At 68.2% G+C, this 460,298-nt stretch carries 390 protein-coding genes, 2 tRNA genes and 3 pseudogenes (2 of these 395 running past the window's edge); 225 read left to right on the top strand and 170 right to left on the bottom strand.

What is annotated here, in order from left to right:
- The 4 genes from cpaB to BVIR_RS16955 all read right to left on the bottom strand — a co-directional run.
- A protein-coding gene (gene cpaB, locus BVIR_RS13430; protein ID WP_055038117.1) for a Flp pilus assembly protein CpaB crosses the window boundary here: on the bottom strand, positions 1-745 show its 5' portion. Its footprint begins 14 nt before the window's first position; the window shows 745 of its 759 coding nt (coding positions 1-745); the start codon lies at positions 743-745; the stop codon falls past the left edge of the window.
- A gap of 105 nt (positions 746-850) precedes the next feature.
- Complete coding sequence (locus BVIR_RS13425) at positions 851-1,360, bottom strand: A24 family peptidase (RefSeq protein WP_055038897.1); 510 nt, start codon at positions 1,358-1,360, stop codon at positions 851-853.
- Between the two features lie 248 nt (positions 1,361-1,608).
- Complete coding sequence (locus tag BVIR_RS16515) at positions 1,609-1,782, bottom strand: Flp family type IVb pilin (protein WP_082417144.1); 174 nt, start codon at positions 1,780-1,782, stop codon at positions 1,609-1,611.
- 245 nt (positions 1,783-2,027) lie between these two features.
- A complete protein-coding gene (locus tag BVIR_RS16955) occupies positions 2,028-2,174 on the bottom strand; it encodes a Flp family type IVb pilin (RefSeq protein WP_145911957.1) in 147 nt (48 codons plus the stop codon).
- Between the two features lie 287 nt (positions 2,175-2,461).
- Between BVIR_RS16955 and BVIR_RS13420 the strand changes: the two genes are divergently transcribed.
- Together BVIR_RS13420 and BVIR_RS13415 are read left to right on the top strand one after the other, a co-directional pair.
- Positions 2,462-3,046 carry a TadE/TadG family type IV pilus assembly protein gene (locus BVIR_RS13420; protein ID WP_055038116.1) on the top strand — a complete coding sequence of 195 codons (585 nt, stop codon included), beginning with the start codon at positions 2,462-2,464 and terminating at the stop codon, positions 3,044-3,046.
- The gene (locus tag BVIR_RS13415; RefSeq protein WP_055038115.1) at positions 3,043-3,585 is read left to right on the top strand and encodes a TadE/TadG family type IV pilus assembly protein; all 543 of its coding nucleotides are present in this window, start codon (positions 3,043-3,045) and stop codon (positions 3,583-3,585) included. The genes BVIR_RS13420 and BVIR_RS13415 overlap by 4 nt, the downstream gene beginning before the upstream one ends.
- Before the next feature lie 52 nt (positions 3,586-3,637).
- Here BVIR_RS13415 and BVIR_RS13410 read toward each other — a convergent pair whose 3' ends face one another.
- From BVIR_RS13410 to BVIR_RS13380, 7 genes are all read right to left on the bottom strand, one after another.
- Positions 3,638-5,134, bottom strand: a complete 1,497-nt coding sequence (locus BVIR_RS13410; RefSeq protein ID WP_055038114.1) for a phosphomannomutase/phosphoglucomutase — start codon at positions 5,132-5,134, stop codon at positions 3,638-3,640.
- A gap of 252 nt (positions 5,135-5,386) precedes the next feature.
- The gene (gene pgm, locus BVIR_RS13405; protein WP_055038113.1) at positions 5,387-7,033 is read right to left on the bottom strand and encodes a phosphoglucomutase (alpha-D-glucose-1,6-bisphosphate-dependent); all 1,647 of its coding nucleotides are present in this window, start codon (positions 7,031-7,033) and stop codon (positions 5,387-5,389) included.
- A 106-nt stretch (positions 7,034-7,139) separates the two neighbouring features.
- Entirely contained in the window at positions 7,140-7,649 is a 510-nt protein-coding gene (locus BVIR_RS13400; RefSeq protein ID WP_055038112.1) for a retropepsin-like aspartic protease family protein, read from the bottom strand.
- 107 nt (positions 7,650-7,756) lie between these two features.
- Complete coding sequence (locus tag BVIR_RS13395) at positions 7,757-9,433, bottom strand: methyl-accepting chemotaxis protein (protein WP_082417142.1); 1,677 nt, start codon at positions 9,431-9,433, stop codon at positions 7,757-7,759.
- A 477-nt stretch (positions 9,434-9,910) separates the two neighbouring features.
- A complete protein-coding gene (locus BVIR_RS13390; protein ID WP_055038110.1) occupies positions 9,911-11,557 on the bottom strand; it encodes a methyl-accepting chemotaxis protein in 1,647 nt (548 codons plus the stop codon).
- A 239-nt stretch (positions 11,558-11,796) separates the two neighbouring features.
- Positions 11,797-14,262, bottom strand: coding sequence for an ATP-dependent helicase HrpB (gene hrpB / locus BVIR_RS13385; protein ID WP_055038109.1), 2,466 nt, complete (start codon positions 14,260-14,262; stop codon positions 11,797-11,799).
- A gap of 6 nt (positions 14,263-14,268) precedes the next feature.
- Entirely contained in the window at positions 14,269-15,573 is a 1,305-nt protein-coding gene (locus BVIR_RS13380; protein ID WP_055038108.1) for a UDP-glucose dehydrogenase family protein, read from the bottom strand.
- Positions 15,574-15,848: 275 nt separating this feature from the next.
- Here BVIR_RS13380 and BVIR_RS13375 point away from each other — a divergent pair, with 275 nt between their 5' ends.
- The 5 genes from BVIR_RS13375 to BVIR_RS13355 all read left to right on the top strand — a co-directional run bounded on the left by BVIR_RS13375 (position 15,849) and on the right by BVIR_RS13355 (position 24,349).
- Positions 15,849-16,919, top strand: a complete 1,071-nt coding sequence (locus BVIR_RS13375; protein WP_082417406.1) for an acyltransferase family protein — start codon at positions 15,849-15,851, stop codon at positions 16,917-16,919.
- 87 nt (positions 16,920-17,006) lie between these two features.
- A complete protein-coding gene (gene polA / locus BVIR_RS13370) occupies positions 17,007-20,036 on the top strand; it encodes a DNA polymerase I (RefSeq protein WP_055038106.1) in 3,030 nt (1,009 codons plus the stop codon).
- Between the two features lie 413 nt (positions 20,037-20,449).
- Positions 20,450-21,865: a sodium:proton antiporter gene (locus BVIR_RS13365; protein WP_055038105.1), complete on the top strand. Its 1,416-nt coding sequence runs from the start codon at positions 20,450-20,452 to the stop codon at positions 21,863-21,865.
- A 77-nt stretch (positions 21,866-21,942) separates the two neighbouring features.
- Positions 21,943-23,289 (top strand): ArsB/NhaD family transporter, encoded by a 1,347-nt coding sequence (locus BVIR_RS13360; protein WP_055038104.1) that lies wholly within the window; start codon positions 21,943-21,945, stop codon positions 23,287-23,289.
- 142 nt (positions 23,290-23,431) lie between these two features.
- Positions 23,432-24,349, top strand: a complete 918-nt coding sequence (locus BVIR_RS13355; RefSeq protein WP_055038103.1) for a sugar kinase — start codon at positions 23,432-23,434, stop codon at positions 24,347-24,349.
- 244 nt (positions 24,350-24,593) lie between these two features.
- On the opposite strand, the gene BVIR_RS13350 is transcribed toward BVIR_RS13355, so the two are convergent.
- Entirely contained in the window at positions 24,594-25,172 is a 579-nt protein-coding gene (locus BVIR_RS13350) for a TetR/AcrR family transcriptional regulator (RefSeq protein WP_055038102.1), read from the bottom strand.
- Between the two features lie 277 nt (positions 25,173-25,449).
- Between BVIR_RS13350 and BVIR_RS13345 the strand changes: the two genes are divergently transcribed.
- From BVIR_RS13345 to rnhA, 9 genes are all read left to right on the top strand, one after another.
- Positions 25,450-26,577 carry an efflux RND transporter periplasmic adaptor subunit gene (locus BVIR_RS13345; protein WP_055038101.1) on the top strand — a complete coding sequence of 376 codons (1,128 nt, stop codon included), beginning with the start codon at positions 25,450-25,452 and terminating at the stop codon, positions 26,575-26,577.
- Complete coding sequence (locus tag BVIR_RS13340; protein ID WP_055038100.1) at positions 26,574-29,645, top strand: efflux RND transporter permease subunit; 3,072 nt, start codon at positions 26,574-26,576, stop codon at positions 29,643-29,645. Before BVIR_RS13345 ends, BVIR_RS13340 begins: the two co-directional genes overlap by 4 nt.
- Before the next feature lie 280 nt (positions 29,646-29,925).
- A complete protein-coding gene (pal, locus tag BVIR_RS13335) occupies positions 29,926-30,441 on the top strand; it encodes a peptidoglycan-associated lipoprotein Pal (RefSeq protein WP_055038099.1) in 516 nt (171 codons plus the stop codon).
- A 394-nt stretch (positions 30,442-30,835) separates the two neighbouring features.
- Positions 30,836-31,927, top strand: a complete 1,092-nt coding sequence (gene ybgF, locus BVIR_RS13330) for a tol-pal system protein YbgF (RefSeq protein ID WP_060832964.1) — start codon at positions 30,836-30,838, stop codon at positions 31,925-31,927.
- Positions 31,914-32,921 carry a tRNA lysidine(34) synthetase TilS gene (gene tilS / locus BVIR_RS13325; protein ID WP_055038098.1) on the top strand — a complete coding sequence of 336 codons (1,008 nt, stop codon included), beginning with the start codon at positions 31,914-31,916 and terminating at the stop codon, positions 32,919-32,921. The genes ybgF and tilS overlap by 14 nt, the downstream gene beginning before the upstream one ends.
- 222 nt (positions 32,922-33,143) lie before the next feature.
- Complete coding sequence (gene ftsH / locus BVIR_RS13320; protein WP_055038097.1) at positions 33,144-35,051, top strand: ATP-dependent zinc metalloprotease FtsH; 1,908 nt, start codon at positions 33,144-33,146, stop codon at positions 35,049-35,051.
- A gap of 253 nt (positions 35,052-35,304) precedes the next feature.
- Positions 35,305-36,312 (top strand): 4-hydroxy-3-methylbut-2-enyl diphosphate reductase, encoded by a 1,008-nt coding sequence (ispH, locus tag BVIR_RS13315; protein ID WP_055038096.1) that lies wholly within the window; start codon positions 35,305-35,307, stop codon positions 36,310-36,312.
- A gap of 358 nt (positions 36,313-36,670) precedes the next feature.
- Positions 36,671-37,636, top strand: a complete 966-nt coding sequence (thrB, locus tag BVIR_RS13310; protein ID WP_055038095.1) for a homoserine kinase — start codon at positions 36,671-36,673, stop codon at positions 37,634-37,636.
- Positions 37,633-38,115 carry a ribonuclease HI gene (gene rnhA, locus BVIR_RS13305; protein ID WP_055038094.1) on the top strand — a complete coding sequence of 161 codons (483 nt, stop codon included), beginning with the start codon at positions 37,633-37,635 and terminating at the stop codon, positions 38,113-38,115. Before thrB ends, rnhA begins: the two co-directional genes overlap by 4 nt.
- 96 nt (positions 38,116-38,211) lie before the next feature.
- Here rnhA and BVIR_RS13300 read toward each other — a convergent pair whose 3' ends face one another.
- Positions 38,212-38,922: a GGDEF domain-containing protein gene (locus BVIR_RS13300; protein WP_055038093.1), complete on the bottom strand. Its 711-nt coding sequence runs from the start codon at positions 38,920-38,922 to the stop codon at positions 38,212-38,214.
- A gap of 135 nt (positions 38,923-39,057) precedes the next feature.
- Here BVIR_RS13300 and purE point away from each other — a divergent pair, with 135 nt between their 5' ends.
- From purE to BVIR_RS13285, 3 genes are all read left to right on the top strand, one after another.
- The gene (gene purE, locus BVIR_RS13295) at positions 39,058-39,549 is read left to right on the top strand and encodes a 5-(carboxyamino)imidazole ribonucleotide mutase (RefSeq protein ID WP_055038092.1); all 492 of its coding nucleotides are present in this window, start codon (positions 39,058-39,060) and stop codon (positions 39,547-39,549) included.
- The gene (locus BVIR_RS13290) at positions 39,546-40,661 is read left to right on the top strand and encodes a 5-(carboxyamino)imidazole ribonucleotide synthase (RefSeq protein WP_055038091.1); all 1,116 of its coding nucleotides are present in this window, start codon (positions 39,546-39,548) and stop codon (positions 40,659-40,661) included. Before purE ends, BVIR_RS13290 begins: the two co-directional genes overlap by 4 nt.
- A gap of 126 nt (positions 40,662-40,787) precedes the next feature.
- Entirely contained in the window at positions 40,788-41,408 is a 621-nt protein-coding gene (locus BVIR_RS13285; protein WP_145911959.1) for an EF-hand domain-containing protein, read from the top strand.
- A 66-nt stretch (positions 41,409-41,474) separates the two neighbouring features.
- On the opposite strand, the gene BVIR_RS13280 is transcribed toward BVIR_RS13285, so the two are convergent.
- The 3 genes from BVIR_RS13280 to BVIR_RS13270 form a co-directional block, all read right to left on the bottom strand.
- Positions 41,475-42,884 (bottom strand): mannose-1-phosphate guanylyltransferase/mannose-6-phosphate isomerase, encoded by a 1,410-nt coding sequence (locus BVIR_RS13280; RefSeq protein WP_055038089.1) that lies wholly within the window; start codon positions 42,882-42,884, stop codon positions 41,475-41,477.
- A 98-nt stretch (positions 42,885-42,982) separates the two neighbouring features.
- Positions 42,983-46,633, bottom strand: a complete 3,651-nt coding sequence (locus BVIR_RS13275) for a hypothetical protein (protein ID WP_055038088.1) — start codon at positions 46,631-46,633, stop codon at positions 42,983-42,985.
- A gap of 260 nt (positions 46,634-46,893) precedes the next feature.
- Positions 46,894-48,297 carry an FAD-binding oxidoreductase gene (locus BVIR_RS13270; protein ID WP_055038087.1) on the bottom strand — a complete coding sequence of 468 codons (1,404 nt, stop codon included), beginning with the start codon at positions 48,295-48,297 and terminating at the stop codon, positions 46,894-46,896.
- 390 nt (positions 48,298-48,687) lie between these two features.
- Here BVIR_RS13270 and BVIR_RS13265 point away from each other — a divergent pair, with 390 nt between their 5' ends.
- Complete coding sequence (locus BVIR_RS13265) at positions 48,688-49,197, top strand: thioesterase family protein (RefSeq protein ID WP_055038086.1); 510 nt, start codon at positions 48,688-48,690, stop codon at positions 49,195-49,197.
- Positions 49,198-49,203: 6 nt separating this feature from the next.
- Here the strand turns inward: BVIR_RS13265 and BVIR_RS13260 are convergent, their stop codons facing one another.
- Positions 49,204-50,142, bottom strand: coding sequence for a 50S ribosomal protein L11 methyltransferase (locus BVIR_RS13260; protein ID WP_055038085.1), 939 nt, complete (start codon positions 50,140-50,142; stop codon positions 49,204-49,206).
- A 229-nt stretch (positions 50,143-50,371) separates the two neighbouring features.
- Here BVIR_RS13260 and BVIR_RS13255 point away from each other — a divergent pair, with 229 nt between their 5' ends.
- From BVIR_RS13255 to BVIR_RS13220, 8 genes are all read left to right on the top strand, one after another.
- Positions 50,372-51,514 carry an ISAs1 family transposase gene (locus tag BVIR_RS13255; protein ID WP_082416579.1) on the top strand — a complete coding sequence of 381 codons (1,143 nt, stop codon included), beginning with the start codon at positions 50,372-50,374 and terminating at the stop codon, positions 51,512-51,514.
- Between the two features lie 178 nt (positions 51,515-51,692).
- Positions 51,693-51,833 carry a hypothetical protein gene (locus BVIR_RS16950; protein WP_197604370.1) on the top strand — a complete coding sequence of 47 codons (141 nt, stop codon included), beginning with the start codon at positions 51,693-51,695 and terminating at the stop codon, positions 51,831-51,833.
- Positions 51,834-52,024: 191 nt separating this feature from the next.
- Positions 52,025-54,430 (top strand): ATP-dependent helicase, encoded by a 2,406-nt coding sequence (locus tag BVIR_RS13245; protein WP_055038083.1) that lies wholly within the window; start codon positions 52,025-52,027, stop codon positions 54,428-54,430.
- Between the two features lie 70 nt (positions 54,431-54,500).
- Entirely contained in the window at positions 54,501-54,791 is a 291-nt protein-coding gene (locus BVIR_RS13240) for a type II toxin-antitoxin system HicB family antitoxin (protein ID WP_055038895.1), read from the top strand.
- A gap of 62 nt (positions 54,792-54,853) precedes the next feature.
- Positions 54,854-55,375 (top strand): lysozyme inhibitor LprI family protein, encoded by a 522-nt coding sequence (locus tag BVIR_RS13235; RefSeq protein ID WP_169788612.1) that lies wholly within the window; start codon positions 54,854-54,856, stop codon positions 55,373-55,375.
- 230 nt (positions 55,376-55,605) lie between these two features.
- Positions 55,606-55,899, top strand: coding sequence for a co-chaperone GroES (gene groES, locus BVIR_RS13230; protein ID WP_055038081.1), 294 nt, complete (start codon positions 55,606-55,608; stop codon positions 55,897-55,899).
- A 101-nt stretch (positions 55,900-56,000) separates the two neighbouring features.
- On the top strand, positions 56,001-57,635 hold the full coding sequence (groL, locus tag BVIR_RS13225; protein WP_055038080.1) for a chaperonin GroEL: 1,635 nt from the start codon (positions 56,001-56,003) through the stop codon (positions 57,633-57,635).
- Positions 57,636-58,181: 546 nt separating this feature from the next.
- Entirely contained in the window at positions 58,182-59,966 is a 1,785-nt protein-coding gene (locus BVIR_RS13220) for an ABC transporter ATP-binding protein/permease (protein ID WP_055038079.1), read from the top strand.
- A 235-nt stretch (positions 59,967-60,201) separates the two neighbouring features.
- Here BVIR_RS13220 and BVIR_RS13215 read toward each other — a convergent pair whose 3' ends face one another.
- Entirely contained in the window at positions 60,202-61,926 is a 1,725-nt protein-coding gene (locus BVIR_RS13215; RefSeq protein WP_055038078.1) for a histidine--tRNA ligase, read from the bottom strand.
- 131 nt (positions 61,927-62,057) lie between these two features.
- Between BVIR_RS13215 and BVIR_RS13210 the strand changes: the two genes are divergently transcribed.
- Positions 62,058-62,459, top strand: coding sequence for a hypothetical protein (locus BVIR_RS13210; protein ID WP_055038077.1), 402 nt, complete (start codon positions 62,058-62,060; stop codon positions 62,457-62,459).
- Between the two features lie 131 nt (positions 62,460-62,590).
- On the opposite strand, the gene BVIR_RS13205 is transcribed toward BVIR_RS13210, so the two are convergent.
- Positions 62,591-63,958, bottom strand: a complete 1,368-nt coding sequence (locus BVIR_RS13205) for a sigma-54-dependent transcriptional regulator (protein WP_055038894.1) — start codon at positions 63,956-63,958, stop codon at positions 62,591-62,593.
- A 240-nt stretch (positions 63,959-64,198) separates the two neighbouring features.
- Here BVIR_RS13205 and aptA point away from each other — a divergent pair, with 240 nt between their 5' ends.
- Entirely contained in the window at positions 64,199-65,533 is a 1,335-nt protein-coding gene (gene aptA, locus BVIR_RS13200; RefSeq protein WP_145911961.1) for an omega-aminotransferase AptA, read from the top strand.
- Positions 65,534-65,744: 211 nt separating this feature from the next.
- Here aptA and BVIR_RS13195 read toward each other — a convergent pair whose 3' ends face one another.
- Together BVIR_RS13195 and BVIR_RS13190 are read right to left on the bottom strand one after the other, a co-directional pair.
- On the bottom strand, positions 65,745-68,465 hold the full coding sequence (locus BVIR_RS13195) for a bifunctional acetate--CoA ligase family protein/GNAT family N-acetyltransferase (RefSeq protein WP_055038893.1): 2,721 nt from the start codon (positions 68,463-68,465) through the stop codon (positions 65,745-65,747).
- Positions 68,466-68,778: 313 nt separating this feature from the next.
- Complete coding sequence (locus tag BVIR_RS13190; RefSeq protein ID WP_055038075.1) at positions 68,779-69,606, bottom strand: universal stress protein; 828 nt, start codon at positions 69,604-69,606, stop codon at positions 68,779-68,781.
- Positions 69,607-70,017: 411 nt separating this feature from the next.
- Between BVIR_RS13190 and BVIR_RS13185 the strand changes: the two genes are divergently transcribed.
- From BVIR_RS13185 to BVIR_RS13175, 3 genes are all read left to right on the top strand, one after another.
- The gene (locus BVIR_RS13185; protein WP_055038074.1) at positions 70,018-71,031 is read left to right on the top strand and encodes a glycosyltransferase family 2 protein; all 1,014 of its coding nucleotides are present in this window, start codon (positions 70,018-70,020) and stop codon (positions 71,029-71,031) included.
- Positions 71,028-71,852 (top strand): ChbG/HpnK family deacetylase, encoded by an 825-nt coding sequence (locus BVIR_RS13180; protein WP_055038073.1) that lies wholly within the window; start codon positions 71,028-71,030, stop codon positions 71,850-71,852. The genes BVIR_RS13185 and BVIR_RS13180 overlap by 4 nt, the downstream gene beginning before the upstream one ends.
- A gap of 121 nt (positions 71,853-71,973) precedes the next feature.
- A complete protein-coding gene (locus BVIR_RS13175) occupies positions 71,974-72,876 on the top strand; it encodes a TIGR01459 family HAD-type hydrolase (RefSeq protein ID WP_055038072.1) in 903 nt (300 codons plus the stop codon).
- Between the two features lie 123 nt (positions 72,877-72,999).
- Here BVIR_RS13175 and BVIR_RS17130 read toward each other — a convergent pair whose 3' ends face one another.
- Together BVIR_RS17130 and BVIR_RS13165 are read right to left on the bottom strand one after the other, a co-directional pair.
- Positions 73,000-73,896, bottom strand: coding sequence for a protein phosphatase CheZ (locus tag BVIR_RS17130; RefSeq protein ID WP_197604368.1), 897 nt, complete (start codon positions 73,894-73,896; stop codon positions 73,000-73,002).
- A 128-nt stretch (positions 73,897-74,024) separates the two neighbouring features.
- Positions 74,025-74,408, bottom strand: coding sequence for a response regulator (locus BVIR_RS13165; protein WP_055038071.1), 384 nt, complete (start codon positions 74,406-74,408; stop codon positions 74,025-74,027).
- 273 nt (positions 74,409-74,681) lie between these two features.
- On the opposite strand from BVIR_RS13165, the gene BVIR_RS13160 reads away from it, so the two are divergent.
- The 12 genes from BVIR_RS13160 (at position 74,682) to BVIR_RS13105 (ending at position 96,234) form a co-directional block, all read left to right on the top strand.
- Positions 74,682-75,077, top strand: coding sequence for a MaoC family dehydratase (locus tag BVIR_RS13160; protein ID WP_055038892.1), 396 nt, complete (start codon positions 74,682-74,684; stop codon positions 75,075-75,077).
- Between the two features lie 347 nt (positions 75,078-75,424).
- A complete protein-coding gene (locus tag BVIR_RS13155; protein WP_055038070.1) occupies positions 75,425-76,420 on the top strand; it encodes a bifunctional riboflavin kinase/FAD synthetase in 996 nt (331 codons plus the stop codon).
- A 181-nt stretch (positions 76,421-76,601) separates the two neighbouring features.
- Entirely contained in the window at positions 76,602-78,569 is a 1,968-nt protein-coding gene (locus tag BVIR_RS13150) for a methyl-accepting chemotaxis protein (RefSeq protein WP_082417132.1), read from the top strand.
- A 432-nt stretch (positions 78,570-79,001) separates the two neighbouring features.
- Complete coding sequence (gene ileS / locus BVIR_RS13145) at positions 79,002-82,061, top strand: isoleucine--tRNA ligase (RefSeq protein ID WP_055038068.1); 3,060 nt, start codon at positions 79,002-79,004, stop codon at positions 82,059-82,061.
- 23 nt (positions 82,062-82,084) lie between these two features.
- Entirely contained in the window at positions 82,085-82,390 is a 306-nt protein-coding gene (locus BVIR_RS13140; RefSeq protein WP_145911962.1) for a hypothetical protein, read from the top strand.
- A gap of 92 nt (positions 82,391-82,482) precedes the next feature.
- Positions 82,483-82,908 (top strand): hypothetical protein, encoded by a 426-nt coding sequence (locus BVIR_RS13135; protein ID WP_055038066.1) that lies wholly within the window; start codon positions 82,483-82,485, stop codon positions 82,906-82,908.
- Positions 82,905-83,396, top strand: coding sequence for a signal peptidase II (lspA, locus tag BVIR_RS13130; RefSeq protein ID WP_055038065.1), 492 nt, complete (start codon positions 82,905-82,907; stop codon positions 83,394-83,396). Before BVIR_RS13135 ends, lspA begins: the two co-directional genes overlap by 4 nt.
- Positions 83,397-83,495: 99 nt before the next feature.
- Positions 83,496-84,194, top strand: coding sequence for a hypothetical protein (locus BVIR_RS13125; RefSeq protein WP_055038064.1), 699 nt, complete (start codon positions 83,496-83,498; stop codon positions 84,192-84,194).
- A 1,017-nt stretch (positions 84,195-85,211) separates the two neighbouring features.
- Positions 85,212-90,068 (top strand): cadherin-like domain-containing protein, encoded by a 4,857-nt coding sequence (locus BVIR_RS13120; protein ID WP_082417130.1) that lies wholly within the window; start codon positions 85,212-85,214, stop codon positions 90,066-90,068.
- A gap of 34 nt (positions 90,069-90,102) precedes the next feature.
- Positions 90,103-92,994: a VCBS domain-containing protein gene (locus BVIR_RS13115; RefSeq protein ID WP_055038062.1), complete on the top strand. Its 2,892-nt coding sequence runs from the start codon at positions 90,103-90,105 to the stop codon at positions 92,992-92,994.
- 145 nt (positions 92,995-93,139) lie between these two features.
- The gene (locus BVIR_RS13110; RefSeq protein WP_055038061.1) at positions 93,140-94,885 is read left to right on the top strand and encodes a type I secretion system permease/ATPase; all 1,746 of its coding nucleotides are present in this window, start codon (positions 93,140-93,142) and stop codon (positions 94,883-94,885) included.
- Positions 94,882-96,234, top strand: a complete 1,353-nt coding sequence (locus tag BVIR_RS13105) for an HlyD family type I secretion periplasmic adaptor subunit (protein ID WP_082417126.1) — start codon at positions 94,882-94,884, stop codon at positions 96,232-96,234. The genes BVIR_RS13110 and BVIR_RS13105 overlap by 4 nt, the downstream gene beginning before the upstream one ends.
- 265 nt (positions 96,235-96,499) lie before the next feature.
- Here the strand turns inward: BVIR_RS13105 and BVIR_RS13100 are convergent, their stop codons facing one another.
- The 3 genes from BVIR_RS13100 to BVIR_RS13090 all read right to left on the bottom strand — a co-directional run bounded on the left by BVIR_RS13100 (position 96,500) and on the right by BVIR_RS13090 (position 102,108).
- A complete protein-coding gene (locus tag BVIR_RS13100) occupies positions 96,500-97,801 on the bottom strand; it encodes an HlyD family type I secretion periplasmic adaptor subunit (protein ID WP_055038059.1) in 1,302 nt (433 codons plus the stop codon).
- Positions 97,791-100,232: a type I secretion system permease/ATPase gene (locus BVIR_RS13095; protein WP_236823608.1), complete on the bottom strand. Its 2,442-nt coding sequence runs from the start codon at positions 100,230-100,232 to the stop codon at positions 97,791-97,793. The genes BVIR_RS13100 and BVIR_RS13095 overlap by 11 nt, the downstream gene beginning before the upstream one ends.
- A gap of 166 nt (positions 100,233-100,398) precedes the next feature.
- The gene (locus BVIR_RS13090; protein ID WP_082417124.1) at positions 100,399-102,108 is read right to left on the bottom strand and encodes a TolC family protein; all 1,710 of its coding nucleotides are present in this window, start codon (positions 102,106-102,108) and stop codon (positions 100,399-100,401) included.
- A gap of 686 nt (positions 102,109-102,794) precedes the next feature.
- Between BVIR_RS13090 and BVIR_RS13085 the strand changes: the two genes are divergently transcribed.
- From BVIR_RS13085 to gcvPB, 7 genes are all read left to right on the top strand, one after another.
- Positions 102,795-104,141 carry a M16 family metallopeptidase gene (locus tag BVIR_RS13085; protein WP_060832969.1) on the top strand — a complete coding sequence of 449 codons (1,347 nt, stop codon included), beginning with the start codon at positions 102,795-102,797 and terminating at the stop codon, positions 104,139-104,141.
- On the top strand, positions 104,138-105,493 hold the full coding sequence (locus BVIR_RS13080; RefSeq protein ID WP_061349897.1) for a M16 family metallopeptidase: 1,356 nt from the start codon (positions 104,138-104,140) through the stop codon (positions 105,491-105,493). Before BVIR_RS13085 ends, BVIR_RS13080 begins: the two co-directional genes overlap by 4 nt.
- Before the next feature lie 202 nt (positions 105,494-105,695).
- Complete coding sequence (locus BVIR_RS13075; RefSeq protein WP_055038057.1) at positions 105,696-106,370, top strand: hypothetical protein; 675 nt, start codon at positions 105,696-105,698, stop codon at positions 106,368-106,370.
- Between the two features lie 118 nt (positions 106,371-106,488).
- Positions 106,489-107,646, top strand: a complete 1,158-nt coding sequence (gene gcvT / locus BVIR_RS13070; RefSeq protein ID WP_055038056.1) for a glycine cleavage system aminomethyltransferase GcvT — start codon at positions 106,489-106,491, stop codon at positions 107,644-107,646.
- A gap of 399 nt (positions 107,647-108,045) precedes the next feature.
- Positions 108,046-108,423, top strand: coding sequence for a glycine cleavage system protein GcvH (gene gcvH / locus BVIR_RS13065; protein WP_055038055.1), 378 nt, complete (start codon positions 108,046-108,048; stop codon positions 108,421-108,423).
- A gap of 73 nt (positions 108,424-108,496) precedes the next feature.
- Complete coding sequence (gcvPA, locus tag BVIR_RS13060; protein WP_055038054.1) at positions 108,497-109,864, top strand: aminomethyl-transferring glycine dehydrogenase subunit GcvPA; 1,368 nt, start codon at positions 108,497-108,499, stop codon at positions 109,862-109,864.
- Positions 109,858-111,411 (top strand): aminomethyl-transferring glycine dehydrogenase subunit GcvPB, encoded by a 1,554-nt coding sequence (gene gcvPB / locus BVIR_RS13055; protein ID WP_055038053.1) that lies wholly within the window; start codon positions 109,858-109,860, stop codon positions 111,409-111,411. Before gcvPA ends, gcvPB begins: the two co-directional genes overlap by 7 nt.
- Positions 111,412-111,809: 398 nt before the next feature.
- Here gcvPB and BVIR_RS13050 read toward each other — a convergent pair whose 3' ends face one another.
- From BVIR_RS13050 to BVIR_RS13015, 8 genes are all read right to left on the bottom strand, one after another.
- Positions 111,810-112,295: a F0F1 ATP synthase subunit B family protein gene (locus BVIR_RS13050; protein ID WP_055038052.1), complete on the bottom strand. Its 486-nt coding sequence runs from the start codon at positions 112,293-112,295 to the stop codon at positions 111,810-111,812.
- A complete protein-coding gene (locus BVIR_RS13045; RefSeq protein ID WP_055038051.1) occupies positions 112,292-112,837 on the bottom strand; it encodes a F0F1 ATP synthase subunit B in 546 nt (181 codons plus the stop codon). The genes BVIR_RS13050 and BVIR_RS13045 overlap by 4 nt, the downstream gene beginning before the upstream one ends.
- 43 nt (positions 112,838-112,880) lie before the next feature.
- Positions 112,881-113,108, bottom strand: a complete 228-nt coding sequence (locus BVIR_RS13040) for a F0F1 ATP synthase subunit C (RefSeq protein WP_055038050.1) — start codon at positions 113,106-113,108, stop codon at positions 112,881-112,883.
- A gap of 33 nt (positions 113,109-113,141) precedes the next feature.
- The gene (locus BVIR_RS13035; RefSeq protein ID WP_055038049.1) at positions 113,142-113,891 is read right to left on the bottom strand and encodes a F0F1 ATP synthase subunit A; all 750 of its coding nucleotides are present in this window, start codon (positions 113,889-113,891) and stop codon (positions 113,142-113,144) included.
- A 45-nt stretch (positions 113,892-113,936) separates the two neighbouring features.
- The gene (locus BVIR_RS13030) at positions 113,937-114,305 is read right to left on the bottom strand and encodes an AtpZ/AtpI family protein (protein WP_055038048.1); all 369 of its coding nucleotides are present in this window, start codon (positions 114,303-114,305) and stop codon (positions 113,937-113,939) included.
- Positions 114,306-114,766: 461 nt separating this feature from the next.
- The gene (locus BVIR_RS13025) at positions 114,767-118,219 is read right to left on the bottom strand and encodes a chromosome segregation SMC family protein (protein WP_055038047.1); all 3,453 of its coding nucleotides are present in this window, start codon (positions 118,217-118,219) and stop codon (positions 114,767-114,769) included.
- Positions 118,220-118,364: 145 nt separating this feature from the next.
- Complete coding sequence (locus tag BVIR_RS13020; protein WP_055038888.1) at positions 118,365-119,018, bottom strand: DsbA family protein; 654 nt, start codon at positions 119,016-119,018, stop codon at positions 118,365-118,367.
- A gap of 172 nt (positions 119,019-119,190) precedes the next feature.
- Positions 119,191-119,667, bottom strand: coding sequence for a DUF721 domain-containing protein (locus BVIR_RS13015; RefSeq protein WP_055038046.1), 477 nt, complete (start codon positions 119,665-119,667; stop codon positions 119,191-119,193).
- On the opposite strand from BVIR_RS13015, the gene mutY reads away from it, so the two are divergent.
- Positions 119,660-120,799: an A/G-specific adenine glycosylase gene (gene mutY, locus BVIR_RS13010; protein WP_417852032.1), complete on the top strand. Its 1,140-nt coding sequence runs from the start codon at positions 119,660-119,662 to the stop codon at positions 120,797-120,799. The genes BVIR_RS13015 and mutY overlap by 8 nt on opposite strands.
- 419 nt (positions 120,800-121,218) lie before the next feature.
- Positions 121,219-122,700 carry a methyl-accepting chemotaxis protein gene (locus BVIR_RS13005; protein ID WP_055038045.1) on the top strand — a complete coding sequence of 494 codons (1,482 nt, stop codon included), beginning with the start codon at positions 121,219-121,221 and terminating at the stop codon, positions 122,698-122,700.
- Positions 122,701-122,779: 79 nt separating this feature from the next.
- Here BVIR_RS13005 and BVIR_RS13000 read toward each other — a convergent pair whose 3' ends face one another.
- Both BVIR_RS13000 and BVIR_RS12995 read right to left on the bottom strand, forming a co-directional pair.
- On the bottom strand, positions 122,780-123,925 hold the full coding sequence (locus BVIR_RS13000) for a site-specific DNA-methyltransferase (RefSeq protein WP_055038044.1): 1,146 nt from the start codon (positions 123,923-123,925) through the stop codon (positions 122,780-122,782).
- A gap of 350 nt (positions 123,926-124,275) precedes the next feature.
- Positions 124,276-125,475, bottom strand: coding sequence for a PA0069 family radical SAM protein (locus BVIR_RS12995; RefSeq protein WP_082417402.1), 1,200 nt, complete (start codon positions 125,473-125,475; stop codon positions 124,276-124,278).
- Between the two features lie 231 nt (positions 125,476-125,706).
- On the opposite strand from BVIR_RS12995, the gene BVIR_RS12990 reads away from it, so the two are divergent.
- The 4 genes from BVIR_RS12990 to BVIR_RS12975 all read left to right on the top strand — a co-directional run bounded on the left by BVIR_RS12990 (position 125,707) and on the right by BVIR_RS12975 (position 128,849).
- Positions 125,707-126,297 (top strand): glycosyltransferase, encoded by a 591-nt coding sequence (locus BVIR_RS12990; RefSeq protein ID WP_169788611.1) that lies wholly within the window; start codon positions 125,707-125,709, stop codon positions 126,295-126,297.
- Between the two features lie 328 nt (positions 126,298-126,625).
- On the top strand, positions 126,626-126,778 hold the full coding sequence (locus BVIR_RS12985; protein WP_156331044.1) for a hypothetical protein: 153 nt from the start codon (positions 126,626-126,628) through the stop codon (positions 126,776-126,778).
- A 264-nt stretch (positions 126,779-127,042) separates the two neighbouring features.
- Complete coding sequence (locus BVIR_RS12980; protein ID WP_335338127.1) at positions 127,043-127,870, top strand: tRNA1(Val) (adenine(37)-N6)-methyltransferase; 828 nt, start codon at positions 127,043-127,045, stop codon at positions 127,868-127,870.
- Positions 127,871-127,967: 97 nt separating this feature from the next.
- Positions 127,968-128,849, top strand: a complete 882-nt coding sequence (locus tag BVIR_RS12975) for a S49 family peptidase (protein ID WP_055038042.1) — start codon at positions 127,968-127,970, stop codon at positions 128,847-128,849.
- A 22-nt stretch (positions 128,850-128,871) separates the two neighbouring features.
- On the opposite strand, the gene BVIR_RS12970 is transcribed toward BVIR_RS12975, so the two are convergent.
- The gene (locus BVIR_RS12970; protein WP_335338126.1) at positions 128,872-129,087 is read right to left on the bottom strand and encodes a putative signal transducing protein; all 216 of its coding nucleotides are present in this window, start codon (positions 129,085-129,087) and stop codon (positions 128,872-128,874) included.
- 90 nt (positions 129,088-129,177) lie between these two features.
- On the opposite strand from BVIR_RS12970, the gene BVIR_RS12965 reads away from it, so the two are divergent.
- The 3 genes from BVIR_RS12965 (at position 129,178) to uvrB (ending at position 134,005) form a co-directional block, all read left to right on the top strand.
- Positions 129,178-130,170 (top strand): alpha/beta fold hydrolase, encoded by a 993-nt coding sequence (locus BVIR_RS12965; protein ID WP_055038040.1) that lies wholly within the window; start codon positions 129,178-129,180, stop codon positions 130,168-130,170.
- Positions 130,171-130,268: 98 nt separating this feature from the next.
- Positions 130,269-131,279 (top strand): polyprenyl synthetase family protein, encoded by a 1,011-nt coding sequence (locus tag BVIR_RS12960; protein WP_055038039.1) that lies wholly within the window; start codon positions 130,269-130,271, stop codon positions 131,277-131,279.
- Between the two features lie 158 nt (positions 131,280-131,437).
- Positions 131,438-134,005, top strand: a complete 2,568-nt coding sequence (uvrB, locus tag BVIR_RS12955) for an excinuclease ABC subunit UvrB (protein ID WP_055038038.1) — start codon at positions 131,438-131,440, stop codon at positions 134,003-134,005.
- A 57-nt stretch (positions 134,006-134,062) separates the two neighbouring features.
- On the opposite strand, the gene BVIR_RS12950 is transcribed toward uvrB, so the two are convergent.
- The 4 genes from BVIR_RS12950 to BVIR_RS12935 all read right to left on the bottom strand — a co-directional run bounded on the left by BVIR_RS12950 (position 134,063) and on the right by BVIR_RS12935 (position 139,156).
- The gene (locus tag BVIR_RS12950; protein WP_055038037.1) at positions 134,063-135,115 is read right to left on the bottom strand and encodes a MaoC family dehydratase; all 1,053 of its coding nucleotides are present in this window, start codon (positions 135,113-135,115) and stop codon (positions 134,063-134,065) included.
- Between the two features lie 82 nt (positions 135,116-135,197).
- The gene (locus BVIR_RS12945; protein WP_055038036.1) at positions 135,198-136,088 is read right to left on the bottom strand and encodes an HpcH/HpaI aldolase/citrate lyase family protein; all 891 of its coding nucleotides are present in this window, start codon (positions 136,086-136,088) and stop codon (positions 135,198-135,200) included.
- An 89-nt stretch (positions 136,089-136,177) separates the two neighbouring features.
- Positions 136,178-137,734, bottom strand: coding sequence for a hypothetical protein (locus BVIR_RS12940; RefSeq protein WP_145911963.1), 1,557 nt, complete (start codon positions 137,732-137,734; stop codon positions 136,178-136,180).
- A 237-nt stretch (positions 137,735-137,971) separates the two neighbouring features.
- Positions 137,972-139,156: an ISAs1 family transposase gene (locus tag BVIR_RS12935; protein WP_082417120.1), complete on the bottom strand. Its 1,185-nt coding sequence runs from the start codon at positions 139,154-139,156 to the stop codon at positions 137,972-137,974.
- A 184-nt stretch (positions 139,157-139,340) separates the two neighbouring features.
- On the opposite strand from BVIR_RS12935, the gene BVIR_RS12930 reads away from it, so the two are divergent.
- On the top strand, positions 139,341-140,018 hold the full coding sequence (locus tag BVIR_RS12930) for a phosphatase domain-containing protein (RefSeq protein WP_082417118.1): 678 nt from the start codon (positions 139,341-139,343) through the stop codon (positions 140,016-140,018).
- A gap of 732 nt (positions 140,019-140,750) precedes the next feature.
- The gene (locus BVIR_RS12925) at positions 140,751-142,631 is read left to right on the top strand and encodes an HWE histidine kinase domain-containing protein (protein WP_055038033.1); all 1,881 of its coding nucleotides are present in this window, start codon (positions 140,751-140,753) and stop codon (positions 142,629-142,631) included.
- A 44-nt stretch (positions 142,632-142,675) separates the two neighbouring features.
- On the opposite strand, the gene BVIR_RS12920 is transcribed toward BVIR_RS12925, so the two are convergent.
- A complete protein-coding gene (locus BVIR_RS12920; protein WP_055038032.1) occupies positions 142,676-143,575 on the bottom strand; it encodes a LysR family transcriptional regulator in 900 nt (299 codons plus the stop codon).
- 315 nt (positions 143,576-143,890) lie between these two features.
- Between BVIR_RS12920 and sdhC the strand changes: the two genes are divergently transcribed.
- The 6 genes from sdhC (at position 143,891) to BVIR_RS12895 (ending at position 148,113) form a co-directional block, all read left to right on the top strand.
- Complete coding sequence (gene sdhC / locus BVIR_RS12915; protein WP_055038883.1) at positions 143,891-144,289, top strand: succinate dehydrogenase, cytochrome b556 subunit; 399 nt, start codon at positions 143,891-143,893, stop codon at positions 144,287-144,289.
- Positions 144,290-144,297: 8 nt separating this feature from the next.
- On the top strand, positions 144,298-144,693 hold the full coding sequence (gene sdhD, locus BVIR_RS12910; protein ID WP_055038031.1) for a succinate dehydrogenase, hydrophobic membrane anchor protein: 396 nt from the start codon (positions 144,298-144,300) through the stop codon (positions 144,691-144,693).
- 5 nt (positions 144,694-144,698) lie between these two features.
- Positions 144,699-146,528, top strand: a complete 1,830-nt coding sequence (sdhA, locus tag BVIR_RS12905) for a succinate dehydrogenase flavoprotein subunit (RefSeq protein WP_055038030.1) — start codon at positions 144,699-144,701, stop codon at positions 146,526-146,528.
- A gap of 58 nt (positions 146,529-146,586) precedes the next feature.
- A complete protein-coding gene (locus BVIR_RS16510) occupies positions 146,587-146,880 on the top strand; it encodes a virulence factor (protein WP_060832970.1) in 294 nt (97 codons plus the stop codon).
- 24 nt (positions 146,881-146,904) lie between these two features.
- Entirely contained in the window at positions 146,905-147,684 is a 780-nt protein-coding gene (locus BVIR_RS12900) for a succinate dehydrogenase iron-sulfur subunit (RefSeq protein WP_055038882.1), read from the top strand.
- Between the two features lie 249 nt (positions 147,685-147,933).
- Positions 147,934-148,113 (top strand): hypothetical protein, encoded by a 180-nt coding sequence (locus BVIR_RS12895; RefSeq protein ID WP_055038029.1) that lies wholly within the window; start codon positions 147,934-147,936, stop codon positions 148,111-148,113.
- Positions 148,114-148,578: 465 nt separating this feature from the next.
- Here the strand turns inward: BVIR_RS12895 and BVIR_RS12890 are convergent, their stop codons facing one another.
- Positions 148,579-149,157, bottom strand: coding sequence for a GNAT family N-acetyltransferase (locus BVIR_RS12890; protein WP_055038028.1), 579 nt, complete (start codon positions 149,155-149,157; stop codon positions 148,579-148,581).
- A 717-nt stretch (positions 149,158-149,874) separates the two neighbouring features.
- Here BVIR_RS12890 and zapE point away from each other — a divergent pair.
- From zapE to BVIR_RS12830, 12 genes are all read left to right on the top strand, one after another.
- On the top strand, positions 149,875-151,047 hold the full coding sequence (zapE, locus tag BVIR_RS12885) for a cell division protein ZapE (RefSeq protein WP_055038027.1): 1,173 nt from the start codon (positions 149,875-149,877) through the stop codon (positions 151,045-151,047).
- Between the two features lie 208 nt (positions 151,048-151,255).
- Complete coding sequence (locus BVIR_RS12880; protein ID WP_236823607.1) at positions 151,256-151,876, top strand: TetR/AcrR family transcriptional regulator; 621 nt, start codon at positions 151,256-151,258, stop codon at positions 151,874-151,876.
- A gap of 328 nt (positions 151,877-152,204) precedes the next feature.
- On the top strand, positions 152,205-153,170 hold the full coding sequence (gene mdh, locus BVIR_RS12875) for a malate dehydrogenase (protein ID WP_055038026.1): 966 nt from the start codon (positions 152,205-152,207) through the stop codon (positions 153,168-153,170).
- Between the two features lie 239 nt (positions 153,171-153,409).
- A complete protein-coding gene (gene sucC / locus BVIR_RS12870; protein ID WP_055038025.1) occupies positions 153,410-154,609 on the top strand; it encodes an ADP-forming succinate--CoA ligase subunit beta in 1,200 nt (399 codons plus the stop codon).
- The gene (gene sucD / locus BVIR_RS12865) at positions 154,609-155,493 is read left to right on the top strand and encodes a succinate--CoA ligase subunit alpha (RefSeq protein WP_055038024.1); all 885 of its coding nucleotides are present in this window, start codon (positions 154,609-154,611) and stop codon (positions 155,491-155,493) included. The genes sucC and sucD overlap by 1 nt, the downstream gene beginning before the upstream one ends.
- 277 nt (positions 155,494-155,770) lie before the next feature.
- Positions 155,771-158,737 (top strand): 2-oxoglutarate dehydrogenase E1 component, encoded by a 2,967-nt coding sequence (locus BVIR_RS12860; RefSeq protein ID WP_055038023.1) that lies wholly within the window; start codon positions 155,771-155,773, stop codon positions 158,735-158,737.
- 46 nt (positions 158,738-158,783) lie between these two features.
- Positions 158,784-160,016, top strand: a complete 1,233-nt coding sequence (gene odhB / locus BVIR_RS12855) for a 2-oxoglutarate dehydrogenase complex dihydrolipoyllysine-residue succinyltransferase (RefSeq protein WP_055038022.1) — start codon at positions 158,784-158,786, stop codon at positions 160,014-160,016.
- An 8-nt stretch (positions 160,017-160,024) separates the two neighbouring features.
- Entirely contained in the window at positions 160,025-160,279 is a 255-nt protein-coding gene (locus BVIR_RS12850; RefSeq protein WP_055038021.1) for a DUF4160 domain-containing protein, read from the top strand.
- Positions 160,276-160,587 (top strand): DUF2442 domain-containing protein, encoded by a 312-nt coding sequence (locus BVIR_RS12845; protein WP_055038020.1) that lies wholly within the window; start codon positions 160,276-160,278, stop codon positions 160,585-160,587. Before BVIR_RS12850 ends, BVIR_RS12845 begins: the two co-directional genes overlap by 4 nt.
- 69 nt (positions 160,588-160,656) lie before the next feature.
- Positions 160,657-162,060: a dihydrolipoyl dehydrogenase gene (lpdA, locus tag BVIR_RS12840; protein ID WP_055038019.1), complete on the top strand. Its 1,404-nt coding sequence runs from the start codon at positions 160,657-160,659 to the stop codon at positions 162,058-162,060.
- Positions 162,061-162,349: 289 nt separating this feature from the next.
- Complete coding sequence (gene rpsU, locus BVIR_RS12835) at positions 162,350-162,625, top strand: 30S ribosomal protein S21 (protein WP_055038018.1); 276 nt, start codon at positions 162,350-162,352, stop codon at positions 162,623-162,625.
- A 241-nt stretch (positions 162,626-162,866) separates the two neighbouring features.
- Positions 162,867-163,730, top strand: a complete 864-nt coding sequence (locus BVIR_RS12830) for a tetratricopeptide repeat protein (protein ID WP_197604364.1) — start codon at positions 162,867-162,869, stop codon at positions 163,728-163,730.
- A gap of 114 nt (positions 163,731-163,844) precedes the next feature.
- On the opposite strand, the gene BVIR_RS12825 is transcribed toward BVIR_RS12830, so the two are convergent.
- The 4 genes from BVIR_RS12825 to folP form a co-directional block, all read right to left on the bottom strand.
- Positions 163,845-165,722 (bottom strand): methylmalonyl-CoA mutase subunit beta, encoded by a 1,878-nt coding sequence (locus BVIR_RS12825; protein ID WP_055038017.1) that lies wholly within the window; start codon positions 165,720-165,722, stop codon positions 163,845-163,847.
- Positions 165,723-165,886: 164 nt separating this feature from the next.
- A complete protein-coding gene (gene folK, locus BVIR_RS12820) occupies positions 165,887-166,384 on the bottom strand; it encodes a 2-amino-4-hydroxy-6-hydroxymethyldihydropteridine diphosphokinase (protein ID WP_055038016.1) in 498 nt (165 codons plus the stop codon).
- Positions 166,371-166,742: a dihydroneopterin aldolase gene (gene folB / locus BVIR_RS12815; RefSeq protein ID WP_055038015.1), complete on the bottom strand. Its 372-nt coding sequence runs from the start codon at positions 166,740-166,742 to the stop codon at positions 166,371-166,373. The genes folK and folB overlap by 14 nt, the downstream gene beginning before the upstream one ends.
- Complete coding sequence (gene folP, locus BVIR_RS12810; protein WP_055038014.1) at positions 166,739-167,560, bottom strand: dihydropteroate synthase; 822 nt, start codon at positions 167,558-167,560, stop codon at positions 166,739-166,741. The genes folB and folP overlap by 4 nt, the downstream gene beginning before the upstream one ends.
- A gap of 162 nt (positions 167,561-167,722) precedes the next feature.
- Between folP and meaB the strand changes: the two genes are divergently transcribed.
- Entirely contained in the window at positions 167,723-168,733 is a 1,011-nt protein-coding gene (gene meaB / locus BVIR_RS12805) for a methylmalonyl Co-A mutase-associated GTPase MeaB (protein WP_055038013.1), read from the top strand.
- Between the two features lie 258 nt (positions 168,734-168,991).
- Here meaB and BVIR_RS12800 read toward each other — a convergent pair whose 3' ends face one another.
- The gene (locus BVIR_RS12800; protein ID WP_055038012.1) at positions 168,992-170,788 is read right to left on the bottom strand and encodes a PHA/PHB synthase family protein; all 1,797 of its coding nucleotides are present in this window, start codon (positions 170,786-170,788) and stop codon (positions 168,992-168,994) included.
- A 280-nt stretch (positions 170,789-171,068) separates the two neighbouring features.
- Here BVIR_RS12800 and BVIR_RS12795 point away from each other — a divergent pair, with 280 nt between their 5' ends.
- From BVIR_RS12795 to BVIR_RS12785, 3 genes are read left to right on the top strand one after another with little or no spacing between them, the layout of a single operon-like run.
- Positions 171,069-171,749 carry a TIGR04283 family arsenosugar biosynthesis glycosyltransferase gene (locus tag BVIR_RS12795; protein WP_236823606.1) on the top strand — a complete coding sequence of 227 codons (681 nt, stop codon included), beginning with the start codon at positions 171,069-171,071 and terminating at the stop codon, positions 171,747-171,749.
- 39 nt (positions 171,750-171,788) lie between these two features.
- A complete protein-coding gene (locus BVIR_RS12790; RefSeq protein WP_055038010.1) occupies positions 171,789-172,049 on the top strand; it encodes a type II toxin-antitoxin system ParD family antitoxin in 261 nt (86 codons plus the stop codon).
- 3 nt (positions 172,050-172,052) lie between these two features.
- Positions 172,053-172,349: a type II toxin-antitoxin system RelE/ParE family toxin gene (locus BVIR_RS12785; protein WP_055038009.1), complete on the top strand. Its 297-nt coding sequence runs from the start codon at positions 172,053-172,055 to the stop codon at positions 172,347-172,349.
- Between the two features lie 3 nt (positions 172,350-172,352).
- On the opposite strand, the gene BVIR_RS12780 is transcribed toward BVIR_RS12785, so the two are convergent.
- From BVIR_RS12780 to ubiT, 6 genes are all read right to left on the bottom strand, one after another.
- A complete protein-coding gene (locus BVIR_RS12780) occupies positions 172,353-172,823 on the bottom strand; it encodes an aminoacyl-tRNA deacylase (protein WP_055038008.1) in 471 nt (156 codons plus the stop codon).
- 311 nt (positions 172,824-173,134) lie between these two features.
- Positions 173,135-173,800, bottom strand: a complete 666-nt coding sequence (locus BVIR_RS12775; RefSeq protein ID WP_055038007.1) for a hypothetical protein — start codon at positions 173,798-173,800, stop codon at positions 173,135-173,137.
- Positions 173,797-174,357, bottom strand: a complete 561-nt coding sequence (locus BVIR_RS12770) for a sigma-70 family RNA polymerase sigma factor (protein ID WP_055038006.1) — start codon at positions 174,355-174,357, stop codon at positions 173,797-173,799. Before BVIR_RS12770 ends, BVIR_RS12775 begins: the two co-directional genes overlap by 4 nt.
- A 352-nt stretch (positions 174,358-174,709) precedes the next feature.
- Entirely contained in the window at positions 174,710-175,630 is a 921-nt protein-coding gene (gene ubiV, locus BVIR_RS12765) for a ubiquinone anaerobic biosynthesis protein UbiV (protein WP_335338124.1), read from the bottom strand.
- Between the two features lie 16 nt (positions 175,631-175,646).
- Complete coding sequence (ubiU, locus tag BVIR_RS12760) at positions 175,647-176,645, bottom strand: ubiquinone anaerobic biosynthesis protein UbiU (RefSeq protein WP_055038005.1); 999 nt, start codon at positions 176,643-176,645, stop codon at positions 175,647-175,649.
- Positions 176,642-177,199 (bottom strand): ubiquinone anaerobic biosynthesis accessory factor UbiT, encoded by a 558-nt coding sequence (gene ubiT / locus BVIR_RS12755; RefSeq protein ID WP_058124843.1) that lies wholly within the window; start codon positions 177,197-177,199, stop codon positions 176,642-176,644. The genes ubiU and ubiT overlap by 4 nt, the downstream gene beginning before the upstream one ends.
- Before the next feature lie 394 nt (positions 177,200-177,593).
- Here ubiT and BVIR_RS12750 point away from each other — a divergent pair, with 394 nt between their 5' ends.
- Positions 177,594-179,093: a UbiD family decarboxylase gene (locus BVIR_RS12750; RefSeq protein WP_055038003.1), complete on the top strand. Its 1,500-nt coding sequence runs from the start codon at positions 177,594-177,596 to the stop codon at positions 179,091-179,093.
- Between the two features lie 335 nt (positions 179,094-179,428).
- Here BVIR_RS12750 and BVIR_RS12740 read toward each other — a convergent pair whose 3' ends face one another.
- The 4 genes from BVIR_RS12740 to BVIR_RS12725 form a co-directional block, all read right to left on the bottom strand.
- Positions 179,429-179,656, bottom strand: a complete 228-nt coding sequence (locus tag BVIR_RS12740) for a type II toxin-antitoxin system HicB family antitoxin (protein ID WP_055038001.1) — start codon at positions 179,654-179,656, stop codon at positions 179,429-179,431.
- Between the two features lie 38 nt (positions 179,657-179,694).
- A complete protein-coding gene (locus tag BVIR_RS12735) occupies positions 179,695-179,916 on the bottom strand; it encodes an alkylphosphonate utilization protein (protein WP_055038000.1) in 222 nt (73 codons plus the stop codon).
- Positions 179,917-180,190: 274 nt separating this feature from the next.
- Positions 180,191-180,892 carry a hypothetical protein gene (locus tag BVIR_RS16945; protein ID WP_145911964.1) on the bottom strand — a complete coding sequence of 234 codons (702 nt, stop codon included), beginning with the start codon at positions 180,890-180,892 and terminating at the stop codon, positions 180,191-180,193.
- Positions 180,893-181,119: 227 nt separating this feature from the next.
- Positions 181,120-181,410, bottom strand: a complete 291-nt coding sequence (locus BVIR_RS12725; protein ID WP_145911965.1) for a hypothetical protein — start codon at positions 181,408-181,410, stop codon at positions 181,120-181,122.
- A gap of 226 nt (positions 181,411-181,636) precedes the next feature.
- Here BVIR_RS12725 and BVIR_RS12720 point away from each other — a divergent pair, with 226 nt between their 5' ends.
- From BVIR_RS12720 to BVIR_RS12710, 3 genes are read left to right on the top strand one after another with little or no spacing between them, the layout of a single operon-like run.
- Positions 181,637-182,869: an NAD(P)/FAD-dependent oxidoreductase gene (locus BVIR_RS12720; protein ID WP_055037997.1), complete on the top strand. Its 1,233-nt coding sequence runs from the start codon at positions 181,637-181,639 to the stop codon at positions 182,867-182,869.
- 15 nt (positions 182,870-182,884) lie between these two features.
- The gene (locus BVIR_RS12715; RefSeq protein WP_055037996.1) at positions 182,885-183,619 is read left to right on the top strand and encodes a TIGR04282 family arsenosugar biosynthesis glycosyltransferase; all 735 of its coding nucleotides are present in this window, start codon (positions 182,885-182,887) and stop codon (positions 183,617-183,619) included.
- On the top strand, positions 183,616-184,863 hold the full coding sequence (locus BVIR_RS12710) for a lytic murein transglycosylase (RefSeq protein ID WP_055037995.1): 1,248 nt from the start codon (positions 183,616-183,618) through the stop codon (positions 184,861-184,863). Before BVIR_RS12715 ends, BVIR_RS12710 begins: the two co-directional genes overlap by 4 nt.
- A 6-nt stretch (positions 184,864-184,869) precedes the next feature.
- Here the strand turns inward: BVIR_RS12710 and cydB are convergent, their stop codons facing one another.
- Positions 184,870-185,874 carry a cytochrome d ubiquinol oxidase subunit II gene (gene cydB, locus BVIR_RS12705; protein ID WP_055037994.1) on the bottom strand — a complete coding sequence of 335 codons (1,005 nt, stop codon included), beginning with the start codon at positions 185,872-185,874 and terminating at the stop codon, positions 184,870-184,872.
- A complete protein-coding gene (locus tag BVIR_RS12700; RefSeq protein ID WP_055037993.1) occupies positions 185,874-187,283 on the bottom strand; it encodes a cytochrome ubiquinol oxidase subunit I in 1,410 nt (469 codons plus the stop codon). Before BVIR_RS12700 ends, cydB begins: the two co-directional genes overlap by 1 nt.
- Before the next feature lie 354 nt (positions 187,284-187,637).
- Here BVIR_RS12700 and BVIR_RS12695 point away from each other — a divergent pair, with 354 nt between their 5' ends.
- On the top strand, positions 187,638-189,992 hold the full coding sequence (locus tag BVIR_RS12695) for an alpha,alpha-trehalose-phosphate synthase (UDP-forming) (protein WP_082417114.1): 2,355 nt from the start codon (positions 187,638-187,640) through the stop codon (positions 189,990-189,992).
- Positions 189,993-189,999: 7 nt separating this feature from the next.
- On the opposite strand, the gene BVIR_RS12690 is transcribed toward BVIR_RS12695, so the two are convergent.
- The 6 genes from BVIR_RS12690 to BVIR_RS12665 all read right to left on the bottom strand — a co-directional run bounded on the left by BVIR_RS12690 (position 190,000) and on the right by BVIR_RS12665 (position 196,298).
- A complete protein-coding gene (locus BVIR_RS12690; protein ID WP_055037992.1) occupies positions 190,000-191,184 on the bottom strand; it encodes an NnrS family protein in 1,185 nt (394 codons plus the stop codon).
- A gap of 73 nt (positions 191,185-191,257) precedes the next feature.
- Positions 191,258-192,295 carry a branched-chain amino acid ABC transporter permease gene (locus BVIR_RS12685; protein ID WP_236823605.1) on the bottom strand — a complete coding sequence of 346 codons (1,038 nt, stop codon included), beginning with the start codon at positions 192,293-192,295 and terminating at the stop codon, positions 191,258-191,260.
- A gap of 33 nt (positions 192,296-192,328) precedes the next feature.
- Positions 192,329-193,210, bottom strand: a complete 882-nt coding sequence (locus BVIR_RS12680; protein WP_055037991.1) for a branched-chain amino acid ABC transporter permease — start codon at positions 193,208-193,210, stop codon at positions 192,329-192,331.
- 210 nt (positions 193,211-193,420) lie between these two features.
- Positions 193,421-194,635, bottom strand: coding sequence for an ABC transporter substrate-binding protein (locus tag BVIR_RS12675; RefSeq protein ID WP_055037990.1), 1,215 nt, complete (start codon positions 194,633-194,635; stop codon positions 193,421-193,423).
- 177 nt (positions 194,636-194,812) lie between these two features.
- Positions 194,813-195,538 (bottom strand): ABC transporter ATP-binding protein, encoded by a 726-nt coding sequence (locus BVIR_RS12670; protein ID WP_055037989.1) that lies wholly within the window; start codon positions 195,536-195,538, stop codon positions 194,813-194,815.
- Positions 195,531-196,298: an ABC transporter ATP-binding protein gene (locus BVIR_RS12665; protein ID WP_055037988.1), complete on the bottom strand. Its 768-nt coding sequence runs from the start codon at positions 196,296-196,298 to the stop codon at positions 195,531-195,533. Before BVIR_RS12665 ends, BVIR_RS12670 begins: the two co-directional genes overlap by 8 nt.
- A 467-nt stretch (positions 196,299-196,765) precedes the next feature.
- Between BVIR_RS12665 and BVIR_RS12660 the strand changes: the two genes are divergently transcribed.
- The gene (locus BVIR_RS12660) at positions 196,766-197,320 is read left to right on the top strand and encodes a MaoC/PaaZ C-terminal domain-containing protein (RefSeq protein WP_055037987.1); all 555 of its coding nucleotides are present in this window, start codon (positions 196,766-196,768) and stop codon (positions 197,318-197,320) included.
- A 35-nt stretch (positions 197,321-197,355) separates the two neighbouring features.
- Here the strand turns inward: BVIR_RS12660 and BVIR_RS12655 are convergent, their stop codons facing one another.
- A complete protein-coding gene (locus BVIR_RS12655; protein WP_145911966.1) occupies positions 197,356-199,200 on the bottom strand; it encodes a globin-coupled sensor protein in 1,845 nt (614 codons plus the stop codon).
- Between the two features lie 624 nt (positions 199,201-199,824).
- Entirely contained in the window at positions 199,825-200,394 is a 570-nt protein-coding gene (locus BVIR_RS12650; protein WP_055037985.1) for an NADPH-dependent FMN reductase, read from the bottom strand.
- 92 nt (positions 200,395-200,486) lie between these two features.
- Here BVIR_RS12650 and BVIR_RS12645 point away from each other — a divergent pair, with 92 nt between their 5' ends.
- Positions 200,487-200,921 carry a winged helix-turn-helix transcriptional regulator gene (locus tag BVIR_RS12645; RefSeq protein WP_055038876.1) on the top strand — a complete coding sequence of 145 codons (435 nt, stop codon included), beginning with the start codon at positions 200,487-200,489 and terminating at the stop codon, positions 200,919-200,921.
- Positions 200,922-200,977: 56 nt separating this feature from the next.
- On the opposite strand, the gene BVIR_RS12640 is transcribed toward BVIR_RS12645, so the two are convergent.
- Entirely contained in the window at positions 200,978-202,105 is a 1,128-nt protein-coding gene (locus tag BVIR_RS12640) for an NAD(P)/FAD-dependent oxidoreductase (protein WP_055037984.1), read from the bottom strand.
- 147 nt (positions 202,106-202,252) lie between these two features.
- Positions 202,253-202,810 (bottom strand): isopentenyl-diphosphate Delta-isomerase, encoded by a 558-nt coding sequence (idi, locus tag BVIR_RS12635; RefSeq protein WP_055037983.1) that lies wholly within the window; start codon positions 202,808-202,810, stop codon positions 202,253-202,255.
- 197 nt (positions 202,811-203,007) lie between these two features.
- On the opposite strand from idi, the gene BVIR_RS12630 reads away from it, so the two are divergent.
- The 3 genes from BVIR_RS12630 (at position 203,008) to BVIR_RS12620 (ending at position 211,342) form a co-directional block, all read left to right on the top strand.
- Positions 203,008-208,263 carry an alpha-2-macroglobulin family protein gene (locus tag BVIR_RS12630; RefSeq protein ID WP_055037982.1) on the top strand — a complete coding sequence of 1,752 codons (5,256 nt, stop codon included), beginning with the start codon at positions 203,008-203,010 and terminating at the stop codon, positions 208,261-208,263.
- A 179-nt stretch (positions 208,264-208,442) separates the two neighbouring features.
- Complete coding sequence (pbpC, locus tag BVIR_RS12625; RefSeq protein ID WP_055037981.1) at positions 208,443-210,545, top strand: penicillin-binding protein 1C; 2,103 nt, start codon at positions 208,443-208,445, stop codon at positions 210,543-210,545.
- A gap of 281 nt (positions 210,546-210,826) precedes the next feature.
- Positions 210,827-211,342, top strand: coding sequence for a hypothetical protein (locus tag BVIR_RS12620; protein ID WP_145911967.1), 516 nt, complete (start codon positions 210,827-210,829; stop codon positions 211,340-211,342).
- A 246-nt stretch (positions 211,343-211,588) separates the two neighbouring features.
- On the opposite strand, the gene BVIR_RS12615 is transcribed toward BVIR_RS12620, so the two are convergent.
- Positions 211,589-213,043 carry a mannose-1-phosphate guanylyltransferase/mannose-6-phosphate isomerase gene (locus tag BVIR_RS12615; RefSeq protein WP_055037979.1) on the bottom strand — a complete coding sequence of 485 codons (1,455 nt, stop codon included), beginning with the start codon at positions 213,041-213,043 and terminating at the stop codon, positions 211,589-211,591.
- 254 nt (positions 213,044-213,297) lie between these two features.
- Between BVIR_RS12615 and BVIR_RS12610 the strand changes: the two genes are divergently transcribed.
- Positions 213,298-215,052 carry a DUF2336 domain-containing protein gene (locus tag BVIR_RS12610; protein WP_055037978.1) on the top strand — a complete coding sequence of 585 codons (1,755 nt, stop codon included), beginning with the start codon at positions 213,298-213,300 and terminating at the stop codon, positions 215,050-215,052.
- A gap of 19 nt (positions 215,053-215,071) precedes the next feature.
- Here the strand turns inward: BVIR_RS12610 and BVIR_RS12605 are convergent, their stop codons facing one another.
- From BVIR_RS12605 to BVIR_RS12560, 11 genes are all read right to left on the bottom strand, one after another.
- Complete coding sequence (locus tag BVIR_RS12605; protein WP_055037977.1) at positions 215,072-215,644, bottom strand: UbiX family flavin prenyltransferase; 573 nt, start codon at positions 215,642-215,644, stop codon at positions 215,072-215,074.
- Positions 215,645-216,074: 430 nt separating this feature from the next.
- Positions 216,075-218,189, bottom strand: coding sequence for a flagellar biosynthesis protein FlhA (flhA, locus tag BVIR_RS12600; protein ID WP_055037976.1), 2,115 nt, complete (start codon positions 218,187-218,189; stop codon positions 216,075-216,077).
- 335 nt (positions 218,190-218,524) lie between these two features.
- Positions 218,525-218,899 (bottom strand): DUF4431 domain-containing protein, encoded by a 375-nt coding sequence (locus BVIR_RS12595; RefSeq protein WP_055037975.1) that lies wholly within the window; start codon positions 218,897-218,899, stop codon positions 218,525-218,527.
- A gap of 121 nt (positions 218,900-219,020) precedes the next feature.
- Entirely contained in the window at positions 219,021-220,403 is a 1,383-nt protein-coding gene (flbD, locus tag BVIR_RS12590) for a sigma-54-dependent transcriptional regulator FlbD (RefSeq protein WP_055037974.1), read from the bottom strand.
- 216 nt (positions 220,404-220,619) lie between these two features.
- The gene (gene fliN, locus BVIR_RS12585; protein ID WP_082417112.1) at positions 220,620-220,979 is read right to left on the bottom strand and encodes a flagellar motor switch protein FliN; all 360 of its coding nucleotides are present in this window, start codon (positions 220,977-220,979) and stop codon (positions 220,620-220,622) included.
- Positions 220,979-221,635: a FliH/SctL family protein gene (locus BVIR_RS12580; RefSeq protein ID WP_055037973.1), complete on the bottom strand. Its 657-nt coding sequence runs from the start codon at positions 221,633-221,635 to the stop codon at positions 220,979-220,981. Before BVIR_RS12580 ends, fliN begins: the two co-directional genes overlap by 1 nt.
- 21 nt (positions 221,636-221,656) lie before the next feature.
- Complete coding sequence (gene fliG / locus BVIR_RS12575) at positions 221,657-222,736, bottom strand: flagellar motor switch protein FliG (RefSeq protein WP_055038874.1); 1,080 nt, start codon at positions 222,734-222,736, stop codon at positions 221,657-221,659.
- A 51-nt stretch (positions 222,737-222,787) separates the two neighbouring features.
- Positions 222,788-224,428 (bottom strand): flagellar basal-body MS-ring/collar protein FliF, encoded by a 1,641-nt coding sequence (fliF, locus tag BVIR_RS12570; RefSeq protein WP_082417110.1) that lies wholly within the window; start codon positions 224,426-224,428, stop codon positions 222,788-222,790.
- Between the two features lie 204 nt (positions 224,429-224,632).
- Positions 224,633-224,908 carry a CtrA inhibitor SciP gene (gene sciP / locus BVIR_RS12565; RefSeq protein WP_055037971.1) on the bottom strand — a complete coding sequence of 92 codons (276 nt, stop codon included), beginning with the start codon at positions 224,906-224,908 and terminating at the stop codon, positions 224,633-224,635.
- Between the two features lie 90 nt (positions 224,909-224,998).
- Positions 224,999-225,208, bottom strand: coding sequence for a hypothetical protein (locus BVIR_RS16940; RefSeq protein ID WP_145911968.1), 210 nt, complete (start codon positions 225,206-225,208; stop codon positions 224,999-225,001).
- A 49-nt stretch (positions 225,209-225,257) separates the two neighbouring features.
- The gene (locus tag BVIR_RS12560) at positions 225,258-226,709 is read right to left on the bottom strand and encodes a flagellar hook-length control protein FliK (RefSeq protein ID WP_055037970.1); all 1,452 of its coding nucleotides are present in this window, start codon (positions 226,707-226,709) and stop codon (positions 225,258-225,260) included.
- A 304-nt stretch (positions 226,710-227,013) separates the two neighbouring features.
- On the opposite strand from BVIR_RS12560, the gene mnmA reads away from it, so the two are divergent.
- From mnmA to BVIR_RS12545, 3 genes are all read left to right on the top strand, one after another.
- On the top strand, positions 227,014-228,183 hold the full coding sequence (mnmA, locus tag BVIR_RS12555; RefSeq protein ID WP_055037969.1) for a tRNA 2-thiouridine(34) synthase MnmA: 1,170 nt from the start codon (positions 227,014-227,016) through the stop codon (positions 228,181-228,183).
- Positions 228,184-228,207: 24 nt separating this feature from the next.
- Positions 228,208-228,849 (top strand): class I SAM-dependent methyltransferase, encoded by a 642-nt coding sequence (locus BVIR_RS12550; protein WP_055037968.1) that lies wholly within the window; start codon positions 228,208-228,210, stop codon positions 228,847-228,849.
- Positions 228,850-229,075: 226 nt separating this feature from the next.
- Positions 229,076-229,324, top strand: coding sequence for a hypothetical protein (locus tag BVIR_RS12545; protein ID WP_055037967.1), 249 nt, complete (start codon positions 229,076-229,078; stop codon positions 229,322-229,324).
- A gap of 562 nt (positions 229,325-229,886) precedes the next feature.
- Here the strand turns inward: BVIR_RS12545 and BVIR_RS12540 are convergent.
- The gene (locus BVIR_RS12540) at positions 229,887-231,473 is read right to left on the bottom strand and encodes an outer membrane beta-barrel protein (RefSeq protein WP_169788610.1); all 1,587 of its coding nucleotides are present in this window, start codon (positions 231,471-231,473) and stop codon (positions 229,887-229,889) included.
- Between the two features lie 282 nt (positions 231,474-231,755).
- On the opposite strand from BVIR_RS12540, the gene BVIR_RS12535 reads away from it, so the two are divergent.
- Entirely contained in the window at positions 231,756-232,754 is a 999-nt protein-coding gene (locus tag BVIR_RS12535; RefSeq protein ID WP_055037965.1) for a KpsF/GutQ family sugar-phosphate isomerase, read from the top strand.
- A gap of 160 nt (positions 232,755-232,914) precedes the next feature.
- Here the strand turns inward: BVIR_RS12535 and BVIR_RS12530 are convergent, their stop codons facing one another.
- The 3 genes from BVIR_RS12530 to galU all read right to left on the bottom strand — a co-directional run bounded on the left by BVIR_RS12530 (position 232,915) and on the right by galU (position 235,466).
- Positions 232,915-233,364, bottom strand: a complete 450-nt coding sequence (locus BVIR_RS12530; protein WP_055037964.1) for an NfeD family protein — start codon at positions 233,362-233,364, stop codon at positions 232,915-232,917.
- Between the two features lie 7 nt (positions 233,365-233,371).
- The gene (locus BVIR_RS12525; RefSeq protein WP_082417106.1) at positions 233,372-234,373 is read right to left on the bottom strand and encodes an SPFH domain-containing protein; all 1,002 of its coding nucleotides are present in this window, start codon (positions 234,371-234,373) and stop codon (positions 233,372-233,374) included.
- 217 nt (positions 234,374-234,590) lie between these two features.
- Positions 234,591-235,466: a UTP--glucose-1-phosphate uridylyltransferase GalU gene (galU, locus tag BVIR_RS12520; protein WP_055037962.1), complete on the bottom strand. Its 876-nt coding sequence runs from the start codon at positions 235,464-235,466 to the stop codon at positions 234,591-234,593.
- Positions 235,467-235,650: 184 nt separating this feature from the next.
- Between galU and galE the strand changes: the two genes are divergently transcribed.
- From galE to BVIR_RS12505, 3 genes are all read left to right on the top strand, one after another.
- A complete protein-coding gene (galE, locus tag BVIR_RS12515; protein ID WP_055037961.1) occupies positions 235,651-236,640 on the top strand; it encodes a UDP-glucose 4-epimerase GalE in 990 nt (329 codons plus the stop codon).
- A 129-nt stretch (positions 236,641-236,769) separates the two neighbouring features.
- Positions 236,770-238,041, top strand: coding sequence for a lytic murein transglycosylase (locus BVIR_RS12510; RefSeq protein ID WP_055037960.1), 1,272 nt, complete (start codon positions 236,770-236,772; stop codon positions 238,039-238,041).
- 78 nt (positions 238,042-238,119) lie between these two features.
- The gene (locus tag BVIR_RS12505; RefSeq protein ID WP_055037959.1) at positions 238,120-239,364 is read left to right on the top strand and encodes an SGNH/GDSL hydrolase family protein; all 1,245 of its coding nucleotides are present in this window, start codon (positions 238,120-238,122) and stop codon (positions 239,362-239,364) included.
- Positions 239,365-239,412: 48 nt separating this feature from the next.
- On the opposite strand, the gene BVIR_RS12500 is transcribed toward BVIR_RS12505, so the two are convergent.
- Together BVIR_RS12500 and BVIR_RS12495 are read right to left on the bottom strand one after the other, a co-directional pair.
- A complete protein-coding gene (locus BVIR_RS12500) occupies positions 239,413-239,826 on the bottom strand; it encodes an SEL1-like repeat protein (protein WP_145911969.1) in 414 nt (137 codons plus the stop codon).
- Between the two features lie 86 nt (positions 239,827-239,912).
- Entirely contained in the window at positions 239,913-240,503 is a 591-nt protein-coding gene (locus tag BVIR_RS12495; RefSeq protein ID WP_145911970.1) for a hypothetical protein, read from the bottom strand.
- 157 nt (positions 240,504-240,660) lie between these two features.
- Between BVIR_RS12495 and BVIR_RS16935 the strand changes: the two genes are divergently transcribed.
- Positions 240,661-241,227, top strand: coding sequence for a hypothetical protein (locus BVIR_RS16935; RefSeq protein WP_060832973.1), 567 nt, complete (start codon positions 240,661-240,663; stop codon positions 241,225-241,227).
- 152 nt (positions 241,228-241,379) lie between these two features.
- Here the strand turns inward: BVIR_RS16935 and BVIR_RS12485 are convergent, their stop codons facing one another.
- Positions 241,380-242,807, bottom strand: a complete 1,428-nt coding sequence (locus tag BVIR_RS12485; protein ID WP_055037955.1) for a glutamate synthase subunit beta — start codon at positions 242,805-242,807, stop codon at positions 241,380-241,382.
- A gap of 175 nt (positions 242,808-242,982) precedes the next feature.
- Complete coding sequence (gene gltB, locus BVIR_RS12480) at positions 242,983-247,704, bottom strand: glutamate synthase large subunit (RefSeq protein WP_055037954.1); 4,722 nt, start codon at positions 247,702-247,704, stop codon at positions 242,983-242,985.
- Positions 247,705-248,254: 550 nt separating this feature from the next.
- Here gltB and BVIR_RS12475 point away from each other — a divergent pair.
- Positions 248,255-249,211 carry a PepSY domain-containing protein gene (locus tag BVIR_RS12475; RefSeq protein ID WP_055037953.1) on the top strand — a complete coding sequence of 319 codons (957 nt, stop codon included), beginning with the start codon at positions 248,255-248,257 and terminating at the stop codon, positions 249,209-249,211.
- A 140-nt stretch (positions 249,212-249,351) separates the two neighbouring features.
- Here the strand turns inward: BVIR_RS12475 and BVIR_RS12470 are convergent, their stop codons facing one another.
- Positions 249,352-249,825 (bottom strand): Hsp20 family protein, encoded by a 474-nt coding sequence (locus BVIR_RS12470; RefSeq protein ID WP_055037952.1) that lies wholly within the window; start codon positions 249,823-249,825, stop codon positions 249,352-249,354.
- A 230-nt stretch (positions 249,826-250,055) separates the two neighbouring features.
- On the opposite strand from BVIR_RS12470, the gene BVIR_RS12465 reads away from it, so the two are divergent.
- Positions 250,056-250,541 carry a hypothetical protein gene (locus tag BVIR_RS12465; protein WP_145911971.1) on the top strand — a complete coding sequence of 162 codons (486 nt, stop codon included), beginning with the start codon at positions 250,056-250,058 and terminating at the stop codon, positions 250,539-250,541.
- Between the two features lie 156 nt (positions 250,542-250,697).
- Positions 250,698-251,636 (top strand): alpha/beta fold hydrolase, encoded by a 939-nt coding sequence (locus BVIR_RS12460; protein WP_055037950.1) that lies wholly within the window; start codon positions 250,698-250,700, stop codon positions 251,634-251,636.
- Positions 251,637-251,728: 92 nt separating this feature from the next.
- Here the strand turns inward: BVIR_RS12460 and hisN are convergent, their stop codons facing one another.
- Positions 251,729-252,511 carry a histidinol-phosphatase gene (gene hisN, locus BVIR_RS12455; RefSeq protein WP_055037949.1) on the bottom strand — a complete coding sequence of 261 codons (783 nt, stop codon included), beginning with the start codon at positions 252,509-252,511 and terminating at the stop codon, positions 251,729-251,731.
- Positions 252,512-252,870: 359 nt separating this feature from the next.
- Here hisN and BVIR_RS12450 point away from each other — a divergent pair, with 359 nt between their 5' ends.
- A complete protein-coding gene (locus BVIR_RS12450) occupies positions 252,871-254,133 on the top strand; it encodes an MFS transporter (protein WP_145911972.1) in 1,263 nt (420 codons plus the stop codon).
- A gap of 563 nt (positions 254,134-254,696) precedes the next feature.
- Positions 254,697-255,365 (top strand): sugar phosphate isomerase/epimerase family protein, encoded by a 669-nt coding sequence (locus BVIR_RS12445; RefSeq protein WP_055037947.1) that lies wholly within the window; start codon positions 254,697-254,699, stop codon positions 255,363-255,365.
- Between the two features lie 14 nt (positions 255,366-255,379).
- On the opposite strand, the gene BVIR_RS12440 is transcribed toward BVIR_RS12445, so the two are convergent.
- The 6 genes from BVIR_RS12440 to cpdR form a co-directional block, all read right to left on the bottom strand.
- Positions 255,380-255,907, bottom strand: coding sequence for a hypothetical protein (locus BVIR_RS12440; RefSeq protein WP_145911973.1), 528 nt, complete (start codon positions 255,905-255,907; stop codon positions 255,380-255,382).
- A gap of 3 nt (positions 255,908-255,910) precedes the next feature.
- Positions 255,911-256,666: a hypothetical protein gene (locus tag BVIR_RS12435; RefSeq protein WP_055037945.1), complete on the bottom strand. Its 756-nt coding sequence runs from the start codon at positions 256,664-256,666 to the stop codon at positions 255,911-255,913.
- Positions 256,667-256,777: 111 nt separating this feature from the next.
- The gene (locus BVIR_RS12430) at positions 256,778-257,005 is read right to left on the bottom strand and encodes an Arc family DNA-binding protein (protein ID WP_055037944.1); all 228 of its coding nucleotides are present in this window, start codon (positions 257,003-257,005) and stop codon (positions 256,778-256,780) included.
- A 132-nt stretch (positions 257,006-257,137) separates the two neighbouring features.
- The gene (locus BVIR_RS12425; RefSeq protein ID WP_055037943.1) at positions 257,138-257,998 is read right to left on the bottom strand and encodes a tyrosine-type recombinase/integrase; all 861 of its coding nucleotides are present in this window, start codon (positions 257,996-257,998) and stop codon (positions 257,138-257,140) included.
- A 142-nt stretch (positions 257,999-258,140) separates the two neighbouring features.
- Positions 258,141-258,215: transfer RNA gene (locus tag BVIR_RS12420), tRNA-Val, on the bottom strand.
- 98 nt (positions 258,216-258,313) lie between these two features.
- Positions 258,314-258,679 carry a cell cycle two-component system response regulator CpdR gene (gene cpdR / locus BVIR_RS12415; protein ID WP_269465105.1) on the bottom strand — a complete coding sequence of 122 codons (366 nt, stop codon included), beginning with the start codon at positions 258,677-258,679 and terminating at the stop codon, positions 258,314-258,316.
- Positions 258,680-259,130: 451 nt separating this feature from the next.
- Here cpdR and BVIR_RS12410 point away from each other — a divergent pair, with 451 nt between their 5' ends.
- Positions 259,131-260,018: an N-formylglutamate amidohydrolase gene (locus BVIR_RS12410; RefSeq protein WP_055037941.1), complete on the top strand. Its 888-nt coding sequence runs from the start codon at positions 259,131-259,133 to the stop codon at positions 260,016-260,018.
- Positions 260,019-260,429: 411 nt separating this feature from the next.
- Here BVIR_RS12410 and BVIR_RS12405 read toward each other — a convergent pair whose 3' ends face one another.
- Positions 260,430-261,236 carry a DeoR/GlpR family DNA-binding transcription regulator gene (locus BVIR_RS12405; protein ID WP_169788609.1) on the bottom strand — a complete coding sequence of 269 codons (807 nt, stop codon included), beginning with the start codon at positions 261,234-261,236 and terminating at the stop codon, positions 260,430-260,432.
- A gap of 201 nt (positions 261,237-261,437) precedes the next feature.
- On the opposite strand from BVIR_RS12405, the gene BVIR_RS12400 reads away from it, so the two are divergent.
- The 27 genes from BVIR_RS12400 (at position 261,438) to BVIR_RS12270 (ending at position 286,266) form a co-directional block, all read left to right on the top strand.
- Positions 261,438-261,950, top strand: coding sequence for an SLOG cluster 4 domain-containing protein (locus BVIR_RS12400; protein WP_055038873.1), 513 nt, complete (start codon positions 261,438-261,440; stop codon positions 261,948-261,950).
- Between the two features lie 88 nt (positions 261,951-262,038).
- The gene (locus tag BVIR_RS12395) at positions 262,039-262,824 is read left to right on the top strand and encodes an ABC transporter permease (RefSeq protein WP_055037939.1); all 786 of its coding nucleotides are present in this window, start codon (positions 262,039-262,041) and stop codon (positions 262,822-262,824) included.
- Positions 262,821-263,867, top strand: coding sequence for an ABC transporter ATP-binding protein (locus BVIR_RS12390; RefSeq protein WP_055037938.1), 1,047 nt, complete (start codon positions 262,821-262,823; stop codon positions 263,865-263,867). Before BVIR_RS12395 ends, BVIR_RS12390 begins: the two co-directional genes overlap by 4 nt.
- 240 nt (positions 263,868-264,107) lie before the next feature.
- Positions 264,108-265,190, top strand: a complete 1,083-nt coding sequence (locus BVIR_RS12385) for an extracellular solute-binding protein (RefSeq protein ID WP_055037937.1) — start codon at positions 264,108-264,110, stop codon at positions 265,188-265,190.
- 173 nt (positions 265,191-265,363) lie between these two features.
- Entirely contained in the window at positions 265,364-266,206 is an 843-nt protein-coding gene (locus BVIR_RS12380; RefSeq protein WP_055037936.1) for an ABC transporter permease, read from the top strand.
- Entirely contained in the window at positions 266,196-266,747 is a 552-nt protein-coding gene (locus BVIR_RS12375; protein ID WP_055037935.1) for a TIGR00725 family protein, read from the top strand. The genes BVIR_RS12380 and BVIR_RS12375 overlap by 11 nt, the downstream gene beginning before the upstream one ends.
- Positions 266,748-266,836: 89 nt before the next feature.
- Positions 266,837-267,955 (top strand): extracellular catalytic domain type 1 short-chain-length polyhydroxyalkanoate depolymerase, encoded by a 1,119-nt coding sequence (locus tag BVIR_RS12370; RefSeq protein WP_055037934.1) that lies wholly within the window; start codon positions 266,837-266,839, stop codon positions 267,953-267,955.
- A gap of 288 nt (positions 267,956-268,243) precedes the next feature.
- Positions 268,244-269,371, top strand: coding sequence for a hydrogenase small subunit (locus BVIR_RS12365; RefSeq protein ID WP_082417098.1), 1,128 nt, complete (start codon positions 268,244-268,246; stop codon positions 269,369-269,371).
- A 15-nt stretch (positions 269,372-269,386) separates the two neighbouring features.
- Positions 269,387-271,177, top strand: coding sequence for a nickel-dependent hydrogenase large subunit (locus BVIR_RS12360; RefSeq protein ID WP_055037933.1), 1,791 nt, complete (start codon positions 269,387-269,389; stop codon positions 271,175-271,177).
- Between the two features lie 121 nt (positions 271,178-271,298).
- Positions 271,299-272,021 carry a Ni/Fe-hydrogenase, b-type cytochrome subunit gene (gene cybH, locus BVIR_RS12355; RefSeq protein ID WP_055038872.1) on the top strand — a complete coding sequence of 241 codons (723 nt, stop codon included), beginning with the start codon at positions 271,299-271,301 and terminating at the stop codon, positions 272,019-272,021.
- Positions 272,005-272,592 carry a HyaD/HybD family hydrogenase maturation endopeptidase gene (locus tag BVIR_RS12350; protein ID WP_055037932.1) on the top strand — a complete coding sequence of 196 codons (588 nt, stop codon included), beginning with the start codon at positions 272,005-272,007 and terminating at the stop codon, positions 272,590-272,592. Before cybH ends, BVIR_RS12350 begins: the two co-directional genes overlap by 17 nt.
- 10 nt (positions 272,593-272,602) lie before the next feature.
- The gene (locus BVIR_RS12345; protein WP_055037931.1) at positions 272,603-272,932 is read left to right on the top strand and encodes a HypC/HybG/HupF family hydrogenase formation chaperone; all 330 of its coding nucleotides are present in this window, start codon (positions 272,603-272,605) and stop codon (positions 272,930-272,932) included.
- Positions 272,929-273,375: a thioredoxin domain-containing protein gene (locus BVIR_RS12340; RefSeq protein ID WP_055037930.1), complete on the top strand. Its 447-nt coding sequence runs from the start codon at positions 272,929-272,931 to the stop codon at positions 273,373-273,375. Before BVIR_RS12345 ends, BVIR_RS12340 begins: the two co-directional genes overlap by 4 nt.
- Positions 273,372-274,265, top strand: a complete 894-nt coding sequence (locus BVIR_RS12335; RefSeq protein ID WP_055037929.1) for a hydrogenase expression/formation protein — start codon at positions 273,372-273,374, stop codon at positions 274,263-274,265. Before BVIR_RS12340 ends, BVIR_RS12335 begins: the two co-directional genes overlap by 4 nt.
- Positions 274,262-274,459, top strand: coding sequence for a hypothetical protein (locus BVIR_RS12330; RefSeq protein WP_055037928.1), 198 nt, complete (start codon positions 274,262-274,264; stop codon positions 274,457-274,459). Before BVIR_RS12335 ends, BVIR_RS12330 begins: the two co-directional genes overlap by 4 nt.
- Complete coding sequence (hybE, locus tag BVIR_RS12325; RefSeq protein WP_055037927.1) at positions 274,456-274,968, top strand: [NiFe]-hydrogenase assembly chaperone HybE; 513 nt, start codon at positions 274,456-274,458, stop codon at positions 274,966-274,968. The genes BVIR_RS12330 and hybE overlap by 4 nt, the downstream gene beginning before the upstream one ends.
- Positions 274,969-275,072: 104 nt before the next feature.
- The gene (locus BVIR_RS12320) at positions 275,073-276,020 is read left to right on the top strand and encodes a nickel-dependent hydrogenase large subunit (RefSeq protein ID WP_055037926.1); all 948 of its coding nucleotides are present in this window, start codon (positions 275,073-275,075) and stop codon (positions 276,018-276,020) included.
- Positions 276,013-276,354: a hydrogenase maturation nickel metallochaperone HypA gene (hypA, locus tag BVIR_RS12315; RefSeq protein WP_055037925.1), complete on the top strand. Its 342-nt coding sequence runs from the start codon at positions 276,013-276,015 to the stop codon at positions 276,352-276,354. The genes BVIR_RS12320 and hypA overlap by 8 nt, the downstream gene beginning before the upstream one ends.
- On the top strand, positions 276,354-277,334 hold the full coding sequence (gene hypB, locus BVIR_RS12310) for a hydrogenase nickel incorporation protein HypB (protein ID WP_055037924.1): 981 nt from the start codon (positions 276,354-276,356) through the stop codon (positions 277,332-277,334). The genes hypA and hypB overlap by 1 nt, the downstream gene beginning before the upstream one ends.
- Before the next feature lie 3 nt (positions 277,335-277,337).
- Positions 277,338-279,611, top strand: a complete 2,274-nt coding sequence (gene hypF / locus BVIR_RS12305; protein ID WP_055037923.1) for a carbamoyltransferase HypF — start codon at positions 277,338-277,340, stop codon at positions 279,609-279,611.
- An 11-nt stretch (positions 279,612-279,622) separates the two neighbouring features.
- Positions 279,623-279,838, top strand: a complete 216-nt coding sequence (locus BVIR_RS12300) for a HypC/HybG/HupF family hydrogenase formation chaperone (protein WP_055037922.1) — start codon at positions 279,623-279,625, stop codon at positions 279,836-279,838.
- 13 nt (positions 279,839-279,851) lie between these two features.
- A complete protein-coding gene (hypD, locus tag BVIR_RS12295; protein WP_055037921.1) occupies positions 279,852-281,012 on the top strand; it encodes a hydrogenase formation protein HypD in 1,161 nt (386 codons plus the stop codon).
- A complete protein-coding gene (gene hypE, locus BVIR_RS12290) occupies positions 281,009-282,070 on the top strand; it encodes a hydrogenase expression/formation protein HypE (protein ID WP_055037920.1) in 1,062 nt (353 codons plus the stop codon). Before hypD ends, hypE begins: the two co-directional genes overlap by 4 nt.
- A 9-nt stretch (positions 282,071-282,079) precedes the next feature.
- The gene (locus tag BVIR_RS12285) at positions 282,080-283,540 is read left to right on the top strand and encodes a sigma-54-dependent transcriptional regulator (protein ID WP_055037919.1); all 1,461 of its coding nucleotides are present in this window, start codon (positions 282,080-282,082) and stop codon (positions 283,538-283,540) included.
- 749 nt (positions 283,541-284,289) lie between these two features.
- Positions 284,290-285,003 carry a tonB-system energizer ExbB gene (gene exbB, locus BVIR_RS12280; protein ID WP_335338123.1) on the top strand — a complete coding sequence of 238 codons (714 nt, stop codon included), beginning with the start codon at positions 284,290-284,292 and terminating at the stop codon, positions 285,001-285,003.
- A gap of 4 nt (positions 285,004-285,007) precedes the next feature.
- Entirely contained in the window at positions 285,008-285,433 is a 426-nt protein-coding gene (gene exbD / locus BVIR_RS12275; RefSeq protein ID WP_055037918.1) for a TonB system transport protein ExbD, read from the top strand.
- The gene (locus BVIR_RS12270) at positions 285,430-286,266 is read left to right on the top strand and encodes an energy transducer TonB (protein WP_055037917.1); all 837 of its coding nucleotides are present in this window, start codon (positions 285,430-285,432) and stop codon (positions 286,264-286,266) included. The genes exbD and BVIR_RS12270 overlap by 4 nt, the downstream gene beginning before the upstream one ends.
- 195 nt (positions 286,267-286,461) lie before the next feature.
- Here the strand turns inward: BVIR_RS12270 and hmuQ are convergent, their stop codons facing one another.
- Entirely contained in the window at positions 286,462-286,788 is a 327-nt protein-coding gene (gene hmuQ, locus BVIR_RS12265) for a heme-degrading protein HmuQ (RefSeq protein ID WP_055037916.1), read from the bottom strand.
- Positions 286,789-287,228: 440 nt separating this feature from the next.
- Here hmuQ and BVIR_RS12260 point away from each other — a divergent pair, with 440 nt between their 5' ends.
- Entirely contained in the window at positions 287,229-287,894 is a 666-nt protein-coding gene (locus BVIR_RS12260; RefSeq protein WP_055037915.1) for an NAD(P)H-binding protein, read from the top strand.
- A gap of 33 nt (positions 287,895-287,927) precedes the next feature.
- Here BVIR_RS12260 and BVIR_RS12255 read toward each other — a convergent pair whose 3' ends face one another.
- From BVIR_RS12255 to BVIR_RS12245, 3 genes are read right to left on the bottom strand one after another with little or no spacing between them, the layout of a single operon-like run.
- Positions 287,928-289,121, bottom strand: coding sequence for an adenosylcobinamide amidohydrolase (locus BVIR_RS12255; RefSeq protein ID WP_055037914.1), 1,194 nt, complete (start codon positions 289,119-289,121; stop codon positions 287,928-287,930).
- A gap of 29 nt (positions 289,122-289,150) precedes the next feature.
- Complete coding sequence (locus tag BVIR_RS12250) at positions 289,151-289,717, bottom strand: hypothetical protein (RefSeq protein ID WP_145911975.1); 567 nt, start codon at positions 289,715-289,717, stop codon at positions 289,151-289,153.
- Between the two features lie 21 nt (positions 289,718-289,738).
- Positions 289,739-290,770: a hypothetical protein gene (locus tag BVIR_RS12245; RefSeq protein ID WP_055037912.1), complete on the bottom strand. Its 1,032-nt coding sequence runs from the start codon at positions 290,768-290,770 to the stop codon at positions 289,739-289,741.
- 205 nt (positions 290,771-290,975) lie between these two features.
- Between BVIR_RS12245 and BVIR_RS12240 the strand changes: the two genes are divergently transcribed.
- From BVIR_RS12240 to BVIR_RS12225, 4 genes are all read left to right on the top strand, one after another.
- Positions 290,976-291,485, top strand: a complete 510-nt coding sequence (locus BVIR_RS12240) for a DUF2937 family protein (protein WP_055037911.1) — start codon at positions 290,976-290,978, stop codon at positions 291,483-291,485.
- Between the two features lie 345 nt (positions 291,486-291,830).
- Entirely contained in the window at positions 291,831-292,772 is a 942-nt protein-coding gene (locus BVIR_RS12235) for a TorF family putative porin (protein ID WP_055038870.1), read from the top strand.
- A 189-nt stretch (positions 292,773-292,961) separates the two neighbouring features.
- Complete coding sequence (locus BVIR_RS12230; protein WP_055037910.1) at positions 292,962-293,768, top strand: DUF2189 domain-containing protein; 807 nt, start codon at positions 292,962-292,964, stop codon at positions 293,766-293,768.
- 170 nt (positions 293,769-293,938) lie between these two features.
- Positions 293,939-294,658 carry a DUF2076 domain-containing protein gene (locus BVIR_RS12225; protein ID WP_055037909.1) on the top strand — a complete coding sequence of 240 codons (720 nt, stop codon included), beginning with the start codon at positions 293,939-293,941 and terminating at the stop codon, positions 294,656-294,658.
- A gap of 177 nt (positions 294,659-294,835) precedes the next feature.
- Here the strand turns inward: BVIR_RS12225 and BVIR_RS12220 are convergent, their stop codons facing one another.
- Positions 294,836-295,660, bottom strand: a complete 825-nt coding sequence (locus BVIR_RS12220; protein ID WP_082417096.1) for a L,D-transpeptidase — start codon at positions 295,658-295,660, stop codon at positions 294,836-294,838.
- A gap of 280 nt (positions 295,661-295,940) precedes the next feature.
- Complete coding sequence (locus BVIR_RS12215) at positions 295,941-297,185, bottom strand: NAD(P)/FAD-dependent oxidoreductase (RefSeq protein ID WP_055037907.1); 1,245 nt, start codon at positions 297,183-297,185, stop codon at positions 295,941-295,943.
- A gap of 381 nt (positions 297,186-297,566) precedes the next feature.
- Here BVIR_RS12215 and BVIR_RS12210 point away from each other — a divergent pair, with 381 nt between their 5' ends.
- Positions 297,567-299,915 (top strand): Tex family protein, encoded by a 2,349-nt coding sequence (locus BVIR_RS12210; protein ID WP_055037906.1) that lies wholly within the window; start codon positions 297,567-297,569, stop codon positions 299,913-299,915.
- Between the two features lie 324 nt (positions 299,916-300,239).
- On the opposite strand, the gene metZ is transcribed toward BVIR_RS12210, so the two are convergent.
- The 5 genes from metZ to BVIR_RS12185 all read right to left on the bottom strand — a co-directional run bounded on the left by metZ (position 300,240) and on the right by BVIR_RS12185 (position 309,104).
- Positions 300,240-301,436: an O-succinylhomoserine sulfhydrylase gene (gene metZ, locus BVIR_RS12205; protein WP_055037905.1), complete on the bottom strand. Its 1,197-nt coding sequence runs from the start codon at positions 301,434-301,436 to the stop codon at positions 300,240-300,242.
- Between the two features lie 129 nt (positions 301,437-301,565).
- Positions 301,566-302,168, bottom strand: coding sequence for an HdeD family acid-resistance protein (locus BVIR_RS12200; protein WP_055037904.1), 603 nt, complete (start codon positions 302,166-302,168; stop codon positions 301,566-301,568).
- 553 nt (positions 302,169-302,721) lie between these two features.
- On the bottom strand, positions 302,722-305,535 hold the full coding sequence (gene treY, locus BVIR_RS12195) for a malto-oligosyltrehalose synthase (RefSeq protein WP_055037903.1): 2,814 nt from the start codon (positions 305,533-305,535) through the stop codon (positions 302,722-302,724).
- A 2-nt stretch (positions 305,536-305,537) separates the two neighbouring features.
- The gene (gene treZ, locus BVIR_RS12190; protein ID WP_197604359.1) at positions 305,538-307,403 is read right to left on the bottom strand and encodes a malto-oligosyltrehalose trehalohydrolase; all 1,866 of its coding nucleotides are present in this window, start codon (positions 307,401-307,403) and stop codon (positions 305,538-305,540) included.
- A gap of 96 nt (positions 307,404-307,499) precedes the next feature.
- The gene (locus BVIR_RS12185) at positions 307,500-309,104 is read right to left on the bottom strand and encodes an alpha-amylase family glycosyl hydrolase (RefSeq protein ID WP_417852031.1); all 1,605 of its coding nucleotides are present in this window, start codon (positions 309,102-309,104) and stop codon (positions 307,500-307,502) included.
- 207 nt (positions 309,105-309,311) lie between these two features.
- Here BVIR_RS12185 and glgX point away from each other — a divergent pair, with 207 nt between their 5' ends.
- The gene (glgX, locus tag BVIR_RS12180; RefSeq protein ID WP_082417092.1) at positions 309,312-311,528 is read left to right on the top strand and encodes a glycogen debranching protein GlgX; all 2,217 of its coding nucleotides are present in this window, start codon (positions 309,312-309,314) and stop codon (positions 311,526-311,528) included.
- Between the two features lie 129 nt (positions 311,529-311,657).
- On the opposite strand, the gene BVIR_RS12175 is transcribed toward glgX, so the two are convergent.
- Positions 311,658-311,888: a hypothetical protein gene (locus BVIR_RS12175; protein ID WP_058124840.1), complete on the bottom strand. Its 231-nt coding sequence runs from the start codon at positions 311,886-311,888 to the stop codon at positions 311,658-311,660.
- 242 nt (positions 311,889-312,130) lie between these two features.
- On the opposite strand from BVIR_RS12175, the gene BVIR_RS12170 reads away from it, so the two are divergent.
- The 4 genes from BVIR_RS12170 to BVIR_RS12155 all read left to right on the top strand — a co-directional run bounded on the left by BVIR_RS12170 (position 312,131) and on the right by BVIR_RS12155 (position 315,461).
- Positions 312,131-313,396, top strand: coding sequence for an alpha/beta hydrolase family protein (locus tag BVIR_RS12170; RefSeq protein ID WP_055037901.1), 1,266 nt, complete (start codon positions 312,131-312,133; stop codon positions 313,394-313,396).
- Positions 313,393-313,980 (top strand): protein-S-isoprenylcysteine O-methyltransferase, encoded by a 588-nt coding sequence (locus BVIR_RS12165; RefSeq protein WP_055037900.1) that lies wholly within the window; start codon positions 313,393-313,395, stop codon positions 313,978-313,980. Before BVIR_RS12170 ends, BVIR_RS12165 begins: the two co-directional genes overlap by 4 nt.
- A 168-nt stretch (positions 313,981-314,148) precedes the next feature.
- Positions 314,149-314,859: an alpha/beta hydrolase gene (locus tag BVIR_RS12160; RefSeq protein WP_055037899.1), complete on the top strand. Its 711-nt coding sequence runs from the start codon at positions 314,149-314,151 to the stop codon at positions 314,857-314,859.
- Positions 314,860-315,194: 335 nt separating this feature from the next.
- Positions 315,195-315,461, top strand: a complete 267-nt coding sequence (locus BVIR_RS12155) for a glycine zipper domain-containing protein (protein WP_055038866.1) — start codon at positions 315,195-315,197, stop codon at positions 315,459-315,461.
- Between the two features lie 230 nt (positions 315,462-315,691).
- Here BVIR_RS12155 and BVIR_RS12150 read toward each other — a convergent pair whose 3' ends face one another.
- Together BVIR_RS12150 and BVIR_RS12145 are read right to left on the bottom strand one after the other, a co-directional pair.
- Positions 315,692-316,072, bottom strand: a complete 381-nt coding sequence (locus tag BVIR_RS12150) for a hypothetical protein (RefSeq protein WP_055037898.1) — start codon at positions 316,070-316,072, stop codon at positions 315,692-315,694.
- A gap of 111 nt (positions 316,073-316,183) precedes the next feature.
- Positions 316,184-317,050: a metallophosphoesterase family protein gene (locus tag BVIR_RS12145; RefSeq protein ID WP_335338146.1), complete on the bottom strand. Its 867-nt coding sequence runs from the start codon at positions 317,048-317,050 to the stop codon at positions 316,184-316,186.
- A 122-nt stretch (positions 317,051-317,172) separates the two neighbouring features.
- Here BVIR_RS12145 and BVIR_RS12140 point away from each other — a divergent pair, with 122 nt between their 5' ends.
- Positions 317,173-317,640: an NUDIX domain-containing protein gene (locus BVIR_RS12140; RefSeq protein ID WP_055037896.1), complete on the top strand. Its 468-nt coding sequence runs from the start codon at positions 317,173-317,175 to the stop codon at positions 317,638-317,640.
- Positions 317,641-317,794: 154 nt separating this feature from the next.
- Positions 317,795-318,310 carry a GNAT family N-acetyltransferase gene (locus BVIR_RS12135; RefSeq protein ID WP_055037895.1) on the top strand — a complete coding sequence of 172 codons (516 nt, stop codon included), beginning with the start codon at positions 317,795-317,797 and terminating at the stop codon, positions 318,308-318,310.
- A gap of 134 nt (positions 318,311-318,444) precedes the next feature.
- On the opposite strand, the gene BVIR_RS12130 is transcribed toward BVIR_RS12135, so the two are convergent.
- The 4 genes from BVIR_RS12130 to BVIR_RS12115 all read right to left on the bottom strand — a co-directional run bounded on the left by BVIR_RS12130 (position 318,445) and on the right by BVIR_RS12115 (position 325,501).
- Positions 318,445-320,514, bottom strand: a complete 2,070-nt coding sequence (locus tag BVIR_RS12130; RefSeq protein WP_055037894.1) for a hypothetical protein — start codon at positions 320,512-320,514, stop codon at positions 318,445-318,447.
- 223 nt (positions 320,515-320,737) lie between these two features.
- Positions 320,738-323,545: a DUF4159 domain-containing protein gene (locus tag BVIR_RS12125; protein ID WP_055037893.1), complete on the bottom strand. Its 2,808-nt coding sequence runs from the start codon at positions 323,543-323,545 to the stop codon at positions 320,738-320,740.
- Positions 323,545-324,492 (bottom strand): DUF58 domain-containing protein, encoded by a 948-nt coding sequence (locus BVIR_RS12120; protein WP_055037892.1) that lies wholly within the window; start codon positions 324,490-324,492, stop codon positions 323,545-323,547. The genes BVIR_RS12125 and BVIR_RS12120 overlap by 1 nt, the downstream gene beginning before the upstream one ends.
- Positions 324,493-324,499: 7 nt before the next feature.
- A complete protein-coding gene (locus BVIR_RS12115) occupies positions 324,500-325,501 on the bottom strand; it encodes an AAA family ATPase (protein ID WP_055037891.1) in 1,002 nt (333 codons plus the stop codon).
- 136 nt (positions 325,502-325,637) lie between these two features.
- Between BVIR_RS12115 and BVIR_RS16930 the strand changes: the two genes are divergently transcribed.
- From BVIR_RS16930 to BVIR_RS12090, 5 genes are all read left to right on the top strand, one after another.
- The gene (locus tag BVIR_RS16930; RefSeq protein WP_055037890.1) at positions 325,638-326,225 is read left to right on the top strand and encodes a DUF1285 domain-containing protein; all 588 of its coding nucleotides are present in this window, start codon (positions 325,638-325,640) and stop codon (positions 326,223-326,225) included.
- Positions 326,222-326,875: a CoA pyrophosphatase gene (locus BVIR_RS12105; RefSeq protein WP_055037889.1), complete on the top strand. Its 654-nt coding sequence runs from the start codon at positions 326,222-326,224 to the stop codon at positions 326,873-326,875. Before BVIR_RS16930 ends, BVIR_RS12105 begins: the two co-directional genes overlap by 4 nt.
- A complete protein-coding gene (locus BVIR_RS12100; protein ID WP_055037888.1) occupies positions 326,875-327,138 on the top strand; it encodes a DUF6111 family protein in 264 nt (87 codons plus the stop codon). Before BVIR_RS12105 ends, BVIR_RS12100 begins: the two co-directional genes overlap by 1 nt.
- The gene (locus BVIR_RS12095; protein ID WP_236823604.1) at positions 327,135-328,400 is read left to right on the top strand and encodes a CCA tRNA nucleotidyltransferase; all 1,266 of its coding nucleotides are present in this window, start codon (positions 327,135-327,137) and stop codon (positions 328,398-328,400) included. The genes BVIR_RS12100 and BVIR_RS12095 overlap by 4 nt, the downstream gene beginning before the upstream one ends.
- A gap of 104 nt (positions 328,401-328,504) precedes the next feature.
- Positions 328,505-328,747: a hypothetical protein gene (locus BVIR_RS12090; protein WP_055037887.1), complete on the top strand. Its 243-nt coding sequence runs from the start codon at positions 328,505-328,507 to the stop codon at positions 328,745-328,747.
- 314 nt (positions 328,748-329,061) lie between these two features.
- On the opposite strand, the gene BVIR_RS12085 is transcribed toward BVIR_RS12090, so the two are convergent.
- From BVIR_RS12085 to BVIR_RS12075, 3 genes are all read right to left on the bottom strand, one after another.
- Positions 329,062-329,256, bottom strand: coding sequence for a YodC family protein (locus BVIR_RS12085; RefSeq protein ID WP_055037886.1), 195 nt, complete (start codon positions 329,254-329,256; stop codon positions 329,062-329,064).
- Between the two features lie 176 nt (positions 329,257-329,432).
- Positions 329,433-330,332 (bottom strand): oxygen-dependent coproporphyrinogen oxidase, encoded by a 900-nt coding sequence (hemF, locus tag BVIR_RS12080; RefSeq protein WP_055037885.1) that lies wholly within the window; start codon positions 330,330-330,332, stop codon positions 329,433-329,435.
- Positions 330,333-330,435: 103 nt separating this feature from the next.
- Positions 330,436-330,912: a tRNA (cytidine(34)-2'-O)-methyltransferase gene (locus tag BVIR_RS12075; protein ID WP_055037884.1), complete on the bottom strand. Its 477-nt coding sequence runs from the start codon at positions 330,910-330,912 to the stop codon at positions 330,436-330,438.
- Positions 330,913-331,197: 285 nt separating this feature from the next.
- Between BVIR_RS12075 and petA the strand changes: the two genes are divergently transcribed.
- The 5 genes and pseudogenes from petA to BVIR_RS12050 all read left to right on the top strand — a co-directional run bounded on the left by petA (position 331,198) and on the right by BVIR_RS12050 (position 335,638).
- Positions 331,198-331,737, top strand: a complete 540-nt coding sequence (gene petA, locus BVIR_RS16505) for a ubiquinol-cytochrome c reductase iron-sulfur subunit (protein ID WP_236823603.1) — start codon at positions 331,198-331,200, stop codon at positions 331,735-331,737.
- A gap of 26 nt (positions 331,738-331,763) precedes the next feature.
- A complete protein-coding gene (locus tag BVIR_RS12065; RefSeq protein ID WP_055037882.1) occupies positions 331,764-333,023 on the top strand; it encodes a cytochrome b in 1,260 nt (419 codons plus the stop codon).
- Between the two features lie 20 nt (positions 333,024-333,043).
- A complete protein-coding gene (locus BVIR_RS12060; protein ID WP_055037881.1) occupies positions 333,044-333,892 on the top strand; it encodes a cytochrome c1 in 849 nt (282 codons plus the stop codon).
- Between the two features lie 207 nt (positions 333,893-334,099).
- Entirely contained in the window at positions 334,100-334,978 is an 879-nt protein-coding gene (locus BVIR_RS12055; RefSeq protein ID WP_055037880.1) for an S-methyl-5'-thioadenosine phosphorylase, read from the top strand.
- A gap of 131 nt (positions 334,979-335,109) precedes the next feature.
- Positions 335,110-335,638: pseudogene (locus BVIR_RS12050) on the top strand (adenine phosphoribosyltransferase).
- Between the two features lie 170 nt (positions 335,639-335,808).
- Here the strand turns inward: BVIR_RS12050 and BVIR_RS12045 are convergent.
- The 6 genes from BVIR_RS12045 to BVIR_RS12020 form a co-directional block, all read right to left on the bottom strand.
- Positions 335,809-336,285, bottom strand: coding sequence for a MaoC/PaaZ C-terminal domain-containing protein (locus tag BVIR_RS12045; protein ID WP_055037879.1), 477 nt, complete (start codon positions 336,283-336,285; stop codon positions 335,809-335,811).
- Entirely contained in the window at positions 336,282-336,743 is a 462-nt protein-coding gene (locus BVIR_RS12040; protein ID WP_055037878.1) for a MaoC family dehydratase, read from the bottom strand. Before BVIR_RS12040 ends, BVIR_RS12045 begins: the two co-directional genes overlap by 4 nt.
- Before the next feature lie 215 nt (positions 336,744-336,958).
- The gene (ychF, locus tag BVIR_RS12035; RefSeq protein ID WP_055037877.1) at positions 336,959-338,056 is read right to left on the bottom strand and encodes a redox-regulated ATPase YchF; all 1,098 of its coding nucleotides are present in this window, start codon (positions 338,054-338,056) and stop codon (positions 336,959-336,961) included.
- Between the two features lie 208 nt (positions 338,057-338,264).
- On the bottom strand, positions 338,265-338,876 hold the full coding sequence (pth, locus tag BVIR_RS12030) for an aminoacyl-tRNA hydrolase (RefSeq protein WP_055037876.1): 612 nt from the start codon (positions 338,874-338,876) through the stop codon (positions 338,265-338,267).
- Between the two features lie 17 nt (positions 338,877-338,893).
- Positions 338,894-339,586, bottom strand: a complete 693-nt coding sequence (locus BVIR_RS12025; protein WP_055037875.1) for a 50S ribosomal protein L25/general stress protein Ctc — start codon at positions 339,584-339,586, stop codon at positions 338,894-338,896.
- A gap of 375 nt (positions 339,587-339,961) precedes the next feature.
- Positions 339,962-340,849, bottom strand: coding sequence for a ribose-phosphate pyrophosphokinase (locus tag BVIR_RS12020; protein WP_236823766.1), 888 nt, complete (start codon positions 340,847-340,849; stop codon positions 339,962-339,964).
- On the opposite strand from BVIR_RS12020, the gene BVIR_RS17255 reads away from it, so the two are divergent.
- Positions 340,733-341,104: a hypothetical protein gene (locus BVIR_RS17255; RefSeq protein ID WP_236823780.1), complete on the top strand. Its 372-nt coding sequence runs from the start codon at positions 340,733-340,735 to the stop codon at positions 341,102-341,104. The two genes, BVIR_RS12020 and BVIR_RS17255, sit on opposite strands and share 117 nt — an antisense overlap.
- A 41-nt stretch (positions 341,105-341,145) precedes the next feature.
- Here the strand turns inward: BVIR_RS17255 and BVIR_RS12015 are convergent, their stop codons facing one another.
- The 7 genes from BVIR_RS12015 to BVIR_RS11985 all read right to left on the bottom strand — a co-directional run bounded on the left by BVIR_RS12015 (position 341,146) and on the right by BVIR_RS11985 (position 346,494).
- Positions 341,146-341,754, bottom strand: a complete 609-nt coding sequence (locus BVIR_RS12015) for a hypothetical protein (protein WP_055037873.1) — start codon at positions 341,752-341,754, stop codon at positions 341,146-341,148.
- 156 nt (positions 341,755-341,910) lie between these two features.
- Positions 341,911-342,693, bottom strand: coding sequence for a peptidoglycan editing factor PgeF (gene pgeF, locus BVIR_RS12010; RefSeq protein WP_055037872.1), 783 nt, complete (start codon positions 342,691-342,693; stop codon positions 341,911-341,913).
- Between the two features lie 32 nt (positions 342,694-342,725).
- Positions 342,726-343,805, bottom strand: coding sequence for a class I SAM-dependent methyltransferase (locus BVIR_RS12005; protein ID WP_055037871.1), 1,080 nt, complete (start codon positions 343,803-343,805; stop codon positions 342,726-342,728).
- The gene (gene lgt, locus BVIR_RS12000; RefSeq protein WP_171841649.1) at positions 343,802-344,632 is read right to left on the bottom strand and encodes a prolipoprotein diacylglyceryl transferase; all 831 of its coding nucleotides are present in this window, start codon (positions 344,630-344,632) and stop codon (positions 343,802-343,804) included. The genes BVIR_RS12005 and lgt overlap by 4 nt, the downstream gene beginning before the upstream one ends.
- A gap of 264 nt (positions 344,633-344,896) precedes the next feature.
- Complete coding sequence (locus BVIR_RS11995; RefSeq protein WP_055037869.1) at positions 344,897-345,430, bottom strand: diheme cytochrome c; 534 nt, start codon at positions 345,428-345,430, stop codon at positions 344,897-344,899.
- Between the two features lie 27 nt (positions 345,431-345,457).
- The gene (locus tag BVIR_RS11990) at positions 345,458-345,898 is read right to left on the bottom strand and encodes a DUF1924 domain-containing protein (protein ID WP_197604357.1); all 441 of its coding nucleotides are present in this window, start codon (positions 345,896-345,898) and stop codon (positions 345,458-345,460) included.
- A gap of 41 nt (positions 345,899-345,939) precedes the next feature.
- The gene (locus BVIR_RS11985) at positions 345,940-346,494 is read right to left on the bottom strand and encodes a cytochrome b (protein ID WP_055037868.1); all 555 of its coding nucleotides are present in this window, start codon (positions 346,492-346,494) and stop codon (positions 345,940-345,942) included.
- Positions 346,495-346,716: 222 nt separating this feature from the next.
- Here BVIR_RS11985 and BVIR_RS11980 point away from each other — a divergent pair.
- A tRNA-Pro gene (locus tag BVIR_RS11980) sits at positions 346,717-346,793 on the top strand.
- Positions 346,794-346,863: 70 nt separating this feature from the next.
- On the opposite strand, the gene BVIR_RS11975 is transcribed toward BVIR_RS11980, so the two are convergent.
- Complete coding sequence (locus BVIR_RS11975) at positions 346,864-347,130, bottom strand: tyrosine-type recombinase/integrase (RefSeq protein WP_055037867.1); 267 nt, start codon at positions 347,128-347,130, stop codon at positions 346,864-346,866.
- A 159-nt stretch (positions 347,131-347,289) separates the two neighbouring features.
- Between BVIR_RS11975 and BVIR_RS16500 the strand changes: the two genes are divergently transcribed.
- Together BVIR_RS16500 and BVIR_RS16925 are read left to right on the top strand one after the other, a co-directional pair.
- Positions 347,290-347,613 (top strand): transposase, encoded by a 324-nt coding sequence (locus BVIR_RS16500; RefSeq protein WP_169788607.1) that lies wholly within the window; start codon positions 347,290-347,292, stop codon positions 347,611-347,613.
- A gap of 257 nt (positions 347,614-347,870) precedes the next feature.
- Positions 347,871-348,011: pseudogene (locus tag BVIR_RS16925) on the top strand (IS3 family transposase); the annotation flags it as partial.
- A 44-nt stretch (positions 348,012-348,055) separates the two neighbouring features.
- On the opposite strand, the gene BVIR_RS11965 reads toward BVIR_RS16925, so the two are convergent.
- Positions 348,056-348,682: a TetR/AcrR family transcriptional regulator gene (locus BVIR_RS11965; protein WP_055037865.1), complete on the bottom strand. Its 627-nt coding sequence runs from the start codon at positions 348,680-348,682 to the stop codon at positions 348,056-348,058.
- Positions 348,683-348,780: 98 nt separating this feature from the next.
- Between BVIR_RS11965 and BVIR_RS11960 the strand changes: the two genes are divergently transcribed.
- On the top strand, positions 348,781-349,515 hold the full coding sequence (locus tag BVIR_RS11960; RefSeq protein WP_055038863.1) for an alpha/beta fold hydrolase: 735 nt from the start codon (positions 348,781-348,783) through the stop codon (positions 349,513-349,515).
- Between the two features lie 65 nt (positions 349,516-349,580).
- Here BVIR_RS11960 and BVIR_RS16485 read toward each other — a convergent pair.
- Together BVIR_RS16485 and BVIR_RS11945 are read right to left on the bottom strand one after the other, a co-directional pair.
- Positions 349,581-350,854 (bottom strand): annotated as a pseudogene (locus BVIR_RS16485) (IS3 family transposase).
- Between the two features lie 84 nt (positions 350,855-350,938).
- Positions 350,939-353,473 carry a sensor domain-containing diguanylate cyclase gene (locus BVIR_RS11945; RefSeq protein WP_236823602.1) on the bottom strand — a complete coding sequence of 845 codons (2,535 nt, stop codon included), beginning with the start codon at positions 353,471-353,473 and terminating at the stop codon, positions 350,939-350,941.
- A gap of 207 nt (positions 353,474-353,680) precedes the next feature.
- Here BVIR_RS11945 and BVIR_RS11940 point away from each other — a divergent pair, with 207 nt between their 5' ends.
- Positions 353,681-354,202 (top strand): IS1096 element passenger TnpR family protein, encoded by a 522-nt coding sequence (locus tag BVIR_RS11940; RefSeq protein WP_055037864.1) that lies wholly within the window; start codon positions 353,681-353,683, stop codon positions 354,200-354,202.
- A 73-nt stretch (positions 354,203-354,275) separates the two neighbouring features.
- Here BVIR_RS11940 and BVIR_RS11935 read toward each other — a convergent pair whose 3' ends face one another.
- Positions 354,276-355,028 (bottom strand): TetR/AcrR family transcriptional regulator, encoded by a 753-nt coding sequence (locus tag BVIR_RS11935; RefSeq protein ID WP_145911978.1) that lies wholly within the window; start codon positions 355,026-355,028, stop codon positions 354,276-354,278.
- 195 nt (positions 355,029-355,223) lie between these two features.
- Between BVIR_RS11935 and uvrC the strand changes: the two genes are divergently transcribed.
- From uvrC to BVIR_RS11910, 5 genes are all read left to right on the top strand, one after another.
- A complete protein-coding gene (uvrC, locus tag BVIR_RS11930) occupies positions 355,224-357,287 on the top strand; it encodes an excinuclease ABC subunit UvrC (RefSeq protein ID WP_236823601.1) in 2,064 nt (687 codons plus the stop codon).
- Between the two features lie 181 nt (positions 357,288-357,468).
- Entirely contained in the window at positions 357,469-358,086 is a 618-nt protein-coding gene (gene pgsA, locus BVIR_RS11925) for a CDP-diacylglycerol--glycerol-3-phosphate 3-phosphatidyltransferase (RefSeq protein ID WP_055037862.1), read from the top strand.
- A gap of 3 nt (positions 358,087-358,089) precedes the next feature.
- Complete coding sequence (gene moaD, locus BVIR_RS11920; protein WP_055037861.1) at positions 358,090-358,359, top strand: molybdopterin converting factor subunit 1; 270 nt, start codon at positions 358,090-358,092, stop codon at positions 358,357-358,359.
- A 117-nt stretch (positions 358,360-358,476) separates the two neighbouring features.
- Positions 358,477-358,950, top strand: a complete 474-nt coding sequence (locus BVIR_RS11915) for a molybdenum cofactor biosynthesis protein MoaE (protein ID WP_055037860.1) — start codon at positions 358,477-358,479, stop codon at positions 358,948-358,950.
- A gap of 213 nt (positions 358,951-359,163) precedes the next feature.
- Entirely contained in the window at positions 359,164-359,748 is a 585-nt protein-coding gene (locus BVIR_RS11910) for a hypothetical protein (protein ID WP_055037859.1), read from the top strand.
- Positions 359,749-359,868: 120 nt separating this feature from the next.
- Here the strand turns inward: BVIR_RS11910 and BVIR_RS11905 are convergent, their stop codons facing one another.
- Positions 359,869-360,756, bottom strand: a complete 888-nt coding sequence (locus BVIR_RS11905; RefSeq protein WP_055037858.1) for a branched-chain amino acid aminotransferase — start codon at positions 360,754-360,756, stop codon at positions 359,869-359,871.
- Between the two features lie 185 nt (positions 360,757-360,941).
- Here BVIR_RS11905 and BVIR_RS11900 point away from each other — a divergent pair, with 185 nt between their 5' ends.
- From BVIR_RS11900 to BVIR_RS16920, 4 genes are all read left to right on the top strand, one after another.
- A complete protein-coding gene (locus BVIR_RS11900; RefSeq protein WP_055037857.1) occupies positions 360,942-361,490 on the top strand; it encodes a MarR family winged helix-turn-helix transcriptional regulator in 549 nt (182 codons plus the stop codon).
- Between the two features lie 9 nt (positions 361,491-361,499).
- Entirely contained in the window at positions 361,500-362,213 is a 714-nt protein-coding gene (locus BVIR_RS11895) for a response regulator (RefSeq protein WP_055037856.1), read from the top strand.
- A 2-nt stretch (positions 362,214-362,215) separates the two neighbouring features.
- Positions 362,216-363,586 carry an ATP-binding protein gene (locus BVIR_RS11890; RefSeq protein WP_082417076.1) on the top strand — a complete coding sequence of 457 codons (1,371 nt, stop codon included), beginning with the start codon at positions 362,216-362,218 and terminating at the stop codon, positions 363,584-363,586.
- Between the two features lie 154 nt (positions 363,587-363,740).
- A complete protein-coding gene (locus tag BVIR_RS16920) occupies positions 363,741-363,905 on the top strand; it encodes a hypothetical protein (protein WP_156331043.1) in 165 nt (54 codons plus the stop codon).
- A gap of 105 nt (positions 363,906-364,010) precedes the next feature.
- Here the strand turns inward: BVIR_RS16920 and BVIR_RS11885 are convergent, their stop codons facing one another.
- Positions 364,011-365,573, bottom strand: a complete 1,563-nt coding sequence (locus BVIR_RS11885; protein ID WP_055037855.1) for a carotenoid oxygenase family protein — start codon at positions 365,571-365,573, stop codon at positions 364,011-364,013.
- A gap of 451 nt (positions 365,574-366,024) precedes the next feature.
- Here BVIR_RS11885 and BVIR_RS11880 point away from each other — a divergent pair, with 451 nt between their 5' ends.
- From BVIR_RS11880 to BVIR_RS11870, 3 genes are read left to right on the top strand one after another with little or no spacing between them, the layout of a single operon-like run.
- The gene (locus BVIR_RS11880; protein ID WP_145911979.1) at positions 366,025-367,044 is read left to right on the top strand and encodes an extracellular solute-binding protein; all 1,020 of its coding nucleotides are present in this window, start codon (positions 366,025-366,027) and stop codon (positions 367,042-367,044) included.
- Positions 367,041-368,747: an ABC transporter permease gene (locus BVIR_RS11875; RefSeq protein ID WP_145911980.1), complete on the top strand. Its 1,707-nt coding sequence runs from the start codon at positions 367,041-367,043 to the stop codon at positions 368,745-368,747. The genes BVIR_RS11880 and BVIR_RS11875 overlap by 4 nt, the downstream gene beginning before the upstream one ends.
- The gene (locus BVIR_RS11870; RefSeq protein ID WP_055037853.1) at positions 368,744-369,784 is read left to right on the top strand and encodes an ABC transporter ATP-binding protein; all 1,041 of its coding nucleotides are present in this window, start codon (positions 368,744-368,746) and stop codon (positions 369,782-369,784) included. The genes BVIR_RS11875 and BVIR_RS11870 overlap by 4 nt, the downstream gene beginning before the upstream one ends.
- 38 nt (positions 369,785-369,822) lie before the next feature.
- On the opposite strand, the gene proC is transcribed toward BVIR_RS11870, so the two are convergent.
- The 4 genes from proC to BVIR_RS11850 form a co-directional block, all read right to left on the bottom strand.
- The gene (gene proC, locus BVIR_RS11865) at positions 369,823-370,647 is read right to left on the bottom strand and encodes a pyrroline-5-carboxylate reductase (RefSeq protein WP_055037852.1); all 825 of its coding nucleotides are present in this window, start codon (positions 370,645-370,647) and stop codon (positions 369,823-369,825) included.
- A gap of 14 nt (positions 370,648-370,661) precedes the next feature.
- Positions 370,662-371,162 carry a type III secretion system chaperone family protein gene (locus tag BVIR_RS11860; RefSeq protein WP_055037851.1) on the bottom strand — a complete coding sequence of 167 codons (501 nt, stop codon included), beginning with the start codon at positions 371,160-371,162 and terminating at the stop codon, positions 370,662-370,664.
- Positions 371,163-371,415: 253 nt separating this feature from the next.
- A complete protein-coding gene (locus BVIR_RS11855; protein ID WP_055037850.1) occupies positions 371,416-371,685 on the bottom strand; it encodes an accessory factor UbiK family protein in 270 nt (89 codons plus the stop codon).
- Between the two features lie 464 nt (positions 371,686-372,149).
- Entirely contained in the window at positions 372,150-372,329 is a 180-nt protein-coding gene (locus BVIR_RS11850; protein WP_055037849.1) for a ribosome modulation factor, read from the bottom strand.
- A 445-nt stretch (positions 372,330-372,774) separates the two neighbouring features.
- Here BVIR_RS11850 and dnaE point away from each other — a divergent pair, with 445 nt between their 5' ends.
- Positions 372,775-376,224, top strand: coding sequence for a DNA polymerase III subunit alpha (dnaE, locus tag BVIR_RS11845; protein ID WP_055037848.1), 3,450 nt, complete (start codon positions 372,775-372,777; stop codon positions 376,222-376,224).
- Positions 376,225-376,593: 369 nt separating this feature from the next.
- Here dnaE and BVIR_RS11840 read toward each other — a convergent pair whose 3' ends face one another.
- Positions 376,594-377,274 (bottom strand): hypothetical protein, encoded by a 681-nt coding sequence (locus tag BVIR_RS11840; RefSeq protein WP_145911981.1) that lies wholly within the window; start codon positions 377,272-377,274, stop codon positions 376,594-376,596.
- 307 nt (positions 377,275-377,581) lie between these two features.
- On the opposite strand from BVIR_RS11840, the gene BVIR_RS11835 reads away from it, so the two are divergent.
- From BVIR_RS11835 to lpxB, 14 genes are all read left to right on the top strand, one after another.
- Positions 377,582-378,580: a 30S ribosomal protein S2 gene (locus BVIR_RS11835; RefSeq protein ID WP_055037846.1), complete on the top strand. Its 999-nt coding sequence runs from the start codon at positions 377,582-377,584 to the stop codon at positions 378,578-378,580.
- 84 nt (positions 378,581-378,664) lie between these two features.
- The gene (gene tsf, locus BVIR_RS11830) at positions 378,665-379,594 is read left to right on the top strand and encodes a translation elongation factor Ts (RefSeq protein WP_055037845.1); all 930 of its coding nucleotides are present in this window, start codon (positions 378,665-378,667) and stop codon (positions 379,592-379,594) included.
- Between the two features lie 10 nt (positions 379,595-379,604).
- The gene (gene pyrH, locus BVIR_RS11825) at positions 379,605-380,321 is read left to right on the top strand and encodes a UMP kinase (protein WP_055038857.1); all 717 of its coding nucleotides are present in this window, start codon (positions 379,605-379,607) and stop codon (positions 380,319-380,321) included.
- Positions 380,322-380,583: 262 nt separating this feature from the next.
- Complete coding sequence (frr, locus tag BVIR_RS11820; RefSeq protein ID WP_055038856.1) at positions 380,584-381,147, top strand: ribosome recycling factor; 564 nt, start codon at positions 380,584-380,586, stop codon at positions 381,145-381,147.
- 49 nt (positions 381,148-381,196) lie between these two features.
- Positions 381,197-381,961, top strand: a complete 765-nt coding sequence (locus tag BVIR_RS11815; protein WP_082417072.1) for an isoprenyl transferase — start codon at positions 381,197-381,199, stop codon at positions 381,959-381,961.
- A 21-nt stretch (positions 381,962-381,982) separates the two neighbouring features.
- On the top strand, positions 381,983-382,810 hold the full coding sequence (locus tag BVIR_RS11810; RefSeq protein ID WP_171841650.1) for a phosphatidate cytidylyltransferase: 828 nt from the start codon (positions 381,983-381,985) through the stop codon (positions 382,808-382,810).
- 4 nt (positions 382,811-382,814) lie between these two features.
- A complete protein-coding gene (gene dxr, locus BVIR_RS11805) occupies positions 382,815-384,029 on the top strand; it encodes a 1-deoxy-D-xylulose-5-phosphate reductoisomerase (RefSeq protein ID WP_055037843.1) in 1,215 nt (404 codons plus the stop codon).
- Between the two features lie 29 nt (positions 384,030-384,058).
- On the top strand, positions 384,059-385,204 hold the full coding sequence (gene rseP, locus BVIR_RS11800) for an RIP metalloprotease RseP (RefSeq protein WP_055037842.1): 1,146 nt from the start codon (positions 384,059-384,061) through the stop codon (positions 385,202-385,204).
- Positions 385,205-385,355: 151 nt separating this feature from the next.
- On the top strand, positions 385,356-387,710 hold the full coding sequence (gene bamA, locus BVIR_RS11795; protein WP_055037841.1) for an outer membrane protein assembly factor BamA: 2,355 nt from the start codon (positions 385,356-385,358) through the stop codon (positions 387,708-387,710).
- A 229-nt stretch (positions 387,711-387,939) separates the two neighbouring features.
- Positions 387,940-389,016 carry a UDP-3-O-(3-hydroxymyristoyl)glucosamine N-acyltransferase gene (gene lpxD, locus BVIR_RS11790; protein ID WP_055037840.1) on the top strand — a complete coding sequence of 359 codons (1,077 nt, stop codon included), beginning with the start codon at positions 387,940-387,942 and terminating at the stop codon, positions 389,014-389,016.
- Positions 389,013-389,477 (top strand): 3-hydroxyacyl-ACP dehydratase FabZ, encoded by a 465-nt coding sequence (gene fabZ / locus BVIR_RS11785; protein ID WP_055037839.1) that lies wholly within the window; start codon positions 389,013-389,015, stop codon positions 389,475-389,477. The genes lpxD and fabZ overlap by 4 nt, the downstream gene beginning before the upstream one ends.
- Before the next feature lie 5 nt (positions 389,478-389,482).
- Entirely contained in the window at positions 389,483-390,283 is an 801-nt protein-coding gene (gene lpxA / locus BVIR_RS11780) for an acyl-ACP--UDP-N-acetylglucosamine O-acyltransferase (RefSeq protein WP_055038854.1), read from the top strand.
- 4 nt (positions 390,284-390,287) lie between these two features.
- A complete protein-coding gene (locus tag BVIR_RS11775; RefSeq protein ID WP_055037838.1) occupies positions 390,288-391,157 on the top strand; it encodes an LpxI family protein in 870 nt (289 codons plus the stop codon).
- A complete protein-coding gene (gene lpxB / locus BVIR_RS11770) occupies positions 391,154-392,332 on the top strand; it encodes a lipid-A-disaccharide synthase (protein ID WP_055037837.1) in 1,179 nt (392 codons plus the stop codon). The genes BVIR_RS11775 and lpxB overlap by 4 nt, the downstream gene beginning before the upstream one ends.
- Before the next feature lie 129 nt (positions 392,333-392,461).
- On the opposite strand, the gene gltA is transcribed toward lpxB, so the two are convergent.
- Both gltA and gltX read right to left on the bottom strand, forming a co-directional pair.
- Complete coding sequence (gltA, locus tag BVIR_RS11765; RefSeq protein WP_055037836.1) at positions 392,462-393,784, bottom strand: citrate synthase; 1,323 nt, start codon at positions 393,782-393,784, stop codon at positions 392,462-392,464.
- A 194-nt stretch (positions 393,785-393,978) separates the two neighbouring features.
- Entirely contained in the window at positions 393,979-395,415 is a 1,437-nt protein-coding gene (gltX, locus tag BVIR_RS11760) for a glutamate--tRNA ligase (RefSeq protein WP_055037835.1), read from the bottom strand.
- A 212-nt stretch (positions 395,416-395,627) separates the two neighbouring features.
- Here gltX and BVIR_RS11755 point away from each other — a divergent pair, with 212 nt between their 5' ends.
- Entirely contained in the window at positions 395,628-397,304 is a 1,677-nt protein-coding gene (locus BVIR_RS11755) for a glutamine--tRNA ligase/YqeY domain fusion protein (RefSeq protein WP_055037834.1), read from the top strand.
- Between the two features lie 159 nt (positions 397,305-397,463).
- Positions 397,464-399,761, top strand: a complete 2,298-nt coding sequence (locus BVIR_RS11750) for a ComEC/Rec2 family competence protein (RefSeq protein ID WP_055037833.1) — start codon at positions 397,464-397,466, stop codon at positions 399,759-399,761.
- Here BVIR_RS11750 and lexA read toward each other — a convergent pair.
- Together lexA and BVIR_RS11740 are read right to left on the bottom strand one after the other, a co-directional pair.
- Positions 399,755-400,447 (bottom strand): transcriptional repressor LexA, encoded by a 693-nt coding sequence (lexA, locus tag BVIR_RS11745; protein WP_055037832.1) that lies wholly within the window; start codon positions 400,445-400,447, stop codon positions 399,755-399,757. The two genes, BVIR_RS11750 and lexA, sit on opposite strands and share 7 nt — an antisense overlap.
- 552 nt (positions 400,448-400,999) lie before the next feature.
- Entirely contained in the window at positions 401,000-402,142 is a 1,143-nt protein-coding gene (locus BVIR_RS11740; RefSeq protein WP_082417068.1) for an ISAs1 family transposase, read from the bottom strand.
- Between the two features lie 571 nt (positions 402,143-402,713).
- Between BVIR_RS11740 and BVIR_RS11730 the strand changes: the two genes are divergently transcribed.
- The 10 genes from BVIR_RS11730 to scpA all read left to right on the top strand — a co-directional run bounded on the left by BVIR_RS11730 (position 402,714) and on the right by scpA (position 415,001).
- Complete coding sequence (locus BVIR_RS11730; RefSeq protein WP_055037830.1) at positions 402,714-404,177, top strand: UbiA family prenyltransferase; 1,464 nt, start codon at positions 402,714-402,716, stop codon at positions 404,175-404,177.
- Between the two features lie 11 nt (positions 404,178-404,188).
- Positions 404,189-405,535, top strand: coding sequence for an FAD-binding oxidoreductase (locus tag BVIR_RS11725; protein ID WP_055038852.1), 1,347 nt, complete (start codon positions 404,189-404,191; stop codon positions 405,533-405,535).
- Between the two features lie 155 nt (positions 405,536-405,690).
- Positions 405,691-406,446 (top strand): SDR family NAD(P)-dependent oxidoreductase, encoded by a 756-nt coding sequence (locus BVIR_RS11720; protein WP_055037829.1) that lies wholly within the window; start codon positions 405,691-405,693, stop codon positions 406,444-406,446.
- A gap of 5 nt (positions 406,447-406,451) precedes the next feature.
- Entirely contained in the window at positions 406,452-407,378 is a 927-nt protein-coding gene (locus tag BVIR_RS11715; protein ID WP_055037828.1) for an NAD-dependent epimerase/dehydratase family protein, read from the top strand.
- 17 nt (positions 407,379-407,395) lie between these two features.
- Positions 407,396-408,676, top strand: a complete 1,281-nt coding sequence (locus BVIR_RS11710; protein WP_055037827.1) for an NAD(P)/FAD-dependent oxidoreductase — start codon at positions 407,396-407,398, stop codon at positions 408,674-408,676.
- A 6-nt stretch (positions 408,677-408,682) separates the two neighbouring features.
- Positions 408,683-409,339 carry a class I SAM-dependent methyltransferase gene (locus BVIR_RS11705; RefSeq protein WP_055037826.1) on the top strand — a complete coding sequence of 219 codons (657 nt, stop codon included), beginning with the start codon at positions 408,683-408,685 and terminating at the stop codon, positions 409,337-409,339.
- Positions 409,336-411,444 (top strand): GtrA family protein, encoded by a 2,109-nt coding sequence (locus tag BVIR_RS16480; RefSeq protein WP_082417064.1) that lies wholly within the window; start codon positions 409,336-409,338, stop codon positions 411,442-411,444. The genes BVIR_RS11705 and BVIR_RS16480 overlap by 4 nt, the downstream gene beginning before the upstream one ends.
- A 298-nt stretch (positions 411,445-411,742) precedes the next feature.
- Entirely contained in the window at positions 411,743-412,165 is a 423-nt protein-coding gene (locus BVIR_RS11700; RefSeq protein WP_145911982.1) for a hypothetical protein, read from the top strand.
- A 49-nt stretch (positions 412,166-412,214) separates the two neighbouring features.
- Complete coding sequence (locus BVIR_RS11695) at positions 412,215-412,595, top strand: hypothetical protein (protein ID WP_055037824.1); 381 nt, start codon at positions 412,215-412,217, stop codon at positions 412,593-412,595.
- A 240-nt stretch (positions 412,596-412,835) separates the two neighbouring features.
- A complete protein-coding gene (gene scpA, locus BVIR_RS11690; RefSeq protein ID WP_055037823.1) occupies positions 412,836-415,001 on the top strand; it encodes a methylmalonyl-CoA mutase in 2,166 nt (721 codons plus the stop codon).
- 552 nt (positions 415,002-415,553) lie between these two features.
- On the opposite strand, the gene BVIR_RS11685 is transcribed toward scpA, so the two are convergent.
- Positions 415,554-417,734, bottom strand: a complete 2,181-nt coding sequence (locus BVIR_RS11685; protein WP_055037822.1) for an SGNH/GDSL hydrolase family protein — start codon at positions 417,732-417,734, stop codon at positions 415,554-415,556.
- 307 nt (positions 417,735-418,041) lie between these two features.
- Here BVIR_RS11685 and BVIR_RS11680 point away from each other — a divergent pair, with 307 nt between their 5' ends.
- Together BVIR_RS11680 and BVIR_RS11675 are read left to right on the top strand one after the other, a co-directional pair.
- Entirely contained in the window at positions 418,042-419,631 is a 1,590-nt protein-coding gene (locus BVIR_RS11680; RefSeq protein ID WP_055037821.1) for a helicase HerA-like domain-containing protein, read from the top strand.
- 436 nt (positions 419,632-420,067) lie between these two features.
- A complete protein-coding gene (locus BVIR_RS11675) occupies positions 420,068-420,613 on the top strand; it encodes an ANTAR domain-containing protein (RefSeq protein ID WP_145911983.1) in 546 nt (181 codons plus the stop codon).
- Positions 420,614-420,893: 280 nt separating this feature from the next.
- On the opposite strand, the gene BVIR_RS16915 is transcribed toward BVIR_RS11675, so the two are convergent.
- Entirely contained in the window at positions 420,894-421,418 is a 525-nt protein-coding gene (locus BVIR_RS16915; RefSeq protein ID WP_145911984.1) for a hypothetical protein, read from the bottom strand.
- Positions 421,419-421,602: 184 nt separating this feature from the next.
- Here BVIR_RS16915 and BVIR_RS11670 point away from each other — a divergent pair, with 184 nt between their 5' ends.
- Positions 421,603-422,985, top strand: a complete 1,383-nt coding sequence (locus BVIR_RS11670; protein ID WP_055037819.1) for a dipeptidase — start codon at positions 421,603-421,605, stop codon at positions 422,983-422,985.
- Between the two features lie 47 nt (positions 422,986-423,032).
- On the opposite strand, the gene BVIR_RS11665 is transcribed toward BVIR_RS11670, so the two are convergent.
- The gene (locus BVIR_RS11665) at positions 423,033-425,711 is read right to left on the bottom strand and encodes a bifunctional diguanylate cyclase/phosphodiesterase (protein ID WP_055037818.1); all 2,679 of its coding nucleotides are present in this window, start codon (positions 425,709-425,711) and stop codon (positions 423,033-423,035) included.
- An 875-nt stretch (positions 425,712-426,586) separates the two neighbouring features.
- On the opposite strand from BVIR_RS11665, the gene BVIR_RS16910 reads away from it, so the two are divergent.
- On the top strand, positions 426,587-426,967 hold the full coding sequence (locus tag BVIR_RS16910) for a hypothetical protein (RefSeq protein WP_145911985.1): 381 nt from the start codon (positions 426,587-426,589) through the stop codon (positions 426,965-426,967).
- A 2-nt stretch (positions 426,968-426,969) separates the two neighbouring features.
- Here BVIR_RS16910 and BVIR_RS11660 read toward each other — a convergent pair whose 3' ends face one another.
- The 7 genes from BVIR_RS11660 to BVIR_RS11630 all read right to left on the bottom strand — a co-directional run bounded on the left by BVIR_RS11660 (position 426,970) and on the right by BVIR_RS11630 (position 433,015).
- A complete protein-coding gene (locus BVIR_RS11660) occupies positions 426,970-427,605 on the bottom strand; it encodes an SCO family protein (protein WP_055037817.1) in 636 nt (211 codons plus the stop codon).
- Positions 427,606-427,770: 165 nt separating this feature from the next.
- Positions 427,771-428,280, bottom strand: a complete 510-nt coding sequence (locus BVIR_RS11655) for a copper chaperone PCu(A)C (RefSeq protein ID WP_055037816.1) — start codon at positions 428,278-428,280, stop codon at positions 427,771-427,773.
- Between the two features lie 271 nt (positions 428,281-428,551).
- Complete coding sequence (locus tag BVIR_RS11650) at positions 428,552-430,075, bottom strand: 4Fe-4S binding protein (RefSeq protein WP_082417061.1); 1,524 nt, start codon at positions 430,073-430,075, stop codon at positions 428,552-428,554.
- Positions 430,021-430,872, bottom strand: a complete 852-nt coding sequence (locus BVIR_RS11645) for an FTR1 family iron permease (RefSeq protein WP_055037815.1) — start codon at positions 430,870-430,872, stop codon at positions 430,021-430,023. Before BVIR_RS11645 ends, BVIR_RS11650 begins: the two co-directional genes overlap by 55 nt.
- A 142-nt stretch (positions 430,873-431,014) precedes the next feature.
- Complete coding sequence (locus BVIR_RS11640) at positions 431,015-431,377, bottom strand: cupredoxin domain-containing protein (RefSeq protein WP_055037814.1); 363 nt, start codon at positions 431,375-431,377, stop codon at positions 431,015-431,017.
- Positions 431,377-431,916, bottom strand: a complete 540-nt coding sequence (locus tag BVIR_RS11635; RefSeq protein WP_055037813.1) for an iron transporter — start codon at positions 431,914-431,916, stop codon at positions 431,377-431,379. Before BVIR_RS11635 ends, BVIR_RS11640 begins: the two co-directional genes overlap by 1 nt.
- 436 nt (positions 431,917-432,352) lie before the next feature.
- Positions 432,353-433,015, bottom strand: coding sequence for a haloacid dehalogenase type II (locus BVIR_RS11630; protein WP_055037812.1), 663 nt, complete (start codon positions 433,013-433,015; stop codon positions 432,353-432,355).
- 263 nt (positions 433,016-433,278) lie between these two features.
- Here BVIR_RS11630 and BVIR_RS11625 point away from each other — a divergent pair, with 263 nt between their 5' ends.
- Complete coding sequence (locus BVIR_RS11625) at positions 433,279-433,539, top strand: hypothetical protein (RefSeq protein WP_055037811.1); 261 nt, start codon at positions 433,279-433,281, stop codon at positions 433,537-433,539.
- A gap of 282 nt (positions 433,540-433,821) precedes the next feature.
- Here BVIR_RS11625 and BVIR_RS11620 read toward each other — a convergent pair whose 3' ends face one another.
- Entirely contained in the window at positions 433,822-434,241 is a 420-nt protein-coding gene (locus BVIR_RS11620; protein ID WP_055037810.1) for a Ros/MucR family transcriptional regulator, read from the bottom strand.
- 541 nt (positions 434,242-434,782) lie between these two features.
- On the opposite strand from BVIR_RS11620, the gene msrB reads away from it, so the two are divergent.
- The gene (msrB, locus tag BVIR_RS11615) at positions 434,783-435,217 is read left to right on the top strand and encodes a peptide-methionine (R)-S-oxide reductase MsrB (protein ID WP_055037809.1); all 435 of its coding nucleotides are present in this window, start codon (positions 434,783-434,785) and stop codon (positions 435,215-435,217) included.
- A complete protein-coding gene (locus tag BVIR_RS11610) occupies positions 435,207-437,309 on the top strand; it encodes a S9 family peptidase (RefSeq protein ID WP_082417059.1) in 2,103 nt (700 codons plus the stop codon). The genes msrB and BVIR_RS11610 overlap by 11 nt, the downstream gene beginning before the upstream one ends.
- A gap of 24 nt (positions 437,310-437,333) precedes the next feature.
- Here BVIR_RS11610 and BVIR_RS11605 read toward each other — a convergent pair whose 3' ends face one another.
- The gene (locus BVIR_RS11605) at positions 437,334-438,590 is read right to left on the bottom strand and encodes a hypothetical protein (RefSeq protein WP_169788606.1); all 1,257 of its coding nucleotides are present in this window, start codon (positions 438,588-438,590) and stop codon (positions 437,334-437,336) included.
- A gap of 170 nt (positions 438,591-438,760) precedes the next feature.
- Between BVIR_RS11605 and BVIR_RS11600 the strand changes: the two genes are divergently transcribed.
- From BVIR_RS11600 to BVIR_RS11585, 4 genes are all read left to right on the top strand, one after another.
- Positions 438,761-439,363, top strand: coding sequence for a superoxide dismutase (locus BVIR_RS11600; protein ID WP_055037807.1), 603 nt, complete (start codon positions 438,761-438,763; stop codon positions 439,361-439,363).
- A gap of 573 nt (positions 439,364-439,936) precedes the next feature.
- Positions 439,937-441,634: a glycosyltransferase family 39 protein gene (locus tag BVIR_RS11595; protein WP_055037806.1), complete on the top strand. Its 1,698-nt coding sequence runs from the start codon at positions 439,937-439,939 to the stop codon at positions 441,632-441,634.
- Between the two features lie 74 nt (positions 441,635-441,708).
- On the top strand, positions 441,709-442,380 hold the full coding sequence (locus tag BVIR_RS11590) for a Crp/Fnr family transcriptional regulator (RefSeq protein ID WP_055037805.1): 672 nt from the start codon (positions 441,709-441,711) through the stop codon (positions 442,378-442,380).
- Between the two features lie 224 nt (positions 442,381-442,604).
- On the top strand, positions 442,605-442,799 hold the full coding sequence (locus BVIR_RS11585; RefSeq protein ID WP_055038849.1) for a YgaP family membrane protein: 195 nt from the start codon (positions 442,605-442,607) through the stop codon (positions 442,797-442,799).
- A gap of 356 nt (positions 442,800-443,155) precedes the next feature.
- Here the strand turns inward: BVIR_RS11585 and BVIR_RS11580 are convergent, their stop codons facing one another.
- Positions 443,156-444,520 carry an esterase-like activity of phytase family protein gene (locus BVIR_RS11580; protein ID WP_055037804.1) on the bottom strand — a complete coding sequence of 455 codons (1,365 nt, stop codon included), beginning with the start codon at positions 444,518-444,520 and terminating at the stop codon, positions 443,156-443,158.
- A 440-nt stretch (positions 444,521-444,960) separates the two neighbouring features.
- Between BVIR_RS11580 and BVIR_RS11575 the strand changes: the two genes are divergently transcribed.
- From BVIR_RS11575 to BVIR_RS11565, 3 genes are all read left to right on the top strand, one after another.
- A complete protein-coding gene (locus tag BVIR_RS11575) occupies positions 444,961-447,138 on the top strand; it encodes a transglycosylase domain-containing protein (RefSeq protein ID WP_055037803.1) in 2,178 nt (725 codons plus the stop codon).
- Between the two features lie 126 nt (positions 447,139-447,264).
- The gene (locus BVIR_RS11570; RefSeq protein WP_055037802.1) at positions 447,265-447,840 is read left to right on the top strand and encodes a DUF1214 domain-containing protein; all 576 of its coding nucleotides are present in this window, start codon (positions 447,265-447,267) and stop codon (positions 447,838-447,840) included.
- Positions 447,840-448,400 carry a DUF1254 domain-containing protein gene (locus BVIR_RS11565; protein WP_236823600.1) on the top strand — a complete coding sequence of 187 codons (561 nt, stop codon included), beginning with the start codon at positions 447,840-447,842 and terminating at the stop codon, positions 448,398-448,400. Before BVIR_RS11570 ends, BVIR_RS11565 begins: the two co-directional genes overlap by 1 nt.
- Positions 448,401-448,484: 84 nt before the next feature.
- On the opposite strand, the gene BVIR_RS11560 is transcribed toward BVIR_RS11565, so the two are convergent.
- Complete coding sequence (locus tag BVIR_RS11560; protein ID WP_055037801.1) at positions 448,485-449,288, bottom strand: hypothetical protein; 804 nt, start codon at positions 449,286-449,288, stop codon at positions 448,485-448,487.
- Positions 449,285-449,485 (bottom strand): hypothetical protein, encoded by a 201-nt coding sequence (locus BVIR_RS16905; protein WP_145911987.1) that lies wholly within the window; start codon positions 449,483-449,485, stop codon positions 449,285-449,287. The genes BVIR_RS11560 and BVIR_RS16905 overlap by 4 nt, the downstream gene beginning before the upstream one ends.
- Before the next feature lie 137 nt (positions 449,486-449,622).
- Between BVIR_RS16905 and BVIR_RS11555 the strand changes: the two genes are divergently transcribed.
- Positions 449,623-451,086, top strand: a complete 1,464-nt coding sequence (locus BVIR_RS11555; protein WP_055037800.1) for a hypothetical protein — start codon at positions 449,623-449,625, stop codon at positions 451,084-451,086.
- A 98-nt stretch (positions 451,087-451,184) separates the two neighbouring features.
- On the opposite strand, the gene BVIR_RS11550 is transcribed toward BVIR_RS11555, so the two are convergent.
- Genes BVIR_RS11550 through BVIR_RS11540 form a run of 3 tightly spaced genes read right to left on the bottom strand, consistent with a single transcriptional unit; the run spans position 451,185 to position 454,226 of the window.
- The gene (locus BVIR_RS11550) at positions 451,185-451,535 is read right to left on the bottom strand and encodes a DUF1491 family protein (protein WP_055037799.1); all 351 of its coding nucleotides are present in this window, start codon (positions 451,533-451,535) and stop codon (positions 451,185-451,187) included.
- On the bottom strand, positions 451,532-452,368 hold the full coding sequence (locus BVIR_RS11545; RefSeq protein ID WP_055037798.1) for a peptidoglycan-binding domain-containing protein: 837 nt from the start codon (positions 452,366-452,368) through the stop codon (positions 451,532-451,534). The genes BVIR_RS11550 and BVIR_RS11545 overlap by 4 nt, the downstream gene beginning before the upstream one ends.
- Positions 452,361-454,226, bottom strand: a complete 1,866-nt coding sequence (locus tag BVIR_RS11540) for a PAS domain-containing sensor histidine kinase (RefSeq protein WP_236823599.1) — start codon at positions 454,224-454,226, stop codon at positions 452,361-452,363. The genes BVIR_RS11545 and BVIR_RS11540 overlap by 8 nt, the downstream gene beginning before the upstream one ends.
- A gap of 347 nt (positions 454,227-454,573) precedes the next feature.
- Here BVIR_RS11540 and BVIR_RS11535 point away from each other — a divergent pair, with 347 nt between their 5' ends.
- Positions 454,574-454,972 carry a DUF5330 domain-containing protein gene (locus BVIR_RS11535; RefSeq protein ID WP_055037796.1) on the top strand — a complete coding sequence of 133 codons (399 nt, stop codon included), beginning with the start codon at positions 454,574-454,576 and terminating at the stop codon, positions 454,970-454,972.
- Positions 454,973-455,050: 78 nt separating this feature from the next.
- Positions 455,051-455,470: a SufE family protein gene (locus BVIR_RS11530; RefSeq protein ID WP_055038847.1), complete on the top strand. Its 420-nt coding sequence runs from the start codon at positions 455,051-455,053 to the stop codon at positions 455,468-455,470.
- Positions 455,471-455,553: 83 nt separating this feature from the next.
- Here BVIR_RS11530 and BVIR_RS11525 read toward each other — a convergent pair whose 3' ends face one another.
- From BVIR_RS11525 to BVIR_RS11515, 3 genes are read right to left on the bottom strand one after another with little or no spacing between them, the layout of a single operon-like run.
- Positions 455,554-456,330, bottom strand: coding sequence for an APH(3') family aminoglycoside O-phosphotransferase (locus tag BVIR_RS11525; protein ID WP_055037795.1), 777 nt, complete (start codon positions 456,328-456,330; stop codon positions 455,554-455,556).
- Between the two features lie 60 nt (positions 456,331-456,390).
- Positions 456,391-457,194 (bottom strand): DUF6456 domain-containing protein, encoded by an 804-nt coding sequence (locus tag BVIR_RS11520; RefSeq protein ID WP_236823598.1) that lies wholly within the window; start codon positions 457,192-457,194, stop codon positions 456,391-456,393.
- Entirely contained in the window at positions 457,191-457,607 is a 417-nt protein-coding gene (locus BVIR_RS11515) for a hypothetical protein (protein ID WP_055037794.1), read from the bottom strand. The genes BVIR_RS11520 and BVIR_RS11515 overlap by 4 nt, the downstream gene beginning before the upstream one ends.
- A gap of 318 nt (positions 457,608-457,925) precedes the next feature.
- Here BVIR_RS11515 and BVIR_RS11510 point away from each other — a divergent pair, with 318 nt between their 5' ends.
- From BVIR_RS11510 to BVIR_RS11500, 3 genes are all read left to right on the top strand, one after another.
- Positions 457,926-458,426 (top strand): YcgN family cysteine cluster protein, encoded by a 501-nt coding sequence (locus BVIR_RS11510; RefSeq protein ID WP_417852030.1) that lies wholly within the window; start codon positions 457,926-457,928, stop codon positions 458,424-458,426.
- Between the two features lie 758 nt (positions 458,427-459,184).
- Positions 459,185-459,736, top strand: a complete 552-nt coding sequence (locus BVIR_RS11505; RefSeq protein WP_060832982.1) for a hypothetical protein — start codon at positions 459,185-459,187, stop codon at positions 459,734-459,736.
- Positions 459,636-460,298, top strand: partial view of a DNA-packaging protein gene (locus BVIR_RS11500; RefSeq protein ID WP_082417057.1) — the start only. Its footprint extends 684 nt past the window's final position; the window shows 663 of its 1,347 coding nt (coding positions 1-663); its start codon is at positions 459,636-459,638; its stop codon lies beyond the right edge, outside the window. The genes BVIR_RS11505 and BVIR_RS11500 overlap by 101 nt, the downstream gene beginning before the upstream one ends.

Raw genomic sequence — 460,298 nt, 5'->3', positions numbered from 1 at the left:
CGGTTGCCATGCCGTAGATGATGTTCACGCCGCCATCGCGAACCGGCTCGGTGTCGGTGGCGTCGGCGATCGAGCGCAACGCGAGCGAAATGGAGCCGCTCTGGCGGGCTTGAGCGAGGGTCTCGGTCTGGCGTCCGTTGAGCTCGAGGGTCGCGGTCTTGCCGACGACGACCTTGTCGCCGTTCTTTTCTTCGATCGTCTGGTCGATCGCCAGGACGCGCACGTTGACGAGCACGGTCTCGGCCTTGGCATCAGCCTTCTCGCTGGAGCTGCGCTTGGTGAGGATGACGTCGACGCGGTCGTTGGGAAGGATGAAGCCTGCGGCGCCGGTCTCGGGCGTGATCTCGACCGAGGTGGCGCGCATGCCCGGCGGCAGCATCGCCGCCATGAAGCCGGAGCCGTCGGCGCGGATCAGCTTGGCTTCGCGGATCGGCTCGCCCTTGGCGAACGCGGTGCGGGCGATGGTGCCCGACAGGGCTTCGGGCGCGTCCGGCTTGTGCTCGCGAGTGATGAATTGCGGTCCCGCGGCCGCGGCGGGCCAGGCCTCCCAGGCGATATCGCCCGGTTTGACCGTGTTGCCGGTGCCGATATCGACGCTGGCGATCAGGACGTCGACGGTATCGATCTGCTTGGCCGGCTGCTGCACGACGACGGTCTTCGCCGGTGGCGAGCCTGCGGCCAACAGCGCGGCGAGGGCGCCGGCGCCAAGCGCGACCAACAGAACCACCACGCGAGCGCGTTTCATGACCCACCACCCCGGACGCAGCCCGGCCAAGAATCCGGGACGTGCCGAGATTTCACCCGCGATCGGTCAATTTAAGGTTAATTTCAGGTATCCGATTGAGCCGGCTCAGCCCGGCGCGATCGCCGCCATCCACGTGGTTTGCGGATAAATCAGCAGGCCGGCGGCGGCGAGCGCGATGCCGTAGGGAACGCCGGCCTTGGTGTGGTGCAGGCGTAACACCCAGTCCTGGCGCAGTAACGCCGCCGGTAACGGCACGGTTCGCACCGACAGGAGAATCAGCGTCAGCGCGCCGCCCAGCGCCGAGGCGATCAGGGCGTATTCGAGCAGCGAGCCCCAGCCGAGCCACAGCGCGGTGGCGCTCGCCAGCTTGGCGTCGCCGCCCCCCATCCAGCCGGCGGCGAAGAAGCCGAACGTGACCGCCAGCACCAGCGCGGCGGCGGCGACGTGCCAGCCGACTTCGGCCAACGGCAGTCCGGTCAGCACGGCGGCGACGACGAAGCCGACCACCAGCACCGCCGACACCCGGTTGGAGATGCGCATGGTGATCAGGTCGCTCGCCGCGGCGAACGCCATCGCCATCGGAAACACCGAGAGCACCACCAACGTCACCAGCAATTTCGCCTCCCTGTCGCCGGCTGCCGGCGGTGTCACCAAGGTCTAGGCCACGGCGGTGAATATCCGGTTGCCGCGGCCGCCTGCCGGCTGCGGCGTCGCATCGGCGCGAGCGAGGCCGTCCCGAGCAGGCTTGCCCCAAGCTGACGCGGTGTCGGCCAACGCAAAAGGCCCCGGCAGTGCCGGGGCCTTGCAAAACCCGGACGGGATCGGAGGCGAACCCCGCTCCGCGCGTCCTTGTCAAAGCGCTCTTAAACAGCCTGAAGCTTCAGCTTGTTAGCGATGCGGGTGAACAGGGCGCCGATCTCGGTGCCGAGCAGGGTGGCGCCGGTGACGATGGCGAGCGCGATCAGGGCGGCGATCAGGCCGTACTCGATGGCGGTGGCGCCGGACTCGTCCTTCACGAAGCGCGAAAGAATGGTCATGGTCTTGCTCCTAGGATCCAACTGAATTTGTCTGCAAAGTGCCCGAGGATAAGCTGCACCTCCCCCCGGGATCGGCGTGAACGATAAGATCGTTTTGTTGCGATCACGTTAAATCAATCGTCGAAACCGGCTGTAACTGTTCGAATGCCAGACGAAGTTAATGAAGACTGAGCTGTTCTGGGTAAACCTCGGTTAACGTTGTCGGCAACCGTTCGCGGTGCTCGGACGGCGTGCAACTTCCGCCGCTAAAGCGGGACGTGGTGGCCGAACCGGGTGGCGATGGCGATCGCCACCACCAGCGTGGCCAGCGACAGGCCGGCGGCGACCCAGCCGTACTCGGCCGTCACCTGGGCCGTATCGTTCCGCCAGAAACGCTCGATGCGAGTTTTCACAACACTCTCCGCGACTGCTTGAGCTGTGCCACGGGTCTATCTGGTCGCCGCGGCGGTTGCGCCAACGCTAGCCGCCGGGAATTTCCTACCGATTTAAGTCAAACCATTCTGGCCGCGCCGACGCGGCAAATGCCCGGCATGGTTAATCCATTCTTGCCGCGTCGCCCGCGGCTGTAACCGTTAATGAAAACCCAATGGCGGCGCCGCCGCAGCGCGTCAGTTCCTAACGTCGCGTCAATGATCGTCCGATAATCTGAATCGATAACAGACCAAGCGGAGCCGGTCAGATGGCGGATGCAGCAGGGCAGGGCTGGCGACGGCGGCTGTTGCGGCAATGCGGCGTGCCGGCGATACGGCGCCTGGGCGCTAGCGCCGACGGCTCGGCCGCGGTCGAGTTCGCCATCGTGGCGATGCCGTTCCTGGCCGTGCTGCTGGCGATCCTCGAAACCGGGCTGTTCATGTGGGCGAGCCAGGTGCTCGACACCGCGACGACCTTGGCGTCGCGGAAGATCCTCACCGGCCAGGCCCAGAACGGCAACTTCACCAGGGACCGGTTCAAAAGCGAGCTGTGCAGCCAGATCGTTGGCCTGATCGACTGCTCGAAGGTGATCCTCGACGTGCAGTCGTCCTCCGGCTGGGGCTCCATCGGCATGGACCCGCCGGTTACGGCCGGCGAGGTGGTTGCGACCGGCCAGACCTACGATCCCGGCACCGCCGGCGACGTCGTGATGGTGCGCGCGGTCTACCAGTACCCGCTGCTGATGCGCACCTTCGGCCTCAGCTTTGCCGACCTCGACAATGGCAACCGCCTGCTGGTGTCGACGGTGGTGTTCAAGAACGAACCGTACATCAGCACGGGCACCACGCCATGACGGCTCCGCTGTTTCAACCGCCCGGACGCGGCTTCCTGGGCGACTGCCGCGCGGTGGCGGCGACCGAATTCGCCATCATCCTGCCGGTGATGCTGGTGCTGTATATCGGCGGCATCGAGGTGACGCAGCTGGTCGGCGCCGACCGCAAGACCTCGCAGGCGGTGCGCACCGCCGCCGACCTCACCGCGCAATCCAGCGGGTGCAAGAAGGGCGTGTCGTCTGTGCCGAGCGACATCGCCAACGCCTTCACCGCCGCCGACATCGTGGCGGCGCCTTATCCGGTGGCGCCGCTGAAGGTGACGCTGACCTGCGTCGAAATCGCCACGACCGGCACCGCCAAGGTGCTGTGGAGCTACAGCCTGCGCGGTGCCGCACGCGCGACCGGGAGCTTTTCGCCGCCGGGCGGTCTCACCGACGGCAACGCCACCAGCTATTGGGTGCTGGGCGAGGCGACCTACACCTACACCCCGAACTTCGGCGACGTGCTGACCGGCAACATCACCCTGTCGGACCAGGTCTATATGCGCAACCGCCAATGACGCGCGGCGAAAATTCCTGAGCCGAACATGACGTGATCACCCGGCAGCGTTCTCACAGCCGCTGGTTATAGGCGCCGACCTCGGGATGGCGGCGCAGCACGGCGTCGATGGCCTCGAACATCTCGTGCATCCGGCGCTCCGACACCGGGCTTTCCACCACCACTACCAGCTCCGGCTTGTTGGAGGACGCCCGCACCAGGCCCCAGGAGCCATCCGCCACCGTCACCCGCACGCCGTTGACGGTGTTGAGGTCGCGGATCGGCTGGCCGGCGATGAGCTCGCCGTTCGCCTTCGCCGCGGCGAAGTGGTTCACCACCGCGTCGGCGACGCGGTATTTCACCTCGTCGGCGCAGTGCGGCGACATGGTCGGTGACGACCACGTCTTGGGCAGCGCATCCTTCAGCTCCGCCAGCGTCTTTCCCGGATTGCGGTCGAGCAGCTCGCACACCGCGATCGCCGAAACCAGGCCGTCGTCGTAGCCGCGTCCGATCGGCGGGCCGAAGAAGAAGTGGCCGGACTTCTCGAAGCCGGCCAGCGCCCGAAGCTCGCTGACGCGGCGCTTGATGTAGGAATGGCCGGTCTTCCAGTAGTCGGCGGTGACGCCGTTTGCGATCAGCACCGGGTCGGTGGCGTAGAGGCCGGTCGATTTGACGTCGACCACGAAGGTGGCGCCGGGGTGGATCGCGGAGAGATCCCGCGCCAGCATCACACCGACCTTGTCGGCGAAGATCTCGTCGCCTCGATTATCCACCACGCCGCAGCGGTCGCCGTCGCCGTCGAAGCCGAGGCCGACCTCGGCGCCCGACGCCGTCACGGTGTCGGCGATGGCGTGCAGCATCTTCATGTCTTCGGGGTTGGGATTGTAGCGCGGGAAGGTATAGTCGGGCTCGACGTCGAGCGGCACCACCTCGCAGCCCAGCCCCTCCAGCACCTTCGGCGCAAACGCGCCGGCGGTGCCGTTGCCGCAGGCGCACACCACCTTGAGCCTGCGGCTGAGCTTTGGCCGGTCCAGCAGGTCGGCGATGTAGCGCTCGGCCATATCCGCGACGAAGGCATAGCTGCCGGGCGCAAGATCGAAATCGGCGGCGAGTACGATATCGCGCAGCGCCGCCATCTCGTCGGGGCCGAAGGTGAGGGGACGGTTCGCCCCCATCTTCACCCCGGTCCAGCCATTGTCGTTGTGCGAGGCGGTGACCATCGCCACGCACGGCACGTCGAGCGCAAACTGGGCGAAATAGGCCATCGGCGACAGCGCAAGGCCGATGTCGTGAACTTTCAGGCCCACCGCCATCAGGCCGGCGATCAGCGCGTATTTGATCGCCGAGGAATAGCCGCGGAAATCGTGCCCCACCACGATCTCAGGGCGAACGCCGCTGCGGCGGACATAGGTGCCGAGCCCCAGGCCCAGCGCCTGCACCCCCATCAGATTGATCTCGCTCTGGAACAGCCAGCGCGCGTCGTATTCGCGAAAGCCGGTCGGCTTCACCAGCGGGCGCGATTCATACGCGAAGGTGTTGGGCGTGAGAGCGGGCTGCGGAATGGGATACATCGGATCCTGCATGACCGGACGTTGCGCTTTGGCCGGTATACACCGTTTCGGACGGATCGATGGCCGCGGACATCCGCGCCGCGCCCTTACGGGCTCGTTCGTCATCCCGGCCGAGCGCCAGCGCGAGCCGGGATCGTCTGCAGGACAACGCACCCCTGCTGGAAGACGGTCCCGGCTCGGCGCGACGCGCCGTCCGGGACGACGCCATCTCGATGACACCGCGTCATCCCGCGCGAGATGCTATGCGGGCGATCACGCCCCCGCCAGCGCCGCGCCGACGATGGCCTTCGCCTCGGTGACGATGGCGTCGAGATGGCCCTGATCGCGGAAGCTCTCGGCGTAGATCTTATAGATGTTCTCGGTGCCGGACGGCCGCGCCGCGAACCAGCCGGCGGCGGTGGTCACCTTCAGGCCCCCGATGGCGGCGCCATTTCCCGGCGCGTTGGTGAGCTTGGCGGTGATGGCATCGCCGGCGAGTTCGGTGGCGGCCACCGCGGCCGGCGACAGCTTGCCGAGCTTGGCCTTCTCCTCCGGCGTCGCCGGCGCGTCGATGCGGGTGTAGAGCGGCGCGCCGAACTCCGCCGTCAGCTCCTTGTAGTGCTCGCCGGGGTCCTTGCCGGTCACCGCGGTGATCTCGGCGGCGAGCAGGTCGAGGATCAGCCCGTCCTTGTCGGTGGTCCACACCGTGCCGTCGCGGCGCAGGAAGCTGGCACCGGCGCTCTCCTCGCCGCCGAAGCAGAACGAGCCGTCGACCAGCCCCGCCACGAACCATTTGAAGCCGACCGGCACCTCGGCGAGCCGCCGCCCCTGCTTGGCCACCACGCGGTCGATCATGCTGGACGACACCAGCGTCTTGCCGACCGCGGCGTTGGCCGGCCAGTCCGGCCGGTGGGTGAGCAGATAGCGGATCGCCACCGCGAGATAATGGTTGGGGTTCAGCAGCCCGGCCGACGGGGTGACGATGCCGTGGCGGTCGGCGTCGGTGTCGTTGGCGAACGCCACCTGATAGGAATCCTTCAACCGCACCAGGCTGGCCATGGCGTAGGGGCTGGAGCAGTCCATCCGGATCTTGCCGTCGTGGTCGACGGTCATGAAGGCGAAGCGCGGGTCGAGCGTGTTGTTGACGACCTCGATGTCAAGACCCCAGCGCGCGTTGATCGGCTCCCAGTAGGGCAGCGCCGCGCCGCCCAGCGGGTCGGCGGCCAGCTTGAGGCCGGCCGAGCGGATCGCCGCCATGTCGATCACGCTGCCGAGGTCATCGACGTAAGGCTGGATGAAATCGTACGGGTGCGTGGTCTCGGCGGTCAGCGCCTTGTCGTAGGACATCCGCTTCACGCCGCGGTTGCCCTCGCGCAGCAGCGCGTTGGCGCGGGTCTCGATCCATTTGGTGGCGTCGGAATCGGCCGGGCCGCCGTGGGGCGGATTGTACTTGAAGCCGCCGTCCTCGGGCGGATTGTGCGAGGGCGTGATGACGATGCCGTCGGCGAGATGGTCGGTGCGGCCGCGGTTGTGCACCAGGATGGCGCGCGACACCGCCGGCGTCGGGGTGATGCCGTCGCCCGGCTGGATCGCCACCGTCACGCCATTGGCCGCCAGCACCTCCAGCGCGGTGCGCTGGGCGGGGTGGGACAGGGCGTGGCTGTCCTTGCCGAGATAGAGCGGCCCATCGATGCCCTGGCCGGTGCGGTAGTCTGCGATAGCCTGGGCAATCGCCAGGATGTGCGCCTCGTTGAACGAGCCGGCCAGCGAGGTGCCGCGGTGGCCGCTGGTGCCGAAGGCGACGCGCTGGGCGGAATCGTCGAGGTCCGGCACGCGGTCGAAATAGGCGTGATCGAGGCGGCCGAGGTCGACCAGCAGCTCCGCGGGCGGCAGCTTGCCGGCGAGAGGCGAAATCGTCATTGAGAAATCCTCAAAACGGGCGATGTCCGGAAAACGCCGCCGGTGCCCAGAATGAAGCAATGCGGCGGTTCGCCGTCGAAGTCCAGCCGGCCGCGGCGCCCCGCCCTCACTGGCTGATCAGCAGGCGGCCCTGGCCGACCTCGATCTTGCGCATCTTGCGCATGAAGTTCATGCCGAGCAGGCTGTTCGACAGCGCGCCGGCCGGCAGGATGGCGACCTCCAGCGTGTAGAGGCAGAGGTGGCCGAGCCGGACATTGAGCAGCTGGTCGAGTTCACCCACCACCATGCCGTTGGCGGTCTGGAAGCGGGCCTTGCGGCGGGGCGGGCTTTGGACGGCGAGGCCGAGCCGGCGGGCGTCCTCGGCCGACAGCGTGGTCATCGACGCGCCGGTGTCGACGACGACGCGGACCTCGCCGGTCTTGGTCTTGAGCGTGCTCCAGGCGTGGCCGCTGCCGTCGAGCCGCAGCGACAGCGGCTCCGGCTTGGGGGCCTCGCAGCCGAGCGCGGTCTCAGCCGGTGGTGGCTGCGGCGGGGCCGGGTCCTGGGTCAGGGCGCGTACCGCGAACACGGCCGCGGCGCCGATGAAAAACGCAGTTCCGACCGCCCATTTGAACATGTTCGCTCCGGCCCGATGCCACCGCGGTTGCGCAGCTGACGATACCAAAACACCAGCCTGCCGGCTCACCGGCGGGCTGGTGTTTTGCGGACACGGTTACCGGAAGATCAGGCTGCGACCTGGTGGAGGAAGGTATCGACCGACTGCTGGAGGCGCTGGGCGGCCTGGGCCAGTTCGCCGGTCGAATCCAGCACGTGGCGGGCCGAGCGGTTGGCCTCGCCGATGGCGGCGGTGACGGTCGAGACGTTCTGCGCCACCGTCGCGGTGCCGGCGGAGGCCTCCGAGACGTTGCGCGAGATCTCGTGGGTGGCGGCGCCCTGCTGCTCGACCGCGGCGGAGATGCCGGCGGTGAAGCGCTGCACCTCGTCCATGGTGGCGCTGATCGCCCCGATCGCCTGCACCGCCTCCGCGGTCGCGGTCTGGATGCCGGTCACCTGGGTGCCGATGTCCTCGGTGGCCTTCGCGGTCTGGCTGGCGAGGGTCTTGACCTCCTGAGCCACCACGGCGAAGCCGCGGCCGGCCTCGCCGGCGCGGGCGGCCTCGATGGTGGCGTTGAGGGCCAAGAGGTTGGTCTGCTCGGCGATGGCGCGGATCAGGTCGACCACGTCGCCGATCTTCTGGGCCGAGGCCGCCAGCGTTCCGACCTGGGCGTTGGTCTTCTCCGCCATCTCGGTGGCGCGGGTGACGATGTCGTTGGTCTGGGCGACCTGGCGGCCGATCTCCTGCACCGAGGAGCCGAGCTCCTCGGCGGCCGAGGCGACGCTCTGGACGTTGGCGGCGGCCTGCTCGGAGGCGCCGGCGGCGGACACCGCCTGCTCGCTGGCTTCCTGGGCGACGGCGGTGAGGGCCTTTGCGGTGGCTTCCAGCCCGTCGACATTGACGCCGAGCGCGCCGAGCACGGTCTGGACGTCGGCGCGGAAGGCGGCGATGGCGGCTTCGACCCGGGCTTGGCGCTCGGCACGGGCGGCCTGCTCGGCCTTGGCCTGGGCTTCGAGTTCGACGCGCTTGATCGCGTTGTCGCGGAACACCAGCACCGCGCCGGCCATCTCGCCGAGTTCGTCCTTGCGGTTGGTGTCGAGCGCGACGTTGGTGTCGCGGCCCTCGGCAAGGTCGAGCATCACCGTCCGCAGCACCTGCAGCGGCTTGACGATGCTGCGGGCGGTCCACAGCGCGACCGAGATCAGGATGGCGAGGATCATCGCGGTCGCGACGCCGGCCTTGAGCGCGGCGTTGATCACCTCGGCCTCAAGGTCGTCGATATAGACGCCGGTGCCGACCAGGAGGCCCCACGGTCCGAACCGCTTGGCATAGCTCATCTTCGGCGCCGGAATGTCGGACCCGGCACGCTTGAAGACGTAGTACACCACCGCTTCGCCGTTGCGGTCGGTCAGTTCGTGCATCTCGCGATTGTAGGCCTTGCCGTTGGGGTCCTTGACCTCCAGCCGCGAGGTGCCGATGGTCTTGGGCGCGGCCGGGTTCACCCACTGGATTCCGTTACGGTCCTGGATGAAGAAGTAATCGCCGTCGCCGTACCGCATGCGGTCCAGCACCGCGTAAGCCGCCTTCTTGGCGTCCTCTTCGGACATCGTTCCCGCCACGGCTTGGCGGTGGAAGGCATCGAGCACGCCGGTCGCCGAATGCACCAGCGTCGCCAATTGCTGGCGGCGCGCCTCATACATGCTGTCGCGCTGCAGCCAGACCATTGCGCCGGCAAGGATTCCACAGCCGGCCGCCACCAGTCCGACCAGCAGGAACAGGCGTCCCCTTACACTGAGTCGCATCATTGTCTTCCCAATTGGAACGCCCCGCTCGGGCGTTACCCTATGGGTTACATGCGTCGCTCAATAAACCGTAAAACCAGCGATTGGATTTGATCTGAAGTGACGCAACCGGCGGGGAGGACGGATGTTGCGTGTTAATTATATGACGCAGGGAAATCTGATTGTACGGAAATCGGCCGTCCGTAATTTCTTTCACAGGTTCCGGCCGATCACCCGGAAATCATGCGCCGGCCGCCGAGTATCCCGCTTTTAAAGCAGAGCTTTCGACGAGGCGGTTTCCGAGGTCACGAAGTGATAGCAACGGCCCCGGATGCTGACGCATGGGCCGTTGAAACTCGCAGATTTTCGTCTTTTAAATCAATGACTTCACGAAAATCTGCGATCACACCAACGGGCGGCTTCCGCCGCCGTTGGTGTGATCTCCCGGAAACCGTTTATGAGAAACGACGTCGCTTGGCGGGACCGACCGACGGCGGCCGGTCAGGCTGCGACCTGGTGGAGGAAAGTATCGACCGACTGCTGGAGGCGCTGGGCGGCCTGGGCCAGTTCGCCGGTCGAATCCAGCACGTGTCGGGCCGAGCGGTTGGCCTCGCCGATGGCGGCGGTGACGGTCGAGACGTTCTGCGCCACCGTCGCGGTGCCGGCGGAGGCCTCCGAGACGTTGCGCGAGATCTCGTGGGTGGCGGCGCCCTGCTGCTCGACCGCGGCGGAGATGCCGGCGGTGAAGCGCTGCACCTCGTCCATGGTGGCGCTGATCGCCCCGATCGCCTGCACCGCCTCCGCGGTCGCGGTCTGGATGCCGGTCACCTGGGTGCCGATGTCCTCGGTGGCCTTCGCGGTCTGGCTGGCGAGGGTCTTGACCTCCTGCGCCACCACGGCGAAGCCGCGGCCGGCCTCGCCGGCGCGGGCGGCCTCGATGGTGGCGTTGAGGGCCAAGAGGTTGGTCTGCTCGGCGATGGCGCGGATCAGGTCGACCACGTCGCCGATCTTCTGGGCCGAGGCCGCCAGCGTTCCGACCTGGGCGTTGGTCTTCTCCGCCATCTCGGTGGCGCGGGTGACGATGTCGTTGGTCTGGGCGACCTGGCGGCCGATCTCCTGCACCGAGGAGCCGAGCTCCTCGGCGGCCGAGGCGACGCTCTGGACGTTGGCGGCGGCCTGCTCGGAGGCGCCGGCGGCGGACACCGCCTGCTCGCTGGCTTCCTGGGCGACGGCGGTGAGGGCCTTTGCGGTGGCTTCCAGCCCGTCGACATTGACGCCGAGCGCGCCGAGCACGGTCTGGACGTCGGCGCGGAAGGCGGCGATGGCGGCCTCGACCCGGGCCTGGCGCTCGGCGCGGGCGGCCTGCTCGGCCTTGGCCTGGGCTTCGAGCTCGACGCGCTTGATCGCGTTGTCGCGGAACACCAGCACCGCGCCGGCCATCTCGCCGAGCTCGTCCTTGCGGTTGGTGTCGAGCGCGACGTTGGTGTCGCGGCCCTCGGCAAGGTCGAGCATCACCGTCCGCAGCACCTGCAGCGGATTGGCGATGCCGCGGGCAATCCAGAACACCACGCTGCCGATCGCCAGCACCAGCGCCAGCGTCACGCCGCCGCTCTTCAGCGCCGCTTGGAACACCTCGGCGTCGAGGTCGTCAATATAGACGCCGGTGGCGACCGCGACGCCCCAGGGCTTGTAGAGCTTGATGAACGTGGCCTTGTCGGCGGCGTCGGTGCTGCCCGGCCGCGGGAATGCGTAGGTGACGAGTCCGCTGCCAGCGCGGTCGATCGCATCCTTCAACTCGCGCCCATAATAGACGCCGTTGGCGTCCTTGTTTTCGAGCAGCGTCTTTCCGACCATTGAAGGGTTGGGGTGGACACGGACGATGCCTTCGCGATCCTGCACGAAGAAATAGTCGTTTTCGCCATAGCGCATATTGCCGAGCACGGCGAACGCCGCCTCGCGCGCCTTGTCCTCGGTCATCGCGCCCGAGGCGGCCAGCTTTGCGTAGGTGTCGAGCACGCCGAACGACGCTTCGACCTGCGTCTCAAGCTGTCGCTCGCGGGCCTCGAACAACTGGCCCCGCTGCAGCCAGACCATTGCGCCGGCAAGGATGCCGCAGCCGAGGGCGAACAGGCCAACCAAAGCGAACAAACGTCCCCGAACTCCCAGACGCATCGTCGATCCTCGCCACATCGACCCTGGGGGTCAGGGTCGTCGTGACAAAATGAACGCCGATGCATCTATGAATGGTTACTGCCGAGCGGGTTGCGGGGCTGGGGGGCGTTAGACTTTCAGCGCACGAAGATGATCTCGAACGAACAATGCACGCAGTGCCAGAATGTCCATGGGAGATACACGTTAAAGCCTGTATTGGCCGGCGCGACTTTACCTTACGTCCCCCGCGGCTTGGCGCGGGTGGTGGGCACCGCCGCGGCCGGATCCTCCGGCCAGGGGTGCTTGGGGTAACGGCCGCGCATCTCGCTGCGCACCAAAGCCCACGAGCCGCGCCAGAATCCGGGCAGGTCGCGAGTCACCTGGATCGGGCGGTGGGCCGGCGACAACAGCTCCAGCACCAAGGGCACCCGGCCGCCGGCCAGGGCGGGGTGGCTGGCGAGCCCGAACAGCTCCTGCACCCGCACCGACACGGTGGGGCCGGCCTCGGCGGCGTAGTCGACGGCGAGGCGCGAGCCGGTGGGGGCGGTGAAATGGGTCGGCGCCTCCGCCTCCAGCCGGCGCGCCAGCTCCCACGGCACCAGCGCGTGCAGCGCCGCCTGCAGCAGCGCGGCGTCGATGTCGGCAAGGGCGCTTTTGCCGAGAAGGTGGGGCGCCAGCCAGTCGGCGGCGGTCGAAGCGAGTGCCGCATCCGACAGGTCCGGCCACAGTTCGCCCTCCGCCCGGCGCAGGAAGGCGACGCGGCCGCGCCATTGCTGGAGCGCCTTGGTCCACGGCAGGCGGGTAAGCCCGAGCCTGGCGATGCCCTCGGCCAGTGCGCGGGCGGCGGCGTCATCAAGCGGCACCGGCAGCGGCGCCTCGGCCAGCGTGAGCGCGCCGAGCCGGCGGACGCGGCGGGCGCGCAATGTCGCCGCGGCGGGATCGAAGCTCAGCTCGGTGCGGCTCTCGATATGGCTGGCAAAGCGCGCCTCGATGTCGGCAAGCTCGAGCGCGGCGGCGATGAGGATGCGCGGCTCGGCGCCGCCGCCGGCGACCTCGCCGACCGCCAGGAACGGCGCGCGGGCCAGCGCGCTCGCCGGATCGAGCTGGGCGCCGCGGCCGTTGGCGAGCACGAAGGCGCCGGGCCGGCCGCGCGCCTTGGCGAGGCGGTCGGGATAGGCCAGCGCCAGCAGCAGGGCCGGCGACAGCGCCGCGCCGCCGGACGTCGAGGAGCCGCCGGCTGCCCGGGCCCAGGCGCTCGCGGCCTTGCGGGTGTCCTCGGCCCTTCGCGAGCGGTCGCGGCGGAAGGCGTGGAGGCGACCGTCGAGTTCGACGTCGCTGCCCCCCAATCCATGCTCCGACAGGATGGCGGCGATGTCGGCGGCGAGCGCACCGGCGCCGGCGCGAGCGCCGTCGACCACCATGCGGGCCAGGCGCGGATGCAGCGGCAGCCGCCGCAGCGCGCGGCCCTCATCGGTCAGCCGGCCGTCGGCGCCCAGCGCGTCGAGTTCGGTCAGCAGCGCGCGGGCTTCTGTCCACGCCCCCGCCGGCGGCGCGTCGAGCCAGCTTAAAGTAGCGGGGTCGGTGACGCCCCAGGCGGCGAGGTCGAGCACCAGTGACGCAAGGTCGGCGGCGAGGATCTCCGGGGTGGCGAAGGCCGGCAGGCTCAAGGTCTGCGGCTCGTCCCACAGCCGCCAGCACACGCCAGGCTCCGTGCGGCCGGCGCGACCGCGGCGCTGGTCGGCCGCCGCCCGCGACACCCGCACCGTCTCAAGCCGGGTCAGCCCGACGTCGGGCTCATAGCGCGGCACCCGCGCCAGGCCGCAGTCGATAACGCCCCGCACGCCCTCGATGGTCAGGCTGGTCTCGGCGATCGAGGTCGCCAGCACCACCTTGCGCCGTCCCGGCGCGGCGGGCTCGACCGCGCGGTCCTGCGCGGCGGGGTCGAGCGCGCCGTAGAGCGGGGCGATGTCGATGGCCGGGTCGCGTACGGTTTCGTTGAGGCGCTCGGCGACGCGCCGGATCTCGGCGGCGCCGGGCAGGAACACCAGCAGCGAGCCGTCCTCCTCCGCCAGCGCGCGGCGGATGCAGGCCGCCACCTCGTCCTCCAGCCGCAGCGCCGGGTTGCGGCCGACATAGCGGGTCTCGACCGGGAACGCGCGGCCCTGGCTCTCGACCACCTCGGCATCGCCCAGCAGGCGGGCGACGCGGGCGCCATCGAGTGTCGCCGACATCACCAGCAGCTTGAGGTCGGGCCGCAGCGCGCCCTGCGCGTCGAGCGCCAAGGCAAGGCCGAGGTCGGCGTCGAGCGAGCGCTCGTGATACTCGTCGAAGATCACCGCGGCGACACCCTCCAGCGTCGGGTCGTCGAGGATCATGCGGGTGAACACGCCTTCGGTGATCACCTCGAGCCGGGTGCGCTGGGAGATCTGCGAGGCAAAGCGCACGCGCAGGCCAATGGTGCCGCCGACCGTCTCGCCCAGGGTGGCCGCCATGCGGGCGGCCGCGGCGCGGGCGGCGAGCCGGCGCGGCTCCAGCAGCAGGATCTTGCTGCCCGCGGCCCAAGGCTGATCCAGCAGCACCAAAGGCACGCGTGTGGTCTTGCCGGCGCCGGGCGGCGCCACCAGCACGGCGTTGGCGTGCGTGCCGAGCGCCGTCGTCAGCGCCGGCAGCGCCTCGTCGACCGGCAACGCGACATCGGCCATGGTGCCTCAGCCGCGGCCGACGCCGGTGTAGCTGAAGCCGGCTTTGGCGACGTCGTCGGGCCGGTAGATGTTGCGAAGGTCCACCAGCGCCGGCTGGGTCATCACGCTTTTCAGCCGGGCGAAGTCGAGGGCGCGGAAGGCATCCCACTCGGTGACGATCACCAGGACGTCGGCGCCCTCGGCGGCCTGATAGGGCCCCCCGCAATAGGTGACGTTGGGCATCATGGTGCGGGCGTGCGGCATGCCCTCGGGGTCGAACGCCCGCACCGTGACGCCGGCGTCCTCCAGAGCGGTGACAATGGCCAGCGCCGGCGAATCGCGCATGTCGTCGGTGTTGGGCTTGAAGGTGAGGCCGAGCACCGCGGCGGTCTTGCCGCGCGGCGCGCCGGCCAGCGCCGCGATCACCTTGCGGGCCATGGCGCGCTTGCGGGTATCGTTGACCGCCACCACCGTCTCGACGATGCGCAGCGGCACGCCGGCGTCCTGCGCCGTCTTCACCAGCGCCTGGGTGTCCTTGGGGAAGCACGAGCCGCCATAGCCCGGCCCGGCGTGCAGGAATTTCGAGCCGATGCGGTTGTCGAGGCCGATGCCGCGCGCCACCTCCTGCACATTGCCGCCGACCTGCTCGCACAGGTCGGCGATCTCGTTGATGAAGGTGATCTTCATCGCCAGGAAGGCGTTGGCGGCGTACTTGATCAGTTCGGAGGTGCGGCGGGCGGTGTAGAGCATCGGCGCGGCGTTGAGGTAGAGCGGGCGGTAGAGCTCGGCCATCACCTCGCGGGCGCGGGTGTCCTCGGTGCCGACCACGATGCGGTCCGGCCGCTTGAAGTCGGAGATTGCCGCCCCCTCGCGCAGGAATTCCGGGTTCGACACCACGGCAAAATCGGCCGTCGGCCGGGTTTCACGGATGATGCGCTCGACCTCGTCGCCGGTGCCGACCGGTACGGTCGATTTGGTGACCACCACGGTATAGCCGGCGAGGTTCTCGGCGATCTCGCGGCTGGCAGCGTAGACGTAGGACAGGTCGGCATGGCCGTCGCCGCGGCGGGACGGCGTGCCGACCGCGATGAACACCGCGTCGGCGTCCTTCACCGGGCCGGCGAGGCCGGTGGCGAAGGTCAGCCGGCCGGCCTTGACGTTGTTCGCCACCAGGTCGTCGAGCCCCGGCTCGAAGATCGGCATCTCGCCGCGCTCCAGCGCGGCAATCTTGTCGGCGTCCTTGTCGACGCACACAACTTGGTGACCGAAATCGGCGAAGCAGGCGCCGGACACCAGCCCGACATAGCCCGTTCCGATCATCGCAACGCGCATGAAACCCTTCCGAACCCCAGGCCGCCCCCGCGGCACCGGCGGCTTTCTAGAGCATTTTCGCCGGGAGGGGGAACCGGATTTGCGGAAGGAACACCCGACAACTCATACGAAACCCGGCCGATCAGGCTGGAGTTTCGTATTTCGCTCGCCGGGAGCGCCGCCGGCCGTTTGCCGCAGCACCGGCCGATCGGCATCGCAGCCCTTCGGCACGGCATATGCATTTTGCCACATGGATTTGGCCGGTCGAAGGCCGATGTTCCAATCCGGACGGGTTGATGCAGGCGACACCACAGATGGCAACGGCGGAAGGGCGACACGCGGGCGCGGCGGCGGGGCACGGCGGCCGGGTCGATTGGGTCGACTACGCCAAGGGCTTTTGCATCGTGTTCGTGGTGCTGATGCATTCGACCTTCGGCGTCGAGGCTGCGCTTGGCCGTGAGGGCTGGATGCACCCGGTCGTCGAGTTCATGGCGCCGTTTCGCATCCCGGACTTCTTTCTGCTGTCGGGCCTGTTCGTCGGCCGGGTGATCGACCGCGATTTGCGGACCTATCTCGACCGCAAGGTGCTCCACTTCGCCTATTTCCTGGTGCTGTGGAGCGGAATCATTTTCCTGGTGAAGGGCCTGCTGTTCGGCGGCGCCTCGCTGGCCGAACTGCCGCTGGCGCTGGCAATGGCCTTCGTCGAGCCGTTCGGCACCTTGTGGTTCATCCATATGCTGCCGATCTTTTTCATCGTCGCCCGCCTCACCCGGCGGGTGCCGATGCCGCTGGTGCTGGGCGTCGCCGCCGCGCTGGAGATCGCCCACATCGATACCGGCCTCTTCGTGGTCGACCAGTTCTGCGCTCGCGTGGTCTATTTCCTGGTCGGCTACTACGCCTGCGGCACCGTGTTCGCGCTGGCGGCCTGGGTCCAGGGTCACGTCCGGCGGGCGCTGGCCGGCCTTGCGCTGTGGGCGGCGGTGAACGGCGCCGCCGTCGCACTCGGCGTTTCGACGCTGCCGCTGGTGTCGCTGGCGCTGGGGCTGGCCGGGGCGGCGGCGGTGGTGGCGGCCGCGGCGCTGATGGCGGGGCGCGACCTGTTCATTCCGCTGCGTTATTGCGGCCGCAACACCCTCGTCATCTACCTCGCCTTCTTCCTGTTCATGGCGAGCAGCCGCGTTGCGCTGATCAAGCTCGGCGTTATCGACGATGCCGGCCTGCTGTCGGTGGTGGTGACGCTGATCGCGGTGGCCGGGCCGCTGCTGATGCACCTTGCGGTGAAGAACACCCCGGCGCGCTATCTGTTCGTGCGGCCGGAGGCGTTCAAGCTGGTGCCCGGCCGGCCGGCAATCCAGCCGGCGGAGTGAGCCTGAACCTGGCGGTCGCCCGGCGGGACTGGCCAGGAGCGCCTCAGGGTCTATGATCCGGACCGAAACCAAGATCCGGAACGTTTGATGCTTGATGCCTCCGCCCTGAAGCCCGGCGACCATCTCTTTTTGGTCGACGGGTCTTCGTTCGTATTTCGCGCCTATTTCCAGTCGATGAACCAGGACCGCAAGTACAACACGCGGTCCGATGGGCTGCCGACCGGGGCGGTGCGGCTGTTCTGCACCAAGATCTTTCAGTTCGTGAAGGACGGTGCGCTCGGCATCAAGCCGAGCCATCTCGCCATCATTTTCGACAAGTCGGAGAAGTCCTTCCGAAAGGAAATCTATCCCGCCTACAAGGCTCACCGCCCTGACCCGCCGGCCGAGCTGGTGCCGCAGTTTCCGTTGATGCGCAAAGCGGTCGCCGCGTTCGGGCTGGAGCCGATCGAGCTGGAGGGCTTCGAGGCCGACGACCTGATCGCATCCTACGCGCGGGAGGCCGCCGCGGCCGGCGCCAAGGTGCTGATCGTGTCCTCCGACAAGGATCTGATGCAGCTCGTCGACGGGCTGGTCGCCTTCTACGATCCCGAATCCGGGCTCAAGGGCAAGCCGGGCTACCGCCCCGAGCGCCTGCTCCACGCCGCCGAGGTCACCGAGCGCTGGGAGGGCACGCCGCCCGAGAAGATCGCGGACGTGCAGGCGCTGGCCGGCGATGCCACCGACAACGTGCCCGGCGCGCCCGGCATCGGCATCAAGACCGCGGCCCAGCTGATCGCCGAATACGGCGACCTCGAAACGCTGCTGGCCCGCGCTCACGAGATCAAGCAGCCCAAGCGGCGGGCGACGCTGACCGACCCCGAGATCGTCGAGAGGATCCGTATTTCCAAGAGGCTGGTGACGCTCGACGTCCACGCGCCGCTGCCGGTGCCGATCGAGCGCCTGACATTGGTTGCGCCGGAGCCGCGGCCGCTGATCGGCTTTCTCAAGGCGCTCGATCTGACCGCACTGACCAAGCGCGCCGGCGAGATCTACGAGGTCGATCCGGCTTTGGTCGACCCCGACCCCGACCTTGCGCCGGGCGGGGAGACCTCCGACCGCCTGTTGGCGCTGATCGGCGCCGGGCCCGAAGCGGCGGACGAGCGCGGCGAGGTGACGGCGAGCGCGGGCAGCGCGATTGCGACGGCAAAGCCGGCCGCCCGGCCAGCCCAGCCGCGCGAGCTGACGCCGGCGGCGCTGGCCACGGCGCGCGCCGCCGCCATCAAGGCGGTGCCGTTCGAGCCATCCCGTTGCGAGACGGTGGCGGACCTCGCCGCTCTCGACGGCTGGATCGCCCGCATCATTGACCTCGGCACGGTGGCGCTGGCGGCGGCGCTGAGCGGCCACGACCCGATGCGGGCGGAACTGGTCGGGCTGGCGCTGGCGGTGGAGCCGGGTCAGGCCTGTTACATCCCCCTAGGGCACGTTAGCGGCGAGGGCCTGTTCGGCGACGGCCGCGTCGCCGGCCAGCTTGCTGCGGCCGAGGTGGTGGAACGCCTCCGCCTGATCATGACCGACCAATCGATTCGCAAGATCGGCCACGACATCAAGGGCCTCAGCGTGGTGCTCGGCCGCGTTGGCCTCGATTGCACCGCGCTCGACGACGTCATGACGGCGTCCTACGTGCTCGACGCCGGCCGCGCCTCGCACGACCTTCCCGCGCTGGCGCGCCACTGGCTCGGCGTTGAGCCGAAGAGCCGCCAGGACATCACCGGCTCCGGCAAGGCGGCGCTGCCGATGGTGCGCGTTGCCATCGACGACGCCAAGGCCTATGCGGCCGGCGAGGCCGACGTGGCGCTGCGGCTGTGGCGGGTGCTGGAGCCGCGCCTCATCGCCGAGGGCATGGCGAGCGTCTATGCACGGCTGGAGCGGCCGCTGCTGCCGGTGCTGGCGCAGATGGAGGCGCGTGGCATCGCCATTGACCGCCAGGTGCTGGCGCGCCTGTCCGGCGAGTTCGCCCACAAGGCGGCGGCGCTGGAGGCCGAGATCCACCGGCTCGCCGGCGAGAGCTTCAATATCGGCTCGCCCAAGCAGATCGGCGACATCCTGTTCGGCAAGATGGGGCTGCCCGGCGCCTCGAAGACCCCGACCGGAGCGTGGTCGACCAAAGCCACCATCCTCGACGACCTCGCCGAGCAGGGCTTCGATCTGCCGGCGCGCATTCTCGACTGGCGCCAGCTCACCAAGCTGAAATCGACCTACACTGACGCGCTGCCCTCGTTCGTCAATCCGGCCACCGGCCGCGTCCACACCTCGTTCGCGCTGGCCGCCACCACCACCGGCCGGCTGTCATCGTCCGAGCCGAACCTGCAGAATATCCCGGTGCGCACCGAGGACGGCCGCAAGATCCGTAAGGCGTTCGTCGCTGCGGAGGGCTGCAAGCTGGTGTCGGCCGACTATTCGCAGATCGAGCTCCGGCTGCTCGCCCACGTCGCCGACATCCCGCAGCTGATCCAGGCATTTGCCGACGGCATCGACATCCACGCCCTGACGGCGTCGGAGATGTTCGGCGTGCCGGTGGCCGGCATGCCTCCCGAGGTACGCCGGCGGGCGAAGGCGATCAATTTCGGCATCATCTACGGCATCTCGGCGTTCGGCCTGGCCAATCAGCTCGGCATCGGCCGCGAGGAGGCCGGCGCCTATATCCGCAAGTATTTCGAGCGCTTTCCCGGCATCCGCGACTACATGGAGGCGACCAAGGCGTTCTGCCGCACCCACGGCTACGTCACCACGCTGTTCGGCCGCCGCGCGCATTACCCCGACATCAAGGCATCGAACGCCTCGGTGCGGGCGTTCAACGAACGTGCCGCCATCAACGCGCCGCTGCAGGGCTCGGCCGCCGACATCATCCGCCGGGCGATGGTGCGTATCGAGCCGGCGCTGGAACAGGCGAAGCTGTCGGCGAGGATGCTGCTGCAGGTCCACGACGAACTGGTGTTCGAAGTGCCCGGCGACGAGGTCGACACCATGGTGCCGATCGTGCGCAAGCTGATGATCGACGCCGCCTTGCCGGCGGTGGCGTTGAAGGTGCCGCTGCAGGTCGACGCGCGTGCCGCCGCCAATTGGGACGAGGCGCATTGATCGGGGCCTGCTTGGTGGAAGGTGGAGCGTACCGCCACCTGTCGTCCCCGGCGAGCGCGGCGTCAGCCGCGCGAGGAAAGGGGATCCAGCAACCACCGCGCTTCAGAGCGATGCCTGCCTTTCAAGCTGCGGGCGGTTTGCCGCTATCGTGTTTTCCTTTGATGCCATGGTCCCTGGGTTCCCGTCCCGACCGCCTGACGGCGGTCGCCGTGAACGACAGGCGCGGTTCCCGCGCATTCTGGAGAGCGGTCGGCTCACCCGCTCGCCATCAACCGCGCCGCGGTCGCCCCCGGCGTGCGCGGCAAGGCCGCGCGAGGGAAGGGGACCCAGGGACCCTGGCATCAACCTGTTTGTGCGTACCGTATCGTCCCTGAAAATGACGAGACAGCGGATTTAACCCTCCGGAGATCTCAATGCCTATTCTCGCCGCTATCGCCATCGCCGTGCTCGGCAGCCTCTGTTTCGCCGAGCCGGCCTTCGCCGCAGCGGCGCTGGATGGCACGCAGCTGTCGATCTGGTGGGCGCTGCCGTTCGCCGGCATTCTGCTGTCGATCGCCACCGGCCCGCTGCTGTTCCCGCACATCTGGGAGCACCATTACGGCAAGATCGCCGCCGGCTGGGCGTTGCTCGCCATCCTACCGATGGCGCTGGTGTTCGGCGCGAACGTCGCGCTCGAAGCGGTGCTGACGGTGGTGCTGCACGAATACGTGTCGTTCATCATCCTGTTGTTCGCGCTGTTCACTATCGCCGGCGGCATTCTGGTGAAAGGCGAGTTGCCTGGCACGCCGGCTACCAATGTCGCCATCCTCACCATCGGCACAGTGATGGCGAGCATCGTCGGCACCACCGGCGCCTCGATGATCCTGATTCGGCCGATCCTGCGCGCCAACCAGGGCCGGCCGCACAACGTTCACGTCGTGGTGTTCTTCATCCTTCTGGTGTCGAACATCGGCGGCGCGCTCACGCCGCTCGGCGACCCGCCGCTGTTCGTCGGCTTCCTGCGTGGCATCGACTTCTTCTGGACCACCACCAACCTTCTGCACGAAACCCTGTTCGCCTATTGCGCGGTGATCGCGATCTTTTACGTGCTCGACAGCTATTTCTACCGCCGTGAGCACAATTGGGCGCCGCCGCCCAAGGCGCCGACCGCCCATGTCGATGTGTCCGGTCTCGTCAACATCATCCTGCTCGCCGGCGTCATCGCCGCCATCCTGATGTCGGCGATGTGGAAGCCCGGCATCGAAATCCCGTTCCCGGGCGGCGTGCTCGAACTGCAGAACTTGGTGCGCGACGTCTGTCTGGTGCTGCTGGCGCTGGCCTCGCTCAAACTGACCGCCAGGGAGGTGCGCGAGGGCAACGGCTTCGAATGGGAGCCGATCAAGGAGGTCGCCAAGCTGTTCGCGGTGATTTTCATCTGCATCGTGCCGGTGATCGCGCTGCTGCGCGCCGGCGAGGACGGCATCTTCGCACCGCTGATCAATCTCGTCACCAAGGCGGACGGCAGCCCCGACAACATGATCTATTTCTGGGCGACCGGGCTTTTGTCGGCTTTCCTCGACAACGCACCGACCTACCTCGTGTTCTTCGAGCTCGCGGGCGGCGATCCGCCCACGCTGATGGGTCCGCTGGCCGGCACGCTGGCGGCGATCTCGCTCGGCGCGGTCTACATGGGTGCGCTGACCTATATCGGCAACGCGCCGAACTTCATGGTCTACGCCATCGCCCGGCACAACGGCATTCGGATGCCGAGCTTTTTCGGCTACATGCTGTGGTCAATGGCGGTGCTGATGCCGGTGCTGGTGGCGATTTCGGTCGTCTTCCTGAGGTAGTCTTCACCGCGAGGGACGATTCGGCGCAATCGTCCCTCGCCTTTCATTGATGGCGGAATGCGCGGACGGGGGCGCCCATGCACGGCAGTGTTGAGAATTTCGTGACGCAGGTGATGTTCGGCCTTGATCCGCTGTGGGTTGCGACCGCGGTGCTGGCGGCGACCTATGCCCTGATCATCAGCGAGAAGGTCAACCGCGCCATCGTCGCGCTGCTCGGCGCCGGCGTCATGGTGGCGGTCGGGGTGCTCGACCAGGCCGAGGCGGTGCGCGGCATCGACTTCAACACCATCGGCCTGCTCACCGGCATGATGATCCTGGTGTCGATCTCGCGGCGCTCGGGCATGTTCCAATACGTCGCGGTTTGGGCGGCCAGAATGGCCAATGCCAGCCCGTGGGGCATCCTGCTGCTGTTGCAGGTGGTCACCGCCGTGCTGTCGGCGCTGCTCGACAATGTCACCACCGTGCTGCTGATCGTGCCGGTGACGCTGGCGATCACCCGCGACTTGAAGGTACCGGCCTATCCGTTCCTGTTCGCCGAAATCTTCGCCTCCAACATCGGGGGCACCGCGACCCTGATCGGCGACCCGCCCAACATCCTGATCGGGTCGCTGGTCGGGATCGACTTCAACGCTTTCCTCTATCACCTGGCGCCGTTGGTGGTGGTGGTGCTGGCGGTCCAGCTCGTGATGATTCATCTCATGTGGGGTCGCAGTCTCGCGGCCAGCACGGAGAACCGCGCCCATGTCATGGCGATGAACGCCATCGACACCATCGAGGACTGGACGCTGCTCAAGCAGTCGCTGGCGGTGCTCGGTCTCACCGTGCTCGGCTTCGTCTCCGCCCGCTTCATTCATATGGAGCCGGCTTCGGTCGCGCTCGGCGGCGCCGCGGTCCTGATGCTGCTCGACAACTGGCAGCATCACGGCGAGAAGGCCGCCACCAACATCCACAAGACCTTCTCCGACGTTGAATGGATCACCATCTTCTTCTTCCTCGGCCTGTTCGTGGTGGTGCACGGCGTCGAGGTTGGCGGCCTGCTCGGCCTGCTCGGGCGCGAGTTGGTGGAGTTGACCGGCGGCGATCTTGCGTTGACCGGCTACGCCATCTTGTGGTCGTCGGCGGTGCTGTCGGCGATCATTGACAACATCCCGTTCGTTGCCACCATGATCCCGCTGATCAAGACGATGGCGCCGTCGTTCGGCGGTGCGGACCAAATCGGGCCGTTGTGGTGGTGCCTGTCGCTCGGCGCCTGCCTCGGCGGCAACGGCACCCTGATCGGAGCCTCGGCCAACCTCACCGTGGCCGGAATCGGCGAGCGCAATGGTGTGCCGTTCCGATTTGTGACGTATACGCTCTATGCGTTTCCGATGATGCTGGTGTCGGTCGCTATCAGCCATGTCTATGTTTGGCTGCGTTATTTTTGAACAACTGGCCGCGACGATGATCCACCGGGGCGTCCGCACCGTCTAACCGACGGTCCCGCCCGGCTCGAGGCGATGGGTCGAGACGACCCGGACTTGCCTCCGGAAGGCGAACCGGCGAGGCTACCTGCGGCGGAGGTCACCTATGGATGCGCTTTTCATCGGCCACACTTATATTGACGTCACCTTGCTCTCGGAGGTGATGCCGACCGGCGACCAGAAGGACGTGGCGGACGACTATGCAGTGTCGTTCGGCGGCAATTCGGTTACGGCAGGGTTCTGCTGCACCCGGCTCGGAATTCCGGCCGACATCTTGTGCACGCTGTCGGACGACTGGCTCGGCCATATGTTCCTGGATATGGCCCACAAATACGGCGTCACCGTCCACGGCCGCCGGGTTCAGCACGCATCGCTGTCGTTCGTCATCCCCAAGGACGGCAAGCGCGCCATCCTGCGCGCCCGCGACGACACCTATCTGGAACGCTTCCCGGCGCTGAAGCTGGACGGCTGCCGGGCGCTGCACCTCGACGGCCACCAGGCCGACGCCGCGCTGCATTATGCCAAGGTTTGCCGCAAACTCGGTATCCTGACCTCGCTCGACGGCGGCAATCTCCGCCCGAACCTTGAGGAGCTGATCGGCTATATCGACGTCGCCGTGGTGGCCGAGGCGCTGTGCGCCCAGATGAGCATGACGCCGGAGGAGATGCTGGCCTATCTCAAGCGCCGCGGTGTCAGGATTGCCGGCGTCACCATGGGCGAGCACGGCATGCTGTGGTTCGACGAGGCCGGCAAGGTCCAAACCCTGCCGGCGTTGATGGTGCCGATGGACAAGGTGATCGACACCTCCGGCGCCGGCGACATCTTCCACGGCACCTACATCTATTCCTACCTCGCCTATCCCACTGCCCGCTGGGAGGAGCACTTCATCCGTGCCCGCGCCGCCTCGGCCAATGCGGTGCAGCGTCTCGGCAACGAATCCAAGCTGCCGACCGAGGCCGACATCCTGCACATGCGCGCGCTTTATGAAGACGACCTCGCCGCGTTCGTCACCGCCGCGCAGTAACGGTTCACCGAGCGGACGGCGAAAAGGGAGTCGGGGACCGCGACGGGCGGCATTATCGCGCATCGTTTGGTGCCGTGTCGTTCTCCGGCCTCATGGTTCTCGACCTCATGGTGAGGAGGCTGCGACGCAGCCCTCTCGAACCATGGGGCCGACCTCGGCTCTCAAGTCCGCCCTCATCCTTCGAGACGCCCGCTTTCGCGGGCGCCTCAGGATGAGGCGAGCTGGCGTCGGTGGAAGGTCAAGCTCAACGGCCGGGTGCCAGCGGCAGGGTGCGGTGATCGAGCAGCGTGTGCAGCGCCGCAATCACCCGGTTGCGGTCTTCGGTCTCAAGCGGGCTGATCGCGAACATGTCGAGCGTCAGCAGTCCTTGCACCGCCAGCCAGGCGATGTTCGACACGTCCGGGCAGTCGGAAGCCTGAAGCATCGCCCATTCTTCCGCCACCACCTCGCGCACCGGGTCCAGCAGGCGCGGGTTCTCGGACATCGCTGCCAGCAGGCCGCTGGCGACGTCCTTCGAGTGGCTGCCGCAACTGGCAAGGTCGGAGGCGATGATGCAGCGGGCCTCCAGGTTCGGCCGGTCGGTCAGGGTCGGGCGCAGCGCGTTGCGCTGGGCGACGCCGTCCTCGACCATCCGCTCGACCATCGCCTGCAGCAGTGCGTCCTTGGAAGGGAAATTGTAAAGTAGACCGCCTTTACTGAGGCCGGCCCGCTCGGCCACCGCTTCAAGCGTCATCTTGCCGGCACCGATCTCGGCGACGATCTCGGCGGCCGCATCCAGGATGCGGTTTCGGGAATTTGAACGCGGGCGGCGGTCGTCGGCCATGTCGTCTCGGAACGTGGTTGCTCGGTCGGTTTGGTGTTGTCGAGCCGGCCGTCGCCTTATCGCCCGGCGGAAGGCGTGTGCGTCGGCAGATTCAGGCGGCGGCACTGGCAGTAACGGTAACACTGGAATGATACTACACTATACCGTCCGGACGGTTGGCGCTCTTGCACTGAACCGTCCGGACGGTATATAGGGTAAAGCCACGGGCGGACGGCATGCAAGCGGTTTCGCTTGCCGGCGCCGACGCCTACCTCTCACGTCATTTGCGTAGGCGCACATGAAACGGCGGATCGTCGTCTCCCTGGTGGCTTTTCTGGCGGTCGGCCTGTGCGCCGCGCTGGTCTGGTTCAATTTCTTCCGCGACAAGCTGATCGCCGACATCTTCGCCAACATGCCGCGGCCGGCGCAGACGGTGGCGGCCTCCGACGTCAAGACCGTGACGTGGCGGCCCGGCATCGCCGCGATCGGCACCGCCCGGGCCGAGAACGGCGTCGAACTCGCGGTCGAGATCAGCGGCGTCGTCAAGGACATCCGCTTTTCGCCCAACCAGCGCGTCGAGAAGGGCAGCGTCCTCGTTCAGCTCGACGATGCGGTCGAGCGCGCCGACCTGATCGATGCCGAGGCCGCGCTCGAACTCGGCAAGTCGAACCTCGCCCGCACCTCGGCGCTGCGCACCCGCGGCTTCGACACCCAGGCCCAGTTCGATCAGGTGGTGGCCCAGGTCGCCACCGCGCGCTCCAAGCTCGAGCGCTATAAGGCGGTCATCGACCAGAAGGCGCTGAAGGCGCCGTTCTCGGGTACCATCGGCATCGCCCGCATCAATCCCGGCCAGTATGTCCAGCCCGGCACGGTGGTGGCGACGTTGCAGGATCTCGACAGCATGAAGGTCGACTTCACCGTTCCTGAGCAGGTGATCGACAAGGTCAAGATCGGCCAGCCGGTGCGGTTCGGTGCGTCCGACGCCGACCTCGGCCGGACCGGCAAGATCATCGGCATCGACCCGCGCATCGACCCGCAGACCCGGCTGGTGTCGGTGCAGGCGCTGCTCGACGACAATCGCGACCGCGCCATCGTGCCCGGCCAGTTCCTGCGGGTGCGCATCGACTTGCCGCCCGAGCCGAATGTGGTGACGGTGCCGCAGACCGCGGTGGTGACCAGCCTCTACGGCGACTACGTCTATTTGGTCGAGGACGCCGCCGGCGGCAAGCCGGGGCTCACCGTCAAGCAGGTGTTCGTCAAAGTCGGCCGCCGCGACGGCGGCCTGTCCGAGGTGGTGTCGGGCCTCACGCCCGGCGAGCGCATCGTGGTGTCGGGCCAGAACAAGCTGCAGGCCGGCGCCCCGGTGAAAATCGACAACGCGATCGATGTCACCACCCTGCCGGTTCGGAGCCCGACCACGCGATGAGCTTCACCGAACTCTTCATCCGCCGTCCGGTGCTGTCGGCGGTGGTCAGCCTGTTGATCATGCTGCTCGGCGCGCAGGGCCTGATGAACCTGCAGGTGCGCGAGCATCCCAAGGTCGACGAAACCACCATCACCGTCACCACCATCTACACCGGCGCCAGCGCCGATCTGATCCAGGGCTTCATCTCGACCCCGATCGCCAAAGCGGTGTCGAGCGCGGAGGGCGTCGACTACGTCACCTCCGAAAGCCGGCTCGGCACCTCCAAGGTGTCGGTGCGCATGCGCCTCAACACCGATCCCAACGCCGCGATGACCGAGGTGACCTCGAAGGTGCAGACCGTGCGCGCGGACCTGCCGACCGACGCCGAGGACCCGGTGATCGTGAAGGGCACCGGCCAGTCATTCGCGCTGATGTACCTCACCTTCGCCTCAAGCGAGATGAACCCGCAGCAGGTGAACGAGTTCCTGACGCGGGTGGTGCAGCCGCGCTTTGCCACGCTGAACGGCGTCGGCGACGCCGAGATCCTGGGCGGCCGCGAGTTCTCGATGCGGGTGTGGCTCGATCCGATCCGGCTCGCCGCCCGCAACGTCACCGCGGCCGACGTGCTGGTCGCCATCCGCGCCTCCAACTTCCTGGCTGCGCCCGGCAAGACCCAGAACGAATACGTCGCCTACGCCATCGAGATGCAGACCACGCTGCAGACGCCGGAGACCTTCGGCGCGATGTCGATCCGCGCCAATGGCGACCAGATCGTGCGTCTGCGCGATGTCGCCGCAATCGAGCTCGGTGCCAAGAACACCGACACCAAGGTGTCGTTCAACGGCTCGGAAGGCACCTTCATCGGCATCACCCCGGCACCGGCCGCCAACCCGCTGTCGGTGGCGCGCGAGGTCACCAAGGCGATCGAGGATATCCGGCCGACCCTGCCCAAGGGCATGACGGTCGAGATCGTCTATGACGCCTCCGACTTCATCTCGGCCTCGATCGTCGAGGTGTTCCGCACCATCGCCGAGGCGGCGCTGATCGTGGTCGCGGTCATCTTGGTATTCCTGGGCTCGATCCGCTCGGTGATCATTCCGGTGGTCACCATCCCGCTGTCGCTGATCGGCGTCGGGCTCGTGCTGTTCATGCTCGGCTACTCGATCAACCTTCTCACATTGCTGGCGATGGTGCTGGCGATTGGCCTGGTGGTCGACGATGCCATCGTGGTGGTCGAGAACATCCACCGCCACATCGAGGAGGGCGAATCCCCGGTCGACGCCGCGATCGTCGGCATGAAGGAGATCTTCAGCCCGATCGTGTCGATGACCATCACGCTCGCCGCGGTCTACGCCCCGATCGGCTTCACGCAAGGGCTCACCGGCACGCTGTTCCGCGAGTTTGCCTTCACGCTGGCCGGCGCCGTCATCATCTCCGGCATCGTCGCGGTGACGCTGTCGCCGATGATGTGCTCCAAGCTGCTCAAGCCCCATCATGGCGCTGGCGGTTTCGCCGCCTTCGTCGATCGCGTCTTTACCGGCGTCGAGAACTGGTACGGCCGCCGTCTCAAGGGCTCGCTCGACTTCCGCCCGGTGACGTTCGGCATCGTGGTGGTGATGCTTGCCACCACCGGCTTTCTGTTCGTGAAGACCCAGTCGGAGCTGGCGCCGGACGAGGACCAGGGCGCCTTCCTCGGCCTGATCAACGCGCCGAAATACGCCACCTCCGACTATTCGCAGCGCTTCGCCGAGCCCTTCCTGAAGGTGGACGGCAGCATCCCGGAGATCGTCGCCACCTTCGCCATCATCGGCATCGACGGCGGCGGCTCCGGCTTCATCGGTTTCAAGCTCAAGGAATGGGACCAGCGCAAGGACCGCAAGGCCGAGGCGATCAAGCAGGACATCCAGAAGATGCTGGACGGCAATGCCGGGCTGCAGGCGTTCGTGTTCGCGCCGCCGGCGCTGCCGGGCACCGGCGACGGCCTGCCGGTCCAGTACGTGCTGCGCACCATCGGCGACCCCGCTCAGGCCTACGAGGTGTCCGAGCAGGTCAAGCTGAAGGCGATGGCCTCCGGCAAGTTCATTGTTCTGCAGAACTCGGTGTCCTACGAGACGCCGCGCGCCCGCATCATCATCGACCGCGACCGCGCCGCCGCGCTCGGCGTGCCGGTCAGCGAGGTCGGCGCTACCCTCTCCACCCTGGTTGGCGGCGGCAGGATCTCAAAATTCGACCGCGACAATCACTCCTACGACGTCATCACCCAGGTCTCCCAGACCGACCGTCTCAATCCGTCGCGGCTCGGCGAATTCTATGTGCGCGCCACCTCCGGCGCGATGGTGCCGCTGTCGGCACTGGTGCGGATCGAGACCGACGCCGCGCCGGCGGCGATCGAGCAGTTCAACCAGCTCAACTCGGCGACGCTGTCGGCGGTACCGGTGCCCGGCGTTACCACCTCCGAGGCGCTCGATGTGCTGCGGCAGGCCGCCCGCGAGATCATGCCGATCGGCTTCTATGAGGATTATGCCGGCCAGTCGCGGCTCGAGGTGCAGGAGTCGAGCTCGATCGGCCTCGCGTTCGGGCTTGCCTTGATCGTGATCTACCTGGTGCTCGCCGCCCAGTTCGAGAGCTTCCGCGATCCGTTCGTGATCATGATGAGCGTGCCGCTGTCGATGTTCGGCGCGGTGATGTTCCTTAATCTGGGACTGGCGACGCTCAACATCTACACCGAGGTCGGGCTGATCACCCTGATCGGCCTCATCACCAAGCACGGCATCCTGATCGTGCAGTTCGCCAACGAGCTGCAGATCGACAAGGGCCTCTCCAAGGTCGATGCGGTGCAGGAGGCGGCGCGCATCCGGCTGCGACCGATCCTGATGACGACGGCGGCGATGGTGCTGGGCGTGCTGCCGCTGCTCTACGCCTCGGGCGCTGGCGCGGCGGCACGATTCTCGATGGGGCTCGTCATCGCCTCCGGCATGTCGATCGGCACCATCTTCACGCTGTTCGTGGTGCCGATGTTCTACACCCTGATTGCCAAGGACAAGCGGCCGGCCGCCGCCGCGGCCAAGCCGGCGCTCGCGGCGCAGTGATGCGGCTTGCGGCCTGACTGGCCGTGCGCCGTCCAACTCGCCCAAGGATTGACGACGATGGGCGGCCGCCGCAGCCACAGGATGCGGCGGCCGCTGGCATTTGCGCGGCCTTTGCCATTAAGTCGCCGTTAACCCTTGCAAACAGTTCACAGCCGGTCCGGGCAAATGCCGCTTTTTCGCCGCGCGGCGGAAAGATTTTGTCAAGGTTGACGGACCATTCCTGGACGCGACGGCCTCTCCTGCGCCCGGCGGGAGCGGCCATGAAAGGAGTCGAAGCGTCATGACGCGCACCCTGCGATCCGCTCGCACCGTTCGCTTCGCCGTTGCCATTGCGGCGGCCCTTACTGCCGGCGCCTGCGCCACCAATCCCAACGGTGATCAGGCTGGCCTCGCCGGTAGCGGTATCGGTGGCATGGCCACCCCCGGATCCACCCAGGATTTCGCCGTCAACGTCGGTGACCGCGTGTTCTTCGAAACCGATTCGACCGATCTGACGCCGACGGCGCGTGGGACCCTCGACAAGCAGGCGCAGTGGCTGCAGCGTTACAGCCGCTACAACTTCACCGTCGAGGGCCACGCCGATGAGCGCGGTACCCGCGAGTACAACATCGCGCTCGGTGCCCGCCGTGCCCAGACCGTGCGCGACTATCTCGCCGCCCGCGGCATCAACTCCGCCCGCATGCGCACCGTGTCGTACGGTAAGGAACGGCCGGTCGCGGTGTGCAACGACATTTCGTGCTGGTCGCAGAACCGTCGTGCCGTCACCGCGCTCGACGGCGTGGCTGCCGGCTCCTGACGGTCGAGAGCGACCGGGCAAGCGGGTCGGCCAACGAGATGAAATCCGGCACTTGGACGCCAAGTGTCGGATTTCATGTTCCGACTCGGCGGAAGGCGGGCCGATTTTCCTGATCTCCGCGGCTGCAGATGTCATGCGAAATCCGGCCGATCAGGCCGGGGTCTCGGTGTCCGGCCTTCGAAAAAAACCTTTCCGATCAAGGAATTTTTGCCAAGGTTGTTGCCAGGGTCACGGCGCGATCATCCGCGAGCGGTCGCAAAGGCGGACCGCTGGCCGGCTGGTAGCGGTTCGACGATCCGCCACGACTCCACAGAAATTGTGTCGTCAGGGTCACATTTTGGCCGTGGTCCGTCGCGTAATTCAGGCTTTAGGTCTGCATTGCAAGGCGGTCTTCATGCGCGCGCGATGGCGTGTCACGATCCTGTCCCTCCTCGGAGCCGCCACCGTGGTGGCCTCCGCCCCGGTGCTGGCCCAATCCGGTTTGGACCGGTCCGACCTGCGGCCGCCTGGCGAGGTGTCCTCGCCGCTGGCCCAGCTGTTCGGGTCCCCGCCGCAGGCCGAGCCGCGGGTCGATGGCGGTGAGCTGATCGTCCGGCTCAACCAGATCGAAGGCCAACTGCGCCAGCTCAACGGCCAGATCGAACAGCTCCAGTTCCGCAACCAGCAACTCGAACAGAACCTGCGCCGCATGCAGGAGGATTTCGAGTACCGCTTCCAGGAACTGGGCGGCCGCGGCGGTGCCGCAGCGCCGGCGCCGCAGCGCCCGCCACAGGCGGCGCCTGCGCCCGGTGCCGCGCCGCAGCGCCGCTCCGATGTGTTCGATCCCTCGGCCACGCCCGGCGCCCCCGGCGCCCCACGCGCGCTCGGCAGCAGTTCCGCGCCGGTTCCGCCCGGTGACGGCCCGGTCGGCGCCCCCGGTGGCCGCGACTTCGGCCAGCCGCTCGACATCACCGGGCTGGCGTCGCGGGCGGCATCCGATCCCACTTTGGCGCCGCCTCCGCCGCCGCCGGTGATTCCGCCGGCGTTGCCGGGGCGCGCCGGCACCGCCGATGGCGCCCGCGCGCCGGCGCCCGCCCAGCAGGCGGCGCTGCCGCCCGGCGGCGGCTCCGCGCAGGCCGATTACCAGCGCGCCTACAACGCCGTGCTGCAGCAGGACCATGAGACCGCCGAGACCGGGTTCCGCGGCTTCCTGCGCGCCTATCCGCGTGACAAGCTGGTGCCGAACGCCACCTACTGGCTGGGCGAGAGCCTGTACCAGCGCCAGCGCTATCGCGATGCCGCTGAGCAGTTTCTCAAGGTCTCGAGCGACTACCCCAAGGCCCAGGTGGCGCCGAACGCGCTGCTCCGGCTCGGCCAGTCGCTGGCCGCGCTCGGCGAGCGCGAGGCCGCCTGCGCCACGTTCGGCGAGGCCAGCCGCAAGCATCCCAACGCGCCCCAGAGCGTGAAGCAGGGGCTGGAGCAGGAGAAGAAGCGTGGCCGCTGCTGAGGCAGCGCCGCTCGATCCAGCCGAGGCTGCCCGCCTGCTTGAACCTCTCTCCGATCTCCCGCGCCTGGTCCTCGCCGTCTCCGGCGGCCCCGATTCCACCGCGCTGCTGGCCCTCGCCGCCGACCGGCGCCGCACCGCGCCGCACTTTCCCGAACTCCTCGCCGTCACCGTCGATCACGGCCTGCGCCGCGAAGCCGCCGCCGAGGCCGCGGCGGTGGCATGCCTTGCCGCCAGCCTCAAGGTGGGCCACCGCACCCTGGTCTGGCAGGGCGACAAGCCGGCGACCGGCCTGATGGCGGCGGCCCGCGCCGCCCGCTACGACCTCATCGCCGGTGCCGCAGCCGACTTCGGCGCCGAGGATGTCGCCACCGCCCACACCCTGGACGACCAGGCCGAGACCGTGCTGCTGCGGCTTGCGGCCGGCTCCGGGCTGGCCGGGCTGGCCGCCATGCGTCCGCTCGACCGGCGCGGCGCGATTCGGCTTCACCGACCGCTGTTGGCGGTGGCCAAGGCGCGGCTGATTGCCACGCTCGAAGCGCGCGGCCTCGCCTGGAGCGAGGATCCCAGCAACGCCGATTCGCGGTTCGCCCGGCCGCGGCTGCGGGCGGCGGCGGCGGCACTGGCCGGCGAGGGGCTGTCGGCGGAGCGGCTGGCGCGCCTTGCCGCGCGGGCGGCGCGGGCCGACGCGGCGCTCGAGGCGGCGACCGACACCGCAGCGGCAGCGGTGGGCCGCGGCGATGACGGCGGCAGGATTTTTCTTGATGCCGAAGGGTTTGCCGGCCTGCCGGCCGAGATTGGCCTCAGGCTGCTCGGCCGCGCGGTGGACCGCGTCGGACACGAGGGTCCGGTCGAACTCGCCAAGCTGGAGCAGCTTCACGCGGCGCTGCTGGCGGGGTGGGGCGGGGGTCCGTTCCGCCGCACCTTGGCCGGTGCCATGGTCACCGCCGCGGGTGGTGTCGTCATCGTCGAGCCGGCGCCGCCGCGGCGTAAATGATCCGGTAATGGACCTCGGCAGTACGTTGGAGAGCCAGGAGCCGCCAAAGCGACCCGTGTTTGCTGTTGCAAGCCGCTTCCCTTGTGGTGCCTCCCGGCGAACCCTAGATTAGGGTTCAACAGGCGGCGCCGGCCGGCGAGCGTCCTTAACGACCGCTCCGGACGAAGGTTTCGTTCCGGATTACGACGCGGGCGGCGTTTTGCCGTTCCGCAGGGGAACCAGATGAACGGAAACCTTCGAAATTTCGCGCTCTGGGTCATCATCGTCCTGCTGCTGCTGGCTCTGTTCACGCTGTTCCAGAATCCGGGTCAGCGCCAACAGGCCAACGAGATTCCGTTCTCGCAGCTTTTGGCCGAAATCGACCAGAGCCGCGTGCGAGACGTGGTGATCGAGGGGGCGAACGTCACCGGCCACTTCAACGACGGCCGCGCGTTCCAGACCTATGCGCCCTCCGACCCCAACCTCGTCCAGCGGCTGTACGGTAAGGGCGTGACCATCACCGCCCGCCCGCAGCAGGATACGCCCTGGTTCATGCAGCTGGTGTTCTCCTGGCTGCCGTTCGTCGCCTTGATCGCGGTGTGGATTTTCCTCAGCCGGCAGATGCAGGGTGGCGCCGGCAAGGCGATGGGCTTTGGCAAGTCGCGGGCCAAGCTGCTGACCGAGGCGCACGGCCGCGTCACCTTCGAGGACGTCGCCGGCGTTGACGAGGCCAAGCAGGATCTGCAGGAGATCGTCGAATTCCTGCGCGATCCGCAGAAGTTCCAGCGCCTCGGCGGCCGCATCCCGCGCGGCGTGCTGCTGGTCGGCCCTCCCGGCACCGGCAAGACGCTGATCGCCCGTGCGGTGGCCGGCGAAGCCAACGTGCCGTTCTTCACCATCTCCGGTTCGGACTTCGTCGAGATGTTCGTCGGCGTCGGCGCCTCCCGCGTCCGCGACATGTTCGAGCAGGCCAAGAAGAACGCGCCGTGCATCATCTTCATCGATGAGATCGACGCGGTCGGCCGTCATCGCGGCGCCGGTCTCGGCGGCGGCAACGACGAGCGCGAGCAGACCTTGAACCAGCTCCTGGTCGAGATGGATGGCTTCGAGGCCAATGAGGGCGTGATCCTGATCGCCGCCACCAACCGGCCGGACGTGCTCGACCCGGCGCTGCTGCGCCCGGGCCGGTTCGATCGGCAGGTGGTGGTGCCCAATCCGGACGTGATCGGCCGCGAGCAGATCCTCAAGGTTCACGTCCGCAAGGTGCCGCTGTCGCCGGACGTCAACCTCAAGACCATCGCCCGCGGCACTCCCGGCTTCTCCGGCGCCGACCTGATGAACCTCGTCAACGAGGCGGCACTGATGGCGGCCCGGCGCAACAAGCGCATGGTCACCCAGGCCGAGTTCGAGGACGCCAAGGACAAGGTCATGATGGGCGCCGAGCGCAAGTCGCTGGTGATGACCGAAGAGGAGAAGATGCTGACCGCCTATCACGAAGGCGGCCACGCGATCGTAGCCCTCAGCGTTCCCGCCACCGATCCGGTGCACAAGGCCACCATCATCCCGCGCGGCCGGGCGCTGGGCATGGTCATGCAGCTGCCCGAGCGCGACAAGATGTCGATGAGCTACGAGCAGATGACGTCGCGCCTCGCCATCATGATGGGTGGACGCGTCGCCGAGGAGCTGGTGTTCGGCAAGGAGAAGGTCACCTCCGGCGCCCAGTCCGACATCGAGCAGGCCACCCGTCTGGCCCGCCTGATGGTGACGCGCTGGGGCTTCTCCGATCAGCTCGGCACGGTGGCCTATGGCGAGAACCAGGACGAGGTGTTCCTCGGCATGTCGGTGTCGCGCCAGCAGAACATCTCCGAGGTCACCGCCCAGACCATCGATAAGGAGGTTCGCCGCCTGATCGAGGAGGGCCACCAGGAGGCGACCCGCATCCTGACCGAGAAGCGCGAGGGGCTTGAGGCGCTGGCCAGGGGTCTGCTCGAATACGAGACCCTGACCGGCGACGAGATCAAGAACCTGCTCGACGGCAACCCGCCGGTGCGCGAAATCGAGCCGGAGCCGGCACAGACCCGGTCCTCGGCCATCCCGCGCCGGCCGCGCCCGAAGGGCGAGGGCGGCCTGGAGCCCCAGCCGCAGGCCTGAGGCTCAGCGTCCAGCCCAATGACCTAAACGACAGGCCCCGGCTTCGCCGGGGTCTGTTGCGTTTGGGAGGATGGTTCTTCCCTTCGCCGCGCCTCTCGACCGGCGGTTTTCGGCGGGCGCCATCGCCGCAGCGGGCCAACGTGTCGCCGCCCCTGACGCTCGCCTCCGCAACTGCCGCGCCTTGACACTCCGCAGCGTGGGGGGTCATGTGCCGGCCGTGCCGCTGAACCCGAGGCCACCTCATGAGGCCGCGATGACCGAGCCCGCGATGACCGCAAAATCCCCGGTCGGGACCGCCCCGGTAGAGACCTTGCCGCCGCTGGAAATTCTGCTGTGTTCGCCGCGCGGCTTCTGCGCCGGCGTGACGCGGGCGATCGACGTGGTCGAAACGGCGCTCAGGCGCTTCGGGCCGCCGGTCTATGTCCGCCACGAGATCGTCCACAACCGCTTCGTGGTGGAAAGCCTCAAGGCCAAGGGCGCGGTGTTCGTCAAGGATCTCCACGAGGTTCCGGACACCGGCGCGCCGGTGATCTTCTCCGCCCACGGCGTGCCAAAGACCGTGGGCGAAGCTGCCGGCGGCCGCCACCTGCTCACGCTCGACGCCACCTGTCCGCTGGTGACCAAGGTCCACCGCGAGGCCGAGATCCATTTCAAGCGCGGTCGCCACGTCGTGCTGGTCGGCCACGCCGGCCACCCCGAGGTGATCGGCACCATGGGCCAATTGCCCGATGGCGCCGTCACCCTGGTCGAGACGGTGGAGGACATCGAGGCGTTCGAGCCGCCGGCCGGTAAGGACCTCGCTTTTGTCACCCAGACCACATTGTCGGTCGACGACACCCGCGACGCCATCGCCGCGCTGAAGCGGCGCTTTCCGGCGGTTGCCGGCCCGCACATCGAGGACATCTGCTACGCCACCACCAACCGCCAGGAGGCGGTGAAGCAGGTGGCGCCGATGGTCGACGCTTTGGTGGTGGTCGGCGCGCCCAACTCCTCGAATTCACAGCGCCTGCGCGAAGCCGCCGAGCGCGCCGGCTGCAAGGTCGCCGTCCTGGTGCAGCGCGCCGACGAGATCGACTGGAGTCGCTTCGAGGGTATCGCCCGGCTCGGGCTTACCGCCGGCGCCTCGGCGCCGGAAGTGCTGGTGGAAGAGATCCTGGCCGCGTTCGCCGAGCGCTACGCCATCACCGTCAGCACCGTGACCACGGTCAAGGAAGACATGTTCTTCCCGCTACCGCGCGAACTGCGGCCGGACGCCGCCTGACACCGCCTCCGGCCGATCTGCACCGACGCCAGCGAAGGCCCACCGCGCCCGCGGTGTCGCTGGCGCGAGCTGAGGTGTGTTCGGGCAGGTTTTTTTCGCAAAACCGCTTTCCAGTTTTGCACATCATGCTCTAAGGGATGGCGTCCGGCACCCGGCCTCCAGGTGCCGCGGACACTTCATTCATGGACTCAATCAATTAGGGTCTGATCCGAAATCCGGCCGATCAGGCCGGAGCTCAAAGGCCGGTCGCCGAAAAGTCCCTTTCCGATCAAGGATTTTTCGGCGAGGTTGGTTCGGGATCACGACGCGATCCGTCGCGGTCGGGCCATGATGGGACTTAAGCGAGCGCGAGCGGACGATGGCTGTCTATACCGACGTCGGAACCGACGAGCTTTCGGCGTTCCTCGACCTCTACGACCTGGGCCAGTTGTTGTCCTGCAAGGGCATCGCCGAGGGCGTGGAGAACACCAACTACCTGATCCACACCACCGCCGGCTATTTCATCCTGACGCTGTACGAGAAGCGGGTCGACCCGGACGATCTGCCGTTCTTCATCGCCTTGATGGAGCACCTGGCCGACCGCGGCCTGACGTGCCCGCTGCCGGTGAAGACCAAGGGCGGCACCGCGCTCGGCACCCTGGCCGGCCGCCCCGCCGCCATCGTCACTTTTCTTGACGGCATGTCGGTGCGCCGGCCCAGCGCCGAGCATTGCGGCGAGGTCGGCGCGGCGCTGGCCCGGCTCCACCTCGCCGGCGCCGATTTCGCGATGACGCGCGCCAACGCGCTGTCGGTGGCGGGCTGGCGTCCGCTGGCCAAGCGCGCCGGCTACCGCACCGACACCGTGGCGCCGGGGCTGGGCGCGCTGATCGCCGAGGAACTGGCGGTCGCCGAAACCAGCTGGCCGAGCGGCCTGCCGGCCGGCGTCATCCACGCCGACCTCTTCCCCGACAATGTGTTCTTCCTCGGCAACCGATTGTCCGGCCTGATCGACTTCTATTTCGCCTGCACCGACACCCTGGCCTACGACATTGCGGTGGGCCTCAACGCCTGGTGCTTCGAGCCCGACGCCTCGTTCAACGTCACCAAGGGCCGCGCCTTGCTGCAACGCTACGAGGCGGTGCGGCCGCTGTCGGCGGCGGAACGCGACGCGCTGCCGCTGCTCTGCCGCGGCGCGGCGCTGCGCTTTCTGCTGACCCGCCTGGTCGACTGGCTGAACGTGCCGGCCGGCGCGCTGGTCAGGCCCAAGGATCCCATCGAGTACCTGAAGAAGCTGCGCTTCCACCGCTACGCCTCCTCGGCCCGCGACTATGGGCTGGCGGCATGACCGCGGCAGAGGAGGCTGCGGCCAAGGCGGCGAAACGGGTGACGGTATGGACCGACGGCGCCTGCTCGGGCAACCCCGGGCCGGGCGGCTGGGGTGCGATCCTCAGCTGCGACGGTGCCGAGAAGGAGCTCAGCGGCGGTGAGGCGCAGACGACCAACAACCGCATGGAGCTGCTGGCGGCGATCTCGGCGCTGGAAGCCTTGACGCGGCCGTGCGTGGTCGACCTCCACACCGACAGCCAGTATCTGCGCCAGGGCATCACCGCGTGGATCGGCGGCTGGAAGCGCAAGGGCTGGCGCACCGCGTCGGGCTCGCCGGTCAAGAACATCGACCTGTGGCAGCGGCTCGACGCTGCGCGCAATGCCCATACCGTCGAGTGGCACTGGGTGCGCGGTCACGCCGGCCACGAGCACAACGAGCGCGCCGATGCGCTGGCCCGCGCCGGCATGACGCCGTTCCTGAAGGGCCGGCGAGGTTAAGCCGGCCTCATCGCCGGGTCGCGGCCAGAGCATCCGCCGAGTCGATGGCACCGGGCGGTCGCCCGAGCATCCTGCCGCGCCCGAGCACGGCGGGCTTTACCTGCCGCCGCCACGGGCGTTCTTGCGCACATACATGGCGCGGTCGGCCCGCGCTTCGGCCACCGCGGGGGTGTCGTCGCCGGTAATCATGGTCACCCCGACCGAGGCGCCGAGTTCGGGCTCGCCGGCTTCGTTGCGGCCCGCCGGCAGCGCCGCGATCATCTCCTCCAGCGCGCGCGCCTTGCGCTCGGCGTCGTCCGGACGGATGTTCCAAAGGATCAGTGCGAATTCGTCGCCGCCGAGCCGGGCGATGCGGTCCGACGCGCGGACGTGGGACACCAGCGTCGCGCTGACCGCGGTCAGCACCGCATCGCCGGCGGCGTGGCCGCGGCGGTCGTTGATGGCCTTGAAGCCGTCGAGGTCGATGTAGAACAGCGCCGCCGACGCGCCGTAGCGCTGGACGTAGGATACCGTCCGCGCCAGCTCGCGCGCAAAGCCGCGCCGGTTGGCGAGCCCGGTCAGCGGGTCTTCCTCGGCGCGGGCGGCGAGCGCCCGTGCCTCCGCACGCGCGGTGGCAAGTTCTCCCTCCAGTCGCTCCACCTCGGTCATGAGCTGCATCACCAGCGACTGGGTGGGTTGGGGCAGGCGGCGGGCATCCTCGGGCTGCGGCGCCTGACGGGCGGTGGAAACCTCCCGACGCGGCGCGCCGGCATCAAGGTCCCGATCCTGCTGGTGCAGTCTGTGCTGTTCGCTCTTGCCGCCGTCCATGGCCCGCTCCCGATCGGCCTGCTGCCGATCCCCGCCACAGTTTAACGTGTCGATTCGGTTTCGTCGCCTTGTCGGCGCGGGCCGGACCCGATAGGGTTCATTTTTCCCAATCTGGAACGCTTCAGTCGATTCGTCATGACCGTGCCGCCCGTCGCCATCATCATGGGCAGCCAATCCGATTGGGATACCATGCGCCACACCGCCGAGACGCTCGATGCGTTGGCGATTGCGCATGACACCCGTATCGTATCGGCTCACCGCACCCCCGAGCGGCTTTACGCCTTCGCCACGGGCGCCAAGTCCGCCGGCTTCAAGGTGATCATCGCCGGTGCCGGCGGTGCCGCCCACCTGCCGGGCATGACGGCGGCGCTGACGCCGCTGCCGGTGTTCGGCGTGCCGGTCGAGAGCCACGCCTTGCGCGGCGTCGACAGCCTGCACTCCATCGTTCAGATGCCCGCCGGCATTCCGGTCGGCACCCTCGCCATCGGCCGGTCCGGCGCGGTCAACGCCGCGCTGCTTGCCGCCGCCGTGCTGGCGCTGTCCGACCCCGACCTCGCCGGTCGGCTGGAGGCATGGCGCAGCCGGCAGACCGCGGCGGTGGCCGAACGGCCGCAAAACCCGGCATGATCAAGCGCGACCTGACAGACCCCGACGCGGCGGGCCCGGTCTCGCCGGCCGTCACGCTCGGCATTCTCGGCGGCGGCCAGCTCGGCCGCATGCTGGCGCTCGCCGCCGCCCGGCTCGGCATTGCCTGCCACGTCTATTCCGACGATCCCGACAGCCCGGCGTTCGAGGTGGTGCGGCGCTTCACCTGTGCCGCCTATACCGACGTCGCCGAGCTTGCCCGCTTCGCCGAAAGCGTCGACCTCGTCACCTACGAGTTCGAGAACATCCCGCCGACCGCGGTGTCGTTCCTGGAAAGCTGCCGGCCGGTGCTGCCCGGCGGCAAGGCCCTCACCATCACCCAGGACCGGCTGAGCGAGAAGCGGTTCGTCACCGGGCTCGGCCTCGTCACCGCGGCGTTCGCTCCGGTCGACTCGCTGGCCGATCTGGTCGAGGCGGTTCATGCCGTCGGCCGCCCGGCGATCCTCAAGACCCGCCGGTTCGGCTACGACGGCAAGGGTCAGGTCGCGATCGTGGAAGACAGCGACCTCGGCGAGGCTTGGCGGGCGATCGGCGAGGCGCCGGCCATTCTCGAAGCGTTCGTGCCGTTCGAGCGCGAAGCCTCGGTGGTGGCCGCACGCGGCGCGGACGGCACCGTGCGCGCCTTCGACCTCACCGAGAACGTCCATCGCAACCACATTCTCCACACCTCGACGGTGCCGGCCGGCGTGCCCGAGCCGGTGCAGCAGGATGCGCTTCGCATCGCCGCCAAGATCGGCGAGGGGCTGGATTTCGTCGGCGTATTTGCGGTCGAGCTGTTCGTGCTGCGGGCGGGGGCGACCTCGCGGCTGGTCGTCAACGAGATCGCGCCCAGGGTGCACAATTCCGGCCACTGGACGCTCGACGGCTGCACCGTCTCGCAGTTCGAGCAGCACGTCCGTGCGGTGTGCGGCCTTCCCTTGGCGATGCCGCGCCGGCTTGGCAACGTGGTGATGACCAACCTGATCGGCACCGAGGTCGAGCAGTGGCGCGAACTGATGGCCGAGCCCGGCGCCGCGCTCCATCTCTACGGCAAGCGGTGCGCGCGGGCCGGCCGCAAGATGGGTCACGTCACCCGCATCAGCCTCGGCGGCTGAGCTGCTGGCCGCCACAATGGTCGAAAATGCGCGCGGTACGAGCAAAACTGCGCCCGCGTTTTCACCGGCTGTCAAGACTTCGGGCGCAGGTTGTAGGCCTGAACTCTCGCGGTAGGCCCGCCCGGATTGTCCCCGGAGGGCGAACCCTGGTGTGGGGCCGCGCAGTTCCGGGGTGTCCTCATGAGTATTTCAGCCGTCTCCTCGAGTTCCGCGACACAAAGCCTGCAGTCGATTCTCGCCAAGGTCGATGGCGACCAGAGCGGCAGCGTCTCCCTGGACGAGATGCTGCAGGCCACGGAAGGCTCGAACCTCGATCAGTCGACCGTCACTTCGGTGTTTGCCAACGCGGACAGTGACAGCAACGGCGAACTGTCGGCGACCGAATTCCAGACCCTGTTCTCCAGCATGTCGACGGAAACGCGCGGCGAGTTGCTGACCGTCCAGGAAGAGTCGAGCGATGTCGTCGAGGTCGCCGAAGCGCTGGCCGGCTATGCCGCGGCCGCTGGCGAGAACAGCCAGGCCGGCGCATCGTCCGGCAGCAGCGGAAGCGGTGGCGGTGCCGGAGGGGCCGGCGGCGCCAGCAGCGAGTCGACCGATCCGGCCGACCTCAACGGCGATGGCCGAGTGACCGCGGCCGAGCAGGCGATCTACGACGCCACGCACGCCGTCTCTTCAACCGAGACCTCTTCACCCGAGGTCTCATCGGCGACGACGTTGGCCGGCGCGACGCTCGACCTTGCCGCCTGAGCAGCCGGACGCGGCGCCGGGACCGTCACCGGTGCCGCTGCCTCGGCGGGCGCGTCCGCCCGGCGATCAGGTGCGGTTATAGACGTCGTCGAAGCGGGTGATGTCGTCCTCGCCGAGATAGCTGCCGGTCTGCACCTCGATGATCTCCAGCGGGATCTTGCCGGGATTGGCGAGGCGGTGGCGCGCGGTCGAGGGGATGAAGATCGACTGGTTTTCCTGGATCAGCTCGACGGTGTCGTTGATCGTCACCTCGGCGGTGCCGCGCACCACCACCCAGTGTTCGGCGCGGTGAAGGTGGCGTTGCAGCGACAGCGTGCGGCCGGGTTGCACCACGATGCGCTTGACCTGGAAACGCTCGCCGCAGTCGACGCTGTCGTAGTAGCCCCACGGCCGGAAGCCGCGGCGATGTTCCGAGGCTTCGCGCCGGCCGTGGGCTTCGAGCTGGCTCACCAGCGCCTTGACGTCCTCGCAGTGGGCGCGGTCGGCCACCAGCACCGCGTTCGGCGTCGTCACCACCACCAGATTCTCGACCCCGACCAGTGCGGTCAGGCCGTGGCCGCCATGGACCAGGCAGCCCTTGACGTCGAGCAGTTCGGTCTCGCCCACGGTGACGTTGCCGGCCTCATCGTGGGGCGAGATCGCGAACACCGCGTCCCATGAGCCGATGTCCGACCAGCGGAATTGGCTCTCCACCACCGCCGCGGCGTCGGTCTTCTCCATCACGGCGTAATCGATCGAGATGCGCGGCGCGCGGCCGAACGCCTCGGCGTCGAGCCGGAGGAACGCGCCGTCCGCTGCGGCGAGGTCCACGGCCGCGGCGACCGCGTCGGAAAGCTCGGGCTGGAAGCGGGTCAGCTCGCGCGCCATGGTGCCCGCGCGGAACACGAAATTGCCGGAGTTCCACAGATAGCCCTCGGCGACGTAGCGCGCCGCCGTCGCGGCGTCCGGCTTCTCGACGAACGCCGCGATGCGGAACACGCCGTCCGCCGACAGCGCGCCGCCGCGCTTGATGTAGCCGTAGGCGGTCTTGGGCTCGGTCGGGCGAATGCCGAAGGTGACGATGTGCCCGGCGGCCGCGGCGGCGTGCGCCGCCTTCACCGCGGCGAGGAAGGCATCGTCGTCGAGGATGACGTGGTCGGCAGCCATCGCCAGCACCACCGCCTCGGGATCGAGCTTTGCCGCCACCGCGGCGCCGGCGGCGATCGCCGCCGCGGAATCGCGGCGCGCCGGCTCCAGCACCACCGCCGGCTCAAGCCCGAGTTCCGCGGCCTGTTGCAGCGCGAAGAACCGGAACGCCTCGTTGGTGACGATCACTGGCGGCGCGAACAGTGCAGGGTCGGCCACCCGCGCCAGCGCCTGCTGGTAGGTCGAGCGGGCGCCGATCAGCGGCAGGAATTGCTTGGGCATGCCGTCGCGCGACACTGGCCACAGCCGGGTTCCGGAGCCGCCGGCAAGAATAACGGGCGTCAACAACATTTCAGCCGATCCCGGTGCAAATCCTCGCGCGGCCAGCAAAGCAGATTCGGTAGCCGTGCCGGGACATAATAGCACCGGGCCGGGCTTCAGACGGTCTGTTATTCCACCGCTGGTCTGCCCTGTTCCTCGTGCAGGGTTCGCTTGAGCCGGTCGATCAGGAACGGCTCGGGCTGCGTCGCCGCCTCGTCCGGCGTCGGCGGCTGCGATCGCGCCGAGCTGCGCTTGGCCGGGCGTTTGGCCGCCGGCATCTCCTGCGGCCTGACCGGCGGAACCGGCACGGCCGTCGCGGGCATCTCGCCGGTCGTGTCGTCTGCGGTCTGGGGCGCCGCCGGCTCGGGCTTCACCTCGGGTTTGGCTTCGGCTTTGGTCTCGGCGGTGGCGTCGGCCGGGGCCGCGGCGGGCACCGCCGCTGGTGCCGCCTGCGGCCGGGGCGGTGGCAGCGGCACCAGTGCCGGGGTCCGCACCGGCGGCTCGGGCGGGATGGCACCGACGATGGCCTGCTCTTCGCGGGCCTTTTCCTCGCGGGCTTTTTCCTCGCGGACCTTGGCGGCGCGGTCGGCCGCCGCCTGCGTCAGGGCGGTCACCACCGCGGCGACGTCGAGGCTGCGGTCGGGCGCCGCCACCGGCCCGGTCCAATGCACGCCGATCTCCGGCGATCCCGGCAGCAGCTCGCTGCGCGGCGCCAGCGCGATGTCGCCGCGCAGCGTCATCGCGGCGAGGTCGATGGCGACGACGCCGCGCACGGCGACGTCCGTGCCGTCCACACGGCTCGGGCCGGCGCGGAGCTGGCCGCCGAGCACGGCGAGCGTGGTCTCGGCCTTGGCGAGGTTGAGCGCGCCGCCAGCCAACGCCGTGGCGACGGTGCCGCGCACCTCGCTCTCGCCCGGCAGCCGCGGGCGGGCAGCGAGGTCGGCCGCAGCGCCGAGCGCCGCCGGCGCCAGGCCGGGCCACGCCAGCGCCTCGACCCGTGCGGTGCCGCGCCCGGCCAATGTCCGAACCAGTTCGGCCGGCGCGCGGCCGGTGCCGGAGGCGCCGAGTTCAAGCCACAGCCGGCCGGTCGGCTTTGCCACGGCGCCCGGCAGCAGCAGGTCGAGGCCGGCATCGGCGAGCGCGAGGTGGAGGTCGGCGCCGACGCCGCCCGGGGCCTTGGTCAGCACCAGCCGGCCTTGTGCCGTGCCGCCGGCGAGCATGCCGGCGGTCAGCACCAGCTCGCTGCGCGGCGTGGCGTGGGCGAGCGCCAGCCTGGCGTCGGCGACACTCACCGCGTCGGACAGCACGAGGTGCGGCGTTGCCAGCCGGAGGTCGAGTTCAAGCGCTGGCAGCGCCGACTTGCCGAACGGCTCGGCCGACCACGTCTTCGCCGGGGTGCCGCCGGCCGGCGTGCTGCGGCCGACCAGCGCCGCCGCCAGCGTCGGCAGGTCGAGCCGGGCGACGTTGAGTTCGCCGCTAAGCTTGGACGCCGGCCCCGGTGCGTCCACCGCCAAGGCGCCACTCACCGCGATGCCGGCGACCGACCCCTCGATCGCCTCCGCCCGCAGCGTCTCGTCCTGGCGCACCAGCCGGAACACCGCCGAAACCGGCAGCGGAGTGCGGCCCAGCGCCGGCGCCAGCTCGGCGAGGTCGGCCTTCGCGACCGAGACGGCAAGGTCGGGGTCGAGCCGGCCGCTATCGAGGCCGAGCCGGCCGCGCGCCTCTGCCTCAAGCGTCGGAACGGCGAAGCGCGCCTCGAGCGCACCGGCCGGCCCGCTCCAGGCCAGGCTGAGCTGGCCGTCGCCGGCGTGGCCGTCGAGCCCGATCAGCGGCAGCAGCTTGGCGGCGCTGGTGGTCAGTTCGGCGCGGATGGTGGTAGCGGCGGGCTGGTCGAGCGGCACCAGCACCGAGAGGTCGAGCGGGCCGGCGGCGGTCTTGCCGCGGGCATCGGCCTTGAGCGCACGGCCATCGACGGTGGCGATCTCGGCGGTGAGCTTCGCCGGGGCGGCGATGCCGGCAAGCCGGTGCAGCAGCGCCGCCGGATACGCCCCGCCGCCGGCCAGCGCGTCGAGGCCGGCGGTGCCGTCGAGCGCGAGGCTCAGCTTGGCCGCGCCCTCCAGCCCGCCGTCGCGGCGGTTCATCTGGCCCTCGGCCTCGGCCGACAGCCCGCCATAGTCGGCGACCTTGAGGTGGTCGATCCGCACCGCGGCGGCATCCCAGCCCAACCTGGCCTCGACCCGGCGGGCGGAGACGCCGGCGTGCTGCAGGGCCTCGAAGGCAAGGTTCAGCCGGACGTCGCCGTCGAGCGCGGTGGCGGCGGTTAGGCCGGCGGTGCGGGCCAGCGATTGCAGCGCGTCGAGGTCGAGCCTTGCGCCGGTGAGGTCGGCGGCCAGTTGGCTGCGCCCGCCGAGCTGGGTCCAGCTCAGCCGGCCCGCCATCTCCATGCCGGCGCCCGCCAGCTTGACGTCATCGAGTTCGAACCGGCCGGGATGAAGGTCGACCTTGGCCTGCAACGTCAGCGGTTCACTGCGGGCGCCGGGCGCGGCGCCGCTGCGGTCGAGCCAGCGCATCAACTGGCCGGGGTCGTCCGCCTCCAGCGCCACCAGCCCCTGGAACCCGGCCTGGGCGCCGCCGTCGCCGGCGACGCGCAGGTTGGCCCGTCCCGGCAGATGGGCCTCGAAATGCTCCACCGTCCAGGCGGCGCGGCCGCCGGCGAGGTCGAGCCGCACGTCGCGCACCGCCTCGCCGCCGAGGGTGACGGCGTCCGCCGACAGGCCGAGCCGGATCGGCAGGCCGGCGGCCTCGGTGAGGTCGGCATTGGCCAGAAGCCCGGCCAGCACCGTCAGCGGCGGCGCCGTGACGCCGGCTTCTGAGCCGAACGCGCGGTCGAGGTCGAGCTGGCGGGCGCCCAGCACGGCGTCGAGCCGCGGCTTTCGGCCGAGGTCGAGCCGGGCCGAGCCTTCCAGCTCCAGCGCCCGCTCCTCCGGGCCGGTGCTGAGGGTGATGGTGTCGAACCGGACCGCGTCCAGCGTCGCCGCCACCTTGCCCGAGGCCAGCATCCGGCCGAGCAGGTCATCACCGGCGCGGCTGACCACGATCTGGCCGTCGAAGCGGGGCTGGCCGTCCTCGACATGCAGCGCGCCGTCGACGTCGATCGAGGGCCGCCCGGACTGCAGCGTCAGTCGCAACCGCAGCCCGGCCTCGGTCCAGCCGCCGGAGGCCAGGCGGAAGGCAGTGCGCGTGCCGTTGGCATCGGTCCGCCCCTCAAGGCGGAACGGGCCGGCGAGGCTGCGCAACTGGCCGGTGGCGTCGATGCCGGTGATGGTGAGGGTGCGGCCGGCGCGGCGCTGGTGGATGGTCAGGGTGGCGTCCTGGACCTGCAACTGCTCGACCGCGAGGTCCCCGGCAACGGCGCTGGCGGGCGCGAGCGCGCCGTTGGCGTCGAGTTCGACCTCGACCTTGGGCTCGACCAGCACCACCTCGTCGGCCTCGATCTCGCCGCGCAGCAGCGCGCCGAGGGCGAGGCTGCCGCGGGCTTCGGCCACGGTGACCAGCACGCCACCTCGAACTGCGGTCACGTTACGGAAGGTGAACTGCGGCGTCGGCAGAATGGCCGCGTCGATGCCGCCGGCGATGGTGGCCGGCGCGCCGAGCACGGCGCTGAGCCGCGCCTCGAACAGGTATCGATGCGCCGACCAGTCCACGAAAAGCGGCGCGGCCAGTGCGCTGATGATGGCAACGATCAGCGCAACAGCCAGACCGAGCAGCGTCGTCTGCATGGACCTCCCCGACCGACCTAACAGGAATCAACGCTGGCCGCGGCGAAGATATGGCGACGCGGCGAATGGGACTCAGGACGGCGAAAACGGTATCATATCAAGGGTGGCCGCCGTCGGGCCGGCGGTATGACGCCGGCCGATTTCCATGTGGGAAACGCGGTGCGGCAGCGAGCGGCGACGCCGCGGCCTCAACCAAAGGTCGCTGCCGGCGGCGGCATCGCGTGTCTTGCGGGCATTGCCCCTGCTTTTGCCATTTTGCGCTAAAGGCGGAAGATCTTGCCCGGGTTCATCAGGTTCAGCGGATCGAGCGCGCGCTTGACCGACCGCATGGCGTCGAGTGCGCCGAGCCCAAGTTCGCTCTCGATATAGCCCATCTTGCCCTGGCCGACGCCATGCTCGCCGGTGCAAGTGCCTTCCATCGCGATCGCCCGCTCGACCAGCCGGCCGAGGAACGCCTTGCAGCGTCCGACCTCGTCCGCATTGGCGTTGTCGAGCACCACCAGCGCGTGGAAATTGCCGTCGCCGACGTGGCCGACCATCGACACCGTGAGGCCGAACGCCTCAACGTCGCGCTTGGTCTCGGCGACGCAGTCGGCCAGGCGCGAGATCGGCACGCAGACATCGCCCGACAGGCCGGCGCAGCCAGGGCGCAGCGCCAGCGCGGCCCAGAACGCGTCGTGCCGCGCCTGCCACAGTTTCGAGCGGCGCTCGGGCTCGGTCGCCCAGTCGAACGGGCCGCCGCCGAGATCGGCGGCGATCTCGCCAAACAGCCGCGCCTGCTCGGCGACCCCTGCGCCGGTGCCGTGAAACTCCAGGAACAGCATCGGCGTCACCGGCAGTTCGAGCTTGGAGTAGCGGTTGGAGGCCGCCACCGCGACCTCGTCGAGCAGCTCGATCCGCGCCACCGGAATGCCGTGCTGGATGGTGGCGATGGTGGCCTCGCACGCCGCCTCGACCGAGGGAAACGGGCAGATGCCGGCCGAGATCGCGTCCGGGATGCCGGCGAGCTTGATGGTGAGTTCGGTGATGACGCCGAGCGTGCCCTCCGAGCCGACCAGAAGCCGGGTGAGGTCGTAGCCGGCCGACGATTTCTTGGCGCGGCGGGCGGTCGTCACCACCTCGCCATTGGCCAGCACCGCCTGCAGCGCCAGCACGTTGTCCTTCATGGTGCCGTAGCGCACCGCGTTGGTGCCGGAGGCGCGGGTTGCCGCCATGCCGCCGAACGAGGCGTCGAAGCCGGGGTCGATCGGGAAGAACAGGCCGGCATCGCGCAAATGGCTGTTGAGCGTGGTGCGGGTGACGCCGGGCTCCAGCACCACGTCGAGGTCTGCGGCGTGCACGGTGAGAATGCGGTTCATCTCGCGGGTGTCGATCGAGATGCCGCCGAACGGCGCGTTGACCTGGCCCTCGAGCGACGAGCCGGTGCCGAACGGGATCATCGGCACGCGGTGGGCGGCGCACAGCCGCACGATCTCCTGCACCTCGGCGGTGGTGCGGGGAAACACCACCGCGTCCGGCGGCTCGGGCTTGAGCCACGTCAGGGTATGGGCGTGCTGGTCGCGCACCGCCTGCGAGGTGACGCAGCGCGATTCAAACCGTTGCGCCAGCGCGGCGACGACGCTCGCCACCGCCTCGGGCGAGGGCCGGCTGTGGGTGTCGGACATAAGATTGCATCCCGTTGCAGAGGTCGGTCACGTCGGCGCCGGCGCCGAGGGCCGGCGGTTCGCTGTTGGCTTCGCCGCGCATCCTTGCGCAGGATCGCGGCAGGGGACGCGCCGCGTGGCGGCCCGTCCCGGCCACCGGCTCAGCCGGTGGAAGAAATGTCACCGGCGGGCGCCGCGTGGCCGCTGGCGACCTTCAGTCACCGCAGGCCGTTGCCGGCTGGTGCCGGCCAAAATGCTCGGAAATCGATAGCCGGCTTGGCATCATCGGCGACCCCGCCGCTGACATCGGCCCGAATGCGCACAATTTGATGAATTCTGAGCATGGCCACTTTCGTTCAATGGAAATAATGGCACACTATAACCTCAGACGCCGGCCTTCAGGATCGTCCGATGCTCGACCGTCTCGATTTCGAACCCGTTTTCTTCGCCCCCTTTGTCTCCTCGGTGATGACTGTGGAGCCTCAGTGGATCGATTACAACGGTCACCTCAACATGGCCTACTACAATGTGTTGTTCGACCGTGCGGTCGACGAGGTTGCGTTGCTGCTCGGTCTCGGCCCGTATTACGCTCGTCATCGCGGCGCGTCCTACGTGAGCGCGGAGGTTCACGTCCGCTATTTGCGCGAGCTGAAGGTGCATGATCCGGTGCGCGTCACGGTGCAACTTCTCGGCTACGATTTAAAGCGGCTGCACCTGTTCCAGGAGCTCTACCACGCCGCCGACGGCTGGATTTCGGCAACGTCGGAGCAGATTGCGCTGCATTTCGATCTCGAGCGCAAGAAGGCGGCGCCGTTCCCCGAGGATATTTTGACCCGGGTGTCGCAGATGAAGCGCGCCCACGGCCGGTTGAAGCCGCCGGAGGGTGCCGGCCGCGCCATTGCCATGTCGCCGGCGGCGTGAGCCGGCTTACCGGCCTCCCGGCAGTTCCATGTCGAGCGTCACCCAGCCCTCCAGCGTGCGGCGGCGCAGCAGGCGCAGGCCCTGGCCGCGATAGGCCGCCACCACCGCGCGGGCGTGGGCCGGCAGAAGCCCGGACAGGATGACGCGGGCACCGGGGGCGAGCTGGCGGCGGATTGCCGGCGCGAGGCCGATCAAGGGGCGCATCAGGATGTTGGCGAACACCAGTTGATAGGGGCCGCCGGCCATCACCTCGGCGCGGTCGAGCCCGCCGGCGTGCACCACCTTCACCAGCGCGCCCGCCTTGTTGAAGCGCACATTGGCGCGGGCGGTGGTCACGGCGTCGTGGTCGATGTCGGTGGCGATGACGCGCTGCTGTGCGGTGCGCGCCGCCGCCAGCGCCAGCACGCCTGTGCCGGTGCCGACGTCGAGCGCCAGTGCGGCGCGGCGCCGGGCCACGCTCGCGCGCCGGGCCGGTCGCGCCTTCCACCACCCGTCGAACCCGGTCAGGCAGCCGCGGGTGGTGCCATGGTGGCCGGTGCCGAACGCCAACGCCGCCTCGATCTCGATGCCGAGCGCGTTGGCGGGAACGCGGGCGCGATCGTGGGCGCCGTGGACGACGATGCGGCCGACCCGCACCGGCTTCAGCCCGTCCAGCGAGGCCGCCACCCAGTCCTTCGGCGACAGCGCCTCGAATTGCAGCGCCGCGGCGGCCTCGTTGCCGGCGGCGTGCGCCACCAGGTCGCGCACGGCGGCCTCGATCGGCGGGTTGGCGAAGTAGATCTCGACGGTCCAGCCGCTTTCGTCCGGCAGTTCGAACGCTGCGACCGCAGTTTCGGCCTCGTCGAAGCTCTCGCCGATCAGGTCGGCGACGCGGCGGGCGTCGCCCTCCCGGGCCAGCAGGCGGGCGATGGTGGAGGGGCTGACGGGCTGAAGGCCTTCGCGCATGAGCTTGGAGCGTCCGAAAAAGGGGGCGCGGGGTTGCGACGAAACCGCGGCCGGACCGGAGCCGGCGCGTTCCGATCCCGCGACCGGATCGGCACCGACTAAACCCCCTCGCCGTTGCCAGCAAGGCCAAACCACCGTCCCGGCAGGGCGATCGGGTGAAGAAAGGGGTGACAAAGGCCTGAAGTGCTGAATCTGTCGGTTCCTCCGATTCGGATGCGGAGGATGGGCGATGGAGCCAGCGGAACCGGACTTTGCCGCGCTTGGGGAAGCTCTTGTTTTCCTGGACTATTTCAAGGACATGCCCGACCCGCGCCAGCGCGGCAAGGTGATGTACTCGCTGGAGGAGGTGCTGCTGCTGTGCCTGCTGGCGGTGCTGGCCGGCGCCGAGACCTTCGTCGACATCGCAAGGTTCGGCGAGACGAAGCTCGACCTGCTGCGCCGGTTCCGCACGTTTCTCCATGGCACCCCCTCGCACGACCACCTCGGCGACATCCTCGCCACCCTCGATGCTGCGCAGTTCCAGCGTTGCTTCGTCGCCTGGGTGGCGGCGGTGACCGGGGCGCCCGCAGACGTGATCGCCATCGACGGCAAGACGCTGCGCCGCTCGGCTAAGAGGGACGCCAAGGCGGCGGTCCACATGGTGTCCGCCTTCGCGGCGCGCCAGCGCCTGGTGCTCGGCCAGGTCAAGGTGGCCGACAAGTCGAACGAGATCGTCGCCATCCCCCAACTGCTCTCCCTGCTGTCGATCGAGGGCGCCATCGTCACCATCGACGCCATGGGCTGCCAGCGCGCCATCGCCGCGCAAATCCTCGCCCAGAAGGCCGACTATGTGCTGGCCCTGAAAGGCAACCAGGGCAGCTTGCGAGAGGACGTCGAGCTGTTCGCCGCCGAGCAGAAAGCCAATGGTTTCAAGGACACAGCGATCAGCCGCCATCACAGCGTCGATGGCGATCACGGCCGCATCGAGACCCGCACCACCACGGTGATGCACGACGTGGCTTGGCTCCGAGACCGTCACGATTGGCCCGGCCTGACCAGTGTCGTCATGGTCGAAAGCATGCGCGAGATCGGCGCCAAGTGCGAGCAGGAGACCCGCTTCTACATCGCCTCGCTGGCGTCCCCGGCCGACCAGCTCGGACCCGTCATCCGCAGCCATTGGGCGGTGGAGAACAGCCTGCATTGGATCATGGACATGGTGTTCCGCGATGACGACTGCCGCGTCCGCACCGATCACGCCCCCGCCAATTTCACCACCCTCAAGCACATGGCCCTCAATCTCATCCGCAAGGCCCCGGGCAAGGATTCTCTCCGCCTCAAGCGAAAAGTCGCCGCCTGGGACGACGACTTCCTCGCAAGTCTCCTGGCAGCGTGATTTTTCACCCGATTGCCCTGACCGTCCCGGCGGCGGTGCCGCCGCCGGATCAGATTGCGGAACTCCCGCCCTCCCGGCGGATTGGTGGGGCGGTCCCGCCGCCCTGGCCGCCAACGTGGTGCGGCTGCAATGGCCGGCGCGGCTGGCTTGGTCGGAGAGCTGTGTAGGAGACATGCAGATGAGGGAATTGGTGCATTACGTTTCCCGCATCACCGAGACGGAAAACCACCAGTTCGCCGAGGCGTTCAAGCGGACGTTCAGCGCGTTTGTCATGATCGTGGTCCTCTCTCATTTGGTCGCGCTGGCCTGGAAACCGTAAAATTCGCAGCGCGCGCCGGCCGGTCGCAGGCTTTGAGCCCGGAAGAAGCCTGGCGGGCTTGGGAGAGAGGGTGGGTTTTGGCGTCGCCGGGGGCGGTATTGTCCCCAGCCCTCGCCATCGTGCCGTGACGGTGCCATTTTGTTCGCATCAGACAGAATCACCGCGCCGCCGTCGCGGCCGAGAGAGAGCATTTGACCGAACATCGCGACACGCCGCCTGGTTCCGCCCCGCCGGCGCCGCGGCCCGGCGGGCTTGCCGCCCGCGCCGTGGCTGCCGGCCGCCCGCGGCCCAGCTACCTCGACGGCCTCAATCCCGAGCAGCGCCAGGCGGTCGAGGCGCTGGACGGCGCGGTGCTGGTGCTGGCCGGCGCCGGCACCGGCAAGACGCGGGTGCTCACCACCCGCATTGCCCACATCTTGGCCTCCGGCCGCGCCTTCCCCTCGCAGATCCTGGCGGTGACCTTCACCAACAAGGCGGCGCGGGAAATGAAGGAGCGGATTTCCGCGATGGTCGGGGAGGCGGTGGAGGGCATGCCCTGGCTTGGCACCTTCCACGCCATCGGCACCAAGATCTTGCGCCGCCACGCCGAGTTGGTCGGGTTGAAGCCCAACTTCACCATCCTCGACACCGACGACCAGATCCGGCTCATCAAGCAGATCCTGTCGGCCGAGAACCTCGACGACAAGCGCTGGCCGGCGCGCACCCTGGCCGGCATGATCGATGGCTGGAAGAACCGCGGCCTGACGCCGGACCAGGTTCCGGCCGGCGAGGGCGCGGTGTTCGCGGGCGGCCGCGGCGTGGCGCTGTACGCCGCCTTCCAGGACCGGCTGAAGACGCTGAACGCCACCGATTTCGGCGATCTGCTGCTGGAGCCGATCCGGCTGTTCCGCCTTAACCCCGACGTGCTGGCCGACTATCAGCGCCGCTTCCGCTTCCTGTTGGTCGACGAGTATCAGGACACCAACGTCGCGCAGTATCTGTGGCTGCGGCTGCTCGCACTGGGCGGCAAGAACATCTGCTGCGTCGGCGACGACGACCAGTCGATCTATGGCTGGCGCGGCGCCGAGGTCGACAACATCCTGCGCTTCGACCACGATTTTCCCGGCGCGACCGTGATCCGGCTGGAGCGCAACTACCGCTCGACCGGCCACATCTTGGCGGCGGCCTCCCACCTCATCGCCCACAATGAGGGCCGACTCGGCAAGACGCTGTTCACCGACGACGAGCCGGGCGAGAAGCCGACCGTGACCTCGACCTGGGACTCCGAGGAGGAGGCTCGCGCTGTCGGCGAGGAGATCGAGAGCCTGCAGCGCCGCGGCCACAAGCTCGACGACACCGCCATCCTGGTGCGCGCCTCGTTCCAGATGCGCGAGTTCGAAGAGCGCTTCATCACCCTCGGCCTGCCCTACCGCGTCATCGGCGGCCCGCGCTTCTATGAACGCGCCGAGATCCGCGATGCCTTGGCCTATTTCCGCTGCGTGGTGCAGCCGGCCGACGACCTCGCGTTCGAGCGCATCGTCAATGTGCCCAAGCGCGGCCTCGGCGAGGCCTCGATCAAGCAGATGCACGACCACGCCCGCGCGGCCGGCATTCCGCTGATGCAGGCCGCCCGCGACATTGTTGAGACCGACGCCCTGAAGCCGAAGGCGCGCACCTCGCTCCGCGAGCTGTTGCAGTGCTTCGAGCGCTGGCGCGGCGACCTCGACGGCAAGCCCCACACCGAACTGGCCGAGATCATCCTGGACGAGAGCGGCTACACCGGCATGTGGCAGCAGGAGCGCACGGCGGAAGCCACCGGCCGGCTGGAGAACTTGAAGGAGCTGGTGCGCTCGATGGAGGACTACGCCAACCTGCCGGCGTTCCTGGAGCATGTTTCGCTGGTGATGGAGTCCGACCGCTCGGACGGGGTCGACGCCGTCAGCATCATGACGCTGCATTCGGCCAAGGGCCTGGAGTTCGAGACGGTGTTTCTGCCGGGCTGGGAGGAGGGGCTGTTCCCGCACCAGCGCGCGCTGGACGAGAGCGGCCGCGCCGGCCTGGAGGAGGAGCGGCGGCTGGCCTATGTCGGGCTGACGCGGGCGCGGCGCCGGGCGAAGATCTATTTCTCCGCCAACCGCCGCATCCATGGCCTGTGGTCGTCGACCATTCCCTCGCGCTTCGTCGACGAATTGCCCGAGGACCACGTCGAGGTCGAGGAGAGCAAGGGCAAGCCCGGCTGGGGCGGCGGCATGGTCAGCCGGTTCGACCGGGCCGACCCGTTCGCCTCGTCGAACTACGGCACGCCGGGCTGGCAGCGCGCCAAGGCCGGCGGCGGACAGGGCGGCGGCTTTGCCGAAGGCGGCGCCGGCGCGCTGGAGCGCGGCCGCTTCGGCGGATCAAGCCGCGGCGCGTTCGGCCATGCGTCCGGCGGCAAGGTGATCGAGGGCGAGCTGATCGCCAAATCGACCGGTGGTTCGAGCTTCTCGCGCGGCGACCGGGTGTTCCACGTCAAGTTCGGCTATGGCGAGATCATCGCCCTCGACGGCAACAAGCTCACCGTGCAGTTCGACAAGGCTGGCGAGAAGAAGGTGGTCGATAGTTTTGTCGAGAAGGTGTGAAGGACTTGGGGCTCGGGCTGGTTCGTGCCATCTACAAGGCGGCTGGTTGGCTGACCTGAGCGGGCGCGTCATGTCTCATTACCTCGCCATCGTCGAAGACGCTGGAGCCGAAACCGCGGTCGGGGTGTGGTTTCCGGACCTGCCAGGTTGCTTCTCGGCCGGCGACGACGTCGAGGCCGCGCTCGCCAATGCCCGCACGGCACTTGCACTTTACGCTGAGGAATTGGCCGCGAGCGGCCGCGCCATGCCGCCGCCGCGTTCGGTGGCTCAGCTTCGCGCCGATCCCGTCGTCGCCGCCGACCTCGCCAGCAACCTGATGGCGTTGGTGTCGTTCGAGCCGACCGGGGTGGCGGCCGAGTGAGCCCGCGCCTGCGCTGGAGCCACGCCGGTCGCGTTGCCCGCCGGCGGTGGGCCGGAGCGACCGTGCTCGCGCTCGTCGTTGCCGGCGGCGGAGCGGCGGCCGAGGACGGGCCCGACGGGCAGGGCGCCGCGCCGGCGGTGCGCCAGATCGCCCCCGGATTCATCCCGCACTACAATCTCGACGATCCCGCCGGCGTGGTGCAGAAGCCGCGCTTCGAGGTGGTGCTGCCGACCCGCGAGCGGCCGCTCGGCGGCTGCGAGTCCTCGCTGTCGCCCGCGGTGTTCGGCCGCTGCCTCGCCGCCACGCTGCAGCTCTCGCGCCGGACGCTGGAGGGCACGGTGATCGCCGCCCAGGCTGCCATCGCCGCCCGCGACGATCTTTCGGCCGGGCACCGCGCCCGCTGGAGCCAGGTGCTGGCGGAGGTTCACCTCGCCTGGAAAGCGGCGCGCAACCTCGAATGCGGCCAACTGGTCGTTCTCGAGCGCGGTCCCAACGCCAGCATCTTCGAGGAGCGCACCGGCTGCCTGCTCGCCGCCGAGCGCGACCGCATCGACGATCTGAAGCGGCGCTATGGCCTCGACTGAGATCGCCGGTGCGGCGGTGGAGTTTCGGGTTCGTGACCTTGACTTGGCCGGGGGCGCTGACTATCTGCGCCTTGCAGCCCGCTGGCACTCACTCAATTAGAGTGCTAACAAGGGCTGCGCGAGGGCGCCCACCGCTTCGGCGAGGTGCCTCATCCGTTTCACCGCTGCCGACCCAAGGTCGCGTGACGTCGGTTCGGCAGCGAAGGCCCATATCATTAAGGAAGCTTTCCATGGCGAGCACATTTCGTCCGCTGCACGATCGCGTCGTCGTCAAGCGCATCGACGCCGAGCAGAAGACCGCCGGCGGCATCATCATCCCCGACACCGCCCAGGAAAAGCCCCAGCAGGGCGAAGTGGTCGCGGTCGGGCCGGGCGCGCGCGACGAGGCCGGCAAGCTGATCCCGCTCGACGTCAAGGCAGGCGACAAGGTGCTGTTCGGCAAGTGGTCGGGCACCGAGGTCAAGATCGACGGCCAGGATCTCCTGATCATGAAGGAATCCGACATTCTCGGCATCGTCGGCTGATGCCCTTGCGGCCGCAGCCCTGCGGCCGCTCCCCGTTTGAAATTTGAGCCGCCGCCCCGCCGCCGGGGCCAAGGCGCTGAACTGTCAAGGAACATTCTGAAATGGCTGCTAAGGAAGTCCGGTTTTCGGGCGATGCGCGCGAGAAGCTGCTGCGCGGTGTCGACATTCTCGCCAACGCCGTGAAGGTCACGCTCGGCCCCAAGGGCCGCAACGTCGTGATCGACAAGTCGTTCGGCGCGCCTCGGATCACCAAGGACGGCGTCACCGTCGCCAAGGAGATCGAGCTCGAGGACAAGTTCGAGAACATGGGCGCGCAGATGGTGCGCGAGGTGGCCTCCAAGACCAACGATACCGCGGGTGACGGCACCACCACCGCGACCGTGCTGGCCCAGGCCATCGTGAAGGAAGGCGCCAAGTCGGTCGCCGCCGGCATGAACCCGATGGATCTGAAGCGCGGCGTCGACATCGCCGTGGCGGCCGCCATCGACGATATCGCCAAGCGCGCCAAGAAGGTGAAGTCGTCCGAGGAAGTCGCTCAGGTCGGCACCATCTCTGCCAACGGCGACAAGCAGATCGGCGAGATGATCGCCAACGCCATGCAGAAGGTCGGCAACGAGGGCGTCATCACCGTCGAGGAGGCCAAGAGCCTCGACACCGACGTCGAGATCGTCGAGGGCATGCAGTTCGATCGCGGCTATATCTCGCCGTACTTCGTGACCAACGCCGAGAAGATGGTCGCCGAGCTCGAGGACGTCTTCATCCTGGTGTTCGAGAAGAAGCTGTCGGGCCTGCAGGCCATGCTGCCGGTGCTCGAAGCCGTGGTGCAGTCCTCGCGCCCGCTGCTGATCGTCGCCGAGGACGTCGAGGGCGAGGCGCTCGCCACCCTGGTGGTCAACAAGCTCCGCGGCGGCCTCAAGGTCGCGGCCGTCAAGGCGCCGGGCTTCGGTGACCGCCGCAAGGCCATGCTCGAGGACATCGCCATCCTCACCGGCGGTCAGGTGGTGTCCGAAGACCTCGGCATCAAGCTCGAGAACGTCAACCTTCAGATGCTCGGCCGCGCCAAGAAGGTCATCATCGAGAAGGAGAAGACCACGATCGTCGACGGCGCCGGCCAGAAGGCCGACATCGAGGCCCGCGTGGCGCAGATCAAGGCGCAGATCGAGGAGACCTCCTCGGACTACGACCGCGAGAAGCTCCAGGAGCGCCTGGCCAAGCTCGCCGGCGGCGTCGCGGTGATCCGCGTCGGCGGTGCCACCGAGATCGAGGTCAAGGAAAAGAAGGACCGCGTCGAGGACGCCCTCAACGCCACCCGCGCTGCGGTGGAAGAGGGCATCGTCCCGGGCGGCGGTGTCGCCCTGCTGCGGGCCAAGCAGGCCATCCTCGGCCTGAAGAACGCCAACCCCGACGTCCAGGCCGGCATCAATATCGTGATCCGTGCCCTTGAGGCGCCGATCCGTCAGATCGTCGAGAACTCCGGTGTCGAGGGCTCGATCGTCGTCGGCAAGCTGCTCGAGTCGACCTCGCCGACCCAGGGCTTCGACGCTCAGAACGAGGCCTATGTCGACATGCTGGAAGCCGGCATCGTCGATCCGGCCAAGGTGGTGCGGACCGCGCTGCAGGATGCCGCCTCGGTGTCGGGCCTCCTCATCACCACCGAGGCGATGGTTGCCGAACTGCCGAAGAAGGAAGCCGCCCCCGCGATGCCGGGCGGTGGCATGGGCGGCATGGACTTCTGATCTTCAGATCAGAAGACCTGAATGCCGCCCATCACCTGGGTTCCGAAGTCGGCAACAGCCGACTTCGGGTGCGGCATGGCCTTCTGATCTTCGGATCAGAAGGCCTGAATGCCGCCACATCACCTGGGTTCCGAAGTCGGCAACAGCCGACTTCGAGTGCGGCATGGACGTCTGATCCTCGGATCAGAAGACCTGAATGCCGCCCCATCACCTGGGTTCCGAAGTCGGCAACAGCTGACTTCGAGTGCGGCATGGACGTCTGTCCATTCATCATCATCGGACTGCGGAAGAGGGGGCCTTGGCCTCCTCTTTTCGTTTGGGTGATCTGATCTCTGGAGTGCGGCATCCGGCCGATCAGGCCGGAGCTGCGCCAAGGCGCTCGCGCTGAGGTGATGCGAAATCCGCTCGATCGGCGCTACGTTTCGAGCGCTGCCGCCGCTGCGCCCCATCAATGCCGGCATTGCGGTCTAGTCGCGCCGCGAATGCGACCGCTGGCTGTGCGGTCGCCCCGCTCGCCGACCTTCGTTCGCCTGAGGAGACCGCTGCGTGTCCACCGTGTCTGAAACCCTGGCCGCGACCTGGCGGCTGGCCGCCCCTTACTTTGCCGCCGATGATGCCGGCGAGATTTCCTTCGGCCGGCTCGGCCGCCTTCGCGTGCGCGAGAAATGGGCGGGCCGCGGGCTGCTGGCGGCGGTGGTCGGCATCGAGCTGGCGATCGTGGCGATCACGGTGGCGATCAACACCTGGAACGCGCGGTTCTACGACGCCCTGCAGAACCGCAACTGGGACAGTTTCGTCGCCGAGCTCGGCTTCTTCTGCATGCTGGCGGCGGCCTTCATCCTGCTGGCGGTCTACCAAGTCTACCTGAACCAGTGGCTGCAAATCCGCTGGCGGCGCTGGATGACCGAGCGCCTGCTTCGCGAGTGGCTGTCGGACGCCAACCACTACCGCATGCAGCTGCTCGGCGAATACGCCGACAATCCGGACCAGCGCATCTCCGAGGACATCCAGCTGTTCGTCGGCAAGACACTGTCGCTCGGCATCGGCCTGCTCAGCGCCGTGGTCACGCTGGTCTCGTTCGTCGGCATCCTGTGGGGGTTGTCAGCCCAGGCGCCGCTGATGATCGGCGGCACCACCTTCGACATTCCCGGCTATCTCGTGCTTGCGGCGCTGATCTACGCCGCGGTCGGCACCGTGCTGACCCATTTGATCGGCCGCGCCTTGGTCCGGCTCAATTTCGACCAGCAGCGCTATGAGGCCGATTTCCGCGTCTCGCTGGTGCGGGTGCGTGAGAACGCCGAGCAGATCGCGCTGCTCGAGGGCGAGGCCGCCGAGCGTGCCCGGCTGATGGACCGCTTCGCCAATGTGATGGGCAACTGGTGGGCGATCATGAACCGCCAGAAGCGCCTGACCTTCTTCACCGCCGGCTATTCGCAGGTGTCGACGATTTTTCCGTTCATCGTGGCGAGCCCGGCCTATTTCGCCGGCGCGTTCCAGCTCGGTGGCCTGATGCAGACCGCCTCCGCCTTCGCGCGGGTCGAGAACTCGCTGGCGTTCTTCATCTCGGCCTATACCCAGTTTGCTGAATGGCGCGCCGTGGTGGAGCGTCTTGCCGGCTTCGAGGCCACCGCCCGCGCCGCGCGGAAAGTGCCGGTGACGCCGCCGATGGTGGCGGTCGAGCGCGGCTTGGGCAGCGCGGTAACCGCGCACGGCCTCACGCTCGCGCTCCCCGGCGGCCGGCCTCTGCTCACGGTCGAGGATTTCGCGGTGGCCGCTGGCGAGCGGGTGCTGGTCACCGGGCCGTCGGGCTCGGGCAAGTCGACGCTGTTCCGCGCCGTCGGCGGCATCTGGCCGTTCGGCGACGGCGTGGTGCGGGTGCCGCAGGGCGCCAACGTGATGCTGCTGCCGCAACGGCCGTATTTGCCGGTCGACACCTTGCGCGGCGCGGTGTCGTTCCCGGCGGCGCCGGGCACCTTCACCGACGCCGACATTACCGGCACGCTGCGCGCGGTCGGCTTGCCGGCGCTGGCCGAGCGGCTGGACGAGGTGGCGCTGTGGGGCCAGCGGCTGTCGGGCGGCGAGCAGCAGCGGGTTGCCTTCGCCCGCGCGCTGCTGCACGCGCCGGAATGGCTGTTTCTGGATGAGGCCACTGCCTCGCTCGACGAGGAATCGGAGGCGGCGCTCTACCGCCTGTTGATGGAGCGGCTGCCCGGCATCACCGTGGTGTCGATCGGCCACCGCTCGACGCTGGCCGAGTTCCATAGCCGCGGCGTCCGGCTGGTGCGCGATGGCGACCTCCACCGCATCAAGGCGGTGCCGCAGGCGGCGTGAGAGATCGCGCGCCGTCCGTGGCTTCAGCCTCGACGTTCGTCATCCTTGGGCGAGGCGGGATGCGCAGCATCCAGCCGAGACCCAAGGATCCATGATCCGCGACGTGGGCGGTTGGCCGCTGCGAGAGCCGCTGCGGAGATCGGGCAACCTCGCGGATCATGGGTCCCGGATCGCGCGGCTGAAGCCGCTTGTCCGGGACGACCTGTTGAGGCTCTTGCGCACCAATGTCCGGCGTTCAGGGCGTGTGGTGCCGGACGAGGATGTCGCGGATGGCGCCGGCCAATTCGGCCTCCGCCACCTCGAACTGGGCGAGGCGCTGGGCGCGGTATTCGGCGTTGGTCTCGATCGCTTTGGCCTGCTCGGCGCCCTCGATCAGGTCTTTCACCACGGCCTTGCCGGCCTCGGCCTCGCTCTCGCCGATCATGATGGCGACCACGCAGCGCCGCTTGTCGGCGTAGCGCAGGCCGCCCTTGAACGAGCCGGTGCCGAGATACATTTCCGCGGCGAAGCCGGGCAGCGCGCGCAGCGAGGCGTCCTCGCGGAGCTGCTGGACCAGGCGCATGCAGTGCGGGGCGAGTTCTTTGGTGCGCGGCACCACCACCACCGGGCCGGGCGGCTCGGCGGCGGCCAGCTTGCCGAGCTTCTGCAAGGCTGCGGCAAGGCGAGACACGCCGATCGAGAAGCCGGTGGCCGGCACCTTCTCGCCGCGAAAGCGCGAGACGAGGCCGTCATAGCGCCCGCCGCCGCCGACCGAGCCGAACCGCACCGGCCTGCCGTCATCGCCGGCGATCTCGAAGGTCAGTTCGGCCTCGAACACCGGGCCGGTGTAGTATTCCAGCCCACGGACGACGGACGGATCGATCATAATTCGCAAAGGGCAGGCTTCTGAGGTGTCTGCGCCTTCTATGTCCGCGAAGCTGGTTTGCTGGAAACAAACCTCCATATCTGCAAGTTCGCGGATGCCGGCAGCTAGTGTGTCATTGAGGGGAAAGAGCAGCGACAGCTCTCCCAAAATATCTATCCCAAAACTATATGGATAGGTCTTATTATCTGGGTTTACCTTTTGAACCTCCAGCGCCTTGGCTCGCATTCTTTCTGCGTCGCCAACATACGCGTCGGGGTCCCATGTCGAAGGGGGGGTAGTTAGAGGATTGGGGAAATGAGTGTCTACGTCTTCATAATTGCCCGTCTGTATTTTATCATATATTTCCTTAAACTGAAGCAAGCGAACAAGAAGGTCAATTTGGTTTTTCGAAAGGTTGGCGCCTTTAGTATAGTCCCCGCTATCGTCTTTTCGACCTTCACCCAACAGCGCTCGGACGCCGGCTTCTTCAAGCCGATCATATTTGTCTAACGCCCGCAGCACCGTCAGCCGCCGCCCGGCATTCTCATTGCCCGAGAGGCCGATCGCCTCCATCACCCCGTCGAGAACCTTGCGGTTGTTGACCTTGATGACGTAGTCGCCGCGCGCGATGCCCAGCGCCTCCAGGGTGTCGGCGGCCATCATGCAGATCTCGGCGTCGGCGGCGACGGAGCCGGCCCCCACCGTGTCGGCGTCGAACTGCATGAACTGGCGGAACCGCCCCGGCCCCGGCTTTTCGTTGCGGAATACCCAGCCGGTGCGATAGCTGCGGTAGGGCTTCGGCAGCCGGTCGAAATTCTCCGCGACAAAGCGCGCCAGCGGCGCGGTCAAATCATAGCGCAGGCTCAGCCACTGCTCGTCGTCGTCCTTCAGCGAGAACACGCCCTCGTTGGGGCGGTCCTGGTCGGGCAGGAACTTGCCGAGCGCCTCGGTGTATTCGAACGCCGGGGTCTCCACCGCCTCGAAGCCGTAGCGCTCATAGACGCGCCGGATGGTCTCCAGCATGTCGCGAGTGGCGGCAATCTCGGCCGGGCCGCGGTCGGCGAAGCCGCGCGGCAGGCGGGCGTTCAAGCGATGGGGCTTGTCGGGCTTGGTCATGGTTCTCTTTCAGGTTCCCGGCGTGCTAACCCACCGGGCGCGGCCGGGCAAGGCGGCGGGCGGCGTCCAACTCCGCTCGGCGGGGCCGGCGCCACTGGACAGCGTGCATCCGCGGGGCCATCTGAAGTGGCATGATACCGAAATCCGCCTTCGTCCTCGCCGTCGGTGTTGCGGCGCTCACCGCCGTCCCGGCCCTGGCACAGGTCTATGTGCCGGCCACCGGACCCAACGCCGCCACCTCGTCGCCCGGCTCAACCCTGAGCCGCAGCCCCAAGGTTTACGTGCCGGAAATGGGGCGGACCGGGCCGGGCTTGCGCTCTCCCGACCGCATCGAGGCGCAGCCGCCGCAGAACTACCGCAACCGCAGCGCCACGGTGCCCACGCCCAGGATGCCTCACGCGGGCCGGATCGAGGTGCCGGACCGGGTGCGGCCGGGCGAGACCTCGCAGGACCGCATCATCCGCTGCGACCATTACGGCGCGCTGTACGGCGCCAGGCCCGGCTATGGCCACACCTGCGCGTTCGGCAATTGACCGGAAGCGTTGTCATTCCGGGCGAGTTTCAGCGAGACCCGGAATCGTCGTGAGACTTTGCGCCCTTCTGCTGGCCGCCCCGGATCGCGCGAAGGATGCTCACCCGCCGGGTGTCCGGGCGACAGCTGGCCTCAATGGACGGCCGCCCAGCTCTGGCGCTTGCGGTAGATGGTGGAAGGCGCGATGCCCAGCGCCGCCGCCGCCTTGGGGATGTTGCCGTCGCAGGCCTTGAGCGCCCGCTCGATGATGCGCTGCTCCTGCACCGCGAACGGCTCGACGACGTCGGCGTCCGGTTTGGGCTGGCGCACCAGCGGCGAGCCGGAGGCGACGATCGGCAGCGCCAGCATCTCGGCCTCGACCCGGACGCCGTCGTGCAGCACCACCACGCGGCGGATCACGTTCTGAAGCTGGCGGACGTTGCCGGGCCAGTCGCAGACGGCGATCAGCCGCTCCGCGTCGGGGGCGAAGCCGGCGAAGCTCTTGCCCTCTTCCGCTGCGAAGCGGGCGAGGAAGGCGCGCGCCAGCAAGATTACGTCCTCGCCGCGCGCTCGGAGCGGCGGCAGATGGATCGGCAGCACGTGCAGGCGGTAATAAAGGTCCTCGCGGAAACGGCCGATGGCGACCTCGACGGCAGGGTCGCGGTTGGTGGCGCAGACGAAGCGGACGTCGACCGAGCGGGTGCGGCCGTCGCCGACCCGCTTGAGCTCGCCGGTCTGGATGAAGCGCAGCAGCTTCGATTGCAGGCCGAGGTCCATCTCGCAGATCTCGTCCAGGAACAGCGTGCCGCCGTCGGCGAGTTCGGCCGCGCCCGGCCGGTCCTCGTGGGCGCCGGTGAAGGCGCCCCTCACGTGGCCGAAGATCTCGCTTTCCATCAGATCCTTAGGGATGGCGCCGCAATTGAGGGCGATGAACGGCCCGCCGGCGCCCGGCGAGCGGGCGTGGATCGCCTCGGCGGTGACTTCCTTGCCGGTGCCGCTCTCGCCGGTGACGAACACTGGCGCCTTCGACGGGGCGATGCGGACGATCTGGTCGAACACCTCGCGCATCGCGCTGGATGCGCCGATGAAGCCCTCGAACGAGCGCTCGGGTGCGGCCGCGCCATGCCCGGCGGGGCGGCTCGCCGGCGCCTGCGCCACGGCCAGCAGCGTGGTGAGGCGACGCACCAGGTCGGCTGGCGCGAACGGCTTGACGACGACGTCGTCGGCGCCGGCGCGCATCGCCGCCACCGCCAGCGACACCGAGCCGGAGCGGCTGGCGGCGATCACCGGGCCGGTGAAGCCGGCGGCGCGAATCGTCTCGATCGGAACCGCATCGCCATCGAGCGCCACCACCGCGCCCGCACAGCCGCCAAGACGCGGCAACGCCAGCGCCAGCGACGCGGCGCCGTCCGCCACCAAATCATGGCGGTCGCCGAACGTGGTCAGGCACAACCGCCGCACCACCGGATCGTCGTCGATAACCAATACCCGCCGGGGCTCGGACGAGCCCCTCGCTTTCATGTGCATGCCCAGGCGACCCCTCGACCAGGACGATTCGCGCGGAGTACGCTCGCATTCGCCCCCGCAAGGCAGACCATCGCCAAACAGGGTAAAGAAACCGTTGGCAGTGCCGGCATGTGGTCGGAAAAGTGTTGGTCCACCCTAAGGTAAGGCCGGTTCGGCCAGGGCTCGCCGGTTTTGACAGCCGCCGGCGAGCGCTCCAGTGTGGCGGCGAATTTTGACCAGACCACAGGATCCATGATGCCCGCCTCGTCCGCCCGTGCCGGCTCGCCCAACGACCTCGAAGCCTTCTGGATGCCGTTCACGCCCAACCGTGCGTTCAAGGCGGCGCCGCGCATGATCGTCGGCGCCGACGGGCTCGACTACATCGCCTCGGATGGCCGCCGCATCATCGACGGCACCTCCGGCCTGTGGTGTTGCAATGCCGGCCACAACCGCGCGCCGATCGTCGAGGCGATCCGCAAACAGGCCGGCGAGCTCGACTACGCCCCGCCGTTCCAGTTCGGCCACCCCAAGGCGTTCGCGGCGGCAAGCCGCATCGCCGCCCTGGCGCCGGGCGACCTTAACCACGTGTTCTTCGCCAATTCGGGCTCGGAGGCGGTCGACACCGCGCTCAAGATCGCGCTGGCCTATCAGAACATCACCGGCAACGGCACCCGCACCCGGCTGATCGGCCGCGAGCGCGGCTATCATGGCGTCGGCTTCGGCGGCATCTCGGTCGGCGGTATCGTTGGTAACCGCAAGCTTTACGGCGGCCTGCTCACCGGCGTCGACCACCTGCCGACCACCTACAACCGTGAACAGCAGGCGTTCACCAAGGGCGAGCCGGACTGGGGCGCCCACCTCGCCGACGAGCTGGAGCGCATCGTCGGCCTGCACGATGCCTCGACCATCGCCGCCGTCATCGTCGAGCCGATGGCCGGCTCGACCGGCGTCCTGCCGTCGCCGAAGGGGTATCTGCAGCGGCTGCGGGCGATCTGCGACAAATACGGCATCCTGCTGATCTTCGACGAGGTGATCACCGGCTTTGGCCGGCTCGGCACCGCGTTTGCCGCCGAGCGCTACGGCGTCCAGCCGGACATCCTGACCTTCGCCAAGGCGGTGAACTCCGGCACCGTGCCGATGGGTGGCGCCATCGTGCGCGCGCCGGTGTTCGAGGCGTTCATGCGGGGGCCGGAACTCGCGGTCGAACTGCCGCATGGCTACACTTATTCCGGCCATCCGCTGGCAGCGGCGGCGGCGCTCGCCACGCTCGATCTCTACCGCGACGAGGGCCTGTTCGAGCGCGCCCGCGCCATCGAGCCGACCTTTGCCGACGCGGTGATGAGCCTGAGGGGCCTGCCCGGCATTCTCGACATCCGCACCATCGGGCTTGCCGCCGGCATCGACCTCGAACCGCGGCCGGGCGCGGCCGGGCGGCGGGCCTACGAGGTGATGGTCGCCGCCTATGAGGCCGGCGCCATGGTGCGCGTCACCGCCGACACCATCGCACTGGCGCCGCCGTTGATCGTCGACGAGGCCGCCATCGGCCGGCTGACCGGCATCGTGGCGAACGCGATCCGGACGGTGGGGTAAGGCAAGGTCTCGTCGTCCCGGACAAGCAGCGGGATGCGCCGCATCCGCTGCGCGCCCCGGGGCCGTCCTGCAATCAGCGCATTTTCTGCTGATGATCCCGGCTCTCGCTACGCTCGGCCGGGATGACGATGTGATGAGGTGTTCGCTGTTCTGCCCACGCCCCCGGCTCGCGCGGCGTCGCCGCTCGGCCGGGATGACAACGTCGCGACCGCTACTCGGCCGCCTCGGATGACGCCTCAAGCTCGAACGTCACGATCTTGAGCGAGTTGTCCTCGGCGTCGTCGTGCACATCGAAGCCGAGCTTCTGGCACATCGCGATCATGGTGGTGTTCTCGCGCAGCACCTGCCCCTTGACGCGCTTGAAGCCCTCGCTCTTGGCGTAGTCGATGATGCGCTGCATCAGCAGCCAGCCGAGCCCGCGCCCCTTCAGCTCCGAGCGCAGCAAGATGGCGTACTCGCCGGTTTCGTGGTTCGGGTCGGCGTGCAGCCGCACCACGCCCCACAATTCGCCGGTGTCCTCATGGATCGCCGCAAACGCCACCGCCCGCGCGTAGTCGAGCTGGGTCAGCTTGGCGATGAAGGCGTGGGTGAATTCCTTGATCGGCGCGAAGAAGCGCAGGCGCAGGTCGTCCGCCGTCACCCGGCTCAGGAATTCGGGATAGAGCGTTTCGTCCTCCGGCCGCACCGGCCGCACCAGCACGCGGGTGCCATCGCGCAGCACCTCGTGGCGTTCCCACTGCTTGGGGTAGGGCCGGATGGCGAGGCGCGGATTGCCGCCGTGGCCGCGCACCTTCTCGCACGGCGCCACCGCGATCTTGGCGTCGAGCACGATGACGCCGCGCTCGTCGGCGATCAGCGGGTTGAGGTCGATCTCGCGCACCTCCGGAATGTCGGCGGCGAGCTGCGACAGCTTCACCAGCACCAAGGCCACCGCCTCGCGGTCGGCCGGCGGCTGGCCGCGCCAGCCATTGAGCAGCTTGTCGACCTTGGTCTCCGCCATCAGCTCGGAGGCGAGCTTCATGTCGAGCGGCGGCAGCGCCAACGCCTTGTCGTCGAACAGCTCGACCGCGGTGCCGCCGCGGCCGAACACCACCACCGGGCCGAACACCGGATCGTCGGTGATGCCGGCGATCAGCTCCAGGCCGAACGGCCGGCTGATCATGGGCTGCACCACCACGCCGTCGATGCGGGCGTCGGGGCGCAGCTTCGCCACGCGCGCCAGCATGCCGTACGCCGCGTCTTCGACCGCGTCGGGCGAGGTGAGGCTGAGGCGGACGCCGCCGACGTCGCTCTTGTGCGGCAGGTCTTCCGACAGCACCTTGATGACGCACGAGCCGCTGACCTGCAGCAGACGCTCCGCCACCACCCGCGCCTTGGCCGGGCTCTTGGCGACGTCGGCGGTGACGCAGGGGATGCGGTAGGCTTCCAGCACCGTGGTCACCGCCTCGGGGTCGAGCCAGCGTCGCCCGGACGCCAGCGAGCTGGCCACCGCGGCCCGCGCCGCGGCGACGTTCGGCTCGAACTCCTCGGGCAGCGAGGGCGGCGTCTCGATCGCCGCCTCCTGGGCTTGGGAGTAGCGCAGCACGTGCATGAAGCCGTCGACCGCGTCGTGCGGGGTCAAATGCAGCGGGATCTTGGCGGCCTCGAACACCTCGTGCAGGTCGCTGCCCTGGCCGAGCCAGGCGGCCAGCACCGGCTTGGGCCGGAACGACGCCTTGCGGTGGCTCTCGACTGCGGCGACCACGCCGGCGGCGGCCTGCCTTGCGTCGCCAAGGGCGGTCGGCGCGTTCATCACCAGCACCGCGTCGACGCCGTGGTCGGCGAGAAGCGTCTCGACGCTGCCGCGGTAGAGATCGCCGCCGGCACTGGCGCCAAGGTCGACCGGGTTGTCGCGCGAGGCGCGCGGCGGCAGGATGGTGCCGAGCTTTGCCACGGATTCGGGCGACAGCTGCGCCGGAATGCCGCCGCGTTCGACCAGGCGGTCGAGCGCCAGGATCGCCGGGCCGACGCCGTTGGAGGTGACGGCGAGGCGCTTGCCGTGGAACGGCTTCAGCCGAGACAGCGTTTCGGCGGCGTCGAACATCTCGCCAAGGTCGCGCACCCGCAGCAGGCCGGCTCTCCGGAACGCCGCGTCATAGACCGCGTCCGCGCCGGCCAGCGAGCCGGCGTGGGAGGAGCGCCGCACGCAGTCGTGCGACAGGCCGGGCTTGATCACCACCACGGGCTTGGAGCGCGCCGCCGCGCGCGCCGCCGACATGAACTTGGCGGCGTCCTGGATCGCCTCGACATAGAGCAGGATGGCGCGGGTCTTGTAGTCGAGCGCGAACCAGTCGAGCAGGTCGGCGAAGTCGACGTCGGCCATGTCGCCGGTGGCCACCATCGCCGAGAAGCCGATGTTGTGGCGGTTGCCCCAATCGACAATCGAGGTGATGACCGAGCCGGACTGCGACACCAGCGCAAGGTCGCCGGCCAGGGCGGGCGCGGCGGCGATCGAGGCGTCGAGCTTGGCGCGCGGCACGGTGATGCCGATCGAATCCGGCCCGATGACGCGCATGCTGAACGGCCGGGCGGTCTGCTTCACCACCTCGCGCAGCCGGTCGACGCCCTCGGGGCCGTCGTCGGCGCCGGTGGTGATGATGACGCAGGTCTTGGTGCCGCGCTCGCCGAGCTGGCGCACGATGTCCGGCACGGTCGGCGTCGGCGTCGCCACGATGGCGAGGTCGGGTTTGTCGGGCAGCGCCGCCACCGAGGGCAGGCAGGGCAGGCCCTCGACCTCGGTGTAATTGGGGTTGACCAGCCACAGCCGGCCGCTGAAGCCGGCGCGCCGGAGATTGCTCAACACCACGTTGCCGACCGAGCGCGGCTGCGGGCTGGCGCCGATCAGCACCACGGACCCCGGGGCGAACAGCTTGTCGAGACGGTAGATGCTCATGCCCTGGCCCTTCTCGGGCGCGCGACGCACGCCTTGGCTAAAAACCTGCCGCAGTGCCGGCGGTGGCCGGTTTGTACTTTATGTCTTGGCGCCGGTAATCAGAGATTTCACGAAATCCACGACTAACGACGCCGCGCGGAAATCCACCTGGCGGTAAAACCGAGGCTTTTTGACGCCGCGAGGTTGGAACATTCTCGCGACGCCGGTGTTTTGGCGGCCGCTATAAGATGAAATTCTGCCGCATGGCGACGTCTTGCTTGAGCATGTCGGATTCGTCAAAGATATGAGTCGCGCCCGCATCCGCGGCGGGCAGTCAGTGCGACAGCAGCACCGGCAGCGTCATCGCGTCGAGAATGCCGCGGGTGGCCCCGCCCAGCACGAATTCTCGCAGGCGCGAATGGCCGTAGCCGCCCATCACCAGCAGGTCGCCGCCGGAAGCGGCGGCGTAGGACAGCAGCGTCTCGCCGATGCCGCCGGCGTCGGAGATTCGCTTGACGTCGACCTTGATGTCGTGCCGCGCCAGGTGCTGGGCGATGTCCGTTCCCGGCATCTTGCCGTTCTTCGCCGGCTCGCCCGTAACCATCACCACGTCGACCCGTCCGGCGCGCGTGAGCAGCGGCAGCGCATCGGCGCAGGCGCGCGCCGCGGGGCGGCTGCCATCCCACGCCAGCAGCACCCGGTCCAGCGCGATCGGCGCGGTCTGGATGTAGGGCACCACCAGCACCGGCCGGCCCGATTCGAACAGCGCGCCTTCGACCACCAGATCCTCCGCGCCGAGCGATTCGGGCTCGGCCTGGGTGACGATCGAAAGGTCGAATACTCGCGCCACCCGCCCGAACAGATCGCCGGAGGCGGAGACGCTGGCGTCGAGCAGCCGGGTTCCGCCCTTCAGGTCGGCGCGGCGCAGCCCCTCCTGGAAACGCGTCACCGCGGCCTCGGCTGCCTTCACGCTCTCCTGCTTCTGTGCGGCGATCAGTTCGGCCGGGATCGCACCGAAGATGCTGGGCGGGATGATCGGCTCGTAGGCGAAGGCGATCCCGGTGATGGATGCGCGGAACATTGTCGCCACCGAGATGGCGAACTCGGCGCCCGGATCGCGACGCTCTCCGGGCGACAAATGCACGAGGATATCCTTGATCATGTGGTCCTCCTCGGCTTGCGGGGCAAACAGTTCAGCCGAAACGGCCGAAGTCTAGCGCGGCGCGCGGCGGGAGGCATCATGATCGGTCCGCACCGCCGGCTGGCGCCGAGGATTGTCCGCGGAGTGCCCAAACGGAACGCGGCCGTCCCCGGGGGAGGACGGCCGCGACCGGCACCGCCCGAAGAGAGGAGCGGCGGGGGTCCGGGACAACGCCGTGAGGGGGGGGCGGCGTGGACTGTCCCGGGGCACTTAGATCACCTACGTGGGGCTTGGCCGTCCGGTTCACCAGACCGCGCACGATCACAGCGACGTGAAACGCACGTTGCGGTGGGCGGAAAGTCCACCGTCCACCCCGCGACAGCCGCAATGCTCCTTGATAAGGTCAGCCCAACGCCGCCAACAGCCGAACCCATGTCAACCGAACCCGCTTCGACCCCCGCCGCCTCGCCCGCCGCGGCGGGGCTGTCCATCATCGTCCCCGTCTACAACGAGGCGGCCAACCTGCCGCTGCTGCACGGCCGCCTGCTGGCCCAGGCGGCCAGCTTCGCCCGCAGTCGCGGGCTCAGGATCGAGCTGGTCTATGTCGACGACGGCTCGTGCGACGCGTCCTTGAGTGTGCTGCGCGGTCTCAAGAGCGACGGCGTCGACCTGCAGGTGCTGTCGTTCTCACGCAATTTCGGCAAGGAGGCGGCGCTGGTGGCCGGGCTCGACCACGCCCGCAACGGCGCCCTGCTGTTCATGGACGCCGACGGCCAGCACCCGCCGGAAATGGTGGAGCAGTTGGTGTCGCTGTGGCTCGACGACGGTTTCGACGTCGCCTACACCGCCAAGGCCCATCGCCGCAACGAGCCTGCGCTCAGGCGCTTCTTCGTCCGCGAATTCTACCGGCTGCTCAATTGGGGTGCGCGCCACCAGATCCCGCCCGACGCCGGCGATTTCCGGCTGCTGTCGCCAAGGGCGGCGGCGGCGCTGCGCCGGCTGCCCGAGCGCAATCGCTTCTTCAAGGGCCTGTCGAGCTGGATCGGGTTCAAGCAGATCTGCGTGCCCTACGAGCCGGCCGAGCGCCTGCACGGCATGTCGAGCTGGAGCTTCAAGTCGCTGGTCGGCCTGTCGATCGAGGGGCTGACCTCGTTCTCGGTGGCGCCGCTGCGGGTTGCCAGCGTGTTCGGTTTCATCTTCGCCGGCACCGCGCTGGTGTTCGGCCTGACCATCATGGTGGAGAAGCTGATTTGGGGCATCGCGGTGCCCGGCTATCCCTCGCTGATGGTGGCGGTCAGCATCATCGGCGGCGTTCAGCTCATCATGATCGGCGTGCTGGGCGAGTACATCGGCAAGATCCTGTCCGAGCTCAAGGCCCGGCCGATCTATTTCCTCGCCGAGCACGAGGTCCGTGCCGCGGCGCCGGCGCCGGAGCCCAAGCCGTGAGGAAAATCCGCCTGGTGGCCGACGACTACGCCCTGGCGCCCGGCCTGTCCGCCGCGATCCGCAACCTCGCCGGCGCCGGCCGGCTGTCGGCGACCTCGGCGATGACGGTGGCGCCTGGCTTCGCGGCGGAGGCCGCGCCGCTGCGTGCGCTCAATACCCCGCGGCCGTTCGGGATCGGCCTGCACCTGACCCTGACCGGGCGGCTCAAGCCGCTCACCGCCGCGTTCGCGCCGACCGCCGCAGAGGGCAGCTTCCTGGAGATCGGCGCGCTGATGGCGCGGGCGTTCACCGGCCGGCTCGACCTGGCACGGCTGCGCGCCGAGCTCGACGCCCAGTTCGACGCCTTCGTCGGCGCGTTCGGCCATCCGCCCGCCCATGTCGACGGCCACCAGCACATCCAGCTCCTGCCCGGCGTTTGCGACGTCGTGCTCGACCTCGTCGCCGCGCGCGCGGCGGGGGCGTGGGTGCGGCAGTGCGGCCCGGCGGGGGCCTCGCCGAGCCCGCTCCGCGACCCCAAGGGCGCGCTGCTGGCGTGGCTGTCCCGCGCGTTCCGGGCGCGGGCCGACGCACGCGGCGTCGTGGTCAACCCGGCGTTCGCCGGACCCTATCTCTACCGGCCGGGCGCCGATTTCGCCGCGCTGTTTCCGGCCTTCCTTGCCGGTCTGCCCGACGGCGGCGTGGTGATGTGCCACCCCGGCACGGTCGATGCCGAGCTGCTGGCGCGCGATCCGCTCACCACCCACCGCGCGGCGGAGTACGCCTTTCTTGCCGGTGATGGCCTGGCGGCGACGCTGGCTGCGGCCGGCGCCGAGCTGGTTTGACCCGGTATCTGGAGCGAGACCAAAGACCTTCCGGCGAGATTGTTTCCGGGTTCATGACCGGAAACCGTATGAATCGCGACACCCGCCGCAGCCTTCACCGTTGCCGAAATCTCATCCCGCCATGTCCGTCTTACCGCCGATGCCGCCGTCCGTTCCGCCCGCTCTCGCCGGCCTGTCCGCATGGGCGGGGCGCTACGACCTCGTGCTCAGCGACGTCTGGGGCGTGCTCCATGACGGCGAAGCCGCCCACCTTGCCGCCTGCACCGCGCTGCAGCGTTTTCGCGCTCGCGGCGGCACCGTGGTGCTGGTGTCCAATGCGCCGCGGCCCGGCAGCGCGGTGGCGGCGCAGCTCGCGGGGTTCGGGGTTCCGGCCGGGGTGTTCGATGCCATCGTCGCCTCCGGCGACGTCAGCCGCGGCCTTTTGGCGGCGCGGCCGGGCGTGCGGCTGTTCCACATCGGGCCGGACCGCGACCTGCCGCTGTTCGAGGGACTGGAGCTGCGCCGGGTGCCGCTCGGCGAGGCCGAGCTGGTGCTGTGCACCGGGCCGTGGAACGACGACGTCGAGACGCCGGACGACTACCGCGATGTGCTGGGCGCCATGCTGGCGCGGCGGCTGACGCTGGTCTGCGGCAATCCCGACCGGGTGGTCGAGCGCGGCGGCCGGCTGGTCTATTGCGCCGGCGCCATCGCCGACCTCTACGCCGAGATGGGCGGCGATACCGTTTACGCCGGCAAGCCGCACCCGCCGATCTATCGCGACGCCCTGGCGCGGGCGGCTGCCGTGCGCGGCGCGGCGGTCGGCCTTCGCCGGGTGCTGGCGATCGGGGATTCGGTGCGCACCGATCTGGCCGGCGCGGCGAGGCAGGGGATCGACTGCCTGTTCATCCTGGCCGGCATTCATGCCGGCGATCTCGGCGAGGCGGCGGCCGATCCGAGCGCGCAGGCGGGACAGGCGGCGCTGGCCGCGTTGTTTGCCGGCACACCTGCGCTGCCGGTGGCGGTGATGACGCAGCTGCGGTGGTGATACGAGACTCCGGCCCACACAGACGCTGCGCGCTGCGTCGCCGGAGGCAACGGGCGAGGGTGGCTCGCGGTGGTATCGAAGGCCGGCGTTTCGGCTGCCGGCCGCCGAGATGGACGCGACCGATCACGCGAACAGCTTGTCGATGTCGTCCTGGCTGTTGCGGTCCACCGGGTCGGTCGCCTCGGTCGGCGCCACCGGCGGCGCTTTGACCGCCGGGCTCGGCGCCGGCATGACGGCCGGTGCGGGCTTGGCCACTGCCGCAGCCGGCGGCGCGGCCGGCTTGGCAGCGGCCGGCGCGGGCTTGGCGGCCGGGGCCGGTGCAGGCTTTGCCACCGCTGCGGGCTGAGGCGCGACCGGCTTGGCCGGCGCAGCCATCGCAGGCTTTTCGGGCGCCGGAGCGGGCTTGGCGGCGACTGGCGCGGCGACAGGCTTGGCCGGGGCGGCGTCGTTCAACATGCTGTCGACGTCGGACTGGCTGACGCCCTGGCCGGCGAGCTGCGGCCCGTGCAGCAGCAGCCGCTCGGCGCGGGCCGCTCGGGTCGCCTCTTCGTCGGAGGCGAAGCCGCCGGCGTCACGGGTGCGGGTGGCCTCGGCGAAGCGGCCCACGCGCGATTCGATCGCCTTCAGCGTCTCGACCACCTTGGCGATGCGCTGGCCGGTGATGTCCTGGAACGAACAGGCTTCGAACACCGCCATCATGCGCTCATCGACGAACGCCTTGTAGGCGTCGGGGTCGGAGGCATCCGCGGACATGATTTCCTCAGCCGCGGTCATGATGCTGTTGGTGGCCGCCTCGGTCGCCTTGACGATGGCGTCCAGTTCCAGGCCGGCGGCGGGGATGCGCGTTTCCTTCAGGTCATGAACCTGCAGCGCGCCGATTTCTTCCTTCATCGACTGGATGTATTCGGCGATTTCGCGCAGTTCGCGATAAACCGCCTTGTCGAGTGTCACGAAAAACGCCTGCAGCGATTCCGCGGTGATCTCGGCAAGTGCCACGACGTCCGAGAGGGACACTTCCATCCCCTTTTTGTCTTTGAGGAAATCGACGATGCGGTTTAGGTGCGCCGTCTGATACGCGCTCACGGAACCTTCTCCTTAAGCGGTCTTCGTCGACCGCTTTCCATTGGTCAGCATTTCAACGGCCGACATCAGTCGGCGAAGACCGCCTCGATCTTCGTCTTCAAAGTCTGGGCGTTGAACGGCTTCACAATGTAGTTGTTGACGCCGGCCTTCTTGGCGGCGATCACGTTTTCGGTCTTGGACTCGGCCGTGACCATGATGAACGGCGTCCTGGCCAGCGACGGATCGCCGCGGACCTCCTTCAACAGCTCGTAACCGGTCATCGGCTCCATATTCCAGTCGGAGATCACGAGGCCGTACCGCTTTTCGCGGAGCTTGTTGAGGGCGGCCGAACCGTCGGAAGCATCATCGACATCTTCAAAGCCGAGCTGCTTCAGAAGATTCCGAATGATTCGAACCATTGTGCTATAATCATCAACAACCAAGATGGGCATCGAAAGGTCGATCGCCATTTCTTCCACTCCGTCGGCAATCCGGCGCTGTTTCGCCAATTTGGACTGGTCCGGAAGAGATCGTCTCCGCCAGAACGTCCCCCTGTACTTGGTCAAAATAACGAACAGCTTTGAACATCCGGTTAATCGCGCAAGCGTCCGGTCACTGCCCTCGAACGATTGCCGATGGCCGCGAGTAGCGGTAACGAGACACCAAATCCGGAGGCCCCCTTGTCAGATCTTCCAACCCGCCTTGGCTTGAAAAGCTTGTATTTCGAGGATCTTGTCGTCGGGATGCGCGAGAGCCTCCTCAAGACGGTAATGTCCGACGACATCGTCGGCTTTGCCGATCTGTCCGGCGATCATAATCCCATTCATCTCTGCGACCTTTACGCCGCCGGCACCCGGTTCGGCGGCCGCATCGCCCACGGTCTTTACACCGCCAGCCTGATCTCCGCGGTGGTCGGCACCCGCCTGCCGGGGCCGGGCGCAATCTATCGCTCGCAAACCCTGAATTTTCACGCACCGGTGCGGATAGGCGACGTGGTGGCGGTGAGCGTGGAGGTCGCCGAACTGGTGGAGAAGGGCCGGCGGGCGCGGCTGCACTGCGAGGCGACGGTGGACGGCAAGGTCGTGCTCGACGGCGAGGCCTGGGTCTCGGTGCCGCCGCGGCCGTCGCCGCACGCTTGACGGATGGGGTGGCGGGCGGCAGGTTGCCGATACGGTTCACCCTCATGTATTGGCGGGGATCGGCCCTGGCGGCTGCACCCGCAGACGTCAGGACACGTCGGCCTTGGGCGATATCTGAGTGTGTGAACGGCGTTTGTCGGCATTTGGCCGGCGGGCTCCATCCATCGAGGCTTCGACGCAACGCCGGGTCCGGTGGTGCGAACGAAACCGGTCTTGCGATAGAACGTGCGTTAAACCAAGAACTTGGAGCATCCGGCCTGACGCGGTCAGATCGGCGGAAGCTCTAGCCCCCGAGGTGTCGCGCAAGTCCGGCTCGCCGGTCGCGGCCCGCAGTCACCGTGCACTCCATGACTCCGTTCAATCCCCTTCTCGTGCCGTCCTTTCGGGTGGTTCGCGGTGCCGAGCCCGTGCCCGCCGACCTGATCGGCGCCGTCGTCGCCATCGGCAATTTCGACGGCGTCCATCGCGGCCATCGTGCGGTGATCGCAGCGGCGGCGGAGCGGGCGCGGGCGCTCGGCCGGCCGGTGGTGGCGCTGACGTTCGAGCCACATCCGCGCGCGGTGTTCGCGCCGCACGTGCCGCTGTTCCGGCTGACGCCCGAGCCGGTCAAGCTGGCGGCGCTCCAGCGCGCCGGCTGCGACGCCGCCATTGTGCTGACGTTCGATACCGCGCTCGCCGCCATCACCGCGACCCGCTTCGTCGACGAAATCCTGGTGGCGCGGTTCCGTATCGCGGGGGCGGCGGTCGGGTTCGACTTCCATTTCGGCAGCGCCCGCGGCGGCTCGCCCGCCTTCCTGGCGAATGCCGGGGCGCGGCGCGGCTTCGCCGTCGACATCGTCGGACCGCTGCACCACGCCGGCCGCGCGGTGTCCTCCAGCGCCATCCGCGAGTTGCTCGGCTCCGGCCGCCTTGAGGACGCCAACGACCTGCTCGGCTACCCCTGGTTCGTCATCGGCTCGGTGATCCGCGGCGACCAGCGTGGCCGCACGCTCGGTTACCCGACCGCGAACATAAGGCTCGATCCGGCCTGTGGCTTGGCGCATGGCATCTATGCAGTGCGCGTCGATGTCGGCGGCCGCCGTTACGACGGCGTGGCCAATTTCGGACGGCGGCCGACCTTCGACAACGGCGCGCCGCTGCTCGAGGTGTTCCTGTTCGATTTCTCCGGCGATCTCTACGGTGCGGAGCTGGCGGTCACTTTTCACGCCCGCCTGCGCGAGGAGCGCAAATTCGCCGACGTCGACGCGCTGGTGCAGCAAATGAATGCAGATACGGCCGCGGCGCGGCTGGCGCTCGCCGGCGATTCCACCGGCACTTCGTTGCCGTTACCAACGCAGGGGTAGCGGTAGCGCGCTGCCCCGACGGCCAAAACCGCAGGGTGTAACGGTCGCCGACAACGGGAAATAATTCTTTCTTTGGGGTTTTGTGGCAAAATTTTTTGCCACATCAGCGAACGCCAACTGATCCGCTTACCATCTCTTAGTCTTCTCGGTCGCACATTCCGCGCGATAAAAGGGGGGACAAATGAGGCTTCAAACCAGTTTAACGGTGGCAATGTGCGGCAGCCTTGCGGTGGCCGCAGTAGGTTTTTTCGCGACCAGTTGGTGGTTCACAGGAAAAATCGTCTCTGAAAGCCTGCATAGCCGGTTGTCCAGCGAGTCGGCGCGGTTCGAGAGCGAGGTTTCGGCCCAGTCGCTGCGGGCGCTGTCGCTGGCGCGGCTCACCGCCAATTTGCCGGATGCAACCGAGGCGTTTGCGAGCCGCGACCGGGCCAAGCTGGCGGCAATGTTCGGGCCGGCGTTCGAGCAGCTCAAGGTCGACGGCGTCGAACAGTTCCAGTTCCACACCGCCCCGGCAAACTCGTTCCTGCGGATGGACAAGCCGGAGGCGTTCGGCGACGACCTGAGCTCGTCGCGGCCGACCGTGGTCGAGGCCAACAAGCGCAACACCGAGGTCCACGGCCTTGAGCACAGTGTCGCCGGCGCCAGCATCCGCGGCGTCATCCCAGTTCAGCACAACGGCGCCGCGATCGGCTCGGTCGAGTTCGGCATTACGTTCGGCGAAACGCTGGCGATGGAGTTCACCCAGCGCACCGCGACCTGGGTGGCGCTGTTCATCGAGCGCGACGGCGGCTTGACCCAGCTCGCCTCGACCTTCCCCAACGGCTTTGCGCCGACCGCCGCCGAGCTCAACGGGGCGCGGGCGGCGCCGGTGCGCAACGATTACGTCGTGCTGGACGGCTCCTCGCTGGCGATCCAGTACGCGCCGCTGGCCGACCTCAACGGCAAGACCGTCGGCGTGGTCGCGCTCGGCGTCGACCGCACCGACCTCGATGTGCTGCAATGGTGGTCGAAGATGGTGTTCGGCGCGGTGTCGCTCGCCGTGCTGCTGCTCGGCTTCGGCCTCGCCTTCCGGCTCGACCAGGCGATCTCGCGGCCGCTCAAGGCGCTCAACGCTTGCATGAAGGAGCTGGCCGATGGCTCGACCGCGATCGAGATCCCGCGCAAGGCGGTGATCGGCGAGATCGGCGAGATGGCCAGCACCGTGTCGGTATTCCGCGACACCGCGCTCGAACGCGAGCGGCTGATGGCCGAGCGGGCGCGCATCCAAGCCGAGCAGGACCGCAACAACCGCCGGGTCGAGGCGGCGGTGGAAAGCTTCCGCGGCTCGGTTACCGACGTGCTGGAGGCGGTCAGCGCCAATACCGCCCGGCTGCGCGGCACCGCCCGCTCGCTGGAGGATATCGCCGGCAATGCCTCCCGCCAGGCCAACTCCGCCAGCGGGGCGTCGGACGAAACCTCCGCCTCGGTGCAGGCCGTCGCCAGCGCCGCCGAGGAGCTGTCGTCCTCGATCCAGGAGATCGCCCGCCAGGTGACGACCGCGAGCACGGTGATCACCAAGGCCGGCGCCACCACCGAGTCCTCGGTGAAGGAGATCGAGACCCTGGCCGCGGCCGGCGCCAAGATCGGCGCGGTGGTCGACCTGATCCAGGCCATCGCCGCCCAGACCAACCTGCTCGCGCTCAACGCCACCATCGAGGCGGCCCGTGCCGGCGATGCCGGCAGGGGCTTTGCGGTGGTGGCGAGCGAGGTAAAGTCGCTTGCCGCCCAGACCGCGACCGCGACCGAGGAGATCGCCCGCCAGATTGCGGCGATCCAGACCTCGACCAAGACCGCGGTCGAGGCCATCCGCGACGTGTCGCACGCCATGAACGACATCGAGGCGGTCACTGGGTCGATCGCCTCCGCGGTCGAGCAGCAGAGCGCCGCGACCCACGAGATCGCCGAGAGCATCCAGCGCGCCGCCAATGTCACCGGCGTCCTGAGCGGCAACGTCTCCGGGGTGTCATCGGCGATCGACGAGACCGGCCGCTCGGCTTCCGACGTGCTGGCGGCGTCCGACGACCTCGCCCGCCAGTCCGACCGCCTGGCAAACGAGGTGCGCGACTTCCTGCTCCAGTTGCGCAGCGAGGACGCCGAGCGCGCGGCGTGAGCGCATTGGCGGGGATTGCGACGTGATTGTCCGCCCCCCCCGGATCATCGCGTCGACCCCCGCAAAGGTTGCGAAATCCGGCCGCTCTGGCCGGATTTTCGTATCTGGCCTGGGCGGCCTGTTTGGCGCCGGCGCCTCACCGCTGCGCCGTCTGAAGCTGGCCGGCGGCTGGCCGCTCCCCCGCGCCGCTGGTTGCCCGACTTGCGGATTTTTTGCGGGTGCCGGGCGGCGGCGGCCGGCAAACGGCCGCCGGGACGCTTTATCCGCGGCGCCGGGCTTGCTAAGAGGAACGCCATGCAGCGCGCGCCCGTCGATAGTCTCTTTGCGGCACGAATTCGCCGCCCGGCCTCCGGCCGGGCCTGACGGTCCGTCGGGGGTCGGGATGATGGTCCCGCCCGAATTCGTCCCTTTGCTGCCCGAGCCCAGATCGCCATGACCAAGCTAGACGCCGCCGACGCCAAGGCCGCCTCGACCACGGCCGCCTCGGCCGATACCGCGTTCGATTACTCCCAGACCCTGTTCCTGCCGCAGACCGCGTTCCCGATGCGGGCCGGCCTGCCGCAGAAGGAGCCCGAGTTGCTCAAGGCCTGGGAGGAGGGCGACCTCTACGGGCGCTTGCGCCAGAGCGCCGCCGGTCGGCCGAAATTCGTGCTGCACGATGGCCCGCCCTACGCCAATGGCAACATCCACATCGGCCACGCGCTGAACAAGATCCTGAAAGACGTGGTGACCAAGTCCCAGCAGATGCTGGGCTTCGACTCCAACTACGTGCCGGGTTGGGACTGCCACGGCCTGCCGATCGAGTGGAAGATCGAGGAGCAGTACCGCGCCAAGGGCAAGAACAAGGACGCGGTGCCGGTGGTGGAGTTTCGGAAAGAGTGCCGCACCTTCGCCGAGCATTGGCTGGACGTGCAGCGCACCGAGTTCAAGCGCCTCGGCGTCATCGGCGACTGGGACCACCCGTACTCGACCATGAGCTTTGCGGCGGAAGCGCAGATCGCCTGTGAAATCATGAAATTCGCGGTGACCGGGCAGCTTTATCGCGGCTCGAAACCGGTGATGTGGAGCGTGGTCGAGAAGACGGCGCTGGCCGAGGCCGAGGTCGAGTACGAGGACCACGTCTCGGATACGATCTGGGTGAAGTTTCCGGTCCGGTACACAGCTGGCGGTGCTGTGGCGTGGACTGATGGCTCCGCGGAAGCAAGCGAAGCACTAGCTCAGAAAAGCCAAGAAAGCTTCGCCAAGCTGATCGGGGCCTCCGTCGTCATCTGGACCACCACGCCGTGGACCATCCCCGGCAATCGCGCCATCAGCTTCTCGTCCCGCATCGCCTACGGCCTCTATGAGGTGACGGAAGCGCCCGCGGACAACTGGGCGAAGGTCGGCGACAAGTTGGTCTTAGCTGACAAACTTGCGGATGAGGTTTTCAAACAAGCGCGTGTGTCCGCGTTCAAACGTCTGTCGGACGTTTCGCGCGCGGAACTTGCGGGTGTCCGCTGCGCCCACCCGCTCGCCGCGCTCGGCTACACCTTCGACGTCCCCCTGCTCGACGGCGACCACGTCACCGACGACACCGGCACCGGCTTCGTCCACACCGCGCCGAGCCACGGCCGCGAAGACTTCGAGATCTGGATGGCCTCCAGGCGCCTGCTCGAGGCGCGCGGCATCGATCCGACCATCCCCTATCCGGTCGACGCCGACGGCGCCTACACCAAGGACGCTCCCGGCTTCGAGGGCAAGCGCGTGCTCACCCACAAGGGCGAGCAGGGCGACGCGAACAAGGCGGTGATCGCGGCGCTGACCGACGCCGGCGCGCTGATCGCCCGCGGCAAGCTCAAGCACCAGTACCCGCACTCCTGGCGCTCCAAGAAGCCGGTGATCTTCCGCAACACCCCGCAGTGGTTCATCGCCCTCGACAAGCCAACCCCGTCTCTCGACGGTAAGACGCTGCGCGAGGTGGCGCTGCGCTCGATCAGCGAGACGCGCTGGGTGCCCGCCACTGGCGAGAACCGCATCACCGGCATGATTTCGAACCGCCCGGACTGGGTGGTGTCGCGCCAGCGCGCCTGGGGCGTGCCGATCACCGTGTTCGTCCACCGCGAGAGCGGCGAAATCCTCAAGGACGAGGCCGTCAACGCCCGCATTGCCGACGCCTTCGCCAACGAAGGCGCGGACGCCTGGTTCGCCGATGCCGACGGCGCGCGCTTCCTTGCGCCCGAGCATGACCCCGCGGCCTGGGAGAAGGTCACCGACGTGCTGGATGTGTGGTTCGATTCTGGCTCGACCCACGCCTATACGCTGGAAGACCCGGTGCACTTCCCCGGCCTTGCCGGCATCAAGCGCATCCGCGACGGCGGCCTCGACACCGTGATGTATCTGGAGGGCTCCGACCAGCACCGCGGCTGGTTCCACTCCTCGCTGCTGGAGAGCTGCGGCACCAGAGGCCGCGCGCCCTACGACGTGGTGCTGACCCACGGCTTCGTGCTGGACGAGGACGGCCGCAAGATGTCGAAGTCGCTCGGCAACACGGTGGCGCCGCAGGACGTCATCAAGGCCTCGGGCGCCGACATCCTGCGGCTGTGGGTGTGCGCCTCGGACTATTCCGACGATCTGCGCATCGGCCCGGAAATCCTGAAAACCACCGCCGACACCTACCGCAAGCTCCGCAACACCCTGCGCTGGATGCTGGGCTCGCTCGCCCATTTCCGCGACGAGGACCGCGTCGCCTTTGCCGACATGCCGGAGCTGGAGCGGCTGATGCTGCATGAGCTCGCCCTGCTCGATCCGGTGGTGCGGCAGGCCTATGCCGACTTCGACTACAAGAAGATCCACGCCGCGCTGACCGCATTCATGACCGCGGACCTGTCGGCGTTCTATTTCGACGTGCGAAAAGATGCGCTCTATTGCGAGCCGATCTCGTCAAAGAAGCGCAAGGCGGCGCTGACGGTGATCGACCGCCTGTTCGACACGCTGGTGACGTGGCTGGCGCCGGTGCTGTCCTTCACCTCGGAGGAGGCGTGGCTGGCGCGCTACGGCGCGGGCTCGGTGCATCTGGAGCTGTTCCCGGCTATCCCGGCCGAGTGGCGCGACGAGGCGCTGGCCGCCAAGTGGGAGCAGGTGCGGCGGGTGCGCCGCGTCGTCACCGGCGCGCTGGAGATCGAGCGGGCGAACAAGCGCATCGGCTCCAGCCTTGAGGCCGCGCCGGTGGTGTTCATCACTGAGGAGGCGCTCAGCGCCACCATCGCCAGCGTCGATTTCGCCGAAGCCTGCATCACCTCGGGCCTCAGGCTTGAGGCTGGTGCCGGCCCGGCCGACGCCTTCCGGCTCGATGAGGTGCCAGGCGTCGCGGTGGTGCCGGCCAAGGCGGAAGGGACCAAGTGCGCCCGCTCCTGGCGCATCACCGCCGATGTCGGCGCCGACCCGGCGTTTCCGGACATCTCCTTGCGCGACGCGCAGGCGATGCGAGAATGGCAGGCGGCGCAGGCGGCTTAAGCCGCCTGCGGGAGGAGAGGCAGATGGACGACGTCAGCGCTCGCGATTCCGATCGCGCAAAGGAGTTGGAAGCCGCGCTGGATGAATTCTATCGCGGGGACATGGCCGAAGTGGTCAATCTGACCCGCGGCGATCTGACGTTCTTGATAGCCCTTCACTTAAATAGTTCTACGCTAAATGCGGCGATGATGAACTATATAAACTCGATTCATCAGGATGGTTTAAGCGCGTCAGTCTCAAAGGGGCGTGAAATTCAAAATAGAATTAAGGAGCAGAATGCGGTTTTGATTGAATTTCTAAGGAAGTTCACATCGAAGGCAGCGGCATGATGGCGGACATTGTCCCTTTTTACCCGCGCGAGATGCTGCCTCGTCCGCCTGATGCCGGGTCGGGTGGCGGTGATGGGCCGGGATCTAGTGGCATGAATGAACGTCTTGCCAAGCTCGAAGTGCGTGCCGATTCCGTCGATCGGCGCCTCGAAAGCATCGAGGGAAAGTTGGATAGATTGGTGGAGAAGATCGTCGCTCTGCCCAGCCGCGAGGTCTTGGACGCCGTCGTTGCGGAGAAGACCGCCACCCTGCCCAGCCGCGAGTTCCTGGTCACCGTGGTGATCAGTTCGGTCGCGCTCATGTTGGCCGTCGCCTTGGCGATTGTGGCCATCACCTTCCAGATCGCCGATTACGCTGCCAAGCAGGCCGCCCCCACGCCGCAGCCTTCCACAGCGCCACAGTCGACCATCATCGTCGTCCCCGGTCCTTACGCCGCGCCGGCCCAAGGTCCTGCCCAAGTTCCGCAGGTCGCCCCGCCGACCGTTCCGTCCACGCCCGCACCGCCGGCCCGCCCGTGACCCGTCCTCGTCATCTCACCCTCGGCCTGATCGCCATCCTTTTCACCCTGGCGCTCGACCAGGGCTTCAAGCTGTGGATGCTGTTCGGCTTTGACATCGCCGACCGCGGCATCGTGTCGGTCGGGCCCTATCTCGATCTGGTAATGGCCTGGAACAAGGGCATCTCCTACGGCCTGTTCCAGCAGGACGGCGAGGTCGGCCGCTGGGTGCTGGTCGCCATCAAGGCGGCGGCCGCCGTGGTGTTCGGGGCCTGGCTGCTCAAGGCCGAGACCCGGCCCACCGCGCTCGGCCTTGGCCTTGTCATCGGCGGTGCACTCGGCAACGGTATCGACCGCGTGCTGTGGGGGGCGGTGGCCGACTTCTTCTCCTTCCACGTCGGCAGCTTTCGGTGGTATGTATTCAACTTGGCCGATGCCGCGATCGTGTTGGGGGTTATCCTCCTGCTTTATGACGCGCTGCTGGGGCCCGCCGCAAAAAAGCCGGCATGACTGGCAAGGGATAGGCCTTCAGCTTGTCCGCGCGGATCGCGGGTGCTGTCGAGCCGAGGGACCAGTCCTGAAGACGGCAGAATTTGAGGGAGTGTCGCGATGAAGACAGGTTTCGTGCGTCGCATTCTTCCTTTGGTCGTCCTGGCCGCGGTGGCGCTGCCGAACGGGGCGCGTGCCGAGGACGACGAGCCCTCCATCGAGCAGAAGGTCATCAAGAACCTGCTCGGTGGCGTCGGCCTGATCGAGAACAAGCCGCCGATCGATTATCGCGAGCGCGCGCCGCTGGTGGTGCCGCCCTCGACCGAGGCGCTGCCGCCGCCGCGCACCGATGACGCCGCGGCCGCCAATCCGGCCTGGCCGCGCGACCCGGACGTGGTGCGCGCCAAGGCCGCGGCCGAGGCCGACGTCAGCCGGCCGGTATTGCGCACCGACTCCGGCCGCGCCCTCGGCATCGACGAGATCCGCCGCGGCCGCACCAAGCAGGCCAAGGACGACGAGCCGCAGAAGTCGAGCGACTATTTCGAGGGCGCCAACGATCGGCTGTCACCGGGCCAGCTCGGCTTCACCGGCTGGGGCATGAAGAAGGACGAGAAGATCGTCTTCACCGGCGAGCCGGATCGCACCCGTCTGACCCAGCCGCCGCCCGGCTTGCAGACGCCTTCGCCCGATCAGCCCTACGGCGTGATCGGCGACGACAAGCTCGACGACAACTGGCTCAACCGGATCTTCTCGCCGGGACGCGTCGCCGCCGGCCGCGACAGCGGCGCCGACCGCTCCGCCCGCGACAACACCAAGTGACGCGGTTTTCGGGAGATCTCGTCAGACGTCCGGAAACCGCCTGACCTGGCCACCGGGATTCCGATCGGCCGTGGATGAAACCGCCGGGTCGCTCGGAACGGACACGTTTTGCGGTGATACGGAATCCGGCCGATCAGGCCGGATTTTCGTCGTCCGGTCGCCGGAAAATCTCTTTCCGATCAAGGATCTTTCGGCGTGGCTGTTTCCGGGATCACGAAGTGATCATCCGGAAGCCGTGGGAGAGCCATGCCGAACCGATCCAACGGAAGCCGCCCCGGAGCCGGGAAGCGGCAGGAGACCTCGCCACGGATCGTCTCGTCGAGCCGGTAGAAGCTCGGTCTGCGTCCGGTGAACCTCGCCGGGGGCCTAAACCGGTAGCGGCGTCAGCTGACAGTCGGCTTCGGGCGCAGGACATTGATATTATTGATTTTAAAAGAGAAAAGTGGCCAGCTCGCCACCGCCACCGATCTCGCGCCGTGGCTTTCCGCCATGCGGGGCCGCCTTCGCGTTATCGCCGTTCTGTAACCTGTTGCCGGCGATCTGCCTGGGCGGATGCGGAACTGTGCCGATAGCGCGGGGTTAGCCCAATCCTGGTGCCGCCGGGCGAGGCCATTATCGACGCCCGCATTCGGGCGTACTGCGCACACTGACGGAACGAGACGATCGGGCGGCCGGCGGCCAGGTACTCACCGACAGATGTCCCGCCGCCGCCGCGGAGGCAAGTTTGCAACTTAAGCGCGACAATTATCGCCAAGTCCTGCCATGACGGAAGACGTCACTCACGCGCTGACCCATGGTCACGGTCGCTGATCTTGAATAAAAAACAAGCTAAAGCAGATACTTGTAGAATTTAATGCCGCTGCGGTTGCTCCTGCAAACTGAAATGGAAATAACACAAGTTCGACATCGGCTGCATCCACAAGTTGACCATTTGCGACATTAACAATACGTTGAATTCAATTGGAGAGAGCAGCGATTGCCCTCGCGAGGGGCAGGCTTTGTCGGCTGGAGCGGCTCATGAACGCGAGCGTCACGGTTGCGCAATTGGAGGGGAGCCCGCCTGCGGCAGGCTCGAACCCGCAAGGTCAGCGCGTCCTGAAAGTTGTTAAGCCGGCAAGCGGTGAGGCTGTCGCAATTCGAGTTGAGCCGGGTGTAACGCTCGATCTTTCCGACATTGCGTTTGACAATATCACGCTCGTCCGCCTCGGCGAGCGGTTGGTTATTGTATTTCCGGACAAAGCGGCCGTTGCTCTACAGCCGTTTTTCGGTGCCGATGGCAAGCCGCTCCAGGACATTTCTCTTCAGCTTGGCCCCGATAAGACGCTGCCGGGGCAGGAATTCGCCGGCGTCTTTCCGATAGGAACCGATCCCTCGGCGATTCCCGCGACGGGAGCGATCGCCAGAGTCGTCGAAGTCCAAAGTGGCTTCGAATTCGGCTCTCCGGTGATCGATCCGCTAACGCCGTCGGGTCAGAGGCCGAATGTGGCCGCCGGCAGTTTGGCTGCCGGTGCGTCGGGCGATGAGTTGCCGCTGCCGACGCCGGTTGCGACCGAGGGCTCGCGCAACGTTGAAAGCAGAACGTCGGCGACGACGACCGCCGATGTGAACGACGCGCCGGTTGCGGTCGCGGTCGCGCTCGGGGCGGTCGCCGAGGACGGCTCGGTGACGATCACGGCGGCGCAGCTGCTGGCCGGGGTCTCGGACGTCGACGGCCCGGCGGCGACGATCGCGTCTTTGGTGCTGACCAGCGGTAACGGCACGCTGGTGCAGCTCGACGCGACGACGTGGCGCTATAGCGGGGCGCTCGACGACGACAGCGAGGCGAGGTTCGCCTACACCGCGACCGATGGCGCGTTGACGGCGTCGTCGGTGGCGACGCTGGACCTCACGCCGGTGAACGACGCGCCGGTTGCGTCCGCGGTCGCGCTCGGCGCGGTCGCCGAGGACGGTTCGGTGACGATCACGGCGGCGCAGCTGCTGGCCGGGGTCTCGGACGTCGACGGCCCGGCGGCGACGATCGCGTCTTTAGTGCTGACCAGCGGCAACGGCACGCTGGCGCAGCTCGACGCGACGACGTGGCGCTATAGCGGGGCGCTCGACGACGACAGCCAGGCGACGTTCGCCTACACCGCGACCGATGGCGCGTTGACGGCGTCGTCGGTGGCGACGCTGGACCTCACGCCGGTGAACGACGCGCCGGTTGCGTCCGCGGTCGCGCTCGGCGCGGTCGCCGAGGACGGCTCGGTGACGATCACGGCGGCGCAGCTGCTGGCTGGGGTCTCGGACGTCGACGGCCCGGCGGCGACGATCGCGTCTTTGGTGCTGACCAGCGGTAACGGCACGCTGGTGCAGCTCGACGCGACGACGTGGCGCTATAGCGGGGCGCTCGACGACGACAGCGAGGCGAGGTTCGCCTACACCGCGACCGATGGCGCGTTGACGGCGTCGTCGGTGGCGACGCTGGACCTCACGCCGGTGAACGACGCGCCGGTTGCGTCCGCGGTCGCGCTCGGCGCGGTCGCCGAGGACGGTTCGGTGACGATCACGGCGGCGCAGCTGCTGGCCGGGGTCTCGGACGTCGACGGCCCGGCGGCGACGATCGCGTCTTTAGTGCTGACCAGCGGCAACGGCACGCTGGCGCAGCTCGACGCGACGACGTGGCGCTATAGCGGGGCGCTCGACGACGACAGCCAGGCGACGTTCGCCTACACCGCGACCGATGGCGCGTTGACGGCGTCGTCGGTGGCGACGCTGGACCTCACGCCGGTGAACGACGCGCCGGTTGCGTCCGCGGTCGCGCTCGGCGCGGTCGCCGAGGACGGCTCGGTGACGATCACGGCGGCGCAGCTGCTGGCTGGGGTCTCGGACGTCGACGGCCCGGCGGCGACGATCGCGTCTTTGGTGCTGACCAGCGGCAACGGCACGCTGGTGCAGCTCGACGCGACGACGTGGCGCTATAGCGGGGCGCTCGACGACGACAGCGAGGCGAGGTTCGCCTACACCGCGACCGATGGCGCGTTGACGGCGTCGTCGGTGGCGACGCTGGACCTCACGCCGGTGAACGACGCGCCGGTTGCGTCCGCGGTCGCGCTCGGCGCGGTCGCCGAGGACGGCTCGGTGACGATCACGGCGGCGCAGCTGCTGGCCGGGGTCTCGGACGTCGACGGCCCGGCGGCGACGATCGCGTCTTTGGTGCTGACCAGCGGCAACGGCACGCTGGCGCAGCTCGACGCGACGACGTGGCGCTATAGCGGGGCGCTCGACGACGACAGCGAGGCGAGGTTCGCCTACACCGCGACCGATGGCGCGTTGACGGCGTCGTCGGTGGCGACGCTGGACCTCACGCCGGTGAACGACGCGCCGGTCCTGAGCGGACATGAAAACCTCGTGCCCGTGAACGAAGACAGTTCCGGCGATCCCGGAACCAGCGTCGCCACCATGCTGGCTGGGCACGCAACCGACGTCGATAGTGCGAGCATCGGGATCGCGATCGTCGCCATCGATGCAAGCCACGGCACATGGCAGTTCAAGTCGGCAGGCGGAGCCTGGACCAGTTTTACGCTTGCGGCCGGCGAAGCGCTGCATCTGGTCCCGACCGATTTGGTTCGCTTCGTTCCCGCCGCCAATGTGCAGACGACCTCGCCGACATTGTTCGACGTGAACGGAAATCCGGTTGCCGAGGCCAATCCGTCCCACATCTCCGCCCCGACGATCATGTTTCGCGCGTTCGACGGCGTTTCCTCCGTCCCGTCCGGAACGATCGCAGCGGTGTCGGCCGTCGGCGGCGATACCGCCTACAGCGCCACGACCGAGACGGCGTCGATCGCTGTCGTCGGCCAACTCGACCGCGTTTTCACCGCGACCAGCGACACCGTCGATCTCGGCGCGATCGCGAACGATCCGGCGGCCGATGCGAACTGGTTCGAGGATGGCAACTATTTCGATGCTGGCGACGGCGACGATCGGGTCACGCTTGCGGGTGCTGGGACGCCACTTTCCACATTGTATGCCGGAAAGACCCTCGCATTGGGTGACGGCGCCGATATGGCCGATGCGTCGTCGTCGACGATCGCGATCACGGTCGTGGGCGGAACTGGCACCGACCGGCTCCTGGCGTCCGCGGCAACGTCGAATGTCACGTTCGATGGCGGCAACAGCGATCTTGCCCTCGACGTTCTGCAGGTGACCGGTGTCGTCGGTGCGCTCATCGACAAGACCGGGGCGTCGTCAGGAGCGGGGTCGTTCGATGTCTTCGCCAACGGCGCGGCCACGGCGAATGTGTCCGCCACCCATATCGAACGTGTTGAGATTTCGGGGACGGGACCAAGCTCGGTCCTCACGGTTCTGGGCGACGATATGGAGGTCGATCCGATCTCGCCCGGGGACGAGCGGATCGTGGTGGCGGATCAGTCCGGCGGCTTCACCATCGATTTTCTTGATTACCTGGAGCAGGTGTCGGCGACCGACTATGGCCGGCTGGTTATCGACGGTCGGCAAGGCGACGACACCTTTGACCTGACCGGCCTGACTTCGGCGTCCGGCCTCAACAGCGGCATTGGCGCGGTGGAACTGCGCGGGGGCGCGGGTGAGGACCGCTTCACGTTCGGGTCGGCCAGTGCCGCAGCGACGGTTATCGGCGGAACGGAATTTGGCGTGCTGCTGTTCGGCGGCGATACGGTCGAAGCGGTGTCGGTCGGCGACGCCGAGGTGGTCAAGATCGCCGGGTATGCGTTCGACGTGAACTGGAACGGGTCGCAGCATGTTCATGCAACCGAGGTCGATCGCGTTGTGATTTCGGGCACGGGCCTGGGTTCGACGCTGACGGTTGCGGGGGAAGATGTTGAGATCGATCCGCTCTGGCCTGGAGATGAACGGCTTCAGCTGTCGGATCAGTCCGGCGGCGGTTTCACCATCGAGTTCCTCGATTACCTGGAGCAGGTGTCGGCGACGAATTACGGGCGGCTGGTTGTGGACGGCCGGCAGGGTGACGACACCTTTGACCTGACCGGCCTGACTTCGGCGTCCGGCCTCAACAGCGGCATTGGCGCGGTCGAACTGCGCGGGGGCGCGGGCGAGGACCGCTTCACGTTCGGGCCGGACAGCGTCGCGGCGACGGTTATCGGCGGAACGGAACTCGGCGTGCTGCTGTTCGGCGGCGATACGGTCGAGGCGGTGTCGGTCGGAGACGCGACCGTGACCAAGACCGGCGGGTTCGCATTCGACGTGAGCTGGAGTGGCGCGCAGCACGTTCAAGCGACAGAGATCGAACGAGTTGAGATATACGGGACGGGGCCGGGCTCGACGCTGACGGTTGAGGGAGAGCTTTATGTTGATCCGATTTCGCCGGGGGACGATCGGATATTGGTAGCGGACCAGATCGGTGGCGGTTTCACCGTCGATTTCATTGGAAACATGGAACAGGTGTTGGCGACGAATTACGAACATCTTGTGCTCGACGGCCGGCAAGGCGACGACATCTTTGACGTGGCTGGCCTGACCACGGCGTCCGGCCTCGACAACCTCAGCCTCGTCGGCGGCGCGGGCCGTGACAGTTTCATTTTTGGCACCGGCAATCCTGCGGTCGCAATCTCCGACTTCACGATTGGAAGTGGCGAAGTTGATACGCTTGATCTTTCAAAATTCTATGAGGCCGGAAAGGATTCGGCGGATATCATTCTCGACGACGGCATCACCCAAGTAACGCTCTCCGACCTTCTTGGTGGAGTGGGTTCGAATCTCGCTGGCACTGTTAGTGTCACGGATATTTCGAGTGGAGCGGGCGTGTCGATTGCTCAGCTGACAGTGGTGGGGGCTACGGCGGGCGACGACATTATGCGCGTCGTATGGAACGGCAGCCAAACGGCCTACGTCTGAAACGACGTCGTTCAGAGAAATCCAGGAACGTCCAATGGCGACCTACAATGGGACCAGCGGCAACGATACCATCAACGGCTCGCCGAGCGATGATGACATCTTCGGTGGTCAGGGCAACGATGCGCTCCGAGGCGCCGACGGCAACGACACGATTTACGGCGAGGAAGGCAGCGACTCGCTTGATGGCGGTGCGGGCAACGACACGTTGATCGGCGGTCTTGGTAACGACACGCTGACCGGTGGCGCACAAACCGACACAGCCGTGTTCTCGGGAAAATGGAGCGACTATACGATCGCGCGAGATTCGTCCGGACGCATAATTGTCTCGGATAATCGGGCTCCGAGCTCGAACTATGACGGTATCGATACCGTATCGAGCGTCGAGTATTTCCGGTTCGCCGATATATCCGGTATCGGAACGGTCGATGTCGCCTTGGCCAACATCCTGAACGTTGCGCCCCAGACCGACACCGTCACCGGTTCTGGTCTTGAAGATGCCGCCTCCGTCGCTGTCACGCTGTCTGCCAGCGATAGCGACGGCTCGGTGGCATCGTTCAGGTTGGTGAGCGTGCCCGTGGGCGGCACGCTTTTCAGCGACGCTGCGCTGCTCACGGTTATTTCGGAAGGCAGCACCGTCGGCGCCGTCGGCAACACCGCGATTGTTTACTTCAAGCCTGCCGCCAACTGGAGCGGCACCGCCACCTTCGAATTCGCGGCGGTTGATAATTTGGGCCGGGATGACGCATCGCCGGCGACCGCCTCGGTGACGATAGCCCCGGTGAATGACGCGGCGACGATCGCGGGCACGGTGTCTGGCGCCGTGACCGAGGATACCGTGGTGACGGCGAGCGGCACGTTGACGATCGCCGACGTCGACGCCGGCGAGGCCACGGTGCAGACGATTGCGGCGGGGACGGCGGGCGATGCCGGCTACGGCACCTTCGCGGTGTCGGCGGCCGGGGTGTGGAGCTACACGCTGAACAACGCCGCCCCGGCGGTGCAGGCGCTGGGCGCGGGCGGCACGCTTGCAGACACCATCACGGTGTGGTCGGCGGACGGCACCGCCAGCCAGCTCATCACCATCGCCATCGCCGGCACCAACGACGTGGCGACGATCGCGGGCACGGTGTCCGGCGCGGTGGTCGAGGATACCGTGGTGACGGCGACCGGTACGCTGGCGATCGCCGACGTCGACGCCGGCGAGGCCACGCTGCAGGCGATTGCGGCGGGGACGGCGGGCGATGCCGGCTACGGCACCTTCGCGGTGTCGGCGGCCGGGGTGTGGAGCTACACGCTGAACAACGCCGCCCCGGCGGTGCAGGCGCTGGGGGTGGGCGGCACGCTTGCGGACACCATCACGGTGTGGTCGGCGGACGGCACCGCCAGCCAAGTCATCACCGTCGCCATCGCCGGTGAAAATGACGCGCCGACTTTGGAGGCTCATTCCGCGGGGACAATCGTCGAGACGGCGAGCCAGGACGTCCACTTCGACCCGATCATTGGTCGGCTTGAAGGGTACGACGTCGATAACGACCCTCTCAGCTACATGGTGGTGAAGGAGGACGGCAGCACCGATGCGATCAAGGTCGGCACCTACGGCACCCTGACCGTGCACGAGGACGGCACCTACATCTACGATCCGAATGCCGCGGCGATCGACGCCTTGACCGAGCACGCCACGGACGTCTTCACGGTGGCGACGTTTGACGGGGTCGAGAGGACGGAAACGACCCTGACGATCAACATCGACGGCGTGAACGATACGCCGGACGATATCAGTTGGTCGCTCATGGGCGGCGTGGACGAGGATGGCGTCGTAACGAATCCGATCGTCGCGGAGTTCTCGCGCATCGGCTACGTGGTCGGAAAGCTCGATGTGAGGAACAATGGAGAACCGCAACAGGCATTGACGTTCGAACTGGTTGATAACGACGATGGTGTGATCTCGATCGACAGCACCGGGTTGGTTAAGATTCTGGATCCGACGAATCTCACCGTTGAGGGCTATGGCTATGATCCGGAAAACGAGGTCAGCGAAGTGGAGCCCGACGTTCTGGGATACTCCTTCTTTGTCAGAGTGACCGACGCTCTCGGCGCGAGTTTTATCGTCCAGCAGTATTTCACGATCGCCGAACAGATCAAGTTCAGCGGGGTCACGGTTCTCGAACGGCTGAACGGGTTTTCGAACACCTTCGATCTGACCGCCGAAGACGGGGAGAGTTCCGTCCTCGGTGGCATGTTCAGATATGGCAACAACTTCGTCGACGGCGGCGGCGGCAACGACACTCTGACGACCGGCGATCGCAATCCGGATCCGGCAATCTGGGCGGGTGGCAACGACGTGCTGGTCGGCGGCACCGGCAATGACACGCTCAATGCCGGCAACGGCAGCGTCAATCAGCTCGACGGTGGTTCCGGCGACGACAGTCTGACCGCAGGCTCCGGCGACGACTGGTTCGTTGGTGGCACCGGAAATGACATCATCGCCACGGGCGACGGTCACGACATCGTCCAGTACAGCTGGACGTCGGAGAGCGGAGCTTTGAGAAGCGACGTCTATGCCGTGTCGACCGCGGGCATCACCACGAGTTGGTCGGACACCATCAACGACTTCACTGTCGGCACCGACAAGATCGCGTTCACCGCGGGGACGGCGACGCACTCGTTCGGCCTCGGCGACGCCGGCGTGCTCGCCGGTGCCAAGCTCGTGGTTTATTCGAGCACCGGTGGCGACCACATCGCCGGAACCGCCGACGACGTGATCGCGTCTGGGACTGAGGCCGTCGGTTCTCAGCTCAAGTACTACGCCGAAACTGGTGAGCTTTGGTTCGACCGCAACGGTTCCGATGGCCTCGCCGACGCCTATAAAGTTGCGACCTTGAATGGCGATCCGGTGCTGACCGCGTCAGACCTCCTTCTGGTCTGATCGTCCACCGGCCACGATGGCGGGCCACCGCCCGCCATCTCACACGACGCAGGGAGGCTTGGGCCTCGCCGTCGTCCTGGGCGCTGGGGGCAGCCGGTCGAGGCCACAGGGATCCGGCGTCGCCGTTTCCGAAGGCCGTGCGCGCATGCAGACATCAAAGACGACGACGGCTCAAACGCTGCTCCAGCAGAGCCGATATGGCGTGGTGTTCGTTCTCGTCACCAGCTTCGTCATCAATATTCTGGTGCTCGCCTCGCCGCTGTACATGCAGCAGGTATTCGACCGCGTCGTTCAGACCCATCATTACGCCACGCTGGCTTATCTCACGCTGCTCACCGTTTTCGCCCTTGGGGTGTTGGGCGCGCTGGACGCGCTTCGCGGGATCGGCTTGGCGCGGATCGGCCACTGGATCGACGACTCCCTGCGCATGGCGGTCATGTTCACGGCCTTGCACCATGCGCGGACCGACGGGCGCCTGAACAACCAGGTGATCGGGGACCTGTCGACGCTCCGCGCCTTCGCCGGAGGGCAGCAGATCGTTCCCTTCTTCGACGCGATCTGGGTGCCGCTGTTCCTTCTGCTGATGTTCGTCATGCATCCCTGGCTCGGGGCGATCGGTCTGCTGGCTGCCGTTGCGCTGTTCGGGTTGGCGGTCTGGAACGACATCGGCATGCGCCGGCGGCTGCAGGGCCTGTCGGAGGCGCACAATGAGCTCGCAGCCTTTTCTGCAACCGCTTTGCGCAGCGCCGATGTCATCCATGGCATGGGCATGTTCGACGAGGTGATGGGGCGGTATCGGCGGAACGCGGTGAAGATCGCGGAGACATCGCAGGCCGCCGCCGACTTTGGTGCCAAGCTCGGCGGGCTGTCCAAGTTCCTCCGCATCACCGTGCAGGTGGCGGTTCTCGGCATTGGCGCGGTCCTGGTCATCCACAGCGAGATCACCAGCGGATCGATGATCGCGGCGTCGATCATTCTCGGCCGGGCATTGGCGCCGGTCGAGCAGTCGATGGCGAGCTGGCGCGCCTTCATCTCGGCGAGCGAGGCCTACAACCGTCTCAACGACCTCATCGCCAGGGCCGATGCCAATTTGGTCGCGCCGACGAAGCTGCCCGAGCCGCAGGGCATCGTGACGGTCGAAAACGCCTCGTTCAAGTTCAGTGGCGGCGACCGTCCGATCCTCAGGAGCGTTTCGCTGACGGTGCCGGCCGGTTCTGTGTTGGCGCTGGTCGGCCCGTCGGCGAGCGGCAAGAGCACGCTCTGCAAGATGATCGTCGGATCCTGGCTGCCGTCCGCCGGGCATGTCCGCCTCGACGGCGCCCAGATCCAGCACATCGATCGCGGTCAGATTTCCGAATGGGTCGGCTATTTGCCGCAGGCGATCGAACTCTTCAACGGGTCGGTTCAGGACAATATCTCGCGATTCAAGAACGCCGATGACGAGGCAATCGTCGAGGCGGCGAAGCTCGCCGGCTGTCATGACCTCATTTTGCGGCTGCCGAGCGGCTATGCCAGCGAACTCGGGGAGAGCGGCGGCAATCTCAGCGGCGGTCAGAAGCAGCGTATCGCGCTGGCACGAGCGGTATTCGGCAAGCCGCGGGTCGTGGTTCTCGACGAGCCCAACTCGAACCTCGACTCCGAAGGAGAGGCGGCGCTGGTTGGTGCGATCGTCGCGCTCAAGAACCGCGGGACGACGGTGATCTTGGTGAGCCATCGCTTGTCGATCCTGTCGCCGGTCGACGTCATCGCGGTGATGCGCGACGGCGCCCTCGACATGGTCGGCGAGCGGGAAGCGGTGTTGCAGGAACTGACCGGACGCGCCGCGCGCGCCGGTCAACAGACCCCAATGCCGGCTGCGGCCCGCGGTGCGGGGACGCCCGGAAGCGCATGAGGTTGACGGCGATGCAGGGGTTGCAGGACGGTGATCACGCAGCCGACCTGACCAGGCGGCTGCGGCCGGTGGCGCTGGCCGCCGCCGCTGTCATCGGCGTGTTCTGTTCGATCATCGCTGCTTGGAGTGTCGCGGCGCCGCTGTCGAGCGCTGCGATCGCCCCGGGGGTGGTCAGTCCCGACGGCAGCCGGAAGACCATTCAACATCTTGAGGGCGGCATCATTCGCGACATCCTCGTGCGCGAAGGCGACCGGGTGCAGGCCGGCCAGGTGCTGATGCGGCTCGACCTGACGCAGGCCAAGGCGAACTTCACCGCGCGGCGCGACGAGTGGCTGCGACTGCAGGCGATGAACGCGCGCTTTGAATCGCACCATCAGAACCTCGACCGGATGCGCATTCCACAAGGTCTGCTCGACGAGAAAAATGAAGAATTCGTGGCGTTTCTGGGCAACGAGCGCGCGCTTTTCGGCAGCAAAAAGAAAGAGCTGGCTGAGAGGGAAGTGATTTATAATCAGCAGATCAAGCAGATCGAGGCCGAGATAACGGGCAAGAATATGGAACGGGCCGGTCTCGAAAGGATGCTGGAGATCATCTCGGAGGAGATTGTCGACAAGAGTGCGATGCTCGACAAGAAGCTTGTCCGCAAGCCGGACGTGCTGGCCTTGCGCCGGACCGAAGCGGATTTGACCGCCCGCATCGGCTCGAATATCGCCGATGTCAGCCGCGCCGAGCAAAAGATCAAGGAGATACAGTCGGCAATCAGCACGTTGCGGACGAAATATTATTCAGATAACGCCGATCAGATTATGAAGACGACGCGGGAGATCGCACAGATCGAGGGCGCTCTCACCAACGCCGGCGACATTCTGGCGCGCACCGATGTGGTCGCCCCGGTGGCCGGAACCGTTCTCCAGCTTCGCTTCAAGACCGTCGGTGGGGTCGTCAAAGCAGGAGAACCGATTCTTGATGTGGTCCCCGACGACGACGACTTGGTGATCGACGCCAAACTCTCGCCGTCCGACATTGATGTGGTTCGCGTCGGTCTGCCGGCGGAGGTGCGTTTCGATTCCTATGTCTCGCGCCGGACCCCGATGTTCGAAGGTGTGGTGATACACGTCAGTTCGGATGCGATCGTCGACCAAAGCGCAACAGGTCCGCTTCAGCAGCGCTATTTCCAGGTCAAGATTAAAGTCGATCGTAATCATATCGATAAGCACAAGCACGTCGTTCTTATTCCAGGCATGCTGGCGGAAGCCTACATCATGACTGGGGAACAAACGGTGTTCGATTACATGGTTGCCCCGATTGCGACGTCCTTTCGGAAAGCGTTTCGAGAAGATTACAACTGACAACGCCGCGGATATCGGCACCGCCGCGACGGCGGGCGAGTCTGATGCGGTTTCCGGCGGATCAAGCCGGCGCCCGTGCGCCGGTCGTGGAAACGTCGCCCGAACAAGGGGTCGCGACGCGGCGATCGCGTCGTCGTCGCAGTCGCCGGTGCCGCCCAGGGATTCCAGCGGGCTCGACCACCGGTCGGCGTCGGCTGAAAGGGCGGCGTCGGAGTGGTCATAACCGCGCTCGCGCCGGCCGCCGAGATAGGTGGAAGCGGCTTGATCAGCGCTCGCGAAGCGCCTCGTCCCAGACTTTGTTGACGGGCTTCAGCACGTAGTGGAGCACGGACTTGCGGCCGGTTAGGATTTCGACGGTCGCCACCATGCCTGGGATGATCGGCAGCGCGTGCTCGACCGAGCCCAGCGAATTCTCCTTGGTGCGCACGATCACGCGATAGAACGTGTTGCCCCTGTCGTCGGCGGTGGTGTCGGCGGAGATGCGTTCGACCTTGCCCTTGAGGCTGCCATAGACGTTGGCGTCGTAGGCGGTGATCTTCACCACGGCGTCCTGGTTGGCACGGATGAAGGCGATGTCCTGGGGACGAACGCGGGCTTCGACCAGCAACGAGTCGTCGAGCGGAACGACGTCCATGATGCTGGAGGCCGGCTGCACCACCGCGCCGACGGTGGTGACATTGATCTTGTTGACGATGCCGTAGACCGGCGAGCGCAGCTCGGTGCGGCGCACCTTGTCGGCGGCGGCTCGCACCGTTTCGTCGAGCACGGCGAGCTCGCCGCGGCTTTTGGCGAGGTCCTCCTCGGCCTGAGCCCGGAACGTGCCGATGGTGGTGTCGCGGCGGGCACCGACCTCGCGAATGGCGCCGAGCGCCTTGGCCAGCGAGGCCTTCACCACCTCGCGCTGACCGCGCACCTCGGCGGCCTGGCGCTCCAGCCGGATCATCTCGATCTCGGGGACGACCTTCTGCTGGTAAAGCTTGCGGGTGAGGTCAAGCTCGCGGGTCATCAGCTGGAAGGTCTCGGCCAGCTTCTTCTCCGATGCCTGCAACTCGTCGAGCTCGCGCATTTTCTGGTTTTCCTGCTGGGCAATGACATCGAGGTCCTGCGACAGCTTGCGCGCCCGCGCTTCGAACACGTTCTGCTCCGCCTGAACGGCATTGGCGGCGAGACCGGCCGGGAAGGCGGGAGGCGTGCCCCGCGCTTCGGCCTCGAGCCGGGTGACGCGGGCCAGCAGGGCGGCCCGGCGCTCGCGAACCTCGCCGAGCTGCGAGGAGAAATTGGTGTCGTCGATGCGGGCGAGAGGATCGCCGTGCTTCACGATATCGCCTTCCCGAACCAGCACGGCTTCGACGATGCCGCCCTCCAGCGACTGCACCACCTGAATCTGCCGCGAGGGGATCACCCGGCCGTCGCCGCGCCGGACCTCGTCGAGGATGGCGAAGTGCGCCCATAGCAGCATGGTCGCGAACAGAGTGGCGGTGGTGACGAGGAACATCTTCGCCGTGCGCGGCGTCCGCATCTCGGCGGCGGCGCGAATGTCGTTGGCGAAGGAGAAGTCACTGTGCATGGCTGCTTACCGGGGCTTCGGCGGCGGGTGCCGGCCGCAGCCTTGCCAGCACCGCATCGCGCGGGCCGTCCATCACCACATGCCCTCTGTCGACCACCACCAGGCGCTCGACCAGCACCAGCAGCGAGAAGCGGTGCGTCGACACGATCAGGGTCAGGCGGCGCTGCCTGAGGGCTTCGATCTGCTTGACGAACTCAGCCTCCGATCGCACGTCGAGATGGGCGGTCGGCTCGTCCAGGAACAGAATGCGTGGCTCGCGGATCAACGCCCGCGCCAGCGAGATCGCTTGGCGCTGCCCGCCGGACAGGCTGCGCCCGCCTTCGGCGATCATCATGTCGTAGCCGGACGGATGGGCCGCGGCGAACGGCTCGACACCGGCGAGCCGCGCCGCGTGGAGCATGTCGTCGTCGCTCGCCCCGGCGCGCCCGATCAAGATGTTGTCGCGCAGGGTGCCGAAGAACAGGTCGCAATCCTGCAGCACAAAGCCGACGCCGGCACGAAGGTCGGCGGGATCGTATTGCCGGCTGTCGACGCCATCGATCAGGATGCGGCCCTCGGATGGGTCATAGAGCCCGCAGGCGATCTTTCCGAGCGTGGTCTTGCCCGAGCCGACGCGGCCTATGACCCCGACCCGCTCGCCCTCCTTGATACCGATGCTGACCTTGGTGAGGGCCTTGGTCATTGCGCCGGGATACTGGAACGACACCTCGTCGAAGACGATGCGGCCGTGCTGAATCGCGCGGCTGACATAGCGCCTGCCGCGCGGCCGCTCACGTTCGAGCCGCATCAGGCGGTCGATCGACCTGAGCGCGGTGACGGTCTGGGTCGCGCGCGTCATCAACGCGGCGATGCCGGCAACCGGCGCCAGCACCCGTCCCGACAGGATTGTGGCGGCGACCAGTGCGCCGACCGTGAGGGTGCCGTCGATCACCAGGAACGACCCGATCACCAGGATGGCGAGGGTGGTGAGTTGCTGCGCGGTCGAGGCGATGGTGAGCGCCAGCGAGGCCCAGAAGTGAACGTCCTCGCCGGAACGGGCGGTCGCGGCGACCGCGCGTTCGTAGCGCGATTGAAAGCGCCCCTCGGCACCGGCCGCCTTGATGGTTTCGATGCCGGCGAGGGATTCGATCAGCACGCCATGGCGGGCGGCGGTCTCGGCCTGGTTCTTCCGAATCGCGCGATCGAGCGGGCGCTGCAGCAAAAATCCGATGCCGAGCATCAGGGGCAGCATGATTAGCGGCACCCAGGCCAGCGGCCCGGCGATCATGAACAGCACCCAGATGAACAGCAGCGCGAACGCAAGGTCGGTGATCGACACCACCGTTCCGGAGGTGAAGAACTCGCGCACCGAGTCAAAATCGCGCAGCTGGTTGGCCAGGACGCCGATCGAGGTCGGGCGGTTGGCGAGCTTGAGGCCAAGGACGTGATCGTAGATGTCGGCGGCGAGCAACACGTCGACCTGCTTGCCGGTCATATCGATGATCAGGCTGCGCACCGTGCGCAGGATGAAATCGAAGATGATGGCGAGACCGAGCCCGATGGCGAGCGCCACCAGCGAGGGCACCGCGCCATTGGGCAGCACGCGGTCATAGACGTTCATGGTGAACAGCGGCGCGGCCAGTGCCAGCACATTCACCAGAAATGCCGCAACCGCGACATGCGCGTAGTTCTGCCAGAACTGCGCCACCACGGCCCAAAACCAGTGGCGCTCGGGAATGTCGAAAGTGCCTTCGACGCGGGGGTCCAGCGCGGTTGCCGGCTTGGCGAACAGCGCATAGCCGAGATAGGCGCGCTCAACCGTGGACAGCGGAACGGTGACGGCCGGCGCGGTGGTGGAGGGATTGACGAGGCGAGCCTCGTCCCGCCCCCGGTCGAGGCCGACCAGCATGCGCAGCTTGCCGCCGGCCAGGAAGATGACGCAGGGCAGAACCAGGGCCTGGATATCCTCGGCCGTGCGTTTGACCAGTTTGGCTTCGAGCCCGGCGTTCGCGGCGGCGCGTTCGATCAGGCGAACCGGCAGCTTGTCGTCATCGATCGGCAGGCCGGCGAGCAGGGCGCCGCGGCTGATGCTGCGGCCGTTGAACGCCGCGAGCCAGATCACGGCGTCGGAGATCGGGTCGTGGGCGGGGCCATCGTCCAGCCACGCCGGGACCGGCTCGTGGGCGCGCGAGCGCTCGCCTGCCGAGGGGGGTGGCGTGGTGGGTTGCAGCTCGGCTGCGGCCTCGTCCTGGCCGGGCGACGATTGGCGGCGGGCCGCGGGGTCGGCGGGTGCGCGTCGTTGGAGGGGATCGCCCGGCGCGACGGTCATCGGCGCAGCCCGGCGCGATGCGCAGAACGCCAGCCCCTTTGCGGCGTTGGCGCCGACAAATGACCGGACGGAACTGAGAATGCGGGTTGCACCGGAGACGATCTCCTTTGCGTTGGACAACATCGCTGGCACGTCAGTCCGTCGCCCTGAACAGGAAGTGTCCGAACCAAGCCGCACCTGGCTCCGCCGTCACCGAGCTGTCATCCCCGGTGGGGCCGGAATTCCGGCGGCCAACTCACCCCCCCCCGCCCTGCAACGCATCGCAAGTCTGCGAAAGCGGTCTTCTCGATCAGCGAACGGAACTGACGCAGGTGCCGGTTCCGCACATCGGGGCCGAACGACCCGGCATTGAGAGAATGACCGACGGCAGACCGGCTCCCGCCGTCGATTCACCCCACATCGCGGTGACCGGCGACGCAGCCGAAACTTCCTTCCCCGTCGTGGCGGGGAAGGCGAACGGCGCGACGGCCACGGTGGCGCTCTGCCGCCCGGCATCGGAGGCGTAGCCCAGACGGGTGACCACGGTGTCGTAAAGCACTGCTGGATCTTGGCCTCGCGACACCTCTTCGATCCAGTCGGGCGGAACCAGCCCGACGGTAAGGTCCGGCGGCAGGGTTCGGGGTTCGAACCAGGTCGGCTGCAGTATCGGGGTGGTCAGGGCGAAGGCGTTGTCCAACGGCGCCATCTCCACCGGGACCGCTGAGGTGACATAGGACAGGATCTTTCCGGTGGCGGCGAGCAGCTGGTAATCGGCAAACACCGCGACGCCGGAGGTCGAGACCAGCGAAACCTGGGCAATGAACAACTGGTTCTGGGCATCGAGCAGGTCGATCAGCGTACGCTGACCAAGCTCGAACTCGCTGCGGTAGGCCACGAGCACGCGCCGGCCCGCGGCGATTTCGGCGCTGAGGGCGCGCATGCGGTCGGAGGTGAGGGTTCGCGCGGCCCAGGCCCGATCGATCGATTCCACCGCGCCGCGCTGCAGGCTGGCTTCCCGGTTCAGCGACTCCGCCCAGCGCTCGCCCAGTTCGGTGCGCCGCCAGGTATCGATGCCGCCGGTGAAAATGTCCCAGCTCATCACCACCTTGCCGGCGGCGTCATCGCGGGAGCCCCAGATGAAGTCGATGTCCTCGCCGCGGGTCACGCGGCCTTCGAGCGCGACCTTCGGCACCAGATTGCCTTTCGAGGCGTCGAAGTCGTAGCGCGCGGCGCGGGCGTCCGCGGTCGCGGCTCTGATCGTCGCGTTGTCGACGAGGGCGGTTTCGAGCGCCACCTGCTTGGTCGGCGGAAGGCCTCGCAAACGTCCGGGGAAATAAAGGTTTGAGGGCGTGTTGCCGACGACCTTCTTGAAGCGGGCCCGTGCCAGATCGAGCTGCAGCCGGAATTCCGCGAGCGTGGCTTCCGCCGCCGCGACCCGCTCGATGGCCTGCTGACGGTCACCCTCGCCCGAGCGGCCTCCGCTCACCCGCGCGTCGACATCGCGCGAAATCCGGCGAAGGGCGAGGAGATGTTCCTCCGCAAGACCGATCAGCCGGCTGAAGCGGGTGACGTCGATATAGGCTTCGGCGGCGTCGAGCGCGAGCGTTTCGGTTTTCTCCCGCACGCGGTAGGCGGCGGCGTCCACCCGGGCGGCCTGGCGCCACAATTGGTTCACCGAGGCGAATCCGTCGAACAGCAGCTGGCGCACGACGATTGAGCTGTAATGGCCAAATCGCCATTGATCATTGCCGGGAAACGCCTTCTCGAGGCCGATATCGCGCCGTTCATCGCCGAACCCGACCTCAAGCCGCACCTGCGGCAGCAGCGTTCCCTGCTGCTGGTGCCATTGCGCTTCGGTTGCGCGACGGTTGGCGGTGGCTTCGCCGACGCCGGGATTGGTTCTTATGGTTTGGCGGATCGCATCATGAATGGAGACGCGATTCTGCGGCCAAGCAATGTCCGTCATGCACACCCAAGCCAGCGCCACAGCTCCGACGGCGTCAACAATCTGGGCACGCATGCGGATTCCCAATGCCAAAATACACGCTATAAGTGTAGCGTGAAGAGTACAACCAAAATATTGATTTCCGCCGGAGGCGCGACCGGAGATTGATAATGGGTTGGTGCACCGGCAACATAAAGGTTGCAGAATTCCTGACGTTTATCAATCTAGGGTAGAGCAAAGGGCGCCGCATTGCCGCCAAAGGGCAACATGCCACGTCATGCGGATTGCGGGCGATCACGTCCGACTCCGCAATCCGGGTGAGGCGACGTCCGGGCGATTGCCCGGACCTTAAGAAAATGCCTTCGTCCGCTTCGACGTGACCGGGGCGCCCCGCCTGGCGCAAGATTTCGTGCGTTCCGGGCTTACGACGGAGTCTCGCGCGAATCGGATGAGACGGGGATTTTCACCGACCGGCCGAGGTCGCTGCCGGTGTCGGCGTTTTCTGCAATCGGTTCGCACAAACCCCATGTTCAAAGCGGGATTTTCGGCCGAAGGTGATTGAGACCGCCGCCATCGTGCCGCCGTGCGCGATCCGGCCTGGATGGCCGGGGGCGGATGAGCCTCTGTGGCTCCTTGTAGGCTGCTCGCGATAACTGGACTGTGACGTTAAGTCCGGTGGCGCTGCCCGATTGCCACCCCATTTCGTGAAAAGTCAGGCTGAGTCCGTAGCCGAGACGGAGCCGATCTTGCTGAAAGCCGTGATGAGCACATTTGTCGCCGCCGCCACCGCCGCAACCCTCGTCGTTCCCACGCCGGCTCCCGCCCGGCAGGCCCCCGAAATCTCCCATTTCAGTCTGGCCAACGGCCTTGAGGTGGTGGTGATCCCCGACCACCGGGTTCCGGTGGTCACCCATATGATCTGGTATCGGGTCGGTGCGGCGGACGAGGTGCGCGGCGAATCGGGCATCGCCCACTTCCTCGAACACCTGATGTTCAAGGGCACCGAGGCCAATCCCGGCGGGTTCTCCGGCCTCATTGCCGAGGTTGGCGGCCAGGAGAACGCGTTCACCTCCCACGATTACACCGCCTATTTCCAGCGCGTCGCCAGCGGCGAGCTGGAGGCGATGATGCGGCTCGAGGCCGACCGCATGACCGGCCTTCAGCTCACCGACGAGGTGGTGCTGCCCGAGCGCGACGTGGTGCTGGAGGAGCGGCGCTCCCGCACCGACAACGACCCCAGCGCCCAGCTCGGCGAGGAAGTCGCCGCGACGCTGTTCCGCAACCACCCCTATGGCGTGCCGGTGATCGGCTGGGAGCACGAGATCCGCCAGCTCGGCCGGCAGGATGCGCTCAAGTTCTACCGCCACTTTTACACCCCCAACAACGCGGTCCTGGTGGTGGCGGGCGATGTCTCTGCCGGCGAGGTGCGCGCCATGGCCGAGCGCACCTACGGCAAGGTGGCGCCGCGCGCCGAGATCGAGCCGCGCCAGCGGCCGGCCGAGCCCGAACCGCGCGCCCATCGTCTGGTGACGCTGGCCGATCCGCGCGTCGCGCAGCCCTCGATCCAGCGCCATTATCTGGTGCCGTCCTATTCGCGGGCGGCGCCGCGCGCGGCCGAGGCGCTCGACGTGCTCGCCCACGTGCTCGGCGCCGGCCAGACCAGCCGCCTGCACCGCAAGCTAGTGGTGGATCAGAAGCTCGCCACCTCGACCATGGCTTGGTATCACGGCTCCACCCTCGACCAGTCCAAGTTCGGGCTGTGGGCGAGCCCGCGGCCGGGCGTCGAATTGCCCGCGCTCGAAGCGGCGATCGACGCCGTCATCGCCGAGATCGCCGAAACCGGCGTGAGCGAGGACGAGATCGTCCGCGCCAAGACCGGGATGGTCGCCGACACCGTCTACGCCCAGGACAGCCAGTCGGCGCTGGCGCGGATTTACGGCGTTGCCTTGACCACCGGCTCGACCGTCGAGGACGTCCAGTCCTGGCCGGCTCGGATCAAGACCGTCACCGCCGCCGAGGTCCAGGCCGCCGCCCGCACTTGGCTGGAGAAGCGGCGCGCCGTGACCGGCTATCTCATCAAGGCCCCGTCTCGGGAGAACCGGTCGTGACCTTGCTGTCCTCGTTCGGGCGCCGTTTCGGTGCGCCAGTGGTTGCTGCCATGTCCGTTGCCTTCGTCTCCGCCTCCGAAAGCCCCGCCGCGACCCGCATCGAACGGGTGGTGAGCCCGGGCGGCATCGAGGCTTGGCTGGTGCGAGAGCCGGCGGTGCCGCTGATTGCCTTCGAGTTCGCCTTCAAGGGCGGCGCCACCCATGACGTCGCCGGCAAGGAGGGCACCGCCAATCTGGTGAGCGGCCTGCTCGACGAAGGTGCCGGCGACCTCGACGCCGCCGCCTTCCACGACCGGCTCGACGCCAAGGCGATCGAGCTGCGCTTCAGTGCCAGCCACGACAATCTGCGCGGCAGTCTCAAGACGCTGGTCGAAAACCGCGACGAGGCATTCGAGCTGCTGGCGCTGGCGGTCAACCGGCCGCGGTTCGACGCCGAGCCGCTGGAGCGGGTACGCCAGCAGGTGCTGGCCGGCATCCGCCGCAAGTCGACCAGCCCCAACACCCTGGCCTCGGAGATGTGGTGGGCGACCGCCTTTCCGGGCCATCCCTACGGCCGGCCGGTCGAGGGCTCGGCCGACAGCGTCGCCGCGGTCGGCGCCGACGACCTCAAGGCTTTTGTCGGCAAGGTGGTGAGCCGCGACACCCTCAAGGTCGCGGTGGTCGGCGATATCGACGCCGCCACGTTGGCGCAGCTGCTCGACCGCGTGTTCGCCGGCCTGCCGAAAACCGGCCAGCCCGTCGCGGTGGCGGACGCGGTGCCGCAAGGGCTCGGCCAGCGCCAGGTGGTCGAGCTCGACGTGCCGCAATCGGTGCTGACGTTCGGCTGGCCGGGGCTGTTGCGTTCCGACCCCGATTTCATGCCGGCCTTCGTGCTCAACCATATCCTCGGTGGCGGCACGCTGTCGTCACGGCTCTACCAGGAGGTGCGCGAGAAGCGCGGGCTGGCCTATTCGGTCTACAGCTATCTGATGTCGATGGACCACGCCGGTTTGATCCTCGGCGGAGTCTCCACACGCAACGACCGCGCCGCGGAGTCGCTGGCGGTGATCGAACGTGAAGTCGGCCGGCTGGGCAAGGACGGGCCGAGCGCCGAGGAACTCGACAAGGCCAAGAAATACCTGATCGGCTCCTACGCGCTCAGGTTCGATACCTCCGGCAAGATTGCCGCCCAGCTGCTGCAGATCCAGCTCGATGAGCTCGGCATCGATTACATCGACCGCCGCAACGATCTGGTGGCGGCGGTAACGCTGGAGGACGTCCGCCGTGTCGCCGGGCGGCTGCTGTTGCAGGACATGCTGGTCACCACGGTCGGCCGGCCGGTTGGATTGGGCAATGTCGGCCAGGGTGGCTGAACGCAGTTCATAAAAAATCCTCAGCGCTGCTATAACGCGGCCATTGCCGGCGCGGGAGAACTGCGCGGGCTGTGGAGAAGGGGCAGCCATCGACCCGGCCTGCAATGGGTCTGGCGCTCTTGGTTGCTGTTTTGACGCATTTTCTCGGCAAAGCGGGTATCCGCTTTTGCGTGGAATGCGCGGGGTCGTTGGGGTGGCTGTCATGACGACGTGGGCACGAAAGATCGTGGGCAGGGCCGGGCCGCTGGTGCTCGCGCTCGGATTGGTCGGCTGCGGCACCACCGATCAGCTCGGCGGTGCCTCCGCCGCCGGCGGCAATTCGTTCGCCGACCGCGTCGGCCGCATGTTCGCCACCCACGCCCCGACGCCGGAGCCCGCGGCCGAGGACAAGCCCAAGGAAAAGGACGCGGTCGACTACGAGTGCCCGTCGGTCACGATCCGCACCGGGGCTGCGGCCTATCCGGTGTTCGCCACCTCGCGCGATCAGGGCCAGACCTTGCGCTACCAGGCGACCATCGGCCAGACCGCGCGCGAATGCGCCGCGCTCGGCGCGATGATGACGATGAAGATCGGCGTCGAGGGCCGCCTGCTGGCCGGGCCGGCCGGCGGGCCGGGCAAGGTCGACATTCCCATGCGCGTCGCCGTGGTGCACGAGGGCACCACGCCGAAGACGATCTGGAGCAAGTTCTATCGGGTCGGCGCCCAGATGCCGGTAGGGCAGGCCCAGACCGCCTTCCTGCTGATCGACGAAGACGTCAGCTTCTCGCTGCCCAAGGCCGACGATCTTGAGAACTATGTGGTCTATGTCGGGTTCGACCCGAACGGCCAGCCCGAGAAAACCGGTCGACAATCGCGCAACGCGAGCCACGGCGGTTGACGGCGGCTACCGCGTCCGTACGCTCCCGATCGGGCCACGTCGAACCCGCACCGTCCCGCCCCGCACGAACGGCAGCGTTCGCGCCGGGGACCTGTTCATTTCCCCGAGGTTTCGTTTCATGACCGAGCTGACGCCGCCCGCCGAGCCCGCCGTCGAGCTGAAGCGCACGCCGCTGCACGGCCGGCACCTGGCCCGTGGTGCGCGGATGGTTCCGTTCGCCGGCTATGAGATGCCGGTGCATTACGCCGCTGGCATCCTGGCCGAGCATACCCACACTCGCGCCAAGGCCGGCCTGTTCGACATCTCGCACATGGGGCAGGCCTTCCTGCTCGGACCCGACCACGACACCGTCGCCCGCGCGCTGGAAGCGCTGGTGCCGGCCGACATCGTCGGGCTCGCGCCGGGCCGCCAGCGCTACACCCAGCTGCTGGGCGAGGATGGCGGCATCCTCGACGATCTGATGGTGACCCGCTCGGCCGACCCGGCCGAGGACGGCGCGCTGATGCTGGTGGTCAACGCCGCCACCAAGCACGCCGACTTCGCCCATATCGAGCAGCGCCTGCCGGCCGGGGTGCGGCTGATGCGCGCCGATCATCGCGCCCTGCTGGCGCTGCAGGGTCCCGCTGCCGCCGAGGTGCTGGCGCGGGTGCTGCCGGACGTTGCCGGGATCACCTTCATGACGGCGGTGACCCTCCGCTTTGGCCGCGGCGAAGTGCAGGTGACGCGCTCCGGCTACACCGGCGAGGACGGCTTCGAGCTCTCGGTTCGCGCCGACCGCGTCGCCGAATTGTGGGACACGCTGGAGCGGGACGGCGACGTGCTGCCGGTCGGGCTCGGCGCCCGCGATTCGCTCCGGCTCGAAGCCGGGCTTTGCCTCTACGGCCACGACATCGACCCCGCCACCTCGCCGGTCGAGGCGGGGCTGGCCTGGTCGATCCAGCCGCGCCGGCGGGTCGAGGGCGGCTTTCCAGGCGCCGAGCGCATCCAGCGCGAGCTGGCCGAGGGGCCGGCGCGGCTGCGGGTCGGCCTCCTGCCGGAGGGCAAGGCCTTGGCTCGCGACGCCACCGAGATCGTCGATCTGGAGGACCGCCCGATCGGTCAGGTCACCTCGGGCGGGTTCGGCCCCACCGTCGGCGGCCCGATCGCGATGGGCTATGTCGGCCGCCGCTTCGCCGAGCCGGACACCCCGGTGCGGCTGATGGTGCGCGGCAAGCCGCTGACGGCGCGGGTGGTGCCGCTGCCGTTCGTGCCGCATCGCTATGTCAGGGGATCGTGAGCTTTCGGCGCGCGCGGTGCAAGCAAGGCCGCTTTTGCGACACCTTCGTATCCAAAGAACACTCGAGTCGAGGCGGCCGATTCGACCGGGGCGCAACGGACGCTGGAGCAGGCCCAAACCCGATTGGCCGGGAGCGGACGCTCTAGAGCATCCGCCGTTCTGATTGCGCCGGGCGGTCGCTCTAAGCCTTTGAGTTATTGCATTCTCTTTCGCAAAACCAGTATCCACTTTTGCGGCGAATGCTCTAGGTTTCTCGGTATCGCGCTTTCGTCTGTAGAATCGGTTTTCGGAGACTTGGTTTCCGGGTGACGGAAAGCGCTCTGACCGGCGCGGACACGGGATCGGGCGAGCCGCAGGCCGGATATTGCGGCGGCGAGGATCGAGACGAGAGGTATTTGAATGTCACAAGTCCGCTACACCAAGGACCACGAGTGGATCCGGCTTGACGGCGAGGCCGCGGTGGTCGGCATCACCGACTACGCCCAGTCCCAGCTCGGCGACGTGGTCTATATCGAACTGCCCGCCACCGGCACCGTGCTCGCCCAGGGCGACGAGGCCGCGGTGGTCGAGAGCGTCAAGGCGGCGAGCGAGGTCTATGCCCCGGTGGCCGGCGAGGTGATCGCCGTCAACGACCGGCTGGTCGAGACCCCGGCGCTCGTCAACGACGATGCCGAGGGCACCGGCTGGTTCCTCAAGCTCAAGATCACCGACGCGGCTGCGCTCGATGGCTTGATGAGCGCCGAGCAATACAAGCACTATCTCGAGACCGTCAATTGAGGGGCACCGAGTCGCGCGGCGCCTTTCCCCCGAAGCTGCGGCATCGTGGCCGGAGCCACTGAAAGACGAGGACATGCGTTATCTGCCGCTGACGCCCGAGGACCGCGCCGTGATGCTGGCGCGGGTCGGGGTCGAGGGCATCGACGAGCTGTTCGCCGACGTGCCCCAGGGCAAGCTGCTTGCGGCGCTGCCGAATCTTCCCCGTGCCAAGTCCGAGATTGAGGTCGAGCGGCTGATGGGCCGGCTGGCGGCTGAGAACGTCGCCGCCGGTTCGGTGCCGTTCTTCTGCGGCGCCGGCGCCTATCGCCACCACGTGCCGGCGACGGTCGACCACCTGATCCAGCGTTCGGAATTCCTGACCAGCTACACGCCCTATCAGCCCGAGATCGCCCAGGGCACGCTGCAATATCTGTTCGAGTTCCAGACCCAGGTCGCGCTCATCACCGGCATGGAGGTCGCCAACGCCTCGATGTACGATGGCGCCACCGCCGCTGCCGAGGCGGTGCTGATGGCCCACCGCCTGACCCGCCGCAAGAAGGCGGTGCTGGCCGGCAACCTCCATCCGCACTACCGCGAGACCATTGCCACCCTTTCCCGCATGGCGGACGACGAACTGGTGGTGGCGCCGCCGGTGCCGAGCGGCGCCGAGCGGCTCGCCGCCCTGATCGACGACGACACCTCCTGCGTGGTGGTGCAGACGCCGGACGTGTTCGGCCACCTGCACGACCTCCACACCATCGGCGCCGCCGCCCACGCCAACGGCGTGCTGGTGATCGCGGTGGTCACCGAGGCGGTGTCGCTCGGCCTGGTCACCTCGCCCGGCGAGCTGGGCGCCGACATCGTGGTGGCCGAGGGCCAGTCGCTCGGCGGCGGCCTCAATTTCGGCGGGCCCTATGTCGGGCTGTTCGCCACCCGCCAGAAGTTCGTGCGCCAGATGCCGGGCCGCCTCGCCGGCGAGACGGTGGATGCCGAGGGCCAGCGCGGCTTCGTGCTGACGCTGTCGACCCGCGAGCAGCATATCCGCCGCGAGAAGGCCACCTCCAACATCTGCACCAATTCCGGCCTGTGCGCGCTGGCGTTCACCATCCACCTCACGCTGCTGGGCGAGGGCGGCTTTCGGCGGCTGGCCGAGCTGAACCATGCCAGCGCGGTGGAACTGGCCGAGCAGCTCGCCGCCATTCCCGGCGTTAGCGTGCTCAACAAGACGTTCTTCAACGAGTTCACGGTGAAGCTGCCCAAGCCCGCGGGTGCGGTGGTGGAGGCCCTGGCGGCGCGCGGCGTGCTTGGCGGCGTGCCGTTCTCGCGGCTCGACCCCGCCCACCCGGAGTTCGCCGACCTTCTGATCGTGGCCGCCACCGAGACCACCACGGCGGACGACCGCGCGGCGCTGGTCGCGGCGCTGACCGAGGTGCTGGGCGACCGGGAGGGTGCGCGATGCTGAACCGCCAGGGCCGCCCCACCGAGGCCGGCGAATCGAGCGAGGCATTGGCCGGTACCTTCACCGGCAACCGTGCCCTCATCATCGAGGAGCCGCTGATCTTTGAGATCGGCCGCCCGGAGGTGTCGGGCGTCGATTTGCCGGAGGCGCCGAAGGTGGGCCATCGGTTGGGTGCGCTGGAGCGCCGACGGCCGGTCGGCCTGCCCGGCCTCGCCGAACCGGAGGCGATGCGCCACTACGTGCGGCTGTCGCAGAAGAACTTCGGCATCGATTCGGGCATGTTTCCGCTCGGCTCGTGCACCATGAAGCACAATCCGCGCCTCAACGAGAAGATGGCGCGGCTGCCCGGCTTTGCCGACCTCCACCCGCTGCAGCCGCGCGCGACGGTGCAGGGCGCGCTCAAGCTGATGGACATGCTGGCGCAGGCGCTGCTTGAGCTCACCGGCATGGAGGCGGTGGCGCTGTCCCCGAAGGCCGGTGCCCACGGCGAATTGTGCGGCATGATGGCGATCAAGGCGGCGCTGGCGGCCCGCGGCGAGGGGCATCGCTCCACCGTGCTGGTGCCGAACTCCGCCCACGGCACCAACCCGGCCACCGCCGCGCTGATCGGCTTTCATGTGGCCTCGGTGCCGGCGCGGCCGGACGGCACCCTCGATCCCCGCGACGTCGCCGACCACCTCAATGCCGACGTTGCCGCCATCATGCTCACCAACCCCAACACCTGCGGGCTGTTCGAGCGCGACGTGGTGCGCATCGCCGAGGCGGTGCACGAGGCCGGCGCGCTGTTCTACGCCGACGGCGCCAATTTCAACGCCATCGTCGGCAAGGTGCGGCCGGGCGATCTTGGCGTCGACGCCATGCACATCAACCTGCACAAGACCTTCTCGACGCCGCACGGCGGCGGCGGGCCGGGGGCGGGGCCGGTGGTGCTGTCGAAGGCGTTGGCGCCGTTCGCGCCGGTGCCGTTCCTGCGCCGCGACGGCGAGCGGCTGGCCCTGGTCGAGCACACGGCCGAGGCCGGCGCCGCGCAGCCGTTCGGCCGCATGGCGTCGTTCCACGGCCAGATGGGCATGTTCGTGCGGGCGCTGGCCTACATCCTGTCGCACGGTGGCGATGGCCTCAGGCAGGCGTCGGAGGACGCTGTCCTCAGCGCCAACTACCTCAAGGCCGCGCTCGCCGACGTGATGTCGGTGTCGTTCCCCAACCGTCCGGCGATGCACGAGGTACTGTTCGACGACGAGTGGCTGAAGGACTCCGGCGTCACCACGCTCGACGTTGCGAAAGCGCTGATCGACGAGGGCTTTCACCCGATGACGGTGTATTTCCCGCTGGTGGTGCGCGGCGCCATGCTGATCGAGCCGACCGAGAGCGAATCGAAGGCGTCGCTCGACCTGTTCATCGCCACCTTGCGCGACATCGCCCTCTCGATCCGCGCCGGCGAGACCGCGCGCTTTGCCGGCGCGCCGTACTTCGCGCCGCGGCGGCGGCTCGACGAGACGCGGGCCGCGCGCAGCCCGGTGCTGCGCTGGGTGAAGCCGGCGGCGGAGTAGGCGAGCTGTCACGACCTGACGGACGGACGAGCGAAGTGCAGTCCGCCAGGGAAAGTGTGTTGTCCCGGGCAAGCGGCATCAGCCGCGCGACCCGGGATCGTTCGCAAAAAAGCGCGCCCGTTCTGCAAACAGTCCCGGCTCGCGCGCCGGGTGCTCCGCTTCCCGGCGGCTTGGCCGGGACGACGAAATGATGCCAAAAGCCCTTACGTTTGACCTTCGGCCGGCGCTGCTCGCCTCATCCTGAGGAGCCCGCGAAAGCGGGCTCCTCAGGATGAGGCGAGCTGGCGTTGGTGGAAGGTTCGGCTCAAAGGCGGCGAGCATAACGCGGAGGCGATGACGCCGGCGCAACAAAAAAGGCCGCTTGCGCGGCCTTTTTCGTTCGGAGATGTCGGCGAAGCTCAGTTCATCCGTGCCTTGACGTCGCCGAGGCCCTTGGCGATGAGGTCGTCGGCGAGTTGGCCTTTGACCTCCTTGACCAGGATGCGCTCGGCTGCCTTGGCGGCCGCGTCGGCGGCGGCGGCGCGAACGTCCGCCATCGCCTGGGTTTCGGCCTGGGCGATCTTGGCCTCGGCCAGCTTGGTGCGGCGGGCCACGAACTCCTCGACCTTGACCTTGCCTTCGGTCGCTAGACGCTCGGCCTCCTGCTTGGCGTAGGCGATGATGGCGTCGGCCTCGGCGTGGGCTTCCTCTTCGCGGCGCTTGTAGTCGGCCAGCACCTTGTTGGCCTCCTCGCGCAGCCGGCGGGCTTCGTCGAGTTCGCTGCGGATGCGGTTGGCGCGCGAATCGAGCGCGTTGCCGATCAGCTTGTGAACGTCGAAGTAGCCGAGGATGCCGAAGAAGATGAAGAACGCGACCGCGACCCAGAACTCGGGAGCGTTGATCATGCGCGTCCTCCCTCGGTGGCGTCGGCCACGGCGGCGCGGACGGCATCGCTCGCCGGCGCCTTGCCGATCAGTTTCTCGACGATGGCCGAGGCCGCATCGGCAGCGATGGCCTGCACATTGGCCATGGCCTTGGTCTTGGTCTCGGCGATGAGGGTCTCCGCCGCCGCCAGCTTGCCGGCGAGTTCGGCCTCAAGCTCCTTGCGGCGCACGTCGGCCTCGGCGTTGAGCCGGTCGCGGGTTTCGCCCGCGATCGTCTGCGCCCTGCCGCGGGCGTCCGCCAGCGCCTTCTCATAGGCGGCGATCGCCGCCTCGCTTTGGCGCTTGAACGCCGCGGCCTCGGCGATGTCGGTGTCGATGCGCGTCTTGCGCTCATCGAGGATCGAGCCGATGCGCGGCAGCGCCACCTTCGACATCATCACATAGAGAAGGATGAAGGTGATGCCGAGCCAAGCCAGCTGTGTGGGGAATGTTTCCTTGTCGAACGGAGGAAACACGCCCTTTTGCCCGCTCGGCACTTCGGTATGCGCAGTGGTCTCAGCCATCGGCCGACTCCCGGATCACGGCGACGCGATGCACGTGCTGTTCTTAGAGGGCGAACAGCAGGAGGAGCGCGATCAGCAGCGAGAAGATGCCGAGCGCTTCGGTCACGGCGAAGCCGAAAATCAGGTTGCCGAACTGGCCCTGGGCGGCGGACGGGTTGCGCAGCGCGGCAGCAAGATACTGACCGAAGATGGTGCCGACGCCGACGCCGGCGCCACCCATGCCGATGCAGGCGATACCAGCGCCGATGTACTTCGCGGCGATCGGGTCCATAACGCAGCTCCTTCTTGAGGTTGAACCGGCGCCTCAGTGGCCCGGGTGGATCGCATCGTTGAGATAGATGCAGGTGAGGATGGTGAAGACGTAAGCCTGGAGGAACGCCACCAGGAATTCGAGCGCGGTCAGCGCCACCACCAGCGCCAGCGGCAGCGTGGCGCCGGCCCAGCCGATCGCGCCGAAGCCGCCGAGCATGACGATGAAGCTGGCGAACACCTTCAGCGTGATGTGGCCCGCCAGCATGTTGGCGAACAGACGGACGCTGTGGGAGATCGGCCGCGACACGAACGACATCACTTCGATGAACACGATCAGCGGCATGATCACCACCGGGATGCCGCTCGGCACGAACAGCTTCAGGAAGCGGAAGCCGTGCCGCCAGAAGCCGTAGACCAGCACGGTGCCGAACACCAACAGCGCCAGGGTCGCGGTGATGATGATGTGGCTGGTGACCGTGAAGCCGCCGGGGACCATGCCCAGGAAGTTGGCGACCAGGATGAAGGTGAACAGCGAGAACACCATCGGGAAGAACCGCATGCCTTCCTTGCCTGCGGTCGATTGGATGGTGTTGGCGATGAACTCGTAACTGACCTCCGCGACCGACTGCAGCCGGCCTGGCACCATCGCGCGCGAGGCGGTCGACAGCATCAAAAACAGCACGATGATCGTCGTCGTGGCGATCATGAAGGCTGCGGAGTTGGTGATGCCGATGTCGGCGCCGCCGAAATTGGCGAAGGGAACGAGAGTGTGGATCTCGAACTGGTGGATCGGATCGGCCATCGCCCGTCCCGGCTCCTCAATGCGGGCGCTGCGGCCCATCCCAAGCTAGCGGCCCGGAGAGCCCGGACCAGGTCCACCCTGGGTCCCCGCCCCGCGGATCACGTTGACCACGCCGGCCGCGAACCCGAGCAATACGAATACGATCATTCCCAGCGGCGAGGTGCCGAGGAAATAATCCGTCAGCCAACCGAGGCCGCCGCCGACCAGAATGCCGCCGACAAACTCGCTCGACAGGCGGGTTGCCCGGCCGTAGATGCCCGAATCCGCGGGGCGCTCGCCGTTGGTGGGTTCGGGCGCCTCCTTGCCTTTCAGCAAGTCGATCTTCCGGCCCAGCCGTTCGAGGCGCGCCGCGAGTTCGGCCTCGCTCGGCCGCTTCCCGTCGCCGTCAGGTCTGTTGCCGGTGCCGTCCGTCATGGCTTGGCACTGCTCCCGACCCGATGTCCATTCGGATGGTTCTTGCGAGAGGTCTCGGGGCCGGTTCAACCCCTCCCGAAACACACAACTTTCACGCCGCCGGAAACGACGGGATCCACCCCCTGAAAGCCGGGCCGGACCATAGAGAGGGGTCCCGAACGTGTCAAGAATTGAGCCGGCGTCTGAAGTCTTTGAAACGAAAGTCGGAACAACCGGAGCAGAACCTGATGCATGGATGTGCAGGACTGTGGAAAAACATGGCGGTTCGGGAGGCAGATGCCTGTCTGTGGCCGTGGTGCGATCGCCCTCATGCTGGGGAGGTGCGAACGCGCCGTCTCGAAGCATGGGGCGATTCCCGTGCCAGCCGGATCATCCTGCGAGACGCGGCTCACCCGGCGGGCCGCTCCGCTGGATGAGCCGAGACTGTTGGACGCGAACGCTCGAGGGCATGCGGGAGCGTCTCACGCCACGTCCAGGTAGCTCTGGGCTTCCTCAAGGTCGACCGCGACCAGCTGCGACACGCCGCGCTCGCCCATGGTCACGCCGAACAGCCGGCTCATCCGCGCCATGGTGATCGGGTTGTGGGTGATCACCAAGAAGCGCGTGTCGGTCGAGGACGCCATTTCGTCCAGGAGATTGCAGAAACGGTCGACGTTGTGGTCGTCGAGCGGGGCGTCGACCTCATCCAGCACGCAGATCGGCGCCGGATTGGTGAGAAACACCGCGAAGATCAGCGCCATCGCCGTCAGCGCCTGCTCGCCGCCCGACAGCAGCGACAGCGACTGCGGTTTCTTGCCCGGCGGCTTGGCCAGAATGTCGAGCCCGGCCTCCAGCGGATCGTCCGAATCGGTGAGCTGGAGCTCGGCGACACCGCCGCCGAACAGCTTCTCGAACAGGGTGCGGAAGTGGCCGTCGACGGTGGCGAACGAGGCGGCCAGCCGCTCGCGCGCCTCGCGGTTGAGGTTGGCAATCCCGGTCCGGAGCCGGCGGATCGCCTCGATCAGGTCGTCGCGCTCGCGCACCAGGCCGTCGTGCTGGGTCTGGACCTCGGTCAATTCGTCGTCGGCGCGCAGATTGACCGCGCCCAGCCGCTCGCGTTCCCTGCGGGCGCGGTCAAGGTCAACCTCCAACTGCGCCGGGTCGGGCAGCGGCTTGCCGGGCTTGAAATCGGCGTGAGAGGCCGCCTGCTCCGGGGTGCAGTCGAGCGCTTCGGCGATGGCCTGGGTCACCGCGGTCAGCCGCTCCTCGCTTTGGACCAGCCGCTCCTGGCCGCGCACCGCGTCCTCGCGCACAGCCGACATCTCGGTCAGCGCGGTGCGGGCGCGCTTGTCGGCGTCGGCCAGCGCGCTTTCTGCCTCCGCCAGCCGGTCGGCGGCCTCGCGCCGCGTTGCCTCGGCCGTAACGATCTCGCTCATCAGCGCCCGGCGCTGCTCGGCGAATCGGTTCGGCAGGTCGTCGAACTCGGCGCGCTCGGTGGCGGTGTCGTCGCGCCGCGCCTCGATGTCGGCGATGCGGGCTCCGGCGCCGGCCGAGCGTTCGATCCACTGTCGCCGCTCCTCGGCGATCGCCTTGAGCCGGCGTGCCGCGGCGTCGCGCTCGCGCTCGATGGTCTGCACCTCGGCGCGGATTTCGGCGAGTTCGGCGCGGTCCACCGCGAGCTGGGTGCGGGCCTCGTCGAGTTCGCGGTCGAGCTCCGGCGAGGCGGCAAGCTCCATCTGCATGGCCTCGGCCTCGGCGAGTTCGGCCGCCGCGTCCTCGCGGGCCTCGCCGAGGCGGGCCTTGGCTTCGGCCAAAGCGGACAGGCGCTGGGCGCGTTCGGCGGTGCGGCGCTCGGCGGCGGCCAGCGCCTCGCGGGCCTGGTCGAGCTGGCGGCGGGTGGCGCGGGCGGCCTCGCGCGCCTGGGTCTCAGCGGCGGCGGCGGTGCGCAGCCGGGTCTCGGCCTCGTCCAGCGCCGCCTTGAACCGGGCGGCCTCGCGCCGCGCCGTCTCCAGGGTGTCGTTGAGCTCGCCGAGCCGATTCTTCTCCGCCAGCCGCCGCGCGGCGGCGGTGGGGGCGTGGGCGGCGGCGGTGAAGCCGTCCCAGCGCCACAGGTCGCCCTCGACCGACACCAGCCGCTGGCCGGGCTTGAGCAGTCCCTTCAGGCGCGGCCCGTCGGCACGGGCGACCACGCCGACCTGGGCGAGGCGCCGTGCCATCGCCGCCGGCCCCTCGACGAAGCGCTCCAGCGGCTCGGCGCCGTCCGGCAGGGCCGGGTCGGCCGGGTCGATGGCGGCGCCGCCCCAATGCACCGGCGCGCTGGGCGCGGCCGAAACTTCGAGGTCGTCGCCGAGCGCGGCGCCGAGCGCGGTCTCATAGCCCTTGGCCACCACCAGCTGCTCCAGCACCGGCGGCCACAAATCGCCGGTGGAGGGCGCGAGCAGCTTGGTCAGCGTGCGGACCTCGGCGTCGAGCCGCTGCGCTTTGGTTTCGGCGTCGCGTTGCGGCTTGCGCGCGGCCTCGATCGCGTCGCGGGCTTCGGCGTGGCCGGCCTCGGCCTCGATGGCGCGCTCCTCGGCGTAGGCGAGGGTTTCCAGCGCCTCCTCGACCGCGGCGCGGTGGTCGTCGATGTCATCGCCGCCGTCCCCGGCCATGCGGGCGAGGTCGGCCTCGACGCTCGCCATCTGGCTGGCGAGCCGCGCCAGCTTGTCGCCGTGCTCCTTGATGGTGCGCTGGAGCTGGTTGCGGCGGGCGGCGATGTCGGCAACCGCCGCGGTGGCGACGGCGAATCGCTTCTCGCTGGCGGCCAGCGCATCGGCGGCCGCGGTGAGCCGCGGCCCGGCGGAGAGCGCGCCGGCCTCGTGCTCGGCGCGCGCGGCGGTCACCTCGGCCTCCTCGGCCTCCAGCCGCGCCAGCACCGCGTCGGCGTCGGCGGCCAGGGTCTTTTCGCGGGCGATGTCGTGGGCAAGCTGGGCGAGCTGGCGGTCGAGTTCGCCCCGGCGCTGGCCGGCGCGCTGTTCCTCGCGCTCCAGCGCGTCGCGGGCGGCGGAGAGCCGCGCCAGCGCCGCGCCGGCCTTGGCCTCGGCGTCGCGCAGCGGCGGCAGGGTGTGGGCGGCGATGGCCTGGTCCTTGGCGGCCTCCGCCTGCAGCCGGGTCTTTTCGGCGACGGCGCGCTCGGCCTCGCGCAGCGACGCCTCGGCGGTGGCGAGCGCCTTGGTCGCCTCGATCCAGCGCAGGTGCAGCAGGCCGGCCTCGGCCTTGCGGATTTCCGCCGACAGCGCGCGATAGCGCACCGACTGCCGCGCCTGGCGCTTCAGCGCGTCCATCTGGCCGGAAATCTGGCCGATGACGTCGCCAAGCCGGTCCAGATTGGTCTCGGCGGCCTTGAGGCGGATTTCCGCCTCGTGGCGGCGGGCGTGGAGGCCGGCGACGCCGGCGGCCTCCTCCAGGATGCGGCGGCGTGCCGAGGGCTTGGCGTTGATGATCTCGGCGATCTGGCCCTGGCGCACCAATGCCGGCGAGCGCGAGCCGGAGGAGGCATCGGCGAACAGCAGCGTGACGTCGCGCGCGCGCGCCTCGCGGCCGTTGATGCGGTAGGCCGAGCCGGCGTCGCGCTCGATGCGGCGCGACACCTCGATGACGTCGTGCTCGTTGAACGCCGCCGGCGCGGTGCGGGAGGCGTTGTCGACGGTGAGAAGGACTTCGGCGGCGTTGCGCGGCGGCCGGCTGTTGGTGCCGGAGAAGATCACCGCTTCCATGTCGTTGGCGCGCATCGCCTTGTGCGAGGACTCGCCCATCACCCAGCGCAGCGCCTCGACCAAATTCGACTTGCCGCAGCCATTGGGGCCGACCACGCCGGTCAGGCCCGGCTCGATCGGCACGTCGGTCGGCTCGACGAAGGTCTTGAACCCGATCAGGCGCAGCCGCGTGAACTTCATGCACCCCTCCGGCCGCGAGCCGCCATTCGGCCCGAGCCAGCATCCGCTCCGGTCGCCGCCTGCCACCGCCGCCGAACCGGTCGAACGCGATGATCCCTGTCGAGCGTAAAGCCGGCCCGCGCCGGCTCATCGCTCACCTCGAGCGTCAGCGAACCAGGGGATCGAGGATCTTCGACAGCTCCTCGAAGGTCATGCCGCCGACGTGCTTTTCACCGTTGATGAAGAAGGTCGGGGTCGAATTGATGCCGAGCACGTCCGAGCCGCGCTTGCGGGAGGCCTCGATGTCGCTCAGGAGCTTCTGGTCCTTCAGGCAGGCGTCGAACCGGTCCTTGGTGAAGCCGGCCTGCTTGGCGATGCGCAGCAGGCCGCCGTAACGGTCCTCGGTGAAGGCCCAGCCCTTCTGGCTGGCGAACAGGGCGTCCACCAGCGGGAAATACTTGTCGTCGCTGGCGCAGCGCGCCAGCATCGAGCCGGCGGCGGCGACCGGATCGAGCGGATACTCGCGCAGGATCAGCCGCACCTTGCCGGTGTCGATATAGGCCGACTTGAGCTTGGGATAGACCTCGGCGTGGAAGTGGGCGCAGTGCGAGCAGGTGAGGGAGGAGTATTCGATGATGGTCACCGGCGCGCTGGCCTTGCCGAGCACCTTGTCGGGCAGCGGACCGGGGGCGAGCAGGTCGGCGGCGCTGTAGCTCTGCGCCGCGGCCGGGGAGGCCGGCAGCAACCCGAGCGGCGCCAGCGGGCCGAGGGCAAGCACGGCGACGCCGGCCGCCATCATCGATCTGCGCGTCACGGACATCTCACTCTCCATCGGTTTCCAGTTCGGGTAGCGTGATCGGCCGACCGTGGCAAGGTTGCGACCCCCGCAGTTCACGCCTTCGTCAACCGGCTGTGGGCGGCTGTGGGTAACCCGCCGCAGCAGGCGCGAGCACATCATCGGTTGCGCCACCTGCCGCTCGCAACCGGATGCCTCAGCGTTTGCCGCGCACGAAGGCGCCGAGCCGCGCCAGGCTCTCCTTCAGGCCGTCGTCGGCGATGGCGTCGAGCCGGGCGCGCTCCTCCGCCACCAGCCTGGGGTCGGGCTCGGGCGGCGGCGGCGCGCGCACCGCCCTCGGCGTCACCGGCCCCTGCTTCAGCGACAGGCGGCTGACGCAGGCCCAGCCGAAGGTGCGGTTGATGCGCTCGATCACCACCGGCGCGGTGAACTGCAGGTCGAGCGCGTGGGTGCCCTCGACCCGCACCACCAGCGTGGCGCCGCGGCGATCGGGGTCGTCCTTGGGCGGCCACACCAGCTTGACCGGCTCGCTGGCCGACGCCAGTTCCTCGCCGACGATCTCCGGCCAGTGGGTGACGATCTCGATCACCGCGAAGCCCTGGGCGCGCGCGGCCTCGCCCAGCGAATCCGGGATCAGGTCGGCGAGCGGTCGCAGACGGCGTGGTTTGGCCATTGAGGTTTGGATTGCGCGGGCGGCGATCTATGACATCCGCATGATGTTTAGGTATCCTTTACCATCCGCGAGTCGCCGCGAAAAGAGTCCCCCGCCCGATCCCGCCGATCTGCTGGCCTGGTACGACCTCAATCGCCGCCGGCTGCCGTGGCGAGCCGAGCCGGGCCAGGCGCCCGACCCCTACTTGGTGTGGGTGTCGGAGATCATGCTGCAGCAGACCACGGTGAAGGCGGTCGGGCCTTATTTCGCCAGCTTTCTTGCGGCGTTTCCCACCGTTGAGGCGCTGGCGGCGGCGCCGGTGGAGGAGGTGCTGCGGCGCTGGGCCGGGCTCGGCTACTACGCCCGCGCCCGCAACCTGCACGCCTGCGCCCGTGCCGTGACGGAGCGCTGCGGCGGCCGCTTTCCCGACACCGAGCCGGGGCTGCGCGAGCTGCCCGGCATCGGCCCTTACACCGCGGCGGCCATAGCGGCGATCGCGTTCGATCGGCCGGCGGCGGCGGTCGATGGCAATGTCGAACGGGTAGTGACGCGGCTGTTCGCACTTGAGGCGCCGCTGCCGGCGGCCAAGCCGGCGATCCGGGCGCTCGCCGCCGGGCTGGTGCCGTCGGTGCGGCCGGGCGATTTCGCCCAGGCGCTGATGGACCTTGGCGCCACCGTCTGCACCCCCCGCGCGCCCGCCTGCGCGCTGTGCCCGTGGCTGGCGCCGTGCGCAGCGCGGGCAGACGGCACTCAGGAGACGTTTCCGCGCAAGGCGGCGAAGGCGGTGCGGCCGCTGCGCCGCGGCGCGGCGTTCTGGCTGGTGCGGGGCGGGGCGGAGGTGCTGCTGCGCCGCCGCCCGGCCAAGGGCCTGCTCGGCGGCATGGCGGAGGTGCCGGGCACGGCGTGGCAGGCCGGGTTCGACCTCGACGCGCCGCCGCCGGCCACGGTGCCGCTGGAGGTGCGGCTGCGACGGCTGCCCGGCGTCGTCCGCCACGGCTTCACCCATTTCGAGCTGGAGCTGGCGGTCTATGCCGGCGAGGTGGCGGCCGACACGCCGGCCCCCGCCGGCGCTTGGTGGCAGGCGCTGGGTGGCCTTGGCCAGGCCGGCCTGCCGACGGTGATGAGAAAGATCGCCGCCCACGCCGGCGGATGACGGCGGCGGCGCAGACCTCGGCCGGCACCGGAACGATGCCGCGGCCGTTTGCGCCGCCAGCGGGGCAGCGCCGAGCCGGTGCCGGCGGCGTGCGCGGATCGATCCGCTTCCGGGCCACGCGGCGGCGATCGCCGCAGGGAAATACAGGCAGAAGCCTATTTTTGTAAATCAAGGGTTGAATTCATGCTGGGCCGCCGGCAGCGCCCGCGCGTCCTCAAGTAACAGAGACGTAATCGAATCGCGTCAAATATAACGGGCGTCCTGGAGTTTACGTAACGTAGTCTGACGCAAGGTTACTGCTTCTCGGACGAGGGTTATGTCCCTGGGCTGCCGTAACGATCAGAAAGCGCGGTTTCGGTGACTGTAATTTAACGAATTGTTTTATATGAAACCAAGATACCCCAAGCCGGAGTTACGCCATGACCCCCCTCGGTTTCCGCACCGCAGCCGCCCGGCGCATTGAGGCGCTCAACCGGTCCCAGGCGATCATCGAATTCAATCTCGACGGCACCATCGTCGAAGCCAACGCCAACTTCCTGGCCGCGCTCGGCTACAGTCTCGACGAGATCAAGGGTCGCCATCATTCGATGTTCGTCGAGGCGGCCTATCGCGACAGCGCCGACTACACCGCGTTCTGGGCGGCGCTGCGGCGCGGCGAGTTTCAGGCCGCCGAATACAAGCGCATCGGCAAGGGCGGCCGCGAGGTGTGGATCCAGGCTTCCTACAATCCGGTGCTCGGCCGCGGCGGCAAGCCGGTGTGCGTGCTCAAGATTGCCACCGACGTCACCACGCAGAAGCTCGCCGCCGCCGAGGTGCAGGGCCAGCTCGACGCCATCCACCGCGCCCAGGCGGTGATCGAGTTCGACCTCGACGGCACCATCCTCGCTGCCAACGCCAATTTCCTGGCGGCGCTCGGCTACAGCCTCGACGAGATCAGAGGCCGCCATCATTCGATGTTCGTCGAGCCGGCCGGTCGCGCCAGCGCCGACTACACCGCGTTCTGGGCGGCGCTGCGGCGCGGCGAGTTCCAGGCCGCCCAATACAAGCGCATCGGCAAGGGTGGCCGCGAGGTGTGGATCCAGGCTTCCTACAATCCCATTCTCGATCTGAACGGCAAGCCGTTCCGGGTGGTGAAGTTCGCCACCGACATCACCGCGCAGGTCGAGGAGCAGACGCGGCGGGCCACGGTGCAGCGCGAGATCGACGGCGATCTCGGCCAGATCATGCAGGCGGTGTCGAGCGCCAACGAGCAGGCCGCCTCCGCCGCCAGCGCCTCGACCCAGACCACCGCGAACGTGCAGGCGGTGGCGGCCGGCGCGGAGGAGCTGGCGGCCTCGGTCGGCGAGATCAGCCGGCAGGTGACGCACGCCCGCGAGATCTCCGAAAAGGCGGTCGGGCAGGCCTCGGAGACCACCGGCATCGTCGCCGGCCTCGCCACCACCGCGCAGAAGATCGGCGAGGTGGTCGAGCTGATCAACTCCATTGCCTCGCAGACCAATCTGCTGGCGCTCAACGCCACCATCGAGGCGGCGCGGGCGGGCGAAGCCGGCCGCGGCTTTGCAGTGGTGGCCTCGGAGGTGAAGAGCCTCGCCAGCCAGACCGCCAAGGCCACCGAGGAGATCGGCAACCAGATCTCCGCGGTGCAGGGCAACACCCAGAAGGCGGTTCAGGCCATCGAGGGCATCACCTCGACCATCTCGACCATCAACGGCATTTCCTCGGCCATCGCCACCGCGGTCGAGGAGCAGTCGGCGGTGACGCGCGAGATGTCGCACAACATGCGCACTGCCGCCGAGGGCGTCGACATCATCAGCCGCGGCATGAACGAAATCGCCGGCGCGACGCGGCAGGTCGAGGCCTCGACCCGCAAGGTGAAGGACGCCTCGCGCGCGCTGGCCTGATCGCAGCGATCGCCGCAAAAACGACAGTGGCCGGGACGATGCCCGGCCACGACCACCTCGAGCCTCCGCGCGGCGTCCGCTACGCCGCGAGCTCCTGCCGCACGATGGCGCGCAGATGGTCGATCGCGCGCAGGCGGCCACCATCGGCGTAATGCCAGAACGTCCAGCCGTTGCAGGCTTCGGCACCTTGCACCAGCGCGCCGATGCGGTGGATCGAGCCTACCACCTTGCCGAATTCCACCGTGCCGTCGGCGCGAACCAGCACCTCGCAGTCGCCGTCCTTGTCGGTCAGCGTGGCGCCGGGCTGCAGCAGCCCGCGCTCGATCAGCGCCGAGAACGCAACCCGCGGCGCATCGCGCTTGGTGGCGAACGGCGCCAGCGAGGCCTCCGGCAGCGGCGTCACCGCGTCGATGCGGGCCTCGGCCGCGGCGGCATAGCCGGCGTCGCGCTCGATGCCGACGAAGCGGCGGCCGAGCCGCTTTGCCACCGCGCCGGTGGTGCCGGAGCCGAAGAACGGGTCGAGCACGACGTCGCCGGGCTTCGACGACGACAGCAGCACCCGCGCCAGCAGCGCCTCGGGCTTCTGGGTCGGGTGAAGCTTGCGGCCGTGGGCGTCCTTCAGCCGTTCGGCGCCGGTGCAAAGCGGGATGGTCCAGTCGGAGCGGACCTGGGTGTCCTCGTTGCCGGCCTTCAGCGCCTCGTAATTGAAGGTGTAGCCTTTGGCCGACTTGTCGCGCGCCGCCCAGATCAGGGTCTCGTGGGCGTTCTGAAAGCGCGTGCCGCGGAAGTTCGGCATCGGGTTGGTCTTGCGCCACACCACGTCGTTCAGAATCCAGAAACCAAGATCCTGCAGCGCCGCTCCCACCCGGAAGATGTTGTGGTAACTGCCGATCACCCACAGCGTGGCGGTCGGCTTCATCACCCGCTTCGCTGCGAGCAGCCAGGCGCGGGTGAAGGCGTCGTAGGCCTCGAAGGAGGCGAACTTGTCCCAGTCGTCGTCGACGGCGTCGACCACGCTTTCGTCGGGACGCTTCAGCGCGCCTTCGAGCTGAAGATTGTAGGGCGGGTCGGCGAACACCACGTCGACCGACGCCGGCGGCATGCCGGCGAGGATGGGGATGCTGTCGCCGACGTGAATGCGATCGAGATGGCTCTCGATGGCGGCGGAGGAGTCGAGTGAAAAGCGGGACGCCTGAGCGGACGTCCCGCGACGCAACTGACGCATACTGGTACTCGGGTGACGCGACGCAACGCAACGTCGTGATCATGCCGGCATCAGGGTAAAAAAAGAGTTGAACGTCGCGGCCGCATTGTCTGCGGCGGCGCGCTGCTGCGCGCGCGCTCGGCGCCGGCGCGGGACGGTTCATGATCGCGTGTCCAGCGACGGCAGGGGCACGCCAACGCCGGGACGATTCAGGGATGTGCCGCGCCGTCGCCCGTGCAACGCTGCCCGCAGCCACCCGCGCGCACCGCCCCGCATTCGGCGCATGCGCCGACAATGCCGGATGTCGGTGGTGACAGCCGCGCATCAAATGCGCGGCGGGCCTCATCCGTACGATACCGAATGCAGCTACGTCATGCCGCGTCACGCCGACCGGCTGGCAACCGCATCAGCGGCAGGTCGCCAAACAGCGACAGCTGCTCGTTATGACGGGGCGGCCGCACGAACAGGTCGGTGCGCAGCCTGAACGATCGGCGATTGAGGCCGAGGCGGGCGCAGGTGGTCTCGAAGCGGCGGCCGATCATCCAGGCATAGGGGCCTTCGCCGCGCCCGCGCTTGCCCCATTCGGGGTCGTAATCTTTGCCGCCGCGCATTTCCCGTACCAGCGACAGCACGTGGCGATAGCGGTCGGGATAGTTTTGCACCAGCCACTCGCGGAACAAATCCTTCAGCTCGTGCGGTAGGCGCAGCATGACATAGCCGGCCTCGCCGGCGCCGCCCGCCTTGGCGGCGTCGAGGATGCGCTCGATCTCGCCGTCGTTGAGGGCCGGGATGATCGGCGCCACCAGCACGGTGACCGGAATGCCCGCTGCCGCCAGCGCCTTGATGGTCTCCAGCCGTTTCGCTGGCGCCGCGGCGCGCGGCTCCAGGGTGCGGGCGAGACGGCCGTCCATGGTGGTGAGCGAGATCGCCACCTTGGCGAGGCCCTTCGCCGCCATCGGCGCCAGGATGTCGATGTCGCGCCGCACCAGCGCCGACTTGGTGACGATGGCGACCGGGTGGTCGGCCCGTGCCAGCACCTCAAGGATGCCGCGGGTGATCTGGTAGTGCCGCTCGATCGGCTGGTAGGGGTCGGTGTTGGTGCCAAGCGCGATGGTCTTGGCCTGGTAGCCGGGCGCCTGGAGCTCGCGCGCCAGCAGCGCCGCCGCGTCGGGCTTGGCAAACAGCTTGGATTCGAAATCGAGCCCCGCCGACAGCCCGAGATAGCCGTGGCTCGGCCGAGCGAAGCAGTAGACGCAGCCGTGCTCGCAGCCGCGATAGGGGTTGATCGAGCGGTCGAAGCCGATGTCGGGGGAGTCGTTGCGGGTGATGATGCGCCGCGCCTTCTCCTCGATCACCTCGGTTCGGAACGGCGGCAGGTCGTCCAGCGACTGCCAGCCGTCGTCGATCTCGGTCCGCGCCTGGACTTCGAACCGGCCGCTCGGATTGCTCGCCGCCCCGCGGCCGCGGCGGCGGTCGATGTCGAGGCTGGTGCGCTGGGCGCGCGCACTGTCGATGGCCAGATCGTTGGTCCAGGCCGGCTCGGCGGGGCGCTTTCGGGCGACTCGGTTCATATTGAAATCATAACGCGGAATTTCGAACAAACAAAGAACAAACGGAGAGCAGACCGCGCGCAAGCGGTACTGTGGTGCGACAGAGCGGCGCTTGAGCGGCGGGCTGCGCTGCGGCGGCTGAGCGGGCGCCTGGGCGATCCATTCGGGCGGTGGCGGCGGCGTGGCCGGGCCGGGGTGGCCCTCCGCCGCGATCCTGGCTAGATGGGACCCGCAACCGAGAGGCAGCGCGCCGTGATCAGCGTCATCATCCCGACCCACAACAACGAACGCACGCTGGTGCCGTGTTTCGCCGCGCTGGTGCCGGCGGTGTCGACCGGCGTGCTGCGCGACGTTGTCGTGGCCGACGGCGGCTCGCACGATGATACCGTAGCGGTTTCCGATGCCGCCGGCTGCACCATCATCGCCGACCCGGCGGCGCGCGATCTCGGCGTCCGGCTCAGGCGGGCGGCCGCCGAGGCGCGGGCGGACTGGCTGTTGTTCCTGCGGCCGGACATCGTGCTGGAAGACGGCTGGGGCGCCGCGGTCGAGGCGTTTGCGGCCGCTGCCGGCCGTCGCGGTTCGGTTGCCGCGGCGGCTGCGGCGTTCCGCTACGCCGTCGACGCCGATGGCGCCCTGCCGCGGCTGGCGGAGTGGCAGGCCAGCGTCGCCCGTGTGGTGCGCGGCCGCGTCCGCCCGGAGCAGGGCCTGCTGGTTCATCGCCGCCTCTATGACGCGGTCGGCCGCCATCCCGACGGCGCCATGGCAGATCACAGGTTGCTTTCAAGGCTAGGCCGCAAGGTTGGGTTGTTGCGGTCGCGGGCGTTCGTGCAGCACGGCGGCTAGGTTCGGTCAGTCCTATGGCGCGGCGGCCGTGTAATGGTTGGTATTTTGGATTATTCTCAACAGCGCGCGACGTCAGAAAACGTTTATAATTGACGCTTCGACAGCCGAATTGGCGAAGGTAGCCGTAAGGTAACCACCAGGCACGAAACAATCGTCAAATTCTGGCGTTGATATACGCGGGATGCTATTTCGGGCACAGGCCGCGCTCACGGCGCCCCGCCCCTGGCCGAAGCTCATCTAACGTCACGCCAAGAGCTCGAGGGACATGTTTTCAGAAACGACTTCATCGGAACTGTCGGCATCCGACCGTCTGGTTTCGATCGCCGAAATGATCGCGGCCCATGACCGGACGCTTTTGATCGACGCCGCCGATCACATGCTCGGTATCGCCGAGCACCTCGCCGAACTCGGCGATCAGTCGGGCGCGGAGCGGATTTTTAATGCGCTCGAGGACATGGTTGCGGCGGCCCGCCGCAATTGAGCCGCGGGCGCGGCTGTGGCCGGCCTCGGGCCGCACCGCCGGACGGCTGGGACGGCTGTCGCGGCAGGCGAAGGGACGAAAGATTGGGGGCGGAACGCGGCCTCGCTGGTTGTCGGACCATGGCGCAAGGTCCCCAATGGGGTCGGCCGGCCTTGGACGCCAGACGGAACGGCGCCGTGGCGCGTAGTGCGCATAGTTTCTGAGGCCAATTTCGGGCCGGTTGCGCCTGCCCGGATCCCACCCGCGCGGAAAATGGTCTAGGTGTTGGCCGCAGCCGCCGTCGCCGCGCCCGGCGTTGACGGCGGCGACCATCTCCACCCGTCCGCGGACCGCGACCAGACCGTTATGACCGACGCCACCACCGACGACGCCGTGCTCGGCGGACGGCTGCGGCTGCTGCAGCCGGCGCGCGGCCATCGCGTCGGGCACGATGCCATTTTGCTGGCGGCGGCGGTGCCGGCGCTGCCCGGCGAGCGCGCCGTCGACCTCGGCGCCGGGGTCGGCGCCGCCGGTCTGGCGGTGGCGGCGCGGGTTCCCGGCCTGTCGATGGTGCTGGTCGAGATCGACCCCGGCCTCGCTGCGTTGGCGGGGGAGAACGCCGCCCGCAACGGCCTGGCCGGTCGCGTCACGGTGGTGGCGGCGGACGTCGCCACGGTCGGCCGCGCCGACGGGCCGCCGGCCGCCGGCGCCTTCGACCAGGTGCTGTGCAACCCGCCGTTCCTCGATCCCAGCCGCCACGCCGCCTCGCCCGATGCCGGCAAGCGCGGCGCCCACATGCCCGACCGCCCGCGCTGTCATTGGATCGCCGCCGCCGGCCGGCTGCTGCAGCCCGGCGGCACGTTGACCCTGATCGACCGCGCCGACGCGCTGGCCGGCGTGCTGGCCGACCTCGGCGACCGCTGGGGCGCGGTCGAGGTGGTACCGGTGCATCCGCGGCCGGACGCGCCGGCCAGCCGCGTGCTGGTGCGCGCCCGCAAGGGCCGCCGCACCCCGCTGTCGCTGCGGCCGCCGCTGGTGCTGGCCGAGCCTGACGGCCGGCCCTCCACCGCGGCGGAGGCGGCGCTGCGCCGCGGCGACGCCTTGGCGGTGTGAGATTTTTCGGTCCGGGCTTGGGCTCTGAACGAGGTGCGGGCAGCCGCGGCGCAGCCGGGACCTTGAGATGGCCGGTATCCGGCTCTATCTATTGGAAATGGCTGCATCTCTTTCGGAACGTCTCATCTATCGCATCCGCCCCTTGCTGCCCGCGTCGCTGCGCCCGCCCGAGATGCCGGTGGTGCCGGTGGTGCGCCTCACCGGGGTGATCGGGTTCAGCACGCCGCTGTCGCCGGGCATGACCATGGCCAGCGTGGCGCGGGTGCTGGAGCGGGCGTTCGCGGTACGCGACGCCAAGGCGGTGGCGCTCATCATCAATTCGCCGGGCGGCTCGGCGGTGCAGTCGCACTTGATCCACCGTCGCATCCGCCTGCTGGCCGAGGAGGCCAAGCTGCCGGTGCTGGTGTTCGTCGAGGACGTCGCCGCCTCCGGCGGCTACATGATCGCTTGCGCCGGCGACGAGATCTTTGCCGATCCGTCCTCGATCGTCGGCTCGATCGGGGTGATCGGCGCCTCGTTCGGCTTCGACAAGCTGATCGAGAAGATCGGCGTCGAGCGCCGGGTCTATACCGCCGGCACCCGCAAATCGATGCTCGACCCGTTCCGCCCCGAGGACCCCGAAGACGTCGAGCGGGTGAAGACCATCCAGCGTGCCATTCACGCCAAGTTCATCGAGCTGGTGAAGGGCCGGCGCGGCGCCAGGCTTGCCGCGCCCGACGACAGCCTGTTCACCGGCGAATACTGGGAAGCCGAGCGGGCCAAAGCGTTCGGCCTGATCGACGACATCGGCGAGACGCGCACCGTGCTGCGCCAGCGCTTCGGCGACAAGGTGCTGATGCCGCTGATCTCGGCCGAGCGGACGCTGTTCGGCCGCCGCCTGCCGGGTTTCGGCCAGGCCGCCGAGGTCGGGCCCGGCCTGGCCGCCGACGTCGTCTCGGCCATCGAGGCGCGGGCGCTGTGGTCGCGCTACGGGCTGTGAGATCGGTCGTCCTGCCCCGCGCTCACCGCGGCGAGGTGAGCTCGTGGCCGAGACCGGCGGCGATCACCAGCCGCCGCGCCGCGTCCAACTGCTCGGACGGTACCAGGATGCGACGCGGGAAGGCGCCGATCGAGCCTTCCACCGTCGCGATGTTCTGGTCGGCCACCAGCAGCGGGATGCCGGCTTCGCCGAGCAGCGCCTCGATTGCGGTCACCAGCACCGGGTCGATGGTACGCATCAGCTCTTCCATGCCGGGTTGGTAGCATATCGCGCGCTGGCTGGCGCGGCGGCGACGCGATAGCATGGCTGGCCTTGCGGATCGCACGCCATGCTGCTCGCCCTCGTCATCCTCGTTCTTGCCGGCGCGCTCGCCCTCGGCGCCGCCGCTGCGCTCACCCGGGCGCAGACCGCGCGGCTCGAAACCCGCTTCCCGCCCGCCGGCGATGTGGTCGCGGTCGATGGCGGCGCCATCCACCTCGTTCGGCTCGGCGCCGACCCGGCGGCGGCCGACCGGCCGGCGGTGCTGCTGCTGCATGGCGCCCCCGGCTGTGGCGCCGACCTGAGGCCGCTCGGCCAGCGGCTGGCGGCGCGCCTGCCGGTGCTGATCGCCGACCGGCCGGGCTCAGGCTGGAGCCGCCGGCTGGGCGGCGACGGCGACGCCGCGCTCGGCCGCCAGGCCGAACTGATTCGCGGCGCGGTGCGCGCGGTCGGCGCCCGGCGGCTGATCGTGGTCGGCCACTCGTTCGGCGGCTCGGTGGCGCTGCGCTATGCGCTGGACTACCCCGGCGAGGTCGCGGGGCTGGCGCTGATCAACCCGGCGACTCACCCCCGCCCGGGCGGGCTCAAGTGGTTCCAGGCCGCTGCCGAGGTGCTGCTGACCGGGCCGCTGTTCACCCACACCCTGGCGACGCCCCTCAGCCTGGCAGCGCTGGAGACGGCGACGGCGCGGATGTTCGCGCCCGAGCCGCTGCCGCCCGGCTATCTCGGCACCAGCGCCCTGGCCTTGGCCATGACTCCCGACCGTTTCCGCGACACCATGCAGGATTTCAAGCTGCTGCGCGGCGAGCTGGCGGCCCAGGCGCCGCGTTATGCCGCGTTGGCGGTGCCGACCGTGCTGGTGGTGGGCGAGGCCGACGCCACCGTGCCGGCGGCGATCCACGGCGAGGTTTTGGCGCGCGATGCGCCGGCGATTCGCGTCGTCCGCATTGCCAAGGCCGGCCATATGCTGCACCACGGGCATGTCGACCGCGTCGCCGAGGAGGTGGCGCGGCTGGCGGAGGCGGCGCCTGCGCTGTCGTCGGCGGTCGGAAGCGGCCTGTGATCAAGCTGGCTCTTGCCCCCGGCGAAGGTCGCCTCTAAATGCTACGGTTCGATCGCGGCCGCGGACGGTCGTGGTCTGGTCTCGGCTGGGAGCCTCCTTTGGCCGTCGTCTTACCGTTCGAATCCGCGCCCGAAGCGTCGATTGAGGGCCTCGTGCGTCTCGTCCAATCCGACATGGAGCGGGTGAACGCTACGATTCTCTCGCGCACCGGCTCCGATGTCACCACGATCCCCGAGGTCGCCAACCACCTGATCTCGTCGGGCGGCAAGCGACTGCGGCCGATGCTGACGCTCGCCACCTCTCAGCTGTGCGGCTTCCAGGGCGAGGGTCACACCAAGCTCGCCGCTGCGGTCGAGTTCATGCACACCGCCACCCTGCTCCACGACGACGTCGTCGACGAGAGCGAGCTGCGCCGAGGCAAGGCCGCCGCCCGCATGCTGTGGGGCAACGAGATGAGCGTGCTGGTCGGCGACTTCCTGCTCGGCCAGGCCTTCCGCATGATGGTCGAGGTCGGCAATCTGCGCTGCCTGGAGATCCTCTCCACCGCCGCCGCGGTTATCGCCGAGGGCGAGGTGATGCAGCTCGCCGCCGCCAAGAACACCGAGACCACCGAGGACGAGTACCTCGCGGTGATTCGGTCCAAGACCGCCGAGCTGTTCGCCGCCGCCGCCGAGCTCGGCCCGGTGCTGGCCGGCCGCGGCAAGGCGGAGGAAGCGGCCTGCCGCTCCTACGGCATGAACCTCGGCATCGCCTTCCAGCTGGTCGACGACGCGCTCGATTATGGCGGCCGCGCCGCCGATCTCGGCAAGAATGTCGGCGACGACTTCCGCGAGGGCAAGATCACGCTGCCGGTGGTGCTGGCATTCCGTCGCGGCACCGATGACGAGCGGACGTTCTGGCGCAAGGCGCTGGAGCAGGGCGAGGTCGACGACGCCGCGCTCGAAACCGCTGTCGGGCTGATGCACAAGCATCGCGCCATCGAGGACACCTGCGAACGCGCCAAACATTATGGCGCCATCGCCACCGATGCGCTCGGCATCTTCCCGGCCGCGCCGATCCGGCGCGCGCTGGCCGAGGCCGTGGCATTCGCCATCGCCCGCGCGCACTGAGGGCGGGCGGGCGGGAGATCGCAGGCGCTGGCACCAGCCGCGCCGCGGTCGGCCCGGCTGCCTGGCAACGGTCGCCGGACCGCCCGGTCGCGGTCGCGTGCCCCCGGTTCGATGCGCCCCCGCTTTCCTTGCCGGCCCGGGCGGCCCATATTTCCGGCATGTCCTCGCCCGCGAACCCCTCCCAGCCTCCCAGCAAGCCCGCTAAGACGCCCCGTGCCCGCAGCCGGGCGGCGCGCCCGCCGTCGCCGGCGATGGACCCGGCGCTCGCCGCGCTGCTCAACCCCGGCCTCGCCGACGGCACCGCCGGCCACGGCGCCATGACAGGCCAAGGCGACGCCGGATTTGCCGAAGCGCCGCAGGCGGCGTTCGACGGCACGCCGCTGGGCTCCTCCGCCAGCGCCGAGGCGCTCGAGCAACTGATCCGCGACGGCAACCCGCTGCTGCGCGACCAGCCGTGGACGCCGCATCGCCCGCCGCGGCCGGACAAGAGCGAGGGCGGCCGGCCGTTCGTCCTCAGCAGTCCGTTCGAGCCGCAGGGCGACCAGCCCGCCGCGATTCGCGAGCTGGTGGCCGGCATCCAAGCCGGCGACCGCGACCAGGTGCTGCTCGGCGTCACCGGCTCGGGCAAAACCTTCACCATGGCCAAGGTGATCGAGCAGACCCAGCGCCCGGCGCTGATTCTCGCCCCCAACAAGACGCTGGCCGCGCAGCTCTACGGCGAGTTCCGCAGTTTCTTTCCCGATAACGCGGTCGAGTACTTCGTCTCGTACTACGATTATTACCAGCCGGAAGCCTACGTCCCCCGCACCGATACCTATATCGAGAAGGATTCGGCGATCAACGAGCAGATCGACCGCATGCGCCACGCCGCAACGCGATCGTTGCTTGAGCGCGACGACGTCATCATCGTCGCCTCGGTGTCGTGCATCTACGGCATCGGCTCGGTCGAGACCTATACGGCGATGACCTTCGCCATCCAGGTCGGCGACCGCATCGACCAGCGCCAGTTGATCGCCGACCTCGTCGCGCTGCAATACAAACGCAGCCAGCTCGAGTTCGCCCGCGGCATGTTCCGGGTGCGCGGCGACACCATCGAGCTGTTTCCGGCCCACTATGAGGACCGGGCGTGGCGGATCTCGCTGTTCGGCGATGAGGTCGAGCGCATCGACGAGTTCGACCCGCTCACCGGCGAGACCAAGGGCGCCCTGGGGTTCGTCAAGATCTACGCCAATTCGCACTATGTGACGCCCAAGCCGACGCTGCAGCAGGCGGCGGCCTCGATCAAGGCGGAGCTGAAGACCCGGCTCGACCAGCTCAATGCCTCGGGGCGTCTGCTGGAGGCGCAGCGGCTGGAGCAGCGCACCACCTTCGACCTGGAGATGCTGCAGGCCACCGGCTCCTGCGCCGGCATCGAGAACTATTCGCGCTACCTCACCGGCCGCCGGCCCGGCGAGCCGCCGCCGACCCTGTTCGAGTACATCCCCGACAACGCCCTGATCTTCATCGACGAATCGCACGTCAGCATCCCGCAGATCGGGGCGATGTATCGCGGCGACTTCCGCCGCAAGGCGACGCTGGCCGAATACGGCTTCCGCCTGCCGTCCTGCCTCGACAACCGGCCGCTGCGCTTCGAGGAATGGGACGCCATGCGGCCGCAGACGGTGGCGGTGTCCGCCACCCCGGCGGCGTGGGAGCTGGAGCGCGCGGGCGGCGTGTTCGTCGAGCAGGTGATCCGCCCGACCGGCCTGGTCGACCCGCCGGTCGAGGTGCGGCCGGCCCGCACCCAGGTCGACGATCTGCTGGGCGAGGTCCGCGCCAATGCCGCCGCCGGTTATCGGGCGCTGGTCACGGTATTGACCAAGCGCATGGCCGAGGACCTGACCGAATACCTGCACGAGCAGGGGGTGCGGGTGCGCTACATGCACTCCGACATCGACACCATCGAGCGCATCGAGATCATCCGCGATTTGCGCCTCGGCGCCTTCGACGCGCTGATCGGCATCAATTTGCTGCGCGAGGGCCTCGACATCCCCGAATGCGCTTTGGTCGCCATCCTCGACGCCGACAAGGAAGGGTTCTTGCGCAGCGAAACCTCGCTGGTCCAGACCATCGGCCGCGCCGCCCGCAACGTCGACGGCAAGGTGATCCTCTATGCCGACCGCATCACCGGCTCGATGGAGCGGGCGATGGCCGAGACCACCCGCCGCCGCGCCAAGCAGCTGGCGTGGAACGCCGAGCACGGCATCACCCCCGCGAGCGTCAAGAAGGGCATCGCCGACATTCTCGACAGCGTCTACGAGCGCGATCACGTCCGGGTCGACGCCGGGCCGGCCGCCGCGGCGGCGACCATCGGCCACAATTTCACGGCGGTGATCGCCGATCTCGAATCGCGCATGCGCGCCGCCGCCGCCGACCTCAACTTCGAAGAGGCAGCGCGGCTGCGCGACGAGATCAAGCGCCTTCGGGCCGCCGAGCTGGCGGTGTTGGACGATCCCGGCGTGCCGGTGAAGCGCGGCGCCTCGTCTGCCTCCCCGATCGGAGGAGGGTCGGCGGGCGGCGGGGGCGGGGCAAGCGCCGCTGGCGGCGGCTCTCGCGCCCGCAAGCCGACGCTGGATGAGATGGGCCCGCACAATCGCGAGCTGCCGCTGCAGCCGGACGACTTCCGGCCGGGGCCGAAACCCGCGTTCGGCAAGGCGCCTGGCAAGGGCGGCCGCCGCCGCGGGTGAAGGCGGCCTGGCCGCGCCGGGTCCGGTCGCCGGCGATGCGGGCCGGCCGCCGGCGCCTCACCGCGGCAGCAGCGCCCAATAATCGAAGTCGAGGATCACTGAGGGGTCGTAGTCGTCGGCGAGCTTGTCCGGGAACAGCGTCGCCGGCTTGTCCTTGGTCGCCACGGTGCGGATGCGCAGCGCGCCGACGTCGCTGCGCGCGGCCAGCGGCTGCTTGTCGACAATCTCCGACCACGCGAACACCGTCTCGCCGGCGAACAGCGGCGCGACGTGACGCCCGCCATTGATGGCGGCGATGTGGAAGGCGTTGGCGAGGCCGTTGAACGACAGCGCGCGGGCCAGCGACATGACGTGGCCGCCATAGATCAGCCGCTTGCCGAACCGGCCCTTGCTCTCGGAGTGCTGGTTGAAATGCACCTTGGCGGTGTTCTGATAGAGCCGGGTCGCGATCTGGTGCTCGGCTTCCTCCACCGTCATGCCGTCGACGTGGTCGATCTTCTCGCCGACCTCGTAGTCGTCGAAGCGGAACGGGCTGCCGGCCAGCGCCTCGTTCCACTCAGCCCCGTCGATACGCGGGCAGGCGGTGCCGAGGGCGCCCGGCGCCAGCGCCTTCGGCAGCGTCGGCACGCCCTGCTCGATGATCGGGGCGTTTTCGTCGCGCTTGCGCACCATCACCCAGCGCACATAGTCCAGCACTTCCTCGCCGTGCTGGTTGAAGCCGGTGGAGCGGACATAGACGACGCCGGTCTTCTTGTTGGAGTTCTCCTTGAGCCCGATCACCTCCGACACCGCGTGCAGGGTGTCGCCGGGATAGACCGCCTTCAGAAAGCGGCCGCCGGCGTAGCCGAGATTGGCGATGGCGTTCAGCGACACGTCCGGCACGGTCTTGCCGAACACAATGTGGAACACCAAGAGATCATCGACCGGGCTCTCCGGATAGCCGACCGCGGCGGCGAACGCGTCCGACGACTGAACGGCAAAGCGCGTGCCGTAGAGCGCGGTGTAGAGGCTGACGTCGCCGACGGTGATCGTGCGCGGCACGGCGTGGCGGATCACCTGGCCGAGGCGGAAGTCCTCGAAGAAATTGCCGCTGGAGGTCTTCTGGAGCATCGTCGTTCCCCTTCGGCCGATGTGCGCCCGGCCTTTGTCGGTCGGTTGCGGCCAGCCGCGGGCGGCCGCGCGGTTGGCGTGGTCAGGCGGCTTCGCGCGCGGCGATGGTCGCGGCGATCGCCACCACCCGCCGCGCCATCTCGGCGTGCAGGCGCTCGACCATCTTGCCCTCGACCTGCAGCGCGCCCTTGCCCTGCGCCTCCGGCGCGTCGAACGCGGCGATCACGGTGCGCGACCACGCCACCTCCTCCGCCGTCGGCGAGAACGCGGCGTTGCAGGGGCCGATCTGGTTCGGGTGGATCAGGGTCTTGCCGTCGAAGCCGAGGTCGCGCGCCTCGTTGCACTCGCGCTTGAAGCCGTCGTCGTCGGACAGCGCGTTGTAGACGCCGTCGGCGATGTCGAGGCCGTTTGCCCGCGCCGCGGCGAGGCAGGCCATCAGCCACGGCAGCATCGGCGCCCGGCCGGGCAGCCAGCGGGCGCGGGTGTCCTTGGCGAGGTCGTTGGTGCCCATCACGAAGCCGGCAAGGCGGGTCGCGGGGTCGTGCGCGGCGTCGGCGATCTCCAGCGCCGCCAGCATCGCCCGCGGCGTCTCCATCATCGCCCACACCCGCGTCGTCTCGGGCGTGCCGGCGTCCGCCAGCATCGCGCCGATCCGGCGCAGGTCCTCGGGGTCCGACACCTTGGGCACCAAGATGACGTCGGGCGCCGCGGTGGCGGCGGCAGCGAGGTCGGCCGCGCCCCACGGCGTGTCGAGGCCGTTGATGCGGACGAACACCTCGCGCAGGCCGAAACCGCCGGCCTTGACCGCCGCCGTCACCTGGTCGCGGGCGATGTCCTTGGCGTCGGGCGCCACCGCGTCCTCAAGGTCGAGGATCACGCAGTCGGCCGGCAGCGTGCGGGCCTTTTCCAGCGCGCGGGCGTTGGAGCCCGGCATGTAGAGCACGCTGCGGCGGGGGCGGAGGGAGGTGGCCATGGCGAAAAGTCCCGGTCGGTCGTATCGGTCGGGCGACCCTACCTTCGCCCAGCCCGATCGCAAGCCCTCCTTTGGAGCGACGGCGAGGGTCAGCCCGGCGGATTCGGCACCACCCGGTAGAGCTGGAAGCGGGCGCCCTCATAGACCAGCGACAGCCACGCCGGCACCGGGTTGTCTTTGCCGCGCTCGGTGTAGAGCAGGTAGACGTAGTCGAACCGGCTCGGCCAGTCGTCCCAATACTGCTCGATGGTCTCGACGCTGCGCATCGAGGTGGCGATCAGCTGGCTGGCGGAGGGCGGCGTGCCGTCCTCGGTGTCGGCGTGGTCGCGCCACGCCGGCTTCAACTGCAGGATCTGCTTGCCGCGCACCGCGAAGGCGGTGGTCACCAGCGCCGACCTCTCGATCATGGCGAGGCAGGCGGCGTGGGCGAGGCCGAGGTCGCGCACGTCGTCGGCCTGGGCGTTGTCGTCGAACGCCACCAGCACCTTGGCGCCGCGGTCGATCAGTTGCACCGATTGCTGGAACGCCGAGGTCCATTTGGTGAGCTGCCGCCACGTCAGCTGGACTTCGAACACCCGCACCGCCAGCAGCGCCACCAGCACGATGCAGAACGCCCGCATCGTCCAACGCCGGTGCAGATCGAGGTCGGCGAACGCCACCGCCATGAAGGCCAGCGCGACCGGCAGCCGCTGGTCGGCGAAATAGGAGCCGAACAGCACCCGCGGCAGCGCCAGATAGACCACCGCGCCGACCGCAAACACGATCCAGGCGGCAGGGTGCAGCTTGAGCAGGCCGTGGCGGGCGGCCCAGCCGGCGGTGATCGCCACCGTCGCAGTGAGCCCGAACGCCACCACGTCGGAATAGACCTCGATCACGGTGATGAGACCATCGATCTTGCCGCGTGGCTCCCACTCGTTCTGGCTCGCCAGCCCCCAGGTCGGGCTGCCGACCAGCAGCACCGGCACCACCAGGAACGGCAGGCCGCTCAGCACGAAGTCGAGCACGCGCCGGCCGCGAGGCCCCTCCTGGGTGGTCAGCCGCCAGATCTCGAAGCCGAGCAGGCCGATGGCATAAAGGCCGACCGCGAACAGGTGGCAGACATAGAGCAGCGCCACCATCGCGGTTGCCAGCACCAAACGCAGCGGCAGCCACGTCTCACGCCAGTGGATCCAGGCAGCAAGGCCCCACAAGGCGAGGCCGATGCCGAACAGGTAGTTCATCAGCCCGAGCAGGAACACTCCGCTGTAGAGCAGCGGAAAGGCGATGAACGGCCACGCCGACCAGCCGCCGAACAGCACCCGGTTCAGCACCACGGTGCCGGACATGATCAGAAGGAAGGTGAGGACGGTGAAGACCTGGCCGGCGGTATAGATGTCGACCGCCCGATCGATCCACGGCACCACCAGGTCCATCATCAGGTTGGGCAGGATGTGCCAGTCGAGCTCGTAGTAGCGCGAAAGATCCGGGTCGTGGTCGAGCACGGCGATGACGTGCATGCGCGCCAGGTGGTTCGGATAGTCCGACAGTGGCGGCACCGGGTGGGTGGCGATCGGGATCGCCGCCAGCACCGCCAGCGCCAGGAACAGCACGAGCAGCTGCGGGCGCGTGAAGCGGGAGGCAGTCGGGCGGGAAGGGGGCTGTGTCATTTGGAAGGCTGGTCGGTCGAGGGCGGCGGCGTCCACGCCGGCGGGGGGGGCGGATTGCACGCGCATGTGTCGGGGTGACCGCCCCGGCGCCGCAGATCCGCAGTCTGGCGCCGCCTTAGCATTATCGGCGGCGGCGGGACAGCGCCGTCTGCGGCGGTATTGTCACGCCGCCGTGCGTCGGGCCGGCGCCGGGCGCTTCGAACGCCTCCAACCCGGCCGCAGGGCACCGAATCCGGGTTAACGCGCCCTGTGTCCGAGGACTTGAGCACAGTATTCGGGGTCCCAGCCAGCGCGCTTTCGCCTGAGCCTGAGGCTTTTCTTGTCGGTGACGGCGCGCAGGAGATTGAAGGCGAAGTGGCGGACGACGGCCATGTTCCTGGCGCCGTGTCCCGTGCGCAGGCGGGACTGGTCGTCGCCGAAGGTGACGTCGAGGACCCAGTGCAGGCTGTTCTCGATCGCCCAGTGGCTTCGCACGGCCTCGGCGGCGGCGGTTGCCGAGAGCGCGGCCGAGGAGATGTAGTATCGGGTCTCGAAGCGGCCGCGGTCGGCGAGTTCGGCGTGCGATGCGACGCGCACGATGGTGGCGACGTCGGGCAGCCGCAATTCGCCGGGAAAGCGCCGATCACCCTTCAGCCAATCGACCTCGCGGGCAACCGTGACGGTGCGGCTCTCGATGCGGCCATGGCCCTTGTCGAGGTCGGTGACGCTCTCGGTCTCGGCCGCGGGCGCCTCGGCGAAGAAGCTCTCGATCTCGGCCCGCAGGGTCGGCTGGTTGGCCTTCACGGCGAGCAGATAGTCGGCCTTGGCGCCTCGGATGGCGGTGGCGATGGTCGGATTGGTGGCGATGGCGTCGATCGAGATCAGGGTGCCGTCGAGGCCGCCGGCGGCGGCGAGCCGCTCGATCAGGAGGGGGATCGCCGTGGTCTCGCTGCTCTTGTCGGCGACCGCCTCCTGGCCGAGCACCAGACGGCGCGTGGTGGCGAAGGCGGAAACGAGATGCAGCGGCGCCTTGCCGGCCCCGCGGTCGTGGCTGCGCCGCGAGGTCTTGCCGTCGATCGCCACCAGGTCCGGGCGATCCGGCCAGCTCTCCCGAACCCACGCCGTGAACGCCGCCGCGAACAGGTCCGGGTCGATGCGGTTCATCAGCAAGGTCAGCCAGCGCGCCCCCGGAACCCCGTGGTGGTAGGGCAGGAAGCGGCGCAGAAACGACAGATGCGTCTCGCCCCACTCGGCGATCCCCTCGTAGTCGTCGCAGTCCGCCAAGGTGCCGCACACCACCAAAAGCAGCACCTCCGGCAGCGGGTGAGCCACCCGCCACGCCTCGCGTGGGTCCTCGATCACCGACAGGTGGTCGAGCAGCACCTTCAGGCGCGACTTCTCGGGGACGAACAGGCCATCAAGGCTCAGGCCATCAAGGCTCATGGCGGGGCTCCGAATCGAGGCCCCTCATCGAATCAGACCTTCCGCAACCCCGAAACCGCCGTTAACCCGAGTTCGGCGCCCTGAACCCGGCCGGCGCCGGGTTGTCGCCGCAGTGTCGACCCGATATAGACCGACCGTGCGCAGCGTCTTTTTCCCCACACCCGACCAGCGGTATGCCCGCCGCATGGCTCGTATCGCCCGCTGGACCCGTCCGATCGCCGGCCCGACGGCGCGCGCGGCGGCGTGGGCCAATATGCTGATGGCGGACCACGGCCTGTTCCGGCTGGTGTGGAAAAACCGCCACCGCGTCTCCGACAAGCTGTGGCGGTCCAATCAGCCAGCGCCGCCGGACATCGCCGCCTTCGCCCGTCTCGGCATCAGGACGGTGGTGAATTTGCGCGGCGGCCGCGAGTTCGGCAGTTATCCGCTGGAGGTGGAGGCCTGCGCGCGCCATGGGCTGGCGCTGGTCGACCTGCCGATGCGCTCGCGCGAGCTGCCGCCGGCCGAGGACGTGTTCGCCGCCGAGCGGCTGTTCGCCGGCATCGAATATCCGGCGGTGATCCACTGCAAGTCGGGCGCTGACCGCGCCGGCTTCGTCGCCGCGCTCTACCTCATCTTGCACGAGAACCGCCCGGTGGCCGAGGCGATGGCCCAGCTCAGCGCCCGCTACGGCCACATCCGCCAGTCGCGCACCGGCGTGCTCGATGCCTTCTTCGACAGCTATCTCGCCCGCAACCAGGCCGCGCCGATCGCGTTCCGCGACTGGATCGCCACCGACTACGACCCGGACGGCATCCGCCGTGCCTTTCACGAAGACCGGCTGGCGGCGTTCGTGGTCGACAAGATCCTGCGGCGCGAATAGTCCGGGCCGCGGCCCGCGGGAATCGGTCCAGTCAAGGTCAAGTCTATCATCGTTAGTATGGATTTAACCTAGGCTAAACGGTTTCTTGAAGCCGCCTCGGAACCGTAATGCAACATCATCGGCGGATCGCCCCGACCGACACCACCTGCGGGGCCACCCTCCCTGACCTCGCAAGGGAGAAAAACATGCGCATTGCAGGGTGTTGTTGCTCTGCCGCGGCGCGGGGCAGGCTGCCCGCAGCTCTGCTCGGGCGGGTGGGTTATCCACTGGCACAGGAGCCGGCATGATGCCGAGACCTGGACGGCGATTCACCAGATCCGTATTATAGAAAGATTATATGAATTCCGGCCGATCAGGCCGCAGTTCTGGACGCGGATTTCCGAAAAATCGTTTTAAATCAAGTGCTTTCCGGCGAGGGTGTTTCCGAATCACACAGGGATCACCCGGAAATGCGTATTGCGTCGCCCGCAGGTCCGCGACGTGATCGGCCGCCAGTCTATCAGCCAGCCTGGCGCGCGACCTAGGTAATTTACATACAGGTCGCGGTGGTAAATTAATGCCAAAATAGCGCTTTTTTCCAAATCGCGGGGAACCCGACGCCTGTGCTGGCGTTGGTCGCATTGTTCTTGAGGGGCGCAAATTTTCGCGATGCCGGCTTCTGTCCAACAGACGAGCGAGAGTTCGCGCCGTCGGTCTCTTCGACGTCCGGGACACTTTCTCGCTGTGGCCTCAGTGCTGCTACCGCTCTCCATCTTTCTGGTCGGGGCGGTGGTCGACTATCGGCAGACCCACGGTCATCTTCGCGAGGAGGTGCTGGCGAAGACCGAGTCGCTGGCCGAGCACGCCACCGCGGTGCTGCAGATGATCCGGGTGGTACTGGCGCGGGTCGAGGAGCACATCGACGGTCGGACCTGGCCGGAAATCCGCCAGTCGCAGGAACTCTACGGCGTGTTGAAGTCGCTCGCGACCGAACTGCCGGAAGTCGAGGCGGTGTTCCTGGTTGGCCCCGACGGCCACGTTGCGGTAACCAGCCGGGGGTTCCCCTCGCCTTCGATCGACATGTCCCGTCGCGACGACTTTCTCGCCATGCGGGATGACGCGGGGCTCTATGTCAGCGTGCCGTTCAAGGGCGACATCAGCGGCGTCGTCGCCTTCACGGTGAGCCGCCGGCTGTCGCGCAGCGACGGCACGGCGCGCGACGGCGGCTTCGACGGCGGCATCGGGGTGGTGGTCCGCCCGCGCTATTTCGAGGGCTTTTTCCGCGCCGTGCTGAGCCGCGACGAGGATTCCGTCGCGGCGCTGATCCGCACCGACGGCACCGTTCTGGTCCGTTACCCGATAAGCGAAGAGGCGTCAGTGCCGGCGTCGGAGGCGCTGCTTGCGGCGTTGGCGAGCGGGCGTCGCGCCGATGTGTTCGCCGGCCAGCGGCCGGCCGACCTCGCCAGCCGCGTGGCGGCCTATCGGCGGATCGAGGGCTTGCCGCTCGCCGCGGTCTATTCGGTGGAGTCCTGGGCGATCTACCGCCCCTGGCTGCGGCGGCTGGCGGCGCTCGGCTCGTTCGCGCTGCTTACCGGGTTTGCGCTGTTCTGGGCCAGTCGCCGCGCCTTGCGCGACGCGGAGTCCGAGCTCGACCTCGGCCGTGCCCGGCTGGAAGGTGTGGTGCGGGCGATGCCGATCGGGGTGATCGTCGCCGAGGCGCCGAGCGGGCGGGTGCTGCTGGCGAACGATCAGGTCTCCGCCATCCTGCGCGGCCCGCTCGATCCCACTGGCGGCATTGATGCCTACGCCACCCTGGTTGGCTTCCACGCCGACGGCCAACGCTTCGAACTCGACGAATGGCCGCTGGCGCGGGCGCTCTGCTATGGCGAGACGGTGACCGAGGTCGAGATCGACATCGTCCGTGGCGACGGCAGCCGTGGCACCATCGCCGTCAGTTCGGCCCCGGTGCGCGACCGTTCCGGAACGGTGGTGGCCGGGGTGGTGGCGTTCTACGACATCACCGCCCGCAAGGACTCCCAGGCCCGGGTCGAACTGCTGATGCGGGAGACGCTGCACCGCGCCAAGAACCAGCTGGCGGTGGTGGAGGGCATGGCGCGCCAGACCGGCCGCATCTCCACCGGCATCAACGATTTCCTCGACCGATTCTCCGAGCGCCTGCAGGGGTTGTCGCTGACCCAGGCGCTGCTGGTGGAGCGGCAGTGGGCCAGCATCCGGCTGCGCGATCTGCTGCTGGCGCAGATGAAGCCGTTCGGCGTGATGGCGGACGAACGGCTCGTGCTCGACGGCCCCAATGTCGAGGTCGCGCCGGAGCCGGCGCAGAACCTCGGCCTCGCCTTCCACGAACTGGCCAGCAACGCCACCCGGTTCGGCGCGCTGTCCAACGGCAAGGGCCGGGTGGTGGTGAAATGGGGCGCCAGCGCCGACGACCGCTTCCAGTTGGAATGGCTGGAGGAGGGCGGGCCGCCGATTGCGGCGCCACCCGCCGCGCGCGGGTTCGGCTCGATGGTGCTGACCCGCATCGCCGGCGCCGCGGTCGACGGCACGGTGACGATGGAGTTCACCCCCAGCGGCCTGGTGTGGCGGCTCGACGGCAACACCCGCTATTTCCACTGAAGCAGTTCGCGGCCGATCGTGCGGTCCAGCCGTCGGCCGTTCGCCTAACGCTGCGGGTCCTCGACGCCCTTGAGGTGCTCCACCAGCCGGCGGCTGTAGGGCGGCAGCTTGTCCAGGCCGCGCACGCAAATGGTGAGCTCGCGCTGGGCCCAGGCGTCGTCGAGATCGACGGTTCTGATCGCCATGCTGCGCATCGCCCGCAGCGCGGTGCTCTGCGGCACGATGCCGAGCCCGACCTTGCACTCGACCATGCGGCACACCGCATCGAAGCTGCGGAGCTGCACCCGTAAGCGCAACTGGCGGCCGATGCGCGCCGCCTTGTCAGCCAGGAAGCGCTGCAGCGCCGAGGCGCGGTCGAGCCCGACGAAATCGTGTCCGAGCACGTCGGAGAAGGTGACGCGGCTCAGCTCCGCCAGCGCATCGTCCGTCGCCACCACCAGCACGAACCGGTCGGAGCGGAACGGGAAGGTTTCCAGCGAGCCGGTGTCGACGGTGCCGGCGACAATGCCGATATCGGCGACGCCCTCGGCCACCAGCACCACGATCTCGTCGGACAATCGCTCCTCGATGTCGACGCTGATCTTGGGGTTGGCGGTGAGGAAGGCGCTCAGCGCCTCGGGCAGGAACTCGGTCAATGCGTTGGTGTTGGACAGCACCCGCACCTGCCCGGCCATGCCGCCGGAATAGGCCGCAAGCTCGGCGTTCATGCGCTCGGTCTGGGCCAGGATGGCGCGGGCGTGCTGCAGCAGGGTGCGGCCGGCATTGGTCGGCGTCACGCCCTGGCGGCTTCGTACCAGAAGGGCGGCGCCGAGCGAGGCCTCCATGTTGCGGATGCGAGTCGATGCCGCAGCCAGTGCGAGGTTGACCCGCGCCGCGCCGGCGGTGATGCTGCCGGCGTCGGCGACGTGGCGGAACAGGTCGAGGTCAGTCAGATCGAATCGCATAGAATGTCGCCGCTACCTTCGCGAACCGAGAAGGTACCTTAGACAAAAAACAGATTGCGTGGCGAAATCGGATCGGTCACCTTCGCAACTGACGAAGTCATACACCTTTTGGTTGCGATTTATACAACCAGAGGGCGGTTTCGGCTGGGTTGGTCCTCCCGGTCGGAGCTGGAAAATCGGCGGATGGCGCCGAACAATGTCATCGGAGCGACCCGCAGCGCGGCGATACTGCGCATGCCGGGGTGGCGCGCCGGCCTGGACGATCGTTTCATCCCGCCGCGCGCCGGCAGCCGAGCAGCAGCCAGGAGTGAAGGAATGGCAAAGGTGCAAACCCGCGTCGAACGGCCGTTGTCGCCGCATCTGATGATCTACCGGCCGATGATGACGATGATGAGTTCCATCCTGCACCGGATCACCGGGGCGGCGCTGTATTTCGGTACGCTGCTGCTGGTGGTGTGGCTGGTGGCGGCGATCACCTCGCCGGAGGCGTTCGACCTCGTCAGCTGGGCGTTCGGCACCTGGATCGGCCAGCTCGTGCTGGTCGGCTACACCTGGGCGCTGTTCCAGCACATGGCCGGCGGCCTTCGTCACTTCATCTGGGATTTTGGGCGCGGCTTCGGTCCGGTCGAGCGCGAGCTCCTGACCTATGGCTCGTTCGCTTTCTCCGGCGCCCTGACCGTCGCGGTCTGGGGCGCGGCCTACCTCCTGCTTTGAGAGAGCCGATGTCGAACGCCAACACCTCGATCCGCACCCCGATGGCCCGCGCCCGCGCGCTGGGCTCGGCCAAGCACGGCACCCAGCACTTCTGGGCCGAGCGCATCACCGGCGTCGCGCTGATCCCGCTCACCCTCGTCTTCGTCGGCGCGCTGGTGTTCCTGCACGGCAAGGACCACGCCACCGTGCTGCACTGGATCGCCAATCCGCTGATCGCGATCCCCTTCGTCCTGGTGATCGCCACCGGCGCCTATCACATGAAGATCGGCATGCAGGTGATCATCGAGGATTACGTGCACGGCGATCTCATCAAGTTCGCCACGCTGATGGCGAACAGCTTCTTCTGCTACATCGTCGGCGCGGCCGGGGTGTTCGCGGTTCTCAAGATCGCTTTCGGGGGTTGAGCTTAATGGCCACGAACGGCTCCAACGGCGCGACGGCGCCTTCGATCAACGGCAAGGCCTATCCGATCACCGAGCATAAGTACGACGTGGTGGTGGTTGGCGCCGGCGGCGCGGGCCTTCGCGCCGTGGTCGGCTGCTCGCAGGCCGGGCTGCGCACGGCGTGCATCACCAAGGTGTTCCCCACCCGCTCGCACACCGTGGCGGCGCAGGGCGGCGTTGCCGCCTCGCTCGGCAACATGGGCGAGGACGATTGGCGCTGGCACATGTACGACACCGTCAAGGGGTCGGACTGGCTCGGCGACCAGGACGCCATCGAATACATGGTGCGCAACGCCCCCGCCGCGGTCTACGAGCTGGAGCACTGGGGCGTGCCGTTCTCGCGCACCGAGGACGGCAAGATCTACCAGCGCCCGTTCGGCGGCATGACCACGCATTTCGGCAAGGGCATCGCGCAGCGCACCTGCGCCGCCGCCGACCGCACCGGCCATGCCATGCTGCACACCATGTACGGCGCGGCGCTGAAGCACCGCGCCGAGTTCTTCGTCGAGTATTTCGCGCTCGACCTGATCATGGAGGGCGGCGCCTGCCGCGGCGTGATCGCGCTGAAGCTCGACGACGGCACGCTGCACGCGTTCCGCTCGCACAAGACCGTGCTCGCCACCGGCGGCTACGGCCGCGCCTACTTTTCGGCGACCAGCGCCCACACCTGCACCGGCGACGGCAACGCCATGGTGCTGCGCGCCGGCCTCGCCCTGCAGGACATGGAGTTCGTGCAATTCCACCCGACCGGCATTTACGGTTCGGGCTGCCTGATCACCGAGGGCTCGCGTGGCGAGGGCGGCTATCTCGTCAACGCCGCCGGCGAGCGCTTCATGGAGCGCTACGCGCCGTCCGCCAAGGATCTCGCCTCGCGCGACGTGGTGTCGCGCTCGATGACGATCGAGATCAGGGAAGGCCGCGGCGTCGGCAAGAACAAGGACCACATCTACCTGCACCTCGACCATCTCGATCCCAAGGTGCTGGCCGAGCGCCTGCCCGGTATCTCCGAGAGCGCGATGATTTTCGCCGGCGTCGACGTCACCAAGGAGCCGATCCCGGTCATCCCGACCGTTCACTACAACATGGGTGGCATCCCGACCAATTTCCACGGCGAGGTGCTGACCAAGGCGGGCGGCAATCCCGACCAGGTGGTGCCGGGTCTGCTCGCGGTCGGCGAGGCGGCGTGCGTGTCGGTGCACGGCGCCAACCGCCTCGGCTCGAACTCGCTGATCGACCTCGTGGTGTTCGGCCGCGCCGCCGGCGCGCGCTGCGCCGAGACCATCGACAAGCGTGGTCACGACGACCTGCCCGGCGACGCCTACGACGCCGCGCTGGGCCGGCTCGACACCCTGCGCCACGCCTCGGGCTCGACCCCGACCGCCAAGCTGCGCCTTGAGATGCAGAAGGTGATGCAGTCGAACTGCGCGGTGTTCCGCACCGGCGAGGTGCTGGCGGAAGGCAAGGAACTGATCCACCAGGTGTGGCAGACCTCGGCCGATCTCAAGGTCACCGACCGCTCGCTGATCTGGAACTCCGACCTGATCGAGACGCTGGAGTTCGACAATCTGATCGCGCAGGCGGTGGTGACGATGGAGGCGGCCGCGAACCGCACCGAGTCGCGCGGCGCCCACGCCCGCGAGGATTTTCCGGACCGCGACGATGCCAACTGGATGAAGCACACCTTGCTGTGGGCAGACCCGGTCAAGAAGTCGGTCACGATCGACTACCGGCCGGTGCACACCTACACGCTCTCCAACGACGTCGAATACATCGAGCCGAAGAAGCGCGTCTATTGAGGGCTTTCAGATGGCTACAGCGGTCGGCATCGGACACAATAGACCAAGGGGGGGGCGAGTGTACGCGATCGTGTTCGATTTCGACACCGAAATCTTAAAGCAAACTTACCCTAACCAGTCCTGGAACAATGCTTACGCTGATGTCAGGAACTATTTGACGTCGCGAGGCTTCGAATGGAAACAGGGAAGTGCGTACTTCGGAGACGAAACCGTCGACGCTGTGAAATGCGTTCGGGTAGTACAACGGTTAGCGAAAAAATTCCCGTGGTTCACACCGGCTGTTCGCGACATCAGGATGCTGCGCATTGAGGAAAACAATGACCTCAAAGTAGCCCTTGAAGATGAAGATTAAGTCGCGATCTAAATAGGTTTGATGATGGTCCAGTTCACGCTGCCGAAGAACTCCAAGGTCAAGCAGGGCAAGGTGTGGCCGCACCCCAAGGGTGCGGTCAACCTCACCGAGCTGCGCATCTACCGCTGGGATCCCGAGGACGGCCACAATCCGCGCATCGACACCTATTACGTCGACCGCGGCGATTGCGGGCCGATGGTGCTCGACGGGCTGATCTGGATCAAGAACAAGGTCGACCCGACCCTGACCTTCCGTCGCTCATGCCGCGAGGGCATCTGCGGCTCGTGCGCGATGAATATCGACGGCGTCAACACCCTGGCCTGCACCAAGGGCATGGACGAGGTGAAGGGCGTCATCAAGATCTATCCGCTGCCGCACATGCCGGTGGTGAAGGATCTGGTGCCCGACCTCACCGCGATCTACGCCCAGCACGCCGCCATCGATCCGTGGCTGAAGACGGTGACGCCGGCGCCGGAAAAGGAGTGGGAGCAGACCCACGACGACCGCGCCAAGCTCGACGGGCTCTACGAGTGCATCCTGTGCTTTTGCTGCTCGACCTCGTGCCCGAGCTACTGGTGGAACGCCGACCGCTATCTCGGCCCGGCGGTGCTGCTGCAGGCCTATCGCTGGATCATCGACAGCCGCGATGAATACACCGGCGAGCGGCTCGACCACGTCGAGGACCCGTTCCGGCTCTATCGCTGCCACACCATCCTCAACTGCTCGAAGGCATGCCCGAAGGGCTTGAACCCGGCGAAAGCGATCGCCGAGATCAAGAAGCTCCTGGTCGAACGGCAGACCTGAACACAAAACGGTGCGCGCTGGCCACGGCGCGTCCTCACATTGGCGGTGCGATGCGCGAGCGGGCTCGGCCTGCCGCATCCGGTGGAACCCGGTCGTGCCGCGCCGGTCGGAACCTCGGTCGCAGTCGCCGGTTATCGCGGCGGTGCCCGGCCGATCCGGCTTGGCGCCCAAGCGGCGGCCGGGAACCCGATCACAGCACGATCCCATCCTGCGGTCCCGGTGAGCCGGGCACCGCTTAGGGAGGCGACAATGGACGAAACCGATCGTATCGGCTGGAGCGCTGAGGCGGTGCATCAGCTCCGCGAGCTGGCCCATGAGCGGGTGCCGGTCCACATGATCAGCCTGCGGCTGAAGCGGCCGGTCGAGGCGGTCAACGCCAAGCTCAACGAACTCGGCCTGTCGACCGCGCTCGCCGGCGAGGAGCATTGAGCTATCCAGCCTGGAACGGACGGAGTCTGTCGTACGCTTGCAGGGCGACCCTGGCTCCGTCGCTCCGAGCCGCTGACGGGTGCCTTACTCGGCCTCACGGTGAGGCGGCTGCGAAGCAGCCGTATCGAACCATGGGGCCGACCTCAGCAAGGTCCGCCTCCTCCTTCGAGACCCCCGCTGTCGCTGGATCCTCAGAGCTTGCGAATCTCGCTTCCCGCCGAATTTTGTCTCAAAATCAATGAATTAGCTGGATCGACGCGATGCGCGGGCACCACGTGGAACGCCGGCGCCACACCGCAAACGGACATCCGCCGTCCTACGAACTCCGGCCGACCAGGCCGGAGTCCGTTCCTGTTTCGGGGATCACGACTTGATCAACCGAACACGGCATCAACCAAAGGTGAGGCCACGAGGGAGTGCCGGCGTTCGGCTCGGCCGGCGATGCGATGCTTGGCGTCCTCGGTGTCAGTCGACCCGCATCGCGCGCATCTGGGCGTCGATCAGGCTGGCGGCGAGGCCGCTGCCGTCGGCCACCATTTCCCGCCACAGCGAGATCGGGGTGGGGCCCGGGGTCTTCAGCTCGCCGATGACGTCGGCGAGATTGTAGCGGATCTTGGCCTCGAACTTTTTGGCCAGCGACTGCATCGGCCGGTTGGACGGCAGGCAGTTCATCGTCACCGTGGCGACGCCGCGGTTGCGCGCGACCAGCAGGGTGCGCCCGAACAGCGCCGAGCCAATGCCGGAATTGCGGTACTCCGCCTCGACGCTGAAGGCGAGTTCGCCCTCGACCGGCGGGGTACGGCTGAGGACGTGCAGCTCGGCGGCGCCGCGCAGCACCCCGTCGATGAAGAAGCCGTGCACCACCGCGCCGGTGTCGAAGGCGGCAAGAGCATGGGCGGCAATGCTGTCGTCGGTAACCTCAAGGCCGAAGCGCTGGCGACGGTCATCCGCCGCCAGCCGCAGCAGATGATCGCGGTAGAGCAGCGCTTCGCTCGACCAAAGTTTTCGAATGACCCCACCGACGACCAAGGGCTCATGCATCATTGCCATTGCGCTCCACACGCTGGGATCGACTGAACTCCCGGCAGGAATCGATCTAGTTACGCGACCGAAAAGTTCTGTCATGTGTATGCTGCAATGCACAATGTTTAGCAATGCAAATGGTTGCATCGCGACAACGGGAGCGTCAAGCTGGAAAAATAACATTACGTTAATCGATATGACGAAATTCATGTAGCGCGGACTGAAGGCGCAGAAAAAGGTGGGAATTCCCAGGAGTGGCGGCAAATTCTGGGACTTTATGCGGAAATGGACGGCGATAGGACGATTGGGATTCAGTGCAAAATTCCGCCGAGGCTGCGTCGCCGGTAGCGGAATATTTCGGTATCGCTGACGGTGATGGCCAAGGTCGCCGCCGCGGCGGCGGCGTCCTTGTGCAGCGCATAAGTCATGGTTAAGTCCTGGGCCGGACCCGGCAGGGTCAGGGATGATTTCAGCTTGGCCGGGCAAGGATCGCGCTCCGGCTTCGGCTGAAAATCGGGTGGCACGGTGAAGCTTCGGCATGGCGTCGCACCCAGGCCGCCGCGGCGCCGGCGTGGCAGCGGTCGGTCCGGTGGGGCGAACGCCTAGCGGCGCGATCACCCTGCGGGTCGGCGCCTCATGCTGCCCCATCATCCCCGTCCTGGTCCGCGCTCTGCCCAGCCGCGCGCCGCCGGCGCCGCCCGAAGTTCGCCCAACCGGACCAACCGATCAGTTCGCTCGATGCAGCCCTCCATTCTCGACCGCTACCAAGGCCTCGTCGATCTCGGCGAGATCGAGCATGACCCCGCCCAGGAAGACATTGCCGGCCGGCTCGATGCGCTGGGCCACCAACTCGCGGTCTACCGGCTGGCGCTGAAGTCGTCGGCGCTCGGCTGGCTGTTCGCCCGCAAGGCGGTGGCGCCGCCGCGCGGGCTGTATGTCTGGGGCGAGGTCGGCCGCGGCAAGACCATGCTGATGGACCTGTTCTTCGAGGCGGCGCCGCAGGTTACCAAGCGGCGGGTCCATTTCCACGCCTTCATGCAGGACGTCCACGCCCGCATCCACGATTGGCGCCAGAAGAAGAAGCACGGCGAGGTCAAGGGCGACGAGCCGGTGGTGCCGGTGGCGGACGCGCTGGCGGACGAGGCGGTGCTGCTGTGCTTCGACGAGTTCCACGTCACCGACATCGCCGACGCCATGATCCTCGGCCGGCTGTTCAGCCGGCTGTTCGCCCGCGGCGTGGTGGTGGTCGCCACCTCCAACGTGCCGCCGGAGCGGCTGTACGAGAACGGCCTCAACCGCGCGCTGTTCGTGCCCTTCCTCGGCCTTCTCGCCGAGCGGATGGAGGTGGCGCAGCTCGCCTCGCGCACCGATTTCCGCATGGAGAAGCTGGGCGGCGTCAAGGTCTGGCACGTGCCGGCCGACGACAGCGCCCGCCACGCCCTCGAATCGGCCTGGCGGCGCATCGCCGGCGAGACTGGCGGCGCTCCGGCCTGCCTCCGGCTGCTCGGCCGCGAGCTCAAGGTGCCGAAGGCAGCGCGTGGTGCCGCCCGGTTCGGCTTCCATGAGCTGTGCGAGGTGCCGCTGGGCCCGGCCGACTACCTCGCCATCGCCGAGGGCTTCCACACCGTGATCGTCGACGGCGTGCCGCAGATGGACGAGGCCACCCGCAACGAGGCCCGCCGCTTCATCACCCTGATCGACACGCTCTACGACAACCGCGTCAAGCTGCTGGTCTCCGCCGCCGCCGAGCCCGACGCGCTATGGACCGGCAGCGACGGCTATGAGAGCTTCGCCTTCGCCCGCACCGCCTCGCGGCTGATGGAGATGCGCTCGGCCGACTACATGGCGCTGCCGCACGGCCGGCCGGACTCCGCCGCCAGCGGCGACGCCACCGGGCTGGTGGAGACCTGACGCATTTTCAGCAAAAGTGGGAACCGGTTTTGCGTCAGAACATGCGGTGGCTCAGGGTGCATTTTCCGCAAAAGTGGGAACCGGTTTTGCGTCAGAAAATGCGGTGGCTCAGGGTGCATTTTCCGCAAACGTGGGGACCGGTTTTGCGCCAGAACATGCGGGACCGAGCGAGATCACAGGCACCCGGTCTGACGACGTCAGATCGGGCTTGGCGCTGATCATGCCGGCGGCGCGCGCCACCGGTCCGCGCGGCGATGCGTTGCTCGACGTCGCCACCGAGCACGTCCGCCGCCATGGCATCGAGCGCACCACGGTGGTGGCGGTCGCCCGCGACGCCGGCATGACCCACGCCAATGTCTACCGCTACTTCCCGTCCAAGGAGGCGCTGGTCGACGCCATCACCGGAGCGTGGCTGAAAGAGCTGGAGGCGGCGCTGCAGGGCGTCACCGACGCCCCGGACCCCGCCGACGACAAGCTGGAGCGGCTGATCCTGGCCTATGCCCGGCTGTGGCGCGACCGGGTCGAGAGCGAGCCCAACCTCGCCGCGCTGCATTTGGCGGCGTTCGCCGCCGGCCGCCTCGTCGCCCGCCGCCATCGCCAGCGGCTGCGCACCCTGATCGACCGCATCCTGGAGGAGGGGGTGAGCGCCTCACTGTTCCGGCTGCGCAGCCGGGATCGCACCGCGACGGTGATGCTCGATGTCCTCCATCGCTTCTTCGACCCCGCGGCGGTGGCGGCGGACGGCGCGGTGCCGCGCGAGGAGATCGACGCGCGGGTGGCGGCGGCAACGCGGCTGGTGCTGCGGGCGCTCCATGCCGGGCTGTTGTAGGCAGATTGTCGCACGCGGGCCGTGTGTTTCAACTTACAAAATTTGAAACTTGTCAGCTTCGCCTTTGGAATGAGGCGGGCGGCGCGGTGGAGTCGGGTGTTTTGATACCAAGAAGCTGTTTCCGCGACGCTTTCCCGGGCCAACGCCGGCTGCCAACGCCGTCGCCTGCCCGGTAAAACGGCATTTTCGCTGAATCCGTCGCGGCTTGATGCCGGCCGGACGGAGCGATATTGGAACGGCGATAGGCCGGCTCCGCTGGCCGCCTCACGTTCACCAGGACGAGGTCCCCCATCCGAGGACTCCGCCCGTCCACCAGGAACTGCAGCACATGGCGCGCAACAAGATTGCCCTGATCGGCGCCGGCCAGATCGGCGGCACCCTCGCCCATCTCGCCGGGCTCAAGGAGCTCGGCGATGTCGTCCTGTTCGACATCATGGAAGGCATTCCGCAGGGCAAGGCGCTCGACATCGCCGAGTCCGCGCCGGTCGAGGGCTTCGACGCCAAGTTCACCGGCACCCAGACCTACGAGGCGATTGAGGGCGCCGACGTCGTCATCGTCACCGCCGGCGTGCCGCGCAAGCCCGGCATGAGCCGCGACGACCTGATCGGCATCAACCTCAAGGTCATGGAGCAGGTTGGCGCCGGCATCCGCAAGTACGCGCCGAACGCCTTCGTCATCTGCATCACCAATCCGCTCGACGCCATGGTGTGGGCGCTGCAGAAGGCCTCCGGCCTGCCCAAGAACATGGTGGTCGGCATGGCCGGCGTGCTCGACTCCGCGCGCTTCCGCCACTTCCTGGCGGAAGAGTTCAACGTTTCGGTCGAGGACGTCACCGCCTTCGTGCTCGGCGGCCACGGCGACACCATGGTGCCGCTGTCGCGCTACTCCACCGTCGCCGGCATTCCGCTGCCCGACCTGGTCAAGATGGGCTGGACCAGCCAGGACCGGCTCGACAAGATCATCCAGCGCACCCGCGACGGCGGCGCCGAGATCGTCAATCTGCTCAAGACCGGCTCGGCGTTCTACGCCCCGGCGACCGCGGCCATCGCCATGGCCGACGCCTACCTCAAGGACAAAAAGCGCGTGGTGCCGTGCGCCGCCCACCTCTCCGGCCAGTACGGCCTGAAGGACATCTATGTCGGCGTGCCGGTGGTGATCGGCGCCAAGGGTGTCGAGCGCGTCGTCGAGATTCAGCTCGACAAGGACGAGCGCGCGATGTTCGAGAAGTCGGTCGCCTCGGTGCAGGGCCTGATCGAGGCCTGCATCAAGATCGCGCCCGATCTCGGCCAATAATGGCGTGACGCCATCAACGACCCGGGCCTCGAACCCGGGCACACCACCTCGGCCGCCGGGGCTGGCGTTTCAGCCCCGACGTCTCGGCCCGGCGCCCGCGCTCAGCAGGCGCCGGCCGGCGCGGCAGACAGCCATCAACAAGACACGCGGAGCCTCCGGCGCGTCAGTCGCGGGCATCCGCAAGCGACGTTTCGCCTGACCGCGTTCAGCGGACGCCGGTGGGGGAGGGCAGGGAGCACATGAATATCCACGAATACCAAGCCAAGGCGGTGCTGAAGGAATTCGGCGTGCCGGTGTCTCACGGCAAGGCGATCTTCAAGCCGGAGGACGCCGCCGCGGCGGCGAAAGAGCTCGGCGGGCCGATCTGGGTGGTGAAGTCCCAGATCCACGCCGGCGGTCGCGGCAAGGGCACGTTCAAGGAGCCCGAGGCCGGCGACAAGGGCGGCGTCCGCCTCGCCAAGTCGGTCGAGGAGGTCGAGACCTTCGCCAGGCAGATGCTCGGCAACACGCTGGTGACGGTGCAGACCGGCCCGGCCGGCAAGCAGGTCCACCGCCTCTATATCGAGGACGGCTCCGAGATCGCGACCGAACTCTACGTCTCGATCCTGGTCGATCGCTCGACCTCGCGCATCTCGTTCGTGGTGTCCACCGAAGGCGGCATGGACATCGAGGCGGTGGCGCACGCCACCCCTGAGAAGATCATCACCTTCGCGGTCGACCCGGCCACCGGCATCATGCCGCACCACGGCCGCACGCTGGCGCGCGCGCTCGGGCTCACCGGCGATCTGGCCAAGCAGGCCGGCACGCTGACCGAGCAGCTCTATACCGCCTTCGTCACCAAAGACATGACGATGCTCGAGATCAACCCGCTGGTCGTCACCAAGGACGGCAAGCTGCGCTGCCTCGATGCCAAGATCGCGTTCGAGGGCAACTCGCTCTATCGCCACCCCGACATGGTGGCGCTGCGCGACCTCACCGAGGAGGACGACAAGGAGATCGAGGCGTCGAAGTACGACCTCTCCTACGTCGCCCTCGACGGCACCATCGGCTGCATGGTCAACGGCGCCGGCCTTGCCATGGCGACCATGGACATCATCAAGCTCTACGGCGAGGAGCCGGCCAACTTCCTCGACGTCGGCGGCGGCGCCTCCAAGGAGAAGGTCACCGCGGCGTTCAAGATCATCACCGCCGATCCCAACGTGAAGGGCATCCTGATCAACATCTTCGGCGGCATCATGAAGTGCGACGTGCTGGCCGAGGGCGTCATCGCCGCGGTCAAGGAGGTCGGCCTCAACGTGCCGCTGGTGGTGCGCCTTGAGGGCACCAACGTCGACAAGGGCAAGGCCATCATCAACGCGTCCGGCCTCAACGTGATCTCGGCCGACGACCTCGACGATGCCGCCCAGAAGATCGTCAACGCCGTGAAGGGGGCCCGCTGATGTCCATTCTCATCACCAAGGACACCAAGGTCATCTGCCAGGGCTTCACCGGCAAGAACGGCACCTTCCACTCCGAGCAGGCCATCGCCTACGGCACCAAGATGGTCGGCGGCACCTCGCCCGGCAAAGGCGGCTCGACCCACCTCGGCCTGCCGGTGTTCGACACCGTGGCCGAGGCGCGCGAGAAGACCGGCGCCGACGCCTCGGTGGTCTATGTGCCGCCGCCGGGCGCTGCGGACGCCATCTGCGAGGCGATCGACGCCGAGATCCCGCTGATCGTCTGCATCACCGAGGGCATTCCGGTGCTCGACATGGTGCGGGTTCGCCGCGCGCTGGAAGGCTCCAAGTCGCGCCTGATCGGGCCGAACTGCCCGGGCGTGCTGACGGCCGGTGAATGCAAGATCGGCATCATGCCCGGCAACATCTTCAAGCAGGGCTCGGTCGGCGTGTTGTCGCGCTCGGGAACCCTGACCTACGAGGCGGTGTTCCAGACCTCGCAGGTCGGGCTCGGCCAGTCGACCGCGGTCGGCATCGGCGGCGACCCGGTCAAGGGCACCGAGTTCATCGACATGCTGGAACTCTTCCTCGCCGACCCCAAGACGGAGTCGATCATCATGATCGGCGAGATCGGCGGCTCGGCCGAGGAAGAGGCGGCGCAGTTCCTGATCGACGAGGCCAAGCGCGGCCGCAAGAAGCCGATGGTCGGCTTCATCGCCGGCGTTACCGCCCCGCCGGGCCGCCGCATGGGCCACGCCGGCGCCATCATCTCCGGTGGCAAGGGCGATGCCGGCAGCAAGATCGCGGCGATGGAAGCGGCCGGTATCCGCGTGTCGCCCTCGCCGGCCCGCCTCGGCAAGACCTTGGTCGAGGTTCTCAAGGGCTGATGGCTCAAGACCAGCGGCGCCGGCACCAAACCGGCGCCGCTGCCCTATCATTCCGGGTCCGGGCGATCGCACGCGATCCCGGCTCCGGACCGGCCGGGCACCTGCCGGTGCGGCACTTGTTGGTGCGGCACCTGCCAGCGCAGGGCCGGCGACCCGAACGGCGGACGGCCGGTGGCTGCCGGCGTCCGTGCAACGACAACGAGGCCGCCCCCCGCACGGTGGCCCAGGTTTCGGGACCACTGCAAACCGGGGGCTGATCGCCCCTTGGAGGTGTCGCATGGCACGCCAAGACGTGAACAGACTGCTCGCCCAGACCTCGTTCCTTGCCGGCGGCAGCGCTGGCTATATCGAGGATCTCTACGCGAGGTTCCAGGCCGACCCCGGCAACGTGGAGGCCCAGTGGCGCGACTTCTTCGCCGAACTCGATGAGAACCGCGGCGAGGCGACGCGCAGCGCCCGCGGCGCGTCATGGACGCGCACCGACTGGCCGGTGCCGGCCAATGGCGAATTGGTGTCCGCGCTCGACGGCAACTGGGCGGCGCTGGAGAAGACGGTCGGCGAGCGCATCCGCACCAGATCCGCCGAAGCCAGCCGCGGCGCCGAGATTTCCGAAGAGCAGATCCTGCGCGCCACGCGCGACTCGGTGCGCGCGATCATGATGATCCGCGCCTTCCGCATGCGCGGCCACCTTCACGCCGATCTCGACCCGCTCGGCCTCGCGGTGCGCCAGGACCACGGCGAACTCGATCCAGTCAGCTACGGTTTCACCGAGTCGGACTACGACCGCAAGATCTTCATCGACCACGTGCTCGGCCTCGAATTCGCGACCGTGCGCGAGATGCTGGTCATCCTGCGCCGCACCTACTGCCAGACCCTCGGCGTCGAGTTCATGCACATCTCCGACCCGATGGAGAAGGCGTGGATCCAGGAGCGCATCGAAGGCCCCGACAAGGAGATCCACTTCACCCGCGAGGGCAAGCGCGCCATCCTCAACAAGCTGGTGGAGGCCGAGGGCTTCGAGAAGTTCCTCGACGTCAAATACACCGGCACCAAGCGCTTCGGCCTCGACGGCGGCGAGGCCACCATTCCGGCGCTGGAGCAGATCATCAAGCGCGGCGGCCATCTCGGCGTGCGCGAGATCGTGCTCGGCATGGCCCACCGCGGTCGCCTCAACGTGTTGGCGCAGGTGATGGGCAAGCCGCACCGCGCGCTGTTCCACGAGTTCAAGGGCGGCTCGTTCGTGCCCGACGAGATCGAGGGCTCCGGCGACGTCAAGTATCACCTCGGCGCCTCCTCCGACCGCGAGTTCGACGGCAACAAGGTCCACCTGTCGCTGACGCCGAACCCCTCGCACCTGGAGATCGTCGACCCGGTGGTGCTCGGCAAGGTGCGCGCCAAGCAGGATCAGCTCCACTGCACGCCGGACGACCGCAGAGCCGTGCTGCCGCTGCTGATCCATGGCGATGCCGCCTTCGCCGGCCAGGGCGTGGTGGCCGAGTGCCTGGGCCTGTCGGGCCTGCGCGGCCACCGCACCGGCGGCTCGATCCACTTCATCGTCAACAACCAGATCGGCTTCACCACCGATCCGCGGTTTTCGCGCTCATCGCCCTATCCGTCGGACGTGGCGAAGATGGTCGAGGCGCCGGTGTTCCATTGCAACGGCGACGACCCCGAGGCGGTGGTCTACGCCGCCAAGGTCGCGACCGAGTTCCGCCAGCGCTTCCAGAAGCCGGTCGTCATCGACATGTTCTGCTACCGGCGCTTCGGCCACAACGAGGGTGACGAGCCGGCCTTCACCCAGCCGTTGATGTACAAGCGCATCCGCTCGCACCCTTCCGTGCTGCAGCTCTACGGCCGCAAGCTGGTGGACGAGGGCATCGTCACCGACGGCGAGATCGACAAGATGCGGGCCGACTGGCGCGCCCGCCTCGACGCCGAGTACGAGGCCGGCCAGGCGTTCCGGCCCAACAAGGCCGACTGGCTCGACGGCCGCTGGGCCGGCATCCGCGCCTCGAAGGAGGCCGAGGACCCGCGTTGCGGCGACACCGGCGTCAAGGCCGACACGCTGAAGGAAGTCGGGCTGCGCCTCACCGAGGTGCCCGCCGGCTTCCATGTCCACCGCACCATTCATCGCGTGCTGGAGGGCCGGCGCAAGATGATCGAGAGCGGCGAGGGCGTCGACTGGGCCACCGGCGAGGCGCTGGCGTTCGGCACGCTGCTGGCGGAAGGCTTCAACGTTCGCCTGTCGGGCCAGGATTCCGAGCGCGGCACCTTCTCGCAGCGCCACTCGGTGCTGACCGACCAGGAGACGGAGGCGCGCTACACCCCGCTCAATCACATCCGCGACAGCCAGGCCCATTACGAGGTCATCAACTCGATGCTGTCGGAAGAGGCGGTGCTCGGCTTCGAGTACGGCTACTCGCTGGCCGAGCCCAACGCGCTGGTGGTCTGGGAGGCGCAGTTCGGCGACTTCGCCAACGGCGCGCAGGTGGTGTTCGACCAGTTCCTGTCGTCGGGGGAGCGCAAGTGGCTGCGCATGTCGGGCCTCGTCTGCCTGTTGCCGCACGGCTATGAGGGCCAGGGGCCGGAGCATTCCTCGGCGCGGCTGGAGCGCTATCTGCAGCTCTGCGCCGAAGACAACATGCAGGTCGCCAACTGCACCACGCCCGCCAACTACTTCCACATCCTGCGGCGGCAGCTCAAGCGCGACTTCCGCAAGCCGTTGATCCTGATGACGCCGAAGTCGCTGCTGCGCCACCGCCGCGTCACATCAAAGCTCGGCGACATGGCGGCCGGCACCTCGTTCTGCCGGGTGATCGGCGACGCCACGCCGAACCTGCCGGACGACCGCGTCCGGCTGGTGTCGGACGACAAGATCCGCCGCGTCGTGATGTGCTCGGGCAAGGTCTATTACGACCTCTTTGAGGAGCGCGAGAAGCGCGGCATCGACGACGTCTACATCCTGCGCCTCGAGCAGCTCTATCCGTTCCCGGCGAAAGCGCTGGTGCACGAGTTGCAGCGCTTCAAGCACGCCGAGATGGTGTGGTGTCAGGAAGAGCCGCGCAACATGGGGGCGTGGTCCTTCGTCGAGACCTACATCGAGTGGGTGCTGGGCCAGATCGGCGCCAAGACCAAGCGTCCCCGCTACGCCGGCCGCCCCGCGGCGGCGGCCACCGCCACCGGCCTGATGTCGAAACACCTCGCCCAGCTCCAGGCCTTCCTCGACGAAGCCCTGGCAGCCTGACGGCAGCATACTTTGGGAGGCGCCCGGCTGCGGGCGAAAGACACCGATGACGATGGAAATCCGCGTCCCCACCCTTGGCGAGTCGGTCACCGAGGCCACCATCGGCCGCTGGTTCAAGAAGCCCGGCGAGGCCGTCAGCGCCGACGAGCCGCTGGTGGAACTGGAAACCGACAAGGTCACCGTCGAGGTGCCGGCGCCGGCCGCCGGCGTTCTGGCCGAGGTGCTGGCCAAGCCCGGCGACACCGTCGGCGTCGGCGCGGTGCTCGGCCTGCTGCAGGAAGGCGCCGGCAGCGCCAAGCCGGCCGCAAAGCCGGCAGCGGCGGCTGCGCCCGCTGCTGCGCCGGCTCAAGCGGCGGCGCGGCCGCTCAGTGACAGCGGCCCGGCGGTGCGCCGCATCGCCGCCGAAAGCGGCATCAACCCGGCTGCCGTCGCCGGCACCGGCCGGGACGGCCGCGTCACCAAGGGCGACATGCTCGCCGCGGCGTCGGCACTGGCGCCAGCCCGTGCCCCCGCGCCGACCCCGGCCCCGGCTCCGGCCGCGCCGATCAAGGTGCGCGCGCCGGCTGCGGCCGACGACAGCGCGCGCGAGGAACGGGTGCGGATGAGCAAGCTGCGCCAGACCATCGCGCGGCGGCTGAAGGAGGCGCAAAACACCGCGGCGATGCTGACGACGTTCAACGACGTCGACATGAGCGCGGTGATGAACCTGCGCAACGAATACAAGACGCAATTCGAGAAGAAGCACGGCGCCAAGCTCGGCTTCATGGGCTTCTTCGTGAAGGCGTGCGTGCAGGCGCTGCGCGAGATGCCGGCGGTCAATGCCGAGATCGACGGCGACGACATCGTCTACAAGAATTACTACCACATCGGCGTCGCCGTCGGCACCGACAAGGGCCTGGTGGTGCCGGTGGTGCGCGACGCCGACCGCCTCACCATTGCCGAGATCGAGAAGGTGATCACGTCTTACGGCAAGCGCGCCCGCGACGGCCAGCTCACCATCGAGGAGATGCAGGGCGGCACCTTCACCATCACCAATGGCGGCGTCTATGGCTCGCTGATGTCGACGCCGATCCTCAACGCGCCGCAGTCGGCCATTCTCGGCATGCACCGCATCGAGGAGCGTCCGGTGGTGCGGAACGGCCAGGTGGTGGTGCGGCCGATGATGTATCTCGCCGTCAGCTACGACCACCGCATCATCGACGGCAAGGACGCCGTCACCTTCCTGGTGCGCGTGAAGGAAGCGCTGGAGGATCCGACCCGGCTGGTGCTGGACGTGTGACGGCATCGATGCCGACGATCGCCATCGTTGACGGTGTGGTCCTCATGATCCATCTAAGGGATCATTTGCCGCCGCACCTTCACGCCAAGATCGCCGGCTTTGAGGCGCAGATTTCGATTGCCACGGGCGACGTTCTCAACGGATCGCTGCCCCCGGCCAAGCGAAAGCGGGTGCAGGACTGGCTGGCCACCCACCGCGGGGAAGTGGCGTTCGTTTGGTCGGAAATTCGGGCTGGGCGCTATGCGGGAGGAATGATCGAATGACCTATTCGATCCGTAGCGTCGAGGTCGTCCGCTATCCGGTGCTGCGGGTGACGTTCGACGATGGTTTTTCCGGCGATTACGACCTCGGCGATCACATCGAGAGCGGTCCGGTTTTTGCGCCGCTGAAGGATCCCAAGGTGTTCGGCGAGGTTGCGGTGGCGCCGGGCGGGCGCACCTTCGGCTGGTTTCTCGACCGCGAGGGACACGAGCTCGATTTCTGCCCGGACTCAACGCGGATCCGGCTTGAGACCGAGTTTGTCGAGCGTTTGGCCGAGCAGCACCGCTCCAAACGCCCGGCGGCGGAGTAGCGCGGCCATCCCAGAACTCTTCCATCCCTCTGACGCGCCCGCCGGCCTGGCGGCACCAGCGAGCGAAGCATGGCAAACTACGATCTGATCGTCATCGGCACCGGCCCGGGCGGCTATGTCTGTGCCATCCGCGCTGCCCAGCTCGGCCTTAAAGTGGCGGTGGTCGAGAAGCGCAAGACCCATGGCGGCACCTGCCTCAATGTCGGCTGCATCCCGTCCAAGGCCTTGCTGCACGCCTCCGAGCTGTTCGACGAGGCCGGCCACGCCTTCGAGAAGATGGGCATCAAGGTCGGCAAGCCCAAGCTCGATCTCAAGACCATGATGGCCTTCAAGCAGGAGGCCATCGACGGCAACGTCAAGGGCATCGAGTTCCTCTTGAAGAAGAACAAGATCGACGCGGTGTTCGGCCTCGGCACCATCCTCGGCCCCGGCCGCGTCCAGGTCACTGCCGACGACGGCTCGGCCCAGGTGATCGAGGCGACCTCGATCGTCATCGCCACCGGCTCGGACGTGGCGCAGCTGCCCGGCATCGCCATCGACGAGAAGCGCATCGTGTCCTCGACCGGCGCGCTCGCGCTCGACCACGTTCCCGGCAAGCTGGTGGTGGTCGGCGCCGGCGTGATCGGGCTTGAGCTCGGCTCGGTGTGGCGGCGGCTCGGCGCCGAGGTGGTGGTGGTCGAGTTCCTCGACCGCATCCTGCCCGGCATGGATTCGGAGGTGTGCCGCCAGTTCCAGCGTATCCTGGAGCGCCAGGGCGTCACCTTCAAGCTCGGCTCAAAGGTTGCCGCCATCGATGCGTCCGGCAAGCAGCTCAGCCTCACCGTCGAGCCAGCGGCGGGCGGTGAGGCCTCCAAGATCGAGGCCGACGTGGTGCTGGTGGCGATCGGCCGGGTGCCGTTCACCTCGGGCCTTGGCCTTGAGGCGGTGGGCGTTGCGCTCGACGCCAAGGGCCGGGTGGTGGTGGACGATCATTTCGCCACCAGCGTGCCCGGCATCTTTGCCATCGGCGACGTCATCGACGGGCCGATGCTGGCGCACAAGGCCGAGGACGAGGGCGTGGCGGTGGCCGAGCTGATCGCCGGCCGTGCCGGCCACGTCAATTACGGCATCATTCCCGGCGTGGTCTACACCGCGCCGGAGGTGGCCTCGGTCGGCCGTACCGAGGACGGGCTGAAGCGCGACGGCATCGACTACAAGGTCGGCAAGTTCCCGTTCACCGCCAACGGCCGCGCCAAGGCCAACCAGCAGACCGAGGGCTTCGTGAAGGTGCTGGCCGACGCCGCCACCGACCGCGTGCTTGGCGTCCACATCATCGGCTCGGATGCCGGCAACATGATCGCCGAGGCCGCCATTGCCATGGAGTTTGGCGCCTCGGCCGAGGATATCGCCCGAACCTGCCACGCCCACCCGACCTTGCCCGAGGCGGTGAAGGAAGCGGCGCTGGCGGTGGACAAGCGCGCACTGCACATCTGACCGCTGCCGGCGGACATCGGCGTCTGTCGGGTGCCGCCGTGGTCGGGCGTGCGCCGACATACGTCTTTGACCGGAAAGGGAAAGTTCGGCCGTGCGCCGCGTTTGGCGCGCGACCGCGCCCGCCGTGCTGAGACGATTGGCCCGGCTCTCTCCGGTAAAGACGCCATGGACAACCCGGCGCTGTTTTGGTAAGGGCGCCTCCTCGACGGCAGTCCGCGCGCGGGGCACTCGCGCGGCGGTGCCGTCGTTTCCGCCAGATCCTTTTGACTAGGACCCGAAAGGCACACGCGTGCAGGTCATCGTTCGCGACAATAACGTCGATCAGGCTCTCAAGGCGCTGAAGAAGAAGATGCAGCGCGAGGGCATTTTCCGCGAGATGAAGCTTCGCGGCCACTACGAGAAGCCTTCTGAGAAGAAGGCGCGGGAAAAGGCCGAGGCGGTGCGCCGCGCTCGCAAGCTGGCGCGCAAGCGCGCCCAGCGCGAGGGCCTGCTCCCGATGAAGCCGCGTGTGGTTCGCCCCGGTTTCGGTGGCGCCGGCGGCATGGCGCGCCCGCCGCGTCCGTGAGCGGACAGGCGGCTTCGGACGCCGTACGCCCGGCGATGGCGTGATACGGCGTTCGGCGGCTTAAGCCTCGGACTCCGGCTTCCGGACGCTACCGCGTGATCCTCCGGAGACCGGCGCGCGCGGGCGTCGGGCCGTCGCGCGCGATTTCGCCGCGATGGCCGGGGGCGTTTTTGCACAACCGATGGCCCGCCGCCCCGAGATCGCCGCATTGTCAACCGAACACGCCCCGATGAACACGGCGATGGATCAAGGTCTGCGCACCGGATGGCAGCGGCTGCTCGCGATGGCGGCGGCTGCGGTGGTGCTGGCGGGGTGTCAAACGCTGGGTGTCGGCGGCGGCGGCACCGACGACGACGAGCTCAGATACGCGGCTGCGACCAACCTGCAATCGTTGAGCGAAGTGGTGCAGCGCAACCCCAACGACCCGCAGGCCTACAACATGCGCGGGTCGGTCTATGGCCGTGCCGGCCAGTCCCAGGAGGCGCTGGCGGACTTCAACCGCGCCATCCAGCTCGACCCCAATTTCGCCCAGGCGTACGCCAACCGTGCCCTGGTGCATCAGAAGATGCGGCGGCCGGACCAGGCGCTGGCCGACTACAACGCCGCGATTCGCATCGATCCGTCCTACTCGGCCGCGTTTGTCGGCCGCGGCACGGTCTATCGCCAGCAGGGCCACGCCGAACAGGCGCTGAGCGACTTCAACAAGGCGATCGAGCTCAAGCCCGACAACGCCCAAGCCTATCACAACCGCGGTCTGGTCTATCAGGCGCAGGGCATGCACAAGTTCGCCATCGACGACTTCACCACCGCGATCGGGCTGGCGCCCAACGTGTCGGAGCCGTTCGTGGCGCGCGGCCTGTCCTATCTGGCGCTGAACGACCCCAAGACCGCGACGGACGATCTCGACGAGGCCGTGACCTCAGACCAGAACAACATCGACGCCTGGGTCGCGCGCGGCCAGGCCTACGAGCAGCTGGGCGACAAGGAAAAGGCGGCGGGCTCCTACGCCAAGGCGCTGAACCTGAACCAGAACTATCCCGCGGCGCGGGATGGCTTCCAGCGCGTCGGCGGCTCGTTCGGCCGGCAGTACCAGCTGTTCAACTGACGCCACATGTCATCCCGGACGGCGCGGCGCGCGGGTCCGGGATCGTCAGCAAAACGGTCACCCGCCGGACGGGCCCGGATCGCCGCTTTGCGGCGTCCGGGCCGACGCGCAGCCTCACACCCCGATGATCCGGTGCGCCTCGCCCAGCACGGCCAACAGGTCGGCGCCGACGAAGACGAAGCCGGCGACGCCGGCCGCCTTCACCGGGCCTTCCAGCTCGGCGGCGAGCCGCCCGGCCAGCCACAGGTGCTTGGCGCCGGCCGCGGTCAGCGCCGCCGCTGCCGCCGCGGCCTCTTCGGCATAGATCGGGTCTGACGAGCAGATGCAGGCCACCGGTGCGCCGCTGGCCTGGAACGCGGCAACCAGCGCGGCGAGGTCGGTGGTGCCGTCGGTGGCGAAGCCGTCGTTGGAGACGGTCTCGATGCCGCCGGTCTCGAAGAAGTTCTTGGCGAAGGTGGCGCGGGCGGTGAACGCCGCGATCGGGCCAAGATTGGCCAGGAACAGCCGGGGCCGCGCGCCGGCGGTGGCCAGCGCCCGGTCGGAGGCGTCGCGCAGCGCCTCGAACGGCTCGGCCAGCCGGCCGGGGTGGAGCGGCTCGAACGTCACCGCCAGCGTCGCCTGCGGCAGCACCACCGGCTCGACCGCCGGCACCGCCACCTCGTTCTCGGCGATCAGCGGGAACTCGGACACGCCGGTGATCGGCTCCTTGCGGCGGGCGACCGCCTTGTGGTGCTCGGCGCGGGTGAGGCCAACCTTGTCCTGGATCAGCCCGGTCTCCAGCGCCTTGGCGAGGCCGCCGGCCGCCTCGATCTGCTGGAACAGCGTCCAGGCGTGGGCGATCAGCTCGTCGGTCAGCGCCTCAAGGCCGCCGGCGCCGGCGCCGGGGTCGGCCACCGCGTCGAGATGGGATTCCTCGATCAGCACCACCTGGGTGTTGCGCGCCATGCGGCGGGCGAACGGATCGGCCAGCCCGAGCGCCGAGGTGAACGGCAGCACGGTGAGGTCGTCGACCCCGCCGGTGCCGGCGGCGAAGGTGGCGACGGTGCCGCGCAGCAGGTTCACCCACGGGTCGCGCCGGGTCATCATCCGCCACGCCGTCTCGCCGGCGATGCGCAGCGGCAGCGGGGTGAGGCCGCAAGCGGCCTCGACCCGCGCCCACAGCCGGCGCAGCGCGCGGAACTTGGCTTGCGTCAGAAACTGGTCGGCGTCGGCGACGAGGCGGGCATAGACGAAGCGGCGGGCGTCATCGAGCGGGATGCCGCCGGCCTCCAGCGCGCGCAGATAGGCGACGCCGGCGGCGAGCACGAACGCCAGCTCCTGCGCCTCCGAGCCGCCGGCATCGTGCACCGGGCGGCCGTCGGCGACCGCGAACGGGCCGCGGAAGCCGGCGCTCGCCAGCGCGGCCACCTCGGCGGCGAATGCCGGCGCGAGCTGCGGCCACGGTTTGGCGAGGCCGCCGCGCACGGCGGCGGAGCCGAGCGGATCGAGGCCGAAGCGGACGTCGAGCGCAGCCGGGGCGACGCCGAGTTCTGCGACCAGCGCGGCGAACGCGCCGGGCACCGCGGCCGCCTCGGGGCCGAGGTCGAAGTCGAGCGCGATGGCGTCGAGCACCACCGCGCCGAGCGCGGTCGAAATCGCCTGGGGCGTCGGCGGCAGGCCGAAGCCGCGGGCGCCGATGGCGCCGGCGAACACCAGCGTCAGGCCGGTGGCGCCGTTCTCCAGATCCTCCAGCGCCTGGGCGTTGGCCTTGGCCGGATCGGGATGGTCGACGCGCTGCACCACCCGCCAGGCGGTGCCGGCGGTGCGGCCGGCCAGCGCGGCGCGGTCGGCCCGGCGCGGAAAGACCGGCTCGATGCGGATGCCGTCGGCGGTGAATGAGACCAGCTTCTTGTCGAACGGCGCGCCCTTCAGCACGGTCTCGACCAGCTTCATCCAGTCGTCGCGGGTGGGGGTGGCGAACTCGGACGCGAGCTTGAGGTCGGCGTCGGTCATCGGGAGAGGCTCCTGAACCGGATCGATGCGAAAACGGATGCGTCGGACCCTACCCAGCGGGGCGGAAAGGGCAATAGGCAGACGCCGAGAGTCGGCAGGGCGCACTTGCGAGGCGCATTGCGCCACCGGAGTTGGATCGGTGCAACACGCTTCGCGTTTGCGCCCTACCCCGCCCGCGTCATGCCGCTGCGGTCGATCGTCGCCGCGGCGTCGGCAATGCGGCGGCCGTTGATGACGCGATCGGGGGCGATCTCGGCCAGCGGCACCAGCACGAACGCCCGTTCGAACAAATGGGGGTGCGGCAGCACCAGGCCGGGCTGGTCCAGCGTCAGGTCGTCATAGCTGAGAATGTCGATATCGACCGGGCGCGGCCCCCACCGCGTGCCCGCTTCGCGCACCCGGCCGAGCCGGCGCTCGACCTCGAGCGCCCGTTCAAGCAGCGCCCGCGGCGACAGCGTGGTCTCGATCAATGCGCAGCGGTTGACGAAGGCAGGCTGGTCGGTGACGCCCCACGGCGGGGTGATCCAGTCGGACGACACCCGCACCACCGCGACCTCGCCAGCCTCGGCCAACAGCGCCAGCGCGCGGTCGAGCGTCGATGCCACGTCGCCGAGATTGCCGCCGAGCCCGAGCAGGGCCGAGGCGGCGTCAGGCGGCGCCACGGCGGCGCACCAAGGTGACGCCGACTTCGGCGAACACCGCCGTCAGCGGCGCGTTGGGCTTGCGCACCGTGACCTCGATCGCCTCGATCGACGGGAAGGTCGCGAACAGCGCCTCGGTGAGGGCGCCGGCGGCGGCCTCCACCAGCTTGTAGCGGCGGCCGAGGAACGCCTCGCGCGCCACCGTGACGATGGCGTCGTAGGACACTGTGGCCGACAGCCGGTCGGTCGCCACCGCGGCGCCAAGGTCGAGGTCGAGGGTGATGTCGAGCGCGAAATGCTGGCCGATCTCGGCCTCGAACGCGTGGCAGCCGTGAAATGCGTGCAGCATCAGGCCCTTGACGAAAATACGATCGCTCATCGCTCAGACTCGATCGCGCCACGCACCTTCAGCGCCTGCACCGTTTCGAACACGTCGTGCACCCGCACGATCATCGCTCCCGCCGCCACCGCGGCGAGGTTGCCGGCCAGCGAGCCGGCCAGCCGCTGCAGCGGCGGCGCCGGCGACACCGCGTCGATGAAGCGCTTGCGCGACAGCCCCATCAGGATCGGCCGGCCGAACAGCGACAGCTCGGCCAGGCGGGCGATGGCGATGATGCTCTGCCGCGGCGTCTTGCCGAAGCCGATGCCGGGGTCGAGCACGATGCGCTCCGGCTTCAGCCCGGCGCGGGCGGCGATCTCCAGCGACCGCTCGAAGAAGCGCTCGATGTCGGCCATGATGTCGATGTCGGGGTCGACGCTGTCGCGGTTGTGCATCACCACCACCGGCACGTCGTGCTCGGCGGCGACGCGCGCCATGTCGGGGTCGCGTTGCAGGCCCCACACGTCGTTGAGCATGGCGGCGCCGGCTTTCAGCGCGCGGGCGGCGACCGTGGCCTTCATGGTGTCGACCGACACCGGAATGCCGAAGCTCACCGCCGCCGGCAGCGTCTCGGCGAGCCGCGCCCACTCCTCCTCGGCCGAGACCGGCGCGGAGTCGCCATAGGGCCTGGTCGATTCGGCGCCGATATCGAGGATGTCGGCGCCCTCATCCCGGATGGCGCGCGCGCGGGCGAGCGCCGTCGCCGGGGCGTCGAAGCAGCCGCCGTCCGAGAACGAATCGGGCGTGACGTTGAGGATGCCCATCACCAGCGGCCGGCGGGCCTGAAGCGCGCGGTCGAGCCAGCGGGAATCGGCCATTCGAGGCGGCGGCGTTGCGGAGAGGCTGGAAGCGGCGAGCGACATTACGCCGCTTTGCGGCGCGGCCGCCGCGGAGTCAAGCGGCAAGACCATCGGTGGCGGCAGGGCGCTGCCATGCGCAAAGCGGTTTCCAGTTTTCCTCAAACCCTCTAAGCCGAAGGCATGACGAACGCTGCCTGCTACCCCACTTCCAGCCTGTCTCCCGCCCTCGCGGCGCTGGCCAAGGCCGTACGTGCCGGCCAGCGCGCCGCGGTGGCCCGCGCCATCACTTTGGTGGAGTCCAAGAAGCCGGCCCACCAGGCCGACGCTCGGGCTCTGCTCGCCAACCTTCTGCCCGACACCGGCCGGGCGATCCGGGTCGGCATCACCGGCGTGCCCGGCGTCGGCAAGTCGACCACCATCGACGTCCTGGGCAGCCACCTCACCGCGAAAGGCCACCGCGTCGCGGTGCTGGCGGTCGACCCGTCCTCGACCCGCACCGGCGGCTCGATTCTCGGCGACAAGACCCGCATGGTGAATCTCGCCGCCGACGACAACGCCTTCATCCGGCCCTCGCCCTCGGCCGGCACGCTGGGCGGCGTCGCCGCCAAGACCCGCGAGACCATGCTGGTGTGCGAGGCGGCCGGCTACGACGTCATTCTGGTCGAGACGGTCGGCATCGGCCAGTCGGAAACCGCGGTGGCCGATCTCACCGACATCTTCGTCGCCTTGATGCTGCCCGGCGCCGGCGACGAGCTGCAGGGCATCAAGAAGGGCTTGCTGGAACTCGCCGACCTCATCGCCGTCAACAAGGCCGACGGCGACAACCTCGCCCGCGCCCGCATCGCGGCGGCCGAGTACAAGGCGGCGCTGCACATCCTCACCCCGGCGTCCGAGGTGTGGCAGCCGCCGGTGATCACCTATTCGGCGGCGACCAAGGACGGCATCGAGCTGCTGTGGTCGCACGTGCTCGACCACCGCACCAAGACCACCGCCGCGGGCGAATTGCAGGAAAAGCGCCGGGCCCAGCAGGTGAAATGGATGTGGGCGATGGTCGACGACCGGCTGAAGTCCCGCATCCACAATGACCCTTTGGTGCGGGCGCGGGTGCCGGCGCTGGAGCAGGCGGTGGCCGAGGGCTCGCTGCCGGTGTCGCTCGCCGCCGACGAGATCGCCGAGCTGTTGGGGTTCTGAAGGGACGAACCCCACCCACCTCACACGGTTTCCGGAGGATGACCTCTGAACAGCCTCGGTGGGGAGCCGCTCTTCACCCTCTCCCCTTGCGGGAGAGGGTGGCAAGGATGAGCGAAGCGAAATCCGAGCCGGGTGAGGGGGCATTTCACGGCGGCTCGGTTTTACTCCTCACCCGCCTCGCGATCTAAAGATCGCTCTTCACCCTCTCCCGCAAGGGGAGAAGGAAGAAGAGCCCGAGCTGATCAATCGGAAACCGTATCACCCCTTCACATACGCGCCCGGCGCCGGGCCGAGCGGCACCAGGCCCTCGCTTGGCGCGCCGACCGGCGGCGGCGCCACCCGATCGGCGGCGCTGCGCGCCGCAAGCCAGCCCGACCACGCCGGCCACCACGACCCGGCGGTGGCCGGCGCGGTGGCGAGCCAGCTGTCGGGGTCGACATAGGCGTCGTCGCCCTTGGCGGTGGCGATGCGGTGGCGCCGGCCGCGATGGCCAGGCTCGGACACGATGCCGGCATTGTGGCCGCCCGAGGTGAGCACGAACGTCAGCTCGCTCTCGGTGAACAGATGCAGCTTGTAGACCGAGCGCCACGGCGCGATGTGGTCGGTCTCGGTGCCGACCACGAACAGCGGCACCCGGATGTCCTTCAGCGCCACCGGCCGGCCGTCGAGCACGTAGCGGCCGGCGGTGAGGCGGTTCTCCAGGAACAGCCGGCGCAGATACTGCGCGTGCATGCGGTAGGGCATGCGGGTGGCGTCGGCGTTCCAGGCGGCAAGGTCGCTTTCGACGTCGCGCTCGCCGAGCAGATACGACTTCACCATCCGCGACCACACCAGATCGTTGGAGCGGAGCAGCTGGAAGGCGCCGGACATCTGGCCGCTCTCCAGCACGCCCTGGTCCCACATCAGGTCTTCCAGGAAGGCGATCTGGTTCTCGTCGACGAACAGCATCAGCTCGCCAGCCTCGGAGAAGTCGGTCTGCGCCGCCAGCAGCGTCACCGAGGCGAGGCGCTCGTCGCCGTCGCGCGCCATCTTGGCGGCGGCGATGGCGAGCTGGGTGCCCCCTAAGCAATAGCCGCAGGCGTGGATCTTGCGGTCGGGCACCACGGCGCCGACCGCGTCCAGCGCCGCCAGGATGCCGCGGGTGCGGTAGGCGTCGAACTCGACGTCGCGGTCGGCGTCGGTGGGGTTGCGCCAGGAGATCGCGAACACGGTGTGGCCCTGGCCGACCAGCCAGCGGATCAGCGAGTTCGCAGGCGACAAATCGAGGATGTAGAACTTCATGATCCAGGCCGGCACGATCAGCACCGGCTCGGCCAGCACCGACGGCGTCGCCGGGGTGTACTGGATCAGCTCCATCAGCTCGTTGCGATAGATGACGGTGCCGGGCGTGGCGGCGACGTTGACGCCGACCTCGAACGCCAGCGAGGTCGGCCGCTCGGCCTTGGCGAGGGCGGCGGCAGCGTCGTCGGCGGCGTTGGCGAGGCCGCGGGCGAGGTTGGCGCCGCCTTCCTCCAGTGTGCGCCGCACCACGGTCGGGTTCAGCCACGGCAGGTTGGAGGGCGAGGCGGCGTCGAGCAGCTGGCGGGCGACGAAGGCGGCGCGGTCGGCATTGATCTTGGCAACGCCGCGCACCGGCTGGGTGGCGCGCTCCCACCATTGCTCCTGGGCCAGGAACGCCTGCTGCCACAGCACGTAGGGCAGGCCCGCCCAGGCCGGATCGTCGAAGCGGTGATCGTTGCGCGAGGGCGCGACCGGCGGCGTCGCCATCTCTCCGGTGACCGTGCTGGACATCGCGGCCGTGGCGAAGCGGGCATAGGCCTGGATGCTGTCCGCGGCGTCGAACGCCAGCGCGAGCTGGCGGCCGGGAGCGGAGGCGAAATGCACCGCCCAGTCCTGCCAGGCGGTATAGAGCGCGAACGGCGACAGCCCGCCGGTCAGCCGCGCGGTGGCGGCGCGCAAGGCGCGGTCGATGGTGTCGAACGGGTAGCCCTCGTCCGCGCTGGCCGGGGGCGTGGCGGGCGCCGGGCTCAAGACGGGGCCGGTGGTGGCGTCCATGTCGACTCTCCGAAGCCTGTTCGCCGCAATTCGTCCCGGGCCGCGCCGGTCGCCGGCGCATGGCGAAGTCGAGCCGGCGCCCGGGCGGCCATGGTCGAATGCGAAATCTGGCCGATCGGCTCGGCGTTTCGTCGGCTCGGCGGAAAAACCCTTCCGATCAAGGAGTTCTCGGCGGATTTGTTGTCACGATCACGACGTGATCATGAGGGAACCCTATAACGGAGCGCGGGGTTCGGTCGAAACCGTAGTTTCCGCGACCGGGATGAACGGAAACGCTTCGATGCTGTCGATCATCGTGCCGGTTTTGGACGAAGAAACCAGCATTGCCACCGCGCTGTTCCGGCTTCGGCCCTTCCTCGCGCGCGGGGCGGAACTGGTGGTGGTCGACGGCGGCTCGCTCGACGGCACGGTGGCGGCCGCCCGGCCGTACGCCAGCCGTGTCGTCATTGCGCCGCGCGGCCGCGGCGCCCAGCTCGCGGCGGGGGCGGTGGCGGCGGCCGGCACGGCGCTGGTGTTCCTCCACGCCGACACCGAGCTGCCGGACGACGCCGACCGGCTGATCGCTGCGGCGCTGGCGTCGCGGGCGTGGGGGCGGTTCGACGTCGCCATCGCCGGCGGCCATCCGGTGCTCGCGGTGGTGGCGGCGATGATGAACCTGCGCTCTCGCCTGACCGGCATCGCCACCGGCGACCAGGCGATGTTCATGACCAAAGCCGCCTATGCCGCCGCCGGCGGCGTGCCCGACATCGCGCTGATGGAGGACATCGCGCTGTCGAAGCGCTTGAAGCGCATCGGCCGGCCGGCCTGCCTCAAGGCCAAGGTCACCACCTCCGGCCGGCGCTGGCAGCGCCACGGCGTGGCGCGGACGATTTTCCTGATGTGGTCGCTGCGGTTTCTCTATTGGGCCGGCGCCCCGCCCGACCTGCTGGCGCGCTGGTACGGCTACCGGCCAAGGGGGTAGGGCGTTGGCGGCGCTATCAGGAAATGATATTTCTGTAGCATGCCGTCCAGTTACACCCTTGGCGAACACTTCGAAGGACTGGTCCGCGGTTTGGTGGACAGCGGGCGCTATGCCTCCGCCAGCGAGGTGGTGCGCGATGCGCTGCGGCTGCTCGAGGAGCGTGAGCAGCTGCGCCAAGCCAAGCTCGGCGCACTCCGTGCTGATATTGCCGCCGGGCTCGACAGCGGGCCAGCCGCTCCGCTCGACATGGCCGAGATCAAGGCCGCGGCGCGGCGACAGCGGGCGCAGCCTCGCGATTAGCCGATGTCACACGCCGTTGTTCGCCGTCCGCGTGCCCGGCTCGACCTGATCGAGGCGTGGAGCTACGTCGCAGGCGACAGCGAAACAGCCGCCGATCGCCTGCTTGAACGTATCGAACGTGCATTGGCAATGCTGAGCGAAAATCCATTCGCCGGCCGCGCCCGACCGGAACTGGCCGCTGACCTCCGCAGCTTTCCGGTCGGAAATTACGTGCTGTTCTATCGGCCGCAGCGGTCTGGCATCGAACTGGTTCGGGTGCTCAGCGGTTATCGCGACATCGGGCCCGACGACACTCGTTGAATATCACCCCAACTCCACCACCACAGCCCCGATCAGCGCGGCGAGGCGGGCGGGCGAGATCTCGATCTGCAGGCCGCGGCGGCCGCCATTGACCAGCACGGTGGCATGCGCCATCGCCGCGGCGTCAAGAAACGCCGGCACCCGCTTCTTCTGGCCGAGCGGGGAGATGCCGCCGACGTGGTAGCCGGTCAGCCGCTCGGCTTTGGTCGGCGCCATCATCGCCGCCTCCTTCACCTTGGCGGCGGCGGCGAGCTTCTTGAGGTTCACTGTCCTGTCGGAGGCGATGATGGCCACCGCCGGTTTGCTGCCGATCTCGACCATCAGCGTCTTGAGCAGCTGTGCCGGCGGCATGCCAAGCGCCTCGGCCGCCTGCATCCCGATGCGGTCGGCGTTGGGATCGTAGGCGTACTCGTGCAGCGTGAACGGCTCGCTCGCCGTCTCCAGCGCCACCGTGGCCGGCGTGCCCTTGGCCATGACGTCCTCCCGCAAGTCCGACGGTCCGTAGCATAGCCGGTGCCGCCCGCACCTGTATCGCCGCGCCGATCGGTGTCGCGGCGACGACAGGTCGAGCCCAGCGCTCCCCCTCGACGCGTCATCCTCGGGCGAGCCCAGCGCGCCAACCTCAACACGTCGTCCGCGGGCGAGGGACCCTCAACCCGTCATCCTCGGGCGAGGCTTTGCCGAGACCCGAGGATCCATGATCCGCGACATAAATGCCCGTCGCCGCCACGCCGGCCGCCGCGCATTCCCCGCGCATCACGGGCTTATGGGGCGCGGCCGTTGGATCACTGCGTCGGCGCTGCCAGCCGGACCAGCGCGCCGTCGGCGCGCAGGCGCTGGGCGATGCGGTCGGCCTCCTCGCGCGGCAGCGTCTCGGCCGACACCTTGAGCTTGAACAGGCCGCCGGCACGCGGGCCGTCGACGATGACGGCGTTGTTGGCCTTGAGGAATTCCAGCATCTTGCCGGCGGTGGCGGTGTCGGCGAAGCCGACCAGCACGAAGGTGCCGGCGGGCCGATCGGCCGTGGTGAAGGAGGCGGTGGTGAAGGTCGGAGCCGTCTCGCCGATCAGCTGCGCGACGATGATGCCGGCCTGGGCCAGCACGACAACCAGTCCGGCGACGGTGGCCAGCGCCAGCGTGCGCGGCGCGCGGCGCGACAGCCACTCCGACAGCCGGGCGGTCAGCCCGCCCGGGCTGACGACGATCGCGCGCGGCTCGGCGTCGATCTTGGCGAACAGCCGCTCGATGACATGGGGGGAGGGCGCCCCCAGTTGCTCGTTGACGCGGATGGTCTCGGCCAGCTCGTCGCGGACGAGGTCGAGCCGGCGGCCGAGCGCGGGGTCGGCGGCGAGGGCGACGTCGACCTGGGCGGCATCGGCCGGCGCCAGCCGCCCGGTGGCATACCACGGCAGCAATTCGTCGATGACGCGCTCGTTCTGGTTCTCGGTCATGGCCACCCCCTGTCGACCCCAGCCGCCTGCAGCATCTCGGAGAGTTTCCTGCGCGCGTAGAACATGCGCGTCTTGACGGTGTTCTCCGGAATGCCGACGATCTCGGCGACCTCCTCGATAGACTTCTCGTGGTAATAGACCAGATCGATCACGTCGCGATGATCCACCGACAACCGCTGGATACACTCACGGATGAGACCGCTCTTGTCCCTCTTCTGGGCAATGATTTCGGGATCGTCGACGGTATCGACGATGGATTCGGCCTTGTCGTCGGCGAGCTGTTCGCTTCTGGGGCGTCGGAGCACCGAGTAGGCCTTGTTCCGGGCAATCGCGAGCAGCCAGGTCGACACGCTGGAGCGCGCCTCGAACCGGCCTGCGTGCCGCCATACGTCGAGAAACACCTCGCTGATCACGTCCTCCGCCGCCGCTTCGTCGCTGATCAGCCGCACGACGAACCGGAACACCTTGACCTGATGCCGCGCGAACAGCACCTGCATGGCCATCCGGTCGCCTGTGGCGATCCTGAGGATGAGCGCCTCGTCCGAACTCGCCGTCATGCAAGCTCCGATGTCGTCCGCTCGCAGATTGGTCGCGCGAGCCACGGCGTGGGTTCGAGCACCCGACGCATATTTTCATGCGGCGAAACCCGCAGCGGCAACTCTAGCGCATTCTCGGCAAAAGTGGAGGCCGGTCGCGCAAGAGACGCGATAACTCAAAGGGTTAGCGCCGCTCGCCGGGTCGGCCGGATTGGCGGACGCTCAAGCGCACGCGGCGGTCGCGACGGCCACGGCGTCAGCTCGCCTCGACCGGTTGTCACCGCGGCGGACAAAAAATGGCCGGGACGCGGCCCGTCCATTGGGAGCCGGCGACCCGAATACGGAACTCCGGCCCGATTGGCCGGAGCTCGGATCAGGCCTGGGTCCTGAGCTGGAAGCGGGCGCCCGGCACCGCGTGCAGGAAGCCGTTGGAGATCGGCGCATTGCCGATCAGCGCCTTCAGCGCCTCGGCCGCCTCCGCGCCGTCGTGGGCGCCGTCCATCACCGCGCGATAGAGTTTCGCCACCGCCACCATGTCGCAGGAATGCGGCGACAGCCGCAGCGCGTCGACGCCGGCTGCCTTGAGCGCGGGGATGTCGGCCAGGAAGTCGGCATAGGTCTGCGACATGGTCTGGATGCCGTTGACGCTGAGGAACTTCTCGCCATCCAGGGTGTCGACGTTGAGGCCGTCGAGGTCCTGGGCGCAGACGAACTGGCAGGAGTCCTTGTGCAGGCCGTGGATGCGGGCGTGGTAGCAGCGCGCCGACACCGCCAGCGGCACCCGACCGAACGCGAACAGCTCGGTTTCGACGCCGAGCCCGGCGGCGGCCGTGGCGATCACCGCGATCGAGGTCAGCGGCAGCTCTGGCGGCAGGCACACCGTCTTGGCGCCGAAGCCCGCCAGCGCCTTGAGCGTGCCCTCGTTGTAGACGTTGACCAGCGGACCGACCGCGAACGGCCGCCCCGCCAGCGCCGCGACGGCGGTGACGTCGTTGGCCTCGACCAGGCCCGGCCAGTCCTGGGCGGTGGCGAACACCTTGTGGCGCTCGCGCGGCAGCGTCACCAGCGCCAGCGACGACACCACGACCTCCTTGCCGCCGCGCTGCAGGCGCTCGACGGCGTCCCCCATCGCCTGCTCGCGGAACGGCTCGCGCTTGGAGCACACCACTTCGCCGATGTAGACGCGCTCGACCGGCATCTCGTCGGCGACGCGGGCGTAGAAGTCGCTCCAGATGTCGTTCGGCCAATTGAACAGCACCGGCCCGAGGACCAGCTTCATTTGATTGGTGCTCATGATGTCGAAGCCTCACTCACCGCCACGTCTTGCGATAGGCGCCGCCGGTGGTGGCGCCGCCCTCGGTGAGCGCGGCGAGCGCGCCGGCACGGATTTCCAGGCCGCGGTCGAGCGAGTCGACCGCCGCCCGGAACGCCTTCACCACCGCGTCGGCATAGGCGCGGCTCCGCTGGCGGCCCTCGATCTTCAGCGCCTTGACGCCGGCGGCCTTGAGGCCGGGCAAGAGCTGGGAGGCGTCCAGGCTGGCCGGGTCCTCGAACACGTGGCTGGCCTTGCCGTCGATCATGAATCGGCCCTTGCACAGCGTCGGGTAGGCGGCCGGCTCGCCCTTCTTCACCCGGTTGATGGTGAAGTCACCGAGGCGGGAGACGAAGTTCGGCCCCTCCTCGGTGTAGGAGATGGCGCCAGCCGGCGAGCAGGCGCCGTGCATGTTGGGCGACTTGCCGGTGGCGTAGCTGGAGAGCAGGCAGCGGCCCTCGGCCATCACGCACAGGCCGCCGAACACGAACACCTCGGTCTCGCAGGCGATCTCGCGGTGGATCGCGGCGATCTCCTCGACGGTGACGACGCGCGGCAGCACCACCCGCTCGACGTCGAACTGCTTGACGTAGAACTGGATGGCGTCGGGATTGGCGGCGGCGGCCTGCACCGACAGATGGAGGCGCAGATCGGGGTGCTTTTCGCGGGCGTGGGCGAGCAGGCCGATGTCGGCCAAGATCACCGCGTCGGCACCGGCGGCCTCGGCGTCGGCGATGGCGCTGTGCCACAACCCGACATTGCCGGCGCGCGGGAAGGTGTTGATCGCCACCAGAACGTTGCAGCCCCTGGCGTGGGCACGGGCGATGCTCTCGCCGAGTTCGACGCGCGAGAAGTTAAGGCCCGGGAAGTTGCGGGCGTTGGTCTCGTCGTTGAAGCCGCAATAGACGGTGTCGGCACCGGCGGCAACGGCGGCGTCCAGCGCCGCCGGGGTACCGGCGGGGCAGACCAGTTCGAGCGATCCTTTGGCGGGCCTCATGGCGTGCTCTCCCGGGGGGGCGTCGCCGGCTGGGACGAGCTGGCGACCAGGAAGGTGCGGGCGAAACGCTCGGCCATGTCGACGCTCTGCGTGACGAGGCCGGACGCCGGGCCGAAGGCCTCGGCGGTCTCGGCGACGATGTCGACCGCCTCGGAATCCAGCGCATTGCGCAGCGCCACCACCGCCTCGACGTCGCCTTCCACCACGATGTCGCGGGAGAAGAACAGCGCGTCGCCGTCGAGCCGGCCGCGCACCATGTCGAGCAGCACCAGGAACGGCCCGGCAATGCGGGCGTCGACCACGCGGTCCTTCAGGCTGCGCACCGCCTCGATGCGCGGACCGTCCGGGTCCGGCGTCAGGATGAAGGCGAACGGCAGGTCGGTCGGCTCGATGCCGAACCTTTTGTGTGCATTGTCGCCCAGCCGCTCGAACATGCGGCTGTGGCGGGCAAACACGCGCTTCATGGTGGTCGCGGCGCCCCACTCCAGGGGAGACAGCGGCAGCGGCCGCGCGAGCAGCCGGACGAGAGGGTGCAGAACGGGCAGGTCTGTCACGGGCGTTGTCACATGGGTGGTTGGCGGGTGGGGGGGCTTTACCCGCAAACGGCAGCGCGCGGTTTGGCACAGATCAATCCCCCTCCGCCATTAAGGGATTTTCCGGGGGGTCCGGTTTTACCCGAACCGGGCCGGTTGCCAATCCCGAAGGCGCGGCCTAATACCCCGGCACAGAGAACAGGCGGTCCGCGGCTCTTTGAGATGACCGCGGCGAGCGCCTCAGCTCTCGTCATCCCGGGCAGGCGGCAATGCCGCGCGACCTGGGATCGTTTGCCAGGAACGCGTTTTGCCGATTTTCCTGCGAGCGGTCCCGGCTCTGCGCACCGGCCGGGACGGCGGGAGGTCATTGACGATTGCCGCTCGCTCCGGGCTGCGTCGATTGAGAGGGTGACCCGTGCCCGTCCGCAGCCTGCCCGCGTTCCGCGACCTGCCCGCATTCCTGACGTTCCTGGAAGGCAAGGGCCAGCTCCACCGCATCAAGGAGCCGGTCTCGACCGTCCACGCCATCACCGAAATCCACCGCCGGGTGATCGAGAAGGGCGGGCCGGCGCTGGTGTTCGAAAAGCCGCTGCTGCCCGACGGCACGGTGTCCGATATTCCCTTGGTCACCAACGTGTTCGGCACGGTGGAGCGGGTGGCGCTGGGGTTCGGCATCACCCCCGATCAGCTGGCGCCGCTGGGCGATGCGTTGGCCGAGCTGCGCAGCCCCTCGCCGCCGCAGTCGCTGCGCGACCTTCTCGACCGCCTGCCGCTGGCCCGTGCCGCGCTGCGCACCCGCCCGGCCGAGACCTCCTCGGCGCCGGTGCAGGAGGTGATCCTCACCGGCAAGGACATCGACCTCACCCGGCTGCCGGTGCAAACCTGCTGGCCCGACGAGCCGGCGCCGCTGATCACCTGGCCGTTGGTGATCACCTGCCCGCCCGGCCAGCTCGACGCCAACCACGCCAATGTCGGGGTCTATCGCATCCAGATGCTGGGGCCGGATCGGCTGATCATGCGCTGGCTGGCGATGCGCGGCGGCGCCCAGCATTTCCGCCGCTGGCAGGCCATCGGCCAGGACATGCCGGTGGCGATCGCCATCGGCACCGACCCCGCCACCATGCTGTCGGCGGTGATGCCGCTGCCGGAGAACGTGTCGGAACTCACCTTCGCCGGCCTCGTCCGCGGCGAACGGCCGCGGCTCGCCAAGGCCACCACCGTGCCGCTGATGGTGCCGGCCGATGCCGAAATCGTGATCGAGGGCATGGTGTCCGCCACCGAGACCGCGCCGGAGGGCCCCTACGGCGACCACACCGGCTATTACAACTCGGTCGAGCCGTTCCCGGTGATGCGGGTCACCGCCATCACCCGCAAGTCGAAGCCGCTGTACCTGTCGACCTTCACCGGCCGCGCCCCCGACGAGCCCGCGGTGATGGGCGCGGCGATGAACGAGATGTTCATTCCGGTGGTGAAGCGGCAGTTCCCGGAGATCGTCGACGTCTGGCTGCCGCCGGAGGCGTGCTCCTACCGCATCGCGGTGGTGTCGTTCAAAAAGTCCTACCCCGGCCACGCCCGGCGGCTGATGATGGCGCTGTGGAGCGTGCTGCCGCAGTTCACCATGACCAAGCTGATCATCGCGGTCGACGCCGACATCAAGGCGCGCCAGTGGTCGGATGTGATGTGGGCGGTGGCAACGCGCGCCGACGCCTCGCGCGACCTGCTGGTGCTCACCGACACCCCGATCGATTACCTCGACTTCGCCTCCCCCAAGGCGGGATTAGGTGGCAAGCTCGGCATCGATGCCACCACCAAGATCGGCACCGAGACCGAGCGCGAGTTCGGCAAGGTGCTGGGCATGTCCTCCGACGTCGAGGCGGTGGTGGATGCGATCTGGCCAAGGTTGGGGTTGAAGTAGCGGCTGGCCGCGCCGCCGTCGTTCCCGACGAGCGTCGTTGACGCGAGATCGGGAACCCATGATCCGCGAGGTCTGCCCGATATCGCTGCAGCTTGCGCTGCGGGGGCTTGCCGTCGTCGCGGATCATGGGTCCTCGATCGCGCGGACGCTGCGCATCCGCTTGTCGAGGACGACCGGTCGAGGAACCCTCACCACCGCCACCCTCGCCCTGAGGAGCCCGCGAAGCGGGCGTCTCGAAGGGCGATCCAGAGCGCGCCGGATGCGGCTCCAATACTGCGCCTCGTGCTCGGCCCGCGAACACACGAACACTACGTACCAGCCGAAGGGCGTCTCGCTCACCGCCGCGATGGGCAGGGCGGCACCTCGCGGCCGAGGTCGAGGGCGGCTTCGATCCAGGCGCGGATGGCGTCCTGAACATTGACGATCGCCTCTTCCGGCGTCTCGCCGTCGCTCATGCAGCCGGGCAGGTCCGGCACGATCGCCGCGAAACCGCCGCCGTCCGCCTCAGGCAGCGGCTCGACCACCACCGGGTATTCAAGACGGGTCGGGTCATTGCGGGTCATGGGCCTTCCTCACGGTGTCGACGAACCGCCGGCGTCGCTCAGGCCGTCTTGAGGAACTCGGTTTTCAGCACCAGGCCCTTGACTTGCTTGGTGTTGCACTCGACCTCGCCGGGGGTGTCGGTCGGGCGGATGTTCTTGACCAGCGTGCCGCGCTTGATGGTTTCCGACGTGCCCTTGACCTTCAGGTCCTTGATCACCGTGACGGAATCGTCGTCGGCGAGCTGGTTGCCGTTGCTGTCTGTCAGGATGCCGTCGCTCATGCCTGTTCCGTCTTGAGGCGCACGCCAAGCCCGCCGCCGTTCTCGGCGTTGAAATCAACGCCACGCTGCATGGGCTTTACGCCGCCGACTGGCGACTCGACAACATGGCCGCCCGCGTCGCCGAGGCACAGCTGCCGAAGCCGGTCGTCATCCGATCGAAGTTCTTGGCGTAGCGGCGGCAAAGACAAATGCTAATGAGCGCAATTCTCTCGTCTAAAATCTAAACGGATAATTTGGCGAAATGGCATTTCTGATGCCTGTCGTACTGCGCGCTCTATCCAAGGTCAGAATTGGAACTACTTACCTGCAACTTTGCGATGCATTCAACGCATTTGTCATAATCGTCAAAAAGTATAATTGCCCACTGAGCACAAAGGAGGGCCCCCATAATGTGGGAAAACACACTATTACGATCCCTCTTCGTTCTGCTAAATGTAACCACAACACGCTCTCTATCCAAAGTAGAGTAGAATTGACTTACGCCCTGCGAATTTGGGTGACAAATTTCGGATATTCTCTCATAAAAATCTCGCGTCCTCGGAATTTTTTTGGTCATAACGTCAAGAGCTTTTAATACGTTTATAGCTTCAAGGCCGTTCAGCTTCCAATGTTCGTGTCGTCCTCCAAAGTGCGCAATCATTATGTTTTTATCAAGGGCATCAATATCATTCAAAAGCAATGCCTTTTCTGCATGGATCAGGATATAATGCAAGAAAGCAACAGTCTCAATAAATGCTCGCGCAATTATAAGTGCAGAAAGAGTATTGTTGTCTGACCACTCACGAATTGCTGCCTCACCAAGATCAACAATTCTATAAGTTATCGCTTGCCGTAAGGTTGCATACTTCCATGCAATCTTTGATTTTTTTAGTACTCCTATCGCTTCAATTTTTGAAACTCTACTAGAAGAGAGTTGATCGAGGGCCTGGTTGCATGCATGACCGTCCGACCATTCGCCACCGGCCTCTTCGAACATCCGCTGCTCAAATCTAATCGCCATTTCCGTTCCGTTTGGCTAACCGAACACCAGCCCCGCTGCCATTCTCCGGGATGAACTCGACGCCTGCTTCCTCAAGCACCTGCCGTAGGACGGTCAAGGTAGCCGGGTTCGTCCGTGTCCTATCCGTGCTCGCCGAGGCCGCCATCGACGCCCTCATGAGATCTGAATGGCCAAGGCCCAAACCAAGTCGGGGCAGCGGGCCATTACCTGCACGAGTTCTTGGCATACGCCTCGGGCGCTGAGCCCCAGCCGCGGATCTCTTCGGCGCGGGCGATGGCGTCCTCGCGGTCCTTCGGCCCGTCGGCGACGCAGAACCAGCCCGGTGCGAAATTGGGGGTGTCCGGCCCGGTCTTGACCACGACGCCCGGAATGGCCTCGTGCTGGTCGTACCAGTGGGTCGCCTCGCTCCGCTCGCGCGAGCACATGTAGATCACGTACCAGCCGCAGGGCGTGTCGTTGACCGCCACCACCAGCGGCACGGCGGGTGGTTTCATCTCCCGCTCGGCGGCGGCGGGGAGAACCATCGTGCTGGCGATGCCGGCCAGACAGATCAAACGTGCTGCGTGCCGCATCCGTCCCCTCCGATTCGGCAATTAAAGCGATCATAGCGCAACCGCGCCCAAGCGGGAGCACGGCCGCAAGCCGCGGGCTTGCCCGCTTCCCCGTCGCGGTCCGGCGCGGTAATCGTCCGCTGCCATCAAACGGGTAGGGGAGAGCGACATGAGCGCGGGCGTGGTGATCATCGGCGGCGGGCAGGCCGGGTTGCAGGTTGCGACCAGCCTGCGCCAGGGCGGCTATGGCGAGGCCATCCGCATCATCGGCGCCGAGCCCTACGCCCCCTATCAACGCCCGCCGCTGTCGAAGGCGGTGCTGTCGGGCGAGGCCGGCGTCGACACCGTGCCGCTGCGCGGCCAGGTGTTCTTCACCGACAACCGGCTCGACCTCGTCACCGGCCGCCGGGTCGAGGCCATCGACCCCGGCTCGAAGACCGTCACCGCCGGCGCCGACACCATCGCCTATGACCACCTGATCATCGCCACCGGCGCCGACGTGCGGAAGATCCCGGTGCCGGGGGCCGATCTGCCCGGCGTGCTCTATCTGCGCGGGCTCGACGACGCGCTGAAGCTGAAGGAAGCGCTCACGACGCCGCGCAACGTGGTGGTGATCGGCGGCGGCTTCATCGGGCTGGAGGTGGCGGCCTCCGCCACCAAGCTCGGCTCAAGCGCGGTGGTGGTCGAGGCGCTGCCGCGCGTGCTGGCGCGCTCGACCGCGCCGGCGATGGCGGATGCGATCGTGCGCCGGCACACCGAGAAGGGCGTCAAGATCATGACCGGCGCCGGCGTCGCCCGCATTGAGGGCGAGGGCAAGGTGTCCGCCGTGGTGCTGTCGGACGGCACCACGCTTGCCGCCGACCTCGTCGTGGTCGGCATCGGCGTGGTGCCGGCCGCCGGCATCGCCAAAGCCGCCGGCATCGACACCGACCATGGCATCGTCGTCGATCCTCTGCTGCGCACCTCGGCGCCGGATGTATTCGCCATCGGCGACGTTGCGCGCTTTCCCACCCGTTTCGCGCCGCGTCCGGTGATGGTGGAATCGGTGCAGAACGCCATCGACCAGGGCAAGGCGGTGGCGGCGACCATCCTCGGCAAGGGCGCGGCCTATGATGCGGTGCCGTGGTTCTGGAGCGACCAGTTCGACATGAAGCTGCAGACCACCGGCCTTGCCTTCGACATCGACGAGACCGTGGTGCGCGGCGACGCCGACAGCCTGGCGTTCTCGGTGTTCCAGCTCAAGGGCGGCCGGGTGATCGCGGTCGACAGCCTCAACAAGCCGGCCGACCACATGATCGGGCGGCGCCTTGTCGCCGCAGGCGCGCAATTGCGGACGGAAGATCTGGCCGATCCGAGCTACGATCTCAAGCGCGCCGCGATGGCAGACGCGCCGCGCCGATGAGTGTTGGGAGGGCCGATGGCCGCTGAGAGCTCGGTCGCCATCGCCGTCATGGCCAAGGTGCCGGCGCCGGGTCGTGCCAAGACCCGGCTGTGCCCGCCCTTGACGCCGGACCAGGCCGCCGCGCTGGCGGCGGCGTTCCTGGCCGACATTGCCGAGCGGGTGGCGGCGCTGGCCGCCCGCATCGATGCTGCGGCCTATGTCGCCTACACCCCGCGCGCCGACGCGGTGGTGCTGGATGCGCTGGTGCCGCCGGGAATCGGCCTCGTGGTGCAGCCGGCGGGCGATCTCGGCGCCCGCATGGCGGGGGTCGCCGCCGAGCTAATGCGGCGCGGCCACCGCGGCGTGGTGCTGCTCGGCGCCGACGCGCCGACGCTGCCCGGCGCCATCGTCGAGCAGGCGGCGGCGGCGGCCGCGGTGCCCGGCCGGGTGGCGATGGCGCCGATGCTGGATGGCGGCTACGGCGTGCTGGCGCTCGACCGGCCGCATGGCGCACTGTTCGACGCCATGCCGTGGAGCACCGGAGCGGTGGCCAAATTGACCCGACGGCGGGCCCGCGCCGCCGGCATCGACCTGATCGAGCTGCCGGGCTGGTACGACGTCGACGACGCACCGTCGCTGGCGCTGCTCGCCGCCGAGTTCGCCGGCAGCCCATTGCCGCTCGGTCATGGCTTGCCGGGCGCCGACGCCGCTCGGACGCGGGCGTTGGTGTGGACGCTGTCGCAAATCGTGCAATCGGGAACGGACGAATGACACATCGGATTTTCGGCCGCGCCATCGTCGCTGCCATCGTCGTTGCGCTGGCGGCGCTGCTGTCCGCGGCGCCCGCCGGCGCCGCTGATCCGGCGTTCCAGGCCTGGCTGAAAGGGCTGTGGCCGGAGGCCGCCAAGCTCGGCGTGTCGCGCGCCACGTTCGACGAGGCGACCCGCGGCATCGAGCCCAACCTGTCGCTGCCCGATCTGGTGGTGCCCGGCCGTCCCGAGGCGCCGCCGCGCGGCCAGGCCGAGTTCGTGCAGACGCCGGCGGAATATCTGCGCGAGTCGACGCTGAGCAATCTCGCCGCGCAAGGCCGCAAGCTCTTCCTCCAGCACCGCGACACGCTGGCGCGCATCGAGCAGCGCTATGGCGTGCCGGGCGCCGTGGTGGTGGCGATCTGGGGCCGCGAAACCGCGTTCGGCACCTACAAGCTGCCGCATGACGCCATCACCGTGCTGGCGACGCAGGGCTATTACGGCAAGCGCAAGGACTTCTTTCGGAACGAGCTGCTCTACGCCTTCAAGATGCTGCAGGACGGCGTGCCGCGCGCCGACATGCGCGCCTCGTGGGGCGGCGCGATCGGCATGACGCAGTTCCTGCCGTCGGAATTCTATCGCCATGGCGTCGACTTCGACGGCGACGGCCACGTCGACATCTGGCATTCGGTGCCGGACGCGCTGGCCTCGGCGGCGCAGCAGCTCGCCCATAAGGGCTGGCAGGCCGGCCACCACTGGGCCTACGAGGTCAAGGTGCCGGCTTCGCTCGACTGCACCATCGCCGATCCCGAGCACTTGAAGCCGCTGAAGGACTGGCTCGGCAGCGGCTATGTCCCGGCGGCAAAGACGCCGCTGGCCTCGGACCTCGGCGAGCGCGCCTCGCTGCTGATGCCGGCCGGCCGCTACGGCCCGGCCTTTCTGATCCTGAAGAACTACTACGTCATCAAGGACTACAATTTCTCCGATCTCTACGTGCTGTTCGTCGGCAATGTTGCCGACCGCATCGCCGGCCTGGGTCCGTTCGCGGAACCGTGGGGCAAGGTGGTGCAGATGCGCACCACCGAGCTTGAGGAGATGCAGCGCCACCTCGCCGCGCTTGGGCTCTACCGCGACAAGATCGACGGCAAGGCCGGCATGCGCACGCGGCTGGCGTTCGGCGCCTACCAGAAGGCGAGCGGCCTCGCCCTCGACTGCTGGCCGACTCGGGCCGTGCTCGACCACATGCGCGCGCGGGCGGCACGGTGAGGCGCGTCAATGATAGCCCTGGCCCGGCCGCATCTTGCCGCGGAAGGTCCAGTACACGAACACGGTGTAGGCCAGCACCATGGGCAGCGTGATCATCGCGCCGATCAGCGAGAACATCTGCGAGGCCGGCACGGCTGCGGCGTCGTAGAGCGTCACCGACGGCGGCACGATGAAGGGATAGCTGGAGATCGCAAGGCCGAGCAGGCCGAGCAGGAACAGCGCGATGGTGCCGGCGAACGGCGCCATCTCGCCGCCTCTTTCCAGGCTGCGCCACACGCCGAACCCGACCAGCGCGGTGACCAGCGGCACCGGCGCCAGCCAGACCAGGTTGGGAAGGCTGAACCAGCGCTCGGCGATGCGCTCCGACGACAGCGCGGTCCAAAGGCTCACTGCCGCCATGAACACCAGCACCGCGATGATGAGGCGCTTGGCGATCTGCCGGGCGTGGTCGGCGATCCGGCCCTCGGTCTTCATCACCAGGAAGGTGGCGCCGAGCAGCGCGTAGCCGGTGGTGACCGCGCAGCCGCACATCAGCGCGAACGGGCTCGCCCAGTCGAACGGGCCGCCGGCGAACGCGCCGTTCGCCACCGCCACCCCCTCGACCAGCCCGCCGAGGATGACGCCCTGGCAGAACGCCGCCACCAGCGAGCCGGCGAAGAAGGCGATGTCCCACGGCAGATGGCTGGGCTTGGCCACCCAGCGGAATTCGAAGGCGACGCCGCGGAACACCAGGCCGAGCAGCATCGCGATCACCGGCAGATAGAACGCCGGCATGATGATGGAATAGGCCAGCGGAAACGCCACCCACAGCCCGCCGCCGCCGAGCACCAGCCAGGTCTCGTTGCCGTCCCAGAACGGCGCGACCGAGTTCATCATCTGGTCGCGTTCGGCCTCGTCGCTGGTGGTGGGGAACAACAGGGCGATGCCGAGGTCGAAGCCGTCGAGGATGACGTACATCGCCACCGCGACCACGATCACGCCCGCCCAGATCACCGGCAGATAAGGTTCCATCACGGCTGTCCTTCGCGCGCGTCGATGGCATCGCGCCCGCCCGGCAGCGCGGCCGCGATCGGACGGTTGGTGAGCGGCTCCTCGGCCGCGGCGGTGGTGCCGGGCGTCGGGCCGCGCACCAGCAGGCGGTTGACGTAGAAAATGCCGATGCCGAACACCACGGCGTAGATGACGAAGAACGCCGCCAGCGTGCCGGCGATGCTCTCGGCCACCACCGGCGAGGTGGCGTCGGCGGTGCGCAGGATGCCGGTCACCACCCAGGGCTGGCGGCCGACCTCCGTCACCGTCCAGCCGGCGAGAATGGCGAGGAAGCCGGACGGCCACATCCACGATTGCCAGACCAGATACCAGCGCGCCTCGAACAGCCGTCGCCGTGCCATCAGCCAGGCGCCGACCAGTCCGGCGGCGATCATCACCACGCCGATGCCGACCATCAGCCGGAATGCGAAGAACGGCATTAGCACCGGCGGGCGATCCTTGGGTTCGAACTCCTTGAGGCCGGGATAGCGGCCGCCCCACTCGTGCGCGATGATGAGGCCGCCGAGATTGGGAATCGCCACCTCATAGTCGTTGCGCTCGGCCGCCGCGTTGGGGATGCCGAACAGCACCAACGGTGCGGCCTTGCTGCCGTCCCAGTGACCCTCCATGGCGGCGAGCTTGGCCGGCTGATATTCGGCGGTGTCGAGGCCGTGATGGTCGCCGATCACCAGCTGCAGCGGCGCGACGATCGCGATCATGCCAACGCCCATCTTGACCATGATGCGCGCGGCCTCGACGTGGCGGCCGGCCAGCAAATGGCGGGCGCCGGTCGCCACCACCACGAACGCGGTGGTCAGATAGGCGGCGGTGAGCATGTGGGCGAAGCGCAGCGGGAAGGTGGGGCTGAACACCACCTTCAGCCAATCGACCGGATAGGCGATGCCATCGCGCACCTCGTGCCCGGTCGGGTAGTGCATCCAGCTGTTGGCGGAGAGGATCCAGAACGCCGAGATCGCGGTGCCGAGCGCGACCAGCGACGCGGCCACCAGGATCAGCCGCGGCGGCACCCGGTTCCAGCCGAACAGCATGATGCCGAGAAACGTCGCCTCCAGGAAGAACGCGGTCAGCACCTCGTAGCCGATCAGCGGCGCCACCACGTTGCCGACCGCGACCGAGAACCGGCTCCAGTTGGTGCCGAACTGGTAGGACAGCACGATGCCGGACACCACGCCCATGGCGAACGACACCGCGAACACCTTGGTCCAGAATCGCGCCAGGCTCTCATAGACATCGCGCCCGGTGCGCAGCCATAGCGCCAGCAGCACGGCGATATACGCCGACAGTCCGATGGTGAACGCGGGAAACAGGATGTGAAATGCCAGCGTGAGCGCCATCTGGACGCGCGCCAGCAGCAGGCCATCGAGTTCCATCCCAAGCTCCGCCGTAGTAACGACACGTTTGCGCCTTAGTGGACGACTCCAGACACTTGGAGGCCACTTGGCTTGCGAGTGTCAGAGTATCGCGTGTCGGAGGGATTTCATCCACAGATGCAGCAGGTTTGTGGTCCGGCTTTTTCCAGGCGTTTGTGCCTGCGCGGGTTCGGTCGGACCACAGTGAACGAACCACGGCGGAGTCCAAGTTGTTCCATCGCCCGCGTACAAACCTGATGAAGCGCCGCTCGGTCTTCATCGCTTGTGGCGAGCCCTGGTGGGGACATTGCCAGTGACGCGCGGGGTCCAACCGGATGCGACGGGATTCGCTGACACAGACGGGAGGATCAACCGATGTCGCTCACTGTCCAACCAGCGTGGTTTCGCGGCGTGACCGCTCGCGCGGCCGGTGCGATCGGCCGCCTGATTTCAAGCGTGTGGGAGACATCCCGCGCCCGGCGTTCGCGGCCGCTTCTTTACATCGCCGTCGGCGCGGTTGCCGGCGCCGCGGTGCTGCTGATGGTGTCCTCGCTGCTCGGTGCGGCGGTGGAGACCTGGAGCCGCGGCGACGTGCAGCTGCGGGCGCGAATCGTGCTGCTGTCGGCCAGGGATCAGATCGAGCAGCTGGCGCGCGATCCCTCGCCTGAGGCCGCCACCAAGCTCCAGGCGCTGTTCACCCGCCTGATCACCGACGAACGGCTGCAGGCGGTCGGCATCTGCGACCCCGACGGCAAGATGCGCACCGCGACGGACACCATGCCGGCGCGCCTGTTGTGCGCCTCGATCCGGCGTAGCAAGGCCGAGACCACCGTGCCGATTCGGATCGACAGCCAGGACCTCCTGGTGTCGGCGTTTCCGCTCGCCGAGGGCAAGGAAGGCCACGTCGTGATCGTGCACGATCTGACCTACGCCAAGGCGCGGTCCGATCACGCCCAGACCTTCATCATGGTGACGACCATCATCGCCGCACTGCTGGCAAGCGGCGCGGTGGCGGTGGCAATGCTGATGCTGGTGCGCAACTGGCGCGCCGCGCTGCGCGCCACGCTCGACGATCTGCGCGCCGGGCGGCTCGAAGGGGCGGGCCCGGTCACGACGCTGCCGGCCGAGCTGCGCGAGGCGCTCGACCAGTACGACCTCGTTCGCCGCACCATCGACGGCATCCACATCGACTGGACGCCGGACACGCTGCAGCGCGCGCTCGGCAGCGAGCTGCCGGGGGCCGAGGTGCTGGTGGTGTCGAACCGCGAGCCCTACATCCACAACCACACCGACGCGGGCATCACCGTGCAACTGCCGGCGAGCGGACTGGTGTCGGCGATCGAGCCGGTGATCAGGGCGTGCGGCGGCACCTGGATCGCCCACGGCAGTGGCAGCGCCGACCGCGACAGCGTCGACGCTGCCGATCGCATCGCCGTGCCGCCGGATGCGCCGAGCTACACCCTGCGCCGCATCTGGCTTACCGACGAGGAGCAGGACGGCTATTATTACGGCTTCGCCAACGAGGGCATGTGGCCGCTGTGCCATATCGCCTTCGTGCGGCCGACCTTCCGCGAGGCCGACTGGCGCTATTACCGCGAGGTCAACCAGAAATTCGCCGACGCGGTGGTGCGCGAGGCCAAGACCCACGATCCCATCGTGCTGGTGCAGGACTATCACTTCGCGCTGCTGCCGCGCATGGTGCGCAAGCATCTGCCCAAGGCCACCATCATCACCTTCTGGCACATCCCCTGGCCGAACGCCGAAACCTTCGGCATCTGCCCGTGGAAGGAGGAGATCATCGAAGGCCTGCTCGGCTCCTCGATCCTGGGCTTCCACACCAACTTCCACTGCAACAATTTCTTCGAGACCATCGACCGCTTTGTCGAGAGCCGCATCGACCGCGAGCGGCGCTCCATCACGCTGGGCGGGCAGGAGACCATGGTGCGGGCCTACCCGATCTCGATCGAATGGCCGCCGTCCGCGTTGGCCGGCCAGGCGCCGGTGCCGGCCTGCCGCGCCGCGGTGCGCCAGCGCTTCGGCCTCGGCGAGGGCGTCCGGGTCGGCATCGGCATCGAGCGGTTCGACTACACCAAGGGCATTCTCGACCGCCTGCACGGCGTCGACGTGCTGCTGAGCCGCCATCCGGAGTGGCGGGGCGCGGTGACCTTCATCCAGGCCGCGGCGCCGACCCGAAGCAAGATCGCGTCCTACCGCGCGCTGCAGGACGAGGCGGTGGCGCTGGCCGAGGAGATCAACAACCGCTACCGCACGCCGGACTGGCAGCCGCTCATCCTGTCGATCCGCCACCACCAGCCGCCGGAGGTGTTCGAGCTGTTCCGCGCCGCCGATTTCTGCGTCGTCTCCAGCCTGCACGACGGCATGAATCTGGTGGCCAAGGAGTTCGTCGCCGCCCGCGACGACGAGCGCGGCGTGCTGGTGCTCTCCACCTTCGCCGGCGCCTCGCGCGAGCTGGCCGAGGCGCTGATCGTCAACCCCTACCACGCCCACGACATGGCGGAGGCCATCCACCGCGCGCTGATGATGCCGGTCGACGAGCAGGAGGCCCGCATGCGCCAGATGCGGGCGCTGGTGCGCACCCGCAACGTCTACCGCTGGGCCGGGCAGATGCTGCTCGACGCCGCGCAGCTGCGCCGGCGCGAGGGCATCGAGCGGCTGGCGGCGGCGAACCTGCCCGCGGTGCCGCGGCTGCTCGGCCGGCGGCTGGCGTGACGGACGATCAGCGTCTCGGCCGCACCAATTGCGGGCCATAGGCCAGGGCAAAGCCGGCGAACGCCGCGATCCAGGCAAAGGCGGCGATGTGCAGCAGCACGGCGCTCGACGCCGGCGCCAGCGCCGCCGCGATCCGTGCGGCCGCGGCAACCAGCACGAAGGCGTAGATCGCCACCGTGGCCGGACCTGCATGGAGCGCTCTGCCGGTGTGGCCGAGGCTGGAGCGGCTCATCACCGCCAGCGTCATGGTGCCGAACGCGCCGACGCCGAAGGCATGAAGCCCGGCCGAGGCCGGCACGCCGAGCCCGAGCGCGGTGGCGGCGATGAGGAGAAAGCCGAGCGGCACGAAGGCGTAGGCGAGGTGGAGGATCAACACCAGCGGCTCGGCCGCGGTGCGCTCGCCGGCCCAGCGCAACAGCCGCGCCGCCTGGGCGAGGCCGGCGATGGCCAGCGCCACGCCCACCGCGCGAGCCTCCGGCCACATGATCCAGCCGAGCAGCGCAAGGGCCGTGACGGTGACGACGACAGCGTCGAAGCGGTCGAACGGCGCCGGCATCCGGCCGGGCGGTCGGCGCGCCAGCCAGTTGCGGGTGAAGCTCGGCACGATGCGCCCGCCGATCAGCACCACCAGCAGCACCACTGCGGCAAAGCCGATGCGGATGCCGAACGCCGCGCGGCCGCTCGCCGCCACCTCGACATGGAACGCGACATTGCCGGCGATGAACAGCACCAGCGGCAGCAGCACCTTGAGGTTCCGCCAGTTGCGGCCGGCGACGATCTCGCGGGCAATCGCGGCGGCCAGCAGCACGGCGAAGGCAACGTCGACCACCGCCGTGCCCGCGGCGCCGAGCCAGCCTGAGGCGAACACCGCTGCGCGCCCCGCTGCCCACACCAGCACCAGCGCCACCAGCGGCGCGCCCGCCAGCGGCAGGCGCCCGGTCCAGTTGGGCACCGCGGTGAGCAGAAAGCCGGCGATCACCGCGCCGAGATAGCCGTAGAGCATCTCGTGAACATGCCAGTCGACCGGGGTGAACACCGTCGCGAACGACCATTCGCCGAACGCCTGCGGCAGCCACAGCAGGATGGCCAGCGCCGCCCACAGCGCGCCGAACAGAAAGAACGGCCGAAAGCCGTAGGTGAACAGGGCCGCGCGCTGGGCGCGCCGCGTCTCGGCACGGGATTGGTTGGTCATGGGGATCATGATAGCGCGGATACGCGGCCCCTCCAGCCCCACGCGCGCGGAGGCAAACGCGGCGGGTGTGCGGTCAGCCGTTGTCGCGTTCGGCCTTGGCGCGAGTGCGCCTGTCGATGAGCGCGGCGATCTCGCCGACGATGCCGCGGCGGAACAGCAGCACCGCCAGCACGAATACCAGCCCCTGCGCCACCAGCACCCACTCGCCAATGCCCGACAGGTAGTTCTGCATCGCCACGATGATGCCGGCGCCGACCACCGGCCCGAATATCGTGCCCATGCCGCCGACCAGCGTCATCAGCACCACCTCGCCGGACATCTGCCAGGCGACGTCGGTGAGCGAGGCGAGCTGGAACACCACCGTCTTCATTGCGCCGGCCATGCCGGCGAACGCTGCCGACAGCACGAAGGCGAGCAGCTTGTAGCGCTCGACGCGGTAGCCGAGCGAGATCGCGCGCGGCTCGTTCTCGCGGATCGCCTTCAGCACCTGGCCGAACGGCGAGTGGACGATGCGATAGAGCGCCAGGAAGGCGGCGCCGAACAGCGCCAGCACGATGTAGTAGAGCGTCAAATCGTCGGTGGTCGGGATCAGCCCGAACAGCGGCCGGCGCGGAATGGCCTGGATGCCGTCCTCGCCGCCGGTGATCGGCGTCTGCAGGCAGACGAAGAAGAACATCTGCGCCAGCGCGAGTGTGACCATGGCGAAGTAGATGCCCTGGCGGCGGATGGCGAGCCAGCCGACCGCGGCGCCGAGCAGGCCCGCGAACGCCATGCCGGCGAGAATGCCGAGTTCCGGCGTCAACCCCAGCGTCTTGATCGCGTAGCCGCAGGCATAGGCGGCGCCGCCGAAAAACATGGCGTGGCCGAACGACAACAGGCCGACATAGCCGATCAGCAGGTTGAAGGCTGCCGCGAACAGCGCAAAGCACAAAACCTTCATCACGAACACCGGATAGGCGACGAACGGCGCGACCAGCCCGAACGCCATCATCGCCGCGAACAGCCACCCGAACGCCGCGCTCCGCCCGGCGGGCAGCTTGGCGGTGCCCGTCGCGGTGCCGTCGGCGGGCGTTTTCGCCGGGTCGGCCGCCTCGTCCATCCTGACCAGCATCGGCTTTGTCCTCACCTCCAACAACCCGCGAAGCTATTTCGGCGTTCCGAACAGGCCGGCCGGCTTGATCAGCAGCACGATGGCCATGATCACGAAGATCACCGTGTTCGAGGCCTCGGGATAGAACACCTTGGTCAGGCCCTCGACCAGGCCGAGGCCGAACCCGGTGACGATCGCGCCCAGGATCGAGCCCATGCCGCCGATCACCACCACCGCGAACACCACGATGATCAGGTTCGAGCCCATCAGCGGGCTGACCTGATAGATCGGTGCCGCCAGCACGCCGGCCAGCGCCGCGAGCCCGACGCCGAAGCCGTAGGTCAGCGTCACCATGCGTGGCACGTTGACGCCGAACGCCTGGACGAGGTCCGGCCGCTCGGTGGCGGCGCGCAGATAGGAGCCGAGCTTGGTGCGCTCGATCATGAACCAGGTCGCCAGGCACACCGCGAGCGAGAACACCACCACCCACGCCCGGTAGTTCGGCAGGAACATGAAGCCGAGGTTCTGCCCGCCCGGCAGCGGGTTGGGGTAGGGCTGGCCGCCCGAGCCGAACTGGCTGCGAAACACCCCCTCCAGGATCAAGGCGAGGCCGAAGGTGAGCAGCAGGCTGTAGAGGTGGTCGAGGTGATAGATCCGCGACAGCAGCAGCCGCTCGAACGCGATGCCGGTGAGGCCGACCAGCACCGGCACCGCCACCAGCGCCGCCCAATACGGCACGCCGGCGAGGTTGAGCAGCATCCAGGCGGCGAACGCGCCCATCATGTATTGGGCGCCGTGGGTGAAGTTGATGACGTTGAGCAGGCCGAAAATCACCGCCAGCCCGAGCGACAGGATGGCGTAGAACGCGCCATTGATCAGGCCCAGCAGCATCTGGCCGAACAGCACCGACGGCGCCACGCCGATCAGCTCGAACATGCGGTCTGCTCCTCAAGGCGGCGCTGCGGCAGCGCGTGCTTGGCGCCACCCTCTCCCCTCGCGGGAGAGGGTGGCGAGACCGAGCGAAGCGAGGTCGTGCCGGGTGAGGGGCGGTTCAAGCTCATTGCCAAGTTCCCCGTCACCCGCCTCGCGATATTTGCGATCGCTCGGCACCTTCTCCGACAAGGGGAGAGGGAAATAGTCACTCAGCTAGCTGCGGGTGGCCAGCGGGCAGCCGCCCTGCTCCAGCGGGCGGAACGCCTCCGCGGCCGGGATGGTGGCGCGCAGCTTGTAGTAATCCCACGCGCCCTTCGATTCGGCCGGCGTCTTGACCTCGAACAGATAAAGGTCGTGGATCTTGCGGCCGTCGGCGCGAACCGAGCCCTTGCCGAACAGCTTGTCGTCGGTCGGCAGCTCCTTCATCTTGGCGACCACCGCGGCGCCGTCGGCGTCGCTGCCGAGCGCGGCGACCGCCTTCAGATAATGCGTCACCCCCGAATAGACGCCGGCCTGCACCATGCTGGGATGCATGCCGCCGTTTGCCTCGGCGAACGCCTTGGCGAAGGCGCGATCGTCGTCGGTGAGGTCCCAGTACCACGCCTCGGTGAACACCAGCCCCTGCGCGGTCTTGAGCCCGAGCGAATGGACGTCGGTGACGAACATCAACAGCGCGGCGAGGTTCTGCCCGCCTGCGGTGATGCCGAATTCGGCCGCCTGCTTGACCGAGTTGATGGTATCGCCGCCGGCATTGGCGAGGCCGATCACCTTGGCGCCGGAGCCCTGCGCCTGCAGCAGGAACGAGGAGAAGTCCTGGGTCTGCAGCGGGTGGCGCACCTTGCCCAGCACCTTGCCGCCGTTGGCGAGCACCACCGCCTCGGTGTCGCGCTCCAGCGCGTGGCCGAAGGCGTAGTCGGCAGTGATGAAGTACCAAGACGAGCCGCCGGTCTTCACCACCGCCTTGCCGGTCGAGTTGGCGAGCCCCCAGGTGTCGTAGGTCCAATGGATGGTGTTGGGCGAGCACGCCTTGCCGGTCAGATCGGAGCTCGCCGCGCCCGAATTGATGAACACCTTGTTCTTCTCGCGGGTGATCTGGTTGACCGCGAGCGCCACCGAGGAGTTCGGCACGTCGACGATCAGGTCGACGCCGTCGCGGTCGAACCATTGGCGGGCGATATTGGAGCCGACGTCCGGCTTGTTCTGGTGATCGGCGAACACCACCTCGACCTTGAGGCCCTTGGCGGTCGGGCCGAAGTCTTCGATCGCCTTGCGCGCCGCCCACACCGAGCCCTGTCCGGACATGTCGGCGTAGAGGGCGGACTGGTCGTTGAGCACGCCGATCTTGATCACGCCGTCGCTCATGTCGGCGAGGGCGGGCGTGGCGGCGAGCGCCGCAACCGTTGCCAAAAGGCACGTCTTCCTGCGCATGTGGTCTCCTCCGATGGTCCGTCGTCGCGGTGCTTTTCGTGCTTGGTGCGGCGCGCCGTGATGCGGCGTTTGGTTGAATGAGTCCTCCGCCGATTTCGGTCGCCGAACATCTTGGCTTCGAACAACGATTGTCGGCGACATTGGCTCCGATCACGGCGTGCTCGCCGCCGAGCCGGATTAGATGCCGAGATAGGATTTGATCTTGTCGCGGCTCGCTCCGATGTCCTCGTTCAGCATCATGTCGATCACCCGGCCGTGCTCGACCACGTAGTGGCGGTCGGCGACGGTGGAAGCGAAATGGAAGTTCTGCTCCACCAGGACGATGGTGAAGCCCTTGCGCTTGAGGGTGCGGACCAGCGCGCCGATCTGCTGCACGATCACCGGCGCGAGGCCCTCGGTCGGCTCGTCGAGCAGCAGCAGCTTGGCGCCGGTGCGCAGGATGCGGGCGATCGCCAGCATCTGCTGCTCGCCGCCGGACAGCTTGGTGCCCTGGCTGTCGCGCCGCTCGAGCAGCCGCGGGAACAGCTCATAGACCTCTTTGAGGGTGAGCCCGCCCGGCTTCACCACCGGCGGCAATTCAAGGTTCTCACGCACGTTCAGGCCGGCGAAGATGCCGCGCTCCTCCGGGCACAGCGCGATGCCGAGCCGAGCCACCTTGTTGGAGGGCAGCCCCGCGGTCTCGACGCCGTCGTAGCGGATCGAGCCCTTGCGGCTTGTCAGCATGCCCATGATGGCGCGCATGGTGGTGGTCTTGCCGGCGCCGTTGCGGCCGAGCAACGTCACCACCTCGCCCTCCGGCACGGTGAAATTCATGCCGTGCAGCACGTGGGATTCGCCGTAATAGGCGTGGAGATCTTCGACCTCGAGCAGCGGCCGCGGCGCGGGCGTTCCCCGGTCAGGCATGGCCGGTTCCCATATAGGCTTCGATCACCTCGGGATTCTCCGACACCTCCGAATAGGGGCCCTCGGCCAAGATCTGGCCGCGTGCCAATACGGTGATGGTGTCGGACAGCCCCGCGACCACCGAGAGATTGTGCTCCACCATCAGCACGGTGCGGTTGTTCGCCACCCGCCGGATCAGCGCGGCGATGCGGCCGACGTCCTCGTGTCCCATGCCGGAGGTCGGCTCGTCGAGCAGCAGCATCTCGGGGTCGAGCGCCAGCGTGGTGGCGATCTCCAGCGCCCGCTTGCGGCCGTAGGACAGTTCCACCGCCGGCACCGCGGCGAACTCGGCAAGGCCGACGTCACCGAGCAGCGCCATGGCGCGGTCGTTGAGCCGCGCGAGGCTCGCGTCCGACCGCCAGAACTGGAACGAGGTGCCGAGCGGGCGCTGCAGCGCCACGCGCACGTTTTCCAGCGCAGTGAGGTGGCCGAACGTGGCGGAGATCTGGAAGCTGCGCACCATGCCGAGGCGGGCGACGTCGGCCGGCCGCAAGCGGGTGATGTCGCGGCCGTTGAAGGTGATCGCGCCGCGCGAGGGCTCCAGGAACTTGGTGAGCAGGTTGAAACAGGTGGTCTTGCCGGCGCCGTTGGGGCCGATCAGGGCGTGGATGGTGCCGCGGCGGATCTTCAGCGACACCGAATCGACCGCGGTGAATCCCTTGAAATCCCGCGAAAGCCCGTCGGTCTCGACGATATAGTCGGTGACGATATGGTCGGTCATGTGCTGCCCACGCTTCCCGCTGGCGTCTTTTTGCGCCGCTGACGGAAAGCCCGCGTGTCGTCCCATCCGGGAGAGTACCACCGGGGACGGCGGCAAGGTCAAGCCTGTTGCCGGTGAAACCATCGGAATGTGACGAAGTGACTAGGCTTGGCGGAAAGTCGCCACGGCCTCGGCCAAGCTGAGCGCGAGCAACCGCTTGAGCGCGGCCGCGGATCGTCGTTCTTGCACTGCGGCGTAGCTCGGCGCGATTGGCGCAAGACGGCGGCAAAACGGCCCGAACCCCCAAATCAGACGGTCTGCCGGCGGTTTTCTTGGGCATGGACCGCCGAAAAGCACCGCGGACGATGTGTTCATTTTGCAGTGCGCAATCCGCAAAGTGTCGGTTTCGACCAAAGACGGCGTTGGCTAGGTTGCGGTGCAAAATTAACAAGCGACCGTCGCCCGCGCTGGCGACGGAAGGACTGCTGATGACCTGGCTTGAGAACAAGACCTATGACGAGATCGCGATCGGTGACGAGGCGCAGCTCAACCGCCGCCTGACGATGCGAGACATTGAGATGTTTGCGGTGCTGTCCGGCGACGTGAACCCGGCCCACCTCGATCCCGAATACGCCAAGGGCACCATGTTCGGTGGCCTGATCGGCCATGGCATGTGGGGGGCCGCGCTGTTTTCCACCCTGCTCGGCACCAAGCTGCCGGGGCCGGGCACCATCTACCGCAGCCAGACCCTGTCGTTTCGCAAGCCGGTGCGGGTCGGCGACGAGCTGACCATCAAGGTTCGCGTCATCTCCAAGAACGACGAGAAGAAGCGGGTCGGCTTCGATTGCACCGCGATCAACGAAGCTGGCGAGACGGTGCTGGAAGGCGCCGCCGAGGTGGTGGCGCCCACCTTGAAGGTGCGGCGAGCGTCGACCGAGCTGCCGGCGGTCAGGCTGGAGCACCGCCGCCCCTTGCTGCGCCGGCTGGCCGGTTTCGCCGGCGATCTGCGCCGCTCGGCGCGCGCGCACTTCGCGGCGCGTTGAGGCGGCGCGGCGAATTCTCGCCGCGCCGGGCGTCGTCAGCCCGCGTGTCCGCAACAGGCGTCGAACCGCTTGAGCGGTGCGGCTGCCGTCGGCCCGGCCGCCGCTCGCGAGGCGATCGGCCTGGTGAGCGCCGCGGCGAAGGCCGCGTCGGCGGCCCGCCGTGCCGGCTGGTCGAGGTGGACGAGGCCGGTGTTGAGCGCCTGCGCCATGTCCTCCAGCACCTTGAGGACGTCCGCGCTGGCCGCGTTCATCTCGCCGAGCGCCGACAGCGCGGTGTCGAGATCGCCGCTCTCGTAAGCGGCGAGCGCGCGCCTGCCGGCGGCGTGGACGCGCTGGTGCGGCGCGACCAGCGCGGCATAGGCCGGCAGCGCCTTGATCTCTGCCGTGCTGATGGCGTCGTACCATTTGCCGAGCCGGCAGTTGTGATGGTCGGGCACCTCGGTTGAACGCCAGGCGTCCCGACCCATCAAGACTTCCATGATGCGCTTCTTGAACAGCACATGGTCGATCTTGGCCATCTCGACCAGCGAGCGGTGCGAGGTCGGCTTGAACCAGGCCTTGGCGTTGTCGGCGAAACGGGCGTTGCCGCTGCCGAGGTGGGTGGCCATCGAGCCGAGCAGACCCTGGGTGTCGCCGGCGATGTCGGCGACCTTGTCGATCGAGGCGGCGATCTCGGCGGTTGCGCCCTTCTGCTGGTGCAGGATGTCGGAGATGCCCTGCATCCGCGTGCTGACGCTGCCGACCTGATCGGCGACCACGCCCATGGTGTCGGCGGCCTTGGCGATGGCGGTCTCGCCCTCGGCCACCGCGGTCTTGGAGCGCGCCATCGTGGAGAGGATCGCGCCCATGCCCTCGCGCAGCGAGACGATGCGGCGGGCGATGTCCTCGGTCGATTTGGCGGTCTGGTTGGCGAGGTTCTTCACCTCCGCGGCCACCACCGCAAAGCCGCGCCCGGCCTCGCCGGCCCGCGCCGCCTCGATGGTGGCGTTGAGGGCGAGCAGATTGGTCTGCCCGGCGATGCCTTCGATCACCGTCAGGATCTGGCCGATCTGCTCGGAGGCGGCCGACAGTTCGTCCACCGAGCGCGCGGTTTCCTCGACGGTGGCGGCGATGTGCGAGATCGCGGTGCTGAGCTGGTCGACCGCGGCGCGACCGGTCTGCACGGTCTCATTTGTCTCGGCGGCGTCCTTGGCGGCGCCTTCGCTGTTGCGCGAAATGTCCTCGACCGATGCCACCAGTTCCGCGGCGGCCGAGGCGATGGTTTGGGCGCCCGACGACAGGTGGCGGGTGTTGCGCGACAGGTGGGCGAGGTCGAAGGCGACGTTGTTGACGTCGGCCACGGTGCCGGCGAGGTTGCGGAGATTGCCGAGGTCGCTTTCGGTGGCGAACGCGCCGGTATGGACAGCGATGGTCTCAGCCTCGGTGGCGGCGGTGGCGAGGATCATGTCGCCGAACACGCGGGCGAGGAGCGCGGTCATGGCACGGTCGAGCCCGCGCTTGCTGAAGCGGTGCCTGGCGCTGAGGCGCGGCACCAGCCGCATCAGCAGCCAGCCATAGGCGGCGGTGCGGACGGCGGCGGGCAGCGCCGCGCGCCGGCCCTCGGCGGTGGCCTCGCCCGCGCCGGCCGGACCCGACAGCAGCGCCTGCCAGTGCCCGAGCTGGGCTGCGATCGCCGGGTCGTCCTCGCCGAGCAACGGTGAGAACTCGGGAATGCGGCGAAGTTCTGCGACGAACGCGCGCAGGTCGTCGGCGAGCGCCGCGCCGCTCCAGATCCCGGCAAGGGCGTTGTTGTCCGCACCAAGAGTGCGGATCAACGTCGCAAGTCGTTCGGTCGCGGCGTCCGATGCCGCGGCGGTCTTGGCAGGTGCTGAGCCTGTCACGCGTCGTTCCCCTTCAAGCCGATGAATCGAACCCACTTCTAAGGTGGGCTGTGGGTACGGTCCGGTTACCGGGCGCACGGCCGCGCCGCTGACGCAACGGCGCAGGATCGAGGCCACCGTGCGCTACGGCGTCGCGACCGCCTCGACTCAAGGTGTCAGCAAATTGCTAGGAGACAGTAAAAGCGAAACGGAAACGGCGCCGGAAACGTCAATGTGACGGCACCCGGTTAAAAACGCAGAGAAGAGCGAGAATCGCGGCGTTACGCCACAGATTGCGACCGTTCAGCCGCCGCCGCCCGCAATAAAAGTTTGGCGCGGCCAACACGGCATGACATTGAGATGGCATGTTGCAACGCAAAAATTGCAGCTGGCACGTCAGAGTTGACCTTGCGCTTCCGCGGCGGCACCGGTTGCCGCGCCCCCCGTACGCAGTCAGCCCCGCCGGCGGGGTCCGTTCGGGACCAGCGCAGTCGCGGGACCGCGCCCGCGGAGGGGGGCGCTATCCACTGGGACTCCGGCTTCGAGGGCCGGAGTTTCGTACTTGGGTCGCCGAAAATGCCGTCCGCGAACGGGATTTCCGGCGAAGTGCATCCGGGATCGCTCACCGATCGCCCGGAAGCTACGTCAGTTCGCCCGCAGCGGCTTCAGCGCTTCGGCCCAGCGCAGCAGCTCGTCGAGCAGGGTCTTGGCGGCGTCGTTTTGGATGTCGTTGGGCGTGAACACCTGGTCGGTGCCGAGCTGCTGCCAGGCCATCGGCACCACCACCGCCTCGACCACCGGCACCACCTTCAGCGTGGTGAGGTGCAGCTTGGCCACCTGCGCGCTGCGCAAGCCGCCGGAAATGCCGCCATAGGAGACGAAGCCGGCCGGCTTGTAGTTCCACTCCTTGTAGACGTAATCGAGCGCGTTGGAGAACGACGGCGGCGGCATGAAATTGTATTCGGGCAGCACGAAGACGTAGGCGTCCGCCGCCGCGACGCTGGCCGACCACGCCTTGGTGTGGTCGTGCTCGTAGATTTGCGTCGCGGGGTGCTTGGGCTCGTCGTAGACCGGCAGCTTGAAGCTGGCGAGATCGACCGGAACCGCCTCGAACCCGCCGTGGGCCTTGGCGGCGTCGTGGAACCACGCCGCGATCGAAGGGCCGATGCGGCCGGGGCGGGTGGAGGTGGTGATGATGTGCAGGCGAGGGGCCATCGAACCGCTCCTGGCGTGAGAAAGGTTGGTATACTATTGTAACCAGCGATGACTATGTGACCGGCTTCGGGCCGGCGCAAGAAGGCACAGCGATGAAACCCGGTTACAGCCATGTTCCCGCCGACCATGTTGCCGCCGAATGCAGCCGGGTGGCGCCGGTGTTGTCGCGCATCGGCGACAAATGGACCGTGCTGGTGGTGACGATGCTGGGGCGCGGGCCGATGCGCTTCAACGCGCTGCGGCGGGAAATCGGCAGCATTTCGCAGCGCATGCTGACGCTGACGCTGCGCAGCCTGGAGCGCGACGGGCTGGCGACGCGCACCGTTCGCCCCACCGTGCCGCCCCAGGTCGAATACGCGCTCACCGAGCTTGGCCGCTCGCTGCTGGTGCCGGTGTCGGCGATCCGCGATTGGGCGCGCGCCCATGCCGATGCGATCGAGCAGGCGCAGCGGCGGTTCGACGGCCGCTGCGCCGATGAGGCCGGGACCGCGGTTCGAGCGATCGCCGATCAGGCTTCCGCCTCATGATGCGGTTCCGGGTTGATCCCTTCGAGGTTCCGGAACGTCGATGATCGGCGCCTCGGTCAGGCGGCCCGGTCGACCCGACTGCCGGCGACGAGGTCGCGGACGTGGCCGGCGATCGACAGCGACGAGGTCAGCCCCGGCGATTCGATGCCGAACAGGTTGACCAGGCCGGCAATGCCGTGGTCGGCCGGGCCCTCGATCACGAAATCGGCCGCCGGCTCGCCGGGCGCGGTGATCTTGGGGCGGATGCCGCAATAGGCCGGCACCAGCGCGCCGTCCGGCAGCCCCGGCCAGTAGCTGCGGATGGCGTGCGCGAACGCCGCGGCGCGCGCGCCGTTCGGGGTGTAGTCGAGCCGGTCGATCCACTCGACGTCCGGCCCGAACCGCACCTGCCCGCCAAGGTCGAGGGTGGCGTGGATGCCGAGCCCGGCCTGCTCGGGGATCGGGTAGACGAGATGGGTGAACGGCGGCCTGACCCCGGTGAGGCTGAAATAATTGCCTTTGCACAGATGAGCCGTTGGTGCCCGCGCCGCCGGGTAGCCGTTGAGGCGTCGGGCGAGGTCGGGGGCACCAAGCCCGGCCGAATTGACCAGGATGTTACAGGCGAGCCGCATCGGCTCGGCGCCGCCGGTCTCCACCACGAAGCCGGTGGCGGCGATGCTGGCGTGCTCCAGCGGCGTCGTCAGCGCCAGCATGCCGCCGGCCGCCTCGAAGTCGCCGCGCAGCGCCAGCATGTAGGCATGGCTGTCGAGAATGCCGGTGGAGGGCGACCACAGCGCCTGCACGCTGACGACTTCGGGCTCCAGCGCGCGCGCTGCGTCGCGGTCCAACCACACCAGGTCGGTCACGCCGTTGGCCTCGGCCTGGGCCTTAAGCGCGGCAAGCTTCGGCACCTGGCCGTCGTCGGTGGCGACGATCAGCTTGCCGACCCGGCGATGGGCGACGCCATGGCTTTCGCAATAGGCGTAGAGCGAGCGGGCGCCGGCGACGCAGTGGCGGGCCTTGAGGCTCGCGGTTGGATAATAGATGCCGGCGTGGATCACCTCCGAATTGCGCGAGGAGGTGCCGGTGCCGATGGCGTCTTCGGCCTCGATCAGGATGGTCTCGCGCCCGGCCTCCGCCAGCGCGCGCGCCACCGCCAGGCCGACCACACCGGCACCGACCACGATCGCTTCAACCCGTTCCATGCTGTGCCCTGGTCGCGTGGAAAAATCTGGTGGTCGCGCCGGGCACCGCCGGCGCCGGCCGCGGCCGCCCCCAGCGGGCGGCGCCCCGATCCACGGACACGGATAGCATCCGATCCGACGTTACCGCTACCTGCGGCGGCGGATGCCCTAATCTGTCATCTTGTCGAGAAAGTCGGCGACGTAGTGCCGAAACCACACCGTGTAGGCGTCCGGCCGCGCGTCGATGTCCTCGACCAATTCGGCGACCGCGACCCAGCGCCATGCGTCGACCTCGTCGGGGTCGGGCGAGATGGCGCCGTCATAGGTGCCGAGGAACACGTGCACCACCTCGTGCTCGATCAGGTCGGGTTCGACCGCGGCGCGGTAGGTGGTCACGAACGCTAGTTCGAGCGGGCAGGCGATGCCCATCTCCTCGACCAGCCGCCGGGCGGCGGCGGCGGGAACGGCCTCGCCGGGGCGGGGGTGGCTGCAGCAGGTGTTGGTCCAAAGCCCGCCGGAATGGTACTTGCCCGCCGCCCGCCGCTGCAAAAGCCAGCGCCCGGCGCCGTCGCGGACGATCACCGAGATTGCCAGATGCTTGAGGCCCTGGCGGTGGGCATCGAGCTTCTCGGCGGTGCCGATCGGCAGATCGGCGCCATCGAGCAGCACGACATGCTCGGACGCGCCGCGCGGTGTCGCAACGTAATCCGTACCGATCTGCTGCATGTTGTTTCCTCGAACTCGAACGACGGCCAGGGGCGGGGAAGCATTGAAGTAACAATCGTAGCGTCCGCTGGCTAGCCGTCGCAACGTGGACTGCCCGATCAGGGCGCGTAATAAGTGTATTCTCGGACTGAACCAGCGTTCGTCCCGTCGCGACCAATCGCCTATAGTTGTGGTGACAGACACTCCCGGAGGTCCGCATGCGCCCCGCCCTTCGCGTCGGTTTGGTTGCAGCTCTGGTTGCCGTGCCCGGGTTTGCCGCCGCTCAGCCGGCGCCTGTGCCGGTTCCGCTCACCGCTCCGGCGGCCGTCAAGGACTTCGTGCGGCCGGATCTCGCCGCCGCTGCCGCGCGGCTGGAGGACCAGCTCAAGAAGGATGGCGCGCCGCAGGTCGGCGGGCGCAACCTGCAGCAGTTGCGCCGGCTCGCCGAGTCCAAGCTGGCGTCCGACGCGCGGGCCGCGCTGCTGGCGGCGAGCGCGGCCATCGCGGTCGATGCCAAGGACGCCGGGGCGTGGCTCGCGGCGAGCCGCGCCTTGATGGCGATCGACCCCAAGGACGGCCGCGAGCGCTACCAGCTCCAGGAAGACGCCACCGTCGCCGCCTACACCGCCTATCGCCGCGCCGTGGTGCGCAATGACGAGGCGGTGGCGCTGGCCCTGCTCGGCGAGGCGCTGGTGCGGCGGCAGATGTGGCGGCCGGCGATGGAGGCCTATCTCGCCAGCCTGCGGATCGCCGAGACCGCCGGGACCCGCGCCGCCTATGAGGAGCTGCGCGGCGAGCACGGCTTCCGGGTGCTCGACTACACCGTGTCCGCCGACGCCGCCTCGCCGCAGATCTGCTTTCAGTTCTCCGAGAACCTGGTGGAGCGCGACCTGAGTTCGTTCGTCGTGGTGTCCGGCATGGCCAACCCGGCGGTCACCGCCTCGGGCAAGGAGCTGTGCCTCGACGGCGTCAAGCACGGCGAGCGCTACGCCGTGGTGCTGCGCCAGGGCCTGCCCTCGAGTGTCGGCGAGACCCTGCTCAAGGCGGCGGACTACGAGCTTTATGTGCGCGACCGCGCCCCCCAGGTGCGGTTCACCGGCAAGAGCTACATCCTGCCGCGCACCGGCCAGACCGGCATCCCGCTGGTGTCGGTCAACGCGCCGCGGGCGAAGATCACCATCAGCCGCATCGGCGACCGCAATCTGGTCGCGACACTGCACGGCGGCGGCTTCCTGAGCCAGCTTGAGCCCTACGAGCTCCAGACCATCACCAACGAGCGCGGCGCCAAGGTGTGGTCGGGCACGCTCGATCTGTCCACCGAGGTCAACAAGGACGTCACCACCGCGTTCCCGGTGCTGGAGGCGGTCGGCCAGCTTCAGACCGGCGTCTATGTGATGACCGCCAAGCCCGACGACGGCCAGAGCGCCAAGGCCGACGAGGAGAATTACGAAACGCTGGCGACGCAATGGTTCGTGGTGTCCGACCTCGGGCTGTCGGCCTTCAGCGGCGCCGGCGGGGTCGAGGTGCTGGTGCGCTCGCTCGCCAGCGCCCAGCCGGTGGCCGGCGTCGACGTCAAGCTGGTCGCCAAGAACAACGAGGTGCTGTCCACCGTCGCCACCGACGCGCGGGGCATCGCCAGCTTCCCGGCCGGGTTTGCCAACGGCAAAGGCGGGCTGGCGCCGGGCCTCGTCACCGCCGCCGACGCCACCGGCGATTACGCCTTCCTCGACCTTGCGCAGAGCGCGCTCGACCTCACCGACCGCGGCGTCAAGGGCCGCGACGCGCCGGGGGCGCTCGACGCCTTCGTCTATGCCGAGCGCGGCGTTTATCGCTCCGGCGAAACCGTGTTCGTCACCGCCGTGGTGCGCGACGCCAAGGGCGCCGCCGCCAACGGCGTGCCGCTGACGCTGGTGGTTGAGCGGCCGGACGGCGTCGAGTACCGCCGCGTTACCATCGACGATCAGGGCCTCGGCGGCCGCGCGCTGTCGGTGCCGCTGCTGTCCGGCGTGCCGTACGGCACATGGCGGGTGTCGGCCTTTGCCGACCCCAAGGGCGCTGCGATCGGCGACACCACCTTCCTGGTCGAGGACTATCTGCCCGAGCGGCTGGAGGTGACGCTGGAGCCCAAGCAGGCCGCGCTCAAGGCCGGCGAGCCGGCCGAGATCGGCGTTGCGGTGAAATACCTCTACGGCGCGCCGGGAGCCGGCCTCGGCATCACCGGCGAAATCGAGTTGCAGGCGGCGCCGCGCGGCGTGCTGCCGGGGCTCGAAGGCTACGCCGTCGGGCTGGAGGACCAGAGCTTCGACACCGTGCGCGGCGATATCGAGACCGACGCGGTGACCGACCCCCGCGGCCGCGCCACCGTGGTGGCCGAGCTGCCGGAGGCCGACGCCCGCCGGCCGTTGCAGGCCAAGATCACCTTGAGCGTGGCGGAAGACGGCGGCCGCGCCGTGGCCCGTACCGTCACCCTGCCGGTGCGGCCGGCCGGCGCCATCCTCGGCGTCAAGCCGCTGTTCAGCGACGGCAGCCTCGACGACGGCGCCGCGGCCACCTTCGACGTCATCGCTGCGGGCGCGGACGGCAGCCGCATCGCCCGCAAGGGTGTGACCTGGACGCTGTCGCGCATCGACACCCGCTACCAGTGGTTCCGCCAGGACGGTCGTTTCGAGTACGAGGCGGTGAAGCAGACCAAGCGCATCGCCGACGGCAAGCTCGACGTCGCCGCCGACAAGCCGGCACGGATCTCGGCCCCGGTCGGGCTCGGCCGCTACCGCCTCGACGTCAAGGCGGATGGCGGCGGCGGGGCGCAAACCAGCCTCGTCTTCAACGTCGGCTGGGGCGGCGAGGCCACCGCCGACACCCCGGACCTGCTGCCGGTGACGCTCGACAAGGCGAGCTACCGCGCCGGCGACACCATGACGGTGAAGCTCGACCCGCGCTTCACCGGTACCGCGACGCTGGCGGTGATCGGCGACAGCGTCTCGGATCTGCGGGTGGTTGAGGTTGAGCGCGCCGGCGCCACGGTGACGCTGCCGGTGTCCGGCGCGTGGGGGGCGGGCGCCTATGTCGTCGCGCTCGCCCATCGGCCGATGGACACCGAGGCGAAATTGATGCCCGGCCGCTCGCTCGGCTTGGCCTGGTTCTCCATCGACCGCGACGCCCGCACGCTGCCGGTCAAGCTCGACCTGCCGCAGATGATGCGGCCGCGCCAGAGCCTGTCGATCCCGGTTACCATCGACGGCCTCGCCAAGGGCGAGGAGGCGTTCGTCACGCTCGCCGCGGTCGACGTCGGCATCCTCAATCTGACGCGCTACCAGAGCCCGGACGCCGCCGGCTATTTCCTCGGCCAGCGCAAGCTCGCGACCGAGGTGCGCGACCTCTACGGCTTCCTGATCGACGGCATGTCGGCGGCGCGCGGCGCCATCCGCTCCGGCGGCGACATGGCGGCGGCTGAACTCGAGGGCAGCCCGCCGGTCCAGGCGCCGCTGGCGCGCTATTCCGGCGTGGTCAAGGTCGGCGCCGACGGCACCGCCCGCGTCGACTTCGACATCCCGGCCTTCAACGGCACCGTGCGGGTGATGGCGGTGGCGTGGAGCGCCGGCAGGGTCGGCCAGGCCGCGGGCGACATCATCGTGCGCGACCCGGTCGCCATCAGCGCCACGCTGCCGCGCTTCCTTGCCATCGGCGATGCCTCGCGCCTCCACCTCGCGCTCGACAATATCGAGGGCGCCGGCGGCAGCTACACCGTGGCGGTGGCGGCGGGCGGCGCGATCAAGGCCGACCCGGTCAAGAAGCAGATCCGGCTCGAGCCGCGCGCCAAGGCCGAGCTCAACGTGCCGATCACCGCGACCCAGCCCGGTACCGGAACCCTCGAGGTCCGCCTCACCGGGCCCAATCTCGACATCGCCCAGAGCTACGCGCTGCCGGTGCAGCCCGGCACCACCGCGGTGGTGCGGCGGCGGGTGATGCCGCTCGAGCCCGGCCAGTCGCTCGAGGTCACCGGCGATCTCGCCCACGACCTTATCGCCGGCACCGGCACGGTGTCGCTCGCGGTGCAGCCGCTGGCGGCGCTCGACGTGCCGACGCTGCTCAGGGCGCTCGACCGCTATCCCTATGGCTGCTCGGAGCAGATCGTCAGCCGCGCCATGCCGCTGCTCTACGTCAACAAGTTGGCCGAGAGCCAGGCCCTGGCGCTCGACGGCGACGTCGACGGCCGCATCCGCGACGCCATCGAGCGGCTGCTGGCGCGGCAGGACGCCACCGGCTCGTTCGGGTTGTGGGGCGTCGGCGGCGGCGACGTCTGGCTCGACGCCTTCGTCACCGACTTCCTGACCCGCGCGCGCGAGCGCAGCTTCGTGGTCCCGAAGATCGCGTTCGACCTCGCCCTCGACCATCTGCGAAACCAGGTCGCCAACCAGACCGAGGTGGCGCAGGACAAGGCCGCCGGCCTCGCCTACGCGGTCTATGTGCTGGCCCGCAACGGCCGGCCGGTGATGGGCGATCTGCGCTACCTCGCCGACACCAAGATCGGCGATTTCGGCAGCCCGCTGGCGCGCGCCCAGCTCGCCGCCGGGCTCGGCCTGCTCGGCGACCGCACCCGCGCCCAGCGCACCTTCAGCGCCGCGGTCGAGACGCTGGTTGCGGTGAACGACGACGGCCTGTCGCGGCCCGACTACGGCTCGCGGCTGCGCGATGGCGCCGCCGTGCTGGCGCTGGCGCTGGAGACCGGCGCGGCCGGGCGCGATCTGGTGCGGCGCACCTCCAGCGTGATCGAGCAGGCCCGCGACGCCACGCGCTGGACCTCGACCCAGGAGAACGCCTGGCTGGTGCTGGCGGCCGAGGCCGCGGCCAAGGAGTGGGAGAGCCTGTCGGTGCGTGTCGACGGCGAGGCCCACAACGGCCCGTACTACCGCACGCTGCCGGCGTCGGTGCTGGCCGGGCGCGCCATCGCGGTCACCAACACCGGCTCGGAGGCGATGCGCCTCGTGGTCGGCGTCAACGGCAATCCGGTGACGCCGGAGCCGGCGGCGGTCGAGGGCTATGGTGTCGAGCGCGCCTACTACCGGCCCGACGGCAGCAAGGTCGACCCGCGCCAGCTCAAGCAGAACGAGCGCGTGGTGGTGGTGCTGACGGTGACGGAGCGGGTCGATGCGTTTGCCCGCCTCTTGCTGGTCGACCGCCTGCCGGCGGGGCTGGAGATCGACAACCCGGCGCTGGTCGACGCCAGCAATGTCGCCGAACTCGCCTGGCTCAAGCGCGACATCGAGCCGGCCCACACCGAGTATCGCGACGACCGCTTCGTCGCGGCGTTCGACCGCTCCGGCACCGCGGCGACCTATTCGGTGGCCTATGTGGCGCGGGCGGTGTCGCCCGGCCGCTTCATCCACCCGCCGGTGGTGGTGGAGGACATGTATCGGCCCGAGCGCTTCGGCCGCAGCGACTCCGGCACGCTCGAAGTGCTGCCGGCAAGGTAAGAGAACGCTCGTCATCCCGGACGGCGCTGGATGCGGAGCATCTGAAGGCGAAGCATTCGGCGCTGAGCCGGGATCGTTTGGCGAGTGAGCGACTCTTTCTGCATAGGGTCCCGGATCGCGCGGCGGATGCTCCGCATCCCGCCGCTTGTCCGGGACGACGAGATGACAGGCGATTGGTGATGACGTTTCCCGCTCGCATCGCGACAGCTCGGGTGAGACGCCGCTGGTTCGCTTGGCTCGCCGCCGTCCTTGCCGCAGCGGCCGGGGCGCTCGCGCTCTACATTGCTGCGCTCGGCCCGCTCGACCTCACCGTCGCCGACACCCGCTCGACCGTGGTGCTCGACCGCGGCGGCCAGCTGCTTCGGCCCTACCTCACGGCGGGCGGGCGCTGGCGGCTGCCGGTGACGCCGGACGAGGTCGACCCGCGCTTTCTCGACCTGCTGGTCGCGGTGGAGGACCGGCGCTTCGACAGCCATGCCGGCATCGATCCCATAGCGCTCGGCCGGGCGGCGCTGCAACTGGCGCAGCATGGCCGCGTCGTCTCCGGCGGCTCGACGCTGACCATGCAGGTGGCGCGGCTGCTCGAGCCGCGCAGCGAGCGCAGCTTTGGCGCCAAGCTGCGCCAGATGGTGCGCGCGGTTCAGCTGGAGCGGCGGTTCTCCAAGGCGCAGATCCTGACGCTCTACCTGCGGCTGGCGCCCTATGGCGGCAATCTCGAAGGCGTCCGCGCCGCGTCGCTGTCCTATTTCGGCCGCGAGCCGAAGCGGTTGTCGTTTGCCGAATCGGCGCTGCTGGTCGCGTTGCCGCAGGCGCCCGAGGCGCGGCGGCCCGATCGCGCTGTCGCCGCCGCCAAGAAGGCCCGCGACCGCGTGCTGCAGCGCGCGGTGGAACGCGGCGTGATCACCGATGCCGACGCCGACATCGCCCGCCGCGAGCCGGTGCCGACCGCGCGGCGGCCGGTGCCGATGCTGGCGCCTCACGCCGCCGACGCCGCGGTGGCGGCGCGGCCGACCGAGCCGGTCCACCGCCTCGCCATCGACGCTTCCTGGCAGGCCAGTCTGGAGCGGCTCGCCAGCGACCGCGCGGCGCGGCTCGGCCCCAACCTGTCGGCGGCGATCGTCGCCATCGACAACGCCTCCGGCGAGGTGCGGGCCTATGTCGGCTCGGCCGGGTATCTTGCCGCCGAGCGCGCCGGCGCGGTCGACGCCGGCCTGGCGCTGCGCTCGCCGGGCTCGACGCTGAAGCCGTTCATTTTCGCCTTGGCGTTCGAGGCCGGGCTCGCCCACCCCGAGACGGTGGTCGACGACCGGCCCACGCGCTACGGCCTCTACGCGCCGGAGAATTTCGACCTGACCTATCAGGGCATGGTCACCGCGCGGCGGGCGCTGCAACTCTCGCTCAACGTGCCGGCGGTGGACATTCTGGCCGAGCTCGGGCCGGCGCGTCTGTTGTCGCGGGTCAAGGCCGCCGGGGTCGAGCTGGCGCTGCGGCGCGAGTCGCCGCCGGGGCTCGCGATTGCCCTTGGCGGCCTCGGCACCCGTCTGATCGATTTGGCGCGGCTCTATGCCGGCCTCGCCCGCGGCGGTGACGTGCCGGAGCTGGTGTGGCGGGTCGGCGAAGGGGTGCCGCCGCCGCGCGCCCGCCTGGTCGAGCCGGTCGCCGCCTGGTACGTCGCCGACATCCTGCGCGGCGCCCCGCCGCCGGCCAACGCCGCGGGCGGCCGCATCGCCTTCAAGACCGGCACCTCCTACGGCTTCCGTGACGCCTGGGCGATCGGCTTCGACCGCAACGTCACCATCGCGGTTTGGGTCGGGCGGCCGGACGGCGCCGCGGTGCCCGGACTGGTGGGGCGGCTCGCCGCCGCGCCGATCCTGTTCGACGCCTTCTCCCGCCTCGGCATCGCAATCGAGCCGGTACCCGCCCCGCCCGGCGTGCTGGTCGCCACCACCGCGCGACTGCCGCCGCCGCTGCGCCAGCTGAGGAAGGACGTTCCGGCGACGGTGGCGGGCGCGGCGCGCCCGCTGCACATTGCGTTTCCGCTCGACGGCGCGCGCCTGGTCACCCATCCCGATCCGGCCGAGGACGAGCCGGCTGAACTGGCGCTGAAGGTCGCCGGCGGCACGCCGCCCTATTCGTGGTTCGTCAACGGTGTGCCGGTCGCGATGGCTATGGTGCGGCGCGAAGCGATTTGGCTTGCCAGCCCCGGCATGGCGCGGATCTCGGTGGTCGACGCCGGGGGCCTGAGCGACAGCGTCAGCGTGCGGGTGGATGCGACACCGTGACGGCCATTTGCCACGGCGAAATTGCGATGGCATCGTCCGGAAGCATCGCCGCGTGGGCAGCTTTGGCTGCTCAACAACAGTGTCTTTTTACCCATGCTCGCCTTACAAGCACCACAATCGGATCGAGAGTCGACTCAACCACCGCGAGCACGGCCGCTGCATCGTCATCTTGGTGCCGCCGTCATCGGGCTCCAGACTTTGCCGTGCGGCCTGCGGTCTTTCGTTCCGAAACCGGTTCCTACGGGTGTCGCCGTTATGCGCATGAAGCATGAGCTGGCAACATGATGCGATGGGCTGTTGTCGTCGCCGTGCTCGTTGCATTGGACCTGACGCCCGCTGACGCTGCGCCGCGTGGTGTCATCTATATGGGCGCCGGTGACGAGTTGTTTGCCGGCCCGCTCTTTAAGCTCAAAGCCGAACTCGAGCGCCGTGGCGCCGTCGTCGAGGTGCGCCGATGGTGGTCGCCGTCTTCAGACCGTTACGACTTCGCCATCGGGCAGTCGGTCGGCGTCGGCCCTGCCAGCCGCACGAATGCAACGCGGCGCATCGGACTTGATCCGGTGGAGGTCGACTATGACGGCATCCAGGTCAATTTCTGGACACCGCCGAAGTTGGGCTATCCGCCGGGGCGCCCACTCTCCAACGCCAGGAACATCCGCGTGGACGGAGCGACGCACGTCTCCCTGCCGGAAGTTGCGGCAAGCCAGATTGCAGACGAGGCGCTGCAGGAGCGAAGCCAGCCGCCTGCGAACGCCGCCCTCGGCAACCCGATCCCGCTGATCGGCAGTTCCGACTAGGAGACGACCGCCGCCCACGCCCTCATGATACGGTTTCCGGGAGATCCCTTCGGGGTCCCGGAAACAAGTTCGCCGAAAATCCCTTTGCAAAGAAGGGGATTTCCGGCGACTGGAATACGGTTCTCCGGCGGATCATCCGAAAACCGTGTCAAGCAAGTGCGGGCGCGCGCAGTGACCGTCATGCCGTCGCCACGCCCTCAACCGTTCTACGGGCGGACCGAGCGGAAACCGGATAACTCGCCACGCTCAGCCGTCCTCGAACCGGGTGATATCGTCCTCGCCGAGATAGCTGCCGGTGCGCACCTCGATGATCTCGAGCGGGATGCGGCCGGGATTGGTGAGGCGGTGCACCGCGCCGGCGGTGATGAAGATCGACTGGTTTTCGTGCACCACGCTGTCGCGGCCGTCGACGGTGACCTTGGCGACGCCCTTGACCACCACCCAGTGCTCGGTGCGGTGCAGGTGCACCTGCATCGACAGCGCGGCGCCCGGCCGCACCACCAGCCGGCGAACCTGGAAACGCTCGCCCTGATCGATCAGGTCGGTGACGCCCCACGATTGATATTGGCGGCGGTGCTGGCGGGCCTCGATCCGGCCGGCATCGCCGAGCCGGGTCACCAGGGCGCGCACGTCGTCGGCGTGGTGGATGTCGGCCACCAGCACCGCGTCCGGCGTGGTTGCCACCACCAGGTCCTTGACCCCGACCAGCGTCGTCAGCCGGCCGGCGGCGTGGACCACGCAGTTGTGGGCATCGAGCAGCTCGAAGTCGCCGGAGGCGGCGTTGCCGCTGTCGTCTTGCGGCGAGGCGGTACGGATCGAATCCCACGAGCCGATGTCGGCCCACCGGAAATTGCCCTCGACCACCACCGCGGTCTTGGTGCGCTCCATCACCGCGTAGGAGATCGAGATGCGCGGCGCCTCGGAGAACGCGGCGGCATCGAGCTGCACGAAGCCGAGATCGTCCTTGGCCTGGGCGACCGAATCCTCGGCCGCCGCCAGCAGCTTGGGCGCCAGATGCAAAAGCTCGGCGCGCATCACGTCGGTTCGGAACACGAGGTTGCCGCAGTTCCAGAGGTAGCCTTCGCTGACGTAGCGCGCGGCCGCAGCGGCGTCCGGCTTCTCGACGAAGGCGGTGGCCTTGAAGGCGCCCGGCTCGTTCAGCTGCTCGCCGCAGCGGATGTAGCCGTAGGTGGTCTTCGGCTCGGACGGCTTGATGCCGAAGGTGACGATGTTGCCCTCGATCGCCGCCTCGCGCGCCGAGCGCACCGCACCCTTGAAGGTCTCGATGTCCTCGTCGGGAATGACGTGGTCGGCGGCGACCATCATCACCAACGCCGCCGGGTCGCGCCGCTCGGCCAGCAGCATGCCGGCGGCGACGGCGGGCGCGGTGTCGCGCCGCTCCGGCTCGAGCACGATGGTGGCCTCGATCCCCATCTGCTCGGTCTGCTCGCGGACGAAGAAGCGGAACGCCTCGTTCGTCATCACGATCGGCGGCGCGAACAGCTCCTGGTCGGCGATGCGCGCCAACGCCTGCTGGAAGGTCGAGCGCTTGCCGACCAGTGGCAAGAACTGCTTGGGCATGCCGTCTCGCGACACCGGCCACAGCCGGGTGCCGGACCCGCCGGCCAGGACGAGAGGGACAATGCGCGGAATGGATTGAGATGGAAACACAGCACGCCTCCCGACGTTTTGGCGTGCCATAGGGGTAGACCCTGCCGGCGGTCGGCGCAACCGCGGAGTATCATGATACGCTAAGCGGCTGGTGCCGCGATCCGGCCCGGCGACCACCGGCTCTCAGGCCGGGCACTGGGCCCGAAGCGACCGCGGGAATTTACAATCCGGTTACCAAGGTGGGGGCTTTTCGCGCCCACCACCCGGCAAATTTGGCAGTTTGGAAGCGATCTGCCGATCAAGATCGAGGCCACGTTCGGTTTCATCCCTCGATAGGAACTCCCATGCTCATGCGCGAGGCGGCACAAGCCAGCCCGCACGACGACGGTGCGCCCGAGAGCAGTTGCGCCGGCATGGCGCATCTCTCGGCGACCATCGACGTTGCAGCGACAATGGCGGCGCGAAATGCCGACGACCTGGAAAAGGCCGCGGGCGCGCTGGGCATGTGCCTGGAGACCCTCGAATATATGATGGTGCTGTCGACCAGCATCTCCAACGTGCTGGGCGAGGTGGCGGCCTCCGAGCTGGCCCGCGCCGACCTCGAGCACCATTTCGAGCAGATCGTCCGCATCATCAGCCAATTCGCCTCGCTCACCGGCAATGTCGCACGCGATATTGCCGGCGATTCCACCATGCCGACCCAGGCCCAGGGCTGGGCCGACAACGTCAACCGGCTGCTGGAGCGCGCGCGCCAGGCCACCGACGAAATTCCGCCGGTGCTGGAGCAGGTCGGCGATCAGGTCCGCCAGGTTGCCAACGGGCTCGACCGTTCGCGGGAGGTTGCCGAGCGCAGCGTATGGAAGGCGAAGTCGGCGCAGAGCTTCATCACCTCGTTGCGCGATCAGTTCGAGCGCAACAGCCGGCATATGCGGGGACTGGCCGCTACGCTCAGCCGCAGTTCGACGCTGGCCGAGACCAAGTTCGAGATGCTGGCGCGCATTTCCGCCGAGGATCGGCGCGGCGCCGCCACCGCCCATGCCATCGTCGACAGCTTCGGCAACACCACCATGGCCGATCTCGACCGGTTGGCGATGTCGGTCACCGACCTGCTCGTCGCCGACTCCGAAACGCTCGATAGCGAGCGGGTCGACGTGTTCGAGGCGTTGCTGCCGCGGCTGGCGAACGACCTCGCCACGGCCGCCCGCCGCCGGCTGTCCGAGCGGCTGGCACCGCTCTCCAACGCGCCGCCGGTGGTGGTGAGCAATCTGGCGATGGACCATGACATCGTCATCGCCCGCCCGGTGCTGGAGATATCCGACGTGCTCGGCGACGACGATCTGTTGCGAGTCGCCCGAGAGCGCGGTGAAGCGCACATGATGGCGATCGCCGGGCGCGCAAGCCTGTCGGAGACCGTCACCGATACGCTGGTCGACCGCGGCAGCAGCCGCGTCGCGCGCGTGGTTGCCGCCAACGAAGGCGCACGCTTTTCCGGGCGCGGCTACGCCGCGCTGGTGGACAAGGCGAGTGTCGATCACGTGTTGGCGACAACGCTACGCGCACGCCAGGACCTGCCGCCCGCGACGTTCGAGAAGCTGATGGCGCAGGCCGCGGCCGTCGCAGCGCGCGACATCGACGCCCACCGCGCCGACGTGCGCGCTGCCATCGACGAGATCGCCCATCGCGCCACCGAGGAGATCGAAAGCCGCACCCGGATGTTCCGACTCGCCCGCGCCGAGATCCACGAACTCGCCCAGCAGGGCAAGCTCGAACAGCCGCTGGTGGAGCGCTTCATGCAGGATGGTCGCCACGACCACGCGCTCGCAGCCGTCGCTGAATTGTGTGGCGTGCCGGACGAGGTGGTGCTGCGCTTCTCGCAGTCGAACGGTGTCGATCTGCTGCTGATCGTCAGCAAGGCCGCCAACCTCGACTGGACCACCGTCCAGGCGGCGCTCCGGGCGCGCAGCGGCGGCAGCGAGCTCAGCACGTCGGAACTGTCCACCAACAAGCTCAAATATCAGCGCCTGATTCCGGCCACCTGCGAGCGCATCGTCGAGTTCTGGAAAGGCCGCAACGAGTCGCTGCACGAGGTGCAATCCTGATCGCTGCGGACGCGGGTCTTTAGCCGAGCCCGTGCCACTGCTTGGCAAGGCCGGTGTCGATGTCGAACAGGCCGAGGATGCGGCCGACCGACTGGTCGACGATCTCCTCCACCGTCTTCGGCCGGGTGTAGAACGCCGGCACCGGCGGCGCGATGATGGCGCCGGCCTCGGCGAGGTCGGCGAGGTGGCGCAGATGCAGCGCGTGCAGCGGCGTCTCGCGCACCGCCAGCACCAGCCGCCGGCGCTCCTTCAGCACCACGTCGGCGGCGCGGGTGAGCAGGCTCGACGTCACGCCGGCGGCGATCTCCGACATGGTACGGATCGAGCACGGCACGATCGCCATGCCGAGCGTCGGAAACGAGCCGCTGGCGATCGCAGCGCCGACATTGCCGACGTCGTGGACGTGGTCGGCGAGGGCGCACACCTCGGCCGGCGTGACGTCGGTTTCCTGGGCGATGGTCAGCTCGGCCGCCTTCGACACCACCAGATGGACCTCGACGTCGAGCGGCTGCAGCACCTGCAGGAGCCGGATGCCCAGCATGGCGCCGGAAGCCCCGGAAATACCGACCACGAGACGTCTTGCGCCTGCCATTCGTTCAATCCGCTGTTGGAGCCATGCCACGCGCCATCCTACAGCCGGCGCGGTTACGGGTCATCCCGGGCGAGCGAAGCCGAGGGCGGGATCGCTCTTCGGCCTGCATCGTCATCCCGGCCGAGCGTCAGCGAGAGCCGGGATCGCTTTCAGAAAGAGTCCCCTTCCTGCCGACGATCCCGGGTCGCGCAGCTTCGCTGCTTGCCCGGGACGACAATCTCCCTCGCGTCATCCCGGGCGAGCGAAGCAAGACCCGGGCTCGTTTTCAGAAAGAGGCCCCGTTCCGGATGACGGTCCCGGCTCGGCGCTGCGCGCCGTCCGGGACGACAATCTTCCCCGCGTCATCCCGGCCGAGCGTCAGCGAGAGCCGGGATCGTTTTCAGAAAGGGGCCCGGTTCCGGACGACGATCCCGGCTCGGCGCTGCGCGCTTCAGATGCTCGAGATCGTCTTCAGCCGCGCCCGCGGGTGGATCTCGGCCTGCGACATCACCGGGGTCTGGGCGCGGAAGCGCTCGACGATCGAGCGGATGAACGGCCGCACGCCCGGGCTGGTCAGCAGCACCGGGAACTCGCCCTGCCGCGCGGCATCTTCGAAGCGGTCGCGCACCAGGGTGACGAACTCCTGCAGCTTGGAGGGCTGCATGGCGAGGTGGCGCTCGTCGCGATCGCCGAGGATCGATTCGGCGAACGCGGTTTCCCAGCGCGGCGACAGCGAGATCAGCGGCAGGTAGCCGCTGGGCGCGGTGTATTGCGCGCACAGCTGGCGGCCGAGCCGGACGCGGACCGTCTCGACGATGTGCTGCGGGTTGCGGGTCGAGCCCACCGCCTCGGCGATGCCTTCGAGCACGGTGCCGAGGTCGCGGATCGAGACCCGCTCGGCCAGCAGCAGTTGCAGCACGCGCTGGATGCCGGTGATCGAGAACTGGGCCGGCACCAGGTCCTTGACCAGCTCGCCCTGTTCCTTGGGCAGCTCCTTGAGCAGTTTCTGCACCTCGGCGTAGGAGAGCAGGTCCGGCATGTTGGACTTCAGGATCTCGGTGAGGTGGGTCGACACCACGGTGGCGGCGTCGACCACGGTGTAGCCGCGCAGGCTGGCTTCCTCGCGCCGGTCGGTATCCACCCAGGTCGCCGGCAGCCCGAAGGTGGGCTCGACCGTGTGGATGCCGGGCAGGTCGACCTGGCCGCCCTGCGGGTCCATCACCATCCACTGGTCCGGCCACACCTTGCCGGTGCCGGCATCGACCTCCTTGACGCGGATGACGTAGGCGTTGGGCTCGAGCTGCATGTTGTCGAGGATGCGCACCGCCGGCATCACGAAGCCCATATCGGTCGCCATCGACCGGCGCAGCGCCTTGATCTGGTCGGTGAGGCGGTCGGCGCCGTCGGTGCTGTTGACCAGGCTGAGCAGGCCGTAGCCGAGCTCGATCTTGAGGTCGTCCATGCGCAGCGAGGCGGCGATCGGCTCCTCGGCCGGAGTGGCGGAGGGCGCGGTCACCTTGGCCTCTTCGGTGACGCGGGCTTCCTTGTGGCGTTTGTCCATCACCCACGCCAGCACGCCGGCGCCGGCGGCGAGGCCGAGGAACGGGATCATCGGAATGCCGGGCAACAGCGCCATCACCGCCATTACCGCCGACGACATGCCGAGCGCCTTGGGGTAGCCGGACAGCTGCTTCATCAGCGCTTCGTCGGCCGCGCCGGAGACGCCGGCCTTGGAGACCAGCAGGCCCGCGGCGGTCGACACGATCAGCGCCGGGATCTGCGAGACCAGGCCGTCGCCGACCGTGAGCACGGTGAAGGCGTGCGCCGCCTCGCCGAACGGCATGCCCTGCTGGGCGACGCCGATGATCAGGCCGCCGATGACGTTGATGAACACGATCAGAAGGCCGGCGATGGCGTCGCCCTTGACGAACTTGGAGGCGCCGTCCATCGCGCCGAAGAACGAGCTTTCGTCCTCCAGGGTCTTGCGGCGGCGCCGCGCCTCGGTCTCGTCGATCAGGCCGGCGGAGAGGTCGGCGTCGATCGCCATCTGCTTGCCGGGCATGGCATCGAGGGTGAAGCGGGCGGCGACCTCGGCGATGCGGCCCGAACCCTTGGTGATGACCACGAAGTTCACCAGCACCAGGATGGCGAACACGATGATGCCGATCACGAAGTTACCGGCCATCACGAAGTTGCCGAACGCCTGGATGACGTGGCCGGCAGCGTCGGTGCCCTCGTGCCCGTGCGCCAGGATCAGGCGCGTCGAGGCGAGGTTGAGGGCGAGGCGCAGCATGGTCGAGATCAAGAGCACCGTCGGGAAGGAGGAGAACTCCAGCGGCGCCTGGATGAACAGCGCCGTCATCAAGATCAGCACCGAGAAGATGATCGATATCGCCAGGAACAGGTCGAGCAGCAACGGCGGCAGCGGCAGGATCAGCACCACCAGGATGGTGAGAACGCCGATCGCCAAAGCGAGGTCGCCGCGCCGCATTGCGGAGAAGATTTGGCCGAGCGAGGGGAACTTGAAGCCGGCTCCGCCTGTGCCGCCTGCGGTCGTATCGGTCATGCTGAACCCATGCCTTGGCCGGCGCGTGCCGGATGTGCCACCACCGGGCAAAAAATGCCGGCCATAGGGTTAAGGGCGAGTTAAGTGGGGCGTTGCCATGCTACGGGCGGCCGGGTCGGCGTCGGGACCAAACGGCGCCGGCAGCGGCGAATCGTCATCCGGTTGCCGGCCGATCGAGCCCGCGATCCGCGCCGCCGTCTCCGAAATATACGTTTTCGAACAATGGCTTCCGGCGCCGTGTCTCCGGGCCGAGGCGGGATCATCCGGCGCCGAGTCACCGCGACTTAACTCCGCGGCCGGCTGTCGCGCGAGCCGCCCGCCGCATCGCGCCGACGTTACCGCGCCTCGATGCGGACGACGTCCATCACGATCGGGGCGTGATGGTGGGCGGTGTGGGCGCCGAACGGCCGGCCGCTGACCCGCACCGTCTTGCCGACGAACCGCGCCAGCGCCACCGCCTCGTCGGAGGCATAAAGGTGGAGGCGCTTGGCCTCGGGGACCTGGTCGAACTCGTCGGGGCCGGTCAGGCAGGTCGGTGCCGCGAGGCTGAGGATGAACGCCGTCTCGGTTCGCCCGGCGGCGTCCTGGAAGGTGCCGCGGCTCAGCCGGCCTTCGGCCACCGCGTCCTCGGCGTTGGCGTCGAGGCACGCCGCCATCGCCGGGCCGGCGGCGAGGGTGAGGGCGACGGCAATCAGCAGGGCGCGGGTCATGGCGCGGCTCCCGAATCGGGGCGAGATGCCGAACGCTAGCACAACCGCGCCGTCTCAAGTGACGCGGCGCGGCACGCGCGGCCTCGAACCATGAGGATGGGAGCCCGCCGACGCCGCGTCGTCAGAACCCCGGCGCGGCGCGCGGCTCGCCCTGATAGGGTGGCGGCACGGCGTGGCCCTCCTGGCCGTACTGCGCCAGCTTGTTGCGCAAGGTGCGGATCGAGATGCCGAGGATGTTGGCGGCGTGGGTGCGGTTGCCGAGGCAGTGGCCGAGGGTGTCGAGGATCAGCCGGCGCTCGACCTCCTCGACGGTCTGGCCGACCAGCGTGCGTGTCGCCGCCTCCGCGGCCATGGCAGCCTGTGCCGCCGGGCCGCGGTCGCCCGCGGCCTGGATTCCGAGCTTGCCGCCGTCGGGGTTGCGGATGGCGTCGATGCCGATCTCGCCGTCGACCGCCAGCAGCACCGCGCGGTGCATGGTGTTTTCGAGCTCGCGCACGTTGCCGGGCCAGCGCGCCGCCAGGAGTTCGCGCCGCGCTTCCGCCGACAGCGGCCGTTCTGGCAAGCCGTTCGATTCGGCAAAGCGCCGGGCGAAATGATTGGCGAGTTCGATGATGTCGGCCGGTCGCTCGCGCAGCGGCGGCACCTTCAGGTTCACCACGTTGAGGCGGTAGAGCAAATCCTCGCGGAAGGTGCCCTTGCGCACCTCCTCGGCAAGGTTGCGGTTGGAGGTGGCGATCACCCTTATGTCGACCGCCACCGGGCGGGTGCCGCCGACGCGGTCGATGATGCGCTCCTGCAGCGCGCGCAGCAGCTTGGCCTGCAGCCGCACGTCCATCTCGGAGATTTCGTCGAGCAGCAGCGTGCCGCCGTTGGCCTCCTCGAACTTGCCGACGCGGCGGGCGACGGCGCCGGTGAAGGCACCCTTCTCATGGCCGAACAGCTCCGATTCCAGCAATGCCTCGGGAATCGCGGCGCAGTTGATCGAGATGAACGGCTTGGCGGTCCGCGGCGAGCGCTGGTGGACGTAGCGGGCAATGACTTCCTTGCCGGTGCCGCTCTCGCCGGTGATCAGGATCGAGGCGTTGGAGGTGGCGACCCGGCTGGCGAGTTCGACCACGCGCGCCATCGCCTCGTCGCGATAGATCAGATCGCAGCGGTCGTCGGTCACCGCCGCCAGCACCGCGGCGATCATGTCCGGGTCGGGCGGCAGCGGGATGTATTCCTTGGCGCCGGCCTGGATCGCCGCCACCGCGGCGCGGGTGTCGTTGTCGACGCCGCAGGCCACCACCGGCAGCGCGATGTGCTCCTGCTCCAGCTTGGCGATCAGCTCGCCGATGTCGATGACCACGTCGGCCATCAACAGGTCCGCGCCCTTGCCCGACCGCAGCACCTTGAGGGCCTGCTCGATGTCGAGCGCGTGCGTCACCGACGCGCCACGGTCCATGGCGATCTTGGTCGCCGCGTGCAACTGACCTTTCAGCGATCCGACGATGAGAAGGCGCATGGCGAAGTCTCTCCATAGCCAGCTTTGAGCGTTGCTGCTCCGCTGGCGTCGCGGACGTCTGGACGTCTCAGCCGAAATCCGGCCGATCGGGCCGGCGTTTCGTAGTCCGGTCGCCGGAAACGCCGTCCGATCATGGGCGTTTCGGCGCGGTTGTTTCCGGGATCACGAGCCGATCATCCGGAAACCGTTCAGTCGGGTGTCGGGCCGGTCGGGCGGTCAGCGTTCCGCCTTGATGATTTCCGTCATGGTGATGCCGAGCTTGTCCTCGACCAGCACCACCTCGCCGCGGGCGACCAGCCGGTCGTTGACGAAGATGTCGATCGCCTCGCCGACCTTGCGGTCCAGTTCGAGCACGGTGCCGGGGCCGAGCTTGAGAATGCCGCCGACGTCCATGCGCGTGCGCCCCAGCACGGCGGACACCTGCACCGGCACGTCGAACACCGCCTCCAGATCGTCCGCGGTCTTGGGCCCGCTTTCCGGCGTGCCGGGCGCGATGTCGCCGGCCTCGTCCGGGCTCACCACCTGGAAATCGGTTTCCAGGTTCGGCAAAGGCATCTTGTCGTTGTCGCCAGCCATCAGGACTGTCCTCCAGGAATGTTTGCCGCAGCGTTGGCGGTGGCTCGGGCGGCAATGAACCGCTGTACAAGTTCGTCGACCTTGGCCAGCGTCGCGGCGCTGTCGAGCACCACCCCGCCATCGGCCCACTCGACGCGGCCGTCGCCAACGGCGATCGAGGGCTCGGCCAGAAGCACCAGACGGCCGGTGAAGCCGGCTTCGGAGGCGAGGCGGTCGAGCCGCTCCTTGAGCGGAGCGAGCAGCGCGTCGTTGACGCGGACCACGATGTGAGGGGTCGAGCGCAGCTCGGCGAAGCAGTCGGCGATCAACGTCGTCAGTTCCGCCATCGGCTCGCGCGCGATCAGCGCCGTCGACAGTTTGCGTGCGACGGCGACGGCGACGTCGACCGCCTCGCGCTCGAGCCGCGCCTCGATCGGCGGCAGCGCGGCAAGCACGCGGCAGAACGCGTCGGCGACGCGGTCGAGGCCGAACGCGATCTGGCGCTCGGTTTCGGCGACACGTTCGGCAATGGCTTCCGCCCGGCCGCGGGCGTGGCCGCGCGCTTCCGCAGCCGCAACCGCCGCATCATGATCGGCGAGCGGGATGCGCGGTTCGGCCTCCTGCTTCGGGGCGCCGAAATCGGTATCGAACAGAAACCTAGCCTTGGCCGCTGCCACGTCCGCCTCCGCTTTCTGTGCTCAGTAGACCAGTTCGTCGTCGCCGCGATTCTTGGAGATGGTGATCTCGCCCTTGGCGGCGAGATCCTTGGCGAGGTTGACCATCATCGCCTGGGACTCGTCGACGTCCTTCAGGCGCACCGGCCCCATCGCCTGCATGTCGTCGGCCAGCATCTTGGCGGCGCGGGTCGACATATTCTTGAGGAAGAACTCACGCACCGCATCGGTCGAGCCCTTGAGCGCGATCGCCATCTTGTCCTTGTCGACCTGGCGGATCAGGGTCTGGGCCGAGCCGGTGTCGAGCTTGACCAGATCGTCGAAGGTGAACATCAGCGTCTTGATGCGCTCGGCGCTTTCGCGGTTGTTCTCCTCCAGCGCGGTGAGGAATCGCGTCTCGGTCTGGCGGTCGAAATTGTTGAAGATGTCCGCCATCAGCTCGTGGGCGTCGCGCTGGCGGGTCTGCGACAGGTTCGACATGAACTCGGTGCGCAGCGTCTCCTCCAGGCGGTCGAGCACCTCCTTCTGCACCGACTCCATGCGCAGCATGCGGCTGACGACGTCGAGCGAGAGCTCCTCGGGCAGGATGGCGAGAACGCGCGCGGCATGCTCGGACTTGATCTTGGAGAGCACGACGGCGACCGTCTGCGGGTATTCGTTCTTGAGGTAGTTGGCGAGAACCTGCTCCTGGACGTTGGAGAGCTTCTCCCACATGTTGCGCCCGGCCGGACCGCGGATTTCCTCCATGATCATGTTGACGCGGTCGGCCGGCAGGAACTGCTGCAGCAGCCGCTCGGTCGAGTCGAAGTTGCCCATCAGCGCGCCGGTCGCCGACAGGCGCCCGACGAACTCCACCAGCAGTTCCTCGACGTCGGTGGCGTCGATATTGCCGAGGGTCGACATGGCGAGCGAGATGGTGCGGATCTCGTCATCGTCGAGCATCCGCCAGATCTTGGCGCCGTGGGTCTCACCCAGCGACAGCATGAGGACCGCAGCGCGCTCAACGCCGGTCAGCGGGCGCCGCGCCGGAACGGTTACGGTCGCGACGCCGGACCTGGCAGCGGCCAAGGCGGTGTCGGTGGGAGATTTGCCGCCGCGCGACATCGCTTCTGCGATCGAGGAGACGATGCTCATGGTGCCTGACCTTCACGAACCTCAGCGGGGGGTGGCGTCCGGTGAATCCTGGTGGATCCACTGGCGGATGATGGCGACGGTTTCCTGCGGATTCTGATCGACCAGTTCACCGACCTTCGCGATCGACTGGGCGTGGAGCTGGCCCTGGATCTTGGCGTAGGCGATCTTGCGGGTGGTTTCGGTTTCCTTGATCTGCTCGGGCGTCAGCGGCGGCGACTCGGTGGTGGGCAGCTCGCCCGGCCCGGCGACGGCGCCGGCCGCTTCTTCCTTCTTGTCGGCCACGACGATGCGGCGGACCATCGGACGCACCACCATCAGCACCACCATCAGCGTCAGCAGCAGCAGGACACCGAGTTCGGCCGCCTGCATGACGTCGTCCTTGCCGAACTTCAGGCGGGACAGCCAGCCCTCGTCCTCCGGCAGGCCGGGCGGCGGGCCTTCGGCGAAGCGCAGGTTGACCACCTCGATCTGGTCGCCGCGCTTCTGGTCGTAGCCGATCGCCGAGCGCACCAGCGCGGTGATGCGGTCGAGCTCTTCCTTGTTGCGCGGGCTGTAGGTGACGTTGCCATTGGCGTCGCGGGAATAGGCGCCGTCGACCACCACCGCGACCGACACCCGCTTGATGCGGCCGCCTTCGACCACCTCGGTGCGGGTGGTGCGGGAGATCTCGTAATTGACGGTCTCCTCGCTCTTCTTGCTCTGGTCGCGCACCTGGCCGCCGGCTCCCTGGGCGGTGGCGTTGGGCAGCTCGTTGCCGACCGAGACCTGGCCGTCGCGACCCTCGGTCGAGACCTGGCTCTCTTCGCGGTTCTGGGTCGAGCGGACGACGCGGCTTTCCGGATCGAAGCTGTCGGAGGTCTGGGTGATGCGGTTGAAATCGAGCTCGGCGTTGACCTGGACCCGGGCGCGGCCCTGGCCGACCACGCTGCCGACGATCTCCTCGACCTGATTCTTGACGCGGCGCTCATAGCTGACGACGCGGTCGTCACCGGCGGTTCCGAGCGCGCCGTTGGCATCGCCGGCGCCGTCGGCGAGCAGCCGGCCGGCCTCGTCGACGATCGACACCCGCTCGGGCTTCAGGCCCTGCACGGCCGAGGCGACCAGGTGACGGATGGCGCGAATCTGGCCGGCCTCCAGGCCGCCCTGGACGCGGAGTGCGATGGAGGCGGACGGATCCTGCTTGTCGCGCGAGAACAGTGCGCGCTCGGGAATCACCAGGTGGACCCGCGCCTGCTGGATGCGCTCGATGGCGCGAATGGTGCGGGCGAGCTCGCCTTCGAGGGCGCGTAGCTGGTTGATGTTCTGCACGAAGCTGGTGGTGCCGAGCGAGTCGGACTTGTCGAAGATCTCGTAACCGACGCTACCGCCGCGCGGCAGCCCGGCTTCGGCCATCTTCATGCGCAGCCGCGCCACCTCGGCCTTGGGCACCAGGATGGTGGAGCCGTCGGCACGCAGCTCGTAGGTCGTGCCGGCGCGCTCCAGATCTTTCACGATGGACGCGGAGTCCTGCAAGGCGAGGTCGCTGTAAAGCGTCGCCATGGGCGGTTGCGAGAACCGAACCAGAAGAAATCCGAAAAAGCCGATCAAGGCCACGGTAACGGCTGCCATAGCGCCGAGGCGTGCCGCGCCCAGATTGTTGAGAAGAGAAATGATCCCGTTCACGCCAACCCCCAGCCGACGGCATCCCTTTCCGTCAGTGGGCAAAAAATGCCGTGTGTTGGCCTAATAAAGGGTTAACCAGGATACGGTGACCGTTAACCAGACGTGGAAACGCGAAACGCCGGCCTTGCGGGCCGGCGTTTTGCAAAGGTCGAGAGTTTGAGGGGGCGAGAGCTTGCAGGGGACGGGGGAGCGTGGGCAGGCCGGTCAGGCGCGATATTGCTGGATCCGGGTCGTTCTCAGCCCAGCCAGCCCGTGGCGGTCGATCGACATCTGCCAGGCCAGAAACTCTTCGACGGTCAGGGTATAGCGGCTGCAGGCCTCCTCGAGAGACAGCAACCCGCCGCGCACCGCAGCGACGACCTCGGCCTTGCGCCGAATGACCCACCGCTTGGTGTCGGCTGGAGGAAGATCGGCGATGGTGAGCGGGCTGCCATCGGGGCCGATCACATATTTCACCCTTGGGCGAAGCGGCTCGGACATCGGTACTCTCACGCCAACGCAACTGAACGAACGTGAGCGAGACTAGACGTCAACCCTGAACATTTCCCTAAGCGCGGCGAAAACAAAGGCTTAAGTCCTGTTTACGGCTTTGGCCGGATCGAGCGGCCGGCGTGGCCCGCCGACCTTGAGGTAACGGGTGCGGCCCGGCCGCCCGATGCCGTCGGCGCCGCCGCAGATCTGGGTGGTGACCGAAATGCCCAACGGGCGGCGAGCTGGCGGCGCGCTGCGCCGGCCGTTGGGTGAACAGGCGTTCGAGGTGATACCGCCTGCGGTCGGCATGGTCGGCCCCTGGTGATGCCGGTCGGCGCGGCGTGATGATGCGCTCCGGTCAGACTCGAATGTCGACGCCGCCCGCTCGGCTGAGCACGCGGCCATAGGCGCCGGTGCGGGGGTCGGCCACCACCTGCTCGTCGACCGCGGTCAGGCGCTCGCCCTGGCTGTTCTGCTGCGCCTCGCGCCCGGTGTTCTGCTGGAAGCCTTGGCTCTGGTCGCGCAGCACGAACTCCAGTCCGCCCTTGCTGGTGTCGAGCCCGGCAGATTGTAGCGTCTTCTCCAGTTGGCGGGCGTCGCGCTGCAGCAGGTCGAGGGTGTCGGCACGGTCGACGATCAGGCGCGAGCGCACGCCGCCGTCCTTGTCGACGTCGAGTTGGACCTCGATACGGCCGAGGTCGGCCGGGTCGAGCCGAAGTTCGAAGCGGGTTTCGCCCGCCTTGGAGCGGGCCACGATCTCGACGCCGAGGTCGGCCGCGGCCACCGCCGAGCGCGCGCCGTCGGTGGTGACCGGCGCACTGGTCAGCGCAATCGATTGGGACGGCGCCAGCCCGAGCGCGGTCTGCACCGGCGTGGCTGCGGTCGTCTGGGTGGAGGATTGCGCGGTCGTGGCGCGCGCCGCCTCGGTCGAGGTGGCGGCGTCCCCGGTCGCCTCGTGCGGCGCGGCTGCGGTGTCGGCGGCGGCCTGCGCGGTCGAGCTTGCCGCCACCGCCGCGCTGTGGGGCTCGGCGTTGGCGGTGCGGACGCTGCCGTCGGTGGCGCTGGGCGGCGCGGCGGTGGCGGCCTGGTCGGAGGCGGTCCGCGGCGAAGGTGTGCTCGCCGCCGCCGGGTCCGCCGTCGTCTTGGCATCGGACGCCGCGGCCGCTGCTGCTGCAGCAGTGGCTGCGGCGGTCGTCGCGGCGGCGGTCGTCGCGGCCTCCGCCGTTGCCGGGGGCGCCGCGGCCAGGGCGCCGGCGCTCGCCGGATCCGGGACGTCGGTCGCCGGCGTGGCGGTGGGCGCGATGGCAGGGGGGGCGGTCGGCTGGGCGGTCGGCGCGGCCGCCTGCGGTGCCGGCTCCGACGCTGCGGCTGTCGGCGCGGCGGCGGCAACGGCCGGGGTTGTTGGCAGAACCGGTTCGGGTGGCGGCGGGGGCGGCAAGGCGGCGACGTCGGCGTCGGCGTCGGTGGCGCCGTCGGTGTTGGCGTCCGCCGCGTCGGCGTCGTCGGAGGCGGCGGTGTCGTCGTCCGAGGTCGCGGTGTCCGCGGCCGAGGTGTCGCCGGCGGCGCTGGCGTCGGCCTCGGCGGCATCGTCGGCCGCCGGCGGCTCGTCCTTGGGCTCATCGGTGCGCGGGTTGCGCTCCGGCGCCGGCTTGTCGCGGGTGGGCGCGGACGACGACGGCGGCGGCGACGACGAACTGGTGGCGGCGGTCGGCCCCACATTCGACGAGCGCGGCTCGGGCGTCGCGGCAGCATCGACCAGATCGGCAAAAATGTCCGCGCCGGCCGGGGACGAAAGGAGCGGCGCGGACATTCGGGTTGTACGCGCCTCGCTGCCGATACCGGAAACACTCGCCACGATGGTCACCTCATGAAAGGGGGCCAAAACGGGGTTGCAGGAGGCATGCCAGAACGCGAGCGCGGAAATGATCTGACAGATCAGCGGGCTCGGTCGCCGGAGCGGGAATTTCTCATCGGCAGAAACGACCGGCCGGCAAGAATTGCCGCGCCGCTGCGGGAGGTTTGCCGGCACCGGGAACCATCCTGTACAAAGGATGCCTTATCGTCCAAGACGGCAGCTTGAGCCGGCGGTTTTCCATCGTTCCGAAAGGCTCCGCATGATCGGTCCGGTCGACCTCGACCTCGGCGGCACCCCGCAGCGTCACCGCGTCGTCGTCGCGATGTCCGGTGGCGTCGATTCCTCCGTGGTGGCGGCCCTGCTGGCGCGGGCCGGCTACGATGTGCTCGGCGTGACGCTGCAGCTCTACGACCATGGCGCGGCGACCCACCGCAAGGGCGCCTGCTGCGCCGGCCAGGACATCCGCGACGCGCGGGAGGTGGCCGGGCGCATCGGCATTCCGCATTACGTGCTGGATTATGAATCGCGGTTCCGCGACGCCGTGATCGACCGTTTCGCCGCCAGCTATGCAGCCGGCGAAACCCCGGTGCCGTGCGTCGATTGCAATCAGCGCGTCAAGTTCGCCGACCTGCTCTCGACCGCCCGCGATCTTGGCGCGGCGGCGCTGGTGACCGGTCACTACGTCTCGACCTGCCGCCTGCCGGACGGCCGGCGCGCGCTGTTCCGCGCCAGCGACGAGGACCGCGACCAGAGCTATTTTCTCTATGCCACCACCAGCGCCCAGCTCGAGTTGCTGCGCTTCCCGCTCGGCGACCTCACCAAGGCCGAGACCCGTGCCATCGCCCGCGATATCGGCCTGCCGGTGGCCGACAAGCACGACAGCCAGGACATCTGCTTCGTGCCGCAGGGCCGCTACAGCGACGTGGTCGAGCGCCTGAAGCCGGAGGCGGCCGAGCCCGGCGACATCGTCCACCTCGACGGGCGGGTGCTGGGGCGCCACGCCGGCATCATGCGCTTCACCGTCGGCCAGCGGCGCGGGCTCGGCCTCGCCAGCCCCGAGCCGCTCTACGTGGTGGCGCTCGACGCCGCGCGGCGGCGGGTGGTGGTCGGCCCGCGCGAGGCGCTGGCGGCGCGGCGCATCGTGCTGCGCGAGGTCAACTGGCTCGGCGACGGCGATCTGGCGGTGGCGGTGGCGGCGCGGCAACAGGTCTACGTCAAGGTGCGCTCGACCCGTCCGCCTCAAGCGGCGACGCTGGTGCCCGGCGCTGACGGTGTCGAGGTGCACCTCGACGATGGCGAGGACGGCGTCGCCCCCGGCCAGGCCTGCGTATTCTACCAGTCCCCCGGCGGGGGTGCGCGTGTTCTGGGCGGCGGGGTCATTCGCCGCGCCGATATCGCTGAACCTGTTCAAACCCCCGCTGTTGCTTAACCGATCAACCTGCGGAAAAAGACCGTGACCGTTGCTTATGATCTCGCCGGCCAGAAAAAGGCTTATGCCAAGTGGGCGGCGTTTTACGATTCCGTCTACCTGCAATTGCTTGCCGATTCGCAGCAGAAGCTGGCGTCGGCTGCCTCCGCCTGCGGCCCCGACATCCTGGAGGTCGGCGTCGGCACCGGCCTCGTTCTGCGCTACTACCCGCCGGCCGCGCGGGTGGTCGGCGTCGACCTGTCGGAGCCGATGCTGCAGAAGGCGGTCGCCAAGGTGGTCGGCCAGCGGCTGTCGCAGGTGCGCGGCCTCGCCGCCATGGACGCCTGCCGGCTCGGCTTCCCCGACCAGCGGTTCGACGCGGTGGCCTTTCCCTTCGTCATCACGCTGGTGCCGGACCCGGAAGGTGCGCTCGACGAGGCGGCGCGGGTGCTGCGGCCGGGTGGCGAGATCGTGATCGCTTCCAAGCTGGGCGCCGACAGCGGCGCCCAGGCGGCGGTCGAGGCCTGGATCGCGCCACTGGTCAAGGCGATCGGCTGGAGCTCGACCTTCAAGTACTCTCGGCTGCAGAGCTGGGCCAACAAGCGCGGCGACTTCACCGTGGGCAAGCCGGTGAACTGTTTCCCGGCCGGCTTCTTCAAGCTGGTCCGGCTCAAGAAGGCGGGATGACGCCGTCCAATGCGGCGCCGCTCTTGCCCGGACGCGCCGCGCGGGCCACAGTGGCGCCGAACGGAAGGGCCGGCGGCCCCGGCGGCCGCGCCACCGAGTGGTTTGCCCCCGGCGCCGCAGCGCCGACGCCGGGAGCGGCCGGACCAAAGGCAATGACGCTGTGGGTGGAGCTTTTCGGCATCAACTGCCGGCGCCACCTTCACCGTTGAGTGTTGGAGCATCGAAGATGTCGCAGACCGCGACCGCCCCGGGCCGCATCCGCTGGACCACTCTTGTCACCATCGCCAGCGCCGCGATTTTGCTCGGCTCCGAGACGGTGGGCGCCAGCCTCGCCTTCGGCTGGGCGATGGCCGGCTGGCTGGGGCTTGGCGACATCGGCACCCGGATCTTCGAAGGGCTCGGCCTGATCCTCGGCGTGGCCGCCATCGTCTGGTTCTTCCGCCGTGCCGGTCGGGCCGAGCCCTGGCGAGGGTAAGGGCGCCTGGCGGATCGCACCGCAGCGCAAGCCGCCGTCCGAGTTTTCATCGCGTTTGCGGTTGATCGCGGGGAGGTCCCCGCCGTCGTCCCGGACAAGCGGCCAAGCCGCGCGATCGGACCCATGATCCGCCAGGCTCGCGGTTGGCCGCATCGCCCGTAGCGGCGCGGCATCGCTCGCGCTGCCGTTGCCGGAACCGTCGCCGATCATGGGTTCGGAGTCTCAGCTTCGCTTCGCCTGGAACGACCGGCGGTTTCATGTTCGGCGGGTCGGAATTCCGGTGGCCAACTGATACGGTTTCCGGTTGATCAGCTCGGCTCTTTCTTCCCTCTCCCCTTGCGGGAGAGGGTGCCGAGCGATCGCAAAGATCGCGAGGCGGGTTAGGGGGGCCTGCGCCGAAGAGGCTGAAATGCCCCTCATCCGGCTCGGATCTCGCTGCGCTCATCCTCGCCACCCTCTCCCGCAAGGGGAGAGGGAAAAGATGCGCCCCCCGGCCAACGGCCATTTCGGGCGGATCAACCGGAAGCCGCATGATCAGCCCGATTTCATATCAAGCCGCCGCTCAGCGCTGGAGCCTGAGGCCGACCAGCATGATGTTGGCGGTGTAGTCGTTGCTCGGTTCGTTGGACGACAGCCGCTCCTGCCGCACCTCGCCGGTGAGCCACAGGTCCCGCGACAGCTTGGCGGTGATGAGGCCGGACATCGTGAAGCGGTCGTCGCGGCGGCCGGATTGACCGTAGTCGTCGAAGCCCCAGCCGAACCGGGCGGTGCCGATCAGCCAGCGCCGGAAGGCATGGTCGACGCTGAGGCCGAGGTCGCGCCGTAACACGCCGGTGGTGTCCTCGTAGGAGGTTTCGTCGATGCTGGTGATTGCGATGAAGCGCACCGTGGTCAGCCCGCTCGCCGTCCACACCAGCGAGCCGTCGATCAGAAGGCCGGAGATGTCGGGTAGCCGCGGGTCCTCGTAGCGCCGCACGATCCAGCCGGTGGCGGCTTCGCCGGTCAGCGTCCGCGTCACCTCGAAGCTGGTGCCGGCCCTGATCTGCTGGCCGTCCGATTGGCGAATGTAGCCCGAGGTATCGACCTCGCGCTCGAAATTGCGCGAATCGATTCGGCCCTCGACGAACGGCCTGAGGCCGGGGCGGATGTCGTAGCCGACGCGCAGCGTTGCCGCCGGCTGGTCGTAATTGCGGTCGGAGCGGTCGAGGATGCTGCCGTTGCGCAGCTTGGCGTTGTCGTAGGTGGTGCGGTCGAAGGCGCCGCGCAGCGCCACCTCCAGCCGGTTCCAGCTATGGACCAGGCCGGCGGTGCCGCCGATGGTGATCACCGGCGGCGGCCGCACCGCGCCGGTCGGCGCGTCGGGGTCGCCGGCGCTTTCGGTGGTGAGCAGGTAGCGCCCCTCCAACTCGGTCCGCGTCCGCTCGGTGATGTCGACACGGCCGCGCAGCCGGGCGTCCAGCTCGGGCCGGTTGTTGCCGCTGACGTCGTCATATTTGGTGTAGGAGCCCCGGATATCGGCATCGAGGGCGTGGCGCGACCAGTCCGAGCGCAGCAACATCGCGCCCCCGAAGCGCTGGAACAGCGAGGGCCGGCGGCCGGTGGCGACACGCAGCGGGTTGTCGTCGTAGCCGAGCACGGAGTCGAACGCGGGCCGCAGCACAAAGCTGCCGACGCGGATGCCGACCGGGTCGAACGGCTCGGTGGTCTCGATCGGCGACACTCTGAGCACGTCGTTGCGGGCGGCTTCGACGCGGTCGCGGCGGCCGTCGGCAGCCTGGATCGCCGCGTCGTAGGCCCGCGCGTTCTGGCGCCAGTTCGGCCGTTGCGGCCGCCCGCCAGGCAGCAGCGGCTCGGGCACCCGGCGCGCCGCCGGCGGGGTCCGCCCGGTTGAGGACGAGCCGGTGGTGCCGGGGCCGGACCGGGCCGCGGCGGTCGTGCCGCCCGGCGCGTCGGCGTCGATCGAGGGGCGCAGCCGCGGCCGGTTCGGCGGCTGCCGGCCCTCGGCCGCTGCCTCCTCGGTGCCCGCGGGGAAAAGGCTCGGATCGGCCAGCCCGGGCACGCGCAATTCCTGCGCCTGCAGCGGACTGCAGGTCGACGCCAGCGCACCGAGCGCGGCGAGGCATGACAGGGCAGAACGAGTGCGTCGCACGGGCAACCGGCTCCGGGATGGTTAACAAACCTACAACCGGTTCGGTTAACGGCATCTTTCCGCTGGCGCCGGTGGGCGTACGAGAGTCCGGCGGGGTGGAGGCGGTGGCGGTCGCGTGCTAAGAGGTTCGTTCATACGAAATCGGGCCGATCAGGCCGGGGTTTTCGTGGTCGGTTGCCGAAAATCCGTGTCCAATCAAGGATATTCCGGCGCGGGGTGTCCTGGGATCACAGCGGGATCATCCGAAAAACCGTATCACTCAAGGCGGAGCGATCAGGAATTATGACGGTACCGGCCAGCGATCCGACGATCGAGGCACGGGTGCGGGTCGCGGCGGCGCGGCGCACCGTGGAAACCGAGGCGAACGGGCTGGTGGCGCTCAGCCAGGCGCTGGATGGCGAGCTCGGGGCGGCGTTCGCCGCGGCGGTCGATATCATTCTCGCCGCCGAGGGCCGCGTCATCGTCACCGGCATGGGCAAGAGCGGCCACGTCGGCCGCAAGATCGCCTCGACCTTCGCCTCCACCGGCACGCCGGCCCATTTCGTCCATCCCGGCGAGGCCAGCCACGGCGACCTCGGCATGATCGGCCGCACCGACGTCATCCTGGCGCTGTCGTGGTCGGGCGAGACCACCGAGCTGCGCGACCTCGTCGACTATTCGCGCCGGTTCCGGGTGCCGCTGGTCGCCATCACCTCCAGCGCCGACAGCACGCTGGGGCGGGCGGCCGACGTGGTGCTGGCCCTGCCCAAGGTCACCGAAGCCTGCCCGATGGGGCTGGCGCCGACCTCCTCCACCGTGCTGCAGCTCTCGCTCGGCGACGCGCTGGCGGTGGCGCTGCTGGAAGGGCGCGGCTTCACCCCGCTCGATTTCAAGGTGTTCCACCCGGGCGGCAAGCTCGGCGCCAATCTGCGCTTCGTGCGCGATCTCATGCACACCGGCGAGGCGGTGCCGCTGGTCGCGGCCGGAACCTTGATGTCCGAAGCGATCCTGACGATGTCGGCCAAGGGGTTCGGCTGCGTCGGCATCGCCGGGGCGGAGGGTGAGCTGCTCGGCATCGTCACCGACGGCGACCTGCGCCGCCACATGGCGACCGATCTGATGGCGCGCTCGGTCGATCAGGTGATGACGCGGGGGCCGAAGACCACACGGCCGGACCAGCTCGCCGCCGAGGCGCTGGAGCTGATGGAAACCAAGAAGATCACCGCGCTGTTCGCGGTGGCCGATCGCCGCCCGGTCGGCATCCTGCACCTGCACGACATCCTGCGCTCCGGGCTGGCGTGAGGCACCGGATTCGGCTCGTCGCCCCGGACAAGCGGCGAGCCGCGCGATCCGGGGCCGTTTGCAAGACAAGGCGCCGGTTTGTGCTGACGGTCCCGGCTCGGAAGCTCCGCTTCCGTCCGGGAAGACGAGACCTCTTTCAGCTCAAGCCGTCCGCGCGCCCTCATCCTCCCGTCGCCTCGACGTGCAGCAAGCCGCCGTCGGCGCGGGTGACGCGAACCCGGCTGCCGGCCGGAAGGTCCGGGCCGGCGAGCCGCCACACGCTGTCGTCGATTCGCACCCGGCCGGCGCCGCGCACGATCGCCTCCTCCAGCAGGAACTCGCGGCCGACATAGCCGGCGGCTCTCCGATTGAGGAACGGGTTGTCGGCGGGGGCCTCCGACGCCTGCTTGGCCAGCCGCAGCCACACCACCAGCGCCGCCACCGACAGCACGCCGAACACAATGAACTCGGCCTGCCAGGGCAGGCCGAGTGCGAGCGTGATCAGCCCGGTGGCGAGGGCGGCAACCCCGAGCCACAGCATGAAGAAGCCGGGCAGCGCCACCTCGGCGCCAAGCAGCACCAGACCGAGGATAAACCAGATCCAGACGCCGAGAGCCGAGAACGCAGACATGGCAACCTCACGAGGAAGGAACCAGCGATCCGCCGCCGCCGACCGTGGGGCCGGTCGACCGCGCCGGCGCCGCCGCCCGGCTGTCCCTGGCGGCCTGGGCCGACGTGAACAGCTCCGACACCCCGGCCAGCGATCCCAGGATCGCGGTCGCCTCGACCGGCAGCACCAGCACGCGCTGGTTCGGCGCGGAGGCAAGCGATTCCAACGCCTTAACATACTTGTCGGCGATGAAGTAATTGAGGGCGTTGAGGTCGCCCTGGGCGACCGCCTCCGACACCATCCTGGTGGCCACCGCCTCGGCCTCGGCGAGGCGCTCGCGCGCCTCGGCGTCGCGGAAGGCGGCTTCGCGGCGGCCCTCCGCCTCCAGGATCTGCGACTGCTTGGCGCCCTCCGCCCGCAGAATCTCGGACTGGCGCTGGCCCTCGGCCTCCAGCACCAGCGCGCGCTTGACGCGCTCGGCCTTCATCTGGCGGCCCATCGCCTCGACCAGATCGGCCGGCGGCACGATATCCTTGATCTCGATGCGATTGACCTTGAGGCCCCAATTGGCCGCCGCAGCGTCGACCACGTGCAGCAGTCGCTCGTTGATCTCGTCGCGGTGCGACAGGAGCTGGTCGAGGTCCATCGAGCCCATCACCGTGCGAATATTGGTGGTGGTGAGGTTGAGGATGGCGCTGGTGAGGTTGGCGACCTCGTAGCTCGACCTTGCCGCGTCGAACACCTGGTAGAACGCGACGCCGTCGACGGTGATGGTGGCGTTGTCCTTGGTGATGACCTCCTGGGAGGGGACGTCCATCACCTGTTCCATCATGTTCACCTTGCTGCCGATGCGATCGATGAACGGAACGATCACGCTCAGACCGGGCGACAGGGTGCGGGTGTACTTGTTGAAGCGGACCACGGTCCACTCGTAGCCCTGCGGCACCGTCTTCACGCCGGCGAACAGCGTGAGGACGATGAGGACGACGAAGATCAGGACGAAAAGATCAAAGCCGGAAAGCATGGGCATGGACTGATCCTGGTTCGGGGCGCGCGGTCCGGCCGGACCGAACGATCCGGCCGGGCGAGCGCGGCGCCGACCGAACGGCGCCGCATCATTGTGGTCGGTGAGAACGTCGGCCGATCTGACCGCGTCAGAGCGGGCAATCTAGGATTTTATTTTAGCGTAGGTGTTTCGCAAAAGCGGTTTAATGCCCGCGGAACGTGCTTGGGCTCGGCAATCGGGTTCAATCGGTCAGCAGCGTGGCCAGCTCCTGCCGGAAGGCCGGGGCGATGTCGTCGCGCGCTAGGGCATAAGCGACGTTTGCAACCAGGAAGCCGACCTTCGAGCCGCAGTCATAGATGCGGCCATCGAAGGTGTAGGCATAGAACGGCTGCGTTTCGGCCAGCTTGATCATGGCGTCGGTGAGCTGGATCTCGCCACCGGCGCCGCGGCTCTGCGTCGCCAGGAGTTCGAAGATTTCGGAATTTAGGATGTAGCGCCCGGAGATGGCAAGGTTCGACGGTGCCGATCCGGACGGCGGCTTCTCGATCATCTTGGTGATCTTGGAGACGCGGGCGCTGGCGTTCTCGACGCCAACAATGCCGTACTGGTGGGCTTGGCTCTGCGGCACTTCGTAGACTGCGACGTAATTGCCCGGCTGTTTCTTGTAGGCGTCGATCATGCCTTTCAGGCACGGCACCCGGCCGTGGTGGAGCATGTCCGGCAGCAACAGCGCGAACGGTTCCTTGCCGACCAGCTCGCGGGCGCACCACACCGCGTGGCCGAGGCCGAGCGGGCTCTGCTGGCGGGTGAAGCTGGTGGTGCCGGGGCCGGGCTGGTCGCGCGACAGCGCATCGAGCTCGCCGCGCTTGCCGCGGTCGGACAGGGTGTCCTCCAGCTCGTATTGGCGGTCGAAATGGTCCTCGATGACGCCCTTGTTGCGGCCGGTGACGAAGATGAAGTGCTCCACCCCCGCCTCGCGGGCCTCGTCGGCGACGTGCTGGATCACCGGCCGGTCGACCACGGTGAGCATTTCCTTGGGCATTGCTTTCGTCGCCGGCAGAAAGCGGGTGCCGAGCCCCGCGACCGGGAATACGGCTTTACGAATGGGAAGGGTCATGGTGCATGCGGCGGGCGAGAAACGGTCGGCCCGCGCGGCGCCCTGACTGTCGCGAGCAGCGGCATCTTCCGATAAATGTGGGAGAAATGGTGGCGTGTATTTGAACATCGACTAAGGTTTCGCGATATTCCCGCCGATCCGCGGCGCGGCTCCGGGGCCTGGCCGCAAAGCTCGGAGTGACCGCATGACCGTTCTGGTGACCGGCGGTGCCGGCTATATCGGCAGCCACATGGTGCTCGCCCTGATCGACGCCGGCGAGCGGGTGGTGGTGCTGGACGACCTCTCCAACGGTTTTCGCTGGGCGGTCCACCCCAACGCCGAGCTGATCGTCGGCGACGCCTCCGACCAGGCGCTGGTCGGCCGCGTCATCCAGGCGCGCGGCGTCGATGCCATCGCCCATTTCGCAGCGAAGATCGTGGTGCCGGACTCGGTGGCCGATCCGCTCGGCTACTACCTCGCCAACACCGTGAAGACGCGGGCGCTGTTCGCAGCCGCGGTGGCCGGCGGGGTCAAGCACCTCATCTTTTCCTCGACCGCGGCGGTGTACGGCACGCCCGAGCGCAATCCGGTCACCGAGGACGCCCGGCCGCACCCCGAATCGCCCTACGGCAACTCTAAGCTGATGAGCGAGCTGATGCTGGCCGACGCGGCGCGGGCCCACGGCCTCGGCTACGTGGTGCTGCGCTATTTCAACGTCGCCGGCGCCGATCCGGAGGGCCGCTCCGGCCAGTCGACGCCGAACGCCACCCACCTGATCAAGGTCGGCTGCGAGGCGGCGCTGGGGCTCAGGCCGGGTGTTTCGGTGTTCGGAACCGACTTTCCGACCCCAGATGGCACCGGCGTGCGCGACTACATCCAGGTCAGCGACCTGGTCGCTGCCCATCTCGACGCGCTGCGCCACCTCCGCCGCGGCGGCGGTAACCTCACCCTGAACTGCGGCTATGGCCGCGGCTATTCGGTGCTGGAGGTGATCGAGACGGTGAAGCGCGTCTCCGGTGTCGATTTTCCGGTGACGCTGGCGCCGCGCCGGCCGGGCGATCCGGCGGCGATCGTCGCCGGCGCCGACCGTATTCGCGCCGAGATCGGCTGGCGGCCGGCGTTCGACGACCTGACCGCCATCGTCGGCCAGGCGCTGGCGTGGGAGCGGCGGCTGGCCGAGCGCCGCGCAACGTGATACCTCTGTCGCCGATCGGGCTGGGTATCGAACGTGTTCAGACGCGACGGTTGCCGCGTTAACGATGGCTTTACGATAGGCCGCCACGCTTGCAGGGTCACCTCAGCCGGTCGCTGGAGAGGATCCGCCATGCCGTCGTGCGCTCGCCTCGCCACGCTCGCCGTTGCCGCCCTGTGGAGCGCAACGGCCTACGCCCAGGACATCACGTCCTCGATTCCCGCCCAGCCCAGGGCCAGCCATCCGCTGATGACGCCGGAGGCGCTGGCCGAGGCCGAAGCCAATTTCTCCAATTGCCTGGCCGGGCTATGGCCGGCGGCCCAGCGCCGCGGCATCAACCGCCAGACCTTTGAGGCGGTGGTGCGGGCGACCACGCCCGACATGAGCCTGTTCAAGCTCATGGACGGGCAGCCGGAGTTCGAGCGCCCGATCTGGTGGTACGTCGATTCGCTTGTAACCGAGACCCGCATCCGCAAGGGCCGCGAGATGCTGGCGCAGTACAAGCCGGTGTTCGACGCCATCGAGCGGCAGTGGGGCGTCGACCGCCATCTTCTCACTGCGATCTGGGGCATCGAATCCAATTTCGGCACCCGCGACGGCATGGGCGGGCGCGACGTGGTGCGCTCGACCGCCTCGCTCGCCTGCATCGGCCGCCGGCAGGCCTATTTCCAGGATGAGTTCCTGGCGGCGGTGCTGATCCTGCAGCGCGGCGACGTGCCGCCCGACCACATGCGCGGCTCGTGGGCCGGCGCCTTCGGCATGACCCAGTTTATGCCGACCGGTTACGTCCGTTACGCGGTCGATTTCGACGGCGACGGCCACGCCAATCTGGTCGACTCCGTGCCCGATGCGCTCGCCTCGACCGCCAACCGCTTCCGGGCGGAGAAGTGGATGACCGGCCAGACCTGGGGCTATGAGGTGGTGCTGCCGCCGGGGTTTGACTACCTGCTTGCCGACCGCAACCGCCGCCTCAGCCTCGGCGAGTGGAGCCGGCTCGGCGCGCAGCGGGCGAACGGACTGCCGTTTCCACGCTCGGGCGATCAGGCCTTCCTGCTGATTCCAGCCGGGTCGCGCGGCCCCGCCTTCCTGATGCTGGAGAACTTCCGGGTCATCATGCGTTACAATCCCGCTGAGGCCTACGCGCTGGCGATCGGCCACCTTGCCGACCGCATGCGCGGCGGCGGACCGTTTGTGCAGGCGTGGCCGCGGGACGCACAGCTGCTGTCGCGCAACGAGCGGTTCGAATTGCAGATGCTGCTGCTCGGCTACGGTTTCGACATCGGCCAGCCCGACGGCAAGATCGGCGGCAAGACCCGCACTGCGCTGCGGCAGGTTCAGGCTCAGCTCGGCTTGGTGCCCGACGGCTTTGCCACCACCGAGGTGCTGTCCCATCTCAAGCGTTGACCGCGGTGGGCGGGCGCCGCGGCGCCTTGAATCAGCCGGCAAAAGCCGGCACGACTGGCGGACCGACAGGAGGTCGCCATGAATCGGGTGCGCTGGGCTGGTCTGCTGGTCTTGGGCTTCGCAGCGTGGCTGACGGCCGCGCTGCCGGGCGCCGCCCAGGATCGCGACGACCGCTATTTCACCTTGCGCGATCCGTTCCGCACCGAGCGCAGCTATGTGCCACGCACGAACGTGTCGCCGCCGATGATGCTCGACGCACCGAGCCGGCAGGCCGGACCGCTCGACTCGTCGACCAAGGAACCGGAAGGCGACACCTACGCCTCATCCCAGGAGGCGGACGAGGAGCGCGAGACCCCGGCGCTCGAATACATCGCCGTGCTGGGGGATGCGCTGGCCGGCCCGCTTGCCCAGGGCCTCGCCGATTCGTTTGTGCAGGACATGCCCGAGGTTGCCGTCATCAAGAAGGCGAGGGGAAGTTCCAGCCTGATCCGCGACGACGGCATCGACTGGGTCAAGGCCGCCGAGGAACTGCTGGGCAGCGAGAAGGTCACCGTTGGCGTGGTGATGCTCGGCGTCAACGAACGCCAGTCGGCCAAGGACGAGACCGGCACCTTCGAGCCGCGCACGGAGCGCTGGGTTCAGATCTATACGCGCCGCATCGACGAACTGATGGCCAAGTTCAAGGCGAAGAACATCCCGCTGTTCTGGGTCGGCCTGCCGGCGATGAAGAGCACGCGGCTGTCCCAGGATATGCAGTACTACAACGAGATCATCCGCGAGCGGGCGGCGCGGGCCGGCGTGCCGTTCGTCGACGTGTGGGATGGCTTCGTCGACGAGAACGGCCAGTTCGTCACCTCAGGTCCGGCGCTCGACGGCCAAACCCGGCGCCTGCGCGCGTCGGACGGCATCGCCTTCAGCCGTGCCGGTGCCCGCAAGCTCGCCCATTTCGTCGAGCGCGACATCCGCGTGCTGCTCAATCAGCGCATTCCGGAAACCACGCCGCCGCCGGCGGACGACCAGCCGGCGCCGTCGGCGCCGTCCGGCACGCCGTCGGCCCGCGAGCAGGCGCCCCAACAGCCGCCGCGGCCGGTGGCGGGGCCGGTGGTGCCACTGGTGGGCGTGGCTGGGCCGTCCGGACCGCTGGCCGGCGCAAATCCGGCCCGCTCCGGCCTCCAGGCCAGCGATCCGGCGGTGACGCAGGTTCTGCTGAAGGGTGAGCCGGCTCCCACGGTCGCCGGCCGGGCCGACGATTTCGTTTGGCCGGCGGGGGCCGCAGCGCCAGCCCCACCGGTGCCGGCCGAACCCGGCAAGGCGGCACGCTGATCGGCCGCCCTGGAGTAATATTAAAACAACACGAGCTCCGTGCCCGTGTCATGGCCTCCGTGAAGAAGGTAGAGCCGGCGCCGGGCCCGAGCAGAATCGGTCCTGTTCTGCAATAATGGCGTATTCCTTGTTTTCTGCGGCGGCCATCCGCAGGTATTTCCGGCCAATATCGGGACGCTTTTCGACAGAGTAGCCGTGGCAATAAGCCAAGCCAACCCCGAGATAACCTTCCGCCAGCCCACAATCGGCCAGCTTCTTGTAATGCACGTAGGCTTCCGCGTGCTTGGCCATACCTTCGGGAATGTGCCTCTTGATGAGAAGGTCGGTCGCCTCCTCGCTTAAATTCGAGGCGGCAGTATAATGCATGTCAAAATCGCACCACCACTTGACCGTCTCAGCCTTCAGCGACGGAAGCTGATCCTGCCAGACGCCGCTCACAGCACCTCCCAGGATAGCCGCCAACGAAAATCCTCCGATAGCCTTTTTTACCCACCCTTTGAAGCGATTTGAGTGCGGCCCGGGAGCAGGGAAGCTGGTTTGATCGCTGGTCATAATTTATGATATATACCCTGATCTTTCAGCAACGTGGCCGTGCGGACAATTTCTTCCATGACGGTGGCATTGGCTTTTTCCAGCTTGCTAATGCTGGCGTTGATTCTGCTTACTTCACTCTTCACGGCGGGCGTATCAGACGGCGTCTGGGTGCCCTTCGCCGTGACGAAGGCAACGGTCTGGGTGTAGACGGCGGGCGCTGGCTTGTAGATGTCCCGGAACTCCCGGTCCTCGCGCTCCAGCACCTGTGTAAGGTCCATCAGCCGCGTCGAGTTGGCAACAAGACTGTTCTTGTTCTGCGCAATGACGCTCCGCACCGTCGCGTGCTGCTCGCGCAAGGCGATTTCACGTTGCTGTTGGTGCACAATATCATAATCCAGGTCCGAGTTGAGCTGGCGCGCAGCGCCCAGGGCGTACCCGCTGTTCTGCTCCAGCAAGGACTTGCCGTAGGTCTCGGCGAGGAGAACAATGCCGCCGCCGGCGAACGCACCAATCATGGCGCCGAGCCGAGGGTCGCTGCGCGTCTGCTTTGCGATAGCATAGCCCGCGGCCGCGCCGATGACCGCCGCCACCGTCGCACGCAGCATGACGTTTTGGTGCTCCTCTTCCATTACAGCGGAGAGCCCGGCACCCCTTGGTGCCGTCGAACATGCTGCAATTGAGGCCCCCGGCAGGACGACTGCAGACTGCAGGACGCGCCTGCGCGTAAAATAAATCAACGAATCCAATCGAGGAGATCCCTGGATGCGCTTGGCTGTGCTCGCAACCTTCCTTGCTTCCCTAGGGCTTGTCAACGCTGCGGCGGCTCAGACCGCCGGGCAGGAAAGCAGAGAGGACATCGAGCTCGTTCTTCAGTTCATGCATGAATTCAAGCGCGGAGAGGCAGACGATCCCCAAGGTCTTGCCCGCCTTGAGGCAGAGATTGCATCACGCAAGCTGCTTTCTGCCGGCGATCTTGCTCAAGTTCGATTGGGCAAGGCGGCTCCGGGCATGAGCTTGTTCGCCACGGTTGCGTTGAATGAACCTGCGCGGCCTTACCATGCGCGGGTTCCGACGGACAAAGGGCCCATCGATATGCTGATCTATCGACGTTTCTTCGGCCTGTTCACCTACCTCGACTTTTTTTACTTCCAGGACCGGCGCCTCGCCGGCTGGAAACAGGGCGACATGACAAAGCCGCTCCGACGCAATCTGCCGGCTTATAATATTGCCGGCATGACCGTGTCCGTCGACTGCGAGGCTTGGAGCCTGACGGAAGTTCGCTGCCTTGGCCGCAACCGGCAGCCCATTCCGACCTGGCAGACGCCCTGACGCTGGCCCGGATCGACCCGCGAACGCAAAACGTCCCGGGCGGCGGACGGCCTGCTTCCCTCGGTTATGAAGCGTCAATTTCCAGAACGGTCCCGGCGCGAAGCTTGGCTTCGGCCGGGACGACGACGAGTGCAAGCGGCAGGCGAACCGCCTCAGCGCGGCAGCATGGTTGCGCCCATCAGGGACTTGTCGACCGAGTGGGCGCACTGGCGCCCTTCGCGGATCGCCCACACCACCAGCGACTGGCCGCGCCGCATGTCGCCGCAGGCGAACACCTTGTCGACGCTGGTGCGGTAGTCGGTGGTGTCGGCGTGGACGTTGCCGCGCTTGTCGAGGGCAACGCCGGTCCATTCCAGCAGGCCCTCGAAGATCGGCGAGACGAAGCCCATCGCCAGCAGCACGAGGTCGGCGCGAAGCTCGAACTCGGAGCCGGGGACCGGCTGCATCTTGTCGTCGAGCCGCATGCAGTGCAGCTTCTCGACTTGGCCGTTCTTGGAGCCGGTGAACTTGGTGGTCATCACCGAGAACTCGCGCTCGGCGCCTTCCTCGTGGCTGGAGGAGGTGCGCAGCTTGAGCGGCCAGTTCGGCCACGTCAGCAGCTTGTTCTCCTTCTCCGGCGGCCGCGGCATGATCTCGAGCTGGGTGACCGAGAGCGCGCCCTGGCGCACCGAGGTGCCGATGCAGTCCGAGCCGGTGTCGCCGCCACCGATGACGATGACGTGTTTGCCGCCGGCCAGAATGGCCGGCATGTTGGTGGACGGGATCGCCTCGTGGCCGAGGCGGCGGTTCTGCTGCGGCAGGAAGTCCATGGCGAAATGGATGCCGGCCAGCTCGCGGCCCGGAATCGGCAGGTCGCGCGGCTTCTCGGCGCCGCCGGCCAGCACCAGCGCGTGGTGGCGGCTCTTCAGCTGGTTGGGCGGCACGCTGACGCCGACCTCGCAATTGTAGTGGAACACCACGCCTTCGCCTTCCATCTGGGCGACGCGGCGTTCGATGAGGTGCTTCTCCAGCTTGAAGTCGGGAATGCCGTAGCGGAGCAGGCCGCCGGCCCTGGCTGCGCGCTCATAGACGTGGACGTCGTGCCCGGCGCGGGCGAGTTGCTGGGCGCAGGCGAGGCCCGCCGGTCCGGCGCCGACGACGCCGATGCTTTTGCCGGTCTTGGCCGGCGCCGGCTCGGGCTGGATCCAGCCTTCCTGCCAGCCGCGGTCGACGATCGCGCATTCGATGGTCTTGATCGTCACCGGAGCGTCATTGAGGTTGAGCGTGCACGCCGCTTCGCACGGCGCCGGGCACACCCGGCCGGTGAACTCCGGAAAATTGTTGGTGGAGTGCAGGTTGCGCAGCGCCTCCCGCCAATCCTCCTTGTAGACGAGGTCATTCCAGTCCGGGATCTGGTTGTTCACCGGACAGCCGGAATGGCAGAACGGGATGCCGCAGTTCATGCAGCGCGCCGCCTGGTTGCGCGTCGCTTCTTCCGACAGCGGAATCACGAACTCGCGGAAATGGCGGATGCGATCGCTGGCCGGCGCATAGCGGCGGTCCTGGCGGTCGAATTCAAGGAAACCTGTGATCTTGCCCACGGCTATTCACGCTCACATAGATCGAATGGGAAGTCGCACCAGCACAACGGAATCATGCTTCGGAACGAGGGCGGTACATCCGGCCGTGCCATTGATCGGATCGAGACCAACGGCACGGCGCAGCTTGCAGCAACCGCGCCTTTGCGCATGAAGAGGTCGCCGGCGGTTCACCTCATCACTCCGCCGCCTGCTGGGCGGCTTCCTTTTCCTTGGCGAGCTCGGCGAGCGCGCGCTTGTACTCGGTCGGCATCACCTTGCGGAATTTCGGCAGCATCTCGGCCCAGCTGGCGAGGATCGCCTCGGCGCGGGCCGAGCCGGTATAGCGCGCGTGGTTGGCGATGAGCTGGTAGAGCCGTTCGGCGTCGAAGCGGGTCATGTCGCTCATCACGTCCACCCGGCCGTGGGCGGTCAGGTCGCCGCCGGACTGGTGGTAGTGGAGGGCGATCATTTCCTCCTCCTCCCGCACCGGCTCCAGCTCGACCATTGCCATGTTGCAGCGGGCCGCGAACGAGCCGTCCTCGTCGAGCACGTAGGCGATGCCGCCCGACATGCCGGCCGCGAAGTTGCGGCCGGTGCTGCCGAGCACCACCACGACGCCGCCGGTCATGTATTCGCAGCAATGGTCGCCCGCACCCTCGACCACCGCGACGGCGCCGGAGTTGCGCACCGCGAAGCGCTCACCGGCGACGCCGCGGAAGTAGCACTCGCCCTCGATGGCGCCGTAGAGCACGGTGTTGCCGACGATGATCGAGTTCTCCGGCGTCAGCAGTTTCGCCTTGCGCGCCGGGTAGACCACGATGCGGCCGCCCGACAGACCCTTGCCGACATAGTCGTTGGCCTCACCCTCCAGCTCCAGCGACACGCCGTGCGCCAGGAAGGCGCCGAAGCTCTGGCCGGCGGTGCCGGTAAGCTTGATCTGGATGGTGTCGGCCGGCAGGCCGGCGTGGCCGTAGCGCTTGGACACCTCGCCCGACAGCATGGCACCGACCGAGCGGTCGGTGTTCCTCACCGCGAGGTCGACCTTCACCGGTGCACCGCGATCGAGCGCGGCGTTCGCATGCACGATCAGCTCGCGATCCAGCACGTTGCCGAGCTTGTGGTCCTGGCTCTCGGTGCGGTGGATCGCGACGTCCTTGCCGGCGTCGGGCTTGTGGAACAGCTTGGAGAAGTCGAGCCCCTTGGCCTTGGCGTGCTCGATCACCGCGCGGCGGTCGAGCATCTGCATCTGGCCGATCATCTCGCTGAAGGTGCGGTAGCCGAGCTGGGCCATCAACTCGCGGACTTCTTCCGCGACGAAGAAGAAATAGTTGATGACGTGCTCGGGCGTGCCGCGGAAGCGCTTGCGCAGCACCGGATCCTGGGTGGCGACGCCAACCGGGCAGGTGTTGAGGTGGCACTTGCGCATCATGATGCAGCCGGCCGCGATCAAGGGCGCGGTGGCGAAGCCGAACTCGTCGGCGCCGAGCAGGGCGCCGATCACCACGTCGCGCCCGGTGCGCAGGCCGCCGTCGACCTGCACCGCGATGCGGCCGCGCAGCCGGTTCATCACCAGGGTCTGGTGGGTCTCGGCCAGACCGATCTCCCACGGTGAGCCGGCGTGCTTGATCGAGGTCAGCGGCGAAGCGCCGGTGCCGCCCTCGAAGCCGGAGATGGTGACGTGGTCGGCGCGCGCCTTGGAGACGCCCGCGGCGACGGTGCCGACGCCGACCTCCGACACCAGCTTCACCGAGATGTCGGCGGTGGGGTTGGTGTTCTTGAGGTCGAAGATCAGCTGCGCCAGATCCTCGATCGAATAGATGTCGTGGTGTGGCGGCGGCGAGATCAGGCCGACGCCCGGAGTCGAGTGGCGCACCTTGGCGATCACCGCGTCGACCTTGTGGCCGGGCAGCTGTCCGCCTTCGCCGGGCTTGGCACCCTGCGCCATCTTGATCTGGATCATGTCGGCGTTGACGAGGTACTCCGCGGTCACGCCGAAGCGGCCGGACGCCACCTGCTTGATCGCCGAGCGCATCGAGTCGCCGTTCGGCAGCGGCTTGAAGCGGTCCGGCTCCTCGCCGCCTTCGCCGGTGTTCGACTTGCCGCCGATGCGGTTCATGGCGATGGCGAGCGTGGTGTGGGCCTCGCGCGAAATCGAGCCGTACGACATCGCACCGGTGGCGAAGCGCTTGACGATCTCGCTGGTCGGCTCGACCTCCTCGACCGGTACCGGACGGCGGCCGACCTCCTCGGCGCCGCGCAGGCGGAACAGGCCGCGGATGGTGAGCAGCCGCTCGTTCTGCTCGTTGATCGCCTTGGCGAACGCGCGGTACTTGTCCTGGGAGTTGCCGCGCACCGCGTGCTGGAGCAGCGAAACGGTATCGAAGGTCCAGACGTGGGCCTCGCCGCGGTTGCGGAAGGCGTATTCGCCGCCGACGTCGAGCGCGCCGGTCAGCACCGGGTCGTTGCCGAAGGCGCGGGTGTGGAGCCGCACGGCCTCGTCGGCGACCTCGGCGAGGCCGACGCCCTCGATGCGGGTGGCGGTGCCGGTGAAGTACTTGGCGACGAACTCGGATTTGAGCCCGACCGCGTCGAAGATCTGCGCGCCGCAATAGGACTGGTAGGTCGAGATGCCCATCTTGGACATCACCTTGAGCAGGCCCTTGTCGATCGACTTGATGTAGCGCTTGACGATCTCCTTGTCGGACAGCTCCTCGGGGAAGCTGTCCTTCATGGCGATCAGCGTGTCGAAGGCGAGGTAGGGGTTGATCGCTTCGGCGCCAAAGCCGGCCAGGCAGGCGAAATGGTGCACCTCGCGCGGCTCGGCGGTCTCGACCACCAGGCCGGCCGAGGTGCGCAGCCCCTTGCGGATCAGGTGGTGATGCACCGCCGCGGTGGCGAGCAGCGACGGGATCGGAATGCGATCCGGCCCGGTCTGGCGGTCGGACAGGATGACGATGTTGTAGCCGCCGTGCACGGCGGCCTCGACACGGTCGCACAGCCGCTCCAGCGCGCCGTCCATCCCGGCCGCGCCCTTGTCGGCGGGGTAGGTGATGTCGATGGTCTTGGTGTCGAACTTGTCTTCGAGGACGCCGATGCAGCGGATCTTCTCGAGGTCCTCGTTGGTGAGGATCGGCTGGCGCACTTCGAGCCGCTTGCGGCGCGAGGAGCCCTCAAGGTCGAAGATGTTCGGCCGGGGTCCGATGAACGAGACCAAGCTCATCACCAGCTCTTCGCGGATCGGGTCGATCGGCGGGTTGGTGACCTGGGCGAAGTTCTGCTTGAAGTAGGTGAACAGCGGCTTGGAGCGGTCCGACAGCGCCGAGATCGGCGTGTCGTTGCCCATCGAGCCGACCGCCTCCTGGCCGGTGACGGCCATCGGCTCCATCAGGATCTGGAGATCCTCCTGGGTGTAGCCGAACGCCTGTTGTCGATCGAGCAGCGAGACGTCGGTGCGCTGGTCGCCCACCTGAACCGGCTTCAGATCCTCCAGCACGATCTGCGTGCGCCCCAGCCATTCCTTGTACGGATTGGCGGCGGAGAGCATGCTCTTGATCTCGTCGTCGGCGACGATGCGGCCCTGCGCGATATCGACCAGCAGCATCTTGCCGGGCTGCAGCCGCCACTTCTGGACGATGGTCTCTTCCGGCACCGGCAGCACGCCGGATTCGGACGCCATGATGATGCGGTCGTCGTTGGTGACCAGGAAGCGCGCCGGCCGCAGGCCGTTGCGATCGAGGGTGGCGCCGATCATGCGGCCATCGGTGAATGCCACCGCCGCCGGGCCGTCCCACGGCTCCATCAACGCGGCGTGATACTCATAGAAGGCGCGGCGCTCCTCGTTCATCAGCGGGTTGCCGGCCCACGCTTCCGGGATCAGCATCATCATGGCGTGGGGCAGCGAGTAGCCGCCCATCACCAGGAATTCGAGCGCGTTGTCGAAGCAGGCGGTGTCCGATTGGCCCTCGTAGGAGATCGGCCACAGCTTGGAAATATCGTTGCCGAACAGCTCGGAATCGACCGAAGCTTGCCGCGCCGCCATCCAGTTGACGTTGCCGCGCAGGGTGTTGATCTCGCCGTTGTGGGCGATCATCCGATAGGGGTGCGCCAGCGACCACGCCGGGAAGGTGTTGGTCGAGAAGCGCTGGTGCACCAGCGCCAGCGCCGACTCCATGTCCTCGTCGTGGAGGTCCGGATAGTAGGCGCCGAGCTGGTCGGCCAGGAACATGCCCTTGTAGACGATGGTGCGGCACGACAGCGACACCGGGTAATAGCCCGCGGTGCGCGGGTCCTTCATGTTGTAGACCGCGTTCGACACCACCTTGCGGGCGACGAACAGCCGCCGCTCGAAATCGTCTTCGGTGGTGACGTCGCGGGCGCGGCCCACGAACAGCTGGGCGTGGTGCGGCTCGGTCGGCTTGACGCTCTCGCCGAGGCAGCGGTTGTCGGTCGGCACGTCGCGCCAGCCGAGCAGGGTAAGGCCCTCCTCGGTGAGGACGCGGGTGACGATCTCCTGCACCTTGGCGCGGCCCTCGCGGTCCACGGGCATGAAGAAGTAGCCGACGGCATACTCGCCCTGCGGCGGCAGGTCGATGCCGAGCTTGGCGGCCTTCTTGCGGAAGAACTTGTCAGGAGTCTGGATCAGGATGCCGGCGCCGTCGCCGGCGCGCGGATCGGCGCCGACCGCGCCGCGATGCTCCAGATTGACCAGGATCTGCAATGCGTCCTTGACGATCTGGTGCGACTTCAGGCCCTTGATGTTGGCGATGAAGCCGACGCCACAGGCATCGCGCTCAAGGCCCGGATCGTAAAGGCCGACCGGCTTGGGCAGACCAGGGTCGCGGACGACCAGCGCTTTGGTGGCGCCGCACTCCGGATCGATCTGCCGCTCAGTGCTGCTCCGCAGGTCGTGCGCGCCCATAACTCATCCTCGCTCGCGTCAGAACTCGACGCATCTGGTTCCGCCCAAAGGCGAAACGAAATTCCCGTTGTCATTGACCGCGGTGATCGCCGGCCGCCGGTCGTGCTCGGCGGGGTGCCGGTCCACCGATGTCTGCCCGCGTCGCCGGGTGGTTCGAAAGGGACAGTAGGACTGTCCTATATCAAACGGCGAACATGCCAGAACCGATCTTTCGACACAAGGGCGCGCGGGGGCCCGTTTGTGCGAAAAAACACGGTTCCGTTTCGCAAAACGTCGCAGACGCGCAATGAACGTACGGCCGGTGTCGACGCGACGCAATGCCATTACCGCGAAGATGGCACAAGACTTGGTGGGCTCAAACGCAGCCTCGTCCACAGCCCGGCGCCACCGGATCGACCGTACATAACACCGCGGTGGCTATCCATCGGTGCCAGATGCGGTATTTGACTCTGAGGATCTCCTTCGCGAATTGGTCCTAGGCCCGCCTCAATTGAGTGGCTGATCTTTCCACAGGGGTACCTTACAATCGCGCCGTGGAGGCGCTCGTTCCATGGTTGTTTTCCTCGGACCAGCGCGTATTGCCGCGATCGCGGTCGCGCTGCTTTCGGTTGGCGGCCCGGCCTTCGCGCAAGGCTATTATTACCGGCCCTGGGGCCCGGAGTACGGCCGCCCGGTGCCGCCGGCGGCGATCCCCGGTCGGCGCTTCCAGGCCGAGCTGCCGCCCTGGGAGATCGAGACCATGCTGCGCTCGATGGGCTATACGCGGATTTCGCGGCCGCGGATGGCCGGGTCGGTCTACGAGGTCAATGCCACCGACCGGCGGGGCTGGCGCATCGCGCTGGTGGTGGATTCGGAATCCGGGCGCATTCTGGAGCGTGAGGCGCTCGGGGTGGTGGTCGATCCGCGTGATGGCGACGAGCCGCCGGTGAAGCGCTCGCGGCCGAGCCAGGCCTCGCGCACGCCGGCCGAACAGCCCAGCCGGCCAAAGACCGCCGCGCCCGCTGCCGTGCCCGAGGCCAGCCTGCCGCTGGCGCCTGGTCCGGTCACGCCGGCCGAGGCGGCCAAGCCGTCGGAGACGGTGAAGCCGCCCGAGGCCGCCAAACCGTCGGAACCGGCCGAGCCGTCGCCGGCCGTCCGGCCGGTCGAGCTGCCGAAACCGTTGCAGGCGTCAAAGCCTTCGGAGGCACCAAAGCCCGCCGAGGCGCCGAAGCCTTCGGAGGTGGCCAAGCCGGCGGCAGTCGCCCCAGCGGCCAAGGCTGCGGCCAAGCCGCCAGAGCCCGCCAAGTCTGCAACAAAGCCGGCCGACCCGGCCAAGCCGGCGACCGCGGCCAAGGCACCTGAGGCGGCGAAAGCGCCGGAAACCGCCAAGCCGGCGGCGAGCGCCACCGACTCCAGCCGTCCGATCTGGGCGCAGCGGCGTCCGGCTGCCGAGGACACCCCGGCAAAACCGGCGGCGAAAAAGCCCAATCCGGCGGTGGCATTCCCGCCGGTCCAGGGCTTCGAGTGATACGCGGCGGCGAGGCGAGTGCTGCTTCACCGCAGTTGGGTAACGACGGCTGATCCGACCACCAACAAAAAGCGCCCGGGAATTCCCGGACGCTGACGTTGTTGGGGGGGGGTGGGATCACGACGTGATCAACCGAACCATCAGGCGGCGACCTTCTCGGCGCCGTCCACCGTCTTGGCCTCGATGCCTTTGGCGCTGGTCGCGATCGGCACGATGCGCGGCTTGGCTGCCTCCGGAATCACACGGACGAGGTCGATGTGGAGCAGGCCGTGCTCAAGCCGGGCACCCTGGACGGTGACGTGGTCGGCGAGCTGGAAGCGGCGCTCGAACGCGCGGGCGGCGATGCCCTGATACATGAACTCGGGCTTTGCCGTCTCAGGACGCTTGTCGCCGCGGACGGTCAGCGTCTGCTCCTTTGCCTCGATCGAGAGTTCCTGGTCGGTGAAGCCTGCCACCGCGATCGAGATGCGATAGGAATTTTCGCCAGTCCGCTCAATATTGTAGGGCGGATAGGACGGTGTGGTCTCCACCCCCGCCGTCTGGTCGAGCAGCGAGAACAGCCGGTCGAAGCCGATGGTGGAGCGATAGAGGGGGGTCAGGTCGAAGGTGCGCATGGCATATCCTCATCTAACGAGCGACATGGTGACTGACGGACCGCTCTGGAGCCGGTCCCGGCGGCACAGCCCGTAGGCCTGTGCATCCTCGAAATGGGAAGCGGCCGGCGGCTTCGCAAGGGTGCGGGGGCGCTGTCGCGCCTGCCTGAACCGCAGATGAACGCCCGGCTCGGGCTGGGTTCAGCGCCTGCAGGGTAAAGCAGCCGTTTCGCCGGACGGCGGACCGAATCATGATGGAAAGGCTGCTCGCGACGTTTCTAGTGCTGCTGCTGTCGCTGCCGCCCTCGGCGTCGATTGCGCAGCCGGAGTTGCAACGCCTGTTGCGCGATCGCGACACGTCGGTGGTGCCCCGGCTGCCCCGTGTCCCCTACCGGCTGCGGTCGCCGCTCGATGCGCCGTTTCGGGTGCCGGTTCCCCGTTCCAGCGCCGCCCTGGCGCCGCAGGATGTGCTGGCGATCCTGTCGGTTCGCAATCTGGCCCTGGTCGGCGAACTGCGCCGGCGCGGCGACTATTATGTGATGGAGGCGCGCGGTCCCCGCGGCGAAGCGGTTCGGCTGGTGGTCAACGCCTTCTCAGGCGTGGTGGAGGGGGTGCGCGTGCTCGGGCCCAAGGCCGGCCGGGAGGGTAGGGGCGCCAGAGAGGGCGGCCATCGCGAGCGCCTCCGCGATGGCGCCGGACCGGAGGAACCCTCGCGCGGCGACGGTCGCGCCGACTGAACTGGCGGCGGCCCGCTTAAGTTTTTGGTTTGCCGTCCTTATCTATTCGCGTTGCCGCGGGCTTTGGCTGCGGAAAATACATGTGCGGTCGTTGCGGCTCAGCCGCCGCATGGTGTAAGCCGGTCGGCAATCCGGCGGCGCCGGAGCGGGCCGCCGATGGAACTTTTCCCCACCCCCAGCAATCCCGTCCCGAGCGGCGCCGTGTGCGGCCGCATCGTCGCGCGCGATGGCGTCGGGCTGCGCTTTGCGCGCTTTCCTGCCACCAAATCCTGCCGCGGCACAGTGTGCCTGTTCGGCGGCCGCACCGAGCAGGCCGAAAAGTACTTCGAGACCATCGCGGATTTGCGCCGCCGCGGCTTTGCAGTGGCGACGCTGGATTGGCGCGGCCAGGGCGGCTCCGACCGCCTTCTGAAGGATCCGCGCAAGGGCTTCGTGCGCGCGTTCGACGACTACGAGCTCGATCTCGAGGTGTTCATCCGCGAGGTGGTCTATCCGGACTGCCCGCCGCCCTATTTCGCGCTGGCCCATTCGATGGGCGGCGCCATCCTGATTCGCGCCGCCAAGCATAGCCGGCGCTGGTTCGACCGCACCGTCGCGGTGTCGCCGATGATTCGCATCCGACTGCCGGCCTACGACGCAGCGTGGCGCACGGTGCGGCTGCTGCGGGCATTCGGCCTGGGGCGTCTGCTGGTCCCCGGCGGCAAGCCGGGCGACGTCATGCGGCGGCCGTTCGACGGCAACAAGCTGACCTCGGACTCCGCCCGCTACGCCCGCAACGCCGAGATCATCGAACTCCACCCCGACCTTGGCCTCGGCGCGCCGACCGTTGCCTGGGTGGACGAGGCGTTCCGCGCCGCCGCGGAGTTTGCCGATCCGGCCTATCCGTCGACGCTGCGCCACCCGATCCTGATCGTGGCGGCCGGCAATGACGAGGTGGTCTCGACCCTGGCGACCGACCGCTTCGCCATTCGGCTGCTTGGCGGGGCAGGGCTGGTGATACCGGGCGCGCGGCACGAAATCCTGCAGGAGCGCACCGCGGTGCGCGAGCAGTTCTGGGCGGCGTTCGACGCCTTCGTGCCGGGCTCGGGAGCGTAGAGCGTCCGATCTGATGCAATCAGGCCGGACAAAGCTCCAGAATTCCCTTCGTCGGGGGCGGGAGATCACCAAAGGATCATCCCGGAACCCGATCAGGCGTTCAGGATCTTCAGCACCTTGTCGTGCAGGCGGCGGTCGCCGGCGGCGACGACGCGGCCGCCCTTGGCGGCGGTGCCGCCTTCCCAGTTGGTGACGATGCCGCCGGCGCCCTCGATGATCGGGATCAGCGGCACGATGTCGTGGTCGTCGAGCCCGGTTTCGATCACGACGTCGATCAGCCCGGCGGCCACCATGCAGTAGGCGTAGCAATCGCCGCCGTAGCGCGACAGCTTGGCCTCGCGCTCGATGCGCTGGAACCGTTCGAGGTCGCTGTCGGCGAACAGCCGCGGGCTGGTGGTGAACAGCACCGCATCCGACAATTCGGTGCAGGGCCGCACCATCAGGTCGCGCGGCCCGGCCGGGCCGCGATACCGCGCGCCGGCGCCGTCGCCGGTGAAGCGCTCGCCGACGAAGGGCTGGTGCATCATGCCGTAGACAGGCACGCCATCGCGCATCAGGCCGATCAGCGTGCCCCAGGCCGGAATGCCGGCGATGAAGGATTTGGTGCCGTCGATGGGATCGAGCGTCCACACCCAGGTGGCGTCGGCCCGCTCGCGGCCGAATTCCTCGCCGAGGATGCCGTGCTCGGGAAAGGTCCGCGTGATCAGGCTGCGCATCGCCACCTCGCCGGCGCGGTCGGCGTCGGTGACGGGATCGAACTGACCCTGCTTGCGCTTGTCGTCGATGCCGATGGCGGTGCGAAAGAACGGCAGAATCGCCGCCGCCGAAACGGTGGCGAGTTCGTCCACGAAGGCGGCGAAATCGACGGCGCGCATGAAGGATCGGTTCCCGATGACACGAACGATGATGGCGACCCTATAGAAAGCCTTGCGCGCCGCCGCAATGGCGTGGCGGGAAATCGCTGGGCGCCGGCAGCGATGCAGGATCGGTTACGGTAGCGCGGTGTGCCGCCGCACGGGTGCAATGCCGGAACGGCGGTTTTCGTTTCAGGCGGGACCGGTTATGCAGAAATTGCCCGCTGGTGGGCGAATTCCAGCATCCGGGCGATCCGACATCCGGCCGCCGGCAAGCCGATGCCGAAACCGAGCGTTGGAAGGTAATTCCTGCGGTTTTGCCGTGACCGGCAGCCGCCGGACAATGATATCAGGCCTGCGGGCCCGACGGGAGGCGTTCCTTGCTCGAAGGCAGGCCTGACACCGGCATGGCGCGGCTGCCGGTGTTGACCGTTGTCGCGCTGGTGGCGACCTGCGCCGGCATTTATGTCGCAAGCCAGTTCCTGCGCAATTCGGTCGGCGTCATCGCGCCCGATCTTGCGCGCGAGCTGACGCTGAGCGCCTCCGAAATCGGATTGTTGTCGAGCCTGTTCTTTCTGGTGTTCGCCGGCGCCCAGGTGCCGCTCGGCATTGCGCTCGACCGCTTCGGTCCCAAGGCCTGCATTCTCGCCTCGGTGTCGCTGGCGGTGGCGGGCGCGCTGCTGTTCGCCACTGCCGGCAGCTTTGCCGAGTTGCTGGTGGCGCGGCTGCTGATGGGGCTCGGCTGTGCCGCGCTGCTGATGGCGCCGCTGGCGCTCTATGCCCGCTGGTTTCCGCCGGATCGCTTCGCAACCTTGCTTGGCATTCAGATCGGGGTCGGCAATCTCGGCACGGTGATCGCGACCGCGCCGCTGGCCTATGCAACGGCGGCGGTGGGGTGGCGCAACCCGTTCCTCGTCGTCGCGGCGCTGGTGGCGGTGGCCGCGGTACTGGTGGCGGTGGTGGTGCGCGACAATCCGCCGGGGCGGCGGGTGGCGCCGAAGCGCGAGTCGCTGGCGGACAGCGTCGCCGGGGTGGCGCAGGCGATTCGAACCAAGGACGCCTGGCGGCTGTTTCTGCTCCACACCAGCGGCTATGCCATGTACGCCACCGTGCTCGGGCTGTGGGGCGGACCCTACCTCACCCACGTCCACGGCTTCGAGCTTGCCCAGCGCGGCAACATGCTGCTGCTGCTTGCCGCAACCCAGATCGTCGGCTCGATCCTGTGGGGCTTTTCCGACCGGGTGTTCGGCAGCTACCGGGTGCCGACCATGCTCGGCACCATCGGATCGGCGGCCTTGCTGCTGTTTCTCGCCGCCAGCGGGCCACTGTCCGACACCGGACTGATGGTGTGGTTCGCCGCCTTCGGGCTGGTCGCGGCATTTCCGCCGGTGATGATGGCGCACGGCAAGTCGCTGTTCCCGCTCCATTTGGTCGGCCGCGGTATCACCTTGATGAACCTTGCCAATATGGGTGGGGTGTTCGTGTGGCAGGCGCTCACCGGCGTGGTGATGGACCTGTTTCCCGCCAGCGGCGGCACCTATCCGGTGACGGCCTACCATACCGTGTTCGCGCTTCTTGCCTGCACCGCGCTGGTGCTGACCGCGATCTATGCCGGCGCGCGCGATCCTCGCCGGGAGCCGTGATGCGAAATCCGGCCGATCAGGCCGGATTTTCGTCGGACATACGCGGTCTGAACAGGTTTTTACGGGGTCGCGGAAACGCAATTTCCACGCTCGCGCCCTGGCTTGAGCCGAACCGCCGCGCGTTGGCGCGGGCTGGAATCAGCCCTGCGCCGCGATGGCGGCCGCGCTGCGATGAGCGTGGTCGCGGCCGGAAAACATATGATTTGCAGAGACTTGCAGAAAAAGCGTCAGAGGGGTTGCCTTTTTTGCGGCGCACATTCATATTGTTGCAGCGCGGCATTGCGCTCGCGTCGCAGTGCCGCCGCCCTCCTTGGGCGTTTCCTCCCTAGACTTGGGCCGCTCCGTTCGTCGGGGCGGCCTCTTTCTTTTGAGCCCTGCATCGGTTGCGTCATGGCGGTCGAGCTGACGCCCGCGCTGCCGAATGCACGTCCGCGCGCAACCAATAGCGGCTGAAGGCGAAACTTCAAGCCGGATTTCCGCTGAGGCGGGTGGGCCCGGCGGATTTCGCCGGTCGGGTTTGACGCCGTCGATGTCGGCGCCGCCGCGGGCTGACGGAGCGCACCATGACCGACCGTGCATCGCGCCGTCTTTCGATCTCCAATATCGCCTGGCCCGCGGACGCAGACACCGAGGCGATCGACTGCGTCGCAAAACTCGGCTTCGACGGCGTGGAGCTTGCGCCCGGCAAGGTGTTCGGCGACCTCGGCTCGGTCGCGCTCGACGACGTGCGCGCCTATCGCCGCCGGCTCGAACAGCATGGGCTTTCGGTTCCGGCGCTGCAGGCGCTCCTGTTCGGGGTGGCCGGGGTGCACCTTTTTGAAAGCGCGGCGCCGCGCGCCCGCATGGCGGCGCACCTGCGCCGGGTCGCCGCCATCGCTGGCGCGCTCGGTGCCGGCGCCTGCGTGTTCGGCGCGCCGGCGCTGCGCGATCCGGGTGCGCTGCCGCACGAGGCGGCGCTGGCCATCGCCACCGAGTTCTTGCGCGACCTCGCGCCGGCCTTCGCCGATGAGGGAACCGTGCTGTGCTTCGAGGCCAATCCGGCGCGTTCTGGCTGCCGGTTTGTGACCGCTACGGCGGAGGCGTTCGCGCTGGTCGAGCGGGTCAATGCCCCCGGCATCGCCCTTCAACTCGACACCGGCACGATGTTCGCCAATGACGAAGAGCCGGGCGTGGTCGCCGGCGTCGCCCGCCGCATCGGCCACGTGCGGATACTGCGCAAAGCACGATGCTGAATGACCACTAGCGACTACGGAGCCGGTGGAAGATACGTGAGCGTCTGGCGGATCATGGTGTCCACGTATCCGATGGCGGCGTTCATGCTAGGCCGGTAGAGCGTCGGGTGCGCACACTGATTGCGGAGAGAAAGCTGTCCGTCCAGTATCCGCAACTGTGGCTTGGAAACGAACTTCACGTCCTTTGCCGCGATAAGGAAGTTCGCTTCCGCGACCTGTTCCTTCAATTCGGCTAGGTCTTTGAATGCCCATTTCGGGCGTGCCGTGCGGAGGTCAGCTTCATGTTTTGCGTAGCAGACTTCCGTTAGGACGTGGAAATGGCCTGCCCATGCGAGCACGATGCCCGAACGGTACAGTTCGCCTTCCAAACAAGAAATCGCCTCGGCAAAGTAGTCCTGAACATCCACGGGTGTTCCCGACAGACGCTTGGACAAGTCTTCAAGCAGGACAATACGAGACGCAGCGCTTTCATGCTGCGAAAGGGCGATGTGCGCTGCCCGTCGCGCCCGCCCTACGCGCCCGGTCCAGTATTCGATCCCCACGGGCTACTCCTTCGGGCTAAGAAGGTGCTCCCGGAGGGCTTTGAACAACTTCTCATAGACCTCGGCATTTTCCGTTTCAGGAAGGTGAAGCTGGATGTTGATTGCGATTTGCGGGGTTAGGCTCGCCGTTGCCGGTATCGGTGGCAAGGTCACCGCAGGCGCAGGCCCTCCCGCACTGTTTCCAGTGCCATTGCCGTTACCATTAGCAGGCTCACGCTTGGGGGCCGCGCCGCCAGACGACAAATCAACCTCCACCGGAGGGTCAATGGTGGGAGCGGCGGACACCACTAACTTCCCGTTCTCCTCGACAAGCAGCTTTGCCGCTACTAGGACGTCCACGACACAACGCGCTCCGGTCTTGTTGCCGGAGGTGTTGCTTTGCCCGGAGACGTAAAGAACGTGGGTAGAGAAGTCTTTTTCTGACATGCCGCCCTTGATACGAACGGTAGTCACCAACCCGGCGACCTTCTCATTCGTTTGGACAGCCTCCTTCCAGTAGTTCTGCGCGTCTTCTGCCTGCTTGTGGTCGAGTGCGCGACCGAGTTTTTTTCCTAGATCGGTTGCGGTTTTCTTCATGCCACCGCTGATCAGTCCGACATCGGTCAAGAACTTATTGTTCCGACTGATAATCGTCTTATGCAGACCGACCAATTTGGAGAGACTGTCGAGAGAGGCTTGGTCGGGGGCGCTGGCATAGCCCTTGAGTATCTTCTGAACTTCCTCGAACGATGACCCCGGCAAGTTAAATTCAGTCGCCATCCACGCCCCCCGACGATCTTTTATAAACCGACGCATTTTGAAGGAGTTTGAGGGGGCTAACAAGATGGTTGCCTGTGGATCACCGGCATGTTCGGGCCAGTGAAATGAATTTCACATCCGTCGATACGTTGCTTCCACCATCAGCTTGAAGTCCGCGAACTCCTCCTCCAGCGAGATAAGACGTTCCTCCAGCGTCTTGTCAGGCGGCGATAGAAAGCTCTTTTCCAGCCGGGACACGATTTCCCCATTCCATGAACGGTTCGCCGCGACAGCAGCGGCTTCAATGCGCTCCTTCAAATCGCGGGGGAGCCTGATCTTCAACTGCGCGTCTTCGGTCATGGTCCAGTCTTAAACCGAAGTGGTTTTGACTTCAATCCTCGAACCCGCTATAACCAATTTGGTTCAATATAGGACCACAAGGAGAAGCCATGAGTGGCCTAGTGACATTCAGCATCCGTGTGCCTTCCGACCTCAAAGAGAGGCTGCGATGCCGCTGGCGACCATCCGCATGCCCCAGGCCAACCGTACGGCGTTGGTGGTCACTGGGAACACCCGGTCAGACGTCGTGGGCGTTTCCCTCGGCGGCATCGGCACGGGGCGAATGGCCTCCAGTGTCTCAATGGCCTTCGGCGTCAGGGGGACGGTCCTGGGCAGGCCATTCTTGGACATGGGAAGGTGGACGGTGCGGGCAACAAGGTCCACGTCGCACCAGCGGATTGACACCAGTTCACCCCGGCGCATGCCCGTCTCGACAGCAAGGGTGACCAGCGGCTCAAGCCACCATACCCGTGTCTTGCCCAGGGCAGCGCCGAGTTTGGCAGGGTCGTCCTGGTCTAGCCTTCGGTCTCTCGGCAGGGGATTCTTGGGAAGCTTGACGGTGCTCAACGGATTCGCAGGGAGCGGGATGGACCACTCTTTCCTTGCCATCTCGAAGCAATGGCTGAGGATGCCGAATTCCCGGCGCAGGGTGCTCGCCTTGACCTTCTGCAGCCGTTCGTCCCGGAAGTTCGCGAAGTCCTGGGCTGTGACCGCAGACAGGCTTGTCTTTGCCAAGGGGGAACGCAGGAAGGCACGGAGAATGATTCGTTCAACCGCTGCGCCGCGCTTCCTCGGCACCACCTCTGTGAGATACCGCTCCACGAGGTCCGATTTCGTCATCCGTTTGAGCATGGACGTATCGACCACCAGCCCGTCTCTATCGAGCTTGGTTTCGGTCTGCCTTGCCCAGGCCACCGCATCGGCCTTCTGAAGGAATGAGCGGGTGATAGGGGCGTGGCCCTGCCTCCGGACCTGCACCTGCCACTTGTCGCCGCGCTTGCGGATTGTCGCCATGTCGTCCTCGCTGTGACACCAGTGTGACCGGCTTGTCTGCGAGGGGTTTTCGACACTGTGGGTTACTCCCGGGGTTGCACGGTGCGCCGTGCTTAACCCGTTAGTCTCTCACGTCTTTTGGCTGAGGGCTAAGAAGAAGGAATGGTGGGCGCGACAGGGATCGAACCTGTGACCCCTACGATGTCAACGTAGTGCTCTCCCGCTGAGCTACGCGCCCATTCCAATCGGCCGATGTCTCGGCCCCGGGAGCAGGACCTATAAAGGCACTTTGCCGATGCTGCAAGCGGGTCCTGCGACGTCGTCACGGCCTGTGGATTACGCAGCCTGAAGCATGCGCTGGACCTCGTTGACGAGGTCGCGCAGGTGGAACGGCTTCGACAGCACCTTGGCGTCGCGCGGCGCGTTCGAGTCCGGGTTGAGCGCCACCGCGGCAAAGCCGGTGATGAACATCACCTTGATGTCGGGGTCGAGCTCGGTGGCGCGGCGGGCCAACTCGATGCCGTCCATCTCCGGCATCACGATGTCGGTCAGCAGCAGTTCGAACGGCTCCTCGCGCAGCCTCTGATAGGCCGAAAGCCCGTTGTCGAACGACACCACCTCATAGCCGGCACCGTTCAGCGCCTTCACCAGAAAGCGCCGCATGTCGTTATCGTCTTCTGCAAGCAAGATTTTGGGCATCACGCCGTGTCCCGACCTTTTCGTTCCCTTCATAAACGAACGCTCTGGTAAAGACGAGGTTAGAGACCGTTTGGAAACTCCGACGGGGCCGCGCCGGAGCCGCTTTCGGGCGCTCCGGCAGGAGCCGATCGAAGAGCGTACCGGGGAGTACGGTCGAGATCGGCGACGAACCGGGCGCCCGAAAGCGGCCCGGCCCTTCGGGATGCGGGGCGAACGCCGGTCGCGGCGTCAAAAAGCTCGTAGGTACTCCCCGGTATCGGCCTCGCTTTCCTCCTGGCGTCCGGCAGTTCGCGCCACAACGCGGCCTGCCGTCCGAGTTTCCAAACGGTCTCTTAGTGCCTTACCGGGACGACCGGGCAGTGCAGCGGCATTCCAGGTTGCTCGGGCCGGGGCGAAATCACTTGAGCGTCGTGCCGGCGCGGTTGAGAATGGTTCCTTCCGCCGGGATCAAACCGTGACCGCGACAGTCGCCGAAATCGATCCGCCGTTCGAACTTGCGGAGCCGGCCCAGCCGTCGGCGCCGCTGCTGCTCAACTCTCCCCATAGCGGCCGCGTCTACCCGCCCGACTTCCTTGCCAGCGGCCGGCTGTCGCTGGATACCCTGCGCCGCTCGGAGGACAGTTTCGTCGACGAGCTGTTCCAGCCGCCGCAGGATCTGTCGCTCACCTTCATGCGCGCCCATTTTCCGCGTTCGTTCATCGATCTCAACCGCGAGCCGTACGAACTCGACCCCCGGATGTTCGACGGCCGCCTGCCGCCGTTCGTCAACACCCGCTCGCTGCGCGTCGCCGGCGGGCTCGGTACCATCGCCCGCGTCGTCGGCGACGCCGTGGAGATCTACGACCGCCGCCTGCCGGTCGAGGGCGCGCTGCAGCGCATCGAGGCTTATTACATGCCGTACCACCGGGTGCTGCGGCAGGCGCTTGCCCGCCTCTACCGCGAATTCCAGACCACGGTGCTGCTCGACTGCCATTCGATGCCATCGAGCGTGGTCAGCCGCGAGGATCGCCCGAAGGCGGACGTGGTGATTGGCGACCGCTATGGCACCAGCTGTGCGCCGCTCATCGTCGAGACGGTCGAGGCCACGTTGCGCGAGCTTGGCTATGTCGTCCACCGCAACAAGCCCTATGCCGGGGGGTTCATAACCGAGCACTACGGCAACCCGGCCGCCGGCCACCATGCACTGCAGATCGAGATCAATCGCGCGCTCTATCTCGATGAGGCCAAGTTCCGGAAATCGGTTCGGTTCGAGCGGATGCGGGACGACCTCGTCGTGCTGATCCGGCGTCTCGCCGAGCTGCCCTTCGCCGACCTGGTGCCGTTCCAGGCCGCCGCCGAGTAGCACCTACGGCCGGAGCGAGAAGCATTCTCCGCAAAAGTGGATACCGATTTTGCGAAAGAGAATGCGTTAATTCAAAGGCTTAGAATAGCCGCCGGGTGCAGCCGGATCGACGGACGCTCAAAGCGAGGCCGCAGCGCGTCCCAAACCGTGGTCACTGGCCGCGAACCAGCGCGCCCGGACTGATCCAAAGAAGCCCGGCAGCGCTCCGGCGATGGCGTCCGGCTGCCACCGGATTGCAGGCGGGGAGCAACGTTGAAAACCGTTCCATCGTCGTTGCTGAGGACAACCGTACCGTGATTCGCCCGATTCTGCCCGGTTGACCGATCACCGGTCCGGTGATTCGCGTCGGACGCGAAATCCGGTGGTGCCGGGCGGGGGTGCGCTGGGGGCGGCCCGAGCGCCTCGCCCGCCTCACGCTGTCAGAATCTCGACACCAATGCGCTGCAGGGTGTCGCCGAGCGTGCCGTCGGGGGCACGGTCGCACACCAGCCCGGAAAAGCTGCCCGGCGGCGCGATGCGCACGATGGCCTCGCGGCCGAATTTGGAGCTGTCGGCGAGGCCGTAGACCTGCCGGGCCCGGCTGATGGCGACGCGTTTCACCGCCACCTTCTGCATGTCGAAGTCCATCGGCGTGCCGTCGGCGTCGAAGCCGGACAGCCCGATGAAGGCGACGTCGAACCGGAACCGCGCCAGCATCTCGCCGGTGGCATCGCCGATCAGCGAGCCGTCGGCGCCGCGCAGGATGCCGCCCGGCACGAACACCTCGACATCGTCGCGCCCGGCGAACAGCGTCGCCACCCGCAGGCTGGGCGTGAAAATGCGCACGTCCGCCCGCTCGGTCAGCGCGCGGCCGACCGCCTCCGCGGTAGTACCGACATCGATGAACACCGCGGTGCCGCTGGCGATGAGGTCGGCCGCGCGTCGACCGATCCTTGCCTTGGCTGTAGCGGAAAGTTGCCGCTTCTCGGCGTAGCCGAGCCGCACGGTGTTGACGGGCAGGCCGGCGCCGCCGTGGAAGCGCTGCAACAGTTCGAGTTCGTTGAGGCGGATGATTTCGCGCCGAATGGTCTGCGCGGACACGCCGAAGTCGCGTGCGAGTGCTTCGATGGTGACGAAGCCGTCATGGCGCACGCGGTCGACGATCGCCTGCTGGCGTTCCGTGATGGCGACCCCCGCTGCGTCGGGCGAATCGTCGGGTGGATCAATCGGAATGGTCAAATCTGACATCGTGACCGGTAATTTACATCGCGCTATGGTCGAAGGATAGGCCGCGTTCGCTTTGGGCTCCAGATGCTGACTGTATGCGACACAACTGGTCATTTACACCATAACGGGCAGATTCTCGACCCCCTGTCGTGGCGGTGGGTTGAAAAGGATGGGGCGCTGGTTGCGCCGCGTCCAGTGTCGCGGCGCGAAGCCGTGGCCTGGGTGTCGAACCGGCCGGGGACGCGGCGGCGGCTGATTGCCGTTGCGGGACCTCGTGCCGGCGAGGCCGTTCAGCTCGAGACTGCCGCCGCGGTCGGCGAGCGCCTCGCCGGCATGGGCTGCGTCGTGCTGTGCGGCGGCAAGAGCGGGGTGATGGACGCGGTATGCCGCGGCGTCGCCGCCGTCGGCGGTTTCAGCATCGGCCTGTTGCCCGAGCCCGACGATGCGCAGGCCAATCCGTTCGTCAGCGTGGCGCTGCCGACCGGCATCGGCTCGGCGCGCAACACCCTGATCGCTAGCGGCGGTGCCGCGCTGGTCGCGATCGGCGGCGGGCCCGGAACCTTGTCGGAGATCGCGTTCGCGCTCCATTTCGGCCGGCCGGTGCTGGTCATCGCCGGCGCGCCGAATGTGCCGGGTGTTGTCCACTGCGAGACGCCCGACGAGATCGCCGAGCGGCTGGCGGCGATCCTGCTCAAGGTGCACCCGCCGGAACCGCACCGGTCCTGACCGACACCGCTTGCTATCGCCGGGTCGACGCGATCAGCTACGTGGCACGCGCCGGCATTTCGAGCCCAGCGTCCACGCCGAGGCGGTCATGGCCATCGTCACGCTGCTCTATCTGGTCTATCTGCTGCTGCCGATCGCATTGCTGCTGATCGGCTCGGTCGGGGAGGTCTGGTCCAACACGCTGTTGCCGAGTGGCCTGACCGGGCGATGGTACCTCGATGTGGTCGGCGACGTCAGTTTCCGGCGCGCTTTCGAATCCAGCCTCGCGGTCGCGGGCGCGACGGTGGCGATCTCGCTCGCGGTCGGCGCGCCGCTGGCCTACGCCATCGCCGTGGCGGCGCACCGCGGCGTCACGCTTGCCGCCCGCATCGTCTATCTGTTGCCGATCGCGGCGCCGCCGATCGTGCTCGCCTTCGGCATGATGCTGGTGTTCTCCTCCGACACGCTGCCCTATCTCGGCTCGACCGGCGTTCTGATCGGCGGCCACATCGTGCTGTGCCTGCCCTATCTGTTGCAGGCGCTGGTCGCCGACCTGCGCCACCTCGGCATCGCCGAACTCGAACGCGCCGCCGAATCGCTCGGCGCCTCGTTCGGCCAGCGCTTCTTCGACATCGTGCTGCCGACGCTGCGCCACAGCCTGGCCACCGGCGCCATCACCGTCGCGGCGCTGTCGATCGGCGAGTTCCAGGTATCCAACCTCATCGCCGGCTTCACCAACCGCACCTATCCGGTGGTGCTGCTGCAGGCGTTCTACGGCGCCACCGGCTTTGCCTGCGCCGCCACCGTGATTTTGCTGGCGCTGGCGCTGGCCGCCGCGGTCGGCGGCGCGCTCACCGCGCATGGCACCAGCGCCGCCGGCGGGGCGACATCATGAGCGTCACCCTTCAGGATGTCTGCTTCCGCTATGCCGGCTCGGGGGTCGGCGTCAGCGCCATTTCGCTCGCCATCGCGCCGGGCGAGCTTCTCGCCCTGATCGGGCCGTCGGGCTGCGGCAAGACCACGGTGCTCAAGCTGATCGCCGGCTTCCTCGTCCCCGACCGCGGCCGGGTGCTGCTGGCCGGTCAGGACGCCACCCACTTGCCCACCCGCGCCCGCGACCTCGGCATCGTGTTCCAGAGCTACGCGCTGTTTCCGCATATGAGCGCGCTCGACAACGTCGCCTATCCGCTGAAGGTGCGCGGCCTCGCCGCGGCGCTGCGCCGCCGCCGCGCCCTGGAGGCGCTCGACATGGTCGGGCTCGCCGGCGAGGCAAGCCGCCGTCCGGCGGCGCTGTCCGGCGGCCAGCAGCAGCGGGTGGCGCTGGCCCGCGCGCTGGTGTTCCGGCCCAAGGCGCTGCTGCTCGATGAGCCGCTGTCGGCGCTCGACGCGGCGCGGCGCTGCGAGATGCGCGATGAGATCCGGCGGCTGCAGCGCGCCCATGGCATCGCCGCCCTGCACATCACCCACGACCAGGAGGAGGCGCTGTCGATGGCCGACCGCGTCGCGGTGATGGGGCGGGGCCGCATTCTCCAGCTCGGCACGCCGACCGAGGTCTACCGCCATCCCGCCAACCGGACGGTCGCCGCCTTCGTCGGCGGCGCCAATCTGTGGGACGGCCGGGTGGCAGGCCCGGCCGCGGTCGATACCGCGCTCGGCCGCGTCGTGACCCGGCCGCACGGCTTTGCGGCGGGGGCGGCGGTGGCCGTGCTGGTGCGCCCGGAACGCTTCCGGGCCGGGGAGGGGCCGGACGGCATCAACACCTTCCGCGGCACGGTCGAGCGCGACCGTTTCCTCGGCTCGGTGCGCCGGTTCGATCTCAAGGTCGGCTCTACGACGCTGTCGGTCGAGACCGCCGACGACACACCGGCCTCGAGCGTGCACGTTCCGCCCGACGCGGTGCAGGTCATCGTCGCCGAATCTGATTGTAACGGAGGTTGAGGACACGCCGGACTTGCCGTCCGGGGGGCGATGTCGGATATGATCGGGCGCCGATCCCGGTCGGTAACGTCGCGGCGCGGCCGCGGGCCGGTGGTGGCGTGCGTTTCGGAAGATGAGTTCAATCTCGCAAGCACATTTGCCGAAAATCCCTGATCGGTAAGGGGTTTCGGCAACGGACCACGGGCTGCCGGCGAATCGGCCGGGGGCCGTAACTGTCACGCCGATGCCCAGGAGCTTCGCATGGCGCTCGATCGCCGTTCCTTCCTGCTTGGCAGCGCCGGACTGGCGCTTGCCCCGCAAATCGCCGCCGCGCAGGCGCTGTCCGCCGACACGCCCGAGCTTTATCCCGGCGAGCGCGCGCTCTACGCTGCCGCCGCGAAAGAGGGCATGGCGGTGTCCAACAACACCGGCCCGACCTGGGCCAACTGGGCGGCGCTGTTCCGCGCCTTCGGCCAGCGCTATCCCGAGGTCACGCTGGTCTACAACGACGTCGGCTCCGGCGTCGCCGTCAACGCGCTCGACCGCACCCGCAAGCGGCCGCAGATCGACACCATCTATTATTTCGGCGCCAATGGCATCGACGCGCAAAAACGCGGCCTGCTGGCGCCGTTCAAGCCTGTCAATTTTGACAGGCTGCCGGAGACGGCAAAGGCGCCGAACGGCGAGTGGTTCACCATCCACCAGCTCGAAGTGGTGTTCATCGTCAACAAGAAGCTGGTGAGCACGGTGCCGACCTCGTGGGCGGACCTGCTCAAGCCCGACTTCAAGAGCACCATCGTTTATCTCGACCCGCGGACCGCTGGCGTCGGCCAGGTGCTGACCTGGGCGGCGGTGCTGGCCCACGGCGGCTCCTATGACAACCTGCAGCCGGGGTTCGACTATCTCGGCGAGCTGCACAAGGCCGGCAACGTGCTGCGGGTGGTCGGCACCACGCCGTACGCCCAGTTCGTCAAGGGCGAGATCCCGATCTGGATCAACTACGTCAATGACGGCCTCAGGGCGAAGTTCGTCGACGGCATGGGCGATGATGTCGAGGTGATCTCGCCGGCGGAGGGTACGGTGGCGGCGCCCTACACCATCAGCCTGGTCAAGGGTGCGCCGCACCCCAACGCCGGCAAGCTGTGGCTCAACTTCATCACCTCCGAGGCCGGCCAGCGGCTGTTCGCCGAGGGCTTCGTCACCCCCGCGGTGCCCGGCGTGGCGATTCCGGAGGCGGTGCAGGCCAAGCTGATCACGCACAGCAAGTCGACCCTGCTCGACCTTGAGAAGGCCGGCGCCCAGCTGCAGACCTTGACCCAGGGCTGGGCCAAGGTCGCATTGTGACGATGCGGGACGCTGTGGTGCAAAGACGGGCGCGATGCGCCCGCCTCGAACCGTGAGGGTGCCGGGGGTTGATGCTGGGTCATCTTTGGAGGCGCGGCACGACGGCCGCGCCTCAGGAAGAGGCGGGCCGGCTGAAGCCCGATCCGGTCATTGGGTCAACGGCGGGTGCGCGGATGCGTGAATGGCAGCGCGTGGCGCGGCTGCTCGCGCTCGGGACGCCGGGGGCGGCGATATTCGCCGTGTTCTTCCTGCTGCCGCTGGTGATGGTGGGCGGGGAGGCGTTCAGCGACCACGGGGCAGCGTTCGCCCGGCTGGCCCAGCTCGATCTGTTCTGGCCGGGGCTGGCCAACTCGCTGCTGCTCGGCCTGGCGGCGGGCGCGATCTCGCTGGCCGGCGGGCTCATGGTGGCCTGGCGGCTGTCGCAGATGAACGCGGCGGCCCGCACCGCGCTGCTGTTCCTGATCGCGCTGCCGCTCACCTTTTCCGGGCTGGTCGTCGCGTTTGGCTTCATTCTCGCGTTCGGGCGCGCCGGCTTCGTCACGCTGTCGCTGGAGCGGCTGTTCGGCGTCGACCCGGCGTGGTTCGCCAGCTTAGTCTATTCGCCGACCGGCCTTGCGCTCGTCTATTCTTATTATCTCATTCCCCGCGTGGTGATGCTGATGCTGCCGGTGTTCGCGAACTTCGACCGCGTGCAACTCGCCGCGGCGGAGTCGCTCGGCGCCGGCCGCTGGCGCGCCATCGCCGACGTGCTGGTGCCGCAGGTGCTGCCGACCGCGCTGGCGGCGTTCTGTCTGGTGGTGGCGGTTGCGTTCGGCGCCTATGGCACCGCGCTCGCCCTGGTCGGCAGCCAGGTCAACATCCTGCCATTGCAGCTGTTCACGCTGGTGTCGGATGCCGGCACCGATTTTCCCCTCGCTGCGGCGCTGGCGCTGGTGCTGACCGCGCTGTGCACCGCGGCCATGAGCGTCGGCGAAGTCGTCGTCGCCCGCCGGCAGGAGACCGTCGATGACCGTTGAGACCACGACCGAGGCGCCGCCGAGCCCGGTGCTGGCGCCGGAAGCCTACCTGATCTGGCACCAGACCCGCGGTCCGCAGCCGCTGCAGGTGCCGATCGCGGTGATCGGGCCGCGGGAGGTCGACCCGGCCCTGCTTGCGCTGGCCGAGGAGGTCGGCGCCCTGATCGGCCGCAGCGGCCTCGTCCTGATCTGCGGCGGCCGTTCCGGCGTGATGGAAGCCGCCGCCCGTGGCGCCTCCCGCGCCGGCGGGCTGACCGTCGGCGTTTTGCCGGGCGACGACCCCGCCTCGGCCAATCCGTACATCGCGGTGCCGATCGCCACCGGGCTGGGCGAGATGCGCAACGCCGTCATCGCCCGCGCGGCCTACTGCCTGGTTGCCATTGGCAATTCCAATGGCACCCTGTCGGAGATCGCGCTGGGGCTGCGCTTCGACAAGCCGGTGTACGGGCTGGCGGGCGCGGCCGAGGTCGAAGGCGTGATCCAGCTCGGCGGCGTCGACGATCTGGCCCGCGCGCTGGCCGGCCTGCTGGCGGCGGCGTGAACTGACGGGCGGCCGCCGCCCCGTCATGCTGCCGTGCAACCATTCTGAAGCTGCGCCGTTGCCTTCGCTTGAGTGACAGGAGATGGACGATGCCGCTCCGTGGACTGCAGGCTTTGACGGCACGGCTGTTCGGGCTGCGGCGTCAGAAAAGCAAGCCCGCCGCTGCGGCACACCCGGTGATGCCGGCCGGCCGGCTGGTCGCGATCCGGGACTTCGGCACCAATCCGGGCCGGCTGCGGATGTATCTCCACCTGCCCGGCCGCCTGTCGCCGCAGGCCGGCCTGGTGGTGGTGCTGCACGGCTGCATCCAGACCGCGGCCGGCTACGATCGCGGCGCCGGCTGGGCAACCTTGGCGGATCGCTACGGCTTTGCGCTGCTGCTGCCCGAGCAGACCCGCTTCAACAATCCGCGCCTGTGCTTCAACTGGTTCCGGCCCGGCGACACCGGGCGCGACCGCGGCGAGGCGGCCTCGATCCGTCAGGCGGTGGCGCGCGTGCTGATCGATTACCCGGCGCTCGACCGCCGTCGCGTGTTTGTCACCGGCCTGTCCGCCGGCGGCGCCATGACCAACGTGATGCTGGCGATCTATCCGGAGGTGTTTGCCGCCGGCGCCATTATCGCCGGCGTGCCGTTCGGCTGTGCCAACGGCGTGCAGCAGGCGCTGGAGGCGATGAATCCCGGGCGGACCCGCCCGGCACGAGCGTGGGGCGACCTGGTGCGGGCGGCGTCCCGCTGCCGTGGGCCGTGGCCGCGCGTTTCAGTGTGGCACGGCGACGCCGACACCGTGGTGACGCCGGTCAATGCCGGCGAGATCGTCAAGCAGTGGACCGATCTCCACGGTCTGCCGGAGACGCCAAGCGAGGCCGACCGCCTCGACGGCCAGCCGCGTCGCCTCTGGCGCGGCGCCGGCGGCGGGGTGGTGATCGAGCAAATCATGGTCGAGGGCATGGCCCATGGCACGCCGCTGGCGATCGCGGGCGTGGCCGAGCCGCACGGCGTGGCCGGCCCGTTCCTGCTCGACGTCGGCATCGATTCGAGCCTCCACATCGCCAGGTTCTTCGGCCTCCTCGAGAGCCGGGGACCGCGGCGGCCGGAGCCGGCCGGGCAGACCAGCCCGCGGCCGAGCGGTCCGCGGCCAGCTTTAGGCGGGGGCATGTTCGGGGCTGCGTCACGGCTGCTGCGTTCGTTCGCGCAGCGGAGCACTTGACTGAAAGAACCAATTGTCCGCCGGCAAGTCGGCCATTTGGCGTGCGCCGACCGGCCGAGAGCGAAGAGGCCTCCGGAAAGAAGCTTATCGCAGGTGGTCAGCATCCTGGCACTGCCGCCCGGCAGCAGCGCGGGCAGGAGGGTGGCGACGGACAGCGCAACTTATTCTGTTTGCTGATCAAGCGCCGACATGGCCGGTGCGATCTCCGACATGGCCCGGTTCTTGCGGTCATGGTGCCAGCCATGCCGCGGCAAGAACGGCAGGCAGCCACTTCTCGGGGGAACGACCATGGGTGCCAACGTCGAGACGTTTTACGAGGTCATCCGCCGTCAGGGGATTTCGCGACGAAGCTTCGTGAAGTTCTGCACCCTGACGGCGGCCAGCCTCGGTCTCGGTCAGTCCGGCGCCGTCACCATGGCGCACGCGCTGGAAACCAAGCCGCGGGTGCCGGTGATCTGGATGCACGGGCTGGAATGCACCTGCTGCTCGGAGAGCTTCATCCGCTCCGCCCATCCGCTGGTGAAGGACGTCGTGCTGTCGATGCTCTCGCTCGACTACGACGACACCATCATGGCGGCCGCCGGACATCAGGCCGAAGCCATCCTGCAGGAGACCCGGCAGAACTATAAGGGCCAGTTCATCCTCGCCGTCGAGGGCAACCCGCCGCTCAACGAGGACGGCATGTTCTGCATCGACGGCGGCCGGCCGTTCGTCGAGAAGCTGACGGAAATGGCGAACGACGCCATGGCGGTGATCGCCTGGGGCTCGTGCGCCTCGTGGGGCTGCGTGCAGGCCGCCAAGCCCAACCCCACCCACGCGGTGTCGATCGACAAGGTGATCAGGAACAAGCCGATCATCAAGGTGCCGGGCTGCCCGCCGATCGCCGAGGTGATGACCGGCGTCGTCACCTACATCCTCACCTTCGGCAAATTGCCCGAGCTCGACCGCCAGGGCCGGCCGAAGATGTTCTACTCGCAGCGCATCCACGACAAATGCTACCGCCGGCCGCACTTCGACGCCGGCCAGTTCGTCGAGGCCTTCGACGACGACGGCGCGCGCAAGGGCTATTGCCTCTACAAGGTCGGCTGCAAGGGCCCGACCACCTACAATGCCTGCTCCACCACTCGCTGGAACGGCGGGGTGTCGTGGCCGGTCCAGTCCGGCCACGGTTGCATCGGCTGTTCGGAGGACGGGTTCTGGGACAAGGGCTCGTTTTATGACCGGCTGACCAACATCAGTGCGTTCGGCGTCGAGGCCAATGCCGACCAGGTCGGACTGATCGCGGCCGGTGCCGTTGGCGCCGGCATTGCCGTGCACGCCGGCATCACCGCCGTCCGCCGTCTCACCACCAAGGCCGGCCCGCCGAAGGCGCCCGACGACGCGCCGCCGCGCACGTTCGATACTGACGCACGCTGAGCGAGGGGAAGCATCATGGGCATCCAGACACCGAACGGCTTCACCCTCGACACCGCCGGCAAGCGCATCGTGGTCGATCCGGTCACCCGCATCGAGGGCCACCTGCGCGTCGAGGTCAACATCGACGACCAGAACATCATCCGCAACGCCGTCTCCACCGGCACGATGTGGCGCGGCATCGAGGTGATCTTGAAAGGGCGCGACCCGCGCGACGCCTGGGCCTTCACCCAGCGCATCTGCGGCGTGTGCACCGGCACCCACGCGCTGACCTCGGTGCGCGCGGTGGAGAACGCGCTTGGCATCGCCATTCCGGAGAACGCCAACACCATCCGCAACATCATGCAGACGGCGCTGTACGTGCATGACCACCTCGTGCACTTCTACCATCTGCATGCGCTGGATTGGGTCGACGTGGTGTCGGCGCTCAAGGCCGATCCCAAGGCGACGTCCGCGCTGGCGCAGTCGATCTCGAACTGGCCGCTGTCCTCGCCGGGCTATTTCAAGGACCTGCAGATCCGCCTCACCAAGTTCGTGGAATCCGGCCAGCTCGGCCCGTTCAAGAACGGCTATTGGGGCCACCCGGCCTACAAGCTGCCGCCGGAAGCTAATTTGATGGCGGTGGCGCACTATCTGGAGGCGCTCGATTTCCAGAAGGAAATCGTCAAGATCCACACCATTTATGGCGGCAAGAACCCGCACCCCAACTGGCTGGTCGGCGGTGTCGCCAGCGCCATCAATGTCGACGGCACCGGCGCGGTCGGCGCGGTCAATATCGAGCGGCTCAATTTGGTGTCCTCGATCATCGACCGCGCGCTCGAATTCATCGAGCAGGTCTATCTGCCCGACCTTGCCGCCATCGCCTCGTTCTACAAGGACTGGCTCTATGGCGGCGGGCTGTCGTCGCAGGCGGTGATGTCGTACGGCGACATTCCGGAGCACGCCAACGACTATTCCGACAACAGCCTCCTTCTGCCGCGCGGCGTCATCATCGGCGGCAACCTCAAGGAGATTCACCCGGTCGATCTCCACGCCCCCGACCAGATCCAGGAGTTCGTCACCCACTCCTGGTACAAGTACCCCGACGAGACGCGGGGCCTGCACCCCTATGACGGCGTCACCGAGCCGAACTTTCAGCTCGGCCCCAACGCCAAGGGCACCAAGACCAATATCGCCGCGGTCGACGAGGGCGCGAAATATTCCTGGCTCAAGGCGCCGCGCTGGAGAGGCCACGCCGTCGAGGTCGGGCCGCTGGCGCGCTACGTCATCGGCTACGCGCAAGGCAAGCCCGAGTTCAAGGAGCCGGCCGACAAGTTGCTCACCGACCTCGGCCTGCCGCTTACCGCGCTGTTTTCGACGCTCGGCCGTACCGCCGCGCGGGGCCTGGAATGCCAATGGGCGGCGCACAAGCTGCGCTATTTCCAGGACAAGCTGATCGCCTCGATCAAGGCCGGCAGCCTCGACACCGCCAATGTCGAAATGTGGGACCCCAAGACCTGGCCGAAGGAGGCCAAGGGGGCCGGCTTCACCGAGGCGCCGCGCGGCGCCTTGGCGCACTGGATCCGCATCAAGGACACCAAGATCGACAACTACCAGTGCGTGGTGCCGACCACCTGGAACGGCAGCCCGCGCGACCCGAGCGGCAACATCGGCGCGTTCGAGGCGGCGCTGCTCGACACCAAGGTGGCCGATCCCAATCAGCCGCTCGAGATCATCCGCACGCTGCATTCGTTCGACCCGTGCCTGGCCTGCTCGACCCACGTGATGAGCGAGGATGGCCAGGAAATGGCGAGGGTCACCGTCCGTTGACGCGCCGCCTCGCGCGTCGCTGCGCAACGGATCATTGGTGTCGGAGGGGGAACCCATGACGCAAGTCAGCGACCTGAACGTCACTCTTCGCAATGGCGAGGCGAACGGCAGCGCCCCGGTGATGCGGGTGTCGACGTTGCAGGGTGCAATCGACAGCCGCGGCGAGCGCGCCTCCCGCCGCCAGACGGTCTATGTCTATCAGGCGCCGGTTCGGCTGTGGCACTGGATCACCGCGCTGTTGCTGGTGGTGCTGTGCGTCAGCGGCTATTTCATTGGTTCGCCGCCGCCGACGCTGTCGGGCGAAGCGAGCGACCATTTCCTGATGGGCTATATCCGCTTCGCCCATTTTTCCGCCGGCTACGTGCTCGCGGTGGGCTTTGTGTTCCGGCTCTACTGGGCGTTCGTCGGCAACCGCTATTCCCGCCAGGTCTGGGTCTTGCCGGTGTGGAGCCGGCTGTGGTGGTGGGGGCTCCTCAACGAGCTGAAGTGGTATCTCTTCCTGGTGCGCGACCCCAAGAAATACGTCGGCCACAACCCGCTCGGCCACGCCGCGATGTTCACCTACATGATCGTGCTGGCGTTCATGATCACGACCGGCTTTGCGCTCTATTCGCAGGGCACCGGTGCCGATTCCTGGCAGGCCAAGGCGTTCGGCTGGGTGTTCGACATCTGGCCGAACTCGCAGGACGTCCACACTTGGCACCATCTCGGCATGTGGTCGATCGTGATCTTCTTCCTCGTCCACGTCTATGCCGCGGTGCGCGAGGATATCCTGTCGCGTCAGAGCATGATCTCCTCGATCGTGTCGGGCGAACGTGTGTTCCGCGATGACTTCCGCGATTGACCTCGACGCCGGCGGCCGGGCGCGCACCCTGGTGCTCGGCATCGGCAACATTCTGTGGGGCGACGAGGCGTTCGGGGTGCGGGCGGTGGAGGCATTCCACCGCGCTTTCGAACTGCCGGCGGACGTCACCGTGCTCGATGGCGGCACCCAGGGGCTCTACCTCGTCGAGTTCGTCGAGGCCGCCGACCAGCTTCTGGTGTTCGACGCCATCGATTACGGGCTCGAGCCCGGCACGCTGAAGGTGGTGCAGGGCTGCGAGGTGCCGAAGTTCACCGGCGCCAAGAAGATGAGCCTGCACCAGACCGGCTTCCAGGAGGTGCTGAGCGCGGCGGACCTGCTCGGCCGCTATCCCGCGCGCCTTGCGCTGGTCGGCTGCCAGCCGCTCGACCTGGAGAACTGGGGCGGACCGCTCACCGCGCCGGTGCGCGCTGCCATCGCGCCGGCGCTGGCAGCGGCGCGGGACATCCTGGCCGGCTGGGGCGTCGCGGTCGCCGAGCGTGCGATGCCGGTCGAGGGTCTGCTCGGCCACGACATTGGCCTCGCTGCGTTCGAACGCAGCCATGCCGGGTGAGGTGAGGGCGATGTGCGTCGGGTTTCCCATGCGGGTGGTGGCGGGCGACGACTTCGCCGCGACGTGCGAGCGCGGCGGCGCGAGCGAGCGCGTCTCGCTGCTGCTGGTCGGCCCGCAGCCGGTTGGCACCAGCGTGCTGGTGCACAACGGCACCGCAGTGCGGGTGCTGGGCGAGGCGGAGGCGCGGCAGATCGACGATGCCCTGGCCGGCGTCGCTGCCGCGCTGGAGGGCCGAGCGTTCGAGCACCTGTTCGCCGATCTGATCGAGCGCGAGCCGGAGCTGCCGGCGGTCCTCAAGCCCGCCGGCGCGGCGACGGGGAACGGGAGGACGAAGCGATGAGCGCGCTGATCGAGGCGCTGGTGAGCCGCCACGGCCTCGCCCTGGTCGACCGCCGCAGCATCGAGGCGTTTTTAGCGCCGGCCGCCGGCGAGCCGGCGCACGCGCTGCTGTTCTTCACCGGCGATCCGGCCGTCCGCGGCGAGACCGCCGACGTCGCGGTGGTGCTGCCGCAGTTGCTCGCCGCCTTCCATGGCCGGCTGCGTGCGGCGGTGGTGGCGCGCGACGCCGAGGACGCGCTGAAGCGGCGCTTCCACGTCGCGGTGGTGCCGAGCCTGGTGGTGGTGCGCGGCGCCGAGACCGTCGGCGTGCTGCCGCGCATCCGCGACTGGTCCGACTACGTCGCGCGTATCGCCGCCTGGCTCGACCCGCAGGCGCCGGCGCTGGCGCCCTCAAAGGGGCCGCGCACCGAATTCAGCTATTCCGGACAAGGCGGTGGCGCATGACGGCAGGGTTCTGGATCGCGCCGCAGGGTGCCGCGGGGCCGGTGGCGCTGGTGCCGGTCTCGGTGGACGAGACGCCGCGCCGCGGCGCGGCCTCCGGCTTGGCGGTGGCCGGCACCGAGGACACGGTGGCGCGCTGCCCGCGGGTCGCCGCGCTGGTGCCGCTGCTGGTCGCAGCGCTGGAGGCGCGGGCCGCCGGCCGCGCCGGCCAACTGTTCGACCTCGCCGGCCTCGACGCGCTCGAGCTGAAGCTGATCGCCGACATGACCGGCGAGGGCGAGGTTGCTGCCACCGTGGCGTTGCCGGACGGCGTGCTCGCCCACATCGTGGAATCGGTGATGGCCGGGCTGTGGCGGGTGCGCTTCACCGACGCCGATGGCGGTGTGGTCGCCGACTATCTGGAGGTCGGCGCGATCCCGGAAGCGGTGCGCCGCGCCGCCGTCATGACCGGCCAAACCATGACCGGCCAGATCATGACCGGCCAGATCATGACCGCGGCAGCGATGACGCAAGGGACGGGCGAGGCCGGCTCGCCGACCGCGCTGGCGCTGCTGGCGGAGATCGCGCAGCACGTCGCGACCTGGCGACCCGGCTCTGCGAACCGCATCGTCACGCTGTCGCTGCTGCCGGTGTCGCCGGGCGACATGGCGGTTCTGCAGCAGGCGCTGGGCAACGGCCCGGTGCAGATCGTCTCCCGCGGCTATGGCAGCTGCCGGGTGCTGGCCACCGCCACCCGCCATGTCTGGTCGGTGCAGTATTTCAACTCGACCGGCGACATCGTGCTCGACACGCTGGAGGTCGGCGATGTGCCGGCGGCGGCGTGCGCCGCGGCTGAGGATTTCCAGGATTCCGCCGAACGGCTGCACCAGATCGAGGAGGCCTATTTCACATGAGCGACCTCGTGCGCGCGGCGGACTGGAGCTGCCTCGACTGCGACGATTGCGGGCCGGACTGCGCGCCGTGCGAGGTCGCGGCGGCCGGGCCGGACAGGCCCGCGCCGGTGGCGCAGGTGCCGGCCGGCGGCTGCCCGCGATGGCCGGCGCCGCCGGCTGCGTCCGCGCCGGGGTTTGGCACGGAGGGCGAATGATGTCGGGCAGCGCTTCCGCGGGCATGGCCGACGGCGCTGCGGCGGTCGGTGAACGGCTGGTGGCGATCTATCGCGCCATCGCCGCCGGGCCGATGCTCAGGCTGCCGATCTGCAACGATAGGCTCGAGGTGCAGGCGGTCGATTTCCGCCGCTACGACGACCATGCCGTCGGCGTCATCGTCACGCCGTGGTTCATGAACGTGGTGCTGGCTGCGGTGGCAAACGGCCCGGCGCTGCCGCCGGCGCGGCGCGGCGACGCCCGCGCGGTGGCGCTGCCGGCGGCGCGCATCGAGGTGATCGTCGGCGAGGTGCCCGGTTTCGGCCGGCTCGACGCCGCCTCGCTGTTCTCGCCGATGTTCGGGTTCGACGGGCCCGGAGCGACGCGCGAGGCCGCGGCGGCGGCGATGGCCGCGCTGTTCACGGCGCCGCATGACGACGCCAATGCGTACGCTGCGCCGGCGCGCGATCGCCGCGCGCTGCTGTTCGGGCGGGGAGCTGCATTATCGTGATCACATCGTTTGCTGCCGGTTGCGTCAGGATCAATGTCGGTGTCGCCGGCGGCGCCGTGTCCAGTGCCAGCGTGGCGTGCGATCGCCCGCACCGGGTGGGACCGATGCTGACGCGGCAGGCCCCGGCGGAGATTCCGGTCATCGTCGGCCAACTTTTCGCGCTGTGCAGCATGTCGCAGTCGCTGGCCGCGCGCGCCGCGCTGGCGGCGGCGGGCGCGGCGGTCGAGCCGGTCGACCGCGCGGAGGCCGGCGCGCGGCTGATCGCCGAGCGGCTGGTCGAGCACGTCCGCTCCACCGTGCTGGGCTTCACCGACGCGGTGCCGCTCGCTGCGTCCGAGGCCACTGCGGCGCGCACCGCGTTCGCCGCCGGCTTCCGGCTCACCGCAGGCGTTGGCAGCGACCTCGCCGACCTTGCCCATTCGCTCGACGTGCTCGGCCTCGGCACCGACGTGCCGCCGTCGACATCCTGGGCCGGGCGGGTGCTGGCCTACGCGGCCGCCATCGAGTGGCGCGACGATCACACCGCCGATTTCCTGTCGCCCGACGACGACGCCGCGGTGGTCGCCGCGCTGATCGACAAGGGCGATGCCTTTGCGGCCGAGCCGCGGCTGGCCGGCCGTCGGCCGGAGACCGGCCCCTACGCCCGTGCTCGCGGCCGTGGGCTGCCGGCCGCCGGCGCCGGGCGCCTTGCCGCCCGCTTTGCCGAGATTGCGGCGGCGGTGCGCCGCCTTCGTTCCCCGGCGGAGGCCGCCGAGCCATGCCTGCGCGCGGAGCGGCTGGAGGCCGGCGTCGGCTTCGCCGCGGTCGAGAGCCCGCGCGGCCGGCTTCACCACGTCGCGATGCTGAACGGCCATGGCGCGGTCGCGCGCTACGTCATCTTGGCGCCGACCGAGTGGAACTTCGCCGTCGAGGGGCCGTTCGCCGCGGCGCTGCGCGGGTTGAGGCTGCCGGCGGGACGGAGCGTCGAGACGCTCGCCGCGCTGTTCGACCCGTGTGTGGCGTGCGACGTCACGGTGCGTCACCATGCGGTCGGGGACGACGCCTATGCATGAGATGGCGCTCACCGAGAGCGTGGTGGCGCTGGTCGAGGACGCCGCCCGCAGCGAGGGCTTCACCCGCGCCAAGGCCATCGTGCTGGAGATCGGCATGCTCGGCCACGTCGAGCCGGCGGCGATGCAGTTTTGCTTCGAGGCGATCAGCCGCGGCACCGTCGCCGACGGCGCACGCCTCGAAATCGTCCGGGTTGCCGGGCAGGGTTGGTGCCTCGATTGCGGCAAGACCGTCGCGCTGGCCGAGCGGTTCGGCCCATGCCCGGACTGCGGACGGCATCATGTGCAGATGACAGCGGGCGATGAGCTGCGCGTCAGGGAGCTGGAGGTCGAGTGATGTGCAACGTTTGCGGCTGCGGCACGGCGTCGGTCGAAGGCGAGGCGGCGAACCACTCCCACGGCCATTTGCACGCCGACAGCCATTCGCACAGCCACGCCCATGTGCACCGGCACCCGGACGGCACCGTCCACAGCCACGATCACGGTCAAGACCATGCTCACGCTCACGGCCACGACCATTCGCACGGCGATGGCGATGAACATCACCATGACCACGTGCACGACCACGGCGAGGTTGGCACCCACGACTATGGTGCGGGTGCGGCCGGCGTTCACCTGCCGGGCCTGAGCCAGGACCGCATCGTCCGCATCGAGCGCGACATCCTGGCCAAGAACAACGCATTTGCGAGCGCCAACCGCGCGCGGCTGGCGCGCCACGGCGTGTTTGCGCTCAATCTCGTCTCCAGCCCCGGCTCCGGCAAGACCACGCTGCTGGTGCGCGCCATCGCCGACCTCGCCGGCAAGGTTCCGGTCGCGGTGATCGAGGGCGATCAGCAGACCTCGAACGACGCCGAGCGCATCCGCTCGACCGGAGTGAAGGCGATCCAGATCAACACCGGCAAGGGCTGCCATCTCGACGCCCACATGGTCGGCCACGCGCTGGACGATCTGCCGCTCGAAGCCGGCGGCGTGCTGTTCATCGAGAACGTCGGCAATCTCGTCTGCCCGGCGGCGTTCGACCTCGGCGAGGCGCACAAGGTGGTGGTGCTGTCGGTCACCGAGGGCGAGGACAAGCCGCTCAAATATCCCGACATGTTTGCCGCCGCGGACCTGATGCTGCTCAACAAGTCCGACCTTCTGCCCCACGTCGAGTTCGACGTCGCAAGCTGCGTCGCCAATGCGCTCAAGGTCAATCCGCGGCTGAAGACGCTGGTGGTTTCGGCCAAGACGGGCGAGGGGCTGTCGGCCTTCCTCGCCTTCATCGAGGCCGGCGTCGCCATGGCCCGCGCGTCCGCGCGCGCGGCGGCGTCCGGTTGAGACATGCGGACTCCCCCGTCCGCATCGTCGAGCAAGCGCGTGTTGCGGGAAGCGATCCGGCTGCGCGGCGTCGTGCAGGGCGTCGGCATGCGGCCGTTCGTGTTCGCGCTGGCCGAGCGCTTCAAGCTCGCTGGCTTCGTGCGCAACGACGCGGCGGGGGTGACCATCGAGGTCGAAGGCAACGGCCTCGATGATTTTGCCGCAGCGCTCACGGCCGAGGCGCCGCCGCTGGCGCGCATCGAGCGGCTGGAGCGCTCCGCGCTGTCGCCGCGCGGCGGGCATGGCTTCGCCATCGAGGCGAGCTCGGCCGGCCTCGCGCTGACCGGCATTCCGGCCGACGCGGCCACCTGCGAGGCCTGCCTCGACGAGCTGTTCGACCCGGCGAGCCGGTTCCACCGCTACCCCTTCATCACCTGCACCCATTGCGGGCCGCGCTACACGCTCACCAGCCGCGTGCCGTACGACCGCGCCAGCACCTCGATGGCGGCGTTCACGCTGTGCCCGGCCTGCGCCCGCGACTATCGCGATCCGCGCAACCGCCGTTTCCACGCCGAGACCATCGCCTGCCCGGCCTGCGGCCCCCAGCTCAGCCATAGCGTCGCCGACATCGCCGCGGCGTTGCGCGGCGGGCGCATCGTCGCGCTCAAGGGCATCGGCGGCTTCCATCTGATGTGCGATGCGACGAGCGAGGCGGCGGTCGCCGAGCTGCGCCGGCGCAAGCTGCGCGAGGCCAAGCCGTTCGCGGTGATGGTGGCGAATGCCGCCTCGCTCGATTTGTTCGCGCGTCCCGAGGCCGCCCATCGCGCCGCACTCGACTCGCCGGCCCGGCCGATCGTGTTGATGAAAGCGCGTCCCGGCGCGTTGGCGCCCTCGGTGGCGCCGCGGCTGGGCCACGTCGGCGTCATCCTGCCCTACGCGCCGGTGCATCACCTGGTGTTCCACGCGCTGGCCGGGATGCCGGCCGGCCGGGCGTGGCGCGCCTCGCCGCTGCCGCTGGCGCTGGTCGCCACCAGCGCCAATCCCGGCGGCGAGCCGCTGGTGGTCGATGACGACGACGCCCACCGCCGCCTCGGCGGCATCGCCGATCTGATCGTCACCCACGACCGCCCGATCGTGGTGCGGGCCGACGATTCGGTGATGGCGGTGATCGACGGCGCGCCGGCGTTCGTGCGCCGTGCCCGCGGCTTCGTGCCCGATCCGATCGACCTTGGCCGCGACGGCCCCTGCGTGCTGGGCGTTGGCGCCCACCTCAAGACCACGGTCACGCTGACCCGCGGCCGCGAGGCGTTCGTGTCGCAGCACGTCGGCGACCTCGACCGCGCCGAGGCGTTCCGATTCTACCGCGAGACCGTGGCGCACCTGATGACGGTGCTCGACGTGGTGCCGGAGACGATCGCCTGCGATCTTCACCCCGACTACTGCTCGACCCGCTTCGCCGAGGAGTTCGGCCGCCCGATGGTGCGGGTGCAGCACCACGCCGCCCACATCGCCGCCATTGCCGCCGAGCACGGCTGCCGCGGCCCGCTGCTCGGCGTCGCGCTCGACGGCCACGGCTTCGGTGATGGCGGGCCCGATGGCAATTGGGGTGGCGAGCTGATGATGGTGGAGGGCGCGGCGTGGCGGCGGCTCGGCCATCTGCGGCCGCTGGCGCTGCCGGGCGGCGACCGCGCCGCGCGCGAGCCCTGGCGCATGGCGCTGGCGGCGCTGCACGCCACCGGCCGCCTCGACAGTGCATCGGCGCGCTTCCCGCAGTTCCCGCTGGCTGGCGCGCTCGCAACGCGGGTCGCGCTGTCGCCGACCACCACCAGCCTCGGCCGGCTGTTCGACGCCGCCGCCGGCCTGCTCGGCGTGCGCCTGCTGCAGGATTTCGAGGCGCAGGCAGCGATGGAGCTGGAGGCGCTGGTCGAGACCCCGCGCGTGCTGGCCGGCGGATTTGCGATTGATAACGGCGTGCTCGATGTCTCGCCGCTGCTGGCGGCGCTGGCGGCGCCCGGCATCGACCGCAGGGCCGGTGCCGAGCTGTTCCATGGTACGCTGATCGAGGCGCTGGCGACGTGGATCGCCGCTGCGGCGGCGCAGCACGGCCACCGCGACGTCGCGCTCGCCGGCGGCTGCCTGATGAACCGCGTGCTGGCGGACGGTCTTGCCGGGGCGCTGCGCGCGCGGGGGCTGTCGCCGCTGCTGGCGCGCAAGGTGCCGTGCAACGACGGCGGCCTGTCGCTCGGCCAGGTCGCAATGGCCGCCGCGATGGCCGTCGCGACCGCAGGCGGCGATTGAGGGAGCGTGCCATGTGTCTCGCCATTCCCGCCGAGGTGACCGAGCTCTTGCCGGACGACATGGCGAAGGTCAGCCTCGGCGGTGTCGTCAAGTCCGTTTCGGTGGCGCTGCTCGATGAGGTCGCGGTGGGCGACTACGTCGTGCTCCACGTTGGCCACGCGCTGGCGCGCATCGACGCCGAGGAGGCGCGCCGCACCCTGGCGCTGCTGGCGGAGGCAGGACGGTGAAAGGGGAGCGGAGATGAAATACGTCGACGAGTTCCGCGACGGTGCGCTGGCGCGCGGCATCGCCAACGCCATCCGCGCCGAGGCCGATCCGGCGCGAAGCTACCGCTTCATGGAGTTCTGCGGCGGCCATACCCACGCCATCGCCCGCTACGGGCTCGAGGATCTGTTACCCCCTAACGTGCGGATGATCCACGGTCCGGGCTGCCCGGTGTGCGTGCTGCCGGTCAGCCGCATCGATGCCGCCATCCGCCTCGCCGCCGAGCCCGGCGTCACGCTGTGCAGCTATGGCGACATGATGCGGGTGCCGGGCTCGGACGGCATGAGCCTGCTGAAGGCCAAGGCCGGCGGCGCCGACATCCGCATGGTCTATTCGACGCTCGATGCGCTGCGCATCGCCGGCGAGGTGCCGCATCGCGAGGTGGTGTTCTTCGCCATCGGCTTCGAGACCACCACGCCGCCGACCGCGGTGGCGATCAAGATGGCCGAGCGTCAGCGCCTCGCCAACTTCTCGGTGTTCTGCAATCACGTGCTGACCCCGGCGGCAATGCGGGCGCTGCTCACCGGCGCCGGGGGCGTGCCGATCGAGGGCTTCGTCGGGCCGGCGCACGTCTCCACCGTGATCGGCATGGCGCCGTACGCCTTCTGCGCCACCGAGTTCGCAAAGCCGGTGGTGATCGCCGGCTTCGAGCCGCTCGACGTCATGCAGGCGGTGTTGATGCTGGTGCGGCAGGTCAATGATGGCCGCCACGACATCGAGAACGAATACGCCCGCGCCGTCACCCCGGCGGGTAACCGCAAGGCTCAAGCGCTGGTCGCCGAGTTGTTCGAGCCGCGCGCGGCGTTCGAGTGGCGCGGGCTGGGCTCGCTGCCGTTGAGCGCGCTGACGCTGCGCCCGGCCTATGCGCGGTTCGACGCCGAGGCGCGCTTCACCGTGGAGACGGTGGCGGCGGCCGACAATCCGGCCTGCGATTGCGGCGCCATCCTGCGCGGCCTGAAGCGGCCGCCGGATTGCCGGCTGTTCGGCAAGGTCTGCAGGCCCGAGGCGCCGGTCGGCGCCTGCATGGTGTCGTCGGAGGGCGCCTGCGCCGCGCACTGGAGCTACGGCCGGTTCCGCGAGCACGCCAAGGCGAACGACAACACCCGCGCTGAAACCAACGAGCAGGTGCCGGCATGACCTTTGCGGCGAAAATCCTCAAGCCACGCCACGGCCGGCTCGACCTCCGGGCGGGCCGGGTCGAGCTGAGCCACGGTTCCGGCGGGCGGGCGATGGCGCAGCTCATCGCCGAGGTGTTCCAGCCGGCGCTCGGCAATGCCTTCCTCGCCCAGGGCAACGACCAGGCCATTCTGCCGCCGGCCGGCGGCAGGCTGGCGATGACCACCGACGGCTACGTGGTCTCGCCGCTGTTCTTTCCCGGCGGCGACATCGGCTCTCTCGCCGTCCACGGCACCGTCAACGACCTCGCCATGGCCGGCGCCACCCCGCTCTACCTCACCGCCAGCTTCATCATCGAGGAGGGCTTTCCGCTCGCCGACCTCGTCCGCATCGCCGTCAGCATGGGCAGGGCGGCCCGCGCCGCCGGGGTGCCGGTGGTGACCGGCGACACCAAGGTGGTCGAGCGCGGCAAGGCCGACGGCGTGTTCATCTCGACCGCCGGGGTCGGCGTGGTGCCGGCCGGGCTCGATCTGTCGGGCGACCGCGCCCGGCCGGGCGATGCGGTGATCCTGTCGGGCTCGATCGGCGACCATGGCGTCGCCATCATGTCGTGCCGGGAAAACCTTAAGTTCGACACCGAGGTTCGGTCGGATTCCGCGCCGCTGCATGGCCTGGTCGCCGCCATGGTGGCGGCGGCCGCGCCGCACCTCAGGCTGATGCGCGATCCCACCCGCGGCGGCTTGGCTGCGACGCTGAACGAGATCGCCCAGCAATCGGGGGTCGGCTTCGCCGTCGATGAGGCGCGGATTTTGGTCAAGCCGCAGGTGGCGGCGGCCTGCGAGCTGTTGGGGCTCGATCCGCTTTTCGTCGCCAACGAGGGCAAGCTCCTCGCCGTGGTGGAGCCGGCCGGGGTCGACGCGGTGCTGGGCGCGATGCGCGCTCATCCGTTTGGCCGGGATGCGGCCCACATCGGCACCGTGGTAAAGGACGAGCATCGCTTCGTGCAGATGACCACTGCATTCGGCGGCGGGCGCATCGTCGACTGGTTGGCCGGTGAGCAACTGCCGCGGATCTGCTGAGGCTTTTCGATGACCGTGCCGGGACCCATCCTCGTCGTCGACGACGAAATGCGCTCGCTGGAGGCGATCCGCCGCGCGCTGGCCCACGATTTCGAGGTGATCGGCGTGCGCGGCTCCGGCGAGGCCGAGGCGGTGCTGGCCGGCGAGCTGGTGCAGGTGATCCTGTGCGAGCAGGACATGCGCGGCGAGAACGGGCTCGCCTTCCTCAAGCGGGTGCGCGAGCAGTGGCCGGACCCGGTGCGGCTGATGCTGTCGGGCACGGTGTCCGCCCGCGACCTGCTGGCCGGCACCAACGCCGCGGCGGTGCACCAGGTCATCGCCAAGCCGTGGCGGCCCGAGCAACTGGTCCAGACCGTGCACGAGGCGGCGCGGCTGTTCCGCCGCCAGAAGAGCGTCGCCGCCGCGCCCGGCTTGCGGCTCAACGGCAAGGCGAGCGTACCGGCGGCGGCCAACGGCGCCGATCCCGGCCGCAGCGAGCGGCGGCGGTCCGGGTTCGAGGCCATTGTCCACGCCGACGACAGCCCGATCATAGGCGCCATCGGCCTCGCCCGCCGCGCCACCGAATACGATATCTCGGTGCTGATCACCGGCGCCTCCGGCACCGGCAAGGAGCTGCTCGCCCGCGCCATCCACCACGGCTCGGCCCGCGCCAGCCAGCCCTTCGTGGTGGAAAACTGCGGCGCGTTGCCCGACCAGTTGCTGGAGAGCGAGCTGTTCGGCTGCAAGAAGGGCGCCTTCACCGGCGCCTACCAGGACCGTATCGGCCTGTTCGAGGTCGCCGACGGCGGCACCATCTTCCTCGACGAGATCGGCGAGACCTCGCCGTCGTTCCAGGTCAAGCTGCTGCGCGTGCTGCAGGAGGGCGAAATCCGCCCGCTCGGCGCCCAGCGCACCCGCAAGGTCAATGTGCGGGTGGTGTCCGCCACCAACCGCGACCTCGAGAAGGAGGTCGCGAACGGCCGGTTCCGACGCGACCTTTATTACCGGCTGGCGGCGTTCCCGATCCACATCCCGCCGCTGGCCGACCGCGCCGTGGACATTCCGCCGATCGCGGCGCGCATCCTGAAGGACGTCAACCACGCCTTCCACCGCGCGGTGCCGGGCTTTCGGCCCGAGACGCTGAACCGGCTGATGGCATACGACTGGCCCGGCAACGTGCGCGAACTGCATAACGAGATCCAGCGCATGGTGGCGCTGTCGGAGAGCGATGAGCCGCTGGGGCCGAACCTGTTGTCGGCGCGCATTTTGTCGCCGCACCGGCCGCAGGCGGTCGGGGCCACGCTGAAGGACCGGGTCGAGGCGCTGGAGAAGGCCGAGATCGAAACCACGCTCCGGCTGTGCAATGGCAACATCAGCCACGCCGCCGAGCGGCTCGGCCTGTCGCGGGTCGGCCTCCGCGCCAAGATGCAGCGCTATCGTCTTCGCCGGGACGAGGCGGACGACGAGGACGGCCCCGAGCCCTTGAGTTGAGGTGGCTGTTGCCGATCACGACGGGATCATCCGGAAACCGTATGATTGCAAACAACGGCCGGCTGCCGCGGCCGTTGTTTCGAGTCGGCGGGCAAATCGGCTTGCAGCAATATTGCATTGTTCTAAACTTTGCCGGACAGCACCGGAACAGTGCCGATGGCACGCGTGATATAAAGCGATTGCCGGAGAGTCTATAACGATAATAGTTCCATTGTGCAGAAGGCGGATTGACCGCGTCTGCCGATCCGTCAACACTAAGCGGGCAGTCGGGAGCCGTTGGCGGCTCATGCGGGGCGCGGCGCGGTGCGGCCGTTCCATTGCAGCCGATCTGCAGGACGCATGAGCGGGGTTTCCGGCGCAATGCGGCCTCCCGGTCCGAAACCGGACGACGGTTGATGCAGCGATTATTGATGATGTCTTCGATCTGGTTTGACGGTTTGGTTTCGGTCGCGCGCCGGCTCGGTTCGGCGGTGGCGCTGGCCATCGTTCTCGGCGCCTTGCCGGCGGCGGCCCAGGGTGGCCCTGCTGCGTCTCCGGCCGCGCCGGCACACCATCCCGCGCCCGCCGAGGCCTCCGGCGCCACGCCGCACCAAGCGATGCCGCACCCCGCCGCGCCTGCCACCGCCGCGCCCGCAGGTGGCGCCCCTCCGGCGGCCGCGCTGTCTCCGGCCGGCAGCGGCGGTCAATCCGCTGCGGAGCAACCCGGTTCCGCGCCGGCCCCCGCGTCGCAGGCTTCTGCGGCTCCGGCGATGCCCGAGCTGGCGCTGCCGCGCGATCTGTCGCCGTTCGGCATGTTCCTCGCCGCTGACATCGTGGTGCAGCTCGTGATGGTCGGGCTGGCGCTGGCTTCGGTGCTGAGCTGGACGGTGTGGCTCGCCAAGACCATCGAGCTTGCAGGCGCCCGCCGCCGTGCCCGCGGCGGCCTCAAGGTGGTGGAGGAGGCGACCTCGCTCGGCGAGGCGCTGGACCGTCTGGCGCCGGACGCCGAGGTGGCGCGGGACTTTGCCATCGCCGCCACCGCCGAGATCGGCGCCTCCGCCGGCCTGCCGGCCGACGGCATCAAGGAGCGGATCGGCTCGCGGCTTGAGCGCATCGAGGCGGCGGCTGGCCGCCGCATTTCCCGCGGCATCGGCAGCCTCGCCACCATCGGCGCCACCGCGCCGTTCGTCGGCCTGTTCGGCACGGTGTGGGGCATCATGAACAGCTTCATCGGCATCTCGAAGGCCCAGACCACCAATCTGGCGGTGGTGGCGCCGGGCATCGCCGAGGCGCTGCTGGCGACGGCGCTCGGCTTGATCGCGGCGATTCCGGCGGTGATGATCTACAATGTGTTTGCCCGCCAGATCGCCGGCTATCGCGGTGTGGTCGGCGATGCCGCAGCTGCGGTGCTGCGCCTGGCCGGCCGCGACATCGACCGGCGCAGCGGCGGGCAGCTGCGCAAGGTCCATCCGGCGGCGGAGTGACACCATGGCGATGCGGTTCGGTCCCTCCGACGGCGACGTCGATGAGATGCACGAGATCAACGTCACGCCGTTCATCGACGTGATGCTCGTGCTGCTGATCATCTTCATGATTGCGGCGCCGCTCGCCACCGTCGACGTCGCGGTCAACCTGCCGAACTCGACCGCCGAGCACCAGCCGCGGCCGGACAAGCCGATTTTCCTGACGGTAAAGGCCGATCTGTCGCTGGCGGTCGGCGACGAGGCGGTGGGCCACGGCCAGCTCGCCGGCGCGCTCGACCGCCTGAGCGGCGGCGACCGCGAGCAGCGGGTGTTCCTGCGCGCCGACAAGTCGGTCGCCTATGGCGAGTTGATGACGGTGATGAACGCGCTGCGCGCCGCCGGTTATCTCAAGGTGGCGCTGGTCGGGCTCGATGGTGGGGGCGCACGATGAGCGTGCTGTCGTCATCGCGCCGCGACGCCGCGCGCTGGACCACCGCGTTCGCGATCGCCACGCTGGCCCATGGCGGGCTGGCGGTGGCGGTGCTGGCGAACTGGCAGCCGCCGGAGACCGCCGGCGCGCCGGTGTTGGTCGAGCTGGAGATGCTGGCGGCGTCGCCGGACGTCGCCAGTGCCGAAAGCGTGCCGGGCCCCGAACAGACCAAGACCGACGACGTGCAGCCCCAGCCCGAGGAGGCCGTGACGCCGCCGCCGGAGCCGGAGGTCGAGCAGGCGGCGCTGGAGATGCCCGATCCGGTCGAAGCGCCGGTGACGGTGCCCGATCCGGTGCCGGTGCCCGAGGCGGTGCCGCCCAAGCCGGTGCCGAAGCGCGAGGTGAAGAAGCCCAGGAAGCCCGATCCCAAGCGCGAGGTGAAGAAGCCCGAGCCCGACAAGCCGGAGACCCCGCCGCGCGCGGTGGCCGCGACCACGGCGCGCAGTTCGGCGGACACGGTGGCCTCGATTCCCTCGCCCGGACGGTTCGGCCAGGGCAGCAGCAACGCCATGCCGAACTGGAACAGCCGCATCGTCGCCCACCTGCAGCGCCACAAGCGCTATCCCGCCGAGGCGCAGGCGCGTGGTGAAACCGGCGTTGCCCGTCTCCACTTCACCATCGACCGCAGCGGCAACGTGCTGTCGAGCCGGCTGGCGGCGAGTTCCGGTGTGAGCTCGCTCGACCGCGAGACCGCGGCGCTGATCCAGCGGGCGCAGCCGCTGCCGCAGGCGCCGCCCGAATTGTCGGGCGCCCGCTTCAGCTTCTCGGTGCCGATCCGCTACAGTTTCCGCTGAGGGCGCCGACCCGCGCTGGCAAGCCGGGCGCAGCGCTGCCGGCTCTCGCCGGAAATCCTGTTCGATCAGGTATTTCCGGCGAGGTTGGATTCGGGATCGCGAAGGGGCCACCGGACACCCAATCGGACCAATGGCGGCGGCAGCCGGCCGTTGGCCCGATCGTCGATGTGATTTCACCAAACGGGGCCGGCGGCATCACGCCGCGGCGGGCACGGTCTGCCGGACCTCGAAGCCCTCGAACTGCGGCGGGCCGAGATAGAGGCCGGGGCCGGCGCCAGCCCCGGAGCTGGAGTGGGCGCTGCGGAATTGCTCGGACTGGGTCCAATTGTCGAAGTCGGCCCGGCTCGCCCAGCTCGAGTGCGAGGCATAGAGCGTATGGTCCTCGGCCGCCGGCCCCTTGAGCAGGTGGAAGCCGAGGAAACCCGGCAGTTCGGCGAGGCGGCTGTCGCGGCCGAGCCAAATGCGCTCGAACGCATCCTCCTGGCCCTTGGCGATGCGGAAGCGGTTCATGGCGATGAACATGGCGGCTCCTGTGGGGTGACGGCGGATCCGGGCGGACTGGGCGGGACGGGCAAATGCTGCACCGGACACAGCATCGGCACCCGTTGCGATTCATAGGCAGTTGCAATACCTAAGGTCAACCAAGGCCGGCTTGCCTTTGGAACGCCTCGAAGGAACGGTGCCGGCTGAAGGCAAATCCCTGCGAGGTCCGGTCGCCCGGCCGGTTTTTCGGAGTTCGGTCGCCGAAAGGTCCATTTCGCAGCGGGATCTCAGGCGGGGCTGGCGGCGCGATCGCGGGCGTGATCTCGCCCAATCCGTCGCATACGGTTTGCCGCCGATCGGGCCTTCTGACCGTTGTCCAATCGGCGAAAATCCCGTTTCTGAGCAAGGGTTTTCGATCAGGCCGTTTCCGGGATCACGCCGTGATTTCCCGGAAACCCTATCACGCGAGGGGAGCTACGATGTCGCAAATGGTGGTGTTTGGTGCGAGCGGCCGGACCGGCCGGCATGTGTGCGAACTTGCCGCTGGCGCCGGCTGGACGGTGACCGCGGCTGTCCGCCGCCTTGAGGGCGCCGCGCCGGCGCCGGATCACGCCGCCAGGCTGGCGGCCGACGTGCTCGATCCGGCCAGCGTCGGCGCCGTGCTGGCGGCGGCCAAGCCGGACGTGGTGATTTCCGCCATCGGCGGCGGCGACATCCGCGTCGATGACGAGGGCGTCCGCAACATCGCCGACGCCTGCGTCGTCGCGGGCGTCCGCCGCGTCATCGTCGTCACCTCGCTCGGCTGCGGCGCGTCGCGGACCTACGCCTCCGAACGGCTGCTGGCGGCGATCGGCGAGGTGCTCGCCGCCAAGACCCGCGCCGAAACCCATCTGACGGCGCTGCCGCTGGAGTGGACCGTGGTGCGCCCCGGCGGACTGATCGACGGCGAGCCCAACGGCGCCGGCGCGCTGTTCGAGGACGACCGCGTCCACGGCCGCATCACCTGCCGCGACCTCGCCGCGCTGCTGGTCGCGCTGGCACGCGACGACGATGCCATCGGCATGGTGCTGTCGGCGGTCGACGAGGCGTCGCTGTCGGGCCCGAACGACCCGGTGCGCTACCGCGTGCGGGGCGAGGCGGCCTGACCGCAACCGGCGGGCGGCCATCGCCGCCGGGCGTCAGCGCGGGTCGGCCGCGGGCGTGATCGCCGCCATCATCCCGCTGGCGCGGGTCCATTTGTCGGGCAGGCCGAGCGCGAGGGCGCGCACCACCACCGTGGCCGGGCCGTCGTCCCCGCCGCCGGCCAGGATCGCGGCCAGCGCGGTGCGGTAGCGCTCGGTGCCGGCCGGCGTGCCGGCGACCGCCGCGGCGAGGGCGGCGCCGAGGTCGATGGCGCTCTCGCGCCAGCACGACGGCGGCAGCACGCCCCAGCCGACCTGATCGTGGACGTGGATCAGCGCCGCCGCCAGCGCCACCGTGCGCGGGTCGCGGTCGATGACGTCGCGGTTGTCGCGCAGCACCGCGGCGACCTCGTCCGGCAATTGCGCCGCCACCGCCGCGGTAAGCCGGTCGATGTCGAGGCCGAACCGCTCCAGCAGCCGGCTGCAGGCGCACTGCCGGGCCGGCACCAGCAGGTTCTGCCGCGCCACCGCCTCGCGGATCGCCGCCATCACCGCCTTGCCGATCAGCTCGCCCAGCACGCAATGGTGGCCGGCGCCGGTCAGCGGCTGGGCGCCCGCCAGCGGCGCTGCCACCGCGATCTGGTCGGTGCCGGTGCCGGTGGCGATCTTCGCCGACTGGCGCGAGGGTACCGACAGTTCCTGCATCACCGCCGCCTTGGCCTCGGTCGCGGTCATCACCGCGCGCACCATGGCGCCCTCCGTCATCGGGCTGTTGACCAGCACGATGACGTTGATGGTGCCGGGCGTCTCCGGCCCGATGTCGCCGCGGCGCTCGAAGCGGCCGTCGAATTCGTAATAGCCGGCCGGGTCGCCGGCGCGGGCGCCGCCGCCCTCGACGCCGGCGGTGGCGAGCGCCACCACCTTGAGGTCGCGATGGGCTTCCTCCGCGATGGCGAGCGTGTTGATGTTGGCGGCGGTGGCGAGGCCGGCGCCGGCGGCGCCGGCGAGGCCGTGGCTGTCGAGTAGGCCGGCGGCGTAGCGCTGCGGCTGGCGATAGGCCTCGTGCAGCGCCGGGATGATGTGGCCGACCGGCTCGCAGCTCTGGTGGTTGAACACCAGGTCGAGGTGGTCGGCGAAGCCGCCATTGGCGGGGCAGGTCGAGAACACCCGATGCGGCGTCAGGAACCGCACGCTGACGAGCTTGTCGTCGCGGTGCAGTTCCGCGGTGCCTGTGAAGCGGGCGAGCAGCATGGCGCGGTCAGGTCACGGTCACGGCGCGGTCAAATCCCGCACTCGTTGTCGATGTCCTTGCGGATCGCCGGGCACGCCTGCACCAGTTGCCCGATCGCCTCCTTGGCGCCGGTGAGCGGGATGCGCGCCACCACACCCGGCGCCGCCTCCGCGGTGTCGTCGTCGAGCGCGGTCACGTCGGTGCCTTCATCGAAATAGAGCAGCAGGCGCGCCGCCTGGAACGCGCTGAGGTTGACCTCGCAGGTGGTGCCGGCCCGCTCGAAATAGCCGCCGGCGGTGCGCGCGATCACCGCCTCGCCCATCGCCGGATCGCCGAGGAACCGATAGCGCTCGACCGCCTCGGCGTCGGTGAAGGCCGGGTGCGGCCGCACCAGCCCCGCCGTCAGCGCCAGCGCCGCCGCCGGGCGGGCGACGCCGCGGTCGGGCATGCAGCGCAGGCCGATGCTCTCGCCGTCCACCGTCACGAACGCCGACAGCCCCCATTGCGGATGGTGGCCGTAGCGCCACGCGGCGCCCGAGGATGCCTCCTCGGCGGACGCCGGGGCCGCCAGCGCGATCAGCGCGGCACACAGCGCAGGCAGCATCGGGCGACTCATGCCGGCCTCCATCGAACAGGGTCAGCCATCATCGAGTTCGGCCAGGTCGCCGGCAAGCCCGGAATAGGCCCGGCCGCGCAGCAGCGCCACCGACAGCCACACCAGATAGGCGCCGCCGAGCGCCGCCAGCACCAGCGCCGCCCACACCTCGGCGTCCGCCACCTCGTACGCGCGATAGAGGTCGTGCGGCGAGAACATCGAGCGGCGTTCGTGCAGCAGCGCCAGCACGGAGTGCGCCGCGACCCAGCCGACGCCGCCGATCACCACGACGCTGAGCAGCGGGACGAGCCACACCGAGGCCAGCGCGAAGCACAGCGTCAACAGCGGCACGAACAGGTCGATCTCGACCGGGTGCGGCAGCACGAACATCGGCAGTGCCGCCAGCACCACCAGCGCGGTGCGCCGCAACAGCCAGCCCACCGGGCTCTTTTTCGCGCTGGCCTGCGCCGGTCGCCGTGCCATCGCGGTGCGCACCTGCTCGGCCACCGCCTCGTAACGCTCCGGCGGGCAGAACAGGATCATCACCGTGCGCCAGGCGTTCGCCAGCGCGATGGCGTTCCAGCGCGGGTAGAACCGCGCCTTGACGATGCCGCGCCAGGCGGTGCGCTGATCGGCGGCGGTCTTGGCGATCAGGCCGGCGCCGGCTGCGCCGGGCCTGCCGGACAGCGCGCCGAGCACGATGGCTGCGCTTGACACCGCGGCCGCCCGGCGGTCGAGGGTCTCCGCCCGCGCGCCCTTGGCATCGACCGTGAAGCGCATGGTCATGCTGTTGCGGTAGATCGCCGCCATGGCGAGCACGCCGACCACGAACAGCGCGGCGGCAATGGCGGTGCTGATCGCCAGCATCGCCGGGATGGCGTCCGGGCTGCCGCCCACCGCCATCAGGAACGACAGCAGCGCCCCCATGATCAGCGCGGTCAGCCCGAAGACTTTGGCGTAGCCGGCCAGCAGCAGCGGGTGGGTCGCGACCGCGACATCGACCTCCCAACTCATCGGCGCCGCCCGCCTGGGAGCTTTGGCGCCGCCGCCGGTCGCCGTGGTGTCGCCTGTCATCCCCGCCCCCGCCTCAAACGCTTTCGCTAGATCACGACGTGTTTATCTTCCCTAGATCACGACGGGATCATCCGGAAACCGTATCATCCCAACGGTCCTGGATGCTGACGCATGGGGCCGCTGAAATTCGCAGATTTTCGTTCGTGACATCAATGATTTCACGAACGCCGCCGCCGGTATCAGGATCCAAGACGGGAGGTTCGTCATGGTCGGCCGTTTGTTCGCGATTGCGGTGGGTGTGGTGTGCGGCCTCGCGCTGGCGCAGTTTCCCGAGTTCGCCCAGCAATATAGCCAGCGGCTCGGTGGCCGGCTCGACGAGCTGCGCGGCTTCGTGCAGCGCTTCGACGCCGACGCTGCCCGCGCCGGCCTCACCCGCGCCGAAGGCCTCGCCGAGTTTGTCAGGCCGGGCTCGGCGTTCCTGCGCGACCGCGGCGCCGACGCGGCCGTCATGATCCGCCGCTTCGAAGCGTTCGACGCCGCCAAGACCGCGCTCGACACCGCCGCGCCATTCGAGCGGCTGGCGGTGTTCCTGCGCACCTACGACCGAGAGGTCGGGCAGGCGACCTACGCCGACTTCCGCCCGGCGGTGCCGGTGACCGCCGAGGGCGCGGTCCACGCCGGCGCGGGCTTTCTCGGCGGGGTGCTGGCGGCGTCGCTGATCTTCGGCCTGGGTCGCGGCCGGCGGCGGTCCCGCTCCGGCGGGGCGCCGGCGTGAGCGGCGGTGCGCTGGGGCGATTGGCGCAGGTGATTTGATTCGCGGTCGCAGCGCCTGGAAGCAACGTTCCATCGCCTGCCGGGGCTTGTCCGGTTTTGAGCAGTTTTGACGCGTATTTTTCTGCCAGCCGGTGAAATTGCGACCGCGCTGGTCCGGCGGTGCTGTTGCTGTTTCGCAACAGCACTCTGTAAAGTTAATAATCTGTCGCTATTTGCCTATTTAGTAGGCAGATGCTCGCTGTTTGTCCTTCCTTTGCGTATGTCGAGTTTGTCACAAATGCGGCGACAGATCGGGCGGGGCCCTTGCGGCCTCGCCGGTGAATGAAGCAGGGGAACGACGAAGATGATGAAGAGCTTCACGACGCTGACGGCCGCTGCGGCGGTGCTTCTGGCGGCCGGCACGGCCAACGCAGCCGACCTTCGCGCCAACGGCAAGACCGTTGAGGCGCCGCCCGCGCCGTCGATCTTCGACATCGCCTTTGGCGCCTCGCTGGCGTCCGACTATATGTTCCGCGGTATCTCGCAGTCGAACCGCGAGCCGTCGGTTGCGGCCTATTTCGAGCCGCGCCTCAACGTCGCGCCGAACTTCCAGCTCTACGCCGGCGTCGCCGGTGCCAGCATCTCCTTCGCCAACCGCGCGGCGGCCGAGATCGACCTCTACGGCGGTATCCGCCCGACCTTCGGCAAGCTCGCCCTCGATATCGGCGGTATCTATTACTATTATCCGGGTGGCGAGTGCTATAATTACGAAAATCTCGGCGGTGGCCTGTTTGGCTCGGTTCCGGGTTGCAGCCTTGAGATCAACAAGTACGGCGTGCCGACTCTCGCCAAGGAAGACGCCAGCTTCTTCGAAGTCTACGGCAAGGCCAACCTCGCGGTCACCGATTCCTTCAGCATCGGCGGCACCCTCTTCTACACCGACTCCTACACCAACACCGGTGCTGAGGGCATCTACTACTCCGGTCTTGCCAAGTACGTCTTCCCGACCCTGCCGAACGGCGTCGGCGCCTACGTGTCGGGCGAAGTCGGCTACCAGGACCTCGGCCGCACCGATGACTTCTACGGCAACATCGAGCTGGCCGACTACACCACCTGGAACGTCGGTCTCGGCTTCACCTACAAGGTGTTCACCCTCGACCTGCGCTACCACGACACCGACCTGAGCAAGGAAGATTGCTACGGCATCACCGGCGACTTCACCGCCAACAGCCTTGGCCAGTCGAAGTGGTGCGGCGCGACCTTCGTCGCCAAGCTGTCGGTTGATCTGACCCTCGACAGCCTGAAGTGATCTGACTCGATCTGATCGGGATTTCCGGTCTGGGTTTTGAGCGGCGCGCCGGCCTCCGGCGCGCCGCTTCGTTTGTGGCGTTTGGCCGCGGGTGGTCACGGCAACGTTGATTGATTTCAAGTGCAACTAAAACGCAATCTCTCGAGCGGCTGCCAGATACCGGCGGTTCCGCATCTCGGGAGAGACCGTATGGCCGTCATCATCGACGCGGCGCGCAGCGTAATCTCGACCAAGACGACACGCGTTTCAGCCTCGCCGCAGGTCCTGGTCATCGACGGCGCCGACATCAAGGCGGCGTTCGCCGCCGGCTTTGCCGACTTCAAGGCAGCGCCGCAATTCGGCCTGTTCTTCGGCGGGCTCTATGCAGCGGCCGGGCTGGTGCTGTGCTGGGCCGCGTTCGTGTCCGGCTGGGTGTTCCTGGTGTTTCCGCTGGCGGCGGGCTTCGTGCTGGTCGGGCCGTTCGTCGCGGTCGGGCTGTATGAGGTCAGCCGTCGCCGCGAGCAGGGGCTGCCGCTGTCGTGGCGGGCCATCCTCGGTGCCATCCGCGGCCAATCCCAGCGCGAGATCGTCATGCTCGGCTTCGTGCTGACGTTCGTGCTGGTGGCCTGGGTCAAGCTCGCCACCCTGCTTTACGCCCTCACCTTCGGCCTTCACACGGTGTCGCCGCGCGACCTTCTCGACGTCATCCTGACCACGCCGCGCGGGCTGGTGTTCCTGGTGGCCGGCAACGCGCTCGGCGCGCTGATCGCCTTCGTGGTGTTCGCCATCAGCGTGATGTCGTTTCCCTGCCTGCTCGACCGCGACGTCGATTTCGCCACCGGCATCGCCACCTCGATCGAGGCGGTCAAGGTCAATCCCGGCCCGATGTTCGCGTTCGCCCTGGCGGTGGCCGGCTTGCTCGCCGTCGCGGTGGCGCCGCTGTTCCTGCTGCTGCCGGTGGTGCTGCCGGTGCTCGGGCACGCCACCTGGCACCTCTATCGGCGCACGATCGCCTGACGGCGCCGCGGCCGGCGAAGTCTACGCCTGGAATCAAGAGGTTATCGTCGCCGGGGCTGGAACCGTGAAATCTTTGTCATGTTGAATCGGGCCCCTCGCAAACACCCGCAGCGATCCTTATCTCATCGCAGCACCGGCCATACGGCCGAAAGAAAAAGGATTTCGTCGCCATGTCGCCCGAGGAAAAGAGCGTCATCGCTGGGATTTTTGACCGCCTCTCGCAGGCTGAGAACCAGCCCCGCGATCCCGATGCCGAGCGGTTCATCGCCGAGCGCCTGCGCACCCAGCCTTATGCGCCCTATGTCATGGCCCAGGCGATCTATGTCCAGGAGCAGGCGCTCGCCAACCTCAGCCAGCAGGTCGAGCAGCTGAAGGCCGAGGTCGAGGAGCTGTCGCGTCGGCCGCAGCAGTCGGGCGGCTTCCTGTCGAGCCTATTCGGCGGCGGCTCGCAGCCGGCGCCGCAGCCGCGCGCCGACTACGCCAATGCCCAGGCGCCGGGCGGCCAGTTCGGCCGCGGTTCGGTGCCGCAGGCTGGCCCGCAGGCGGCCGGCCCGTGGGGTCAGCAGCCCCAGCAGGGCGGGCCGATGCAGTCGCGGTTTGGCGGCGGTGGCGGCAGCGGCTTTCTCGGCACTGCGATGACGACGGCGCTCGGCGTCGCCGGCGGCATGATGATCGCCAACGCGGTCAGCAGCGCGTTTTCCGGCGGTCAGGCGGCCAAGCTCGCCGAGGGCGCTGGCGCCAGCGAGGCCGGCAAGGACGAAGCGGCCAAGGACACCGCCAGTCAGGATCCCGCCGCGGCTGATGACAGCTGGCAGAGCGCGTCGTACGATGATGGCGGCGATGGCGGCGACGATTTCGGCGGGGGCTTCGACGACGAAGGCTTCGCCTGATCGATCCGGCGGCGTCCGCCGTCGGAATAAGGATTACGTTTGAGGCGCCGTCCTATCCTCCGTGGGAACAGCCTCATGACGACCGGGCCCGCCGCAAGGGAATGCGGCGGGCCCGGCAATTTCTGGGTCGTTCTGGCGAGACGAGCGTCGCCACCAGCGCCGCGCCATCGGCTCGGTTTAAAGCACCACCACCCTGGTTCCGACCTTGACGCGTTCGTAAAGGTCGATGACGTCCTCGTTGCGCATGCGGATGCAGCCCGACGATACCGCGTGGCCGATGGTCTCCGGCTCGTTGGAGCCGTGAATGCGGTACATCGTCGAGCCAAGATACATCGCGCGGGCGCCGAGCGGGTTGGCCGGGCCGCCGGCCATGTAGCTCGGCAAATCGGGCCGCCGACGCAGCATCTCCGGCGGCGGCCGCCAGTCCGGCCATTCGCGCTTGGCGGTGATTTCCTTGATGCCGTTCCAGGCAAATCCGGGCCGGCCGACGCCGACGCCGTAGCGGATCGCCCTGCCGTCCGATTGCACCAGGAACAGGAAGCGGTTGGAGGTGTCGATCACCACCGTGCCGGGCGCGTGCGAGCCATCGTACTCGACCCACTGGCGTTCATAGCGCGGGTCGAAACCATAGTCGCGCTCCACCGCCGCGGTGCGGCTGTAGGACTGCCGCTCCGGCCGCGAGGGCTGCGGCGTCCACGGCCGGGTGTAGTCCGGGCGCGGCAGCGGTGCCGGGTTGCCGCGGCCGGTGAACAGGAACTCGATGAAGCCGCCGCCGAAATCGCCATCGTCCTGCCGCGACGCCACCGGCACCACACCTGGCGCGAAGTCGGGCTGGTAGACGGCGGCCATGCCCGCGCGCCAGCGTGCCCCCGCCGGACCGGCGCGTTGCGCCGCTGTTTCAGGGGCGTAGATCACCGCCGGTCCGGCGAAGCCGGGCTGGGCCCATGCCGGCGCGCCGCTGGCCAGCACCAGCGCGCAACATATCCATGCTGTTCTCGTCATCGACGTACTCGATACAATGTCGCCGAACTCGTCGGGCGTTCTCAGCCCGCGTCGAAACGATAGCCACCACCCGCAACCGTGTGGTTAATTCAATTGGCCAAGTGTATTAATGAAGTCTGCATTCAGTTACGATGCGATTTCATGGTTTATGCTTTGTCAAAAACGCAGATGTGTGGTTAACGGCTATGGTAAACGAAACAATCACGTAAGTCACTTTGGCCTGAGCGTCTTCCCGGCGCCGCCATCGATGGGCGGAGGGCATTCCTCAGCGTCGCGCATATTACGCGAACCGCTCGGGACGGTAGGGCTCGGGGTCGACCACCGGCGCCGCCCCGGTGATGATGTCGGCGACCAGCCGCCCGGTGATCGGCCCCATGGTCAGGCCGAGGTGCTGGTGGCCGAACGCGAGCACCACGTTCTCCGCCCGCTTGAGGCGTCCGATGACCGGCAGCGAGTCGGGCAGGCACGGCCGCCGGCCCAGCCACGGCTCGGGGTCGAGCGCGGCGCCGAGCGGCACCAGTTCGCTGGCCATCGGCCGGGTGCGCGCGATCTGCACCGGGGTCGGCGGAGCGTCGCGGCGGGCGAACTCGACGCCGGTGGTGAGGCGCAGGCCCCGCGGCATCGGCGCCAGGAAATAGCCGCCGTCGATGTCGACCAGCGGGGTGGTCAGCATCGCGCCGCCGCCGGGCTCGAAATGCATGTGGTAGCCGCGCTTGACCGCGAACGGCAGCCTCAGCCCGAATTGCTCGGTGAGGTCGGTCGACCACGGCCCCAGCGCCACCACCACGGTGTCGGCCTCGACCTCGCCCTCGGCGGTCTCGACCCGGAAGCCGCCGCCGCTGCGGCTGAGGGTGCGGGCGTCGCCGCGCAGCAGCGCCGCGCCTTGGCGGGCGGCAAGGCCGGCGATCGCGGTCACCGCCTCGCCGGGGGAGCGCACCGCCACCGAGTCCTTCCACCACACCGCCTTGTGGTAGACCGGCCGGATCGCCGGCTCGCGCGCCGCCACCTCGTCGGGCGACATGATCTGGTAGCTGAAGCCGTAGCTGGCCTCGACCTGGCTCTCGAAGGCGAAATGGTGCTCGAAGGTCCTCGGCGAGCGGTAGAGCCGGTAGAACCCGGTCGGGTGCAGCAGGTGGCCGGCGCCGGCCTTGTCCAGCAGTTCGCGGTGGGCCGCCACCGCCCGCGACAACAGCGGAAACAGCGCCGCCGCCGAGCGCCGCCGCCCAGCCTGGGACGATTGTCGCCAGTAGCGCCACAGGAACGGCGCCAGCGCGGGCAGGGCGGACAGGTGGAGATTGACCTGCGGCAGCGTGCCGAGCACCGCCTTGACCAGCACCGCCGGGTCGCGCGGGAAGCCAAGCGGCACCACGCCCGACGGCTCGATCAGCCCGGCATTGCCGAACGAGGTCTCCCGGCCGGGCTCCCGCCGGTCGATCAGCGCCGTCCTGACGCCGCGCATCGCCAGATGGGCCGCCACCGACGACCCGACGATTCCCGCCCCCAGCACCGCCACATCCACACGCACGACAGTCTCCCTCCGCCGACCGCAAGCCAACGATTCCCGCACCATAGCCCGGCTTTGCCGCTTGCGACGACCGCCCTGCGCCGGGTTCTCGACAGATCGGCTGTGCATCGCCGCCCGGTCTGCGCTACCAGCACAGCACCCGCCCAATGACCCGCCACAATGGCCGGCCATGGTCAGCGATGCGAGGGCAGGGTGACCGCTGTGGATGGTGGCCGCTCACCGCCTCTCGTCCGTGACACGAATCGACTAGAGCATTCTCCGCAAAAGCCGGTACCGGTTTTACGAAAGAGAATGCGATAACTCAAAGGCTTAGAGCGCCCGCCCGATCGGACGGGCGGGCGCTCGCGCCAGGCCGCCCTTGGCTGAAGGATCGGAGCCGAAATGCCCGCAACCATCACCGCCCGCATCGCCGCCGAACTCGCCGTCCGCCCCCAACAGGTCGAGGCCGCGGTCGGGCTGCTCGACGGCGGCTCGACCGTGCCGTTCGTTGCCCGCTACCGCAAGGAGGCGACCGGCGGCCTCGACGACGCCCAGCTGCGCACGCTGGAGGAGCGGCTGACCTACCTGCGCGAGCTCGACGCCCGGCGCGAGGCGGTGCTGACCGAGATCCGCTCCCAGGACAAGCTGACGCCCGAGCTGGAGGCGGCGATCCAGGCCGCCGACACCAAGGCGACGCTGGAAGACCTCTATCTGCCGTATCGGCCCAAGCGCCGCACCAAGGCCCAGATCGCCCGCGAGGCCGGGCTGGAGCCGCTCGCCGAGCTGCTGCTTGCCCACCCCGACCGCGACCCCGCCGCCCAGGCCGCGCCGTTCGTCGATGCCGACAGGAAGGTGGCCGATGCGGCGGCGGCGCTGGAAGGCGCCCGCGCCATCCTGGTCGAGCGCTTCAGCGAGACGGCGGATCTGGTGGGCAGCTTGCGCGAGGAGATGTGGGGGCGCGGCCGCCTCATCGCCAAGGTGCGCGACGGCAAGGCCACCGAGGGTGTCAAGTATTCCGACTATTTCGACGTCGCCGACCCGCTGCCCAAGCTGCCGGCGCACCGCATCCTGGCGATGTTCCGCGGCGAGAAGGAGGAGATCCTCGACGTCTCGATCGTTCCGGAGCCGCCGGCCGAGGCCGACGTCAAGGGGCCGAGCGACTATGAGCGGCGCATCGCCGCCCGCTTCGACATTTCCGACCGCGGCCGCCCGGGCGATCGCTGGCTCATCGACACCGTGCGCTTTGCCTGGCGCACCCGGTTGCAGCACCAGCTTGCGGTCGATCTCAGGATGCGCCTGCGTGAGATGGCGGAGGCCGAGGCGGCGCGGGTGTTCGCCGCCAACCTGCGCGCGCTCCTGCTCGCCGCCCCGGCCGGACAGCGCGCGACGCTCGGGCTCGATCCCGGCTACCGCACCGGCGTCAAGGTCGCGGTGGTCGATGCGACCGGCAAGGTGGTCGACACCGCCACCATCTACCCGCACGAGCCGCAGCGGCGCTGGGACGAGGCGCTGGCGGTGCTGGCGGCCTTGGTGAAGAAGCACAAGGTCGAGCTGGTCGCCATCGGCAACGGCACCGCCTCGCGCGAGACCGAGAAGCTCGCGGCCGACCTGATCAAGCTCAAGCCCGATCTTCAGCTCATCAAGGCGGTGGTGTCGGAGGCGGGCGCCTCGGTCTATTCGGCCTCGGCCTACGCCTCGCAGGAGCTGCCGGAGCTCGACGTCACCCTGCGCGGCGCGGTGTCGATCGCCCGCCGCCTGCAGGATCCGCTGGCCGAACTCGTCAAGATCGACCCCAAGTCGATCGGCGTCGGCCAGTATCAGCACGACGTCGACGCCCACCAACTCGCCCGCTCGCTCGACGCGGTGGTGGAGGATTGCGTCAACGGCGTCGGCGTCGACCTCAACACCGCCTCGGTGCCGCTGCTGGCGCGGGTGTCCGGCCTCACCGAGTCGCTGGCCCGCAACATCGTGGTCTATCGCGACTCCAACGGCGCCTTCACCTCACGGACGAAGCTGCGCGAGGTCCCGCGGCTTGGCCCCAAGGCGTTCGAGCAGTGCGCCGGCTTCCTGCGCATCCGCGACGGCGAGGACCCGCTCGACGCCTCCGGCGTTCATCCTGAAGCCTATGACGTGGTGCGCCGCATCCTGAAAGCCACCGGCAAGCCGGCGAAGGCGCTGATCGGCGACGAGATCACGCTGCGCGGGCTGAAGCCCCAGGCGTTCGCCGACGATCGCTTCGGCGTGCCGACGGTGTCCGATATCCTGCGCGAACTGGAAAAGCCCGGCCGCGACCCGCGGCCCTCGTTCAAGACCGCCACCTTCCAGGAGGGCGTCGAGAAGCTGTCGGACTTGAAGCCCGGCATGATCCTGGAAGGCACGGTGACCAACGTCGCCGCGTTCGGCGCCTTCGTCGACATCGGCGTCCATCAGGACGGCTTGGTGCACGTCTCGGCGATGTCGAAGACCTTCGTCAAGGACCCCTCGACCATCGCCAAGCCCGGCGACGTGGTGAAGGTGAAGGTGCTGTCGTGCGACCTTGCCCGGAAGCGCGTCTCGCTGACCATGCGGCTGGACGATCCGCTGCCCGATGCGGCGAGTTCGCCCGCCGCCGGCGGCGGCCGGCCGGCGCCGGCCGGGCAGCGCCCGCGCCGCGACCAGCGCCAGGAGGCGCCATCCTCGGGCGGCGGCGCGCTGGCCGAGGCGATGGCCCGCGCGGCGGCCCAGCGCGACGCCGGCAAGCGGACGCGGTGAAATAGCCTCGTCATCTCGGCCAAGCCGCGAAGGCGCGCGAGCCGGGATCGTCGCGCTTCCGTGTCTTGTCATCCCGGGCGAGGCGCTAGCCGAGACCCGGGATCGTCGTCCGGAAGAGGAGGCTTTTGTTGAGAACGGTCCCGGGTCTCGCTGACGCTCGCCCGGGACGACATTCATCTCGGTCGTCGGACCGTCGTCATCCCGGCCAAGCGCCGAAGGCGCGCGAGCCGGGATCGTGAGCAGAAAAGGACATCATGTTCGGACGGTCCCGGGTCGCGCGGCGGATGCTGCGCATCGCGCCGCTTGCCTGGGGCGACAATGCCATCACAGCACCCCGGCCGCCCGCGTCAGATCGGCAATCAGATCGCCTGCGTGCTCGAGGCCGACCGACAGCCGGAGCATGCCGTCGGCGATGCCGAGCGCGGCGCGCTCCTCCGGCGTGAGCCGCGAGTGGGTGGTGGTGGTCGGGTGGGTGATCAGGCTCTTGGCATCGCCGAGATTGTTGGAGATGCAGATCAGTTGCAGGGCGTTTAGGAAGGCGAACGCACCGGCCTTGCCGCCTTCGACCTCGAACGCCACCATGTTCGATGGCCCCAGCATCTGCCGGGCGACCAGTTCGGCCTGCGGATGGTCGGCGCGGCCCGGAAACAGCACCCGCTTCACGCCCGGCAGCAGCGCCAGGGCGTCGGCGACCTTGGCGGCGTTCGCCGTCTGGCGCTCGACCCGCAGCGGCAGCGTCTCCAGGCTCTTCAACAGCACCCAGGCGTTGAACGGCGACAGCGTCGGCCCGCTCATGCGCAGGAACGGCTGGATTTTTTCCTCCAGCAGCTTGCGCGCGCCGAGGATGGCGCCGCCCATGCAGCGGCCCTGGCCGTCGATATGCTTGGTGGCGGAATACACCACCACGTCGGCGCCGAGCGTGAGCGGCTTCTGGAAGACCGGCGTGGCGAACACGTTGTCGATCACCAGATAGGCGCCGGCATCGTGCGCGATCTCGGCGATGGCGGCGATGTCCATCACCACCAGCGTCGGGTTGGCCGGGCTCTCCAGGAACAGCACCTTGGTGTTGGGCCGCATCGCGGCGCGCCACTGGTCAAGGTCGGTGCCGTCGACCAGGGTGGAGGCCACGCCGAACCGGGGCAGGAAATCCTCGATGATCCAGCGGCAGGCGCCGAACATCAGCCGTGGTGCCACCACATGGTCGCCAGCGGCGAGCAGGCCCACCAACGCGCCGTGCACGGCAGCCATGCCGGTGGCGGTGGCGCAGCACAGCTCCGCGCCCTCGAATTCCGCCAGCCGGCTCTCGAACATCGCCACGGTGGGATTGCCGTAGCGGGTGTACTGGAAGCCGGGGTCCTCGTTCTTGAACCGCGCCTCGGCGGTCTCGGCGCGGTCGTAGACAAAGCCCTGGGTCAGGAACAGCGTCTCCGAGGTCTCGCCGAACTGCGAGCGCAGGGCTCCGCCGTGGACAAGCCGGGTTTCGGGGTGAAGTTCGTCGAGAAGGGGCGCGGGCGTCTGCATCGGTCCAGGTTGTTGAAAGGCGGGACCGTTCTCAACTGCACCCGATGGGGCCTCAACGCAAGCTCCGGCCTGCCGGAGCGGATGGGTGTGGACCGGCCGCAAGCGGCCGGTCCACACGTCGCCGCTTTGTCAGTGGGCGCCGCGCCGCTGGTCGCGCAGCTTCAGCGCCAGGATGATCTGGGTGACGCCGAAAACGAACGCATAGGCGCCGAGCCACCACGTCATCACCACCGCGCCGAGGAACGGCGCCAGGATCAGCAGCACGCCATAGAGCAGCGACGCCACGCCGCCGAGGACCAGCCACCATCTGCCGTGGTCGATCTCCAGCCGGAGCGCAGCCGCGATGGCAAGGCAGCCGGTCAGCAGCGCCCACGCCGCCACCAGCAGCACGAACGCATCGACGGTGATGCCGGGCCACAGCACCACGATGGCACCGCCGGCGATGCTGACCAAGCCCTCCAGCAGCAGCGAGCCCCAGCGTTCGCTGCTGCTCGCGGCGCGCACGGCCGCGACGATGGCGAACACGCCGTTGACCACCGCGTACGCCGCGAAGAACAGCAGCAGCGACAGGATGGTGGCGACCGGCAGCATGAACGCCAACACGCCGAAGATGATGGCCGCGAGGCCGCGGATCGCGACGGCCCACCAGTTCTCGGCCAGCACGGCGCTCTTGGTGCGTCCGATCGCGGGCTGCTCGCCCGGCAGCGGGCTAGTGGTCGGGGAAGAAGACATGACACCCTCCGAATGCTGATCTTTTACTGAACGAAGTTGCTCGTCATCGAGGTTCCGCAAGATCATTCTGTGATCCAAGGACGTAATACAAGGAAGCAATCTCGCCGGAAGCCGCGGCGGATCGCGACCGGCTTTGCGAGCGAGAACACCTGCGTCATGCGAAATCTGGCCGATCGCGCCGGACTTACGCCGTCTGGTCGTCGAGAAATCCTCTGTCTGATCAAGGATTTTTCGGCGAGTTGTTTCCGATCCCGACGTGACCGACCGGACATCGCATCCCTTCGGCCGCTCAACCGCATGCCAGCGGGTGAGCGGCCATTCTCGCTTCGTCTCGTTCCTGGACCGTGAACGTTCAAGCTCGTCGCTTCATAAGGTTTCCGGAAGATCACCTTTGATCCCGTCACCGATTTCATCGCAGAACCGCAGACCGCCGCGGCCCACCCCAGTTCCGCCGGATCGCTTGGCAACCCGACAACCCGGCCACGGTTCCAGAACACCGTGAATTGCAGATGTCGCCGCGACCGGTTTGGCGCCGGCCGTGCGAAAAACGGCCTCACGCCGGCAGTGCCAGTGGCGGCGCCGGCTCGCTCGCCGCCTCGCCGACCCGCAGCGCGGTGACCACCGCGAACGGCAGCGGCCCGAGCAGCGCGTTCGCCGCGATGGCATCGCGCGGCGCCGTCACCGTGCCACCCAGCACCACGCGTTGGGGCAGCAGGCCCTCGCAATGGATGGTCGCCTTCAGCTGCTTGAAGTCCGGCCAGAGCCGGCCGCCGTCGGTGAAGGCGGCGAGATGGCGGGCGACGACGACGATGTCGGCGGCGCGGCGCAGCGTGCGGGCGAAGGCGATCAGGTGGCCGGCGTCGGGGCCCGACACCGCCAGCGGCTGGTAGGCGCCGCTGGTGTAGATCGCCGCCCGTTCCGCGCGCCAGGCCAGCAGTTGCCGGGTCGCGACGAATTTGGTCCGGCGGTCGAGGCGGGGGTCGGCCGACGGCGCCGCGGGCGGCCCGCCCGGCATCGCCTGCAAAAGGTCGGCGAGCTGGCCGAACTCGACCGGGCGGCGGTTGTCGGGGTCGACCAGCGACAGGTCCCAGGTCTCGGTGCCCTGGTAGAAATCCGGCACGCCCGGCAAGGTCGCCTTGAGCGCGAGCTGGGCCAGTGAATTGAGCGCGCCAAGCCGGGCGGTCCGCGCCGCGAACGCGGCGAAGCGGTCGAGGAACGCGGCGGATTGCGCCGGATCGAGCATGCCGGCCAGGAACGCCGCGGTCGCCGCCTCGTAGCGGGCGTTCGGCATTGCCCAGCTCGATTCCGCCTTGCCCTCGCGCAGCGCCTTCACGGCGTAGGTCTGCATGCGGTCGAGGAAGGTGCCGTCCGGCGCGCCGTCGGCGGGCCAGGCGCCGATCAGCGCCTGATAGAGCATGTATTCGTGGGCGGGGGTGGGGCCGACGCCGGGCTCGACCAGCCGCGCGTTGAGCGAACGCCAGTGCCGCACCGCCACCGCCCAGTCGCCGGCGATGTCGGCGAGGGCGAGGATGCGCATCCGGGCGTCCTCGCCGCGCTTGGTGTCGTGGGTTGCCGTCGCCGTCATGGCGTGGGGATAGGTGGCGCGGGCCTTGACGGCGTCGTGGAACGCCGGCGCGGGCAGCGCCGGCCGGTCGGGACCCGATCCGACCTCGTTCAGCGCCAGCAGGCGGTGGTGGCGGTAGAACGCGGTGTCCTCCACCGCCTTCGCCATCACCGGCCCGGTGAGCTGCTGCAGCTTGGTGACGAAGTGGCGCACCCGCGCCCGGCTGTAGCCGCTGCGGCCGGCGGCGACGATGTCGAGCGTCAGCACCCCGCGCAGGACGTCGAAAATCTCGGCGTCGGGGCCGAACCAGCTGGCGCGGGCCTCCTCGATGGCGTTGAGGATGCAGGCGCGGTCGGCCGCCGACACCGCGCCGGCGATATAGGTGCGGTAGACCGGAAAGCGCACGATGACGGCGCGCAGCGCCGCCTTCAGCCGCTCGAAGGTGAAGTCGCGGGTCTTCCAGTGGCCGGCGGCGATGCGGGCGAGAAGGTGCACCAGCACCACGAATTCGCTGGCCAGGATCGAGTCGAGCACCAGCGCCTTGGCCTCGCGCGCCATGTCGGGGAACGGCGCGGCATTGGCCGTCATCGCGCGGTGCAGCGTGTCGAGGGTGGCGAACCCCTCGCCGTTCACCAGCGCGCGCTGGATCAGGTCGAGCGCGTCATAGCCGGTGGTGCCGGCGACGCCGGGCAGCGGCGGCATCGCCTCGTCCTCGGCCAGGATCTTTTCGGCGACGATGTAGAACGGCGCGCGGCTGCGGCCGGCGTGGGCGGAGCGCACCAGCCGCCCCAGCCGGCGGGCGTATTGCACCGGGTCGGCCAGCCCGTCGATGTGGTCGAGGCGCAGGCCGTGGATGTGGCCCTCCGCGATCAGCCGCGCGATCAGCCGGTGGGTGTCGGCAAAGGTGGTGGGGTCCTCGGTTCGCAGCCCGGCAAGGTCGTTGATGTCGAAGAAGCGGCGGTAGTTGATGTCGGTGAACGCCATCCGCCAGTTGGCGACGCGATAGTGCTGGCGCTCCAGCAGCCGGTGCAGCCGCTGGGTCCGCGCCGGATGGCCGGCGGTGGGGCGGTAGGCGGCTAGGCCGCGCTCGATCACCGCCGCGCCGCCCGCCACCGCGGCGAGCGCGGCCTTGAGGGCGGGCGCCGCCTCGCGCGTCGGCGTTCCGGGCGCGCGGTGGTGCTCGGCGAGGTCGAGCAGCGTCCGGCCGGCCGGCTCGCGCTCGGCCTTCGCCGCCGCCACCACGGTGGCGAGGATGTCGGCGTAGCGGTCGGGCCGCACCGGCAGGCGGTGGTCGAAATACCAGATCGAGAACGAGCCTTCGGCGGCGTCGAAGCGCAGCTTGAGGTCGCCCTGTTCCAGCGCCGTGCCGTAGGAGGCGCCGAGGATTGGCAGCAGCACGCCGCTGGAGGCGCGGAACGGCAGCGTCGTCCACTCGATGTCGAACGAGGCCGCGTGCGGCGAGCGCGGACCCCATTCCAGCACGTCGAGCCACCAGGCGTTGTCGGCGTAGCCGACGCCCATGTGGTTGGGCACGATGTCGACCAGCAGCCCAATGTCGGCCGCGCGCAGCGCCGCCGACAGCGTCTCGAAGCCGGCCGCGCCGCCGAGCTCGGGATTGAGCTGGTTGTGGTCGACGATGTCGTAGCCGTGGCGGCTGCCCTTGCGCGCCGTCAGGATCGGCGAGACGTAGAGGTGCGAGATGCCGAGCGCCTTGAGGTAGGGCACCAGCCGCGCCGCGGCGTCGAAGTCGCACGCGGCCGACAGCTGCAGGCGATAGGTGGCGAGCGGGATGGCGGGGGGCATGGTCAGCGCGGCGCGGTGAGAACGGCGGCAGCGTGGCCCTGGATGAACCAGACGCCGTCCGCCTCGACCGGCGGCCGGCTGCCGCCGCCGCCATAGGCGGGGTCCTCGCTCGACCACAGCAGCCGCCACGGTCCGCCGGCCGGCGGCGCCAGCAGCGGCTCGGGCACGACCTGCGGCGCGAGGTCGGCGCCGAAATTGAACAGCGCCAGCCGTTCCTCGCGCTCGCCGGTGAACCGCACCAGCAGCGCGTGCTCGGTCAGCGTCGCGCCGTCGAGCGCGAGCGGGCGCGACAGCACGGCATCGGTGCGGCGCAGCTCCAGCAGGTCGCGATGGAGCCGCACCGCGGCGGCGTTGCGCGCGCGCTCGGCCCAGTCGAGCACCGAGGCGCGGAAGGTCGCCTCCGCGTGCGGCGGGTCGAGCGCGATGCCGACGGTGCTGGGAAACTGCGTCAGGAACGCGCGCCTGCCCGCCGCCGTCGCCGCTGCGAGCTCGGGCACGTGATCGGCGAAATAGCGGAACGGCGTGGTCGCGAAGAACTCCTGGCCCTGGAACAGCATCGGCGTGCCGGGCGCCAGCAGCGCCAGCGCGGTCATGGCGCGCAGCTTGCGCGCGTCGGTGAGGCGGGCGAGCCGCGCCCCGGTGGCGGAATTGGCGACCTGGTCGTGGTTCTCCAGGAAATTGACGCGGGCGTGCGGCGCAAGGTCGAGCGCCGGTGCGCCGCGCGGGTTGCTCTGCCAGGTCGAGCGCTGGCCCTGGTAGAGGAAGCCGTGGCGGACGCAGGCCAGCAGTTCGCGAGCCGAGCCGGCATAGTCGGAATAGTAGCCCTCGCGGACGCCGGTGAGGGCAACCCGCGCGGCGTGGTGGAAATCCTCGTTCCAGATCGCATCGACGCCATAGCCGCCGGCGGCTTCCGGCCGCACCAAGGTGGCGTCCTGCGGCTCGTTCTCGGCGACCACGAACACGGTGCGGCCGCCGCCGGCTTCGCGCGCCGCCGCGGCCAGCTCGGCGATGATATTGCGCGGCGAGGCGTCGAAGATCTGCTGGGTGGCGTCGAGCCGCAGGCCGTCGAAGTGAAACTCGCGCACCCAATAGGCCGCATTCGCGCACACGAAGGTGCGCACCTCGGCGCTGCCCTCGCCGTCGAAATTGACGGCGTCGCCCCACTCGTTGTCGTAGCGGTCGGTGAAGTAGCCGGCCGAGAACAGCGGCAGGTAATTCCCGTCGGGGCCGAGATGATTGTAGACCACGTCGAGGATGACGGCGAGGCCAAGGCCGTGCGCGGCGTCGACCAGCGCGCGCAGGTCGTCCGGCGTGCCGTAGCGGTGGAACGGCGCGAACAGGTTGACGCCGTCATAACCCCAGCCGAACCGGCCGGGAAACTCCGCCACCGGCATCAGCTCGATCACCGTAACGCCGACCTCGGCCAGCAGCGGCAGCTTGTCGATCGCGGCGCGAAAAGTGCCCTCGGCCGTGAAGGTGCCAAGGTGCAGCTCGTAGACGACGCGGTCCGCCGCCGTCACGCCGCGCCAGTCGTGATCGTGCCAGCCGAACGCGGTGGGATCGACCACCGCGCTCAGGCCGTGCGGCCCGTTCGGCTGCCAGCGCGAGGCGGGGTCGGGCAGGATCTTGGCGTCGCCGTCGATGCGAAAGCCGTAGCGCGAGCCGGCGCGACCGAACGGCGCCAGCGCCCAGCGGTAGCCGTTTCCGTCGTCGATAAGCGGCAGTTCGGTGCCGCCCATCACCAGCGTGATCGCGCTCGGCCGCGGCGCCCACACCCGGACGTCGACGCCGCCCGGCACGAGTTCGGCGCCGAGCGGCATGACGCGGTGGCGGGAGCGAAAGTCGGCTGGCAGGACGTGCGAGGTCACCCGTGGCACTCCGGTGTTGCATGGCATCAATTCGCGGCCGTGCTCATGGTTCCACCACCGCCGGCATCGGCCGCGATGGCGTGGCGAGGCGCCCGCTCACGCCGCCGAAAGCTCGATCAGCGCGCCGTCATTGCCCGCCAGTTCGAGCACGCCGCGAACGGTGTCGCCGTGGGGCGTGCTCAAGGTGCGCAGCAGCACGCGCCCCTCCGCCGCCAGCGCGGTGAGGTCGAGCCGGGCCGGCTCGGGGCCGAGATTGAGCGCCACCAGCAGGCGCTCATCGCCGTCGAGCCGCAGATAGGCGAGGAGGTCGCCGTCCGCCGCCACCAGCCGGTAGGCCCCGCGCGACAGCGCCGGCCGCGCCCGGCGAAGCGCCAGCAGGCGGCGGTAGAACGACAGCAGCGAGGCGTGGTCGTGCCGCTGCGCCGCCACGTTGCAGCTTGCGACATCCGGCCCGAGCGGCAGCCAGGGCTCGACGGTGGAGAAGCCGCCGAACGGCTCGCCGCTCCACGGCATCGGCGTGCGGCAGCCGTCGCGGCCGACGCCGATGCCCGGCACGTTCTTCTCGAACGGGTCGCGCACGCGGTCGGGCGGGATCGCCACCTCGCGCATGCCGATCTCCTCGCCGTAATAGATGGTCGGCGTCCCGCGCAGCGTCAGCAGCAGCAGCGCGGCGATGCGGGTCTGGTCCGGGCCGACCCGGCTCGCCACCCGCGGCTTGTCGTGGTTGCCCAGCACCCAGTTCGGCCAGCCGCCGGCGGGTAGCATCGCCTCGTAGTCCTCGACCAGGGCGGCGATGCGCTGAGCGTTCCACGGCGCCGACAACAGCGCGAAATTGAACGGCAGGTGCACGCCGGAAAGGTCCGGGCCGTAATAGGTCACCAGCCGTTCCAGCGGCAGGTAGATCTCGCCGATCAGCACGCGGTCCTCGAACGCGTCGACCACGCGGCGCAGCTCGGCGATCACCTCGTGCACCTCCGGCCGGTCGGCGGTGTAGAGCGGCACCAGCCGCTCGTGCGGCGGCCGCGCCGGGTCGGCGGCCGGGTTCGGTGGGTTGTCGCGGAACAGATCGTCCTTGATCAGGTGCCAGATCACGTCGACGCGAAAGCCGTCGACGCCGCGCCGCAGCCAGAACCGCAGCACGTCGGCCATCGCCGCCCGCACCGCCGGGTTGCGCCAGTTGAGGTCGGGCTGGGCGTCGAGAAAGGCGTGGTAATAGTATTGGCCGCTGCCCGGCTCGAACGTCCAGGCGCTGCCGCCGAATTCGCTCAGCCAGTTGGTCGGCGGCCCGCCGTCGGGGGCGGGGTCGCGCCAGATGTACCAGTCGCGCTTGGCGCTGTCGCGCGAGGATCGGCTGTCCTCGAACCAGGGATGGCGGTCGGAGCTGTGGTTCGGCACGAAGTCGAGCAGCACCCGCAGGCCGCGCGCGTGCGCGGCGGCGATCAGCGCGTCGAAATCGTCGAGCGTGCCGAACAGCGGGTGGATGTCGGTGTAGTCGCTGACATCGTAGCCGAAATCCGCCATCGGCGAGGGGTAGATCGGCGACAGCCAGATGGCACCGACGCCGAGCTCGGCGAGGTGGGGCAGGCGCGCGATCACGCCCGGCAGGTCGCCGACGCCGTCGCCGTCGCTGTCCTGGAACGAGCGCGGATAGATTTGATAGATCACCGCGGTCTGCCACCACGCCAGCTCTGCCATCGTCATTGCCCGAGTTGATCTCCGAGTTTGTGGTGCCCGGCCGTAGAGTCGGCGCCACGATGGCGCCGCGTTACCGTAACCGGCCGGCCGCCGCCGCGACCGCAGGCTGGGAACTTTTTCAGTCCGGCAAAGTTCCAGCTTACAATCCAGCTCAAGCCGCGACCCGCCGCGCGGCGTTATTTGAGACCGCGACAGATTTTGGAGACAGCGCAGATGAAGCACGAACGTCCGCCCTTGCGTGCTGCGACGCTGCCCGCAGCGCCCGTCCCGCTGCCGACGTCGCGCATCCGCGAGGGCGCGCCCTTTCCGCTTGGCGCCACCTGGACCGGGCTCGGCGTCAATTTCGCGCTGTTCTCCGCCAACGCCACCAAGGTCGAGCTGTGCCTGTTCGACGACCATGGCGAGACCGAAATCGAGCGCATCGAGCTGCCCGAGTACACCGACGAGGTCTGGCACGGCTTTCTGCCCGACGCGCGGCCCGGCACCATCTACGGCTATCGCGTCCACGGCCCCTATGAGCCGGACAACGGCCACCGCTTCAACCCCAACAAGCTGGTGCTCGACCCCTATGCCCGCGCGGTGGTCGGCACGCTGCGATGGGGGCCGGAGCTGTTCGGCTACCATCTGGAAAGCGGCGACGACCTGACGTTCGACGATCGCGACAGCGCGGCCTTGATGCTGAAATGCCGGGTGGTCGACACCGCCTTCACCTGGGGCAATGTGCGGCAGCCGCGGGTGCCGTGGGACCGCACCGTGCTCTACGAGCTGCAGGTGCGCGGCTTCACCCGGCAGCATCCGGCGGTGCCGGAGCCGCTGCGCGGCACCTTCCGCGGCCTCGGCCATCCCGAGGTGGTGCGCCATCTGCGCGAGCTCGGTGTCACCGCGGTCGAACTGCTGCCGGTCCACACCTTTGTCGACGACAGCCACCTGCTCGACAAGGGCCTGGTCAATTACTGGGGCTACAACACCATCGGCTTTTTCGCGCCGGAGCGGCGCTTTGCCGGCGCCGCGGACCAGGCGGTGTCGGAGTTTAAGGAGATGGTGGCGCGGCTGCACGACGCCGGCATCGAGGTGATCCTCGACGTGGTCTACAATCACACCGCCGAGGGCAATGAGCGCGGCCCGACGCTGTCGTTCAAGGGCATCGACAACGCCTCCTACTACCGGCTGCTGCCGGACCAGAAGCGCTACTACATCAACGACACCGGCACCGGCAACACCGTCAACCTGTCGCACCAGCGCGTGCTGCAGATGGTGACCGACAGCCTGCGCTGCTGGGCCGAGGAAATGCGGGTCGACGGCTTTCGCTTCGACCTCGCCACCATTCTGGCGCGCGAGCCCTACGGCTTCGACGAGGGCGGCGGCTTCCTCGATTCCTGCCGGCAGGACCCGGTGCTGTCGTCGGTGAAGCTGATCGCCGAGCCGTGGGACTGCGGCCCCGGCGGCTATCAGGTCGGCCGCTTCCCGCCGGGCTGGGCAGAGTGGAACGACGTCTATCGCGACACCGTGCGGCGGTTCTGGAAGGGCGACGACGGCCAGTTGCCGAACCTCGCCACCCGCCTCACCGCCTCCGGCGACATCTTCAACCGCCGCGGCCGCAAGGCGTGGGCCAGCGTCAACTTCATCACCGCCCACGACGGCTTCACGCTCAACGATCTCGTCAGCTACAACGACAAGCACAACGAGGCCAATGGCGAGGACAATCGTGACGGCCACAACGCCAATCACAATTGGAACCACGGCGCCGAAGGCCCCACCGATGATGCCGCCATCCGCGCGCTGCGCGAGCGGCAGAAGCGCAATTTCCTCGCCACGCTGATGTTCTCGCAAGGCACGCCGATGCTCGCCGCGGGCGACGAGATCGGGCGCACCCAGGGCGGCAACAACAACGCCTATTGCCAGGACAACCCGGTCAGCTGGCTCGACTGGACGCTCGCCGACGACCAGCGCGCGCTGCTGCAATTCGCCCGCCGCGTCATCGCCATCCGCCACACCTATCCGGTGCTGCGACGCCAGCGCTTCTTCACCGGCGAATGGAATGACCAACTCGGCGTGTGCGACCTCACCTGGCTGACGCCTGACGGCGACGACATGACCGAGGCGCATTGGACCGACCCGGTCGCCAAGTGCGTCGGCGCGGTGTTCGACGGCCGGGCGCAGACCAGCGGCATCCGCCGTCGCGGCAGCGACGACACCTTGCTGCTGATCGTCAATGCCGCCGACAACGTGGTGCGGTTCAACCTGCCGGCGATTGCCGGCGGCCGCGGCTGGCTGCGGCTGATCGACACCAACCTCGCGCTCGACCCCGACGGCGAAGCGCCGTGCCTGGCGTTCGAGGATGTCTACGAGGTGACGCCGCGCTCGCTGTTGCTGTTCCAGCTGGTTGCGGCGCGGGCCGACGCGCCGCCATCGCCCGCGCCCGGTGGCTGATGCGCTGCGCGCCGGGGCAAGCGCCCGTCATGCCCGCATGCGTCGCGGGCAGACACGGCCTTCGGCGCGCGAGGCGCGGTGTATTTCGCGCGCAGCGGCCGGTTCCCGCTTTTGCGGAAAGCGCACTGGCTAGACGGTGCGGTCGACCACGCGGCCCTGGCCCTCTGGCAGCGCGGCGCGGATGTCGGCCGGCTCCGCCACGCGCGGCGCCGAGGTGACGACGACGCCGGTGTCCGGCGATGCCTTGACCTCGGCCACGGTCTCGCGCGGCTCATGGCGTTCGGTGGCGTCCGGTCCGGTCGCCCACATCAGTTCGGGAACCTGTTGCGTTGTCGGCAGGCCGACGCTGGAGATGGACATGGCGGTCCTCATCCGTGGTGAAGTCGGCATCTTGGCCGGCCGGCCATGAAGGGAGCATGGCCGAAATCCCGACAATTTGAACGAAGCCGGTCGCCGCCGCGGCAACGCGCGGCAGGGCCGGGCGGCGCGCTCCAGCTTGCCGCCGATTCTCGTGCAAACGCGGCGTGGCGCCTTGCCCCCGCCGCGCCGAGTCGTTACCCCTCTGCGACCCTCGCTTTACATCTTCGGCCTTGGGGAACCCTATGGCTTCCGATCGACGCATCGCCAAGCGGCTGGTTTTCCTGCTGACCGGCTATGAGCCGCTGCCTCCCGACCAGCAACATCGCCGGTTCGTTCGCGAGATCGCCCGGTTCGAGACCACCTGGGGCGTCAAGGCGAAGGTGTCGGCGGGGCAGGGCCTCGACGGACCGCTGCCGAGCTGGAAGGTCGAGACCACCGCGCCGAACTGGCAGGTGGCGACCGAGGTCCGCACCTTCGACTGGCACGATCTGGTGAAGGAGGACACCCGCCGCGGGACCACGGCGCGGATCACCGGCGGCGTGCTGGCACTGCTCGATTTCCTCCTCACTGGCACGTTGTTCCGCTACATGCGCTACAACTTCCGGTACGGGCTGTTCTTCCTCTACCCGGTGGTGCTGCTGAGCCTGCTGCTCGCCGCCGGGGTCTATTCCGGCCTGTGGTACGCCGAGAAGGCGTCGCCGGCGCCGCTGATCGGCGCGCCGGTCGGCTTCACCGTGACCTGGGTGCTCTACCGGATGATCTGCACCCGGTTCTACCTCGACTATATTCTCGACGACTGGATCTTCGCCCGCGACATGATCCGCGGTCGCCGCGCCGACCTTGAGGAACGGATCGACCTGTTCGCCGCTTCGCTGGCCGAGACCGTCGCCGCCAGCGACGCCGACGAGATCGTGCTGGTCGGCCACAGCCTCGGCGCGCCGATGATGCTGCAGGTGATCGCCCGCGCGATCGAGCGCTCGCTATCGGCGACCGGCCGCTCGCTGGGAGCGCCCAGCGACGGCGACGGTGACGCCAACTCGGGTCCGAACGGCGACAACCGGCGCTTGGCGCTGATGACAACCGGGTCCTCGATCCTCAAGATCGGCCTGCATCCGGCCGCCGGCGTGTTCCGCGAGGACGCCGCCCGCGTCGCCAACGACCCCAATATCTTCTGGGTCGAATATCAGGCGCTGGTCGACGTCATCAATTTCTACAAGTGCAACCCGGCCTCCTGCATGGGCCTGGATGTCAAGACGCTGCCGGAAGTGCGCACCGTCCGCATCCGCAACATGCTGAAGGAGGAAACCTACAAGCGTTTCCGCGGAAACTTCTTCCGGATGCATCGTCAGTTCGTGATGGGCAACGAGCGGCCCTATCACTACGACTATTTCATGATCTTGTGCGGCCCGGTTTCTCTTGAGAAGCGCGTGTTCGAGCCGGATGCGATGATCGCCGCGGCCGGCACCGTCCCGGCGTCGGCAGGAGCGCCGGCAGGAGCACCAGAATGACGCCGGAGGTCGCCAGCATCGTGTGGTTGTTCGGGGGGATCGGATGGTACGTCATCCGGTTTCCCTATCAGCGGCGCAATCGTCGCAAGAACACCGTCGTGCAATCGCAATTCGACCTGCGTGAAAACATTTTGCTCGGCTGTTCGCTGTCCGGCCTCGCCGTGGTGCCGCTGATCTATGTCTTCACCGGCTGGCTGTCGTTCGCCGACTATTCCTTCCACTGGCTGCAGGGGGTGCTCGGCACCGCGGTGATGGCCGCCGCGCTATGGATGTTCCACCTCAGCCACCGCGACCTCGGCCGCAACTGGTCGGTCAGCCTGGAGCTGCGCGACTCGCACAACCTCGTTACCGAGGGCAGTTACCGTTACGTGCGGCACCCGATGTACACTGCGTTCTGGCTGCTGGCGCTGGCGCAGGCGCTGCTGCTGCCGAATGTCATCGCCGGTCTGGCCGGTGTCGTCGGGTTCGGGATGCTGTTCTTCGGTCGCATCGACCGTGAAGAGTCGATGATGTTGGCAGTGTTCGGCGACGAATATCGCCAATACATGCGGCGGACCGCGCGGGTGTTCCCGAAGATTTACTGACGCTGCGGCACAAAACGCCCGGTTGACCGTTGCGTCGCCGCAACACTTGCGCCGCGAACGCGGTCGCGGCGGTTTCGCGCTGGTTTTTCGCCGCGACGCTCGCTAAAGGATCCCACGAACAGGCTGTCCGGCGTCCGGCCGGCAGGCAGGCAGCGGACAAGACAGAACATGTTGGGATTCCTGCGCTTTCTCATCGCCATCACTGCAATCGCCAGCCTCTCGGTCACGACGGCCGACGCGGCTCAGCCGCGCCCGACCACCGAGACGCGGGTCTATTTGCTGCGCGGGCTCGCCAACGTGTTCTCGCTGGGCCTCGACGACCTCGCCGAAAAGCTGGCGCGGCGGGGCGTTCAGGCCACGGTTGCCAACCACGCCGACGCCGACCTCATCGCCGACGAGATCATCAACCGGCGTGCCGCAGGCTGGCGCGGCCCGGTGGTGCTGATCGGGCATTCGCTCGGCGCCGACGCGGTGTATCCGCTGGCGGCCCGTCTGGCCGCCGCCAAGATCAAGGTTCCGCTGGTGGTCAGCTTCGACCCGGTGCACCACGAGGTGGTGCCCGCCAACGTCTCCAAGGCGATCAACTATTATCTGTCCGGTTGCTGTTACGCGGTGCAGCCCGGCGCGGGCTTCCGCGGCTCGCTGTCCAATTTCGACATGGAAGGCAAGGGCGGCCTCGGCCACCTCAACATCGAAAAGTCGCCGGAACTCCACGCTGAAGTGATTTCGCGGGTAATGACGCTGGCGCAGCCGCGGCAGCGGCCGCGGCCGGCGCGGGCGGCGCCCGTTGACGGCGCTCCTGAGCCCGCCAAGCCGGCGGCAGAGATCACCGGCTCGGCCGCGGCGGCCGCTCCGGGCCTCGAGGCACCGGCCCACTGATCCGGACCGTCAGTGCCAACGCCGCGGGCGATCACCACACCTCGTTCCGCCGTTCAGGCGGTCACCGGCAGGGGCCAAGGCCGCTGCCGGTATTGTTTTGGCTGGGCTTTTCGGCGACGCCGCCATCCAACTGCGAACGGGGCCGATTGGCGCGCCACGCCTGCCCAAATTTCGATGATCATTCTGCGGCTGCGGATGCGGCAATTTTCAAATCTGGTGCGTTTGAAATGTCGTCTCGGCCAGAATGCCGCAAGGATTCTGGGTGAGAGTGGAGGCCGCCGGATCACGCTGTGATGATCTTGCGGATTCGGATTAACCGCAACGAGGAGAACGACATGAAGAAGATTCTCATGGTTTCGGCCATCGCTTTGGCGCTCGGCGGCTGCAGCGAGTATTCGTCGCGCGACCGCGCCTTTGCCGGCGGTCTGATCGGCGCCGGCGCCGGCGCGGCGATCGGCGCGGCGGCGACCGGAACGGGCGGCGGCGCGCTGGCCGGTGGCGCCATCGGTGCCGTCTCCGGCGCGGTCATCGGTGCGGCGACGACGCCCGAGCGTTGCTACTGGTCGAAGCGCTATCGCCGCACGATCTGCTACCGGGACTGACGTTCGCCACCGCCGTCGCGACCGGAGCGGACCTGCGCGGCCGTCAACCGCGCGCCCTTGGGATGCGACGCCGCTATTCATGCGGGCTTCGGCTCATGCCGCCGAAGCCCGCATGGTACGACGTCCGGCGGTCGCCGAAAAAATTCGTCGCCGATCGAGGTTGTTCGGCGAAGTTGCGGCCGGGATCACGACGGAATCGACCGGTAACTGTAAGCCGCGCTGGTTTCGCCTCAATGGTCGCTGCTGCGACGGCGGGGGTGGGCGCGGCGTTGCTGGTTGAACACCGACGTAGTGGGCGCTGCCGCCGATTGAGGTGCGGCCTTGCGCTTGGGTCGGCGCTCGAACTCGAACCGGCCGGTCGAGCGCAGTTCGAGAATGAACTTGCAAAATTGCAGGCTGGACAGGAACTCGGTGCGGCCGGTCGAGCAGTCGATGACGCGGAACCGCGAGCGGTCGTTCGCCATGAAGACTTCAGCGGTGGCCGGCCCGCGCCGAACACCGGCGCTGGTCTTCAGCAGCACCTGCCCCCAACGCACCGGCGTCTCGGCATCGATTGCCGCGATATCACCGAGCATCAAGGGCTCGGGCGTCATGTCTGACGCGACGCTCATCCCAAGCTCTCCCCGGTGGATTGCGTAGCCGCACGATGGGGTCTGACCCTAGTCGCGAACGCTTAGGAAATCCCTGCCGCGGGGGCGACGTTTCGATGAGAATACCGCCGATCACCCGGTGAGGACGCTCCGGGCCTGCGTCTCGACCACCCCGCCGCCGTGGTGAAGGCCGCGCCGTTCGAGTTCGATCCGCCACGACGTCGCGGTGTTGCGGGTCACGGTGATGCGGTTCCAGCCGGCCGGGTGGAGCGCGGTCGGCCCCGCCGAGGCCGACGGCACGCCGACCACCGGGATCGCGCCGTCCGGCCCCTGGACCGCAAGCAGCGAGGGCAGGTGGGTGTGGCCGTGCAGGATCAAATCGGCGCCGACCTCGCTCAGCATCTTGCGCACCGCACTGGCGTCGATCAGTCGCTTCTGGAAATCGAACCGCCCGGTTGGCGGGTGGTGGATGAGCAGGATGCGGCACAGATTCGCCCGCCGCAGTTCGGCGAGCGCGGTGGCGAGTGCGTCGATCTGCTGGCGGCCGAGCCGGCCGGTGGCAAGGAACGGCGCGGTCGGGATCGCGCTGGAGGCACCGACCACCGCCACCTCGCCGCGGCGCCGCACGAACGGGAAACCGGCCTCGCCATGGTCGCCGGCCATGTGCGGCCCCCAATGCAGCCGGGCGAGGCCGGCGGTGCGGGCGACATAGGCGTCGTGGTTGCCGGGAACGACGGAAACGTCCTCCGGCCGGCCGAGTGCGGCGAGCCAGCGCCCGGCCGCGGTGAACTCCGCCTCCAGCGCGATGTTGACCAGGTCGCCGGTAACGGCGATGTGGTCGGGCTGGTGCCGCTGGATGTCGGCGAGCAGCAACTGCAGTGCGTCGGCGGTGTGGCGCTTGGCGCGGCCGCGCTTCCAGTTCAGCCACCCGAGGAACCGCTTGCCGGCGAGGTCGCGCCGGCGCGCCGGCGGCAGCGGGCCAAGGTGCGGATCGGACAGATGGGCGAGCGTGAACAGGGGCGTCTCCCAGGCAAGGCTGTTCGGCTTATAAGTCAGAGCGGTCGCCGCGGACAGTCCGGCGGCGTTCGGGCCTGCCGCACGGCGGGGGAAGGAGTACGGGCATGGCGACGTGGCGGGACCGCGCCTTGAGACGGGTCTTTCACACCTATTGGCAATTTCAGCGTGGCATGACGCTGGGGGTGCGCGGCGTGGTGTTCGACCAGCATCGCCGGGTGTGCCTGATCCGCCACACCTATGTCGCCGGCTGGCAATTGCCCGGTGGCGGCGTCGAGGTCGGCGAGACGCTGTTCGACGCGCTGGCCCGCGAACTCCAGGAGGAGGCCAATATCAGCCTCACCGCGCCGGCCCGCCTGCACGGCGTATTCCTGCAGCGGGCGGTGTCGCGCCGCGATCACGTCGCGGTGTTCGTGGCCGAGGATTTCGTCCAGCCGGCGCTGCCGGCGGCGAACCGGGAGATCGCCGCCTGCGGCTGGTTCGCGCCCAATGCCATGCCGGAGGAGACCACGCCCGGCACCCGCCGCCGCATCGCCGAGGTGGTGGCGGGGACATTGCCCGCGCCGGTGTGGTGACGGCCGGCGCGATGCGATGCGGTTTGCCGACCAAGACGCAGCAGAACGCGGCCCCGTCCGCCGATATCCCGTTTTCGAACAAGGACTTTTTGGCCAAAATCGTGTCCGGGATCACGACGTGATTTTCCCGAAACCGTGTGGTAGGCGAAACGCCATGACCCAGCTTTCGATCACCATTCTGTCCGAGTCGCCCGAGGACGCCCCGGCCGTCGAGCGGCTGAACGACCACGCCTTCGGCCCGGGGCGCTATGCCAGGGCCGCCTTCCGGCTGCGCGAGGGCGGCGCGCCCATCGCCGAGGTGTCGTTCATCGCCCGCGTCGGCACGCTCCTGGTCGGGTCGGTGCGATTGTCGCCGATCACCATCGGCGACACCCCGGCCTTGGTGCTGGGGCCGCTCACGGTCGATCCCGATTTCCGCTCGCGCGGCATCGGCGGCGCGCTGGTGCGCCGGGCGCTCGAAGCCTCGCGCAAGCTTGGTCACCGCTTGGTGCTGCTGGTGGGCGACGAGCCCTATTATTCGAAGCTTGGCTTCACGCGGGTACCGCGCGGCCGGGTGGTGATGCCCGGCCCGGTCGACAAGGACCGCATCCTGATCGCCGAGCTGGAGGAGGGGGCGTTCGAGGGGGTGTCGGGTGCGGCAAGGCCGGCGTTTGTGGCTGTGACGGCCTGATTTTCCGTCGCCGTCGTCCCAGCCAAGCGGCGAAGCCGCGCGAGCTGGGACCGTTGGCAGGAAAGGGCTCTGGCTCACCGGGCGGCCCCGGGTCGCGCGCCTTCGGCGCTTGCCCGGGGCGACGGCGCGGTCCCTCAGCGTCCCTCCCGCGCCCAGGCGGCGGTGAAGGCGGCGAGCAGCAGCACGAGGCCGGCGAACCCCGCCAGCACCGGGAACAGCGACAGCCCGGTGACGGCGTGGGCGTCGCGGTTCTTCAACCCGATCCAGTCCGCGCCGGCGAAGCGGTCCGAGCCGCGGATCGACAGCACGCGCGGCAGTTCGACGCCGCCGCGCTCGGCAATGCGGATCACGCCACCGCCGGTGGCTTTCGCCAAGGGCGCCAGCACCGCGGCGGTGCTGGTCACCTCGGACACCTCGCGCGGGTTGATCGGCCCGACATTGACCAGCGCCGACAGCTTTCCGTCGCTGGCCCGCCATAAGCCCAGTTCCTTGGCGTCGATCTCGGCGCGCCAGATGCCGGCCTCGGCGGCCTTGGGCTCGACCGTTGCGATCTGGCCGGACGGCGAGGTTACGGTTACCGGCGGCACCTGATCGGTCATGCTCTGGCGCTCGACCACCATGCTGCGGCCACGCACCAGCAGGCGCAGCCGCTCCTCCTCCAGCTCCGGCTCCTTCATCAGCCAGTGCGACAGCCGCCGCAACAGATCGAGGTGCGGCCCGCCGCCCTCGAAGCCGCGCGCCCACAGCCAGATGTGATCGGACAGCATCAGCGCCACCCGGCCTTCGCCCTGGCGCGACAGCACCAGTACCGGCCGGTTGTCGGGCGCGCCCAGCAGGGTTTCGGCGCCATGGGTCGGCTCGGCGTCGACCACGCGGAAGAACCGGCTCCAGCGCGGCGGATCGAAGCTGGCGCCCTCCAGCGCCCGCGTCACCGGGTGGCGGCGGCCGCTTTCGGTCAGGCGGGTGTGGAACGGCCGCTCGGTGACGTTGCCGGTCGGCTCGGCCGGCAGCACCTCCTCCAGCGGGGTGCGGTAGATCGAGTCGGAGCCGGCATAATCGGGGCCTGCTGCCACCAGCACCGCGCCGCCGTTTCGCACGTAGCGGACGATGTTGTCGAAATAGAGCAGCGGCAGCACACCCTGCTGGGCGTAGCGGTCGAAGATGATGAGGTCGAACTCGTCGATCTTCTGCTGGAACAGCTCGCGGGTGGGAAAGGCGATCAGCGACAGTTCGTTGATCGGCGTGCCGTCCTGCTTCTCCGGCGGGCGCAGGATGGTGAAGTGGATGAGGTCGACCGCGGCGTCGGACTTGAGCAGGTTGCGCCAGGTGCGCTCGCCGGCATGCGGCTCGCCCGACACCAGCAGCACCCGCAGCTTCTCGCGCACGCCCTCGATCGCGATGGCGGCGCGGTTGTTGAGCGGCGTCAGCTCGCCGTCGAGCGGCGAGGCCTCGATCTCGACGATGTTGGGGCCGGCGTGGGCGATCTCGATCTCGACGCGCACCACCTCGCCGGAGGCGGCGCTGAGGCGATCCACCACCTCGCCATTGCTGCGCACGGTGACGGTGGCCCGGCCGCGCGGGGCACCCTCGTCCTCGACCTTGAAGGCCACGGTCTGGCTCTGGCCGACGATGCCGAACCGCGGCGTCTGCACCAGCGCGACGCGGCGGTCGCGCTCGCCGGAGCGGCCGGTGATCAGGGCGTGCAGGGGCGCCTGGAAGCCGAGCGCGGTGGCGTGGCTCGGCACGTCGTGGACGCGGCCGTCGGTGATCAGGATGGCGCCGGCGACGCGCTCGGGCGGCACGTCGGCGAGGCCGGCCTCCAGCGCGTTGAACAGGTGCGTGCCGTCGGTCTCGCCATCGCCCTCGCCGCCGTCGATCCAGCGCACCTCGACATTGGAGAGCCGGCCGAGCCGTTCGGCGAGCTGCGCACGCGCCGCCTCGGTCTCGGCGCGGCGCGCGCCGAAGTTCTGGCTCGGGCTGTTGTCGACCACCACCGCCACCACCGACGGCAGCGGGCTGCGCTCCTCGCGGGTCAGTGCCGGGTTGGCCAGCGCCAGCACGGCGAGCGCCAGCGCCAGCGCGCGCAACGCCGCGCCGCGGCTGCGCGCGGCGATCAGCAGCACCGCGACGATGCCTGCCGCCGCAATGGCGGCAAAGAGCCACGGCAGCGGCACCAGCGGCGAGAAGGCGAGGCCGAGATTCATGCAAGATGCCTCACTCGAGTTGAACCGTCGTCCCGGCCGAACGGCGAAGCCGTGAGAGCGGGGACCGTCTGCAAAATGAGGTCTCAACCATCCGGACGGTCCCGGGTCGCGCGGCGGATGCTGAGCATCCCGCCGATTGCCCGGGACGACGAGACCGTTGTCGCACCCGTTGTCCCCGGCGAGATCGCGTCCGGCATCACGATGTGAGCGGCCGGAAACCGCCTCATTGTCCCAGCCGCTCCAGCAGCGCCGGGATGTGAACCTGGTCGGCCTTGTAGTTGCCGGTCAGCACGTACATCACGATGTTGGCGCCGACACGGTAGGCCATCTCGCGCTGGCGTGGGTCGCCCGGCACCAGCGGCAGCATCGGCTCGCCGCTCGGTTCGATCGCCCACGCTCCGGCGAGGTCGTTGGAGGTGATGATGATCGGCGACACGCCGTCGCCGGAGCGTGCTGGCTTGGCGCCGTCCTCCTCGGTCGCCGCCGGCAACGCCTCCACCCACAGCGACCCCGCGGCGTAGCGGCCGGGAAACTCGCGCAGGATATAGAACGACTTGGTCAGCACATGGTCGCGCGGCACCGGCTCCAGCGCCGGAATGTCGAGCGAGGACAGGATGGCGCGCAGCCCCTCGATGCCCGGCGTCGCGCCGCGCCCGCCCGGTGTGACCTCGAGCGCGTCGCGGGTGTCGAACAAGATGGTGCCGCCGTTCTTCATAAAGGCGTCGATGCGCGCCAGCGTGGCCGCCGACGGCTTCGCCGCCGCCGGCGTCACCGGCCAGTACAGCAGCGGGAAAAACGCCAGCTCGTCGCGGGCGGGATCGACCCCGATCGGCTCGGCGGACTCGAGCGCGGTGCGCTGCGACAGGAAGCGCGACAGCCCCTCGAGCCCGGCCCGCGACAGCCGGTCGATCTCGCTATCGCCGGTGATGACATAGGCAAGGCGGGTCTTGGCCAGCGCGCTGATGGCGAAGTCGTCGGCCGAGGGCGGCGAGGCAGCGGCGGCCGGAGGCTGGGCGTGGCCGGGGTCCGGCGCCAGCGCCAGCGCGGCGGCCACCACCAGCAGCGAGGAGGTCCGCCGCGACGGCATGAGCCGCGCCAGGCCGCCCGCCAGCACCAGCACCACCAGCGCGTCGAGCAGCAACAGCGCGAACGCCGCGACCAGCACGTGCCGGCGCAGGTCGATCGGATCGCCGGCGCGGTAGGGCTCGACCGCAGCGCCGAGCGGGGTGACGTCGAGCGGCTTCAGGCGATCGTCCGGCGCAAGGGTGTTGACCGCCACCAGCGCCTCGGCGACGCCGTAGAAACCTGGCGGGTTGTCGGCGGTGCCCCGGCCCGCGAAGCCGGCCGGCAGCGGCTTGGTTGCGGCCGAGGGCGGCTGGAAGGCGCCGAAGCCGTCGAGCAGGCGCGACGGCGGCACGGTGGCGCCGACCTCGCCGCTGCCCGGTTTGGCGCCGCCGCTGCCGCTGCCGGCCAGCGCCACGATCCGCCGCAGCATGTCGACGAAGGTGCCCGACAGCGGCAGGTCCGACCACGACGTGTCGGCCGAGACGTGGAACAGCACCATCACGCCCTTGCCGCGGCGCGCCCCGGTCACCAGCGGCGTGCCGTCGGCGAGCGCGGCCCATGTGCGCTCGAACAGCAGGCCGTCGGGTTCGGCCAGCACCTGCCGCCGCACCGTCACGTCCGCGGGGATGGCGAGGTCGGCGAACGGCCCGTCCTTGGCGAAGCTGCCGATCTTCTGCGGCTGCTCCCACGACAGCTTGCCGCCCAGCACCCGCCCGCCCGGCCGCACCTTGACCGGCAACAGTTCGTCGCCGCCGGCGGCAAGGCGCGGGCCGGCGAACCGCACCAGCACGCCGCCACCCTCGACCCAGCGGATCAGCCGGTCGCGGGCGTCGCCGGCGAGGGTGCCGACGTCGGCCAGCGCGATCAGCGGCAGGCCCATGTCGACGAAGCGGGCCGCCGCCTCGCCCGGCGAGGTGCGCTCGGCCAGCCGCACGTCGGCGAACGGCTCGATGGCGCGGCCGAGATAGAAGCTGGCGGCGAGCAGCGGCTGGGCGGTGTCGGCGGTCGAGCCGGTGACGATGCCGATGGTGCGCCTGCGCCAGCGCTCGTCGAGCAGCTGCACCGCGCCGGAGGAGCGCTCGCCGACGATTTCGAGCCGGGCGATATCGTTGCGGATCTCGATCGGCAGGTCGAACGCCACCTTGGTCTCGAGCGTGTCGCCGTTGAACGCGAAGGTGGCCTGGCCGAGCGGCAGGCCCTTGAGGTCGACGGCGCGCACGATGCCGCCGGCGTCGTGGTCGCCGAACGCGCGCAGCACGGTGACGGAAAGGCCGGAGCCGGCATTGGCGGTGCCGGCCAAGGCGCGGGCGGGCGGCAGGCCGCCGGCCAGCACGGTCACCGGTCGCTCGCCGGCGATGCGGCCAAGCCCGGCGACGAAGGCGGCGCCATCGCCGGTGTCGGTGGCGTCGGACAGCCAGACCAGGCTCTGCTCGCCGCTGCCGAGCAGCTTGGCCAGCGCCGGCAGCACGTCGCGGCGGTCGGGAGTGTGCGGCTGGGGCTTCAGCGCGCGCAGCCGCACCCGCGCCTCGCCCGGAGTGCGCACCGAGGCCTCGCGCGCCGGCTCGGCGGTCGGCACCACCGCGACGCCGCGGCCGGAGGCTTCGGCCTCGGCGATCAGTGCCTCGGCGGCGGCGATGCGGCGCTCCCAGGTTGCCGCCGCGGACCAGCCATTGTCGATCAGCAGCACCAGCGGCCCGCGGGTGGTCGGCGTCGCCGGCGGCGGGTTCCAGATCGGCCCGGCAGCGGCGAGGATCACCAGCGCGGCCAGCAGGAGACGCAGCAACAGCAGCCACCACGGCGAGCGCGCCGGGGTCTGCTCGCGCGGGGCGATGTCGAGCAGGAGGCGCGCCGGCGGAAACTCGACCCGGCGCGGCCGCGGCGGCACCAGTCGCAGCAGCCACCACAGCAGCGGCAGCGCGGCCAGCGCGATCAGCAGCAGCGGGGTGGTGAAGGCGAGCGGCAGCATCAGGCGCTCCCCGCCGCGTCGGCGACCGCGGGCCGGCGGCCGGCGCCGGCGCGACCTTCGCCCATGCGGGCGTGCAGCGCCAGCAGCAGCTCGGTGGCCGGGCGGTCGGTGCGGTGGATGACGAAGGTCCAGCCGTGGGCGAGCGTCGCCGCCCGCAGCGCCTCGCGGTGGGCGGCGAGCCGGGCCTGGTAATCCTGCCGCCAGGCTTCGGCACGGCCGGCGACGATCGACAGCTCCGCCTCCCGCTCAAAGAATTCGACGCGGCCGGAAAACGGGAAGCTCTCCTCAACCGGGTCGACGATCTGGACCAGATGGCCATGCAGGCCCTGGGCGGCAAGGCGGTCGATCGCCGCGGCGATGTCGGCCTGCGGCTCCCACAGGTCGGACAGCATCACCACCTCGGACAGTTGCTGCGCCGGAAAGGCCGGCGGCAGGCTGCCGGAGGTGGCGTCGGCGTGGAGGATGGCGTCGGCCATGCGCTCGATGATGTTGCGGCTCGCGGTCGGGCGCAGCGCACCGGGCACCCCGACCCGCTCGCCGCCGCGCACCAAGAGGTCGGCCAGCGCGAACGCCACCACCAAGGCGCGGTCGCGCTTCGGGCTGAGCGCCAAGGGCGAGGCGAACGCCATCGATCGCGAGCGGTCCGGCCACATCCACACGGTGTGGGCGGCCTCCCACTCCTGCTCGCGGACATAGAGGTGGTCGTCGCGGGCGGAGCGCCGCCAGTCGATCCGCGCTGCCGCCTCGCCGTCGGTGAAGCGGCGGTACTGCCAGAAGTTCTCTCCGGAGCCGGCGCGGCGGCGGCCGTGCAGGCCATGCACCACGGTCTGGGCGATACGGCGGGCCTCCAGCACCAGCCGCGGCAGCGCTGCGGCCAGGCTCGCCGCCGCTGTCGCCGACTCGCTGGTGGCCGGGTGGAGCGAGGTGTCGACGGCGGGCTCGCTCATTCAGCGTTCATCCGATGCGGGCCTTGAGGCGGCCGATCACCCCGGCCACCGTCTCGCCCTCGGCTCTGGCCTGGAACGTGAGTGCCATGCGGTGCTTGAGGATGGGCTCGGCCAAGGCGAGCACGTCGTCGACCGAGGGGGCGAAGCGGCCGTCCAGCAGCGCGCGGGCGCGCACCGCCAGCATCAAGGCCTGCGAGGCGCGCGGGCCGGGGCCCCAGGCGATCGCCGTGCCGAGGGCGCCGGCCTCCGGTCCGGGGCGGGCGGAGCGCACCAAATCGAGCACCGCGCTCACCACCGAGTCGCCGACCGGCAGGCGTCGAACCAGCCGCTGCGCCGCCAGCAGGTCCTCGGCGGACATCGCGGCGTGGGCCTTGGCCTCCTCGGCGCCGGTGGTCTCGAACAGGATGCGCCGTTCGGCCGCGCGGTCGGGGTAGTCGACGTCGATCTGCATCAGAAAGCGGTCGAGCTGGGCCTCGGGCAGCGGATAGGTGCCCTCCTGCTCCAGCGGATTCTGGGTCGCCAGCACGTGGAAAGGCTTGGGCAGGTCGTGACGCTGGCCGGCGATGGTGACGTGGTATTCCTGCATCGCCTGCAGCAGCGCCGACTGGGTGCGCGGGCTGGCGCGGTTGATCTCGTCGGCCATCAAGAGCTGTGCGAACACCGGCCCGGGAATGAAGCGGAACGAGCGTTTGCCGGTGGCGCTTTCCTCCAGCACCTCGGAGCCGAGAATGTCGGAGGGCATCAGATCGGGGGTGAACTGGACGCGCCGGGCGTCGAGGCCGAGCACGAGGCCGAGCGTGTCGACCAGCTTGGTCTTGGCCAGACCCGGCACGCCGACCAAGAGCGCGTGGCCGCCGGACAGGATGGTGATCAAGGCCTGCTCGACCACCGTCTCCTGGCCGAAGATCACCTGGCCGATGGCAGCACGCGCGGAGCGGACGTGGGCGGCCGTGCTCTCGGCCGCCCGCACGATCAGGGCATCCAGGCTTTCGCTGGTCTCCGCCGGCATGAGGTCTCTCCGCTGGCCGCGGCGATGCCGCGTGCAGTGTGGGGTGTTGGGGCCTAGGTTATCCGGGAATGAGGTCGAAGCCCCAGCGCCGGGATCACGTTATTGCGAGTCGCGACCGTCATATGAGTGCCGCCGCATGAACGACACAGCGAACGCCGCATCCGGCCTGGAAGCGCTGATGCGCGCGGTCGGCACCTCGAAGGGGCCGCCGCCGCTCGACCGGTGGTCGCCGCCCGACTGCGGCGATATCGATATGCGCATCGCCCGTGATGGCACTTGGTACTATCAAAATACGCCGATCGGACGGCCGGCACTGGTGAAGCTGTTCGCCTCCGTGCTCAAGCGCGAAGGCGACCGCTACGTTCTGGTGACGCCGGCCGAGAAATGCGGGATCAAGGTCGACGACGTGCCGTTCCTGGCGGTCGAAATGGCGGTGGACGATGGCGGGGAGGGCCGTACGCTGGTGTTTCGCACCAATGTCGACGATCTGGTGCGCTGCGGGCCGGATCATTCGCTGCGGTTCGAGGTGGAGGCTGGCGGCGGGCTCAGGCCCTACCTCCACGTTCGCCGCGATCTGTGGGCGCGGCTGACGCGGGCGCTGTTCTACGACCTCGTTGCGTTCGGCGAGGAGCGGGAGGAGGCGGGCGAGCGCATGTTCGGCGTCGCCTCGGGCGGCGCGTTCTTCGCCATGGTGCCGGCCGCCGACATCGCGGGGTTGACGTGAACGCGCCCGACACCGCTGTCGCCGATCCGCTGGCGGATTTCCTCACCCGCGTCGAGGCGCGGCTGCAGCCGCTGCCGGCGGGGCCGGGATTTCCGGACGCGGGCGACATCCGCGGCGATCACGACCTCGACCCGTCGATGGCGCTGCCGCCGGACATTCCGGCGCGGCCGGCGGCGGTGCTGGTGCCGGTGGTGATGCGGCCCGAGCCGACCGTGCTGTTGACGCGGCGCTCGTCCGCCTTGCCGGAGCATTCCGGCCAGATCGCCTTTCCGGGCGGCAAGATCGACCCCGACGACTCGACCCCGATCGCCGCCGCGCTACGCGAGGCCGAGGAGGAGATCGGGCTCAAGCCGGCGCATGTCGCCCCGCTCGGCTTCCTCGACGTCTATCTGTCGCGCACCGGCTACCGCATCCTGCCGGTGGTGGCGGTGGTGACGCCGCCGTTCGAGCTCAAGCTCAATCCACGCGAAGTCGCGGCAGCGTTCGAAGTGCCGCTCGCTTTCCTGATGGCGCCCGAACATCACGAGCGCCACACCCGGCTGTGGAAAGGGCGGGAGCGTACCTACTACGCCATGCCATACGGCGACCATTATATCTGGGGCGTCACCGCCGGGATCCTTCGGAACTTGTGGGAAAGAGTATACCGCTGATGCTCCGTACGTTTTTGATCCAGGCAGCTGTCTTTCTCGCTCCGTTCGCCGCCTATGCGCTTTATCTGGCGGTTCGCCGCCGGCCGGTCCGCAGCGCCGAGAGCTGGACCGCTCCGGTTCTGATCTGGTGCGGTGGCCTCGCCTTGATCCTGACGGCGGCCAGCCTGCTCTATTTCACCCATTTCAGTCGCGCCCCGGCCGGCTCCACCTACGTTCCGCCGCGGGTGGAGAACGGCAGGGTGATGCCGGGCTATTTCAAATGATGGTGTCGACCGCACTGGTTCCCTCGCTGGCCACGGCGGCCTGGCTGTTCGACGGCCCCGCGGCGCGGGTGCTGGCGGTGCTCGACCGCGACGGCGAGGAAGCGCGGGTGGTGGGCGGTGCGGTGCGCAACGCTTTGCTCGGCCTTCAGCCCGGCGATATCGATATCGCCACCACTGCGCTGCCGGACGAGGTGATGCGGCGTGCCCGCGCTGCCGGGCTGAAGCCGGTGCCGACCGGGATCGACCACGGCACGGTGACGGTGGTGACGGACGGCGTCGGCATCGAGGTGACCACGCTGCGACAGGACGTCGAGACCTTCGGGCGGCGCGCGGTGGTGTCGTTCGGCCGCGACTGGGAGGCCGACGCCCGCCGCCGTGACTTTACCATCAATGCCTTCTCGGCCGACCGCAGCGGCCACGTCCATGACCCGATCGGCGGCTTCGATGACCTCCGGCAGCGCAAGGTGCGCTTCATCGGCGATCCGGCGCGGCGGATCAAAGAGGACTACCTGCGGATCCTGCGCTTCTTCCGCTTCCACGCCGGCTATGGCGCAGGCCGGCCGGATCCGGACGGCCTGGTCGCGTGTCTGCGCGAGCGGGCGGGCCTTGGCCGGCTGTCGCGCGAGCGGGTCCGGCTCGAACTCCTGAAGCTGTTCCGCGCCGATGGGGCGGCCGCGACGTTGGCGGTTATGGCCGAAACCGGCCTGATCCAGTCCGTGCTCGGCGGCATCGCCGCCCCGGCGGCGTTCGCGCGCCTCGCCGCGATCGAGGCCGCGTGCGGCCTCTCGCCCGACCCGGTGCGGCGGCTGGCGGTGCTGGCGGTGCGGATCAAGGAGGATGCCGACCGGCTGCACGACCGGCTGCGCCTTGCCAACGGCGAGACCCGCCGGCTGCACGTCATCGCCGCCCATCATCGCCAGGTGGAGCGCCTGTCCGGCGCCGAGGCCAGGACGCTGCTGTACCGGCTGGGCGCCGACGATTATCGCGACGTCGTGCTCGCCGCCTTCGCGCTGTCCGGCGCGGCGGCCGACGCCACGGATTGGGCGGAGCGGCTCGACCTGCCGGCGCACTGGGTGCCGCCGCGCTTCCCGGTCAAGGCGGCGGACCTGATCGCTCGCGGCCTCGCCCCCGGCCCGGCGCTGGGACAGGCGTTGGCGCGCGGCGAGGCAGCGTGGATCGCGGCCGGGTTCCCGCTGACGCCGGAGGCGATCGCCCGGATCGTATCCGGTGCGCTGGAGCCGGCCGACCCGGCGGGCCGGTAGAGCAGGCGACGCAGACGCGGCCGCGAACCAGCGCTCGGCGGCGGGCGTCGCTGCTCGATTCGATTCTGCGCGACGTTGCGGCTAGACTTCGCGCGGAGGTAGCCATGGAGCGTTCCGCCAGGCCAGCCGACCTTGCGCGCCGCGTCAAGGCGCAGCGTCGGCATGCGGTGTCCGACGGCTTCAAGCGCGAGACCTTCGCCCTGCCGCGCCCTGCCGCGCGAGAAAAGGCGAAGGAGTGGTTCGCGCGCTTCCCCAAGGCGGCCTATCAGACCGAAATCGAATCCTGGCGGGAACTCGACGACGGCCGCATCGAATTCACCATCCGCCGTCTGCCGAGCGCCGATTGAACCGGCGAGGTCAGGTGAATTGCTCCGCAAAGAACGAGGGGCAGCCCTGCAAATACTTCAAGGCAGCGGGAAAACCGGTGCTTTCCGGCAGGTGCACGCACGCCGAAACCCCGCGGATCATGGGTTCCGGCTCTCAGCTTCGCTACGCCCGGAACGGCGGGTTCTGTTCGGCGGGTCCGGCCGATCCGTTTGACCGGCCGGAAACCGTGTCGTCGGCCGGATTTGCCCGGCTCGCCACGGTCCGTCCAAACCGACGACATCCGCGGCGGGGGCAAGCCCGGCCAAGACGGTACATCTCAGGCCCGGCTGTCGGGTCAGCCCTCGTCTTCTTCTTCGGCGTCTTCGATCTCGACGTGGACGATCAAGGCAGGGGCGAAATCATAGGTGCGGAATTCGCCAGCCTCGTCGGAAAAATACACGCAATGAATGGCATTCTTGTCAACGGTGCTGACGGTCAGCAGCGGGCCGCCCGACTTGAGCTGAACGATATCTCCGACTTCGAATTTCATGACGGTTTCTCCTGGCGTTGAATAGCGTGACCGACCTGACCTTCCCGTGAGCGAGTCCCGCCGTCGACGTCATCGCTGATATTTCGAGCGGGATCGTCACGTCTGCGCATCGGCATTTGACCGAAATGGCACCGCCTGTCGAGGCCTGCTTGCGGCACGCCCCGTGCCGCGATGAGTCAAGGCCACTTCACCGCCGGCGGCATCGACGACAGGATGGCATCGACGTTGCCGCCGGTCTTGAGGCCGAACAGCGTGCCGCGATCATAGAGCAGGTTGAATTCGACATAGCGGCCGCGCCGCACCAGTTGCTCCTCGCGCTCGGCCTCGCTCCAGGCGGTTGCCCAGTTGGCGCGCACGATCGGCGGATAGGCGGCGAGGAACGCCTCGCCGACCTCGCGCACGAAGGCGAAGTCGGCGTCGAAGTCGCCGCTGTCCAGCCAGTCGAAGAAGATGCCGCCGACGCCGCGCCGCTCGCCACGATGGGGCAGAAAAAAATACTCGTCGCACCACGCCTTGAACCTGGCGTAATCGGCGACGTCGGCGTGGCGCTCGCAGGCGCCATGCAGCGCGGCGTGGAAGGCGCAGGCGTCGGGGTCCTCCGCCGCACGCCGCACGCCGAGCATCGGCGTCAGGTCGGCGCTGCCGCCGAACCAGGCGTTCGATGTCGCCACGAAGCGGGTGTTCATGTGGACGGTCGGCACGTGCGGGTTCCACGGGTGGGCGATCAGCGACAGTCCGGAGGCCCAGAACCGGGGATCGTCGCCGGCGCCGGGAATGCCGGCTCTGAATTCCGGGGAAAATTCGCCGAACACCGTCGAGACGTGGACGCCGACCTTCTCGAACAGCCGGCCGTGCAGCATCGACATCACCCCGCCACCGCCCGGCGTGCCGGTGTGGTCGACCCGCTGCCACGGCGTGCGCTGGAAGTGGCCGGGCTCGGGCGCCTCGGGCGCGAACGGGCCGGGCGCGGCCTGTTCGAGGCGCTCGAACGCGAGGCAGATGCGGTCGCGCAGGTCTTCGAACCAGGCTTGAGCGCGCGCCTTTTGCGTGTCCGTCTCAGTTGCGTCGGCCAGCATCGCGCCTCCCTCCAATTCGCAAGCGGTGTGTCGCAACGTTATGGGGCGGCGATGCGGCGAGCGCCACATCGCTACGTCATGCGGGCGAGGTCATTCGGCGAGGTCATGCGCGCGCGCCGTCAGGTCGCGGAAAGCCGCCGGTTTGTCTCAGCGCCTCCGACAGCGCCATTGCCGCGGTCACGGCGAGGTTGAGCGAGCGCAGGCCCGGCCGCATCGGGATGATCAGGCGGGCGTCGGCTGCCGCGTGAACATGGTCCGGCGCGCCCGCCGACTCGCGGCCGAACAGCAGCACATCGTCTGGACGAAAGGCGAACTCGGTGAAGGCGGTGTCGGCGGCGGTGGTGAACAGCACCAGGCGATGGCCGGCCGCACGACGCCAGCTTTCAAACGCGGCGAACGAGGCATGGCGCTCGATGACGGCAACGTCCAGGTAGTCCATTCCGGCGCGCACGAACGCGCGGTCGGTGGTCGGGAACCCGGCGGGCTCGATGATCGCCAACGGCACGCCAAGGCACGCGCCGAGTCGCGCCAAGGTGCCGGCGTTCTGAGGGATGTCGGGCTGAAACAGGGCAACTTGCAAGAATTTTGGGCGCTTTTTGGGTTGGGCATTTGCTGACGCAGCAGCAACACCGGGAGTGTAAAATAATGTTGACGGTCCTCAAGCCTCGCCCTCTAGACAAGGTCGGCATGCGATGCCATGAGAAATTTGCCGGAGCGGAGCCATGCCAGACAGCGACGTCAGGCAGGCTTTTTCACGCTTCAGGCGTTGAGCTCGTGGGGGCGCGAGTCTCGGAGCGAGCGGTTCGCGCACGCGACCGCGGAGCGAGCACGACCGACCACCTCGGATAGACCGAAAGGACATACCGTGGCCAGTTCCGATACGGCCGAAGCCACTCGCCGGGATTTCCTCTATGTCGCGACCGCTGCCGTCGGCGCGGCAGGTGTGGCGGCAGTGGCTTGGCCCTTCATTACCCAGATGAACCCCGACGCCGCGACCATCGCGGCCGGCGCGCCCATCGACATCGACATTTCGCCGGTGACGGAAGGTCAGATCGTCCGCGTGTTCTGGCGCGGCAAGCCGATCTTCATTCGCCACCGCACGGCGAAGGAGATCCAGTCCGAAGAGGCCGCCGACGTCGGCGCGCTGATCGACCCGCAGCCCGACTCCGCGCGGGTGAAGCCCGGCAAGGCTGAGTGGCTGGTGGTCTATGCCAGTTGCACGCACCTCGGCTGCATCCCGCTCGGTCACCAGGGCGATTGGGGTGGCTGGTTCTGCCCTTGCCACGGCTCGCAGTACGATGCCTCCGGCCGCGTCCGCAAAGGCCCGGCGCCGACCAACCTGCCGGTTCCGCCCTACGAGTTCGTCGATAACACCAAGATCCGCATCGGCGCGGGTGTTGCCTGAGCGCGCGAGAGGTGAGAGTCCAAGCCATGAGCGGACATTCCAGCTACCAACCCAGCACCGGGATCGAGCGGTGGCTCGATACGCGCCTGCCGATCGTACGGATGATGTACGATCAGTTCGTGGCGTTTCCGGTGCCGAAGAACATCAATTACGCTTACGCATTCGGCGCCATCCTCGCGGTCTTCCTGATCATCCAGATCGTGAGCGGCGTGGTGCTGGCAATGCACTACGTGGCGCAGGACACGCTGGCGTTCGCGTCGATCGAGCACATCATGCGGGACGTCAACTACGGTTGGCTGATCCGCTACATCCACATGAACGGCGCCTCGTTCTTCTTCTTCGCCGTCTATGCGCACACGTTCCGCGGCATGTATTACGGCTCGTATAAGGAGCCGCGCGAGGTGCTGTGGATTCTCGGCGTCATCATCATCATTCTGATGATGGCCACCGCGTTCATGGGCTACGTGCTGCCGTGGGGGCAGATGAGCTTCTGGGGCGCCACCGTCATCACCAACCTGTTCTCGGCCATTCCGTACATCGGCGACCCGATCGTGACGTGGCTGTGGGGCGGCTATTCGGTTGGCAACCCGACTCTCACCCGGTTCTATTCGCTGCATTACCTGTTGCCGTTCGTCATCGTCGGCGTGGTGATGCTCCACGTGTGGGCGCTGCACGTCACCGGCCAGACCAACCCGACCGGCGTCGAGGTCAAGAGCGAGAAGGACACCGTCCGCTTCACGCCGTTCGCCCTGACCAAGGACGCGGTGGCGCTCGGCGTGTGCTTCATCGCCTTCGCCTGGTTCGTGTTCTTCGTGCCGAACTATCTCGGCCACGCCGACAACTACATTCCGGCCAATCCGGGTGTGACGCCGGCGCACATCGTGCCGGAATGGTACCTGCTGCCGTTCTACGCCATCCTGCGCGCGGTGCCGGACAAGCTCGGCGGGGTGATCGCGATGTTCGGCGCGCTGGTGGTGCTGCTGTTCCTGCCCTGGCTCGACGGCTCCAAGGTGCGCTCGGCGGCCTATCGCCCGCTGTACCGGATCTTCTTCTGGCTGTTCGTGGCGGACTGCATCTTCCTTGGATGGCTGGGCGCGATGCCTGCCGAGGGCATCTACCCGACGCTCTCCCAGGTGGGTACGGTGTGGTACTTCGCTCACTTCCTGGTCATCGTGCCGGCACTGGGCTATTTCGAGAAGCCGAAGCCGTTGCCAGAGTCGATCAGCGCGGCGGTGCTTGAGGCTCACAGTCGGCCGAGCCTGCTCGCCCGTCTGATCAACCGTTGAGCAGGGCGGAGGAAATCGTCATGACCATCAAACTCCGCTTTGTGGCGTCGTTGGCGCTGGTGTTCGGCCTTGCGGCGGCCTCCGTGCCGGCTCAGGCCTCTGGCGGCGATACGCCGCATCTGCAGTCGTGGTCGTTCGCCGGCCCGTTCGGCCAGTACGATAAGGCCCAGCTTCGGCGCGGCTTCCAGGTGTTCCAGAACGTGTGCGTGTCCTGCCACACCCTCGAAAAGGTGGCGTTCCGCAACTTCGCCCAGCCGGGCGGCCCCGAATTGCCGCTTGATGAGGTGAGGCAGCTCGCCGCAAGCTGGCCGGTGCAGGTCAAGGACATCAACGACAAGGGCGATCCGATCGAGCGCGCGCCCAAGCTCGCCGACCGCATCCCCTCGCAGTATGCCAACGAGGCAGCGGCCCGCATCATCCACAACGGCGCGCTGCCGCCGGATCTGTCGGTCATCGCCAAGGCCCGCACCTTCCAGCGCGGCTTCCCGTGGTGGGTCACCGACATCTTCACCCAGTACAACGAGAACGGCGTCGACTACATCGTCGCGCTGCTCAACGGCTACGAGGATCCGCCGGAAGGCTTCAAGGTGCCGGACGGCTCGTTCTACAATAAGTACTTTCCGGGCCACATCATTGGTATGACGCCGCCGATCGCAGACGGTCTCGTCACCTATGGCGACGGCACGCCGGAGACTCAGCTGCAGTATTCCAAGGACGTCGCCGCGTTTCTGATGTGGGCGGCCGAGCCGACGCTCGACGTTCGCAAGCGCATCGGCTGGTGGGTGCTGGGCTTCCTGGTGATCTTCACCGGCCTTCTGGTCGCCACCAAGATCGTGGTGTGGCGCCCGGTGAAAAAGGGCCTCGCCTGATGCGGCACGCCTTGGCGCCGCGGGCTTGACTCACCGAGACGAAGGGGCCCGGCGACGGGCCCCTTTTTTCGTGTGCCATGCGAACACGGCCGACCCCGCCGCCGTTTCGCGACCCGCCGCCAACGTGCTGTTCTCGCGAATGGATTTGTCGGAAGGCGGATCCGGATCCACGAGGTGGGCCGAATCCGGTACTCGAGGGGTTTTGTCATGACCAAAGCTGTGCTGGGAATCATCGGCGGGTCCGGGATCTACGACCTGCCGGGGCTCCAGAACGTCGCCGAAATCGACGTCACCAGCCCGTGGGGCACGCCGTCGTCGCGGCTGAAGCGCGGGCGGATCGGGAGCACGGACATCGTGTTCCTGTCCCGCCACGACGTCGGCCACCGGCTGGCGCCGAGCGACATCGACTACCGCGCCAACATCGATTGCCTGAAGCGCGCCGGCGTCACCGACCTCATTTCGCTGTCGGCGTGCGGCTCGTTCAAGGAAGAACTGGCGCCGGGCACCTTCGTGCTGGTCGACCAGTTCGTCGATCGCACCACCCGCCGCCAGTCGTCGTTCTTCGGCCGCGGCTGCGTCGCCCACGTCTCGATGGCCCATCCGGTGGCGCCGAAGCTGGTCGACCGCGTCGCCTCGGCGGCCGCAGCGGAGGGCATCAAGGCGGTGCGCGGCGGCACCTATGTCTGCATGGAGGGGCCGCAGTTCTCCACCCTCGCCGAAAGCCTCAGCTACAAGTCGGCCGGCTATGACGTGATCGGCATGACCAACATGCCGGAGGCCAAGCTCGCCCGCGAGGCGGAGATCTCGTACGCCAGCGTGTGCATGGTCACCGATTTCGACTGCTGGCACCCCGGCCACGACGCGGTGACGGTGACCGACATCATCCGCGTCCTCACCGAGAACGCCGAGAAGGCCAAGCACCTGGTCGGCCGGCTGGCGGCCGACTTTCCGGCCGAGCATGAGCCGTGCCCGGTCGGGTCGGACCGTGCGCTGGACTTCGCCATCATCACCGCGCCGAACGCTCGCGATCCGATCCTGCTGTCAAAGCTGGACGCCGTGGCGGGCCGGGTGTTGAAGACGGCATAGGGACGATTTCTGCGGACCGTGGCCGGCTGCCCTGGGCGGCGCCGGCGCGGCTCGCAAACTGTCGAGCGGGGTGAGGTCGGCGACGCCGCGGCGTGCCGGGCTTCATCCACCTGGGGCGAAGAGGGGCGAGCATGATCCTGAAAGACGCAGTCCGAACCATTCCCGATTACCCCAAGCCGGGGATTCTGTTCCGCGACATCACCACGCTGCTCGGCTGCCCGCGGGCGTTTCGCCAGGCCGTCGATGAGTTGGTGCAGCCGTGGGCGGGCGGCAAGATCGACAAGGTGGCGGGGATCGAGGCGCGCGGCTTCATCATCGGCGGCGCGGTGGCGCACCAGCTCTCTGCCGGCTTCGTGCCGATCCGCAAGAGGGGCAAGCTGCCGCATCAGACCGTGCGGATGGCCTATGCGCTCGAATACGGCACCGACGAGATGGAGATGCACGTCGACGCGGTAACGCCGGGCGAGAAGGTCATCCCTGGTCGACGACCTGATCGCCACCGGCGGCACGGCGATCGGCGCCGTCAACCTGCTGCGCAACATCGGCGCCGAGGTGGTGTCGGCCTGCTTCATCATCGATTTGCCGGACCTCGGCGGCCGGAGCAAGCTCGAGGCGCTCGGCGTGCCGGTGCGCACGTTGATCGAATTCGACGGGCACTGAGCCGACGCACGCCAGTCCTCATGCTGGGGGCGCCCGCGACAGCGGGCGTCTCGAAGCATGAGGCGAGCTGGCGTTGGTGGAAGGTCAAGCTCAAAGGCCGGATCATCCTTCGAGACGCGGCCTTCAGGCCGCTCGTCAGGATAAGGCGGCCCGCCGATTGCGTAGCCCCGTCACGCCGGCCGGCGCTCGACGAACACCGCGCCGTCGAACGAGAACACCAGTTCGCCGGTCTGGTTGCTTGCGGTGACGGTCATCTTGGCGAGACCCCAGCCCGGCCGCGACACCGACACGCGTGCACTGGTCCACTCCAGCCGGTAGCTCACGACGTCGTCGGCTTGGACCGGCCTCAGCCACTTCAAATCGCGAAAGCCCGGCGAGGGGCCGAGCTTCGCCACCCGCTCGCCGCGTGCCGTCATCTCGTCGGTGTAGCGGCGGCAGTAAGCGGTCCACAGCTGCATGAACACCGCGCCGGTGTGCCAGCCCGATGCCGTCAGCCGGCCGAAATGGCTCGCGGCCGCCAGCGCCTCGTCGACGTGGAACGGCTGCGGGTCGAACGCGGTCGAGAACCGGCGGATTTCGTCGGCGGTGAAGGTGTGGCGGCCGAGTTCCTCGACCTCGCCGATCACGATGTCCTCTAGAAATCTCATGCTGCCTCCGCGCCGCCGTGCCGGCCGATCATGATGGTGGCGACCTGCCGCATGATCGGCTTGCCGGTCGCGCCGACCAGATCGAAGCGGAAGCGGACGATCCCGACGCCGGGCCGGCTTCGGGAAGGCCGCGCCTCCAGCACCTCGCCTTGCAGCGTGACGACCTCGCCGGGCCGCAGCGGCTGCAGCCAGGTCACCTCCTCGATGCCGGGGGAGCCATGGCTATCGGTGTTGCCGATGAAGGCGTCGAACAGCATCCGCATCTGGATGGCGCAGGTGTGCCAGCCGGAGGCCGCCAGTCCGCCCAGAATCGAGGCGCGGCCGGCATCTTCGTCGAGGTGGAAGGGCTGCGGGTCGAATTCGGCGGCGAACGCCACGATCTCCTCGCGGGTGACGAGGCGCGGGCCGAAGCTGATGGTCCAGCCTGGGGGGAAATCTTCGAAATAAAGGCGCGGCATTACGGGGTTTCCGGATGATCGGCGCTTTTCTTCCCTCTCCCCTTGCGGGAGAGGGTGGCGAGACCGAGCGTCAGCGAGGTCGAGCCGGGTGAGGGGGCCCTTCGAGTGCGCCCAAATTCACGCCTCATCCGCCTCGCGATCTTTCGATCGCTCGGCGCCCTCTCCCACAAGAGGAGAGGGAAGCAAGAAGCCGAGCCAATCACCCGAGAACCCCCTCAATTCGCAAAGCGGAAATGCAACACGTCGCCATCGGCGACGACGTACTCCTTGCCCTCGAGCCTGAGCTTGCCGGCCTCGCGCGCGCCCGCTTCGCCACCGCAGCCGACAAAGTCGGCATAGGCGATGGTCTCGGCGCGGATGAAGCCCTTCTCGAAGTCGGTGTGGATGACGCCGGCGGCGGCGGGCGCCTTGGTGCCGGCGGTGATGGTCCAGGCCCGCGTCTCCTTCGGCCCGACGGTGAAATAGGTGACGAGGCCGAGCAAAGCGTAGCCCTCGCGGATCAGGCGGTCGAGGCCGGGCTCGGTGAGACCGACGGCGTCGAGATACTCCGCCCGCTCGGCCGGCGGCAGCACCGCGATCTCGCTTTCGATCTTGGCCGAGATCACCACCGAGCGCTCGCCTTCCTCCTTGGCGCGCTGGGCGACCCTGGCGGACGCGGAATTGCCGGTTGCGGCCGAGCCTTCCTCGACGTTGCAGACGTAGAGCACGGGCTTGGAGGACAAAAGACCGAGGCCGGCGAAGGTCTTGTCCTCGCCCTGCTTCAGCTCGACCAGCCGCGCCGGCTTGCCCTCGCGCAGCAGCACCAAGGCGCGCATCATCAGGTCGAGGAGTTCCTTGGCGTCCTTGTCGCCGCCCTTGGCCTTCTTCTCGGCGGCGACGACGCGCTTTTCGAGGCTGTCGAGGTCGGCCAGCATCAGCTCGGTCTCGATGGTCTCGATGTCGGCGACGGGGTCGATCTTGCCCTCGACGTGGGTGACGTCGTCGTCCTCGAAGCAGCGCACCACGTGGGCGATGGCGTCGACCTCGCGGATGTTGGCGAGGAACTGGTTGCCGAGCCCTTCGCCCTTCGAGGCGCCGCGCACCAGGCCGGCGATGTCGACAAAGGTGAGGCGGGTCGGGATGATCTGCGCCGACTTGCCCTCGCGCGCTAGCTCATCGAGCCGGGGGTCGGGCACCGCCACCTCGCCGACGTTGGGCTCGATGGTGCAGAATGGGTAGTTCGCCGCCTGCGCCGCCGCGGTCTGGGTCAGCGCGTTGAACAGGGTCGACTTGCCGACGTTCGGCAGGCCGACGATGCCGCATTTGAAGCCCATAAGGCCGCTCCCGTGTTGATGCCGGCGACCTTCAAGGCTGAGATCGCTCGGTGTAATAGCCGACACTGTCTTTGACTCGCCACCTCATCCTGAGGAGCGGCCGAAAGGCCGCGTCTCGAAGGATGATCCAGCGGACACCGCCCTCGTGCTTCGAGACGGCTGCTGCGCAGCCTCCTCAGCATGAGGGCTCACGTTGAACCGCCCGCGCTCAGCTCTCCGGCTTGCCCGGCCGTTTCGGATTGGCGAAGCCCTTGGCATCGAGCGCGAGGTGTACCCGGTTCTGGAACGTGCCCTCGTCGCCGGCGGCGATCAGCTCGGCGAAATCGGCCACTGCGTCCGCCACCGCCTCCACCCACGGCCGTTCCGATTTGGCGAAGTCGTTCAGCACATAGTCATGGACCAGCGCCTTGTCGCCGGGGTGGCCGATGCCGAGCCGCACCCGCCAGTAGTCGTTGCCGCAATGGGCGGAGATCGAGCGCAGGCCGTTATGGCCGGCGATGCCGCCGCCGAGCTTGGTCCGCACCTTGGCCGGCGGCAAATCGAGCTCGTCGTGGAACACCACGATGTCGGCCAGCGTCAGCTTGTAGAAGCGCTGCGCCTCGGCCACCGCGCGGCCGGAGTCGTTCATGTAGGTGGTGGGTTTCAGCAAAATGGCGCGCTCGCGGCCGAGGGAGCCTTCACTGGCCTCGCCTTGGAAGCGCCGCCGCCACGGCGAGAAGCCGTGGCGGCGATGAATGGCCTCGATCGCCATCGCGCCGATATTGTGCCGGTTCCCCGCATAACGATCCCCGGGATTGCCGAGGCCGACGAGAAGTTTCATCGCGGGGAACCGTCAGATCACTTCTTGCCGGCCGGAGCCTTGGCTGCTGCCGCCGGAGCCTTCGCCGCCGCTGCCGCCGGAGCCTTCGCCGCTGCCGCCGGAGCGGCGGTTGCCGCCGTGGCTGCCGGAGCCTCTTCCTTGAAGCCGGACGGCGCCACGATCGTCACCAGGGTCGGGTTCTCGTCCTTGGAGGCCGGCACCACGCCGTCCGGCAGGGCGATGTTGCCAAGGTGGACCGACTGGTTGATGTCGAGGCCGGTGAGGTCGATGTCGATCGCGGTCGGGATCGCTTCCGGCGGGCACAGCAGGGCGAGGGTGTGCTCGACGATGTTGATGGCGCCGCCGCGCTTCACGCCGGGCGATGCCTCGGCCTTGGTGACGTGGATCGGCACCTCGACGCGGACCTTCTGCCCCGACACCAGACGCTGGAAGTCGACGTGGATCGGGAAGTCGCGCACCGGATCGAGCTGATAGTCGCGCGGAATGACGCGATGCTTCTGCCCGTCGAGCTGGATGTCGAACACGGTGGTGAGGAAGCGGCCGGCAAAGATGCGGGCTTTGATCTCGTCGTATTCGAGCGAAATGGTGATGGGCGCCTGCTTGGCACCGTAGATCACGGCCGGGACTCGGCCGGCGCAACGCTCGGCCCGCGCGGCCCCCTTGCCGCTACGCGCACGCGCTGTCGCCTTGAGTTCGCGAATGGTGGTCATAGTGTCCTCGATTGAAAACGCCGCCCGGTGGGCGGCTGATGTCCCGCGCGTCGCCTCCAGGGGTGCGAAGGCGCACAGGGACGGCGCTCTATAGCGGCAGAGGGGCGAAAATTCAACTCGGGGGCGGGCGGGAAGGACGCGCGGTCGCTCCCGGCCGGGAAAGCCTGTCGGGCAGGCGGATGGTCGTTGCCGCGGCCAAGGGCCGAAGGCCCGCGACCATCGTCCGGAAGTGGTCTTGGAGCATCCGCCGATAAGGGTGCACGAGGCGATCGCTCTAAGCCTTTGCGTTGCCGCATTCTCTTTCGTGCAAACGATCCCGGTCTCGCTGACGCTCGCCCGGAATGACGACCTGTTCCCGCCCGCGACGGCATCGCCTCAGTCGAACAGGCTCGACACGCTCTCCTCGCACGCGGTGCGGCCGATCGCTTCGCCGAGCAGGGTGGCGATCGACAGCACCCGGATGTTGCGGGACACCCGCACCGCCTCGGTGGGCTGGATGGAGTCGGTGATCACCAGTTCCTTGATCTTGGAGGCGGTGATGCGCGACACCGCGCCGCCCGACAGCACGCCGTGGGTGATGTAGGCGTAGACCTCGGTCGCGCCCTGCTGCAGCAGCGCTTCGGCGGCATTCACCAGCGTGCCGCCGGAATCGACGATGTCGTCGACCAGGATGCAGATGCGGCCCTCGACGTCGCCGATGATGTTCATCACCTCGCTCTCGCCGGGGCGCTCGCGCCGCTTGTCGACGATGGCGAGCGGGGCGTCGATGCGCTTGGCGATGCCGCGGGCGCGCACCACGCCGCCGACGTCGGGCGATACCACCGTCACCTTGTCGAGCTGGTAACGCTCCTTCACGTCGCGCACCATCACCGGCGAGGCGTAGAGGTTGTCGGTCGGGATGTCGAAGAAGCCCTGGATCTGGCCGGCGTGGAGGTCGAGCGTCAGCACGCGGTCGGCGCCGGCGCGGGTGATCAGATTGGCGACCAGCTTGGCCGAGATCGGCGTGCGCGGGCCGGGCTTGCGATCCTGCCGGGCATAGCCAAAATAAGGGAGAACCGCGGTGATGCGTCGCGCCGAGGCCCGGCGCAGCGCATCGATGATGATCAGGAGCTCCATCAAGTGGTCGTTGGCGGGGAAGGATGTCGATTGAACGACGAAGACGTCCTTTCCGCGCACGTTCTCCTGAATCTCGACGAACACTTCCATGTCGGCGAAGCGCCGGACCACGGCTTTTGCCAGGGGTATTTCGAGATAGGCGCCGATTGCTTCAGCAAGGGCCCGGTTCGAATTACCGGCAACGAGTTTCATTACGCCGTTGCGCGTCGCCATAACGTCGAGAGTCCCTATTACACGAGACCGAGGGACAACGTTGCGATCCCTGATCCCAACCTTGCCGAAAACCGTGAAATCGAAACGGGATTTCAGCGGACGGACGAGAAAGCCTCCGGCCCGGCGGGGCGAAAGTCGGTATCTATCCCCGAGCGCGCTTTAGCCGGCGTCCTGATAACGCCACGGTGACAAGGCGTAAATAGCGCGGACGCAAGTTTACACGGGCGTGATCAATACGGCGCGTAGCTCGCGACCGCGTGGCCGGTGCCGGTTTGCGCTGCGTCAGCGGGGTCGTCGGCGCCTGCGGCCGCGGCCTGCTCGGCCTCAGCCGGGCTGGTTGCCGTACTGTCACCTGACGGTGCGGTCGCGACCTCGGTCGAGGCCGCCGGCTGGCTCGGCGCTTGCGCCAGCCATTGCGAGAGTTCGGCGACGCTCTGGGCGGCAATCTTGGCGACCAGGGCCTCGCTGGCGCCGGCCCACGACTCGCCGGCTGCGGCCGGCTCCTCGCCGGACAGCCGTACGGTCCGCCGCCGGCTGGTGTCGAACACGTCGAGCACCCAGGCGACCCTGCCGTCCGCGCCCTCAGAATGGGACGACAGATAGCCGCGCACCCGGTATTCGGCCTTGTCGGTGCGGGAGACGATCAGCACCCGCCGAGCGACGGATTCCTTGGCGATGTCAGCGACAAGGCGGTCGAACACCGGCTGCGGCGCGCCGGTGATGGACTCGAAGGCGACGGGAACGAGAGCGCTGGCGCCGACGGTCGGCGCCGGTGCGTTGGAAGAGACACAGCCAGCGGCCGCAACCGGCACCGCGAGGGCGAGCGCGACGCGCCGCAACCGCTCTCCGCCCGTTTTCCTGCCGCCAATCCGGGTCGAGCGTCCATCCCCCCGCATGCCAACTCCATGCCGATCGCGTGAGCGACACCTGCGCGCTCAACGGCGCGCAGCGGCATGTTTAATGAAATATTAAAGCCAAGTCGAGGTGTCGGCTGGTTACCGCACCAGCGCGATGGCGCTGATCAGGCGGCCGTAGTCCGGCTCGCCGCGGTGGGTGGTGCGGCGATAGCTGAAGAACCGGGTGTCGTCGGCATAGGTATCGAGGCCGAGGTCCTCGATGGTGCCGACCCCGGCGTCCGCCAGCCGGTCGCGGATGAAGCCGGGCAGGTCGAACCTCACCCGGTCGCCGGCACTGGCTATGAAGTAGCGCTCGCTGCCAGCTTGCGCCGCCGCGACCCGGGCGACGAAATCGGGGCCGACCTCATAGGATGGCTGGCGGATCACCGGGCCGATGGCGGCAATGATGCGCGCGCGCGCCGCGCCGAGCTGCACCATCGCCTCGACGGTGGCGGCCAGCACGCCGTCGACCGCGCCGCGCCAGCCGGCGTGGGCGGCGCCGATAATACCGGCCTCGCGGTCGGCGAACAGCACCGGGCCGCAGTCGGCGGTGGTGATGCCGAGCGCGATCCCCGGACGGTCGGTCACCATGGCGTCGGCCTTGGGTGCCGTGCCGCGCTCCCACGGCTCCCGCACCGTCGCCACGTTCGGCGAATGCACCTGGTAGACGCTGACCAGCGGGCCGGCGACGCCGAGCGCCGCCACCATCCGCGCCCGGTTCTCTTGAACAAGGGCGGGATCGTCGCTGGAGCCCTGGCCGCCATTGAGGCTGGCATAGATGCCCGCCGACGCTCCGCCCTGGCGGGTGAAGAAGGCGTGGCGGACATGGCCGAGCGCGGCCAGTTGCGGCGAGGTGATGACGGGCAGGGGAGCGGTTTCCATGGATGCAATTTCGCTGGTTCGGGGGCAGTCGATCAAGCCTCGAACCCTGCCAGCGGCCCCATCCTCGGGTCTTTGACCGCCAGCACCTTGAACAGATCGCCCATGGCGTCGGCACCGGTAAGACGATGCCGCGCCGCTGCGATGCCCTCGGCTTGATCGGGCGCAGCCGCCGCCAGCCGTGCCGCCCGCGCGTCGATGCCGAGCGCCTTGAGGAAGGCGCCCTGCGTCACCGGGCCGTGCACCGAAGCGCCGGCCTCGCGGGCGGCTGCCGCCAGCGCGGCGAAATCGACGTGGCTGGTGAGGTCGGCCTCACCGGGGTCGGAAAGCGGGTCGGCGAAGGCGTGGCCCCTCACCGCCTGGAAGGTGTCGCCGACGCCGCTCAGGGCGTGGCCGTAATCGATCAGCAGCGCCGCGCCGCCGTCGGTGGCCACACGGGCGGCGATGTCGCGCGCCGCCGCGGCCCGCGCCGGCGAGAGTTCGATCAGGCTGCCGATCGGGACGCCGCCGAATGCGGTGGGGATGGCGGCGTCAGGATAGCGCACCGGCGACAGGCCGAAGGCGAGCGTCCCGCCATCGAGGCCGACCTGGCGCTCGTGCCAGCCTTGGGGCGTCCTCACCAGCTGGATGATCGGCAGGGCGTCGAGAAACTCGTTTGCAATCAGCAGCATCGGGCCGGCTGGCACCTCATCCAGCCGGTCGTGCCAGGCGATCGGAACCCCGGCGCCGGCGAGCGCCATGCGCTGGTGCTGCCGCAGCACCGGGCTGGTTTCGACCAGATGCACCGAGACGGCGGCCCGCAGCGCCGGCACCACCTTCAGCGCCCGCAGCGTATCGGCCATCAGCGTGCCGCGGCCAGGGCCGAGTTCGACCAGGGCGATTTGCGCCGGCTGGTTCATCCGCACCCAGGCGTCGGCGCACCACAGCCCGACCAGCTCGCCGAACATCTGCGAGATTTCCGGTGCGGTGACGAAGTCGCCGGTCCGGCCGAGCGGGTCGCGCGTGACGTAATAGCCGAGCCGCGGGTGGCCGAGGCACAGCGCCATGTAGCGCGCCAGCGACAGCGGCCCGTCGGTGCGGATCAGCTCGGCAATCTCGCGCTGGAGCGGCGTCATCCCCGCGCCGGCTTGATCAGTGCGCGGACGATGAAGATCACCCCGACCACGATCATCGGGAACGACAGCAGCATGCCCATGGTCATGCCGCCCCACAGAAAGCCGATCTGCGGGTCGGGCTGGCGGAACAGCTCGCCGACGGTGCGGGCGATGCCGTAGCCGGTGGCGAACATCGCCGCGACCAAACCGGGCCGGCGCAACGCGCCAAGCCGGATCGCGACCATCGCCAGCGCGAACAGGCAGATGCCCTCCAGCCCCGCCTGATAAAGCTGGCTGGGGTGGCGCGGCTCCGGCCCGCCGTTGGGGAAGATCACCCCCCACGGCACGTCGGTGACGCGGCCCCACAGTTCCGAATTGATGAAATTGGCGATGCGGCCGAGGAACAGCCCGATCGGAACGGTGGCGGCGACGAGGTCGAACAGCGACCACACCGGGATGCCGCGGCTCCGGGCGAACAGCACCATCGCCACCACGGTGCCGACGAAGCCGCCGTGGAACGACATGCCGCCGCGCCACACCATCAGCGCGTCGACCGGGTGCTGGCTGTAATAATCGAAATTGTAGACCAGCACGAAGCCCAGCCGGCCGCCGAGGATGACGCCGAGCGCGATCCAAAGCAGCGCGTCGTCGAGATCGGACGGCTTCATCGGGGCGGTGCCGCCCCACAGCGCCGGGTTGGACACCAGGCGCCGCGTCAGCCACCAGCCGAGCATGAGGCCGCCGATATAGGCCAGCGCATACCAGCGGATGGCGAACGGGCCGATCGACACCAAAATGGGGTCGAACGCCGGAAACGGAATGGCGAGCAACGGCGGCGAAGCGAGCATCGGTAGCATGAGGACGGAAGTGCCCGCCGCCGCCCGGCTCGTCAAGGCCGCTTCGCTTCAGATAGGGACGCGGCGGGCGCGGGGCCGTTATGCCGGCCGGAACGCGCCGATTCCACCCGCCGCGTCATCGGCGCGTCAGCGGTCTTTGGTGGGATCCGGAGATCACGTCGTGAGTCCGGATCCCACCTCGCCGAAAATCCCCATGCGGAAGCGGAGTTTCGGCGAACGGCGGCGGGATGCCGGCCAGGTCGGCCGGCGTCCCGATCAATCGTCGTCGTCGAACCAGCCCTGCTCGGCCTGCTTGTGGCAGGCCTTGCAGTCGCCCTTGAACTTGGCGCCGGCGCGTTTCAACGCCGCCGGGGCGACGCGGTCCTTGCGCTCGTGCTTGCGCTGCCACGACGGCAGCTCGGTGATGCGCAGCGGAGCGTCGGTCGCCGCCAGTCCGCGCAGCGTCACGCGGTTGTTGCCGGCTTTGTCGGCGGCATTGGCGGTGAGGTCGTCGGTGACCCGGCGCGCGGTCGCATCATCGAGCGCGGCGTTGTCGCCGAAATGGTCGTCCAGCCCGGCCATGAGCGCCACCCACGACCGCGCCGGCAGCAGGCCGGGCGGATAGAGCATGTGGCAGGACGCGCATTCCTTGGCCACCACCGGGTCCGATACCGGTGCGAGCCGCACGTCGTGGCCGCGGCGATGGTCGCCGCCATGGCCGCGATCGTGGGCGATCAGCGGCGTTGCCACCAGCGCCAGCGCGGCGAGAGGCCCGGCGGCGAGGGCGCCGATCTTGATCCAACGAGGCATGTCATCCGTCCTTGAGGTCATCGGGGTTCACTGGCTGAGCAGGAAGGCCAGGCTGTCCGCCTTTTCCTGCGCGGAGCAGGCGCGGCCGAGCACGTCCTTGCAGTTGCGGCCGAACCACTTCTCGACCTCGGCCGGGTCGGTGTAGCGGCCCGGCGCCACCGAGGCGGCCATCGGTTCGATCGGCTTGCCGGCCTTGGCGCGGCCAGGGCCCTTGAGGTCGGCGGTGTGGCAGGCGGTGCAGGCCGGGGTGTCCGGCTTGCCGCCGCCGTGCTGGGCGAAGAAGAAGGCCCGGCCGCGCTCGGCGGTGGCGGCGAAGCCCGGCTCGCCGGTGCGGGCGGCGGCGACATAGCCGTCCAGAACGGTGCGCTGGGCGGCGGTGGGCTCGGCCAGGGCAATGGCGGGCCACAGCAGGGCGCAGGCGAGCGCGAGCGGGCGGGTGGCGCGAACGGAGGCGCAAATCATCGGCATCGGTCCATTTCGATCGTGAGGATGGGAGATCGGGTGGCGAATCAGGCGCGCATGCCGGGCAGCATCCGGGCCAGGGCGCCGTCGCGCAGCGCGAGCTGGTGGAAGATCGCCGCCGCGGCGTGGACGCCGGCCAGAATCACGATCAGGTTGCCGGCGAACTCGTGCATCTCCTCGAAGCCATGCGCCATCTCGCGGTCGGGCGCGACCAGCGGCGGCAGCACGAACAGCCCGAACACGCCGATGTCGCGGCCCTTGGCCCACACCATCAGCATGCCGGTCAGCGGCACAGCGATGAGGGCGGCATAGAGCGCGTAGTGCATGGCGCGGGCGGCGAGCTGGACGAGGGGCGAGCCCGGCACCGGCACCGGGCGGGACGCCGCGGCCATCCAGGCGAATCGCACCACGGTCAGCGCGATCACCGCCACGCCGAGCGAAATATGCAGCCCGACCATCTCGGTCTTGGCGGGGCCCTTCACCATCTCCTCGAACACCTGCGCGGTGGCGAAGGCGGCGATGACCGCAGCAGCGGTCAGCCAGTGCAGCGCCTGGGACAACGGGTCGTAGCGGAGGACGGCGGGCGTTGAGGCAGCGGTCATGGTCGGCTCCTTGTTCGAGTGGAGCCAGTTTGCCGGCCGGCACTGATGACGATCTGACGCCCGCCGTCAGCGGACTGTCAGGACGCCGCTTTCGCCGCCGGCGCGGCATTTTTCACCGGCCTGTGGATGGCGCGCCAACAAACCGTCGCAAACCCGCTTGCGGCGGGCAGGTGGGTTCGCTATAAGCCCGCGGCCAGCCGGCGATTGCCGGCGCCGGCGTGTCGGAGTGTAGCGCAGTCTGGTAGCGCACCTCGTTCGGGACGAGGGGGTCGCAGGTTCAAATCCTGCCACTCCGACCAATTATTCCAATAGCTTACCACGGCACCCCGAGCCGCCACAACCAAAACCGCCACAGGGTCCGCCACAGGGTCACGGTTTCTGTCCTTTCCCAGGCCGGTCGAACACGTCGCGAATCCCGGCGAGCCCGGCCGGGTTGTGGTGGCCATACACCCGGAACACGGTCTCGGCGCTCATGCCGAGATAAGCCCCGGCGTCCATGGGCGATTTCCCCTCCTGCATGATCCACGACGCTGCAGAATGCCGCAGCGTGTGGGCGGTCACCTCCGGACCAAGCCCTGCCACGGCGACGGCGTGACGAAACGCCTTCGCGACTTTCTTGGTTGGCTGCTGATTCATAGGGCTCCGCTGATGTGGCGGCGGCCTTCGGATGGGCGTGAAGCGCTATGAGCTGAGCGAGCGGCAGCGGGCACGGATTTCGGCCCTGTTGCCGGGAAAGGCGGGGGACCCTGGCCGGACCGGGGCGGATATTCGCCTGTTCGTCATCGCTGCCTGTGGGTGCTGCGCGCCGGGGCGCACTGGAAGGACCTCCCCGAGCGCTATGGCAAATGGCAGACGGTCCACCACCGCTTCAGCCGCTGGTGCCACTCCGGGGTGTGGGAGAGGGTGTTCGCGGCGCTCTCCGGCCGACCGCGACAATCAATACCTGATGCTCGACAGCACCATCGTGCGGGCGCACCAGCAGGCGGCGAGCGGAAAAGGGCGACCAAGGATCAGGCGCTGGGGGCGTTCCCGTGGGGGACTGACCACCATGATCCACCTTCCGGCCGACGCGCTCGGCCGGTCGCTGCGCCTCCTCGTCACCGCCGGTCAGTGCGGTGACGTCCCCCACACGGAGGCTTTGCTAAAGGGCAATAGCCGCCGCTTCGTGTCGCCGGCGTGTGCCGATCGCCGCCCGAAACCGGGAGATCCGAAGGGCCGACCAGCGTTTTGTTGATGCTGGGCATGGCGGTGAAGTCGAAGGTGTCGAAGCTCTTGGTGGCGGGAGAACGGGCCCGGCGAATACGCCGTTCGGTGACGCGGCGCTCGCGGTCGAGAATCTCCCGCTCGACCAGGCGGAGCAGAAAGCGGGTATGGTTGAGGCCGTCGAGTTCGCCACGCTGGAATGGGTCGACTGGTTCAACCATCGCCGGTTGCTTGAGCCCATCGGCAATATCCCGCCGGCCGAAGCCAAGGCGCGCGACCACGCCATGCCGGGCCACACAGTGGTGGCCGCGTAACTCAAGCCGACACCGCCTGCGGCAAATCCGGGGCGGTTCACGGCTCAGGGGGCATCCGCCCGTAAGCTTGGGGCGCGGAGGAGGCGAACAATGTGGCCGATGGCGTCCTCGTCTGAGAGCCCTTCATCGCCAGTGACCGCCAAGGCCGCGCGAATCTCAAGCTGGCTGTCGAGCCAGAACTGGACCAGCGCACCGCCCATGATCGCGGCGAGCCCGGGCGGCAGGTCATCGCGGATAAAGCCGGTGTCCTGGGCGCGCTGCATGAGGGCGACGACCGGCTGCGTCATTTGCTCGGAGCGGGAGACGCGTTCATCCTGCAGGCCGTCCAACCGTCGCCACAGGTTGAACCGGAACGCTAAGGGCCGGGCCTTCCAGAACGCCAGGTAAGCTCGAAGCATCATAGTGACGGCTTCACCCGGCGGCAGGGCCATGTCGACGGCGTCGGCCATGAAGGCCATGAAATCGGCTGTGATCTGTTCCCCAACCACACGCCACAACGCTTCCTTTCCCCCGAAGTGGTGGTTGAGCAGCGGCTGGGAGACACCCGCCGTTTGGGCGATCTGACGGGTTCCGGCGCCATGGAACCCCTCGGCCGCGAATACGGCAAGCGCGGCTTCAACGATGGCGTTGCGGGCGTCGCCTTGCGGAAAAGTGGGGCGCAGTTCCGGCACTGACGGGTCTCCAGTCGAATCCTTCACGCTGATCGCATGATCAGCGTTGACTGATCAACTGATCAGCGATAGGTGGTGCGCGCCTTCAGGAGGTGCACGTGACCGCTCAGACCCAGCTCGCCAAAACCTTCGTCCTCATCCCTGGCGCATGCCACGGCGGCTGGTGCTACGACCGGGTCGCTGCAATCCTGCGATCACAGGGGCATCGGGTGTTTGCGCCCACGTTGGCTGGGGTGGCGGAGCGCGCCTCCATGGATGCTCGCCGGATTAACCTGACCACCCATGTTGACGAAATCGTCGAGCTGTTCCAGCGGGAAAACCTTGGCGACGTGGTCCTGTGCGGCCATTCCTATGGCGGCATGGTCATAGCCGGCGTTGCAGACCGGATCCCGGACCGCATCAGAAATCTCGTCTTTCTTGACGCCGTCGTGCCTGAGAACGGCAAATGCATGAACGACTATGTCTTTCCCGGCTGGCGGTTGCTGCCCATCCTGATCTCGGTCTGGCTGTTCGGTGGCGGTTACAAACTGACGCCGCCGCCACCGGCCTGGTTTTTTAAGGTGAACAAGGCGGATCGAGCCATGGTGAACCGACGTCTCACGGGGCATCCATACCTGACGCTGACCGAGAAAATCCGGATCGGGAACAATGCCGACCGCATCCCGAACCACACCTACATATACGCTACGAACTGGGGAAATCCTCAGATCGCCAAGCAGTATGAGTTCGCGAAGAAGCGCAAGGGTTGGAAAGTGTTTGAGGTCGGGTGCGGCCACGACGTCATGATCGACGCACCGAATGAATTGGCTCGGATTCTCGGATCAGCGAGCTAGGCGGATCCAAAGCCAATATTCGCTCAGCCTTTTCTCACCGCCGAATTTGACGTTGCCCCCAAGTTTTATCCAGCGATGAGTTCGTTCCTGGCGTTCGGGTTGCCGTTCGGAGCGGGTAGAGCGACGGGAGCTGGCGCGGAGCCCTCGGCATAGCGCAGCGCCAGATCCCGTCGCGGATGGGTGAAGGCAAATTCGGCCGGCGTTCGCCATCCGAGTTTCGAGTGTGGACGCGTTTGATTGTAATCGGCCCGCCAACATCCAAGAATGATGCGAGCCTGGGCCAGCGACGTGAACAGCGTCTCATATACCGCGTCTCCGAAGGAATCCGTCCTGCGCGCTTGCGCCGACATCAGTTGGCGAAGGGGATTTCATCGGCGTCGCGGTATATCATTTAACAGTTCGTCCCGGAGCCGGCCGTTGAAGCTCTCGATGAAGGCATTCTGCGTCGGCTTGCCCGGTGCGATGTAATGCCAGTCGACGCGGGCGGCATCAGCCCATGCCAGGATGGCGTTGCTGGTGAGTTCGGTGCCGTTGTCGCTGACCACTGTCTTCGGCTTGCCGCGCGCGATCGTCAGCCGCTCCAGTTCTCGGGCAACCCGGAAGCCAGAGAGCGAGGTATCGGCCACCAGCGCCAGGCACTCTCGCGTGCAGTCATCGACGATCGTCAGGATCCGGAAACGGCGGCCGTCGGTGAGTTGATCCGACACGAAGTCGAGCGACCAGCGGTCGTTGGGTGCCGCCGGAAGCTGCATCGGCGCCCTGGTCCCGATTGCCCGCTTGCGGCCGCCCCGGCGGCGCACCGCGAGCTTCTCCTCCCGATACAGCCGGAACAACCTCTTGTGATTGATCACGTAGCCCTCCCGCTTGAGCAGCACGTGCAGGCGCCGATAGCCGAACCGGCGGCGCTCATGGGCGATCGCCTTCATCCGCTGGCGAAGGCCAGCCTCGTCCGCCCGGGTCGTCTTGTATCTCATGGTCATGCGGCAGCAGCCGATGGCTTTACACGGCCGCCGTTCGCTCATCTCGAATGCAGATTGCAGATGCGCGACAGCTTTCCGCTTCCCCGCGAGCGTCACCACTTCTTTCCCAGGAGATCCTTCAGCGCCGCATTGTCCAACATGGTGTCGGCCAGCAGCCGTTTTAGCCGGGTGTTCTCGTCCTCCAGCGACCGCAGCCGCTTGGCCTCCGAGACGTCCATCCCGCCGAACTTCGCCTTCCACTTGTAGATGCTGGCATCACTGACGCCGTGCTTGCGGCACAGGTCCGCGACGGTAACCCCGGCCTCGTGCTCCTTCAAAATCCCGATGATCTGCTCTTCCGAAAAACGACTGCGCTTCATGCTCTGGTCCTCGTCTTGGGCCAGAACGAACTTCAACCTGGATTACGCCACGGGGGCAACGTCACTTGCAACGATTTTCGGAATCTACGCAACCGATGCTATTTCGGAAGTCGCCCCGACAGCCTGCAATGCCAACACGACTTGGTTGCGACCATCGACTTTGGCGCGGTACAGCGCATTGTCCGCTCGGGTGATGAAGGCATCTGCGGACTCTCCAATTACATATTGAGTGACGCCGAAGCTGCAGGTCACCGTTCCGGCCTCGTCGAAAGCCTCCCGATCAATGGCGTCGCGCAACTTTTCCGCGGCTTGATACGCCATATGACCGTCAGAACCGGGCATCAGGATGATGAATTCTTCCCCGCCCCAGCGCGCGAGCAGGTCGACGCTCCGAATATTGCTAAGTATAAATCGTGACATCTGGATCAGAATCTTGTCGCCGATCTGATGGCCATAGGTGTCGTTAATCGCCTTGAACCGGTCGATGTCGAACATCACCAAGGACAGCGGCATTTTGTAGCGATTCGACATCGACGTCTCATAGGCCAGCGCCTCGTTGAACTTCAGCCGATTGCTGAGACCAGTGAGCGTGTCCGTCGTCGCTTGAAACCGAAGATCATTGGCAAGCTGCTGCAGCTTCAGGCGTCTGTCCAACTGAACTTCGTCGCGGATCCAACGCTCCCGACTGAATAGATATATCAGAACAATTATTGTTATCAGCAACGTTACGACGATGCCAAATACCCGGTTGGCGAATAACTCGCGGGTTGGCTTCAAGATCACCAGGGACCACTGGCTGTGATTGGCGTAGCGGCGGCGAACATATTCGCGCTCGCCGCCGAAGACGGTCCATGTCGAGTCTTCGATCTCCCGTTCAAGCAAGGGGCGATCATCGATCGCCGCCCCGATCTGCCGAGTCAGTTCGGCCAGTCTGCCTGCCGAGAGCGGCCACAGCGTTCGGAGCAGCATGTTCGGGTGGTTCGTCGCCATGACGATTCCATCCGGATCAATGAAGAATGAGGGGCGGTCGAGCAGCTTGAGATCGGCCTCGAACGCGCCGAGGTTCTTCTTGATAACCGCAACCCCGATGGGCGTGCCGCGCTCGCCACGAACCGGATAGCTTGCATAGTAATTGCAAACTCGACCTGCGGCATCGAAGGTGAAATGATATCCGGCATCCCCGGCAATCGACGCCTGAAAATAAGCCGCCGAGCTGTAAGTCGGCGCACTTGATCGAGCGGTGGGCACGCTGCCGGAAGAGGCGACGATGGTTCCCGATCCGTCCAATATCATACCAAATTCGGCGCCCGAGGCTTCGACGCTCAAGTCCACAACCGATTTGACGCGCTCTTTGCCTTGCAGGCTGCCGCTGGCCAGGAGGGATACCACGGCCGGCGATCCCGCCAACATTTTCGTAATAGCTTCGACAGTGGCGGTCTCGCTGGCGAGGCGGCTTGCGAGCAGATCGATGTCGACGCGCGCCTCCTCCTGGACGTTTCGTTTATAAATTCCTCCCAGAAATTCCGTCAAAACCCAGCCAGACACAAGTATTATTGCCATTGAAACCAAAGTAATCATAAATTGCTTGCGCAAATATAGAGTATAGTTGGGGGAAGAAACCTCAGCGATGAGCTTTTGCCCCCAAATGGCCCAGATCGAAAACGAAACCCAGCAGGCAAGCAAACCGCGCACAAGCTGGATTGGGACTCCGGTCGTTTGAATGAACCATGTGTGATTGAACACACGCGCCGGCCAGAGTGATGCCGCTGGGACAATGAGGCCGGCAGCGACGGCATACAGCGCAAATCCGATCGCGGTGAAGATCGCCAGCCGTTTCGTTGTGCCGGAAAATGTCCCGGCATGCCGGACGAATACCCAGCTCGTGCCCATCGCCCCGACGAATCCGAAAGAATATCGCGCGAGGGCGCCAGCCGTAGGCAGCCCGCTGGCAAATCCGCCGGCGGCGATCCCGAGCAGTATCGGGATATAGATCCATCTGCCGGGCAATTTCAGCCCGAATTGGATGGCTTCATGGCGGAAAAACTCGGTCAAGAAGACAAACGACCCCGTCATGATCGCGATGCGGGCCACTTCAAAGACCGGTGTATCGCCGATGACCAGCGCGGTTAAGTCCAGCCACTCGCTTGCGCCGTGCACGGATGCGAACAACCCGAGCACCGTCCACGGTTCTCGTTGCTTTGCTCCGCCTGCGATAGCAAAGCACGTGGCACCGAGTAGGATGAATGCCAAGCCATAAAAGAAAAAGATGAAGTCCAATTGGGTACTGAGGAAGGCCGCCATGATGCTCCGCATACGATGAGTTCCAGCGAACGGCACGACCGCTCCAAATTCCGGAAGTCTAACCACATCCGACCGGTCATGGTTCCAGAAACGCCATCGCCCGCTTGCGGTCAGCAAAGTCATCGCGCACAGCGGGGAGAACCGAGACATCGTCACCGATGGCCGATGCCGACATGATGCGTGATCGTGCCAAATCAATTCGCCGAAGACCAGCGTGAGCAAGACCGTCATCACGGTGAAGGTGATACTGCACGGCATCAAACCGCCGGTCTGGCGCCGGCTTGTCAGTTGGGCACGATGACGCTTGGCGATCTGCACCACGCGATCCAGGCGGCAACTGGATGGCATGGTGGCCGCCTCCTGCCTTCGACATCGGCGGGGAGCGGCACGGCGATCGGCACAGTCTCGACGGCGTTTATGACGAAAACCGCATCACCCTGAATGGTCTGCTGCGATCACCCGGCGTCCGCTTCACCTACACCTACGACTTCGGCGACAACGGGAGCACACGGCCGCATTCGAAAAATGCGAGCCGGCCGTCGAGGGGTATCCTATCCGATCTGCGTCACGGGAAAGCAAAACTGTCCACCAGAGGATTGCAGCGGCATCTGGGGCGATCAGGATCTGCTGGCCATCCTAGCCAATCCCGCCCACGCCGAGCAGATCGACTGGCTCGGCGAAGAGTTCGACCCGGAAGAGTCAAGCCTCGAACTCGCCAGCACCTTGCTCGCTGCTCGGTTCAAGAAAGAGCTGCCACCTGACAACCAATTCCACCGCCAATGTGGAAACGCGAGCAATCATTCCAACGGCGGCGGCAGCCGGCCGTTGGTTCGGATCGCAGATTTCCATGAAATCAATGATTTCAAGGACGAAAATCTGCGGTTTTCAACGGCTCCATGCGTCAGCATCCGGGCCGTTGGTATCGTACGGTTTCCGTTTGATCAGTTCGGCTCTTTCTTTCCTCGCCCCTTGTGGGAGAGGGAAAAGACGCGCCCCTCGGCCAACGGCCATTCCGAGCTGATCAACCAGAAACCGTATCACGCGTGATATGCAGCCGGCCGCCGACATAAGATTCCTGGCAGGCCCCTTCCGTCCGCACCAAATCGGTGCCCGTTTCTGTTTAGATCGCCGCAGCCGGGATGCCCTCGTCGCCGGACCGATCCGGCGCGCTTTCCGCGTGGGCACAGCTGCAACCGCTGCGGCGCTGGCGCCAGGACCGGCGACCGCGCGGCAGGCGCGGAATGAAGTTGCACAATTCCTCGAACCGGCTCGACCAGGCCGCCGCCTTCGCCAACTCGCGGTCGAGCTTGGCCATGGTGCGCGACAGGGCGGGGTCCTCGTCGTTCAGCCAAGTCTCGAACACCCGCGCAAACAGCACCGCAAGCGCCTGGGCGCGCACCATGCCGCGGGTGCCGGCGGTCTCCAGGCCGGCCGCCGCCATCATCCATTGCATCGAGCGCAGGGTGATCCGGCTCAGAGCCACGCCAAGCGGCGGGATGGCGAACGCCGACGGCCGCAGATTGTCCAGTGCCTGACGGTACGGCACCAGAAGCTCGAACCGCCGCATCATCACGTCGAACAGCCGCTCGCGCGGGGTCGAATCGGCGTCGGCCGGCTCCACCTCGGCCAGCACCTGGCGGTCGAGCTTCTTGGCGAACGCGCCGAGGATGTCGAAGGTCGAGCCGAACTCGCCCCGGAAATCGACCAGCGGCACGCCGGCGCGGTCGGCGACGTCCTTGAGGTCGATCCGCTCGAAACGGCGCTCCGCGAGCAGCGCCATGAACGCCTCGATCAGCCGATCGCGCGGGGACACGCCATTGAGGCCCGCCCCGGTCACCCGATCGTCGTCTTCACCGTTCGACATGCCAGACATTGCCGTCTCCTGTGGTCTTGAAGGGCGAACGCCTGGGATCGGCTTTGATCCCGGCTTGGGGGCCCTGACGAATGAGTGCCTAGAAGATAGGCCGCCCACCGGCTGGCGCAACGTGAGAGGCAGGGTGCGTCGAAATACGCCAGCGACCCGCTTATATAGGCGGATGATGTATCGACCGAGCACCTTGAGCTGACCGTGGCCGGACCCACCCGCCCCCTCAATCTCGACCCCGATTTCGACGCCGACCGCCGCGAGGTGGAAGCGGAGGCCCGGGCGGAGTCGGGCTCGGCCGTGGGCGAGCTGGTCGAAGACGCCATCGCGGATGCCGACTTTGCCGATGATGCGCCGGCCGAAGGGTCGCTGGCACGCGGCACCGAGGTGATCCGCGGCCACGCCCGCCTCGCGCCGGCGGGACCCGGCGTCTACCGCATGATCGGGGAGGCCGGCGAGGTGCTCTATGTCGGCAAGGCCAAGAGCATCAAGAAGCGCGTCTTGTCTTATGCCCGCGGCGCCGGCCACACCAATCGCATCGCCCGCATGGTGGCACTGACGGCGACGATGGAGTTCGTCTCCACCCGCACCGAGACCGAAGCGCTGCTGCTCGAAGCCAATCTGATCAAGCGGCTGCGCCCGCGCTTCAACGTGCTGCTGCGCGACGACAAGTCGTTCCCCTATATCCTGCTCACCGGCGACCACCAGGCGCCGCAGATCTGCAAGCACCGCGGCGCCCGCAACCAGCCCGGCCAGTATTACGGCCCGTTCGCCAGCGTGTGGGCGGTGAACCGCACCATCAACGCGCTGCAGCGGGCGTTCCTGATCCGCTCGTGCTCCGACACCGTGTTCGAGAGCCGCACCCGGCCGTGCCTGCTGCACCAGATCAAGCGCTGCGCCGGCCCCTGCACCGGCGAGGTCTCGGCCGAGGGCTACCGCAAGCTGGTGGCGGAGGCGACGGCGTTCCTGTCCGGCCGGTCGAAGGCGGTGAAGGAGCACCTTGCCGCCGACATGGAGGCCGCCGCTGAGGTGCTCGACTTCGAGCGCGCCGCGGTGCTGCGCGACCGCCTCGCCGCGCTGTCCGCCATCCAGGCCCACCAGGGCGTCAACCCGGCCGGCATCGAGGAGGCCGACGTATTCGCCATCGCCCAGAACGGCGGGCAGACCTGCGTCGAGGTGTTCTTCTTCCGCACTGGCCAGAACTGGGGCAACCGTGCCTTCTTCCCGCGCGCCGACCGTTCGCTGGAGCCTGGCGAGGTGCTGGCGAGCTTTATCAGCCAATTTTACGACGACAAGCCGGTGCCGCGGCTGATCCTGGTCTCCGAGGCGTTGCCGGAGGCGGCGCTGCTGGAGGAGGCGCTGTCGACCAAGGCCGGTTCGAGGATCGAGATCGCCCGGCCGCAGCGTGGCCCCAAATGCGAGTTGGTCGATGACGCCCTCCACAACGCCCGCGAGGCGTTGGGGCGGCGGCTGGCCGAGAGTTCCTCCCAGGCCAAGCTGCTGGTGGCGCTGGCCGGCGCGTTTGCGCTGCCGCGGCCGCCGCTGCGGGTCGAGGTCTACGACAACTCCCACATCATGGGCACCAACGCGGTCGGCGCCATGGTGGTGGCGGGACCGGACGGCTTCCGCAAGAAGGAGTACCGCACCTTCAACATCCGCTCGACCGACATCACGCCCGGCGACGACTTCGGTATGATGCGGGAGGTGCTGCGGCGCCGCTTCTCGCGGTTGATCAAGGAAACGCCGCGCGCACCCGCCCCAGAACTGCAAGACGCCGAGGCGGCGCCGGACGAGGCCGAGCCGGCGGACGCCAAATGGCCCGACCTCGTGCTGATCGACGGCGGCGCCGGCCAGCTCGGCGCGGCGGAAGCCATCCTCAAGGAGCTCGGCATCGAGGACGTTGCCTTGGTCGGCATCGCCAAGGGGCCCGACCGCAACGCCGGCCGCGAGCACTTCTTCATGCCCGGGCGGACGCCGTTCCAGCTGCCGCCGCGCGACCCGGTGCTCTATTTCGTGCAACGCCTGCGCGACGAGGCCCACCGCTTCGCCATCGGCACCCACCGCAAGAAGCGCGGCCGCGACATCCGCGAGGGCGGCCTGCAGGAGATCCCCGGCGTCGGCCCGGCGCGTAAGCGGGCGCTGCTGCGCCATTTCGGCACGCTGAAGACGGTGGAACGCGCCTCGATTCGCGACCTCGAAGGGGTCGCCGGCATCAATGCCGAAACGGCCAAGCGGATCTACGATTTCTTCCATGACCGCGGCGGCTGACCGTCTCCAGGCTAGGGAAAAGCCGGGCGCGGCCACCCTTGCAGTTCGGCGCACCGGCGGATGCGCGAATGATTGTCGCGGGCGGCGGCGGAATGTGTGATAAAAATGATATGCTGTCGTTGCAGGATTGGTTCATCGATGTTGCGTTGACGGCTCGACTGCTTGATGGCTTGTTGACTCCATGAACCATGCTGCCGGCTCCATCGTTCCGCCCAGATCGTCGCACGCGCTGAGCCTTCCCAACGTGCTGACCTACGGCCGCATCGCGGCGGTGCCGATCGTCGCCGCGCTGCTGTTCCTGTCGGACATTCTCGAATTCGGGGTGTGGTTGCGCTGGCCGGCGGTGACGATTTTCGCACTGGCCGCCATCACCGACTATTTCGACGGCTATCTTGCCCGGTCCTGGAATCAGATCTCCAAGCTCGGCCGGATGCTCGACCCCATCGCCGACAAGCTGCTGGTGTCGGTGTGCCTGTTGATGCTGGCAGCCGACGGCACCATCCGCGGCTGGTCGATCTGGGGGGCGATCGTCATCCTGATGCGCGAGATTTTGGTGTCCGGACTGCGGGAATACCTCGCCGCCGTGCAGGTGCCGGTGCCGGTGTCGCGGCTGGCCAAGTGGAAGACGGTGCTGCAGCTCATCGCCATCGGCTTTCTGGTCGCCGGCGCCGCCGGCGACGCGGTTCTCCCCGGCAACACCCTGATCGGCCTCGGCTTATTGTGGGTGTCGGCCATCCTGACGCTCTACACCGGCTGGGACTATTTTCGGGCTGGCGTGCGCCACGTGCTGAGCGACTGACCGATGGCCACCGGCGGCCCGCTCAAGCTGGTCTATTTCGCCTGGGTCCGTGAGCGTATCGGCACCGCCGAGGAGACCGTGGACCTGCCGGCCGCTGTCGCCACCGTCGACGATTTGGTGGCGTGGCTGCGGACACAGGGCGCGGGTTACACCGCAGCGTTCGCGACCCCGTCGGCAGTGCGGGCGGCAATCGACCGCGTCCACGCCAAGCCCGACGCGCCGCTGGCCGGTGCCCGCGAGGTGGCGTTCTTTCCGCCGATGACCGGCGGCTGACCCGGCTTTCGTTGGGTCACGCCGCTTTCCCGTTGCGGTCGCCGAATCGCCTTGGTTGCAAAAGAGATTTGCGGCGACGCCGTTGCCGGGATCACGGAGTGGTCACTGGACACCCGTATGATTGCACCGAAAATCACCGTCCGCATCCAGACCGCACCGTTCGACGCTGCCGCCGAGGCCGAAGCGATTGTCGCCGGCCGCGCCGACGTCGGCGCGGTGGTGACCTTCACCGGCTTCGTCCGCCTCGATGACGGCCTCATTGCGTTGACGCTGGAATGCTACGCCGAGATGGCGGAGGCCGAGATCGCACGACTGGTCGAGGACGCCCAGGCACGCTGGCCGCTGCAGGGCGTCACGGTGATCCACCGCTTCGGCCGCCTGACGCCGGGCGAGGCGATCGTTGTGGTGATCACCGCCGCTGCCCACCGTCGGGCAGCGTTCGCCGCCGCCGAATTCCTGATGGATCATCTCAAGGCTCGCGCCCCGTTCTGGAAACAGGAGGAGCGGGCGACCGGCTCCCGCTGGGTCGAGGCCAGGACCGCCGACGATGCCGCGCTGGCGCGGTGGGAAGCCGGCCACGGGTCCGGTTAGGCCGTTCTCCGCGAAGTTGGAGACCGATTTCCGGACGAAAATTGATAGATCAATGGCGAAAAGCCCTTGATCGGAAATGGCTTTTCGCCGCCCGATCGCCGCGATCGCAACCAACGGCCGGCGCCGCCGTTGTCATTAACCCTTTTTTAACGTTACCATCGCGATCGAGCGGCGGCGCAGTAGCCTCCGCTGGTTCGAACGGTGAGGCAGGTCATGACGCGGCCGATCGTGGTGGCTGTGGTGGTCTATCTGGCGGCAGTGGCGGCGCTGATCGGCGCCTCGGCCGAACAGGTCCGGTTGCTCGATCCGGTGCCGTGGTACCAAATGACGATGTTCTGGTTGGCGCCGGAGACGTCGTTCACGCGGATCGGCGCGCTGGTCGCGGCCGGGCGCGACGCTGATGGCCTGCTCTATGCGGCAGTGGTCGGAATATCGCTCGGCCTGCTCGGTGGCCTCGCCCTGTTCGGCGTGAGTTTGGCGCTCTCATCACCGGCGCGCACTCGCCTGCTGCCGCAACGGGAGGCGTTGCTGTTCATCTGCCTGCTGGTCGCACTGGTGCTGACGGCCGACCCGATCATTTCCCTGGCACGCAACCTGGAACAGCGCGGCCTCATGGAGCCGGCCGGGCTCAACGCCATGCCCGGCTATTGGATCGCGACCGTGGTCGTGACGTGCGGACTGTTCGCCCGCTACGCCACGCTGATGGCGCACGATGCGACGGCGTGGTCGCGGACGGCGTGGCGTCGGCTCCGGCATTCGCGGCCGAGCGCCGCACACCGACACCTCCCGCCTCGATAACCGCGTCGGTAACAGCAACGTGCGGGCCGGCGCGCCGCGCCTTTCGGTAAGTGCCGCGAACACCACGCCCCGGAGCGCGGACGTGCCGCGGGTCCGGGGCGATGGGCAGAGCAGGCGCGGTTACGCCGCCAGCTTCTTCGGTTGAACCTCGGCGGCGTAATCCTCGATCAGCGCGGCGGTAAGCTGCGCGGGCGTGAAGCGGTAGGGGCCGATCTCGCCGACCGGCGTCACCTCGGCGGCGGTGCCGGTGACAAAGCACTCGGTAAACCCGGTCAGCTCCTCCGGCAGGATGCGGCGCTCGGCCACCTCGACGCCGCGCCGCTTGGCCAGCTCGATCACCGTCTGCCGCGTGATGCCGTTGAGGAAGCAGTCGGCGGTCGGGGTGTGGATCACGCCGTCCTTGACGAAGAAGATGTTGGCGCCGGTGCACTCGGCGACGCGGCCCTGCCAGTCCAGCATCATGGCGTCGGTAAAGCCCTTCGCCGCGGCGCGATGCTTGGAGATGGTGCAGATCATGTAGAGCCCGGCCGCCTTGGCGGTCGAGGGTGCGGTCTGCGGGTCGGGGCGGCGGTAGTCAGCGATGTCGAGCCGGATGCCCTTCTTGCGCAGCTCGGGGTCGAAGTAGCTCGGCCACACCCAGCTCGCGATTGCCAGATGAATGGTGTTGGCGTGGGCGCCGACGCCCATCTCCTCCGAGCCGCGCCAGGCCACCGGCCGCACGTAGCAGTCGGTGTGGCCGTTCGCCGCCATCACCGCGAGCTTGGCGGCGTCGATCTGCTCGACCGTCCAGGGCACCTCGAAGTCGAGGATGTTGGCGGAGTCCTTCAGCCGCTGCGAATGTTCGGCGGACTTGAACACCACGCCGTTATAGGCGCGCTCGCCCTCGAACACGCCGGATCCGTAATGCAGGGCGTGGGTCAAGACGTGAATCTTGGCGTCGCGCCACGGCACCAGCTTGCCGTCGAACCAGATGAATCCGTCACGGTCGTCGTACGGCATCAGGGCCATGGTTAAATCCTCCAATGGGTCGACGGCCGGGCCGCCGATAAACGTCTGATCGTCTGACAGATGCCGGGCAGGCTCGCCATCGCGGCGCATATTTGGTAAGCATCACTGACCCGACCCGGCGGGGTTGGCATGATCGTTTCGCCAACACGGCGGTTTGGGTAACAATCGGACCGGAATAAGTCAATATGGCTGACATAAATTTCGTCGCCGAGCGGAGCAGCCCTGCCGGTTCTGCATCCGAAACCGTGACCGGGCCGGACGAGCCGTACTACGACCTGATCGAGATGCTGTTCTTCGCCTACCGCGCCTTCGTCGGCGACGCCGACGGCATGCTGGCGCGCTACGGCTTCGGCCGCGCCCACCACCGCGCGCTGCACTTTGTCGCCCGGCACCCGGGAATCACCGTTGCCGAGCTGCTCGACATCCTCAAGATCACCAAGCAGAGCCTCGGCCGGGTGCTGCGCGAACTGGTGGAAACCGGCTACGTCATCCAGCGCGAGGGCCACGCCGACCGCCGCCAGCGGCTGCTCTACCTCACCGACAAGGGCGCCAAGCTCGCCGCCGACGTCGCCAGCGTACAGACCGGCCGGCTGATGCGGGCACTGGCCGACTCGGGCGAAACCCGCGACGGCGCCTATCGCCTGCTGCTGGGGCTCGTCGACACCGACCAGCGCCGCGAGGTCGAACGGCTGATCGCCCGCGGTAACAGCAACCGCCGCGACCGGCACAAATAGGAGGCGGCCATGCCCCGCCCGATCGTGGTTCCGCCCGACGACGCCCCGCACCTGCTGGTGGTCGACGACGACGCCCGCATTCTGGCGCTTCTGCAGCGCTACCTCACCGAGAACGGTTACCGCGTCACCACCGTCGCCTCCGCCGCGGAGGCGCGCGCCAAGCTGGAGAGCCTGTCGTTCGACCTCCTGGTGCTCGACGTGATGATGCCCGGCGAATCCGGCCTCGACCTCGCCCGCGGCCTGCGCGGCCGCTCCGACGTGCCGATCCTGATGCTGACGGCGCGAACCGATCCGGCCGAGCGCATCGCCGGGCTGGAGTCGGGGGCGGACGACTATCTCGGCAAGCCGTTCGAGCCCCGCGAGCTTCTGCTGCGGATTGGCGCCATCCTGAAGCGGATCTCCGCGCCTCAGTCGACCACCAAGCCGCCCGAGGCGGTGCGGTTCGGCGATTTCGTGTTCATGCTCGACCGCGGCGAGCTCAAGCGCGGCATCGAGGCCGTCCGCATTACCGAGCGTGAGCGCGACATGCTGCGGGCGTTGGCGCGCGCGCCGGGCGAGACGGTGCCGCGCACTGAGCTGGCCGCGCCCGGCGTCGAAGCCAGCGAGCGCGCGGTCGACGTCCAGGTCAACCGGCTGCGCCGCAAGATCGAGGACGACCCGGCCAACCCGCTGTTCATCCAGACCGTGCGCGGCATCGGCTACCGGCTGGTGGTGGCGCCGTGACGATGGCCGGGCTCGGGCGCGCCGGCGCCGCGCTGAAGCGCGGCTGGAACCGGCTCGCCGTGCTGATCAAGGCCCAGATGCCGAAGGGGCTCTACGCCCGCTCGCTGCTCATCATCGTCACGCCGATGGTGCTGCTGCAGGCGGTGGTGGCGTTCGTGTTCATGGAGCGCCACTGGCAGACTGTGACCTACCGGCTGTCGGCTTCGGTCACCCAGGACATCGCCACCCTGATCGAGGTCTACCGCACCTATCCGCAGGACAAGGACGCCGCCACGCTGCGCCGCATCGCCATGGAGCGCCAAGGCCTCACCCTCGACTTCCGCCATGGCGAACAGCTGCCCTCGGCCGGCCCCAAGCCGTTCTTCTCGCTGCTCGACTCGGCGCTGTCGCGCGAAATCCGCCGCCAGATCGGCAAGCCGTTCTGGATCGACACCGTCGGCAACTCCTCGCTGGTCGAGATCCGCATCCAGCTCGAGCCCGGCCTGATTCTGCAGGTGTTCGCCCGCCGCAGCCAGGCCTATGCCTCCAACTCCCACATCTTCCTGGTGTGGATGGTCGGCACCTCACTGGTGCTGGTCGGGGTGGCGGTGGCGTTCCTGCGCAACCAGATCCGCCCGATCCAGGCGTTGGCGGATGCCGCCGAGAGCTTCGGCAAGGGCCGCGACGTCGAGGGCTTCCGGCCGCGCGGCGCCCGCGAGGTCCGGCGGGCCTCGCACGCCTTTCTGGAGATGAAGCGGCGCATCGAGCGCCAGATGGACCAGCGCACCACCATGCTGGCCGGGGTGTCGCACGATCTGCGCACCATCCTGACCCGGTTCAAGCTGGAGCTCGCGCTGCTCGACGACAGCGCCGAGATCGACGCCATGAAGAAGGACGTCGACGAGATGAGCCGCATGCTGGAGGACTATCTCGCCTTCGCCCGCGGCGACACCGGTGAGCAGGCGGCGCCGACCGACATGGAACTGCTGCTGGAGGAGCTGCGCGACGAGGTCGAGCGCACCGGCGACACCGCCAATGTGGTGTTCAACGGCCCGCCGAGCGTGACGGTGCGGCCGGACGCCTTCAAGCGCCTGCTGCACAATCTGGTCGCCAACGCCTCGCGCTTTGCCGACACCGTCGAGATCACCGCCACCCGCGATGCGCGCTGGTTCACCGTGACCGTCGACGACGACGGTCCCGGCATTCCGCCGGAGATGCGCGACGAGGTGTTCCGGCCGTTCCTGCGGCTCGACGACGCCCGCAACCAGAACCAGGGCGGCTCGGGGCTCGGCCTCGCCATCGCCCGCGACGTCGCCCGCAGCCACGGCGGCGACATCACCCTGTCGGATTCCCCGCTCGGCGGCCTGCGCGCCACGGTGCGGGTGCCGGTGTAGGCCGCGCCGAAGCCCCCGCCCCGCCACCGGGACGGGATCGCCCGCTTGACAGCGTTCCGGCCGGCCCGTTTAAGGCGCGGGCGATGCCCCAGCGTGACCGGGGGCGCCCCGGCGGCGAAACGCCATCCCGCAGGCTGTTCGAGAGAGGCTGTCGATGACGAAGCAAGCCAAAACGGTGCTGATCGCAGTTCTGCTGACGCCCGTCGTGATCGCCTTGTTCGCGCCGCCGCCGTTCTCGGTTTGGGCGCTGGGCTGGCTGGCGGTGGTGGTGGTCGGCGTCCTGGTCGGCGCGGTGATGGTGGGACGCACCCGCCGCTGAGCTGCCGGCGCGCATCCCGCAGGGTCCAAGCCATGCTGCGGGTTCCCGACGGTGGCCCGGCGATCCCGGACGACGAGCCTCCCGCCTGACCGGCGGAACGCCGCATCAGCCCGGCGCGGCCGGCGCCGGCGAGAAGGTGCCGTGGAAGCCGAGCGGCAGGTAGCGGCCGAGCCACACCCGAGCCTGGAATTCGAGGGTGACCGCGGCGCGGACGTCGAGGAAGGTTTCGTCACGCCGCGCATCGTAGCCGAGCAGCAGCAGCCAGCCCTCGTGCTCGTCGCGGCCGTCGGGGTGGGGCACGAACACCGGCTCGCCGAGGGTGCGGCCGCGGCCGGCCTCCAGCCGCCTCACCGTGCCGGCCTCAAGGTCCCAGCACGCCAGCCAGTTGAAATCGAGCGGATCGTCCGAGGCCGGCGGCGATTCCAGCGCGTGGACGAAGCGCACCGGCGAGGATACCCGCCGGGCGTCGATGCAGGGAAAGTCGCCCGGCACGCCATCGGTCAGGTTACGGCGGCAAACCACCCGCTTTTCGACCAGGTCGAGCTCGAACCGCGTCACCCACTGCCGCGGCAGAGCGGGCGGCGACGGCGCGGCCCACGCCCCCATGACGTCGAGACTCGCGGCGTTGTCGTGAGCCATCGAGTGAAACACGATGCGGCGGCCGCCGTCGGTCTCGTATGCGTTGACGTGGTGGAAGATCAGCACCGGCGGCGCGCTGGCCATCTCGATCGGCGGCGCGGTGCCGTCTTTGCGGACGACGACGATGCGCAGCGGCCGGCCGGGGTCGTAGGCGATGGCGTCCGCCACCGCCCACCGCCGCGCCAGCAGGCCGAACAGGCCGACCGTGAGCGGGCAGATCACGAACACCAAGTGGTTCTCGGTGATCAGCATGTCGTGGATGGGCGAGAATCCCGCCAGCGGCACCGCGGCCAGCGGGCTGAGCCGGCTGCCGTCCGGCTCGATCCGGAACACCTTCAGCAGCGGGTTGAACACCCGGCGGAGGCCGACGATGTCGATGCCGTAGCCGTAGATCGCGCCGGTGGCGGGGTCAACCTTGGGATGGGCGGTGAACGAGGTGCCGTAGCGCAACGTGCCGCCGAAATCCCAGGTGCCGCGGGTGGCGAGGTCAGCCGGATCGAGCGCGACCGGGCGGTCGGCCTCCGACAATGCCAGCAGCCGGTCCGGCAGCGGCAACAGGCTGATCGAAGGCGCGTTCTTGTAGCCGTGCGCCCAGCGCGCCGCGGCCGCGGTACCGAAGTCGTGGTAGAGCATGCGGCCGGCGAACTGCTCCCTGGCTCGCTCCGGCGTCGCCACGAATCGGCAGCGCGCGGCGACGCGACTGGTGCCGTCGAACCTGAGCGCGGTAACCAGCGCGTCGCCGTCGAAGTAGTGCTGCAGGTCGCGCCCGCCGACCGTCTTGGCGCCGGGGCCGTTGCGCAACAGCGTTCCGCGCAGCTCAGCGGGCAGCGTGCCCTCGATGTCGGTGGTCGTCCAGCTGCCCTCGAAGGCGGTGCCGCGGTGGGCGAGCTGGCTGACCCGGCGGGGCTGCACCTGCGGCCACGCCAGCGACGCCTGGGGATGGCTGAGGGCGGAGGCGATGGCGAGCGCCCGCCGCACCCGCTCCGCGCCAAGGCCGATGACCCCACCGGACTTCGCCACACCGGTCATCGCCACCTCGCCCGTATGCTGCCGACCACCACGCCAACCCGCCGCCGATCGTTCAGTATCCGCAATCCGCAACGCCAGCCGCTGCGTCTGGCATCGCCTTGCGTTGCACCATAGCGGCACGCCGATCCTCGATACACGCTCGCGAGCGGGGCCACGGTGAGGCTCAACGTCGCTGGCGTGGCTTCGGCCGGTGCGACCGATCCGACCGGAGCTTCGCCGTCCGATCAATCGACGCGCGCGCGTTCGCGGGCTCGGCTGCATCCGGACGGTATCGGAGTTGCGACGAGCGAAGCGGCAGGTCCGCCGACCGCCATCGCGGTGCTCGATACCGGGTTCGTCGTGTCGCGCTAGGCCGTTTAGAATTAGAGTATTTCGAAACGACTATCACGCCATTGACATTCACTCTCACTCGCGGCTTTCAAAGATCGGAAGAACTGCGAGGGAGGCACTCTTGACGAAGGTCTGGTACCGTCTGACCGCGATTGTTCTGGCAACCGGCGCACTTTCCGCACACGGTATTGCTGCCGAGGTCAATGTCTACACGACGCGCGAGCCGGGCCTGTTCGCCCCGCTCGCCGCCGATTTCACCGCCCGAACCGGCATCAAGGTCAACACGGTGTTCGTCAAGGACGGCCTCGCCGAGCGCGTCGCCGCCGAGGGTGCCGGCTCGCCGGCTGACCTGCTGATGACCGTCGACATCGGCAACCTCGTCGAGCTGGTCGACAAGGGCGTCACCCGACCGGTGACCTCGCCTGCGCTCGCCGCGGCGGTTCCCGCCCATCTGCGCGCGGCGGACGGCGCGTGGTACGCGCTGTCGCTGCGCGCCCGCCTGGTGTGGGCGGACAAATCGCTCGGGCTGACGAGCGTCAGTTACGACGATCTCGCCGATCCCAAGTGGAAGGGCAAGGTGTGCATCCGCTCCGGCCAGCACCCCTACAACGTCGCCCTGGTGGCGGCGATGATCGCCCATGTCGGCGAGGCCAAGACCGAAGAATGGCTGACCGGGCTCAAGGCCAACCTCGCCAAGAAGCCGGGCGGCGGCGACCGCGACGTCGCCCGCGACATCCTCGGCGGGCTGTGCCAGATCGGCGTCGGCAACTCCTACTATGTCGGCCTGATGCGCTCGGGCAAGGGTGGCGCCGAGCAGAAGACGTGGGGCGAGGAGGTCGCCGTGGTGCTGCCGACGTTTACCGGCGGCGGCACGCACGTGAACGCCTCGGGCGCCGCGCTCGCCAAGCACGCGCCCAACGCCGCCGAAGCCGAGAAGCTGCTTGAGTACCTGCTGTCGCCCGAGGGCCAGAAGATCTACGCCGAGCAAAACTTCGAATACCCGGTGCGCGCCGACGCCGCGGTCGACCCGATCATCGCCGCGCTCGGAAAGCTCACGCCCGACACCCTGCCGCTCGCCGAGATCGCCAAGCATCGCAAGGCGGCGAGCCTTCTCGTCGACAAGGTCGGCTTCGACCGTTGACCGCGGTCCTGCCGGACAGGGCAGAACGGGTGGCCGCGGCGCCGGCGGCGGAGCATCGCGGCCCCGGCGGCTTCGCCTGGATCGGACTTTGTGCCGCGCTCATCGCCGGCGCGCCGATCGGCGCGCTCGGCATCCTCGCGCTCCAGGGCAACGCGGCGCACTGGCTCCACCTCGCGACGGCGGTGGTGCCCTATGCGCTGCACGAAACCGCCGTACTGCTCGGCGGGGTTACGGTGTTCGTGGTGGTGGTCGGCACCGGCACGGCCTGGCTGGTCACCGCCTACGCCTTTCCCGGCCGCCGCATGCTGGAGGTGGCGCTGCTGCTGCCGCTCGCATTCCCGGCCTATGTGATGGCCTATGCCTGGATCGACCTGATGCACCCGATCGGCCCGCTCCAGAGCGGGCTTCGGGCGCTGCTCGGCATCGAGCGGCCGGCGGAGCTGCGGCTGCCGGACCTGCGCTCGCTGCCGGGGGCGGTGCTCGTGTTCGGCCTTGCGCTCTACCCTTACGTCTATGTCGCGGCCCGTGCGGCGTTCCTGGCGCGGATGACGACGCTGACCGAGGCGGCGCGCACGCTCGGCGCCGGCCCGGGCCGGGTGTTCGGGCGCGTCGCGCTGCCGCTGGCTTGGCCGGCGATCGCGGCCGGCACCTCGCTCGTGCTGATGGAGACGTTGAACGACGTCGGCGCGGCCGAATTCCTCGGGGTCACGACGCTCACCACCACGGTCTACTCCACCTGGGTCAACCGGTCGGACCTCGCCGGCGCCGCCCAGATCGCGCTCGCCATGCTGGCGATCGTGCTGGCTCTGGTGCTGGCCGAGCGCACCGCACGCGGCGCCCGCAGCTTCGCCGTCGGTGGCGGCGCCCAGCGCGCCCTGCCGCCGCGCCGCGTCGACGGGATCGCCGGCCTTGGCCTGCTCGCGCTCGGCGCGCTGGTGGTGGCGCTCGGCTTCGGCCTGCCGACCGGGCATCTGGCTTGGCAGGCGGCACTGCGCCTCGCCGAAGGGCACGGCGGCGCCACGCTTTTGCCGGCGATCGGCAACACGCTGCTCGTGGCCGTGCTCGCAACGGTGGCGGCGGTGCTCACCGGGCTGGTGCTGGTCGAGGGCCGGCGTCTCCACCCCGGATCGCGGCTCCACGCCGCAGTGCTGCGGGTCGCCACCAGCGGCTATGCGGTGCCGGGCACCGTGCTCGCGGTCGGGCTCTTGGTGGTGCTCGGCGGCTTCGACCGCGCCGCCCGCGCCGTGGTGGAGTTCGCCGGCGGCGCGCCCACCGGCCTCCTGGTGTCGGCCTCGATCGGTGCCGTGGTGCTCGCTTATGTCGTGCGCTTCGTCCGGCTCGCCGCGACACAGGTCGAGACCGGGCTTGAGCGCATCCCGCCGACGCTCGACCAGTCGGCCCGCTCGCTCGGCCGCACCCCGGCGGGTGTGATGAGCGCGATCCATTTGCCGCTGCTGCGCGCCAGCCTGGCCGGCGCCGCGCTCTTGGTATTCGTCGACTGCATGAAGGAGCTGCCGGCGACGCTGCTGCTGCGCCCGCTCAATTTCGACACCCTCGCCACCTTGCTCTACGGCGAGGCGGCGCGCGGCACCTATGAGGACGGGGCGATCGCCGCGCTGCTGATCGTCGCCATCGGCCTGGTGCCGGTGGCGGTGCTGGTACGGCTCGGCCGGCCGCCCGCAACCCTGGAGGCGCGCCCATGAGCGCCGGCTTCGCACTGTCGCTTGAACATGTCCGCCACAGCTACGGCGACAAGGTCGCGGTCGCCGACGTCTCGCTCGCGGTGCGGGCCGGCGAAATCGTTGCCCTGCTCGGCCCGTCCGGCTGCGGCAAGAGCACGTTGCTGCGCCTCGCCGCCGGGCTCGAGCGCCCGGACGCCGGCAAGGTCGCTGTCGGCGGGCGCATCGTCGCCGGCGAGGGCGCGTTCGTGCCGCCTGAGCGGCGCGGCCTGTCGCTGGTGTTCCAGGACTACGCGCTGTTCCCCCACCTCGACATCGCCGCCAACGTCGCGTTCGGGCTGAAGGGGCGCCCGCGCGGCGAGATCGGCGCCATCGTCGCCGATCTGCTGGGCCGCATCGGCCTTGCTGACCGCGCACGCGCCTATCCGCACATGCTGTCGGGCGGAGAGCAGCAGCGCGTCGCGCTCGCCCGCGCGCTCGCCCCGAACCCGGCCGTGCTGCTGATGGATGAGCCGTTCTCCAATCTCGACCAACGCCTGCGCGAAGGCATGCGGACGGAAACGGTGCGCCTCTTGCGCGAGCGCGGTGCCGCGGCGGTGCTGGTGACCCACGATCCCGACGATGCGCTGGCCGCCGCCGACCGAATGGCGCTGATGCGCGCCGGCCGGCTGGTGCAGGTCGGCACGCCCGAGGAGGTGTTCCGAGCGCCCGCCGACCGCTTTGCCGCGCGACTGTTCGGCGAGGTGGCGGAGGTGCCGGCGGTCATCGCCGGCGGCAGAGCCTGGAGCGCGCTCGGCGCCTTTCCGACGCCGCGGCTCGCCGACGGGCCGGGCATCGTGTGCGTGCGCCGCGACGCCGTCACGCTCGCGGACGGGCCGGAGGCGATCGGCGCGAGGGTGCTCGCCACGCGGTTCCTCGGCGAGCGGAGGCAATTGCGCCTGCAGGTCGATGGCCTCGAGACGCCGATCGAGGTCGCGATCGACCGCCGCCTCAACGCCGAGCCGGGCGGGCGGGTCTCGATCACCGTCGACCGGGCGGACGCCTTCGTGTTTCCGGCGTGATGGGGCCGCGGCCGGCGGTCCCGGTGGGGCCGGGCCGCTTACCCCGCCAGTTCGCGGCCGCGTTCGGTGGCGGCGGCGACCGCGCGTTCGAACAGCGGGTCGACCCCGTTTTCCGCCATCAGCACCGCCAGCGCCGCGGCGGTGGTGCCGCCCGGCGAGGTGACGTTGCGGCGAAGCTGCGCGGCCGCCAGCTCGGACTGCCGCAGCAGCTCGCCGGAGCCGATCACCGTGGCGCGCGCCAGCCGCTCGGCCAGGTCCGCCGGCAGCCCGGCCGCGGCGCCGGCCCGTGCCATGGTCTCGACCAACAGGAACACATAGGCCGGGCCCGAGCCTGACAGAGCGGTGGCGGCGTCCATCAGCGCCTCGTCGGCGATCCATTCGCAGCCGCCGGTGGCGCTGAGCAGCGCGTGGGCGAGGTCCTGCTGCGCCGGGGTGAGGCGGCCGTTCGGCACCGCGACCGTGATGCCGCGGCCGACCGCGGCCGGCGTGTTGGGGATCGAGCGCACGATGGCGGTGCCCGCCGGGAATGCGGCGTCCAGCGTTGCCAGCGTCTTGCCGGCCATGATCGACACCACCAGGGTGCCGGGTCCGGCGAGCTTGGCCACCGTCGGCAGCGCGGCGGCGGCCATCTGCGGCTTCACCGCCAGCACGATCACCGCCGCTGCCGGCAGGGTGGCGGGATCGGGATTGAGCGCGATGCCGTGCTGTTCGATCAGCGCCGCCGCCTCGGGCGGTGGTGCCGGGTCGAACACCTGAACCTGGATAGGCGAAAGGCCATCGCGGAGCCAGCCCTCAAGCAAAGCTCCGCCCATCTTGCCCGCGCCCAGCAGGACGAGCGGGCCAGAAAACCGAGGAAGTCCCATAGCGATCAGGCCAATCAGGCCTCTCCGACAGTGTCGAGCAGCGAGGCGTCGATCGCCTCACCTGCGGTCTTACCCGCCCACACCACGAACTGGAAGGCCGGATAGAACCGCTCGACCGCGTCGACCGAGGCCTGCAGCAATGCCTCGCACTGGGTGCGGCCCATGGTGGCGCCGCCGGCGAGCAGTTGGGCGTGGCGGAACATCACCACCCCCTCGCGGGACCATAGGTCGAAATGGCCGAGCCAGAGCTGCTCGTTGACCATGGCGAGCAGCTTGAGCACCTCGGCGCGCCGGGCGTCCGGCACCTTGAGATCGAAAGCACAGGCGATGTGCAGCGCCTCGATCTGGTCCATCCACGAGAACGAGACGTGATAATCGCTCCAGCGGCCATCGAGCGACAGCGTGATCTCGTCGTCGCCGGATCTCTCGAACGTCCAATCGTTGGCGCTGGCAAGACGCTCGACCAGATCGACCGGATTCGGCCGATGCTCGACGTCGATTTCGATAAGGCTCATGCGGCCAACCTCGCGATCAGGAGACGGGGGCGCGGTCGCAGACTGGAGACGGTGATGATCCGCTTCCGCGTGCGAATGATCGCGAATCACCCCGGCACCAATCATAGGTGGCTCGTTAACGCCCGGCTACGATCCACCCTCTTCACCGGACCGGATTCGCCCTAAGGACTCAAGCGAGTCCCGGTCCATGTGCACATGTTCCGGCGCTGTGCCGGCAAAGCTCTAGTCGAGCCGCGTCACGGCGAGGTGACACTCAGCCGGCGGTCGGCGCGGTCTTGCTGAGCTTGGCTTCGAGCGCAGCGATGCGGGCGGCCTGCGCCTCGTTCTCGGCCCGCGCCTTCAGCGCGACCTCGCGCAGCGCCTCGAATTCCTCGCGCGAGGGCACGTCGAGTTCGCGCAGGATGCGCTCGGCCTGGGTGCGCATCACCGTCTCGACCTCGCGGCGCACCCCGTCGGCCATGCCGGCGGCGTCGTTCACCATGCGGGAGATGTCGTCGAAGAAGCGGCTGGTGGTCTGGGTCATGACCTTGATCTCCTGTACGCGCGCACGCGGCGCTCTCGCCGCGGCGGATCATCGTGCTGCATAGAGCATGATGGGCAAAAGTGGAAATCGGTTTTGCGGAAACATCATGCTCTAACAGAACCTTAGGCGACCTTCGCAACGTCGCTCCACCGCGGCGCTCTCCAGCCTGACGTCGCCGGGCCGGCGAAGCCGATCGAGGCGGTATCCGACCAGCCGTTGCAGACGCTGGCGCCCCTGGTCCGGGTGGGCCGATTTCATCCGCAGATTCAACAGCGTTTCGTCCCTCGCGCCCTGCCGCCCGTGACAGGCCGTGGCGAGATTGCCGAGCGAAGCAGGCGACACAATGGTGACGCCGGCTCTGCGGCGCAAGGCAGCGGTGGCGCGGGTCGCCTGTGCGCGCTGATTTGTGATGGCGGCGCAAGGTCTGTCATAGGCCCGGCACCACAGGGGCCGGGGAAATCGCCTCACGCGTTGTCGGCGCGGTCCTGGCCTTCGGCCCAGCCCTCCAGCCACTCCTCGCGCTCGGCCGAGCCGGCGGGGTAGGGGCAGGCGTCGGGCGTCATGCCGAACTCGAACGACTCCAGGCCCTCGTCGAACGGGGAGGGACCGTTTGGTCGATCGCCTTCCTCTCTTTGGCCGTTCATTCCGGAGATTCTAGCGCCATCACCAACGGATGTGGAGCATCCGCCGCCGCGACCAAAGTGCAGCCGGGTGCCAAATTCAAACTGAGGCACGACCCACGCAAAAGTTGTGTTGACGCCGGAACAAAAAATGAACAAGGTTGAGTTCTGGATTTGTTCCGGAGGTCGCCATGATCCGCGTAATCGTCAGCGAAGCCGCTGCCCTTGCCTCGCTCAGCCTGTTCGCCGCCACCATCCTGGTCTGGGCCCAGATGCTCGGCCAGGCCGGGTTCTGAAGTTTGCCGCCGCGGGCCGCGCCGGCTATGCGGCGGCGATATCGGCGCGCGCGGCGTGCCTCAGCCGCGCCGTCGGCGGTCAGCACGGCGCGAGCCTGTGGACGGCGCCCGGTGGTGGAGTCGACTCGGCGGGGCCTTGACGCGCACGTTGGGAGACCGAACGGGAGGATGAGATGGCGGGCGTCGGCTTCGTGCACCTGCATGTGCATTCATCGTTCTCGCTGCTCGAAGGCGCGCTGTCGATCGCCAAGCTGGCCGAACTCGCCAAGGCCGACAAGCAGCCGGCGCTGGCGCTGACCGACACCGGCAATCTGTTCGGCGCGCTCGAATTCTCGGAAAAAATGGCCGGCGCCGGCATCCAGCCCATCGTCGGCCTGTCGCTGGCGGTCGAATTCGCCGATGCCACCTCGCGCGGCCGGCCGCAGGGCGGGCTGCCGGCGCGGCGGTCGCGCATCGTCTGTCTCGCCGCACGCGAGGACGGCTATCGCAACTTGATGGCGCTGACCTCCCGCGCCTATCTCGAAGCCCCCTCCGGCGAGGAGCCGCACGTGCCGGTGGCGCGGCTCGCCGATCACAGCGCCGGGCTGATCGTGCTCACCGGCGGCCCCGACGGCCCGATCGACCGCGCCGCCGCGGAGGGCCAGCCCGACCTTGCCGGCAATAGATTGGAAACGCTGGTCGATCTGTTCGGCAACCGGCTCTATGTCGAGATGCAGCGCCACGGCGCCGACCGCGAGCGCGAGGTCGAGCCGGCGCTGCTCGACCTCGCCTTTCGCCTCGGCCTGCCGCTGGTCGCCACCAACGAGCCGTTCTTCGCCAAGGCCGACGACTACGAGGCCCACGACGCCCTGATCTGCATTGCCGAAGGCCGGCTGATCGCTGACGCCGAGCGCCGCCAGCTCACGCCCGAGCATCGCTTCAAGACCCGCGCAGAGATGGCCGCGCTGTTTGCCGACCTGCCCGAGGCGGTGGCGGCGAGTGTCGAGATCGCCCGGCGCTGCGCGGTGCGGCCGCGCACCCGCAAGCCGATCCTGCCGCACTTCACCACCGGCGACGGCGCCGCCGCCGACCCCTCCGCCGCCGAGGAGGCGGAACTGCGGCGCCAGGCGGCGGAGGGTCTCGACCGCCGCCTGAAAACGCAGGGCCTTGCGCCCGGGCTCACCGAGGACGACTACCGCCAGCGGCTCGTCTTCGAGCTCGACGTCATCGCCCGCATGAAGTTCCCAGGCTACTTCCTGATCGTGGCGGACTTCATCAAGTGGGCGAAGAACCAGGGCATCCCGGTCGGGCCGGGCCGCGGTTCAGGCGCCGGATCGCTGGTGGCCTATTCGCTCACCATCACCGATCTCGACCCGATCCGGTTCGGCCTGCTGTTCGAGCGCTTCCTCAATCCTGAGCGCGTGTCGATGCCGGACTTCGACGTCGACTTCTGCCAGGACCGCCGCGACGAGGTGATCCGCTACGTCCAGGAGCGCTACGGCCGCGATCAGGTTGCCCAGATCATCACCTTCGGCACGCTGCTCGCCCGCGGCGTTCTGCGCGACGTCGGCCGCGTGCTGCAGATGCCCTACGGCCAGGTCGACAAGCTCTGCAAGCTGGTGCCGCAGAACCCGGCCAAGCCGGTGACGCTGCAGCAGGCCATCACCGAGGAGCCCAAGCTGCAGGCGGCGCGCGACGCCGAGCCGATCGTCAAGCGGCTGCTCGACATCGCGCTCAGGCTCGAAGGGCTTTACCGCCACGCCTCCACCCACGCCGCCGGCATCGTGATCGGCGACCGCCCGCTGATGGAACTGGTGCCGCTCTATCGCGACCCCAAGTCCGACATGCCGGTCACCCAGTTCAACATGAAGTGGGTGGAGCCGGCCGGCCTGGTGAAGTTCGACTTCCTCGGCCTCAAGACCCTGACCACGCTGCAGACCGCGGTGAAGCTGATCCGCCGTTGCGGCATCGAGATCGACCTCACGCACATCCCGCTCGACGACAGGAAGACCTACGAGACGCTGGCGCGCGGCGAGACCGCCGGGGTGTTCCAGCTCGAAAGTGCCGGCATGCGCAAGGCTCTGATCGACATGGAGCCGGATCGCTTCGAGGACATCATCGCGCTGGTCGCGCTCTACCGGCCGGGCCCGATGGCCAATATCCCGACCTATTGTGCGCGCAAGCACGGCCGCGAGCAGCCCGAATACCCCCACCCCAGCATCGAGCCGGTGCTGAAGGAGACCTTCGGCGTCATCATCTACCAAGAACAGGTGATGCAGATCGCCCAGATCCTGGCGGGCTACTCGCTCGGCGAAGCCGATCTGCTGCGCCGCGCCATGGGCAAGAAGATCCGCGCCGAGATGGACAAGCAGCGCGCCCGCTTCGTCGACGGCGCCACCGAGCGCGGCGTCGACAAGGCCCAGGCCGAGACCATCTTCGACTTGCTCGCCAAGTTCGCCGACTACGGCTTCAACAAGAGCCACGCCGCCGCCTACGCCCTGGTCGCCTATCAGACCGCCTATCTCAAGGCCAACTTTCCGGTCGAGTTCCTGGCGGCGTCGATGACGCTCGACATGTCGAACACCGACAAGCTCGCCGAATTCCGCGCCGAGGCCGAGCGCCTCGGCATCAAGATCGTGCCGCCCGACCTCAATCGCTCGGGCGCCGAGTTCGAGCCCGACGGCCGCTCGATCGTCTACGCGCTGGCGGCCATCAAGGGGGTGGGGCGGCAGGCGGTCGATTCGCTGGTGGCGGCGCGCGCCGCCGCGCCGTTCCGCGATCTTCAGGACCTCGCCGAGCGCATCGACCCCAAGGCGGTGAACAAGCGCACGTTCGAGTGTCTCGCCGCCGCCGGCGCCTGCGACCGGCTGGAGCGCAGCCGCGCCCGCGCGGTCGCCGCCGCCGACGTCGTGCTCGCCCACGCCGCGCGCCGGCTCGACGACCGCATCGCCGGCCAAAGCGAGCTGTTCGGCGGCGCCGCGGCGGCGCCGCTCGCTGTGCCTTTGGTGCCCGACTGGCTGCCGTCGGACCGGCTGAAGCGCGAGTTCGACGCCATCGGCTTCTTCCTGTCCGGCCACCCGCTCGACGATTACGCCGCCACCTTGAAGCGGCTTCGGGTGCAGGCCTGGACCGAGTTCTGCGAGGCGGTGAAGGAGGACGGCGCCACCGCGGGCCGGCTCGCCGCCATCGTGGTCGGCCGCACCGAGAAGCGCACCAAGACCGGCAACAAGATGGGCATCTTGGCGCTGTCGGACCCCTCGGCGCCGTTCGAGGCGGTGATCTTCTCCGAGGGCCTGCAGCAATACGGCGCCTTGCTGGAGGAGGGCGCCCGCGTCGTGCTGCAGGTTTCCGCCGAGGTGCAGGGCGAAGACGTCCGCGCCCGCATCCAGGGCGTGGAAGCGCTCGACGAGGTCGCCGCTCGCCACCAGAGGGGGCTCAACGTGTTCATGCGCGAGGCCGGGCCGCTCGACAGCCTGGCGCGGCGGCTCGAAGCGGGCGGCGACGGCGAAGTCGCCGTGGTGCTGGTGCTCGACGGCGGCCGCACCGAGGTCGAGGTCAGGCTGCCCGGCCGTTACAAGGTGTCGCCGCAGATCGCGGGTGCCATCAAGGCCATTCCCGGCGTGATGACGGTGGAGGATGCCTAGGGAGGGCGCCGGCCCGGTTGTCCGGGAGGTTTTGGGACCGGGTCATACTGCCTCTCCGAAGGAATCCGCCTTGTGGGGTTGCGCCGACGGACGGTAGGCGCCGAGGATTTCATCGTGGCGCGGTACACCAACAGCGGCGGCAGCCCGCCGTTGGTGTCAGTCGCGAATTTTCCCTTGAGTCCCTGATTTCAATGAAGAATATCTGCGAGTGTAAACGACCCCATGGGTCAGCACCTGGGGCTTCTGGTTTTACCCATCGGCAGAAAGCGCCGGGTAGTTTTTTCTCGGGCTGCTTGATGCGAAGCCTAGCTCGCCGCGCCGGAGGATCTGCTGCCGGCCGCCGAGATCGATTCCCGTATCAAGAAGGCATCAACCGGAGGCCTCTTGAATGGCATCAGCTTTCGCGGACAGCCACGATAGGTAGGTGTCGATGGAAGGTGTCGATGTCTCGCCGTTTTGTGCAACCAAGCGACGTCCTTCGAGCTGATTGGTGTCAATGAGATTTTGGACCTGCTTGTAGACTGAAGCGGCCATGGAGCTCGAAAGCGATGACACGTTCGGAAGAATGACGCTCTCGGTGATCGCCGCGGCTTCTTCGCCGGAAGCGATCGCGGGCTGATTGTGGGTGCCTGCGCTATCGAATGATGAGATAAAATTCTTCAGCCAGGAGATATAGATATCAAGAGATGAGGTGGCTTTGTCACCGTTGTTACCGTGAATATTGGTGCCCTGGATCCAATTCATTCCCTTGGCCGCATCGATTTGGCCTAAAACAGTCTTCGCGGTATCCAAGGTCAAGGTCGAAATGTTCGGCAGATATGTCTCGTTGCTTTCGAATTGTTGACTCGCCTTGGCGTCGATCATCGCCGTGGCGTTGATTTCCGCGAGTTCTGCTGTTATTTTATTGCGTTCAGCGATGTCTTTCTTTTGCTGCTCCGAAAACGGTTGGGCAACAAGCACCTTAGAGGGTGCTAGGCCGGCCACCGAAATCGGTCGAGCCAGTATTCGCGCAATGCCTTTCAAAGATCCGGAACTCGATATATCTGTCATCGCGACCTCACCCATTCGGCTCTGAAATCAAAGGCTCCGCCCCGGCCCCCGCGTAGGATTTACGTCCGAGACGCCCGGCACGCGGTCGTTGCCGTCATCGGTGGCCGCAACCAGCAAGATGGGTGCCAGGCTTCCAAGAAGACAGGCATTCCAAGAAGAGTTGCCTCGTCGAGGGTTGCGCCATGGTCCGTCCGCCACTATAAGCGCGGCCATCCCACACGCGGACACGAGGGTCTCTTCCCGACCCGTCCGGTGCCCCGATACCGGGGCGACCGTCCGCGGAGGTTCAACCGGAAAAGGAACTGACATGGCGCTCCCTGAAATCTCGATGCGCCAGCTTCTCGAAGCTGGGGCGCACTTCGGTCATCAGGCCCACCGCTGGAACCCGAAGATGGCGCCGTACATCTTCGGCACCCGCAACAACATCCACATCATCGACCTTGCCCAGTCCGTGCCGCTGGCGCACCGCGCCCTGCAGGCGTTGTCGGACTGCGTCGCCCGCGGCGGCCGCGTGCTGTTCGTCGGCACCAAGCGCCAGGCCGCCGAAGCGGTGGCCGAGGCCGCCAAGCGCTCGGCCCAGTACTATGTCAATTCGCGCTGGCTCGGCGGCACCCTGACCAACTGGAAGACCATTTCGCAGTCGATCCAGCGCCTGAAGAAGCTGGAGGAGATGCTCTCCGGCGAGACCGGCGGCTTCTACACCAAGAAGGAGCGCCTCACCCTCTCCCGCGAGAAGGACAAGCTTGAGCGTGCGCTCGGCGGCATCCGCGACATGGGCGGCACGCCGGACATGCTGTTCGTGATCGACACCAACAAGGAAGACATCGCGATCAAGGAGGCGACCCGCCTCGGCATCCCGGTGGTGGCGGTGCTCGACACCAACTGCGATCCGGACGGCATCGCCTTCCCGATCCCCGGCAATGACGACGCCGGCCGCGCCATCGCGCTCTACTGCGATCTGGTTGTGCGCGCCGCGATCGACGGCATCTCGCGCGCCCAGGGCGATCTCGGCATCGACATCGGCGAAGCCGAGGCCCCGCTGGTCGAGGACCTGCCGGCCGAGGAGCCGGTGTCGGGCTTCGAGGCGCTGTCCGGCCCGCGCGGCACTCCGGACGACCTCACCAAGCTCCCCGGCGTGTCGAAGACCGTCGAAAAGAAGCTGAATGACCTCGGCGTGTTCCACTACTCGCAGATCGCCCTGTTCAACGCCGCCGACGCCGCCCATGTCGGTGATGCGGCCGGCCTGCCGGGTCGGGTCGAGAGCTGGATCAACAAGGCGAAGGAACTGTCGGCCGAGAGTGAGTGAGCCGGTCGTCGTTCGGCTCGTCGTCAAGGATACGAACGGGCGGCCTCGCGGCCGCCCGGTTGACCTGTTTCAGGGAGCGAGATCATGGCCAGCATCACGGCCCAGATGGTGAAGGACCTGCGCGAGAAGACCGGCGCGGGCATGATGGATTGCAAGACGGCGCTCGGCGAGACCGCCGGCGACATTGAGGCCGCGGTCGACTGGCTGCGCAAGAAGGGCCTCGCCAAGGCCGCCAAGAAGGCCGGCCGCGTCGCCGCCGACGGTCTGGTCGGCGTCATCGTCGAGGGCAACAAGGGCGTGGTGGTCGAGGTCAATTCCGAGACCGACTTCGTCGCCCGCAACGACCACTTCCAGGGCCTCGTCAAGCTGATCGGCCAGGTCGCGATCAAGTCCGGCAGCGACGTCGATGCCATCCTCGCCGCCAAGGTCGGCGAGCACACCGTGCAGGAGGACATCGCCTCCGCCATCGCCACCATCGGCGAGAACATGACGCTTCGTCGTGCCGGCCTGGTCGAGGTCGGCTCGGGCGTGGTCGGCGCCTACGTCCACAGCGAGACCGCCCGCGACTCCGGCCTCGGCAAGATCGGCGTCGTGGTGGCGCTCGAATCGGCCGGCGCCGCCGACGTGCTGGCGCCGTTCGGCCGCCTGCTGGCGATGCACATCGCCGCCTCCAGCCCGCTGTCGGTCGACCCGTCGGGCGTCGATCCGGCGGTGATCGAGCGCGAGCGCGCGGTGCTGACCGAGAAGGCCGCGGCCTCCGGCAAGCCGGCGGCGGTGATCGAGAAGATCGCCGAGAGCGGCCTCAAGACCTTCTTCAAGGAGGTCTGCCTGCTCGATCAGCCCTACGTGCACGACGCCGGCAAGACCGTCGCGCAGGCGATCAAGGAGATCGAGACCAAGGCCGGCTCTGCCGTCGCCGTGAACGGCTTCGTTCGTTTCGCGCTCGGCGAGGGCGTTGAGAAGAAGGAAGACGACTTCGCGGCGGAAGTTGCGGCCGCCGGCGGCGTCAGCTGAGCGGCCGGCCGTGAGCGCGGTCCCCTACAGGCGGGTTTTGGTCAAGGTCTCGGGCGAGGCCCTGATGGGCCCCGACGCCTTCGGGCTGCACCCGCCGACGGTGACGCGCATCGCGGCCGATCTCGCCGACGCTCGGGCGCTCGGCGTCGAGTTGGCGGTCGTGGTCGGCGGCGGCAACATCTTTCGCGGCGTCCAAGGCGCCGCGAAAGGTCTCGACCGCGCCACCGCCGACCAGCTCGGCATGCTGGCGACGGTGATGAACGCCCTGGCGCTGGAAGCCGCCATCGAGGCGGCCGGCACGCCGGCCCGCACCATGTCGGCGGTCGCCATGCCGACAGTGTGCGAGCCCTATTCGCGGCAGAAGGCGTTGTCCCACCTCGCCAAGGGCCGGGTGGTGCTGCTGGCCGGCGGCACCGGCAACCCGTTCTTCACCACCGACACCGGCGGCGCGCTGCGTGCCGCCGAACTCGGCTGCGGCGCTCTTTTGAAGGCGACCAATGTCGACGGCGTCTATTCGTCCGACCCCAAGGCCGACCCGGCCGCCGTGCGCTACGAGCGGCTGACCCACTCGGAGGCGATCGACCGCCAGCTCGGCGTGATGGATGCCGCGGCGTTCGCGCTTGCCCGCGAGAGCCGCATGCCTATCATCGTTTTCTCGATTCAAGAGCCGGGCGCGGTCACGGCGGTGCTGCGCGGGGAGGGCAGGGCCACCCTCGTCACGGCCTGAGGTGACTGGCCTTAGGACATCTACGCTCTAGAGCATTTTCCGCAAAAGTGGGAACCGGTTTGCGAGCGAAAACGCAATAAGCCAGGGATTTGGCGCCGCAAGGCGCGGGGCGGCCGGGCTCGGCCGCCGGCCCTGACCTTCAAAGGACGTGGCGTGGACCGTGGGGCCGGCCCGTGACGTCCGGCAGATCTTGACGAAGTGCAGGATTTTCGAGCCGGCCCGGCGGGTCGCGTTCGAATACGCTGATGAGCGGAGGATGATCATGACGTCGGGTGCACACGACCTGCCCGAACTCAAGCGGCGCATGCAGGGCGCCATCGGTGTGCTGCGCCATGAACTCGGCGGGCTGCGCACCGGCCGGGCTTCCGCAAGCCTGGTCGAGCCGATCGAGGTCGACGCCTACGGTGCCAGGATGCCGCTCAATCAGGTCGCCTCGATCAGCGTGCCCGAGCCGCGCCTGCTCTCGATCCAGGTGTGGGACAAGGGCATGATGCACGCGGTCGAAAAGGCCATTCGCGACAGCGACCTCGGCCTCAGCCCCTCGACCGAGGGCCAGGTGATCCGCCTGCGCATCCCCGAGTTGACCACCCAGCGCCGCCAAGAGCTGGTCAAGGTTGCCCACAAGTATGCCGAGGCGGCGCGCGTCGCGGTGCGCCACGTCCGGCGCGACGGCCTCGATTTCCTGAAAAAGCAGGAGAAGGACGGTCACATCAGCCAGGACGACCACGAGCGTCTGACCGTCGAAGTTCAGAAGGCGACCGATGCCGCCATCGCCGAGATCGACCAGATCCTGGCGCACAAAGAGAAGGAAGTCATGACGGTCTAGGGTCCTGGGCGGTGACGGCCGAACGTTGCGGCAACAACAGGCTTCCTCGATGGCGATCCCTGAACAAATGCTGTCCGAGACGCGCTCGCCGGCCGCAGGCAAGATCCCGCGCCACGTCGCGATCATCATGGACGGCAACGGCCGCTGGGCGGCAGCGCGGTTGCTGCCGCGGGTCGAGGGCCACCGCCGCGGCGTCGAGGCGGTTCGCCGCACCGTGCGGGCCTGCCGCGAGCTCGGGATCGGCTATCTGACGCTCTACAGCTTCTCCTCGGAGAACTGGTCACGGCCGCCCGACGAGGTCGGCGACCTGATGGGCCTGATCCGCCGCTTCATCCGCAAGGACCTGGCGGACCTCCACGCCAGCAATGTCCGGGTGCGGATCATCGGCATGCGCGAGGGGCTCGACCCCGACATCGGCGCCATGCTCCAGGAAGCCGAAGCGCTCACCGCCCTCAACACCGGCCTCGTGCTGGTGTTTGCGTTCAATTACGGTGCGCGGCAGGAAATCCTGGCCGCGGTGCGCCAGGCCGCCAGTGCCATCGCCGACGGCCGGCTTGCGCCTGAGGCGCTCAACCCGGAGACCTTCGCCCGCTATCTCGACACCGCCGAGATTCCGGACCCTGACTTGATCATCCGCACCTCGGGCGAGCAGCGCCTGTCGAATTTCCTGCTGTGGCAGGCTGCTTATGCCGAGTTCGTGTTCACGCCGGTGCTATGGCCGGATTTCGACCGCGCTGCGCTTGAATCGGCCATCGCCGAGTTCAGCGGCCGCGATCGGCGATTCGGGGGCCGGCGTGCCGCCGGCTCGCCGTGATAGAGTGATCCCGTGACATCCGTGACAGAACGTGCCGGCCCCACCTCCGATCTGCGCGTGCGCGTGGTTTCCGCGGTCATCCTCGGCCCGGCCGCGCTGGCGATCACCGTGCTGGGCGGCCCTGCCTTCGCCATCCTGGTGCTGCTGGCGGCGCTGATCGTGCTGGAGGAGTGGCTGCGGCTGCTGGAGGCGACGCCGCTGCGGCCGACCGCCACCGCCGGCGGGCTCGGCCTTGCGGCCGCCACCCTGGCCTGGGTGACCGGCTTTGGCCCGGCAGCGATTGCGGCCGTCGCGCTCGGCGCCGCGGCAATCGCGCTGGTCGCCGCCTCGCCGCGACGGGCCTGGGCGGCGGGCGGCGCCCTCTATGCCGGCGCGCTGCTGCTGCCGGCGCTGGCGCTGCGCGGCGATCCCGAGTTCGGCCTGAACGCGGTGCTGTTCGTGCTGGCGACGGTGTGGGCCACCGACGTCGCCGCCTATTTTGTCGGCCGCGCCGTTGGCGGCCCCAAGCTGGCCCCCCGCATCAGCCCCAAGAAGACGTGGTCCGGCAGCGTCGGCGGCGCCATTGCCGGCACCGTGGCCGGCTGCGGCATCGTCGCCATCCTCGGCATGGCGGTGACGTGGCAGCTTGCCGTGCTGGCGCTGGCCAGTTCGGTAGTGTCGCAGATCGGCGATCTGTTCGAATCCTGGTTCAAGCGCCGGCTCGGCGCCAAGGACAGCGGCAGCCTCATCCCCGGCCACGGCGGTCTGATGGATCGCCTGGACGGGGTGATCGCGGCGTTGCTGTTCCTGGCGCTGGTCAGCCTCATCCGCGGCGGCAGCGCGCCGGCGGCGAGCATCCTGATATGGTGATGTCATGACCGTTCCGTTCCAGGCGCCGCAGCCGGCGGCTTCCGACGCGCCGCTGAGGGTCAGCGTGCTGGGCGCCACCGGCTCGATCGGGACGAGCACGCTCGACCTTCTGACGCGTGCGCCGGAGCGCTACGTTGTCGAGGCGCTGGTCGCCAACCGCGACGCCGCCAAGCTTGCCGCCGCGGCCAAGGCGACCGGCGCGCGGCTGGCGGTGGTGTCGGACCCGGCCGCCTACCGCGACCTCGCCGCCGCGCTCGCCGGCAGCGGCATCGAGGCGGCGGCGGGTCCTGACGCGGTGGTCGAAGCGGCGCAGCGGCCGGCCGACTGGGTGATGGCGGCGGTGGCCGGCGCCGCCGGCCTCGCCCCCAGCCTTGCCGCGCTGGCGCCGGGCCGCAAGCTGGCGCTGGCCAACAAGGAATGCCTTGTCACCGCCGGCGCGCTGTTCATGCGGCGGGCGGCCGAGGTCGGCGCCACGGTGTTGCCGGTCGATTCGGAGCACAACGCGGTGTTCCAGGGCCTCACCGCCGGCCCGCGCGACGCGGTCGAGAAGGTGACCCTGACCGCGTCCGGCGGGCCGTTCCGCACCTGGACCAAGGCGGCGATTGCCGCGGCGACGCCCGAGCAGGCGCTCAAGCACCCCAACTGGAGCATGGGCGCGAAGGTCACCATCGATTCGGCCTCGCTGATGAACAAGGGCCTCGAATTGATCGAGGCCATGCACCTGTTTGCGCTCGACGCCGCGCAGCTCGGCGTGCTGGTGCACCCGCAGTCGATCGTCCACGCGCTGGTGCAGTATTCCGACGGTGCGGTGCTGGCGCAGATGTCGGTGCCGGATATGCGGGTGCCGATCGCCCACTGCCTGGCCTGGCCGGGGCGGCTCAATGGCCCGGTCGCCCGGCTCGACCTCGCCGCCCTTGGCAGCCTGACCTTCGAGCGGCCGGACCTCGACCGCTTCCCAGCCTTGCGAATCGCCATGGAGGTGCTGGCCGCCGGCGGCGCTGCGCCGACGGTGCTGAACGCCGGCAACGAGATCGCCGTCGCCGCGTTTCTGCAAAGACGGTTAACATTTCCTGGCATTGCCGGCCTCGTCGCGGCAACTCTGGACGCCATGTCGCCTGGGAACGCGCCGGAAACGCTGGCCGAGGCACTCGAACTGGACGCGGCGACCCGCCGTGTGGCCGAGGGCCTCTTGCCCGAAATTGCCGCAAAGGCATCTTAAGCGGGTGATATGCAGGAGCAGGACACACGATGGATCTGATCAGCGCAGTTGGCGCGCTCGGCGAGGGCTTTGTCGGCTACGCCCTGCCGTTCTTGTTCGTCCTGACCATCGTGGTGTTCTTCCACGAGTTCGGCCACTTCTGGGTCGCCCGGCTGTGCGGGGTGCGGGTCGAGGCGTTCTCGATCGGCTTCGGGCCTGAGCTGGCCGGCTTCAACGACCGCCACGGCACCCGCTGGCGCCTCGGCGCCATTCCGCTCGGCGGCTATGTCCGCTTCTTCGGCGACGAGAATGCCGCCAGCGTGCCGGACGGCGAGGCGGTGCGCACCATGACCGAGGCCGAGCGGCGGGTGAGCTTCCACTACAAGCCGGTGTGGCAGCGCGCTGCGGTGGTGGTCGCCGGGCCGCTGGCCAACTTCGTGCTCGCCATCGCCATTTTCGCCGGCATCTACACCCTTTACGGCAAGCAGATCACCGCGGCGCGGGTCGACGTGGTCGAGCCCGGCAGCGCCGCCGATACCGCCGGCTTCAAGGCCGGCGACGTGGTGGTAACGATCAACGGGCAGCCGATCCGCAGCTTCTCCGACATGCAGCGCGTCGTCGGCGTCAACGCCGATACCGAGATCGCGGTCGAGGTCGACCGCGGCGGCGTCCGCCAGCATCTGCTCGCCACCCCGCGGATGCGCGAGATCAAGGACAATTTCGGCAACACCATCCGCACCGGCATTCTCGGCCTGTCGCGCTCGACCACGCCCGAGGAGGTCATCCGCGAGCGGCACGACCCGTTCACCTCGACCTGGATGGCGGTGCAGGAGACGTGGTACGTCACCGAGCGCACCCTGGCCTATGTCGGCGGGCTGATCGCCGGCAAGGAATCGGCCGACCAGCTCGGCGGCCCGATCCGCATCGCCCAGCTGTCCGGCCAGGTCGCCGGGGTCGGGATGATCGCGCTGGTCAATCTCGCCGCCATCCTGTCGATCTCGATCGGGCTGCTCAACCTGTTCCCGATTCCGATGCTGGACGGCGGCCACCTCGTTTTCTACGCCGTCGAGGCGGCGCGCGGCCGCCCGATCGGCGAGCGGGCGCAAGAGATGTTCTTCCGGGTCGGGCTGGCTTTGGTGCTGATGCTCATGCTGTTTGCAACCTGGAACGACATTGTTCATTTGGCGACGTCTTAACAGTGGCGGATCGGCAACGGTGTCTGGAAATCCGAGGATCACGGCCGGGCTTTGGTTTGCAGGGTCTGGAAATGCCTGTACAAGCAATCTGTTCCCGTCGGAATCCATTCGGGCGGAGCAGCGTCACGACAAACATAATGGTTGCTTCCCAATGACTTCATGCGTTCGGGTTATTGGTCGACTGGCAGCGGTGGCGGCCCTCGCTGGGGGTGGCGTCACCGGGACCGGTACGGCGTTGGTGGTGCTCAGCACGCCGGCGTTGGCCCAGTCTGCCTCGGCCATCGTCGTTCAGGGCAACCGTCGCGTCGACGCTGACACCATCCGCGGCTATTTCCGCGGCAACCGGCTCGATGCCGCCACCATCGACGAGGGCGTCAAGTCGCTGTTCGCGACCGGCCTGTTCGAGGACGTCCGCGTCAGTCAGCAAGGTGGCCGGCTGGTGGTCACGGTGGTCGAGAACCTCGTGATCAACCGTGTTGCCTTCGAGGGCAACAAGAAGATCAAGGATGACGTGCTGACCGGCGAGGTTCAGTCCAAGTCGCGCGGTCCGCTGTCGCGCGCGACAGTGCAGTCCGACGTCCAGCGTATCCTTGAGGTTTATCGCCGCTCTGGCCGCTACGACATTCGTGTCGACCCGAAGATCATCGATCTGCCCAACGGTCGCGTCGATCTGGTGTTCGAGGTCACCGAGGGCTCGAAGACGGCGGTGCGCCGCATCGAGTTCGTCGGCAACCACGCGTTCGGCGACTGGAAGCTCAAGGACGTCATGACGACGACCGAGAGCAACTGGCTGAGCTGGCTGAAGAACAGCGACGTCTACGATCCCGACCGCCTCAATGCCGACCAGGAACTGATTCGCCGCTTCTATCTGAAGAACGGCTACGCCGATTTCCGCATTCTGTCGGCCACCGCCGACCTCGACCGCGAGAAGAACGAGTTCGTCATCGTCATCGCGGTGGACGAGGGCGAGCAATACAAGTTCGGCGCCGTCGAGGTGCAGTCGAACATTCGCGACATCGATTCGGCTTCGCTGCGGCGGGTGCTGCGCACCCAGACCGGCGCGACCTACAACGCCGATTCGGTCGAGAAGACCATTGAGGACCTCACCATCGAGGTCTCCAAGAAGGGTTATGCCTTCGCCCAGGTGCGACCGCGCGGCGACCGCGACCCGGAGACCAAGCAGATCGCGGTGACCTACGTCATCGAGGAAGGCCCGCGCGTCTACATCGAGCGCATCAACGTCCGCGGCAACACCCGCACCCGCGACTATGTGGTGCGCCGCGAGTTCGACATCTACGAGGGCGACGCCTACAACCGCGTGATGGTCGACAAGGCCGAGCGCCGGCTGAAGAACCTCGGCTACTTCAAGACGGTGAAGATCGCCAACGAGCCCGGCTCGGCACCCGACCGCGTCATCCTGAACGTCGACGTTGAGGACCAGCCCACCGGCGAATTCTCGGTGGCCGGCGGCTACTCGACCGCCGAGGGCTTCATCGGCGAAGTCTCGGTCGCCGAGCGCAACTTCCTCGGCCGCGGCCACTATGTCCGCGTCGCCGGGTCGTGGGGCGAGTACTCCAAGGGCGCCGAGTTCAACTTCACCGACCCCTACTTCCTGGGGCACCGCATCGCGGCCGGCTTCGACCTATTCTACAAGGAAACCTCGCCGTCGTCGTCGAACTCGGTGTCCTACACCAACAACATGAAGGGCGGCACCATCCGCTTCGGCCTGCCGCTCCAGGACGATCTGTCGATCCAGCTGCGCTACTCGCTGTACCAGCAGGAGATCACGATTGCGAACGAAGCCTATAGTGATGGTGATCCGGACAACGGTGAAGCGTCGCAGGCATTCAAGGAGATCGCCGGCGATCCGCAGCTGGTGTCGCTGGTCGGCTACACGCTGGCCTACAATACCCTCGACAGCAACAAGACCCCGACCAAGGGCGTCTATGCCGAGCTGCGGCAGGACTTCGCCGGCGTCGGCGGCGACGTCAACTTCATTCGCACCACCGGCGACGTGAAGTGGTACCACGACCTCGGCAGCGACATCGTCGGCCTGCTGCGCGCCCAGGGCGGCCACGTCACCGGCTGGGGCGACCAGGACTTCCGCATCATGGACGGCTTCTTCATGGGGCCGAACCTGGTGCGCGGCTTCAAGTCCGCCGGCATCGGCCCGCGCGACCTCGCCTCCTACAACCAGGACGCACTCGGCGGCACCATGTATTGGGGCACTTCGGCCGAGGTGCAGTTCCCGGTGCCGTGGATGCCGAAGGACTTCGGCCTCAAGGGTGCGCTGTTCGCCGACGCCGGCTCGGTGTGGGACTACCAGGGCGAAGTCTACTCCGGCATGGACGTCCGCGACGAGAACGTGATTCGCTCCTCGGTCGGCGCCGGCGTGATCTGGACCTCGCCGTTCGGCCCGATCCGCATCGACTACGCGGTGGCGCTGTCGAAGGACACCTACGACAAGACCCAGGCGTTCCGCTTCAGCGGCGGCACCAGGTTCTGACCCGTCGCCAACCCGACGAAATGGAAGCTCCGGCCGCGACGGCCGGAGTTTCGTTTTCGGGCCTGCCCATCTTGGCCGGGCCGCCGCCGCGGCCGGCGGGGCAGGGCAAACGCCGTGCTTTCCTCCGCCCCGACTCCCGGCTATTCACCGCAGTCCGGCGGATCATCGATGAGTCCCGCCTTCCCGTTCTCGCAGACCGGCGCGCCCGCGACGGTCGTGGCCAGTCGTGATGCCTGAACCGCGTTTCTTCACCCGCACGAAAACGCTGACGCTCGGCGAGGTGGCGGCGCTGGTGGGGGCCGAGACGCCGCGCCTGATCGATCCGGCGCGGTCGATCAGCGGTGTCGCGGCGCTCGACCGCGCCGGCCCGGCCGACGTCACCTTCTACGACAACACCAAGTACCGCGACGCTCTGGTCGCCTCGCGCGCGGCGGCGTGCTTCGTGCGCGCGCGCCTTGCGGCCGCGGTGCCCGAGCACATCGCCCCGCTGGTGGTCGCCGATGCCCACCGGGCCTTAGCGACGCTGTCGCGCACGCTGTTTCCCGAGGCGCTGCGGCCCGGCTCGGCGTTCGGCGCCACCGGCATCGCCCACGGCGCTATGGTCCATCCCACCGCGCGGCTGGAGCCGGGCGTCACCGTCGATCCCGGCGCGGTTATCGGCGCCGACGTCGAGATCGGCGCCGGCACCACGATCACCGCCAATGCGGTGATCGGGCAAGGGGTGCGCATCGGCCGCGACTGCTCGATCGGCCCCGGCGCCAGCGTCATGTTCGCGCTGCTCGGCAACCGGGTGGTGGTTCACGGCGGGGTGCGGATCGGCCAGGACGGCTTCGGCTACGCGATGGGGCCGCGCGGCCACCTCAAGGTGCCGCAGCTCGGCCGGGTGATCATCCAGGACGACGTCGAGATCGGCGCCGGCACCACCGTTGATCGTGGCGCCTCCGGCGACACCGTGATCGGCGAGGGTACGAAGATCGACAATCTCGTGCAAATCGCCCACAACGTGACGGTGGGGCGCAATTGCGTGATCGTGGCGCAGGTCGGCATTTCCGGCAGCGCCACGCTGGGGGACTTCGTGGTGCTGGGCGGACAGGTCGGCGTCATCGGGCACGTCACCATCGGCGACGGCGCCCAGATCGCCGCGACGTCGTCGGTGAAGGACGATGTGCCGCCGGGCGCCCGCTGGGGCGGCGTGCCGGCCAAGCCGGTGCGGGTGTGGTTCCGCGAAGTGACGATGGTGGCCAAGCTGGCGGCGCAAGGGGGTGACGAGCGCCCGGCTGGCAAGGGCGAACGGGGGGACGAATGACCACTGAGCCGGAGACGACGACGGTACTGGAGGCGCTGGACATTCAGCGCGTGCTGCAGCTGCTGCCGCACCGCTATCCGTTTCTCATGGTGGACCGCGTCGAGAAGATCGACGGCGACCGCTCGGCGGTCGGCATCAAGGCGGTCACCATCAACGAGCCGCAGTTCCAGGGGCATTTCCCCGGCCGGCCGGTGATGCCGGGCGTGCTGCTGATCGAGGGCATGGCCCAGACCGCCGGCGTCATCTGCATCCTCTCCCGCGCCACCGGCAGTCCGGGCGTGGTCTATTTCCTCACCATCGACAACTGCAAGTTCCGCCGGCCGGTGTTGCCGGGCGAAGTCGTTGAGTTCCACATGACCAAGACCGCCAAGCGGCGGAATATGTGGTGGTACCACGGCGAGGCCCGCGTCAACGGCGAGATCGCGGCGGAAGCCGACCTTGGCGCCATGCTGGGCGAGTGACGGCGATGGCCAGGATCGACCCGACGTCCCGCGTCGACGATGGTGCCAAGCTTGGTGCGGATGTCGTCGTCGGCCCGTTCTGCATTGTCGGCCCCGAGGTCGAGCTCGGCGACGGCGTCGAGCTGATCTCCCACGCCGTGGTGATCGGCGCGAGTCGGATCGGCGCCCGCACCAAGATCCACCCGTTCGCGGTGATCGGCGGGCTGCCGCAGGCGGTGCGCCATGGCGGCGGCGACAGCCGGGTCGAGGTCGGCGCCGATTGCATCATCCGCGAGACGGTCACCATCAATGCCGGCACCGATTTCGGCGGCGGGGTGACGACCGTCGGCGATCGCTGCTTCATGATGGCGGGCTCGCACGCCGCCCATGACTGCCACGTCGGCGACGACGTCATCTTCGCCAACAACGCCACCCTGGGCGGGCATTGCATGGTGGGCGACAAGTCGTTCCTCGGCGGGCAATGCGGGGTTCATCAGTTCGTGCGCATCGGCGAGCAGTCGATCATCGGCGGCATGACCGGGGTCGAGCACGACGTTATTCCGTTCGGCTCGGTGGTGGGCTCGCGGGGCCAGCTCGGCGGGCTCAATCTGGTCGGGCTCAAGCGCCGCGGCTTTTCGCGCGAGGCCATCCACGCCCTGAGGCACGCCTACCGCATGCTGTTCTTCGGCGCCGGCACGCTAGCCGAGCGGGTCGAGCAGGTGGCGGCGGCGTTCGAGGGCGATGGCAATGTCGGCAAGATCGTCGACTTCCTGCGCGCCGGCACCAAGCGGCGGATCACCATGCCGCGCGAGCTCGACGAGGTCTGACGCCGTGACGGTGGTGAGCGCCGAGCGCCCGGCCCCGTTGGGGGTTCTTGCCGCCGGCGGCCGGGTGCCGATCATGGTGGCGGATGCCGCAGTGCGCGCCGGCCGCCCGGTGTTCATCGTCGCGCTGCGCGGCCTTGCCTTGCCCGACGTGACGCGGTTTCCCCACCTGATGGTGCCGATCGGCATGCCGGGCCGGGTGTTCAACGCGTTTCGCGGCGCCGGCTGCCGCGAGATCGTCATCGTCGGCTCGGCGACCCGGCCGCGCATCCGCGACATCCGGCTCGATTTCAGGGCACTGCAGCTCATCACCCGCTACGCACGGGCCATGCTTGGCGGCGACGACAAGCTGCTGACCTGGCTGGTGCGGCTGTTCGAGGCCGAGGGCTTCACCGTGCGCGGCGCGCACGAGATCGCACCCGAACTGCTGGCGCCGGCAGGCGCGCTCGGCCGCCACCGGCCATCCGCGCTCGACGAGGCCGACATCGCCATCGGCATCGACTACCTCGCCACCGCCGGCCGCTTCGACATCGGCCAGGCCGTGGTGGTCGTCAACCATTGCATCGTCGCGGTGGAGGCGGCCGAGGGCACCGACCTGATGCTGGCGCGCGTCGCCGAGCTGCGCGCCGCCGGCCGGCTGCGCCTCAGCGGCCGCGCCGGGGTGCTGGTCAAGACGCCCAAGCCGGCCCAGGACCGCCGGGTCGACATGCCGGCGATCGGCTCATCCACCGTGGCCGGCGCGGTGCGGGCGGAGCTGCGCGGCATCGCGGTCGCCGCCGGCGAGACGCTGATCGCCGATGCCGCCGAGACGGCAGCGGCGGCCGAGCGCGCCGGGCTGTTCGTGACCGGCATTGCGCTGAAGGCAGGGCCGGCATGACCGCGCTGGACGTGTTTGTGGTCGCCGGCGAAGCCTCGGGCGATCAGCTCGGCCACAAGCTGATGGCGGCGCTCAAGGCGCGCACCGGCGGCCGCGTCGCCTTCCGTGGCCTCGGCGGCGCGGCGATGGAGCGCGAGGGCCTCACCAGCCTGTTCCCGATCTCCGACATCGCCCTGGTCGGCTTCATCGCGGTGGCGCGCCAGCTCCGGCGGGTGCTGCGTCGGATCGACGAGACCGCGCGCGCCATCATCGCCAATCCGCCCGACGTGCTGGTGCTGATCGACAGTCCGGATTTCTCCCACCGCGTCGCCCAGCGCGTGCGCAAGCGCCTGCCCGAGCTGCCGATCGTGGTCTACGTCTCGCCCACGGTGTGGGCGTGGCGGTCGGGGCGGGCGCGGGCGATGGCCAAGTGGTGCGACCACATCCTGGCGCTGCTGCCGTTCGAGCCGGACTCCCACCGCGAGCTTGGCGGCCCGCCGTGCAGCTATGTCGGCCACCCGCTGGTCGAGCGCCTCGCCGAGCTGCGGCCGGGGCCGCATGACGCGGCGCGCCGAGCCGCCGAGCCGCCGGTGCTGCTGGTGCTGCCGGGCAGCCGCCACGCCGAGCTGCACCACCTGCTGCCGGTGTTCGCCGATACGCTGGCGTTGCTCCAGCAGCGCATCGGGGCGTTCGAGCCGGTGCTGCCGACGCTGCCGCACCTCAAGGCCGAGGTCGAGGCCGCGGTGGCGGCGTGGCCGGTCAAGCCGGCGGTTCTCGACAGCGAGGCCGGCAAGCTCGACGCATTCCGCCGCGCCCGCGGCGCGCTGGCGGCGTCCGGCACGGTGACGCTGGAGCTGGCGCTGGCCGGGGTGCCGACCATCGCCGCCTATCGGGGCTCGGCGATCGAGGCGTTCGCGGCGCGCAAGCTGATTCGGCTGCCGATGTTCATCCTCGCCAACCTCGTGCTCGGCGGCATCGTGGTGCCGGAATATCTGCAGGCCGACTGCACCGCCGACAAGCTGGCGGCGGCACTGGACGGCATTCTGCGCGAGGGTGCCAACCGCGCCCGTCAGCTCGGAGCGTTCGCGCGGCTCGACGAGGTGATGCACGTCGGCGCGGTCGCGCCGTCGTTCCGCGCCGCCGATCAGGTGATTGCAACGTTCGAGACCAAAACGGGACGCCGCGCGCCCCGTTGAACACCCCTTTTATCCGTCGCCCCGGACCGCCGCGAAGCCGCGATCCTGGATCGTCAGCAAAAGCGGCCGCGCCCGAGCGCCGCTCCCGGATCGTCGCGGCGCGACGTCCGGGACGCGATTTGCGCAAAGTCAGCGCCGCTTGGCGATCGCGACATAGTCGCGGCGCGGCGCGCCGGAATAGATCTGCCGCGGCCGGCCGATCTTCTGCTGCGGGTCCTCGATCATCTCCTTCCACTGCGCGATCCAGCCCACGGTGCGGGCAAGCGCGAACAGCACGGTGAACATCGAGGTCGAGAAGCCCATCGCCTTGAGTGTGATGCCCGAATAGAAGTCGATGTTGGGATAGAGCTTCTTTTCGATGAAGTAGTCGTCGCTGAGCGCGATCCGCTCCAGCTCCATGGCGACGTCGAGCAGCGGGTCGTGCTTGATGCCGAGCTCGCGCAGCACCTCGTGGCAGGTCTGCTGCATGATCTTGGCGCGCGGATCGTAATTCTTGTAGACGCGGTGGCCGAAGCCCATCAGCCGGAACGGGTCGTTCTTGTCCTTGGCGCGCTTGATGTACTCCGGGATGCGGCTGACGTGGCCGATCTCGCCCAGCATCTTCAGCGCCGCCTCGTTGGCGCCGCCGTGGGCGGGGCCCCACAGGCAGGCGATGCCGGCGGCGATGCAGGCGAACGGGTTGGCGCCGGAGGAGCCGGCGAGCCGCACCGTCGAGGTCGAGGCGTTCTGCTCGTGGTCGGCGTGCAGGATGAAAATGCGATCCATCGCTTTCGCCAGGATCGGGTTGACCTTGTAGTCCTCGGCCGGAACGGCGAAGCACATGCGCAGGAAATTCGAGGAATAGTCGAGGTCGTTCTTGGGATAGATGAACGGCTGCCCGATGGTATATTTGTAAGCCATCGCCGCGATGGTCGGCATCTTCGCGATCATGCGGATCGAGGCGACCATCCGCTGGTGCGGGTCGGAGATGTCGATCGAGTCGTGATAGAATGCCGACAGCGCGCCGACGCAGCCGACCATCACCGCCATCGGGTGCGCGTCGCGGCGGAAGCCCTGGTAGAACCGGGCCATCTGCTCGTGCACCATGGTGTGGCGGGTGACGCGGTAATCGAAATCGGTCTTCTGCGCCGGGGTCGGCAACTCGCCATAAAGCAGCAGGTAACAGGTTTCGAGGAAGTCGCCGTTCATGGCGAGCTGTTCGATCGGGTAGCCCCGATACAGCAGCACCCCCTCATCGCCGTCGATATAGGTGATCTTGGATTCGCAGGCTGCGGTCGAGGTGAAGCCGGGATCGTAGGTGAACATCCCGGTCTGGCCGTAGAGCTTGCTGATGTCGAGCACGGAAGGGCCGATGCTTCCGTGCAGGACCGGAAACGACCAGCTCTTGTCGCCGACGGCGAGGGTGCCGGAATTGAGGTCGGGAGACTTGGGGTCCGGAGTCTTGGCGTCCATTGAACTGACCTTCGCGAGTCAACCCCGACGGTGGCCGACGGTTTCCGTCAGGAGGGGGACTATCTCACGCATGAGAGATGCGTCTTAACGGACGGCGCGGCCGCATTTGTCCAGACATCAATTCGTCCAGGTCCCGGGGCCGCGGCGCGCCGTGCACGGTTGAGCGGGAGCATGGGCGCCACCGCCCATCGCCGTCAAGCCGCCGCCGCCGCCGCGCCCTGGTCGCGCATGCGGCCGACGCTCTCGGCGCGGCCGAGCACCACCAGGACGTCGAAGATGCCCGGCGAGGTGGTGCGCCCGGTCAAGGCGACCCGCAGCGGCTGGGCGACCTGGCCGAGCTTCAAGCCGGCGCGCTCGGCATGGGCCCGCATGATCGGCTCCAGCGCCTCGGCCGACCAGGTCTCGGCCGCCTCGAATTCGTCGGCGAGCGTGGCAAGCAGCGCCCGCGCCTCCTGTGTCAGCAGCGCCTTCGCCTTGTCCTCGAGCGCGATCGGGCGCTCCGCCAGCACGAAGGCGGCGCCGTTCAGCAGATCGATCAAAGTCTTGGCGCGGTCTTTCAGCCCCGGCATCGCCGCGAGCAGCCTGTCGCGCAGCGGCGCATCGAGCCGGGCCGCCACCGCCGGCCCGCCGGGAAAGAACGGCAGCGCCGCTTCGAGCGCCGCCAGCAGGTCGGCGTCGGCGGTGGTGCGCATGTAGTGGCCGTTGAGGCTTTCCAGCTTGGCGAAGTCGAACCGCGCCGCCGAGCGGCCGATGCGCGAGACGTCGAATGCCGCCACCATCTCCTCGGTCGAGAAGATCTCCTGGTCGCCATGGCTCCAGCCCAGCCGCACCAGATAATTACGCAGCGCGGCCGGCAGGTAGCCCATGGCGCGATAGGCATCGACGCCGAGCGCGCCGTGGCGCTTGGAGAGCTTGGCGCCGTCCGCACCGTGGATCAGCGGGATATGGGCGAACCGCGGCACCTGCCAGCCCATCGCGTCGTAGATGTGCGTCTGGCGGGCGGCGTTGGTGAGGTGGTCGTCGCCGCGGATGACGTGGGTCACCGCCATGTCGTGGTCGTCGACCACCACCGCCAGCATGTAGGTCGGGGTGCCGTCCGAGCGCAGCAGCACCAGGTCGTCGAGGTCCTTGTTCTGCCAGGTCACGCGGCCTTGGACCAGATCCTCGATCACCGTCTCGCCTTCGAGCGGCGCCTTGAGCCGGATCACCGGGCGGACGCCGGCCGGGGCCTCGGCCGGGTCGCGGTCGCGCCAGCGGCCGTCATAGAGCTTGGAGCGGCCCTCGCGGCGGGCCGCCTCGCGCATGTCGGCCAGTTCTTCGGGACTCGCATAGCAGCGATACGCCCGGCCGGCGGCGAGCAGCTGCTCGACCACCGCGCGGTGGCGCTCGGCGCGGGCGAACTGGTAGATCGCCTCGCCATCCCAGGTGATGCCGAGCCATGACAGGCCGTCGAGGATGGCGTCGATCGCCGCGTCGGTCGAGCGCTCGCGGTCGGTATCCTCGATGCGCAGCAGCATCTTGCCGCCGGTGGCGCGGGCATAGAGCCAGTTGAACAGTGCGGTGCGGGCGCCGCCGATGTGGAGGAAGCCGGTCGGCGAGGGGGCAAAGCGGGTGACGACGGGGTCGCTCATGTCGGCCGGATCGTTGGAGAAAAGTTGGCGCCCGTTTATCACGACGGCGCCGGGTGTCACGGCCTTTCACCTATGCCCCTGCCGCCGGGGCGGTCGGGCCGGGGTTCCTGCGGTCGGCCGCCTTGGCGCGGCGGCGCGAATTTGGCACACCACTGGCATCGAGATTTGGACGCGACGCCCCCCGCGGCGGTCGGCAACGGAGTTCGCCAAGCATGACAGCCTTTGAGACCAGCACGGCGGAGGCCGGACGCGACTTCATCCGCGACATCGTCCAGGCCGACCTCGACGCCGGGCGCCACCAGACGGTGGTGACGCGCTTTCCGCCCGAGCCCAACGGCTATCTCCACATCGGCCACGCCAAGTCGATCTGCCTGAATTTCGGCATTGCCCAGGAATTTGGCGGCCGCTGCCATTTGCGGTTCGACGACACCAACCCCACCAAGGAAGAGCAGGAGTACATCGACGCCATCAAGCGCGACGTCCATTGGCTGGGCTTCGACTGGGGCGAGCACCTCTTCCACGCCTCCGACTATTTCGAGCAGCTTTACGCCTGGGCGGAACAGTTGATCAGGGCGGGCAAGGCCTATGTCGACGACCTCTCGCCCGACCAGATGCGCTTAAGCCGCGGCACGCTCACCGAGCCGGGCACCGACAGCCCGTTCCGGGGCCGCTCGGTCGAGGACAACCTCGACCTGTTCCGCCGCATGCGCGCCGGCGAATTCCCGAATGGCGCCCGCGTGCTGCGCGCGAAAATCGACATGGCGGCCGGCAATATCAATCTGCGCGACCCGGTGCTCTATCGCATCCTGCACGCCGTCCACCCGCGCACCGGCACGGCATGGTGCATCTATCCCAGCTACGACTTCGCCCACGGCCAGTCGGACGCCATCGAAGGCATCACCCACTCCATCTGCACGCTGGAGTTCGAGGATCACCGGCCGCTGTACGACTGGTTCATCGACAACCTGCCGGTGCCCTCGAAGCCGCGCCAGTACGAATTTGCGCGGCTGAACCTTACCTACACCGTGCTGTCGAAGCGCGTTCTGACCACGCTGGTGCGCGAGGGCCACGTCAAGGGCTGGGACGACCCGCGCATGCCGACGCTGGCCGGGCTCGCCCGCCGCGGCGTGCCGGCGGAGGCGCTGCGCGAGTTCGTCCGCCGCATCGGCGTCGCCAAGGCCAACTCCACCGTCGACGTCGCCATGTTCGACTTCGCGGTGCGCGAGGTGCTCAACGCCAAGGCCGAGCGCCGCATGGCGGTGCTGAAGCCGCTGAAGATCGTGATCGAGAACTATCCCGAGGGCCAGTCCGAGACGTTCGAGGCGGTCAACCACCCCGACGATGCCAGCGCCGGCACCCGCACGCTGCAGTTTGGCCGCGAGCTTTACGTCGAGCGCGACGATTTCATGGAGACGCCGTCCAAGGGGTTCTACCGGCTGTCGCCCGGCAAGGAGGTGCGGCTGCGCTACGCCTATCTCGTCACCTGCCGCGAGGCGATCAAGGACGCCTCGGGCGAGGTGGTTGAGCTGCGCTGCACCTACGATCCCGCCTCCAAGGGCGGCAACGCGCCGGATGGCCGCAAGGTCAAGGCGACGCTGCATTGGGTGAACGCGGCGGACGCGGTGGAGGCCGAGGTGCGGCTCTACAATCCGCTGTTCTCGACCGCCGAGCCCAACCCCGCCAATTTCGCCGCCGACCTCAATCCGGATTCGCTGGAGATCATCGCCGACGCCAGGCTGGAGCCGTCGCTGGCAGAAGGCGGCGTCGAGCCAGTGCAGTTCGAGCGGCTGGGCTATTTCACCCGTGACAAGGACTCGACGCCAGCCCGGCCGGTGTTCAACCGCACCATCGGCCTGCGCGACACCTGGGCGAAAGTGAGCGGGGCATGATGCAACGCTCGCCGCAGCCCTCATGCTGCGGAGGCGAAGCCGTCTCGAAGCATGACGGCGCCTTGAGGCGAGCTGTTTTGCATCTTCAGAGTGTGTAGCATGGCGTCGGTGGCCTGAGGATGCCGGAGCCGGCGCGGCCGCCCGGACCCTCGGGGCGCCATGGCGGGGCTGTCGGGCAGGACCAAGGTGCGGGCGGCGGTGATCGGCCGCGCGCGGACGCTCGCCGGCGCGGCGCCGCTGCCGACGGCGGGCCTGTCACGGCTGGCGGCATTGCTCGCGGCCTGGTGGCATCAGGAGCGCGCGGCCGCCCGCGGCCCGCTGTGGCTGCCGGTCGTCTTCGCCGCCGGCGTCCTGACCTATTTCCAGGCGGAGCGGGAGCCTTCGCTGATCGCGGCGGCGCTGGTGATGCTGGCGCTCGCCGCCATTGCCGTCGTTGCGCGGGCGCGCCCGCTCGGCTTTCCGCTGGCAGTCGCGCTCGCGGTCTTCGCCGCCGGCTTCACCGCCGCCACCCTGCGCACGGCGAGCGTCGCCCATCCGGTGCTGGCGAGGCCGACGGTCGCCACCGTGTCCGGCTTCGTCGCCGACCGCGACCAGCGCGAGAAGTCCGACCGCGTCATCCTCCACGTCACCGCGACCGCACCGGCGCTCGACCCCCAGCCGACCCGGCTGCGCATCGTGGTCCGGCCCAATGCCGCGCCTCCGGTGGGAAGCCATATTGCGGTGCGGGCGCGGCTGAACCCGCCGGCCGGCCCGGTGCGGCCCGGCGCCTGGGATTTCGGCCGCGATCTGTGGTTCGCCGGCATCAGTGGCACCGGGCTGGCCATGGGCGAGGTGCGCAGCGTGCCGCCGATCGGCGCGATGCCGTGGCCCATCGCGCTGCGGCAGGCGGTCGAAGGCGCGCGCGAGGGGCTGGGGCAGCGCATCCGCACCATCGTGCCGGGCGACGCCGGCGCCATCGCGGTGGCGCTGGTGACCGGCGAGCGCGACGCCATCGCCGAGAGCACCAACGACAGCCTGCGGGTGTCCGGGCTCTACCACATCATCTCGATTTCCGGCCTGCACATGGTGGCGGTGGTCGCCACCGTGCTGGTGGTGGTGCGCGGCACGCTGGCGCTGGTGCCGGGCATGGCGGTGCGGCGGCCGATCAAACAATGGGCGGCGTCGGCGGCCATAGCCGCAGCGGCGGCCTATTGGCTGCTGTCCGGGGCCGAGGTGGCGACCACCCGGGCGTTCCTGATGGCTGGGCTGGTGCTCGCCGGCGTCCTGATCGGCCGCGCCGCGTTGAGTTTGCGCACGCTGGCGGCGGCGGCGCTGGCGGTGATGATCGCGATGCCGGAAAGCGTGCTCAACCCCGGCTTCCAGATGTCGTTTTCGGCAACGCTGGCGCTGATCGCCTTCTACGAGCGCTGGGCGCCCAGCCGGCGTTTCGCCGACGGCGACGCCGTCCAGCGGGTGGTGCGCGGGCTCGGCCTCGCCACGGTGGGTCTTGCGCTGGCGGCGCTGGTGGCGGGGCTGGCGACGGCGCCGTTCGCCGCCGCCCATTTCCACCGGCTGTCGCCCTATAGCCTGCTCGCCAATCTGATGGCGACGCCGCTGGTGTCCGGGGTGGTGATGCCGGCCGGGGTCGGCGCGGTGCTGCTGCTGCCGTTCGGGTTCGATCGGCCGCTGTGGCTGCTGATGGGGTGGGGCGTCGCCCGCACCCTCGACGTCTCAACGTTCGTGGCGGGCCTGCCAGGGGCCGACGCGCGGCTTGCGGCGTTCGGCGACGGCCCGCTGCTGCTGGCGGTGACGGCGCTGCTGGTCGGCCTGCTGCCGGTCAGCCCGCTGCGGCTCGCCGCGCTGCCGGTGGCGGCCCTGGCGCTGGCGGTGGCGCTTGGCGCCCCGAGCCGGCCCGACGTGCTGGTGGAGGCTGGCGGCCGCATGGTGGCGGTGCGCGGCCCTGACGGCCGGCTGTCGATCCTGAACGCTGGGGCCGACCGCTTCGCCGCCCGCATCTGGCTCGCCGCCGACGGTGACCGCCGCGCGCCGAACGACCCCGGCCTGGCTGCCGGCTTTGCCTGCGACCGCGAGGGCTGTATCGCGCGACTTGAAGATGGTGCCGCGGTGGCGGTGCCCACCACGCTCGCAGCGCTGGAGGAGGATTGCGCCAAGGCGGCGGTGGTGGTGACGCGGGCGAGCGTGGCGATGGCGTGCGCGGCGGTGCGGATCGATCCCGCCCGGCTATATGAAACCGGCGCCCTCGCTCTTGGCCGGACGGCGGCGGGCTGGCGGTTCGAGCCCGCCCGCGACAGCGCGCGCGAGCGGCCCTGGGCCGTCCGCGCCGACCCCGCCGCATCGCCGTCACCGCACCGGCAGCCGGCCTCCTCGGCGGCCGTCGCCGCTCCCGCCGCTGTCGCCACCGAGGAGGCCGAGCCGTCGGATGCTGCCGAGTTGTCGGCCGAGGGGCCGGCTCAATAGCGGCGGAACAGTCCGACCAGCTTGCCCTGGATGCGCACCCGGTCCGGCCCGAAGATGCGGGTCTCATACGCCGGGTTGGCGGCCTCCAGAGCGATCGAGGCGCCCTTGCGGCGCAGCCGCTTCAGTGTCGCTTCCTCGTCGTCGATCAGCGCGACGACGATGTCGCCCGTGTCGGCGGAGTCGGACTTCTTGATCACCACCAGGTCGCCTTCGAGGATGCCGGCCTCGATCATCGAGTCGCCGCGAACCTCGAGCGCGTAGTGGTCGCCGGTCGGCAGCATGTCCGGCGGCATGTTGATGACGTGGCTGCGGGTCTGGATTGCCGAGATCGGCGTGCCGGCGGCGATGCGGCCCATCACCGGGATCGGCACCGAGCGGCCGCTGTCGTCCTCCGACAGTGGCCGCACCTTTCCGAGCCCGCCCTCGATCACGCCGGGGGCGAAGCCGCGGCGCGGCGGCGACGGCCCGACGCCGTCGGGGAGGCGGATCACCTCCAGAGCGCGGGCGCGATTGGGCAGGCGGCGGATGAAGCCGCGCTCCTCCAGCGCGGTGATCAGCCGGTGGATGCCCGATTTCGATTTGAGGTCGAGCGCGTCCTTCATCTCGTCGAAGGACGGCGGGATCCCAGATTCGGTCAGTCGCTCGTGGATGAACCGGAGCAGTTCATATTGTTTTCGCGTGAGCATCGGCGCCTCTTGCCTCGCAAGGCGTATTCGCCATGCAGGTTTCCCGGCCTCGAGCCCGTCTCGGCCGCGACGGAACTGAACGTTGAAAATCCATCCTGGAGGCGGCTCTTTAGAGCCGGCCCGGCAGGTCGAAACAAATCATGAACGGACCCTATACGTTCCTTTTGTGTTCCGCAACCCGTTAACGCCACGTGAAGAGCGTAATCTTTGTCGCTGGAGGCGCCGCCCGGTCCGGCGACGCCATCCTGCCGGTGCCGGACGATCACGGCGGGATCACGTTCAACCTCCGCAGACGTGGCATCGGTTGTGCGAGCGAATTTTGACAAGCGACAGCCGGGCGCGGCAACCCGGCTCGTTCCGATCGGTGGCTGCTCCGAGGAAACAGCCTCGTTGAACGCCTTGTTGGAAAGAGCGATTTTAGATGACCGGCTGCGGTTGCCGGCCAGATTCTGCTGGCGGTTGATCACGTCGTCGTTGATCAGCCGCCGATCGTCTCGCCGGCCAGAATTTGTGATTGGCCGGGATATCTTGGCAGGGCAATCGGGTGAAAAATCACGCTGCCAGGAGACTTGCGAGGAAGTCGTCGTCCCAGGCGGCGACTTTTCGCTTGAGGCGGAGAGAATCCTTGCCCGGGGCCTTGCGGATGAGATTGAGGGCCATGTGCTTGAGGGTGGTGAAATTGGCGGGGGCGTGATCGGTGCGGACGCGGCAGTCGTCATCGCGGAACACCATGTCCATGATCCAATGCAGGCTGTTCTCCACCGCCCAATGGCTGCGGATGACGGGTCCGAGCTGGTCGGCCGGGGACGCCAGCGAGGCGATGTAGAAGCGGGTCTCCTGCTCGCACTTGGCGCCGATCTCGCGCATGCTTTCGACCATGACGACACTGGTCAGGCCGGGCCAATCGTGACGGTCTCGGAGCCAAGCCACGTCGTGCATCACCGTGGTGGTGCGGGTCTCGATGCGGCCGTGATCGCCATCGACGCTGTGATGGCGGCTGATCGCTGTGTCCTTGAAACCATTGGCTTTCTGCTCGGCGGCGAACAGCTCGACGTCCTCTCGCAAGCTGCCCTGGTTGCCTTTCAGGGCCAGCACATAGTCGGCCTTCTGGGCGAGGATTTGCGCGGCGATGGCGCGCTGGCAGCCCATGGCGTCGATGGTGACGATGGCGCCCTCGATCGACAGCAGAGCGAGCAGTTGGGGGATGGCGACGATCTCGTTCGACTTGTCGGCCACCTTGACCTGGCCGAGCACCAGGCGCTGGCGCGCCGCGAAGGCGGACACCATGTGGACCGCCGCCTTGGCGTCCCTCTTAGCCGAGCGGCGCAGCGTCTTGCCGTCGATGGCGATCACGTCTGCGGGCGCCCCGGTCACCGCCGCCACCCAGGCGACGAAGCAACGCTGGAACTGCGCAGCATCGAGGGTGGCGAGGATGTCGCCGAGGTGGTCGTGCGAGGGGGTGCCATGGAGAAACGTGCGGAACCGGCGCAGCAGGTCGAGCTTCGTCTCGCCGAACCTTGCGATGTCGACGAAGGTCTCGGCGCCGGCCAGCACCGCCAGCAGGCACAGCAGCAGCACCTCCTCCAGCGAGTACATCACCTTGCCGCGCTGGCGCGGGTCGGGCATGTCCTTGAAATAGTCCAGGAAAACAAGAGCTTCCCCAAGCGCGGCAAAGTCCGGTTCCGCTGGCTCCATCGCCCATCCTCCGCATCCGAATCGGAGGAACCGACAGATTCAGCACTTCAGGCCTTTGTCACCCCTTTCTTCACCCGATCGCCCTGGATATCTTGGTCTCCAGTGTTGTATTTCGTTGCAACTTTCGATATGTGGAATTGGTTGCGTAAGGTGCTGTCGCCCGTATTCCGTGTCATTCAGAGGGTTCAGGGATTTGCCTGAGCTTTGCCAGGATCGATTTGCCGGAATCTGTCCAGACGCACAGTCTGGGGTGGGCATCGACGCCGCACGTTTAGGCCTGGATGGCCCCTGGCAGAGTTGCGCTCGGCCTGATGACGTTGCGGGGGGTGGCGCGGCGGACGGGCGCCAGGCTCAAGGCCGCGGCCACGCCGGACAGCAAGCGCCCTCGCGCGCGCGGAACATGCTTGAGGGAGCGGTTGCAATCGAGCGCGGTGTGTTCGAGGCGTCGCCGGTCGACAGTGTTCGGCAGGACGGAGACGATCCGGGCCGCGGCCCCGCAGTCGCATGGCTCCGCCATCCCATAAATTCCAAGCCCGCCTCCGTTCATCAGTAGATGGAGGCTTTTGGGATAATGGAACTCGCGCAGACCCTTGTCCTGGAAGATGAATGTGAAGAACGGCCGCCGCTGGCGGTCGACCTCGACTGTACCCTCATCTGGGTCGATTCTCTTCACGAGTCGTTTCTTGGAACGGTGCGGCAGGACTGGCTCGCTGCGATCAAAGCACTGTTCCACCTTCGGGCTGGCCGCGCGGCATTCAAACGTCATGTCGCAGACCAAACCGCGCTGGATGCCGCCAGCCTGCCCTACAATGAGCCGTTGCTGCGGTACTTGCAGGAGGAGGCGTCGGCCGGGCGCCAAATCGGCCTTTTCACCGCAGCGGATCAATCGATTGCCGACGCGGTCGCCGCGCATATCGGCCTGTTCGATGTCGTCCACGGCTCCGATGGTCGGGAAAACCTGCGGGGGACCCGAAAGCTGGCTGCGATCCGCGCGGCTTTCGGGGATCGGTTCGCCTATGCGGGCGATGCCGAGGTCGACGGACCGCTGTTTCGCGCCGCGTCCTCCGTTGTGCTCGTTGGCGAGACCGGTCGTCTGGAAAAAATGGTTGGCCCGCAGACCGCGGTGGAAGCGCGGTTCGAGAAACGGCGGGCGGGCCTGCGAACGTGGGTGCGGGCGCTGAGAATTCGGCACTGGGCCAAGAACAGCCTGGTGTTCGTCGCCCCGACCATGAGTCTTGGTCTGCTTGATCCCGTGATCGCGGCGAGGAGCCTGATCCTGTTTCTCGCCCTCGGAATCCTGGCGTCGGCGACCTATATCGTCAACGATCTTCTCGATATCGCAGCCGACCGCCACCATCCGCGCAAACGTGTTCGTCCGATCGCTGCGGGTCTGATCTCGGCTCACGCCGGCGCTGTCGTCGCGGCGATCCTTGTGGTCGTCGCAATGGCATTGTCGCTGGCGCTGCCTTTTGCCGCCGCGGCATCATTGGTCGCTTATCTCGTTATCACGCTTGCCTACAGTCTCGTCTTCAAGCAGATGCCGATCGTCGATGTCTTCGTGCTGGCGAGCCTCTTCACATTGCGGGTCTTTGCTGGCGCCGCGCTGCTGCCCGTCCCGGCATCGCCGTGGCTCCTCACGTTTTCGATGTTGTTTTTCCTTGGCCTTGCCCTGGTCAAACGCTACGCCGAGCTCGCGCGCGTGGTGCGTGAAGGCGGGGACAAGGTGGTATCCCGTGGCTATACCGCGAAAGACCTTCCGCTTGTGCTCGCCGCCGGCGTTGCATCCGGTTTTGCGGCAATCGTGATCGTGACGATCTATTTGATAAACGAACACTATCCCAGCGGGCTTTACAGTCGCCCAGAACTCCTGTGGGGGCTGATGCCGGTTATCTTGCTGTGGACGTTGCGCACGTGGCACATCACGGTGCACGAGCGGATGAACGAGGATCCGGTGGTGTTTGCGCTCAAGGACCGGTTTTCGCTCGGGCTTGCCGCCATTTCCGCCGTCCTGCTGGTGGCCGCGTGGCTGCCGTGACGGCTCCGAAGGTGTCTTACGCGGCCTGGGGCGGCGGTGCACACGCCACCGCCGAGGTGCGCGCCATCCGGCCGGCGAGCGTTGATGCCGCGCGTCGCGGCTATGCCAGCCCCGGCACCTCCGTTCTCGCCTTCGGAAACGGCCGCTCTTACGGCGACGTCTGCCTCAACCCCGGCGGCACTTTGATCGACTGTCGCTCGCTCGACCGCTTTGTCGATTTCGACCGCACCACCGGACGTCTGACGTGCGAAGCCGGGGTGCTGCTCGCCGACATTCTCGCCAGCATTTGCCGAAGCGACGACACCGGCGGGGCGTGGTTCCTGCCGGTGACGCCGGGCACCCGCTTCGTTTCCGTCGGCGGCGCGATCGCCAATGACGTCCACGGCAAGAACCACCATCGGTTCGGGACGTTCGGGCGTCACGTGCTGTCGTTCGATCTTGCGCGCAGCAACGGCGAGGTCGTCTCGTGCTCGCCGACCGAGAACGCCGCGCTTTACCGCGCGACCATTGGCGGCTTGGGGCTCACCGGCCTGGTGCTGCGCGCGACCATCCAGCTTCGCCGCGTCGAGGGAACGGCGCTTGAGGCCGAGGATGTCCGGTTCGATCGGCTCGATGAATTCTTCTCGCTCGCCGCCGAGGCCGATCAGGCGTGGGACTACACCGCCGCATGGGTGGATTGCCTGGCGACCGGGCGCAGCCTCGGGCGCGGCATATTCAGCCGTGCACGGCATCGTGCCGGAGCGGGCTCGCCGCCGCCGCCGCTGCAGCCTCGCATCACCATTCCCGTCCGCCCGCCGGTTTCGCTCGTCGGCGGGCTCGGTCTGCGCGCCTTCAACGCGCTCTATTGGCGCAAGTTGAGCCTGCGGCGCTCAGAGCGAACGGTTGGCGGATATGAGCCGGTATTTTTCCCGCTCGATGCGATCGGCGGCTGGAACAGGCTCTATGGGCCGCGCGGGTTTTTCCAGTTCCAGTGTGTCGTGCCGCCGGCCGTCGCCGCTGAGGCGATCAAAGACATGCTCGGCGCCGTCGCCGCCTCTGGCCAGGGCTCGATGCTCGCGGTGCTGAAGACCTTCGGCGATCTGCCCTCGCCCGGCATTCTGTCGTTTCCGATGGCGGGTGCGACGCTGGCCCTGGACTTTCCGGACCGGGGCGATTCCACCCGCGCACTGCTCGCCCGCCTTGAGACGATCACGGTCGCCGCCGGCGGGCGGCTCTATCCGGCGAAGGACTGCGTCATGACCGCAAACACGTTTCGAGACGGCTATGCCGGGTTGGCGGCGTTCAAGCCGCACATCGATCCGGCGGCCGCATCGGGCTTTGCGCGCCGCGTCGGCATCATCGGTCCGGCGGCGTCCTGACGTGCGGTGGAAAAGCGGCGCCGCCGGGCGGCTTCACCCTCTGTTTCCACCCGAACTTCAACGGCTCCATGCGTCAGCATCCGACGCCGTTGGCAAATTTGCCGGATCGGAGTTGCGCGCCTGCGGGCTCCGCTTCCGATCGAAAGGAGCTGGGCATGGCGAGTGACACGCCGACGCGGGTCGCGGTGTTTGGCGCGACGTCCGGGATCGCGACGGCCGTCGCGCGGCTTTATGCCGGTCGCGGCGCTCGCTTGGTGCTGATCGGCCGCGACCGCGCTGCACTTGAGGCGTCAGCGGCAGATCTGCGAACGCGAGGTGCGGCGGCGGTCGAACTGGTCGCTGCCGATTTTGCCCAGCCCGATCGGACCATCGCCGCCGCGGGCGAGGCGTTCGCCGCGTTCGGCGGGCTCGACGTTGCGATGGTTGCCTATGGCTCGCTGCCCGACCAGGTCGCGGCACAGAAGGAGCCGGCGCAGCTCATTGCCGCGATTGGCCTCAATCTCGTCAGCCCGGTGCTGCTGTGCGAGCAACTCGCCGCGCGGTTCGAGGCGCAGGGCCATGGCGCGCTGGCGGTGATCACCTCCGTCGCCGGCAATCGCGGCCGGCAGAGCAATTATATCTATGGTGCGGCAAAGGGCGGGTTGCAGCGCTATCTCGAAGGCTTGCGCCACCGGCTGCATGCGAGCGCAATCGCGGTGACCGACATCCGTCCCGGCTTCGTGCGCACCGCGATGACCGAGCATCTGCCGCGCGGCGGCCCGCTGTGGGCCGAACCCGGTGCGGTCGGTGCGGAGATCGTTCGCGCCATCGATGGCTGCCGCGCCGTCGTCTACACGCCACGCTTCTGGAGATATATCATGTGGGTGGTGCAGGCGCTGCCCCGCACGCTGATCCATCGCACGAGGCTCTGACCAAGATGAAGGTGTTGATCACCGGCGCGGCAGGGCTGGTCGGGCAAAATCTCATCGCGCGGCTGGCCGGGCGAGATGACTGCGAACTCGTCGGCATCGACAAGCACCCCTCCAACACCGCGCGGCTTGGCGCGCTTCATCCCTCGCTCAAGGTGATCCACGCCGATCTGTCCGAGCGTGGGGCGTGGGAGGATGCGCTCGACGACACCGACGTCGTCGTGGTCGGCCACGCCCAGATCGGCGGGCTCGACGGTGAGGAGTTCCGTCGCAACAATGTGGTCGCGACCGAGCGATTGCTTGAGGCGATCGCGCGGCGCGGCGGGCGACGGCTCGTTCACATCAGTTCGTCCGTGGTCAATTCCACCGCGGTCGATTGGTACACCGAGACCAAGAGGGAGCAGGAGGCGCTGGTCGCCGCCTCCGGCAATCCGCAGGTGGTGCTGCGGCCGACGCTGATGTTCGGGTGGTTCGACCGCAAGCACCTCGGCTGGCTGCGGCGCTTCATGGACCGCACCCCGGTGTTCCCGATTCCGGGCGACGGACGGTTCGTCCGGCAGCCGCTCTACGTTGGCGATTTCGCTGCGATCATCGCCGCCTGCATCGACCATCCCCGCACCGGCTGCTACGACATTTCGGGCCAGCAGCAGATCGAATATGGCGCGCTGATCCGGGACATCCACGCCGTGGTGAAGCCGAGAGCGCGGCTCGTCCACATCCCCTATACCGTGTTCTGGACGCTGCTTTGGCTCTACGCCCGGCTCGACAGCAACCCGCCGTTCACGACCCGCCAGCTTGAGGCGCTGGTGATTCCCGAAACGTTTCCGGTGATCGACTGGCCGGGGATCTTCAACGTGCCGGCGACGCCGTTGCGGCGGGCGCTGGAAGAGACCTTTCTCGATCCCGCCTATTCCAACATCGTCCTCGATTTCTGATTCCAGCGGAGCGAGCCATGGCGCGCATCGTCGTTCTCGGCGCCGGCCTGATGGGTCTTGCCGCCGCTCACCGTGCCCTTGAGCTCGGACACACCGTCGATGTGGTCGAGGCCGACAGCGAGCCCGGCGGCATGGCCGCTCACTTCGATTTCGACGGCCTGTCGATCGAGCGCTTCTACCACTTCGTCTGCAAATCGGACGCGCCCACCTTTGCGCTGATGAATGAGCTCGGCATCGGCGACAAGATGCGCTGGGTTCCGACCTCGATGGGCTATTTCATCAACGGCAAGGTTCATCGGTGGGGAAGCCCGGCCGCGCTGCTGGCGTTTCCGCACCTCGGCATCCTCTCGAAGTTTCGCACCGGGCTGCAGATGTTCCTGACCACGCGCGCGCACGATTTCGCGCCGATCGAGGCGCTGACGGCGCGGCAATGGATCGAGCGCGGCTCGGGCAGGGCGGTGTACGACACGCTTTGGCGGCGACTGATGGACCTCAAGTTCCACGAGTTTGCCGACGCGGTGTCGGCATCGTGGATCGCGACGCGGGTGAAGCGCATCGGCCGGTCGCGGCGCTCGATATTCCAGGAGGAACTCGGCTATGTCGACGGCGGCTCGAAAACGCTGGTCGATGCGCTGCTGACGGCGATCTTAGCGCGCGGCGGCCGCATCCACCTCGGTGCGCCGGCGGAGCGGGTGATGGCGGCGTCCGGACGGGTCGCGAGCGTCCTCGCCGGCTCGCGGGTCTTTCCGGCCGATGCGGTGATCAGCACGGTCCCGATCCCGCTGGTGCCTGACCTCGTGCCCGACCTGCCGCAGGATTGGCGCGCGCGCTACGCCGCGATCCGCAACATCGGCGTCGTGTGCGTAATCTTGAAGCTGCGGCGCGCGGTCTCGAAGCATTTCTGGATCAATATCGTCGATCCGGACATCGAGATTCCCGGCTTGATCGAATTCTCGAACCTGCGCCCGACCGCTGAGCGCATCGTCTACGCTCCCTATTACATGCCGGCGACGCACCCGAAATGGGCATGGCGCGACGAACAGTTCGTCGCCGAGGCGTTCGCCGCCGTCCGCCGGGTCAACCCGGCGCTGACCGCAGGCGACCTCATCGCCGGCAAAGTCGGCCGTCTGAAGCATGCCCAGCCGGTGTGCGGGCCGCGGTTCCGGGACACGCTGCCCGCGATCGCGACCCCGATCGCCGGACTTCAGGTTGCCGACACCTGCTACTACTATCCAGAGGACCGCGGTGTCGCCGAGAGTATCCGGCTCGGGCGCCAGATAGCTGAAGCAACAAAGTGAATTTCGATGACAGATCTCGCGAGCCTATACCGCCTCCGCTTTTCCAATACCGGTCTTGAAAAAAGAAACCGAGTCTGGCGCATCATTTGCAAACATTATTTCAGCCGTTACATTACGCCGGATGCCACCGTGTTGGATATCGCCTGCGGGTATGGCGAGTTCATCAACAACATTTCGGCCGCCAAGAAGTACGCGGTCGATTTGAATCCGGACGCCGCGGGCGGCCTGGCCAAGGATGTCTCTTTCGTCAACACGAAGGCAGACGATCTCTCCCATTTGGCGGACAATTCGATCGACGTCGCCTTTACATCGAATTTTCTCGAACATCTTCCGTCAAAGTCGGTGTGCGATGATCTTTTCAGGGAGGTGCGGCGTGTTCTGCGTCCGGGCGGACAATTTATCATAATGGGCCCGAACATACGCTACGCCTACCGAGAGTATTGGGATTACTATGACCACCATCTGCCGCTGTCGCATGTTTCGCTTGCGGAAGGTCTGAGCGTGGCGGGGTTCGGCGTTCGGACGGTGATCGATCGGTTCCTGCCGTACACCATGAACAACTCGACGCCGACGTACGATTTCCTGATTCGATCCTATCTGGCGCTGCCGCTGTTCTGGAGGTTCTTCGGAAAGCAATTCCTCGTGGTGGGCGTCAAGGAATGAAACAGTTCTCTCTGTTTGTTTTGGTCGGGGCGGTGGCGGCGATTGTGAATATACTCGTTCGCATCGCCGCCAATTATTTCACCTCGTATGAGGTTTCGATCGTTATCGCGTTCTTTGTTGCGCTCACGTTTGCCTTTACGCTCAATAAGTATTTCGTGTTTCGAGCAGAGGGCGACATTGTTTCGCAATACGGCAAGTTCTTTTTCGTCAACATGCTGGCGCTTGGGCAGGTCTGGCTCGTCAGCGTCGGGCTCGCGCGCTACGCGTTCGTCGCGGCCGATTTCACCTGGCATCCGGAAACAGTCGCGCACGCCATCGGCGTCGCCAGTCCAATCGTAACGAGCTACTACGGCCATAAGTATTTGAGTTTTGGAACCATGAACCGAGCCAGTTATTCGTTGAATAGATATTGGCTAGTAGGTATCGCGTGTCTTGTGTGCTTTTTGGTGCTAATTTCGTTTTCGTCGCTTTATGTGTTTAGTCACATAAGCGATCTGCCTTTCGGCGATCAGTGGGAGCTGATAAGGTGGCTTTCTCAATCTGAATCCCCCACCCTGCTGGCAAAATACCTTTTTCTTCCGCACAATGAACATATAATTGTAACGGAAAAAATATTTTCGATCATAGACGTTTATATGTTCGATGGACGCAATTGGTTTCTTATTGTTGTAATTTATATTACTGCTGCGGCGTTATCCGCTATTATTTCGAATATAATATTTATTAACAATCATGAAAGTATATACGAAAAGATAGTTGTTGCTATTGCGTGCTTCTGTTTGCTTGTTTCTCTTGTTCAGTGGGAGAACTTAACATGGGGATTCCAGACTCATTTTTATTTCGTCAATTTCGGGGCGCTTGCAGTGCTGGCCTTGTCATTTGCGTATCTCGGGGGGCAGCGGTCGTACTTTAATTTCTTTTCAATTTTGATACTTGCTCCTTTGACCGTTTTGTCTAACGGGAGCGGCGTTCTTATAATTTTTCCGCTGGCACTTATAGTTCTCATGTTTAGAGAAAAATGGAGAGTTTTTCTAATTCCAGCAGCTGTCACGGCTGTGTCTATATTGTATTTCTTTTATATGGTAAGGGGCGCAACAAAAATTGGCGACCCGTCACTTCGGACTCTGGAAAATATCATAGCGTTCTTTTTTACGATGCTAGGAGGTCCGTTTTCGACAAATTTATCGATCTGTGCCGCTCTTGGCGTCGTCGCTGTGTCTGTTTGGATAGGAATAGGTATTTTTTATCTGAAGCAATTTGTCGCTCAAGGTAAAGTGGACGGTCCAGGGTTTGTTTTATTTTGTTTCGCGATGTTCGTTTTTGCATCTGCAGGCGCGGCAGCTTATGCGCGAGTGACGGTGGGGACTGGAGCGGCGCTCGCGCCGCGGTATGCGACGCCGATACTCGCACTATGGCTGGGACTTGGTGCGTCGGTTGTCAGGATCGGACTTTGTTCGGCTCGCTCGCGTGAGAGGCGTGAGCTGGTTATTTCGGTGTTTCTCGTCTGCGCCGCACTTTCGTCTGTTTGGATGAATGTTAGGACAACATTTCGCCAAGCTATAGACAATAGATTTGAAGCCATTGAGAGAACTAAATTCGCAATACTTTCAAATGCCTATGATCAGCAATTAATTAGAGTTGTCTATCCGTCGTCGAAAAATATCGCAGGTGCGCTTGAGTATATACGGGAAAGGCGATTGTCGGCATTTTCAGATAAGTCTAGCGATTCGAAAATACCGGGAGACGTGTTAAATCGTGGCTCTAGCGCTCCAGCTTGTTCTATGAATTACGTAGATAGAATTGGAAAATTATCCGATTTTGATTTTATTGTAGATGGCTGGGTCGCACACGAGGGGAACCGGCGTGCTCCACTTTGGGTAATTGCGTTTTCGTCCTCGGGGCGAGTCATCGGATTTTCACGTCCCTTAATTCCGCGACCGGACGTTATGAAAGCTGTCAACGCACCGCGTGACTATCGTGGTTTCTCCGTTCCGGTTCACCTGAGCAATGAAGATAATAATCTAGACAAGGCTAGCAACTATATTCTGGCCGTATTCAACGGCGGCTATCCGAGTGTTTGTAGGATCGATTTAAAAATGGAATGAACGCCGATTTGAACGAACCATTTGGGGTCTATATCCGATGGGTACGCTATGTAACGAGAGTATTTGGTTCGGTCGCCCCTGATGATTTGTACCGGCAGCGTGTGAGTGGCTGCTTCGGTGTAGCGTCGATTGCCGTGCGTTAAGCTCGGAACATTTTTTGGCGATACTCGGCTGCCTGACCGCACCCGCAGGCTGTCATCCGTGGCCTGCGTTGCGAGGTGGGGTGGAATGATCCGGCCGCGATTTCATCGGCGGCGCTGCTCTGGCATCATGGGCCAACGTCACTAGATGAATGACCATGAAAACTTGGCGCGCTTCCCTTCATGCCACCATCGCCGGCGGCGCCGCCGGCGTGGTGCTGCTCACCCTGATCGCCGCGGTGCACGGCACCCATTTCGACGGTGCGACGGTGTTCTTCATGGTCGGCGTCGCTCTGCCGGCGGCGCTGCTGGTTGCGGCGCCGGTCGGCTTCATTGCGTTTCCGCTGGCGCGTCTCGCGCTTGACCGGGCGGAGGCCTACACCGCCGGCCGGCTGATGCTGGTCGGCGCGGTGCTGGGCTTCGTGCTGCCGCTGACGGCGGCGTGGCGGTTCCGGTCGAGCTTCGTCACCGGCGGCTGGGCGCTCACGGTCATCTTCGTGTTGGCCGCCACCGTCGCCGGCGTCATCAGCGCCTACGCCTATCACCGGCGATCGGAACCGGCGGCGCCCCGGACCGCTTAGCTCCGCGGGTGGCCGCGGCGGCCGCTCCGCGGAACGCTTTGGAGGTTCCATGCGCGCGAATTCCGTCTTTGCTGCCATCACCCTTGCAGCCGCTTTGTTGACCGCGCCGCCGGCGATGGCCCAATCCATTGCTGTGCCCCGCGCCTTCGACGGCCTGTGGTCGGTCTACGTTGATGTACTGCGCGGCAACTGCGCGGCGAACTCCTCGTTCCCGGTCAGGGTGGTGCGCGGCGCCATCGCCTATGCCGGCCAGGTCAACATCGACGTCAGCGGCACCATCGGGCGCGACGGCCGCGTCACCGCCCGCGTCAGCCGCGGCGCGGAGACGCTGAGCATCTCCGGCCGGGTGTCGGCCGCGCGCGGCGCCGGGGTGTGGACGGCGTCCTCGCGCGGCTGCTCCGGCCGCTGGGTCGCCCGCCGGGCGGGCTGATCCGCCGCGTGGCGGAAGCGGCCGCCGCGCGGCGGCCTTCGCCGTTGTGCCGTGCCCGCGCCCGGTATGCAGCAGGGCGGGGCGCCGCTGCCGCACCTGCCCACTGGTCCCGTGCGGCGGCATCCTGCATAATCGCGCCAATCAGGGTCGGCCTCCCGGCGCATCGGCGGGGGCCTGACGTCGTCACGTCCCGGTCGGCATTGTTGCCGCCGCAACAGCCGTTTGGCGCAGAGAAGCACCATGAGCCGCATTCCCGATTTCACCCGCGTCGAATTCGCCGATGCTCCGCTGCCGGCCGTCGAGGCGACGGGCGAGCCGTGGCTCACCCCCGAGGGCATTCCGGTCAAGAGCGCCTACGGCCCCGCCGACGTCGCCGGGCTCGACTTCCTCGACACCTGGCCCGGCCTGCCGCCCTATCTGCGCGGGCCGTACCCGACCATGTACGTCAACCAGCCGTGGACGGTGCGGCAGTACGCCGGCTTCTCGACGGCGGAGGACTCCAACGCGTTCTACCGCCGCAACCTTGCCGCCGGGCAGAAGGGCCTGTCGGTGGCGTTCGACCTCGCTACCCACCGCGGCTACGATTCGGACCATCCGCGGGTGTCGGGCGACGTCGGCATGGCCGGCGTCGCGATCGATTCGATCTACGACATGCGCACGCTGTTCGCCGGCATTCCGCTCGACCAGATGAGCGTGTCGATGACCATGAACGGCGCGGTGCTGCCGATCATGGCGCTCTACATCGTCGCCGCCGAGGAGCAGGGCGTGCCGGCGCAGAAGCTCGCCGGCACCATCCAGAACGACATCCTCAAAGAATTCATGGTGCGGAACACCTATATCTATCCGCCGCTGCCCTCGATGCGGATCATCTCCGACATCTTCGCTTTCACCTCGGCCAACATGCCGAAGTTCAACTCGATCTCGATCTCCGGCTACCATATGCAGGAGGCCGGGGCGACGCAGGACCTCGAACTCGCCTATACGCTGGCCGATGGCGTCGAATACATCCGCGCCGGCATGGACGCTGGGCTCACCGTCGATGCGTTCGCGCCGCGCCTGTCGTTCTTCTGGGCGATCGGCATGAACTTCTACATGGAAGTCGCCAAGATGCGGGCGGCGCGGCTGTTGTGGGCCAAGCTGGTGAAGCAGTTCAACCCGCAGAGCCTGAAGTCGCTGCCGCTGCGCACCCACTCGCAGACCTCGGGCTGGTCGCTCACCGCGCAGGATGTGTTCAACAACGTCATGCGCACCGCGATCGAGGCGATGGCGGCGACGCAAGGCCACACCCAGTCGCTGCACACCAACGCGCTCGACGAAGCTTTGGCGCTGCCGACCGACTTTTCCGCCCGCATCGCCCGCAACACCCAGCTGTTCCTGCAGCAGGAGAGCGGCACCACCCGCATCATCGACCCGTGGGGCGGCTCCCATTATGTCGAGCGTCTCACCGCCGATCTCGCCCGCCGGGCGTGGCAGCACATCGAGGAGGTCGAAGCGCTCGGCGGCATGGCCAAGGCCATCGACGCCGGCATTCCCAAGCTGCGCATCGAGGAGGCGGCGGCCAAGACCCAGGCCCGCATCGATTCCGGCGCCCAGACCGTGGTCGGCGTCAACAAGTACATCGTCGCCGACGAAAAGCCGATCGACGTGCGCAAGGTCGACAATTCGGCGGTGCGCACCATGCAGATCGACAAGCTGAAGCGCCTGCGCGGCGAGCGCGACGAGGCGGCGGTGGCCTCCCGGCTCGACGCGCTGAGCCATGCCGCGACCGACCGCGCCAAGGGCAATTTGCTGGCGCTGGCGGTCGAGGCGGCGCGGCAGAAGGCGACGGTGGGCGAAATCTCCGACGCCTTGGAGCGGGTGTGGGGCCGCCACCGCGCCGAAATCCGCGCCATTTCCGGCGTCTACAAGCGCGAGTTCAAGAAGATGGATGACAAGGTCGCCCGCATCCAGCGCCGCGTCGAAGCGTTCGAGGCCGAGGAGGGCCGCCGCCCGCGCATCCTGGTCGCCAAGGTCGGCCAGGACGGCCACGACCGCGGCCAGAAGGTGATCGCCTCCGCCTTCGCCGACCTCGGCTTCGACGTCGACATCGGCCCGCTGTTCGCCACCCCGCAGGAGGCGGCGCGCCAGGCGGTGGAGAACGACGTCCACGTCATCGGCGTGTCCTCGCTCGCCGCCGGCCACCTCACGTTGGTGCCGGAAGTGAAGGCGGCGCTGGCGGCCGAGGGCCGCGGCGACATCATGGTGGTGGTGGGCGGCGTGATTCCGCCGCAGGACTTCCCGGCCCTGGTCGAGGCCGGCGCCGCGGCGATCTTCCCGCCCGGCACGGTGATCGCCGACGCTGCCGAGAGCCTGCTGGAGAAGCTTGCCACCCAGCTCGGCCACTTGCCCAAGCAGGCGGCGGAGTAATCGAGGTTTCGCCGTCCCGGAGCGAGCGCAAGCGAGCATCCGGGACCGTGCGAAGACGAGGGCTCTCTTCCTGCTGACGGTCCCGGCTCTCACGGCTTCGCCGTTCGGCCGGGACGACAGATGACGCCAGTGGCTCTGAGGAGCGACCTTTCTCGGCCTCATGCTGATGAGGCTGCTACCGGGTCGCGCCGTAGGCGCGCCCGATGCCAGGCAGGCTCCGCAGCCGTCTCGAAGCATGGGCCGAAGGCCGACGTCGACCAAAGGTCAAACGTAAAGGCCGTTGGTATACCGCGTCTCCGAAGGAATTCGCCTTGTGCCCTTGCGCCGACAGACAGTCAGCGCAAGGGATTTCATCGGCGTCGCGGTATATGAATTGGAGCCGCGATCTGTCGTCCCCGGCGAGCACCGCGAAGCGGTGCGAGGGAAGGGGACCCACTTTCCATTTGCGTTCCAGATGGGTTCCCTTCCCTCGCCGCTTAAGCGGCTCGGCCGGGAACGACCGGCGGTGACTGCCGCGACGTTTCGCGCCAATTCCACCGGCCAAGGCAGCCGTCAGCGCGTCCCCGCCGGCTCGTTCTGCCGCTCTTCCAGCACGGTGCGGGCGTGGCGCACCACGTGGTCGGCCATCACGGCGTGACCTTCGGCGGTGGGGTGGAACGCTCCGCCATAGAGCGCGGCGTAGGCCGGCTGCAGCACGTCGAACGGCGAGATGTTGTCGCGGTGGGTGTTGGCGGTGAGGAAGGCGTCGTTGGGGGTGCGGAACAGCCGCCAGTGCCGGCCATAGGGCAGCGTCGCCGCCGGCGAATAGGGCACGAACTCGCCGGTGGCGAGCGAACGGCGCGGCACCGCCATCATCGTCTGGTCGAGCTGGGCGCGCTGCGGCTCGCGCGCACACAGGCCGCGGCGGGCGAACGCGCCGACATGGTCGCCGATCAGGCGGAAGCCGGTGCCGGCGCCGGTGGCAAGATTGGTCGGGCAGTCCGCCCCCTTCGAGCTGGCGATGCATGTCATCCGTTGCAGCAGCCGGGCGTGGAAGCCGGACACCTCGCGCAGCCGCTCCGGGCTGAACGCCAGTTGCGGCGCGACGTCGAGGCCGAGCGTCGGCGGGCTGCCGCACAGCTGGCCGGTCTCGTCGTATTGCAGCGGCGGGTACTGGGTTTGCAGCACCCGGCCGGGTGGCACGCCGAAGCCGTCCTCGAGCGCGGACCTGACCGCCTGCAGCCGCTCGTCGAGCACCTCCAGATTGGCGTTCGCGACGCTGGGCGGGACGCGGAGCTCGTGGCCGACCCAAACGGCGATCGGCGCGACATCGGCGGCGCTGTCCGTCACCGCGTAGAGCGCGAGCGAGGACAGGCCGACGTCGTCGCCGCCGATCGACAGCAGCACGAGGTCGATCGGCCGCCGCATCGCCGTGCGCGGACACCACCGCATCGTCACCGGCTCGACGCCGATCTCGCTCGATCCGCGCGGATAGGTTGGCAGGCGGTAGGTGAGGCGGCTTGCGCGCGGGCCTTCGCACATCAGGTCGGCGAGCAGATCGAGCTGCGGCGGCACCTTGGCGCCGCCCGGCTCCTTGAAGCCTTCGCGGGCGTCGCTGGGCAGAAACAGGCCGTCGGCGACCTCCGCGCCGGCGCAGGCAAGGCTCACCAGCGTCACCGAGCGCTGGCGGTTCTCCAGCGCGAGTTGAAGGCCGACCCGCATCGGATAGCCGTAGAGCGAGCGGTGGCAATCCGGGCTGAGCCAGCGCGCCCCGCCGCGCTCGAACGCGGTGGCGAACTCGGGCGAGGCGGGCTTGAAGGCAACGCTGCTGTCGTCGTCCGGAAGCTTGCGGCGCGGCAGCGCCTTGGGGTCGACATCGCCGCCCGGCACGGCCAGCCCGAACGCTTCCACCGGCGCGAGGTTCTTCTTCAGCGCGGCGATGTCGTCGCGCAGCAGCGTCGGGTCATAGACCATCTCGCGGCGGGCGCCGAACACCACCGGCCGGTCGGGATTGGCCTCGCCGGAGGCGAACGAATCGCCGAGCGCGACGATCAAGAGGTCCTCGACCACCACCGCGGGGTCGGACAGCACCTGGCCATTGGGCAGCAGCACCGACACCGCCACGCCGGAGTCCGCGGCATTGCGCGAATAGGGCACCCGCTCGACCACCAGCGGCGCCTTGCAGGGCTGCCTGCGGGTTTCGACCTTGCCGCCGGCGCGGCGCGGCTGCCAGGTCCAGGTGCATCCGCCCTTGACCCCGGCGGAATTGGCCTCGGCCGAAACGGCCTCGGCGAGGCGCGCCGGGCTGAGGCGCACCTGCACGGTGTGGGCCTCCGGCAGGACGTAGCTCTCCGTTGCGCTGCCCCACGAATACTGCCGCTCGCAGCTCTGGCCATAGCGGCGCGGGCGGACGTTGGCGTCGTAGCAGGTGTCGTCGACCACCTGCGCCGCCCAGCCGAGCCGCGAGGCGTCGTAACGCGCCCGCGCCGTCGCCTCGCAACTCGCCGGCGTGGCCGGGTCGGCGCAGTCGGGCTCGTTCAGCCGCCGCTCGGTGCGCCACACGATGTCGGCCGGCAGCTTGCCGGCACCCTTCGCCGCGGCGAAGGCGCGCTCGTGCAGTGCGAACGCCGCCGGCTTCCTGAACAGCCGGAACGGGTTCTCCACCTCCCACGCCAGATCGCCGCCGGCGGCGGGGGCGGCCGCGAGCGGGGCGGCGAGCGCGACGAGGCAGGGCAGAAAGGCAAACGGGCGCATGCGGGGTCCTGCGGTTCGAACCGGATCGGCCGGCGAGTCGACGCGGCGGGCGAGCGGCCGGGGTTGCCGCGCAGGGGCCGATCCTAGCGCATCATCCGGCCTGACTGCATCAGGTCAGATGCTCTAGGTCTTTGTAATTTCGCATTTTCTTTCGCACAACCGGAACCCGCTTGTGCGGAAAATGCTCTAGCCTCGGCGGTCCGGCGCGGCGACTCCCCGCCGGTCTGGCCGGGACGACGGCAGCTGTGGCGATCGGCCGGGCCGATGAATATATCATCTGCCGACGGTCTGTTTGGCGGAGAGCCTGATGGCGAATGATACCGAGGATAACATCTTCATCGGCCGGAGCGTGCCCGCCCGGAACGACAAACCGGCCGACCAGTATCTGGCGCTGAAGTTCGGCAACCGCCACGGCCTGGTTGCCGGCGCCACCGGCACCGGCAAGACCGTGTCGCTGCAGGTGCTGGCGGAGGGCTTCTCCCGCGCCGGCACCGCGGTGTTCGCCGCCGACGTCAAGGGCGACCTCTCCGGTATCGCCGCGCCGGGCGAGCCGAAGGATTTTCTGGTCGAGCGCGCCCGGGCCGTCGGCCTCGACGGCGGCTACCAGCCCGACGCCTTCCCGGTGGCGTTCTGGGACGTGTTCGGCGAGCAGGGCCACCCCATCCGCGCCACCATCTCCGAACTCGGCCCGCTGCTGCTGTCGCGGCTGATGGACCTCAACGACACCCAGGAGGGCGTGCTCAACATCGCCTTCAAGGTGGCGGACGACGACGGCCTGCTGCTGCTCGACCTCAAGGACCTGCGCGCGCTGCTCTCCCATATCGCCGAGCGCGCGGGCGAGCTGACCACCGAGTACGGCAACGTCACCAAGCAGACCATCGGCGCCATCCAGCGCCAGCTGCTGGTGCTGGAGAACCAGGGCGGCGCGAGGTTTTTCGGCGAGCCGGCGCTCGCCATCAAGGACCTGATCCGCCAGGATCGCGACGGCCGCGGCGTCATCAACCTGCTCGCCGCCGACCGGCTGATGAACTCGCCGCGGCTCTACGCCACCTTGCTGCTGTGGCTGCTGTCGGAGCTGTTCGAGGAGCTGCCCGAGGTCGGCGATCCCGACCGGCCCAAGCTGGTGTTTTTCTTCGACGAGGCGCACCTGCTGTTCGACGACGCCCCCAAGGCGCTGCTCGACAAGATCGAGCAGGTGGTGCGGCTGATCCGCTCCAAGGGCGTCGGGGTCTATTTCGTCACCCAGAACCCGCTCGACGTGCCGGAAACGGTGCTCGCCCAGCTCGGTAACCGTATCCAGCATGCGTTACGCGCGTTCACGCCGCGCGAGCAGAAGGCGGTGCGCACTGCGGCCGAGACCTTCCGGCCCAATCCCAAGCTCGACACCGCGCAGGTGATCACCGAGATGGGCAAGGGCGAGGCGCTGGTGTCGGCGCTGGAGGGCAATGGCGTGCCGAGCGTGGTGCAGCGTACGCTGATCCGGCCGCCGGCGGCGCGCATCGGCCCGGTATCGCCGGAGGAACGCGCGGCAATTGTGGCCAGGAGCGCGCTGCGCGGCAAATACGACGCGCCGATCGACGCGGAGTCCGCCTACGAGGTGCTGAAGCAGCGCGCGAGCGCGCGCACCGACCAGCGCGCGCCGGAGCCGCGCGGCCCGTGGGGCCAGCCGGCGCCGAGCGAGAGCACGAGGTCCGGCGGGCTCGGCGGCATTCTCGACGGTATTTTCGGCGGCGGCAGCAGCGGCGGTGGCGCGCCGGCGCCGCGCGGCCGTTCGTCGGGGCGGGCCAGCGTCACCGAGGTGGTGGTGAAACAGGTAGCCCGGTCGGTGGCGAGCCAGGTCGGCAGCCAGCTCGGCAGGGCCATCCTGCGCGGCGTGCTCGGCAGCATGCGGCGCTGAGGGCCGCCAGCGGCGCTCGCGCGTGGCTTCTGCCCTGGTGCTGCGGCCACTCACGACCGCGGCGTGACCTCGAGGATGACGTAACCCCGAGGATGACGTGGCCGGCCGCCCCGTCGTCGGCGAGCCCGTCGTTCCGGGCGGAAATCTCGAGCCGTCGTCCCCGGTCCGGTCTCCGAATTTCCCGCTGGGGGCGAATCTGCCTTGGCTGCCGCCGAACGGACCGGCGTCGGCGGAGCCGCGCAGACGGCTTTTGTCGAGAGCAGCCCGCGGGTGCCGGCGCACCGGCCCGACACATGAACGAAGGCGGCGATCTCAACCCGCTGGCTGCCGCCTGTGGCCGGGCGAGCGCGGCGCCGAACCTTTGCGCAGAACCGCGGATTCTGCACGCCGTATGCGCAAGCGTAACCGTTGCGCTAACTGCTTCTTCTGGTTATGAGTGCAGAGCGGTTTCCGGCGCGAAGCTTTCGCAACAGGGATTCCGAAAACCAATTGCGTCGGACGTACTGGGATGAAATTAATTCTCTCTGCCCATGTGCTCGTGGTCGATCACGATCCCCAGACCCGGCACGAGACCGCTGAAGCTTTGCGGGCTCTTGGCATTCAACGTGTGACTGAAGCAGGCCGTGTCGAGGACGCCGAGGCGGTGTTCACCGCCGGGCGGGTCGATGTGGCCGTTGTCACCGCCGAACGGGCCGATGCCGTCCGTTCGGCGGATCAACCGCGCCAGTTTCCGCCGGCGCCAGGCCCGGATTTCTGCGTTCCGAGCATTTTGCTGCTGGCGACACCGGTTCGGGCCGACATTCGGGCTGCCAACGCCGCCGGCTACGACGCGGTGGTGGCGCTGCCGCTGATGGCGCGTACGCTGTATCGCCGCATCGGGTCGCTGATGCAGCGCGCCCGCCGCCACGAGCGGGCGCGCGTGCCGGCCGGCTATGCCGGCGGCCCGGTAACGCTGGACATGGCGGCCGAAGCCAAGGAATGACGTAGGACCCAAGGCCCAGGAGGCTGATGCAGCGGGCCGTTGAAGCTCGAATATTCGGCTTTCATCTCAATGATACGGTTTCCGGTTGATCAGCTCGGCTCTTTCTTCCCTCTCCCCTTGCGGGTGAGGGGTGCCTGCGCCGAAGAGGCTGAAATACCCCTCGCCCGGCTCGGATTTCGCTGCGCTCATCCTCGCCACCCTCTCCCGCAAGGGGAGAGGGAAAAGACGCGCCCCTCGGTCAACGGCCATTCCGAGCTGATCAACGGGAAGCCGTATGACGTCACGAGAAACTGCCCTTGGAACCAACGGCCGGCTTTCGCTGCCGTTGGTATAATTTTGCCGCCGAGATTCTTGCCCGCCGGGATTCTTGCCCGCCGAACATGAAACCGCCGGTCGTTCCGGGCGAAGCGAAGCTGCGACCCGGAACCCATGTCCGCGACGTTTCCGGCAACGGCAGCACGAGCGATGCCGCGGCCGGCCGGCCGGCCTTGGACGTCGGACGGCACGGCGCCGTGGCGCGCAGTGCGTACAGTTTCTGTTTAGCCGGCCGATCAGGCCGGAGCTTCGTGCTGTCGCGTCGAATGCCGCGGGGCGAGATACCCGACCCGGACTGATTCCAAGGCGCCCGTTCGAAGCGTGACGTGTCGCCCCGTTCGAAGCGCGAGGTTCGGATCGCGGTGCCGCCGTTGGCCGCGTCCTGCACCGGCGGGCCTGGCGCGCCGGTTCCAGCTTTTGCGGAAAATTTCCCAGGGGCTTGACGAATGCCGATGGTTGTATTCAGAACGGCCGCCGCGTGCTTGGTCATGCGGGTTGCGGCCGATCGAGCCGGGAGCCTTATGCGGTTTCAGTCGGACCAGGGCGGTATCTGCCGGCCGATTTCGGGCTGTCGCTTTGCCGATTAGGTATTTCAGCAAGATTCAACCGCCGGGCGGCCACGCTGTCCGCGAGATCCATTATAAAGTCTGTACTGTTGCGACCGGAGCTTTGTCATGGCGGACCTGAAGCGCATTCTCGAAGCGGTCGATTGCGAGCTCGACCGCAGCCTGGAGCGTCTGTTCGGGCTGCTGCGCATCGCCTCGATCTCGACCGACCCCGCCCATGCCACCGATTGTCGGCGCGCGGCGGATTGGGTTGCGGCCGATCTTGCCGACCTCGGCTTCGAAGTCGGCGTGCGCGAGACCGGCGGCCACCCGGTGGTGCTCGCCAAGCATCTCGACGGCAATCGCCGCCACGTGCTGTTCTACGGCCATTACGACGTGCAGCCGGTCGATCCGCTGGACTTGTGGGAGACCGCGCCGTTCGAGCCGCGCATCACCACCGGCCGCGACGGCATCCAGCACATTGTCGCCCGCGGCGCCTGCGACGACAAAGGCCAGCTCATGACCTTCATCGAGGCGTGCCGGGCCTACAAGATCGCCACCGGCACGCTGCCGCTCGGCGTCAGCGTGCTGATCGAGGGCGAGGAGGAGATGGGCTCCAAGCATCTCCCCGCCTTCGTCGGCGCCTTCCGCGACGAGTTGGCCGCCGACGTCGCGCTGGTCTGCGACACCGGCATGTGGAATCGCACCACGCCGGCCATCACCATGTCGCTGCGCGGCCTGGTCTATGAGGAGGTGCGGGTCCGCGCCGCCAGCCACGACCTGCATTCCGGCCTGTTCGGCGGCGCCGCGCAGAACCCGGTCCATGTGTTGTCGAGCATCATCGCCGCCATCCATGACGACAACGGCCGCATCACCATTCCCGGCTTCTATGATGGCGTCGAGGAACTGCCAGCCGACGTCAAGGCGGAGTACGCCAAGATCAGCCCGAGCGCGGAGAGCTTCCTTAGCACGGCTGGCCTGAAGGAGTCCGCCGGCGAGCGCGACCGGCTGCTGATCGAGCAGATCTCGACCCGGCCGACCTGCGACGTCAACGGCATCTGGGGCGGCTATACCGGCCCCGGCACCAAGACCATCATTCCCGCCGAAGCCTCGGCCAAGGTGTCGTTCCGGCTGGTCGGCGACCAGGATCCGGACAAGGTGCGCGAGGCGTTCCAGGCCTTCGTGCGGGCGCGGGTGCCGGCGGACTGTGCGGTCGACTTCATCTCTCACAAGGGCTCGCCGGCGGTGAGCCTGCCCTACGACCACCCGCTGCTGACCAGTGCCTGCCGCGCGCTGGAGGACGAGTGGGGCAATCCCGCGGTGCGGGTCGGCTCCGGCGGCTCGATCCCGATCATCGGCGATTTCAAGCGCCTGCTCGGCCTCGACTCGCTGCTGATCGGCTTCGGGCTCGACGACGACCGCGTCCATTCGCCGAACGAGAAGTACAACCTGGCCTCGTTCCACAAGGGCATCCGGTCCTGGGTGCGCGTGCTGCACGCGCTGTCGCAGTAGCGCGGCTGGTTTCAGGCGCTGTCCGGTCGATCGGGCCGGATGTCCGATCAGGCGGCCACGCCTTGGAAGCCCGGCTCGACTGCGCGCGTCAAATCGAGCGCGGCGGCCGGTTCGGGCCGCCCGAACAGGAAGCCCTGGCAGAAATCGATCCCCGCCTCGCACAGCAGCTCGAACTGCTGGCGGGTCTCGACGCCCTCTGCGGCAGTGGCCACGCCGAGGCAGCGCGTCAGCGTGATCATCGACGACACCACCGCGGCGGAGTCCGGGCGCTTGGCCATGTTGAGGGTGAAGGAGCGATCGATCTTCACCGTGTCGAACGGGAAGGTGGTCAGGTAGCTCAGCGAGGAATAGCCGGTGCCGAAATCGTCGAGCGCGATCGACACGCCGAGCGCCTTGATCCGGCTGACCTCATTGACGTTGTCCTGGCCAGCCAGGAACACGTTCTCGGTGATCTCGATCTCCAGCCGCTCCGGCGGAAAGCCGGTCTCGGCCAGCGTCTGCGCGATCGCCTCGGCCAGATCGGGCTGGTGGAACTGCGACGGCGACAGGTTGACCGACAAGGTGGTGTCCTCCGGCCACGCCGCGGCGTCGCGGCAGGCCTGCCGCAGCACCCAGCTGCCGATCGGCTCGATCAGGCCGGCCTCTTCGGCGACCGGGATGAAATCGCCCGGCATCAGCAGCCCGCGGTGGGGATGGCGCCAGCGCACCAGCGCTTCGGCACCGCTGATTCGCCGCCGGCGGATATTGACGATCGGCTGGTAGTGGAGCTCGAACTCGCCCTTGACGAGGGCTTCGCGCAGCTCGCCTTCGAACTGCTGGCGGGCACTCGCCACGTTCATCAGCTCAACGTCGAAGATGCTGTAGCCGCGCCGGCCTTCGCTCTTGGCGCGGTAGAGCGCGAGGTCGGCGTTGCGGATCAGCTTGTCCGGGTCGGTGCCGTGCTCGGGCGCCAGCGCGAGCCCGATGCTGGCGCCCACCGTCACCGTCTGCCCGCCGAGATTGAACGGCGCGGCGATGCAGGCGACGATCCGCTCGCAGAATGCGGTCGCGGTCTGGCGCTGGTCGGTGCCGCCGGTCAGGATGATGGCGAACTCGTCGCCGCCGAGCCGGGCGAGGATGTCGGTTTCGCGCACCGCCGCCCGCAGCCGCTCGGCGGTCTGCTTCAGCAGCATATCGCCGGCGGGATGGCCGAGCCGGTCGTTGACCAGCTTGAAGCGGTCGAGATCGAGCATCAGCACGGTGAACTGCTCGCCGAACCGCCGCAGCCGCGCCCCGGCTTCGGCGATTTTCTCCGAGAAGGCGGCACGGTTGAACAAGCCGGTCGATAGGTCGTGGCGCGCCATGTAGGCGATCCGCATCTCGCTGCGGTGGCGGTCGGTGATGTCGTCGTGGGCGGTCATCCAGCCGCCGTCGGCCATGCGGTTGCGCCGGATTTGGATGGCGCGGCCGTCCGGCAGCAACTGCACCTCGGACTGCTTGTTGGCGATGTCGGCGACGTAGTGCTGGGGCGCCTCGCCCGAATAGGTGCCTTTCTCCAGGCGGATGTGGAGAAGCTCCTCGAGCGAGGTGCCGGGGACGACCTCCTCCGGCATAAGACCGTAGATCTCGGCGAACCGCATGTTGGACACCACCACTCGCAGGTTCGCATCGAGCAGGCAAAGGCCCTGCGAGACGTTGTTCATCGCCGCGTCGAACCGCATGTTCGCGGCGGCGAGCGCGTTGCTCTGTTCGAGCAGGCTGGTCTCGGAGCGGTGCAGCCGGCGAATCTGGCCCAGCACGATGAGGTGGAGGACGCAGGCGAACACCAGGATGGTCACGGTGCCGACCGCGATCGAGGCGGCTCGGCTGTTCCAGCGCGCCAGCATCTCCTCTTCCGAGATGCCGACATTGAGCACCAGCGGATAGTCGCGCAGCGGTCGCGCCGCGAACCAGCCCGGCTGGCCGTCGAAATAGCCCGGCGAGCGGTATTCGCCGCCGCCCTTCGCCATGGTCTCGTACCAGGGTGAGCTCTTCGGAACGGTCGTGCCGATGGCGGTGGCAAGGTCCGGGAACCGCAGGATCACGGTGCCGTCGCGGCGCAGCAGCGCCATCCGCACCCGGCCGATCGATTGGATCGGCGCGTAGATGCTCTCGAAATAGCTGATGTTCATCGGGATCAGCAGCGCGCCGATGAACTCGCCGTTGCGGCCGATGATGCGGCGCGCGAACACCAGGTTGGTCGCGCCGGTGACCCGGTTGACCAGCGGCAGCGAGATCACCAGCCCGGGGCTGTTGCCGTCCTTCAGTTCGCGGAAATAGTCGCGGTCGGCGATGTCGGCGGCGTTGCCGTCGCGATAGCTCATGGCGAGCGGATTGCCACTGGCGCCATAGACCAGGGCGCCGTGCACCTGCGGCAACCGCGCCAGCCGCTGGTCCATCAGGCGCCGGAAGTGGGGGCTGGCCACGAACTTCGACAGCTCGCCCTCGGTCGCGGCCGACGCCAGCGCGATGTGCTCGAGCAGGTCGACCAGGGTGATGTCGACCGATTGGATCGACCGCTCGACCTCGCCGCCGAGCACGGTCGAGAGGTTGCGAACGTGGGCGACGCTGTCGTCGATGACGTCGGAACGGAACTGCCAGGTGGCGATCCCGACCGCGACGACCGCCGCGAGCAGCAGTGCGGCGACACCGGCGGTGATGCCACGGGTCGACAGTCGGGTCAGCCGGCTCAGCACGGACACAGCCATCGCAACCTCGCCGGCTGGGCGGGGACGACGCGGGACGCCTGATAGACATCAACCGCAGGCGGCTGGGAGGTTTGCTGCCGAAGCACCATCTGACGCATCCGAATGCCCGTTCTCGACCCGTTCAAATAGGCCCGGCGTTCGAATGCGGGGACGCTACAGCTTGGGGCGCCGTCTATTAATATCGTTTGAAATTGCAAAGATGCACCGTTACCGCAACAAAAGACCGTGAATTTTCTTCCATCGCGTAACGGAAACCTGTCGGCATGCAGTTGAAAATTCGGCCGCTGGGCCACGCAAAGAGTCAATCGAACGAGAATTGAATCAAAATGTCAGGATTGCGCGGCCATCGATTTTGTTGTTTTCCCGAGGCGCGATCCCGAACGAAGAAGATAAAACGATAGAATAATGTTAGAATTATTGCGATAATTTCATCGTTCGTGTTTTGGTATGTCGCCAGAGTTGCTTGTTAATCGCCTCTTAGGCGTCGTATGCGGTGAAATAAAATCTCTATATATAGCACGTTGCATCCGAGCGTCCTGCGGACGAGTCGGCGATTTGCCATGTCTAGTTCTAGGTTTTCGTGTATAAATCCGTTCAACCGAAGCGGCGAGCTCGCCGCCCGCGGGCTAAACAGAAACCGTGCGCACTGCGCGCCACGGCGCCTTGGCGTCTGTTGTCCGATGCCGCCCGGCCGCGGCGGAGACCTCGCGCCGTCGCCCCGGACAAGCGGCCAAGCCGCGCGATCGAACCCATGATGCTGTTTCCGGGAGATCCCTTCGGGATCCCGGAAACAGGTTCGCGAAAATCCCTTTGCAAAGAAGGGGATTTTCGGCGACCGGAATACGGTTCTCCGGCCTGATCGGCCGGAGAACCGTATGATCCGCGAGGCTTGCCGTCGTCCGCATCGCCCCTCGCTGCGCGGCATCGCTCGCGCTGCCGTTGCCGGAAACGTCGCGGATCATGGGTTCGGAGTCTCAGCTTCGCTTCGCCCGGAACGACCGGCGGTTTCATCCCCGGCGGGTCGGTTCTTCCGGGGGCAAACCGATACCAACAGCGGCGACAGCCGGCCGTTGAAACTCACAGATTTTCGTGAAATCATTGATTCCAAGGACGAAAATCCGCGAGTTTCAACGGCCCGTGCGTCAGCATCCGGGGCTGCTTTCAGCACTCGCAGCAAAACCGGCATCCGGTTTCGCGAAGAAGAACCGATAAAACAAAACCTGGAGCAACCGACCTGGTCAGATCGGATGCGCTAATATTAGCTGGAGCCGTCGCTCAGCAGTGCCGTGAGCTGTTCGACTTTGCGCTCGATCGAGCCGCCATGCGGCATCTTGCCGACCAGCCGGCCGTTGCGGTCGACCAGAAAAACGCTGGCGGTGTGGGTGAAGGCGTAGTTTTTGCCGGTACCGGTCTTCTTGAAGATGGCGCGAAACGTCCAGGCGACCTTGGCGATCGCCTCCGGCGTGCCGGTTAGGCCGACGATGCGGGCATCGAAATTCTGCCCGAGGTAGGTCTTGAGCAGCGCCGCGGTGTCGCGCTCGGGATCGACCGAGACGAAATAGACCTTGAGGTCGCGGGACCCGGCCACTCCGGCGGCGTCGAGCCGGGCGAGCGCGTCGGTGAGGTCCGCCATCGAGGTCGGGCAGATATCCGGGCAATAGGTGTAGCCGAAATAGAGGGCGTAGGGCCGGCCCTTTAGCGTCTCGCCGCCGACCGGCTCGCCGGTATGTGTGGTCAGCGTGGCACCCCAGCCACCGTCAGCGGCCGGGTCGGCGGCAGCCCGTTGCGGCCACAGCGCCGTCGCGGTGCCGGTCAGCCCGGCGGCGGTCGCGGCCAGCGCGAGCTGGAGCAGGTGTCGGCGGCGGAGGCGAGTGTTGCGGTCGGTCGAGGTCATGGCTGTCCGGGATTCACGCTGCAAATCGGAGCCGCCACGCCGTGGGGCGCGGCAGCGCGTCATAGGGGTGTCCGTGGCCGAAAAATCCCGCTCTGACCGAGGCGTTTTCGGCGCGCTTGTCTCCGGGGTTGCGACGGGGGATCCCAGAAACCGTATCCGGCGGCGTCAGTGCCCCTTGTGGTCGGGCGTGCCGCCCTGGTGGCCCGCCGGGGCCTTGCTGCCGCTGGCGCCGACCGCGCGCACGGCGTAGCGCACGTCGACAGTGCCGGCCTTCTCGAACCGCAGCGTGCCGGTCAGGGTGGTGCCCTCGACCAGCTGCTGCTTCAGGTCCATGAACATGATGTGGTAGCTGCCCGGCTTGAGCTCGACCGAGCCACCCGGCGGAATGGCCAGCCCGTCGGTGAGCGGGCGCATCTTCATCACGTCGCCCTCCATCTTCATCTCGTGGACCTCGAACCGGCCGGCCGCCGGCAGCGAGCCGCCGATCAGGCGGTCGGGGGCGGTGCCCTTGTTGTCGATGCGCATGAAGCCGCCCGCGACCGGCGCACCTTGCGGCGTGGCGCGCGCCCAGGGCTCGGTGATCACGATGTCGCCGACGACGATCTGGTCGGCGTTGGCCGAGGTGGCGAGAACGACGGCGGCAACGGCGGCGAGTGCAAAGCTGCGAACGATCATGACAGTCCCTCGAAAATGAAACGATGCGAGACGAAAGTCGGGCTCAAACGGCGTTCGGCCACGTGAGCCGGAGACCGGCGGTCGGGTGGCGGAATTCCCGCTCCGGACCGGGATTTCGCCGCGTTGTGTTTCCTCACACGAATTCCGGCGCGGTCGGGCCGATCGCGACGGGATCGCCCGGAAACCCTATCAGATCCCGCCAACCGAGCGGCGCCTCGGCGCGGCGTCGGCGCGGCGCGTCCACCGACCGGCGGCCGCCAAAGGTTGATTGTCACCCCATGAAGAACAGCGACACCCAACTGGTCAGGCCGACCGCGACCGCGAGCGAAGCGGCCGCGGTGGCGGCGAGGCGGCGGGGGAGGGCGCGGGCGTGCGTGCCGGCGTGAACGCCGGTGATCTGCCATGCCAGCACCATGCACCACAGCGCGGCGCCGGCCAGCAGCAGTGCGCGGCCCTCCGGCACGAACGGCGGATCGAACCCTTCCGCCCGCAGCATGGTGATGGTGAGGGCGGACAGGCCGAGGAACACGCCGCACGCCCCGAGCGGAATCAGGCACTGGGCGAGGTGGTGGAACCGCGCCGACCGCCACCGCCCGAGCGCGCGCGTCGCCAGCGCCAGCGCCGCGAGGGCCGAGCAGGCGATCACCGCCGCGGTGCCGAGCACGAACACGATCAACGTGATGCCGTCGGCCGGCACCATCACGTCGTGCTGGTCGGGATAGTTGGTGAGGATCCACCACGGCAACACCGGCTGGATCAGCCACATCGCGTCGTGCGCCACCGCCCATTCGGCGAGGGTCTGCTTGATGGCGATGAAGACGTCCGAGGTGGTCCACAGAAATGCGCCGGTGGCCACCCCCATCAACGCCACCACCAGCATCACCGTTTCCCACGGCTTGGGCTCGGCGCCGGCGACATGGACGATCTCGTGGTTTGGCGAACGGCGCTCCAGCACGATGGCATCGCGAAAGCCGCTGCAGCGCCCGCACATATGGCAGTCGCTGGCGCCGCGCATCACCCCGATCGGCACCATCGGCGCGCAATTGACGGTTTCCTTCGCCGTGCCGGGAGCGCGCCGATAGCGCCGCCACGCCTGCTGGTCGGTGCGGAAGTGCAGCGGCGCCAGCTTGGCGAGCAGCCGGAACACCCCCGACACCGGGCACAGGAAACGGCACCATACCCGCTTGTCGCGGCCGTAGAGGAGGCCGATGCCGGCGGCCAGCACCGTCGAGCCGCCGAGGATGATCACCACCGGCAGCGGGTACTGATAGACGCTGGTCATCTGGCCGTAGATGGTGGTGACGATGAAGGCGAGGATCGGCCAGCCTTTCCACATGAACAACCGCGGCGTCGCAAGGCCGAAGCCGTGGCGGCTCGCCCGCTCCGACAGCGAGCCTTCCGGGCACAGCAGGCCGCACCACACCCGCCCCACCAGCACGGTCGACAGCAGCACGCCCGGCCACCAGATGCCCCAGAACGTGAACTGCGCCAGCAGCGTGACGTGGCTCCAGATGTGCGAGGTGCGCTCCGGAAGCGGCACCAGCGTCGGCACCACGATCAGCGCCATGTAGAAGAACAGCACCGACCATTGCGCGATATGGATGGCGCGCTGGTGGTCCCTCAGCCATTCGCCGATGCGGCGCAGCGCGACGTCGATCGGCCGCGCCGCCTTCGGCGCGGCGCCGGGAGCGCCGGGCGCAAGGCGGTGCGGGTCGAGGTGCTGCAACGGATATCGACGGCCTACGCGGTTGGCCGAGCGGTCGCGGTTATCGAACGCGGCGTCGAGAGAAGCCATAGCACCACCACCCAATATCCAACGAACGCGATCACCTCGATGCCGACCGGGCGGGCGCGATAGCCCGTCAGCGCCGACACCATGCCGCCGACGGTGCCGCCGTCGGACAACAGCCACGAGGTGTCCCACAGCTTGCCGGTGAGCGCCGGCAGCAGTTCCAGGTCGATCAGGATGCCGATCCCGGTCATCAACAGCGCGGCGGCGAGGAACAGCAGCATCACTTCGGTGACGCGGAAGAACACCCGCCACGACAGCACCCGGCCGCCAAGCTGCAGCAGGCCATAGGTGGCGAGCGCCAGCGCAAAGCCGACCGCAGCGGCGCCGATCAGTGCCAACAGGCCCGATCCGGAGCCGGCCGACAGCGTGCCATAAAGGAAGATCGCGGTTTCGCTGCCCTCGCGCGCCACCGCGATCAGGGCCAGCACGAACACGCCCCACCAGCTCGACTGCGCCGCCGCCTCGCTCAGCGAGGTCTCGAGTTCGCGCTTCAGGGTGCGGCCGTGGCGGCGCATCCAAATCACCATCTGCACGATCAGCGCTGCCGCCACCAGCACCACCGTGGCCTGATAAGCCTGCTGGGTTTCCTCCGGCAGGGTGTCGCCCAGCGTCACCAGGGCCCAGCCGAGCAGCACCGCCACCACCAGCCCGGCGCCGACCCCCGACCACAGATAGGCCTTGGCCCGGCCGACGCCGGCGCCCTGGTGGGTGAGCCACGCACTCAGGATGCCGATCACCAAAAGGGCCTCGACGCTTTCGCGCCAGATGATGAAGACGACGTTGCCGAGTTGGCTGCTCACGGGACCGCTCGCAAAGGGTTGTTCAGTTTCCGGATGATCAACTCGTGACCGAAGGAAACGATCTCGCCGAAAAATCCTTGATCCAGAAAGGATTTTTCGGCGAACGGACTGTGGTCTCCGGCTTGAGTGGCCGCAAACCGAATTACTTCGCCACCAGCAGCGCCGGCGGTGTGTCGAGATGGAAATCGTCGAAGAAGTGGTACTCGCCGGGGTCGAGGTTCTTGATCACCATCGAGGTGGTGACGCCGGGGGCGATGACCTTTTCCTTGCGCAGCTCGACGCTCTCGAATTCGGCCGGCGTGGTGCCGGAATTGACCAGCTCGAGCTTGAAGCGGGTATTGGCCGGCACGTCGAGCCGCTGCGGCGTCATCTTGCCGTCGCTGAACTCGATGCGGAACACCGGGTCATCTGCTCGCGCCGGAACGGACGTCGCCGCCACGACGAGCGTGGCGGCGACGAAGCCGGCGAGCAGCCTCGACACGAGAGCGGGGCTGCCGAGTGCCATCAATAGGCTCCCTTCTTGCCGAAGCCGGCAAAGGTGAACTCGTAGTCGAGCGTGAACGTCTTGAACCACGGGTCGACGCCGGTTTCCTTGTCGGTGTGGCGGTGGAAGGCGGCGCGCGGGTTCTCGCTCGGGGGCGCGATGATGAGCTTCAGCTTGTACTTGCCGGGACCTTCGAGCTTGACGTTCTCGCCGTAGTGCGGGCCGTCGCTCGCCACCATGGCGAGGAACTCGCCCTTGATCGGGGTGGTCGAGCCGTCCTTGGTGAGCTCGTAGGTGATGAACAGGTACGGCACCCAGTCGCCATCGGCGAAGCCGTTCTTGTTGCTCTTGGTGGCCTTGATATCGGCCTCAAGGTGGATGTCGGCGTCCTTGATGTCGCAGGCGCCGTCGGGGTCCATCGTCACCGGCTGCAGGTAGACGGCGGCGACCTCGAGGCCAGCCTGAACCTTCGGCTTGCCGATCGGGTATTCCTTGGCCGAAGCGCTAGAGACGGCCAGCGCGAGCACCAAGCCGGCGGCGAGACAGGTCAGTTTCTTCATCGACGATCCCCCAAAGTAGGAATGAGTGGCGAAAGCATTATCGCGCACTCAAAGCAGCGTCAATGAATTAGCCAGTTTGGCGTCATTCTAAAAACGTGAGCACAAAATATTGCTCGATGTGATCCAATAAATAATCAAAGACGTGAAAGCTGTCGTCGAGTCACGGTCGGCGTCATCTTGATGAGATATTATGTATTTCGGAATTTTAAGGGAGCTAAAGGTCGCCAACTTTAAGAGAGTCAGGCCTTGCTTCTCCCGAAAAACCGAAAAATGTTGCGATATATCGTCGGTTTGGTCGAGGATGCCCTGCATTCCTTTGGGTCTCGTGGCGCAATAATGGCGGGATCATGGCGTAGCCGTAACATTCCGGACCCGCCGCGCCGGGGCGTGCTGCCGGCGAGCAGATACCGGCGCGGCGTTCGTTTGCGAACCTCGATCAGTCGGCGACGCCGGCGAGATCGTCCAGGCGCGCCAGCACCCGCTCCGGATCGAGGCCGTCATACTCGGCCGGGGCGTTGGTGCGGTTGATCCAGATCGGGCGGAAGCCGAACGCCGCCGCCCCGGCGACGTCCCAGCGGTTGGACGACACGAACACGATGTCGCCGGCCGCGCAGCCCAGCGCGTCGACGGCGAGGGTGTAAACTTCCGGTCGCGGCTTGTAGAGCCGGACGGCATCGACCGACAGCACGTGGTCGAGCAGGTCGCCGAGTCCGGCGCCGCCGACCGCGTCGCGCAGCATGTCGGGCGAGCCGTTGGACAGAATCGCGGTGGCGTGCCCGGCGGTGCGAAGGCGGGCGAGGGCGGTGCGGGCATCGGGATAGGCGTCGAGGGTCCGGTACGCCGACAGCAGCGCCGGTTTCAGCGCCATGTCGGCTCCAGTCGCCGCCAGCGCGAAGTCGAGCGCCCGCTCTGTCAGCTCCCAGAACGGCCGGTAGCGGCCCGCCAGCGTCAGTACCCAGGAGTATTCCAGCTGGCGCTGGCGCCAGATCGTGGCGAGCTCGGCCGCGCGCGGGCCGACCTCGGCGTCATAACGCCGCACCGCGGCATTCACGTCAAACAAGGTGCCGTAGGCATCGAATACGAAAGCCCGAACCGTCATGCCGTTGTTTCCTCGCGCAAATCTCGGAGAGCGCGTCCCGAATGGCCCGCGCGGCGCGATGGTGCCGCAAAGCGGTTTCAAGCGAAAGCGTCACAGCTCCACCAAGGGCAAGGAAGACACATCCATTTCGGCCGGCGATGCGATCGCGCCGGCGAACGCGCGGACGCCAAAGCGGAATCGGCGCCGGCAACCGGTGTCGTCAAAGGAATTTATGCCCAGCCGTTGCAACCCAGCACACAATTGCCGGTGCAGGAGGCACCGACATGGACGCAAAGGGCATTCGCGATCACCGCGCCGGCCGCATTCGCGCGTTCCGGCTCGAAGACATCGGCGATATCGCCGATAACCGGGTGGTGGCGTACGAGCGGTTTGCCGCGACCGGCGCCGCGACGCGGGCGCTGCGCGCCGAACGCCGCTGCAGGGGCGGCACCGGCTACGACCTGGTTCGGCATATCGGGCTGATGCGTCGCCAAAAGCGGCAACTGCCGCCGGACTGCAAGGGTGGCCGCCTCAATGCAGAATAGGTTAACTGATCCTTACCGGGCGTCGCGACGACTATCCCTCGTCTCGCGCTGGCCGGTCGAACCCGGCCAGCGCCTGCGGCAATAGGACCTTGATCTTAAACCAACGGTGGCGGCGGCCGGCCGTTGGTTTCGATCGCAAACTTCGTGAAATCATTGATTTCAAGGACGAAAAACTGCGAGCTTCAACGGCCCCGTGCGTCAGCATCCCGGGCCGTTGGTATTAAACGAGGAAAAGGCGGCCATGAGGCCGCCCATTCCCTGCGGACGCAAAATGCAAAAAGATCAGCGGCCCTTGCGGCGGCGCTGCTGTCCAAGGCCCATCTGCTTGGCCAGTGCCGACCGGGCGGCAGCGTAGTTGGAGGCGACCATCGGATAGTCGGGGGCGAGGCCCCACTTCTCGCGATACTGCTCCGGCGTCAGGTTGTATTGCGTGCGCAGGTGGCGCTTCAGCGACTTGAACTTCTTGCCATCTTCCAGGCAAATGATGTAGTCGGGCGTGACCGACTTTTTGACCGGGACCGCCGGCTTCAGAGGCTCGGCCGGCGCCTCGGCCTTGCCGCTCGAAACCTTCAGCAGCGCGGCATACACGTCACTGATGAGATTTGACAAATCCCCCGACGCCACCGAATTGTTGCTCACATAGGCGGAGACAATGTCGGCGGCGAGTTCGATGAAATTCGACGAGCTGGAACTGTCGGTCATGTTCTCGGTGTCCTTCTAGTGCGAACCTCTGTAAGGACGCGGAGGCTCGCCCAGCGACGGCGACGCTTACTGACCCCAACGCCCACTCTGCTGATATGCGACGACGGGCGTCGAATCGAGCATTCTGTGTTCTGGTTCTTCTAAACTATATATTCCGGGAACTTTCAAGGCGTTATTTCTGCCGAAGCACGATTGTGCTTTCGGTATGCGCTGCCGATAAGCTTTTCCAAATCGCTCACACCAGTGGCGGGTGTAAAGTGTGGTACTACCTGTCCATCGACATTCGCATGACAGGTTTCTTGTGCAACCGCCCGCGCCGTGCTTGACGCCCTTGACGCCGCGCGGCAGCAGGCCGCCCCGGACCCGCCCGGACTGGCTGAACCGGGCCGGCACACTAGGTTGATGGAACGAATCGGAGCCCGCGCGCCGTCGCTGCCCAGAGAAATCGTCCGCTGTAGCAAAGCGTTCGGACGAGGCGGGCGGGATGGCGTCGCGGCCTCCGGACAACGGTTCCATTTGTCGTGTTCGCTGAGGTGCTTTGATGAATCAAACGAAATCAGCCGGTGGCTCGCCGCGCGTCGTCAAGAGCGAGGCGGAGTGGCGTGCGATTCTCACCCCGGAACAGTACGAGGTCACCCGCAACCACGGCACCGAGCGCGCCTGTTCGAGCCCGCTGAGCCATGAGACGCGGGCTGGAACCTTTGTCTGCGTGTGCTGCGGCGCATCCCTGTTCCGCTCCGGCGCCAAGTTCGAGTCGGGCACCGGTTGGCCGAGTTTCTTCGAGCCGGTGGAGGGCGCCGTGACCGAGTACGACGACCGCTCGTTGTTCATGCATCGCACCGAGGTGCGCTGTGCCGCGTGCGACGCTCATCTCGGCCACGTCTTTCCGGATGGACCGCCCCCGACCGGGAAGCGCTATTGCATGAACGGCATCGCGTTGCGGTTCAGTCCGGACGGAGCGTCCGATGCGGCGTGACGAGACCGGTGGCGAACCGGTTGCACCGGTTGCGGTGCGGCGGCCGACCAGCCGCGAGGTTCATGGCGAGACGCTGACCGACGATTACGCCTGGCTGCGTGCCGACAACTGGCAGCAGGTGCTGCGCGATCCCGCCCAGCTCGATCCGGCGATCCGCGCCCATCTTGCCGCTGAGACCGCCTATGCCGAGGCCATGCTGGCGGGGGAGGCCGGTCTGCGCCGCACGCTTGTCGCCGAGATGCGCGGCCGCATCAAGGAGGACGATGCCACGGTGCCGGCGCCGGACGGGCCGTTCGCCTATTTCGTTCGCCACCGCGACGGCGGCCAGCATCCGCTGGTTTGCCGCACCGCGCGGGCGGGCGGGGCGGAACAGGTGCTGCTCGACGGCGACGCGCTGGCCGCCGGCAAGGCGTTCTTCCACCTCAGCGGCTGGCGCTGGTCGCCCGACCATCGCCGCCTTGCCTTCTCGGCCGACGACACCGGCTCGGAGTTCGATACGCTGCGCATCCGCGATCTTGCCTCCGGTGCCGACCTTGCCGACACCGTGCCCGATACCGATGGCGGCGCGGTGTGGTCGGCCGATAGCACCGCGATCTATTACGTCCGCCGCGACGCTCATCACCGGCCGTCCAAGGTCTATCGCCATCGCCTCGGCACCGACGCCAGCGCGGACGAACTGGTGTTCGAGGAAAGCGACCCCGGCCTGTTCGTCGGCCTCACCGAGACCCAGGCGCAGCGGCTGGCGCTGATCACCGTCGGCGACCATGACACCGCCGCGGCGATGGCGCTCGATTTGTCGGATCCCGCGGCGAGGCCGCGCCTGCTGGCGCCGCGGCGAACCGGCGTGCGCTATTCGGTCGAGCACCATCCCGATCAGGGGCTGTTCTACATCCTCACCAATGCCGATGGCGCCGAGGACTTCAAGGTTGCGGTCGCGCCGGTGGCGACGCCGTCGCCGGACCATTGGCACGATCTGGTGCCGCACCGTCCGGGCACGCTGATCCTCGACATCGCGCTATTCCGTCGCCACCTCGTTCGGCTCGAGCGCGAGGACGGACTGCCGCGGCTGATCGTGCGCGAGCTCGAAACCGGCATCGAGCACGCCGTTGCCTTCGCCGAGGACGCTTATTCGCTCGGCCTCGACGCCGGCCACGAGTTCGACACCACCCAGGTTCGCTTCGTCTACTCGTCGATGACCACACCGGCCGAGACCTACGACTACGACATGGCGAGCCGGGCGCGGGCGCTGCGGAAGCGCCAGGAGGTGCCCTCCGGCCACGATCCCGCCGCCTACGTCACCCGCCGCCTTCATGCGACCGCGCCAGACGGCGAGCGCGTGCCGATCACGCTGCTCTATCGCGCCACGACGCCGCTGGACGGCACCGCGCCGTGCCTCCTCTACGGCTACGGCGCCTACGGCATCTCGATGCCGGCGGGCTTTCAGACCGCGCGACTGTCGTTGGTCGACCGCGGCGTCGTCTATGCCATCGCCCACGTCCGCGGTGGCACCGAGAAGGGCTGGCGCTGGTATCGCGAGGGCAAGCTTGCGGCGAAGACCAACACCTTCACCGATTTCATCGCCGCGGCGGCTCATCTGGAAGCGGCCGGCATCGCCGCCAAAGGTCGGATCGTCGGCCATGGCGGGTCTGCCGGCGGGCTGTTGATGGGGGCGGTCGCCAACATGGCGCCGGAGCGGTTCGCCGGCATCATCGCCGAGGTGCCGTTCGTCGATGTGCTGGCCACCATGCTCGACGACACCCTGCCGCTGACGCCGCCGGAATGGCCGGAGTGGGGCAACCCCATCGCCGACCCGGCGGCGTTCGCCACCATCCGCGCCTATTCGCCGGTCGACAACGTCGCGGAGCAAGCCTATCCCGCGATCCTGGCGCTGTCGGGCCTCACCGACCCGCGGGTGACCTATTGGGAGCCGGCGAAATGGGTGGCGAAGCTGCGCGCCGCCACCACCTCGGGCAAGCCGATCCTGCTGCGCATGAACATGGACGCCGGGCACGCCGGCGCCGCCGGCCGGTTCGACCGGCTGGAGGAGATCGCCTGGGCCTACGCCTTCGCGCTCAAGGTCGCCGGACGATAACAGCGCGACGGGTGGCGCGAACCGTCAGCTGCGGTTGGCGCCGTCCTCTTCGCCGCTGGCGTGGGGGCCGGCCTCGGCGCGCTCGACATGCTCGCGCAGGGCCTGGACCGAGGCAAAGCGGATCAGCCCCTCGGGCAGGTCGGCCTCGATCGAGCCGTCGGCATAGAGCGTGTAGGCCATGCCGCCGATCACCCCGGCTTTCAGGATCTGGCTGGAGGCCGGATCGGAAAACGCCGGAACCGGCGGGGCATTGGGCTCCGGAGCGGCTGACGGTGCTTCGGCCGCGGCGCGCTTTTCCGCCGTCAGATCGGAGGTCCAGTTCGGATCCCACGCCTTCTGCCAGGCGGCGCGGAACGGATCGAGTCGGGAGGCGGCTGCCGGCCGCGGTGCCGGCGCGGTGGGCTGCTGAATCGCACGCGCCGGTTCGGCTTCGGCCGCCGGCGGCGCGGGTCGTTCGGGGGCTGCCGGCGGCGCCGCCGCTGACGCCGCCTCGGCCTCGGGGGCGCGCAGCGGCGGAATCCGCATCAGATCGGGCTGAAGCCGGGCGGGCCGGACTTTGTCCCGCGCCGTGGCCCCGGCCGGCAGGTCGCGGCCGGCTCGTTCTGCACTTGAACGCTCGGGGGCAGGGCGCTCCTGCGTTGACGGCCGTTCGTGCGTCGGACGTTCTTGAGCGATGCGTTCCGAGCCGAACCGGTCCTTGGCGGTGCGCTCCGCCGGGGGCGGGCGATCCAACGGCTGCCGCTCCTGGCCCAACCGCTCCTGGCCCAACTTGTCCTGGCTTTGCCGCTCCCGAGTTGGCCGCTCCGGGAGCGTCCGTTCGGCAACTGGCCGTTCGGCGGCCGGCGACTCGAAGCCGGCGGGCTCGCCTGCGTTCCGCCCCGCCCACCCATCCCCGGCAGTGGCCGCGGAGGCTGGAGCAGGTGTCGGCGCGAACTCGGACGGGTAGGCCGGCCGGGCCGGCTGGCGTGGCTGCGCCGGGCGCGGCACGCCGTTATCGGCGCTTGCGGCCGGCTCGAACGATGTCGCGGCGGTTGGCTGTGCCGGCCGGTCGACCCGGAGGCCGAGGTCGACCAGTGCGGCGAGGATGCGGCCGAGCCCCACCAGCATGAGGCCGCCGACCAGTCCGACCGTGCCGGCCAGGATCAGGGTGTTGTCGAAGCCGAGCGCAAAAACCGGCGCGCCGCCCAACACGGCCGCCAGCCCGCTGACTGCCAGGATCGCCCCAACGACGATCAGAAAAGTGGCCATCTCGTTACCTCGCCGAACCGCCGCGGCTCTCACGGGTTTTCATCCCCGTCGCCGCTGCCTCTAAACCGGCTGTTCAAGGGCGGGCGGAACTGTTGCCTCGGCGTTCCGCGCCCCTATGTTAAATTGCGTCCCAGCTCCGCCTGGCCCTCCGTGACGGGCTTTCCCGACGCGGCGGCATCAACCCGATCAAGAAGGTCATCGCCATGTCGTTCTCGCTCCCGGACCTGCCGTACGCCTACGACGCGCTCGCGCCCTATATGAGCGCGGAAACGCTCGAATACCACCACGACAAGCACCATCTCGCCTATGTCAACAACGGCAATAACTTGTTGAAAGACACCGAGTGGGAGGGCAAGTCGCTGGAGGAGGTCGTCACCGGCTCTTACGGCAAGAACATCGGGCTGTTCAATAATGCCGGCCAGCACTTCAATCACCTCCACTTCTGGAAGTGGATGAAGCCGGCCGGCGGTGGGCCGATCCCGGGCCGGCTCCAGGCCAAGATCGTCTCGACCTTCGGCTCGGTCGAGCAGTTCAAGGAGTTCTTCATCCAGGCCGGCGTCACCCAGTTCGGCTCGGGCTGGTGCTGGCTGTCGGTCAAGGCCGGCGAACTCGTCATCTCGAAGACGTCGAATGCCGAAAATCCGCTCGTTCACGGCGCAGTGCCGATCCTCGGCTGCGACGTCTGGGAGCACTCCTACTACATCGACTACCGCAACCGCCGGCCGGATTACATGAAGGCGTTCGTCGACCAGCTCGTCAACTGGGAGTATGTCGAGGAACTCTTCGAGCGCGCCGACAACGCCTGATACGGCTTCCAGCTGGTCAAGTCGCCAACTGTGGTTCCGTCGCCGAAAATCCCGTTTCCGAACAGGTGTTTTCGGCGACGCCACGTCCGCGATCGTCGAGGTCCGGCGCTTTCCAGCGGCTCGGTGCTCAGATCGATGCCGGACGACTGCGTTCCCAGGCTGGCCCTGGCGGTTTCGTGCAAGTCGTCAGGGCCTGACCGGCGGTACCATCAAGATTACCGACCCTGGGCTGAAATTCCGGCCATCAAAGGGGCGATCTCCAGGACGCCGAAGCCGATTTTCCGACAGATCGACACCGAGCGCGCGGAGTCTCAATTGGCAGCTTGCTGCGATGGCGGGTCTGTCGAAGGGGATATATTTCGACCATGTTAAGAATATTGAAAAGATTGATCCTCAATTCGGTACTGTCGACTTCCACGAAGATGACATAATTCAGTCATCTGCACGCCGGGTGCCGGTGTCTTCTGTGGCGGCGTAAAAGAATCTTTGGTCTGTTGCTGGTTCGGGCTGGCAATATCGCCATAATTCTGATCAATGTCGCCTTGCGAGTTTCCGCCAGGGCTGTGTGTCGACATGCTGACAACTTCTGCGCGCTGCGAGCCGGGTGCGCGCATTGCCGATATTGCCGCGCTCGGGGTGCTGGGTGCCCTGTTCGTGGTGTCGCTGCTGACGTTTCGCCACTACGGGCTGGGGTGGGACGACTACACCCACGCCGAATATGGCGAGTTGCTGTTGTCCTATTACGCCTCGGGTTTCGAGGACGACCGTGCGCTGTCGTTCGTCAATCTCTATTATTATGGTGGCGGGTTCGACATGCTGTCGGGCCTTGTGGCGCGGGGGCTGCAGCTCGATCTGTTCGCCGCGCGCCGCCTCACCGGAGCGGTGGTTGGCCTGATCGGCATTGCCATCACGTGGCGGCTTGGCCGCCGGCTCGGCGGCCACCATGCCGGTCTCGCCGCCATGGTGCTGCTGGCGCTGTGCCCGCTCTATTACGGCCACATGTTCATGAACGCGAAGGACGTTCCGTTCGCGGTGGCGATGATCGGGCTGCTGGCCACGCTGGTGCGCGCGTTCGACGAGTTTCCGCGGCCGAGCTGGAAGACGGTGCTGCTGTTCGGCCTCATGCTCGGGCTGACGCTCGGCACCCGCATCATGGGCGGCCTCGCCGCAATCTCGGTGCTGATCGCGGCGCTGGTGCTGCTGATGCTGGAAGCGCGGCGCACCGGCTTCATCGCTGCCGCGAAGGAAACCGGCCTGTTCGCCGCCATCATGTGCTGCGGGCTGGTGCCGGCGTATGTGGTGATGGGCATGGTCTGGCCGTGGGCGATCGTCGATCCGCTCAACCCGATCCGCGCGGTGCTGTACTTCACCAGCTTCTGGGAAGTGCCGTGGCGAGAGCTCTATGAGGGCTCGGCGGTGCTGGTGCCGGAAATGCCGCGCAGTTACGTGCCGACGCTGTTCGCGGTCACGATGCCGGAGGTGTTCCTCGTCGCCTCCTCGCTGGGCGCAGCGCTGGCGCTGCACATGCTGTTACGCGCCGAGGTAACGCCGGGCCGCCGCGCCTCTGCCATCCTGCTGCTGTGCGCCGCCGTGGTTCCGATCGTGGTCACGGTGTTGTCCCGCCCGGCGATGTACAACGGCATTCGCCACTTCGTGTTCATCATCCCGCCGCTCGCGGTGCTGGGCGGTTGGGCGGTGGCGCGCCTTGCCGAGAAGCTGGCGGGCTGGCCCAGGCTGCGTATCGCCACCCTCGGCGCGTTCGGGGTGGCGGCGTCGGTGACCGCCGTCGACATGGTTCGGCTCCACCCCTACCAGTACGCTCACTACAACCACCTTGTCGGCGGGCTTGAGGTTGCCGATCGCGAATTCATGCTCGACTACTGGGGCTTGGCGTTCAAGGAGGCCGGCGAGGAACTGCGCGCCGAGATTGGCCGCCGCGGACTGAAGCCGCCGGCGGGGGGGCGCTGGAAGGTGGCAACCTGCGGCCCGCACAATGCGGCACGGATCGCGCTGGGGCCGAACTTCATCGTCACCTACGACACTCGCGGCGCCGACTTCGCATTGATGCTTGGCGAATACTACTGCAAGCGACTGCCGCTGCGGCCATTGGTCGAGGTCAAGCGCGAGGGCGTGACGTTCGCGGCGATCTATGACGTGCGCAACGCCGACCCGCTGGCGAGCGTATTCTCGACGCCGCCTTTGCAGGCACCGCCGCCGAAGCCGCAGCAGGCGGCCGGCAACGCCGCCACGCCACGGCCGACGGCGCCCTGACGGTGCCTGCCCACAACGCCGTCGCGGGTTGAGTGCCGCGGCGGCTTGGGGGATCATGTGCGGGGGGAGCACGCATGAACAGCCTCGCACGTCTCGACTGGATCGCCGAAATTCCGGGTCTCAACCAGCTGGATGAGGAGGCGCGCGCGCTGATCGCAACGCGCACCCCGCTGGTCCAGGTGCCCAAGGGTGCGAAAGCGTTCGCCGCCGGTGCCGAATGCAATTCCTATCTGGTGGTGGTCCGCGGCTGCGTCCGCGTCCAGCTGATCGCCGAGAACGGCCGCGAAATCGTGCTCTACCGCGTTCGTCCGGGCGAGAGCTGCGTGCTGACCACCTCCTGCCTGATGATGCGCTCGCCCTACGGTGCCGAAGCCGTCGCCGAGGACAATGTGCTGGCCGCGGCGCTGCCGGGCGAGACCTTCCGCACCTTGCTGGCCAACTCGGCGACCTTCCGCGATTTCGTGCTGGCGGCCTACGCCGACCGTGTCGCTGACCTTATTCTCACCATGGAAGACGCGGTGTTCCACCGCATCGACCGGCGGCTGGCGCGCATCCTGGGCGCACGCGGCACCGCCATCGTCACCGGCACCCATCAGGACCTAGCGGCCGAACTCGGCTCGGCCCGCGAGGTGGTGTCGCGCCAGCTCAAATCGTTTGAGAAGCAGGGGCTGGTCACGCTGTCGCGCGGCCGCATCGATATCGTCGACCGCTCCCGGCTGGCCCGGCTCGCCGACGAGACCGACTGAAACCGTTTCTGGCGCAGGATGAGGCGAGCTGGCGTCGGTGGAAGGTCAAGCTAAGAGCCCGAGGAATTTCCTCGCGCTGTCGGCCGGTCAATGCCGGCATTCGGTGTCATGCGCTTTTCGTCGAAATTGTGACTTCGTCACCGACGCTGCGGTATCCCGCCGTCATGGTGCCGTCATGCCCGATGGGCACCGGCACTTCGGCCGGATACAGCATGGAGACGGACATGACCAAGAACATGGGCGGCGTGGATCGCGCCCTGCGCGTCGTCGCCGGTATCGGCCTTCTCGCTTTCGCGCTGCTTTCGGACTCGACCTACGCCTGGGCGGGATGGATCGGCGTGGTTCCGCTTGCCACCGCCATGCTCGGCTGGTGCCCGGCCTACTCGATGGTCGGGCTGTCGACCTGCTCGCGGGCGTGATTGACGTCACCTCCGTCGCCGGAAACCCCGATGCGAATGGGTTTTCCCGGCGACAGACGACGAAGCTCCGGCCCGATCGGCCGGAGTTTCGTATGAACCATGGTGAACACGCTCTATTTTAAGACCACCCCCGGCCGACCTTCGGGGCTTGGCTGAACCGCGAGTGATGCGGCTTCCAGTTGATTGAGCCTTCGAACCGCAGTTTGTTCGCCGAAAATCCCAGTTTAAGCCAGGATTTTCGGCGAAACCACGTCTGTGGATTGCCAAGAGATCTTCCGGGAAACCGGATGGAACGGCTTCATCTATTTCCGGAAGAAAATTAGGCCCCTCGTGACATCAACGTCTGGCAGACTCCGTCACTTTGCGGAGAGAAAGTCACCGACCTCCAGGAGAATGAACTCGTTGTCGTCCTGCTTCTGCGGCGCACGCCCGGCCGAATAGGGGAAGTTGTTGTCGTTGGCGACGACGATATGGCTGGCGTCGACCCGGTCGACATCCTCGATCGTCACGAACGGGAAGGTGAACGTGCCGTCCGCGCCGCCCTGGCGGGCGAGGCCCTTCGGATCCTTGATCGCCATCAGGTCGATATAGCCAACCTTGCGCACCGGCTTGCCGACGGTGTCGTCGGTCAGTTCGATCTTGTAGACGCGCTTGAAGCGGGCCGGCACGTTGAAGCAGTCCGGCCGCGCGGCGCCCTGCGGGCAGGCTTGCGCTTCAGCGCCTTCGCCGTTGTCGCGCTCGATGATCAGGCCCATCGAGGGGTCGATCATGTTGAAGTCGCCGATATTGTTGCCGGCAAGCTCAAGCGGATAGAACCAGAACCGGCCGGTCCATTTGTTCTCGGCCGTCGAGAACTCAAGGATACGCAGCACGGCCTTGCCGTCGACGCTCTCCCAGGAGCCGGTGCCGGCATCCCACAGCGGGCCTTCGAGCAGCGGGTAGAGCAACTTGCCGTCCGGTGAGGCGGCCATGCCCTCATAGCCGCGCGAGCGGCGCACGGTGAAATCGACCTTGCCGCCCGGCACGGCCGGGGTCAGCACCTGGAAGTGGTCGGGCGAGCGGGCGATCTTGCCGTCGACCAAGGTGTCGAACACCGCCTCGATCTTGCCGGTGCGGTCGGTGCGGATGAGATAGGGGCCGAACTCCTCGCCAAACCACAGCTTGTCGCCGATCGGCTGGATCGACTCGATATCGAAGTCGGCACCGGTCAGATAGCGCGTCGGCGTACCCTCGAGCGTGATCTGGAACGGAACCTTGCGGTCGGGGTCGCGCAGGTGAATGGTTTCGACCATCGCCACGCTGCCACTCTTCCAGTCTGGGCGAACGCGGTGGGCAACCAGCAGAGTGTCGACGGAATCGCGCTTGGCGCCGAACCCGTTGTCGGTCAGCACCAGGAAGGTGCCGTCGCCCATGGTCTTGATGCCGGAAAAGCCTTGCACCGGCTGGCCCTTGATCGGCACGGCAAAGCCGGTCGCGCGCGGAGCCGCGGGATCGGACAGGAACGACGTGCCTGCGATGGTGCCGAGCGCGTCGATGCGGCGGCGATCGGGCGCGGCGAACTTGCCGGAGACGGCGAGGTCGGCTGGAGCGTCCGCCGGCGGGGTGAAGCTGGTTGCGGCCGGGATGAGCGCGTGGCCGGCAAGTGTGGCCGGGAATTGCTGCTGGGCGGTGGCGGGGCTGGCCAAGGCGCAGGCCGCCAGGACGCAGATCGACAATCGCATGACGATGTCCTCGTGGTGATTGACCGCCGCGAGGTTTGGCCGGTCTTGGTGTCGTGCGGCTGACGGCGCGGTGACGGCTGGGTGACGCAAGACCCGGCTGGCGAAGCGGGACCTCTGCCGGCGGCGGCTGAGGCGGTGTCAAGCCGCTTGCTGAAATTGCCGTTTTGGAAGGCAGCGCTCCGAGGCGTGCGCGTGCGGTATCGCGTCGCGCACCTTCCGCAATGGTTCTCGCGGCGATCATGCCCGGACGGGGGCGGACTCCTCGCGCCGCTCCGGCCCGGATGGCTCGGATTACCACCGCGAGCGCGGACAGGGCGAGGCCGGCTGCTCACTTGTGCGGGGAGGGCGGCGGGAAGCCCTTGCGTCGGCGCAGCGTTGCGGGCATCACTCGTCCGGGTCGGGATCAGGCCACGCTGACCAGCTCGGAGGCGGACGGACCGGTGCGCGATCTCCTGTCCAATGAATTCAAGGCACGCCTCGTGCGTGCCTGGCTCGATTTGAACGCGCGTGCCGATAGCGCGACCTTCGGGCTGCTGACGGCGTTGCACGACGGTTGGGAGAACTTCTCCGCCTTCATGGATCGCTTCTATGTCGGCGGCTGGAAGCGCTGGGTGCTGATCGAGCCGCTGTCGGAGGTGGTTACGCTCGGCACCGTCGGCGCGGTGGTGATGCTGGGGCTGGCGATACCGGCGTTCCGCGAGACCACGCCCGACTGGCTGAAGCGCACCGAGCTTGCGGTCACCTTTCTCGATCGCTACGGCAACGAGGTCGGCCGGCGCGGCGTTCGCCAGAACGACACGGTGCCGCTTGAGGATTTCCCCGACCACCTGATCAAGGCGGTGCTCGCCACCGAGGATCGCCGCTTCTTCGAACATATCGGCATCGATTTCGGCGGAACGCTGCGCGCACTCACCGCCAACGCCCGTGCCGGCGGCGTGGTGCAGGGTGGCTCCTCGATCACCCAGCAGCTTGCCAAGAACCTGTTCCTGTCCAACGAGCGCACCATCGAACGCAAGGTCAAGGAAGCGTTTTTGGCGTTCTGGCTGGAGACCCACCTCACCAAGAACCAGATTCTCAAGCTCTATCTCGACCGGGCCTATCTCGGCGGCGGCGCCTTCGGCGCCGATGCCGCGGCCCAATACTATTTCGGCAAGTCGGTGCGCGACGTAAACGTGGCGGAGGCAGCGATGCTGGCTGGCCTGTTCAAGGCGCCGACCAAGTTCGCCCCGCACGTCAACCTGCCGGCGGCGCGCGGGCGTGCCAACGTCGTGCTCGACAACCTGGTCGACGCCGGCCTGATGACGGAAGGTCAAGTGTTCGGCGCCCGCCGCAATCCGGCAACGCCGATCGAGCGTCGCGACGAAAAGGTGCCGAACTACTATCTCGACTGGGCGTTCGGCGAGGTTGAGGACATCACCGAGACGCTGCCGAAGTCGGTGACCGAGCGGGTGTTCGTGGTGCGCACCGCGCTCGACCCCAACATCCAGTACGTCGCCGAGATGGCGGTCGAGGAGAAGCTGCGCCAGTACGGTCGCGAATACGGCGCCAGCCAGGCGGCCACCGTGATCATGGACGTCGACGGCGCGGTGCGCGCCATGGTGGGGGGTCGCGATTACGGCGCCTCCCAGTTCAATCGGGCCACCGATGCGCTGCGCCAGCCGGGCTCATCGTTCAAGCCTTATGTCTACGCGACTGCGTTCCTGAATGGCCTCAAGCCGACCTCGACGGTGCGCGACGAGCCGATCTGCCTCGGCAACTGGTGTCCGCAGAACTACGGTCGTTCATTTGCCGGCACGGTGACGCTGCACTACGCGCTGCAGAAATCGATCAATACCGTTCCGGTTCGGCTGTCGGTGATGCTGGGCAAAGGCACCGCCAAGGCCGGCCGCGCCAAGATCATCGACACCGCCCACCGCATGGGGATTTCGACACCGCTGCCGGATTCCTCGTCGCTGCCGATCGGCGCAGCGGAGGTTACGGTAATCGACCAGACCCAGGCCTATGCCGCCTTCGCCACCGGCGGCATGAAGGTCACCGCTCACGCCGCGCTTGAGATCAAGACGCCGACCGGCGAGACGGTGTGGCGGTTCGATCGCGACGCACCGAAATCCGAGCGCGTGCTGCCGCAGCAGGTTGCCGAGGACATCAACCGTGCCCTCAAGTCTGCGGTGGAGGACGGCACCGGCCGGCGCGCCATGCTCGATGGCGTTCGCGCTTCGGGCAAGACCGGCACCACCAACGGCTACCGCGACGCCTGGTTCGTTGGATACACCGGCAACTATGTCGGCGCGGTGTGGTTTGGCAACGACGACCACTCGCCCACCAACCGCATGACCGGCGGCACGCTGCCGGCGATGACCTGGCAGCAGATCATGGCCTATGCCCACCAGGGCATCGAACTGAAGACGATGCCGGGCGTCGGCGCCGAGCCCAAGCCGCCCAAGGCCGATACGCCGGTGGCGCAGTCGGGCGGCGACAGCGGGCCGCAGCGGCCGATGACGCTGTCGACCAAGGCGAGTTCTGTGCTGAACCGCATCGAGAAGCTGATGCGCGACTCAGGGGTTCCGGTGAAGCCGCAGGCCGCGGCCACCGACGAGCGCGCCGGCACGCTGCGTTGAGTCGATTTCGCATGCGCCGCGGCGCGGAATTTCGCCGAGGCGATTTGCCGGGGGCGGTGGCGTTGGTATAGGGAGCAGTCGGGCCATCGCTTCGGTCCCAGCTTGCTCAAGTCCGGACGAGATTTCGTGGGGCCCTTTTCGACCCTCGTCAGTTTCCTGGTCGCTGCGGTCACGGCGCTCGTGCTGACGTGGTTCGCGGTCGACGGCCGCGTTGATTTCGCGACCATCCGGATCGGGGCATGGACAGCGGCGCCGAGCCACGGCACCGCAGATGCCGATCCCTACGCGCGGGCGACCTTCGCGAAGTTCGGCACGCTGCCGCTCAGCCTGGCAGACGGCTTGGTGTTCATCGCCCGCCGCGATTCGGCCAAGAAGCCACTCGACGGCCGCTGCACCATTCGCATCGCTGGCCGCGTGCCGCAGTCGCGTTTCTGGACCATGACCGTGACCGACGACAGTGGCGCGCTGATCGACAACCCAGCCGGCCGCTTCGCCTTCGTCAGCTCCGAGCTGGTCTGGAACAGCGACGGCAGGGTCGAGATCGTCGCGGCGCCACGGGCGCGGGCGGGCAATTGGCTGCCCACCGGCGGCGCCAGCAGCGTTGTGCTGGTGCTCCGGCTCTACGACACTCAGACCGGCTTTGCCTCGCGCACCAGCGATGCGCCGCTTCTGCCCGTCATCCGCCAGGACGACTGCCCGTGATGAGACCGCAGCTTTCCATGCGCTGGATGCTGCCGGTGGCGACCGGCCTCGTGATCGGCGTCGCCGCGCACTTGGTGTCGGTGCTCATCATGCCCTATCAGGCGCCGGCCGACGCCTGGGCTCGCATCGCCACACTTGGGCCGACCAATAAAGTTCTGCTGGTGCCGCAAGCGGTCGCCGACAACGAGCTGATACCGTTGCTCGATCCTGCGTTCGCGGTGGCGGTGTGCCGCTATGATCTGTCGCGCGGCAGCCTCAAGGTGCGCGCGCCGGTGACGGCGGACTACACCTCGATTTCGTTCTACACCCGCCATGGCTTGGCGTTTTACGGGATCAACGACCGCGCCGCCGGCCGCAACGTGATCGACGTCGATCTGATGACGCCGCAGCAGAAGGAACTGCTGCCGGCGGACGAGGAGATCACAGCGGCGGACCGGCTGATCGTCGAGTCGCCCACCACCACCGGCATTGCGGTGATCCGCGCCCTGGTGCGCGAGCCCGGCGCCCGTCCGGCCGTCGAGGCGCTGCTGGCGCGAGCAACCTGCGAGCCGGCGAACTGAGGGCGATGGCCCGGCGCGAGCATCCAAGATCGTGCGAAACACTGCGCCTGTTCGCCGCGGCCGCGGCGATTGGCGGTGCTTCGCTCAGTCCTTGCGGATGACGCGGTCTTTCGCGCCGGGGAAATAGCCGGTTTGCGCGCTCGGCGGCGCAACCGGCACCGGTTCGGTGCGGAGCGCGAACACCGAGCTTTCCGCCCGTTCCTGCAGGCTCTTCAACGCCCGTTCGGCTTCCACTGCGATCGGCGCCGGCTGTGCCACCAGCAGGTGCTCCATGGCGTGCCGGTAGATCGCGATGCGCTGGGCCAGGGCGAAGCGGACATCGTCGATCAGCCGGGCGTTCTCCTCCATGCGGGCGACCGCCTGGTCGCGTTCGGGTGCCGTCATGGTCTGAACGTATTGGAAACTGTCACGCCGGACGCGGTCCATCGCGATGACGTGCTCGGCCACCCGCACCACCGGCCCGATGCGGTCGCGATCGGAGCGGATATCGTCGATCAGCCGTTGCCAGCGCGCGGTGGTCGAGCGGTACTGATATGACACCAGCGCGTTGGTATAGGCTCCCGGCGTCGGCTCCAGCGGACCATCGGTTGGCAGCACGCGCGCCGCACGCAGTTCGGCCACCGGCAGCGACAGGAATTTCCAGCCCTCCGGCGGTGCCAGGAAGGCGTAGGCGCGGTCGCGTAACTGGCGCTCGTCGTCGGTCATGGCGAACACCGACACCGGCTCGCCGCGCACGGCGGCGAAGGCGCCGCCGATCACCGGCATGGCTTCGTCGCGAACGACGTTCGGACGCGGACGCCCAAAATCGCCCTCGATCTGGGCACAACCTCCGGCGATTGCCGCGAGGACGGCTGCCGTGAGGGCTTTGCCGTGGAGGCGGCCGGTCATGACCACAGGGGTCCCCGTTCGTTTGCGCAGGCGGACTTCAGCCCGGATGGCGTTTCGCTGGGATGAGTCGGTTCGGCGATTCGCTCGATCCGCACCGCCGGCAGGATCACGACGTCGGCAGACGCGGTCGAACTGGTCCTGCTTTCGGGATCAGGCGGAGCGCGCCGCTCGGTTGGGAATTTCAGCACGGTGCCCATTGGTCTCTCCCGCCGGTCTGCGTCCCCGTCGGGCCAGCTTCGATGGGCTGATTAAGGCCGCGGTAAGGTTAATAGGCTATTAAGCGGTTCACCTTAGGCTTGCCTTGTTTCGATCCTGCGCCGGAGCTGCGCCCGCTATGTCGACCAGAACGCCGAACCTTCGTGGCCTCATTGCGCTCGCCCGTCGCGACGGGGTCGACATCCGCCCCACCTTGGTTCGGGTGATCACTGATTTGTTCGTGCAGGAACAGGTTCATAGCGCGGCCGAGGTAACACGCTACGTCGAGCTGGCGCGCCATATGCTCGACGGGGTCGACGAGACTGCGCGCCTCGCCGTCGCCATGAAGCTGGTGCGCTATCCGAATGCGCCGCGCGAGATCCTGATGATGCTGGCCACCGACATCATCGAGGTGGCCGAACTGGTGCTCAGCCGGGCGCACTTCGGCGAGGCCGATCTTCTCCATCTGGTCGAGACCGCCGACGCCGAGCGGCGCCAGATTCTCGCCGAGCGGCGCGACCTGCCGGCGGCGGTGGCTGCTCGGCTCGGTGTCGCCCCGGCGGCGCCGCAGGGCGGCGCTGAATCGGCGCGCGCGGTTCACCGCGGTCAGCCCGACCTCAAGCCGGCGGAAGCGCGTGCCGCCCAGGACGTCGCCACCGCGAAAGGCGACGTCGTCGTCGCCAGGGATACGACGGGCTGCGTTGCCAAAAATGCGACTGCCGGCATCGCGTACGCCGAGGGCGCCAAGGCGGTCGCGGCGGCCGCAGCGCCGCCGGCCTTCGATTGGGAAAAGCCGCTTGGCCTTACCCCGTTGACCGCGGCCAAGCCGGCGGCCGAGCCGATGCCGGCTTGGCGAAGCAAGGCGATGACGCCGGCCGCAACCGCGCCGATGCCCCCGCCGCGCGCGCCCAAACCTGCGGCCGAGCCGATGGCATTGCCAGCTTGGTTGAACAAGCCTGCGAGTGCGGCCGCCGCGAAACCGGCGACAGTCGCGACCACACCCAACCTCAAGCCGACCGCCAGGCCGATGGCGTTGCCGACTTGGATGACCAAATCGGCGACGCCCGCATCGGCTCAAGCGCCGGCTGCCGCACCGGTGCCGGCGGTGGCGCAGGCTCCGGCTCAACCGGAGCTCCCGGCTCGGCGACCGATCGCGAACGCTGCCGACACGACCGTGGCGATCACCGAGCTTGAACAGGCGGCGCTGCAGCGCAAACCCGAGGACTTCATCGACCGCCTGGCAGCGATGCTCGACCTCGACCGCACCAAGGCCGAGGAGGTGGTGCGCGATCCGACCGGTCAGTCGGTGGCGATCGCCTGCCGCGCTCTCGACATGCCATGCGACGTGTTTTCGCGGATCATGCTGTTCCTCGATCCGACCATCGGCCGGTCGGTGGCGCTGGTGTTCTCGCTTGCCGAGTACTACGGCCGGCTGTCGGTGGCGCAGGCGAACGACGTCGTTGCCACATGGCGGGGGACCAAACGTCCGGCGGCGCGGCATGTGCCGGTGACCGCCGCCGATGGCCCCGGCCGCCACAGCTTTGAACCGCGCCGTGTCGCGCCGGCCCAGCCCGGCGGCGGCCGCATTGCAGCACGGGGCTAAACAGAAACCGTGTGCGCTGCGCGCCACGGCGCCGTGGCGTCCGACGTCCAAGGTCGGCCGGCCGCGGCGGGAGACCTCGCGCCGTCGTCCCGGACAAGTTACCGCGGCACCACGGCGTCCAGGAAATGGCGGCCGGCGCGGTCCTCGACCACGACGATCCACAGGTCGGAATCGAATTCCAGCTCGCGCGCCAGGATCGCCTCGGCTTCGGCTGGCGTGACGGTGTCGTTGGCGTGCAACGGACAGAAGGCGCGCTCGGGCGCGGCGTCGTCGAACGCGCTCTGTGGCGCCGGGCCGAATAGCGCAACGCGCCCATCGAGCCGGTCGAGCTCGATGACGATGGCGCCGGCTTCCTCCGAGCCGCGGCGGCGTACGAGCGCATAGGCGCCCTCGACCTGACAGCGCCGGACGTAGGCCGAAACCCAGATCGCACTCTTGAGGCGGCTCATTCGATCGGCATGCCGCTCACCGCGGCGAGCTCCCGCACCAGACGGCTGCTGATCTCGCCGGTGACCGGCAGGTTGCGGTCGCGCTCGAAGCGCTGCACCGCGGCCCGCGTCTCGCCGCCGGGGCGGCCGTCCGGTCGGAGCGGGCCGTAGCCGAGGCGGGCGAGCGCGCGCTGGATGGCGAGGATGCGGGTATCGATCGGCATCGCTGTTGGCGCTGGGCTGGAGGCTGGAACCGCGGCCGGCGGCCGCGGCGTCGCCCGGGTTTCGACCCGGCGCAAGGAGGCAAGCAGCGCCTCGGTCGGCTCGCCGGTCTCGCGCCAAGCCAGCACCAACTCGATGTCGCGTATCGCCGCTTCGGTTTTCGGGCCGAGCACGCCGTCGGCGGTGCCGTCATAAAGGCCGAGCCGTTGCAACTCGTGCTGCAGGTCCGAAATGAGCTGGGCGCGGGTACGGCGTGCCGGCTCGGCCGCCGCCGTCGTCGGCGTGGGCGCCGCGGGCTCCGCCGCCGCCGCCATCAGCGAGGCAGGCCGTGCGATCGGCTGCGGCGGCGTCAGCGAGCCGGTAAGATCGGTCGCAGCCATCTTGGGCACGGCCTTGGGGGCCGGCGCGGGGCTGACCGGGGTGGCAGCGGCGAGCGGGGCAGGGTGAGGCCCGCTCTGCATCAGCAGCGCATTGACGGCGATGGCACCGGACCCCAGGGCGAGCAGGGCAAGGCCGACGAGGTCGGCGCGCCGCAGCCCGAACACGCCACGGCGCGCGCGCGCCGGCGTTCCATGCCGGGCGTCATCCTCCGCGGTGTCCTCCCAGGCGTCGTCGGCAAGGTCGTTATGCACTCTTTCGAATCTCCTTCGCCTCGCTTTCCTCGCGGACCAAGCGACGCGGCAGCGCCGTCACAACGTCAGCCGTCCGCGGCGGGCGGGCGGCGTCGCAGTTGCGCGGCAGCCGCACCGTCACCGTCGTACCCTCGCCGACCCGGCTGGCGATTTCGAGGCGGCCGCCATGAAGTTCCACAAGACCCTTCACCACCGAGAGACCGAGCCCGGTGCCTTCGAACGGGCGATCGTACACCGAGCCGCATTGGAAGAACGGCGCGCCCAGCCGCGGCAGGTCGGCGGGGTCGATGCCGATTCCGGTATCGGCGACGGTGATTCGAAGCTCGTCGTTCTCGACCCCGGCGAGGACGGTCACCGCGCCGCCGGTCCGGGTGAATTTTACCGCGTTGGAGATCAAGTTGATCAGGATCTGCTTGAGGGCGCGCTTGTCGGCGACGATTTCGGGCGAATCCGCGGCCACCTCGGCCGACAGGGTCAGCCCGCTCGCTTCGGCTTTCAGCGCCATCATCGCGCAGCAGCCCTCGACCACCGGCCTCAGGGCGAACGGCTCGGCAAGCACGTCGAAATTGCCCGATTCGATGCGCGACATGTCGAGAATACCGTTCACCACGCCGAGCAGGTGGTAGCCCGATTCATGGATCAGGCGGGCGTAGTCGCCGCGCTTGACGGCATCGAGCTGCATCACGCGCTCATTGGCGAGCAGTTCGGCAAAGCCGATGATGGCGTTGAGCGGGGTGCGCAGCTCGTGGCTCATCGTGGCCAGGAACCGCGTCTTGGCACGGTTGGCGCGCTCGGCCTCGCTGCGGGCCTGTTCGAGCGATTCCTGCTGCTGCTTGCGCTCGGTGATGTCACGGGTCACCGCGACGACCTGACGGCGGGTGCCGGCCGGCGCCTCGTCGTCCAGCGGCCGGCAGCGCATCTCGGTCCAGATGTAGCGGATGTCGGACGCACTGGCGCCGCGGCGCAGGCGGAACTCGACCGAAGCCGGCTTGCCCTCTGCGGTCGCCCGCCCGAGTGCGGTCAGATAGGCGGGGCGATCGGCGACGTGGACGCGGGCGAACAGCCCGTTGCCGTGAAGTTCGGACGGCGCCACCCCGACCAGCCCCTCGGCCGCCGGCGAGACGAAGGTCACGGCGCCGTTCGGCGCATGGCGGGTGATCAGGTCGGTCATGTGCTCGGCCAGCAGCCGGTAGCGGGCATCGTTGAGATCGCGCAGCCGCTCGCCGGTGCGGGCCACCGCGCCACTGCCGAGCATCAGGCCGGTGCCGTAAAGCAATGCCGCGAGCACCGCGAGCAGCATCATCGCCCCGTGCGGCAGCCCGGATGTTCCCGCAGGTGGCAGCACGCCAAGGGCATCGGCGGCGAACAGGCCGCCGCCGGCCGTGGCGGCGATCGCGGCGGCGCCGATCATCGCCGGGCGCGAGGCCGACAGCGCGGCCTCGACCGGGATGACCACCAGCCACACCATGGCGAACGAGGCCGGTCCGCCGGTGACGGCGCCGACGGTCAAGACCAGGCCGGCATGGTTGAGCGCCGACAGCAGGTGCGCGGTCACGAATCGTCCGGTTGCGGCCAGGAGCCACGCCAGCGCCAGCGGGATCACCAGGCAGCCGAACACCGCGACCGCCAGGGCGTCCGGTGCGCCATGAACGGCCAGGAACACCGGCAGGCCGGCCACCGCCGTGAGGCCGGCGCCGAGATGGGCCCCGATAAAGGTCCGGTGGCGCGCCGCGGCCATCGCATCGCCGCGGGCGCTCGGATGAACGAGCCCGTCGATATAGCTGCGGATCGGCTCGAGCACCGGCACTAAACGAAACTCCCCACGCGGACCCGCTTCCTTCTTCCGTGATCCTGGCACTCGGGCCTTAAATGAAGCCTAAGCCTTGGGGGCAGAAAGACTCTGGCAGCCCTAACGGAGCGTTGAAATGATCGGTTCCATTGTCATGGTGAAAAACCGGTGAAGAAACGGTCGTCGGCGGTCGGCCACAACGCTGCCAACAGAATTAACAGTTATTCAGATTTGGGATGTGGGCGGGAAAGATCGAATTTGAATCAATTTCGTTGAAAATGAAAACTTGATTTAAGCCGTTTCTGTCTAGTGAAGAAGAACAAATCCAAACCGGTGCCTGTTAGAGAAGCGGGGTGGGACAAAGTGGCCGTTCTGGCACCGGGAACGGGCAGGATGGTCGACATACGGACGGACACATGATGTTCTTGGTCAAAGTGGCGTTCTGGCTGGCGGTGTTGGTGCTGCTGATTCCGACCGGCGGCGACTCCTCGCACCGTTCCGACCAGGTCGGCGCGGGTGACGCGATGTCGGCGGCCTACGCCGCCGTCGACGATCTGCGCGGCTTCTGCGGCCGCCAGCCCGAGGTCTGCGAAATCGCCGGCCGAGTGGGCTCGACCTTCACCGAGAAGGCACAGGTCGGCGCCAAGATGCTCTATGAATTCCTGAAAGATCAGGCCGGCGACCATGGCGGCGCAACGGTCACGGGCAGCGTCACCGAACCGGCCGCACCCAAGCCCGAAGCCCCGTCACTGGCGCCGGACGAGATGCAGATGCCGTGGCGGGGGCCGGAGAACCCACCGCGGCGCCGTAGCTGACGGGCGGGTCTGATGAACGGGGCTGATGATCTGAGAAAATGGTTCCCGCTTCCCCCGGCGGCGGCCTATATGTCGCTCATGGATATCGACGAAATCACCGAGAACTTTGCGCTGCTGGACGATTGGGAGGACCGCTATCGGTATCTCATCGAACTCGGCCGCTTGATGCCGCCATTCCCCGAGACAGCCCGCGTCGACGCCAACAAGGTGCAGGGCTGCGCCAGCCAGGTTTGGTTGTCGACGACTGTGGAACCGGGGCCGGAACCGCGACTCACCTTCATCGGCGATAGCGACGCCCATATCGTCAAAGGCCTGATCGCGGTGTTGATCGCGTTCTACTCGGGCCAAGCGGCGCGCACCATTCTGCAAACCGATGCGATCGAGCTGTTCGACCGCTTCGGTCTGCGCGAGCATCTGACGCCGCAGCGCTCCAATGGCCTGCGCTCGATGATCGAGCGTGTCCGCGCCGACGCTCGCGCCGCGCTGGCGACGGTGTGATCGCGGGCGGGCGGGCCGCCGCCGGTTGCGTCTTGGGATGAGCCGACGGCCCCGCGCGACCGCGCTCGGGGCCATCGGCGTTGTTAGAACAACTCGTCGAGCTGTTCGAAGAACGTGCGTTTTTCGCGATTGTCGGCTGTGCCAATGGCCTTCAGGAAATTGTCCGCGGCATCTTCCGAAACATCGTCGCGCAGATTGCGGAGGATGAAGGCGATGTCCGACCAGCGGTCGGCCAAGCCACCGCGCCCAAGGTCGATGAAATAGAGATTGTCGCGATCGTCGACAAAGACGTTATTGTCGCACAGGTCGCCGTGGGTGAACACCAGGTCCTCGTCCGGCCGGTTGGCGTCGAGGTGCGCCAGCAAGTCCCGCGGCTCGGCAAAGCCCGGCCATTGATCGAAATCGCAGTCGTCGGCGCACAGGCCGTGGGCGATGAGATACTCCGCTTCGCGCAGACGGGCGGCTATTCTGGAATCGAACGGGCAGCCCTCGACCGGTACCGCCTGCAGCAGGCGCAGCGCGTCCCGGAACAGCTCGGTCACGGGCCGCCCGGCGGCGATCCGCGCCGCCAGCGGCTCGCCCGGCACGCCGCGGGTGATCATGAACTCCGCGTCCTCGCTCGCCGCGACCAGCACGATTTCGGGCACCGGCAGCCGGCCGCTCAGCCAGCCGAGTACGCGCGCCTCGCGCAGGACGCTGTACGTCGTCGGCGCGTAGATGGCGGACGACGTCTTGAGAAAGAAGCGGTCGTTGCCGCGGGTGAAGCTGTGAACGTGACCGGGCGACTCGCCGATGTCGTCGGCGACAAGACGCGCGTCCCCGACGAACTGAGCGACGGCTTTCGGCAGCTCGAACGACAATTTGGACTCCGTGGACCAATGAGACGGCGTTCCGGCCGGCCTGGTCGGCCGGACACCGTATCACTCGCCGGCCCCCGCGCTCCACGCCCGAAGCCGTCCGCGCGCCGGGCCGCGGGCCTCGCTGCCGAGGCCGTAATGGCGGGCGAGGCGATCGAGCGCCAGCCCCAGCACCACTTTGGCGGTGCGTGCCGGCCAGTTGCGCTCGCGCTCGACCGCTTCGAGCCCTTTCAGAAAGCAGCATACATCGAGCAGAACGCCTGATAGCTCCGGCCCGGCGGTGTCGAGCGCGGTGGTCAGCCGCTCCTTCGCGGCGACCGCGGCATCGGCGAACGCCGCCGGATCGCGGCTGCCGCCGCCGCGGGTTGCCGCCCCGCCCCAGTCGGCGGTGAGGCGCGGCGTCATCTGGGCGCGGGTGAAGTCGGCCCGGAGCCGCTCGCCGGCGGCGAACTGGTGTGGCGCCAGCAGCGGCCGGCCGGTCTTGTCCTTGCGCCGCGCCAGCCAGGCCAGTGGACTTTCGTCGGCATCGCACAGCACCTCGGCGTCGAGGCCGTCGATCGCCACCGTGGCCGGCTCCAGGGTGCGGTGTTGGGCGAGGAAGGGCTGCGCCGTGGCGGTCAGGCGCGCCAGCCGGGCGTTGCCGTCGTTCGATGGCTCGAAGCGGCCGGCCCGGCCGATCGCGATCAGGCCGCGGGCGCAAAGATCGGCGAGTGCGGCCGCCGTGGTGGCGATATGGCGGCCGTCCGGGCGCGCCAGGGCCACGGTGCCATCGTGCGTCGCAGCGGCGGTCGCGCCGTCAGCCAGCGCCAGGAGGAGCGCGTCGCCTGCCAGCGGCGTGGGGTGTTTGGCCCGCTTGCGGGCGGTCATGCCCGCGGCTCCAGGCCCAAGGTCTCGGCCAGCGCCAGCGCCTCGCGCTCGATGGCGCACAAGGTGCGCTCGGCCTCGGCGGATTCGCGTTGGTCCTCAAGCTTGGCGCAAGCGCGGGCAACGGTGCGGCGGTCGCGCCCGAACAGTTTCGCGGTGCAGTCGCGGTCGAACCCGAACACCACGTGCACCAGATAGATCGCGAGTTGGCGGGCGGCGACCACATCGCCGCTGCCGCGTCGCATCAGGCTGAGATCGGCCGGTGCCACCCGGTGGGCCGACGCGGCGAGCCAGGTCGACACCAGGAAGGCGAGCTGGCGCTCGCGCGCGGAGGCCGGCGAGGTCGGGCCGGCGGGTGGGCCGAATGCGGCGAGGGCATCGCGGCCGGGGTCCGGGGTGGTCAGGGCAATCTGCATCGCGGCCTCCTCTTGTAGGACTAAGAGCCTAGCATAAGTTGGCCGAACTGGCTGAGCGTAGCGAATCCCGGTCAATGTTCTCTATACGTTCCCTAACATACGGCTAGGGAATACGAAATTCACGCGCTAGGCGTGTGCGCCCAAAGAATTTATGCCCAGAAATAATCTGAGTGGCGTCCCAGCGGGGGGCGCCGCAGTTGCGGGCGAGCCGCTGCCGCGGAGGCTCATCAGGCGGCCTCGGCGTCCAAGCAATTGGCGCCGAGCGGCGCGTTCGGTCGCAGATTTCGTATATAGAGTGGCGGCATGAGTGCCGCTGACATGACCGAACGACCATTCTGGAAGACCAAGACGCTGGAGCAGATGACGCTGGCGGAGTGGGAAAGCGTATGCGACGGCTGCGCGCGCTGCTGCCTGGCCAAGCTCGAGTGTGAGGACACCGGCCGCATCGTCTACACCGAGGTTGGCTGCCGGCTGCTCGACGACGAGGCGTGCCGGTGCATCGACTATGGCGCCCGGTCCGAACAGGTGCCCGAATGCGTCCGCCTGACGCCGGTGGAGGTGCGCACGCTGGGTTGGCTGCCGCCAACCTGCGGCTATCGCCTGCTGGCCGAGGGGCGCGACCTTTATTGGTGGCACCCGCTGGTGTCCGGCGATCCCGACAGCGTCCATGCCGCCGGCGTCAGCGTGCGCGCCAAGGTCGCCGCCACTGAGACCGATGTCCCGGCCGAGCAGATGGAGGGCTTCGTCGTCGATTGGCCGCTACGGCTGCCGCGCCGGGCGCGGCGCCGGCCGGCTGCGCTGGCACGCGTGGCGGGCTGACCGGCCCCTCGGCGCTGGCAGCTGCGGCGGTGCCACGGCGAGCGCGCAGCGGGGAAGGGTGCCGAGCGCCGGCGGGGTGGGCGGCCAGCCGCTGCGTTCGCCGCCATGTTGCGCTGCGGTCGATTGTCGCGCGCGCTGGCCAAGTCGGCGGGGAAGGCCGGTTCTGGCAGGCGGCAGGGGCGATGGGCGGTATTTTGGTAGCAGCCCTGCGACCGCCTGTCGCAGCCTATTTTCCCAAAAACGGCATTTAATCCTTGACAGCGGCGCGCTGCTGGGCTAGGGTTGTTGCACGCTCCGCAAGTGCGTTGGCGCCGCCTCTCGCCCCTCGGCAAGGCGCCAAGCGTCGGTGGGCTCAGCCCGCCGCCGTTAGAGACCCCGCCGCGCACCCCCCGCGCGCGGCGGGGCCTCCTTAAGGAGCAGCCGATGGCTATTCCGGTGCGCGCCCTCAGCCAGCGCCCTCATCACCCGGGATAGCGTCGCCTCTTCGGGCCTTCCTTTCCGTCGGAAGGGGATGGTCAGGTGCGGGTTATAGCAACCCGCACCTGACCGTCACGCCCGGGAGCGCGCCCGCGAAACCCGGCGTCCGTCACCAGTGACCTTTCACCGTCATCGGCCCGCCTCGATGCGAGGACGATCGATCAGGCTTGTCCTGTGGGATCGTGCCTGGCGCGCGTTCGCCGCCGCCGCATGACGCCGCCAAAGGTCGGGTCCTCGGCTCCCGCCGCAACTGCCATTTCGGAACATCAATGATCCCGCCCATGCCGTCGCCTCCGCCGGAGGAGCTGGCGCGCTTGCGCGCGCTGTACGAGACCCGCCGCGATGTCACCGTCGCCGAGCTGGCGGCCGAGTGCGGCCTGCCGGCGTCGCGCCTCAAGAGATACGCCAGCCGCTACGGCTGGTACCGCCGCCGCCTGCCCAATGGGCTTCGCCGCCGCGCCGGGCAGGGCGCTGGCCGCCACCGCGGTTTCCTTTGCACCGGCTTTGCCACCTGCCGCGAGCGCGAAGCCATGGTCGGCAAGCTGTTTGCCGCCTGCGAGGACCAGGTCGCGGCCGCGGTCGACCGCCTCGCCGCCGGCGGCGACGACCTCGTGCCCGAGCGCGAGGCCCGCACCCTTGCCGTGCTCGCCCGCACCATCGAGCGGCTGGCGGCGATCGACAGCAAACGCGCCGCCGCCGGGGGCCCCGATGACCGATCCTTGCCTAAAGACTATGCCGGGCTCCGGGCCGAGCTGGCGCGCCGTCTGGCGGAGCTGGAGGCAGAAGGGGCGGGAGGCGGCGTTGCTGGCGCAGCTGACCGAGGACGAGCTTGAGGACTTCCTCCACGAGTGGCGGTCCTGGGCGCGGCCGTCGCAATGGCCGCCCGACGTCGCGGCGGACGGCGCGCCGTGGACCACCTGGCTGATGATGGGAGGCCGCGGCTCGGGCAAGACCAGGGCCGGCGCCGAATGGGTGCGCGCCCTGGCGCTCGGCCGCCCGCCGGCTGCCGCGGCGCCGCTCTCGCCGATCGCGCTGGTCGGCGAGACCTCAGCCGACGTGCGCGAGGTGATGGTGGAGGGCGTCTCCGGCCTGATGCGCATCCACCCGCGCGGCGAGCGCCCGCAGTGGCTGCCCTCGCGTCGCCGGCTGGAATGGCCGAACGGCGCAGTGGCGCAGGCTTTCTCCGCCGACGATCCCGAGCAGCTGCGCGGGCCGCAGTTCGCCGCGGCGTGGTGCGACGAGATCGCCAAATGGAGCCGCGCCGAGCAGGCGTTCGACATGCTGCAGTTTGCGCTGCGGTTGGGCGAGGCGCCGCGCCAGGTGGTGACCACCACGCCGCGCGCGGTGCCGATGGTGCGGCGGCTGCTGGCCGACCCGCGCGTCGCCGTCACCCGC

This window comes from Blastochloris viridis (assembly GCF_001402875.1).
GTDB lineage: Bacteria > Pseudomonadota > Alphaproteobacteria > Rhizobiales > Xanthobacteraceae > Blastochloris > Blastochloris viridis.
This window is presented reverse-complemented; position numbering and strand designations above follow the sequence as displayed.

Excerpts from the sequence above, each read along its gene's own strand:
- BVIR_RS12665 (WP_055037988.1), bottom strand. The coding sequence starts at position 196,298 with ATGACCGACCATATCGTCACCGACTATATCGTCGAGACCGACGGGCTT.
- sdhC (WP_055038883.1), top strand. The coding sequence starts at position 143,891 with ATGGCAAAGGTGCAAACCCGCGTCGAACGGCCGTTGTCGCCGCATCTG.
- BVIR_RS11520 (WP_236823598.1), bottom strand. The coding sequence starts at position 457,194 with ATGACCGCCCGCAAGCGGGCCAAACACCCCACGCCGCTGGCAGGCGAC.
- BVIR_RS12365 (WP_082417098.1), top strand. The coding sequence starts at position 268,244 with ATGGGTGCCAACGTCGAGACGTTTTACGAGGTCATCCGCCGTCAGGGG.
- folB (WP_055038015.1), bottom strand. The coding sequence starts at position 166,742 with ATGAGCGATCGTATTTTCGTCAAGGGCCTGATGCTGCACGCATTTCAC.
- BVIR_RS13025 (WP_055038047.1), bottom strand. The coding sequence starts at position 118,219 with ATGAAGTTCACGCGGCTGCGCCTGATCGGGTTCAAGACCTTCGTCGAG.
- BVIR_RS12200 (WP_055037904.1), bottom strand. The coding sequence starts at position 302,168 with ATGTCTTCTTCCCCGACCACTAGCCCGCTGCCGGGCGAGCAGCCCGCG.
- BVIR_RS12825 (WP_055038017.1), bottom strand. The coding sequence starts at position 165,722 with ATGACCGACGCCGACCTCAAGCTCGCGTCCGAGTTCGCCACCCCCACC.
- cydB (WP_055037994.1), bottom strand. The coding sequence starts at position 185,874 with ATGGAACCTTATCTGCCGGTGATCTGGGCGGGCGTGATCGTGGTCGCG.
- BVIR_RS13275 (WP_055038088.1), bottom strand. The coding sequence starts at position 46,633 with ATGCAGACGACGCTGCTCGGTCTGGCTGTTGCGCTGATCGTTGCCATC.
- ispH (WP_055038096.1), top strand. The coding sequence starts at position 35,305 with ATGACCGAGCCCGCGATGACCGCAAAATCCCCGGTCGGGACCGCCCCG.
- gcvPB (WP_055038053.1), top strand. The coding sequence starts at position 109,858 with ATGCTGAACCGCCAGGGCCGCCCCACCGAGGCCGGCGAATCGAGCGAG.
- BVIR_RS11590 (WP_055037805.1), top strand. The coding sequence starts at position 441,709 with ATGAACAGCCTCGCACGTCTCGACTGGATCGCCGAAATTCCGGGTCTC.
- BVIR_RS12695 (WP_082417114.1), top strand. The coding sequence starts at position 187,638 with ATGTCGCTCACTGTCCAACCAGCGTGGTTTCGCGGCGTGACCGCTCGC.
- hmuQ (WP_055037916.1), bottom strand. The coding sequence starts at position 286,788 with ATGTTCATCGCCATGAACCGCTTCCGCATCGCCAAGGGCCAGGAGGAT.
- BVIR_RS12860 (WP_055038023.1), top strand. The coding sequence starts at position 155,771 with ATGGCACGCCAAGACGTGAACAGACTGCTCGCCCAGACCTCGTTCCTT.
- BVIR_RS12525 (WP_082417106.1), bottom strand. The coding sequence starts at position 234,373 with ATGCCCATGCTTTCCGGCTTTGATCTTTTCGTCCTGATCTTCGTCGTC.
- BVIR_RS11870 (WP_055037853.1), top strand. The coding sequence starts at position 368,744 with ATGAGCGCCGGCTTCGCACTGTCGCTTGAACATGTCCGCCACAGCTAC.
- metZ (WP_055037905.1), bottom strand. The coding sequence starts at position 301,436 with ATGCAGACGCCCGCGCCCCTTCTCGACGAACTTCACCCCGAAACCCGG.
- BVIR_RS12130 (WP_055037894.1), bottom strand. The coding sequence starts at position 320,514 with ATGAATCTCGGCCTCGCCTTCTCGCCGCTGGTGCCGCTGCCGTGGCTC.
- hypE (WP_055037920.1), top strand. The coding sequence starts at position 281,009 with ATGACCTTTGCGGCGAAAATCCTCAAGCCACGCCACGGCCGGCTCGAC.
- BVIR_RS12160 (WP_055037899.1), top strand. The coding sequence starts at position 314,149 with ATGTTGGGATTCCTGCGCTTTCTCATCGCCATCACTGCAATCGCCAGC.
- BVIR_RS12510 (WP_055037960.1), top strand. The coding sequence starts at position 236,770 with ATGCCGTCGTGCGCTCGCCTCGCCACGCTCGCCGTTGCCGCCCTGTGG.
- BVIR_RS13185 (WP_055038074.1), top strand. The coding sequence starts at position 70,018 with ATGTCAACCGAACCCGCTTCGACCCCCGCCGCCTCGCCCGCCGCGGCG.
- BVIR_RS11680 (WP_055037821.1), top strand. The coding sequence starts at position 418,042 with ATGGCGAATGATACCGAGGATAACATCTTCATCGGCCGGAGCGTGCCC.
- BVIR_RS12845 (WP_055038020.1), top strand. The coding sequence starts at position 160,276 with ATGACCTATTCGATCCGTAGCGTCGAGGTCGTCCGCTATCCGGTGCTG.
- groES (WP_055038081.1), top strand. The coding sequence starts at position 55,606 with ATGGCGAGCACATTTCGTCCGCTGCACGATCGCGTCGTCGTCAAGCGC.
- BVIR_RS13090 (WP_082417124.1), bottom strand. The coding sequence starts at position 102,108 with ATGCGTGCCCAGATTGTTGACGCCGTCGGAGCTGTGGCGCTGGCTTGG.
- BVIR_RS11685 (WP_055037822.1), bottom strand. The coding sequence starts at position 417,734 with ATGCGCCCGTTTGCCTTTCTGCCCTGCCTCGTCGCGCTCGCCGCCCCG.
- uvrB (WP_055038038.1), top strand. The coding sequence starts at position 131,438 with ATGTCCTCGCCCGCGAACCCCTCCCAGCCTCCCAGCAAGCCCGCTAAG.
- BVIR_RS12535 (WP_055037965.1), top strand. The coding sequence starts at position 231,756 with ATGACGGTACCGGCCAGCGATCCGACGATCGAGGCACGGGTGCGGGTC.
- BVIR_RS11940 (WP_055037864.1), top strand. The coding sequence starts at position 353,681 with ATGCGAGCCGGCCGTCGAGGGGTATCCTATCCGATCTGCGTCACGGGA.
- BVIR_RS11840 (WP_145911981.1), bottom strand. The coding sequence starts at position 377,274 with ATGACAGATATATCGAGTTCCGGATCTTTGAAAGGCATTGCGCGAATA.
- treY (WP_055037903.1), bottom strand. The coding sequence starts at position 305,535 with ATGCCCCCCGCCATCCCGCTCGCCACCTATCGCCTGCAGCTGTCGGCC.
- BVIR_RS12685 (WP_236823605.1), bottom strand. The coding sequence starts at position 192,295 with ATGCTGGTCAGGATGGACGAGGCGGCCGACCCGGCGAAAACGCCCGCC.
- tsf (WP_055037845.1), top strand. The coding sequence starts at position 378,665 with ATGGCCAGCATCACGGCCCAGATGGTGAAGGACCTGCGCGAGAAGACC.
- flbD (WP_055037974.1), bottom strand. The coding sequence starts at position 220,403 with ATGCGCCTTCTCATCGTCGGATCGCTGAAAGGTCAGTTGCACGCGGCG.
- BVIR_RS12445 (WP_055037947.1), top strand. The coding sequence starts at position 254,697 with ATGACCGACCGTGCATCGCGCCGTCTTTCGATCTCCAATATCGCCTGG.
- BVIR_RS12220 (WP_082417096.1), bottom strand. The coding sequence starts at position 295,660 with ATGACGAGAACAGCATGGATATGTTGCGCGCTGGTGCTGGCCAGCGGC.
- BVIR_RS12395 (WP_055037939.1), top strand. The coding sequence starts at position 262,039 with ATGGCCATCGTCACGCTGCTCTATCTGGTCTATCTGCTGCTGCCGATC.
- BVIR_RS12710 (WP_055037995.1), top strand. The coding sequence starts at position 183,616 with ATGACACATCGGATTTTCGGCCGCGCCATCGTCGCTGCCATCGTCGTT.
- BVIR_RS16935 (WP_060832973.1), top strand. The coding sequence starts at position 240,661 with ATGCGCTTGGCTGTGCTCGCAACCTTCCTTGCTTCCCTAGGGCTTGTC.
- BVIR_RS12045 (WP_055037879.1), bottom strand. The coding sequence starts at position 336,285 with ATGAGATTTCTAGAGGACATCGTGATCGGCGAGGTCGAGGAACTCGGC.
- BVIR_RS12735 (WP_055038000.1), bottom strand. The coding sequence starts at position 179,916 with ATGAGCGACGGCATCCTGACAGACAGCAACGGCAACCAGCTCGCCGAC.
- BVIR_RS11910 (WP_055037859.1), top strand. The coding sequence starts at position 359,164 with ATGACGCGGCCGATCGTGGTGGCTGTGGTGGTCTATCTGGCGGCAGTG.
- rseP (WP_055037842.1), top strand. The coding sequence starts at position 384,059 with ATGGATCTGATCAGCGCAGTTGGCGCGCTCGGCGAGGGCTTTGTCGGC.
- BVIR_RS13195 (WP_055038893.1), bottom strand. The coding sequence starts at position 68,465 with ATGAGCATCTACCGTCTCGACAAGCTGTTCGCCCCGGGGTCCGTGGTG.
- BVIR_RS12620 (WP_145911967.1), top strand. The coding sequence starts at position 210,827 with ATGATGCGATGGGCTGTTGTCGTCGCCGTGCTCGTTGCATTGGACCTG.
- zapE (WP_055038027.1), top strand. The coding sequence starts at position 149,875 with ATGCAGCCCTCCATTCTCGACCGCTACCAAGGCCTCGTCGATCTCGGC.
- ubiU (WP_055038005.1), bottom strand. The coding sequence starts at position 176,645 with ATGAGGCCCGCCAAAGGATCGCTCGAACTGGTCTGCCCCGCCGGTACC.
- BVIR_RS13350 (WP_055038102.1), bottom strand. The coding sequence starts at position 25,172 with ATGGCCGACGACCGCCGCCCGCGTTCAAATTCCCGAAACCGCATCCTG.
- hypB (WP_055037924.1), top strand. The coding sequence starts at position 276,354 with ATGTGCAACGTTTGCGGCTGCGGCACGGCGTCGGTCGAAGGCGAGGCG.
- exbB (WP_335338123.1), top strand. The coding sequence starts at position 284,290 with ATGCCCGAGCTGGCGCTGCCGCGCGATCTGTCGCCGTTCGGCATGTTC.
- BVIR_RS12935 (WP_082417120.1), bottom strand. The coding sequence starts at position 139,156 with ATGAGCCTTGATGGCCTGAGCCTTGATGGCCTGTTCGTCCCCGAGAAG.
- BVIR_RS12085 (WP_055037886.1), bottom strand. The coding sequence starts at position 329,256 with ATGAAATTCGAAGTCGGAGATATCGTTCAGCTCAAGTCGGGCGGCCCG.
- BVIR_RS13095 (WP_236823608.1), bottom strand. The coding sequence starts at position 100,232 with ATGTTGTCCAACGCAAAGGAGATCGTCTCCGGTGCAACCCGCATTCTC.
- BVIR_RS11585 (WP_055038849.1), top strand. The coding sequence starts at position 442,605 with ATGACCAAGAACATGGGCGGCGTGGATCGCGCCCTGCGCGTCGTCGCC.
- gltX (WP_055037835.1), bottom strand. The coding sequence starts at position 395,415 with ATGAGCGACCCCGTCGTCACCCGCTTTGCCCCCTCGCCGACCGGCTTC.
- fliG (WP_055038874.1), bottom strand. The coding sequence starts at position 222,736 with ATGTCGCGCGGCGGCAAATCTCCCACCGACACCGCCTTGGCCGCTGCC.
- BVIR_RS16940 (WP_145911968.1), bottom strand. The coding sequence starts at position 225,208 with ATGCCGACCGCAGGCGGTATCACCTCGAACGCCTGTTCACCCAACGGC.
- BVIR_RS12970 (WP_335338126.1), bottom strand. The coding sequence starts at position 129,087 with ATGCGTACCATCGACCCGGTGCTGGTGACCGCAATCGAGGCGCTGCTC.
- BVIR_RS12795 (WP_236823606.1), top strand. The coding sequence starts at position 171,069 with ATGCTGTCGATCATCGTGCCGGTTTTGGACGAAGAAACCAGCATTGCC.
- ybgF (WP_060832964.1), top strand. The coding sequence starts at position 30,836 with ATGCGCGCGCGATGGCGTGTCACGATCCTGTCCCTCCTCGGAGCCGCC.
- BVIR_RS13020 (WP_055038888.1), bottom strand. The coding sequence starts at position 119,018 with ATGTCCGTGACGCGCAGATCGATGATGGCGGCCGGCGTCGCCGTGCTT.
- BVIR_RS12895 (WP_055038029.1), top strand. The coding sequence starts at position 147,934 with ATGGACGAAACCGATCGTATCGGCTGGAGCGCTGAGGCGGTGCATCAG.
- BVIR_RS11915 (WP_055037860.1), top strand. The coding sequence starts at position 358,477 with ATGATTGCACCGAAAATCACCGTCCGCATCCAGACCGCACCGTTCGAC.
- BVIR_RS16910 (WP_145911985.1), top strand. The coding sequence starts at position 426,587 with ATGATCCGCGAGGCTTGCCGTCGTCCGCATCGCCCCTCGCTGCGCGGC.
- BVIR_RS11850 (WP_055037849.1), bottom strand. The coding sequence starts at position 372,329 with ATGAACGGCCAAAGAGAGGAAGGCGATCGACCAAACGGTCCCTCCCCG.
- pgm (WP_055038113.1), bottom strand. The coding sequence starts at position 7,033 with ATGACGATTTCGCCTCTCGCCGGCAAGCTGCCGCCCGCGGAGCTGCTG.
- BVIR_RS13135 (WP_055038066.1), top strand. The coding sequence starts at position 82,483 with ATGAATGAACGTCTTGCCAAGCTCGAAGTGCGTGCCGATTCCGTCGAT.
- BVIR_RS11580 (WP_055037804.1), bottom strand. The coding sequence starts at position 444,520 with ATGCGATTGTCGATCTGCGTCCTGGCGGCCTGCGCCTTGGCCAGCCCC.
- BVIR_RS12330 (WP_055037928.1), top strand. The coding sequence starts at position 274,262 with ATGAGCGACCTCGTGCGCGCGGCGGACTGGAGCTGCCTCGACTGCGAC.
- BVIR_RS12345 (WP_055037931.1), top strand. The coding sequence starts at position 272,603 with ATGTGCGTCGGGTTTCCCATGCGGGTGGTGGCGGGCGACGACTTCGCC.
- BVIR_RS11710 (WP_055037827.1), top strand. The coding sequence starts at position 407,396 with ATGGCGCGCATCGTCGTTCTCGGCGCCGGCCTGATGGGTCTTGCCGCC.
- BVIR_RS12360 (WP_055037933.1), top strand. The coding sequence starts at position 269,387 with ATGGGCATCCAGACACCGAACGGCTTCACCCTCGACACCGCCGGCAAG.
- dnaE (WP_055037848.1), top strand. The coding sequence starts at position 372,775 with ATGGCGGGCGTCGGCTTCGTGCACCTGCATGTGCATTCATCGTTCTCG.
- BVIR_RS13380 (WP_055038108.1), bottom strand. The coding sequence starts at position 15,573 with ATGCGCGTTGCGATGATCGGAACGGGCTATGTCGGGCTGGTGTCCGGC.
- ychF (WP_055037877.1), bottom strand. The coding sequence starts at position 338,056 with ATGGGCTTCAAATGCGGCATCGTCGGCCTGCCGAACGTCGGCAAGTCG.
- BVIR_RS12700 (WP_055037993.1), bottom strand. The coding sequence starts at position 187,283 with ATGGAACTCGATGGCCTGCTGCTGGCGCGCGTCCAGATGGCGCTCACG.
- BVIR_RS12595 (WP_055037975.1), bottom strand. The coding sequence starts at position 218,899 with ATGACCCGCGCCCTGCTGATTGCCGTCGCCCTCACCCTCGCCGCCGGC.
- BVIR_RS13125 (WP_055038064.1), top strand. The coding sequence starts at position 83,496 with ATGAAGACAGGTTTCGTGCGTCGCATTCTTCCTTTGGTCGTCCTGGCC.
- BVIR_RS12185 (WP_417852031.1), bottom strand. The coding sequence starts at position 309,104 with ATGACGATGGCAGAGCTGGCGTGGTGGCAGACCGCGGTGATCTATCAA.
- BVIR_RS11715 (WP_055037828.1), top strand. The coding sequence starts at position 406,452 with ATGAAGGTGTTGATCACCGGCGCGGCAGGGCTGGTCGGGCAAAATCTC.
- BVIR_RS12380 (WP_055037936.1), top strand. The coding sequence starts at position 265,364 with ATGCGTGAATGGCAGCGCGTGGCGCGGCTGCTCGCGCTCGGGACGCCG.
- BVIR_RS12790 (WP_055038010.1), top strand. The coding sequence starts at position 171,789 with ATGCCGTCCAGTTACACCCTTGGCGAACACTTCGAAGGACTGGTCCGC.
- pgsA (WP_055037862.1), top strand. The coding sequence starts at position 357,469 with ATGAACCATGCTGCCGGCTCCATCGTTCCGCCCAGATCGTCGCACGCG.
- BVIR_RS12995 (WP_082417402.1), bottom strand. The coding sequence starts at position 125,475 with ATGAACCGAGTCGCCCGAAAGCGCCCCGCCGAGCCGGCCTGGACCAAC.
- BVIR_RS12425 (WP_055037943.1), bottom strand. The coding sequence starts at position 257,998 with ATGGCGACAATCCGCAAGCGCGGCGACAAGTGGCAGGTGCAGGTCCGG.
- BVIR_RS13140 (WP_145911962.1), top strand. The coding sequence starts at position 82,085 with ATGGACGACGTCAGCGCTCGCGATTCCGATCGCGCAAAGGAGTTGGAA.
- BVIR_RS11640 (WP_055037814.1), bottom strand. The coding sequence starts at position 431,377 with ATGGCACTCGGCAGCCCCGCTCTCGTGTCGAGGCTGCTCGCCGGCTTC.
- BVIR_RS17130 (WP_197604368.1), bottom strand. The coding sequence starts at position 73,896 with ATGGAAGTGTCCCTCTCGGACGTCGTGGCACTTGCCGAGATCACCGCG.
- BVIR_RS12225 (WP_055037909.1), top strand. The coding sequence starts at position 293,939 with ATGTCGCCCGAGGAAAAGAGCGTCATCGCTGGGATTTTTGACCGCCTC.
- BVIR_RS11565 (WP_236823600.1), top strand. The coding sequence starts at position 447,840 with ATGAGACCGCAGCTTTCCATGCGCTGGATGCTGCCGGTGGCGACCGGC.
- BVIR_RS13300 (WP_055038093.1), bottom strand. The coding sequence starts at position 38,922 with ATGGACGGCGGCAAGAGCGAACAGCACAGACTGCACCAGCAGGATCGG.
- BVIR_RS16915 (WP_145911984.1), bottom strand. The coding sequence starts at position 421,418 with ATGACCAAGCACGCGGCGGCCGTTCTGAATACAACCATCGGCATTCGT.
- BVIR_RS13155 (WP_055038070.1), top strand. The coding sequence starts at position 75,425 with ATGACTCCGTTCAATCCCCTTCTCGTGCCGTCCTTTCGGGTGGTTCGC.
- BVIR_RS11700 (WP_145911982.1), top strand. The coding sequence starts at position 411,743 with ATGAAAACTTGGCGCGCTTCCCTTCATGCCACCATCGCCGGCGGCGCC.
- BVIR_RS12530 (WP_055037964.1), bottom strand. The coding sequence starts at position 233,364 with ATGTCTGCGTTCTCGGCTCTCGGCGTCTGGATCTGGTTTATCCTCGGT.
- polA (WP_055038106.1), top strand. The coding sequence starts at position 17,007 with ATGCTTGATGCCTCCGCCCTGAAGCCCGGCGACCATCTCTTTTTGGTC.
- BVIR_RS16905 (WP_145911987.1), bottom strand. The coding sequence starts at position 449,485 with ATGGGCACCGTGCTGAAATTCCCAACCGAGCGGCGCGCTCCGCCTGAT.
- lgt (WP_171841649.1), bottom strand. The coding sequence starts at position 344,632 with ATGCTCGCTTCGCCGCCGTTGCTCGCCATTCCGTTTCCGGCGTTCGAC.
- BVIR_RS11730 (WP_055037830.1), top strand. The coding sequence starts at position 402,714 with ATGGAACTCGCGCAGACCCTTGTCCTGGAAGATGAATGTGAAGAACGG.
- BVIR_RS11560 (WP_055037801.1), bottom strand. The coding sequence starts at position 449,288 with ATGACCGGCCGCCTCCACGGCAAAGCCCTCACGGCAGCCGTCCTCGCG.
- BVIR_RS12170 (WP_055037901.1), top strand. The coding sequence starts at position 312,131 with ATGGCTTCCGATCGACGCATCGCCAAGCGGCTGGTTTTCCTGCTGACC.
- BVIR_RS12155 (WP_055038866.1), top strand. The coding sequence starts at position 315,195 with ATGAAGAAGATTCTCATGGTTTCGGCCATCGCTTTGGCGCTCGGCGGC.
- pbpC (WP_055037981.1), top strand. The coding sequence starts at position 208,443 with ATGACGTTTCCCGCTCGCATCGCGACAGCTCGGGTGAGACGCCGCTGG.
- sdhD (WP_055038031.1), top strand. The coding sequence starts at position 144,298 with ATGTCGAACGCCAACACCTCGATCCGCACCCCGATGGCCCGCGCCCGC.
- BVIR_RS12560 (WP_055037970.1), bottom strand. The coding sequence starts at position 226,709 with ATGTCCGCGCCGCTCCTTTCGTCCCCGGCCGGCGCGGACATTTTTGCC.
- BVIR_RS12465 (WP_145911971.1), top strand. The coding sequence starts at position 250,056 with ATGATGGAAAGGCTGCTCGCGACGTTTCTAGTGCTGCTGCTGTCGCTG.
- BVIR_RS13240 (WP_055038895.1), top strand. The coding sequence starts at position 54,501 with ATGTCTCATTACCTCGCCATCGTCGAAGACGCTGGAGCCGAAACCGCG.
- BVIR_RS12055 (WP_055037880.1), top strand. The coding sequence starts at position 334,100 with ATGACCAAAGCTGTGCTGGGAATCATCGGCGGGTCCGGGATCTACGAC.
- hrpB (WP_055038109.1), bottom strand. The coding sequence starts at position 14,262 with ATGGCCGATGTCGCGTTGCCGGTCGACGAGGCGCTGCCGGCGCTGACG.
- proC (WP_055037852.1), bottom strand. The coding sequence starts at position 370,647 with ATGGGACTTCCTCGGTTTTCTGGCCCGCTCGTCCTGCTGGGCGCGGGC.
- dxr (WP_055037843.1), top strand. The coding sequence starts at position 382,815 with ATGACCGTTCCGTTCCAGGCGCCGCAGCCGGCGGCTTCCGACGCGCCG.
- BVIR_RS12950 (WP_055038037.1), bottom strand. The coding sequence starts at position 135,115 with ATGCTCCAGAAGACCTCCAGCGGCAATTTCTTCGAGGACTTCCGCCTC.
- BVIR_RS13265 (WP_055038086.1), top strand. The coding sequence starts at position 48,688 with ATGCTCGACCGTCTCGATTTCGAACCCGTTTTCTTCGCCCCCTTTGTC.
- hypD (WP_055037921.1), top strand. The coding sequence starts at position 279,852 with ATGAAATACGTCGACGAGTTCCGCGACGGTGCGCTGGCGCGCGGCATC.
- BVIR_RS12890 (WP_055038028.1), bottom strand. The coding sequence starts at position 149,157 with ATGATGCATGAGCCCTTGGTCGTCGGTGGGGTCATTCGAAAACTTTGG.
- BVIR_RS12250 (WP_145911975.1), bottom strand. The coding sequence starts at position 289,717 with ATGAGTCGCCCGATGCTGCCTGCGCTGTGTGCCGCGCTGATCGCGCTG.
- BVIR_RS11895 (WP_055037856.1), top strand. The coding sequence starts at position 361,500 with ATGCCCCGCCCGATCGTGGTTCCGCCCGACGACGCCCCGCACCTGCTG.
- BVIR_RS11935 (WP_145911978.1), bottom strand. The coding sequence starts at position 355,028 with ATGTCTGGCATGTCGAACGGTGAAGACGACGATCGGGTGACCGGGGCG.
- BVIR_RS11990 (WP_197604357.1), bottom strand. The coding sequence starts at position 345,898 with ATGCCGATGATTTGCGCCTCCGTTCGCGCCACCCGCCCGCTCGCGCTC.
- BVIR_RS12940 (WP_145911963.1), bottom strand. The coding sequence starts at position 137,734 with ATGACACAGCCCCCTTCCCGCCCGACTGCCTCCCGCTTCACGCGCCCG.
- BVIR_RS16920 (WP_156331043.1), top strand. The coding sequence starts at position 363,741 with ATGACGAAGCAAGCCAAAACGGTGCTGATCGCAGTTCTGCTGACGCCC.
- folP (WP_055038014.1), bottom strand. The coding sequence starts at position 167,560 with ATGGCCGATTCCCGCTGGCTCGACCGCGCGCTTCAGGCCCGCCGGCCG.
- BVIR_RS12230 (WP_055037910.1), top strand. The coding sequence starts at position 292,962 with ATGGCCGTCATCATCGACGCGGCGCGCAGCGTAATCTCGACCAAGACG.
- BVIR_RS12375 (WP_055037935.1), top strand. The coding sequence starts at position 266,196 with ATGACCGTTGAGACCACGACCGAGGCGCCGCCGAGCCCGGTGCTGGCG.
- cybH (WP_055038872.1), top strand. The coding sequence starts at position 271,299 with ATGCGGGTGTCGACGTTGCAGGGTGCAATCGACAGCCGCGGCGAGCGC.
- BVIR_RS13210 (WP_055038077.1), top strand. The coding sequence starts at position 62,058 with ATGATACCGAAATCCGCCTTCGTCCTCGCCGTCGGTGTTGCGGCGCTC.
- BVIR_RS12390 (WP_055037938.1), top strand. The coding sequence starts at position 262,821 with ATGAGCGTCACCCTTCAGGATGTCTGCTTCCGCTATGCCGGCTCGGGG.
- BVIR_RS16480 (WP_082417064.1), top strand. The coding sequence starts at position 409,336 with ATGAAACAGTTCTCTCTGTTTGTTTTGGTCGGGGCGGTGGCGGCGATT.
- lexA (WP_055037832.1), bottom strand. The coding sequence starts at position 400,447 with ATGCTCACGCGAAAACAATATGAACTGCTCCGGTTCATCCACGAGCGA.
- idi (WP_055037983.1), bottom strand. The coding sequence starts at position 202,810 with ATGCAGCAGATCGGTACGGATTACGTTGCGACACCGCGCGGCGCGTCC.
- BVIR_RS12245 (WP_055037912.1), bottom strand. The coding sequence starts at position 290,770 with ATGACAGGCGACACCACGGCGACCGGCGGCGGCGCCAAAGCTCCCAGG.
- pgeF (WP_055037872.1), bottom strand. The coding sequence starts at position 342,693 with ATGGAAACCGCTCCCCTGCCCGTCATCACCTCGCCGCAACTGGCCGCG.
- BVIR_RS11985 (WP_055037868.1), bottom strand. The coding sequence starts at position 346,494 with ATGACCGCTGCCTCAACGCCCGCCGTCCTCCGCTACGACCCGTTGTCC.
- gcvH (WP_055038055.1), top strand. The coding sequence starts at position 108,046 with ATGTCACAAGTCCGCTACACCAAGGACCACGAGTGGATCCGGCTTGAC.
- BVIR_RS12850 (WP_055038021.1), top strand. The coding sequence starts at position 160,025 with ATGCCGACGATCGCCATCGTTGACGGTGTGGTCCTCATGATCCATCTA.
- BVIR_RS12025 (WP_055037875.1), bottom strand. The coding sequence starts at position 339,586 with ATGACCACCATTCGCGAACTCAAGGCGACAGCGCGTGCGCGTAGCGGC.
- flhA (WP_055037976.1), bottom strand. The coding sequence starts at position 218,189 with ATGACCGATACGACCGCAGGCGGCACAGGCGGAGCCGGCTTCAAGTTC.
- BVIR_RS13175 (WP_055038072.1), top strand. The coding sequence starts at position 71,974 with ATGTCCGTCTTACCGCCGATGCCGCCGTCCGTTCCGCCCGCTCTCGCC.
- ubiV (WP_335338124.1), bottom strand. The coding sequence starts at position 175,630 with ATGAGCACCAATCAAATGAAGCTGGTCCTCGGGCCGGTGCTGTTCAAT.
- gcvT (WP_055038056.1), top strand. The coding sequence starts at position 106,489 with ATGACCGAGCTGACGCCGCCCGCCGAGCCCGCCGTCGAGCTGAAGCGC.
- BVIR_RS13375 (WP_082417406.1), top strand. The coding sequence starts at position 15,849 with ATGCAGGCGACACCACAGATGGCAACGGCGGAAGGGCGACACGCGGGC.
- moaD (WP_055037861.1), top strand. The coding sequence starts at position 358,090 with ATGGCCACCGGCGGCCCGCTCAAGCTGGTCTATTTCGCCTGGGTCCGT.
- lpxB (WP_055037837.1), top strand. The coding sequence starts at position 391,154 with ATGACCGCGCTGGACGTGTTTGTGGTCGCCGGCGAAGCCTCGGGCGAT.
- gcvPA (WP_055038054.1), top strand. The coding sequence starts at position 108,497 with ATGCGTTATCTGCCGCTGACGCCCGAGGACCGCGCCGTGATGCTGGCG.
- BVIR_RS13160 (WP_055038892.1), top strand. The coding sequence starts at position 74,682 with ATGCGCGAGAGCCTCCTCAAGACGGTAATGTCCGACGACATCGTCGGC.
- BVIR_RS13150 (WP_082417132.1), top strand. The coding sequence starts at position 76,602 with ATGAGGCTTCAAACCAGTTTAACGGTGGCAATGTGCGGCAGCCTTGCG.
- BVIR_RS11635 (WP_055037813.1), bottom strand. The coding sequence starts at position 431,916 with ATGAAGAAACTGACCTGTCTCGCCGCCGGCTTGGTGCTCGCGCTGGCC.
- BVIR_RS12610 (WP_055037978.1), top strand. The coding sequence starts at position 213,298 with ATGCTCATGCGCGAGGCGGCACAAGCCAGCCCGCACGACGACGGTGCG.
- BVIR_RS12350 (WP_055037932.1), top strand. The coding sequence starts at position 272,005 with ATGACTTCCGCGATTGACCTCGACGCCGGCGGCCGGGCGCGCACCCTG.
- pal (WP_055038099.1), top strand. The coding sequence starts at position 29,926 with ATGACGCGCACCCTGCGATCCGCTCGCACCGTTCGCTTCGCCGTTGCC.
- BVIR_RS12270 (WP_055037917.1), top strand. The coding sequence starts at position 285,430 with ATGAGCGTGCTGTCGTCATCGCGCCGCGACGCCGCGCGCTGGACCACC.
- BVIR_RS11995 (WP_055037869.1), bottom strand. The coding sequence starts at position 345,430 with ATGCCTCGTTGGATCAAGATCGGCGCCCTCGCCGCCGGGCCTCTCGCC.
- BVIR_RS12235 (WP_055038870.1), top strand. The coding sequence starts at position 291,831 with ATGAAGAGCTTCACGACGCTGACGGCCGCTGCGGCGGTGCTTCTGGCG.
- BVIR_RS13165 (WP_055038071.1), bottom strand. The coding sequence starts at position 74,408 with ATGGCGATCGACCTTTCGATGCCCATCTTGGTTGTTGATGATTATAGC.
- BVIR_RS13190 (WP_055038075.1), bottom strand. The coding sequence starts at position 69,606 with ATGATCAAGGATATCCTCGTGCATTTGTCGCCCGGAGAGCGTCGCGAT.
- BVIR_RS12095 (WP_236823604.1), top strand. The coding sequence starts at position 327,135 with ATGATGGTGTCGACCGCACTGGTTCCCTCGCTGGCCACGGCGGCCTGG.
- BVIR_RS13415 (WP_055038115.1), top strand. The coding sequence starts at position 3,043 with ATGACGGCTCCGCTGTTTCAACCGCCCGGACGCGGCTTCCTGGGCGAC.
- frr (WP_055038856.1), top strand. The coding sequence starts at position 380,584 with ATGACGTCGGGTGCACACGACCTGCCCGAACTCAAGCGGCGCATGCAG.
- BVIR_RS12430 (WP_055037944.1), bottom strand. The coding sequence starts at position 257,005 with ATGACCGAAGACGCGCAGTTGAAGATCAGGCTCCCCCGCGATTTGAAG.
- BVIR_RS12175 (WP_058124840.1), bottom strand. The coding sequence starts at position 311,888 with ATGTCCATCTCCAGCGTCGGCCTGCCGACAACGCAACAGGTTCCCGAA.
- BVIR_RS12475 (WP_055037953.1), top strand. The coding sequence starts at position 248,255 with ATGGTTGTTTTCCTCGGACCAGCGCGTATTGCCGCGATCGCGGTCGCG.
- BVIR_RS13015 (WP_055038046.1), bottom strand. The coding sequence starts at position 119,667 with ATGGCCAAACCACGCCGTCTGCGACCGCTCGCCGACCTGATCCCGGAT.
- BVIR_RS12830 (WP_197604364.1), top strand. The coding sequence starts at position 162,867 with ATGGATCAAGGTCTGCGCACCGGATGGCAGCGGCTGCTCGCGATGGCG.
- BVIR_RS12240 (WP_055037911.1), top strand. The coding sequence starts at position 290,976 with ATGGTCGGCCGTTTGTTCGCGATTGCGGTGGGTGTGGTGTGCGGCCTC.
- sdhA (WP_055038030.1), top strand. The coding sequence starts at position 144,699 with ATGGCCACGAACGGCTCCAACGGCGCGACGGCGCCTTCGATCAACGGC.
- BVIR_RS12785 (WP_055038009.1), top strand. The coding sequence starts at position 172,053 with ATGTCACACGCCGTTGTTCGCCGTCCGCGTGCCCGGCTCGACCTGATC.
- BVIR_RS13100 (WP_055038059.1), bottom strand. The coding sequence starts at position 97,801 with ATGCACAGTGACTTCTCCTTCGCCAACGACATTCGCGCCGCCGCCGAG.
- BVIR_RS12645 (WP_055038876.1), top strand. The coding sequence starts at position 200,487 with ATGAAACCCGGTTACAGCCATGTTCCCGCCGACCATGTTGCCGCCGAA.
- BVIR_RS12715 (WP_055037996.1), top strand. The coding sequence starts at position 182,885 with ATGGCCGCTGAGAGCTCGGTCGCCATCGCCGTCATGGCCAAGGTGCCG.
- BVIR_RS12780 (WP_055038008.1), bottom strand. The coding sequence starts at position 172,823 with ATGGCCAAGGGCACGCCGGCCACGGTGGCGCTGGAGACGGCGAGCGAG.
- BVIR_RS12605 (WP_055037977.1), bottom strand. The coding sequence starts at position 215,644 with ATGGCAGGCGCAAGACGTCTCGTGGTCGGTATTTCCGGGGCTTCCGGC.
- BVIR_RS11510 (WP_417852030.1), top strand. The coding sequence starts at position 457,926 with ATGACCGAACGACCATTCTGGAAGACCAAGACGCTGGAGCAGATGACG.
- BVIR_RS11625 (WP_055037811.1), top strand. The coding sequence starts at position 433,279 with ATGGACGCAAAGGGCATTCGCGATCACCGCGCCGGCCGCATTCGCGCG.
- BVIR_RS12165 (WP_055037900.1), top strand. The coding sequence starts at position 313,393 with ATGACGCCGGAGGTCGCCAGCATCGTGTGGTTGTTCGGGGGGATCGGA.
- BVIR_RS12740 (WP_055038001.1), bottom strand. The coding sequence starts at position 179,656 with ATGACCCGCAATGACCCGACCCGTCTTGAATACCCGGTGGTGGTCGAG.
- BVIR_RS12985 (WP_156331044.1), top strand. The coding sequence starts at position 126,626 with ATGATCGCGGCCCATGACCGGACGCTTTTGATCGACGCCGCCGATCAC.
- BVIR_RS12115 (WP_055037891.1), bottom strand. The coding sequence starts at position 325,501 with ATGCCGGCGGAGACCAGCGAAAGCCTGGATGCCCTGATCGTGCGGGCG.
- BVIR_RS11720 (WP_055037829.1), top strand. The coding sequence starts at position 405,691 with ATGGCGAGTGACACGCCGACGCGGGTCGCGGTGTTTGGCGCGACGTCC.
- BVIR_RS12285 (WP_055037919.1), top strand. The coding sequence starts at position 282,080 with ATGACCGTGCCGGGACCCATCCTCGTCGTCGACGACGAAATGCGCTCG.
- BVIR_RS11650 (WP_082417061.1), bottom strand. The coding sequence starts at position 430,075 with ATGGCTTCTCTCGACGCCGCGTTCGATAACCGCGACCGCTCGGCCAAC.
- BVIR_RS12660 (WP_055037987.1), top strand. The coding sequence starts at position 196,766 with ATGACCTGGCTTGAGAACAAGACCTATGACGAGATCGCGATCGGTGAC.
- ileS (WP_055038068.1), top strand. The coding sequence starts at position 79,002 with ATGACCAAGCTAGACGCCGCCGACGCCAAGGCCGCCTCGACCACGGCC.
- mnmA (WP_055037969.1), top strand. The coding sequence starts at position 227,014 with ATGATCGGTCCGGTCGACCTCGACCTCGGCGGCACCCCGCAGCGTCAC.
- ftsH (WP_055038097.1), top strand. The coding sequence starts at position 33,144 with ATGAACGGAAACCTTCGAAATTTCGCGCTCTGGGTCATCATCGTCCTG.
- BVIR_RS11550 (WP_055037799.1), bottom strand. The coding sequence starts at position 451,535 with ATGAGCCGCCTCAAGAGTGCGATCTGGGTTTCGGCCTACGTCCGGCGC.
- BVIR_RS13290 (WP_055038091.1), top strand. The coding sequence starts at position 39,546 with ATGATCAAGCGCGACCTGACAGACCCCGACGCGGCGGGCCCGGTCTCG.
- BVIR_RS13420 (WP_055038116.1), top strand. The coding sequence starts at position 2,462 with ATGGCGGATGCAGCAGGGCAGGGCTGGCGACGGCGGCTGTTGCGGCAA.
- BVIR_RS16515 (WP_082417144.1), bottom strand. The coding sequence starts at position 1,782 with ATGACCATTCTTTCGCGCTTCGTGAAGGACGAGTCCGGCGCCACCGCC.
- BVIR_RS11750 (WP_055037833.1), top strand. The coding sequence starts at position 397,464 with ATGGCGGGGCTGTCGGGCAGGACCAAGGTGCGGGCGGCGGTGATCGGC.
- BVIR_RS13355 (WP_055038103.1), top strand. The coding sequence starts at position 23,432 with ATGGATGCGCTTTTCATCGGCCACACTTATATTGACGTCACCTTGCTC.
- BVIR_RS12040 (WP_055037878.1), bottom strand. The coding sequence starts at position 336,743 with ATGCCGCGCCTTTATTTCGAAGATTTCCCCCCAGGCTGGACCATCAGC.
- BVIR_RS12255 (WP_055037914.1), bottom strand. The coding sequence starts at position 289,121 with ATGCTGCTCGCCCGCTTCACAGGCACCGCGGAACTGCACCGCGACGAC.
- BVIR_RS12385 (WP_055037937.1), top strand. The coding sequence starts at position 264,108 with ATGGCGCTCGATCGCCGTTCCTTCCTGCTTGGCAGCGCCGGACTGGCG.
- BVIR_RS12650 (WP_055037985.1), bottom strand. The coding sequence starts at position 200,394 with ATGGCCCCTCGCCTGCACATCATCACCACCTCCACCCGCCCCGGCCGC.
- BVIR_RS12495 (WP_145911970.1), bottom strand. The coding sequence starts at position 240,503 with ATGCTGCGTGCGACGGTGGCGGCGGTCATCGGCGCGGCCGCGGGCTAT.
- lpxA (WP_055038854.1), top strand. The coding sequence starts at position 389,483 with ATGGCCAGGATCGACCCGACGTCCCGCGTCGACGATGGTGCCAAGCTT.
- BVIR_RS13040 (WP_055038050.1), bottom strand. The coding sequence starts at position 113,108 with ATGGACCCGATCGCCGCGAAGTACATCGGCGCTGGTATCGCCTGCATC.
- BVIR_RS13035 (WP_055038049.1), bottom strand. The coding sequence starts at position 113,891 with ATGGCCGATCCGATCCACCAGTTCGAGATCCACACTCTCGTTCCCTTC.
- BVIR_RS12720 (WP_055037997.1), top strand. The coding sequence starts at position 181,637 with ATGAGCGCGGGCGTGGTGATCATCGGCGGCGGGCAGGCCGGGTTGCAG.
- BVIR_RS12005 (WP_055037871.1), bottom strand. The coding sequence starts at position 343,805 with ATGACGCCGCTCCAGCGCGAGATTGCCGAGCTGATCCGCACCGACGGG.
- BVIR_RS12060 (WP_055037881.1), top strand. The coding sequence starts at position 333,044 with ATGACCATCAAACTCCGCTTTGTGGCGTCGTTGGCGCTGGTGTTCGGC.
- BVIR_RS13365 (WP_055038105.1), top strand. The coding sequence starts at position 20,450 with ATGCCTATTCTCGCCGCTATCGCCATCGCCGTGCTCGGCAGCCTCTGT.
- BVIR_RS13205 (WP_055038894.1), bottom strand. The coding sequence starts at position 63,958 with ATGAAAGCGAGGGGCTCGTCCGAGCCCCGGCGGGTATTGGTTATCGAC.
- BVIR_RS12370 (WP_055037934.1), top strand. The coding sequence starts at position 266,837 with ATGCCGCTCCGTGGACTGCAGGCTTTGACGGCACGGCTGTTCGGGCTG.
- BVIR_RS12210 (WP_055037906.1), top strand. The coding sequence starts at position 297,567 with ATGCCCGCAACCATCACCGCCCGCATCGCCGCCGAACTCGCCGTCCGC.
- BVIR_RS12435 (WP_055037945.1), bottom strand. The coding sequence starts at position 256,666 with ATGGCGACTGAATTTAACTTGCCGGGGTCATCGTTCGAGGAAGTTCAG.
- gltA (WP_055037836.1), bottom strand. The coding sequence starts at position 393,784 with ATGGACGCCAAGACTCCGGACCCCAAGTCTCCCGACCTCAATTCCGGC.
- BVIR_RS13345 (WP_055038101.1), top strand. The coding sequence starts at position 25,450 with ATGAAACGGCGGATCGTCGTCTCCCTGGTGGCTTTTCTGGCGGTCGGC.
- BVIR_RS11695 (WP_055037824.1), top strand. The coding sequence starts at position 412,215 with ATGCGCGCGAATTCCGTCTTTGCTGCCATCACCCTTGCAGCCGCTTTG.
- BVIR_RS11630 (WP_055037812.1), bottom strand. The coding sequence starts at position 433,015 with ATGACGGTTCGGGCTTTCGTATTCGATGCCTACGGCACCTTGTTTGAC.
- BVIR_RS11595 (WP_055037806.1), top strand. The coding sequence starts at position 439,937 with ATGCTGACAACTTCTGCGCGCTGCGAGCCGGGTGCGCGCATTGCCGAT.
- meaB (WP_055038013.1), top strand. The coding sequence starts at position 167,723 with ATGACGAACGCTGCCTGCTACCCCACTTCCAGCCTGTCTCCCGCCCTC.
- BVIR_RS12670 (WP_055037989.1), bottom strand. The coding sequence starts at position 195,538 with ATGCCTGACCGGGGAACGCCCGCGCCGCGGCCGCTGCTCGAGGTCGAA.
- BVIR_RS12900 (WP_055038882.1), top strand. The coding sequence starts at position 146,905 with ATGGTCCAGTTCACGCTGCCGAAGAACTCCAAGGTCAAGCAGGGCAAG.
- purE (WP_055038092.1), top strand. The coding sequence starts at position 39,058 with ATGACCGTGCCGCCCGTCGCCATCATCATGGGCAGCCAATCCGATTGG.
- groL (WP_055038080.1), top strand. The coding sequence starts at position 56,001 with ATGGCTGCTAAGGAAGTCCGGTTTTCGGGCGATGCGCGCGAGAAGCTG.
- BVIR_RS13050 (WP_055038052.1), bottom strand. The coding sequence starts at position 112,295 with ATGATCAACGCTCCCGAGTTCTGGGTCGCGGTCGCGTTCTTCATCTTC.
- BVIR_RS12920 (WP_055038032.1), bottom strand. The coding sequence starts at position 143,575 with ATGCGATTCGATCTGACTGACCTCGACCTGTTCCGCCACGTCGCCGAC.
- BVIR_RS12300 (WP_055037922.1), top strand. The coding sequence starts at position 279,623 with ATGTGTCTCGCCATTCCCGCCGAGGTGACCGAGCTCTTGCCGGACGAC.
- BVIR_RS12680 (WP_055037991.1), bottom strand. The coding sequence starts at position 193,210 with ATGTTCGAGCTGATCGGCGTGGCGCCGTCGGTGCTGTTCGGCCAGATG.
- exbD (WP_055037918.1), top strand. The coding sequence starts at position 285,008 with ATGGCGATGCGGTTCGGTCCCTCCGACGGCGACGTCGATGAGATGCAC.
- BVIR_RS11660 (WP_055037817.1), bottom strand. The coding sequence starts at position 427,605 with ATGACCTCGACCGACCGCAACACTCGCCTCCGCCGCCGACACCTGCTC.
- BVIR_RS11600 (WP_055037807.1), top strand. The coding sequence starts at position 438,761 with ATGTCGTTCTCGCTCCCGGACCTGCCGTACGCCTACGACGCGCTCGCG.
- BVIR_RS12135 (WP_055037895.1), top strand. The coding sequence starts at position 317,795 with ATGACCCAGCTTTCGATCACCATTCTGTCCGAGTCGCCCGAGGACGCC.
- BVIR_RS13400 (WP_055038112.1), bottom strand. The coding sequence starts at position 7,649 with ATGTTCAAATGGGCGGTCGGAACTGCGTTTTTCATCGGCGCCGCGGCC.
- BVIR_RS11860 (WP_055037851.1), bottom strand. The coding sequence starts at position 371,162 with ATGAGCCTTATCGAAATCGACGTCGAGCATCGGCCGAATCCGGTCGAT.
- BVIR_RS13105 (WP_082417126.1), top strand. The coding sequence starts at position 94,882 with ATGAGGTTGACGGCGATGCAGGGGTTGCAGGACGGTGATCACGCAGCC.
- BVIR_RS13260 (WP_055038085.1), bottom strand. The coding sequence starts at position 50,142 with ATGCGCGAAGGCCTTCAGCCCGTCAGCCCCTCCACCATCGCCCGCCTG.
- mdh (WP_055038026.1), top strand. The coding sequence starts at position 152,205 with ATGGCGCGCAACAAGATTGCCCTGATCGGCGCCGGCCAGATCGGCGGC.
- lpdA (WP_055038019.1), top strand. The coding sequence starts at position 160,657 with ATGGCAAACTACGATCTGATCGTCATCGGCACCGGCCCGGGCGGCTAT.
- BVIR_RS12065 (WP_055037882.1), top strand. The coding sequence starts at position 331,764 with ATGAGCGGACATTCCAGCTACCAACCCAGCACCGGGATCGAGCGGTGG.
- BVIR_RS11530 (WP_055038847.1), top strand. The coding sequence starts at position 455,051 with ATGGATATCGACGAAATCACCGAGAACTTTGCGCTGCTGGACGATTGG.
- BVIR_RS16930 (WP_055037890.1), top strand. The coding sequence starts at position 325,638 with ATGAACGACACAGCGAACGCCGCATCCGGCCTGGAAGCGCTGATGCGC.
- BVIR_RS11515 (WP_055037794.1), bottom strand. The coding sequence starts at position 457,607 with ATGCAGATTGCCCTGACCACCCCGGACCCCGGCCGCGATGCCCTCGCC.
- BVIR_RS12615 (WP_055037979.1), bottom strand. The coding sequence starts at position 213,043 with ATGGCACGCCAAAACGTCGGGAGGCGTGCTGTGTTTCCATCTCAATCC.
- msrB (WP_055037809.1), top strand. The coding sequence starts at position 434,783 with ATGAATCAAACGAAATCAGCCGGTGGCTCGCCGCGCGTCGTCAAGAGC.
- bamA (WP_055037841.1), top strand. The coding sequence starts at position 385,356 with ATGACTTCATGCGTTCGGGTTATTGGTCGACTGGCAGCGGTGGCGGCC.
- BVIR_RS12945 (WP_055038036.1), bottom strand. The coding sequence starts at position 136,088 with ATGGCCACCTCCCTCCGCCCCCGCCGCAGCGTGCTCTACATGCCGGGC.
- BVIR_RS12505 (WP_055037959.1), top strand. The coding sequence starts at position 238,120 with ATGAATCGGGTGCGCTGGGCTGGTCTGCTGGTCTTGGGCTTCGCAGCG.
- sciP (WP_055037971.1), bottom strand. The coding sequence starts at position 224,908 with ATGTCCGAGCCGCTTCGCCCAAGGGTGAAATATGTGATCGGCCCCGAT.
- galE (WP_055037961.1), top strand. The coding sequence starts at position 235,651 with ATGACCGTTCTGGTGACCGGCGGTGCCGGCTATATCGGCAGCCACATG.
- BVIR_RS11755 (WP_055037834.1), top strand. The coding sequence starts at position 395,628 with ATGACAGCCTTTGAGACCAGCACGGCGGAGGCCGGACGCGACTTCATC.
- BVIR_RS11705 (WP_055037826.1), top strand. The coding sequence starts at position 408,683 with ATGACAGATCTCGCGAGCCTATACCGCCTCCGCTTTTCCAATACCGGT.
- odhB (WP_055038022.1), top strand. The coding sequence starts at position 158,784 with ATGACGATGGAAATCCGCGTCCCCACCCTTGGCGAGTCGGTCACCGAG.
- BVIR_RS11890 (WP_082417076.1), top strand. The coding sequence starts at position 362,216 with ATGGCCGGGCTCGGGCGCGCCGGCGCCGCGCTGAAGCGCGGCTGGAAC.
- BVIR_RS12460 (WP_055037950.1), top strand. The coding sequence starts at position 250,698 with ATGGAACTTTTCCCCACCCCCAGCAATCCCGTCCCGAGCGGCGCCGTG.
- BVIR_RS12675 (WP_055037990.1), bottom strand. The coding sequence starts at position 194,635 with ATGCGCAGGAAGACGTGCCTTTTGGCAACGGTTGCGGCGCTCGCCGCC.
- BVIR_RS12965 (WP_055038040.1), top strand. The coding sequence starts at position 129,178 with ATGCTGCTCGCCCTCGTCATCCTCGTTCTTGCCGGCGCGCTCGCCCTC.
- BVIR_RS13360 (WP_055038104.1), top strand. The coding sequence starts at position 21,943 with ATGCACGGCAGTGTTGAGAATTTCGTGACGCAGGTGATGTTCGGCCTT.
- BVIR_RS11905 (WP_055037858.1), bottom strand. The coding sequence starts at position 360,756 with ATGGCCCTGATGCCGTACGACGACCGTGACGGATTCATCTGGTTCGAC.
- BVIR_RS11835 (WP_055037846.1), top strand. The coding sequence starts at position 377,582 with ATGGCGCTCCCTGAAATCTCGATGCGCCAGCTTCTCGAAGCTGGGGCG.
- BVIR_RS11655 (WP_055037816.1), bottom strand. The coding sequence starts at position 428,280 with ATGATCGTTCGCAGCTTTGCACTCGCCGCCGTTGCCGCCGTCGTTCTC.
- BVIR_RS12100 (WP_055037888.1), top strand. The coding sequence starts at position 326,875 with ATGCTCCGTACGTTTTTGATCCAGGCAGCTGTCTTTCTCGCTCCGTTC.
- aptA (WP_145911961.1), top strand. The coding sequence starts at position 64,199 with ATGCCCGCCTCGTCCGCCCGTGCCGGCTCGCCCAACGACCTCGAAGCC.
- BVIR_RS12320 (WP_055037926.1), top strand. The coding sequence starts at position 275,073 with ATGCTGACGCGGCAGGCCCCGGCGGAGATTCCGGTCATCGTCGGCCAA.
- BVIR_RS11815 (WP_082417072.1), top strand. The coding sequence starts at position 381,197 with ATGGCGATCCCTGAACAAATGCTGTCCGAGACGCGCTCGCCGGCCGCA.
- BVIR_RS13045 (WP_055038051.1), bottom strand. The coding sequence starts at position 112,837 with ATGGCTGAGACCACTGCGCATACCGAAGTGCCGAGCGGGCAAAAGGGC.
- BVIR_RS13085 (WP_060832969.1), top strand. The coding sequence starts at position 102,795 with ATGAGCACATTTGTCGCCGCCGCCACCGCCGCAACCCTCGTCGTTCCC.
- BVIR_RS13000 (WP_055038044.1), bottom strand. The coding sequence starts at position 123,925 with ATGCGTCAGTTGCGTCGCGGGACGTCCGCTCAGGCGTCCCGCTTTTCA.
- BVIR_RS12340 (WP_055037930.1), top strand. The coding sequence starts at position 272,929 with ATGAGCGCGCTGATCGAGGCGCTGGTGAGCCGCCACGGCCTCGCCCTG.
- BVIR_RS11555 (WP_055037800.1), top strand. The coding sequence starts at position 449,623 with ATGTCGACCAGAACGCCGAACCTTCGTGGCCTCATTGCGCTCGCCCGT.
- BVIR_RS12930 (WP_082417118.1), top strand. The coding sequence starts at position 139,341 with ATGGCTCGTATCGCCCGCTGGACCCGTCCGATCGCCGGCCCGACGGCG.
- BVIR_RS12630 (WP_055037982.1), top strand. The coding sequence starts at position 203,008 with ATGCGCCCCGCCCTTCGCGTCGGTTTGGTTGCAGCTCTGGTTGCCGTG.
- scpA (WP_055037823.1), top strand. The coding sequence starts at position 412,836 with ATGAGCCGCATTCCCGATTTCACCCGCGTCGAATTCGCCGATGCTCCG.
- BVIR_RS12545 (WP_055037967.1), top strand. The coding sequence starts at position 229,076 with ATGTCGCAGACCGCGACCGCCCCGGGCCGCATCCGCTGGACCACTCTT.
- BVIR_RS13110 (WP_055038061.1), top strand. The coding sequence starts at position 93,140 with ATGCAGACATCAAAGACGACGACGGCTCAAACGCTGCTCCAGCAGAGC.
- sucC (WP_055038025.1), top strand. The coding sequence starts at position 153,410 with ATGAATATCCACGAATACCAAGCCAAGGCGGTGCTGAAGGAATTCGGC.
- rnhA (WP_055038094.1), top strand. The coding sequence starts at position 37,633 with ATGACCGCGGCAGAGGAGGCTGCGGCCAAGGCGGCGAAACGGGTGACG.
- BVIR_RS13115 (WP_055038062.1), top strand. The coding sequence starts at position 90,103 with ATGGCGACCTACAATGGGACCAGCGGCAACGATACCATCAACGGCTCG.
- BVIR_RS12120 (WP_055037892.1), bottom strand. The coding sequence starts at position 324,492 with ATGAGCGAGCCCGCCGTCGACACCTCGCTCCACCCGGCCACCAGCGAG.
- BVIR_RS13005 (WP_055038045.1), top strand. The coding sequence starts at position 121,219 with ATGACCCCCCTCGGTTTCCGCACCGCAGCCGCCCGGCGCATTGAGGCG.
- BVIR_RS13120 (WP_082417130.1), top strand. The coding sequence starts at position 85,212 with ATGAACGCGAGCGTCACGGTTGCGCAATTGGAGGGGAGCCCGCCTGCG.
- BVIR_RS13255 (WP_082416579.1), top strand. The coding sequence starts at position 50,372 with ATGGAGCCAGCGGAACCGGACTTTGCCGCGCTTGGGGAAGCTCTTGTT.
- BVIR_RS11900 (WP_055037857.1), top strand. The coding sequence starts at position 360,942 with ATGGCTGACATAAATTTCGTCGCCGAGCGGAGCAGCCCTGCCGGTTCT.
- BVIR_RS13215 (WP_055038078.1), bottom strand. The coding sequence starts at position 61,926 with ATGACCAAGCCCGACAAGCCCCATCGCTTGAACGCCCGCCTGCCGCGC.
- BVIR_RS11620 (WP_055037810.1), bottom strand. The coding sequence starts at position 434,241 with ATGACCGACAGTTCCAGCTCGTCGAATTTCATCGAACTCGCCGCCGAC.
- BVIR_RS12260 (WP_055037915.1), top strand. The coding sequence starts at position 287,229 with ATGTCGCAAATGGTGGTGTTTGGTGCGAGCGGCCGGACCGGCCGGCAT.
- BVIR_RS12470 (WP_055037952.1), bottom strand. The coding sequence starts at position 249,825 with ATGCGCACCTTCGACCTGACCCCCCTCTATCGCTCCACCATCGGCTTC.
- BVIR_RS13410 (WP_055038114.1), bottom strand. The coding sequence starts at position 5,134 with ATGTATCCCATTCCGCAGCCCGCTCTCACGCCCAACACCTTCGCGTAT.
- BVIR_RS13280 (WP_055038089.1), bottom strand. The coding sequence starts at position 42,884 with ATGTTGTTGACGCCCGTTATTCTTGCCGGCGGCTCCGGAACCCGGCTG.
- BVIR_RS12125 (WP_055037893.1), bottom strand. The coding sequence starts at position 323,545 with ATGCTGCCGCTCGCCTTCACCACCCCGCTGCTGCTGATCGCGCTGGCC.
- BVIR_RS13340 (WP_055038100.1), top strand. The coding sequence starts at position 26,574 with ATGAGCTTCACCGAACTCTTCATCCGCCGTCCGGTGCTGTCGGCGGTG.
- BVIR_RS13270 (WP_055038087.1), bottom strand. The coding sequence starts at position 48,297 with ATGTCCGACACCCACAGCCGGCCCTCGCCCGAGGCGGTGGCGAGCGTC.
- BVIR_RS11665 (WP_055037818.1), bottom strand. The coding sequence starts at position 425,711 with ATGGCTGTGTCCGTGCTGAGCCGGCTGACCCGACTGTCGACCCGTGGC.
- BVIR_RS12150 (WP_055037898.1), bottom strand. The coding sequence starts at position 316,072 with ATGAGCGTCGCGTCAGACATGACGCCCGAGCCCTTGATGCTCGGTGAT.
- hypA (WP_055037925.1), top strand. The coding sequence starts at position 276,013 with ATGCATGAGATGGCGCTCACCGAGAGCGTGGTGGCGCTGGTCGAGGAC.
- lpxD (WP_055037840.1), top strand. The coding sequence starts at position 387,940 with ATGCCTGAACCGCGTTTCTTCACCCGCACGAAAACGCTGACGCTCGGC.
- BVIR_RS12770 (WP_055038006.1), bottom strand. The coding sequence starts at position 174,357 with ATGACGGCGAGTTCGGACGAGGCGCTCATCCTCAGGATCGCCACAGGC.
- gltB (WP_055037954.1), bottom strand. The coding sequence starts at position 247,704 with ATGGGCGCGCACGACCTGCGGAGCAGCACTGAGCGGCAGATCGATCCG.
- BVIR_RS11610 (WP_082417059.1), top strand. The coding sequence starts at position 435,207 with ATGCGGCGTGACGAGACCGGTGGCGAACCGGTTGCACCGGTTGCGGTG.
- BVIR_RS12690 (WP_055037992.1), bottom strand. The coding sequence starts at position 191,184 with ATGACCAACCAATCCCGTGCCGAGACGCGGCGCGCCCAGCGCGCGGCC.
- BVIR_RS12975 (WP_055038042.1), top strand. The coding sequence starts at position 127,968 with ATGGCTGCATCTCTTTCGGAACGTCTCATCTATCGCATCCGCCCCTTG.
- BVIR_RS11505 (WP_060832982.1), top strand. The coding sequence starts at position 459,185 with ATGCCGTCGCCTCCGCCGGAGGAGCTGGCGCGCTTGCGCGCGCTGTAC.
- BVIR_RS16950 (WP_197604370.1), top strand. The coding sequence starts at position 51,693 with ATGAGGGAATTGGTGCATTACGTTTCCCGCATCACCGAGACGGAAAAC.
- galU (WP_055037962.1), bottom strand. The coding sequence starts at position 235,466 with ATGACCCTTCCCATTCGTAAAGCCGTATTCCCGGTCGCGGGGCTCGGC.
- fabZ (WP_055037839.1), top strand. The coding sequence starts at position 389,013 with ATGACCACTGAGCCGGAGACGACGACGGTACTGGAGGCGCTGGACATT.
- hemF (WP_055037885.1), bottom strand. The coding sequence starts at position 330,332 with ATGCTGGCCGACGCAACTGAGACGGACACGCAAAAGGCGCGCGCTCAA.
- BVIR_RS12800 (WP_055038012.1), bottom strand. The coding sequence starts at position 170,788 with ATGGACGCCACCACCGGCCCCGTCTTGAGCCCGGCGCCCGCCACGCCC.
- hypF (WP_055037923.1), top strand. The coding sequence starts at position 277,338 with ATGCGGACTCCCCCGTCCGCATCGTCGAGCAAGCGCGTGTTGCGGGAA.
- BVIR_RS12640 (WP_055037984.1), bottom strand. The coding sequence starts at position 202,105 with ATGGAACGGGTTGAAGCGATCGTGGTCGGTGCCGGTGTGGTCGGCCTG.
- BVIR_RS11740 (WP_082417068.1), bottom strand. The coding sequence starts at position 402,142 with ATGGAGCCAGCGGAACCGGACTTTGCCGCGCTTGGGGAAGCTCTTGTT.
- glgX (WP_082417092.1), top strand. The coding sequence starts at position 309,312 with ATGAAGCACGAACGTCCGCCCTTGCGTGCTGCGACGCTGCCCGCAGCG.
- BVIR_RS11855 (WP_055037850.1), bottom strand. The coding sequence starts at position 371,685 with ATGACCCAGACCACCAGCCGCTTCTTCGACGACATCTCCCGCATGGTG.
- BVIR_RS13395 (WP_082417142.1), bottom strand. The coding sequence starts at position 9,433 with ATGATGCGACTCAGTGTAAGGGGACGCCTGTTCCTGCTGGTCGGACTG.
- thrB (WP_055038095.1), top strand. The coding sequence starts at position 36,671 with ATGGCTGTCTATACCGACGTCGGAACCGACGAGCTTTCGGCGTTCCTC.
- fliN (WP_082417112.1), bottom strand. The coding sequence starts at position 220,979 with ATGGCTGGCGACAACGACAAGATGCCTTTGCCGAACCTGGAAACCGAT.
- BVIR_RS11885 (WP_055037855.1), bottom strand. The coding sequence starts at position 365,573 with ATGACCGGTGTGGCGAAGTCCGGTGGGGTCATCGGCCTTGGCGCGGAG.
- sucD (WP_055038024.1), top strand. The coding sequence starts at position 154,609 with ATGTCCATTCTCATCACCAAGGACACCAAGGTCATCTGCCAGGGCTTC.
- BVIR_RS12775 (WP_055038007.1), bottom strand. The coding sequence starts at position 173,800 with ATGACCGAGAACCAGAACGAGCGCGTCATCGACGAATTGCTGCCGTGG.
- BVIR_RS12725 (WP_145911965.1), bottom strand. The coding sequence starts at position 181,410 with ATGAAACCACCCGCCGTGCCGCTGGTGGTGGCGGTCAACGACACGCCC.
- BVIR_RS12140 (WP_055037896.1), top strand. The coding sequence starts at position 317,173 with ATGGCGACGTGGCGGGACCGCGCCTTGAGACGGGTCTTTCACACCTAT.
- BVIR_RS12335 (WP_055037929.1), top strand. The coding sequence starts at position 273,372 with ATGACGGCAGGGTTCTGGATCGCGCCGCAGGGTGCCGCGGGGCCGGTG.
- BVIR_RS12090 (WP_055037887.1), top strand. The coding sequence starts at position 328,505 with ATGGAGCGTTCCGCCAGGCCAGCCGACCTTGCGCGCCGCGTCAAGGCG.
- hisN (WP_055037949.1), bottom strand. The coding sequence starts at position 252,511 with ATGCGCGCCGTCGATTTCGCCGCCTTCGTGGACGAACTCGCCACCGTT.
- pth (WP_055037876.1), bottom strand. The coding sequence starts at position 338,876 with ATGAAACTTCTCGTCGGCCTCGGCAATCCCGGGGATCGTTATGCGGGG.
- hybE (WP_055037927.1), top strand. The coding sequence starts at position 274,456 with ATGATGTCGGGCAGCGCTTCCGCGGGCATGGCCGACGGCGCTGCGGCG.
- BVIR_RS13075 (WP_055038057.1), top strand. The coding sequence starts at position 105,696 with ATGACGACGTGGGCACGAAAGATCGTGGGCAGGGCCGGGCCGCTGGTG.
- BVIR_RS13030 (WP_055038048.1), bottom strand. The coding sequence starts at position 114,305 with ATGACGGACGGCACCGGCAACAGACCTGACGGCGACGGGAAGCGGCCG.
- BVIR_RS16945 (WP_145911964.1), bottom strand. The coding sequence starts at position 180,892 with ATGTTCGAAGAGGCCGGTGGCGAATGGTCGGACGGTCATGCATGCAAC.
- BVIR_RS11535 (WP_055037796.1), top strand. The coding sequence starts at position 454,574 with ATGATGTTCTTGGTCAAAGTGGCGTTCTGGCTGGCGGTGTTGGTGCTG.
- BVIR_RS11975 (WP_055037867.1), bottom strand. The coding sequence starts at position 347,130 with ATGAATCAGCAGCCAACCAAGAAAGTCGCGAAGGCGTTTCGTCACGCC.
- BVIR_RS11670 (WP_055037819.1), top strand. The coding sequence starts at position 421,603 with ATGGCGGACCTGAAGCGCATTCTCGAAGCGGTCGATTGCGAGCTCGAC.